Raw genomic sequence first — 461,373 nt, forward strand, 5'->3', positions numbered from 1 at the left:
CCTCCGGGGCGTCCTGGGTGTCCATCCACCACGGCGGCGGGGTCGGCATGGGCCGGTCCCTCCACGCCGGCCAGGTGACGGTGGCCGACGGCACGAAGCTGGGCGGCGAGAAGATCCGCCGGGTGCTGACGAACGACCCGGGCATGGGCGTCATCCGGCACGTGGACGCGGGGTACGACATCGCGGAGTCGGTCGCCGACGAGCGCGGTGTGCGGGTCCCGATGCGTGAAGGTGACGACGCGTGACCTTCCACAGCATGTGGGCGGAGCTGCTGCCGATCGGCCGCAGCTCCGCCTCCGGCGGCTACCGTCGCTACGCCTGGACCGGCGCCGACCTCGACTGCCGGGCCTGGTTCAAGCAGCAGGCGGAGTCCCGCGGGCTGACCTACGAGGTCGACCGGAACGGGAACCAGTGGGCCTGGCTCGGCGACCCCGCCGCCGGGGACGCCGTCGTCACCGGGTCGCATCTCGACTCCGTGCCGGACGGAGGGGCCTTCGACGGGCCCTTGGGCGTCGTGTCCTCCTTCGCGGCCCTCGACGAACTGCGCGGCAGGGGCGTGGACCTCGCCAAGCCCCTCGCCATCGTCAACTTCGGCGACGAGGAGGGCGCCCGCTTCGGGCTCGCCTGTGTCGGCTCCCGGCTCACCGCCGGGCAGCTCACCGTCGACGACGCCCACCGGCTGACCGACGGCGACGGCGTCAGCCTGCCCCACGCCATGGAGGCCGCCGGCTACGACCCCGGCTCCATCGGCCCCGACCCCGAGCGGCTCGGCCGCATCGGCGCCTTCGTCGAACTGCATGTCGAGCAGGGGCGGGCGCTGGACCTGTCCGGCGACCGGGTCGGCATCGCCAGCGCCATCTGGCCGCACGGCCGGTGGCGGTTCGACTTCCGGGGCGAGGCCAACCACGCGGGGACCACCCGGCTCGTGGACCGGCGCGACCCCATGCTGACGTACGCCGAGACCGTGCTCGCCGCCCGCCGGGAGGCCGAACTCGCCGGTGCCGTCGCCACCTTCGGCAAGATCGCCGTCGAGCCCAACGGCGTCAACGCCATCCCCTCCCTGGTGCGCGGCTGGCTCGACTCCCGTGCCGAGGACCAGTCGAGCCTCGACGCCGTCGTCGGCGGCATCGAGAAGGCGGCCCGGCAGTACGCGGAGGCGCACGGCATCGACCTCGACGTCGTCCGGGAGTCCTTCACGCCCGTGGTCGAGTTCGACCACGCCCTGCGCGACGAACTGGCCCGCATCCTGGTCAAGGACACCGACATCACCGTGCCCGTCCTGGGTACCGGTGCCGGACACGACGCCGGAATCCTCTCCGGCACGATTCCGACCGCCATGCTGTTCGTACGCAACCCCACGGGCGTCTCGCACTCCCCGGCCGAGTTCGCCGCCGAGGACGACTGCGTGGCCGGAGTCATCGCCCTCGCCGACGTACTGGAAGGACTGGCCTGCACGTGACGCCCACCGAGCGGACCCGTACGTACTGGCTGGAGCACGCCTGGCTCGAAACCCACGTCGAGCCGGGTGTCGCCCTGGAGGTGCGCGACGGCCGTATCGCCGCCGTCCGGACCGACGTCCCCGCCCCGCCCCCGGGAGCCGAGCCGCTGCGCGGACTGACCCTCCCCGGCCTGGCGAACGCCCACAGCCACGCCTTCCACCGCGCCCTGCGCGGCACCGTCCAGGTCGGCTCGGGCACCTTCTGGACCTGGCGCGAGGTCATGTACGCCACCGCCGACCGGCTCACCCCGGAGACCTATCACGCCCTCGCCCGCGCCGTGTACGCCGAGATGGCGCTGGCCGGGATCACGGCGGTCGGCGAGTTCCACTACGTCCACCACGCGCCGGGCGGCACCCCCTACGCCGACCCCAACGCGATGGGCGAGGCCCTGATCGCGGCCGCCGCCGAAGCCGGCATCCGGATCACCCTCCTCGACACCGCCTACCTCTCCTCCGGCTTCGGACAGGCCCCCAACACCCACCAGCTCCGCTTCTCCGACGGGAACGCCGAGGCCTGGGCCGAACGCTGTTCAGTTCTCAAGGAACAAGATCACGCACGGATCGGGGCGGCCGTCCACTCCGTACGGGCCGTGCCCGCCGACCAGTTGGAGACCGTGGCGCGGTGGGCCGAGGAGCGGCGGGCCCCGCTCCATGTGCACCTGTCCGAGCAGACCGCCGAGAACGAGGCCTGTCTGGAGGTCCACGGCTGCACCCCGACCCAGCTCCTCGCCCTGCACGGCGTCCTCGGCCCGCGCACCACCGGCGTCCACAACACCCACCTCACCGCCGAGGACATCTCCCTGATCGGCGGCAGCGGCACCGGCACCTGTATGTGCCCGACCACCGAGCGGGACCTCGCCGACGGCATCGGACCGGCCGCCGCCCTGCAGAACGAGGGCTCCCCGCTCTGTCTCGGCTCCGACAGCCACGCCGTGATCGACCTGCTCGAAGAGGCGCGCGCGATGGAGCTCAACGAGCGCCTGCGCACCCGCACCCGCGGTCACTGGACGGCGGCGGCCCTGCTGCGGGCGGCCTCCGCCGACGGCCACGCGGCGCTCGGCTGGGACGGCGCGGGCACCCTGGAGGCCGGCGCGCTCGCCGACTTCACGACGGTCGCGCTCGACTCGGTCAGGACGGCAGGGCCGCTTCCGCGGCTCGGGGCCGAGACGGCCGTATTCGCCGCGTCGGCAGCAGACGTGTCGCATACGGTCGTGGCAGGCCGGCACGTCGTGCGGGACGGGGCCCACACCCTCGTACCGGATGTGCCGCGAGCCCTCGCGGACGCCGTCGAAGCCCTGCGCGGATGACCCCCGGCCGCCCGCCCGCGCGGCCCGCCTGCGCCCCCGAACCCGACCCCACCGCCGACCAGGCCACCAAGGACGCCATGAGCAACGCGACGACCGACAGCCCCGCCCACTCCGCGAGCACCGCAAGCACGCTCATCACCAACATCGCCGCCCTGGTCACCAACGACCCCTCCCTGGGTGACAGTTCCCCCCTCGGACTGATCCAGGACGCGGCCGTCGTCATCGAAGGCGACCGCGTCGCGTGGACCGGTGATCAAAGCAAAGCACCCGCCACTGACAATCGGTTCGACGCAGGTGGCCGGGCCGTCATCCCCGGCTTCGTGGACTCCCACTCCCACCTCGTCTTCGCGGGCGACCGCACCCAGGAGTTCAACGCCCGGATGTCGGGGCGGCCGTACAGCGCCGGCGGCATCCGCACGACCGTCGCGGCCACACGGGCGGCGAGCGACGAGGAACTCGAAGCCAACCTCACCCACTACCTGCGCGAGGCCCTGCGCCAGGGCACCACCACCTTCGAGACCAAGTCCGGTTACGGCCTCACCGTCCGGGACGAGGCCCGGGCCCTGCGCATCGCCGCCGCCCACACCGACGAGGTCACCTACCTCGGCGCCCACATCGTCTCCCCGGACCACGCCGACGACCCGGCGTCGTACGTCGCCCTCGTCACCGGCGAGATGCTCGACGCCTGCGCCCCGTACGCCCGTTGGATCGACGTCTTCTGCGAGAAGGGCGCCTTCGACGGCGACCAGGCCCGCGCGATCCTGACGGCGGGCAAGGCGAAGGGGCTGCACCCCCGCATCCACGCCAACCAGCTCTCCTACGGCCCCGGCGTCCAGCTCGCCGTCGAACTGGACGCCGCCAGCGCCGACCACTGCACCCACCTCACCGACGCCGACGTCGACGCCCTCGCGAACAGCCGTACCGTCGCCACCCTGCTTCCCGGCGCCGAGTTCTCCACCCGCGCAGAGTGGCCCGACGCCCGCCGCCTCCTCGACGCCGGTGTCACCGTCGCCCTGTCCACCGACTGCAACCCCGGCTCGTCCTTCACCTCCTCCGTCCCGTTCTGCATCGCGCTCGCGGTACGGGACATGGGGATGACCCCGGACGAGGCGCTCTGGTCGGCGACGGCGGGCGGCGCGGCGGCCCTGCGCCGCGACGACATCGGCCGCCTCACTCCGGGCTCCCGCGCCGACCTGCTCCTGCTCGACGCCCCGAGCCATGTCCACCTGGCGTACCGGCCGGGTGTGCCGCTGGTCGGCGGGGTCTGGCGGAAGGGCGCGCACGTAGGAAGCTGATCCCCGCAGTTGTCCATCACGACCGAATCGCGCTGGAGCAGCGTTGGTATGCGGGCCATGATCTCGAGCAAGTCATCGAGGCGGCCTGCCTCAGGTATTCAGATGTATTCTCGCGCATACGTCGAGCGCATCCTCGCAGCGACGCCCACCGAGACCGAGCGGGCCGAGCGAACGGCCCGGGCCGTGGCCTATGTGCGCGCCCACCTGCGGGAAGACCTCACCGAGGACGATGTGCGGGACGCGCGGGAGAGGCGGGCGGCGATCACTGCCGGCCAAGTGGGAAGTCGCAGGTGATCATTCTGGATCACACGGCGGTCCTTGCCCTCTGCCGCGGGCACCGGCTGCTCTCCGGGCTGGCCGTCGTAGAGGTTGACGATCCGGCCCGGCGTGCGCACGTTCCGGCCCTGTGCCTCGTCGCAGCCGGCCTGGAACGGCCTGGCGTGGCGGCGCATGTCGGAGCCTTGCCGGGTTTGGAGTTCCTGCCGCTCGATTTTGCAGGTACGGCCGCCGTCGAACAGGTGGTGTCCGCCGGGTTGGACTGGCCGTTCGGGCATGCGGTCTACGCCGCCGCCTCCGACACCGTTGAGGGGCGGATTCTGACGGCGACGCCCGAGGCCTATGACGGTACGGGGGTATGGGTGGTGGACATCGGAAAGCCGTGACGGCTGCGTAAGAGGTCCGTCACGACGCCCCCGCCCGCCACCGCTGGTCCTCCCGCCCCGACTCCCGCACCAGGGACAGCGACTTGTCGTCCCCCGGTGTCAGCGCATGGTCCAGGGCGATCCCGGGGCGGACCACCCCGCGGGAATCCACCCAGAACCTGAGGTTCTGCCCGTTGTATCCGTACACCGAGTCGCACGTCCAAATGCCGACGCCCCGGTACACGGAACCGCGGCTGTCCAGGCAGTAGTCGGGGTAGGCGTACGACTGCAGCACGCCGCGCGCGGAGTCGACGCGCCACCGTTGGTCGCGCGAGGACGTGCAGGTGGCCATGACCACGTTTGTGCCGTTCGCCGGGGCGCCGTCGATGTCCAGGCACAGGCCCGACGCGACGTTCACGACCTGGGCGTATGCACCGCCCGGCGGATATGTGGGGGAGGGCGGCGGCTTCGGGCGTGCCGTCTTCGTCGGCGTCGAACTCCGCGTGGGCGAGGGCGACTTGGAGCTCCGCGAGGGTGACGGCGACGAAGACGGTGACGGCGAGGACGCAGAGGCCGATGGTGTGGCCGACACCGTCGTGGTCACGGTCACCGCGACCGGCGGCACGCTCGCCGCGGTGCTCGCCGCACCCACCGGATCCGGCGACGACGTGTCGCCCTGTGTCGCCAGGAACGCCACCAGCGCCGCCCCGAGCGCCGCCGACACCAGCACGACCCGGCGCCGGTCCAGCGGCCGGCCCCGCCCGGCAGCGAGGCCCCCGGCCACCCGCTCAGCCGTCTGTGCCGCGCCCCCGGCCGCATACGCCGTCCCGCCCCACGGCAACAACCCCTCCGCCAGCGCCGTGCGCGGAGTGTCCCGCAGGGCCGACAACTCCTCGTACGCCGTCGTGCAGTGCGGGCAGCGGGCCATGTGGGCGCGCAGATCAGTGCTGTCGCGGGGGCTGTCGGGCCGTACGGACTCCTCGATGAGGCGGCCGAAGTCGCGGCAGGCGAGGTCGTCGGAGGCGGCGAGGCGGGCGCGCAGACACGCGCGGGAGAGCTGCTGGAGCGCCGGGTGGGTGCCGTAGGTGACGTCCTCGCGGGTGAGGCCGAGGAGAGCGGCCGTGCGCTCCGGTGGCTCCTGCTCCAGGACTCCGTACCAGATCAGGCCCTGGGTGCGCGGCGGCAGGGACTGGAACGCGGTGAGCATGGGCGGGACCGGGCCGGCGGGGCCGGCCGTGTTCAGCACGAGCAGCACGCTCGCGTCGAGGCCCGCCGCGCGCTCGTCCGTCGCCCAGGTCCCGGCCGACCGGGCGGTCAGCAGCAGGAGTTGGTGGCGCCAGGGGACGCCGGGGTCGATGCCGCGGGCCGTCTGGCGGGCCGCGAGGGTGAAGGACTGGGCCGCCAACTGCCGTGCCATGGAGTGGTTCGGGGTGCACAGACCGGCGTAGGCGAGGACGTGCGCGTGATGGCGGGTGCGCAGTTCCTGGAGTGCCGTGTACGCGGTGGACGTGTCGGAGCGCAGCAGTTCGGTCAGTCGCGCGTCGGACGCGCCCTCGTGCATGCCCCCGCCACGGTCCCCACGATCGTCGGACCGAGCCATCCCCCATGCCTCCTTGCGGCCGTGCGACCCGCTCGGACTTCTGTCCTACCGGCGGGTATGACGGCTCATAGTGGAGGAAGGGGAGCCCTGGGGAAAGGGTTTCTGTGGGTAACCCGTGAGCAGCCGGTGAAAGATCCGATCGAATCCGAACGCACCGTGCCCGAACGCACTGTGCCCGGTGCCCTGCCGACAGAATTCGGCGGGGTACCGGGCACAGTGCGGGTCGGCGCGGCGGAGAGGGCGCTCCGCGGCCGGTCACTCCTCGATCGTCAGACCCTTTCTGAGTCTGATCAGGGTCCGCGACAGCAGGCGCGACACATGCATCTGGGAGATGCCGAGTTCCTCGCCGATCTCCGACTGGGTCATGCCCGCGACGAACCTCAGGGAGAGGATCTTCCGGTCCCGCGGCGGGAGTTCGGCGATGAGCGGCTTCAACGACTCGACGTACTCGATGCCCTCGATGCCGTGGTCCTCGTAGCCGATCCGGTCGGCCAGCGCGCCCTCGGCGTCGTCCTCCTCAGGCTGGGCGTCCAGCGACGAGGCGGTGTAGGCGTTCGACGCCGCCATGCCCTCGACGACCTCGTCGTTGGTCAGGCCCAGGCGCTCGGCCAGTTCCGCCACCGTGGGCGCGCGGTCGAGTCGCTGGGCCAGCTCGTCACCGGCCTTGGCCAGGTCGAGCCGCAGCTCCTGAAGCCGGCGCGGCACCCGTACCGACCACGACGTGTCGCGGAAGAAGCGCTTTATCTCGCCGATGATCGTCGGCATCGCGAAGGTGGGGAACTCCACGCCGCGGCTGAGCTCGAAGCGGTCGATCGCCTTGATCAGGCCGATGGTGCCGACCTGGATGATGTCCTCCATCGGCTCGCTGCGCGAGCGGAAGCGGGAGGCGGCGAACTTGACCAGCGCGAGGTTGAGTTCGACGAGCGTGTTGCGGACGTACGAGTATTCGTGGGTCCCTTCCTCCAGCGACTCCAGCCGCTCGAAGAGGGTCTTGGACAGGGCCCGTGCGTCCACCGGCCCCACCTCGTCGTACGGGGGGATGTCCGGAAGCCCGGCGAGTGCGTCGTCGTGGCCCAAGTCATGCCCCAAGTCATTCTCGAAGGCATGCTCGGAACCTGCGTCGCTGCTGCGCTCGATGGGATCCAGCTGTTCCGGTAGGGATGCCGACGTCGCGCTCTGGGTATGCGATGCGTCGAGCCGGGGTGACATGATGTCCTCCATCGTTCTCGGCATATGGCTGCCGAAGCCTGTCGTGCACTGCGGTGTGCGGCGCCTCCAAGCCGGCCGAGTCGGTTACGTGTCTCTACTAGCCCTACCCGCTTTCCCGAGCCCACCGCAAGTGCGCTCTGGTCCGAAATGTCCGATTCTGTGTAGATGTTCGGGTGTTGGAGGGCGTAGGGAAGGCGTAGTGTTCGAGAGCGTCAGTCAGCAGCCACGACGTCGGGAGTGAGACACGGCATGGACCGCGGGACGGTCGGCAGCGCACAGTCTGGCCGACTTCTGGTCGAGGTGCGGGAAGAGGGCTCCAGTGCCGTCGTGACCCCGGCGGGTGAGTTGGATCACCACACCGCCGATTTGTTGCGTGAGCCACTCGAGGACTGCCTCGACAAAGGCTTCAGTCGGCTGGTCGTCGACTGCTCGCGGCTCGAGTTCTGTGACTCCACGGGGTTGAACGTGCTGCTCGGGGCGCGCCTGAAAGCGGAGGCGGCCGGGGGCGGGGTGCATCTCGCGGGCATGCTGCCCGTGGTCGCCCGAGTGTTCGAGATCACAGGGGCCGAGGCCGTCTTCACGGTCCACGACTCGCTCGAAGCCGCGCTGGCCGACGGATCCGGCGGCGCCGGCTGACCCCGCACGTCAGCCGCTGCATCAGACGTCACATCATTCGGCCCGAATACAGGGGTGTTCCCTCGGCCGGGTCGGGCAGGAGACATCCTGAACCTGTCGGCTGTGACGTCGGCCACCGGGGGTGGGGGGACTGTGACCGACGTATCGGGCAAGGAACGTGTAACGACGTACTGACTCCGCGTACTGACTTCTGAATCGTGTGAACGTTGAACTGGTGAATCGGTGAGGTGAAGCGCTGATGAGCACCACCCGGCCTTTCCCGCCGGGCGACCGCGGCCCTGAGCCCAGCGGCGCTTCCGGGGCGTCCGAGGAGGGCGTGTCAGGGGCGGGAACGTCCGACGGGGGCGCCGTGCCGGCCCTGCGGCCCAGCGGGCCCGAGGCGTCCGCCGAGGCCGCGACGGGGCGCCAGGTCCGCCGACTGGCCTTCGAGGGCCAGAGCGGGGTCGTACCGCTCGCCCGGGACTTCGCCCGGCAGGCTCTGTACGCCTGGGGCTGGCTGCCCGCCGCCACCGCCGACCAGCGGGCCGCGGCCGAGGATGTGCTGCTCGTGGTCTCCGAGCTGGTCACCAACGCCTGTCTGCACGCCGAGGGCCCGGACGAGATGTGGATCGCCTGCGACAACAAGGTCATCCGCCTCGAGGTCTCCGACAAGGGCACCGGCCAGCCGGCGCCGCGCACCCCGCACCGCGCGGGGCGCCCCGGCGGCCATGGCATGTTCATCGTGCAGCGGCTGTGCCTGGACTGGGGCGTCATGCGCACGCCGGGAGTCGCGGGCAAGACGGTGTGGGCGGAGCTCGGCGCCCCGGCGTAAATCGTTTTTGCTGGGAGGGGCCCGGCGGGCCTCCTCCGTCATCATGCGCCCGCCTGCGCCCCGAGGGGCCACCCGGGCTGGAGCGCACACCGTGCTCGACCCACCGGCCGGCCGCTCCCCGCGATCTTGAAGCCTGACTCAGAAGTCCGACCCCGAAGTCCGACCCCGAAGTCCGACCCCGAACCCCGACCCGGGTTACCCAGGGTCACCCCCTCCACTCGGTGCACTCCGGATCGCCACAACTCCGGCGTGCGCCGTGTCTTCCTTCCTCAAGGCCCCAGGCGTACCTTGACGGCCGATCTGATATGCCGTCAGGAATGAGGGGACCGTGTCGAAGCAGAAGCGAACCGCCGCGCTCGCGACCGCCGCGGCCCTGGCCGGCTCGGCGGTGCTGATGGCCGCCCCCGCGGCCCGGGCCGAGGTCGTCGACGTCAACTACGCCTGCAAGACGCCGATCGGCGACAAGAGCGCCGTCTCGCCCATCGACATCAAGGGCGTCAAGAGCGGCGGCGGCTACAAGATCACCATGTCCTGGCAGAAGGGCGTCTCGTCCAGCCCCGTCGAACTCGGCAAGGGCGCGATGAACCCGAGCGCCACCATCAAGCTGGGCGGCGCCGACAGCGGCACCATGAACGTGACCGGCCCGGCCAACCAGGAGGCGATCCCCGCCAACACCCCCATCAAGATCAACGACTTGACGGGCACCTACACCCCGAAGAAGACCGGCGAGGTCACCTTCACCGCGGGTGTCCTCACCATCAAGGCCCTCGGCACGACCACCACGTGCACGCCCACCAACGACCCCGGGCCGTCGCTGAGCCTCGACGTCACGGCGGCGAGCGGTGGCGGCGGAGCCGACAGCGGAACCCAGAGCGGCTCCGGCTCGGGCGACGAGCTTCCGCAGACCGGCCCCGAGGACTCCGCGATCGCCCTCGGCACCCTCGGCGGCACGGTCCTGCTCGCGGGCGCGGCAGGCGCGCTGTGGCTGACCCGCAGGGGGCAGGCAGTACGCCGCTGACCGCCCCGTACTGAGCCGCTGGAGCCGCCGATGTCGTCAGCCGCCCGTGTCCTGTGCCTGCCCCTGCTGCTACCGCTCCTGCTGGCGGCCGCCCCCGCGGCGACCGCCGCCGAGTCCTGGTCCGTCGCGCCCACCGGCGGCGGTCGCCCGTCGTTCTACACCGAGGGCGGGCCCGGCACGGTCCAGCGGGACACGGTGTCCGTGACGAACCGGGGCGAGAAGCCGGTCACCGTACGCCTGCACGGCACCGGCGTCCCCGTCGCCTTCGCCGAGAGCCGGGTGCGGATCCCGGCCCGCACCCGCGCCGAGGTCCCGTTCACGGTGACCGTCCCGACGGGCACGGCCCCCGGCGACCGCTCCGGCGAGATCGTCGCCCGCGACACCGACGGCCGCGCCGAGACCGTCGGGCTCCGCCTGCGCGTCACCGGCCCCGAACTGTCCGCGCTGACCGTCGAGCGGGTGGCGGTGCGCACCGACGGCATCACCTACGAGCTGGTCAACCGCGGCACGACCCCCCTCACCCCGACCCTCGCGGTCCGCGCCGACGGCGTCTTCGGCCGCCTCCTCGACCGCGCCCCGCGCACCCTCCCCGTCGATCTGCCGCCCGGCAGCCGTACCAAGCTCACCGAGCCCTGGCCCGACCGCCCCGCCCTCGACGCGGTCGACGTCCGGCTGACGGTGACGGCGACGGGCGGCGCGCGCGACACGGCACAGGCGTCGGCGCGGTTCGTGGACCGGGGCGCGGTGGCGGGGACCGCAGGGGCGATGGCGGCGGTGGGCGCCCTGTTCGTCGTACGACATCGCAGGCGCCGTGGGCCGGGCGTCGCCGAGGAGCCCCAACGACCGCTGGAACAAGCCGAACTGACGGGAGCGGGGACGTGAGCGCCAAGGTGCGGATCGTGGCGTTGCTGGCCGTGCTGGCGCTGCTGTCGCCGGCGGCGACCGCGTCGGCGGCCGACGACCCGCCCTCCGTGAAGCTGTCCAAGGCCCAGGCGGGGACGGGCGGTTCGATCACCGTGACCGGCGGCGGCTGGCGGCCGCGTGCCCTGCTGATGCTCCTGATCTGCGGCCAGTCCGTGCCGTCGACCGGGGTGACCGGTGGCACCAACTCCTGCGCCAACGCGGACGGCAGGGCCGTGACGACGGACGCCGAGGGCCGCTTCAGCCGGAAGCTGCCGGTGGCCGAGCCGCCCGTGCCGTGCCCGTGCGTGGTGCATGTGGCGACGGTGACCGGAGCGAAGGCCGAGGCCGACGCCATCTTCCAGGTCGCCGGGCACGCGGTCGAGCCGCTGCCCGCGGAGCCGGCGGGCGGCCGCCTGTCGGTGCTCACCGACACCCGGCTGGACGGCTCCAGCGGCCTGCTCACCTGGTTCGGCGCGCCGCCGGCGCGGACGCTGGTCTTCACCGTGGGCAACGTCGGCACCTCCGCCGTCAAGAACCCGCTCTTCCAAGTCGGCACCTCCCACGGCGTGTTCGCCCCGCAGTGGCAGGAGCAGCAGTGGCGCGGCACGATCCAGCCGGGGCGCAAGGCGCGGATCGAGCTGCCGGTGGAGCTCGCCGCCGGGGCGCACGGCGACTACACCGTCTCCCTGAAGTACGGCGGCAAGGTGATGGCCGAACAGCCCTGGGGCGTGGGCCGGCCCTGGGGCGTGACGCTGTTCTGGATCCTGGTCGGCCTGGTCGTCCCGGCGGCGCTGTTCCGCGTCGGGATGGCGGTGGTGGACCGGATACGGCCGCGGCAGCCGGCCCGCCGTCGCGGCCTGCGCCTGCCCGAAGTCGCCCTTCGACTGCCGGGGTTGAGGCCCCGGGAAGAGGCGAGGCACGCGGCTTCCCCCTCCTCGACCCTGCCGTGGTTCGCCCCGGACAACGACCCGGGTACGGCCGGCCGGCTCTCCGCACCGCACGACGACAGCCCGACGAGTCCTACGACTCCGACCAGGAAGGGACCCCCGTGAGCAAGCGAAGGAGAGTCATACCGGCCATGCCCGGGAGAGCGAGTGCGGCGGGCGTCGCCCTGATGCTCGGCGGCGCGGGCGTCCTGCTCGGCGTGTCCGCCGGGACCGCCCAGGCGGCGGAGGTGGCGTACGCGACCGAGTGCATCCCGCCCGCCATCTCCGGGCTGCCGCCGGTCCAGGGCACCACGAAGGTGGAGGTCACCGCGCCCGCCGAGGCGAAGGTCGGCGACGAGGTGGAGATCGTCTGGAAGTTCGTCCAGGCGGCGTCCAAGAACCCCGACATCCTCGACCTGGGCGAGAACACCGTCCGGCCGACGGGAACCCTGAAGGCGGCCGGCGCGCAGACGGCGGACGTCGCCATGGAGGGCCCCCGGGAGAACCCGCCGATCCCCAAGGGCAGCGACATGAAGCTGTCCGACATGAAGGGCAAGCTGAAGCTGACGGCGCCGGGCGAGGTGACGCTGACGCCGGACGCGTACGACATCAACGTCAACCAGCCGATCTCCACGGACACCAAGTGCTCGCCGAAGGAGACGGTGCAGAAGGCGGCGACGATCAAGGTGACGGACGGGAGCGGAGGCTCGGGCGGCACGACCGGCGGACTGCCCACGGTCGTGCCGACCCTGCCGACGAGCGTGCCGACCGGCCTGCCCACGGGCTCCTCCGATCCGACGCCGAGTGAGAGCGAGACGGGCGGCACGGACACCGGCGGCACGAGTGCCGGCGGCACCAGCACCGGTGGCGGCGACGGCGGCCAGACCGACTTCACCGGCAAGGAGGTCCAGGTCCCCTACGAGTGCAAGACGCCCATCGGCGACAAGGAGGCGACCTCGCCGGTCCAGATCGACGCCAAGAAGAACGGCGGCGGCTTCGACCTGACGGTCCAGTTCAAGAAGTCGGTGATGGACAGCCCCGCCGACATCCCCAAGGACTCGGTCAAGCCGTCGATGGAGGTCGTCCTGGGCGGCGCGGACAAGGGCACGGTCCATGTCGAGGGCCCGACCAACTCCGAGGCCATCAAGGCGGGCGACCCGATCGAGATCCCCGACCTCAAGGGCACCTACAAGCCGGGCGCGAGCGGCGAGTCGACCCTGTCGCCGGGCGTGCTGACGGTGAAGGCCCTGGGTACGACGACGACCTGCACGCCCACGAAGACCGAGGTCTCCCTGACCCTGGACACCACGGAACAGGCGAGCGGCGCGTCCGGCGGCGGCTCGACCGGCGGTTCGGCGGGAGGCTCCGCCGGCGGCTCGTCGACGGACGGCGGTTTGGCGGCGACGGGCGCGGAGGACCACGGTGCCTTGAAGGCCCTGGGCCTGGTCGCGGGAACTGCGCTGCTGCTCGGGGGAGCGGTGTTCACGTTCATGCCAAGGCGGAGGACGCGCTGACATCTTCAGGGGCGCGGGGCTGTATCAATTTGCGGCTCCGCCGCGCGGGCGCACAGCGGCAAAGCCAACGGGGCCGTCGCACCCACGTAGGTGCAACGGCCCCGAATCGGCTCAAGCAAGCGCAGCGCTAGCGTACGTCGCCCATGAGTTCCTTGACCTTCCGGCGGTACATCCACACCGCGGCACCGGCCAGGACGGCGAGCGTGGCCTCCAGGGCCACGATGTTCGTCTTGTTCAGGTCGACCCCGGCGATGGAGAGCAGACCGGTCGTCGCGTCACCCGCGGTGACGGCGAGGAACCAGACGCCCATCATCTGCGAGGCGTACTTCGCGGGAGCCATCTTCGTCGTCACCGACAGACCCACCGGCGACAGCAGCAGCTCACCCACGGTCTGCGTGAAGTAGATCGCCACCAGCCACATCGCGGCCGCCTTGTGACCGCCCTCGGCGATCGTCAGCGGGGCCAGGAAGAGGAAGAAGGACGCGCCGACCAGGACCAGACCCGAGCCGAACTTCACGATCGTGCTCGGCTCCTTGCCGCGCCGGTTCAGCGCCAGCCAGAACCAGGCGAAGACCGGGGCCAGCGCCATGATCAGGACCGGGTTGACCGACTGGTACCAGGAGACCGGGAAGGCCCAGCCGAAGACGCTGTTGTCGGCGGAGGACTCGGCGAAGATCGACAGCGTCGAGCCGCCCTGGTCGTAGATCATCCAGAACACGGCCGCGGCCACGAAGAACCAGATGTACGCGGACATCTTGGACTGCTCGGGGCGGTCCAGGTCCTTGTCGCGCTTGATGCGGACCAGAACCATGGTCGGGATGATGACGCCGAGCAGCGTCAGCGGCACCAGGATCCAGTTCAGCGTGTAGTTGCCGGAGAAGCCGACGATCGCGTAGACGACGACCGCGATACCGGCCCAGATCGCCGCCTTGCGCAGCGTCGAGGACTTCTCCTCGGCGGACAGCGGCGTCGGGACGACGCTGGAGCGGTCGGCCAGGTGGCGCGAGCCGATCAGGAACTGGACGAGGCCCAGCGCCATGCCGAGCGCGGCGAGCGCGAAGCCGAGGTGCCAGTTGACGTTCTCACCGATGGTGCCGATGATCAGCGGGGCCGCGAAGGCGCCGAGGTTGATGCCCATGTAGAAGACGGTGAAGCCGCCGTCGCGGCGCGGGTCGTCCGGCCCGTCGTAGAGGTGGCCGACCATCGTCGAGATGTTGGCCTTCAGCAGACCCGAACCGATGGCGACCAGGCCGAGACCGGCGTAGAACGTGCCGGAGGAGGGCAGGGCCAGGGTGAGGTGGCCGAGCATGATGATGCCGCCCGCGATGGCGACGGTCTTGCGCGGACCCCAGACCCGGTCACCGAACCAGCCGCCGGGCATGGTGAGCAGGTACACCAGCGACACGTACACGGAGTAGATCGCGGTCGCCGTCCCCGCGTTGAGGTGCAGGCCGCCCGGAGCGACGAGGTACAGCGGGAGCAGGGCCCTCATGCCGTAGTAGGAGAAACGCTCCCACATCTCGGTCATGAAGAGAGTGGCCAGTCCGCGGGGGTGGCCGAAGAAGGTCTTCTCGGAGCCGGGGGTGCCCGGGCGGGCCGAGTCCTTCGTCAGGCTGGACGCCATGGTCGATCCTTGCTGGTCGGGACGCGTGTGCCTGAGCGGTGCCCACGGGGAGTTCCGCTCCGGGTCACGAAGCGGCGGACGGCGCGGGGCCGGCGCGTACCGGCCCGCACATGAAAGAGACCCCCAGCGTCAAGTGCGCCGAAGGTCCCTGCAGTGCTACAGGCGTGGATTCACCATACGTCAGGACACCGCCGGATATGGAAGGACTTGAGACCCGAATCACAGGTGTCGAGGGAACCGCAACACCTTTTCCATGGTCCTTTCAGGATCGCACCTCGCAGGCATAGGTCTGTACCACAGCAGATGAAGGTAAGAGACACACCAAAGGCCGGTGAGAATCGGGGCGGCCGATCACCCTCCAGCTCTTGTCAAGAGCGGACTACCATCAGCTCATGACCCGAGTACTGCTCGCCGAGGACGACGCGTCCATTTCGGAGCCGCTGGCCCGCGCACTGCGCCGGGAAGGGTACGAGGTCGAGGTGCGCGAGGACGGCCCCACCGCGCTCGACGCAGGAATGAAGGGCGGAGTCGACCTGGTCGTGCTGGACCTCGGCCTGCCCGGCATGGACGGACTGGAGGTGGCACGCCGGCTGCGTGCCGACGGTCACACCGTGCCGATCCTCATCCTGACCGCGCGCGCCGACGAGGTGGACACCGTCGTGGGTCTGGACGCGGGCGCCGACGACTACGTCACCAAGCCGTTCCGGCTCGCCGAGCTGCTCGCCCGGGTGCGGGCGCTGCTGCGGCGCGGGGCGGCGGAGCCGCAGCAGCCGCCGGCCACGCACGGGGTGCGCATCGACGTCGAGTCGCACCGGGCGTGGATGGGCGACGAGGAGCTCCAGCTCACGGCGAAGGAGTTCGACCTGCTGCGGGTGCTGGTGCGGGACGCCGGCCGGGTCGTGACCCGCGACCAGCTGATGCGGGAGGTCTGGGACACGACCTGGTGGTCGTCGACCAAGACGCTCGACATGCACATCTCCTGGCTGCGCAAGAAGCTGGGCGACGACGCGGCGAACCCCCGTTACATCGCGACGGTACGAGGCGTGGGCTTCCGCTTCGAGAAGAGCTGAGCCTCGAAGAACCGAGCCCCGGGGCCGTACAGGTAAGTAAGAGGACATGCGCCGCCGACTGATCCAGTCCACCCTCGCCGTCGTGCTCGTCGTGATCGCCGTCTTCGGGGTGTCGCTCGTCATCGTCGAGACGCGGACGATCACCAACACCGCGCAGGAGCGGGTGGACACCGAGGCCGTCCGGCTGGCCAGCATCGTGGACAGCCGGCTGCTCGGCGACGAGACCGTGGACGCAGCGGTGCTGCGGGACCAGATCCAGGGGGATCGCTACGCCGAGATCCGGATCCCGCAGAAGCCGGTGATCGAGGTGGGCGCCAAGCCGAGCGGCGACGTCATCAGCGCCACGGAGACGGGCGAGGAGGGCGAGACCGTCACCGTGCAGGAGCCGCGCTCGTCGGTGACGCGGGAGGTCGGCCGTACGCTGCTGATCATCGGTGCGGTGGCGCTGCTTGCGGTGATCGCGGCGGTGCTGCTCGCCGTCCGCCAGGCGAACCGTCTCGCCTCCCCGCTCACCGACCTCGCGGAGACGGCCGAACGCCTCGGCTCCGGCGATCCCCGCCCCCGGCACAAGCGCTACGGCGTCCCCGAGCTGGACCGGGTGGCGGATGTACTGGACTCCTCGGCGGAGCGCATCGCGCGCATGCTCACGGCCGAACGCCGCCTGGCGGCGGACGCCTCCCACCAGCTGCGCACCCCCCTCACCGCGCTCTCCATGCGCCTGGAGGAGATCACCCTCACCGAGGATCTCGACACCGTGAAGGACGAGGCGACCATCGCCCTGACGCAGGTGGAACGCCTCACGGACGTCGTCGAGCGCCTTCTGACCAACTCCCGCGACCCGCGCAACGGCTCCGCTGTCACCTTCGACCTCGACGAGGTCATCCAGCAGCAGCTCGCCGAGTGGCGGCCGGCGTACCGCAGTGTGGGCAGGGCGATCGTGAGCTCGGGCAAGCGCCATCTGGAGGCGGTGGGTACTCCGGGCGCGGTGGCCCAGGTCCTGGCGGCCCTGATCGAGAACTCCCTCATGCACGGCGGCGGCACCGTGGCCCTGCGCACCCGTGTCACCGGCAACCAGGCGGTGATCGAGGTCACCGACGAGGGCCCCGGCATCCCGCCCGACCTCGGCGCCCGCATCTTCGAGCGCGCGATCAGCGGCCGCAACTCCACGGGCATCGGCCTGGCGGTGGCCCGCGACCTGGCGGAGGCGGACGGCGGCCGCCTGGAGATGCTGCAGACGAAGCCCCCGGTCATAGCCCTGTTCCTGTCCCGGACCCCGCCGCCGAAGAAGGCACAGGAGTCGGGGCTGACGGTCAGGTAGGCGACGCCGGGCGCCGGGTCAGCCCACCCGCTGGCCGACCCTCGGCTCCCGCGCCGCGGGCCGGCGCTCCAGGAACGATTCGGCTGGCGGGGCCGGCTCCTCGACCGGGAGCGCGCGGAACACCCAGGTGCGGTACGACCAGAACCGGAACAGCGTCGCGATGCCGATGCCGAGGAACTTGAAGATGTTGCTCTGCAGCGGGCTGTCCCAGCCGAAGCCGTACGTCGCCGCGTACAGCACGCCGTTCTCGATGACCAGGCCGACCACGCTGAACAGCAGGAACAGCCCGAGTTCCCTGGTGCGCCGGCTCTTGTCGCGGTCCCGGTAGGTGAAGTACCGGAAGCCGAGGTAGTTGAAGATGATCGCCACGACCGTCGCGATGACGCTCGCCCGCACCACCTGGAGGTCGGTCACCTGCCGCACCAGGTTGAACACGAGGAGGTTGACCAGGAGTCCCGCTCCACCCACCGCACCGAACTTGGCGACCTCACGCACCAACTGGTCGAGACGCTGCCGTATGGCGCTGCGAGTCGCCGGAGGCGTCGCCTGAAGCCCCGAGGAACCTCGTCCCATGGTTGTGAAGGCTCCTGTCGGTCGATTTGTCGGTTGGGTTTCGTCAACGCAGCCATGCTAACCACCCCCCTTCGCGATTGCCTGTGCGTGAGCTCATACGTCAGGGAAGAGACGGGGATGAGAGGGGGAAGAGAAGGGGGAAGAGAGGGGCAGAGACCCGGAAAAAGTCCGGTAAGAGGGTCGCCCCGGAGCGGCCGATACCCTAGGGGCGTGACGTTCCCGGTAGTCGGCATGGTCGGCGGGGGCCAGCTCGCTCGTATGACACACGAAGCAGGCATCCCGCTGGGCATCAGGTTCAAGCTTCTCAGTGACACCCCGCAGGATTCCGCGGCGCAGGTCGTCAGCGATGTCGTCGTCGGCGACTATCGCGACCTCGACACGCTTCGCGAGTTCGCCCGAGGGTGCGATGTGATCACTTTCGATCACGAACATGTACCCACCGAGCACCTCAGGGCGCTCGAGGCGGACGGCATCCCCGTACGCCCCGGCCCCGACGCGCTCGTACACGCCCAGGACAAGGGTGTGATGCGCGCGAAGCTCGACGCGATCGGCGTGCCGTGTCCGCGGCACCGCATCGTCAGCGACCCGGGCGACGTGGCCGCTTTCGCGGCGGAGGGCGACGGTTTCCCGGTGGTCCTCAAGACGGTCCGCGGCGGCTACGACGGCAAGGGCGTCTGGGTCGTCGACTCCGTCGAGGAGGCCGCCGAGCCGTTCCGCGCCGGTGTCCCGGTCCTCGCCGAGGAGAAGGTCGACTACGTCCGCGAGCTCGCCGCCAACGTCGTACGCTCCCCGCACGGCCAGGCCGTCGCCTATCCGGTGGTCGAGTCCCAGCAGGTGGGCGGCGTCTGCGACACGGTCATCGCCCCCGCGCCCGACCTCGACGAGTCCCTCGCCCTTAAGGCCGAGGAGATGGCTCTGACCATCGCCAAGGAACTCGGCGTCGTCGGCCACCTCGCCGTCGAGCTGTTCCAGACCCGCGACGGCCGCATCCTCGTCAACGAACTGGCGATGCGCCCGCACAACTCGGGCCACTGGAGCCAGGACGGCGCCATCACCTCGCAGTTCGCCAACCACGTCCGGGCCGTCCTCGACCTCCCCCTCGGCGACCCGCGCCCGCGTGCCGAGTGGACAGTCATGGTCAACGTCCTCGGCGGCGACTACCCGGACATGTACTCCGCGTACCTGCACTGCATGGCCCGCGACCCCCAGCTCAAGATCCACATGTACGGCAAGGACGTGAAGCCCGGCCGCAAGGTCGGTCACGTCAACACCTACGGCGACGACCTGGACGACGTGCTGGAGCGCGCCCGTCACGCTGCCGGCTACCTGAGAGGGACCATCACCGAATGAGCCCCGTTGTAGGCATCGTCATGGGGTCGGACTCCGACTGGCCCGTCATGGAGGCCGCCGCCCAGGCTCTCGACGAGTTCGAGATCGACTACGAGGTCGACGTCGTCTCCGCGCACCGTATGCCGCGCGAGATGGTCGCGTACGGCGAGCAGGCCGCCGAGCGGGGCCTGAAGGTGATCATCGCGGGCGCCGGGGGAGCCGCCCACCTGCCCGGCATGCTCGCCTCCGTCACGCCGCTGCCGGTCATCGGCGTGCCCGTCCCGCTGAAGTACCTCGACGGCATGGACTCGCTGCTCTCCATCGTGCAGATGCCGGCCGGCGTCCCGGTCGCCACCGTCTCGGTCGCCGGCGCGCGCAACGCCGGCCTGCTCGCCGCCCGTATCCTCGCCGCCCACGACGAGGACCTGCTGCAGCGGATGCGGGAGTTCCAGCAGGACCTGAACGACCAGGCCACCGAGAAGGGCAAGCGCCTGCGCGCCAAGGTCGAGGGATCGAACGGCTTCGGCTTCGGCACGGGGAAGTGACGCCGATGACCTCCGCTTCGTTGGAGGCAGCACGGGAACTCCTGCGCGAGTTCCCGGTCGTCGACGGCCACAACGACCTCCCGTGGGCCCTGCGCCAACAGGTCCGCTACGACCTCGACGCCCGCGACATCGCCGGCGACCAGGGCGCCCATCTGCACACCGACATCCCCCGCCTGCGCGAGGGCGGCGTCGGTGCGCAGTTCTGGTCGGTGTACGTCCGCTCCGACTACGCCGGCGACAAGGCGGTCAGCGCCACCCTCGAGCAGATCGACTGCGTACGGCAGCTGCTGGCGCGCCATCCGCGGGATCTGCGCCCGGCGCTGACGGCGGCCGACATGGAGGCCGCCCGATCCGAGGGCCGTATCGCGTCGTTGATGGGCGCCGAGGGCGGCCACTCCATCGCGAACTCCCTCGCCACCCTGCGCGCCCTGTACGCGCTCGGGGTCCGCTACATGACCCTCACCCACAACGACAACATCGCGTGGGCCGACTCGGCGACGGACGCACCGAAGGTCGGCGGCCTGTCCGCCTTCGGCCGCGAGGTGGTGCGGGAGATGAACCGCGAGGGCATGCTCGTCGACCTCTCGCACGTGGCGGCCACGACGATGCGCGACGCGCTGGACACCTCCACCGCCCCGGTGATCTTCTCCCACTCCTCCTCCCGCGCGGTCTGCGACCACCCGCGCAACATCCCGGACGACGTCCTGGAGCGCCTCCCCGGCAACGGCGGCGTCGCCATGGTGACCTTCGTGCCGAAGTTCGTGCTCCAGGCGGCCGTCGACTGGACGGTCGCGGCCGACGAGAACATGCGCGCCCACGGCTTCCACCATCTCGACACCACCGCCGAGGCGATGAAGGTGCACCGCGCCTTCGAGGAGACCCACCCGCGCCCGATCGCCACGGTGTCCACGGTCGCCGACCACCTGGACCACATGCGCGAGGTCGTCGGCGTCGACCACCTCGGCATCGGCGGCGACTACGACGGCACCGCCTTCACCCCCGACGGCCTCAGCGACGTCTCCGGCTACCCCAACCTCATCGCCGAACTCCTGGACCGGGGCTGGTCCAGGCCCGACCTGGCCAAGCTGACCTGGCGGAACGCGGTACGGGTGCTGGGCGCGGCCGAGGACGTGGCCCGCGACCTTCAGACGACGCGGGGCCCGTCCAACGCGGCCATCGAGGAACTGGACGGACTGGACAACTGAGCGCCTCAGGTCGGTCGGCTCACCGCCAGTCGGTCAACCGGCGCGGTGGATCGATCCGGCAGAGGCAGAACGGATGCCCCGCCGGATCGGCGTACACCCGGAAGTCCTCCTTGTCCTCCGCGTGCAGCAACCGCGCGCCCAACCCCAGCACCTGCTCCTGAGCCGCCTCGACCTCCTCCCATGTGGACCCGGCGTCGAAGTCGAGGTGGATCTGCTGTGAGTTCCGGTCGGCGCGCGGCCACTCGGGCGGGGTGTACTCGGGGGCCAGCTGGAAGGCGAGCCGTGGGCCTCCCGGCAGCATGAGCACGACCCAGTCGGGGTCGTCGTCCTCGGGCGTACCGCCGGCGACCGCGGCGTAGAAGCGGGCGAGGGCGCGCGGGTCGGGGCAGTCGATGGCGACGGTGCGCAGGCGGGCGATGGGTGCCATGGGTCCTCCCGGTGGTCAGTCGGTCAGGGGGCGATCAGCAGGCGCACAGACAGAACGGGTGCCCTGCGGGATCGGCGTAAACCCGGAAGCTGCGCGAGCGGTCCCCGGCGTCCAGCGGCTTCGCGCCCAGGGCCAGCACCCCTTCCTCGGCCGCGTCCAGGTCCTTGACGGTCAGGTCGAGATGGAACTGCTGCGAGTGATCGGGCGCGGGCCACTGCGGCGGTACGAACCCGGGGGCGGCCTGGAAGGCCAGTGCCGGCCCGCCGGGCACCTTCAGGTCCACCCAGTCCCCCTCGCCCTCGACGCTGCCGCCGAGCGCGCGGGCGTAGAAGTCGGCGAGGGCGCGGGGGTCGGGACAGTCCAGGACGACGGCGCCCAGTTCGGCGATGGCCATGACTTCCTCCTCGGAGTCCGGTTACCCATGAAGCGCGTCAACGGGTAACGCTGTTACCTCATGGTCCAGCATTGGGAGTAACGTCGCAAGGGATTTCGAGAAGCGAGGGATAGCGTGCAGTCATGAGTGAGAGATCGCCCGCGCCCGGAGGCCTGGAGCTGGTCGAGTCCCTGGTCAACACGGTGGACCTGGAGTCGGGGGCGGACTCGCTGGACACGCCGGAGGGCAGGGCGCGCTTCGGGCTGGCCGAGGAGGACCTGCCCGGGGCGCGGGAGCTGCGGGAGTCGCTGCGGGTGGCGCTCCTCGCCCATGCCGGGCATCCGCCGCACCGCGCGGTGACCCCGCTCGGCGATCTGCTGACGGCGAGCCCGCTGGTGGTCGCGGTCGACGCCGCCGACGGTTCGGCCGTGCTCGCCCCGGCCGAGGAGGGCCCGCTGCTCTCCCGCGTGGCCGCGGCCATCGCCCAGGCCCTGGTCGAGGGCACCTGGACCCGGCTGAAGGCCTGCGAGGCGGCCGACTGCCACTGGGCGTACTACGACCGCAGTCCGGCGGGGCGGGGTCGCTGGTGCTCGATGCAGGTGTGCGGGGCGCGCGCGAAGATGCGGCGCTACCGAGCGAAGTGAGCCATTTCGAAAGGTTGTTGAAGATTCATGGGGCGCGCTGCGGCGGTGTGCGGCAGAATGCGAAGGACGCCGTTTCGGCCGACTGAGCCTCGGCCGAAACGGCGTCACCCGTGTCGGGGGCGGCGGCCCGATCCGCTGTCAGGCGTGCCGCAGCTTGGCCGCGTGCCGATGGTCGGCTTCCTCACCTAGGCCGTCGGTCGGCCCATCGCCCGGTAGGTCCAGCCGGCCTCGCGCCACAGCTCGGGGTCGAGGGCGTTGCGGCCGTCCAGGATGACGCGGACCGCGGCGGCCTCGCCGAGCGCCTTCGGGTCCAGCTCGCGGAACTCCCGCCACTCGGTCAGATGCAGGACGACATCGGCGCCGCGCACCGCCTCGACCGCGCTGTCGGCGTAGCCGAGGGTCGGGAAGAGGCGGCGGGCGTTGTCCATGCCCTTGGGGTCGTAGACCGTGACCTGGCCGCCCTGGAGGTGGATCTGCCCGGCGACGTTCAGCGCGGGCGAGTCCCGTACGTCGTCGGAGTCGGGCTTGAAGGTGGCGCCGAGCACCGCGACCCGCTTGCCGAGGAACGGCCCGCCGCCCAGCGCCTGCCGCGTCAGCTCCACCATCTGCCCGCGCTGGCGCATGTTGATCGAGTCGATCTCGCGCAGGAAGGTGAGCGCCTGGTCCGCGCCCAGCTCGCCGGCGCGCGCCATGAAGGCGCGGATGTCCTTCGGCAGGCAGCCGCCGCCGAAGCCGATCCCCGCCCGCAGGAACTTCTTGCCGATCCGGTCGTCGTGCCCGATGGCCTCCGCGAGCTTGGCGACGTCGCCGCCCGCGGCCTCGCACACCTCCGCCATCGCGTTGATGAAGGAGATCTTGGTGGCGAGGAACGAGTTCGCCGAGGTCTTCACCAGCTCGGCGGTGGGGAAGTCGGTGGCGACGAACGGGGAGCCGTCGGCGATCGGCGTCGCGTACACCTCGCGCAGCAACTCCTCGGCCCGCTCGCTGCGCACGCCGACCACGATCCGGTCCGGGTGCAGGGTGTCCTGGACGGCGAAGCCCTCGCGCAGGAACTCCGGGTTCCAGGCCAGCTCCACCTCGCCGCCGCCCGGGGCCAGCTCCAGGATGCGGGCCGCGAGCCGGTCCGCGCTGCCCACCGGCACCGTCGACTTGCCGACGACCAGGTTGGGCCCCCGCAGGTGCTTGGCGAGCGACTCGACGGCCGAGTCGACGTACGACATGTCGCACGCGTACTCACCGTGCTTCTGCGGGGTGTTCACGCAGACGAAGTGCACGTCGCCGAACTCGGCGACCTCCGCCCAGTCCATCGTGAAGCGCAGCCGCCCGGTGGAGCCCTCGATACCGGCCACGTGCTTGCGCAGCAGCTCCTCCAGCCCCGGCTCGAACATCGGGACCTGGCCCCGGCCGAGCATCTCGATCTTCTCGGGCACGACATCGAGCCCCAGCACCTCGAACCCGAGCTCGGCCATGGCCGCGGCGTGGGTGGCGCCGAGATAGCCGGTGCCGATCACGGTGATCTTGAGGGCCATGGGGGACTCCAGGAAGGGGGATGGGGCATGCGGGCCCGAGCATAGTCGGAGGGTCTGACGGGCAGCTTCCCCGCTGTCGCCAAGCTCACGTATCACTCCCGTGGGCCGACCCCTAAAATTTGAGTTACTTAACGGTAATTAGCACCGGCATCACACCTGCCACCCAGCGTCCTTGGAGCGTGAGAGACCTTGGCCGGATCGGCTGACTTCGACCTGTACCGCCCGTCCGAGGAGCACGACATGCTCCGTGACGCCATCCGCTCCCTGGCCGAGGCGAAGATCGCGCCGTACGCCGCCGCGGTGGACGAGGAGGCCCGCTTCCCGCAGGAGGCGCTCCAGGCCCTGGTCGCGGGCGACCTGCACGCCGTCCACGTCCCCGAGGAGTACGGCGGCGCGGGTGCCGACGCCCTCGCCACGGTGATCGTGATCGAGGAGGTGGCCCGCGTCTGCGCGTCCTCCTCCCTCATCCCCGCCGTGAACAAGCTGGGCTCGCTGCCGGTGATCCTCTCCGGCTCCGAGGAGCTGAAGAAGAAGTACATGACCCCGCTCGCCAAGGGCGACGGCATGTTCTCGTACTGCCTGTCCGAGCCCGACGCCGGCTCCGACGCGGCCGGCATGAAGACCAAGGCCGTCCGCGACGGCGACCACTACGTGCTGAACGGCGTGAAGCGCTGGATCACCAACGCGGGCGTCTCCGACTACTACACGGTGATGGCGGTCACCGACCCGTCCAAGCGCTCCAAGGGCATCTCGGCCTTCGTCGTCGAGAAGTCCGACGAGGGCGTCTCCTTCGGTGCCCCGGAGAAGAAGCTGGGCATCAAGGGCTCCCCGACCCGCGAGGTCTACCTGGACAACGTTCGCATCCCGGCGGACCGCATGATCGGCGAGGAGGGCACCGGCTTCGCCACCGCGATGAAGACGCTGGACCACACCCGCATCACCATCGCCGCCCAGGCCCTCGGCATCGCCCAGGGCGCCCTCGACTACGCCAAGGGCTACGTCCAGGAGCGCAAGCAGTTCGGCAAGCCGATCGCCGACTTCCAGGGCATCCAGTTCATGCTCGCCGACATGGCCATGAAGATCTCGGCCGCCCGCGCCCTGACCTACCAGGCCGCCGCCGCCTCCGAGCGCGGCGACGCCGACCTCACCTACCAGGGCGCCGCCGCCAAGTGCTTCGCCTCGGACGTGGCGATGGAGGTCACCACGGACGCCGTGCAGCTCCTCGGCGGCTACGGCTACACGCGTGACTACCCGGTCGAGCGCATGATGCGCGACGCCAAGATCACGCAGATCTACGAGGGCACGAACCAGGTCCAGCGCATCGTCATGGCACGGAACCTGCCGTAACGACCCGCAGCGACCCATAACGCCGCCTCGCGGAAGCCCCGGCCCGGTCGAGCCGGGGCTTCTTCGGCTCCGATCACTCCTCGCGTCACCCCTCGCGCCCGGCCGAGTCCCGTTCCTGTGGCGTCGCGCCGCGATCCTGCCGAGGATCTGACCATGGCCCGCCGCACCGCCTCCCGCACCCGCCGGATCACCGGCGGCGGCCAAGGACGGCCCACATGGCTGTGGGGCACGGCGGGCTTTCTGGCGCTGGCGGCGCTGGTGGCCACCGGGATCGGCCTCTATCTCAACGAGCGGGACGTCCGACAGCGCCCCCTCACCGCGGGCAGCTCCGGCCACGGCCGGATCAACGTGCTGGCCGATGTGCAGAAGACGGACCCCGACCAGCGCACGGCCACCATCCACATGGCTGTGACGGCGACCGGCGCGTACGCCGACCCGGACGGTATGGGCTCCCCGGCCAAGGACGTCACCGTCTTCACCAACTCCGCGCTCCAGCCCGAGGTCGCCTTCAGCGCGGAGGGCATCGACGCGGTCAAGAGCGTGGTGGTTCCGCTGGAGTCGGGCACGGCGTCGGACTATCCCTTCGACCGCTACCGGGCCAGCCTCGTTGTCGTCGCCGCCGTCGGCGACACCCTGGTCCCCACCCGCCTGGTGGTGCGCGACCAGGATCCCCGCTTCACGCTGCGCCAGGCCGCGGCCGGCTACAAGGACCGTGCCGCGGCCGTGCGGGTGCAGGCGCAGCGGTCGCGCAGCACCTTCATCCTGGCCTGGTTCATGATCGCCGCCATGTGGGCCATCGCGCTGGCCGTTCTGGTGGCGTGCCATCTCGTCGTACGCCAGCGCCGCGGCCTGGTCTGGGGTGCCCTCGGCTGGATGGCGGGCACCCTCTTCGCACTGGTCGGCCTCCGCAACGCCGCACCGGGCAACCCTCCCAACGGCTGCCTGCTGGATTACGCGGCCTTCTACTGGGCCGAGGCCCTGATCGCGCTGAGCCTGACCCTGCTCGTCTTCCACGGCATCCTGGTCGAGTACCGCCACGGCGGGCCGCTGCCCGAGCCGGCTCCCGGGGGACGCCGGACGCCGTCGCGCAGCCGCCGTCCCATGCGGCCACGCGGGGGTGTGCGGCGCCCCGGCCGGCGGAGGTGAGGCGTGGGGAGCGGGCACCGCACCGGGTTCTCGGCAGGTGATTCCTCCCGAATTCGCCTATTGTCGTGTTCGGGTCGTGATCGCCATGAACGCGCACGGCAGGGAGGTGCGAGGCATGCACCGGATCGTCGCGCCCACGCTGGCCGTCGCCGCCGTCCTGGCGGTCGCCGCCGGGAACGTACCGGCCGGCACCCCGAGCGGTGAGCCGGCGATCAGCACGGTGACGTTCACCGCGGCCGAGCGCCGCGAGACGCTCGCGTACTGGACGGCGGACCGGATGCGGGACGTCGGTGCCGCCGAGCTCGGGCACGACGCCGCGTCCGTCCGGCCATGGCGCGGCCCCGCGATGAAGACCGTGGGACGGCTCTTCTTCACCAACGAAAAGGGCCAGGACACGTACTGCACCGCCACCGCGGTCCGGAGCGGGAACCGCTCCACGGTGATGACGGCCGGACACTGCGTGCAACTGCCCGCCTCCCCGGACAACCACTACAGCAACATGGTCTTCGCGCCGGGTTACGGCGACGGCGAGCGCCCGTACGGCGTGTTCGCGGTCCGGGCGGTCGCCATGCCGCGCAGTTGGGCCCAGGACGCGCGGAACGACGTCGCCGCGGTCGTGGTCGACCAGGGGGACGAGGCCCTGACCGACGCGGTCGGCGCGCAGGCCGTGGCCTTCGACCGGAAGCCGGGTGGCGCGGTGACCGTCTTCGGGTATCCCGACAGCCAGGAGCAGCGCGGCGAGCACCTGATGTACTGCGCGGGCACCACGTCGGCGACCCCCGACGGCAAACAGAGCGTTCGCTGCCCGATGGAGGGAGGGTCGAGCGGTGGGCCGTGGCTGGCCGGCTTCGACCGGAAGTCGGGCCGGGGCACGCTGGTGTCCGTGAACAGCTTCGGCGACGCGGCGGAGAACGGCACGGCCATGGAGGGCGAGGTGCTGGGCGCGGTGGCGGACCAAGTGCTCGCGCGGGCCGAGAAGTTGTGAACGTCGGTCCTCGGCCCCTCGCTCAGGTCCTGAGGTAGGGCCCGAGCAGCGTGCCCCAGGCATGAGCGATCTTCGCGTACTCGTCGGGGCAGCGCTCGGCCCGCTCCTCGGGGAGCACGCCGTCCGGGTTGCCGTCGCTCCGCACGATCTCCTTGTACGCGGCGGGGTCCGAACCGTACAGCCAGCAGGACCAGTTGTAGAACCGCTGGATGTCCAGGGAGTGCTCGTCGGCGTACGCGTCGTCGGTGACGCCCCCGGCCGCGTCCGCCTCCGCGAGTCCGCCCCAGGCGTTGATCGTGTCGATCGCGTACTGCTGGTGTTCGTCGTCACCGCCGGCCAGCAGCAGTGCGGACAGCTGGTCGACGGCGTCCTCCTCCTCGCCGGTGGCGGGCAGGTCGTACATGGCGATGAGGCCGTGGCCGAGTTCGTGCAGCAGGACGCCGTTGGTCAGGCCGATGAGGTCCTGCTCCACGGCGGCGGCCCGCTGCCCGGCGCCGCCCTCGGTCTCCTGCTTCTCGTAGATCGGCCTGAGGGCGTCGACGAACTCGTAGCAGTACGTGATGTCCTTCGTCTCGGGATTCCAGAAGGCGTTGGCCTCTCCGCAGCTCTTCGCGCGCAGCGGCACGTCGTACGGGAGCCTGATGATCGCGTCGGCGTAACTCGCCACGCCCTCAAGGGCCTTGGTACGTCTGAGGAATGCCTCGGCCTGCCGGTCCGCGGCCTTCTTCGGCTTCTCGTACGACACCACGAGGGAGCCGGAGACGGATGGGGAGGCGGTGGCCCTGACCGGCCGCACCGCGTCCCCGGTCCTCGCCGTCGCTTCGTCGGAGCCGGTCGAGCAGCCGCTGACGGCGGTGAGGGCAGCCCCGACGAGTGCGGCGCCGGTCCGGACGTACGAACTCCGCGCTGCGGTCACCAGGGATCACCTCTCACGGTGCGGTCGGATGCGGAGCGCCTCCGCGTCCACCCTGGCCACGGGCCTTGTGCCGGGCAAACGGCGTGGGCCGAACGGGTGGCCGGCCGCACCGGCCGAGGCTTCAGTCCTCGTACCCCTCCGCCGCCCGCTTCTCCCGCAGCTCCTTGATCGCGCGCCGCCGGGCCAGCCGGTGCGTCCGCCTGATCTGGGCCTCCTGGTAGCGCCGCTTGTCCCGCTCGGTCTCCGGTATCACCGGCGGCACCCGGCGCGGCTTGCCGTCCGCGTCCACCGCCGCGAACACCAGGTAGGCCGAGCCGACCTGCGTGGGCGGTGCCGATTCGTTCCAGCGCTCGGCCAGGACCCGTACGCCCACCTCCATCGAGGTCCGGCCGGTCCAGTTGACCTGGGCCTTCACATGCACGAGGTCGCCGACGCGGACCGGCTCCAGAAAGACCATCTCGTCCATGGACGCGGTGACGGCGGGGCCGCCGGAGTGGCGTCCGGCCACGGCGCCGGCCGCGTCGTCGACGAGTTTCATGATCACACCGCCGTGCACCGTCCCCAGCAGGTTGGTGTCGTTGTGGGTCATGATGTGGCTGAGGGTGGTGCGGGATGCCGACGTCGGCTTGCCCGGGATATCCGGAGTGCCCGACTCCGCGTCGGTGACCTGGTCTGTCATGACCTCCACCTTATGCCGAGCTGACATTCGCGGACTTTGTGTTGGGTTCGCAACAGGCGTGCCCCTATTTTCCGCCGAACCTTGTAAGACACCTGGCCGAGCCCTGCACACTAAGGCGCATGAATGACTGGCCCCAGGGATGGTCCGACGATGACCGCGGCAACCGTTACGGACGCGGCAGCGCGAGCGCACAGCCCGAGAGCGCGCGCGTGATGCGCCAGGTCCGCCGCGGTCCGGCGGCGCCGCCCGGCCAGGGCTACGGCGGGGTGCCCCGGCAGCAGTCGTATGTGAACGGCCAGGGCCACGGCGGCTACGGCGGTGACCCGTCCTACGACGGCGCGTACGACAGCGACTACAACACCGGCCAGGTCTACGGCCGCGGGGGTGGCTCGGGCGGCCCCGGCGGCCCGGGGATGGGCGAGCCACGGCCCGCGCCGAACTGGCGGCGCCGTTTCAAGGTGGCCACCATCACCCTCGTGACGGTGCTGCTCGTGACGACCGTCGGCACCTACTTCTGGGCCGACTCTAAGCTCAACCGCGACGTCGACCTGTCCAAGGTCATCGACCGGCCGGAGGCGGGCGAGGGCACCAACTACCTGATCGTCGGCTCCGACAGCCGTGAGGGCATGTCGGCCGAGGAGAAGAAGAAGCTGCACACCGGGTCCGCCGACGGCAAGCGCACCGACTCCATGATGCTGCTGCACGTCGGCAGCAACGGCGACACGCTGATCTCCCTGCCCCGTGACTCGGACGTGGAGATCCCGACGTACGTGGGCTCCGAGTCCGGCAAGACCTTCAAGGGCACGGGCCGGCACACGAAGCTGAACGCGGCGTACTCGGAGGACGGGCCCACGCTCCTGGTCCGCACCGTCGAGTTCAACACCGGTCTGCACATCGACCACTACGTCGAGATCGGCTTCGCCGGCTTCGCCAACATCGTGGACGCGGTCGGCGGCGTCGAGATGGACATCCCGCGGGACATCAAGGACTCCAAGTCCGGCGCGGACTTCAAGAAGGGCAAGCAGACCCTGAACGGCGAGGAGGCCCTCGCGTTCGTCCGCACCCGGTACGCGCTGCCCGGCTCCGACCTGGACCGTACGCAGAACCAGCAGAAGTTCCTCAACGCGCTCGCCAACCAGGTGGCCACGCCGAGCACGGTCCTCAACCCCTTCAAGCTCTACCCCACGATGGGCGCCGGCCTCGACTCCCTGATCGTCGACAAGGACATGAGCCTGTGGGACCTGGCCTCCATGTTCTGGGCGATGAAGGGCGTGAACGGCGGCGACGGCAAGTCCATGAACATGCCGACCGCCGGCTCCAGTGGAGGCAACCTCCTGTGGGACAAGGCGAAGGTGAAGCAGCTGGTGGAGGAGCTGAAGAACGACCAGAAGGTGACCGTCTCGGACAAGTGAGCCGACAAGGGCACCCTCTCGGGTGCCCTTGATCCCGGCCGGCCCGCAGACGTCACATCGTGGCGCCCGCCATCGAGCGGCAGGACTCGGCGCAGCGCCGACACGCCTCGGCGCAGCGCATCATCTGCGGGTCGTCCGGCATGGACATACACGCCTCGGCGCACATCTCGCAGGCCTTGGCGCACATCGCGCACATCTCCGCCGACATGGGCGAGCGGCGCATCATCATGTCCGCGCACATACGGGTCGTCTCGGCGCAGTCCATGAGCGTGCGCATGATCTGCATCTGGGCCTGACCGCCCATCTGCATGCAGGCGCTCATGGTCTCCTCGCACACGCTGTGGCAGTTCATGCACGCCTCGACGCAGTCCTGCATCTCCTTGCTCATCGTCGTGGTTCCGGGCTGGGTCATGGCTCCTCCTGGTGGTGCGGGAGCCCGGGGCGGGCCCCGTGCCCTTCCGTCCTACGCCCACCCGCCGCCCCGCGCCATCGGGCGGACGCAAACATTCCGCGGAGCCGGGCCATTGGAGTCACGGCGTCGCATGCCGGGTCCCGGTGACCTGCCGTCGGCGCGTGGCGCAAGTCGCCGGGCGTGCGGGGCAGTTGACGCGCGGGCCTTCGGCAGGTCTCCGGCGGCGACCTCATCGAGAGCGGCAACGGCGGCCCGCTCCACAGGTCGGCTGGGGCGCGGGGACGTCCGTGGCATGATGCGGCGATGATCCACCACACGCCGGACACCCACGGCGCGCCCATACCGGCCGTCGTCCCCGCAGGCCGGATGGCCCTGAGCGACCAGCCCGTACTGCCCCTGTCCCGCGGCCGGGAGCTGCGCCCCTGGCTCCCGGCCGACGCCGGCGCCCTGGTGGCCGCCGGCCAGGACCCGGCGATCCGGCAGTGGAACCTCCTGACAGTGGAGTCGGCGCGGGACGCGCGCCGCAGGATCGAGCGGATGCACGAGCGCTGGCGGGCCGAACAGGGCGCCGTCTGGGCCATCGCCGGGCAGGACGGCGGCGCGGCCGTCGGGCTCATCGGCTTCAACGACGTCGATCTCGCGGGCGGCAGCGCCGAGATCATCTACTGGGTGCTGCCCGAGGCACGCGGCGCAGGCGTGGTCGTCGAGGCGGTCGAGCGCCTCAGCCGCTGGGCACTGGACGATCTCGGCCTGCACCGGCTGCGGCTGTGCCACTCGGTGGCCAACCCGGCCTCCTGCCGTGTGGCGGAGAAGGCCGGGTACGCCTTCGAGGGCACCATGCGCGGGGCGCTGCTGCATGCGGACGGATGGCACGACCAGCATCTGCACGCGCTGGTCCGGGGGGACGCCGCGGCCGCGCGGGCGCACCAGGACTGAGCTACGAGCAGCCCGTCTCGTCCCCGCGCACCACCGTGGAGTGACCGTCCGCCGGATCCTCGGCCCGTACCTTCCGCACCTGCTCGAAGTCCGACCCCACGATCACCTTCAGCGTCGGACCCAGCCCCTTCACCACCCGCAGCTCACTGCCGGGCAGCGCGGCCGCCAGGGACTTCGCCGAGCGGTCCCAGCCGGGGTCGTGAGCGACGACCGTGCGCTTCAGGTCGCGGTCCGCCGCGAACACAGGGCTGCCCGTGGTGCGGAAACCGGTCTTCGCCAGCGCGGTGTCGACGCGCTCGCCGAGGCCGTTCTCCTTCGTGCCGTTCTCCACCTGGACCTGGATCTGCCGAGGGTCGACCTCCACGGGGACGGTCCTGCGCTTCGGGCGGTGCTTGGCGAGCGGCTCGTCCTCGCGCAGGGCCCGGAAGAGACGCTCGGCCTGCGCGGTGTCCCACTTCACGGTGGAACCGATGCCCTTCACGTCGTATTCGAGGTCCCCGATCGGCACGGTCGTGAACTCCGAGGACGACGGCGAGAAGTTCCGCATCGCCCGCCCGAGGTCGAGCAACTCACCCGTGCCGAACCCCTTGTCGGCCCGCACCGACCCCAGCACCGCCCGCGTCACGTCCCGGAACCGCATCGGGTTCAGCAGGATCCCGGACGACGTGGCCCGCTCGACCAGCGCCGCCATGAACCGCTGCTGACGCTGCACCCGCCCCAGGTCGGAGTCGCTGTCGACGTGCCGCGCCCGCACGAACTGCAGTGCCTCGCCGCCCATCAGCCGGTGGCTGCCGGCCGGCAGGTCGAGGCCGGTGTAGGAGTCCTTCAGCGGCTCGGCGGTGCAGATCTGCACGCCGCCGAGGACGTCCACCGTCTTCATGAAGCTGGTGAAGTCGACCTCCAGATAGTGGTCGATCTTGACGTGGGTCATGTGCTCGACGGTGCGCACGGTGAGGTTCGGACCGCCCTCGGCGTACGCCGCGTTGATCTTGATGGGGTGTGCCTTGCGCCCTTCGCCCTCCGGCACCTCGGCGTACGAGTCGCGCGGCAGGCTCACCACGCTGGCCCGCTCCCGGTCCGCCGAGATGTGCACGATCATGATCGTGTCCGTGCAGTGACAGGGCGCGCCGCCCAGCCGGTACTTGCGCCGCTCCTCCTCGGTGATGCGGTCGCGGCCGTCCGTGCCGACGAGCAGCACGTTCATCCCGTGCCCGGCCTGCGGCCGGTTCTTCATGTCCTTGAACGGGTCCACGCGCTCGATCTTCGCGTCCAGGCTGGTGACCACCGCGTGCCCGATCCCGGCCGAGGCGAGCACCACGACGGACAGCGTCGTCACCGCCCGCATGGCCCAGCGTGGCCGCCTGCGCCGCACGGGCGCGACCGGCCGCTCCCCGCCGCGGGACGGCTGCGGGCGTCGCTGCGCGGGGGCGGGGGAGCGGCGGGGCGGCGTGGGCATGAGGCGATACCTCCGCTGGGGCTTGCCCTGGGGGGGTGACGGGGGATCCGAGTAGCACCGTACGGCCATACGATCGGCTGCCCGGAGCACCGGACCCGGCGGGGCGCACCGGTGTCCCCCGTTCGCGGTAACGTGAGGCCCCTATGAACGCCAATCCCGACGTGCAGCTCCCCGCCGTGTCCGTCATCATGCCCGTCCTCGACGAGGAGCGGCATCTGCGCGGAGCCGTCCAAGCGATCCTCGCGCAGCAGTACGCCGGCGAGATGGAGGTCGTGATCGCCCTGGGTCCGTCCACGGACCGCACGGACGAGATCGCCGCCGAGCTCGTGGCCGAAGACCCTCGCGTGCACACCGTCCCGAACCCCACCGGCCGCACGCCCGCCGCCCTCAACGCCGCGATCAAGGCCTCCCGGCACCCGATCGTCGTCCGCGTCGACGGCCACGGCATGCTCTCGCCGAACTACATCGCCACCGCCGTACGGCTCCTGGAGGAGACCGGCGCGCAGAACGTCGGCGGCATCATGCACGCCGAGGGCGAGAACGACTGGGAGCACGCCGTCGCCGCGGCGATGACCTCGAAGATCGGGGTCGGCAACGCCGCCTTCCACACCGGTGGCGAGGCCCAGCCGGCCGAGACCGTCTACCTCGGTGTCTTCCGGCGCGAGGCGCTGGAGCAACAGGGCGGGTACAACGAGGAGTTCATCCGCGCCCAGGACTGGGAGCTCAACTTCCGCATCCGCGAGGCGGGCGGGCTGATCTGGTTCTCGCCCGAGCTGAAGGTGTCGTACCGCCCGAGGCCGTCGGTGAAGGCCCTCGCCAAGCAGTACAAGGACTACGGCCGGTGGCGGCACGTCGTCGCCCGCTACCACTCCGGCTCCATCAACCTGCGCTACCTCGCCCCGCCGACGGCGGTGTGCGCGATCGCGGCGGGCCTGGTGCTCGGTGCCCTGGTCACCCCGTGGGCCCTGCTGGTCCCGGGCGGCTACCTCGCGGCGATCGTCGCCGGGTCCGTCCCCGCCGGCAAGGGGCTGCCGCTCAAGGCCCGGCTCCAGATCCCCGTCGCCCTGGCCACCATGCACATGTCCTGGGGCTACGGCTTCCTGACCAGCCCCCGCGCCCTGGCCCGGAAGGTCATCGCCTCCCGCCGCCCGGCGGTGCTCAGCACCAACTGAGCCCACCGGGCGGGGCGGGTGTCACCAGGTGAAGTCCGGGTCCACCTTCATGCACGCCTTGGTGTCGGAGGCGTTCAGGGCCTCGGCGGTCTCCGGCGTCCTGTCGTCCTGCTTCGGGGCCTTGTACGTGGTGCCCTCCCGCCAGTCGGCGCCGACGACGAGGGTGACGCCGGAGACGTCCGTGGACTTGTCCACCGCGTCGGCCGGGATGCCGAGGGCCTTGGCGACCCGCTGGGCGTCGCCCTGGAGGTCGGCGCTCGGGTAGCGGACGACCGTCGTGTCCGTGGTCGGCGCCGCCGAGGAGTCCGCCACGGCCTGTGTGAAGCCCTTGCCGGCCAGCAGCCCGGCGACGGTGCTCGCGCGGCCGGAGACCGGGGCGAGGACGTCCGTGCGGGTGCCGTTCTGCACCTGTACGGCGATCTCGTCGTCCGCCGCGGCCGGATCGGCGGACGGCTTCTCCTCCGTGGCCTTCTTCTTGTCCTTGTCGTCCTTGCCGTCCAGCGCGATGTCCTCGCGCACCAGCCGGAACAGCTTGCTCGCGTCCTCGGTGGGCACCACCCGGCCGGTCTGGATCGGGTCGTACTCGTTCGGCATCGTCGTCATCGTGATGCGCGACGTCGGCACCTTCTTGAGCTCGCCCGCCAGGTCGTAGAGCTTCGCGACCGTGCCCAGTCCCGGGTCGACGGTGAGCGCCCTGGTGGCCGCCTCGGCGAGGGCGCGCAGCTTGCCCGGGTTGCTCAGCTTGGCGTTCTTGCGCAGCTCACGGACCATCGAGTTCATGTACATGTGCTGCGCCTTGGCGCGGGCCAGGTCGCTGCCGTCCTCGAAGCCGTACCGGGTGCGCAGCCACTGCAGGGCCTGCTCGCCCTTGACGTACGTCGTGCCCTTCTCCAGCTTCAGCCCGGAGCCGTGGCCCTGGCTGTCCTTGGAGTGGATATTGGCGTTGACGCAGACCGGCACGCCGCCGATCGCGTCCGCCATCGACACCACACCCGAGAAGTCGATCATCATGAAGTGGTCGATGTGGATGTCGGTCAGCTTCTCCCACGTCGCCACCGTGCACCCCGGACCGCCGCGGCCCAGCGACTTGTTCGTCATCTGGCGCTCGCGGGCCTCGTAGACGTCCCCGCTGTCCGGGTCCGTGCACTTGGGCATGTCGACCAGCGTGTCGCGCGGCATGCTCACGACCGACATGTTGGTGCGGTCGGCGGAGACGTGCAGCAGCATCTGGACGTCGGCGAGCGGCGTGCCGCCGAACGTCTCCTTCGCGCCGCCGAGCTTCTGGTTCTCCTTGGTGTCCCGCGCGTCCGAGCCGATCAGCAGGATGTTCAACGGCGTCTGGCCGGCCGCGTTCGCCTCGGTCCTGGCGGCGCGGTCCTTCTCGTCTCCGATGTTGAGGTCGTCCTTCTTCAGATTGCCGTTGAGGTGCTGGTAGTAGAGATACCCGGCACCCGCGGTGCCCAGTATCACCACTGCCAGAACCGTCGCCGACCAGCGCAGCGCCCGCCGTCTGCGGCGTCTGCCGTCGGCTCCCCGTCCGCCCCCGCGTCCTGCGCCCCCGCGTCCCCCGCCGCTGTGCCGGCCGGCCTGGTCGGCCGGCGTGTCCTGGTCGGCCCGCGGGGTGAGAGACATGGTGTCGTCCACCGCGGCGGCCTCCCCTCGCACACTGCTCCGCGCCAACTCTCCGCCCTTCCCCACCCTTTGCCCCGACACGGCCGCGCTCCGCGCCGGACCTCCCTGTCCGGTGCGGAGCGAACCATGTCAGGCCACCCTGTCCGACGCCCCTTCGCAACCCTTCAGACCGCTGTGGGGCCGAGCCAGGTTGGCCACGCGTCGGCAAAATTCACGCCAGGTACGGCCGCACGGTGTCGGCCAACACGGCTGACACCCGTGCCGCGTGTCAGACGTGCCGTGTGTCAGACCAACGAGCGCCGGGGACAGTTGCGTTCCCCGCCGGAGATTCCGAAAAGAGCCGGAGATTCCGAAAAGAGCCGGCGGCGCTGCCTCACTTCGCGCACTCGACCTTGTCCGCCGTGGACTTCTCCACGTCGGGCGCCTTCGTCGGAGCGGTGAGCGAGACACCCGCGCCCTTGAAGTCCTTGCCCAGGGTCAGCGTCATCGTGGGCAGGCCCTGGGCGTTGGTCACGCTCTTGCCGGGCTTCATCGCGGCCCCGGACAGGCCCATGATGTCGGCGAGCCGGCGTGCCTGGTCCGCCTGGTCCGGCGCGTACTCCAGCGTCGTCTTCGCCAGCGTCGCCGGGGCGTTGCCCGCGTTCTCCGACTTGGACACGCCCTCCTCGGTCTGCAGCCAGGTCAGGGTCTCCTGGGCGCTGCCCGCGGGTGCCCCGCCGTTGAAGACCTGCACCCGCACCTCGGAGGCGTCGGCCTTGGTGCCCTTGAGCCGGGCGGCCACGGCGGCCGCCTCCTGCTTCTTCTGCTGCTTGACCTCAGTGAAGGAGACGTCGTTCTGGATCGCCTGGAAGACCCCGGGTGCCGTCGTCTCGTTCAGTACGACGGTCGTCTTCACCTTCTCCGCCGGGTTGTCGATCACCGGAACCGTGGTGAAGGTCAGGTTCTTGGTGTCGAGCTTGCCCAGCTCCAGACCGAGGTCCTTCAGCTTGTCGATGCTGTCGAGCTGGGAGTCGACGGTCAGCGCCTTGGTGCCCGCCTCGGCCAGCTTGATCATCTTGGTCGGGCTGGTGAGGGTGTCGTTCGACTTCAGTTTGCGCATCAGCGCGCTGAGGAACTGCTGCTGCAGCCCGATCCGGCTCAGGTCACCGCCGAAACCGACGGAGTGCCGGGTGCGGACGAAGGCCAGCGCGTCCTCGCCCTCGATCGTGTGCTTGCCCTTGGTGAGGTTGAGTTTGGAGTCGCGGTCGTTGATGTCCTTGGCCAGGCACACCTCGACGCCGCCGACCGCCGTCGTCAGCGTCTTCACGGCGTTGAAGTCGGCCACCATGAAGTTGTCCGGCTTGACCCCGGTCAGCTCGGTGACCGTGCGTGCGGTGCAACTGGGCGTACGGCCCTCCTGGCCGAGGCTGGTGTTGAACCGGACGCCGGTCTCGCCCGCGATGACCTTCTGGGAGCCGTCCTCCTGCTGGGTCGGGCAGTCCGGGATGTCGACGATCAGGTCGCGCGGGATGCTCAGCGCGGTCGCGTTCGAGCGGTCCTTGGAGACGTGCAGCAGGATCGTGGTGTCGGCGTGCCCCTCGCTGCCCTGGTCGCCGTACTTGTCGTTGCCCGCCCCCGTGCGCTTGTCCGTGCCGATGAGCAGGATGTTGATGGCCTTGTCCTTGCTGAAGCCACCGGTGCTCGCGCCGTCGTCGGAGACGGACTGGATGTTGTCGTTGAGGTGCTCGATGTAGAGGTACGCGCCGGCCGCGGCGGCGACCACCACGAACGCCATGATGCCGCCGGTCCAGAGCACGGCCTTCTTCGCCTTGCTCTTCTTCTTCACCGGCCGCCGGCCGCGCCGCCCCGGCAGGGGCTCCTCGGGCGCACCCCTGCGCCGGCGCTGCGGCGGGACCTCGCGGCCCGGCGCATGCCGCGTCTCCCGCCCCGGCGCGGCGCTCCGATGGCGCACCGCGCCCCCGGCGCCCGCGGTCTGGGTACCGGTACCGGCCGCGCGCGCGGCGGCGCCGGCCCGGGAAGCCGCTCTGCGGGGACCCGGAACCGCTGACTGCGCTGCGGAAGCATTCAGTCGCAGTTCGTATTCACCGGTGTTCGGATTGAGTACCCACTGGTCTGCGGGATCGATGTCGTCCGCCCGCCCACGGCCTTGCGCGTCCACGGTTGTCTGAATCCTCCGTCGGGGCCACGCGGCGCCTTCCCCCTCCAAGGCGCTCGGGTCTCTCGGTCAAACAGTGCGCAAGCCTAACTACGGCAGGGAGCACCAGATCGCTCACACTATCCGCCCAGTTCAGCGTGGAGCGAGGACGGTGACAAATTCCACGTCCCTACAACTGGGCAATCCGTCGCATTTCTTTGAACTGGGGTTCACCGGCTTGGCGAGTGCTTTACCCACAGGGCTTCTCGGCGGCGGTGCTGCCGCGGAACGTGGGTGCCGGGGAAGTGGGGTCGGAGGGCGAAGGACGTGAGGAGTTGTGTGACGAACCGGGGTGCATTCCGGACGAATCGCTGACTTCCACCGGGGTGTCGGTGCGCAGTCGCTCGAAGAGGCGCTCGGCCTCCGGCTCCACGAGTTGGTCGCGATTGGAGTTGTAGATGTACGACTCCCTGGGAACCGTGAGGAATTGCACGCGTTCGGTAGGGATGTCGCGCACTCCTCGCGCGAGTTCGTACAAACCACGCAAGCTGGCCAGGGCCGGGTCGGTGGTGAGGGACGATGTGGCGGCGTCCAGGACGGGGTAGAGCCTGACCGGATTGAGCAGTACGTCGTTGCTCTGCACCTTGTGCACGAGTGCGGCCAGGAAGCGCTGCTGGCGTTCCATGCGGTCGGTGTCGCTGCCGTTGCCGAGGGATTTGCGGGCACGGACGTAGCCGAGGGCCTGCTCGCCGTTGAGGGTGACTTTTCCGGCCGGGAGCCTGAGCTTGGCGGCCTTGTCGGCGATGGGTTTCCTGAGACAGATCTCGACGCCGTCGAGGGCGTCGACCATCTTCTTGAAGCCGTGGAAGTCGATGACGACGTGGTGGTCCATACGGATGTTCGTGAGCCGCTCCACGGTGCGGATGGTGCAGGCCGAACCGCCCACCTGGAAGGCGTAGTTGAACATCGCGAACATGGGGTCGCTGCGGGTGCCGTCGGGGCGGCGGCAGCCGGGGACGTCGACCATGAGGTCGCGGGGTAGGGAGACGGCGGTGGCGCTGCGGCGGTTGGCCGAGAGGTGCAACAGGATGGTGGTGTCGGAGCGCTCGGTCCCGGAGTCGCGGCCGTAGCGGCGGTTCTTGCTGCCGGCGCGGGTGTCCGAGCCGATGACGAGAATGTTCTGCGCGCCGCGGACCAGTGAGGTGGGGCGCTCCTTCTCGTACCGGGCGAGTTCGGCGGCGGCGGCCTCGTCCGGGGTGATGTTGGAGTCGAGCTTGGCGTAGACGGCCCAGCCGACCCCGCCGGCGACGAGCACCAGAAGCCCGACCCCCAGGGCTCCCCGCCGAGCCCATCGCCGCATCCCCCTCTTACTGGCCGACGCCCCCCGGCGCGCAGGTGCGGTGTCGGTCACGGCTGGGTCCACCCCTCAGTGCGTGCTGCGTGTGGTGTGGGCTGCTGTTACGACCATGGCCTGGATGAGGGGCGAGGGGTGTGTGGTGGTGGGCTGAACGGGTGACGGGTGCCTGCGGCGGTGGGGCCTGGGGGTGCGTTGTGCGTCGGGGACGTGGCGGGAGTCCGCTTCGCCTCGGCTGCGGGCATGCGTGCCGCATGGGGCGGCTCCCGACCCGCAGAAGGCGGCACCCCGTCGCGCCGGGCTGCGCACCCACCCCGCCCGGCCCTCACGCCGGGTGCCTGCCCGGCGGGGCGGTGCTCGGCGTCACCGTGCGGTCGTCGTCACCCGCTCCGCGTCGATGCGCTGTGCCACGGCCTCTTCCGTCAGGGCGTCGAGGTGGCGGCACAGGACCACCGAACCGCCGGTCGCGAGCGCCGCGTACAGGCCGGCGTTGAGGCCGTGCCAGGTGTCGTACGGCAGGGCGGAGAGGATCCGTGAACCCGGGCCCGTGAGGCCGAGGGCCGGTGCCTCCGCCTGGGCGCGCTCGACCAGTTCGGCCGCGCTGAACTCCCGGCCCGCCACGATCAGCGCCGGGTCCTCGGGGTCGACCGGCGCGTACGGTGCGAAGTGGTCGCCCTGGCTGGGGACCTCCACCGCGTAGTCGGCGAAGCCGGGCGGCGGTTGTGGGAAACGGCCCCCCAGAGGGCGGAGCGCCAAGGCGACCCGCTCACCCCGGCACGCGGCCGCGGCCTCCAGACCCTCCGGCCCGCTGACGACCACGTCCGCCGTCGCCGGATCCCCGCCCACGTCCGCGATCGCGCCCACCGACGAACACGCCAGCAGCCACACCGCCGTCTGCCAGTGCGCGGGCAGCAACAGCGTGACCCGGTCACCCGGCCCGGCCCCGAGGTCGCCCTGGAGCAGATTCGCGGTCTTGGCCACCCAATTGGCGAAGGTGGCCACGGACAATTCGACACGTTCCCCGGTGGCGTCGTCGTAGAAGGTCACCAGGGGACGCCCGGCGTCCGCGGCGAGCGCGGAACGCAGCAGGTCGGCAGGGGTGCGGTCGGTGGCATTCACCCGCGCAAGGGTACGCGCAGACGCGGCCGCGCACCGCCCTGCGGGCCGTGGGGACGCCACCGGTTCGGCGGAGCCACGGGCCGACACGGCGTCAGTTTCCCAATGGACAGGTTTGTATGGCTATGTTCAACATCGGGAGCATGCGTGGATTCCTAGCTTCTTCGATCGGTGTCACGTGCGCGGCCGCTCTCGTCCTACCGCTCGCCCCGCCCGCCGTCGCGGCGCCCGGAGCGGAAGCCGCCGCTGGCCGGGGGACGGCGGCCGGGCCGGTGGTGCGGCGTGCGGACGCCGAGGCCTACGTCCCCGGCAGCACCCAGTCGCTGCCCCTCGCCCCCCTCACTCGTGACCGTGCCGCCGGAGCCCCCGCCGAACAGGGGCTGTCCCGCCGGGACGTAGATCACTTCTCCCTCGTCGGCGTCGTCTGGGACGACCCGGCCACCGAACTGCACGGCCGTGTCCAGGTCCGCACCCGCGCGGTCGGCACCGGCACCTGGTCCGGCTGGCAGGATGTCGAGACGCACAACTCCGAGCACGCGGCCGACCCGGACACCCCCGAAGGCGCCTCCCCATCGGTGCGCGGCGGCACGGCGCCCCTGTGGGTCGGCGAGTCGGACGGCGTGGAGGTGCGGGTCACCGCGCAGCCCGCCGAACCCCGGCCCGAGGAGAGCGAAAGCGAACCGAACGGTGACGACTCGGCGGTGACCGCTGCCGCCATCACTCCGCTGCCCGACGGCCTCCACCTCGAACTCGTCGACCCGGGCGACCCCGCCCCCGTGCAGGGCGACCCCGGCTCCGGTACGGGCGGACTGAACCCCGGGACCAGCGGCGCGGCCGGAACCGGTGGCATCGCCGTGTCCGCCGACGCCCTCGCCGCCTCCGCCGCCAACGCCGAACTCACGTCCCTGGGCGCCGCCGAGATCCCCGAGCTCGGCCGCATCGAGACCGAACGGGAACTGCTGGCCCTGCGCGGCAGCGAACTGACGCAGGAGCAGCGGGCCAAGCCGTACATCGGGCCGCGGCCGCGCATCGTCACACGGCGCGGATGGGGCGCCAACGAGAGCTGGCGGGAGCGGCGGTTCGCCTACACGAAGAAGGTGAAGGCGGCCTTCGTGCACCACACGGCGACCGGCAGCTACTGGTGCAAGCAGTCTCCCTCACTCATTCGCGGTATCTACCGCTACCACGTCAAGAGCATGCGCTGGCGCGACATCGGCTACAACTTCGTCATCGACCGGTGCGGAAGGATCTACGAGGGGCGCGCCGGGGGAGTGGCCAAGCCCGTCATGGGTGCCCACACACTCGGTTTCAACTCCAACAGCATGGGGATCGCCGTTCTCGGCAACTACGGCACCAGGAAGCCGACGGTCAGGGCGGTGAAGGCCATCGCCCGGCTCACGGCCTGGAAACTGGGGCTCTACGGCGCCAATCCGCGTGGAAAGACATACCTGAGGTCCGGGGGTGGCAATCTCTACCGAAAGGGAAAGAACGTACGACTGAACGTGATCTCCGGCCATCGGGACGGCTACTCCACGTCGTGCCCCGGATGGCAGCTCTACCGCAAGCTCGGCTCGGCCCGCTCCTCGGCGGCCCGCTACCAGGGACGTTGAGGGGCGGTCTGCATAGACTGGCCGGCCGAAAGACAGTTCGGCCGGTCCCGGCAGGAAGCAGAGACGACAGGTGACAGAAGCGATCCTCCTGGTCGGCGGCAAGGGCACTCGGCTGCGTCCGCTCACCGTGCACACGCCGAAGCCCATGGTCCCGGCGGCCGGGGTGCCGTTCCTCACGCACCAGTTGGCGAGAGCGAGAGCGGCGGGGGTCGAGCACATCGTGCTCGCGACGTCGTACCTGGCCGAGGTCTTCGAGCCGTACTTCGGCGACGGCTCGGCGCTCGGGCTCCATCTGGAGTACGTCACCGAGGAGGAGCCCCTCGGCACGGGCGGCGCGATCCGCAACGTGGCGTCGCGTCTCCACTCCGCGCCGGACGACCCGGTGCTGATCTTCAACGGGGACATCCTGACGGGGCTGGACATCAGGGCGCTGGTCCGCACCCACGAGACGACGGGCGCGGACGTCTCCCTGCACCTCACCAAGGTGACGGACCCAAGGGCGTACGGCCTGGTCCCCACGGACGGCACGGGCCGGGTGACGGCGTTCCTGGAGAAGCCCCAGACCCCCGAGGAGATCGTCACCGACCAGATCAACGCGGGCGCGTACGTCTTCCGCCGCTCGATCATCGACACGATCCCGGCGGGCCGTCCCGTCTCGGTGGAGCGCGAGACCTTCCCGGACCTCCTGTCGGCCGGGGCACACCTCCAGGGCATGGTCGACTCGACGTACTGGCTCGACCTGGGCACGCCGGCGGCGTTCGTCCGCGGCTCGGCCGACCTGGTTCTGGGCCGGGCCCCATCTCCTGCCGTGCCCGGCCGCTGCGGCGACCGCCTGATCCTCCCCACGGCCCGGGTGGCACCGGACGCCAAGCTGACCGGTGGCACGGTGGTCGGAGAGGGCGCGTTCGTGGCCGAGGGCGCACGGGTCTTCGGCAGCACGATCCTCCCGGGCGCCGTCATCGAGCCCGGCGCCGTCATCACCGACTCCCTGATCGGCACCCGCGCCCGCGTGGGCGAACGCTCGATCCTCACCGGCACGGTCATCGGCGACGGCGCGGTGATCGGCGCGGACAACGAGCTGAAGGAGGGCGCGCGGGTGTGGTGCGATGCGCGGATACCGGCAGGCGCGGTGAGGTTCTCACCAGATCTCTGAACGACGCCGCTACGCCCACCCCCAACCGGCACATCCCAGCCCACCCGGCCTCTTCTGATTACCGGTCGGCACCCTCCGGCCTGTCGGGCGTTCGAGGCCGAGGCCAGGCCGCCCCGAGCCCCCACCCGCCCGCAGGGGGCTCCGCTTCTGATTGCCGGTTGGCGCGCCCTCCGGTCTGTCGGGTGTTCGAGGATGAGGCCAGGCCGTCCCGGGCCCTCGCCCGCCCGCAGGGGGCTCCGCTTCTGGATGCCGGTCGGCACCCTCCGGCCTGTCGGGCGTTCGAGGCCGAGGCCAGGCCGCCCCGAGCCCCCACCCGCCCGCAGTGGGCTCCGCTTCTGATTGCCGGTCGGCGCCCCCTGGTCTGTCGGGTGTTCGAGGATGAGGCCAGGCCGTCCCGAGCCCCCACCCGCCCGCAGTGGGCTCCGCTTCTGATTGCCGGTCGGCGCCCCCTGGTCTGTCGGGTGTTCGAGGATGAGGCCACGCCGTCCCGAGCCCCCACCCACCCGCCGGGGCCGCCACCTTCCAGCGTCAGCCCGTGCCTCTGAGCCCGTCGGGCGTTCGAGGACGAGGCCACGCCGTCCCGAGCCCCCACCCGCCCGCAGAGGGCTCCGCTTCTGAATGCCGGTCGGCGCGCCCTCCGGTCTGTCGGGTGTTCGAGGATGAGGCCACGCCGTCCCAAACCCCCACCCACCCGCAAGGGGCTCCACTTCTCAACGCCGGTCCGCACCCTCCAGCCCGTCCGGCGTTTGAGGACAAGGCCCCTTAAGGGCCGGAGCGGGGGTCTGGGGGCGCAGCCCCCAGAGGCGCCCGGGGTCGAAGGGGCGGAGCCCCTGGAGGATGGGACGGGTAGGGGCGGCGGGGGCGAGAAGACCCGGCGGCGACCACAGGGAGGCCAGTCAGCCCTCGGGCGTCACAACCGCCCGATATCGCCCCGCGGCATCCGCGGCGCCCGCCGCCCCGGCACCCGCCCACTCAACAAGATCAACCGAGCCGCCCGATGCCGCTGCCCCGCATACGGCTCCAGCAACTCCAGCATCACGGAGTCGTCCGCATCCCGGTCCCCCGCAAGCGCGAACCCCACAATCCCCGGCAGATGCAGATCCCCCACGGTCACCGCATCCGCCGCCCCATGACTACGCTGCACAACCTCCGCAGACGTCCACGGCCCGATCCCCGGCACCACCTCCAACCGAGCCTGCGCCTCAGCCGGAGGCATCCGCACGGCCTCCTCCATCCGCGCAGCGACCCGCACCGCCCGCAGAATCGTCGACGCCCGCTTGTTGTCGACCCCGGCCCGATGCCACTCCCAGGACGGAATCAACGCCCAGGTCCGCGCATCCGGCATCACACACATCCGCCCGGGCGCGGGCCCCGGCGCCGGCTCGCCGTACTTCCGTACCAGCAACCGCCACGCCCGATACGCCTCATCGGTCGTGACCTTCTGCTCCAGTACCGACGGAATCAACGACTCCATCACCAGCCCGGTCCGCGTCAGCCTGAGCCCCGGCCGCCGATGCCGAGCCATCGCCACCACCCGGTGCCGAGGCACGAACACGGACGGATCGTCGGCGGCCCCGAGCAACTCGGGCAACCGCTCCAGCAGCCACTCGGAACCCGGCCCCCACGCCTCGCCCCGCACCTCCGCCCCACGCGCACTGACCCGCAGCGTCCCGGGCCCGGCAGGCGTGAGACTGGCCCGCCACACCGACCCGTCCGGCATCGCCCGGAACGTCGGATCCCCCGGCCCACGCCGCAGGGGCCCCAGCACCAGCCCGAGATCGAGCGGCCCCTGCGGCACCCACGTACGCACCCGCCCGGGCGCCGCGGCCTGCCGCGGTATCCCCGCGGACACGGCGACATGCCCACCGCGCACAGTGGTACGCGTGGGCCGCGGAGCGAAACGTCCTGCCACGGTTGAGGTCCTAGCGGTCTGGAGGCTACGAGCGTAAGCACCTGGAGAGCGCGCCCGCAGACGCGCACCACCGCAGGCGCCCTACGAGCGTAGGCGCCCCACGGCGCGGATCAGCGCGGATCAGCGCACCTCGATGAAAGCCCCCGCATCCCGCTCCGGCCGCGGCCGAGGCTCCTGAGCCGGATGACCGACCGCCACCGCCCCCATCGGATCCCAGTCCTCCGGCAGCCCCAGCACCTCGCGCACCACATCCCGGCAGAACATCGTCGACGACACCCACGCCGAGCCCAGCCGCTCCCCGGCCAGCGCGACCAGGAAGTTCTGCACCCCGGCCCCGGCGGCGACGACGAACATCTCCCGCTCGGCCCCGTCCCGCCGCACGTCGCCATAGGTGTGCGAGCCGTCCATGACCAGACACGGCACCACGAGATACGGCGCGTTGCGCAGCACGTCCCCACGCCGCACCCGCTTCGCGATCGACTCCTCGCTCTTGCCGTCCCGGCGCAGATCGGCGATCCAGGCGTCGCGCATCGCGTCGAGCAGCCGCGTCCGCGACTCCGCGGACTCCAGCAGCACGAACCGCCACGGCGTCGTGTGGTGCGGCGCCGGCGCCGTGACCGCCGCCGCGACCGCTCTTCGTACGGCCCCGGAGTCGACGGGCTCGTCGGTGAACGCCCGTACCGTACGGCGCTGGGTCACCGCCTCCCGTACCGCCTCCGACGTGCCCAGCCGGAACATGTCGTCACGCGCCCCGCGCACCAACGTCCGCGCCCCCTCCCCGTGGTCCTCGGTCACCGTGTCCGCCAGGCCGCGCACGACGGCGACAGGCAGCCCGGCGGCCTTGCCCTTGACCAGGTCACCGGCGGCGGCGAGTTCGTCGGCGGTCGCCACGACGGTCGCGCTGAGCGGATTGCCGTGCGCATCGGTGCCCCCGCGTAGATCGTCGAGCACGCGGACACCGGCGGCGCCGATCGCGACGTCGGTGAGCCCGGAGCGCCAAGGGCGCCCGAAGGTGTCGGTGACGACGACGCCGACCTCGACGCCGAGAGCGTCCCGCAGGCCGTCGCGGATCGCCCGCGCGGACGCGTCCGGCTCCTCGGGCAGCAACAGCACGGTCCCGGCGGGGGTGTTGGAGGCGTCGACCCCGGCGGCGGCCATCACCAGGCCCTGCCGGTTCTCGACGATGCGCAGCGCGCCGCGGCGCGCCACGACCCGTACCGTCTCCGCGTCGATCGCGGCCTCCCGGTCCGCCGCCTCGACGATCCGCCCCTCCGCCTTGGAGACGATCTTCGAGGTGACCAGGAGCACGTCCCCGTCGGCGAGCGCGGGTTCGGCGGCGGCGATCAGCTTGGCGAGGTCGTCGCCCTGCCGGACCTCGGGCATCCCGGAGACGGCCCAGACCCGGTAGCCGTCGGCAGAGACCTCGCTCAAGCTCCCCGCACCTCCTCCGCCAGCGCCAGCGCCTCACGGGCCATCTGCGCCGCGGCGTCGAGGTCGGTCATCATCAGCGGCACGGCCCGGCAGCGGATCCCGGCCGCCTCGACGCGCTCCACGGTGCCCGCGTCCACGGTGTCCACGAGCCAGCCGTCGAGGAGCCCGGAGCCGTAGTGCTCGGCGACCGCCGCGGCCGTCGACTCCACGCCGACCGCCGCGAGCACCTTGTCGGCCATCCCGCGCACGGGCGCGTCCCCGACGATGGGGGACAGGCCCACCACCGGCACGCCCGCGTCGGCGATCGCCTCGCGGATGCCGGGCACGGCGAGGATCGTGCCGACCGAGACGACCGGGTTGGACGGCGGGAAGACGATGACGTCCGCCTCGGAGATCGCCTCCAGGACACCCGGCGCCGGCTTCGCCTGCTCGGCCCCGACCGGCACGATCGCCTCCGCCGGCACCGAGGCCCGCAGCCGTACCCAGTACTCCTGGAAGTGGACCGCTCTGCGCTCGCCGTCCACCTCGACCGCCACATGGGTCTCCACACGGTCGTCCGTCATGGGGATCAGGCGGACGCCCGGCTTCCAGCGGTCGCAGAGCGCCTCCGTCACCGCGCTGAGCGGATAGCCCGCGCCGATCATCTGCGTCCGCACGATGTGCGTGGCGAAGTCCCGGTCGCCGAGCCCGAACCACTCCGGCCCCACGCCGTACGCCGCGAGCTCCTCCTTGAGATGGAAGGTCTCGTCGGCCCGGCCCCAGCCCTGCTCCTCGTTGATACCGCCGCCCAGCGTGTACATCACGGTGTCGAGGTCCGGGCAGACCTTCAGCCCGAAGAGGTGGATGTCGTCCCCGGTGTTGCCGATGACCGTGATGTCCGCGTCCGGCGCGGCCCGCTTCAGACCACGCAGGAACCGGGCACCACCGATGCCGCCTGCCAGAACCACAATGCGCATGGGAGTAAGTCTGGCAGGCGGGTACGACAACCGGTCAGGCAGTCACCGGACGCGGTTCCGTGCGCGCCTCGCACGCCGAGGCCGTGTGCATCGGCATCTCCGTCAGGCCCGGGTAGTACACGTGCAGGCTCACCGCCGGCTCCAGCGCGTCGTTGACGACCTCATGGGCGTACCCCGGCGCGAACACCCGCTGCGCGCCCGCCGCCAACGCGCGCGTGCCGCGCTCGGTGCGCTCGCTCAGCGTGCCGTCCAGGACGGTCAGTACGCCGGAGGAGGGGCCGTGGTCGTGCAGTCCGCTGCCCTGGCCGGGGACCCAGGACAGCAGCCACACCTCGTAGCCGGGTCCCGTGCGCAGCCGGTGGTACCAGCGCGTGGTGGCGTCGTACCGGACGAGGTGCTCCCACTGGGAGCGGTCGGCGGCGATGGCGCGGGCCAGGCCGGCGAACTCGGCGACGGTGGCCGGGTGCTCGCGCGGTGCCTGGAGGAGGTGCGGGACTTCGAGGATGTCGCCGGCGATCTGCAGGTCGCTGTCGCTGTTCATGGGTGGGGTGGTTCCTCAGTGAAAGAAGGTCAGAGGGAACTGAAGCCGAGAGACGGGTGACTCGGCCCACAGCTGGAGCAGGTGGGGCTCAACAGCTGGGACAGCAACAGCTACAGCGAGCGCGGGCAGCACCGTGGGACCCGGCGGTGCGGGTCGAGGTGAGTGCCGAGTTCGCGAGCATGCCCACAAGGACATCGGTTCACACCGTGAGTGTCAACTCGACGCCCGCCTTGTGGGACGGGTTTCACCTCATCCGGTTCATCTCTATGGCGAAAGGTTTGTTCATGGGGCGGCCGGGACACATGGCGCACAACCGGGCGCACGAGCGTCGTTGTGATCCTGTGATCCGACTGTGATCCGGTTCGCATCCGCGTGTGTGTGCAACGAGATCGAACTTCTGGGCGTCCTTGTCCGTACAGGCTCTGCGCGGGGGCGGTGTCCCTCCTGGGTCTCGTCTGCTTGTCAAGGTTTAGGCCGATTTGAACACTTTCCGCTAGGCCTTGGTTCCGCAGAGTGAATAAGGGGCTCAATAGCAGATCTCGGCTTGACTCGCCCGGAGCAGCACACTTGTAATTTCACTCGTGTCGTTCAGCCGAAATCGGTAACGGCTACATCACGGGGACGCGAAAGACAGACGAGGGGCGCACATGACCGAGCTGGTGCAGCAACTGCTGGTCGACGACGCGGACGAGGAACTCGGCTGGCAGGAGCGCGCGCTGTGCGCCCAGACCGACCCCGAGTCCTTCTTCCCCGAGAAGGGCGGCTCCACCCGCGAGGCCAAGAAGGTCTGCCTCGCCTGTGAGGTCCGCTCCGAGTGCCTCGAATACGCCCTCGCCAACGACGAGCGCTTCGGCATCTGGGGCGGCCTGTCCGAACGCGAGCGCCGTCGGCTGAAGAAGGCGGCCGTCTGACCGCAGCGCCGGGTGGCGAGGTCGGCACACCCGCAATCCGCACGTACATCCGCTGCATACGTCTCGAACAGGTCTCGAACGGCCCGTCGCAGGTGGGTTATCCACAGGCGGCGGGCCGCCGTGATGCCCAGCCGATAGTGTGGTCGCTCGTCCGAGACGCCCCGCTGTCCCCCGGGGGCACAGGCGTCCACCGCAGTCCATCGAACCGGGGCCCGTACCTCGATGTCCGTGCACAGCCACACGGCAGCCCATCACGACTCCGCTGCCACCCCTGAGTTTCCGCGTCATGTGGTGACGGCGGTGCTCGTCTCCCACGACGGCGCCCGCTGGCTGCCCGACGTGCTCGCCGGGCTGCTCGGCCAGGAGCGCCCCGTCCAGTTCGCCGTCGCCGCCGACACCGGCAGCGCGGACCACTCCGCGCAACTGGTCACCGACGCCCTCGGCGCCGACCGGGTACTGCACCTCGCCCGGCGCACCGGGTTCGGCCAGGCCGTCGAGGAGGCCAACCGCACCGCCCCCGTCCTCACCCCGGACGAGCTGACGTATCTGAAGCGGCCCAGCGGCTGGGACCCGGTCACGCGCACATGGCGCGACGACGCCTACGACATGCCCGAACTCCCCCACGGGGAGCCGCTCCAGTGGCTGTGGCTGCTGCACGACGACTGCGCCCCCGACCCCGACGCCCTGGCCCAGCTGCTGCGCGTCGTGGAGAACGAGCTGGAGCTGGGCCGCGACGACGTCGCCGTCGTGGGCCCCAAGCTGCGCGGCTGGTACGACCGCCGCCAGCTCCTCGAGGTCGGCGTCACCATCGCCAACTCCGGCCGCCGCTGGACCGGCCTCGACCGCCGCGAACAGGACCAGGGCCAGCACGACCACGTGCGGTCCGTGCTGTCCGTGTCCACCGCCGGCATGCTGATCCGGCGCGATGTCTTCGACGAACTCGGCGGCTTCGACCGGCGACTGCCCCTCATGCGGGACGACGTCGACCTGTGCTGGCGCGCCACCGCCGCCGGCCACCGCGTCCTCGTCGCCCCCGAGGCGGTCGTACGACACGCCGAGGCGTCCTCCCGCGAGCGCCGCACCGTCGACTGCGTGGGCCGCACCGCCGCCTCCCCGCACAAGGTCGACAAGGCCGGCGCCGCCTACACCCTGCTCGTCAACACCCGTACGGCCGCGCTGCCCTGGGTGCTGCTGCGCCTCGTGCTCGGCACCGTCCTGCGGACCCTCGCCTACCTCGTGGGCAAGGTCCCCGGCCAGGCCCTCGACGAGATCCGCGGCCTCATGGGCACCCTGCTGCGCCCGGAGCGGATCATCGCCGGGCGGCGCAGGCGCGGGCGTCCCGTCATCGACAAGGGAGAGCTGCGGGCGCTGTTCCCGCCGCCCGGCGCGACCGTGCGGGCCACCGTCGAACAGGTCGCGAGCAACCTCGTCGGCCGCTCCGACCCCGAGGTCGCCTCCGGCGCGGGACGGCACGGCGGCGCGGTCGAGTCCGGACCCGGCGGCGACGACGCCGACTTCCTGGAGATAGAACAGTTCGCGCGCCTGAAGCGCATCGCCCGCAACCCCGGCCCGATGCTCTTCCTGGGGCTGCTGTTCGTCGCGCTGATCGCGTGCCGCCAACTCCTCGGCGGCGGCGCCCTCGCGGGCGGCGCGCTCCTGCCCGCCCCGGCCGAGGCCGGCGAGCTGTGGTCCCGCTACCTGGACGCCTGGCATCCGGTGGGCGCCGGTGGCACCCCGTCCGCGCCGCCGTACCTCGCCATCGTGGCGATGCTCGCCGGCGCCCTGCTCGGCTCCACCGGGCTCGCGGTCACCGTCCTGCTGGTCTGCTCGGTGCCGCTGGCCGGATTCACCGCCTACTTCGCCTCCCGCCCACTCGTGGAGTCGCGCCTCCTGCGCGCATGGGCCGCCGTCGTCTACGCCTTCCTGCCCGCGGCCACCGGCGCCCTCGCCGGCGGCCGCATCGGCACCGCCGTACTCGCCATCCTGCTGCCGCTCATCGCGCGCGCGGGCATCGCGGCCAGCGGCCTGGCGAACAGCGCGGGCGTGCGCGGCAGCTGGCGCGCGACCTGGGCATACGCCCTGCTGCTGACGATCGTCACGGCCTTCACGCCCATCGTCTGGCCGATCGCGCTGATCCTCGGCATCGGACTGCTCGCGGTGCGGCGCACCGACATCACCGCGTACGGCCTGCGCTTCCTGGCCCAGCTCGGCGTGCCCCTGCTGGTCCTCGCGCCCTGGTCGCTGTCACTGCTCCCGTTCGGCTTCTTCCAGGAGGCCGGCCTGGAGTACGGCGCCTCGACCGCGTCCGCCCTGGACCTGCTCGGCGCCAGCCCCGGCGGGCCCGGCACCGTCAGCGGACTGATGCTCATCGGCGTCGTGCTGGCCGCGCTCGCCGCCCTGCTGCGCTCCGAGCGTCAGTTGGGCATCCGCACGGCCTGGGCGGTCGCCCTGCTGGGCTTCGTCTTCGCCGTCCTGTCCAACAGCTCCGCCTGGGCCGGTCCCGCCACCCTCGTCTACGGCATCGCCCTGCTGGCCGCCGCCCTGCTCGGCGCCGACGGGGCACGCTCGCGGGTCGCCGAGCAGAGCTTCGGCTGGCGCCAGCCGGTCGCCGCGCTGATCGCCTTCTCCGCCGCGGCGGGCCCGCTGCTGGTCGCCGCCGGCTGGATGATCCGCGGCGCCGACGGGCCGCTGGAGCGGCGCGACCCCGTGCAGGTGCCCGCGTTCGTCGCCGAGGAGAGCGGCACCCGCGACCAGGCCCGCACCCTCGTCCTCGACAGCGACTCCCAGGCCCATGTCGGCTACATGCTCGTCCGTGGCTCCGGCGCCCGCCTCGGCGACGCCGAACTCGCCGTGGCCGACGGGGAGAACGCCAAGCTCGACAAGATCGTCGCCAACCTCGTCGCCGGCTCCGGCGCCGACCAGGCGGACCAGCTCGGCGCGTTCGCGGTGCGTTACGTCCTCATCCACAAGGGAGCGCCGCGCGAGGTCGCGCGCGTACTGGACGCCACGCCCGGGCTGTCGCGGCTGAGCGAGCAGAACGGCAGCGCGCTGTGGCGGGTCGACCGGCAGGTGTCGCGGGCGGCCATCGTCGCGGGGGAGGGGTCCGGAGCGGGCTCTGCGGCGGGCTCCGGTGAGCCCGAGCCGGTCGCCGCCGGGCCCGTCGAGATCCACACCGAGATCCCGAGCGGCCCCGACGGGCGGGTACTGCGGCTCGCCGACAGTGCCGACGACGGGTGGACGGCCACCCTGGACGGCAAGCCGCTCACCCCGACCACCCTCGACGGCTGGGCGCAGGGCTTCGAACTGCCCACCGGGGGCGGCAGGCTGGACGTCACCTACGACGACCCGATCGGGCACACCGCCTGGCTGTGGACGCAGGGCTTCCTCGCCCTGGTGCTCGTCGTGATGGCGCTGCCGGGACGTCGGCGCGACGTCGACGACGACCTGCCCGAGGAGGCGCCCGTGCCGGCCGAGGCCATGGCGGGCGACGGGCGACGGGCCCGCCGGCTGCGCGCCCAGGCCGAGGCCGAGGCAGAGCCCGAAGAGGGCGGTCAGGGCGGCGGCTTCCCGCCGCCTCCTTCGCAGGTGCCGTCCGCGGGGATTCCCCAGCAGTCGCCCTATGGAGAGTGGGACACGCCCAACTACACGGGAGCCGACTACGGCGGTTACGGCGGCGGCGAGCAGTACCAGGGCGGCCAGCAGTATCCGGCGGGCGGCGCCTACGACCAGGCGTATCAGGCGGATCCCTATCAGGGCGGCCAGTACGACCCGTACGCGTACGGCGGGCAGTCGCAGGCGGGGACGCCGGGGGCACCGGGTGCGCCGGGGGCGTACGACCCGTCGTACGACCAGACGTTCCAGCAGGGATACGACCAGGGTTACGACGGCACGTACGACCCGGCGCAGCAGCATCCGCACGGCAGTGAGCGTTCCGACGGGAGCCAGCAGTGAACCGCACCACCCTGTCCCTGTTCGCCGGAGCCGGCGCCCTCGCCGTGATCACCGGGCTCGCGACGCTGACGTCGCCGGACGCGTCCGGCGCGGACACGGCGAAGGCGGCCGCCGAGTTGCCGGTGGAGCGTACGAGTCTGGTGTGCCCGGCGCCGAGCATCTCGGACCTCGCCGAGACCACGTACACCTCGTTCACGCCGGTCACCAAGGGGACGGGGAGTGACGGGAAGACGGAGCTGCTGCCCGGTGCGGGCAAGGGGGGCAAGGGGGATGAGGGGAACAAGGGGGACAAAGGGAGCAAAGCCGGGAAGGCCGGGAAGCCTCTTCTGGAGGTGAAGGAGCCGGGGGCGCCGGTCACCGGGGACGCCTCCGGGGCCGACTCGCCGGCGCTGATCGGGACCGCCGACGGGAAGTTCGCGCCCGGGTGGACCGTGCAGGAGACGACCGAGGTCGCGGCGGGCACCGGGCGTGGGCTGCAGGGGGTCAACTGCACCGCGCCCGACACGGAGTTCTGGTTCCCGGGGGCCAGTACGGCTGCCGACCGGACCGACTACGTGCATCTGACGAACCCCGATGACTCCGCCGCCGTCGTCGACATTGAGCTGTACGGCAAGGACGGGGCGCTGGAGACCACGGTGGGGGAGGGGATCACGGTTCCGCCGAACTCGGGTGAGTCGATACTCCTGTCCACGCTCATCGGTGAGAAGCAGGACAACGTGACCGTGCATGTGAGTGTGCGCAGCGGTCGGGTGGGTGCGTCGGTGCAGGCGCTGGACGACAAGCTGGGCGGCGACTGGCTGGCGGCGTCGACCGATCCCGCGGGGAGCCTGGTGCTGCCGGGTGTGCCGAAGGACGCCACGTCCGTGCGGCTGGTCGCGTTCACGCCGGGGGAGTCGGATGCGGATCTGAAGGTGCGGCTCGCTTCGCCGTCCGGGCTGATCACGCCTGCCGGGAATGAGACGCTGCACGTCAAGGCCGGGATGACGAGTGCGGTGGATCTCGGGGACGTGATGCGGGGTGAGACGGGGTCGCTGGTGCTGACGCCCACGGGTCAGTCCGTGCCGGTGGTCGCGGCGTTGCGGGTGGTGCGGGGGAAGGGCGCCAAGCAGGAGACGGCGTTCATTCCGGCTACCCGGGCCGTCGGTGCGCGCGCGACGGTGGCGGACAACCGGGAGAAGGGCACGACGCTTTCCGTGACGGCGCCGTTCCGTGCGGCGGAGGTCAAGGTGACGGCGTCGGCGGGGAGCGAGGGCGGTACGGCGGCGTCGAAGACGTACACGATCAAGTCCGGCACCACCGAGGATGTCGAGGTGCCGGTGCCGAGCGGTCTGAAGGGCACGTACGCGCTGACGGTGGAGACGGTGTCGGGCGGTCCGGTGTACGCGTCCCGGACGCTGGCGGTGACGGAGGACGGGGTGTCCGGGTTCACCGTGCAGACGTTGCCGGATGATCGGGGGATGGTGGCTGTGCCCGAGGCGGACGAGGATCTGTCGGTGTTGCAGAAGTAGAGGTGACGGGTGGGGATGCCTGCGGCGCCTGTGCGGGTTCGGTGGGGGTGCGCGTAGCGCCTGCGGGTGGGGTGTGGGTCGGGGACGGGGCGGGGGTGTCCGTCCTCGGACCGGCGGCTGGAGTCGGGCAGGGTGCTGAGCGTTTCTTGACGCCGGCCACTGCGGGCGGACACCCCCCGCCCCGTCCCCTTCCCGCCGTACGCGACTGCGGGTCCACTCCGCTTCAGCTGCGGGCAGTCGTGCCGCTGGGGGCTCAGGCGGCACCCCGCTAGCGCCGGGCCGCGCGACCCACCCCTGCCCAGCCTCCGAGTGCCTGTCAGTCCTCCCCGTAGCGGGGGTCCACCGTCTCCGGCGTGAGGCCCAGCAACTCGGCGACCTGCTCCACGACCACCTCGTGGACGAGAGCCGCCCGCTCGTCGCGGCCCTTGGTGCGGATCTCCACCGGGCGGCGGTAGATGACCACCCGCGCGGGTCGGCCCTCGCGGGCGGGGATCGTGCCGCCCAGGGGGACCGCCTCGTCGTTCCAGGTGCGGCCGGGGCCGTCCAGGCGGGGGACCTCCAGGACCAGGAAATCGATGTCGGTCAGCTGCGGCCAGCGGCGTTCGAGGCGTTCCACCGAGTCCTGGACCAGGTCGGCGAAGACATCGGCGCGGCTGGCGGCGAGCGGTACCTGGGGTGGTGCGATCGGGCCGCGCATGCCCCGTCCGTGGCGATCACGACGGCGGGGCCCGGGGCCGGCGGCACGGGGCGGTACAGGGGTGTCCATCACTGACGAAGCGTAGTCCTCACGGCCGGTGTGTGTCCGATCGCCGTCGGGCGGTGGGAGCGGCGTTCTCCCGTGCGTACGGCATGTCGGCAGATGACCATTCCAGCCAAGCTTGGGCTCGATTCCGTATGTCTCCGAGACCGTCGAAGTCGAGGTAATTGATGGGATTTGGGGTGAGTGGTGACCGGATCTGTGAGGGCTCGGGATATCGGAGTGAGGCTTTTGGGCAGGTCAGAGGGGTGGGGCGAAAGGGGTGTGTGGGGTGATTCACAACACGACACGGTGGGGTGACCTGGGGGAGAGTCGTCGCGGCCCGGTCAAGAGTGCGGTACCGTCCAACGTCGTGAGCCCTGTACGTCGCTGTTCGCGCACCGCTTGCGGCCGTCCCGCCGTCGCGACGCTGACGTACGTCTACGCCGACTCGACCGCGGTCCTCGGCCCGCTCGCCACCTACGCCGAACCCCACTGCTACGACCTGTGCGCCGAGCACTCCGAGCGCCTCACCGCGCCTCGCGGGTGGGAGGTCGTGCGGCTGCTCGACGGTTCGGCTCCGGCCCGTCCCAGCGGCGATGACCTGGAAGCGCTCGCCAACGCTGTGCGCGAGGCGGCCCGTCCGCAGGAGCGCGCGGCCGAGGCCGGCGGGGGCGGGGGCCGTGGGGCCGACCCGATGGAGGTCGCGCGGCGTGGACATCTGCGGGTGCTTCGGTCGCCCGACAACTGACGGTCGTCTTTCTTGCGCGTCCTGCGTTCGTTTCGTTGAGTGATGCACAGTCATTGATGCACAGCCATTGACGTGCCCTTGTCGCGGACACGACCATTCCGTATGCCGGAACGAGAAATCGCTTTCCGCATGGCGGAATCCGGGGAGGCGCCTGTGTACGTCCAGGAACTGGAGCCCGTAGCCGGCTCACTGGGACTGTCCGCCCTCGTGGCGGCCCTGCCGCTCGTGATCGTGCTCGTCCTACTCGGCGGCGTCCGGCTGAAGGCGCACCTGGCGGGGCTCACGGGGCTTCTGGCGGCCGTACTCGTCGCCTGGCTCGCGTACGGCATGCCGCTCGGGCAGACCCTCTCCGGCGCCGTCCAGGGAGCCGTCTTCGGGCTCTTCCCCATCCTGTGGATCGTCGTCAACGCCCTGTGGGTGTACCGGATGACCGTCCGGACACGGCACTTCGACATCCTCCGGCGGTCGTTCGGGCGGCTGTCCGACGATCCGCGCATCCAGGCCCTCGTCGTCGCCTTCTGCTTCGGGGCCCTCCTGGAGGCCCTCGCCGGGTTCGGGGCGCCCGTCGCGATCTGCTCGGTCATGCTGGTGGCGCTCGGGTTCGAGCCGGTGCGCGCGGCCGTCGTCGCCCTGGTCGCTAATACGGCGCCCGTCGCCTTCGGCGCGATGGGCACGCCCGTGGTGACGCTCGCCCAGGTCACCGGGCTGCCCCTGGATGACGTGGCCTCCGTGGTCGGACGTCAGACGCCCCTGCTGGCCCTGGTCGTGCCGCTCGTGCTCGTCGGCCTGGTGGACGGGCGGCGCGGCCTGCGGGAGACCTGGGTGCCCGCCGTGGTGTGCGGAGTCGCCTTCGCCGTCGCCCAGTTCGCCGCCTCCAACTATGTCTCCGCGCAACTCGCCGACATCGGCGCCGCCTTGGCCGGTGCGGGCGCCCTGGTCGCCGTACCGCACGCGCGCGTGCCCGCCACCGAGGCCGTACGCACGTCCGTGCTGACGGGGGCGCGGAGCGAGGAGTTGGACGAGGACGACCCGCGCGGGGAAGTGGTGCGGGCCTATGCGCCGTACGCGCTGATCGTCGTGATCTTCTCCATCGCCCAGATCCCGGCCGTCAAGGACTGGCTGGCCGAGGCGACCCAGACCTACGACTGGCCCTTCCTGAACGTCGCGAACCCGGACGGGGACCCGGTCAGCGGCAACGTCTTCAGCTGGCCGATCGTGTCCACCGGCGGCACGCTCGTGCTGTTCGCCGGGGTGTGCACGGCGGTGGTTCTGGGCGTGCACGCGCGCGTGGCCGTCAGGGAGTGGGCCGCCACCGTGCACGAGCTGCGGTTCGCCATCCTCACCGTGACGTCCGTGCTGGCGCTCGCGTACGTCATGAACCTCTCCGGGCAGGCCGCCACCATCGGCCACTTCGTCGCGGCGGCCGGCGCCGGGCTCGCCTTCCTGTCGCCGGTGCTGGGCTGGTTCGGGGTGGCCGTCTCCGGGTCGGACACCTCGGCCAACGCCCTGTTCGGAGCGTTGCAGGTGACGGCGGCGCGGGAGTCGGGGCTGTCACCGGAACTCCTGGCCGCCGCCAACAGTTCAGGTGGTGTGCTCGGCAAGATGATCTCGCCGCAGAACCTCACCATCGCCTGCGCGGCGGTGGGACTCGCGGGCCGGGAAGGGGACCTGCTGCGGCGGGTGCTGCCGTGGAGTCTGGGGCTGCTGCTGGTGATGTGTCTGATCGTGGTCGGACAGAGTTCACCGGTGCTCGGCTGGATGCTTCCCTGACGCCCGCACTGACCTTGAGGTTACGGCTCGGGGTCCACTCAGTGGGCACACAGCGCACTGTCAGTTCGGGCGGGTAGTTTGGGGTGACCGACAGGACTTTCAGGAGGGTTGGCCGTGGCTGCTGATCTGTCACAGCTCGTGAAGGCGTACGACGTGCGCGGAGTCGTCCCGGACCAGTGGGACGAGTCACTGGCCGAGCTCTTCGGGGCAGCCTTCGTCCAGGTGACCGGCGCGAGCGCGATCGTCATCGGGCACGACATGCGCCCCTCGTCGCCCGGTCTGTCCCGCGCCTTCGCACGCGGAGCCGCGGCCCGGGGCGTCGACGTCACCGAGATCGGCCTGTGCTCCACCGACCAGCTGTACTACGCCTCGGGCGCGCTGAACCTGCCGGGCGCCATGTTCACGGCCTCGCACAACCCGGCCCAGTACAACGGCATCAAGATGTGCCGCATCGGTGCCGCCCCGGTCGGCCAGGACACCGGCCTCACCGAGATCCGCGAACTGGTGGAGGGCTGGAGCGAGTCGGGAGCCCCGGAACCGGCCGCGCAGACGGGCACGATCACCCAGCGGGACACGTTGCAGGACTACGCGGCCCACCTCCTCTCCCTCGTCGACCTGACCTCCATCCGCCCCCTGAAGGTCGTCGTCGACGCGGGCAACGGCATGGGCGGTCACACGGTGCCGACGGTGTTCGGCGGCCTCCCGCTGGACGTCGTCCCGATGTACTTCGAGCTGGACGGCACGTTCCCGAACCACGAGGCGAACCCGCTGGACCCGGCGAACATCGTCGACCTCCAGAAGCGGGTCCGCGAGGAGTCCGCCGACCTCGGCATCGCCTTCGACGGTGACGCCGACCGCTGCTTCGTCGTCGACGAGCACGGCGCGCCGGTCTCCCCGTCCGCCATCACCGCCCTGGTCGCCTCCCGGGAACTCGCCAAGCACGGCGGCAAGGGCACGGTCATCCACAACCTGATCACGTCCTGGTCGGTCCCCGAGGTCGTCAAGGAGAACGGCGGCACCCCGGTCCGCACCCGCGTCGGCCACTCCTTCATCAAGGCCGAGATGGCGAAGACCGGCGCGATCTTCGGTGGCGAGCACTCCGCCCACTACTACTTCAAGGACTTCTGGAACGCCGACACGGGCATGCTGGCCGCCCTCCACGTCCTCGCGGCGCTCGGCGGCCAGGACGGCCCCCTCTCCGGCCTGGTCGCCCAGTACGACCGCTACGCCGGCTCCGGCGAGATCAACTCCACGGTCGCCGACCAGGCGGGCCGCCTCGCCGCCATCAAGGCCGCGTACGAGGGCCGGGAGGGCGTCGAACTCGACGAACTCGACGGCCTGACGGTGACCGCCGCCGACTGGTGGTTCAACGTGCGCCCGTCCAACACGGAGCCACTGCTGCGCCTGAACGCGGAGGCCAGGGACGAGACGACGATGGCGAAGGTACGGGACGAGGCGTTGGCGATCATCAGAGGTTGAGACCGGGGCCTCTCAACGCCGGCCGGCGCATCCCAGCCCGTCCGGCGTGCGAGCACAAGACCACACCGTCCCGAGCCCCCACCCACCCGGCAGGGGACGCCACCTTCCGGCGCCGGCTCGCATGAGTCAGCCTGTCCGGCGTGCGAGCACAAGACCACACCGTCCCGAGCCCCCACCCACCCGGCAGGGGACGCCACCCTCCAGCGCCGGCCCGCATAAGTCAGCCCGTCCGGCGTGCGAGCACAAGACCACACCGTCCCGAGCCCCCACCCACCCGGCTGGGGACGCCACCTTCCAGCGCCGGCCCGCATAAGTCAGCCCGTCCGGCGTTTGAGGACAAGGCCCCTTAAGGGCCGGAGCGGGGGTCTGGGGGCGCAGCCCCCAGAAGCACCCGGGGTCGAAGGGGCAGCGCCCCTGGGGATGGGACGGGTAGGGGCGGCGGGGGCGAATCCCACCCCGCCAACCCCACTCCGCCAACCCCACCTCCGCCCAACCCCGGCACCCCGCCCCCACCGGCGGTACCCTGACCAGGCACATCCGCACACGCACGCACCACCCACCCCCACTCCCAGAAGGGACCCGCCATGCCGCTGGAAGCCGGCCTCCTGGAGATCCTCGCCTGCCCCGCCTGCCACGCCCCCCTCAAGGAGCAGGACACCGAGCTGATCTGCACCGGCCAGGACTGCGGCCTGGCGTACCCGGTGCGCGACGGCATCCCCGTACTGCTCGTGGACGAGGCCCGCCGCCCCGCGTAACCACGCACCACCACGGCCGCAAGCCATCCCGGCCAGGGCCCGCACAACAACACAGACGCACCGGCACAGACAAAGCCGCCCCGCACAACAAGTCCACACCCACGCCCCGGCGATCGGAGGCTGCCGCCCATGCTCGACGAATCGCTGCTCGACACGCCGGACGCGCTCGCCGAGGCCGACCGCCGTGCCCTGCTCCGCGGCGCGGCCGAAGCCGGTGCCCGCGTCCGCACCGCCGCCCGCCACGCCATCGAGGCCGGCGTCAACGACCTCAAGCCGGACGGCCGCCCCCGCGCCATCCTCATCGCCGGCCCCGGCACCGCCGCCATCTGCGTCGCCGACCTCCTCGGCACCCTCGCCGGCGCCACCAGCCCCGTCACCCGACTGGCCCCGGCAGGCGTCGCCCCCGCCGCCGGCGCCCTGCGCTGGGAGCTGCCCGGCTGGGCCGGCTCCGTGGACCTGCTGCTGATCGCCACGCCCGACGGCACCGAACCCGGCCTGTCACTGCTCGCCGAGCAGGCGTACCGCCGCGGCTGCACGGTCGTCGCCGTGGCCCCCGCCCACACCCCGCTGACCGAAGCGGTGCACGGCAACCACGGCCTGTTCGTACCGATGGCGACCGCGCCGTACGAGCACGACGAACCCCTCACCGCCTCCGCCCCCGGCGTCCTGTGGGCGCTGCTCACCCCCCTCCTCGCGCTCCTCGACCGCACCGGCCTGCTCACCGCCCCGCCCGACGCCGTCGAGAAGGTCGCCGACCGCCTGGACCACATCGCCGAACGCTGCGGCCCCGCCATCGCGACCTACAGCAACCCCGCCAAGACCCTGGCCGCCGAACTCGCCGACGCACTGCCGCTGATCTGGACCGAGGGCGTCTCCGCCGGTCCGGCCGGCCGCCGTTTCGCCGCCGCGCTCGCCGAACTCTCCGGCCACCCCGCCCTGGTCGCCGAACTGCCCGAGGCCCTCGCCTCCCACAGCGCCCTGCTCGCCGGCCGCCTCGCGGCGAGCGCCGACCCCGACGACTTCTTCCGCGACCGCGTGGAGGAGACACCGGCCCTGCACGCGCGCGTGCTGCTGCTGCGCGACCGCCCGATCGGCGGCCTCACCGCCGCGCCGTCCGCCCGCGACCTGGCCCTCAGCCACGACACCCCCATCAGCGAACTCGAGCCGGAGCCCGGCGACGAACTCGAGACGCTCGCGGAGCTGATCGCCATCACGGATTTCGCCGCCGTTTACCTCGCGCTCGCCTCGAGAGCCTGATCTGTCCCGGGACGCCCCGACGGCCGTACGCCCGAGGAACCGGCAGTCGTACGCACGGCGAACCCGCGTCCCGCACCACGAGACCGCGCCGCACGCACAGAGAGCAGGCAGACACCCGCATGGACCGCCTCGACAACACCATCCGCCCCTACGCCTGGGGCTCCACCACCGCGATCCCGAAGCTCCTCGGCGTCGAGCCGACCGGCGAACCGCAGGCGGAGATGTGGATGGGCGCGCACCCGGGCGCACCCTCGCGCACCGCGCGCGGGACGCTGGTCGAGGTCATCGAGGCCGACCCGGAGCGCGAACTGGGCGCCAGGGCCGTCGCGAAGTTCGGGCCCCGCCTGCCGTTCCTGCTCAAGATCCTCGCCGCCGGCGCCCCGCTCTCCCTCCAGGTGCACCCCGACCTGGAGCAGGCGAAGGAGGGTTACGAGGACGAGGAGCGCCGCAACATCCCGGTCGACGCCGGCCACCGCAACTACAAGGACGCCAACCACAAGCCCGAACTGATCTGCGCGCTCACCGAGTTCGACGGCCTGTGCGGCTTCCGCGACCCCCTGCGGGCGGCGGACCTGCTGGACGGCCTCGGCGTCGACTCCCTCAAGCCGTACGTCGACCTGCTGCACGCCCACCCCGAGGACGCGGCCCTGCGCGAGGTGCTCACCGCGATCCTCACCGCCGACCCGGACGAGATGGCCCACACCGTCGCCGAGGCCGCGGCCGCCTGCTCCCGCCTCGGCGGCGAGTACGCCCCGTACGCCGACATCGCCCACCACTACCCGGGCGACCCCGGCGTCATCGCCGCCATGCTCCTCAACCACGTCCGCCTGCAGCCCGGCGAGGCCCTGTTCCTCGGCGCCGGCATCCCGCACGCGTACCTCAACGGCCTCGGCGTCGAGATCATGGCCAACTCCGACAACGTCCTGCGCTGCGGCCTGACCCCCAAGCACGTCGACGTCCCCGAACTCCTGCGCATCGTCCGCTTCGAGGCGGGCGACGCGGGCGTGCTGCGCCCGGAGGCCGCCCCGGACGGCGAGGAGGTCTACGAGACGCCGATCGACGAGTTCCGCCTGTCCCGGTACGTCCTTCCCGAGGGCACCACCGCCCACGACCTCACCCGCGCCACCCCGCAGATCCTGCTCTGCACCGCCGGTGCCGTCCGCGCCGGGGAGCACGAGCTGACGCCGGGCGGGTCCGTCTTCGTACCGGCGGGCGAAAAGGCCGAAGTGTCCGGGGCCGGTACGGTCTTCCGGGCCACGGTCGTCGCCTGACCGAGGGCATCGCACGACCCGGCGCGCAGTTGTCGTACCGGGCTGCAACAATGGCCCACCGGCAAAGGACGGGCAAAGCCGATCGGGGGCCGCGCGCTCCCCTCGGCGACGCCCTGGACGGCGTACGCACGCAGACGAAGGCGAAGGGACAACGCGACACATGAGCGCGTCAGGCGGTACCAAGGCGATCGTGGCGGCACTCGCCGCCAACCTCGCGATCGCGGCATCGAAATTCGTGGCGTTCGCGTTCAGCGGCTCGTCGTCGATGCTCGCCGAGGGCGTGCACTCGCTCGCCGACTCCGGCAACCAGGCCCTGCTGCTGGTCGGCGGCAAGAAGGCGCAGCGCGAGGCGACCCCGCAGCACCCCTTCGGCTACGGCCGCGAGCGCTACATCTACGCCTTCCTCGTCTCGATCATCCTGTTCTCGGTCGGCGGCATGTTCGCCCTCTACGAGGGCTACGAGAAGATCAAGCACCCGCACGAGATCGAGCACTGGTACTGGCCGGTCGGCGTCCTCGTCTTCGCGATCATCGCCGAGACCTTCTCCTTCCGTACGGCCATCAAGGAGTCGAACGTCCTGCGCGGCAGGAAGTCCTGGAAGGAGTTCGTCCGCCACGCCAAGGCCCCCGAGCTGCCCGTCGTCCTCCTGGAGGACCTCGGCGCGCTGGTCGGCCTGATCCTCGCCCTGGGCGGCGTCAGCCTGGCCCTGCTCACCGGTGACGGCGTCTGGGACGGCATCGGCACCATCTGCATCGGCGTACTGCTCGTCCTGATCGCGGTCGTCCTGGCCATCGAGACCAAGTCGCTGCTGCTCGGCGAGGCCGCCGGCGCCGAGGACGTCCAGAAGATCGAGGCCGCCATCGTCGACGGCGACACCGTCACCCGCATCATCCACATGCGCACGCTCCACCTCGGCCCCGAGGAGCTCCTGGTCGCCGCCAAGATCGCCGTCGAGCACGAGGACACGGCCGCCGACGTCGCCTCCGCCATCGACGCCGCCGAGGCCCGCATCCGCGAGGCCGTCCCGATCGCCCGCGTCATCTACCTCGAACCCGACATCTACAGCGAGGCCGAGGCGGCCAAGGGCGCCGACCGCGAGGCGACACCCGGGGGACCGGCATCGCACGACACGGGTCACTGACGCCCACCCACCCACAGGGGCCCACCGGAGCGAACCGTTCCGGTGGGCCCCTGTGGTGGCAGGCCCTCAGACCCGCATCATCCATGGCGGCGGGGGCGGAACAGCCGCCCGCGCCCGCCGCCGTACGACCACGGCGGCGATCCCCAGACCGACCCCGACGAGCACCAGCACCACCGCGAAGACGATCGCCGTCCCGATGACCGTCGGCACGGTGAAGTCGTCGAGCACACGCCCCCGGACGGCGGACACCGGCACCGTCCCGCCCTGGTCGTCGAGAAAGAACCGCGAGTCACGGGCGTTGGCACGGTGGTCACCCAGCAGGAACAGCCGCCCCTCAGGGACCCGCACGTCGTAGGAGGGCATGTTGAGCCCGCCGACGGCCTCCCCGCCCTTCAGATACGGCTCCTCGAGCGGCTCCCCGTCCACCGTGACCCGCGCATCCGCCCCGCTTCCCGCGCAGCACGCCACCCGGTCGCCGCCCACGCCGACGACCCGCCCCATCACCAGCGCGTCGAAGCCGTACCGGTCCGGATCCGAGAACAACACCACGTCCCCGGCCCGCACCTCACGGCCGTCGACCCGCTCGAAGACGATCCGGTCACCCGGCCGGTACGTCGGCCGCATGCTGTCGCTCGACACGACAGAACCCCCGAAGCCCCGCCCATAGGCCAACCCGCCCAGCCCCAGCAGCACCCCCACCAGACCCACCACCACGGCAGCGACCCCCAGCCCCCGCCCCTTGCCGGCCATAACGCCCCTCCCCTGCGGCCCCTCCGCGGCCGCAGAGCGTAGCGGGCGCACCCGCGGGTGCGTCTGACCGGGCCAGGCACCGCCACCGACTCCGGCGCGCGGGCCCGCGCCCCATGGGAACGCGGGCCCGCACCCGCGCCTACCCGACCTCGCGCAGCACCCCGATCACCGCCGGCTCGTCCGCCGCGTCCAGCAACCGCTCCCGGAACCCCGCATCCATCAACTTCCGCGACAGCAGCGCCAGAATCCGCAGATGCTCATCCCCGGCGGCCGCCTCCGGTACGGCGATCATGAACACCAGCCTCGCCTTCGTACCGTCCGGCGAGCCCCACTCGACGCCCTCCGTGGACCGGGCGAAACCGACGACCGGCGCGCTCACCGCATCCGTCTTGGCATGCGGAATCGCGATCTCCTCCCCGAGCCCGGTCGTCCCCTGCTCCTCCCGTCGCAACGCGGTCGCCACCAATGCGTCCACATCCGCGACCCTGCCGGTCCGCGCGAGCAGCTCCGCCATCTCACGGATCGCGGACTCCTTGTCGGCGGCGTCCAGCCGGACCTTGACGCTCCGCTCGGTGAGATGTCCGGACAGGACCACGCCCGACGCCCCGCCGTCTTCGTCCGGCTCGGCGGGAGAGGCCTGCTTCGGTACGGCGGATACGGCCCCCTTCTCTACGACAGCCCCGGCGCCCAACGCCCCGACCCCGGCCCCGACCAACGCGGCCTCCGGCCCCACCGGGCCCGCTTCCCCGCGCCGCCTGCGCTCACCCAGGTCGACCAGGGCGACCGTCGTCAACGCGGTGACGACCGAACCGATCACCACCGCGACGAAGAACATCGGCACCCCGCTCACCGCACCCAGCACCGCCACGATCGGCCCACCGTGCGGCACCGCGTCCTCGACACTCGCCACGCCGGCGATCGCACCGGCGACCGCGCCGCCCAGCATGTTGGCGGGGATGACCTGCGCGGGCCGCGCCGCGGCGAACGGGATCGCGCCCTCGGAGATGCCGAAGCAGCCCATGAACAGCGCGGCGAGGCCCGTCTCCCGCTCCTGATCGGTGTACAGCCGCTTGCGTATCAGCGTGGCCAGACCCTGACCGAGCGGCATGACCGGGATCGCGGCCGCGCACATGCCCATGACCGTCTGGTTGCCGGTCGCGATCAGCCCGGCGCCGAACAGGAACGCCGTCTTGTTGACCGGCCCGCCCATGTCGAACGCGATCATGAGCCCCAGAATCGCGCCGAGCAGGATCGCGCTCGCGCCGGTCATCCCGCTGAGCCAGTCGGTCAGATGCTCGAACACCCAGGAGATCGGCTTGCCGATGACATAGATGAAGAACAGCCCGAGCACCGTCGTCGCCACGATCGGGATCACGATGATCGGCATGATCGGCTGCACGAACTTCGGGACCTTGACCTTCTTGATCCACAGCACCAGATACCCGGCGAGGAATCCGGTCACGATCGCCCCGATGAACCCGGCGCCCGCCTTGGAGTCGTACAGCTCCCCGGTGTTGGCGATCCAGCCACCGATCATGCCGGGCACGAGTGCGGGCCGGTCCCCGATGGCGTACGCGATGTAACCGGACAGGATCGGCACCATCAGCGTGAAGCCGATCACGCCGATGTTGTTCACATCCATCCAGAAGGAGTCCCTCGGGATGACCAGTCCGCCCGACGGGTCCGTGTGCCCGCCGAGCGAGAGCGAGATCGCGATCAGCAGCCCGCCGACCACGACGAACGGGATCATGTAGCTGACCCCGTTCATCAGCGCCTTGTATCCGACGCTCCGCTCCCTGCCGCCACCGGCCGCGGGCGCCGTGGGGGCACCCCCGGCCGCGTGCACGGGCGCCGACAGCACCCGCTCGATCAGCTGCTCGGGGTGGCGAATGCCCTCGGCCACCCCGACGGTCAGGACCCGCTTGCTGGCGAAACGGCTCAGGTCCACGTCCTTGTCCGCGGCGATGATGATGCCGTCCGCGTGGTTGACATCGTTGTCATCGAGGACGTTTTCAGCCCCGATGGATCCCTGTGTCTCCACCTTCATGTCGATACCGCGGCTCTCGGCGGCCTGCGCGAGCTTTTCAGCCGCCATGTACGTGTGGGCGATACCGGTCGGGCACGCGGTCACCGCGAGCAGCCTCAACCGCTTCTGCTCGCCACCGCCGCTGCCCGTGGGGGGAGGGCCGGCCGGACTGGTCACGTCGATCTCCTAACGCCATTGTCGTGCGGAGACGCCGTCCCGGACGCCCCGCAAGATCGATCAGGTGTTCCGATCTCCAGGCATCCTGCACCACCTCACCGCAGGGTCAAAGGCCCAAAGGTCCCGCAGCATCCTGGTTTGCCGTCTCCTGTGAACCGTTCGTTGGTGTCCTGTTATCGCTCCCGCACCCGACCGTCACCCCACCCGCGAACGGTGCTCCCGGGTCCCGCCCACCGCGCCCCTCGTTGGCGAGATCTGTTCGGAGGCGGACTGGGGACGGCCGGGCGTCCCGGTGTAGCTTGGGACAGAGCCAGACGTCGCTGCTGATGGCGGTCGGGCGGTCCCGACACGGACCGACCGAGGGAGAGAGGGCCTCCGACGGACTGCGCTGCGCGTACGCGGGCATGCCTGTGTCCTCTTCGGGCACCCCTGTGTCCGCCGCCGCGCAGATCAGCCGTACCCACCCTCGACCCAACCCCGAGGAGCAGCTCGTAATGACGACTGTCGAGAACCGACAGGACTTCAAGGTCGCCGACCTCTCCCTGGCCGAGTTCGGCCGCAAGGAGATCACCCTCGCCGAGCACGAGATGCCCGGCCTGATGGCGATCCGCAAGGAGTACGCCGAGGCCCAGCCGCTGGCCGGCGCCCGCATCACCGGCTCCCTGCACATGACGGTGCAGACCGCCGTCCTGATCGAGACCCTGGCCGCCCTGGGCGCCGAGGTCCGCTGGGCGTCCTGCAACATCTTCTCCACTCAGGACCACGCCGCCGCCGCGATCGCCGTCGGCCCGAACGGCACCCCCGACAACCCCCAGGGCATCCCGGTCTTCGCCTGGAAGGGCGAGACCCTCCAGGAGTACTGGTGGTGCACGGAGCAGGCCCTGACCTGGCCGAACACCCCCACCGGCGGCCCGAACATGATCCTGGACGACGGCGGTGACGCCACCCTCCTCGTCCACAAGGGCGTCGAGTACGAGAAGGACGGCCAGGTCCCGGCCGTCGACACCGCCGAGTCCGACGAGCACCGCGTCATCCTCGAGCTGCTCCACCGCACCCTGGGCGAGAATCCCCAGAAGTGGACCCAGCTCTCCTCCGAGATCCGTGGCGTGACCGAGGAGACCACGACCGGCGTCCACCGCCTGTACGAGATGCAGCGCGACGGCACCCTCCTGTTCCCGGCGATCAACGTCAACGACGCCGTCACCAAGTCGAAGTTCGACAACAAGTACGGCTGCCGTCACTCCCTGATCGACGGCATCAACCGCGCCACCGACGTCCTGATCGGCGGCAAGACCGCGGTCGTCTGCGGCTACGGCGACGTGGGCAAGGGCTGCGCGGAGTCCCTGCGCGGACAGGGCGCCCGTGTGATCATCACCGAGATCGACCCGATCTGCGCCCTGCAGGCGGCGATGGACGGCTACCAGGTCACGACCCTCGACGAGGTCGTCGACAAGGCCGACATCTTCATCACCACGACCGGCAACAAGGACATCATCATGGCCTCGGACATGGCCAAGATGAAGCACCAGGCGATCGTCGGCAACATCGGCCACTTCGACAACGAGATCGACATGGCCGGCCTCGCCAAGGTCCCGGGCATCGTCAAGGACGAGGTCAAGCCGCAGGTCCACACCTGGACCTTCCCCGACGGCAAGGTGATCATCGTCCTCTCCGAGGGCCGCCTGCTGAACCTGGGCAACGCCACCGGCCACCCGTCCTTCGTGATGTCCAACTCCTTCGCGGACCAGACCCTGGCCCAGATCGAGCTGTTCACCAAGCCGGACGCCTACCCGACCGGTGTGTACACGCTGCCCAAGCACCTGGACGAGAAGGTCGCCCGCCTCCACCTGGACTCGCTCGGCGTGAAGCTGACGACGCTCCGCCCGGAGCAGGCCGCCTACATCGGCGTCAAGGTCGAGGGCCCGTACAAGTCGGACCACTACCGCTACTGAGCCGAGCCACTGCCGAGCCGGGCACCCACCGGGCCGAGCGGCGGCCGAGCCGATCCGCCCGAGCCAGGTGGCCGTACGACGCCGCTCGTACGGCCACCAGCGGCGAGGGCAGTCCTCCGTCCGCGACTCTCCGCCCGTGTGGTCCGCTCGGAGGCACCACTCCGCGAGCGCGCCCGTGCACTGGCGCGCCACGCAGTGGCAGCTCCTCCGAGGCAGGCCCCCGCACCCCCGTGCCGGGGGCCTGCCCCGTTGGCCCACATGGCCGGCCCAGTAGCCTCATCAGCCCGAATGGCCGGGACCAGCCCGTCCGTCAAGCCCCAGGACCCCGATGCCCCGCGGCCGCTATTCGCTCCACGATCCGCACGATCACACCCCCCTCGCAGAAGAGCACTTCCACTGCGCCCCCGGCCCTTCCGGCTGGCGCTACGTCGCCCAGCGGACCACCCCCGAGGGCGATCACAGCGGCTCCGTCGACCTCACCCTGGACGAACTCGGCCGCCCCATCCGGCTCGAACTCCACGCCGGCGGCTGGCAGGTACGCGGTGCCGCCCTCGACGGCGTCACCTGGGTCCGTACCGACCCCACCGGGGAGCACGCCACGGAAGGCAATGTGCGCGCCCATGCCTTCACCGGGACGTCCCCCGCATTCCTCATCGCCACCACCCGTCTCCTCCGCCTCACCCCTTCCGCCTCGCCAACCCGCGTCCGCCTCGTGGCCCTCACGGATCCGGTCCTCGCCCCGCGCACCGTGGACCAGTCCTGGGCCTTGGTGAACAGACAAACACACGCCACTGACAACGGCCCCCTGACCGTGGACGAATACCAGGTCACAGCCCTGGACACGGGGGAGCAGCACGCCGTACACATCGCCGGAGACGTGGTCCTCGCGGCACCCGGCGTCGAGCTGGAGGACCTGGACTCACCGCCGTCGACGTTCGTGTGAGCGAGGCCGGTCAGGAGGCCGGTCAGAATCGGGGCGGGCCAGGCGAACGGGGCGTGTAGGCGAACGTGGCGCGCTAGGCGGGGGGAACGAAGCCGGTGGTCGGCCGCTCGGCGGATGGCGCGTCGTGGGGCGCCGACACCTGCCGTGCGGCGTCTTCGTCCGCCGGCACGGAGGAGTCCACCGGCACGGAGGAGGTACGGCTCTCTTCCGCCCGGGCCGCGTGCTGATCCCCACCCGGAGCAACGCCCGAGCCGTACGCGACAACCGACGGCGGAGACGTCGGGGCGACGGGCGGCGCGACCGGCGGGCCATACGCGCCCGGCGCACCAGCCGCACTCCCCGACCCGCTCACCGTCCCGGCGCCGCTGGGCGCACCACCCACAGCCGACCCATGTCCGAAGGCCCGCCGTGCCTCCCGCTGCTGCCGCTCCTGCAGCACCGCTGCCAGATACGCGGCCGGCGGCACACCTTGCGGAGCCGGAGCGCCCGTGCACGCCGCGAGATCCGCCGAGAGCTGCTCCGCCATGCTCCAGGCGACCTGCGGGTCGAGCTGCTGCATCCGCGTCAGGTACTGGCGAGTCGCGAGCCACAGCCCATCGGGAACCGAGGACAGATCGAGCGCCGAGAACCGCCCGGCCAACCATGGCGGAGGCGGAGGAACGAATCCCGTCCGCGTGAGGGGCACCCGTTCCCGCACGACGAGGGTCCCGGCGAACACATCACCGAGTCGCCGCCCGCGCGCGGACACCAGCGAGGCGATGACGGCGACAACCCCCAGTGTCATCAGAATCTCGATGACCCCGATGAGGCCCCGTACCAGTGCGTGCCGGAACCGGATCGGCCCACCGTCGTCGCGCACCACCCGCAGCCCGCACGCCAGCTTCCCGAGCGAGCGCCCATGGCTGAGCGTCTCGACCGCGATCGGCCCGCCGACCAGCAGCAGCACGAACATCGCGATCGACAGCGCGGCCTGCGCCGCCTCGTCCAGTGAAGCGGTGGCCGCCACCACGCCAATGGTCACGACGATGTAGGCGATGAAGGCCACGACCAGATCGAGCAGCACGGCCAGTGCCCTGCTGGGCAGCTTCGCCGGGCGCAACTCCAGCGCCACCGCCTCGCCCGTGACCAGCTCACTCACGCCGTCCGTCCTTCCCCTGACCTGCCCTTGGAATGGCCAGTCTGCCAAGCTGTGGGCGCATCGCGCCGCAGTACGACAAGCTGACACCTACGACGGGTCGCCGACGAACAGCCGAGGAGCAGAAAACCAGATGGACCTCGACGTCTTCGTCACCGCCCACCGAGCCGAGTGGGACCGCCTCGACGCCCTGCTCGGGCGCCAGCGCCGCCTCACCGGCGCAGAGACCGACGAACTCGTCGCCCTCTACCAGCGCACCGCCACCCACCTGTCCCTGATCCAGTCCAGCGCCCCCGACCCCCAGCTGACCGGCCGCCTCAGCCGACTCGTGGCACGCGCGCGCAGTGCCGTAACAGGCACACGACGCGCCTCCTGGCGCGATGTCACACGCTTCCTCGCGTACGGTTTCCCGGCCGCGGTCTACCGATCGCGCCATTGGTGGATACCCACCGCGCTCCTGTCCACCCTCGTCGCGGCCCTCCTGGGCTGGTGGATAGGCACCCATCCCGAAGTACAGGCCACCATCGCGGCCCCCAGCGAACTGCGCGAGCTCACCCGTCCCGGTGGCCAGTACGAGACGTACTACTCCAGCCACCCCGCGGCCTCCTTCGCCGCCCAGGTCTGGACGAACAACGCATGGGCCGCCGCCCTGTGCCTGATCCTCGGCGTCTTCCTCGGCCTCCCGGTGCTCTGGATCCTCTTCCAGAACATGCTCAACCTCGGCGTCGGCCTCGGCCTGATGTCCTCGGCAGGACGCCTGGACACCTTCCTCGGCCTCGTCCTGCCACACGGCCTCCTGGAGCTGACCGCGGTCTTCGTAGCCGCCGGCACCGGCCTGCGCCTCGGCTGGACCGTCATCGACCCCGGCCCCCGCACCCGCCGCACAGCCCTCGCCGAAGAGGGCCGAGCCGCGATCGGCATGGCGATAGGCCTCGCCCTGGTCCTCTTCATCTCCGGCGCCATCGAAGGCTTCGTCACCCCTTCGGGCCTGCCCACCTGGGCGCGCATCACCATCGGCGTCGTCGCTGAACTGGCCTTCCTCGCGTACGTCTATGTCCTCGGCGGCCGTGCCGCCCGCGCCGGAGACACCGGCGACCTCGAGGCGGCCGAACGCAGTGCCGCCGTTCCGACAGCGGCCTGATGTGCGAGCACGCCTGCAGAGCTGCTAGTGTCCTCTTCGCCCCACAAGAGCCGTTGACACGGAGCGCGTGGGGAGGTAGATTCGAACAGTTGCCTGGAAGTGGATGTAGTTCACCTGGGCAAGTGAGAATCTGTCTGCTTCAGTGGAACATCGATTCCCAAGAAGCCCCTCCCGATGATTTCGGAAATGAGTGGCCGGTCAGTCCGGTCCGAAACTTCTGATAAAGTCGGGTCCGCCGGAAAGGGAAACGCGAGAGCGGGAACCTGGAAAGCGCCGAGGAAATCGGGTCGAGAAAAGATCTGATAGAGTCGGAAACGCAAGACCGAAGGGAAGCCCGGAGGAAAGCCCGAGAGGGTGAGTACAAAGGAAGTGTCCGTTCCTTGAGAACTCAACAGCGTGCCAAAAGTCAACGCCAGATATGTTGATACCCCGACACTGGGATTGTTCCCGGTGGCGAGGTTCCTTTGAAACACACAGCGAGGACGCTGTGAACGGCCGGATCATTCCTCCGGCTGTTCCGCTCCCGTGAAAAGCATTCACGGAGAGTTTGATCCTGGCTCAGGACGAACGCTGGCGGCGTGCTTAACACATGCAAGTCGAACGATGAACCGGTTTCGGCCGGGGATTAGTGGCGAACGGGTGAGTAACACGTGGGCAATCTGCCCTGCACTCTGGGACAAGCCCTGGAAACGGGGTCTAATACCGGATATGAGCCTCCATCGCATGGTGGGGGCTGTAAAGCTCCGGCGGTGCAGGATGAGCCCGCGGCCTATCAGCTTGTTGGTGAGGTAACGGCTCACCAAGGCGACGACGGGTAGCCGGCCTGAGAGGGCGACCGGCCACACTGGGACTGAGACACGGCCCAGACTCCTACGGGAGGCAGCAGTGGGGAATATTGCACAATGGGCGAAAGCCTGATGCAGCGACGCCGCGTGAGGGATGACGGCCTTCGGGTTGTAAACCTCTTTCAGCAGGGAAGAAGCGCAAGTGACGGTACCTGCAGAAGAAGCGCCGGCTAACTACGTGCCAGCAGCCGCGGTAATACGTAGGGCGCAAGCGTTGTCCGGAATTATTGGGCGTAAAGAGCTCGTAGGCGGCTTGTCGCGTCGGTTGTGAAAGCCCGGGGCTTAACCCCGGGTCTGCAGTCGATACGGGCAGGCTAGAGTTCGGTAGGGGAGATCGGAATTCCTGGTGTAGCGGTGAAATGCGCAGATATCAGGAGGAACACCGGTGGCGAAGGCGGATCTCTGGGCCGATACTGACGCTGAGGAGCGAAAGCGTGGGGAGCGAACAGGATTAGATACCCTGGTAGTCCACGCCGTAAACGGTGGGCACTAGGTGTGGGCAACATTCCACGTTGTCCGTGCCGCAGCTAACGCATTAAGTGCCCCGCCTGGGGAGTACGGCCGCAAGGCTAAAACTCAAAGGAATTGACGGGGGCCCGCACAAGCGGCGGAGCATGTGGCTTAATTCGACGCAACGCGAAGAACCTTACCAAGGCTTGACATACACCGGAAACGGCCGGAGACGGTCGCCCCCTTGTGGTCGGTGTACAGGTGGTGCATGGCTGTCGTCAGCTCGTGTCGTGAGATGTTGGGTTAAGTCCCGCAACGAGCGCAACCCTTGTCCCGTGTTGCCAGCAGGCCCTTGTGGTGCTGGGGACTCACGGGAGACCGCCGGGGTCAACTCGGAGGAAGGTGGGGACGACGTCAAGTCATCATGCCCCTTATGTCTTGGGCTGCACACGTGCTACAATGGCCGGTACAATGAGCTGCGATACCGCGAGGTGGAGCGAATCTCAAAAAGCCGGTCTCAGTTCGGATTGGGGTCTGCAACTCGACCCCATGAAGTCGGAGTCGCTAGTAATCGCAGATCAGCATTGCTGCGGTGAATACGTTCCCGGGCCTTGTACACACCGCCCGTCACGTCACGAAAGTCGGTAACACCCGAAGCCGGTGGCCCAACCCCTCGTGGGAGGGAGCTGTCGAAGGTGGGACTGGCGATTGGGACGAAGTCGTAACAAGGTAGCCGTACCGGAAGGTGCGGCTGGATCACCTCCTTTCTAAGGAGCACCTGGCCGCCAAGCTTGCTTGGTGGTCCAGAGCCACTACGCAGGCGAATGTCCTGCGGTGGTCAGCTCATGGGTGGAACGTTGACTACTCGGCACACTTGACCTGCTCTGGTCGCTAGTACTGCTTCGGCGTGGAACGCGAGATGGAGAGGCGAGGGTGTCGGGCACGCTGTTGGGTGTCTGAGGGAACGAGGTTTCCTCGGTTGCCGGCGCCGGTGCAGCACCACGTGGTGGTGTGTGACGGTGTACTGGTTGTTGTTTGAGAACTGCACAGTGGACGCGAGCATCTGTGGCCAAGTTTTTAAGGGCGCACGGTGGATGCCTTGGCACCAGGAACCGATGAAGGACGTGGGAGGCCGCGATAGGCCCCGGGGAGTCGTCAACCAGGCTTTGATCCGGGGGTGTCCGAATGGGGAAACCCGGCAGTCGTCATGGGCTGTCACCCGCTGCTGAACTCATAGGCAGTGTGGAGGGAACGCGGGGAAGTGAAACATCTCAGTACCCGCAGGAAGAGAAAACAACCGTGATTCCGGGAGTAGTGGCGAGCGAAACTGGATGAGGCTAAACCGTATGCGTGTGAGACCCGGCAGGGGTTGCGTATACGGGGTTGTGGGAGTGTGCTTGACCGGTCTGCCGGCCGGTCGGAGAGTCAGAAACCGTTGATGTAGGCGAAGGACATGCGAAAGGTCCGGCGTAGAGGGTAAGACCCCCGTAGTCGAAACATCAGCGGCTCTCTTGCGTATTTCCCAAGTAGCACGGGGCCCGAGAAATCCCGTGTGAATCTGGCGGGACCACCCGCTAAGCCTAAATATTCCCTGGTGACCGATAGCGGATAGTACCGTGAGGGAATGGTGAAAAGTACCCCGGGAGGGGAGTGAAATAGTACCTGAAACCGTGTGCCTACAAGCCGTGGGAGCGTCGGAATGTGCTTGCACATTCTCGTGACTGCGTGCCTTTTGAAGAATGAGCCTGCGAGTTTGCGGTGTGTTGCGAGGTTAACCCGTGTGGGGAAGCCGTAGCGAAAGCGAGTCCGAACAGGGCGTTTCAGTAGCGCGCTCAAGACCCGAAGCGGAGTGATCTAGCCATGGGCAGGTTGAAGCGGAGGTAAGACTTCGTGGAGGACCGAACCCACCAGGGTTGAAAACCTGGGGGATGACCTGTGGTTAGGGGTGAAAGGCCAATCAAACTCCGTGATAGCTGGTTCTCCCCGAAATGCATTTAGGTGCAGCGTCGTGTGTTTCTTGCCGGAGGTAGAGCACTGGATAGGCGATGGGCCCTACCGGGTTACTGACCTTAGCCAAACTCCGAATGCCGGTAAGTGAGAGCGCGGCAGTGAGACTGTGGGGGATAAGCTCCATGGTCGAGAGGGAAACAGCCCAGAGCATCGACTAAGGCCCCTAAGCGTACGCTAAGTGGGAAAGGATGTGGAGTCGCAGAGACAACCAGGAGGTTGGCTTAGAAGCAGCCACCCTTGAAAGAGTGCGTAATAGCTCACTGGTCAAGTGATTCCGCGCCGACAATGTAGCGGGGCTCAAGCGTACCGCCGAAGTCGTGTCATTGACACATGAGGACCAACGTCCGTGTTGATGGGTAGGGGAGCGTCGTCTGCCGGGTGAAGCAGCCGCGTAAGCGAGTTGTGGACGGTTGACGAGTGAGAATGCAGGCATGAGTAGCGATTCACACGTGAGAAACGTGTGCGCCGATTGACTAAGGGTTCCTGGGTCAAGCTGATCTGCCCAGGGTAAGTCGGGACCTAAGGCGAGGCCGACAGGCGTAGTCGATGGATAACCGGTTGATATTCCGGTACCCGCTGTGAAGCGTCAAACATCGAATCCAGTGATGCTAAGCCCGTGAAGCCGTCGGCTGAGTCTTCGGACGAGGCCGGAGTGGTGGAGCCGGTGACCCGAGCTGGTAGTAGGTGAGTGATGGGGTGACGCAGGAAGGTAGTCCATCCCGGGCGGTGGTTGTCCCGGGGTAAGGGTGTAGGACGGTGTGCAGGTAAATCCGCACGCCATTAAGTCTGAGACCTGATGCCGAGCCGATTGTGGTGAAGTGGATGATCCTATGCTGTCGAGAAAAGCCTCTAGCGAGTTTCATGGCGGCCCGTACCCTAAACCGACTCAGGTGGTCAGGTAGAGAATACCGAGGCGTTCGGGTGAACTATGGTTAAGGAACTCGGCAAAATGCCCCCGTAACTTCGGGAGAAGGGGGGCCACGCCTGGTGATCACTCTTGCAGTGTGAGCTGGGGGTGGCCGCAGAGACCAGCGAGAAGCGACTGTTTACTAAAAACACAGGTCCGTGCGAAGCCGTAAGGCGATGTATACGGACTGACGCCTGCCCGGTGCTGGAACGTTAAGGGGACCGGTTAGCTTGGATTCGTCCAGGCGAAGCTGAGAACTTAAGCGCCAGTAAACGGCGGTGGTAACTATAACCATCCTAAGGTAGCGAAATTCCTTGTCGGGTAAGTTCCGACCTGCACGAATGGCGTAACGACTTCTCGACTGTCTCAACCATAGGCCCGGTGAAATTGCACTACGAGTAAAGATGCTCGTTTCGCGCAGCAGGACGGAAAGACCCCGGGACCTTTACTACAGTTTGATATTGGTGTTCGGTTCGGCTTGTGTAGGATAGCTGGGAGACTTTGAAATGCGGACGCCAGTTCGTGTGGAGTCGTCGTTGAAATACCAGTCTGGTCGTGCTGGATGTCTAACCTGGGTCCGTGATCCGGATCAGGGACAGTGTCTGATGGGTAGTTTAACTGGGGCGGTTGCCTCCTAAAGGGTAACGGAGGCGCCCAAAGGTTCCCTCAGCCTGGTTGGCAATCAGGTGTTGAGTGTAAGTGCACAAGGGAGCTTGACTGTGAGACCGACGGGTCGAGCAGGGACGAAAGTCGGGACTAGTGATCCGGCGGTGGCTTGTGGAAGCGCCGTCGCTCAACGGATAAAAGGTACCCCGGGGATAACAGGCTGATCTTCCCCAAGAGTCCATATCGACGGGATGGTTTGGCACCTCGATGTCGGCTCGTCGCATCCTGGGGCTGGAGTCGGTCCCAAGGGTTGGGCTGTTCGCCCATTAAAGCGGTACGCGAGCTGGGTTTAGAACGTCGTGAGACAGTTCGGTCCCTATCCGCTGTGCGCGTAGGAGTCTTGAGAAGGGCTGTCCCTAGTACGAGAGGACCGGGACGGACGAACCTCTGGTGTGCCAGTTGTTCTGCCAAGGGCATGGCTGGTTGGCTACGTTCGGGAGGGATAACCGCTGAAAGCATCTAAGCGGGAAGCCTGCTTCGAGATGAGGACTCCCACCCACTTGATGGGGTAAGGCTCCCAGTAGACGACTGGGTTGATAGGCCGGATCTGGAAGCACCGTGAGGTGTGGAGGTGACCGGTACTAATAGGCCGAGGGCTTGTCCATAGAGGCTCGCGTCCACTGTGTTGGTTCTGAGACAACGACCGTGTCATCGTCCGGTCGACAGTTTCATAGTGTTTCGGTGGTTATAGCGTGAGGGAAACGCCCGGTTACATTCCGAACCCGGAAGCTAAGCCTTACAGCGCCGATGGTACTGCAGGGGGGACCCTGTGGGAGAGTAGGACGCCGCCGAACAAATTTTGAGAAAGCCCCCGGCCGGGGATACCGGCTCGGGGGCTTTCTGCATTTGTGGGTTGTTCGCCAGTAGGGGCTCTCCTCAGGAGAGCCCCTTTTGTTTGATTGATTACAGACGACCTGCTGTCTTGAGGGCCAGGTATGCGTCTGCCAGTGCCGGCGCGAGTTCTTCCGGCGTCGCGTCAACGACCGTAACGCCGTGTCGGCGGAGTTGGTCTGCCGTGCGGTGACGTTCGCTCTGGGACTGGGCGGCGGCTGCGGCTTCGTACACAGAGTCCGTGTTTCCGCGTGCTGTCGCCATGCGGGCGATGTGGGGGTCCGCCACTGATGCGAGCAGGACTGTGTGGCGCTGGGTGAGCTGGGAGAGGACGGGGAGCAGGCCCTCCTCGATCGGTGCCGCGTCGAGGGTCGTGAGCAGCACGATCAGGGAGTGGCGGGGGGCAGTACGGAGTGCGGTGGCCGTAAGGCCTCGGGCATCCGTTTCGATCAGCTCGGGTTCGAGTGTGGCCATGGCATTGACCAGGGAGGGAAGGACATCGCCTGCTGTGCGGCCCTGGACGAGGGCGCGTACTCGGCGGTCGTAGGCGAGAAGGTCCACGCGGTCGCCGGCTCTGGATGCGAGGGCGGCCAGGAGCAGGGCGGCGTCCATGGAGGCGTCGAGGCGTGGGGCGTCGCCGACTCGGCCTGCCGAGGTGCGGCCGGTGTCCAGGACGAGGAGGATGTGCCGGTCGCGTTCCGGGCGCCAGGTGCGTACGGCGACCGTGGACTGTCGGGCCGTAGCGCGCCAGTCGATGGAGCGGGTGTCGTCGCCGGGGACGTATTCGCGCAGGCTGTCGAATTCTGTGCCCTCGCCGCGGGTGAGGACGCTGGTGCGGCCGTCGAGTTCGCGCAGGCGAGCCAGTTTCGACGGCAGGTGCTTGCGGCTGGTGAAGGGCGGGAGGACCCGTACCGTCCAGGGGACTTTGTGGGTGCCCTGGCGGGAGAAGAGGCCCAGGGGGCCGTATGAGCGGATTGTGACGCGGTCAGCCTGGCGGTCGCCTCGGCGGGTGGGGCGGAGGCGGGTGGTGATGCGGCGGCGTTCGCCGGCGGGGATCGTCAGGCGGTGGCGGGAGGCCGCCGTTTCCGTGCCGGGCTGCCAGCTGCTGGGTGGCCATGCGTCGCGGAGGTTCGCGCGCAGGGGGCGGCCGGACGGGTTGGTGATGGTGAGAGTGACGTCGGCCGTCTCGCCCAGGCGTGCCGAGGTGTCGCCGGAGCGGGTCAGACCGAGGCGGCGTACCGGTGCGGCCAGGGCGAAGTCGCAGGCGCAGGCCGCGGCCAGGGGAGCGTTGACCGCGAGGAGGCCCGTCCAGCTGGGGTCCCAGAGGCCTACGGGGAGGGAGCCCAGGGCCGCTAGGAGTGCGGCGCGTCCGGTGAGTGCCATCAGCGGGGGACGGGGACGTGGGCGAGGATCGCGTTGATCACGGAGTCGGCGGTGACGCCTTCCATCTCGGCCTCCGGGCGGAGCTGGACGCGATGGCGGAGAGTGGGGAGGGCGAGGGCCTTCACGTCGTCGGGGATGACGTAGTCGCGGCCGGTCAGCCAGGCCCAGGCGCGGGCGGTGGCGAGGAGGGCCGTGGCGCCTCGGGGCGAGACGCCCAGGGTCAGGGACGGCGATTCTCGGGTGGCTCGGCAGATGTCGACCACGTAGGCCGTGATCTCCGGGGAGACCGTCGTCTTGGCGACGGCCATGCGTGCCGCCTCGAGGTCTGCGGGGCCCGCCACGGGGCGTACGCCGGCGGCGCGCAGGTCGCGTGGGTTGAAGCCCTCGGCGTGGCGGGTGAGGACGTCGATCTCGTCCTGGCGGGTGGGGAGCGGGATCGTGAGCTTGAGGAGAAAACGGTCCAGCTGGGCCTCGGGGAGGGGGTACGTGCCTTCGTACTCGACCGGGTTCTGGGTCGCGGCGACCAGGAAGGGGTCGGGGAGTGGGCGAGGGGTGCCGTCGACCGTGACCTGGCGTTCCTCCATGGCCTCCAGGAGGGAGGACTGGGTCTTCGGTGGGGTGCGGTTGATCTCGTCGGCGAGGAGGAGGTTGGTGAAGACCGGGCCGGGCTGGAAGGAGAACTCGGCGGTGCGGGTGTCGTAGACGAGGGAGCCCGTCACATCGCTCGGCATGAGGTCGGGGGTGAACTGGACGCGCTTGGTGTCGAGTTCTAGTGCGGACGCGAGAGCGCGGACGAGCAACGTTTTGGCGACCCCGGGGACTCCTTCTAGTAGGACGTGTCCGCGGCAGAGGAGGGCGACGACGAGGCCGGTCACGGCGGGGTCCTGGCCGACCACGGCTTTGGCGATCTCGGCGCGCAGGGCTTCCAGGGAGGCCCGGGCGGTGCCCGCATCCCCGGTGTTCCCGGCGTTGTCAGTGGTCGGGTCCATCATGGACGGCGTACCTCTCTTTCGAGGGCGTCGAGTTGGTCGGCGAGGGAGATGAGTGCGGCGTCGTCGCTGGGCGGCGGGCCGAAGAGGAGGGTGTGCAGGGTCTGTCCGTCTCCGTGGTTGTGGAGATGGGCGGACAGAGCGGGGAGCAGGGCCTCGGGCGCGTGCGCCTGGGAGACGGGGACACCTACGAGGGGGGCGAGGCGCGTGCGGGTGGTGGAGCGAAGAGCGGCGGCCGCGCGGTCGCGGGCGTTCGCCTTGCGGTAGAGGCGGGCGCGGCCTTCGACGGTTTCGGAGGCGCGGATCGCCACGGGGAGTTTTTCGGGCACGAGGGGGCCCAGTCGGCGTGCCCGCCACAGGGCGGCCAGGGCTGCGGCGAGGAAGAGCTGGAGTGTGCCCCAGAGCCAGCCCGAGGGGAGCAGGTCGAAGAAGCTGCGTTCGTCGTCCTCGTCGGCGGCCGACGTGTCGGAGAGCGAGGGGAGGTACCAGACCAGATGGGGCCGGGAGCCGAGGAGTTGGAGGGCGAGGGAGGCGTTGCCCTGCTCGTCGAGACGTTCGTTGTGGAGGATGTCGGGTGCGCCGAGGACGACGGTGTCGCCGTCCCCGTCGTTCTCCGGGATGCGCAGGAGGGTGGCCAGTCGGTCGCTGGGGTAGCACTCGTCGGCGTCGAGGTGGGTGGTGGTGTAGCGGACGCCGCCCAGGTCGGCGGTGCCGGCGCGCCGGGCGGCGGGCAGCGCGCAGTCGGGGGCGAGCTCCGAGTCGAGGCTGGTGGCGGGGTCCGCGGTGACTCCGGGGGCGAGTCGTTCGACGGACCAGCTGCCGGGGGCGACGAGGACGGTGCGGCCTTCGGAGCCGGCTGTCGCCGAGCGCAGCAAGGACTGTTGACGGTGGGTCAGCAGGTCGGGGGCGGCGACCAGGAGGGTGCTGTTCGCGGTGGTCGCGGCGCGTGCCTCGTCCAGGGTGGTGACCACGCGTGTGTCCACGCCGCGGTCGGTGAGGAGTTCGGCGACGGCCCGGCTGCCCTTGGGGTCGGCGGAGCGTGGGTCGAGGGCCCCGTGCCGGGCGTCGGAGCGGATGGTGGCGATCACGACGGCCGCCGCCAGCAGGACCACGAGGGCGAGGGCGATGCCTCGCGCGCGGGTCCACACCTGGCGTGCGCTGGGCGAGGCCGAGGTGGACGGGAGCGTGGCCTCGGTGGTCATTCGGCGGCTCCCTGGCGGGCGTTGTGGGCCGTGCTGGGGGCGCTGCTGGCCAGTTGGGGCTTGGTGGTCTCCAGGTCGCGGTCGAGTTCCGCGATGCGTTGGTACGTCTGCTGGGTCGCGGCTCGTCCGCCGTATGTCACGTCGTCGAAGTCCCGGGCGGCGGTGCGCAGTCGGTCCGTGTGGGCGGGCAGTGAGCGGCCCGCTTCGGCGGCGGCCTCGTCCGCGGTGCGGCCGGGGCGGACGTCGAGCAGCGCGCGTTCCTCGAGGGAGCGGACGATGGCGCGCATGCGTTCCTGGACGGCCTGGTTCCAGTGGGCCTGGGCGGCGTGTGCCTCGGCTGCGGCCCGGTGTTCGGCGGCGCTGCGGGGGCGGTCGTCGAACAGAGCGGCGGAGGAGGTCGGCCGGCGGCGGGGGGTGCCGAGGCGCCACCACAGGGCGCCGAGGACCGCGAGGACGACGAGGATGATGACGACCAGGCCGAGCGGTCCTCCGGGCGCCACGGTCGAGGCGCTGCTGAACAGGTCCTCGACCCAGTCCCAGAAGGCGTCCAGGGCGCGCTGGAACCAGCTGGGATCGTTCTCGTGGTACATGCCCTTGGACAGCTCGCGCCGGGCGGCCTCCCGCGCGGGGTCGCGGGGGATCGTCAGGGGCGGCTCGTCGTCGGAGCGTGCGAGCAGCGACAGCACGGATGTGTCGCCGCCCGGCGACATGCGTTCGGGCGGCGCTGACGCTGCTGTGAGAACTCCCCCCGCAAAGCTCACCGGTTCAGCTCCCCGGAGTGTCGGTGGTGCCGTAGCCCTGGACGCCGGCTGCCCGGGCCAGTTCGAGGTCGAGGGCTTCGCGGCGGATGCGCTGGTCGATGTAGAGCAGGACGGTGACGCCGGCCGTGATCGGGAAGGTGATCATGGAGCCGATCACCGAGCCGACACCGCTGACGATGAGGAACGTCCAGCCGAGGTCGGTGGCGCCGTTGAGGATGTTGGTGGTGGCGTCGCCGCTGAGGGCGGCGGCGAGGAAGGTGAAGGGGATGACGACGATCGCCGCGACGATGTTCGCGATGATCGTGGCCAGCAGCTGGATGCCGAAGACGCGCCACCAGGAGCCGCGGACCAGCTTTGCGGAACGGCTCAGCGCCTTGACGATGCCCTGCTTCTCCAGCATCAGCGCGGGGGAGGCGAGGGAGAAGCGGAACCAGAGCCAGAGCGCGACGACGAAGCCGCCGATGATGCCCAGGATGGTGAGTGCGACGCCCGCGTCGCCGGAGCCCGTGGCGGCCACGAGGATGCCGGGCAGGGCGCCCACGAACACCACACCGAAGGCCATGAGCAGCAGCAGGAAGATCAGGCCGAAGAGCCGCGGCACCTGGGGGCGCGCGTCGCGCCAGGCCTCGCCGGTGGTCACCGACTTGCCGAGCACCGCGCGGCTGGTGACCGCTGTCAGCAGGGCGGTCGCCACGATCGCGCCGATGATCGAGATCAGGAAGATCACGCTGGAGCTGAGCATGGCGTCGCCCATGGCGCGGGTCAGCTCGTCGAGAGTGGCGCTCGGGTCGTTGAGGGCCCCGGTGCTGACGCGGTCGTTCAGGACGAAGCCCTGGACGAGGATGACGAGGATCTCCGTCACGACGGCGACGGTCAGGGAGATGCCGAGGACCGTGCGCCAGTAGGTGCGCATGGTGGAGACGGCGCCGTCGAGGATCTCGCCGACGCCGAGCGGGCGCAGCGGGATCACGCCGGGCTTGGCCGCGGGCGGGGGCCCGCCCCAGCCGGCTCCCCAGCCGCCGTATCCGCCCGGAGGGCCGTAGCCGGGGTGGCCGCCGCCGTGTCCGCCGGGGCCGGCGGGCGGAGGAGCGCCCCAGCCGGGGCCGGGCGGCGGGGGCGGTGGGGTCTGGCCGGGAGACTGTGGGCCCGTTGGCGCGGACCACTGGCCGGGAGGCGGCTGCTCCTTGGACCACTTCGGGCCGGCGTCCTGTGGGTCCGCTCCCGGCTGCTGTGCGGGCTCTGGGTGGTCTGCGGGCTCGGCAGGGCCGGTCGCGCCGGGTTCCTGTCCGTCGGACGGGGCGGATCCGGGCGAGGCCCAGCCCGGAGTGTCTTTCATCGTCGCTCCTTCACGGTGCCCGTCCGCGGTCGCGGCGGCAGGTTGGCAGCCATCGTGCCATGGGGTGGTCGGATGGGTACCGACCGCGGTATGGGCTGTGCACCTTCAATTGTCCGCCGTACAGGGGGCAGACTTGCCGCATGGCTGATCAGTACGCGCAATCCGGCGAGGACGGCAGGCCCACCGAGATTCCGACGATCCGATGGGATGAACCACCCGAAGGTCCCGTACTGGTCCTTCTCGACCAGACGAGGCTGCCGGCCGAGGAGGTCGAGCTGGTCTGTACGGATGCGCCCGCGCTGGTGGAGGCGATCAGTTCGCTCGCGGTGCGGGGAGCGCCGGTGCTCGGGATCGCCGGGGCGTACGGCGTCGCGCTCGCCGCCGCGCGTGGCTTCGACGTGGACGCCGCCGCCCAGTCGCTGGCGAGCGCCCGGCCCACCGCGGTGAACCTCGCCGTCGGGGTGCACCAGGCCCAGTCGGCGTACCGGGCCGAACTCGCCCGGAGCGGGGACGTCGAGCAGGCCGCCGCCGCGGCGCTGGGTGCGGCGCGGGCGCTGCACAAGGAGGACGCCGAGGCCAGTGCGCGGATGGCCGAGCGAGGGCTGGCGCTGCTGGACGAGCTGTTGCCCGGCGGCGGGCACCGCGTCCTCACGCACTGCAACACCGGGGCGCTGGTGTCGGGCGGGGAGGGCACGGCGTTCGCGGTGGCGCTCGCGGCGCACCGGGCCGGGCGGCTCAGGCGGTTGTGGGTGGACGAGACGCGGCCGTTGCTGCAGGGGGCGCGTCTGACGGCGTACGAGGCGGCGCGCAACGGGATGGCGTACACCCTGCTCACGGACAACGCGGCGGGTTCGCTGTTCGCCGCGGGTGAGGTGGACGCGGTGCTGATAGGGGCGGATCGGATCGCGGCCGACGGCTCGGTGGCGAACAAGGTCGGAAGCTATCCGCTGGCGGTGCTCGCGCGCTATCACCATGTGCCGTTCATCGTGGTGGCGCCGCTGACGACAGTGGATCCGGACACCCCGGACGGGGCGTCCATCGAGGTTGAGCAGCGCCCCGGGTTCGAGGTGACCGAGGTCGCCGCGCCCCAGGCGCCGGTGGCGGGCGGGGAGCCGGGGGGCGGGATTCCGGTGGCGCCGCTGGGGACGCAGGCGTACAACCCGGCGTTCGATGTGACGCCGCCCGAGCTGGTGACGGCGATCGTGACGGAGGAGGGGGCCGTGTCGCCGGTGACGGCCGAGGCGCTGGCCGAGCTGTGTGCCAGGTCGGGGCAGGTGACACGGACGTTGTGAGGCGGAGACGAGGCCGGTAGGTGGATAGAGCGGGGTAAACCCGTCCAAAGGTCACGCCCTGTGATGGGGGCGAGGGCAGACAGTGGCGACCGCCTACGACTAAGGTCACTGGCCGGTGACCTATCTCACCACTGCCTTCGCCACTGTTATGAGAATGGGATGATGTCGTTTATGAAGGGACGAGTCCTTGTCGTCGACGACGACACCGCACTGGCCGAGATGCTCGGCATTGTGCTGCGTGGTGAAGGTTTTGAGCCGTCTTTCGTAGCCGACGGCGACAAGGCGTTGGCCGCGTTCCGGGAGACCAAGCCCGATCTGGTGCTGCTCGATCTGATGCTGCCCGGGCGGGACGGCATCGAGGTGTGCCGCCTGATCAGGGCGGAGTCCGGCGTGCCGATCGTGATGCTGACGGCCAAGAGCGACACCGTCGACGTCGTCGTGGGCCTGGAGTCCGGCGCCGATGACTACATCGTCAAGCCGTTCAAGCCGAAGGAGCTCGTCGCCCGGATCCGGGCGCGCCTGAGGAGGTCGGAGGAGCCCGCTCCCGAGCAGCTCGCCATCGGTGACCTCGTGATCGACGTGGCCGGGCACTCCGTGAAGCGGGACGGGCAGTCGATCGCGCTGACGCCGCTGGAGTTCGACCTGCTGGTCGCGCTGGCCCGCAAGCCGTGGCAGGTGTTCACGCGTGAGGTGCTCCTGGAGCAGGTGTGGGGCTACCGGCATGCGGCCGACACGCGTCTGGTCAATGTGCATGTGCAGCGGCTGCGTTCCAAGGTCGAGAAGGACCCGGAGCGGCCGGAGATCGTGGTGACCGTGCGTGGCGTCGGCTACAAGGCAGGGCCGAGCTGACATGTCCGGGGACAGTGCCGCTGGGGCCCCCGGTCGGACCGGGTCCCGTCCGGAGCGGCCTGTCGGCCGGAAGTCGGCGGGTTCCCGCTGGGGACGGTTCCTCGAGGGCGGGCTGCTTCAGGGCGGAGTCCAGGGCAGCCCGGTCCTTCGGCTGGTGCTGCGCTGGGTGCGTCGGCCGTTGCTGCCCGTCATGCGGTTGTGGCGGCGCAATATCCAGCTCAAGGTCGTCGTCACGACGCTGCTGATGTCGCTCGGCGTCGTCCTGCTGCTGGGCTTCGTCGTCATCGGGCAGGTGCGCAACGGCCTGCTGGAAGCCAAGGTGAAGGCCTCGCAGAGCCAGGCGGCGGGCGGGTTCGCGGCGGCCAAGCAGAGTGCCGATGAGGCCGCCGCCGGCACCGCCGACGACGGTGCCGCAGTGGACGAGCGTTCGGACCAGAACGTCATCGAGTGGATGAGCGAGCTCGTCTCCTCGCTGTCCAGCGGCGGTCAGGGCGCCTTCGATGTGGTGACCCTTCCGGCCTCCGCGGGCGGGGACACGGGTGGGCGAGGCCCGCGTGCCTCGGGTGAGGTGGACCCGACGGCGAGTGTGCCGGAGGATCTGCGGGAGCGGATCGACAGCAGTATGGGCGTTTTCCAGAGCTACACCCGCATCGTCTACGACCCCGCCACCGAGAAGGAGTCCCAGCCGGCGCTGGTCATCGGCAAGCAGGTCAACGATCCCAATGACGACCCGTATCAGCTCTACTACCTCTTCCCGCTCACGCAGGAGGAGAAGTCCCTGAGCCTGGTCAAGGGGACGCTGGCCACCGCGGGGCTCTTCGTCGTCGTACTTCTCGGGGCCATCGCCTGGCTCGTGGTGCGCCAGGTCGTCACGCCCGTGCGGATGGCCGCCGGCATTGTCGAGCGGCTGTCGGCCGGACGGCTTCAGGAACGGATGAAGGTCACCGGCGAGGACGACATCGCGCGGCTCGGCGAGGCCTTCAACAAGATGGCGCAGAACCTTCAGCTGAAGATCCAGCAACTGGAGGCCCTGTCGCGGATGCAGCGGCGGTTCGTGTCCGATGTGTCGCACGAGCTGCGCACGCCGCTGACGACCGTGCGCATGGCCGCAGACGTCATTCATGAGGCGCGCGAGGACTTCGACCCGGTGACCGCGCGGTCGGCGGAGCTGCTGGCCGACCAGCTGGACCGGTTCGAGTCGCTGCTCGCCGATCTGCTGGAGATCAGCCGCTTCGACGCGGGGGCGGCGGCGCTGGAGGCCGAGCCGATCGACCTCAGGGAAGTCGTACGACGCGTCGTCAGCGGGGCCGAGCCGCTCGCCGAGCGCAAGGGCACGCAGATACGCATCGTCGGCGACCAGCAGCCCATCGTCGCCGAGGCCGACGCCCGCCGCGTCGAGCGCGTGCTGCGCAACCTCGTCGTCAACGCCGTCGAGCACGGTGAAGGAAAGGACGTCGTGGTCAAGCTCGCGGCGGCGGGCGGGGCGGTCGCGGTCGCGGTGCGCGACTACGGTGTCGGGCTCAAGCCCGGCGAGGCGACCCGCGTCTTCAGCCGCTTCTGGCGGGCCGACCCGGCACGCGCGCGTACTACGGGCGGTACGGGGCTGGGGCTGTCCATCGCGTTGGAGGACGCGCGGCTGCACGGCGGCTGGCTCCAGGCGTGGGGCGAACCGGGTGGCGGCTCGCAGTTCCGGCTGACGCTGCCGCGGACCGCGGACGAGCCGCTGCGGGGCTCACCGATACCCCTGGAGCCCAAGGACTCGCGGCGCAACCGTGGACTCAATGACGCCGGTCTGCCGCGCGGTGGCACCGAGAAGACCGCGACGGTGCCGGCTCAGCCCAATGGTGACCAGGCAGCCGCGATGCCGTCGCGGGACCCGATCGCGTCCCGCCTGGCAACGGCGGCGGTCCCCAAGGCCGATCCGACGGCACTGCCCGGAAGCGGCGCGCGCGTGGTCCCCCGGCCCGCTTCGGGAGCACGGCCCAAGGACGAGGCGCCCGGTGCGCAGGAGCCGCCGGGCGAGGAAGCCGGGCACAGCGACGAGTCGAGCAAGCATGGGGAGGCATCTCGTGGGCGCTGAGCGTGAGAGGAGCGCCCGGCGCAGGCCGGGGCGCGCGGTGGTGTACGCCGCCTGCGGCGCCGTACTGCTGGCGGGATGCGCCTCGATGCCCGACAGCGGCAATCTGCAGGGCGTCGACTCCACGCCGCGCCAGGACACCCAGGTGCGGGTGTTCGCCATGCCGCCGCATGAGGACGCCTCGTCCTCGGAGATCGTGTCCGGCTTCCTGGAGGCGCTGACCAGCGACGATCCGGGCTACGACATAGCGCGCAAGTACTTGACCAAGGAGGCGTCGGACAACTGGCGGCCTCTGCAGTCCACGATGGTCCTCGCCAACGGACCGAGCGCCGACATCGAGCGTGTGGCCGGCCGGGAGGAGACCGACGATCTCACGTACACGCTGAGCGGTACCAAGGTCGCCACGGTCGACGCACGGCAGTCGTACTCGCCCGCCAGCGGTGATTACAGCGAGTCGATGCACCTCACCCGGGACAAGAAGACCAAGCAGTGGCGCATCGACGTGCCGCCGCGCGGTGTCGTCATGGGCAAGTCGGACTTCCAGCGCAACTACACGTCCGTCGACAGGTACTACTTCGCCACGAACGCCGCGCTCGGGGCCTCCCCGCACACGGCCGCCGTCGCCGATCCCGTCTATGTGCGCCGCAACGTCGATCCCATGACGCAGACGGTGCGCTCCCTGCTCAAGGGGCCCACCAGTTGGCTGGACCCGGTGGTCAGGTCGAGTTTCCCCACCGGTACGGCGCTGAAGGACGACTCCACGACGCTGACGCCGGACGACCAGAACCGGCTGACCGTGCCGCTGAACGACAAGGCCGCGCGGGTCGGGCCGGCCAAGTGCAACGAGATGGCCGCCCAGGTGCTGTTCACCCTTCAGAACCTCACCCCCACCGTGGAGGAGGTCGCGCTGAAGGCGGGCGGCAGGCAGTTGTGCGCGCTGAACGAGGACGAGGCGGAGAACGTCGCCACGCGTGGATCCGTGGAAAGCGCCGACTATCTGTACCTCCTCGACGCCGAGCACCGGTTGGTACGGCTACCCGCTGCCGGCAACGACACCGGGCCCGACCCCGTGCCGGGCGCCCTGGGTGAGGGCGACACGCAGTTGCGGTCCGTGGCGGTGTCGCGCGACGAGGACATGGCAGCCGGCGTCGGCCTCGACGGCAAGCACCTGTACGTCGGGGCGCTGGTCTCTGGCGGCCCGCTCGGGGGGCCCGAGCTGACGAGTGCGGGCAAGACGGAGGACGAGCGCCTCTCGGCGCCGAGCTGGGACGCCCAGGGCGATCTGTGGGTGGCCGACCGCGATCCCGACAACCCCCGGCTGCTTCTGCTGAAGGAGGGCGTGGGCGATCCGCTGGTCGTGAAGACGCCGCCGGGGCTGGAGGGACGCATCGAGTCCGTGCGGGTGGCCGCCGACGGCGTGCGCATCGCGCTCGTGGTGAAGCAGGGCGAGAGGTCCTCGCTGCTGATCGGGCGGATCGAGCGGAACGAGGACGGGAAGTCGAGCGAGCGTTCGGCTGTCTCGGTGCGCGAACTGCGGTCCGCCACGCCCGAGATGGAGGAGGTCAAGACCATGTCGTGGGCCGGTGACAGCCGGCTCGTCGTGGTCGGGCGCGAGAAGGACGGCGTGCAGACGCTGCGGTACGCGCAGGTGGACGGCTCCACGCCGCAGGGGCCCGCGCCCGCGGCCCTCAGCGGGGTGAAGGAGATCACCGCCTCCGAGGACCCGCGGCTTCCGCTGGTCGGGTACTCGGAGGACGGGGTCGTGCGGCTGCCGTCCGGGGCCCAGTGGCAGAAGGTGGTGACGGACGGGACCGCGCCGGTCTATCCGGGGTGAGGTTGCGTTCGGAGGGTGACTCCGGCCGGAAACGGCCGCCTTTTAAGCGTCCGCTCTAGGCGTCCGCGCGGGGGCCGGAGTTTTCCACAGGGAGTTGTCCACAGGGGTGGCCGGTCGGCTCGTGCGTTGGCACAGTGGTGGCCATGCGGGGGTGGTGGCAGGACCTCACCGACCTGGTGCTGCCGGCCGAGTGCGGAGGCTGTGGGAGGCCTCGCACGGTGCTCTGTCCCGAGTGCCGTGCCGTCCTGAGCGGGACCGTACCGAGCCGGGTGCGACCGGTGCCGGAGCCGCCCGGGCTGCCGGTGGTGCACGCGGCCGCCCGGTATGCGGACGAGGCGCGGGCCGTGCTGCTGGCCCACAAGGAACGCGGCGCACTGGCGCTCGCGGCGCCGCTCGGGGCGGCCCTGGCCGGGGCCGTGACGGCGGCACTGCCCCGGGGCTCCCACGGGCGGGCCCGCGGGGCGGAGCGGTTCGGGGACGCCGGTGCGCCTGTGCTGCTCGTACCCGTTCCGTCTGCGCGTGGGGCGGTGCGAGCGCGAGGGCACGACCCGGCGCGGCGGATCGCGCTCGCGGCCGCGGGTGAGCTGCGGCGGGCCGGGATGCCGGCGCGGATGCTCGCCGTGCTGCGGCAGGGGCGTGCGGTGGCCGATCAGTCGGGGCTCGACTCCCGGCAGCGGCTGGACAATCTCGCGGGTGCGCTGAAGGTGGTACCCGGGGGAGGCAGGCTGCTCGCGGGCGGCGGTCCGGTTGTGCTCGTCGACGACCTGATGACGACCGGTGCGTCTTTGGCGGAGGCGGCGCGGGCTGTGCGGGCGGCGCTGACCGAGCACGCCGGGCCTGGTGGCACGGGGTGGTCGGGGGCGGGCCGGGACTTGGTGGGAAGTGCGGGCGTATACGGCAGAACGGTGGGGGAGGCAGACGCGTATGGATGGGGGACCGCGGAGCGCGGTGCGGGTGGTGGCGGAGCAACCGCCGTGTACGCGAGGGGAAGTCGGGAAAGCACAGGGGAACGGGTGGCTGGATCGTTGGAGGGCGCTGTGCGGCGAACGCGTGAGAGGCCGGGAATCATGGGCGCCGGAGGGCCCCATGACCTGATCTGCGCGGCTGTCGTCGCTGCGTCTCCGGATTCTTTCGAAATAAACCGGAACTGACTGCGAACTTGCATCGTTGCAGGTAACGAGAGGATCAATTCACCTGAACGGAGGTACGCCGCAGTAGAGGGTGACGACATCCGTCCGGGCGAGATATGTTCGGGTTGTGAGGGAAAGGCGCAGGCCATCCCCGTCATATCCGAATGCCGTGCCGCCGGTTTTGCACAATCACCCGGCGGCCATGGGGTGGAGATCTTGCCCATGGGGGAGGAGGAGGTGGAGTCACCGAGTCCGTAGGTTCCGGCGCTCACCGGAACCTGGTGCAAGAGGGAGATGCTCCGCCGATGGAGCGGAGCAATCCGGGAACGGAGTTCTGCGTGGACATCGTCGTCAAAGGCCGCAAGACCGAGGTGCCCGAGCGGTTCCGCAAGCACGTGGCCGAGAAGCTGAAGCTGGAGAAGATCCAGAGGCTCGATGCCAAGGTGATCAGCCTCGACGTCGAGGTGTCCAAGGAGCCCAACCCGCGACAGGCCGACCGCAGTGATCGAGTGGAGATCACGCTCCGCTCCCGCGGTCCGGTGATCCGGGCGGAGGCAGCGGCCAGCGATCCGTACGCGGCACTCGATCTGGCGGCGGAGAAACTGGACGCTCGGCTGCGCAAGCAGCACGACAAGCGTTTCTCGCGCCGAGGCGCACGCCGACTCACGGCGGCCGAGGTCCCCGACCACGTTCCGGGCGCGGCGACGCTCAACGGCAATGGCCACACCTTCCAGGAAGAAGAGCCGGACGGAATCCCCACGAAGAAGATCGGTTCGCTGGAAGTGAAGGGCGAAGGGCCTCTCGTCGTACGCGAGAAGACGCACGTGGCCTCCCCGATGACCCTTGACCAGGCCCTCTACGAGATGGAGCTGGTCGGGCACGACTTCTATCTCTTCATCGACTCCGAAACGAAGGAACCCAGTGTCGTCTACCGGCGGCACGCCTACGACTACGGAGTCATCCACCTCAACACGGACCCGATGGTCACCCAGGCGCAGTCTCCCGCGGCTGGTGGCACGCTGGGCGGCTGACCACCCGGCCGACGGCTGAGCCGGTGCCCCTGGAGCGCGTGTGCGCCCCCAGGGGCACCGGTGTGCGACCACTTCGCGCCCCGCTCGTCACCGGAGTGTCGGCCGGGCATGAAATCATGGCAGCAGCGGCCCAACCGGTGGGCCGCTGCCTTGGGTTGGCGATGGCAGACGACCAGCCGCAGCCTTCAGGGGGAGGAACGATGGCGGACAGCTTCGGACCGATGCGGGACGAGGGTGCCGACGGCGACGACGTCGTCGGCATGGGCCCTGACACGGGCTCTCCACGCAAGGAGCCGATCAGAGTCCTCGTCGTGGACGACCACGCCCTGTTCCGCCGTGGACTGGAGATCGTGCTCGCGGCCGAGGAGGACATCCAGGTCGTGGGGGAGGCGGGCGACGGCGCGGAAGCCGTCGACAAGGCCGCAGACCTGCTGCCGGACATCGTCCTGATGGATGTCCGGATGCCCAAGCGGGGCGGGATCGAGGCCTGCACCTCCATCAAGGAAGTGGCCCCCAGCGCGAAGATCATCATGCTGACGATCAGCGACGAGGAGGCCGACCTCTACGACGCGATCAAGGCGGGCGCGACGGGCTATCTCCTCAAGGAGATCTCCACGGACGAGGTGGCCACGGCCATTCGCGCGGTGGCCGACGGGCAGTCGCAGATCAGCCCGTCCATGGCGTCGAAGCTGCTCACCGAGTTCAAGTCGATGATCCAGCGCACGGACGAGCGCCGGCTCGTGCCGGCGCCCCGGCTGACGGACCGTGAGCTGGAGGTACTCAAGCTCGTCGCCACTGGTATGAACAACCGCGATATCGCCAAGGAGTTGTTCATCTCCGAGAACACCGTGAAGAACCATGTGCGCAACATCCTGGAGAAGCTTCAGCTGCACTCCAGGATGGAGGCCGTGGTGTACGCGATGCGGGAGAAGATCCTCGAGATCCGCTGAGGTCAGCCCACCAGCCGGGCGAGCTCCTTGGCGAGCGGCTCGCGCAGGTCGGGTGCGTCGACCCGTTCCACCCGTACGTCCGTGCAGTCCACCCAGCTCGCCGCCTCGACCAGCGCCTGGGCCACCGCGGGGACCGCTTTCGGGCCGTCCAGCGTGACCTGTCTGGCGACCAGGGTGCGCCCCTCGCGGGCCGGGTCCACGCGGCCCACGAGCCGGCCGCCGGCCAGGACCGGCATCGCGAAATAGCCGTGGACCCGCTTCTGCTTCGGTACGTACGCCTCCAGACGGTGTGTGAAGCCGAAGATCCGCTCCGTGCGCGCCCGTTCCCAGATCAGGGAGTCGAACGGGGACAGCAGCGTCGTACGGTGGCGGCCGCGCGGAGGTGTCTCCAGGGCCGCCGGGTCGGCCCAGGCCGGCTTGCCCCAGCCCTCGACCGTGACCGGGACCAGACCCGAGTCGGCGATCACCGCCTCGACCTGCTCGCCCTTGAGGCGGTGGTAGTCGGCGATGTCCGCGCGCGTGCCGATGCCCAGGGACTGGCCGGCCAGGCGGACCAGGCGGCGCAGGCACTCGGTGTCGTCCAGTTCGTCGTGCAGCAGTGCCGACGGAATCGCGCGCTCGGCGAGGTCGTAGACGCGCTTCCAGCCGCGGCGCTCGACACAGACCACCTCGCCGTACATCAGGGCCCGCTCTACGGCCACCTTCGAGCCCGACCAGTCCCACCACTCGCTCGTCCGCTTCGCGCCGCCCAGCTCGGTCGCGGTGAGCGGGCCCTCGGCGCGCAGCTGCTTGATCACCTGCTCGTAGGCGCCGTCGGGGAGTTCGTGGTTCCAGTGCGGGCGGCTGCGGTAGGCGCGGCGGCGGAAGGCGAAGTGGGGCCACTCCTCGACCGGGAGGATGCACGCCGCGTGGGACCAGTACTCGAAGGCGTGCGTGTCCGTCCAGTACGCCTTCTCCACCGTCCTGCGGCCCACCGCGCCCAGGCGGGCGTAGGGGATGAGCTCGTGGGAGCGGGCCAGGACCGAGATGGTGTCGAGTTGTACCGCGCCGAGGTGACGGAGGATGCCGCGGACGCCGGCCCTTCGGTCGAGGGCGCCGAGGAAGCCCTGCGCGCGCAGGGCGATGCGGCGGGCCTCGTCGGCCGAGAGGGCGGTGGTGGGGCGCAGGGTCGTCATGGGCGGCACCCTAGAGGCCGGCACTGACAACACGGGCTGAACTGGGGATACGCCCGCCCCTGGCCGCCCACCCACGGCCGCCCGCCCACGGCCGCTCGGTGACGGCCGTGGGCGGGGCTAGGCGGGCTGGTTCCGCGCCGGAAGGTACGGCGCCGTCGACGGCAGCGCCAGGTCCGACGGGAGCAGGGAGCCCACCCAGCAGTCCCGGCGTACGCCCTGGTGGACGATGGCGGAGCGCAGGGTGCCCTCAAGGGCGAAGCCGGCCCGTTCGGCCACCGCGCGGGAGGGCCTGTTGCCGACCTCCGCGCGCCATTCCACACGGTCGATCGACAGGTCGACGAAGGCCCAGCGGGAGGCGGCGAGGACGGCCTCGGTGACGTAGCCGTGGCCGCGGTGCTCCTTCGTGCCCCAGAAGCCGATCTCGGCCTCGCTCATGGAACGCATCGTGAGACCGAGCATGCCCACCAGTTCCTCCCCTTCGGGGAGGAAGAGACCCCAGGTGAACATCGAACCGTTCTTCCAGCCGTCGGGGACCAGTTGTTCCGTGAAGCTGTGCGCGTGCTCGCGCAGATAGGGCGAGGGGATCGTCGTCCAGCGCTGGATGGCGGGATCCTGGGCGGCCTCGTACACGGCATCGGTGTCATTCGGGCCGACCGCGCGCATCAGGAGGCGGTCGGTGGTGAGCGTGGCGGGTTCCATCGGCCGATTCTCCTCGTGGCCTCGGCGGAAGCGCCAACGCTTATGCGGTGGGTGAGCACGTGATCGCATTTCGCACAATTCATGAGTGGAACGCGGCACCATCCGCGACCCCCGTCCGTTGTCCCCTTTGACGGAGATTTGAAGCAGTGGACGCTCGTCGCCCCCGGCAGGCTCCCGGCGCGGCGGGGTCCTCGCATACGATGGCCGTTGCTCAGTCAAGTCAAATGGAAACCGACCGTCCCAGGCCCGACCGGCAAGGAGACCAACCCCCGTGTCCGTCCTCTCGAAGATCATGCGTGCAGGCGAAGGCAAGATCCTGCGCAAGCTGCACCGCATCGCGGACCAGGTCAACTCCATCGAAGAGGACTTCGTCGACCTCTCCGACGCCGAGCTGCGGGCCCTCACCGATGAGTACAAGCAGCGGTACGCCGATGGCGAGACCCTGGACGATCTGCTGCCCGAGGCCTTCGCCACGGTCCGCGAGGCCGCCAAGCGCGTCCTCGGCCAGCGGCACTACGACGTCCAGATCATGGGCGGCGCGGCGCTCCATCTCGGCTATGTGGCCGAGATGAAGACCGGTGAGGGCAAGACGCTCGTCGGCACGCTGCCCGCGTATCTCAACGCCCTGTCCGGCGAGGGTGTTCACCTGATCACGGTCAACGACTACCTGGCCGAGCGCGACTCCGAGATGATGGGCCGCGTCCACAAGTTCCTCGGCCTGAACGTGGGCTGCATCCTCGCCAACATGACGCCGGCCCAGCGTCGTGAGCAGTACGCGTGCGACATCACGTACGGCACGAACAACGAGTTCGGCTTCGACTACCTGCGCGACAACATGGCGTGGTCCAAGGACGAACTCGTCCAGCGCGGCCACAACTTCGCCATCGTCGACGAGGTCGACTCCATCCTCGTCGACGAGGCCCGTACGCCGCTGATCATCTCCGGCCCCGCCGACCAGGCCACCAAGTGGTACGGCGACTTCGCCAAGCTGGTCACGCGCCTGAAGAGGGGTGAGGCGGGCAACCCGCTCAAGGGCATCGAGGAGACCGGCGACTACGACGTCGACGAGAAGAAGCGCACGGTCGCCATCCACGAGTCCGGGGTCTCCAAGGTCGAGGACTGGCTGGGCATCGACAACCTCTACGAGTCGGTGAACACGCCGCTGGTGGGTTACCTGAACAACGCCATCAAGGCCAAGGAGCTGTTCAAGCTCGACAAGGACTACGTCGTCATCGACGGCGAGGTCATGATCGTCGACGAGCACACCGGCCGTATCCTCGCCGGCCGCCGCTACAACGAGGGCATGCACCAGGCGATCGAGGCGAAGGAAGGGGTGGACATCAAGGACGAGAACCAGACCCTCGCCACGATCACCCTCCAGAACTTCTTCCGCCTGTACAAGCGCCACGACCACAACGGCAAGGAAGTCCCCGGCCTCTCCGGCATGACCGGTACGGCGATGACCGAGGCCGCCGAGTTCCACCAGATCTACAAGCTCGGCGTGGTCCCGATCCCGACGAACAAGCCGATGATCCGCAAGGACCAGTCGGACCTGATCTACCGCACCGAGGTCGCGAAGTTCGAGGCGGTCGTCGACGACATCGTCGAGAAGCACGAGAAGGGCCAGCCGATCCTCGTCGGTACGACGTCGGTCGAGAAGTCCGAGTACCTGTCGCAGCAGCTGTCCAAGCGCGGCATCCAGCACGAGGTGCTGAACGCCAAGCAGCACGACCGTGAGGCGATCATCGTCGCCCAGGCCGGCCGCAAGGGCGCCGTCACCGTCGCCACCAACATGGCCGGCCGTGGTACCGACATCAAGCTCGGCGGCAACCCCGAGGACCTCGCCGAGGCGGAGCTGCGCCAGCGCGGCCTCGACCCCGAGGAGCACATCGAGGAGTGGGCCGCGGCTCTGCCCGCCGCCCTGGAGAAGGCCGAGCAGGCGGTCAGGGCGGAGTTCGAGGAGGTCACGGGCCTCGGCGGGCTCTACGTCCTCGGTACCGAGAGGCACGAGTCGCGTCGTATCGACAACCAGCTGCGCGGTCGTTCCGGCCGTCAGGGCGACCCGGGCGAGTCCCGCTTCTACCTGTCCCTCGGCGACGACCTGATGCGCCTGTTCAAGGCCCAGATGGTCGAGCGCGTGATGGCGATGGCGAACGTCCCGGACGACGTGCCGATCGAGAACAAGATGGTCACCCGCGCGATCGCGTCCGCCCAGTCGCAGGTCGAGCAGCAGAACTTCGAGACCCGCAAGAACGTCCTGAAGTACGACGAGGTCCTCAACCGCCAGCGTGAGGTCATCTACGGCGAGCGGCGCCGCGTCCTGGAGGGCGAGGACCTGCACGAGCAGGTGCAGCACTTCATGGACGACACCATCGACGCCTATGTCGGCGCGGAGACCGCCGAGGGCTTCCCGGAGGACTGGGACCTGGACCGGCTGTGGGGCGCGTTCAAGCAGCTCTACCCGGTGAAGGTGACCGTCGAGGAGCTGGAGGAGGCGGCCGGCGACCGGGCCGGGCTGACCGCCGAGTTCATCTCCGAGTCCATCAAGGACGACATCCACGAGCAGTACGCGGCGCGTGAGGAGCAGCTCGGCTCCGAGATCATGCGTGAGCTGGAGCGCCGGGTCGTGCTGTCGGTCCTGGACCGCAAGTGGCGCGAGCACCTCTACGAGATGGACTACCTCCAGGAGGGCATCGGCCTGCGCGCGATGGCGCAGAAGGACCCGCTGGTCGAGTACCAGCGCGAGGGCTTCGACATGTTCACCGCGATGATGGAGGGCATCAAGGAGGAGTCCGTCGGCTACCTGTTCAACCTGGAGGTCCAGGTCGAGCAGCAGGTCGAGGAGGTCCCGGTCGAGGACACCAAGCCGGTGGCCGACCTGGAGAAGCAGGACGCGGTGCCGGCGCAGGCGGGCGCGCGTCCCGAGATCCGCGCCAAGGGGCTCGAGGCTCCGCGCCGTCCGGACCGGCTGCACTACACCGCGCCCAAGGTGGACGGCGAGGGCGACATCGTCGAGGGCGACTTCGCCAACGACGACGAGCCGGTGCGCTCCGAGGCGGACGGCCTCACCCGCGCGGAGCGGCGCAAGCAGGCGCGTGGTGGGCGGCGTCGTAAGAAGTAGGACCAGTTGACGAAAGGGCCGGGTCTCCGTGACGGGGGCCCGGCCCTTCACGTTTGAGTGACCTGGGGCGCGTGTCAGTCGTCGTGTGGCCTGCGGCGGCCGCCCAGTTCCACCGCCGTGCAGCGCCAGCGGAGGTCGGCGCCCTGTTCCAGACGGAATGCCATGGCGCGCAGCTGGTCGCCGGCGCCGATGCGGGCGAAGGCCTCGATGGCGCCCGGGCGGGGCTCGAAGTAGCCGATGTCGCGGACGACGGGGCGGGTGCCGCGGGCGCGCAGGGGGCCGCGCTCGGCCAGCCAGGCGAGTTCGTCGTAGGCGCGGCCCGCGGTGTGGCGGAGCATCGAGTGGACGGGGCGCTGACCGCTCAGGACCAGCAGGAGGCGGTCGGCGAAGACGTCGGTGGGGCGTGGGTGAGGGACGGCGGGCCTGGGCTTGCGGAGGGCGGTCTCGGCTGCCGGGATGGGCAGGGTGCGCGGCGTCCGGACCGGGGCCGGAGCGGTCGGCGGACGGGTGTCGGCGGGGCCTGTGCGGGCGCGGGTGCCCGTCGTGTGCGGGGAGCCCGGAGGGCGGCCTCCCGGGGACGTCGTACGGGCTGTGCCGCCGCCAGGGGTCCGGGGCGGGGTCCCGGCGGGGCGGCGGGAGTCGCGGCGGGACGGTGGGCGGGTGCCGGGGCGGTGCTGCGTCCTGGTCATGACCTTGTGCATGGGGTCCCCGTTCGGCGGGCCCGGGATACCGGGCAGTAACTTCGTGGTTGGTGATCTTGTACGGGGCCATGGGGGTCGGCGGCAAGGAAGCTCAGGCCCCGCCGGGGCGGCCGCAATCTTCACTTATCCGGGTGAGCGGCGGGCGCGGGAGGCCGTGACGGCAAGGGCGCACCGGGTGAGTCCGTGGATCGGAGTGGACGCCGCGGGAGGTGGTGGTGGGGACTCGAAAGGGGACACCGCACGTATCCTGAAGGCCCTCCGGGAGGTGCGGGAGCGCCTCCTGCGGGTTCTTGCGAGTCTCACGAACACGAAAGCGGTCAGCCATGCGCGTCTACGTCCCCCTGACCCTCCCCGGTCTCGCCGAGGCGTACAAGACGGGCGAGTTGGGGGCCGGGTCGCTCGTCGCGTACGCCGTCACGCCCGCGTTGCGCGAGTGGTATCTCTCCGACGACATCGAGGAGTTGGAGTACGCGGCGCTGAACCGGGCCGCGCTGGCCTCGCTGCGGCTGCTCGCGGCGGACGCGGACGCCGTGCGGCGGCGGGTCGTGGTCGCCGTGGACGTGCCGGACGGAGCTGCCGTCGCCGACCCCGACCGGGGGCTGGATCCCTCGGCGCTGGGCGAGGTGCGGATCGCCGGGGGCGTGGCACTGGGCAAGGCGGCGGCCGTGCATGTCGACGCGGGGGACGCGGAGGCGGATGTGGCGGCTGCCGCGCAGGCGCTTCAGGCGGCGGACGGCGGGGACGACGACGCGCAGTTCGTCGTGGACGGGGCCGAGGACCATGAGCTGCTGTGGTACGCCACGCAGGAGATCCCGAACCTGGTGGGGCTGGGCGGCTGAGCCCGGCGCCGCGCCGTACGTACTCGCTGTGACCCGCTGTGACTTGCTGCTCTCTTGATTGTCAGTGGTGCCGGGTACGGTTTTTGGCATGGGGAAGCAGTTGGGGACGCACCTTGTCTGGGACTGGAACGGGACGCTGTTCCACGACAATGACGCGATCATCGGGGCCACGAACGCGGCGTTCGCCGAGCTCGGGCTCGAACCGATCACGATGGAGCAGTACCGGGCGCTGTACTGCGTTCCGGTGCCGAAGTTCTACGAGCGGTTGCTGGGGCGGCTGCCGACGGATGCCGAATGGGTCGTCATGGACGAGACCTTCCATCGGTACTACACCGAGCACCGGGTGGGGTGCGGGCTGACCGACGGTGTGGCGGAGCTGCTCGTGCAGTGGCGGTCCGCCGGGCGCAGTCAGTCGATCCTCAGCATGTACGGGCATGACGAACTCGTGCCGCTGGTGCGGGGGTTCGGGATCGAGGAGCACTTCATACGCGTCGAGGGACGGACCGGGCCGTCCGGGGGCAGCAAGGCCGAGCACATGGTGCGGCACATCGAGGCGCTGGTGAGCGTGGATCCGTCTCGCACGGTGGTGATCGGGGACGCCGCCGATGACGCGGTGGCGGCGTTGCACGTGGGGGCGCGGGCCGTGCTCTACACCGGGGGGTCGCACAGCCGGGCGAGCCTTGAGGAGGTGGGCGTGCCGGTGGCGGACACGCTGGGGGAGGCGGTCGCGGAGGCGGAGCGGTTGGCGGCCTGAGCGGGGGGCGGCTCGGCGCGGCGCCGTGTACGCCGCGCCATGTGGTTCGCCGTTGTCAGGTAACCGGTGCCTTGGCCCGCAGGACGGTCAGGAACTCCCTCATCCACGCCGAGTGGTCCGGCCAGGCGCGGGACGAGACCAGGGTGCCGTCGACCACCGCCTCGGCGTCCTGGAAGGTGGCGCCGGCCGCCTGCATGTCCAGTTCCAGGGCGGGGTACGCCGTGACGCGGCGGCCGCGGAGGCCGTCGGTGGCGGCGGTGATCAAAGGGCCGTGGCAGATCTGGGCGACGGGCTTGTCGGAGTCGAAGAACGACTTGAGGATCTTGCGCAGTTCGGGATCGTTGCGGAGGTACTCGGGGGCTCGGCCGCCGGGGATGACGATGGCGACGTAGGCGCCGGGGTCGACCTCGGAGAAGGCGAGGTCGGCGGGCCAGGTGTAGCCGGGTTTCTCGGTGTAGGTGTCGAAGCCGGGTTCGAAGTCGTGGACGACGAACTGGAGCTTTTTGCGGGCGGGGGCCGCGATGTGGACGTCGTAGCCCTCTTCGCGGAGGCGCTGGTAGGGGTAGAGGACCTCCAGGGACTCCGCGGCGTCGCCGGTGACGATGAGGATCTTCGCTGTCATGTCGGGTGCGCTCCTCTTGTGGGCCGTGGTGTGCGTCTCCTTCGGGCCGGCCTACTGGACAACGTGCCTCGGGGTGGGGGGATTGCCAAGGGGCCGTGCGGGGTGGTCGGTGCCGGGAGCCGGTCGGCCGTCGGCCCCGGGCGGCGTGGGCTTCCGGGCGTGGCCTGCCGGCCGATGGCCTGTTTTCGGACACGGGTCGGCTTCCGGTGGCCCGCCTTCGGCTTGTTCCTGGTGTGGGTGTGCACCTCGGCTCCACACCTCACCCTCTCCCTCCACACCCGACTCTGCCAGTTACGCCCTCCCCGCACCCTTTGCCCCTGTGCAGAACGTCAAAGTTCCACCCCCGGTTTTGTACACATACGGCTCATGACGGGGGCCCTGTAAGGAGCGATAGCCTTAGTGGCGTGATCAGCGCGATAGTTCGCGGGGGCATCGGTGCCCCTGCCCTGCGCCCGAGGAGCACGGACCACATCCGTGACCGGGCGGCGATCGCTGGTCTTCGTGGGCGGGAGAGGGCCGGAAGGGCTCCCGGGAGGCCATGCGCACCCTGGGCCCGGGCATCGCAGAGAGCAGCGTCACACCCTGCGGGCAGCTCAAGATTGGCTCATATGACCCCGCTCATCCCACCTCGCGGCATAGCGTCGAAGCAGACCGGACACCCCGCGTCGCGGCGTTACGCCGGAGGGGAAGACACCGTACTTCCTTCAACGTCACGCAACGGCGCGCGACAGGAGCCAGAGGACAATGCAGACCAAGCTGGACGAAGCCAAGGCCGAGTTGCTCGAGAGGGCCGCCCGGGTAGCTGAGAACAGCCCGGTCGGGGGGTATCTACCGACTGGGACCACGGACGAGAGCAGCCCCGGCACCCCGGACCACGACACCGTGCTCTCGTTCCTCCAGCGCTACTACCTGCACACCGCCCCGGAGGACCTCACCGACCGCGACCCGGTCGACATCTTCGGAGCCGCCTTCTCGCACTACCGTCTGGCCGAGAACCGTCCCCAGGGCACGGCCAACGTGCGGGTTCACACGCCCACCGTGGAAGAGAACGGCTGGACGTGCAGCCATTCCGTCGTCGAGGTCGTCACCGACGACATGCCCTTCCTGGTCGATTCCGTCACCAACGAGCTGACTCGGCAGGGGCGGGGGATCCATGTGGTCATCCACCCCCAGGTCATCGTCCGCCGCGACGTCACCGGCAAGCTCATCGAGGTGCTCCCCGCGCCGCCCTCCGGCGAGCAGTCGCACGACACCCACACCGAGTCCTGGATCCACGTCGAGTTCGACCGCGAGACCGACCGCGGCGACCTGAAGCAGATCACCGCCGAGCTGCTGCGCGTCCTGTCCGATGTCCGCGAGGCCGTCGAGGACTGGAGCAAGATGCGGGACGCGGCCCTGCGCATGGCCGACGAACTGCCGGCCGAGCCCACCTCCGACCTGCGTGAGCAGGAGATCGAGGAGGCCCGTGAGCTGCTGCGCTGGCTGGCCGACGACCACTTCACCTTCCTGGGCTTTCGCGAGTACGAGCTGCGCGAGGACGACTCGCTGGCCGCCGTGCCGGGCACCGGCCTGGGCATCCTGCGCTCCGACCCGCACCACGCCGAGGACGAGAACCACCCCGTCAGCCCGTCCTTCGAGCGGCTGCCCGCCGACGCCCGGGCCAAGGCCCGCGAGCACAAGCTCCTCATCCTCACCAAGGCCAACAGCCGGGCGACCGTGCACCGGCCGTCGTATCTCGACTACGTCGGGGTGAAGAAGTTCGACGAGAACGGGGAGGTCGTCGGTGAGCGGCGCTTCCTGGGGCTGTTCTCCTCCGCCGCCTACACCGAGTCCGTCCGGCGGGTGCCCGTCATCCGGCGCAAGGTGGACGAGGTGCTCCAGGTCTCCGGGTTCTCGCCCAACAGCCACGACGGGCGCGACCTGCTGCAGATCCTGGAGACGTACCCGCGCGACGAGCTCTTCCAGACCCCGGTCCCGGAGCTGCAGCGGATCGCCACCTCCGTCCTCTACCTCCAGGAACGGCGCAGGCTGCGCCTCTACCTCCGCCAGGACGAGTACGGCCGCTACTACTCCGCCCTCGTCTACCTCCCGCGCGACCGCTACACCACCGGCGTGCGGCTGCGGATCATCGACATCCTGAAGGAGGAGCTCGACGGCATCAGCGTCGACTTCACCGCCTGGAACACCGAGTCGATCCTGTCCCGGCTGCACTTCGTCGTCCGCGTCCCGCAGGGCACCGAGCTGCCGCAGCTCAGCGACAGCGACAAGGAGCGCATCGAGGCCCGTCTCGTCGAGGCCGCCCGCTCCTGGGCCGACGGCTTCGCCGACGCGCTCAACGCCGAACTCGGCGAGGAGCGCGCCGCCGAGCTGCTGCGCAAGTACTCCAACGCCTTCCCCGAGGGCTACAAGGCCGACCACACCCCGCGCTCCGCGGTCTCCGACCTGGTCCACATCGAACAGCTCACGGAGGAGAACAACTTCTCGCTGAGCCTGTACGAGCCGGTCGGCGCCGCCCCCGAGGAGCGCCGCTTCAAGATCTACCGCAAGGGCGCGGCCGTCTCCCTGTCCGCCGTACTGCCGGTCCTCAGCCGGCTCGGCGTCGAGGTCGTCGACGAGCGGCCCTACGAGCTGCGCTGCTCGGACCGCAGCGTCGCCTGGATCTACGACTTCGGCCTGCGCATGGCCCCGTCGGCCGGTGCCGGTGAGTACCTCGGCGACGACGCGCGCGAGCGGTTCTCGGAGGCCTTCGCCGCCACCTGGACCGGCAAGGCGGAGAACGACGGCTTCAACGCCCTCGTGCTGGGCGCCGGGCTCACCTGGCGGCAGGCGACGGTCCTGCGGGCGTACGCGAAGTACCTGCGCCAGGCCGGGTCCACCTTCAGCCAGGACTACATGGAGGACACCCTCCGAAACAACGTCCACACCACGCGTCTGCTCGTCTCCCTGTTCGAGGCGCGGATGTCGCCGGACCGCCAGCGCGCGGGCCGCGAGATCGTGGACGCGCTGCTCGAAGAGGTCGACGCGGCGCTCGACCAGGTGGCGAGCCTCGACGAGGACCGGATCCTCAGGTCCTTCCTCACCGTCATCAAGGCGACGCTGCGCACGAACTTCTTCCAGGAGGCGGAGGGCGGCAGGCCGCACGACTACGTCTCCATGAAGTTCGACCCACAGGCCATCCCGGACCTGCCGGCGCCGCGCCCGGCGTACGAGATCTGGGTCTACTCGCCGCGTGTCGAGGGTGTGCACCTGCGCTTCGGCAAGGTCGCGCGCGGTGGTCTGCGCTGGTCCGACCGGCGTGAGGACTTCCGTACCGAGATCCTCGGCCTGGTCAAGGCGCAGATGGTGAAGAACACCGTCATCGTGCCGGTCGGCGCCAAGGGCGGCTTCGTCGCCAAGCAGCTGCCGGATCCGTCCGTGGACCGGGACGCGTGGCTGGCGGAGGGCATCCGCAGCTACAAGACCTTCATCTCGGCGCTGCTCGACATCACCGACAACATGGTCGCCGGCGACGTCGTGCCGCCGCCGGACGTCGTACGGCACGACGAGGACGACACCTATCTGGTGGTCGCCGCCGACAAGGGCACGGCGACGTTCTCCGACATCGCCAACGAGGTGGCGCAGTCGTACAACTTCTGGCTCGGCGACGCCTTCGCCTCCGGTGGTTCGGCCGGCTACGACCACAAGGGCATGGGCATCACCGCGCGCGGCGCCTGGGAGTCGGTCAAGCGGCACTTCCGTGAGCTGGGCGTGGACACGCAGAGCGAGGACTTCACGGTCGTCGGCATCGGCGACATGTCCGGTGACGTGTTCGGCAACGGCATGCTGCTCAGCGAGCACATCCGCCTGGTCGCCGCCTTCGACCACCGGCACATCTTCATCGACCCCAACCCCGACGCGGCCACCTCCTACGCCGAGCGCCGCCGCGTCTTCGAGCTGCCCCGATCCAGCTGGGAGGACTACGACACCGCCCTGCTCTCGGCCGGCGGCGGCGTCTTCCCGCGCAGCGCCAAGGCCATCCCGGTCAACGCGCACATCCGCGAGGCCCTGGGCATCGAGGGCAAGGTCTCCAAGATGACCCCGGCCGAGCTGATGAAGGCGATCCTGAAGTCGCCGGTGGACCTGCTGTGGAACGGCGGCATCGGTACGTACGTCAAGGCGAGCACCGAGTCGCACGCCGACGTCGGCGACAAGGCCAACGACGCCATCCGCGTCGACGGCGCCGATCTGCGGGTCAAGGCCGTGGGCGAGGGCGGCAACCTGGGGCTGACCCAGCTCGGGCGGATCGAGTTCGCGCGGCACGGCGGGAAGATCAACACCGATGCCATCGACAACAGCGCGGGCGTGGACACCTCCGACCACGAGGTGAACATCAAGATCCTGCTCAACGGGCTGGTCGCCGACGGCGACATGACCGTCAAGCAGCGCAACAAGCTGCTCGCCGAGATGACCGACGAGGTCGGCCGTCTCGTCCTGCGCAACAACTACGCGCAGAACACGGCGATCGCCAATGCCCTGGCCCAGTCCAGCGCCATGCTCCACGCCCAGCAGCGCTTCATGAAGCACCTGGTCAGGGAGGGGCACCTGGACCGGGCGCTGGAGTTCCTGCCCACCGACCGCCAGATCCGCGAACGCCTCGGCGCCGACCACGGCCTGACCGGCCCGGAGACGGCCGTTTTGATGGCGTACACGAAGATCACGGTCGCCGACGAGCTGCTGCACACCACGCTGCCGGACGACCCCTACCTGAGCACGCTGCTGCACGCGTACTTCCCGACCGCGCTGCGCGAGCAGTTCCCGGAGTACCTCGTCAGCCACCCGCTGCGCCGTGAGATCACCACGACCGTGCTGGTCAACGACACGGTCAACACGGGCGGTACGACGTATCTGCACCGGCTGCGCGAGGAGACCGGGGCCTCCCTGGAGGAGATCGTCCGGGCGCAGACCGTGGCCCGCGCGATCTTCCGCTCGGCGGAGGTGTGGGACGCGGTCGAGGGGCTCGACAACAAGGTCGAGGCGGCCGTGCAGACCCGGATCCGGCTGCACTCGCGCCGCCTCGTGGAGCGCGGCACGCGCTGGCTGCTCAACAACCGGCAGCAGCCGCTCGAGCTCGCCGAGACGGTCGACTTCTTCAGCGACCGGGTCGAGCAGGTGTGGTCCGAGCTGCCGAAGCTGCTGCGCGGCGCGGACCTGGACTGGTACCAGCAGATCCACGAGGAGCTGACGGCCGCCGGTGTCCCCGTCGAACTCGCCACGCGGGTCGCCGGGTTCTCCTCCGCCTTCCCGACGCTCGACATCGTCTCGGTGGCCGACCGTATGGGCAAGGACCCGATGGACGTCGCCGAGGTCTACTACGACCTCGCCGACCGGCTGCACATCACCCAGCTCATGGACCGCATCATCGAGCTGCCGCGCGCCGACCGCTGGCAGTCCATGGCCCGCGCCTCCATCCGTGAGGACCTCTACGCCGCCCACGCGGCCCTGACCTCGGACATCCTGGCGGCCGGCAACGGCACCGCGACGCCCGAGCAGCGCTTCAAGGTGTGGGAGCACAAGAACGGCGCGATCCTCGGCCGGGCGCGCACCACCCTGGAGGAGATCCGCTCCTCGGACTCCTTCGACCTGGCCAACCTGTCGGTGGCGATGCGCACGATGCGCACGCTGCTGCGGACACACACGTGAGCGTGTGACGCCGTAAGGCAGATGTACGCGAGGGCGCCCCGGACCGTCACGGTCCGGGGCGCCCTCGCGTACAGGGGGCTGTGGTCCTACGAAGGAACCTTCGGCTTCGGCTTGGGTGTCTTGTCGCCGGTGAACGCCTCGTACTCCTTGAGCACCTCGTCCGTCGGGCCGTCCATGCGCAGTTCGCCGCGCTCCAGCCACAGGACGCGTTCGCAGGTGTCGCGGATGGACTTGTTGTTGTGGCTGACCAGGAAGACCGTTCCCGCGTGCTTGCGCAGTTCGCGGATGCGGGCCTCGGAGCGCTTCTGGAAGGCGCGGTCGCCCGTCGCCAGGGCCTCGTCGATGAGCAGGACGTCGTGGTCCTTGGCCGCGGCGATGGAGAACCGCAGCCGGGCCGCCATACCGGAGGAGTAGGTGCGCATGGGGAGGGTGATGAAGTCGCCCTTCTCGTTGATGCCGGAGAAGTCGACGATCTCCTGGTAGCGGTCCTTGACCTGCTCGCGGGACATGCCCATGGCGAGGCCGCCGAGGAAGACGTTGCGCTCGCCGGTGAGGTCGTTCATCAGGGCCGCGTTGACACCGAGGAGGGAGGGCTGGCCGTCGGTGTAGATGTGGCCGTTCTCCACCGGGAGCAGGCCCGCGACCGCTTTGAGCAGGGTCGACTTGCCGGAGCCGTTGGTGCCGATGAGGCCGATCGCCTCGCCCTTGTACGCCACGAAGGAGACCTTCTTGACGGCGTGCACCTTGCGTACGCCCGCCGCCTGCTCGGCCTGCCTGCGGCGCAGGATGCGGTTGAGGGCGGCGGTGGCGGAACCGCGGCCGGCCCCGGTGCCGTTGACGCGGTAGACGATGTCGACGCCGTCGGCGATGACGGTGGGGATGTTCTCGCTGGTGTTGTCAGCCACGGCCGTACGTCTCCTCAGCCTTCCAGAAGTAGATGAAGCCGCCGACGCCGGCCAGCAGCGCCCAGCCCGTGGCGATCGCCCAAACGTGCGGCGGGAGCTGGCTGCCGTGGAAGCTGTCGATCAGCGCGAAGCGCATCAGGTCGATGTAGACGGCGGCCGGGTTGGCCTGCAGGGCCGCGATCACCCAGGACGGCAGGTTCTTGTCGCTCAGCATGTGGCTGATGCTGAACATCACGCCCGACGTGTACATCCAGGTGCGCAGCACGAACGGCATGAGCTGTGCGATGTCCGGGGTCTTGGCGCCCATCCGAGCCATGATCATCGCGATGCCCGCGTTGAAGGCGAACTGCAGCACCAGCGCCGGGACCGCCAGCAGCCAGGAGGCGGAGACCGGGATGCCGAAGCAGAGCAGGATCACGACCAGGGCCGCCATCGAGAACAGCAGTTGCTGGAGCTGCTGCAGCGCGAAGGAGATCGGCAGCGCGGCCCGCGGGAAGTGCAGGGCCCGTACCAGGCCGAGGTTGCCGGAGATCGCTCGGGTGCCCGCCATGATCGAGCTCTGTGTGAACGTCCACACGAACACCCCCGTCACCAGGAACGGGATGTAGTCCGGCACGCCGCGGCTGGTGCCCATCAGCTTGCCGAAGATGAAGTAGTACACCGCCGCGTTCAGCAACGGCGTCAGCACCTGCCAGACCTGGCCGAGCTTGGCCTGGCTGTACTGGGCGGTGAGCTTGGCGGTGGCGAAGGCGCCGATGAAGTGACGGCGCGCCCACAGCTGGCGGATGTACTCGGGCAGGGAGGGCCGGGCACCGCTGACCGTGAGGCCGTGCCGGGCGGCGAGGGCCGCGAGGTCGTGGGCCTCGGGTGGGGCGGGGGCCGTCTGGGGCGGTGTGTGGAGGGCCTGGGTCACATCCGCTGCTTTCGCTCGGGAGGGGGGTGGGTGCGGGCGCCGGAGGAGTCGGTCGCAGGAGGCGAGGGAGGGTCGGAAGAGCCGGCTCGCGGTTCCTTACGCTTCTCTTCACGTTTTCTTACGTCGGGACGGGACCGTATCGTCGCAACGTGAGCGTAGGTCGATTGCCCGTCGGAACGCAACCGTTTCGTCGTAACGCCCTATGCTGTTCCGCATGACGACCAACGCCGACCAGCCCCAGACGCCCCCACGGCGCCGGGCCCCCGCGGGGGCCGCCGTGCTCCGGGAGGACGTGACGGAGGCCATTCGCGCGGCCGTCTTCGAGGAACTCGCGTCCGTCGGCTATGCGCGGATGTCCATCGAGGGCATCGCGCGCCGCGCGGGCGTCGGCAAGACCGCGGTGTACCGGCGCTGGCGTTCCAAGCTGCACCTGGTGCTGGACGTGGTGTCGGCGGTGGCGGTGATGGGGCTGCCCGTCCCGGACGCCGGCTCTCTGGAAGGGGACCTGCGGTTGCTGTACGAGGTGACCGCGCGCGCCCTGCGCCACCCCCTGGCCTCGCAGATCCTCCCGGACCTCCAGGCCGAGGCGGCCCGCAGCCCCGAGATCGCCGAGGCCGTGCAGAAGGCGCTGCGGGACGGGCAGGCGAGTGTCGCCAGCGGCATCGTGATGGCCGCGGAGAAGCGCGGCGAGGTGCGTGCGGGCATCGACGAGGAGCTGGCGCTCGACCTGATCTCGGGCCCTCTGTACTGGCGTTCCGTGGTGATCCGCAGCCCCAAGGTGCCCAAGGGCTACCTGGACGCCCTGGCCCGTGCCACCGCACAGGCCCTCAAGGCGCTCTGAGCAGGCCGACGTCGGCGGGGCACGAGGTCGTAGCCCTCGTGCCCGAGGCCCCCGGGTCAGCCGCTGTCGTTCGGTGCGGCGCGCAGGGCGAGGAGTTCGGGGGCCGGGATCTCGATCGTGCCGTCGGGCGTCGTGCGGATGGTCGTCGACCCCCGAACGCCTCGCCGCCCGCCCGGCCCACCGCGAGGCCCTCACCGACAGCGGCGCGTTGCTGCTCTTCGCGCTGGAACGGCCGGAACTGGAGAAGGTCCTCGACGAGGACCCGTACTACCGCCGGACGGCCGGTGTCGAGGTGCGGGGGATCCGTGAGTGGACGCCGGTGGTGGGGGGCGGGAAGGAGGGCTAGGCGGTCAGCTCCGCGCCGCCTGCGGATGCAGTCGCACCCAGCCCGCCCAGGCCGACGCGATCATGTCGTCCACCCCGTACCGCGCCTTCCAGCCCAGCTCTGTCGCGATGCGGTCGGCCGAGGCGACGACGCGGGCCGGGTCGCCGGGGCGGCGGGGGGTGACGGTCGGGGGGCGGTCGTAGCCGGTGATGGCGTTGATCCGGTCGATCATCTCCCGCACCGAGACCCCTTCCCCGCGGCCGATGTTGAGGGTGAGGTCGTGGCCGGGCGAGGTCTGGAGGGCGCGGGCCGCCGTCACGTGGGCCTCCGCCAGGTCGACGACGTGGATGTAGTCGCGGACGCAGGTGCCGTCGGGGGTCGGGTAGTCGGCGCCGAAGACGCGCGGGGGCGCGTTGTCCGTCAGCTTCTCGAAGACCATGGGGACGAGGTTGAAGACGCCGGTGTCGGCGAGTTCGGGGGTGGCCGCGCCGGCCACGTTGAAGTAGCGGAGCGAGGCCGTGGACAGACCGGTGGCCCGGCCGGTGGCGCGGACCAGCCACTCGCCGGCCAGCTTGGTCTCGCCGTACGGCGACATCGGCAGGCACGGCGTCTCCTCGGTGACGAGGTCGACGTCCGGCATGCCGTAGACCGCCGCCGAGGACGAGAAGACGAAGGACCGCACCTGCGCCGCCGTCACGGCCTCCAGGAGGACGCGCAGGCCCTCGACGTTCTCCCGGTAGTAGTGCAGCGGCAGCTCGACGGACTCGCCGACCTGCTTCTTCGCCGCGAGGTGGACGACGCCGGTGATGCCGTGGTCCGTGAGGGCGCGGGCCACCCGGTCGCCGTCCAGCGTCGAGCCCACGACCAGCGGGACACCGTCCGGCACGCGCTCGGCGACGCCGGTGGACAGGTCGTCGTAGACCACCGCGGGCTCGCCCGCCTCCGTCATCGCCCGTACGACGTGCGCTCCGATGTAACCGGCGCCGCCGGTGATCAGCCAGGTCATGTGGGCCGCCCCCTCGTCGATGAGCCCGTGGTTTCGTGGTCTGCACCAGTGCAAGCGCCGGTGCCAGTGACAGTGAAGCAGGCGATGGAGTCCGCCGCCCCTACGACTCCTCCAGCGCCGCCGTGTCCAGCGCCGCGGTGAGCTGGTCCAGCCGTTCCCGCAGTTCGCCGATCGCGTCCGTGTCGAAGCCCGTCGCCGCGGCGATCCGGCGCGGCACCTGCAAGGCCCGCTCGCGCAGCGCGGTGCCCTCGTCCGTGAGCCGCACCTCCACCGAGCGCTCGTCGCGGGCGCTGCGCTCCCGGCGCACCAGACCGGCCGCCTCCAGCCGCTTGAGCAGCGGCGACAGGGTGCCGGAGTCCAGGCGCAGATGTTCGCCGAGCTTCTTCACGGGCAGGTCGCCGTGCTCCCACAGCACCAGCATCACCAGGTACTGCGGGTAGGTGAGCCCCAGGTCCTTCAGGACCACGCGGTAGACGCCGCCGAAGGCGCGGGAGGCGGCGTTCAGGGAGAAGCAGATCTGCTGGTCGAGGCGGAGCCAGTCCGCCGTGGGCGTGGTCGTCATGGCTCCAGGGTAACTCCTGCCCGCCATTTAGTTGTGTGCAATTGAATTGTGTGCTCTACTTGTGGTCGTGCGGCGGCCGCCAACAGAGCCGCCGGAACGTGACGAGAGGGATGGATTTCCATGGACGCGCTCTACACCGCTGTCGCCACCGCCACCCACGGCCGTGAGGGCCGCGCCGTCTCCAACGACGGCAAGATCGACCTCCCGCTGAGCATCCCGGTGGAGATGGGCGGCAACGGGCAGGGCACCAACCCCGAGCAGCTCTTCGCCGCCGGGTACGCCGCCTGCTTCGGCAGCGCCCTCGGCCTCGTCGGCCGCCAGGCCAAGGTCGACGTCTCCGACGCCGCCGTCACCGCCGAGGTCGGCATAGGCAAGCAGGGCGAGGGCTTCGCCCTGGCGGTCACCCTCCGGGTCGAACTGCCCGACACCCTGGACGAGGCGACCGGCCGCAAGCTGGTCGAGCAGGCCCACCAGGTCTGCCCCTACTCCAACGCCACCCGCGGCAACATCCCGGTCGAGCTCGTCATCGAGTAGTCCACCAGCCCACCAGCCCACGCACGCCGTCGGACGACGCGGGTCCGGGCGATGGCGCCGCGGACAACGGACGACACATCGCGGCACAACCGGCGGAGCGTTCAGCGGCTCTCGGTGACGGTCACGGGCGCCGTGAGCTGGGCACGGTCGTCAGGGACGCGGCCGGCGACGGCACGGGGTGGCGCCGGCCGAGCGGTACGACCGGTGGGCTGCCCGTCTCGCCCAGCACCACCCGGCGTACGACCCGCTCGGCGGCCCGCCCGTCGTCGTGCGGGCAGAACCGCTCCCGGAACGCCGCCCTGAGCTGGGCGGAGCGCGAGCCGCGCCAGTGGCCGGTGGCGAAGATGTCGATCAGCTCGTCCTCCCCGCGCGAGACCGCGCCCGGCGGAAAGGACCGCAGGTCGAAGTAGGTGCCACGGGCCGCCTCGTACGCCTCCCAGTCATCGGCGTGGATCACGATCGGCCGGTCCAGGTTGGCGTAGTCGAACATGATCGACGAGTAGTCGGTGACCAGGGCGTCCGAGGCGAGGCACAGCGACTCGACGCTCGGGTGGTCGCTGACGTCGATGACCCGGCCGGACGGGGTGTCGACGAGCGGGCCGCCGTGCCGATGGTGGGCGCGGGCCAGGATGACGTAGCGCGGGCCCAGCCGGCGCAGGACGCGATGCAGGTCGAGGGCGGCGCGCTGGGTGCGGCGGTAGTCGCGGTGGGTGGGGGCGTAGAGGATCACCACCGCGCCCTCGGGGACGCCGAGCCGCTCGCGGATCCGGGTCACGTCCGCCGAAGTGGCCTGCTGGAAGACGTCGTTGCGCGGGCTGCCGTACTCGAGGGTCGTGTACTCGCCCGGGTACACCCGCTCCCAGGTCAGGGTGGAGTGGCGGTTGGCGGACACGACGTAGTCCCACTTGTCGACGTCGTCGAGGACGTCGTCGACGTCCATGTCCCCGCCGGCCGCCGGGCGTTCGCACAGGTCCAGGCCCATGTGCTTGAGCGGGGTGCCCTGCTGGGTCTGCACCACGACCTGGCCCCGGCGCTTGACCAGGCGGCGGTCGAGTCCGGCGTTGTGCACGAGGTACTTGGAGCGGGCCAGGGCCGTCCAGTAGGCGGCCGTGCCGGGGCGCAGCCGACGGGTGCCGGACCGGACGGGATCCCGCTGCCCGGCGTCGGCGATCCAGGCCGTGCGGATGTGCGGGGCGTGGGTGCGGAACGCCTGCTCCAGGGCGCCCGGGGCGCAGCCCTGGCCGCGGACGCCGTGCGCGCCGAAGACGGCGCGGTCGGAGCGCACCGGCAGCCAGCGCTGGACGCGGTAGTGCAGGCGCAGCGCGGCGGAGCGCAGGGACTTCAGCAGCCGGTCGGCGGCCTTGGCGGTACGGCGCAGCAGGGCCGCCGTGAGCCGCAGGACGCGGTAGGTGCGGTGCAGGCCCAGGCGGATCAGCGTGCAGTGGAGACGGGCGCGCACCGGGACGGGGATGCCGGGGGTGCGGTAGCGGCGGTAGTACGTACGGGCCGTGCGCAGGAACGCGGTGCGGCTGCGGCGCGGGAGGCGGTCGCGGCGGGCGAACACCACGAGCAGATGGTCGACCATCCGGCGGAACAACAGCGGCCGCCAGCCGGCGAGTTCGGGGTGGTGGTCGACGTAGGCGAAGACACGGTCGTACTGCTCGAAGACATCGAAGTGGCGCGGGCTGACCGTGCCGAGGATGCCGCCCCGGCGCCGCTGCCGGTAGTGCACGCACACCCGGTCCAGCGTCGCGATCGACTCCGCCGTCATCAGGATCGGGTACGTCCAGGGCGTGTCCTCGTAGTAGCCGGACGGGAAGGCGAAGCCCTCCTCCTCGACGAAGTCCCGCCGGTACGCCTTGTTCCAGGCGACCATCAGCATCCGCAGCAGCCCCGGGCGGTCCGAGAGACGGAAGGGCGCCGGGCCCTCCTCGGTGAGCCGGGCGGCGGCCTGGTTGCGGACCGTCTCGCCGGTCCAGTAGGCGCGCGCGTAGTCGTAGACCAGGACGTCCGGATCGCCGGTCTCCTTCAGCCGGTCGGCGATGGCGTGCAGGGCGCCCGGGGTGAGGCTGTCGTCGCTGTCCAGGAAGATCAGGTAGTCGCCAGTGGCCTGCGCGATCCCCGTGTTGCGGGCGGCTCCCAGCCCCTGGTTCTCGGCGAGGTGCACCGCGTGCACGCGCGGGTCGCGGGCCGCGAACTCGTCGATGATCGCCCCGCACGCGTCCGGTGAACAGTCGTCGACGGCGATCAGTTCGAGATCGGGGTACGACTGTGTGAGCACCGATTCCAGGCACTCGTGCAGATACGCCTGCACCTGGTACACGGGGACAATGACACTGAACCTGGGCAAGGGACATCCATCGATCGGTACGGGCGTTCGGCCCGGGAACGGCCAATGGAGTGACTTGGTTACGGCTCCTACGGCATACGAGGGACCGTGAGTAGACACCAGGGGGGTGGGCCGATGACGGCCCACCCCCTCAAGCGTGGTGCGCCCCCGCCTACTTGACCGCGCCCGCCATCACGCCGGACACGAACTGCCGCTGGAACGCGAAGAACACGACCAGCGGGATCACCATGGAGATGAACGCGCCGGGCGCCAGGATGTCGACGTTGTTGCCGAACTGGCGTACCTGGGTCTGCAGGGCGACCGTGATCGGCTGGCTGTCGGCGTCCGTGAAGATCAGCGCGACCAGCATGTCGTTCCACACCCACAGGAACTGGAAGATGCCGAGCGCGGCGATCGCCGGACCGCCCAGCGGCATCACGACACGGAAGAACAGGCGCAGTTCACCGGCGCCGTCCAGCCGGGCCGCCTCCAGCAACTCCCTCGGGATCTCGGCGAAGAAGTTCCGCAGCAGGAACACCGCGAACGGCAGCCCGAAGCCGACGTGGAACAGGATCACACCGGTCATCGAGCCGAAGATGCCGATGTTGCCGAACAGTTCGGCGATCGGGATCAGCGCCACCTGCACCGGAACCACCAACAGGCCGACTACGCCCAGGAACCACCAGTCGCGGCCCGGGAACTCCATCCACGCGAACGCGTATCCCGCGAGCGAGCCGATGACGACCACGAGGACCGTCGCCGGGACCGTGATCAGCACGGTGTTGACGATCGAGTCGGTGATGTCGCTGTTGCCCAGGAGCTTGTCGTAGCTCTCGAAGGTGAGTTGGGACGGCTTGCTGAAGACCTCCCACCAGCCGCTCGCGGTCATCTCCTCCGGCGGCCGGAGCGAGGACAGCAGCAGACCGATCGTCGGCACCAGCCAGAACAGGCCGACGACGATGAGGAACACCCGCACCAGACCGCCGCTGACGAAGGAGACGAGCCGGCCGCCGAGGGACTGCTCGCCCTTGACGACGGTGAGCGGCGGGGGCGCCGCCTTGGTGAGCCTGCCGGCGTCCGCACTCATCGCCGCACCTCCCGCCTGAGCCGACGGACGTTGAACCACATCACCGGGATCACGAGCAGCAGCAGGAACACCGAGATCGCGCTGGCGATGCCCGGCTGGTCCTCGGAGAAGCCCTTGCGGTACAGCTCGAGGGCGAGGACGTTCGCGTCGTCCTGCGAGGAGCCCGGCGCGATGATGAAGACCAGGTCGAAGATCTTCAGCACGTTGATCATCAGGGTGACGGTGACGACCGCGAGGACGGGCGCGAGCAGGGGCACCGTGACCCGTCTGAACACCTGCCACTCATTGGCGCCGTCGACCCGGGCGGCCTCCAGCAGATCGCGCGGGATGCCCGCGAGCCCGGCCGCGATCAGCACCATCGCGAAACCGGCCCACATCCAGATGTACGACCCGATGATGGACGGTGTGACCAGGGACGGGCCGAGCCAGTCCAGGCCGTTGTACGGCGCCTTGAAGTTGTCCGCCGGAAGCCTGAGCTGAGCCCCGTCGGCGGCGGCCGGCAGCGTGAACGTGCCGTCGTCGCCGGCCTTCGTGGACGCCACCACCTTGCCGTCCTTGACGGCCTCGATCTTCATCCCGGCATAGCCCAGCTCGGAGGCGTCGACCCCGCCGAGCGTGCCGACGCCCTTGCCCCGGGTGAAGTCCTGCCAGGTGGTGCCGGTGACCTTGTCCGGCTCGGCCTTCGGCGCCACGGCCCGCTCGGCGCCGTCCGGCATCTGGTCGGGGGCGACGCCGACCAGGGGCAGGGCGACCGGGGTGCCGGCGCTGACCGTGGCCTTGGTGATGAAACCGCCGCCCGGCGCCGCCTGAAGGGGCGACTCCCGGCCGGGGTGCGCCTTGGGGAACGCGGACGCCTGCGCGAAGGTGTCGTGGACGCCCACCCACACCGCGTTCGCGACGCCCTTGTCCGGGTCCTGGTCGTACACGAGCCGGAAGATGATGCCCGCCGCCAGCATCGAGATCGCCATCGGCATGAAGACGACCAGCTTGAACGCCGTGCCCCAGCGCACCCGTTCGGTCAGCACCGCGAAGATCAGACCGAGCGCGGTGGCGACCGTCGGCGCGAACACCACCCAGATGACGTTGTTCTTCAGGGCGGTGCGGATGCCGTCGTCCGTGAAGAGGGCCTCGTAGTTGTCGAATCCCGCGAAGGAGCCGCCGGACTGGTCGTAGAAGCTGCGGATCACCGAGTACCCGATCGGGTACACCACGAGCGCGCCGAGCAGCACCAGGGCGGGCAGCAGGAAGAGCACCGCCACGATCCTGCGGGTGCCGGTCACGCTCTTGCGCGACTTGGGTGCGGCAGGGGGCGCGGTGCCCCCTGCCGCTTCCGCGGACGCCATGGCGTCAGTTTCCGTATGCCGCGGCCGCGTCGGCCTCCAGCGTCCGCTGGGTGCCCGCGACGTCCGACGGGTTCTTCAGGAAGTCCTGGAGCGCCTTCCACTCGCCCTTGCCGGGCGTGCCGCCGAAGGCCTGCGGGGCCTGGTCGGACATGTCGAAGCGGAAGTCGTCGCCGGAGTCGATGAGCGCCTTGGCGATCTTCTGCTGCACCGCGTTCGGATACGCCGAGTTGTCCACGTTCTTGTTCGGCGACAGGTAGCCGCCGAGCTTCGCCTGGATCGTCGCCGCGTCCGGGGAGGCGAGCCACGTGGCCAGCGCCTGCGCCGCCTTGGAGTCCTGAAGGATCACGGCCGCGTCGCCACCGGAGACCACGGGCGCGGTGTCACCGACTGCCGGGAACGGGAACACCTTCGCGTCCGTGCCGACCTCCGCCTTGGCCTGTGTGATGTTGACCTGCGCGAAGTCGCCCTCGTAGACCATGGCGGCCTTCGGCTGGTCGCCGCCGGTGAAGGTCTGAGTGACGGAGGCCGGGAAGTCCGTCTGCAGCGCGCCGGTCGCGCCGCCCGCCACATAGTCCTTCTTGCCCCACACCTGGGCGAGCGTGGTGAGCGCGTCCTTCACGGACGGGTCGGTCCACTTGATCTCGTGCCGCGCCAGCTGGTCGTACTTCTCCGGACCCGCCTGGGAGAGATAGATGTTCTCGAACCAGTCCGTGAGGGTCCAGCCCTCGGCACCGCCCACCGAGAACGGCGTGACGCCGGAGTCGTAGACCGTCTGGGCGGTGGTGAGCAGCTCGTCCCACGTCTTGGGCTCGGTGGCCCCCGCGTTCTCGAAGACCGCGTTGTTGTACCAGATCAGGGACTTGTTGGCGGCCTTGTAGTAGACGCCGTACTGCTTGTTGTCGACCTTGCCGATGTCCTGCCAGCCCTGCGAGTAGTTCTCCTGAAGCTCCTTCACCGCGTCGGCGCCGAGCGGCTTGGCCCACTTCTTGTCGACGGCCTGCTTGATGGCGCCGGGCTGCGGAAGCATCGCGATGTCCGGCGGCTGGCCGCCGGCGACCTTCGAACCGAGGAAGTTGATGATCGGGTCCTGCGCGGGCACGAAGGTGACCTTGGCACCGGTGCGCTTCTCGAACTCCGCGAGGACCTTCTTGAAGTTCTGCTGCTCGGCACCGGTCCATACGGCGGCGACCTCGAGGGTCTCGCCGTCCAGCTTGGGAAGGGTGACCGTGCCGGCGGTCTCCTTGCCGGATCCGCCCTGTTCGTTGCCGTTGCCGCTGTCGTCGTCGCCACCGCAGGCGGTGAGCGAGAGGGCGAGGGCACCCGCGAAGACGGCTGCCGCAGTCCTTGCGGCCCTGCTTGTCCGGTTCTTGCTGCTCGTGCTGCGCATCACTGCCCCGTTCTTCGTGCCTCGTCGAACGTTCGAGCGCTGTCCCGTGCGATCTGGTCTACGCCTTGGCCTGGGGGTCGGCAAGAGCGCGTCCGCTGTCAAGCGGGACATCGTGACCGCCTCGTGACCAGGCGTCCGGCGCCGCTGTGAACGTCGCTGAGGGCTGCAGCCCCCAGACCCCCGCTATCGGCCTGAACGGCCTCGTCCTCAATCGCCGGACGGGCTGATTTCGTCCCCCGCACTACAGGAGGGACGGCACCCCGGTCGCCGAGACCTGCCTCGCCGCCCGCTCCACCGCACTGGCCAGCAACGCCAGATCCGTCGGCCCGTTCCCCAGCTCCCGCACCTGACGCCGGGCCGGTGGATCGCCCATCCGGTGCCACTCCAACGGCACGACCGTCGGCCGCAGCGTCGCCGTCCGAGGGATGCGCCCGGTGACCCGCCCGCCCTGGAACGGCACGACCCTGCCGTCCGCCCGGACCAGCCGTCCCCGCCCCGGCGCCGGTTCGTCCGGGCCGGCCGTCACCGCGTCCAGCGTCACCCGCAACGTCGCCCGCCGCGCCGGCTCCGACTCCGCCGTACGGCCCCCGACGCCCGCCGCGGCCACCAGATGCACCCCGAGCCGCTCGCCCTCGCGGGCCACGGCCTCCAGCGCCCGTATCACCGAGCCCGCCGCGGGCCGGCCCGGTGATCCCAGCGCGGGGGAGACCAGGGCGTCCAGATCGTCCACGACCACGACCAGGCGGGGCAGCGGCGGCACCGCCTCGGCCCGCCGACGTCCCGCCCCCGGCCGCAGCCGCAGCGTGGAGCTGGGCGGAGTGTCCAGATCCCCCGACAGATCACCGGCCCCGGCCCCGGCCCCGGTCCCGGCCGCCGCCGCGCGCTGCGCGACCATCCGGCCCGACAGCGCCCGCCCCGTGTGCCATTCGGCGAAGTCGGACCGCCCGAGCAGCTCGGCCCGGCGCTTGAGCTCGGCGCTGAGCGACTGGGCGAACTCCCGCATGCGGACCGGGTCGTTGGCGGTCAGGTGGGTGGTGACATGCGGTATGTCGGTGCACATCCGCAGCCCGTCGCCGTGCGCGCCGCCCGCACCGACGCTGTCCCGGCCGTCGACCAGCACGACGCCCAGCCGGTCCGGGCGCTCGGCCGCCGCGAGCGATGCGACGACCGCCCGCAGCAGCTCCGTACGCCCGCTGCCGGGCGGGCCCTCGATCAGCAGATGCGGCCCGTCCGCACCGAGGTCCGCGGCGACCGGCCCGCGCGGCCCGGCCCCGAGCACCGCACACGCCCGGCCGCCGAGGGCCTGCGGGTCGTCGCCCGCGTCGGCCCAGCGCGCCATCAGCGACGCCGGGGTGGCGCGGGCCAGCCCCAACTCGTCGAGCAGCCGCGCCGCCTGGGGCAACGGCACCGACACACGCGCGTGCCGCTCCCCGACGCCGCCCTCCGTCCGCAACGGCGCCAGAGCCCGCGCGAACCGCTCGGCCCAGGCGAGCGAGACGGCGTCCACGGCGGCGACCGTGCCGTGTCCGACGGGGCCGTGCGCGGCGGCGTCGGCGTCGCGCCGCTGGTCCGCGACGGTGCCGTCGTCCGGTTCGGCCGCCCCGCCCCGCGCCACCCGCATCAGCCGCAGCGCCGTGGCCACATCGCCGCTCAGCAGCGCGACCGCGCCGCACTCCCGGAACGTCGGCGACACCGTGCACGCCGCCTCGTACGTCTCCGTCACCGGCGAAGCGGGCGACGCCGAAGCCGTCTCGGCGAGGCACACGACGTGGATCCCGGCCCGCGGGCCCTGCGCCGCCAGCCGTGCCACGGCCTCCCGCAGATCGGCACCCCCGGGATCGCCGTCCACGACGACCACGGTGTACGGCCCCGCGAACCCGTCCGCGCCGTCGGCCGGTTCGTCGTCCCGCGCCCAGGAGGGCCGGCGCGGGGCACGCTGGGCGGGAAGTCGGCCGTCGTGTGCGGGGGGTGTCTCCGTCTCCGCGGCGATGTCCTCCAGACGCCGCAGCAACTCCTCTGTTCGCGCCGTCGCCTGTTCGCGGTCGTAGGCCAGCAGCAGCCGGCAGTCCTGGCCGTGTCCGGGGCGGACATGCGGGAGCCAGCCCAGCCATGCCCATTCGGCGGTGCGCTCCTCCAGCGGACGGGTGCGGTCCACGCTGAGCAGGACCACTTCCAGGGCGTCGGGCGAGTGCAGTGCGGCGAGTTGGGCCAGCACCGCGCGCGCCAGCCCGGCGAGCCGTTCGCGTGGACCGGCCAGGCCCAGCGCCCCGACCTCCCGCAGATCCGCGGTCACCGGCACGGCGGGCAGCAGTCCCGAGCCGTCGGGCGCCGCCCGGTCGGCGGTGCCGAGCCGTACCGTGAGCGCCTCCGCGTGGCTCGGTGCGCGCTCCCACAGCCGGGGCCCGGGGCCCAGGGCCGTCAGCAGCAGGGACGCCGGGTTCGGCCAGACCTCCGGCAGCCGGGGGCCGTTCGCCGCCGGAAGCTGCTCCGCGGGCTCGGCCGGCAGGTCGTCGTCGTATGTCTCGGGCCGGCCCGGGTCCTGCTCCCCGCGCCCTCCGGCCAGCCGTCGCGCCCACGCCGTGAGCCCGCCCCGCCTGCGCACGCCCGGCGGCACGTCGGTGCCTCGCAGCGGGGTGCCCTTGCGGCTGCCGCCGACCGCCTCGCCCTCGGCGGCCGTGGAAGAAGCAGCCGGGGAAGAGGCGGCCGTGGAAGAGGCAGCCGGGGAAGAGGCGGCCGGGGAGGAAGCGGCCGTAGAGGGGGCGGCCGTAGAGGGGGCGGCCGTAGAAGGGGACGTACGCGAGGCCGCCTCCCCGCCGAGCGTCCCCACCCCGAAGCCCGCACCGTGGGTGTCACCACCGCGCGGTCCCGGGGGCGGCGGCTGCCGCGATCCACCGCGCTGTTCGATCCGCGGCGCCCGGCCCTGGACCGGCACGATGGGCGGCTCGACCGGGCCGTGTCCCGAAAGCGGCCCCGGGTCGCCGCCGCCGTCCGCCACGCGTGCGTGAGGCACCGCGGGGGCCGCGGCGCCGTCGGCCTCCCGGTCGCCCCCCGCAAGGACCCGCACATGCCCCTCCCCGTCCGGCTCCGTGCGCACCCGCGCCCCCGGTCCGCCGGCCGGAGTCAGCCGCAGCGCCGACTCGCCGATCCGCAGCAGCGCGCCCGGCGCGAACCGCACCGGGCGGGTGGTCAGACGGGCGCCGTCCAGCGTCGTGCCGTTGGTGGAGCCGAGGTCGGCGACCGAGACGCGGCCGTCGGCGGCGACCGTGACCGCGCAGTGCAGCCGGGAGACGTCCGGGTCGTCGAGCGGTACGTCGGCGTCGGCGGAGCGGCCGATGCGGATCTCGCCGCCGTGCAGAAGGTGGACGCCGCCCGCGTCGGGGCCGGCGACCACATGGAGCTGGGTCGGGGCGTCGTCCAGCTCGGGGTGCGGCTCCGGTGCCGCCGGGGCGCCCAGGGACAGCACCGCGCCGTCTATCAGCGGGGGCTCGCCGAGTGTGCTGCGCCGGTCGTCGAGGCGCTCCACGCCCGCGTACAGCACGACGGGGCCGTCGCCGCCGGACACGGCCGAGGCGAGCGCCGACGCCACCGCGGCCAGGGCCGTGCCCGCGGGGGCCGTGACCAGCACGTCGCAGCTCGCGGCGCGGCCACGCGCCGGGGCAGGCGGGGCCAGCGGGTCTACGACGGTCAGCCGGATCTGCATCGGCGTCAGCGGTCCCTTCTGCGAGGGCGCGAGACATCCCCACCCCACACGAGCACATCGGCCAGTACTCCACGTACTGCACGCATCCTCGCACCTGCCACTGACAACGCGCCCCCCGCCCGAAGGCAAGTGATCTTGATTGGTCGGCTCTGCCCGCAAAAGTGCCTGACAAGTGCACTGCCGACGATCACTTGAGATCGCTCACGTCCGCTTGCGGCAACCACAAGACAGAGCCGAGCGTCTTTCCTTCGAACATGTACGGGGAGCCGTACGTAAGACGCACAGAATGACGACAGGTCGGTGCCGGGGGGCACGGCACTACAGTGGGTCGGAACGTAGGCAAGCAGCAGGGAGCGCGACGTGCGGCCGGTAGGCAGCAAGTACATCCTCGAGGAGCCGCTCGGTCGTGGTGCCACGGGGACCGTCTGGCGAGCCCGCCAGCGGGAGACCGCGGGCGCCGAGGCGGCCGTGCCGGGGCAGCCCGGCGAGACGGTCGCGATCAAGGTCCTCAAGGAGGAGCTGGCCAGTGACGCGGACATCGTCATGCGGTTCCTGCGTGAACGGTCCGTCCTGCTGCGGCTGACCCACCCCAACATCGTCCGGGTCCGTGACCTGGTCGTCGAGGGCGAGCTGCTGGCCCTGGTCATGGACCTCGTCGAGGGCCCGGACCTGCACCGCTACCTGCGCGAGAACGGCCCCTTCACACCGGTCGCCGCGGCCCTGCTCACCGCGCAGATCGCCGACGCCCTCGCCGCGAGCCACGCCGACGGCGTCGTCCACCGCGACCTGAAGCCCGCCAACGTGCTGCTCCAGCAGAACGGCGGCCAGATGCACCCGCTGCTGACCGACTTCGGCATCGCCCGACTCGCCGACTCCCCGGGCCTGACCCGCACCCACGAGTTCGTCGGCACGCCCGCGTACGTCGCGCCCGAGTCCGCCGAGGGTCGCCCGCAGACCTCCGCCGTCGACATCTACGGCGCCGGCATCCTGCTGTACGAGCTGGTCACCGGCCGTCCCCCGTTCGGCGGCGGCTCCGCCCTGGAGGTCCTGCACCAGCACCTCAGCGCCGAGCCGCGCCGCCCGTCCACGGTCCCCGACCCGCTCTGGACCGTCATAGAACGCTGCCTGCGCAAGAACCCCGACGAACGGCCCAGCGCCGAGAACCTCGCGCGCGGGCTGCGCGTCGTCGCCGAGGGCATCGGCGTGCACGCCAACTCCGCGCAGATCGCCGCGGCCGAGAGCGTCGCCGCGCTGCTCGCCCCCGACCCGGCGCCGGCCACCGTGCCGGGCTCGGCCGACCCCACCCAGGTGCTGCCGCACGGCGCGGGCTCGTTCGACCCGAACGCCGCCACCAGCGTCCTGCCGCACACCGGCGCCCCCGGCCCGGCGGGCGCCGCGGACCCCACGGCCGTACTGCCGAACACGGGCGGCCCCGGCGCCGGCGACCCGACGTCCGTCATGCCGCCGATGCCGCAGGGGCAGCCCGGCCAACCCGGTCAGTCCGGGCAGCCGGGCCCCGAGGACCCGCACCCCTGGCAGAACCAGCTGCGCGCCGCCCGGGACCGCAACGAGCAGACGCAGGTCCAGTACCTCGACCCCAGCCAGGACCCGCTGCGCCGCCGCCCCCAGCGCCAGGTGGCCCGCCCGCAACAGCAGCCCCAGCAGCGGCCGCCGCAGCGCGGACCGCAGGGTTACGGCCATCCGCCGCAGCAGCAGCCACAGCAGCACCAGCCACAGCCGTACGCCCCACCGCGCCAGCCCCAGCAGCAGCCCCAGCGGTACGCTCCGCCGGAGCCCCAGCGCCCGCAGCGCGAGCCGCGTGAGCCGCGCCGGCGCAGCGCCAACCCGATGCGGATCCCCGGTCTCGGCTGCCTCAAGGGCTGTCTGTTCACGATCGTCATCCTCTTCGTCGCGGGCTGGCTCATCTGGGAACTGAGCCCGTTGCAGGACTGGATCGGCACCGGCAAGAGCTACTGGGAGCAGCTCAGTTCCTGGTTCAGCACCGTGACCGGGTGGATCGAGGACCTCGGCGGAGGCTCGGGCACCAACTGACCGGCGGCGGCCCGCTGACCCCGGGCGGCGTGACGTCGCCCAGTTTGGTTATTTGTCGACATCTGGCGGGTGATTTCCGCCTCGGCGGTGAAGGTTGGCTCCTCGGACGCGTAGTTTTAGCGACAACACGCGGCAGTAGGAGCAGTCTTGGCACGGAAGATCGGCAGCCGGTACACCGCCAACCAGATCCTGGGGCGGGGCAGCGCCGGCACGGTGTGGCTGGGTGAGGGGCCCGAGGGGCCCGTCGCCATCAAGCTGCTGCGCGAGGATCTCGCGTCCGACCAGGAGCTCGTCGGACGCTTCGTGCAGGAGCGCACGGCGCTGCTCGGCCTGGAGCACCCGAACGTGGTCTCCGTGCGCGACCTGGTCGTCGACGGCAATGACCTCGCGCTCGTGATGGACCTGGTCCGGGGCACGGATCTGCGCACCCGCCTGGACCGCGACCGGCGGCTCGCGCCCGAGGCGGCGGTGGCGATCGTCGCGGACGTCGCCGACGGGCTGGCGGCGGCGCACGCGGCCGGGGTCGTGCACCGGGACGTCAAGCCGGAGAACGTGCTGCTGGACATGCAGGGCCCGCTGGGGCCGGGCGGCTCGCACCCGGCGCTGCTGACCGACTTCGGTGTGGCGAAACTCATCGACTCGCCGCGCCGTACCCGTGCCACGAAGATCATCGGGACGCCGGACTACCTGGCACCGGAGATCGTGGAGGGCCTGCCCCCTCGGGCGGCGGTCGACATCTACGCCCTGGCGACGGTCCTGTACGAGCTGCTGGCGGGCTTCACGCCGTTCGGCGGCGGCCACCCGGGTGCGGTGCTGCGCCGTCATGTCACGGAGACGGTGGCCCCGCTGCCCGGCATCCCCGACGAGCTGTGGCTGCTGATCGTGCAGTGCCTGGCGAAGGCGCCGGCCTCGCGGCTGCGGGCCTCGGAGCTCGGGGCGCGGCTGCGGGAGCTGCTGCCGCTGGTCGCCGGGATGCCGCCGCTGGACGTGGACGAGCCGGAGGCGGAGTCGGCGCAGGACGAGGCTCCCGCCACCGAGGAGGCCGCGCCGGTGGGGGAGCGGGTGCGGCGGCGGGGCGCGGTGCCGCTGGTGCCGGGCGCCAAGCCGGCCGACTCCAACCGGGACACGCATACGTCGATGAGGGTGCCGGCGCCCGACGAGCTGGCCGGGGGTGCGCGGGGTACGGCTCGGGTGCCGAGGCCGGCGGGGGCGCCGCGGCCGGGGTCGGCGCGGCACCGGGCGGTGGCCCGGCGGCGGCGGGTGGCGCTGGGGGTGGCGGCGGTGGCCCTGGCGGCCGTGGCCGGCGTGGGCACGTGGCTGGCGACTGCGGAGGACGACGCCGGGGCGACCCCCGGGGACACGAACAACTCGGCTCCGGCGACCCCGTAGGCATCCCGGCCCGCCCCCGGCAAGGGCGCTCGGGCCTCGGCGCTTGCCGCAACCGTTACGCTGGAGGCGTGGCAGTCGTCGATGTATCCGAAGAGCTCAAGTCCCTCTCCTCGACCATGGAGTCGATCGAGGCCGTTCTGGACCTCGACAGGCTGAGGGCAGACATCGCCGTGCTCGAGGAGCAGGCGGCCGCGCCGTCCCTGTGGGACAACCCGGACGAGGCGCAGAAGATCACCAGCAAGCTGTCTCACCTCCAGGCCGAGGTGCGGAAGGCCGAAGCCCTGCGTGGCCGGATCGACGATCTTGCCGTGCTGTTCGAGATGGCCGAGGAGGAGGACGACCCGGACACCCGTGCCGAGGCCGAGTCCGAGCTCGCCGCCGTCCGCAAGGCGCTGGACGAGATGGAGGTGCGGACGCTCCTCAGCGGGGAGTACGACTCCCGCGAGGCGGTCGTCAACATCCGCGCCGAGGCCGGCGGCGTCGACGCCGCCGACTTCGCCGAGAAGCTCCAGCGCATGTACCTGCGCTGGGCCGAGCAGCGCGGATACAAGACCGAGGTCTACGAGACGTCGTACGCCGAAGAGGCCGGCATCAAGTCGACCACCTTCGCCGTGCAGGCGCCGTACGCCTACGGGACCCTGTCGGTCGAGCAGGGGACTCATCGGCTCGTGCGTATTTCCCCCTTCGACAACCAGGGGCGCCGGCAGACCTCCTTCGCGGGGGTGGAAGTCCTTCCCGTCGTCGAGCAGTCCGATCACGTCGAGATCGACGAGAGCGAGCTGCGCATCGACGTCTACCGGTCCTCCGGGCCCGGCGGCCAGGGCGTGAACACCACCGACTCCGCCGTCCGGATCACCCACATCCCCACCGGCATCGTCGTCTCCTGCCAGAACGAGCGGTCGCAGATCCAGAACAAGGCCACCGCGATGAACGTCCTCCAGGCCAAGCTGCTCGAGCGGCGCCGCCAGGAGGAGCAGGCCAAGATGGACGCCCTCAAGGGTGACGGCGGCAATTCCTGGGGCAACCAGATGCGGTCGTACGTGCTGCACCCGTATCAGATGGTCAAGGACCTGCGGACCGAATTCGAGGTCGGCAACCCCGAGTCCGTGTTCAACGGTGAGATCGACGGTTTCCTCGAGGCCGGAATTCGCTGGCGCAAGCAGCAGGAGAAGTAACTTTGTCGACAAGGCAACTGCCGCCACCCCGGCGGTAGTTGCCTTTTCTGTACCTGCATGTCTGGGTTTTACATCACACTCACAGGCTCCAACTCCCAGCATAGTTCCCGTAATCGGACATGGCGCCCGCAAACGGCCTTGACGTGTCTTTGAAAAATGGGAAGGGTAAAGCGTGGCATGCGTATCTCTGGGGCGCATGTGAACCGGGGGGCTCAAGTTCAGCTGACCCCGTCGATCACGGCCCCCGAGCGCCGCCTCACTGACGATCAGCTACTGGGGGTAGCAACCACATGACTAAGAAGACGCGGATCCGTATCGCGCGCCTCGCGGCCGGTGCCGTGATCGCGGCCGGTGCCTCGCTGACCGCTGCGGGTGCCGCTTCTGCCGCGGACGGGGACCAGGGCGGGGGCGAAGGCTGCGTCCTCGGCATCCTGGGCGACTGCTCGGACCCGACCGTCCCGCCGTCCGAGGACCCGGAGCCGCCCAACCCGATCCCGACGGACGGCATCCCGACCGAGGACCCGATTCCGACTGAGGACCCGATCCCGACCGAGGACCCGATCCCGACCGAGGACCCGAACCCCACCGAGGACCCGACCACCGACCCGACCGACCCGGGCAACGGGAACGGCAATGGGAACGGCAACGGCAACGGCAACGGCAACAACGGCGGCGGCAACAACGCCGACCCCGACGGTGGCACCTCCACCCAGGAGCAGGGCTCCAGCGGCCTGGCCGACACCAGCACCGACAGCGTCGGCACCGGCACGGGTACCGGCGCCAACTCCGCCGCCCAGGGCGGTGGCGACGAGCTCGCCGAGACGGGTGCCGCTGAGACCACGTTCCTGCTGGTCGGCGCCGCCACGATGATCGCCGGCGGTATCGGCTTCCGCATCCTGCCGCGCCTCGTGGGCGGCCGCGGCGGTGCGGCTGCCTGACGGTAGTCGGTCGTCCACGCCGTGTGACCGACGTCGTACGGCCGAGGGGCCCGGAGCGTGCTTAGCTCCGGGCCCCTCGTCATGTCCGCGTACGGCCGGTGCGGTGCCCTATACGGTCATACGGTCTGGTGCGCCAGCAGCGCCACTGCCGCGATCAGCACCGCCAGCAGGGCGATCAGCGTCATCGGGTTCAGACCCGCGAACGGGTTCTCCTGCTGCAGCCGCTCACGGTTCGCCCGGCACACGGGGCAGCGGCCCTCACTCACGGGCGCGGCACAGTTCGCGCACACCAGCCGGTCGTACGTCATGCGCTCGCCCTCCTCAGCCGCCGGTTCCTGGTAATCAACGCTCGCAGGGCTGCAAACGTTCCCCACTCCACTGTGCCAGCTTCCTGAGGAAAGGGCGCGGGCGCTCTGGGAAAGGGGGCATCCGACCCGGCACAAAAACGCACAAGCTCTACGCAACCCCATCCGGCGACTGCGCCCCCACCCCCGGTTCGCGTATGGTCACGCTCATCTACCCCCGGCTACCCGTGGTGCATCCGTGATCCGATTCGACAACGTCTCCAAGGTCTACCCCAAGCAGACCCGCCCCGCACTCAGGGATGTGTCCCTGGAAGTGGAGAAGGGCGAGTTCGTGTTCCTCGTGGGGTCCTCCGGCTCCGGAAAGTCCACCTTCCTGCGGCTCATCCTCCGCGAGGAGCGGTGCAGCCACGGCCAGGTGCACGTCCTGGGCAAGGACCTCGCGCGCCTCTCCAACTGGAAGGTGCCGCAGATGCGCCGCCAGCTGGGGACCGTGTTCCAGGACTTCCGGCTGCTGCCGAACAAGACGGTCGCCGAGAACGTGGCCTTCGCGCAGGAGGTCATCGGCAAGTCGCGCGGCGAGATCCGCAAGTCCGTGCCGCAGGTGCTCGACCTCGTCGGACTGGGCGGCAAGGACGACCGGATGCCCGGCGAGCTGTCGGGCGGTGAGCAGCAGCGCGTGGCCATCGCGCGCGCGTTCGTCAACCGGCCCAAGCTGCTCATCGCGGACGAGCCCACCGGCAACCTCGACCCGCAGACCTCCGTCGGCATCATGAAGCTGCTCGACCGGATCAACCGCACCGGGACGACGGTCGTGATGGCCACGCACGATCAGAACATCGTGGACCAGATGCGCAAGCGCGTCATCGAGCTGGAGAAGGGCCGCCTCGTCCGCGACCAGGCACGCGGCGTCTACGGCTACCAGCACTGACCCGGACCCACTTCAAAGGCCTGAAAGAGACGCCATGCGCGCCCAGTTCGTACTGTCCGAGATCGGTGTCGGTCTCCGCCGCAACCTGACGATGACGTTCGCCGTCATCGTCTCCGTCGCCCTGTCGCTCGCCCTGTTCGGCGGGTCGCTCCTGATGAGCGACCAGGTCAACACGATGAAGGGCTATTGGTACGACAAGGTCAACGTCTCCATCTTCCTCTGCAACAAGAGCGACGCCGAGTCCGACCCCAACTGCGCCAAGGGCGCGGTGACCGAGGACCAGAAGAAGCAGATCCTCGCCGACCTGGACAAGATGTCGGAGGGCGACAAGCCGGTCGTCGAGAAGGTGACGTACGAATCACAGGACCAGGCGTACAAGCACTACAAGGAGCAGTTCGGCGACTCCCCGCTGGCCGCCTCGCTGACGCCGGACCAGATGCAGGAGTCGTACCGGATCAAGCTGAAGAACCCGGAGAAGTACCAGGTCGTCGCGACCGCCTTCGACGGGCGGGACGGCGTGCAGTCCGTGCAGGACCAGAAGGGCATCCTGGACAACCTCTTCGGGCTGCTGAACGGCATGAACTGGGCCGCGCGGGCGGTGATGGCGCTGATGCTCGTCGTCGCGCTGATGCTCATCGTCAACACGGTGCGGGTCTCGGCCTTCAGCCGGCGCCGTGAGACCGGCATCATGCGGCTGGTCGGCGCCTCCGGCTTCTACATCCAGGCGCCGTTCATCATGGAGGCCGCGGTCGCCGGGCTCATCGGCGGCACGGTCGCCTGTGGCTTCCTGGTGGTCGCGCGGTACTTCATCATCGACCACGGCCTGGCCCTGTCGCAGAAGCTGAACCTGATCAACTTCATCGGCTGGGACGCGGTGTTGACGAAGCTGCCGCTCATCCTCGCGACGAGCCTGCTGATGCCCGCGTTGGCGGCGTTCTTCGCGCTGCGCAAGTACCTGAAGGTGTGACCAACGCCAAGGGGGCCGTACGGGCAAGGCGCCGTACGGCCCCTTCGCGTTGTCCTAGACTCACCGCCATGTCAGGTCGTGACCTGTTCTGTCAGCCCCGCCGCTTCGGCCGCGGGGCGGCCCTGACATTGGTCTTCGCGAGCGTGCTCGTCGCCGGTGCCGCGACCGGCTCGCTGCCCGGACCCGACCGGAAGACCCCGGCCGACACGGCCCGTTCGGTCACCGCCGCCGGCCACCATGAGGACGTCGCCGACGCGGCCGCCGAGGCCATGGCCACCGGCCAGTCCCCCGTGGAGGCCGCCGAACGCGCGGTCAGCCGCAGCGGCGACCGCTGGGGCGCCGTCTACTCCGAGGGCGAGTACGAGGAGTTCGAGAAGGCCCTGGACGGCGCGTACACCGGCGTCGGGCTGTGGGCGCGGCGCCAGCGGGACGGCCAGGTCGAGGTGACGAAGGTGCGGGCCGGGTCGCCCGCGGCCGACGCCGGGATCCGGGTGGGCGACCGGCTGCGCAGCGTCGACGGCGCCGAGGTCGTCGGGCGCCCCGTCACCGAGGTCGTCTCCTTACTGAGGGGCGACGCGCTGGACACGCCCGCCGGAACGCCGGTGAAGCTGGGGCTGGAGCGGGGCACGCGCGCGTTCGATCTCACGCTGCGCCGCGCCCGGCTGTCCATCGACCCGGTCACTGTTCGAGAACTCGCCGACGGCATCACCGTCATCCGGATCGCCTCCTTCACCAAGGGCGCCGGCGACGCGGTCCGCGACGCCGTGCGCCGGGCCCCGGCCGCCGGCGGCATCGTCCTGGACCTGCGGGGCAACGCCGGCGGCCTGGTCACCGAGGCCGTCACCGCCGCCTCCGCCTTCCTCGACGGCGGCCTCGTCGCCACCTACGACGTCGACGGCGACCAGCGCGCCCTGCACGCCGAGACCGGCGGCGACACCGGAAGGCCCCTGGTCGCGGTCGTGGACGGCGGCACCATGAGCGCCGCCGAGCTGCTCACCGGCGCCCTCCAGGACCGCGGTCGCGCGGTCGTCGTGGGCACCCGCACCTTCGGCAAGGGCTCGGTCCAGATGCCCAGCCGACTGCCCGACGGCTCCGTCGCCGAGCTGACCGTCGGCCACTACCGCACCCCCTCCGGACGGGCCGTCGACGGGCGGGGCATCACACCCGACCTCGACGCCGACCGGGGCGTACTGGAGCGGGCCGAGACGGTGCTCAGCGGGCTCGGAGAGTCGTAGACCGAGTAAATCGGCTTCCCGTGGACCCCGTCCGTAGTGCGAAAATGGACGGCACTATGAGCAAGGGAATGTACGTACCGAAGGAGTCCCAGCCCAAGCAGGGCGGGTCGGCCGCGAAGGCCAGGGACGGCGAGAAGGGCGGCAAGCGCAAGATCGTCGCCCAGAACAAGAAGGCCCGGCACGACTACGCGATCATCGACACCTATGAGGCCGGCCTGGTCCTCATGGGCACCGAGGTCAAGTCGCTGCGCGAGGGACGGACGTCGCTGGCCGACGGCTTCGTCCAGATCGACGGGGGCGAGGCGTGGCTGCACAACGCCCACATCCCCGAGTATCACCAGGGCAGCTGGACCAACCACTCCGCGCGCCGCAAGCGCAAGCTCCTCCTGCACCGCGAGGAGATCGACAAGCTCCAGGCCAAGTCCCAGGAGACGGGGCACACGATCGTGCCGCTCGCCCTGTACTTCAAGGACGGTCGCGCGAAGGCGGAGATCGCGCTGGCGCGCGGCAAGAAGGAGTACGACAAGCGCCAGACCCTGCGGGAGAAGCAGGACCGGCGGGAGTCGGACCGGGCCATCGCGGCGGCACGCAGGCGCCAGCGCGGCTAGGCGGGAATACGGTGGCATCGGCTCGCGTTGGTCACGTACGATGGCACCAACACCGGTTGAACCCGGTGTGAGCATTGAAAACAGGACATGGGGATGATCGGTTTCGACAGCGGCTGTCGAAGCAGGGGAAGCGTGTCGAGGAAGCGGCAATGATCTCGTAAACCATATGTCGCAAAAAATAATCGCCAACACCAAGCGCGATTCCTTCGCCCTCGCTGCCTAAGTAGCGACTTGCGAAGTGTCAGCCCGGGGCTGTTCCCGACCCGGATCCTGGCATCAGCTAGGGAACTAAACCTTGATCCCGGTCACGGGGTGAAGAGGGAAACCAAACAGTGACTGGGCCCGTCGGCGACTTGTTCGCGTGATCGCCGGGGCCGAGAAAATCACAGCGGACTGCACACGGAGAAGCCCTGATTCCGCACCGTTGGACGCGGGTTCGATTCCCGCCATCTCCACTCATTACCCCATGTGGGCAAGGCCTCGTCACCTTCGGGTGCCGGGGCCTTTGTCATGCCGATCTGTGACACTGCTGTGACCGGAGGTGTGGGTTCCGTCACAGCCCGCATGATCGGCCCTTGATGAGGTGGGCCCATGCCTACCGCCCCCCGCACCGCCCTCACCGTCGTCGCCTGCGCCATGCTGCTGGCCGCGTGCGGTACCCAGAGCGCCTCTCCGGGCGGTGACGACAGGGGCCGGGTCCGGGCCGAGAAGCTGTGCCCCTCGGACTTCTCGCAGTACGGCGGTGCCCCGTCCGCCGAACCCACCGCGGGCCCCTCCGGCACGCCGAGTCCGGTGCCCGTGCCCTCCGGCGACGACGGGGTCGACGACGGTGTGAAGATCACCGCGCTGTACGCCTGGGGGCCGGAGAGTGGCTGCGCGGGGGCCGACTACACCGCCGAGTTCGAGGTCACCAACCAGCAGACCCAGGCCGCCACTTACACGGTGACCCTCGCCTTCCGCTCGGCGTCCGCGGGCCCGGCCGTCAACAGGGAGCGGGTCGTCGAGTCCGTCGCTCCGGGGCGGACCGTCAAGAGCACGGTCGTCATGAAGGAGACGACCGTGCAGACCTCCCAGGTGTCGGGTGTGGAGGTGGTCGAGGTGCGCAGCGTTCCCACCGCCGAGGCCTCGTCCGCCTCGGGGCCCTGCCCCGAGTCCGGGGTGCATCTGTACGCCGACAAGGGGGACGCCGCCATGGGGCTGCGCGCCGTCGGCCTGCACCTGATCAACTGCGGCACCGGGACCTACCGGCTCAACGGCTACCCGAAGCTGGAACTCCAGGACGAGGACCACGACACCGTGGCCGGCGTACGGATCCTCCAGGGGACCGATCGGATCAGCACCGGCGTCGCGGGGAGCGCCGGCCCGCGCCCGGTGGTCCTGCGTCCGGGAGAGGCCGCGAGGACCACGCTGGCGTGGCGCAACACCACCCAGGCCGGCGACCCGGTCAACGCGCCGTACGTCCGCGTGTGGGCGAAGCCGGACGCCGACCCCGTCATGGTGGTGCCGGAACTCGACCTCGGTACGACGGGGAAGCTCGGCGTCGGCCCGTGGCAGAAGGACGAGACCTACCAGGCCCCCGCCACCGGCGCCCCGCAGCAGTGACCGGGCTCCTCGTCGTCCTCGCCTGCGCCGGCGCGCTGTATCTGCTCGCCCATCCGCGCGTCGCGCCCGGCATCAAGGTCGTCACCCTCACCGCGCCCCCGGTGGCCGGGGTGATCTGGCTCCTGAGCGAGGTGCTCGACGAGCCGTTCGCCGCCGCTGTCGTCGCCGCGGTGTTCGCGGTCGTGCTGGTCGCGCTGAACGGGCTCCTCGGCCATCCCCGCCTGCCGCTGTGGACGAAGCTGACCGTGTTCGCCACGGTCCCGGTGGCGGCCCTGGCCTGGCTGATGGTCGTCACGGCGGACGACACCGCCAAGGACCCCGGCGAGGACCCGTGCTCCATGTACTACGGCGGAGTCGGCGTCTCCCAGGCGTTTCCCCCACAGGCGTACTGCCTCTACGACAGCGGCGACAGGCACCACCTCGCCACGGACGCCCAGTTCGTGTTCTGGGCCTGCTTCGCCACCAGCGTGCTGCTGCTCTCGTTCGGCCTGTGGCAGGTCGTACGGGACCCGAAGACGTTCGTACGGCAGTTCCGTCCGGAGAGGCGGGAGAGTCCGGAGAGGCCGCCCCCGCGCCGAATCTGAACCACCATGACGGACACGGACGTTGTGTAGTCCCACCCCATATCGACGGACCGTTCACGCTTCTACGGTCCCTCCGCATGACACCGACCAGAGCCGCAAGCCGACGCATCCCCGTCCTGGCGACCCTCCTCGTCGCCCTCATCGCCGTCTTCCTCACCCCGGGCCGTGCCACCGCCGCCTCGCTCCAGGAGGTCACCGGCTTCGGCACCAACCCCGGTGCCCTGCGCATGTTCCGCTACGTCCCCGACGGACTGCCGGCCGGCCGCCCCGTGGTCGTCGCCCTGCACGGCTGCACGCAGAACGCCTCCGGCTACGGCACCGGCAGCGGCTGGCTCCAGCTCGCCGACCGCTGGGGCTTCTCGGTCGTGCTCCCGCAGCAGCAGACCGCCAACAACGCCTCGTCCTGCTTCAACTGGTTCCGGAGCGGGGACATCGCACGCGGCCAGGGCGAGGCCGCGTCCGTCGCCCAGATGGTGGACCGGCAGCTCGCGGACGTCTCCGGTGCCTCCTCGCGGGTGTATGTCACCGGGCTGTCCGCCGGGGGCGGCATGACGGCCGTGATGATGGCGGCGTACCCGGAGAAGTTCGCCTCCGGCGGGATCGTGGCCGGGCTGCCGTACGAGTGCGCGCAGGCCGCCGGGTCGCCGTATGTGTGCATGTACGTCGGGGCCACCCAGACCCCGAAGCAGTGGGGCGACCGTGTGCGCGCCGCCCGGCCCGGCCACACCGGCCCCTGGCCCACCCTCGTCGCCTTCCAGGGCACCGCCGACTACACCGTGAAGCCCGTCAACATGACCGACCTGATGCGCCAGTGGACCGATGTGCACGGCGCGGACCAGACGGCCGACGTGAGCGACAGCGTCGCCGGTTACCCGCACCAGGTCTTCCGGGACGCGGGCGGACGCGCGGTGGTGGAGACGTACAGCGTCACCGGCATGGGACACGGACAGCCCGTCGACCCGGGCAGCGGGAGCGAGCAGTGCGGGAGCGCCGGGGCGTACGTCCTCGATGTGAACCTGTGCGCCGCGTACCGGATGGGGCGGGCCTGGGGGCTGGGCTGAGGCACCGTCCCGGCCCTGGGCGACGCCGAGGCGCTCTGTCGCCGACGGACGTCGTCCGGGATGCTGCTGAAGCATGACCAGACCCGTGAGCAACTCCGGGAGATCGCTCAACTCCCTCAGCAGACTGTGGATTTGGCCCGTCGCCGTGGCGCTCGTCGCCGCCGTCCTCGGCCCTGGCGCACAGGCCGGAGCGGACTCCGATCGCTCCGGCCTGCCGGAGGCCGTGGACGCCATCCTGGGCGACGCGCGGATGGAGGGCGGCGTGGCGAGCGTCGTGATCGCGGACGCCGGCACCGGTGAACTCCTCTACCAGCACCTTCCGTCGACCCGGCTGATGCCCGCCTCCAACACCAAGCTCGCCACCTCGGCCGCCGCGATGGAGGTCCTCGGCCCGCGGTACCGGTTCCGCACCGATGTGCTGGCCACGGGGCGGCGGTACGGCTCCGTGCTCCGCGGCGATCTGTATCTGCGGGGCACCGGGGATCCGACCCTGCTCGCCGCCGACTACGACCGGCTCGCCGCGCGCCTCGCCGCGTCGGGGATCCGGCGCGTGGCGGGGCGGCTGATCGCCGACGACACCCGCTTCGACGACCGGCGCCTCGGCCGCTCCTGGGCCGCCGACGACGAGTCCTCCTACTACTCCGCGCAGATCAGCGCGCTGAGCGTGGCGCCGGACACCGACTACGACACCGGGACGGTGATCGTGACGGTGCGGCCGGGGGAGTCGGCGGGGGACCGGCCCGCCGTGACCGTCACCCCCGGCACCGGCTACGTCGACCTCGACGTGACCGCCACGACCGTCGCCGCCGGCGGGGCGAACGACCTCACCGTCGAACGCGAGCACGGCACGAACACCATCGTCGTCAGCGGTACGACCCCCGCCGGCGGCGCCGGCGCCAAGGAGTGGGTCACCGTGTGGGAACCCACCGGATACGCCGCCACCGTCTTCCGGGACGCCCTCGCGGACCACGGCGTGAAGGTCACCGGACCGACCCGCCTGGGACACCCGACTCCCGCCACCGCACGGCAGTTGGCCTCGCACGACTCCATGCCGCTCAAGGACCTGCTCGTCCCGTTCATGAAGCTGTCCAACAACATGCACGCCGAGATCCTCACCAAAGCCATGGGACACAAGGTCTCGGGAGAGGGGAGCTGGGGCGCCGGGCTCGCCGCGATCGGCGGCTACCTCAAGGGCATCGGCGTCGACACCGGCACGGTGCGGCAGGTCGACGGCTCGGGCCTCTCGCGGATGGACAACTTCCCGGCCGGGCAACTCGTCAAGCTGCTCCTCGCCGTGCGCGCCGAGCCCTGGTACGCCGACTGGTACCGCTCCCTGCCCGTCGCCTGCGACCCGGACCGGTTCGTCGGGGGCACGCTGCGCTCGCGGATGTGCGGTACGACCGCCGCGCTCAACGCCCGTGCCAAGACCGGGTCATTGACGGGAGCGTCGGCCCTGTCCGGGTTTGTCACGGACGCCGGGGGACGTGAACTCGTCTACGGCATCGTCCTCAACAACTATCTGGCCTCGTCGGTGAAGCCGTTGGAGGACGCGATCGTGGTGACGCTGGCCAAGTCGACCGCGGAGGCGGCCGGTTCGGTGTCGGTGCGCAGGGGTGGGGCGCGTGCCGACATTGAGTGCAGTTGGCGCAAGCCGGATATCTGTTGATTGCGCACAGTGAGCGCGTGAATACGCTAATCTGACGCCGTGACGCACCCTTTGGGTGCGTCCTCCCTTCACTCCGGGTCCCGTCCCCTCGGGACCCGGCCCGACGAGAGCGGTCCCGGGGCCGTGACTGGCCGCCTCACGTCGAAGGGAGGACGCCCCAGCATGTGCCGTCACGAGGAGCGGAAACCGACTCTCGTCATGCGGCTGATCCGGCTCTTGCCGGAGGGGGCTGCGAAGCACGCGAGGAGGTGGCTGCTCTGGTGGCTGACCAGGTAGTCGGATATCCCCACACGGATTGGGGACATCCGACACGCTCCTGTCGAGCTTGGGCATCCGCCTGGGAAAAGCATCCCGCTCGGAGTGACCGCTCCGAGCGGAGCCCAGCACGGCGCCCGCCCTCGCCCCAAGTACAGCACACCAACCCCCCACCCAGCACCCGATCACCCACACTTCACGCCCCCGCCCGCCGCCCCGTACTCCCCCTCTCCGTCAACCTCGGCGCCAGCAGAGTCACCCCCGGCACCCCCTCCCCGCCCAGCTTCCCCACCAGCAGTTCCACCGCCCGCGCCGCCACCTCCGCGGCCGGCAGCGCGACGGACGTCACCGGCACCCGCACCGACTCGGCCAGCTCATCCGGGCAAATCGCGGTGACCGACAGATCGACCGGCACCCGCAGCCCCAGCCCCTCGAAGGCGTCGATCAGGGGCTCCAGGATCGCCTCGTTGTGGACGACGAGCCCCGTCAATCCAGGGTGCTCCCGCAGCAGTTGCCCGGCGACCGCATGTGCCGCCGCGGGCGACGCCTCGCACGGATGTACGGCGGAGGTGAGCCGCTCCCGATCGGCGGCCGTCGTGAAGCCCCGCACCACCCGCTGGGCGAACGCCGTCCCCCGTACGTACACCTCCGGCGGCGACCCCACCAGCGCCACCACCCGGTGCCCGAGCCGCACCAGATGCTCCACGCACCGCTCGCCCGCCGCCTCGAAGTCGAGGTCGACGCAGGTCAGACCCGCCGGATCCGCAGGGAAGCCGATCAGCACCGACGGCCGGTCCAGGCTGCGCAGCAGGGGCAGCCGCGGATCGTGCAACTGCACGTCCATCACGATCAGCCCGTCCGCCGACGCCGTCTCCGTGATTCGCCGCAGCCCCTCCTCGCTCTCCTCCTGGGTCAGCAGCAGCACGTCATGGCCGTGGCGCCGGGCGGTCGTCACCACCGACACCGCGAACCGCATCGCCACCCGTACGTCGATGCCGGCCCGCAACGGCACCACCAGCGCCAGCACGTTCGACATGCGGCCGGTCGGCGTGCGGGCGCCGGCGTGCGGGCGGTAGCCCAGGGTGCGGATGGACTCCGCCACGCGGCGCCGGGTCTCCTCGGAGATCGGGCGCTTGCCGCTCAGCGCGTACGACACCGTGCTGGGGGAGACCCCGGCGTGCCGCGCCACATCCGTGATCCTCACCATCAGGCCGGCTCCAATGTCAGCAGCCCCGTCCCGGCCGCCGCCCGCACCTCCCGGTCACCCGCCGCCAGCCCCCAGGGCCCGGCCGGGTCACTGCACGAGGCCCGCAGCGCGTCCCCTTCGCGTACGACCGTGAAGGCCACCTCCCCGACCCGCACCACCCGCCGCTCGCCCCGCTCCAGCCCGAACACCCGCAGGGTCACCCCGTCGGCGTGCTCGTAGTCGGGCCGGTCGGCCACCGCTCCCACCGGGATCACCGCACCCGGCCGGACCAGCAGCGGCACGCTGCGGAAGCCGTGCCGCTCGCGCACCCAGCGCGGGCCGGTCACCGTCCGTCCGGTCAGATAGTGGGTCCAGGTGCCCTCGGGGACGTAGTAGGTCACCTCCCCCTCGTCGCTGAAGACGGGCGCCACCAGCAGGTCGGGGCCGAGCATGTACTGCCGCTCCAGATGCGCGCACCCGGGGTCGTCCGGGAACTCGAGGACCATCGCCCGCATCATCGGCACGCCCTCGGCGTGGGCGGTGCGGGCCGCCTCGTACAGATAGGGCATCAGGCGCAGCTTCAGCCGGGTGAAGTGGCGGGCCACGTCCACCGACTCCTCGTCGATCAGCCAGGGGACGCGGTACGACGACGATCCGTGCAGCCGGCTGTGGGACGACAGCAGGCCGAAGGCCAGCCAGCGTTTGAAGAGCGCCGGCGACGGGGTGCCCTCGAAGCCGCCGATGTCATGGCTCCAGTACCCGAAGCCCGACAGGCCGAGCGACAGACCTCCCCGCAGGGACTCCGCCATCGACTCGTACGTCGCCTCGCAGTCGCCGCCCCAGTGGACCGGGAACCTCTGACTGCCCGTCGTCGCCGAGCGGCCGAAGACCACCGCCTCCTGCTCGCCGCGGTGCTTGCGCAGCACATCGAAGACGGTGCGGTTGTAGAGGTAGGTGTAGTAGTTGTGCATCCGCTCCGGGTCGGAGCCGTCGGACCAGGTCACATCGAGCGGCACCCGCTCGCCGAAGTCGGTCTTGAAGCAGTCGACGCCCTGGGCGAGCAGCGCCTCCAGCTTCGCCGCGTACCAGTCGCGGGCGGCGGGGGAGGTGAAGTCGACCAGGGCCATGCCGGGTTGCCACATGTCCCACTGCCAGACGCCGCCGTCCGGCCGTCTCAGCAGATGACCCAGCGCCCGGCCCTCCGCGAACAGCGGTGAGCGTTGGGCGATGTAGGGGTTGATCCAGACGCTCACCCGCAGGCCCTTCGCCTTCAGCCGGGCCAGCATCCCCTCCGGGTCGGGGAACACCCGCGGGTCCCACCGGAAGTCGCACCAGTGGAACTCGCGCATCCAGAAGCAGTCGAAGTGGAAGACGGAGAGGGGGAGTTCGCGCTCCCGCATGCCGTCCACGAAGGACGTCACCGTCTCCTCGTCGTACGACGTCGTGAAGGACGTCGACAGCCACAGGCCGAAGGACCAGGCGGGCGGCAGGGCGGGGCGGCCGGTCAGGGCCGTGTACCTGCGCAGGATGTCCTTCGGGGTCGGGCCGTGGATGACGTAGTACGTCAACTCCTGTGTCTCCGCGCTGAACTGCGCCCTCGACACCACCTCCGAGGCCACCTCGAAGGAGACCTTGCCCGGGTGGTCCACGAAGACGCCGTAGCCCGCGTCCGTCAGGAAGAACGGCACGTTCTTGTACGCCTGCTCGCTGCAGGTGCCGCCGTCGGACTGCCAGACGTCGACGACCTGCCCGTTCCTGACCAGCGGGCCGAAGCGCTCGCCGAGGCCGTACACGGAGGTGCCGACCCGCAGGTCGAGCTGCTCGCGCAGATAGTGCGCCCCGGTGGCGTCCCGCATGATGCCCATGCTCTTCGGGCCGCTGGCGGTGAGGGTGCGGCCGCCGGCGAGGAAGTCGACCTGCCAGGGGCCGGTGCGCGCGAACCGGACCGACAGCGCGCCCGAGGTGAGGGTCACGTGCTCGTCGTCGGACGAGATCCGGGGGTCGGTCCCCGCCGACTCGGCGAGCTCGAACTCGGGGCCGCGCGGGGCCCCTCCCGCGAAGTGCGTCAGGGTCAGGCCGATGACGTCGGGCATCGGCGTGTGCGCCCTGATCGTCACGACCGGTCCCGTCATCAGGTCGCCCCGCGAGCGGATCGGCCGGGTCGGAGCATGGATCTCCAGGGCGCCGTCCTGCTCGATGACGTCGAGGACCTCGGCGGGGTGGGCCGCGGTGACGCCCTCGCGCAACAACCAGTAGCCGTCGGTGAACTTCATGTGGGGTCCTTATGGGAGGTCCCTGTGGGGGTGTCGAAGTGGGGCGGGCTGTCGAAGCGCTTCGACGGGCGAAGGTATGTGCGACCCAGGGGTGAGTCAATGGGGCGGGGCGGGAAGGGGGGAGCCATGACAACGACGACGACGGCCGCCCAGGCGCCGATCGTGACGGGGAGCCCGCTGCTCGGATCGATGAGCGACCTGCTGAACGACCCCCTCGCCGCATATCTGCGGGCCCGCCGCGACCACGGCGACGTGGTGCGCTTCCGGGCCGGTCCGCCGGGACTGCGGTCCGACCTCTACGCGGTGTTCTCGGCCGAGGGCGCACAGCAGGTGCTGGCGACCCGGGCCGCCGACTTCCGCAAGGACAACGTCTTCTACGAGGAACTGCGCCAGTCGGTCGGCAACGGACTGCTCACCAGCCAGGACGAGACCTACCTCCGCCAACGACGGCTGATCCAGCCGCTGTTCACCCGGCAGCGGGTCAACGGCTATGCGTCCCAGGTGGGGACGGAGGCGGCCGCGCTGGCCGCCGCGTGGCGTGCGGCCTCGGAGGGGCCCGAAGCGGGCGGGGCCGTTGAACTCGTCGGCGAGATGCACCGGTTCGCGCTTCTCGTCATCGGCCGCATCCTGTTCGGGACGGATGTGAAGAAGGCGTTCGAGGTGATCGAGCGCACCATGCCGCCGCTCCAGGAGTACTCCCTCAAGCGCGGTTTCTCCCCGCTCAGGACGCCGCGCACCTGGCCCACCCCCGCCAACCGCCGCGCCGCCCGCCTCCAGTCGGAGCTGTTCGCGCTGTGCGACGCGATCATCGACAGCCGCCGGGACCGCGACGACCGGGACGACCTGGTCACCCTCCTCGTGCACGCCGAGAGCGCCGAGGACGGCAGCCTCGACGCCGACGAACTGCGCGAGCAGGTACTGATCTTCCTGCTCGCCGGCCACGAGACCACCGCCACCGCACTCGCCTTCGCCCTGCACCTCCTCGCCCGGCACCCCGAGGAACAGCGCCGCGTCCAGGACGAGGTGGACCGGGTGCTCGGCGGGCCCGGCGGGCGGGCGCCCACGGCCGCGGACATGGTGGAGCTGCCGTATCTGACGATGGTGGTCAAGGAGGCGATGCGGCTGTATCCGTCCGCGCCCGTGGTCGGCCGCCGTGTCGTCGCTGACGCGGAGATAGCGGGGATACGGATACCTGCCGGCGCCGATGTCCTCGTCAGCCCCTGGGTCACTCAGCGTCACCCCGACTACTGGCCGGATGCGGAGCGCTTCGACCCCACGCGCTTCACGCCGGAGGCGGAGGCGGGGCGGCCGCGGTACGCGTGGTTTCCCTTCGGGGGCGGGCCGCGGGCCTGCATAGGGCAGCATCTGTCCATGCTGGAGTCGGTGCTCGGGCTGGCGGTGCTGCTGCGGGAGTTCACGTTCGAGGACGCGGGGGTGGGGGAGGTGCCGCTGGGGGCGGGGGTGACGCTGATGGCGAAGGGGCCGGCGTGGGCCCGGATCACGACCCGCTAGACATTGACTCAGCCCCGCGACCCTGACGGGGCGCTGCTGCGAGGGAGATGAGCAGCGCCGCCGCCGCTGCCGTGACCGGTACTCCGAAACCGGCCGCCGACGTGACGTGCTCCACCACCCACCCTCCCACCGCGCTGCCGCCCGCGATGCCCCCCAGCAACGCCGTCACCGCGAGGGTCATGCCCTCGTTGAGGCGGCCCTCCGGGGTGCGCCGCTGGACCAGGGTCATATTGGTGATCATGGTCGGGGCGGTGGCCATCCCGGCGATCAGCAGGGCGGCGGCCAGCAGTGCGAGCGAACCGGTGAGGGTCGCGGCGAGCAGGGGCAGCGTCAGCAGCGCGGTCATCGCGGCGATGCACCAGGGGTAGCGGTCCTCGGCCCGGCCGGTGAACCCGATCCGGCCGTACAGCAGGCCCGCCGCACAGGACCCGGCCGCCTGGAGCGCGAGCACCGCACCGGCCGCCGTACGGTGCCCCGTCGCGTCGGCGAACGCGAGCGTGACGACCTCCGTGGACCCGAACACGGCACCCATGGCGAGGCAGACGGCGAGCAGCGGGAGGGTGCCGGGGGCGCGCAGCGGTGCCGGTGCGGCCGTGTCGGCCGTACGGCCCCGGGGCGGTGGCTCCGTCGACCGCTGGGCCGCGAAGGCCAGTACGCCCGTCACCAGCAGGACCACCCCGACCAGCGTGCCCGCCTCCGGGAAGAACGTCCCGCACAGGAAGGCCGCGAGCACCGGGCCCAGCATGAAGCACAGTTCGTCGGCGGCCTGCTCGAAGGAGTTGGCGGTGTGCAGGGAATCGGCGTCGCCGTCGAGCAGATGAGCCCAGCGGGCGCGGGACATGCCGCCGGTGTTGGGGGTGGTCGCGGTGGCGGCGTACGCGGCGAACAGGGTCCAGGCCGGGGCGTCGTAGCGCACGCACAGCAGCAGCGCGAGGCTGCCCAGTGCCGCGAAGAGCGTGGCGGGTACGGCGACGCGGGCCTGGCCGTACCGGTCGACGAGCCGTGCGGTCCAGGGGGCGACCAGCGCGGTCGCCGCGAGGCCGGTCGCGGTGACGGCGCCGGCGAGGGCGTACGACCCCCGGGTGCCGGCGATCATCACGATCGCGCTCACGCTGAACATGCCCATCGGCAGGCGGGCGATCAGGTTCGCGAGGCTGAAGGCCCGGGTGCCGGGGCGGGCGAAGAGCCGGCGGTACGGGCCGGGCGGGCGGTGCCGCCGCCGGGGGCCGAGGTCGACGGCGATGAGGGTGTCGGCGGTGACGGTGAGCAGGGGAGGTCGCTTGGTGGGCTGTTGCGGCATGGATCCACCGTCGCCGGAAGGCGATCAAGGAGTCCAACACCTGTTCGGAGCGGATTCACGCATCCGGGTTGTCAATGCGGGCGATGAGTTTCGCAGGCGTGCCGGGTCTATGGATGTGAGGTCGCCGAGCACTGGAGGAGAACGACATGACCGCCACCTACACCTTCGACGTCTTCACCAGCCTCGACGGCTACGGCGCCGCCGGCGGCGACTGGACCGGCTACTGGGGCAAGCAGGGCCCCGAACTGCTCGACCGGCGCCTCGCGCTGTACGGCGCGGAGCAGCGCATGGTCTTCGGGGCCAACACGTTCCGGGCGTTCCAGCGGATGCTGGCCTCGAGCACCGAGGAGTCCGACGTGCGTGACCCATGGGTCACCCGGATGAGGAACCTGCCGACAACGGTGGTGTCGACGACGCTTCAGGGCCCTCTGGAGTGGCCGGACGCGACGGTCGTGAGCGGTGACGCCGTCGACGTCGTCGCCCGGCTCAAGGAGGAGTCCGGGGTGCCGTTGCGCTCGCACGGCTGCCTGTCGATGAACCGGGCGCTGATGGCCGCTGGCCTGGTCGACCTCGTGCAGGTGACGCTCTTCCCCGTCATCACCGGTCGGACCGGGCTGGACCCGGTCTTCCGTGGCGCGCCCGACTTCGATCTGGAGCTGCTCGAGAGCCGGACTCTCGACGGTCGTATCCAGGAGCTCATCTACCGGCCCACCCTCCACTGAGCCAGTAGATTCGCCGCATGCCGGACCGCCACCTCGACCCCAGACTCCTGCGCTCCTTCCTCGCCGTCGCGGAGGAACTGCACTTCACGCGCGCCGCGGCCCGGCTGTACGTCGCCCAGCAGGCGCTCAGCCGGGACGTACGGCGGCTGGAGGGGGAGTTGGGCGCCGAACTGTTCATACGGACGACCCGGCAGGTCACCCTCACGCCCGACGGTGAGCGGCTGGTGCCGTACGTCCGCCGGGCCCTCCAGGCGCAGGACGACCTGCTCGCCGCGTTCGGTCAGGCCCGCGCCCTGCTGGTGGACCTCAACTCCCCGGGTCTGGCGACCCCGCGCCGGGTGCTGCGGCGGGCCCGTGAACTCGCCCCCGAGCACGAGCTGATGGCCCGCTACGAGAGCGGTCTGACGGGTGCGGCCGCCGACCTGGTCGCGGGACGGCTGGACGCGTCCTTCGGCCGGTTCGCGGGGCTGGACCCGGCGCTGCGGGCGGGCCTCGACCATCAGCCGGTGCGTTTCGAGCCAATGGCCATCCTGCTGCCCGAGGACCATCCGCTGGCCGAAAGGCAGCGGGTGCCGCTGGCCGCGCTGGCCGGCGAGACCGTCTACGCCGGAGCCGGAAACCCCCGTACACCGGAGTGGACCGACCTCGCGCACCGGTTGTTCGAGGGACGGGGCATCGAGGTCGACGCGCCCGCTCCGCTCGCCGTGGGTGACGAGGAGTTCCAGCGGATCATGGCCAAGACACGCACTCCGGTCCTCGTCGTCATCGACTTTCCGGCCATGCCCCGGACCGTGGTGCGCCCCTTGATCGATCCCGTGCCCCTGTCGCCCGTGTCGCTGGTGTGGAGAAAGGGGCTGGTGCACCCCGCATTCGACGCCCTTCGACGGGCTGCGGCCGAGCTGGCGGCCGAGGAGGGGTGGCTGTGCAGACCCCCGGACGGTTGGATTCCGGCCATTGATTCGGCCACCATGAGTCCGCGCAATTGACACGCGGCAACCACAGAACCTCCGCGTGCGCTACATTCTTGGCCTGAGCACGTTGTGGTAAAGGGGGGCGCTCGGCCGGGTGGGGGCTCGGTACGGCGACGGGTGCTCAGTGTCGTACGCGCACCCAGAACGGTCCCGTGGGGGGATGTGCGTGCGCGTGAAGAAGTGGCGAGAAGACGCCCAACCGGAGTGGCCCGATGTCGCATCGGGGCCCGAGTCCGGCGGCGGTGCTTGCGTGGGGAACCCGGGGGCTGACACCCAGGCGTTCCCGGCGACCGGGAGGACCGAGGTGACCGGTATGCCCGGCCCGGGCCGTCGTTCCCGGTCCGAGGCGGAGGAGACGGAGGTCCTCCGCGGTGGCGGGCGCGGAGGCGGACGCGGTGGCGGGCACGCCTCCTCGGACGCCGACGAGACCGCGGTGCTTCCGGCGGTCGACGGGTCGACGGGGACACGGCGGCCCGCTCCCGGTACGAGAGCCGACGTCTGGTCGGCGTTCGAGCGTCCGTCGGCCCGCAGAAGCGACGGGCCCTCCCCGGCGCCCGGCGAGACGCGCCGCGCCCCCGCGGTCCTCGACCCGTGGAGCGAACCGGAGGAGCCCGCGGCCGCGCAGCCCGGCGCGGCAGCCGCGTCCGGCGCGACCCACGACCCGCACGAGGTCACCGTGCAGCTCGACGCCGTCGGTCTGCAGCGGGACAACATGCTGCACGCGGCCCAGGACGGTCCGGGCGGCGGCGAGGGCTCCGACGGGCCGGTGTTCGTCGACGAGTCGGGCCGCCGCAGCCGCCGCTTCCGCCGCTTCGGCATGGCGGTCGGCCTGGCCTGCGCGGTCTACGCCGTCGTCATCGTCGCCACCGTGCTCTCCGGCAACTCCGACGCGCCCTGGCTGCCCGTCGAGGGCCCGCAGGAGAAGCCGGCCGGCAAGGTCGACACCTCGCCGCTGCCCGCCGAGTCGGCACCGCAGCCCTCCGCCACCGGCAGCGTCTCCCCGGGGACCTCGCCGACGGCGAGCACGGGCACGATCCCGTCCCCGGACGCGACCGTCTCCGCGCCCGGCGCGTCGCCCACCGCCGAGAACCCCGGCGCCTCGGCCGACCCGAAGCCGAGCCCCACGAAGCCCACCGTCGACCCGGGCACGGACCCGACCCAGGACCCCGACCCGCCCACCCAGCCGGCCACCGGCGACCCCGACCCGAGCCCGACGGACGGCGGCGGCACCACCCAGGAGCCGACCGATCCCGCGACGACCGAGGAGCCCGCAGCCGGGCCGGTCGCGAACGGCCCGAGCGACCCCACCCCCCTCGCACAGGAGGCGGACCCCGCCGCCTCCTCGTCCGCCGCCCCGTCCCCGGAGTACATCCTCTGATGGCATCCCGCACCCGCCGTCACGGGCCCGCGACCGGAGCCCCCGACGGCTCCCGGCGCCGCCGTGTGCCCATGCGCCTGTTGTTGCCCTCGCTCCTCCTCGTCGCGTTGATGGCGATGCTGATGCTGCGGGGGTACGTCCACAGCGAGATCCTGGCCGACTACCGCGTGCGGCCCGCAGCGGCCAACGACAAGGTGCCGCAGGAGATCCTCAAGGGCGGCCCGGTCATCGACACCCGCAGCGGCCGCGCCGGCACGCTCCGGGTGCCGGACACCAGTGTCGTCCTCACCTTCGACGACGGGCCCGACCCCGAGTGGACGCCGAAGGTGCTCGACGCCCTGAAGCGCAACGACGCGCACGCCGTCTTCTTCATCACCGGCACGATGGCCTCCCGCTACCCGGACCTCGTCAAGCGCATGGTGGACGAGGGCCACGAGATCGGTCTGCACACCTTCAACCACCCGGACCTCTCCTACCAGTCCAAGAAGCGCATCGACTGGGAGCTCTCCCAGAACCAGCTCGCGCTCGCGGGCTCCGTGGGCATCCGCAGCTCCCTGTTCCGGCCGCCGTACTCGTCCAAGTCCGAGAACATGGACAACAACTCCTGGCCGGTGACCGAGTACATCGGCAGACGCGGCTACATCACCATCGTCAACGACACCGACAGCGAGGACTGGCGCAAGCCGGGCGTCGAGCAGATCATCCGCAACTCCACCCCCAAGCCCGGCAAGGGCGCGATCGTCCTGATGCACGACTCCGGCGGCGACCGGCACCAGACGGTTCAGGCCCTGGACACCCTGATCCCCCAACTCCAGCGGCAGGGCTACGAGTTCCAGAACCTCACCGAGGCGCTGAACGCCCCGAGCGCGCACACCCCGGTCACCGGCCTCGACCTGTGGAAGGGCAAGGCCTGGATCTTCCTGGTCGACGCCTCCGACAACATCACCGCGGTGCTGGTCGTCGGCCTCGCGGCCATCGGCTTCCTCGTCTTCGGCCGCTTCGGACTGATGCTGCTGCTGTCCGGCGTCCACACCCGCCGCACCCGCCGCCGGGGCTTCACCTGGGGCCCGAACGCGCCGGTCACCGAACCGGTGTCGGTGCTGGTCCCGGCGTACAACGAGGCCAAGTGCATCGAGAACACCGTGCGGTCCCTGATGCGCAGCGAACACCCCGTCGAGGTCATCGTCATCGACGACGGCTCCAGCGACGGCACGGCCCGTCTCGTGGAGGGCCTGGGGCTGCCGAACGTACGGGTGGTCCGACAGCTCAACGCGGGCAAGCCGGCGGCGTTGAACCGCGGACTGGCCAACGCCCGGCACGACCTGATCGTGATGATGGACGGCGACACGGTCTTCGAGCCGTCCACGGTCCGCGAACTCGTCCAGCCCTTCGCCGATCCGCGCGTCGGCGCGGTCGCGGGCAACGCCAAGGTCGGCAACAAGGACACCCTCATCGGCGCCTGGCAGCACATCGAGTACGTGATGGGCTTCAACCTGGACCGCCGTATGTACGACGTCCTCCAGTGCATGCCGACCATCCCGGGCGCGGTCGGCGCGTTCCGCCGCTCGGCGCTGGAACGGGTCGGCGGCATGAGCGACGACACGCTCGCCGAGGACACCGACATCACGATGGCGATCCACCGCGACGGCTGGCGCGTGGTGTACGCCGAGAAGGCCCGGGCCTGGACCGAGGCACCCGAATCCGTCCAGCAGCTCTGGTCGCAGCGCTACCGCTGGTCGTACGGCACCATGCAGGCGATCTGGAAGCACCGTCGCGCCCTGGTGGACCGGGGCCCGTCGGGCCGCTTCGGCAGGGTCGGCCTGCCTCTGGTGTCCCTCTTCATGGTCCTCGCCCCGCTCCTGGCCCCGCTGATTGACGTCTTCCTCATCTACGGACTGGTCTTCGGCCCCACGGAGAAGACGATCCTGGCCTGGTTCGGCGTCCTCGCCATCCAGGCGGCCTGCGCGGCCTACGCCTTCATCCTGGACCGCGAGCCACTGACCCCGCTGATCTCGCTCCCGCTCCAGCAGATCCTCTACCGCCAGCTCATGTACGTCGTCCTGCTCCAGTCCTGGATCACGGCCCTCACCGGCGGCCGCCTGCGCTGGCAGAAGCTGCGGCGCAAGGGCGGGGTGTCCGCCCCGCCGACCGTACCGACGCAGCGGCGGCCGGTCATGGACGAGAGGCCGGTCCGATGAACCCTCCCGCCACGGCATCCACCTTGCCGTCCGACCCGGCCAGTCAGGAGCAGCCCGCCCGACCGGCACCGGCCCGCGACCGCTACTTCGACCTCCTGCGCGCCCTCGCCCTCTTCCGCGTGGTCCTCTACCACCTGACGGGCTGGGCCTGGCTGCCCCTGCTCTTCCCCTCCATGGGCGTGATGTTCGCCCTTGCCGGCAACCTCATGGCCCGCTCCCTGAAACGCCCGGCGGTGCAGGTCATCAGGGGCCGCGTCCGCCGCCTCCTGCCCCCGCTGTGGCTCCTGGGAGTGGTCGGGGTCACCGGCATGGTGATCCAGGGCTGGGGCCCGGACGCGGAGGGCCATCCCGGCTGGTGGTGGATCCACCTGGCCTACTGGATCGTCCCGTTGAGCGATCCGCCGTACGCCGAGGGACTCCCCGGCATCCACGGCTTCGTCGGCGAGAACTGGGCCGCGGACCTGGCCGGACCGCTCTGGTACATCCGCGCCTACCTCTGGTACGTCCTTCTCTCGCCCTTCCTGCTGAAGGCCCTGCGCGCGATGCCGCTGGCGACGATCCTCGCGCCGCTCGCCCTGTCGCTGGCCTTCGAGCAGGGCTGGATCATCCTCCCGGGCGAGCGGTTCCCGTCGGCGCTGACGGACTTCAGCACCTTCGGCGCCTGCTGGATCCTCGGCATGGCCCACCAGGAGGGCGTCCTGCGGCGACTCCCGCGGTACGTCGTGCCCTCGGTGGCCCCGATCTTCGCCCTGGTCGGTCTCTGGTACGCCCTGAACCACGACTTCTCCACGGACCACGACCTGGACACCATGCCCCTGGCCCAGGCCCTCTGGTCCTTCGGCACGGTCCTGTTGCTGCTGCACGTCAGCCCGTCGTGGTCGCAGTGGCCCCGTCGGCTGCGCCGCTGGGACAAGGTGATCACGCTGCTCAACTCCCGTGCGGTGACGATCTATCTCTGGCACAACATCTGCATCCTCATCGCTGCCACGATGTGGGACCGGCTCTGGGGCATCGACGTGATGTGGATGCACTTCTCCTGGCTGCTGGAGAGCCCATGGCCGGTGCTGGCCTTCACCTGGGTCCTCATCTGCAGCTGCGTCGTCTGGTTCGGCTGGGCGGAGGACCTGGCGGCGAGGAGAAAGCCGCAGCTGTGGCCGGACGGCGGACGAAAGCGGCGCACCCACGCCCGCTAGCGCGAAGGCCGCCGGCGCCGTGCACCGGCGGCCTTCGCCCATCCGCGTCATCCGATCGCGATGCGTGTCCTCCAGTAACTCGCCGGACCGACGATCTCCTTGCCGGACCCCGGCACGACGCCGGTCCTGCCGCCCGCGTAGAGCCGCACGGATCCGTCGGACCGCACGCCCCAGATGTCGGGCACGGCGTCCGCGTCCCCATCGACGCTGGGGGTGCCCATCAGCAGCGGGAAGTTGCTGACGGCCCAGCCCGAGGCACCGTATTCGCTGTCCGCGCCCCCGGCCGAACTTCCGGCATTGCCCAGGGAGGCGAGGCTCACACCCCCTCCGGACGCGGCGATGCCCTTGCGGAGCAGCAGCCTGCCCGAGACGTCGGACCGGTAGACGAGGTCGGTGACGCCGTCGCCGCTGACGTCCAGCGCGGTGACGATGTCCCGGCTGGTCCAGCCCGAGGTCCACAGCCGGGTCGCCTGGTCGATGGTGGCTCCGTGGTAACCGGTGAACACCCACAACTCGTCGCCGATGGTGGCGAAGAAGTCGGCCCGCCCGTCCCCGGTGGCGTCGCCCGCCGACACGAACTGGGTCAGGTCGGCGGGGTCGGGGGCGCCGTCGGGGAGAAGGATCTCGCGGCGCTTGTCGATGTTGACGGCGCCGTAGCCGTCGCCGGGGTACACCCACAACTTGCTCCCGAGGCGGACGACCAGGTCCTGAAGGCCGTCGCCGCCGTAGATGTCGCCGTTGTGCGTGATCAGGGCGCCCTTGAAGTGGCCACTGGGCGCGGCCACGTAGGCGGGCAGATCGTCGCCGTTGGGGTCCTTCGCGGGGTTGCCCCGGTAGGCGCCGGGCATCGAGTAGTCCAGGTCGCCGCTGCCCTTGGAGAGGTCGGTGGTGGCCTGCGAGGGATACATGGCCAGGTTGCCGGCCCCGGTGACCACCATCATGTCGGGAAGCTTGTCGCCGGTGAAGTCGCCGGGCGCGTCGGCCTGGTCCCGGGGCGTGACATAGAAGAAGTACTTCGTGGCCTGCGAGGGGTTGCCCGCACTGTCCACGGCTCTGACGTAGAGCACGTTGGGCCCGGCCGTCGGCGGTCTGGCGTTGGAGACGGTGGCACTGACGCTGGTGGCCGTGCCGGCGGTGCGGGTGACGCTGCCGGTGTAGCTGGGCGAGTTGAATCCGTACTCGTAGCGCACGACGTCGCTGTTGAGCGCGCGGAACGTGAACGCCCCGGGTGTGCCGAACTTCTTGGTGGACCAGTTGGCGTCCTCGGCGTCGTTGCCGAAGCCGTTCTCACTGCCGTCGGCGTTGGGGAAGTCGGTGGAGCTGACCTTGGGCGGCCTGGGCGCGGTGGTGTCCAGGACGAAGCGGCACGGCGTCCTGGCCGGTGCGTAGCTCGAACTGGAACCGGTGTCGTCGACGGCGCGCACCCGCCAGGAGTAGAGGGTGCCGTTGGTCAGCTTGCTGGTGGAGAAGCCCGCTGTCGTGCGCAGCGCGGTGTTCTTGTCACCGCCGACGGAGACCTTGCCGGTGGAGCCCAGCAGATCGCCCGTCGTCGCCCACTTGCCGTGCGGCCACAGGTCGAAGTCGAGGTAGTCGAGATTGCTGTCCCGGTCGGACCCCCGCGCGGTGAACGTCAGGTTCCCCGAGCCCATGCGGACGTACGGCTCGGTGGTGGTGCACTTGGCGTCCGGGCCGAGGTCGAGCGACTTGGAGTCGATGGTCGGCTTGCGGTTGTAAACCAGCTCCAGCACCGGTGCGTGGTCGCCGTTCGCCTGGAACTTCTTCCACGCGTACTGCGAGTGCTCGTCCCGTGCCCGCAGGCCGAACGTGATCGTGCCCTTGCCCTCGTCGGCCCGCTTCTGCGCGGCCCTGCGTACGTCGAACGTCTCGTAGGCGTCCCTGCAGCCGGACTTGTAGCCGTGGGCGAAGCTCTTGGTCGCGAACTTGTTGCCGTCGTGCAGTTTGGGCGCGTTCCTCCAGTTGGTCTTGCCGTTGACCGGGCCGGTCAGGTGCACGCTCATGGCACGTGCGCTGCACGACCAGGAGTACGTCTCCAGCATGCGCAGCTTCGCACTTGTGATCTTCGCGCCCTTGAGGTCCTTGTCGAAGGCGATGTTGAAGTACGAGCGCGAGGTACCCCAGGTGTCCGACTCGAAGCCCACCCGGGCCTCGTGCGTACCGCCCTTGTTGAAGCCCTTGCCGTTGTAGAAGGTGGCGTTGGGGTGACGGCTGTAGGCGGTGGTCCAGTTCTGCGTGTGTTTCTTCACCGACGGGTCGATGAAGACCGGATACGTGGTGGCCGGGTCGTCGAGGAAGCCCGGGTCGGGGGTGAGTGTCCAGCTCGCCGCCGCCAGGCTGGGCTCGACCAGCTCGCCGCGCGAGTCGGGCGAGGGCCCGTCGAGTCCGGGAAGGCTCAGCGTGGCCGCCGAGCCGGTCTGCGAGGGTGCGGGTGTCGGCTCGGCCGGGGCGGACGGCAGCGGGGACTCGGACACCGAGGGCTCGGGACCGTCGGTGGCCGCCGGAAGGGTCTCGGGGGCGGTGTCCGCCTGCTCGTCGGTCTCGATGAACTCCTCGGTGGGGCTCGGGCTCTCGCTCGGTCCGTCGGTGACCGACTCGGCCGGCTCCGGGCTCTCCGACGTGGTCGGCTGGGCGCTGGCGCCGACCGATCCGTCGGTGACGGCCGGCTGGCCGCTGCTGTCCCACATCAGCGGGGTCGGCGACATCGCGACCTCGTTGGCGAAGACGTCCTCGGCGGTGAGGACGCCCGTGACCGGATCCAGCCGGAAGTTCAGCGTCGCGGAGGTGATGCCGTACGAGATCTCCCGCGCCCGCGGATCGGCCGCGGCCTGCCGGTTCTTCAGGACCAGGAGCTGGGCGAACCCGTCGTCGTCGGCCGTCAGCACCAGGTCGGCGCCCGGGAAGATCTCGGGGTACAGGGCGCGCGAGCCGTCGATGATCGGGGCGGGGACCGTGCCCGGCCAGGTCAGCTGGATGTCATGGCCGTCGACGGTCAGGGTGCCCAGAGGGCTTGCGGTCTCCTCGGCGGCGCTCTTCAGCCCCTTCACCAGCGAGACCCGGCGCACGGTGGAGCGCGAGGCCCGCTGTTCTCCGTCGCGCGATCCGGAGCCGGCCGAGAACACGATCCGCGTGTTCGTGGCCCGGGGCTCCCAACCGGCCTTCGTGCGGTGGAGGTCGAAGTCGATGTCCCTCCACTCGCCGCCCACCTTGGCTCGAACCGGCGACGAGTACAGCTTCTTGGCCAGCAGACCGTCGGGCCGTGCCCACGTGCTGGAGCGCTCGGTGCGCAGCGCCGTGACCTCGACGGACTTGCCGGTCTTCGCCGCCCGCGCGATCGCGGCGGCCTCGGCGACGGGCTTCGTCCTCGCTTCTCGGCCTGACCCGTCGCGTGAACCCGTTTCGTCCAGACCGAGGCCGATGAAGGCGATGCCGGTGGCGGCGAGCGCCGCGGTCAGTACGGCGGCGGTGGTCCTACGTCCGGGCACACGGCGCCAGTTGCGCGTCTTGCGCGTCATCGGGCGAGCTCCCCTTCCCCCCTTGGAACCGGCGCGCGACAGGGCGCGGCCGGGCGAGCAGATGATGACCCATGAGCGGCCTGCCGTCACCCTTCGCATGCGGGGGACGGAACTGAGTCGATCAACCGTGAGGGCCGTAAGGATGGTTGGACGTGCAGATCCGCAACTCGGCGGCGCGGCCATGTGCTTGGGGTCAAAACATGGCGAACCATCCCCCAAGTTCCCTGAATCCAGTGCCGTTTGCCGGCAGAAGCGATCAATTGGGCGAATGATCGCGAAGCGGTTGGGACGTCCGTTGGCTCGGGAAGAGTCCCGATCGATCCTCACGTACCGCAATGAGGCGTTACGCACCGTGATGGTCATCACATCCACACGGCTGATCTAGCGGAACTCCACAAGGCCGTCACAAAATCTGCGCGATACGCCATCACGCGTGGTCCGATCCTGGTCCCGCCTCAAGTGGTCCGGGGGGACCTCGTCGTGTTCGGTCGCTCTTCGCATGTCCGTCGCCGTCGTCTGCGTCGTGTGCGCAGCGCCGTCGTACCCGCCCTCGGCGCCGCTCTGCTGGCGGGCCTCCTGCCCGCGCAGTCGCTGGCGCTGCCGCCCGACCCGGCGGTCGCGGAGAAGGGCCGCGAGACGCTGGACCTGGAGACTCTCGACCAGGACGAGCCTGTCGCCGGCGAGACCTTCGAGCGGGACCTGGAGACCCTGAAGGTCGAGGTCCCCGAGGACCGGCAAGCGGCTCCTGCCGGCACGGCCACGGCTCCGGTCGCCGACTCCGGGACGGTCAGCTTCGGCTCGACGGCGTCGACCACGAGCCAGGCCGCGGCACGCGTGGGCACGACCGCCCAGCAGGTCGCCCTGACCCCCGTCGACGACCTCCCGGTCAGCCTCGGGCAGGCCCCGGACCAGCCGGCCCCCACCGGCACCTGGTCCGTCCAGGTCTTCGACCGCGCCGCGACCGTCGCCCAAGGCGTCGACGGCGCCGTCGTCAAGGTCCAGGCACCGGACACCGGCTCGGTTCCGGTCTCGGTCAAGCTCGACTACGCCGAGTTCAAGAACCTCTACGGCGCCGACTGGGCCTCCCGCCTGCGCTTCGTCCAGTTCCCCGAGTGCTACCTGACCACGCCGGACAACGAGGCGTGCCAGGTGTACGAGGAACTGGAGACGACCAACGACACCAAGGCCCAGTCGATCACGGCGACGGTCGACACGGCGGCGGACGGGACGATCACCCCCGCCGCCTCGGCGAGCACCACCGAGTCCGACGGCCCGTCGATCGTCCAGGCGGCATTCCGCACCTCGGCCACTCCCGTCGCGGCGGCCGGTGACACGGCCGTCATCGGCGCGGTCGACTCCGGCGGCGGCGCGGGCGGCACCTTCAAGGCCACGCCCCTGGCCTCCAACGGCAAGTGGCAGGTGGGCGGGGCGTCGGGCGCGTTCACCTGGTCGTACCCGCTGACGATGCCGGCGGCTCCGGCCGGCCCGGTGCCCAGCGTCTCCTTCAGCTACAACTCTCAGACGGTGGACGGCCGTGTCGCGGTGTCCTCTCCCCAGTCCTCCTGGATCGGAGAGGGCTGGGACTACGACCCCGGTCACATCGAGCGCCGCTACCGCACCTGTCAGGACGACCGCAAGGCGCTGAAGTCCGGCACGCCCAACAACACGGCCAAGAAGGACAAGACGTCCGACCTGTGCTGGGTGTCGTACAACGCGGTGATGTCGCTCGGCGGCCGGAGTGTGGAGCTGGTGCGGGACGCGCCGGCTGGCAGCGACCCAGAGACCGACACCGAGATCTACCGCCCCCAGAGCGACGACGGAAGCCGCGTGGAGCGCCGGACGGGTGGCACCAACGGCGACAACAACGGCGAGTACTGGATCGTCACGACCCGGGACGGCACCAAGTACTACTTCGGTCTCAACCAGGTGGGCGGCGGCCACGCCGACACGGACTCCGTCTCAGTCGTCCCCGTCTTCGGCAACCACCCCGAAGAGCCCTGCCACGCCACCGCCTTCGCCGACTCCCGCTGCGGTGCCGGCAAGAAGCAGGCGTGGCGTTGGGGCCTCGACAAGGTCGTCGACGTGCACGGCAACACGATGGTCGTCAACTGGAAGCAGGAGACGAACCACTACGCCGTCAAGAAGAAGTTCACGTCCCCGGAGCAGTACGACCGTTACGCCTACCCGCGGTCCGTCGAGTACGGCATGCGCTCGGACCTGACCAAGCCGTCCGCCACGGTCGAGTTCGGTGTCAAGCAGCGCTGCCTGAAGTCGGAGACGGCCTGCGACCCCGCCAACTTCGCCAAGACCGACGACCCGGGCGCATACCGCTCCTGGTGGGACACGCCCGGCAACCTCAACTGCAAGTCCACGTCGAAGCTGTGTCCGGCCTTCCCCTCCTTCTGGACGCAGATGCGTCTGGACACGGTGACGACGAAGGCCGCCCGCGCCGGCCGGACCGGCCTCGGCAAGGTCGACACGTACCAGCTCCACCAGTCCTTCCCCGAGGACTGGTACGACACGGCTCCCGGCCTGTGGCTCAACTCGATCACCCGTCGTGGGTTCGCCCCCGGCGACACCACCGGCACCCTCCAGCACAAGGACGGTGTCAGCTTCGCGGAGTACTCGGTCGGCTCCACGTCCCCCCTGCGCGGCCGTCTCAAGGACCGCCAGCTGCCGAATCTCGTGCCGAGCGGTCCGAACGACCAGCGCCCCGCGTTCACCCGCCCGCGCATCGGCGCGGTCGCCACGGAGTACGGCGGTGACATCGAGGTCGAGTACAAGGGCGGCTGCGCCACCGAGCCGTCCGAGGACAAGGGCGAGCGGAACGGCACCTGTTACCCCGTCCGCTGGTCGCCCGACGGCGACGAGAAGACACCTGCGAAGTCCTGGTTCAACAAGTACGTCGTGCACTCCGTGACCGAGACCGACAAGGTCACCTCCCACGGCAAGCCCGTCCACACGACGTACAAGTACACCGATCCCGCCTGGGCCAAGAGCGACGACGAGTTCACCCGCCCGTCCCTGCGCACGTACAGCGTGTGGCGCGGCTATCGCCAGGTGGCCGTCGCCAAGGGCAGCAGAACCAGCAACCAGCCGAACATCCCGCAGGGCCAGTCGTACTCCGAGACCCGGTACTTCCTGGGAGTGGGCGGCGCGGTCAAGGACTCCACGGGCACGTACACGCTGCTCGCCGACGACGCACCGCAGTACGCGGGCATGACGGCGGAGAGCATCACCTACCGGGACGCCGACAAGCGGATCCACAAGCGCACGCTCAACTACCCCTGGTCGAAGCAGACCGCGTCCCGCTCGCGGGAGGCCGAGAACGGCACGGAGATGGAGCCGCTGCTCGCGCACCGCAGCGGGACCGAGCGTACGGAGGAGATCCAGCCGGTCGGCGGCAGCTGGCGGGCCGTCCGGACACTGACGACGGTCGACGACGCACACGGCCTGCCGATCCAGGTGGAGACCGCCGTGGTCAAGCCGAACGGCAGCACCGGTGAGACCCTCTCCGAACAGACCTGCACCAAGACGTCGTATGTGCACAACACGTCCGCATGGCTGATCGGCCTGCCGAAGGAGCAGCGCAGTACGGGCACGTCCTGTGCGGCCCATGACACGGCGGACCCGGCGACGAAGCTCATCAAGGCGGTGCGGAACAGCTACGACGGCTCGGGGTACGGCGAGACGCCGACGAAGGGGCTGGTCACCTCGGCTGCTGGGGTCAACGGCGCGGGAACCTCCTACTCGATCGTCACCAGGACCACGTACGACCCACTGGGCCGCGTCCGCACCGTCACCAAGCCGGACGCCGGCACCACGGAGACGCAGTACACGCCTGCGGACACGGGCGGGCCGGTCACCTCGCTGAAGACGATCAACGCCAAGGGCCACGCCGTCACAACGACCTTCGACCCGGGGCGCGGCCTGGCACTGACGGTCTCCGACGCCAACGGCCGGGTCACGCGCAACGAGTACGACGCCCTCGGCCGCCTGGTGAAGGGCTGGTCGCCGTCCCGTTCCTCGGGCGGCAAGTCCCCGGACGTGGAGATCGCGTACCAGGCGGCGGTGGCCACCCCCGCCGGGACCAGGCCCGCCGCCGTCACCGTGAAGACGCTGAAGGACGACGGTACCCACAGCCGTCAGGTGGCGATCTACGACGGCCTGATGCGCCAGGTCCAGGCCCAGTCCGAGGCGCACGGCCCCGGCCGGATCATCACCGACACGAGGTACGACGACCATGGCCTGGTCGCCGAGCAGACGAGCGGCTACCTCGCGAAGGGCGAGCCGACGGCCGAGTTGTTCGCGCCGAGATCGAACGCACTGATCCCGAGCCGGGTCCAGTACATCCATGACGGTCTGGAACGGCCGTCGATCCAGCTGACGTACCACGGCGACACGTACAGGGCCGATCACCTCTCGTACACCTTCTACGACGACACCAGCGCCTTCACGGACCCGGCGGGTTCGACCGCCCCTCAGACGCGCACGTACACCGACGCGCTGGGCCGGGTCACCGCGATCCGCCACTACAAGGACAACGCCGCCAAGACCAACTGGGAATCCGCCACCGCCGAGAACAGCGGCCGCAAGACGACATACGAGTACGACGCCCGCGGCTACCGCACGAAGGTCACCGACCCGGCAGGCAACACCTGGACCTACACCTACGACGCCAGGGGCCGTGTGACGTCGAGCACCGACCCGGACACCGGCAGGACGGAGACCTGGTACGACGACGCCGACCGCCCGGTCAAGGCGACGGACGCCAAGTCGCGGACGACGTACACGAACTACGACGAGCTCGGCCGGATCACGTTCGTCCGTGAGGGCTCGGCAACCGCCGCCCCGGTCAAGTCGTTCACGTACGACAGCCTGCCGGGCGCGCTGGGCCGGCCGGTCGCCTCGACCCGGCACACGTCGGGCGGCGACTACGTCAACCGGGTCACCGGCTACGACACCGACTACCGGCCCACGGGCAGTGAGACGATGATCCCGTCGAACCCGCTGACAGCGGGCCTGGCGGGCACATACACGTACGCGTACACCTACACCCAGACCGGTAAGCCGCAGTCGGCCACCCTGCCCGCCGTGGGCGGACTGGCGAAGGAGAAGGTCGTCACCCGCTACAACGGTGACGGCCTGGCCGAGTCGACCTCGGGCCTCGCCTGGTACACGTCCGACGCCACCTACTCGCCGTACGGCGAGGTTCTGCGGACAGTGTCCAGCTCCCAGCCCTACCGGGTCTGGACCACCAACTTCGTCGACCCGCACACCGGCCGCCTCCAGCGCACGGTCACCGACCGCGAGACCTCCGGACCGCACCGCATCACCGACAGCTACTACTCGTACGACCCGTCCGGCACCATCACGTCGAACGCCCGCAAGCTGTCGGCGGCTTCGGGTACCACGTGGGACACCCAGTGCTTCACCTACGACGTGATGGGCGAGCTGGTCAACGCCTGGACGTCGAACATCACCCCGGCCGGCAACGCCACCGGCTGCAAGGCGTCGAACGGCACGACGTGGGGCTATCGCACAGACTCCCGGAACTCCTCCGGCCCCGTGGCCCATGCCCCGGACACCGCGAGCGACAAGTCGAGCCCGGACGCCTCCCTGTCATCGACCCTGGCGGCCACGGCTCCCGACGCGGAGACCGTCGCCACGGGAGCGACGGCGTACCGCCAGTCGTTCACCCACGACTGGCTGGGCAACCGCGCCACGCTGACGGAACACGACCCGGCGGACGCGACCAAGAACGTCACCCACACGTACGGCTACGGGACCACCGCGCAGCCGCACACGATGAAGTGGATCAGCTCCAACCCGTCGGGCAAGGGCAGCAGCTACACCTATGACGCCGTCGGGAACACCGAGGTCCGCAGCCTGTCCGCCACTACGCAGAACCTGACCTGGACGTCCGAGAACAAGCTCGACACGATCACGGACGACGGCAGGAAGACGACGTACGTCTACGACGCCGCGGGCAACCGCATCCTGGAGAACTCCCCGTCGGGCTCGACGCTCTACCTGGGCGAGAGCGAGGTGACGACCAACGCCACGGGCGCGGTCACCAAGGCGTCCCGCTCCTACACCCAGTCCGGCGCACCCACGGTGACCCGGACCACGAGCAACGGCGCGACGACGGGCCACAAGCTGAACGTTCTGCTCGCGGACCACCTGGGCACGGCGAACACAACCGTGGAAGCGTCGAGTGGCCAACCCGTCACCCGCCGCGAGTTCAAGCCGTACGGCGAGGCCCGGGGCGCCAAGCCGACCAACTGGCCCAACAAGCGCGGCTACCTGGGCGTGGGCATCGACGACGCGGCGACCGGCCTGACCCACATCGGCGCCCGCGAGTACGACCAGAACTCCGGCCGCTTCCTCTCCGCGGACCCGGTCATCGACTTCGCGGACCCGCTTCAGATGAACGGCTACGCGTACAGCAACAACAGTCCGGTCAGCGACAGCGACCCGACCGGACTCTGGTGCGACAGCTGCAACGACGGCAAGGGCTGGACCCGTCCCGATGGCGGTACCCAGGGCGACCCCAACGGCGGACTGAACCCCGACGGCACGGTGCGTGGTACGCCGCAGGCCTCGGGCGGCGGCGGGGGCGGGGGCGGCCATGTCTCCGTCGTCGTGGACCTCGGCGACGGCAAGCCCGCCCTGCCGCCGAAGAAGATCTACCAGGAGTACCAGAAGCAGCTTCCGAGCATCGGTCAGCTGCAGAGGAACAACGTCTACTTCAGCGATCTCAGCTATGAGCTGTTGGTCGAGCTCTATTTCCGGGAGCGATGCACCGCCGGCACCAGCGCGATCGACGAGTGCGGCGCGCTCCGCGATTTCTACGACGGCTGGAAGCACGTCGACAAGATCGACACGGTTGACACATGCCCGATATGCGGCAACGTGGGCTTCCAGTCGATCACGACCTACCTCGGCGCACGCGGGGTCGGAAAGCTGAAGTGGGGCTCCTCCTGCAAGTGCTTCCTGGCTGGCACGGACGTCCTCATGGCCGACGGCACCACCAAGGACATCGAGGACGTCGAAGTCGGCGACGAGGTCCTGGCCACTGACCCGGAAACCGGCGAGTCGGGGCCCAGGAGGGTCACCCGCCTGATCACCACCGAGGACGACAAGCACTTCAACGAGCTGTCCATCGCGACAGCGGATGGCATCGAGAAGCTGACGGCCACGCATGAGCACCCGTTCTGGTCCCCATCGGAGCGAGAGTGGGTCGAAGCGGGGGACCTTGGCCCGGGCATGACCCTGCTCACCGACGAGGGCGACACCGTCATCGTCACCGCGAACCGTCCCTTCACCAGGCATGCCCGCACGTACAACCTCACGGTTGACGATCTGCATACGTACTATGTGCTGGCGGGGGAGACGCCGGTTCTCGTTCACAACAGCAACGGATGTCCTACGGGTAAGGCGCCTGAAGCTCCTACCATCGACATCGGCAACTACCGGGGTAGGTTCCAGGCGTACCTGCACCGCAGCGGCATGAAGCGGCTGCCAGATGATTGGGATGCCCACCATGCCATCCCGCAGGAGTATCGAAACCATCCGGAGTTCGGTGACTTTGACTTCGATGCGCCATCCAACATGCGTGGAGTGCCCGGCAGTAGGATGAAGTCCCGTGGAGCCAACGTCCATCAAGAGATAACCAACCAATGGAAATGGTTCCATGACATGAACCCGAACCCCTCGCGAGCTCAAATAGAAGACTTCGCGGGGCAGATCGATAGGGGATATGGTGCCTATTTCTGGGCCGGACGTTGATAGCTGGATCGACGAAATGTTGCGCCTGGCCTCACGGTTCGTCGCAGGGTTCGAGGCCATGTATGGGTATCCGCCAGGTGAGCACCATGTGTCAAGAGCCGCTGATAGCAGTGGTCGCGATGCGCTCGCTGCGGTCTTGAGTGACGCGGGTGCGGGGGATTTGATCGAGTTCTATTTGCACGTGGCGCAAATCTCCTTGCCTGATGTCGGTCCAGGGTTCTTTGTCGATGAGGCCGAGTATGTGGTTGAGGGGTTGCGCGGCGCTCAGCCAACACAGGTGAGAAGCGTGCCCAATCGGACTGTCGCCGTGTTTGGCTCTGACGGTGGCGGTGCATTGTTTGCTGCCGATCGTCAAACCGGAGAGATTGTTCGGCTGGAAGGTGGATCTCTCGTCGGTGATGTCTATGAGGCGGAGGAGTCCGGGGTACAGGTGATCGCGCGAGATTTCGAGGGATTCATGCAATTCCTGTACGGCGAATTGCTGCGACATATTCCCTCCGAGAGATAGGCAACTGATCGCGTCTGAGCTGATGCCGGCTTCTGCGCCGACGACCAGCAACTTGTCAACGCCCATGTGTGGGGCGTCAACGCCTACGCCGCCCCCGTGTGGCATCTTCGCGACACGAGACAGGCGGCATGTTCGACACCTACGCCGAGAGCTTCGACGCCTTGTGGACGACGGCGGCCCCCGTACGAGAGGAAGGCTGACCGTGGCCCGCACCGAGTACTACGACGACCCGAACGCACCCAGGCCGAACAGCATGGTCGTTGCCGCGTCCGCCGTCGTCATCGACGACCACGGGCGCATCCTCCTCCAGCGCCGCCGCGACAACGACCTATGGGCGCTGCCCGGAGGCGGCATGGACCTCACCGACTCCCTGCCCGGCACGGCCGTCCGCGAGGTCAAGGAAGAGACCGGCCTCGACATCGAGATCACCGGTCTGGTCGGCACCTACACCGACCTGAAACACATCATCGCCTACACCGACGGCGAGGTCCGGCGACAGTTCAACGTCTGCTTCACCGCCCGCATTACCGGTGGCCGACTGGAGATCTCCGACGAGTCCACCGAGCTCCGGTTCGTGCCGCCGCAAGAGATCGAGCAGTTGCCGATGCACCACACCCAACGGCTCAGGCTCCAGCACTTCCTGGAACAGCGCGAGAAACCGTACCTGGGCTGAACCACCTGACGGCAGTAGCGACGGCAAGAACCCCGCACAACCACGCACCTCACCGGACCAGCAAACTGCGCTTGACCTGCGAAAAGCAGGTAGAGGCAGCCGTGTAGCGCACGTACTACGTGCTGGCGGGGGAGACGCCGGTTCTCGTTCACAACAGCAATTGCTGGAGTGTTAAGGCGAGAATGCGCGCAGTGAAACCGCCCGTGCCATAGAGCTCGGAGTTGGCGGCGCCAGTGGGGTGCCGACCGGACGTCACGTTGATCCCGAAGAGGGAGTGGAGTAGCCAAAGGCTCTCGGGTGGTTCATTCAAGATCCTGTGAACCCTGCCGACCGAGGTTCCCCGCTGTCAGACCCCCATGGAACACTGACCTGGATGCGCAGGTGAACGGGGTGGCCCGAGGGGTCTGTTGGCCCGGGTGGTCGGTGGGGAGCTGGTGTTGATGAGCAAGCGGCAAGTGCAGAAGATGCTGCGGTTGATCGCGAGTGGGGAGCCCGTCGAGCTCACCAGTCCCATGGCCTCCGTGAAGAAGCTCGCCAGGCTTGCCTTCATCGCCCAGCAGTTCGGGTACGAGTACATGGACGTACGGCAGAGCGGCGGGCGGAACAACGCGCTCGTCATGTTGATCGCGCCCGACCCCAGCCCGCAGGCCCGCGCCCGCGCCGCGCAGAACTGGGCGCAGTATCCGAACGCCAGTGACGGGGTCTCCGTACCGCCCCTCGTGCCCGACGCGCATGAGCTTCTCAAGGCCCGGATCAACTTCGACCTCACCGGCAGGCATGCCGAGAAGAGGATGTGGTGGGCGGCGGGCGGCATCACCCTCGGATTCGTCATCGCCGTCGCCCAGGCCGGTGGGGATGCCGACGCCGTTCTCTTCGCCGGTCTCGGGTGGGCCGGGCTCATGGCGCTGCTCGGCGTCGGGCTCGTGGTCACGCGGAAGCGGAACGCCAAGTTCGCGGCCCGGCTCCAGGCCGCCGGGTTCATGCCGGTGACGGAACAGGGCGGACGGGTGCGGTACCTGCCGCCGGGCGGGCAGCTTCCGGGGCATGGGAATCCGTTCGGGGGCAGCAACGTTCCCTACGGCACCCAGCCTCCCGCCGGGGGATACGGGCAGCAGCAGGCCCCCGGGCCGTACGCCGGCCAGCCCGCCGCCCCCGGCCCGTACGGCAACCAGCCCCCGCCCCCCGCCCCCGGCGGTTACGGCCAGCCAGCCGCACCCGGCCCCTACGCCGCTCCCCAGTCCCAGCCCCCGGGCCCTTACGCCGCCCCACAGCAAGCGCAGCAGCCGTACGGCCACCCGCAGGCCCACCCCCACCCCCACCCCCACCACCAGCCCTACCCCCACCCCCAACCCCAACCCCAGCAGAGCCCTCAGCCGCCCTACCCCCAGCAGAACCCCCACTGGCAGCCCCCGCAGGGCTGAGGCCGCCGCCGGATCCTCGACGGTCGCCGGATCCTCGACCGCCGCCCGACATCGACGGCCGGCCGACATCGACCGCCGGCCCCCGTCCCCTATATCCCGCCCTTATATAGGGACGACCGACGCAACCTCTCATCCGCCCTTCCCGTCGGGTGAGAGCAAAGTTCCTTTCCGGTCACCCGGTGCCACAGGGCGGAAACGAGCCCTCCCTACCTTCGGGACCAGCCACTCGTAGTGCGACCGAGCCCCGAAGCCCGTGGAGGCGTGAGATGACAGCCCCGACCACCACCCCGCCACCCCACAAGGGGTCCCGCTGGATCGAGCAGTGGGACCCCGAGGACGAGACCTTCTGGGAGTCGGAAGGAAAGCACATCGCCCGGCGGAACCTGACCTACTCGGTGATCTCCGAGCACATCGGGTTCTCGGTGTGGAGCATGTTCTCCGTGCTGGCCCTGTTCATGGGGCCCGAGTACGGGATCGACCCCGCCGGCAAGTTCTTCCTGGTCGCCGTGGCCTCGCTGGTCGGCGCCATCCTGCGGGTGCCCTACGGCTTCGCCGTCGCCCGGTTCGGTGGCCGGAACTGGACCATCTTCAGCGCGGGCCTGCTGCTGGTGCCGACCACGGCACTGCTGCTCGTGATGGAGCCGGGCACCTCGTACAGCACGTTCATGCTGGTCGCGATCCTCACCGGCGTCGGCGGGGCGAACTTCGCCTCCTCCATGACCAACATCAACAACTTCTACCCGCTGCGCCTCAAGGGCTGGGCGCTCGGCATGAACGCGGGCGGCGGAAACATCGGCGTCGCCGTGGTCCAGCTGCTCGGTCTCGCCGTCATCGGCATCGTCGGCGCCGCCAGCCCGCGCGTACTGCTGTCGATCTACATCCCGCTGATCGTCCTGGCGACCGTGCTGAGCATGCGGTACATGGACAACCTCGGTCCGGTGCGCAACGACACCGGCGCGGCCAAGGAGGCCGTGAAGGAGGGGCACACCTGGATCATGTCCTTCCTCTACATCGGCACCTTCGGCTCGTTCATCGGCTACAGCTTCGCCTTCGGCCTCGTGCTGCAGAACCAGTTCGGCCGTACGCCACTGCAGGCCGCCTCGCTCACCTTCATCGGCCCGCTGCTGGGCTCGCTGATCCGGCCCGTCGGCGGTCAGCTCGCCGACCGGCTCGGCGGGGCCAAGGTCACGCTGTGGAACTTCGCGCTGATGGCCGTCGCGACCGGCGTCATCGTCACCGCCTCGGTGCAGCACTCGCTGCCGCTGTTCATCGCCGGCTTCATCACCCTGTTCATCCTCACCGGCCTCGGCAACGGCTCCACGTACAAGATGATCCCCGGCATCTTCCGCGCCAAGGCCGCCGCGAAGGGCATGACCGGTGAGGACGCGGCCGTGTACGCCCGGCGGCTGTCCGGTGCCTCCATGTCCCTGATCGGCGCGGTCGGCGCCCTCGGCGGCCTCGGCATCAACCTGTCGCTGCGCCAGTCCTTCCTCAGCGTCGGCTCCGGCACCGGTGCCTTCGTCGCCTTCCTCATCTACTACGCCGTCTGCTTCGGGGTCACCTGGGCCGTATACCTTCGCCGCCCGGCCGCCGCGGAGACCCACGCCACATCGACGACCGAGGCAAAGCCGCAGCTCAGCTACGCCGAGGTGTGACGTAACACCGTCGACATCAAGCCGAACCGAGCCTGTCACGCACCGTTGACAGGCTCGATCGGCATGCAGGTGTAACCACCAAGGGTGAGGTCAGGAGCCGCTTCCCGACCGACCACCCTTGAGGCGAACCATCTGACGCAAGCACCACAACTCGAGTGCGGGACGAGAGTTATGTACGACGAACAGCAGCAACCCGAACACGGGCCCCTCGCGGGGTTCACCGTGGGAGTGACCGCCGCGCGCCGGGCCGACGAGCTCGGGGCGCTGCTCCAGCGGCGTGGCGCCGCCGTCGTGCACGCCCCTGCCCTGCGGATCGTGCAGCTCGCCGACGACAGCGAGCTGCTCGCCGCCACCAAGGAGATCATCCAGCGGACGCCGGACATCGTGGTCGCCACCACCGCCATCGGCTTCCGGGGCTGGATCGAGGCCGCCGACGGATGGGGGCTCGGCGAGGATCTGCTGGCCCGGCTGCACAAGGCCGAGCTGCTGGCGCGCGGGCCCAAGGTCAAGGGCGCGGTGCGGGCCGCCGGGCTGACCGAGGACTGGTCGCCGTCCAGCGAGTCCATGGCCGAGGTGCTGGACCGGCTGCTGGAGGAGGGCGTCGACGGCCGCCGTATCGCCCTACAGCTGCACGGTGAGCCGCTGCCCGGGTTCGTGGAGTCGTTGCGGGCCGCGGGAGCGGAGGTGCTGGGGGTACCGGTCTACCGGTGGCTGCCGCCGGAGGACGTCGGGCCGGTGGACCGGCTGCTGGACGCCGCGGTCTCCCGCGGAGTGGACGCCGTGACCTTCACCAGCGCACCGGCCGCCGCGTCCCTGCTGTCCCGGGCCGAGGAGCGCGGGCTGCTCCCGGAGCTGCTCGCCGCCTTCGCCCATGACGTCCTTCCGGCCTGCGTCGGGCCGGTCACCGCGCTGCCCCTCCAGGCGCGCGGCGTCGACACGGTCCAGCCCGAACGCTTCCGCCTCGGCCCGCTGGTCCAGCTGCTGTGCCAGGAACTTCCCGGCCGGGCCCGCTCGTTGCCGATCGCCGGTCACCGGGTGGAGATCCGGGGACACGCGGTCCTGGTGGACGGCGCGCTGCGCCCGGTGCCCCCCGCCGGCATGTCGCTGCTGCGGGCCCTGTCGCGCCGGCCGGGCTGGGTCGTTCCCCGCGCCGACCTGCTGCGGGCCCTGCCGGGGGCCGGGCGGGACGAGCACGCGGTGGAGACGGCGATGGCCCGGCTGCGTACGGCCCTTGGGACGCCGAAGCTGATCCAGACGGTGGTCAAGCGGGGGTACCGGCTGGCGCTGGACCCCGCGGCGGACACGAAGTACGCGGATGCGTGAGCCCTAGGGGGTGCTGTGCGGGACTTTCACAACACCCCCTAGCCGGGGCCGACCGCCGGTACAGGGGGTTCCGGTCCCGTCACCGGGAAGGCACTGTGAGAGGGAAACGGTTTCCCGGCTCTCCTCACGGCACCTCACCGACCCCGCATGAGGCTCATGACCGGGGTGACCCTAGGCGGTGACAGGCACATGGCACTGGGTACGGCCACGGACGCGTACGAGCTGCGGTTCGACGCCGGGCGGATCTGTCTGGATCTCCTCGCGACCACGCACCCGGACGAACGGTTGGACTCGGTGGAGGTGTTGTGCACCTGGATCACGCGATCCGGACTCGTCCCATCCGGCACCCCGCTCACCCACGCCGACGCCGAGTGGCTCGTGCGGTTTCGCGAACTGCGCGGACGTATCGGGCAGTTGGTGCGCGGCAGCCTCGCCCCCGAGCCCTGGCCGTCGTACGACATCGCGCTCGCCCAGGTGAACGGCCTCGCCCGCGCCGCGCCCCCGGCCCCCTGCGCCGTACGCGGTGAAGACGGCACGCTCGTGCGCCGGTTGGATCATCCGCCCGAGTGCGTCGCCCTGCTCGGCGCCGTCGCGCGGGACGCCCTGGAGCTGCTCACCGATCCGGTCGCGCGGGCCGGGCTGAGGGAGTGCGAGGGGGACAACTGCCCGATCGTCTATCTCGACACGTCCCGCGGTCGCAGGAGGCGCTGGTGCTCCAGTGAGGTCTGCGGGAACCGCGAAAGGGTGGCCCGGCACCGTCGTCGCGCGGCGCTCGCGCGCGCCTGACAGTCCGTTATGCGGCTTCTGTGGAACGGCTGTCGAAGTGATTTCGATTACATGCCGTTTACCTACGCACCCGTAGGGAAGCGCCGAGTCGATCTTGCCGATGTGGTGGAAATGTAAAGATCGCACGGTGGGAATGTGCTGCCATGTCCCGCTCGTCACGTCACTCCGAAGAAAACTGTCGTCTCGCTTTGAACACTCAACCCACCGCTTGCGTACGGGTAGTCGAGCGACCGACTGGGGGAACCCCCGGACATCGGAGGTGGGCGTGCGCAAGGATTCCGTCGTGGCCAATGAACGTGCATCGAGGGCCCGACATCGCATGTCCCAGCCCTCGGAACCAGATGAGGAGCTGATGCGTGCACTGTACAGAGAGCACGCCGGACCCCTCCTCGCCTATGTCCTTCGACTGGTCGCCGGTGACCGGCAACGAGCAGAGGACGTCGTGCAGGAGACGCTCATCCGTGCCTGGAAGAACGCCGGACAGCTCAATCGAGCGACCGGTTCGGTACGCCCCTGGCTGGTGACGGTCGCCCGGCGCATCGTCATCGACGGCCACCGAAGCCGGCAGGCCCGGCCGCAGGAGGTCGATCCGTCGCCGCTGGAGGTCATCCCCGCGGAGGACGAGATCGACAAGGCGCTGTGGTTGATGACGCTGTCGGATGCGCTCGACGACCTGACCCCCGCCCACCGCGAGGTACTCGTCGAGACGTACTTCAAGGGACGTACCGTCAATGAGGCGGCCGAGACGCTGGGCATACCCAGTGGCACCGTGCGCTCCAGGGTGTTCTACGCCCTGCGGTCGATGAAGCTGGCTCTGGAGGAGCGGGGGGTGACGGCGTGATGAGTGTTTACGGGGGAAACCAGGGATTCGGGATGGGCGGTTCGGGTATGTCTGGGTCCATGAGCCCCATGCAGGGACATCCGGGCCCGAGCGAGCACGAAACCGTCGGTGCCTACGCGCTCGGCATCCTCGACGACGCCGAGGCGACCGCCTTCGAGGCACACCTCGCGACCTGCGAATGGTGCGCCCAGCAGCTCGACGAACTCGCCGGGATGGAGCCGATGCTGGCCGCGCTCGCGGACCTGCCCGGTTCCGGCTCGCCCGCGATCGGCGAGTCCCTGTCGGCCAAGCCCAGCCCGCGCATCGTGAACAACCTCGTCGACGAGGTCGCCGAACGCCGCGCCCAGAAGCGCCGGCGCAGCTTCTACATGGTGGCCGCGGCGGCCGCGCTGATCGTCGGCGGCCCCTTCGTGGCCGTGGCGACGAACGGCGGCGACAGCGGCGGCGGTGACGGCGGCAACCGGGTCGTGACGGCGGCCAACCCCGCCAAGGACCTGTTCACCGGCATCGAGAACAAGGTCTCGGGGGACGATTCGAAGACCGGCGTCAGCGCGACCGTCGCCATGTCGGAGAAGCTCTGGGGCACGGAGACCGCCCTTGAGCTCAAGGGGGTCAAGGGTCCGCTCAAGTGCTCCCTGATCTTCGTCAGCAAGGACGGCGAGCGCGAGACGGCCGCCTCCTGGTCCGTCCCGAAGTGGGGCTACGGCATCCCGGACGCCAAGACCGAGCAGGCCAGGAACCCGCTCTACGTCAGCGGCGGTGTGTCCATGGCCCCCGACGACGTCGATCACATCGAGGTCATGGACTTCGACGGGAACAAGCTCGTCCAGGTCGACGTATAGCCGTGCCGTAGCTTTTCCGGGTCCCCTTCGCGTACGGTTGACGGCTGCCCAGCACGTCAGAAGGGGGCCCGGTGGCCGCTCAGGCTCAGCAGGAAACCGCGCTCGAAGACTCTCTGAGAGATCGCGAGATCAGCGTCGAACAGGAACACCTGGACCGGGTGTACCGGCGCCTCGAGGAGAAGATCCACGAGGCCGAGTTCCTGATGAACGACGCGGCCAAGCGCGGCCAGGTCGGCACCCCCGGTGCGCTCGCCGAGCGGGACGCGCAGGTCTTCCGGGCGGGCATCCACCTCAACCGGCTCAACAACGAGTTCGAGGACTTCCTCTTCGGCCGTATCGACCTGCTGCTCGGCAAGGACGGCAAGAAGGGTCCGGACGGCGCCTACACCGCGGTCGAGCCCGCCGAGGGCGCGGTCCGCGACGACAACACCGCCGACATCGCCGAGACCCTGCACATCGGCCGCATCGGCGTGCTCGACCAGGACTACGCCCCGCTGGTCATCGACTGGCGGGCCCCGGCCGCGGCGCCCTTCTACCGCTCCACCCCGGTCGATCCGGGGCGGGTCGTACGGCGCCGGGTCATCCGCTCCAAGGGCCGCAAGGTGCTCGGCGTCGAGGACGACCTGATGCGCCCCGAGCTGAAGGCCTTCCTCGGCGGGCACGAGCTGCCCGTCATCGGCGACGGCGCCCTGATGGCCGCGCTCGGCCAGGCCCGCACCCACACCATGCGGGACATCGTCGCGTCCATCCAGGCCGAGCAGGACCTGGTCATCCGCGCCCCCGCCGCCTCGGTGACCTACGTCGAGGGCGGGCCCGGGACGGGCAAGACGGCCGTCGCGCTGCACCGCGCCGCCTACCTGCTCTACCAGGACCGGCGCCGCTACTCCGGCGGCATCCTGATCGTCTCGCCGACCCCGCTCCTCGTGGCGTACACCGAGGGCGTGCTGCCGTCGCTGGGCGAGGAGGGGCAGGTCGCCATCCGGGCGATCGGCTCCCTCGTCGACGGCGCCGAGGCCACGCTGTACGACGCGCCGTCCACCGCCCGCGCCAAGGGCTCGTACCGCATGCTCAAGGTGCTGCGGAAGGCGGCGCGGGGCGCACTGGAGCTGGGGCCGGGCGGCACGGCCGCCTCCGGTGCCGCCGCGGCGAACCGGACGGGGCAGCTCGCCTTCGGCGACGACGACGCGCCGGCGCAGGCCGCCGCCGAACCCCCCACCCGGCTGCGCGTGGTCGCCTTCGGGCGCCGGCTGGAGCTGGAGGCCGACGCGCTGGAACGTATCCGCCGCACCGCCCTGGGCGGCACGGCACCCGTGAACCTGCTGCGCCCGCGCGCCCGCAAGCTGCTGCTCGACGCCCTGTGGGCACAGTCCGGCGGCGCCGCCCGGCACACCGACCCGGAACTCGCCGCCGAGCTGCGCTCCTCCTTCGACGAGGACGTGACCTCGGAGGACAGCTTCATCGCCTTCCTCGACGCCTGGTGGCCCGAGCTCACCCCGAAGGCGGTCCTCGCGGCGATGGCCGACGAGCGCCGGCTCGGCCGCTGGGCCCGCCGGATCCTCAACCCCGGCGAGATCCGCAAGGTGGCCCGCTCACTGCGGCGGGACGGCCACTCCGTGCACGACATCGCCATGCTGGACGAGCTCCAGGCGATCCTCGGCGTCCCGGCCCGCCCGAAGAAGAAGCGCGAACTGGACCCGCTCGACCAGCTCACCGGTCTGGAGGAGCTGATGCCGGTGCGCGAGGAGTCGCAGCGCGAGCGCGCCGAGCGGCTGGCGGCCGAGCGCGCCGAGTACGCCCACGTCATCGTCGACGAGGCCCAGGACCTCACGCCGATGCAGTGGCGGATGGTCGGCCGCCGGGGCCGGCACGCGACCTGGACGATCGTCGGCGACCCCGCCCAGTCGTCCTGGTCGGACGTGGACGAGGCGGCCGAGGCGCGCGACGAGGCCCTCGGCACCCGCCCGCGCCGCCGCTTCCAGCTCACCGTGAACTACCGCAACCCGGCCGAGATCGCCGAGCTCGCGGCGAAGGTGCTGGCGCTGGCCATGCCGGGCTCCACCTCGCCGTCGGCCGTCCGTTCGACCGGAGTCGAGCCCCGCTTCGCCGTCGTACGCGACTCGCTCGCGCAGACCGTCCGCGAGGAGGCCGCCCGGCTGCTCGACCGCGTCGACGGCACGGTCGGAGTCGTCGTCGCCATGCGGCGGCGCGAGGAGGCGGCCAAGTGGCTCGCCGGGCTCGGCGACCGGGTCGTGGCGCTCGGCAGCCTGGAGGCCAAGGGTCTGGAGTACGACGCCACGGTCGTCGTCTCCCCGGCGGAGATCGCGGACGAGTCCCCGGCCGGCCTGCGCGTGCTCTACGTCGCGCTGACCCGGGCCACCCAGCAGCTGACGGTGGTGTCGGGGGAGCGCGACGAGCCGGACGCCGCCGGGGTGCCGGACCTGCTCCGAGATTGACTCCAATGCTGCGTTCTTCCGGAGGGGCGCGGTACGGGAATGGCCGTACGGGATCTGTTTGTTAGCCTGGGTGTGGCACCGGCTCGATCCAAGCCCCCGGGCCCAACCTTCGTCGCTACGAGCGACCACTTGCCGCGAGGCGAGCATGGCGGGTCGGTGTCATGAACGTAGGAAAGAGACCCACGTCAGCACGTGACGTGGGTCTCTTTTCATGCGGAGACGTGGCGAACAATACGTTCGCAATCCATGCCCGGCTAACTCCTACTCCGCGGTAGGTGCGACGATCGGACGGCATACCAGCGACATACGGTGAAAGCAGAGGAAGTCGGCCATGGCAACGGCGCCCAGCGTCTCCTACTCGATGACGGTCCGGCTGGAGGTGCCCGCGAGCGGAACCGCGGTCTCCCAGCTCACCACGGCCGTGGAGTCCCACGGAGGCTCGGTCACCGGCCTCGACGTCACCGCGTCCGGCCACGAGAAGCTGCGCATCGACGTCACCATCGCGGCGACCTCGACCAAGCACGCCGACGAGATCGTCGAGCAGCTGCGCACCATCGAGGGCGTCACGCTCGGCAAGGTCTCCGACCGTACGTTCCTGATGCACCTCGGCGGCAAGATCGAGATGGCGTCGAAGCACCCCATCCGCAACCGTGACGACCTGTCCATGGTCTACACGCCCGGTGTGGCCCGCGTCTGCATGGCGATCGCCGAGAACCCCGAGGACGCCCGCCGCCTGACCATCAAGCGCAACTCCGTTGCGGTCGTGACGGACGGCTCGGCCGTGCTGGGCCTGGGCAACATCGGCCCGAAGGCCGCGCTGCCCGTCATGGAGGGCAAGGCGGCCCTCTTCAAGCGGTTCGCCGGCATCGACGCCTGGCCGATCTGCCTCGACACCCAGGACACCGACGCGATCGTCGAGATCGTCAAGGCCATCGCCCCGGGCTTCGCCGGCATCAACCTGGAGGACATCTCCGCCCCCCGCTGCTTCGAGATCGAGGCCCGCCTGCGCGAGGCCCTCGACATCCCCGTCTTCCACGACGACCAGCACGGCACCGCGATCGTCGTCCTGGCCGCCCTGACCAACGCACTTCGCGTGGCGGGCAAGGCCATTGAGAACATCCGCGTCGTCATGTCCGGCGCCGGCGCGGCCGGCACGGCCATCCTCAAGCTGCTGCTCGCGGCGGGCGTGAAGAACGCCGTCGTCGCCGACATCCACGGCGTCGTGCACGCCGGCCGCGAGGACCTGCGGGACGCCCCGGCCGACTCGCCGCTGCGCTGGATCGCCGACAACACCAACCCCGAGGGCCTGACCGGCACGCTGAAGGAGGCCGTGCGCGGCGCGGACGTCTTCATCGGCGTCTCGGCCCCGAACGTGCTGGACGGCGACGACGTGGCCGCCATGGCCGAGAACGCGATCGTGTTCGCGCTCGCGAACCCGGACCCCGAGGTCGACCCGGCAATCGCCCGGCAGACGGCCGCAGTTGTGGCCACCGGCCGCTCCGACTTCCCGAACCAGATCAACAACGTGCTGGTCTTCCCGGGCGTCTTCCGCGGTCTGCTGGACGCGCAGTCCCGCACGGTCAACACCGACATGATGCTCGCGGCCGCGAAGGCGCTGGCGGATGTCGTGACCGAGGACGAGCTGAACCCGAACTACATCGTCCCGAGCGTCTTCAACGACAAGGTCGCCGGCGCGGTGGCCGGCGCGGTGCGGGAGGCCGCGAAGGCGGTGCCCGCGGCGGCGTCGGCCGAGTAATCACCCCGGCCCGGGTGCCGCACAGCCCCGAGAAGTGTGTGTGGGCTGTGAGGATCGCCACGGCAAGCCCTTGTGACGGCGCGTCGCGGAACCTGGGGCCTTGGGACGCCGTTTATCGTGACGGCCAAGCTCAGGCCCTCTCTTCGTGTGACTCCCACGGGTGTTCTCACGACTCCTCCGGGCGCCGGATTGGCTTTCCCGCCGCAGGTAGGGGCAGGATGCGTCCCTGGGCGCGAGGGTCCGACCAAGGACCCGGGTCCGGGGACCCACCGAGGACCCTGGCAGCATCGACATCGCTGTGCCCGACATGCGGCCCCGCCGCGTGGCACGCCTCAAGGCAAATGAACACGGGAGTAACAACATGAACCGCAGTGAGCTGGTGGCCGCGCTGGCCGACCGCGCCGAGGTGACCCGCAAGGACGCCGACGCCGTTCTGGCCGCCTTCGCCGAGACCGTCGGCGAGGTTGTCGCCAAGGGCGACGAGAAGGTCACCATCCCCGGCTTCCTGACCTTCGAGCGCACCCACCGTGCCGCTCGCACCGCGCGCAACCCGCAGACCGGCGACCCGATCCAGATCCCGGCCGGCTACAGCGTGAAGGTCTCCGCGGGCTCCAAGCTCAAGGAAGCCGCGAAGGGTAAGTGACCTTGCCGTCTGTGCACCACGGGACGGTGTACGCGGCCCTCTAGGGCCCAGCAACGCCAATGGGGCGGCCCCCTTCACCGGGGGCCGCCCCATCGCCGTACGAACTCCTGAAGCCGTTAACCGAGCGCCTTGCCCGGCAGCTCGACCTTCGCGCCGAGCTCCACCAGCTTCTCCATGAAGTTCTCGTAGCCGCGGTTGATGAGCTCGATGCCGTGGACCCGGGACGTGCCCTGGGCGGCCAGGGCCGCGATGAGGTAGGAGAAGCCGCCGCGCAGGTCGGGGATGACCAGGTCGGCGCCCTGGAGCTTGGTGGGGCCCGACACGACCGCGGAGTGCAGGAAGTTGCGCTGGCCGAAGCGGCAGTGGGAGCCGCCGAGGCACTCGCGGTAGAGCTGGATGTGGGCGCCCATCTGGTTCAGCGCGGAGGTGAAGCCGAGGCGGGACTCGTAGACCGTCTCGTGGATGATCGACAGGCCGGTCGCCTGCGTCAGGGCCACCACCAGCGGCTGCTGCCAGTCCGTCTGGAAGCCCGGGTGGACGTCCGTTTCGAGGGCGACGGACTTCAACTGGCCACCGGGGTGCCAGAAACGGATGCCCTCGTCGTCGATCTCGAAGGCACCGCCCACCTTCCGGTAGGTGTTGAGGAACGTCATCATCGAGCGCTGCTGGGCGCCACGGACGTAGATGTTGCCCTCGGTCGCCAGCGCCGCCGACGCCCAGGACGCCGACTCCAGACGGTCCGGCAGGGCGCGGTGGGTGTAGCCGCCGAGCTTGTCCACACCGGTGACGCGAATGGTGCGGTCGGTGTCCATCGCGATGATGGCGCCCATCTTCTGCAGCACGCAGATGAGGTCCTCGATCTCCGGCTCCACGGCCGCGTTCGAGAGCTCGGTGACGCCCTCGGCGAGGACGGCCGTCAGCAGCACCTGCTCGGTCGCGCCCACCGACGGGTACGGCAGCCGGATCTTCGTGCCGCGCAGCCGCTGCGGAGCCTCCAGGTACTGCCCGTCCGCCCGCTTCTCGATCCGCGCGCCGAACTGCCGCAGCACCTCGAAGTGGAAGTCGATGGGCCGGCCGCCGATGTCGCAGCCGCCGAGGCCGGGGATGAAGGCGTGCCCGAGACGGTGCAGCAGCGGGCCGCAGAACAGGATCGGGATACGGCTGGAACCCGCGTGGGCATCGATGTCAGCGACGTTCGCGCTCTCCACGTGGGAGGGGTCCATCACCAACTCGCCCGGTTCCTCACCGGGACGGACCGTGACGCCGTGCAACTGCAGCAGGCCGCGTACGACTCGCACGTCACGGATGTCCGGTACGTTGCGCAGTCGACTCGGCGCGCTGCCGAGCAGGGCAGCCACCATGGCCTTCGGTACGAGGTTCTTCGCACCGCGGACACGGATCTCGCCCTCCAGCGGGGTTCCGCCGTGGACAAGCAGGACATCGTCGTTGACGGTCATGTATCTCGCGTTCCGATGAGTTGGGCAGGGGCCAGAAGGGAAAGGGTAATGGCCGCCGACCCCCCTTCAGTAAGCCCAAGTGCGGCTCAGGAACGTCATAGCTCTGTCACAACACGAACGGTTCTTCATCGGGCACGAGCGGTCACCACCGCCGCTGTGCGCCGGGCGGCGCTTCCGTCCGCCCTGAGCTGCGTTCCCTCCCGAACCGGCATTGCCTCCCCACACGAAGGGAAGATGCGGGATCATGTCTGGCATGACCGAGGTGTCCTCGCTCACAGGGCGGTTGCTCGTGGCAACGCCCGCCCTGGCGGATCCGAACTTCGACCGCGCGGTGGTGCTCCTTCTCGACCACGACGAGGAGGGCTCCCTCGGTGTCGTCCTCAACCGTCCGACCCCCGTGGACGTGGGCGACATCCTGGAGGGCTGGGCGGACCTCGCCGGCGAGCCCGGCGTCGTCTTCCAGGGTGGCCCGGTGTCCCTGGACTCGGCGCTCGGCGTCGCCGTCATCCCCGGTGACGCGGCCGGCGAGAGCGCCCCGCTGGGCTGGCGCCGGGTGCACGGCGCGATCGGTCTGGTGGACCTGGAGGCCCCGCCGGAGCTGCTCGCCTCGGCCGTCGGGTCCCTGAGAATCTTCGCCGGGTACGCCGGCTGGGGCCCCGGCCAGCTCGAGGACGAGCTGGTGGAGGGCGCCTGGTACGTCGTCGAGTCGGAGCCCGGAGACGTCTCGTCGCCGTCGCCGGAGCGGCTCTGGCGCGCGGTGCTGCGCCGCCAGCGCAACGAGCTGGCGATGGTGGCGACGTATCCGGACGACCCTTCGCTCAACTGATCCGTGTGACCTTCAGTACCCTTGGCCTTTATGAGCACTCTCGAGCCCGAGCGCGGGACTGGTACGGGGACCCTCGTAGAGCCGACGCCACAGGTGTCCCACGGCGACGGCGACCACGAGCGCTTCGCCCACTACGTCCAGAAGGACAAGATCATGGCGAGCGCCCTCGACGGCACCCCCGTCGTGGCGCTCTGCGGCAAGGTCTGGGTGCCCGGCCGCGACCCGAAGAAGTACCCCGTGTGCCCCATGTGCAAGGAGATCTACGAGTCCATGGGCGCCGGCGGCGACGACAAGGGAAAGGGCGGCGACAAGAAGTAGTCCTGCCTTCGGCCTGAGGTCTTTTCGAGGACCCCGGGGTGCGTTCCGGCGCGCCCCGGGGTCCTTTGTTGTGTCACGAAGTGGTTGAGACCTCTTGTCGGCTCTTGTCGGCATGTTCATGGAGTCCCTAGCCTCCGTTGTGCAGCGCGAAACAGTCATTGCATATGTTGCAACGCACTCGGAGGGTCACTCCATGAAGCTGTCCCCACGTCTCGCCGTCCTGCTCACGGCCTTGGCCGTCACGGCCTGCGCTCCCCAGACCTCCGGCAACACCTCCTCCGACAAGGACGAGAAGACCGGCACCCTGCGGGTCTGGCTGTTCCAGGAGGTCGGCAACAAGCCGAAGGAGAAGGTCGTCGACTCCGTCGTCACCGCCTTCGAGAAGGAGCACGAGGGCACGAAGGTCGACGTCGAGTACATCCCCGTCGAGACCCGCGCCCAGCGCGTGAAGGCCGCCTTCAACGACCCGCAGTCCGCCCCCGACGTCATGGAGTACGGCAACACCGACACCGCCGGCTATGTGAAGGACGGCGGACTCCTCGACGTCACCGAGGAGTTCGGCGACTGGAGCGAGGCGAAGGACACCGACCCGACCGCCCGGCAGTCCGTCACCGTGGACGGCAAGGTCTACGGCGCGCCTTTCTACGTCGGCGTGCGCGCCCTGTACTACCGGACGGACGTCTTCGAGGACCTCGGCCTCGAAGTGCCGAGGACGATGGCCGAGTTGGCGACGACGGCCCGCGAGATCCGCGCCGCCGAGCCCGAGCTGTACGGGCTCGTGGTGGGCGGGGCGTACACCTACGGCGCGATGCCGTTCGTGTGGGCCAACGGCGGCGAGATCGCCACCGGCAAGGGCGGCTCGTACACCTCGGCGATCGACAGCGCCGCCGCCCGGAAGGGCATCAAGGCGTACACCTCCCTGTTCTCCGACGACAACTGCCCCGCCGCCAAGTGCGCGGGCATGGGCGGCAACGACACGATCACCGCGTTCGCGGCCGGCAAGGCGGGCATGGCGATCGGCGGCGACTTCAGCCACGCGGCGGTGGAGGCGGGGAAGGTCAAGGGCAAGTACGCGGTGGTGCCGTTGCCGGGGGTGAAGGCGGGGTCCATCGCGCCCGCCTTCGCGGGCGGCAACAACATCGGGGTGCTGAAGAGCACGTCGCACCGGACGCTGGCCGTGGAGCTGATGGAGCGGCTCGCCTCGAAGCAGACCCAGGCCTCGATGTTCGAGGCGATGGGGTTCCTGCCGACGTTCGGGGACGTACGGCAGAAGGCGGCGAGGGAAGAGCCGTTCGTGAAGCCCTTCGTCCGGACTCTGACGGCGGGGACGAAGTTCGTGCCCGCGTCGCCCGCGTGGTCCGGGATCGACTCCTCCCTCGTGCTGCCGACGATGTTCCAGGAGGTCATCAGCGGTAAGAAGGACGTGGCGGCGGCCTCGGCAGACGCGGCGAAGAAGATGGACGACGCGTTCGGCTCCGCCGGGTGACCTCGGTGACCGACCGCACCGACCGCACCGACCGCACGAACCGCACCGACCGCACCACCCGGGCCCCGTGGCTCTACCTCGCCCCCGCCCTCGTCGTACTCGGCGGACTGCTCGTCTACCCGATCTACCAACTCGGTCTGATCTCCTTCTTCCAGTACACCCAGGCCCAGGTCAGCGGCGGTGAACCGACCAGCTTCCAGGGGTTCGGGAACTATGCCGAGCTCTTCGGCGACGACCAGTTCTGGCAGGTGCTGCTCGCCACCGTCGTCTTCGCGGCGGCCTGTGTGGTGTCGACGCTCGCCGTGGGGTGTGCGCTCGCCGTGCTGCTCACGCGCGTGCGCGCCGTACCGCGGCTGGCGTTGATGCTGGCCGCGCTGGGGGCCTGGGCCACCCCCGCCATCACCGGCTCGACGGTGTGGCTGTTTCTGTTCGACCCGGACTTCGGGCCGGTGAACCGGGTGCTGGGGCTCGGGGACCACTCGTGGACGTACGGGCGGTTCAGCGCCTTCCTCCTCGTCCTGCTCGAAGTGGTCTGGTGCTCCTTCCCGTTCGTGATGGTGACGGTGTACGCCGGAATCCGCGCCGTGCCCTCCGAGGTGCTGGAGGCCGCCGCGCTGGACGGCGCCTCGCAGTGGCGGATCTGGCGGTCGGTGCTGGCACCGATGCTGCGGCCGATCCTGGTGGTCGTCACCATCCAGTCGGTCATCTGGGACTTCAAGGTCTTCACACAGATCTACGTCATGACGGGCGGCGGCGGCATCGCGGGCCAGAACCTGGTGCTGAACGTGTACGCCTACCAGAAGGCGTTCGCGTCCTCGCAGTACAGCCTGGGCTCGGCGATCGGCGTGGTGATGCTGCTGATCCTGCTGGCGGTGACGCTGGTGTATCTGCGGCTGCTGCGCAGACAGGGGGAGGAACTGTGAGGTCGGTGACCTTCGTACGACGTCCATGGCGGCTGCTCGCGGAGGCGTCCGCGCTGCTGATCGCCTTGGTGGTGGCGTTTCCGCTGTACTGGATGGTGCTCGGTGCCTTCAAACCGGCCGGGGAGATCGAGTCGAGCGAGCCGCGGCCCTGGACGCTGGCGCCTTCCCTGGATTCCTTCCGGCGGGTCTTCGAGCAGAACGAATTCGGCCGTTACTTCCTCAACAGCCTTGTCGTCGCGTGCACCGTCGTGATCGTCTCGGCGTTGATCGCGTTTCTCGCGGCGACCGCGGTGACCCGATTCCGGTTCCGCTTCCGGACCACCTTGCTGATCATGTTTCTGGTGGCCCAGATGGTGCCGGTGGAGGCCCTGACGATCCCCCTGTTCTTCCTCATGCGGGACTTCGGCCAACTGAACACGCTGGGCTCGCTGATCCTGCCCCACATCGCCTTCTCGCTGCCCTTCGCGATCTGGATGCTGCGGGGGTTTGTGAAGGCCGTTCCCCAGGCCCTGGAGGAGGCCGCGTACATCGACGGCGCGAGCCGGTCGCGATTCCTGTGGCAGATCCTTTTCCCACTGGTCTTCCCGGGGCTCGTGGCCACCAGCGTGTTTTCCTTCATCTCCGCCTGGAACGACTTCCTGTTCGCCAAGTCCTTCATCATCAGCGACACTTCGCAGTCCACCCTGCCGATGGCCCTGCTCGTGTTCTACCAGCCGGACGAGCCGGACTGGGGCGGGGTGATGGCGGCGTCCACGGTGATGACGATTCCGGTGCTGGTGTTCTTCGTACTCGTACAGCGACGCCTGGTGTCCGGGCTCGGCGGCGCGGTCAAGGACTGAAGGGGCTGATCATTCATGGATCTCATTCCGGCACCTCGCCGGATGGAACGGGCGACGGGCCGCTACGAACTCGGCGACAGTTTCGGGATCGAGGCCGGGCCGGGCACCAACGACACCGCGCGATGGCTGCGCGCGACGCTCGGCGCGGCGACCGGGCTGGCGCTGCCGCCCAAGAAGGGGGACGAGTACGACGTCCTCCATCTGTCCGTCCGGCCCGGCCTCGACGCCGAGGCCTACCGCCTCGTCGTGGCCCCCCACGGCGTCCACATCCAGGGCGGCTCGCCCGCCGGTGTCTTCTGGGGCGCCCAGACGCTGCGTCAGCTCCTCGGCCCCGACGCCTTCCGGCGCGCACCCCTTCCCGGCCGTACCTGGCGGCTGCCCCTGACGGAGATCCAGGACGCCCCCCGATTCCGCTGGCGCGGCCTGATGCTCGACGTGGCCCGGCACTTCATGCCCAAGGACGGTGTGCTGCGTTACCTGGACCTGATGGCCGCCCACAAACTCAACGTCTTCCACTTCCACCTGACGGACGACCAGGGCTGGCGCATCGAGATCAGGAAGTACCCCCGGCTCACCGAGGTCGGCTCCTGGCGGGCGCGCACCAAATTCGGCCATCGGGCCTCCCCGCTGTGGGAGGAGAAGCCACACGGTGGCCACTACACCCAGGACGACATCCGCGAGATCGTCGCGTACGCCGCCGAGCGGCATATCACCGTCGTCCCCGAAATCGACGTACCGGGACACTCGCAGGCGGCCATCGCCGCGTATCCGGAACTCGGCAACACCGACGTCATCGACACCTCCGCGCTCTCCGTCTGGGACACCTGGGGGATCAGTCCGAACGTACTCGCCCCCACTGACAACACCCTGCGCTTCTACGAGGGGGTCTTCGAGGAAGTCCTGGAGCTGTTCCCCTCGGAGTTCATTCACGTCGGGGGTGACGAATGCCTCAAGGACCAGTGGCGGCAGTCGGCCACCGCACAGGAACGCATCCGGGAACTCGGGCTGAACGACGAGGACGAGCTCCAGGCGTGGTTCATCGGCCACTTCGACAACTGGCTCTCCGCGCGCGGGCGTCGGCTCATCGGCTGGGACGAGATTCTGGAGGGCGGCCTCGCGAAGGGCGCGGCGGTGTCGTCCTGGCGCGGATACGCCGGTGGCATCGCGGCCGCCCGCGCCGGTCACGACGTCGTCATGTGCCCCGAGCAGCAGGTGTATCTGGACCACCGCCAGGACGAGGGCGCGGGCGAGCCGGTCCCCATCGGCTACGTCCGCACCCTGGAGGACGTCTATCGGTTCGAGCCCGTTCCGCCGGAGTTGACGCCGGAGGAGGCCCGGCATGTGCTGGGCACGCAGGCCAACGTGTGGACCGAGGTGATGGAGGACCACACGCGCGTGGACTACCAGACGTTCCCGCGCCTGGCCGCCTTCGCCGAGGTGGCCTGGAGCGGCCTGCCCGCCCCGGACGAACGGGACTTCGCCGGCTTCGAGCGCCGAATGGCCGCCCACTACGGGCGGCTTGACGCCCTGGGGGTCGCGTACCGGCCACCTACGGGGCCGCGGCCGTGGCAGCGGCGGCCCGGGGTGCTCGGCCGGCCGATCGACGGGCCGCCCCCGAACAGATAATGGAAAAAAACCGGCAAGGGGTCACCGAAGAGTGTCAATCGGTGCGCACCGGTGATGCCGTACGAAAACGGACCATCTCCCTGATCAGGTGGGCGAAAGCCTCCTAGCGGACCCCTGTCTTCGTGCCCTGCGAAGATGTGCCAGAGTTGCCACGTCCGCCCTGTCAGCACGTACCGTACGGCAACACAGGTGGGACCAGGTGGGGCAGCGGGAAGGGGCAGCCGGTTTGACCACGCACGCACCGCAGGCGGCGCAGGCCGTCACGCTGCCCACGACGCTGGACGAGGCAGTGGCGGCACTGGCCGCCATGCCCGCCGCAGTGCCCGTCGCGGGCGGCACCGACCTCATGGCCGCCGTCAACTCCGGGCAGCTCAGGCCCGCCGCCCTGGTCGGCCTCGGCAAGATCAGCGAGATCCGCGGGTGGCAGTACCAGGACGGGCACGCGCTGCTCGGCGCGGGCCTCACGCACGCGCGCATGGGCCGCCCCGACTTCGCGGCCCTGATCCCGGCGCTCGCCGCCGCCGCACGCGCAGCGGGCCCGCCGCAGATCCGCAACGCGGGCACCCTCGGCGGCAACATCGCCTCGGCGTCCCCGACCGGTGACGCACTGCCGGTGCTCGCCGCCCTCGAAGCGACCCTGATCGTCGCGGGTCCGGGCGGGGCCCGCCGGGAGATCCCGGTGTCGCACCTGCTGGCGGGCATGGAGATGCTGCGCGCCGGCGAACTCATCGGCTACGTGCGCGTGCCGCTGCTGCACGCCCCGCAGGTCTTCCTCAAGGCCACCGGCCGCACCGGCCCGGGGCGCGCGATGGCGTCCGTCGCGGTCGTGCTGGACCCCGCGCGGCGCGGAGTCAGGTGCGCCGTCGGCGCCATAGCGCCCATGCCGCTGCGGCCCCTGGAGGCCGAGCACTGGGTCGCCCAGCTGATCGACTGGGACAACAACCGCGCGATCGTCCCCGAGGCGCTCAGCGCCTTCGGCGAGTACGTCGCCGCCGCCTGCATCCCCGACCCGGCCCCGGCCGAGGACGGTTCCGTGACCCAGCATCCGCCCGCCGTACTGCACCTGCGGCGCACCGTCGCCGCGCTGGCCCGACGAGCACTGGGGAGGGCGCTGTCATGACCGACGACCAGCGTGAAGAGGGCACACCCCAGGGCGCGGGCCGCTGGGACCCGCTGCCCCAGGGCGACTACGACGACGGCGCGACCGCCTTCGTCAAACTCCCCGAAGGGGGCGTCGACGCCCTCCTGGGCTCCTCGGACAGCCCGCTCGCCGCGCCCGGGCACGGATACGTCCCGCCGCGGATAACGGTCGCGCCGGGCTCGGAGACGGGCGTCGACCCGGCGGCCCCCGGCGGCTGGCCGGCCGCGGGCGCGCCCGCCGAGGGCGCCCAGTGGCCCGACCCGAACGCCGCCGCGCAGGACACCGGCAGCGGCCAGTTCACGTACAACCCCGGGACCACCCAGCAGTGGAACTTCTCGGAGACCGCGGCCGGCCAGGACCCCGCCGGGCCCGGGCAGGATGTCACCGGGCAGTGGTCGATCCCCGTCGCCGACGGTGACCTTCCGGATGAGTCGGGCGAGTTCACCACCTCGTCGCTCGTCGAGCAGTGGGGCGGCGGCACCCCCCCGGCCACGCTGCCGGGCGGCGCGCCCGCACCGTGGGCGACGCAGGCCACCGGACAGCCCTGGGGCCGGCAGGCGGAGGCCGCGGCGGCGACCGGCGAGGCGGTGGGAACCGCGCCCGCGCCCGGACGGCCCGCCGACGCCGGGCACGTTCCCGGACAGCCGGGGCAGCCCGGGGCACCCGCCGGCGACCAGCACGCCCCGGGCCCCGGTGACCAGCCCGACGGAGCCGCGCCCGCGCCGGCCGGCTTCGGCGCGGACGGGAGCGGGGCCGCCACGGCGCCCGGCGCCGCGGAGGAGCCGGAGGCGTTCGCCGCCGAGGACTCCCCCGAGAGCGCTTCAGAGGCCGCGCAGGCCGCCCCTGGAGCCGGTGAGGCCGCCCCGGACGCCCCTGGAGGCCCTGAGACTGCCCCGGACGCCCAGGGCGCCACAGAGGCCGCACAGGGCCCCGTGGACGCTCCCGGCGAGCCGGCCCCGGCCGAGGGCGGCGAGGGCGCCGAATCCGCCCCCGAGGCCGCCGAGGAGCCCGTACCGGCCGCCGCCTCCGACGGCGTGCCGTCGCTCCCGGGCGAGGAACATCCCCTCGCCTCCTACGTCCTGCGCGTCAACGGCGTCGACCGGCCCGTCTCGGACGCCTGGATCGGCGAGTCGCTGCTCTACGTGCTGCGTGAGCGCCTCGGCCTCGCGGGCGCCAAGGACGGCTGCTCACAGGGCGAGTGCGGGGCCTGCAACGTGCAGGTCGACGGCCGGCTCGTGGCGTCCTGCCTGGTACCGGCCGTGACCGCCGCCGGCAGCGAGGTGCGCACCGTCGAGGGCCTGGCCGAGGACGGTCAGCCCTCCGACGTGCAGCGGGCGCTCGCGCGCTGCGGCGCCGTGCAGTGCGGCTTCTGCGTGCCGGGCATGGCGATGACCGTGCACGACCTGCTGGAGGGCAACCCGGCGCCGACCGAGCTGGAGACCCGCCAGGCGCTGTGCGGCAACCTGTGCCGCTGCTCCGGCTACCGGGGCGTGGTGGAGGCGGTCAAGGAGGTCGTCGCCGAACGCGAGGCGCACACCGGGGCCGACGACGGCGAACATCATGGCGACGAGCCGCGTATCCCCCACCAGGCGGGCCCGGGGGCCGGCGGGGTCAACCCGTCGGCGTTCGAGACACCGGGCGCCAGGGGGCCGCATGACCAGGCGTACGGACAGGACGGAGGCCAGGCGTGAGCAACGAAGCCGCCACCGCGACCACAGCCGCGGAGGCAGCACCCGCCCCCGAGCCGATCCCGCACGGCCTCGGCGCCGCCCTGCCGGCCGCCGACGCCCGCGCCAAGACCGAGGGCACCTTCCCGTACGCGGCCGACCTGTGGGCCGAGGGCCTGCTGTGGGCGGCCGTCCTGCGCTCGCCGCACCCGCACGCGCGCATCACGTCCATCGACACCTCCCACGCGCGCGAGATGCCCGGAGTCCGGGCCGTCGTCACGCACGAGGACGTCCCCGGCAGCCCGCTGTTCGGCCGCGGCAAGGCCGACCGCCCGGTCTTCGCCTCCGAGGTGGTACGCCACCACGGCGAGCCCATCGCCGCCGTCGCCGCCGACCACCCGGACACCGCGCGCCTGGCCGCCGCGGCCGTCATCGTCGAGTACGAGGTGCTCGACCCGGTCACCGACCCCGAGCAGGCCTTCGAGGCCGAGCCGCTGCACCCCGACGGCAACCTGATCCGGCACATCCCGCTGCGCCACGGCGACCCCGACGCGGCCGGCGACATCGTCGTCGAGGGCCTGTACCGCATCGGACGCCAGGACCCGGCCCCCATCGGCGCCGAGGCGGGCCTCGCCGTGCCGCGCCCCGACGGCGGCGTGGAGCTCTACCTGGCCTCGACCGACCCGCACACCGACCGCGACCGGGCCGCCGCCTGCTACGGCCTGGAGCCCGAGCGCGTCAAGGTCGTCGTCACCGGCGTCCCCGGCGCCACCGCCGACCGCGAGGACCAGGGCTTCCAGCTCCCGCTCGGCCTGCTGGCGCTCAAGACCGGCTGCCCGGTGAAGCTGACGGCCACGCGCGAGGAGTCCTTCCTCGGCCACACCCACCGGCATCCCACCCTCCTGCGCTACCGCCATCACGCGGACGCCGAGGGCAAACTGGTCAAGGTCGAGGCGCAGATCCTGCTGGACGCGGGCGCCTACGCCGACACCTCCTCCGACGCCCTGGCCGCCGCGGTCGGCTTCGCCTGCGGCCCGTACGTCGTCCCGAACGCCTTCATCGAGGGCTGGGCCGTACGCACCAACAACCCGCCCTCCGGCCATGTACGCGGCGAGGGCGCCATGCAGGTGTGCGCCGCCTACGAGGCGCAGATGGACAAGCTCGCCAAGAAGCTCGGCGTGGACCCGGCCGAGCTGCGCCTGCGCAACGCCATGGCCACCGGCGACGTACTCCCGACGGGTCAGACGGTGACCTGCCCGGCCCCGGTGGCGGAGCTGTTGCAGGCCGTGCGGGACTACCCCCTCCCCGCCCTCCCCAAGGACACGCCCGAGGACGAGTGGCTGCTGCCCGGCGGCCCCGAGGGCGCGGGCGAACCGGGCGCCGTGCGGCGGGGCGTCGGCTACGGCCTGGGCATGGTGCACATGCTCGGCGCCGAGGGCGCGGACGAGGTCTCCACGGCGACGGTGAAGGTCCACGACGGCGTGGCGACGGTGCTCTGCGCGGCCGTCGAGACGGGCCAGGGCTTCACCACCCTCGCCCGGCAGATCGTCCAGGAGACGCTCGGCATCGATGAGGTGCACGTGGCACCCGTCGACACCGACCAGCCCCCGGCCGGCGCGGGCTGCCGTGGCCGCCACACCTGGGTGTCGGGCGGCGCGGTGGAGCGGGCGGCCAAAATGGTCCGCACCCAACTCCTCCAGCCACTGGCGCACAAGTTCGGGATGTCCACCGAACTGCTCCAGATCACCGACGGCAAGATCACCTCGTACGACGGCGTCCTGTCGACCACCGTCACCGAGGCGATGGACGGCAAGGAACTGTGGGCGACGGCGCAGTGCCGCCCGCACCCGACCGAGCCGCTGGACGAGGCCGGCCAGGGCGACGCCTTCGTGGGCATGTCCTTCTGCGCGATCCGCGCGGTCGTGGACGTCGACATCGAGCTGGGCTCGGTGCGCGTGGTCGAGCTGGCCCTCGCCCAGGACGTCGGCCGGGTGCTCAACCCGGCCCAGCTGGAGGCACGCATCGAGGCGGGTGTGACGCAGGGCGTGGGCATAGCGCTCACGGAGAACCTGCGCTCGGCCCGCGGCGTGATCCGCCACCCGGACCTGACGGGCTACTCGCTGCCGACGGCCCTGGACGCCCCGGACATCCGGATCGTGAAGCTGGTCGAGGAGCGGGACGTGGTCGCGCCCTTCGGCGCCAAGGCGGTCAGCGCGGTGCCGGTGGTGACCTCGCCCGCGGCCATCGCCTCCGCCGTACGCGCCGCGACGGGCCGCCCGGTCAACCGACTGCCGATCCGCCCGCAGGCGGCCGTGGTGACCGGCCAGTGAGCGGCACGTCCCGGCTGTACTGACGGCTGTCTGGACGGCTGTCGTGGACGGCGTCGGGGAGACCGTGAGGCGATTCTCGTGGGGCGATTCCCGTGGGGAGGGAACGCGCGAGGGTGGGCCGAGCGTCTGGTGATGTGAAGCGCTGTCAGCGGACGTGCTGGTCCGGGGCGTTGTCAGTGGTGGCGCGTAGTGTTCTGGTCAGTGGGAACGGCAGCCGGGTCCGGCGGGTCGATCGGCCGTGTCGTGCCCGGGGGCGGTGAGAAAGCGCATGCGGGGGAGCCATGAGCACGATGACCACGACCCACGCCGGTGACACGGCGATCGTCCTGACGGAGTCGGACCTGGGTCCGCACGTGACGCACGCGTCGACGCGCCGCTGGCTGACGGGACCCGGACTGCCCGGCGACAGCGGTGTGCTGAGCTTCGCCGGGCTCGGCCGGGAGGGGCTGCGGACGGTGGCGGACTCGACGGGCGATCCAAACGACCGCCTGGCGGCGGAGCTGCGGGACCAGCTCGTGATAGGCGGACTGCTGGGTCCCGGCGGCCTGGAGACGGAGTCGGTCCTGCTGGACGGCGCGACGGGGGAGATCTCGACGACACACTTCCTGCACGACCGCCCCGACCTGATGGACCGCCGCCCCCTGGCGCCGTCGCTGCACACCCTGGTCCGCTTCGCCGAGGCCACGGACGAACTGGCGGGGCTGCGCGGCCAGTTCGCCTCGTACGTCGGCTGCTACGGCCCCAAGGCGGTCGCGGAGGCGTCGCGGCAGCTGCTGGCCGTGTTCGAGGAGGGCACGGCCGGCCAACCGGCGCCGTTCTGGCGGATGGCGGCGCTGATCCGGCCGCTGGCGCTCGTCGCGGGCCGGGCCGGCGCGTCGGGGCTGGCCCTGGACCTGCCGCCGCGCCTCCTGGACGAGGAGTTCGGCCGCCGCAGGATGGTGCGCTTCGAGGACGTCGACTTCCCCGGCACACTCACGCACGAGCCGACCCGCCGCTTCCTGCGCGAGGTGGGCCTGCCGGAGGACGGCTTCCTGTTCTGCCTCGACACCGACATGTCGCTGCCGACGCTGGCCGAGTACTACGCCGAGGTCGACCCCTCGGCCGAACTCCCCGCCCGGGCCGACCACTTGATACGCCTGGGGCATCTCGTCGAGGACCACAGCCTGGTCGTAGACGGCTCGACGGGAGCGGTCCTGAACTGGAACGAGTCCGAGGCGCGCCTGTTCCCGCTGAACACCGACATCTCGACCCTCGCCTTCACGCTCTGGCTGCTGCACCGCGAGCAGACGATCGACGAGGAGTCGGGCCACGCGCTGACGACCGACGCCTACGACCAGCTGGCCATGACGATGCTCCAGGTCCTGTCGACGGTCGACCCGACCGGAATCCTGGCGGGCGTGGACGGCCGGCACTACTGGACGGAGGTGTTCCAGGACGAGGCGTGCGGGGCCCTGGAATTGGTCGAAGGCCGGCGGTGACGCCCGGCCGTCAGGAGGACTTGGCGGCCGCGCGGCGACGACGTACGGCCAGGACCAGACCACCGCCGAGGGCTGCCGTGGCGGCTGCGGCACCGGCGATCAGGGGGGTGCCGTCGGAGCCGGTGCCGGCGAGGTTGCCGTTGACGGAGCCGGTGGTGGAGCCGGTGCCGCCCGCACCGCCCGTACCGGTCGCGTCCCCGGTGCCGCCCGTGCTGCCGGTGCCGCCCGTCCCGGTCATCCCGCCGGTCCCGCCGGTGGACTGGCCCACGGGGTCGTTCCCGTCGCCGCCGGTGGAGGAGTCGCCGGAGGGGGTGGGGCCGGCTTCGTCGTCGGTGGGGATCGTGATGCGGATCCGGGCCTTGTCGTTGGCGGGGTTCTTGTCGAACTCCGGGCGGATGTCGTAGACCGAGGTCGCCTTCACCTCGCCGGTGGTGGTGGTCGCGTCGTCGTCGATGTCCAGCATGAAGGTGAAGGACAGGGACTCGCCGACGTCGATGGTGTGGTCGGCGGGCCAGCAGACGTACTTGGACCTGCCCGGCGTACCCCCGGGTCCGGACGGGCCGTCGACGCCGAACGGCGCGCACTCCTGCGGCACTTCGGAGGCGACCGTGTCCTGCGGTATCCGCACCATGAGTGCCGTCTGGTCGTCGCTCTCCTGGTTCTGGATCCAGCCGGGCCCGTCGTTGCGGAGCCGCACCGTCACGGACTCCCTCCCGCCCGCGAGCGCCTCGGTGTCCGCACCGACGGCGACGAGGTCGGCCGAGCTGTCGGCGGTCAGCGTCAGCCGCCGGTAGCTGTCGTCGAAGCCCTCGCCCGGGGCCTCGCCGGTGGCCGAGGTGCCGTACTCGACGGCCTCCATCAGCGCGTGGGGCTGCGCCCCGAAGCGCACGGGCGTCTCGACGGAGGCGCCGGGTTCGACGACGGTGTCGAGCTCGCACAGAGCCTGCCTGACCTGGTCCTCGACGGTCGAGTAGGTGCAGCCCTCGACGGTCTCCGGGAAGTCGAGCCCCCGGGTCAGCCGGATCCGGAAGGTGACGCCGTCCGCGGCCGCGGTGCCGTTGTTGGTGATGACGACGTTCTCGTCGTACACCTCGCCGGGCTTGGGCGACGCACTCGGCAGGCTCGAGATCACCAGGGAGGGCTCGCCCTCCTCGGCGGCTGCGGAGGAGGCGGCGGCCACGGGAACGGCCGCGACGATCGCGGAGGCGGCCACTAAGGCCGCCGACTTACGGAGGTGTGAGGGGCGGATGCGTTGACGCACGGATGGGTCTCCTCGTCGGAACAGGAAGCACGGCGACCGGAGCGTTGCCGTGCAGTCATGTCCTGGACACCTGGAGGACGCCGGGGGTTGCGCCTCTGTTTGAGGAGAAGGGGAGGAGATAGGAAGGGGGAGGAGAGACCGCGACGGGATTCGAACCCGCGTAACTCGCTTTGCAGGCGAGTCCCTGAACCACTCGGGTACACGGTCTTGGTCGGTGGTTCGACCGTATGGGCAGGTCCGGGGCGGGCTCAAGGCAATCGTCGGGGCTGTAACGCGACTGCCACACCCCGTTCATGAACCCTGTGGGTCGTAAGACCAAGGTCCCATCGCGCGGCCGTCTCCCGACAGGGGTCAAACCCTGTTGTGGCCCTTACGCTGGCGACCATGACTGCCCTTGAGCCGCGCGACGCCGATGTCGCGAAGACATCCGGTGTGCCCCCCGTCCCCGCGGCCGAGGAGGGCGTGCTGGGACGGTCGTATCGGGCGCTCAGCATCGGGATCGTCTCCGTCGTGCTGCTCATCGCCTTCGAGGCGACGGCCGTGGGGACGGCCATGCCCGTCGCGGCGCGGGAGCTGGACGGGGTGTCGCTGTACGCGTTCGCGTTCTCGGGGTACTTCACCACCAGCCTGTTCGGGATGGTGCTCTCGGGGCAGTGGTCGGACCGGCGGGGGCCGCTCGGCGCGCTCACGGCCGGGATCGCGGCCTTCGGGGCCGGGCTGTTGCTGGCCGGGACCGCGGGGGCCATGTGGGTGTTCATTCTCGGGCGGGCCGTGCAGGGGCTCGGGGGCGGGCTGGTGATCGTCGCGCTCTACGTCGTCGTGGGGCGGGCCTACCCGGAGCGGTTGCGGCCGTCGATCATGGCGGCGTTCTCGGCGAGCTGGGTCGTGCCGTCGATCGTGGGGCCGCTGGCCTCCGGTGCGGTGACCGAACACCTGGGCTGGCGCTGGGTGTTCGTCGGGATTCCGGTGCTGGTCGTCTTCCCGCTCGCGCTCGCGCTGCCGCACGTACGGCGCCGGGCGGGTGGGCCGGTCGACGACTCGGCCGGGAACGCGTCCTTCGACCGGCGGCGTATCCGGCTCGCCCTCGGTATCTCCCTCGGCGCGGGGCTCCTTCAGTACGCCGCCCAGGATCTGCGGTGGTTCTCCCTCGTCCCCGGTGCCGTGGGCGCCGCGCTTCTCGTGCCGGCCGTGCTCGGCCTGCTGCCGCGCGGGACGTACCGGGCGGCGCGGGGGCTGCCGTCCGTGGTGCTGTTGCGCGGTATCGCCGCGGGGTCGTTCATCGCGGCCGAGTCCTTCGTGCCGCTGATGCTGGTCACCCAGCGGGGGCTGTCGCCGACGCTCGCCGGGTTCTCGCTCGCGGCGGGGGGCGTGACGTGGGCGTTCGGGTCGTGGGTGCAGTCGCGGGCGCGGTTGGAGCCGTATCGGGGGCGGTTGATGACGGTGGGGATGGTGCTGGTGGCGGCCTCCATCGCTGCCGCGCCGAGCGTGCTGATCGACTCCGTGCCGGTGTGGACCGTTGCCGTGGCGTGGGCGTTCGGCTGCTTCGGGATGGGGCTGGTGATCTCGTCCGCCAGTGTGCTGCTGCTCAAACTCTCCGCGCCCGAGGAGGCCGGGACCAACTCGGCCGCCCTGCAGATCTCCGACGCGCTCTCCAACGTCGTGCTGCTGGCTGCGGGTGGTGCGGCGTTCGTGGCCCTGGGCGGCGGCACGGTGAGCCATGCGGCCACGGCGGCGTCCAGCTCGCATCCGGCGGCGTTCGCGGCGGTGTTCCTGCCGATGGCGGGGGTGGCGTTGGTGGGGGCCTGGGTGACTACGCGGTTGCGGGCCCCGCAGTCGTGATCGGCGCCAAGTCGGCAACACCATGTGGTACCAATTTGGTATGGCTATGAACCTGCGTCTCCGCGCGGACCAGACGCAAGCCCTGAAACTGCGCGCCCAGGAGGAGGGCGTCAGCATGCATGCCATTGTGCTGAGGGCGGTCGACGAGTATCTGGCCCGGTCGGCTCACGAGACCTTGGTCCGCGAGGCTGCCAAAGGTCAGACCGCCAAGTGGGCTGAGCTGTTGGAGCGGCTCAAGTGACCTGCGTCTATCTGTCGGCCGAGGACGTCGCGGGGATCGCCCGGCACGCCGTCGGAGAAGACGTTGTTGTACGCGATGCAGGTCTGCTCGGGGCCTCCGCACACCGCCCGTCGGCTGCGCCGTTCGCGGAGGAGGTGTACAACGACCTTTTCCAGAAGGCGGCGGCTCTTCTGCAATCCCTGGCGTTCAACCGCGCCTTCGTTGATGGGAACAGGCGCACGGCATGGGTGTCCTGCGTCGTGTTCCTGGCGTTGAACGACGTGCACTTGCGCTCTGACATCGATGCCGCCGAGCGCCTCGTCACCGCGGTCGCCGCCGGTGATCTGGAGGAAGTCCCATCCATCGCCGCGGCGCTGCGAGAACTCGCCGAGTAACGGATGTGACGTCAGTCCCATCCCCGGGTGACTCGGCACAGTCCGCCCGTTGGCGTCCCCGCCCCGCCGGTAGGGTGGCCCGGTTGTCATACCCAGCCGAGCCGCCCGACCCCCGTACGGAGACCGTGACTACCACCGCCGCCTCCTCCTCACACCACCTTTCCCCCGCCTTCCCCGGCCGCGCCCCCTGGGGCACCGCCAGCAAGCTGCGTGCCTGGCAGCAGGGCGCGATGGAGAAGTACATCCAGGAGCAGCCGCGTGACTTCCTCGCGGTCGCCACGCCCGGCGCCGGGAAGACGACGTTCGCCCTGACGCTGGCCTCCTGGCTGCTGCACCACCATGTCGTGCAGCAGGTCACCGTGGTCGCGCCGACCGAGCATCTGAAGAAGCAGTGGGCGGAGGCGGCCGCGCGCATCGGCATCAAGCTCGACCCCGAGTACAGCGCCGGACCGCTCGGCAAGGAGTACCACGGCGTCGCCGTGACCTACGCGGGTGTCGGCGTACGGCCCATGCTGCACCGCAACCGGGTCGAGCAGCGCAAGACGCTCGTCATCCTCGACGAGATCCACCACGCCGGTGACTCCAAGTCGTGGGGCGAGGCCTGCCTGGAGGCATTCGAACCCGCCACGCGACGGCTCGCGCTCACCGGTACGCCGTTCCGGTCCGACACCAACCCCATCCCCTTCGTCACCTACGAGGAGGACAACGCCGGCATCCGGCGGTCCGCCGCCGACTACACCTACGGCTACGGCTCCGCCCTCACCGACGGCGTCGTGCGGCCCGTCATCTTCCTCTCCTACAGCGGCAACATGCGCTGGCGCACCAAGGCGGGGGACGAGATCGCCGCCCGGCTCGGCGAGCCGATGACCAAGGACGCCGTCAGCCAGGCCTGGCGTACCGCCCTCGATCCGCGCGGCGAGTGGATGCCCAGCGTGCTGCGCGCCGCCGACCAGCGGCTGACCGAGGTCAGGAAGGCCATCCCGGACGCCGGCGCCCTCGTCATTGCCTCCGACCAGGACTCCGCCCGCGCCTACGCCAAGCTGATCCGTGAGATCACCGGCGACAAGGCGACCCTCGTGCTGTCCGACGACGCCGGCGCCTCCGACCGGATCGACGAGTTCAGCAACAACCACGACCGGTGGATGGTCGCCGTGCGGATGGTGTCCGAGGGCGTCGACGTGCCCCGGCTCGCCGTCGGGGTGTACGCCACCACCATCTCCACACCGCTGTTCTTCGCGCAGGCCGTCGGCCGTTTCGTACGGTCCCGGCGGCGCGGTGAGACGGCCTCCGTCTTCCTGCCGACCATCCCCGATCTGCTCACCTTCGCCAACGAGATGGAGGTCGAGCGCGACCACGCCCTCGACAAGCCGAAGAAGGAGGGCGAGGAGGACCCGTACGCCGAGGAGGAGAAGCTCCTCCAGGAGGCCGAGAAGCAGCAGGACGAGGACACCGGCGAGCAGGACATGCTGCCCTTCGAGGCGCTGGAGTCCGACGCCGTCTTCGACCGGGTCCTCTACGACGGCGCCGAGTTCGGCATGCAGGCCCACCCGGGGAGCGAGGAGGAGCAGGACTACCTCGGCATTCCCGGGCTGCTGGAGCCCGACCAGGTCCAACTCCTGCTCCAGAAGCGGCAGGCGCGGCAGATCGCGCACAGCCGCAAGAAGCCGGACGCCGAGGCCGACCTGCTGGAGCTGCCCGCCGAGCGGCGGCCCGTCGTCTCGCACAAGGAGATGATGGAGCTGCGCAAGCAGCTCAACACGATGGTCGGGGCCTACGTCCATCAGAGCGGCAAGCCGCACGGTGTGATCCACACCGAGCTGCGGCGGGTGTGCGGCGGGCCGCCGAGCGCGGAGGCGACGGCGGGGCAGCTCCGGCAGCGGATCGCCAAGGTGCAGGAGTGGGCCACGCGGATGAGGTGACGGGGCGCTGAGCCCCGTCCGCGCGCCGTACGTATCCCCACAAACGGGAGTGGTCCGTACCGTCCCATGCCCGGATTCTGGACGGAGCCTTCCGCTCAGCGAACCTGCTTCGCTAATGTCCGCCTACGCACACGCCCCGTGGCAGCGCCGCCGCGGAGCGCAGCCGTGAAGCGACGCGGTCCGGAACGCCGGACCGCAGACCGATCGGCGGCCTCTGAAGCGCGTCGCCGAACGGGACTCGGCGACGCACCCGCCGCGATGAGGGCGCCGACCTCACCACTAAGGAGTGGGCGTCGTGACCGCGGAGACCTCTCAGACGCTCGACAGGGGACTGCGCGTCCTCAAGCTGCTGGCCGACACGGACCACGGACTGACCGTCACCGAGCTTTCCAACAAACTGGGCGTGAACCGGACCGTCGTGTACCGGCTGCTCGCCACGCTCGAACAACACGCACTCGTACGCCGTGACCTGGGCGGCCGCGCCCGGGTCGGGCTCGGGGTGCTGCGACTGGGCCGACAGGTGCATCCACTGGTGCGCGAGGCCGCGCTGCCCGCGCTGCGCTCGCTCGCCGAGGACATAGGGGCGACGGCCCATCTGACGCTGGTGGACGGCACCGAGGCGCTGGCCGTCGCCGTCGTCGAGCCGACCTGGACCGACTACCACGTGGCCTATCGGGCCGGTTTCCGGCACCCCCTGGACCGCGGTGCCGCGGGCCGCGCGATACTCGCCGCCCGGCAGCAGCCGTTGGAGGACCCCGGGTACACCCTGACCCACGGCGAACTGGAGGCGGGAGCGAGCGGAGCCGCCGCGCCGCTGCTCGGGGTGACCGGTGTCGAGGGCAGCGTGGGTGTGGTGATGCTGTCCGACTCCGTGCCGGAGCGGGTGGGGGCGCGGGTGATGGACGCGGCCAAGGAGGTCGCCGAAGCCCTGCGCTGACCGGGTGGACGCGCTCTAGGCAGGGCCCGTGCCACCTCCGACACTCGACCCATGACCTCACTCAGCATCCGCACCGTCCACGACGTAGCCGGGTTCGCCGCGGTCGCCGACTACTTCAGCGACGTATGGCAGACCCCCCGCACGGCACCGCCCTTACTGCCCGAGACGCTGCACAGCATCGCGCACGCGGGCGGGGCCGTGCACGCCGCGTACGACGGGGAACGGCTCGCCGGTGGCTGCGTCGCCGTGTTCGGGCCGCCCGCGTCGAAGTCGACGTACTCGGTGCTGGCCGCCGCCGACCGGGGGCTCGGGGCGCGGGTGAAGCAGGCGCAGCGGGCCTGGGCGGTGGAGTTCGGGGCGCGCACCATGCGCTGGACCTTCGATCCGCTGGTCGGGCGCAACGCCCGGTTCAACTTCGTCAAACTGGGCGCCGAGGGCACCGAGTACCTCGTCGACTTCTACGGCCCCATGGCGGACGGCGTGAACGACGGCGACGAGACCGACCGGCTGGCGGTGACCTGGGACCTGCTGGCGCCGGGACAGTCGTACGGCGCCGGGGACACCGTCTCGCGGGAGGCCGCGCCCGCCACCCACACCGCGCCGGACGGCGGGCCCCTCGCCCGCCGGGACCCGGCCGACCGGTACGTCTGGTGCCGCGTCCCGGACGACATCGTGGCGCTGCGGGCCGCCGATCCCGAGCTGGCGCTGGCCTGGCGGCGGGCCGTGCGGGAGGTGTTCACGAAGGCCTTCGCCGACGGCTTCGTCGCGACGGGTATGTCCCGGGACGGTTGGTACACGCTCACCCGCCGGGAGGCCACCGCGTGAAACTCGAACGTGCCGAGCTCGTCCATGTGGCGATCCCGCTGGTCAGCCCGTTCCGTACGTCCTTCGGCACGATGACGACGAAGGACACCTTCCTGCTGCGGGTGGTCACCGACTCGGCCGAGGGCTGGTCGGAGTTCGCGGCCGACCCCGAGCCGCTGTACTGCTCCGAGTTCGTGGCCGGCGCGGAGACCGTGCTGCGCGACTTCCTGCTGCCGCGGGTCGCCGCGCTCCCCGTCCTCGACACGGCCCGCCTCGCGCCGGCGATGGCGAAGGTCAAGGGGCACGAGCTGGCGAAGGCGGCGCTGGAGACGGCGGTGCTGGACGCGGAGCTGCGGTCGTACGGGATGCCGCTGGCCACCTATCTCGGGGCGGTGCGGGAGCGGGTGCCGGCCGGGGTGTCGGTGGGCATCAGGCGGACGCTCGCCGAGTTGCTGGACGACGTCGAGGGATATCTGGCGGACGGCTACGTCCGGATCAAGCTGAAGATCGAGCCGGGCTGGGACCTCGAACCCGTGCGAGCCGTGCGCGAGCGGTTCGGGGCGGAGCTGGCGCTGCAGGTCGACGCCAACACGGCGTACACGCTCGCGGACGCCGAGCATCTGCGGCGGCTGGACGAGTTCGGGCTGCTGCTGATCGAGGAGCCGTTGGCGGAGAACAACCTGTACGCCCACGCCCGCCTCCAGCAGCGCATCACGACGCCGGTCTGCCTGGACGAGTCCCTGCACAGCGCCGCCGACACCGCGTCCGCGATCGCGATGGACGCGTGCCGGGTCGTGAACGTCAAGCCCGCGCGGGTCGGCGGGTACCTGGAGGCGCGGCGGGTGCACGACGTGGCGCATGCGCACGGGGTACCGGTGTGGTGCGGCGGCATGCTGGAGACGGGGATCGGCCGGGCACCGAACCTGGCGCTGGCGGCCCTGCCCGGCTTCACCCTGCCGGGGGACACCTCGGCGTCCGCCCGCTACTTCGCCGAGGACATCACGGAGCCGTTCGTGCTGGTGGACGGCCAGCTGCCGGTGCCGCGGTCGCCGGGGATCGGGGTGCGACCGCTGCCGGAGGCGCTGCGGCGCTTCGGCAAGGAGCGGCGAGACCTGTATGTGACCTGAATGGGGCACCCTGGGCAGCTCCGACCTGCGCCTGGCCGGAACTCGTCGCCACGTTAGATTGATTCCGTGTTCTCTCGTCTCACGCGCCCCCGGGCCGTCGCCGTCTGCGCCCTGCCCGTCGTGGCCCTGCTCGCCACGGCTGCCTTCGCGCCGCTGCCGTTCTCGCTGACGCAGCCCGGTCTCACGGCGGACGTGCTGGGCGAGAACCGGGGGGACCCGGTGATCACGGTCTCCGGTGCGCCGACCCGGGAGACCCGCGGTGAGCTGCGGATGACGACGATCGAGGCGACCTCGCCCGACGCGGACGTGCGGCTCGGCGATGTGATCGACTCGTGGTTCCGCACTGACAAGGCGGTCATGCCGCGTGACTCGGTCTATCCGAGCGGGCGCAGCACCCGGGAGATCGAGCAGTACAACACCGAGCAGATGAAGGAGTCCCAGGACGACGCGACCCAGGCCGCGCTGAACCACCTCGACCTGAACGACAAGAACATCAAGGTCACCCTGAAACTCGCGGACGTGGGCGGCCCCAGCGCCGGTCTCCTCTTCTCCCTCGGCATCATCGACAAGCTCAACGGCGACGGCGACGGCGACGGCGGCGATCTCACCGGCGGCCGGGTGATCGCCGGCACGGGCACGATCGACCCGGCCGGCAAGGTCGGCGCGGTCGGCGGCGTGTCCCTGAAGACCCAGGCGGCCAAGCGGGACGGCGCGACGGTCTTCCTGGTCCCGAAGGAGGAGTGCGGCGACGCGAAGGCGGAGCTGCCGAAGGGGCTGCGCCTGGTGCCGGTGACCACGCTGAAGGGCGCGGTGAGCGCGCTGGAGGCGCTGGGGTCGGGGAAGGGCTCGGTGCCGAGCTGCTAGTGCGCCAAGGCCGGCGGCCTGGGGGTGGCGAGGCGCAGGCCGACCTCGATCAGGGTCCAGCCGAGGCGGGTGCGGAGATCCTGCGGGCGCTTGGCCGACCGGGCGAGGCGGTGGGCCTCGGCCTGGGCGCGGAGGTCGGCGGCACGCAGGCGCTGGAGCGCGCGGTGGGTCTCCGGGTCGATCATCAGGGCCTCTCCGGGTCCGTGGTGACGGGGAAGACGTGCGTGTGGAGGCGTACCTGCTCCGCGTCCGGATCGTCCTCGGCGGCCTCGAACGCCCGGTAGCCGCGGAGCAACTCGTGCATCCTGCCGATGAGTTCACGTGAGCGCTCGGGGGTCAGGCGCAGCGTCCAGTCGCTCATGTCCATCGCGTGTTCCGTCCATCGCGGGAACCACCGGTCGCGGGTGGACAGCCATGCGGACAGCTCGCGGGTGTGCTGGTTCACGAGCTCGTGCAGCAGCAGATCGGCCGCGCCGCGGACCGCGGGATCCGGGCTCTGGTACAGGTTCTCGTCCATGGCGATACCCGAGTCCACGGCCCGCCACCACCGCTCCCGCCCTTTCCCGTGCTCCGGGGCGTCCTCGATGAACCCGTGCTCGGCGAGCTGTCGGAGGTGATAGCTCGTGGCCCCACTCGACTCGCCCAGCCGCTCGGCGAGCATCGAAGCGGTGGCGGGCCCGTGCCGGCGCAGTGCGTTGAGCAGCTCCATCCGCAGGGGATGCGCGAGTCCGCGCAGCGAGCGCGCGTCGAGTTTGCGTACGTCGTGGGGTTCCGGCATACGTACAAAGGTAGTTATGCAAAGGGTTCTTTGCAACAGGTTCTTTGTAACCTCCCGCCCCTACTTCACAAACCCCTCCTCCTTCAGCCAGTCCAACGCCACCTGATGCGGATCCTCCCCGTCCACGTCCACCTTCGCGTTCAGGTCCTGCGCGACCGTGTTGTTCAGTTTCTTGGTGATCGGGTCGAGGATCTCGGGGATGGCAGGCCACTGCTTCAGGGTCTTGGTGTTGATCACGGGGGCGGCGTTGTAGTTGGGGAAGAAGTGCTTGTCGTCGTCCATGACCACGAGGTTCATGGACTTGATGCGGCCGTCGGTCGTGAAGACCTCGCCGTAGGTGCAACTTCCCTTCGCCGCCTGGGTGTAGATGATGCCGGTGTCCATCTGGGTGATGTTGCGCGTCGGGATGTCCATCCCGTACGCCTTCTGCATGCCGGGCAGCCCGTCCGCCCGGTTGGCGAACTCGACCTCCACGCACAGCGTCACCGCGCCGGGGTCGGACTTCGACAGCGCGGCGACCTCGGAGAGGTTGTTCGTGCCGTACTTCTTGTGGTTCTCCTGGTTCATCGCCAGCGCGTACGTGTTGTCCAGCGTGGACGGCGGCAGCCAGGTCATCCCGTTCCGCGCGTCCTCCTTGCGCACCGCCTCCCACTGCTCGTGCGGGTCGATGATGGGATCGCTGTGGCCCAGATACGTGATCCAGGCCGTACCCGTGTACTCGTACGCGGCGTCCGCGTCGCCCTTCCTGACCGCCTCCCGGCTGCCGATGGACCCCTGGATGCCGGTGCGGTCGAGCACGTCCGCGCCGGCCGCCTCGAAGGCGATGCCCATGATCGCGCCGAGGATGAGCTGCTCGGTGAACGACTTCGACGTCACCGTCAGCTCGGCGCCCTTCAGCGGCTCGCCCCGCCCGATCGTCCCGGGCTCCACGTCGTCGACCATGGGGGAGCCGCTGGTCAGACCGCATCCCGAGGCCGCCACCAGCAACCCCGCCGCCAGCAGGACCGTACGCCGCCTCATAGGTCCAGCCCCCGTGGCCGCAGCAGCACTTCCGCCAGCGACGCCAGCCAGTCCACCAGCAGGGCGAGGGCGACCGTGAGGATCGAGCCCAGGACCAGTACCGGCATGCGCTGGTTGGTGATGCCGGCGGTGATGAGGACGCCCAGGCCGCCGCCTCCGCCGAACACCGCCAGGGTCGCCGTCCCGACGTTGAGGACCAGGGCCGTGCGCACACCCGCCAGGATCAGCGGCACCGCCAGCGGCAGCTCCACCCGCGACAGCACCCCCAGCGGGGACATGCCGATGCCGCGCGCGGCCTCCAGCAGCGTCGGGTCGTTCGCCTTGATGCCGGCCATCGTGTTGGACAGCACGGGCAGCACGGCGTAGGCGATCATGCCGATCAGGGCCGCCTTGCGGCCGATGCCCAGCCAGATCACCAGCAGGGCGAGCAGGCCGATCGCCGGGGTCGCCTGGCCCATGTTGGCGATCGCGATGGCCACGGGGGTGGCTTTTCGGAAGGCCCGCCGGGTGAGCAGGATGCCCAGCGGGATCGCGATGATCAGCACGAAGAAGGTGGAGATCGCCGTGAGCTCGATGTGCTCCCACAGGGCCTGGGAGACCTGACCGTCCGACAGCGCGTTCTCGGAGACCGGGTCGAGGTCGGCCTGCTCGAACCACAGCCAGGTGGCGAGCAGCATCGCCACCAGCATCGCGGGCACGATGGTCAGCCGCTGCCAGCTCAGCTTGCGGGCCGGGGGCTTCGCGGTGGCGGGGGCGAGGGTCTCGGCGGACTCCGCCGGCTCGGCGGCGCCGGGAGCCTCGGGTTCCCCCTCCGGCTCCCGCACCCGGGACGTCCTCGGGGCCTCGGGAGTGCTCACGCTTTCCTCTCCCCTCCGGGGCCCTCCTGCTCGGCGTGCGTCAGCCCGGCCCGCGCCCCCTCCAGTTCGTGCTGGGCCTCCAGCGCCTCCAGCCGGTCGGCCTCCAGCAGCTCGTGCACGGAGTTCATCAGCGTCTCCATGTCGACGACGCCCGTGTACTCACCGCGCCGCCCGGTCACCACGGCCCGCCCCGCGTTGTCGGTGAGCACCGCCTCCAGGGCGTCCCGCAGGGTGGCGTCCCGGGTCACCGTGTCGTACACCAGCGTCCCGGCCCGGGCCAGCGAACCCCGGGCCCGCATCAGATCGCCGCGCCGCAGCCACTTGTACGGCCGGCCCCGCTTGTCGAGCAGCAGGATCTCGTTCGTGCCGCTGGAGCGGAGCCGGTTGAAGATCTCCTGGAGCGGGTCGTCGACGGTCACCGTCGGATAGTCGGTGATCTCCACATCCCGTACGCGGGTCAGGTTCAGCCGCTTCAGCGCCGCCCCGGCACCCACGAACCCGGACACGAAGTCGTCCGCCGGGTTGGTGAGGATCGCCTCGGGGGTGTCGAACTGGGCGATGTGCGAGCGCTCGCGCAGCACCGCGATACGGTCACCGAGCTTGATCGCCTCGTCGAAGTCGTGGGTGACGAAGACGATCGTCTTGTGCAGTTCGTGCTGCAGCCTGATCAGCTCGTCCTGGAGATGGTCACGGGTGATCGGGTCGACCGCGCCGAACGGCTCGTCCATCAGCAGCACGGGCGGATCGGCCGCCAACGCCCGAGCCACGCCCACGCGTTGCTGCTGCCCGCCGGAGAGCTGGCGCGGATACCGGCCGCGGAACTCCCCGGGGTCGAGGCCGACGAGGTCGAGCAGTTCCTCGACCCGCGACGCGATCTTCGCCTTCGACCAGCCGATCATCCTCGGTACCAGCGCGATGTTCTGCGCGACCGTCATGTGCGGGAACAGACCGGCCGACTGGATCGCGTAGCCGACCTTGCGGCGCAGCTTCACCGGGTCGATGTCGGTGACGTCCTCGCCGCCGATGCGGATCCGGCCACCGGTCGGCTCGATCAGCCGGTTGATCATCTTGAGCGTGGTCGACTTCCCGCAGCCGGAGGGGCCGACGAAGATGACGACCTCGCCCGCCTTGATCTCCATGTTCACGTTGTCCACGGCCGGCTGCGGACTGCCGGGATACCGCTTGCTCAGGTTCTCCAGCTCGATGGCGGCGCCGTGGTGCCCGTCCTCGGACGTGTGCTCAGACACGGATCCCCCTGGAGATGGTCAGCCGTCCGATCAGGACGTAGGCGGCGTCGAACAGCAGGGCCAGGACGATGATCCCGAGCGTGCCCGCGAGGACCTGGTTGAGCGCGTTCGAACTGCCCAGCGAGGCCAGCCCACGGAAGATCACATTGCCCAGGCCCGGGCCGGAGGCGTACGCCGCGATGGCCGCGATGCCCATCAGCATCTGTGTGGAGACCCGGATCCCGGTCAGGATCGGCGGCCAGGCCAGCGGCAGCTCCACCTTCAGCAGCCGGGTGAGCCGGGACATCCCGATGCCCTGGGCCGCGTCCACCAGGGCCGGGTCGACGCCGCGCAGCCCGACGATCGAGTTGCGCACGATCGGCAGCAGTCCGTACAGCGTCAGGGCGATCACCGTGGGCGGCACGCCAAGCCCGACGATCGGGATGAGCAGACCGATCATGGCCAGCGACGGAATGGTAAGGATGCCCGAGGTGGTCAGCGTGGCGAGGTTGCCGGCCCACTCGCTGCGGTAGGTGACCACGCCGATCAGCACCCCGAGCAGGGTCGCCACCACCATGCACTGGAAGACGGCACTGGCGTGCTGGTAGGCGTCGGCGAGCAGTTGCTGGTGGCGGTTGCCCAGGTACTCCCAGAAGTTCACTAGCGCACCACCCGGGGTCGGCTACGGCTCCGGGTCCTCCGCCGCCTGCTCCACCAGCGGGATGATCCGCAGCGGAACGGGGTTCTCCATCACGATCGCGGTGGAGGCCCGGACGATCCCATCGAAACCGACAACCCGGTCGATCACACGCTGGAGATCGGCGTTGGAGCGCGCCACGAGACGGCACATCATGTCCCCGGTGCCGGTGGTGGTGTGCAGCTCCAGCACCTCCGGCACGGTCGCCAAGTGGGCCCGTACGTCGGCCCCTTGCCCCTGCCGGATCTGCAGTGTCGCGAAGGCGGTGACCGGATACCCGAGGGCGGCCGGATCCACCTCGGGACCGAATCCGCGGATGACTCCGTTCGACTGAAGCCGGTCGAGGCGCGCCTGCGCGGTCCCACGGGCCACCCCCAGCCGCCGGGACATCTCAAGCACCCCGATCCGCGGCTCGCGCGCCAGCAGCACGATGATCCGCCCGTCCAGATGATCGATCGCCACGGCAGCCTCCCGGTGGGGTGGTCATCCTGTACAGATAGCCCGCAGAAACGGGCACCGCACTGGTCATATTGCCCAGTGAATGTGCGAACTATTGCGCACCTTGCCACATCGGAGTGAGGCTGCGCCTATGACGCAGACCACACACCACACTCCCGACACCGCCCGGCAGGCCGACCCCTTCCCGGTCAAGGGAATGGACGCGGTCGTCTTCGCCGTGGGCAACGCCAAGCAGGCGGCGCACTACTACTCGACCGCCTTCGGCATGCGCCTCGTGGCCTACTCCGGACCGGAGAACGGCAGCCGCGAGACCGCGAGCTATGTGCTGGAGAACGGCTCCGCCCGCTTCGTCCTCACCTCCGTCATCAAGCCCGCCACCCCCTGGGGCCACTTCCTCGCCCAGCACGTGGCCGAGCACGGCGACGGCGTGGTCGACCTCGCGATCGAGGTCCCCGACGCGCGGCGCGCGTACGCCTACGCGCTGGAGCACGGCGCCCGCTCGGTGACGGCGCCGTACGAGGTCAAGGACGAGCACGGCACGGTCGTCCTCGCCGCCATCGCGACGTACGGCGAGACCCGCCACACCCTCGTCGAGCGCACCGGCTACGACGGCCCCTACCTGCCCGGCTACGCCGCCGCCGCGCCGATGGTCGAGCCGCCCGCCCAGCGCACCTTCCAGGCCATCGACCACTGCGTCGGCAACGTCGAACTCGGCCGCATGAACGAGTGGGTCGGCTTCTACAACAAGGTCATGGGCTTCACGAACATGAAGGAGTTCGTGGGCGACGACATCGCGACCGAGTACAGCGCGCTGATGTCGAAGGTCGTCGCCGACGGCACACTCAAGGTCAAGTTCCCGATCAACGAGCCCGCCATCGCCAAGAAGAAGTCCCAGATCGACGAGTACCTGGAGTTCTACGGCGGCGCCGGCGTCCAGCACATCGCGCTCAACACCAACGACATCGTGGCCACGGTCCGCACCATGCGCGCGGCCGGCGTCCAGTTCCTGGACACCCCCGACTCGTACTACGACACCCTCGGCGAGTGGGTCGGCGACACCCGCGTCCCCGTCGAGACCCTGCGCGAGCTGAAGATCCTCGCCGACCGCGACGAGGACGGCTATCTGCTGCAGATCTTCACCAAGCCGGTCCAGGACCGCCCGACCGTCTTCTTCGAGATCATCGAACGCCACGGCTCGATGGGCTTCGGCAAGGGCAACTTCAAGGCCCTGTTCGAGGCGATCGAGCGCGAGCAGGCCAAGCGCGGAAACCTGTGACGGCCGACTGAGCCGCCGAAGGCCGTGCGGGTGCCACGGGGCACCCGCACGACCGGCCCAACCGGCCACCCACGCCCGTCCGCGCGCCCCTGGTCCGCCACGTTCAGCGCCTCGTCGACCGGCCCGACCGGGGAGACCTCACCGCCCGCGCGGCTTGGCGTCCATGTCCGGCACGTCCTCCAGCGACGGCTCGCCCAGCTCCTCCAGCGCCTCCTCGGCCAGCGGCACCCGCGTCGGCGAGAAGCGCGGATTGATCCGCAGCGCCTCCCGCAGATGCCGCCGCGCCGCCCCCGGCATCTCCAAGCCCCGCTCGATCATCCCCAGGTGGTACGAGTACAGGGCGCTGCGCACCCCACCGCCCTTCGCCCTGTCGGTCGCCCGCCGCGCGAACTTCAGCGCCTCCTTGTCCTTCCCGGACCGGTGCAGCGCCCACCCCAGCGCGTCCGCCACCGCGATCCCCGGCTGCCGGCGCCACTCCGCCCGCAGCCGCCGCACCGCGGACTCGGCGTCGCCGTGGTCCGCCTCGAAGCGGCCGAGCACCAGCTCCTCGTCCACCCCGCCGGCCGCCCCGCGCGCCGCCCGCTCGCGCAGCAGGTCGTACTGCACCCGCGCCGCCTGCCCGAGCCCCAGCGACTCGTACAACTCGCCCAGCTCCAGCGCGTACCGGGGATCCGGCTGCTTGGCGAAGGCCGCCCGGTAGGCGTTCAGCGCCTCCGTCGTACGGCCCAGCGACGCCAGCGCCCGCCCCTGCCCGGCGAGCGCGGCCCGCTGGTCCGGGTCGAGCCGTACCGCCTCCTGGAAGTGCCGCAGCGCCACCTCCAGGTCGCCGCGCTCCCAGGCGAGCTGCCCGCCCCGCTCCAGATACGCCGCCCGCTCGGCCGGGGCCTCGGCGGCCGCCGCCGCGTCCGACAGCGCCGCCGCCGCGTCCTCGCGCCAGCCCCGGTCCCGGTACACGCCCGCCGCCCACGCCCGCACCGCCGGCCCCGAGCGCAGCTCCAGCAGCCGGTCCAGCGCCCGCTTGGCGGCCTTGTAGTCACCCAGCCCCGTGTGCGCGTCGATCAGCTGCGGATACGTCGTCCACCGCCCCCGGTCGACCTTCAGCGCCGCCTCGCTCCAGTTCCGCGCCGCCCGGAAGTCCCGCCGCGCGTTCGCCAGCGCCGCCATGCCGTCCAGCGCCTCGGCGTTCTTCTCCCGCACCCTCAGCGACGTACGCAGGGCCTTCTCCGCCTTCGGGAAGTTCGCCGGATCCGAGGTCCGCCGCCCCTGCTCCACATACGCCGCCCCCAGCACCGCCCACGCCCCCGCGTCCTTGGGATGCGTGCGCAGGTGGGCCTCCCGCTCGTCGATCAGCACCGCCAGATCCGGCAGCGCCGCCGCCACCCCCGTGGTGACCGCGGCCAGCGCCTGCGCCCCCGGCGCCGGCTCGGGCGCCCGGCTGCCGCCCGGCCCCCACGGCACCAGCACCAGCACCCCGCCGAGCACGGCACACCCCGCCACCGCGGCGACCAGCACCCGCCACCCGCCCCGGCGCCGCCGCGGGGCTTCCTCTTGGCTCTCCATGGCGCTCACTGTGCGTGAATCACCGCGCCGACACGACGACCACACCCGCCTTACGGCGCCTGCCGTACACGGGGTTCACACCGATGGCCCCGGGTGTCACGCTGTGATCATGAGCCGTACCGAAGCCGCATCCGAGCAGGCCCGGGGTGACCTCACCGAGCGGCTGCTCGCGGGTCTGCCCACCGAGGCCGTCCTGACCGACCCCGACGTCACGGGCTCCTACGCCAACGACATGGCCAGCTTCTGCCCGGCCGGCGCCCCCGCCGTGGTCGTGCTGCCGCGCACCGTCGAAGAGGTCCAGCACGTCATGCGCACCGCCACCGAGCTGCGCGTCCCGGTCGTCCCGCAGGGGGCCCGCACGGGCCTGTCGGGCGGGGCCAACGCCTCCGACGGCTGCATCGTGCTGTCCCTGACCAGGATGGACCGCATCCTGGAGATCAACCCCGTCGACCGGATCGCGGTCGTCGAGCCCGGCGTCATCAACGCCGCCCTCTCCCGCGCGGTCGGCGAACACGGCCTGTACTACCCGCCGGACCCCTCCAGCTGGGAGATGTGCACGATCGGCGGCAACATCGGCACCGCCTCCGGCGGCCTGTGCTGCGTCAAGTACGGGGTGACGGCCGAGTACGTCCTCGGCCTCGACGTCGTCCTCGCCGACGGCCGTCTGATGACCACCGGCCGCCGTACCGCCAAGGGCGTGGCGGGTTACGACATGACCCGCCTGTTCGTGGGCTCCGAGGGCTCGCTCGGCATCGTCGTACGGGCCGTCCTGGCGCTGAAGCCGCAGCCGCCGCGGCAGCTCGTGCTGGCCGCCGAGTTCGCGTCCGCGGCCGCCGCCTGCGACGCGGTGTGCCGGATCATGGAGGGCGGGCACGTCCCGTCCCTCCTCGAACTGATGGACCGTACGACGGTCAAGGCCGTCAACGACATGGCGCACATGGGACTGCCGGAGACCACCGAGGCCCTCCTGATGGCCGCCTTCGACACCCCGGACCCCGCCCCCGACCTCGCCGCCGTCGGCGCGCTGTGCGAGGCGGCCGGCGCCACCCAGGTGGTCCCGGCGGACGACGTGGCCGAGTCCGAACTCCTCCTCCAGGCACGCCGGTTGTCCCTCACCGCGCTCGAAGCGGTGCGCGGCGTGACGATGATCGACGACGTGTGCGTGCCCCGCTCCCGGCTCGGCGACCTCATCGAGGGCGTCGAGCGGATCGCCGACAAGCACCAGCTCACCATCGGCGTCGTCGCCCACGCCGGCGACGGCAACACCCACCCCACCGTCTGCTTCGACGCCACCGACCCCGACGAGTCCCGGCGCGCCCGCGAGTCCTTCGACGAGATCATGGCCCTCGGCCTGGAACTCGGCGGCACGATCACGGGCGAGCACGGGGTGGGGGTGCTCAAGAAGGAGTGGCTGGCGCGCGAGATCGGCCCGGTGGGGATCGAGATGCAGCGCGGGATCAAGCAGGTCTTCGACCCGCTGGGCCTGCTGAACCCGGGCAAACTCTTCTGACCCGTACGCCTCACCGGGCGAGCAGCTGATCGAGCGCGTCGTCGATCCCGAGCTGCTCGCCCTCAGTCCCCGGGGGCACCACCCGCAAGGTCCGCTCCAGCCAGGCCGACACCTGCGCCGACGGGGCCTCCAGCAGGGCGTCCCCGTCGGGCGAGCTCAGCGCCATCAGCACCACGCTGCGCCCCTCGGCCTTCGTCGGCCACACCCGCACGTCCCCGTGCCCGCACGGCCGGAACACCCCCTCCACGAGCAGATCGCGGGAGAAGGTCCAGTGCACCGGCTGCTCGGAGTTGATGTGGAAGGCGATGTGCACGGCGTACGGGTCGTCGCTGTGGTAGCTCAGCCGGGCCGGCACCGGGATGGCGCGCTCGGGCGACAGGATGAGCCGCAGCTCCAGTTCGCGCTCTACGACGGTGTGATGCATGGCGTGTGTGTCCTCTCTCGTGACCCGTGCGGGCCGCGTGGGCGGGCCCGTACGGGTGGAGAGGGGACAGGGGTGCCCATCATTACGCGGGTTCGTAGGACTTTTTTTCCGGGCCTGTTCCGGGGCGGGTTCCACTGTTGTGAAGTACGTGTACGAGGTTGCCCGGAAAGGGGGCGGGTCCTACGGGACGTGCGGTGCTCGTTGCGTCCGTCTGGTAGATGTGGAGGCCCCCATTTGACCCACGAGCAGATACCGGACGACGGACATGAGCGCCCCAACCCCGGCCCCCGGTGACGACCGGCCCCGCGAAGGGTATTACCCGGACCCGTCCATTCCTGGATATGTCCGGTACTGGAACGGTGCCTCCTGGGTGCCGGGCACCAGCCGTCCGGCGCCCACGGACGGCGAGACGCTCGCTCCGCCGCCGGGCGCGCAGCCGGCCCAGGCACCCTCGGTGGAGGAGACCGGCCCGCACTTCTTCGACGAGGAGCCGGCGCGGGAGCCCGCCGCGGGGGACTCCCCGCACGGCAGCCGCCCCGAGCCGGCGTCCGCCTGGGGCGCCGACTCCGCGCACCAGACCGGCTTCGGCGGCGAACAGGACCGCCGTGTCTCGTGGGGCGCCCAGCAGGACGCCGACCCCAGCGACCCGCGCGCGACGGCGCCCCAGGGCGGGACCGACGGCTCGGCGAGCACGCCGCCCCCTGAGCCGGACGCGGACTCCGGCGCCGTCGCCTCCGGCGACACGTTCATGATCCGCCGGCCGGTGACGGGGGCGGCCGGTGCGGCGCAGTCCTCCGGCGCCCCGGGCCAGGGTGCTCCCGGCATCCCGAGCCCCGCCGGCCCCGCGCCCGTCGACGGCACCATGGCGATCCGCGCGGTGTCCCCGCGCACGGGGCAGCAGGGCGGGGCGGCCGGGGCGCAGTCCTCGGGCACGGGCGGCCCGGGCGCCGCACGTCCGGACGCGGACCACCCCTCGGCGGCCGGCGCCCCGCAGGGCCCGGGCTTCGGCGCCGGCAAGGCCGCCGCGGAGCGTGCCGCGGTGGCCCAGGGGCAGAGCCAGGCCGCCGCGCCCTCCGCAGGCCCCCAGCAGGGCGCTGTGAACGTCCCCCGGCAGTCCGGGGACCCGCAGGGTGGCGGGCCGTCCGAGGCCGCCTCCGGCGCGCCCATGGCGGCAGGCCCCGGCGGCGGTCAGTCCTCCTGGGCGCAGCAGGTCCACCGGCTCGCGGGCCCCTCCGGCGAGGACCAGCCGGTCGCGCCGTGGAAGCCCGTGCGGGAGGACCCCTTCGCGGCAGCCGCCCTGCGTCAGGCCGCCGCCCGCCCGGCGAACCTCGGCAAGCGGCTGGCCGCCCGGCTGCTGGACACGCTCGTACTGGCCGCCGTCACCGCCGCGGCCGCCGTACCGCTCGGCACCAAGGCGATCGACCACGTCAACGACAAGATCGACGCCGCCAAGCTCTCCGGCGAGACGGTCACCGTATGGCTGCTGGACGGCACCACATCGGTGTACCTCGGCGTCGTCCTGGCCGTGCTGCTGCTGTTCGGCCTGGCCTACGAGGCGCTGCCCACCGCCAAGTGGGGCCGCACCCTGGGCAAGAAGCTGCTCGGCCTTCAGGTGCGGGACATCGAGGCCCACGAGCCCCCGCAGTTCGGCGCGGCCCTGCGCCGCTGGCTGGTCTACAGCATCCCGGGCCTGCTGGTGATCGGGGTCGTCGGCGTGCTGTGGTGTGTGTTCGACCGGCCGTGGCACCAGTGCTGGCACGACAAGGCCGCGCGTACGTTCGTAGCGGGCTGAGCCGGTACGGCGAACGGCCCAGGAGATTTAAGTACCTCGGACGGCCCCGCGCCGGATGCGAAACCGGGAGGTTCGCGGTCGACTCGGGGCCATGAGCAGTGAACCGCCTCCCGGCTCCGGTCAGCAGCCCCCGGAAGACGACCCGTTCAGGAAGCAGCCCCCGCCACCCGGGGGCTCCGGTTCGCCGTACGGGGATCAGCCCCCGCCCCCCTACGGCGGCGGCGGTCCCTACGGCGGTGATCCGTACGGCGGTGGCGGTCCCCCCACCGACCCGCTCGCCGGGATGCCGCCGCTCGCCGCCAGCGGCAAGCGCACGCTGGCCCGGATCATCGACATGATCCTGGTGGGTGTCGTCGTCTGGCTGCTCACCTGGGGATTCGGTGTCACCGAACTCGACACGGACACCGACAAGGTGGAGTACAGCAATTCACTCGCGCAGTCGGCGATCGCCGCCGTGCTCTACATCGCCTACGACACCTACCTGACGGTCCGGACGGGGCAGACGCTCGGCAAGCGGCTGCTCAACATGCGGGTGGCCAATCTCGACAACGGTGCCAGCCCGTCCGTGCAGAGTTCGCTGATCCGCGCGGCGGTGCTGTGGATCCCGTTCGCCTTCTGCTGCGCCTGTATCTGGACCGCGATCTCCGGCGGCTGGAGCTACTTCGACCGGCCCTACAAACAGGGCCTGCACGACAAGGCGGCGAAGACGGTGGTGGTGAGCACCGGCGGCTGAGCGGCGTCAGGACTGGGAGAGCGCGGGCTCTTCGGCCTTCTCCCGCTCCGCTTCGGCGGGCCTGCGCATCGCCACCACGCGGGGTTTCCTGGGCATGGGCACCGTCATGGCGACCAACAGCCCGAGCAGGAGAGCCGCGACGGCGATGACCGCGATTCCCACACCCGAACTGGTCTGTGACAGCAGCAGCATGGCGAGTGTCGAGAAGACCACGGTGCACGAGCCGTAGGAGAGCTGTGCGGCAGTCGGACGAGGCATGATCATCGTGTCCTCGGAATCAGGGGTGCACGGGGGTCTCGGCCTGGCTTTCCGCCGACGTCCGGGCGTTCCGCCATCCGACTCTAACCGCGTGCATGCCCGAGAGGAACAAACCGTAAGCGTGACCTGACCAACAGTGCCGGTGCACGGGGGGCGCACGGAGTCATGGCGTCCAGCAAGTGGACGGTGACGCGCGCCCGTTCGGAAGAGATCGTTGTTCGCTAAACGAACAGCGACTCCGCATAGTGCAATTGACCTGTTCAAGTCAAGGTCTGTTTTTTCTGCTTAACCTCTAGTCAAATGTCGTCACTTGACTACACGCGTTGATCACGCGCGCGGATCCTCCATGACCAGGACCCTCTTTCCGCGCGCACGGCGCGGGGGAGGATCTCAAGTGACCAGTAGACCCTGGACGTTCAGAGCGGCGGCGACCACCGTCGCGCTCGCGACGGCGGCGGCGACATTCTCGACCTTCGCGGTGGCTCAGGCCGACGAAGGCGCGCCCGCCTCCGTGGAGCGGCACGACCCGGCGGACCACACACACGCCGACCACGACCTCGACGGCCCGATGAGCAAGACTCAGGAGGCCCAGCGCGAGGAAGCCCTGAACCAGGTCATATCAGGCAAGAGCAAGGTGAAGAAGCGCGGCGGCTCGCAGGTCGTCGAGCTCAAGAGCAAGAAGGGCGACAGCAAGTACGTCGAGCTGGGCCGCGAGAAGACCGACAAGATCTTCACGATCCTGGTCGAGTTCGGCGACAAGATAAGCGAGTTCGGCGGCACGCCGGGCCCGGCCCACAACCAGATAGCCAAGCCCGACCGCAAGAAGGACAACTCGACGGCCTGGCAGGCCGACTACAACCAGAAGCACTACCAGGACCTCTACTTCGGCACCGGCAAGAAGACCGAGTCGATGAAGAAGTACTACGAGAAGCAGTCCTCGGGCCGCTACTCGATCGAGGGCGAGGTGTCCGACTGGGTCAAGGTCCCCTACAACGAGGCCCGTTACGGCAACAACGCCTGCGGCCAGACCAACTGCTCTAGCGTCTGGAACGTCGTCAGCGACGGCCTGAACGCGTGGGTCGCCCAGCAGAAGGCAGCTGGGAAGACCGACGCCGAGATCAAGGCCGAGGTCGCGCGGTTCGACCAGTGGGACCGCTACGACTTCGACGGCGACGGCGACTTCAACGAGGCCGACGGCTACATCGACCACTTCCAGATCGTGCACGCCGGTGAGGACGAGTCCGCGGGCGGCGGCGCCCAGGGCACCGACGCCATCTGGGCCCACCGCTGGTACGCGTTCGGCACCGACGCGGGTGCCACCGGCCCCGACGGCAACAAGCTCGGCGGCGCGCAGATCGGCTCCACCGGCATCTGGGTCGGCGACTACACCGTGCAGCCGGAGAACGGCGGCCTGGGCGTCTTCGCCCACGAGTACGGCCACGACCTCGGTCTGCCGGACCACTACGACACCGCCGGCGGCGAGAACTCCACCGGCTTCTGGACCCTGATGTCCTCCGGCTCCTGGCTCGGCACCGGCAAGCAGGAGATCGGTGACCTGCCCGGCGACATGACCGCCTGGGACAAGCTCCAGCTCGGCTGGCTGAAGTACGACACGGCCAAGGCCGGCGTCAACTCCTGGCACAAGCTGGGTGTCGCCGAGTACAACACCAAGCACAAGCAGGCCCTCGTGGTCGAGCTGCCCAAGAAGACGGTCACCACGCCGGTCGTGGAGCCGGCGCAGGGCACGAAGCAGTGGTGGAGCGGCAGCGGCGACAACCTCGCCAACACGCTGGCCCGTTCCGTGGACCTCACCGGCAAGTCCACCGCCTCGCTGACGCTGGACGGCTGGTACGACATCGAGGCCGAGTTCGACTACCTCTACACCGAGGTCTCGACCGACGGCGGCGCCAACTGGACGGCCATCGACGGCACGGTCGACGGCGCGGCCCTGCCGAAGGACGCCAGCGGCAAGCCGGCCCTCACCGGCACCGTGGACGCCTACAAGAAGCTGGTCTTCCCGCTGGACGCCTACGTCGGCAAGAAGATCGACCTGCGCTTCCGCTACCAGACCGACGGCGGCGTGGCCCAGAAGGGCTTCGCGGCCGACGAGATCACCGTGACCGCCGACGGCACGGCCCTGTTCTCCGACAACGCCGAGAGCGCGGACGACGCCTGGAAGACCAAGGGCTTCTCCCGCATCGGCGCGTCCATCACGGACGACTACGCGCAGTACTACATCGCCGAGAACCGTCAGTACGTGTCGTACGACAAGACGTTGAAGACCGGCCCGTACAACTTCGGCTTCTCGAAGTCCCTTCCGGACTGGGTGGAGCACTACGCGTACCAGAACGGCCTGTTGATCTGGAAGTGGGACACCTCCCAGCAGGACAACAACACCAGCCAGCACCCCGGTGTCGGCCTGGTCCTGCCGATCGACTCCCACCCGACCGCGATGAAGTGGTCCGACGGCACGCTGATGCGCAACCGCATCCAGTCCTACGACTCGCCGTTCAGCCGCTACCGCACGGACGGCATGTGGCTGCACAACGCCGACGTCGCGACCAAGATCCCGTCGAGTCGCGGGGTGTCGGTCTTCAACGACCACGCCAGCACGTACTACGACGCCTCGAACCCGGCCGCGAGTGTCAAGGTCACTGACACCAACACCAAGATCAAGATCGTCAAGGAGGCCAAGAACGGCTCCACGATCGAGCTCGAGGTCGGTCCCGCAGTGAAGTAATCGGCATCTTCGCAGGTCAGAGCATGATCGGCGGCAGCCCCTTGGCGGGTTGCCGCCGATCGTGTTTAGGTGCACCCTGTGCTTCCGTTATTGACACCGATATTGACACCGACTCGCACGGGGGTGTGACCGCATGGCCGCAGGAGGTTTCTGCAAGCTGCCGACCGGCAGCGTGGTGGTGGCTCTGAACCTGCCCAGACCCACCGCCCACGGCACGGGCTGCGTCCGTGTCCTCGTCCACGCCCAGAACCGCGCCCGAGCCCTGACCAGGCTCCGCAACCTGGGCATGCGCGCCGTCTACCTGCGGGGCAACGCGGCTCCGCCGACCCCGGACGAGATCACGGCGGTCCTGCACCACCCGGACGGCCTGATATGGCGAACGGCCCCTGATAACGGTGTCGTGCCGGGCCCGGAGCTGGCGCAGGAGCTGTGGCACCCGATCAGAGCCCTCCTGAGACGCCCAGCGGCAACGCCCTAGGGGCGCGGGGCTGTATCAATTTGCGGCTCCGTCGCGCGGGCGCGACCAGCCACAACGCAGCCGCAGCCGACCGACAACCAATCGAGGCACTCTCCGGAGCGCTACGCCACCACCGGCTTACCGGACAGCTCGACCCCCGCCTCCCGCATCTCCTCCAGCGCCCGCTCAGTGCTCTCCGTGGCCACCCCCGCGGTGAGATCCAGCAGCACCTGCGTACGGAACCCCTCCCGCACCGCGTCCAGCGCGGTCGCCCGCACGCAGTGGTCCGTGGCGATGCCCACCACGTCCACCTCCGAGACCTCCCTGGCGCGCAGCCAGTCGCCCAGCTTCACGCCGTTCTCGTCGGCCCCCTCGAACCCGCTGTACGCCGCCGCGTACGCCCCCTTGTCGAACACGGCGTCGATCGCGCCGGACGCGACCGCCGGGGCGAAGTTCGGGTGGAAGCCGACGCCCTCCGTGCCCGCGACACAGTGCGCCGGCCAGGAGTGGGCGAAGTCGGGGTTCGCCGAGAAGTGGCCGCCGGGGGCGATGTGGTGGTCACGGGTGGCTACGACGTGCTGGTAGCCGGACCCGGCCGCCTGCCCGATCAGCTCGGTGACGGCGGCGGCCACGTCGGCACCACCGGCCACGGCGAGGCTGCCCCCCTCGCAGAAGTCGTTCTGCACGTCTACGACGATCAAGGCGCGGCGCATGGTCGGTGTCCTTCGGTTATGGACGCTGAGGTCGGGACGGTGGAAACGTGCCGGGCCCGGCCGGTGAACTTCCGAGCCTAGAGACTTCGGGTGCGGTGCGGGAGGGGGCATAGGGCGAGCACGCCGGGCGCGCTCGCTTCACGCCCCTGTCCGGTTACCCGAGCGCCCGTTGACATACTCCGTCGGAATGACGGGTTCCCCGCGCGAGAGCTGGGTAGCGGACAGCGGCAGGTTCCCGCGAGCGGCCACATGCCGGTCCCGTACGACGTCCAGCGACTCACGCGCCACCACGTCACCGCCCTTGATCAGCTCGATCGGCAGCTGCCGTTCGGCCAGCTCGGCCGGCACCGCGCCCGTGCCCACGACCTCGGCCTCGGCGACGCCGTACTCGTCGAGCCGCCGCGCCGCCCACTTGCGCCCGCCGATGGAGGTCTTGCCGCCGCTCGACTTCTTCGCGACCGGCACCAGCGACGCCCCGGGGGCGGCGGACTCGGCGCGGGCGACCAGCTTGTAGACCATCGAGCAGGTCGGATGCCCGGACCCGGTCACGAGCTGGGTGCCGACGCCGTACGCGTCCACCGGTGCCGCCGCCAGCGAGGCGATGGCGTACTCGTCCAGGTCGGAGGTCACGATGATCTTCGTGTGCGTCGCGCCCAGCTCGTCGAGCTGCTGCCGGACCCGGTGCGCGACCAGCAGCAGGTCGCCGGAGTCGATGCGCACGGCGCCCAGCTCGGGCCCGGCGACCTCCACGGCCGTACGGACCGCCTCGGCGACGTCGTAGGTGTCCACGAGCAGCGTGGTGCCCCGGCCCATGGAGTCCACCTGGGCCCGGAAGGCGTCCCGCTCGCGGTCGTGCAGCAGGGTGAAGGCGTGGGCGCTGGTGCCGACGGTCGGGATGCCGTAGCGGAATCCGGCGGCCAGGTCGGAGGTGGAGGCGAAGCCGCCGACGTACGCGGCGCGGGAGGCGGCGACGGCGGCCAGCTCGTGGGTGCGCCGGGCGCCCATCTCGATGAGCGGGCGGTCGCCGGCCGCCGACGCCATCCGGGAGGCGGCCGCGGCTATCGCGGAGTCGTGGTTGAGGATCGAGAGGATCACCGTCTCCAGCAGCACGCACTCGGCGAAGGTGCCCTCGACCCGCATGATCGGCGAGCCCGGGAAGTAGACCTCGCCCTCGGGGTAGCCCCAGACGTCGCCGGAGAAGCGGTACGAGGACAGCAACTCGAGAGTCGGTTCGTCCACGACGCGGCGCTCGCGCAGAAAGCCGAGGACGTCCGCGTCGAACCGGAAGTTCTCGACCGCGTCCAGCACCCGCCCGGTGCCCGCGACGACCCCGTACCGGCGACCCTCCGGCAGCCTGCGCGTGAAGACCTCGAAGACGGAGCGCCGGTCGGCGGTGCCGGCCTTCAGCGCGGCCTGCAGCATCGTCAGCTCGTAATGGTCTGTGAAGAGCGCCGTCGACGGCACGTTCACCGGCAGCCCTATGTCCGCAGCGTTCATGTGCTGGATGCTACCCCCTATCTCGTCATTCTGACGATTTCAGGCGTTCGCGCACGGTGATGGTGCCGTGGCAGCCTGAATGTTCACCCCTTCGCCTGCCTCGCGGCCCACCCGTCGAGACCTACAGCTTTCACGCCGATATCCAGCTGAAGGCACTGAACAATGGCAGCAGGGGCGGCGCTACTCGTATCAAGGTGACGCTGCTCACACTTGCACTTACTGGCTGCGCCAGCTGTCGGGCCCACGTTAAATTCCTGACGTCATACAAGATCACGGGGAGGGAATCCGGTTTGCTTCGCGCATCGGCAAAAATCTCAGCAACTGCGCTGATGGCCTTCGGATTGGTCGTGGGAGTCTCCACTTCGGCTCAGGCCGCTACGCTCACGACCAGCCGGGGGAAGATGGAGTACGGCACGCACAACGGCGGTTTCCCTGACGACCACTTCACCATCTGCGACACCAACGCCGACGGGCATGGTGTCACGGGATATGTGAAGCATCACCATATGTCCACCGGCAGCACGATCACCGACATGAAGATCGACGATGGGGGCGACCCCGGCTGTGACGGCGACTACATGGAACTCTCCAATGTTCATAACTATTGGATGGAGATCTGGTGGAATGGCCGTAAGATCGCGTCAAAGTCATTCGATGAAGAACAGGCTTGATCTAGCCGGTATTAGAAATTGACGCAGCCCCTTAGGGGGACTCGGTGAAGTGTCGACGCTCGCTGCCGTCGGCACTTCACCGTATTGCTCGGTGCATAAGCGGGCGCCGTTAATAAGGACGCACCGCGCCCACCAGCAGCGTGGTGCCGTGGCTCGTAGTGGAAGCCGCGGCCAGCTCATGGGTGAGCCTGGCGCCCATCTCGATCAGCGGCCGGTTCCCGGCGCCCGAGCACATCCGCGTTGAACCGGAAGTTCTCACCCTCGTCGCTCTGACGATTTCGGGGGTCGGGCTTCATGGGTTCGCGGGCAAAGGTTCCACGGCCTTCCGGCGGGGATCATTTGGCCGGGTGGCCCCCTCTAGTGGCAGCATGGGCCATGTGACGGCTCCCGCACCCCTAGAGATCGAAAAGACCGAGTCGGCGGAGGAGGTCTCGGCCGTACCCGAGCCGGATGTCCCCTGGGTCACGATCGTCCACAACGACCCGGTCAACCTCATGAGCTATGTGACGTACGTCTTCCAGACGTACTTCGGCTACTCGAAGGACAAGGCCACCAAGCTCATGCTCGATGTCCACCACAAGGGCCGTGCCGTCGTCTCCAGCGGGACCCGCGAGGAGATGGAGCGCGACGTGCAGGCCATGCACGGTTACGGCCTATGGGCCACCCTCCAGCAGGACCGGAAGTAGCGAACTCACTCCATGCCAGGACAATTCGAACCGCTCCCCGGCGGCGGCGCGGCCGTCGCCCTCGACGAGGTCGAGATCTCCATCATCCGCTCCCTGGCGGTTCAGCTCCTGGAGCTCATCGGACCCGGACCGGCGGAAGACACCCCCGACGACCCGCTCGCCGAGCTGTTCGCCGAGGGGCCGAGCGAGCCGCCGGCCGATCCGGTGCTGAAGCGTCTGTTCCCGGACGCCTACATCGACCCCGAGGGCGCTCCCCAGGCCAAGGAGGCCGAGGAGCAGCGGGCGTACTCCGCGGAGTTCCGCCGCTACACCGAGAACGATCTGCGGGCCGGCAAGCGCGACAACGCGCTCGCGGTGATCCGGTCCCTGGACGAGCTCAGCGGCGCCGCCGCCGGTGAGGGCGGTGCGGTGCTCAAGCTCTCCACCGAGGAGTCCCAGTGCTGGCTGGGCGCCCTCAACGACCTGCGGCTGGCCATCGGCTCCCGGCTGGACATCGCCGACGAGGACGATGCCGATCTGCTCTACCGGCTCCCTGACGAGGACTCGCGCAAGCCGATGGTGATGGCGTATCTGTGGCTGGGCGGGCTTCAGGAGACCCTCGTTTCGACACTTATGCCCTGATTTGGTCGGGCGAGTGTTTGTCTTGCAATGTTCTTGCGCCGATCATGCGTTCGCTCAGAGAACGCTCAAATCCGAATAACGATCGTGTCACCGCCCCTGGGTTTTGTACCCCCGGGGCGGCTTCATGTGACTTGCATCACTAAAGATCCCGTAAACGACGTGGTATGAACTGGCAACTCGTTTTCGGCACCCCTGCCCGAGGACGGGAACGCCGGTCGCCCTCTACTGCCGTCGCTGTACGGACTCGGCGTTCGCCCAACCCCATCCGCTGCGCCACGCCAGCACGTCCCCGCGCTCCGAGGTAGCTCGATGTCACTCGACTCCATCAGCACATCCATTGACGAGGCCGTCAATGGTTTCTTCGATCCGACGGCCACCGCCGTCTCCAAGATCGTCTTCTACTCAGTAAAGGTCGGCGACGCCGAACTTCCGCTCATCGTGGGCTGGCTCGTGATCGCGGGTCTGGTCTTCAGCGCCTGGTTCGGGCTGGTCCAGGTACGCAGGTTCAAGCTCGCCCTCGAGGTGGCGCGCGGCAAGTACGACGAAAAGGACGCGCCCGGTGAAGTCACCCACTTCCAGGCGCTGACTGCGGCCGTCTCGGGCACCGTTGGCCTCGGCAACATCGCCGGTGTGGGTGTCGCCGTCTCCATCGGCGGCCCCGGCGCCACCTTCTGGATGATCCTGTGCGGTCTGCTCGGTATGGCGAGCAAGTTCGTCGAGGTCACCCTCGGTGTGAAGTACCGCGAGGTGCATGCCGACGGCACCGTCTCCGGTGGCCCGATGCACTACCTGCCCAAGGGTCTGCGTGAGCGCTTCGGCAACGGCGGCGCCGTGTTCGGCAAGGTGCTCGCCGTCCTCGCCTGCATCATGATCCTCCTGTTCGGCCTGTTCGGCGGCAACCTCTTCCAGACCAACCAGAGCTACGCGCAGGTCGCCTCGACCTTCGGCGGCGAGGACGGCTTCCTGGCCTCCTCCGCCGGTGCCGTCCTGTTCGGTGTGGTGGTCGCCGTGCTGGTCGGCCTGGTGCTGCTCGGCGGCATCCGCTCCATCGCCTCGATCACCAGCCGGCTGGTCCCGGCCATGGGCATCATGTACGTCCTGGCCTGCCTGGTCGTCATCCTGGGCAACGTCACCGCGGTGCCCGACGCGATCCAGACCATCTTCAAGGGCGCGTTCGAGGCCGAGGGTGTCGCCGGTGGTGTGATCGGCGCCCTGATCCAGGGCTTCAAGCGGGCCGCCTTCTCCAACGAGGCCGGTCTGGGCTCCTCCCCGATCGCCCACTCCGCGGTCAAGACCAACCACCCCGCGAGCGAGGGCCTGGTCGCCACGCTGGAACCGTTCATCGACACGGTCGTCATCTGCACCATGACCGCGCTGACCATCATCATCGCCAACCCGGCGAGCTGGGCCGAGGCCCGCGCGGGCGAGGACATCGGCGGTGTCACCATCACCTCCGACGCCTTCGAGAGCGTGCTCCCCTGGTTCCCGAACGTGCTGACCATCGCGGTGCTGCTGTTCGCCTTCTCCACGATCCTGACCTGGGGCTACTACGGCCTCAAGGCCTGGACGTACCTGTTCGGCAGGGGCAAGGTGAGCGAGACCGTCTTCAAGGCCCTCTGGAGCCTGTTCGCCGTCGCGGGCGCCATGCTCTCCCTCGACTCGCTGATCAGCCTGGGCGACTCGGCGCTCTTCCTGCTGGCCGTGTTCAACATCATCGGCCTCTACCTGCTGGCCCCGGTCGTCAAGAAGGAGCTGGACAAGTTCCTGGACTACGTCCGGGAGCGCAAGGCCCGTGCGGCTCTGGGCAGCACGGAGCCGGACGAGGCCGCCAAGGTGCTCTGAGCGCGGCAGGCAGTCGCCGCAAGGCTCTGTCTGAAGGGCCCGCCCGTACATTCCAGTACGGGCGGGCCCTTCCGCGTCTGCTGACGGGTTGGCTGACGGGTTGGCAAACGTTCTCTCAGCGGACACTCAAATCCGATTAACGATCACGTCAATGACCCAGCCGTGAATGCCCGCCTTCCACGCCCTTTATCCGCTTCTCCCTGTGCTCCAGGCCACATTCGCCGCCGTCGATCACGGTTGCGACCGTGATAAATCTTCACGACCGCCCGGCGAACACCACCCTCATGTCCGCCGGGTGCGCCATGCGGCCGACAGATTGTCTGGAGAAAGGGCGCACCACACATGACCTCGCAGAAGGTCGCCGACACTCCTGAAGAGGGGTACGAACGGGGACTCGGCAGCCGCCAGGTCCAGATGATCGCGATCGGCGGCGCCATCGGCGTCGGCCTCTTCCTGGGCGCCGGGGCGAATATTGCCAAGGCCGGACCCAGCCTCATCCTCATGTACGCCCTCGCCGGCGTCGTCATCTTCTTCATCATGCGGGCGCTCGGCGAGCTCCTGCTCTACCGTCCGGTCTCGGGCTCCTTCGCCGAGTACTCCCGCGAGTTCCTCGGCCCGTTCTTCGGCTACTTCACCGGCTGGACGTACTGGCTGATGTGGGTGGTCACCGGCATGGCCGAGCTCACGGCCGCCGCGATCTACGTCCACTACTGGTTCCCGCACATCCCGCAGTGGGTCACCGCCCTGGTCTTCCTGGTGATCCTCTTCGGCGTCAACCTGATCTCCGTGAAGCTCTTCGGCGAGCTGGAGTTCTGGTTCTCGATGGTCAAGGTCACCGCCCTGATCGGCATGATCGTCATCGGTCTCGGCGTGCTCACCCTCGGCTTCAGCCAGGCCGGCGACACCGCCGCCGTCTCCAACCTCTGGGCCTTCGACGGCTTCTTCCCCAAGGGCGTCGGCTCGTCCCTGATGACCCTCCAAGGCGTCATGTTCGCCTACCTCGCGGTCGAGCTGGTCGGCGTCACGGCCGGTGAGTCGGAGAACCCGGAGAAGACCCTCCCCAAGGCGATCAACACGCTGCCGTGGCGCATCGCGCTGTTCTACGTCGGCGCGCTCACCGTCATCCTCTGCGTGGTGAAGTGGACCGAGTTCGCCGAGGGCGTCAGCCCCTTCGTGAAGGCGTTCGCGGTGATCGGCATCCCGGCCGGCGCGGGCATCGTCAACTTCGTCGTGCTCACCGCGGCCCTGTCGTCCTGCAACTCCGGCATGTACTCCACGGGTCGCATGCTGCGCAACCTCGCCGAGAGCGGTGAGGCCCCCAAGGTCTTCGCGAGGCTGTCGTCCACCAGGACCCCGGCGCTCGGCATCACCGTCTCGGTCCTCTTCATGGGCATCGGCGTGGTCCTCAACTACATCGTCCCGGAGAAGGCCTTCGGCTATGTCACCTCGGTGGCCACCGCGGCCGGCATCTGGACCTGGCTGATGATCCTGGTCAGCCACGTCCGCTACCGCCGCCAGGTCGTCGCGGGCCGCCTGCCCGCCTCGTCGTTCCCGGCGCCGGGCGGCTCGGTGTGCAGCTGGATCGCCATCGTGTTCCTGCTCTTCGTCACGGGCCTCATCGCCTACGACGCCGACGTCCGCGTCTGCCTGTACGTGATGGCCGGCTGGGCCGCCGCGCTGGGCATCGGCTGGGCGGTGCTCAAGAGCCGCGATCCGCGGATCACCGGCCGTCGCGGCGAGCCCGACCTGCAGAAGATCGGCTGAACCTCGGTCCGTGGACGCCCCCGCGTCCGGCATATGGGCCGCTCCGTACCACCCCTCGGTACAGGGCGGCCCCTCTGCTTATCCTGACGGACATGCTGACCATCACCCAGGCCCTCGTCGACCAGATCGTCGCCCACGCGCGCAAGGACCACCCGGACGAGGCGTGCGGCGTCATCGCCGGACCGGCCGGCTCGGACCGCCCCGAGCGCTTCATCCCCATGCTGAACGCCGCGATGTCGCCCACGTTCTACGAGTTCGACTCCGGCGACCTGCTCAAGCTCTACCGCGAGATGGACGACCGCGACGAGGAGCCGGTGGTCATCTACCACTCCCACACCGCCACCGAGGCCTACCCCTCGCGCACCGACGTCTCCTATGCCAACGAGCCCGGCGCGCACTACGTCCTGGTCTCCACCGCCGACACCGACGGCCTCGGCGAGTTCCAGTTCCGCTCGTACCGGATCGTCGACGGAGAGGTGACGGAGGAGGAGGTCAAGGTCGTAGAGGCGTACTGATTGATCCGCGATCTGATCCGCGATCTCGGCCTGAACAGCACGGTCTCACTCCCCGGCCCGCATCCGTCCGCGATGTGGGATCACCTTCCAGAAGTCGGACCGGGAATCGATACGATGAGCCCATGGTTTTCCACGACGTGAGCGAAAAGACGCCGGGCATGCTGCTCGTGGCGCGGCTGCACGTCGACCTGTGCAGGCTCGCCAGCGCCATCTGTTGACGCGACACCCTGCCGCCGTACGGCCGTGAGCCGCGGCGCCGCATCCACGCACCACCCCGCTGTACTTGCGCTGCCGCGCGCCCCCGACTGACTACTCCCGACAGGAGCCCTGAGCCATGGCCATCGAGGTCCGCATCCCGACCATCCTCCGCCAGTACACCGACGGTCAGAAGGCGGTGGAGGGCAGCGGTGACACCCTCGCCGAGCTGTTCACCGACCTCGAGACCCGGCACGCGGGCATCCAGGCCCGCATCGTGGACGGCGACCAGCTCCGCCGCTTCGTCAACGTCTACCTGAACGACGAGGACGTCCGGTTCCTCGACGGCATCAAGACCAAGCTGTCCGACGGCGACAACGTCACGATCCTGCCGGCCGTGGCCGGCGGTATGGCCTGATCACTCATGCGCTACGACTCCCCGCTCGCCGCGGTGGGCAACACCCCTCTGGTGTGCCTGCCGCGGTTGTCGCCGTCCGAGGACGTCCGCATCTGGGCCAAGCTGGAGGACCGCAACCCCACCGGCTCGGTCAAGGACCGCCCCGCCCTGCACATGATCGAGCAGGCGGAGAAGGACGGCCGTCTGACGCCCGGCTGCACCATCCTGGAGCCCACCTCCGGCAACACCGGCATCTCCCTGGCGATGGCGGCGAAGCTCAAGGGCTACCGGATCGTGTGCGTGATGCCCGAGAACACCTCGCAGGAGCGCCGGGACCTGCTCGCCATGTGGGGCGCGGAGATCATCTCCAGCCCGGCCGCGGGCGGCTCCAACACCGCCGTACGGGTCGCCAAGGAACTGGCGGCCGAGCACCCCGACTGGGTGATGCTCTACCAGTACGGCAACCCGGACAACGCGGGCGCGCACTACGCCACGACCGGCCCGGAGATCCTCGCCGACCTCCCCTCGATCACCCACTTCGTCGCGGGCCTCGGCACCACCGGCACCCTGATGGGCGTCGGCCGCTACCTGCGCGAGCACAAGCCCGACGTGAAGATCGTCGCCGCTGAGCCGCGCTACGACGACCTCGTCTACGGCCTGCGCAACCTCGACGAGGGCTTCGTGCCCGAGCTGTACGACGCCTCCGTCCTGACCACCCGCTTCTCGGTCGGCTCGGCCGACGCGGTCACCCGCACCCGTGAACTCCTCCAGCAGGAGGGCATCTTCGCGGGCGTCTCCACCGGCGCCGCCCTGCACGCGGCGATCGGCGTCGGCAAGAAGGCGCTGAAGGCGGGGGAGAGCGCGGACATCGCGTTCGTCGTCGCCGACGGCGGCTGGAAGTACCTCTCCACCGGCGTCTACACCGCCGCGACCACGGAAGCGGCCATCGAGACACTCCAGGGTCAGCTCTGGGCGTGAACAACGCCGCGGGTCAATACACCTAGGACGAGAGGTGACGGACCTGGTCCCATACGACCGGGTCCATCACCCCGACCCGTCGCCGGAAGTCCGACACCGGCACGTGCCGCAGCTCGTCGGTCTCCAGGAAGCTCGCCCGGCCACGGGTGTCCCCGACGGCCCCCGGCGGCAGCGGGATGACCCCGTACCGCTCGTCCCGGTACTTGCTGGTGATCTTCGCGACGGTTGCCTGCTGCCCGCGCACCGCCAGCACCAGACACGGCCGGTCCTTCGCCCCCGGCCCGTCCTCGAACGGCACCCTCGCCCACCAGATCTCCGCGGGCTCCGGACGAGCCGACGCCCGCTCCCCGGGCCGCCCGGGCGGCCGGCTCCGCCGCCCCGAGGGACGCCGACCGCGCCCCCACCCGTCGACGAGCGTGGCGACCAGCGCCAGCAGTACCACCGCCGCGAGCGCCAGCCACCAGGACGTGTCCATAGGGACGAAGGTACCGGCGCGCACCCACCCGCGCGCGCCTTCGCGCACACCCGCACCGCGGCCCGCGACCACACCGTACGAGCCTTCGCACGCACCTCCCGTTTCTCGCGCCCCGTATCCAGCCGAACGCGTGACACCACAGGTGAGTTCGCCCACAACAGACCTTTGCGGAGGAGCGACCGGAGGTTTTGCGCCTTACGCTCGACAAACCGCACGACCCCCGACGCCCCATTCCCGATCTTCTGGATTCTCTGGATTTCCAGCCAGCGGAGGTTTCTGTTTCATGAAGCTCACCGTCGTCGGCTGCTCGGGGTCGTTCCCGTCCGCGGAATCGGCCTGCTCGAGCTACCTCGTCGAGGCCGACGGCTTCCGGCTGCTCCTCGACATGGGCAACGGCGCCCTGGGCGAGCTGCAGCGCCACTGCGGTCTCTACGACCTCGACGCGATCTTCCTCAGCCATCTGCACGCCGACCACTGCATCGACATGTGCGCGTACTTCGTGGCGCGCTACTACCGGCACGACGGCGGCCGCTGCGACCCGATCCCGGTCTACGGACCCGAGGGCACCGAACAGCGACTGACCACCGCCTACGCCGACACCCCCACCGCCTCCTCCATGAGCGAGGTCTTCGACTTCCACACGGTCAAGCCGTCCACCTTCGAGATCGGCCCGTTCACGGTGCACACGGAACGCGTGGCCCACCCGGTGGAGGCCTACGGCATCCGGATCGAGCACGGTGGCAGGACGCTGACCTACTCGGGCGACACGGGCATCAGCACCGCCCTGGACGAACTCGCCCGCGACGCCGACCTGTTCCTGTGCGAGGCCGCCTTCACGCACGGCAAGGAGAACATCCCCGACCTGCACCTCAACGGCCGTGAGGCAGGTCAGACCGCGGCCCGCGCGGGCGTCCGGCGGCTGGTCCTCACCCACATCCCGCCGTGGACCGACCCCCAGGTCAACCTCGCCGACGCGCGCGAGGTCTACGACGGTCCGGTGGAGCTGGCGGTGCCGAGGCGGTCGTACGAGATCTAGCCGGTCCGGCCGGCCGGCCGAGCAGCAGCCCGTACGGGGTTCAGGCCCGTATGTGCGCGAAGGGCCCCGGAACCTTCCCGGTTCCGGGGCCCTTCGTCATGCCGTGCCTGCCTCTCACGCCTTGGTGAGGTCCTCGACCTCCTCCTCGGGCTCGCGGCCCGGGGTGGGGAGGTTCCACTTGGTGATGGCGAAGCGGAAGACGGAGTAGTAGATCGCCGCGAAGACCAGGCCGATCGGGATGATCAGCCATGGCTTCGTCGCCAGGTTCCAGTTGAGCGCGTAGTCGATGAAGCCCGCGGAGAAGGTGAAGCCCGCGTGGACGCCGAGGGCCCAGGTGATCGCCATCGACAGGGCGGTGAGCACCGCGTGGATCACGTAGAGCACCGGCGCGATGAACATGAACGCGAACTCGATGGGCTCGGTGACGCCGGTGACGAAGGAGGTCAGGGCGAGCGAGATCATCATGCCCATCACGGCCTTGCGGCGCTCGGGACGGGCGGCGTGCGCGATGGCGATCGCGGCGGCGGGCAGACCGAACATCATGATCGGGAAGAAGCCCGACATGAACTGACCGGCGGTCGGGTCACCGGCGAAGAAGCGGTTGAGGTCGCCGTGCACGATCTCACCGGCGGCGTCCTTGAAGTCGCCGAGCTGGAACCAGGAGACGGTGTTCACGAACTGGTGCATGCCGACCGGGATCAGCGCACGGTTGATCAGACCGAACAGACCCGCACCGAAGGCGCCGAGGCCGGTCATCCACTCGCCGAAGTCGGAGATGACCTCGCCGACCGGCTCCCAGACCAGGCCGAAGAAGACGCCCATGAGGGTGCCGACGAAGGCCATGATGATCGGGACGAGCCGGCGGCCGTTGAAGAAGCCGAGCCAGTCGACCAGCTTGGTACGGTGGAAGCGCTGCCACAGCACGGCGGACAGCAGACCCATGACGATGCCGCCGAGGACACCGGGGTTGTTGTAGGTCGCGGCTATGTCCGCACCGGCCTGGACCTTCGCCTCGGTGACCGGGAACGCCTTCAGCACGTTGCTGTAGACCAGGAAGCCGACCAGGGCGGCCAGCGCGGTCGAGCCGTCCGACTTCTTGGCGAAGCCGATCGCGACACCGATGCAGAACAGCATCGGCAGGTTGTCGAAGATCGCGCCACCGGCGGTGGCGAACACGGCCGCGACCTTGTCCCAGCCGAGCCCGTCCTTGCCGAACACGTCGGGCTGGCCGAAGCGGAGCAGCAGACCAGCGGCCGGGAGCACGGCGATCGGGAGCTGAAGGCTGCGGCCGACCTTCTGCAGGCCCTGGAAAAGACCGGATCCCCACTTCTTCGCGGGGGCCGCCGTTGGCGAGGTGGCGGTGCTCATAGACTTCCTCCATCGGGTGGTGGTCTACACCACTCAGTGGTGTAGACCTGTTGTAGCACGATGAAGGGGAGATAAGGAACCCGCGATTCCCGTGGGATCTTTCGAGGATTTGTCAGACCTTCGTGACGTCCTCCACGTCCTCCTCGGGCTCCCTGCCCGGCGTCCTGAGATCGAACTTCGTGATCGCGAAACGGAAGATCACGTAATAGAGGACGGCGAAGCCCAGGCCGATCGGAATGATCGCCCAGGGTCTCGTGGCCAGGTTCCAGTTGATGATGTAGTCGATCAGCCCGGCCGAGAAGCTGAAGCCGTCGTGGACGCCCAGTCCCCAGGTCACCGCCATCGACACACCCGTCAGCAGCGCGTGCACGGCATACAGCAGCGGGGCGATGAACAGGAACGAGTACTCGATCGGTTCCGTGATGCCGGTGACGAACGACGTCAGCGCCACCGACAGCATCAGACCGCCGACCTCCTTGCGGCGGCCCGGCTTGGCGCAGTGCGTGATGGCGAGGGCCGCCGCCGGCAGCGCGAACATCATGATCGGGAAGAAGCCCGAGGTGAACTGGCCGGCGTCCGGGTCGCCCGCCAGGAACATGTTGATGTCGCCGTGCACCACCGTGCCGTCCGGCTTGGTGTAGCTGCCGAACTGGAACCAGATGGGCACGTTGAGGAACTGGTGCAGCCCCACCACCAGCAGCGCCCGGTTGGCGACGCCGAACACGCCCGCGCCCCAGGCGCCCAGGTCGCTCATCCAGTCGCTGAAGCTCTCCAGCGCGTCACCGATCGGCGGCCAGACCCACAGGCACAGCGCCGCGAAGGCGATCGCCACGAACGCCATGATGATGGGGACGAGCCGCCGGCCGTTGAAGAAGCCGAGCCAGTCCACCAGCTTCGTACGGTGATGGCGCGCCCAGAAGAACGCGGCCAGCAGGCCCATGACGATGCCGCCGAAGACGCCCGGGTTCTGGTAGGTGAAGGCGGTGACCGTCCCGTCTTCCACCTGGCAGCCGACGTTCGGGACCGCCCGCGAGCCCTCGGGGCAGTCCTCCGGGAACTGGCGCAGCACCGTGTAGTAGACGAGGAACCCCGCGACCGCCGCCAGCGCGGTCGAGCCGTCCGACTTCTTCGCCATGCCGATGGCCACACCCACGCAGAACAGCAGCGGCAGCCCCAGCGAGCTGTCCAGCAGCGCGCCGCCCGCGCCCGCCATCACCTTCGAGACATCGGTCCAGCCCAGCCCGTCGTCCCCGAACACGTCCGGCTGGCCGAGCCGGTTGAGGATGCCCGCGGCCGGCAGCACGGCGATGGGAAGCTGAAGGCTGCGACCCATCTTCTGCAGCCCTTGGAACGCGGTGTTCCAGCGGGCGCGAGCGGGGCTCACCTCGCCGTCGGCACTCATGGGTTGGCGACCGCCTGTCGGGTGGTGTAGACCAGTTACGGACGATTGGGTTGCTGTGACGTCATCCTTCGGTACGCACGACACAATCGCTCGCGAAGTTGGGCCACCTGTGCGTGAGGAGACCGAAATGGCCAGCAAGGCAGAGAAGATCGTCGCCGGGCTCGGCGGCATCGACAACATCGAGGAGATCGAGGGCTGCATCACCCGGCTCCGCACCGAGGTCAGTGACGCCTCGCTGGTCGACGAGGCCGCCCTGAAGGCCGCAGGCGCCCACGGCGTCGTGAAGATGGGCACCGCCGTCCAGGTCGTCATCGGCACCGACGCCGACCCGATCGCGGCGGAGATCGAAGACATGATGTGAGCCTCGCGCTCACCGAAGGGGTCTCTTCCCACCGCGGGAGGGGCCCCTTCCGCATGGGGGGCTAGGCTCACGGCATGGCAGCCACCTCCTCACTCTCTCGAATCGACGGCCGCACTCCCGAGCAGCTCCGCCCGGTCACCATCGAACGCGCCTGGAGCAAGCACGCGGAGGGCTCCGTCCTCGTCTCCTTCGGCGACACGAAGGTCCTGTGCACCGCCTCCTTCACCGAAGGCGTCCCGCGCTGGCGCAAGGGCAGCGGCGAGGGCTGGGTCACCGCGGAGTACGCCATGCTGCCCCGCGCCACCAACACCCGCGGCGACCGCGAATCCGTCCGGGGCAAGATCGGCGGCCGTACGCACGAGATCAGCCGCCTCATCGGCCGCTCCCTGCGCGCGGTCATCGACTACAAGGCGCTCGGCGAGAACACCGTCGTCCTCGACTGCGACGTCCTCCAGGCCGACGGCGGCACCCGCACGGCGGCGATCACCGGCGCGTATGTGGCGTTGGCCGACGCCGTCGCCTGGGCCCAGGGCAAGAAGCTGATCAAGGCCGGCCGCAAGCCGATCACCGGCACCGTCAGCGCCGTCTCGGTCGGCATCGTCGGCGGTGTGCCGCTGCTCGACCTCTGCTACGAGGAGGACGTCAAGGCCGACACCGACATGAACGTCGTCTGCACCGGCGACGGCCGCTTCGTCGAGGTCCAGGGCACCGCCGAGGCCGAGCCGTTCGCCCGCGAGGAGCTCAACGCCCTGCTGGACCTCGCGGTTTCGGGCTGCGGGGAGCTGGCGGAACTCCAGCGCAAGGCACTTGATACCGTCCTCGAAAAGTAAAGGACGCACCAAGAAGAGCCGCGCCTTCGGGCAACCGCGCCGCCTTTCCTCGCGTCACTAGGGGTACGGGCGTATGGCTTGATCGCTGTACGCCCGGCCAGTGACCGCACGGGGGCCTGCGAGGCCTGAGCAGGGAGGGAACGTCACCCATGGCCACGAGCCGACGCCGCCGGAGCCGTATCGCCATAGCCGCCGCAGCCATCGCCGCCGTCGGGCTGACGGCCGGGCTGACCACCGGCTGCGACGCCGTCGACAAGGCGCTGGACTGCGTCCAGACCGCCGACGCCATCGCCGACAGCGTCACCGAACTCCAGCAGGCCGTGGAGAACGCGTCGAACGACCCGACCCAGCTCGAGGAGTCCCTGACCTCCATCGACAAGAACCTCGACAAGATCGGCGACAAGACGGACGACGCCGACGTCAACAAGGCGGTGGACGACCTCCAGAAGGCCGTCACCAACGTCCGGGAGTCCGTCGAGAACGGCGACTCGACCCCGGACGTCAGCCCGGTCACGGACGCGGCCGGCGAGTTGACGAAGGTCTGCACGTCGTAACCGGGCGTCCGGCGGGCCCTGGATACTGAAGGGCATGACCCGCCTCATCCTCGCCACCCGCAACGCCGGAAAGATCACCGAGCTCAGGACGATCCTCGCCGACGCAGGTCTGCCCCACGACCTCGTCGGCGCGGACGCCTACCCGGACATCCCCGACGTCAAGGAGACCGGCGTCACCTTCGCCGAGAACGCGCTGCTCAAGGCACACGCCCTGGCCCGGGCGACCGGCCTGCCCGCCGTCGCCGACGACTCCGGCCTGTGCGTCGACGTCCTGAACGGCGCCCCCGGCATCTTCTCGGCCCGCTGGGCCGGCCGGCACGGCGACGACAAGGCCAACCTGGAGCTGCTGCTGGCCCAGCTCGCCGACATCGACGACGCCCACCGCGGCGCCCACTTCGCCTGCGCGGCGGCGCTCGCCCTGCCGGACGGCACGGAGCGGGTGGTCGAGGGTCAGCTCAAGGGCACCCTGCGGCACGCCGCCGTCGGCACGAACGGATTCGGGTACGACCCGATCCTCCAGCCGGAGGGCGAGAGCCGCACCTGCGCCGAGCTGAGCCCCGAGGAGAAGAACGCGATCAGCCATCGGGGGAAGGCGTTCAGGGCGTTGGTGCCGGTGGTTCGGGAGTTGTTGGGCTGACGCTGAAGGGCGCCGCACCTCATTGGTGCGGCGCCCTTCGCAGGGTGGGCCCGGTGGGACTCGAACCCACGACACACCGCACCTAAAACGGCGCCCTCTTGACCAGCTGGGGTACGGGCCCGCAGCGCCGCCTACTCTACCGGCCCTTGGGGAGCCGGTGTGCGGCGAGATCGATTCGCGTAGGTGTCCGTCTGGCTGTGGCAGGAAGGGCACAGATACCGGAGGTTTTCGCGGCGGTTGTCCAGCCGGTCACCGTTGAGGTGATCGATCTCCAGGACCAGGCGTTTGCCCTGCCAGATGTCGCCGATTCCGCACTCGGCACAGACGTGCGGGACACCGAGATCTTCGAGAGCGCGTCGTAGCAGGGCAGTCTTAGTACGGTTCGAGCCCGGGGCCTCTCGTCGCAGGATCTGATCGGGGGTCTTTCGGTGCCGCGATGCGGAGCCGCGATAGTGGCCTTGCCCGGTGAAGTGATCAGTGGCGATGCCGTGTGCTTCCAGAGTGCGCTTCACTCGTGCGCGGGCGCTGCCATTGTTGTCGCGATAGCCGAGGATCTTGAGTACGCCGGAAACGCTGGTGGCTCGAGCGGCCGCCGATGCGAGAACGTCCCGGGGAAGGTCTTCGAGACTGCGTCCGCGACCACGGGTGAAGTGCGACGTGTCGATGCCGAATTGATCCAGTCGCTTCCTGACGAGCCCGTAGGGGCTGTCCTCGGGTGGATAGCCCAGGTACTCGAACATTTCGCGGATGCTGTGCGACCGGGCTGCCGCCTCTTCCAGCAGATCGCGTGCATAGGACCGCTTCTCTCGGGGCGGAAGTGGCTCTTCGATGAAGTGCGAGGTATTGATCCCATAGTGCTCCAGCCTGTGGAGCAGGTAGCGCCGAGGACGGCTGCCCATCGGCGTGCCCAGCCTGCGCATCAGATCCACAAGGCTGTTTGAGGCGGCCGCGGTCCTCATCAGTACGTCCCTGGGGTACTTGGGAGTTCTCATGCGCCACTCGGCCTCCGGCGGCCCCGGTAAGTGTCGGTCGTGGCATGACAGTTGGGACATAGCAACCGCAGATTCTCCGGGCGGTTGTCCCACCAGGCACCGCTGATGTGGTCGACTTCGAGGCGAAGAGGTTTGCTGTTCCACTCCGGCCCGGTGCCGCACATCGCGCAGACTTCACGGACTCCGGAACGCAGAAGCTCTCGGAGCAGTCGCTCACCAGGGACCCTTCCGTCCTCGGGGCTACGCAAAGTGAGCGGGCCGCCGAGTGATCCCTTCGGACGACTCTTGCGTGTAGGGGCGAAGTGGGAGGTGTCGATTCCGAGCGCGACGATGCGGCGACTGATATGGGTCTGATTACCCCCGACCTGGCTGATCCCGAGGTGGCGCACGACGTCCCTCATGCTGGTCGACACCGCTACGGCCGCGCGTAGGTGCTCTTCCGTGTGCCGGACCTGATTCGTAGCGAAGTGCGAGATGTCTATGCCGGCCTCGGTCATCTTCTGGCGCAGGTAGCGCCTGCTCCCGGGGGTCGGTCTGCCGCCGCACCACCGAACGGCCTCGTCGATGTGCCTCGTCTCGCGGGCTGCTTCCTCCAGCAGTTCGCGGGTGTACCTGACGGCCATGGCCTCTCCGTTCTCGGTCACACGTTCATGACCCGTACGGAGCAACGAACCGTCTGTCGGACGGTCACGGCACGGCTGATATGGTCTGGATCACCAGGTAAGCCTTCCGGGCTCGGGCAACCGAACACCCCGGGAGGCTTTTTTCATGACCATTCACAGTTCGGCGCATGTGCGCCCAGCCACTCCCGACGACCGTCCCACCGTCGAACGCCTCTGGCTTCTGTTCCGGCACGACATGTCGGAGTTCGACGGGCAACTGCCCAACCCCGACGGCACCTTCCGCACCGAGCGGCTGGAGGCCGCCTTCTCCGACGCCGCCGACTGGGCGCCGTATCTCTTCGAGAGCGGCGGCCGCCCCGCCGGGTTCGCCTTCGTGCGCGCCCTCGGCGCACCCGTGCACGTGCTGAACAGCTTCTTCGTGGTGCGCGGGGCCCGGCGGGCGGGCGTCGGCCTGCGGGCCGTACGACAGGTCGTGGCGCGGCATCCGGGGCCCTGGGAAATCGCCTTTCAGGACGCCAACGCGGGCGCGGTCCGCTTCTGGCGCAGGGTCGCCGAAGAACTCGCGCCGGGTGCCTGGAGCGAGGAGCGCAGGCCGGTGCCGGGGCGGGCCGACCTGCCTCCCGACGTCTGGATCTCGTTCAGATACCCAGGTCCTTGATGATCTTGGCCACATGGCCGGTCGCCCGCACGTTGTACAGCGCCCGCTCGACCTTGCCCTCCTCGTCCACGACCACCGTGGAGCGGATGACACCCAGATAGGTCTTGCCGTAGTTCTTCTTCTCGCCGTAGGCCCCGTAGGACTCGGTGACGGACTTCTCCGGGTCGGCGAGCAGGGTGACCTTCAGGGACTCCTTGTCGCGGAACTTGGCGAGCTTCTCCGGCTTGTCCGGGGAGATGCCGATGACGTCGTAGCCGGCGCCGGCCAGCAGCTCCAGGTTGTCCGTGAAGTCACAGGCCTGCTTGGTGCAGCCGGGCGTCAGGGCGGCCGGGTAGAAGTAGACGATGACCTTGCGGCCCTTGTGGTCCGACAGGGACACTTCGTTGCCGTCGGCGTCGGGCAGGGTGAAGGCGGGGGCCACGTCCCCCGGCTGGAGTCGCTCGCTCATCGAACCAGCGTAACCGGGGAGCCTGACAGTGCGGTCCGGCGTGGAGCTGACAGACTGTCCGGAAACAGCATCAGCTTCACTTCGGAGGCCGTACGGTGGCGGACACGTCGGACACCAGAACCCCGGCGCAGATCGAGGCGGACATCAAGGCCCGCCGCGCAGCGTTGGCCGAGACCCTCGACGAGATCGGGGTGCGGGTGCACCCCAGGACGATCGTCGGCGACGCGAAGGCCAAGGTCGTCTCGAACATCGACCACACCCTCGGACGGGCCTACGTCGAGGTCAACCGGGTGGTGAGCGATGTGAAGGCCAAGTTCACCGACGACGAGGGCGCGCCCCGGCTGGAGCGGATCGTGCCCGTCGCGCTCGTCGCCGTGGGCGTCGTGGGGCTGCTGACATTCGGCTCCCGGCGCCGCAGGCGCTGAGCGGCGGCGGACCCGGCGAGGTACGCGGGCGGCAAAGGCAGGTAGGTTCAAGGCGTGAGCGCCAACAGAAACGAGCACAGCACCCAGCACGACAAGCTGCCCATCCGGATGCTGCACGACCGTGTACTCGTGCGGCAGGACACCAGCGAGGGCGAGCGGCGTTCCGGTGGCGGCATCCTGATCCCCGCCACCGCGGCCGTCGGCCGCCGGCTGGCCTGGGCCGAGGTCGTCGCGGTGGGGCAGAACGTACGGACCGTGGAGCCCGGCGACCGGGTCCTGTACGACCCGGAGGACCGTGCCGAGGTCGAGGTGCGCGGCGTCCCGTACGTGCTCATGCGGGAGCGTGATCTGCACGCCGTGGCCGCCGACCGGTTCGAGGGGTCGGAGGACTCGACCGGGCTCTACCTGTAATTCTGCGGTTCGAGGGGCCGGTGACCATCGTCACCGGCCCCTTTCGCGGTTTCCTTGCTAGCTTTGAAGGACCCGACGAGACGCGCCGTACCGGGTGAACGCAAAGACGACGCACCGCCAGGTTTTCCGTCTTCGCGAAGGGTGCTCGTCATGGCCTGGGTCCTGCTCGTCGTCGCCGGTCTGCTCGAGGTCGGCTGGTCCATCGGCCTGAAGTACACCGACGGCTTCACCCGCCCCGTCCCCAGCCTGCTCACCGGCGCCGGCATCGTCGCCAGCATGCTGCTGCTGTCGTACGCCGCGCGGTCCCTGCCCATCGGCACCGCCTACGGCGTGTGGGTGGGCATCGGGGCGGCGGGTGCGGCGGTGGTCGGCATGGTGGCGCTGGGGGAGCCGGCGACCGCCGCGCGGATCTTCTTCGTCTGTCTGCTGCTGGTCGCCGTGGTGGGCCTCAAGGCGACCGGCGGTCACTGATCGGGCCGCGCACAGTGCCCGTCGTCTCTCCGCCGCCGATGTCCGTACCGCCGGTGGAGGTGTCGCCTGCCGTGCTGCCGCCGGTGTCCGTCCCGCCGGTACTGGTCTCGCCCGTGGTGCCGCCGTCGGTCGTGCCGCCGTCGGAGGTGCCGCCGGTGGAGGTGTCACCGGTCGTACCGCCGTCGCTCGTGCCGCCGTCCGTGGGCTCACCCGTGGTGCCGCCGTCCGTCTCGCCCGGCGTCTCGCCCCCGGTCTGGCCCTCGGTGTCCTGGCCGCCGGTCGTGGTGTCCCCGGTGCTGCCGCCGTCGTCCTGGTCGCCGCTGTCCTCGTCGCCCTCGGTCGGATCCGTCGTCGGGTACTGGGGCACCTCGGAGCCCTCCTGGAGCTCCAGGTCGAAGTCGGTGGCCGGCTTCCCCTTCAGGGCCTCCTGCGTGTACTGGGCCCAGATCTCCGTGGGCGCGCCGCCGCCGTTGATCCGGTCGAGGCCCATCACGCCGTACAGCGACTCGTGCTTGGCCGTGACCGGGTCCTGGCCCATGACGGCGACCACGGTGGCGAGGTCGGGGGTGTACCCGGCGAACCAGGCGGCGGTGTCCTCCTCCGCCGTACCGGTCTTGCCCGCCGCGGGCCGGCCGGCGGCCTGGGCGGCGGTGGCGGTGCCGTTGTCGACGACGCTCTGCAGGACGGAGGTCGTGGTGTCGGCGGCCTCGCGGCTGATGACCTGCGAGGTCTTGCGCTCGGGCAGCTCGACGACGTCGGCGCCGTCCTTGGTGATCTTCTCGATCATGGTGTACGTGCCGTGCTTGCCGTGGTTGGCGAGGGTCGCGTAGGCCTCGGCCATGTCCAGGACGCTGGCGGTGGCCACGCCGAGCGCGATGGACGGGGACGGGTACAGCTCCGGGGTGGCGGCGGGCAGGCCGAGGTCGACCGCGGTGTCCTTCACCTTCTGCGGGCCCACGTCGACGGCCATCTGCGCGTACACCGAGTTGACGGACTTGTCGGTGGCCTCGCGCACCGAGATGTCGCCGTAGGAGACGTCGTCCTCGTTCGCCGGGTCGTAAGCGCCGGTCCAGCCCTGGACCGGGCGCTTGTTGGTGCCGTCGTAGATCGTGTTCGGGGTGATCTGACGGCCGTCCTGGGTGGTCGAGCCGTTCTCCACGGCCGAGGTGAACACGAACGGCTTGAAGGTGGAGCCGACCTGGAAGTCCCGCCGGGTGGCGTTGGGGGTGTACTGCTTGACGTAGTCGATGCCGTTGTACATCGCGACGACCTTGCCGGTCTTCGGGTCGACGGAGGCGCCGCCCGCGCGGACGTTGTTGTCGACCTTGTTGTTCTTCTTGTCCAGCTTGGACATCAGCTTGTCGTTGACGGCGTCGACGAAGGCGTTCTGCTTGTCCTTCTGCAGGGTGGTGGTGATGCGGTAGCCGCCGGCCTCCAGCTCCTCCTCGCTGGCGATCTTCTGCTGGATCAGATAGTCCTTCACGATCCGCACGATGTAGCCGCGCTGCCCGGACAGGTTGGTGGCGGCCGTGGCCTCCTTCGGCATCGGGAACTTCATGCCGGCCCGCTTCGACTCGCTGAGCCAGCCCTTGGTGACCATGCCGTCCAGGACGTAGTTCCAGCGGGCGACGGCCGCGGACTTGTTCTCCGGGTGGGCGACGACGTCGTACTCGCTGGGCGCGTTGACCAGCGCGGCCAGATAGGCGGCGCGGGCCGGGTCGAGGTCCTTGGCGTCCATGCCGTAGTAGGCCTGGGCGGCGGCCTGGATGCCGTAGGCGTTGCGGCCGAAGAAGCTGGTGTTGAGGTAGCCCTCGAGGATCTCGGCCTTGCTCTTCTCGCGGTCCAGCTTGATCGAGATGAAGAACTCCTTCACCTTGCGGGTGACGGTCTGCTCCTGGCGCAGGTAGTAGTTCTTCACGTACTGCTGGGTGATCGTGGAGCCGGACTGCTTGCCCTTGCCCGTCGCCGTGTTCCAGGCGGCCCGCAGCATCGCCTTGGGGTCGACGGCGGACTCGGTGTAGAAGTCGCGGTCCTCGGCGGCCAGGATCGCGTGCTGGGCGTCCTTGGACATCTGCGCGAGGGTGACGTTCTCCCGGTTGACCTCGCCGTCGCGGGCGATCACGGAGCCGTCCGCGTACATGTAGACGTTGGCCTGCTTGGTGGCGAGCCCGTTGGCCGGCGGGATCTTGACCAGGGAGTAGCCGAGGAAGAACAGGCCGACGAGCAGCAGCACGCCGACGACGAAGGTGCCGAGCACCATGCGCCAGGTCGGGATGATCCGCCGCCAGCCCGTCCGTCTGGGCCGCTCGGGCTTCCCGGTCGGCTGCTGTCGCGGCTGCGGCTCGTCGCTCATGTCGTGCACGGACTCCTGTTTCGCGTCGTACGTTCCCGTACGCCCTCGTACGCCTGCTGCGCCCCCATTGAAGACTCTCGCATCGCGCGTTCCGTTCCCGGAAACCGGCGCGTGTCCCGGAAAGTGAGCGGACTCTCGCGCCGGACGCCGGCGGAAATTGGCTGGCAGCCCCTGTCGTGCGCGCACTAGGCTCCTGCGCTTCGGTGCCGGCGCGGGCGAGGAGGGCTGTGGATGTGGGCTCGGGGCGGTTGTACCTGGCCGTCGCGGCAGGCGGCTTCCGAAGGTACGCGACCTACCGGATGGCCACCGCCGCCGGAGTGTTCACCAACACCGTCTTCGGCGTGATCCTCGTCTACACCTATCTCGCCCTGTGGGACGAGAGACCCCATCTCGGCGGGTACGACCAGTCACAGGCCGTCACCTATGTGTGGCTGGGGCAGTGCCTCTACGCGACGCTCGCCATCCAGGGCGGCGGCGCCGAGAAGGACCTGATGGAGCGCATCCGCACCGGCGAGATCGCCGTCGACCTGTACCGGCCGGTCGACCTCCAACTCTGGTGGCTGGCGGGGGACATGGGCCGGGCGCTGTTCCAGATGCTGGGCCGGGGCGTGATCCCGTTCCTGTTCGGCGCGCTGTTCTTCCCGATGGCCCTGCCCACCGGGGTCACCCCCTGGGCGGGCTTCGTGGTCGCGCTGCTGCTGGCGGCGGTCGTCAGCTTCGCGATCCGCTATCTGGCGGCCCTGAGCGTGTTCTGGCTGATGGACGGCATGGGCGTCAACCAGGCCCTGATGATCACCGGGATCTTCTTCTCCGGCATGGTGCTGCCCCTGAACGCCTTTCCCGGCCCGTTCGGCGAGATCGTGCGGGCGCTGCCCTGGGCGGCGCAGCTCCAGATGCCGGCGGACGTGCTGATGGGGGAGACCTCGCCGCTTACGGCGTTCGCCTTCCAGGCCGCGTGGGCGGTGGCGCTGCTGGCGGCGGCGCGGATGGCGCAGTCGGCGGCGACGCGGCGGGTGGTGGTGCAGGGTGGCTGAGCGCGGCGCCCTGCGCGAAGGGCTGCGGGCGTACCGGCTGATCGCCGGCATGTGGGTGCGCTCCAGCATGACCTACCGCACCTCCTTCGCCGTCACGGTGCTCGGCAACCTGATGGTGACCGGCCTGGACTTCGTGGCGATCCTGCTGATGTTCTCCCAGGTCGACACCCTCGGCGGCTGGTCGCTGCCCGAGATCGCCCTGCTGTACGGCCTGTCGGCGACGTCCTTCGGGATCGCCGACCTGGTGCTGGGCTCGATGGACGTCCTGGGCGGCCGTATGCGCGACGGATCCTTCGACATCCTGCTGGTGCGGCCCGCGCCGGTGCTCGCACAGGTCGGCGCGGACCACTTCGCGCTGCGCCGGCTGGGCCGGATCACCCAGGGCGCGCTGGTGCTGGGCTGGGCGCTGCTGTCGGCGGACGTCGACTGGACCGGCGCGAAGGTGCTGCTGGTGCCGGTGATGCTGGTCAGCGGCGCGGCGATCTTCTCGGCGCTGTTCGTGGCGGGCGCGGCCTTCCAGATCCTCGCGCAGGACGCCGCCGAGGTGCAGAACGCGTTCACCTACGGCGGGACGACGCTGCTGCAGTACCCGCCGACCGTGTTCGGCAAGGACCTGGTGCGCGGCGTCACCTTCATGCTGCCGCTCGCCTTCGTCAACTGGGTGCCCGCCGCCCATGTGCTGGGGCGGCCGTACCCCATCGGCCTGCCCGACTGGACGGCGTTCGCCTCACCGCTGGTGGCGGCGGCGTGCTGTGCCCTGGCCGGTCTGGCGTGGCGGGCCGGGCTGCGGTCGTATCGGAGTACGGGGAGTTAGGGCAGGCGATGGAGGACATGGACGAGGCGTTCATCGAGCTCGACGCCGTCGAGAAGGTCTTCGACGTGCGCAGGAAGACCGGTTTCCTCAAGCGCGAGCGGCGGCGGGTACGGGCCGTCGACTCGATCTCCTTCCGCGTGGCGCGCGGCGAGATGGTGGGCTACATCGGGCCGAACGGCGCCGGCAAGTCGACGACGATCAAGATGCTGACCGGCATCCTGACCCCGAGCGGCGGCCGCCTGCGCGTGGCCGGCATCGACCCGTCCCGCGAGCGCACTCGGCTCGCGCACCGGATCGGCGTGGTGTTCGGGCAGCGTACGACGCTGTGGTGGGACCTGCCGCTGATCGACTCGTACAAGCTGACGCACCGCATGTACCGCATCCCGGACGCCCGTTACCGCGAGAACCTGGACCGGCTGGTCGAACTCCTCGAACTCGGCGCCCTGCTGGACGTCCCCGTACGGCAGCTCTCCCTCGGCCAGCGGATGCGCGGCGACATCGCGGCGGCGCTGCTGCACGATCCCGAGGTGCTGTACCTGGACGAGCCGACGATCGGCCTCGACGTCATCTCGAAGGCGAAGGTGCGGGACTTCCTGCGGGAGTTGAACACCGAGCGCGGCACGACGGTGCTGCTGACGACGCACGACCTCCAGGACATCGAGCAGTTGTGCTCGCGGGTGATGGTCATCGACCACGGGCGGCTGATGTACGACGGCCCGCTCGCCGGGCTGCACGAGGTGGGGGAGAGCGAGCGGACCCTGGTGGTCGACCTGGAGCGCGAGCTGCCGCCGATCGACGCGCCGCCCGCGCGCGTGGTGAAGGTGGAGGGGCCGCGCCAGTGGCTGGCGTTTCCGGCGGCCGAGTCGGCGGCGGTGCTGGTGGCGCGGATCGCGGCGGAGTATCCGCTGGTGGATCTGTCGGTGCGGGAGCCCGACATCGAGGCCGTGATCGCGAAAATGCTGCATTCATTGGGGGACACCCCCAAACCCCCGCCGGAACAGGCCGAGCGGGCGATCTCGTAGCCCCCGGGCGGGGTTGCTCGTAGGCTGGCTGCATGAGCGACGATGCCCCGGAGCTGCGTGCGTCCGACGCCGATCGTGAACGAGTCGCCGAGGTCCTGCGGGACGCCCTCACGGAGGGGCGTCTCGACATGGAGGAGTTCGAGGAACGCCTCGACGCGACGTACAAGGCTCGGACATACGGTGATCTGGCGCCCATCACCCGGGACCTGCCCGTCGGCGCGGTGGCCGTGCCGAAGGTCGACATGGTCAAGAAGGACGAGGCCCCGGACGGGAGTTGGGATCGGCGGATCGTCGCCGGCGAGGGGTCCTCGACGTGGGGTGTCGCCGTGATGTCGGGGTTCCAGCGCAAGGGGCGGTGGACCGCGCCGAGGCGGTTCAACTGCTTCGCCTTCTGGGGTGGCGGCGAGATCGATCTGCGGGAGGCGAACTTCGCGGACCGGGAGATCGAGATCAACTGCGTCGCGATCATGGGCGGGGTGCAGGTGATCGTGCCGCCCGGGGTCGAGGTCGTGGTGCGCGGGATCGGGATCATGGGGGGCTTCGACCACCGTGAGGAAGGGGTGCCCGGGGATCCCGGGGCGCCCCGGGTGATCGTGACCGGGTTCGCCTTCTGGGGCGGCGTCGGGGTCGAGCGGAAGCTGACGCGGGCGCGGAAGCAGGAGCTCCGGGAGGAGCGGCGCCGGGAGAGGCTGGAGCGCAGGGCGGAGCGGCGGGAGCTGCGGGCGTCGACCCGGGACGAGCAGTACCAGGCGCATCTGGGGATGCTCGAGGAGCACCGGGACCAGTGGCGCCATGTGCATGATGAGCGGGGGAACCGGTGGGAGAAGAAGCGGGAGCGGGACGAGGACTGAGCCGCCCCGCGTGACCCGCCGCGGCTACAGCTCCGCCGGGGCCGACCCCTTCAGGTCGTCCAGGTCGAAGGACCGCGCCATCGCTTCGTAGCCCTTGTCGCTCGGGTGGAGATGGTCGCCCGAGTCGTAGACGGGGCGGAACTTGCGGGGGTTGTACGGGTCCCTCAGGGCCTTGTCGAAGTCGGCGACCGCGTCGAAGACCCGGCCCGCGCGGATCTCGGCGTTGATCTGCTGCCGCACGTTCTCGCGGGCGTCGGTGTAGCCGCGGTGGCCCTGGAAGGGCATCAGGGTGGCGCCGATGACCTTGATGCCGCGGGCGTGGGCCTGGCGGACCAGGGCGCGCAGACCGTCGAGGATGCGGTCGGGGTCGGCGAGGTTCGGGTTGCGCAGGATGTCGTTGACGCCGAGGTCGATCACGACGACCTTGACGTTCGTACGGGACAGGGCGTCGCGGTGGAAGCGCCCGATGCCCGCCTGGTTGTCCGCGGGGCGCCCGGAGCCGCTGGCCAGGATCTGGTTGCCGCTGATGCCCTGGTTGACGACGCTGTAGCGCGGCACGTTCGCACCGGACGCGACCGCCGCGCGCAGCCGGCGCGACAGGAAGTCCGTCCAGCGGTGGTTGGCGTTCCGGGTGGAGGAGATGCCGTCGGTCAGGGAGTCGCCGAAGACCACGACGGTGCCCTCGGACTCGTGGCTGAGGACGTCCAGCGCGGTCAGATAGCGCCAGGCGTCCACCTGCCCGGTGTACGCCACCCCGGTCGCGTCCTCGGTGAGGTCGCCCTGGGCGACGTAGCTGGTCTGGCGGGCGTGCGGATGGTAGGTGACCGGGCCGGACGCGGTCGGGGAGTAGGTGGTGACCAGGAGGTCGGCGTCCGCCGGGACGGTCAGGTGCACGGCGTCGCTGAGCACCTGCCCGCCGGGCGGGATGACCACCGTGGCGTTTCCGCCGAAGGTCAGCCGGCGCATCGTCTCCGCGACGGCGGCCGCGGTGCCGGGGCCGGCGGAGAGGGCGACCGACGCGTGGGTGATCGTGAGCCGCGCCTGGCCGTAGAGGTTGGACAGCGTGATCCGGGCACTCGTACCGCCGACGCTGGTGTGCACGACGTTGCGCACCGAGTGGCCCGCCAGGCCCTTCACCTCGGTGCCGGGCTCGGCGCCGACCGGGGAGGCGGACCAGGCGCCGACCCAGATGCCGGTGGAGGCGGGTGCGGCGGGGCCTCGACCGGTCCCCTCGCGGCTCTGGCCGCTCGCGCTGGTGATGCTTCCGTCGTCGGAGGCGACTCCGACGTATATGGCGGTGGAAACCGCCACGATCACTGCGATGATCGCGGAAAGCAGGGCGCTGTGCCTTGTGGGGGAGACCCCCACGCCCCCCGCGTGACGCCTGGTCATGCGGTGCGTATCTCCTCGGGCGGATGGGAGCCCGAGGCTCCGATGTGATCACCTCATGATGCGTCATGAGGCGGCGGGGGGCCACGCAGACCCCCCATTGGGCCGCCGGAGTTCATCCGGAGTTCGTCATCGAACTCCCCCCGACTGACAGACGCCGGGAACTCTTGATTCGTTCCAGGAGTAGGTCAGGAAGGGACAATGTGTGCGGGGGATCCTGGACGGGTGGAGCGGAATGGAACGTACGAATCCGGATGAAACGGGAACACATGGCGTAGAGCAGCATGCCCGCCGGGATGTCGCCGATAACCGGGGCGTCCCCGCATCGGCCGTACGTGCGATGACGACCTTCACCGCCGCCGACGAGGAGAAGCGGCGCGGCGTACGGCGGATGAAGCTCACGGCGACCGGGCTGCTGCTGTTCGTGGCGCTGGTGTACGTCCTCGCCAAGGTGGCGTCGAACGAGGGCGCCGGCACCTGGGCGAACTACGTCGCCGCGGCCGCCGAGGCCGGCATGGTCGGCGCGCTCGCCGACTGGTTCGCGGTCACGGCCTTGTTCCGGCACCCGCTGGGCATCCCCATCCCGCACACCGCGATCATCCCCAACAAGAAGGACCAGCTCGGCGTCTCGCTGGGTGAGTTCGTCGGCGAGAACTTCCTCTCCGAGGACGTCGTACGCCAGCGCCTGCGCGCCGTCGGCATCGGCAGCCGCCTCGGCGCCTGGCTGGCCGAGCCCGAGCACGCCGACCGGGTGACGGCGGAGCTGTCGGCGGCGCTCAGAGGCGCCCTGACGGTGATGCGCGACTCGGACGTCCAGGCGGTCGTGGGGGAGGCGATCACCCGGCGCGCCGACGCCCAGGAGATCGCGCCCGGCATAGGGAAGATGCTGGACAAGATCGTCGCGGACGGCGGCCACAAGCGGGCCGTCGACCTGATCGTCGCGCGGGCCCAGCACTGGCTGATCCTGCACGACGACGAGATCATGGACGCCGTCCAGGGCGGCGCCCCCGGCTGGACCCCGAGATTCGTCGACCGGCGGGTCGGCGAGCGCGTCTACAAGGAACTGCTGCGGTTCGTCACCGAGATGCGCGACATGCCCTCCCATCCGGCCCGCGCCGCCCTCGACCGCTTCCTCACCGACTTCGCCGCCGATCTGCAGTCCGACACCGACACCCGCGCGCGCGTCGAGCGGCTCAAGGGCGAGGTGCTGGGCCGCGGCGAGGTGCAGGACCTCATCGCGTCCGCCTGGAGCGCCGTACGGTCGATGATCGTCTCGGCGGCCGAGGACGAGCGCAGCGAGCTGCGCCTGCGGGTGCGGGCCTCGCTGCTGTCGCTGGGCTCGCGCATGGCGGTCGAGCCACGGCTGCAGGCCAAGGTCGACAGCTGGGTGGAGGGCGCGGCGGTGTACGTCGTCACCACCTACCGCAAGGAGATCACGTCCCTGATCACGGACACCGTGGCGAGCTGGGACGCCGAGCACACGACGCGGAAGATCGAGGCGCACATCGGACGCGACCTGCAGTTCATCCGGATCAACGGCACCGTGGTGGGCTCGCTCGCCGGGCTGCTGATCTACACGGTGTCACGGGGACTGGGGGCGTGAGGGACGAGTCACGGGGACGGGGGGAGTGAGGGACCGGTCCCGGCTCTTCCCCCGTGGAGAGCCCGGACCGGAGACCAGTGCCTCTGCCTGTGGCCCCTTTCCTGTGCCCCTTACTGCGACTGGCGGCGGACCCGGTCGCGGCGGCGCAGCAGGAGCAGGCCGCCGGCGAGGGCGGTGACACCGGTGGCGGCGGTCCAGCCGAGGATGTCGTTCGAGCCGGTGGCGGCGAGGTCACCGCCGGCGGCGGAGACGGACGCGGCGGGGGACGCGCCGCCCCCCGTCTGCGGCCGGACGTCCGACCCGGCACCAACACCGGTGCCGGCCGCGGCCGACGCCGACGCCTCCGGGCTCGGCGAACCGCCCGTGCCCCCGGCCCCCGTGGCCTTGTCCCGCGTGAACGCCAGCGTGCCGAAGCCCAGTTGGTCGTAGCCGCCGCTGTTCGGGCCGTAGTCCCCGCCGCCGCCCTCGGGGGCGGACTTCGCGGCGATCCGGGTGAGGTACGACGCCGACTGGCCCCGGCGCTTGGTGTAGTGGTTGGCGATCATCGCCCAGATGGGCCGCGTCATGTTCGGGTCCACGGGAGCGGCCTCGGTCACCGTCTCCGACCCCGACCAGCCGTTGATCGCGCCCTTGCGGCGGGTGTTCGCGGTGAACTCCACCTCCCCGCCCAGGGCCCACTTGGCCACGTACTGGGCGCCCTTGAGGAAGCGGCTGTCGTCGTAGCCGTACAGGTCCATGCCCTGGTTCCAGGCCATCTCGCAGAAGGTGCCCATCAGGCCGACGCCCAGCAGCGCGTGCCCCTGGTCGCGGCCGGCCTCCAGCCACTCGCCGAGGCCGTCGTCGTGCAGGACGGGAATGGCGTTCCTGACTGATCCGAGCCCTTCGCCGTGCTTGAAGTACTCGACGGCGCGGGCGACCTGCGCCTTGTCGTCGCAGAAGATGCCGGTGGCCAGCACGCAGCACATGGCGGCCAGGTCCCAGTTGGTCCAGTAGTTGGAGACGACGGCGCCGTTGTGCTCCTTCAGGAAGCTGTCGCTGGGCGGTGCGAAGACCGTGGTCAGCATCTCCTGGAAGCGGTCGAGCGCGAAGTCGGGGTGGTCGCGCACGAGTTCGGCGGCGTTGGCGATCTGGTAGCCGTACAGACCGGCGGCCAGGAAGCGGTCGGCGCTGCCCTGCAGGCCGGTCAGCTTGGCCGACCAGGCGTTGAGGATCGCGACGGCGGTGTCGCCGTGCGCGCTGTCTCCGCTGACGTGATGGCGGAGGCCGTTCTGGTAGGCGGAGTGGACGTCGTTGTAGAGGGTCCGGTAGTTCTGCGGCGAGCCCGCTCCCCGGTACACGATCTCCTGCGGGTTGGCCGTCCAGCCGCTCTGCGAGTGCCGGTTGGCGGTCAGCTTGGCGAACCCGGCCGTGTAGGGGGCGGCGCCGGCCTTCACCTTGGCGGCCATGCGGTCGAGGTCGGCGCGGGTGTGCAGCAGGCCGGGGTGGGCGTAGCCGCCGGCCGCCACGGCGGGGGCGGGCGTCACGGCCGCACCGATACCGACGGCTCCGGCGGTCGCACCCGCGGCCTTGAGCATGCTCCGGCGGCTGATCTGTCGTGTCACGTGGCTCATTCCTCGCGTGCCTGTGGCTGGGGACGGCGAGGAGACGGAGCGAGACTGCGGGGGATAACAGAAACTCCGGACACCACTGAGGGAGCCGTACCGATGACCATTCGCAGGATCGTCCCCAACGTCCAAGTCGGGTCGGAGGAAGCGAAGACGACGAACCGTGACTTCTACGGCCTCCTCGGCTTCGAGGAGGCCATGGACATGGGTTGGGTGACGACCATGACGTCCCCCGCCAACCCCACCGCCCAGATCAGCTTCTTCACCGAGGAACGCACCGCCCCCGTCGTCCCCGACCTGAGCGTGGAGGTCGAGGACGTCGACGCCGTGTACGCACAGGTGGTGGCGTCGGGCGCGGAGGTCGTACGGGAGATCCGGGACGAGGAGTGGGGCGTACGGCGGTTCTTCGTACGGGATCCGGGCGGGCGGGTGGTGAATGTGCTGAGCCATCGGGGCTAGGTGCTTCGATCAGGCGTGAGCCCCCGCCGGTCCCCCCGGCCGGTCCCGGTCCGGCCGTCGCCGGGGCCGCCCCGTCACAGCACCTCGGCCAGCCGGTCCACCTGGTCCGGGTCGAGGCCGTAGCAGTAGAGCATGACCTCGTCGGCGCCCAGGTCGGCGTAGGCGGTGAGCGCGGTGCGGATCTCGGCGGGGGTGGTGAGCAGGCCGGCGACCATGCGGTCGGGCATGCCCGTGAAGGCGTAGTACGCGCGCATCCGGGCCCGCGCGTCGTCGAGCACGTGCCGCGGGCCGAGCGCGACGTTCACCTGGGCCACGAGTCGGGGCTCGCCGTCGCGGCCGTGTTCCTTCCAGAACCCGCGGACGGTGTCGAACAGGCCGCCCGCCCACGAGGGCGCCGCCGCCGCGAGGAAGCCGTCGCCCCAGCGGGCGACGCGTTCGAGGGCGGCGGGTTTGAAGCCGCCGAAGAGGATCTCCGGGCCGCCGATGCGGGCCGGCACCGGGCCGATGGGCCCGACGCCGTCGCCATAGGGCTCGCCGTGCCACAGGCGGCACATCGTCGCCATCTGCCGGTCCAGGCGCCGGCCCCGGGTGCGCGGGTCGACGCCCGCGACCCGGTGGTCGTCGTCCCGGCCGCCGATGCCGAGGCCGAGGACGAGACGCCCCCCGCTCATCAGGTCCAGCGTGGCGGCCTGCTTGGCCAGCAGGGCGGTGTCCCGCAGCGGGGCGAGCAGCACCTCGGTCTGGACACGGACGCGCGTGGTGGCACCCGCGAGGACGGCGAGGGCCACCAGTGGCTCGGGGTTGTCGTAGACGAGCCGGTCGAGCAGACCGAGGCTGCTGAAGGGACCGGCGTCGGCGCGCCGGGCCCAGGTGAGCAGGGTGGCCGGGTCGCCGATGGGCAGGCCGATACCGACGTTCATGAACGGGAACCTCCGAAATGAGGGGTCGACAAAGTCAGCTGCCGCCCCCTCCTGCACCTCAGCGAGGTGGGACGCTCCCGCTCTGCGGCGTGTTTCCGGGGGAACGTCTCGTCGAAGTCGACTCACCGTAGAACGCGGCGATTTCGCGGGACAAACGAATTACCCGGGTCATGTGTGGCCGGTGACGCCCGACTCCGGACCACCCCGCCGGGCGGTTCGGCCGGGTTTCCGAAGCCGGAGGTTCGCCCTAGCGTGGAGGGTGGTCGCCATACGCCATACGCCGTACGCCATACGGCAGACGTGCCCGGCCGTGCCCGGCCGTGCCCGGCCGCGCCCGGCCGTGTCAGTCACAGGGGGCAGTGATGCTCAAGGTCAGCATCGTGGTGCCCGTCCACAACGCGGGCCGCTACCTCGACCTGTGCGCACCCTCGCTCCTGGACCAGAGCATCGGACGCGCCGCGTACGAGATCATCTACGTCGACGACGGCTCCACCGACGACTCCCCCCGGCGCCTGGACGTCCTCGCCGCCCGGCACCCGCACGTCCGCGTCGTCCACCAGGAGAACTCCGGCTGGCCCGGCAAGCCCCGCAACGTCGGCGTCCGACTGGCCCGCGGCGAGTACGTCCAGTTCGTCGACCAGGACGACGAACTCACCCCCGAGGCGCTGGAACGCCTCCACCGCCTCGCCGTCCGCAACGACTCCGACATCGTGCTGGGCAAGGTCACCGGCACCATGCAGGGCCCGAGCAGCCTCTTCAAACGGACGGTGGAGCGCTGCACCGCCGCCGACGCGCCCCTCTTCGAGAGCCTCACCCCGCACAAGATGTTCCGCCGCCGCTTCCTGCTCGACCACGGCATCGAGTTCCCCGAGGGGCGGGTGCGGCTGGAGGACCAGGTCTTCATGGCCAGGGCGTACGTCCGCGCCAAGACCGTCTCCATCCTCGGCGACCACCCCTGCTACATCTGGAACCGCCGCGACGACGGAGGCAACACCAGCGCCCGCTCGGCGCCGCCCGAGGTCTACTACGGCCATCTGCGTACGGTCGTGGAGGCCATCAAGGAGGGCACGGACCCCGGCCCCCACCAGGACCACCTCCTGCGCCGCTCCTACCGCGTGGAACTTCTGCGCCCGGTCAGCGAGCCCCGGGTCCTGCAGCGCACCGGCAAGCATCTGGAGCGGTACTTCACCGTCGTACGCCGCATGGCCCTGGACTGCTATCCGCCGGGCGTGCGCGCCGGCCTCCCGGCGATCAGCGCGCTCAGGGCGGCCCTGCTGGAGGAGGGCCGCCTGGACTCCCTCGTCGAACTGGCCCGCCGCACCCAGCACATCAGACCCCACCTGACGATCGACGACATCCGCTGGAGCGAGGACGGGCCGGCCGGGGCGAAGCTCCTCGTCTCGACGACGATCACCCTGCTCCGCCCGGACGGCGAACCCCTCACCCTCCGGGAGCGGAACGGCCGACTGTTCCTCGACCCCGCCCTCCTCGCCGGCATCGAGGGAGCCGAACACTGGGAGGTCCCGGACCCGCTCGCGCACGCCCGCGGCGAGCTGCTGGTCCACGACACGGCACGGGGCGAGTGGTGGTTCCCGGACGCCGAGCTCACCCCGCGCCTGGAACCCCTCACCACCGCCGGCCAGCATCGCGTCGCCGTGTCCGGAGTGACGGCCGTGGACCCCCGGACCCTTGCCGGAGGCGGCCCCCTGCTCCCCGGCACGCACCTCGTCTGGGCCTCCGCCCAACTCCTGGGCGTGGGCCGCCGCATCCGAGTCACCGCCACCGAACACCGCCCCCACCTGCCCACCATCCGTCTGGGCACCCCACCCCGGCTGCTCATCCCCACCTGGTCCGCCCGCGAAGACCAACTCCGCCTGGCAGTAGGCCCCTTGGGTCACACCAGCACGGCCCACCAAGCCTTCCTCCGCGCAACCAACTCCCCCCACCTCCGCCGCACGACCCGCACCCTCATCTCCCGCCTCCCCCCATCCCTGCGCCACGGCGTACGCGCCCTCGCAAGGCGGGCGGATCCCTGGAGGCCGAGACCCGGGCCGGGGTCGGCGTCAGCGTCGGGGTCGGGGTCGGGGTCGGGAAGGACTCCTGAGGGAGGGTGACGAAGACGCCACGCGTTGCGTGCCGGGCGGCGACGGAAACGCCCTGGCGGGCGCGGTGTTGAGGGGCCAGGACCACCACATGCAACCCTCCCGAGGCACCGACGAACCCGAGGACGCCCCCGCGCCCGATCCCCCGCCCGAGCCTGCTACCGAACCCTCCGAACCCTCCGCCCCCCCGACCCCCCCGACCCCCCCGACCCCTCCGCCCCCCCGCCCCCTCCGAACGCGCCCGCTTCGCCGCCTACGCCGACGAACTGCGGCAGTCCACGCCCGCCGAGGAACCGCCCCTGATCCGCCGTATCCTCACCGACCCGGCCCGGACGATGGCCGAGTCCGCCGTGACCCGACTCCTGGACCGCCGGGCCGCCGCGATCCACCTGGCCGGCGACTACACCGAGTGGGCCGAGTCCATGGCCGCGGTGACGGCCGGCCGCCCCTTCCTGGTCAACCGCCTCCGCGAACTGGCTCCAGCTCAAGCTCGCCGAAGCCCCGGCCGTTCCGAGCACGGCGCTCACCCTCCTCGCAGAGCAGGGCCGTACCAAGAGGTTCCGCCACACGGCGCGGACCAGCCTCGTCTCACGGACCGACTGAGCCTCACACTCCGCCGAGCAGGGACGTGAGGCCGTGGTCCAGTTCCGGGCCCAGGTCCTCTCTCCCCGGTTCGACGACGGCGTACGAGCGTTGCAGAAACCGCCGGAGAGAGGCCGTACCGAATCTGATGGCGGCCATGCCGTGCGGCGCGTGGAACTCGATGACCGTGCGCAAGCGGCCGTACGGACGTATGCGTACGTCCCCGATCCCGACGGCCGCCTCCAGCCCCTCCTCCAGCAGCGAGCGGGCGAACGTCCACGTCACCCCGTCCCCGTCGGCCGAGACATGGGCGGGGAAGTCGATGTGCACGGCGAAGGGATCGGACGCGCAGTAGCGCAGCGTGGGGCGGATCGGCAGCTCCGGGTAGTCGGGGGTGGCCAGGCGGGCGCGGACGGGCTGGTCGAGGGCGAGGCGCATGGTCGGACTTCTCTCCTGTGGGTGCCTGTACGCCTTCTCGACCGCGGGGCAGGTCTGTTGATTACGCCGAACCGGAAGCCGGCCTCTGTGATCTAACTCACGCGAACCGATTAGTTGAGTTTTAAGTCATCTACCCTGACAAACTCGTCCGCGCCCATCAGCCCAGCTGGCAACCGGAGCGTTCCCGCCATGTCCGACGGTTCCCCCAAGGTGCCCGCCCAGGCGTCACCCCGCGCCTCCGCCTCCGCCACCGCCTCGTACGCCCGAATCTACGAGGAACAGCAGCCCCGCCTGGTCGCGTACGCGCGCTCGCTCACCCGCAACAACTCCTGGGTGGCCGAGGATCTCGTCGCCGAGGCGCACTTCCGCGTCTGGCGCCGGCTGTCGCAGGGCCACGAGATCGAGAACGTACCGGCGTACCTGATGACGACGGTGCGGCACCTGGCGGCGACGACCGCAGGCGACACGCGCGAGACCCCGCACGACCCGCGCACCACCGAGCGCACGGAGATGTCCGTCCGTGCGGAGGATGCCGCGGACCCGGCCGAACAGGTCTCCTCCGTCGACCTGTTGGTGCGCGTGCTCGGCCAACTGCCCGAGCGCTGGGTGCAGGCCCTGTGGCTCGCGGAGGCGGAGGGCCAGCCGCTGGAGACGGTCGGGCAGCGCATCGGCGCGAAGCAGGGCGCGACGGCCGTACTGCTGCACCGCGCCCGCGAGGGCATGCGCCAGGCCTTCCTGCGCTCCCAGACCGGCGCCCCCGACGACCCCGCCTGCGAGGTCCACTGGGTGCGCATGCCGGCGTACGTCCGCGGCAACGCGACGCCCCGCCAGTCGGAACGCCTGCTCGCCCACGTCGACGCCTGCGACGACTGCCGCGGCCGGCTGGCGGTACTCATGCGCGCCAACGACCGCCTGCCCGCACTCGTCGGTCCGGCGCTGCTGGCCCTCGCCGTGGGCGGCGCGGGCAAGTTCCTGCTGCCGCTGGCGGCCGGGTCCGCGGGTGCGGCCGGCGCGACGGGCGCGCTGAGCGGCCAGCTCGGCGGTGCGTTGCACGCGGTCCGGCAGACGGTGACGAGTGGCGCGAGCGGCGCGAAGGTTCCGGCGGCGGTCGCGGCCGGGGCGACGGTGGCCGGCGCGGCCCTCGCGATGATGCTGGCGCTGGGCACGGGTGGCCAGTCCGCTACGCCGCCTCCGTCGAAGGTGCCGCTGGCGGAGGCGCCGGTGGCTCGGCCGTCCGAGGGGGCGGGGAGGCCTGTGGGGGCGGAGGTGCCGGGGGTGCCCGTCGAACCGGGGGCGCCGGGCGAACCGGGGGCGCCGGGCGAACCGGGGGCGCCTGCGGGGGTGGTGGCTGTGGCTGGGCCTGTTGCTGAGCCCGAGCCTGAGACCGAGCCCGAGACCGAGCCTGAGCCTGCGGCTGTTCCTGAAGTGGCGGTTGCCGAGGTGGTTGCGCCTGCGCCTGCGCCTGCGTCTGCGCCTGAGCCCGCGCATGTCGAGGCTGGGGGTGGGGGTGGGGCGCCAGCGGGGGAGCCGGAGCCGGAGCCGGAGCCGGAGTCGGGGAAGCCTGAATCGCCGGAGGGGCCGGAGACCCCCGAGGCCGAGGTGCCCGCAACGCCGGATCCGTCGCCCTCGACTCCCGTAGAGCCGGAGCCGGTTGAGCAGCCGGAGGTCCCGCAGACGCCGGATGCGCCGGCCACACCGGAGTACCCGGAGGCCCCTGAAGATCCCGCCACCCCTGAGCACCCGGAAGTACCTGAGCACCCGGAAGTACCCGAGCACCCAGAACCCCCCGAGGACCCGACCCCGCAGCCATCCCCCCAGAACCCCGGGGAAGGCTGCGGGGACTGACCACCGATCAGTTGTGAATCAGTTGTGACTCAGGTCACGGCGATCGAGGCAAAAGAAAGCGTCTGCTGTCCCCCCGGTACTGGCATGCTCATGCATGACTACTGGGGGGTAACCAACGTCGAGGTCACCGCTCGCGCGCACCGCGCCGGGACGGCCGTATCGGCATGCCTCCCCCCATGTGTCACCTCCTGTAGCGCACCCCCATACACCGCTCCCGAGGAACACGCATGCACAGACCCACATTCAAGAGGCACGCCTTACTGCCGGCGATCGCCATCGCGGCCGTACTGACCACCGGCTGCTCCTCCACCTCCCCGACCAGCACCGACTCCGCACCGACGACGGCAGTCGAGAGCCCCACCCCGCCCCCCGCCGCGGCCCAGGAGCAACTCGCCGTCGTATCGGCCCCGTCCGGCGCGGCCACTCCCACCGCGGTCGCGGACGGAGGCGAGGGCGGCACGGCGCGGAGGTCCTCCCTCAAGGTCGCCTCGTACGACAGGAAGACCGGACGGGCCGTCATCTCGGCACCGCCCGTCAAGAAGCCGACCGCCACCCCGACGGCCCGCCCATCGACCGAGCCGTCGGCCGAGCCCTCGGCCCAACCCCCGGTGACCGAAGGCGACATCATCGCCAGCGCCCCGGCCCCCGGCGCCCCCGACGGCGTACTCGCCGAGGTCACGAAGGTCGTGGGCGCCGCGAAGAACGGCGGTACGTCGGTCGAGACGGAACCGGCGCAGCTCAACTCCGTGCTCGGCGACAGCAAGGCCGAGGGCGAGGTCCCGGTGGACCCGTCGGCCATGGAGGTCGAGCCGCTCGTCCAGGGCGTGAAGGTCTCCTGGGCGAAGACCGGCGACCTCCACTTCGGCCCCGAGGGCGCGAAACTCCCGCTGGGCAGCCTGCGGATGGACGTGGGCGCGGCGGTCGCGACGGCCGAGGGCGCCCCCGCGTCGTCGGCGGCGTCCGTGGAGGGCTTCGTTCAACTGGCCCCCGAGGTCGCGTTCTCGTACGACGGCGCAAAAACCTCCGGGGCCTCCGGGACCTCCGGGACCTCCGAAGCCTCCGGAAACTCCGAAACGGCTGACTCGCCCGGTGCCGCCTTCCTGGGCCTGTCCGGCGAGTGGGCCTCCCAGTGGACCCTCAAGGGCCGCGCGGCCGGTTCGACCAACGGCCAGCCGATCCGCATCCCCTTCGCCAAGCTGCACGCCGACCCGGTGATCCAGGTCGGCCCGATCCCGGTCGTCGTCAATCTGGACCTGACCTGCTACATCCAGGTGAACGCGGACGGCAAGGTCACCGTCGACGTCGAACAGGACCTCAAGGGCGACTTCCGCGTCGGCGGCAGCTTCTCCTGGGCCAAGGGCTGGACCCCGGTCAGCGAGTCCGACATGACGGGCGAGCCCCTGAAGACGACGGTGACGGCAGTGGGCGACGTCAAGGCGGCCTTGGGCGCCGAGGCCACCGTCGGCCTCTACGGCACGGTGGGCGTCACCGCCGACCTGGCCCCGTACCTCCGCGCCCACGCCGACGCGTCGGCGGAGGGCTCCGCCGACGGCACGGGTTCGGCGACCGGCGCCTACGCCCTCTACGGAGGCGTGGACCTGACGGGCACCCTCAACTTCCAGCTGACCATCTTCGGCACCCCCGTCCTCCAGACGAAGATCCCACTGGGCGCCCTCCACCACGAGTGGCTCCTGACGAAGGGCAAGGCGTCGACAACGACGACAGGCTGACGCGAGGAAGCGGACGGGCCGCACCGAGGGATGTTGCTCGGTGCGGCCCGTCCGCTTCCTGTATCGGCCGTACGACGTCAATCGCCGGAGCCGGAATCCGAACTCGAGCCGGACCCGGACCCGGACCTCCGCCCGCTACGGGCGAACAGCCGCACCACCTCGCCCATCCCCAGGGTCACGTTGGCCACCACGCGCACCCAGCGCGGCCCACCCCGCGACGCCCACACGACACACACGCATCCCCCGACGACAAGCAGCAGAACGCCGACCAAGGCGAGCACGATCACGCTCAACCCCCTTCTTCCTCCACGGTCGGCGCAATCCTCTCAGCCGATGGGGCGACGGTGCGGCGGAGGCCCGATCCGATCGGTTCGGACGAAGGCCACGACAGGGGAGGGCAACGGGAGTATCACCTCGTTCGCCCACCCCCGTCCGGCCCAGACGGAGGCGGTCCGTCCTCGTCCGGCCCGGACCGTCAGGAACCCCGAGGCATACGCCAGTACTGCCGCCGCTTCTCATCACGTACGACGACGCCGAGCCGCAGCAACTCCCCGCGCAGCTCCCGGGCGTCCTCGGCACCCCCGTCCTTCTCGCGGGCCACCGCACGGGCCCGCAGCAGCGCGTCCGCCCCCTCGGGCAGCCCCGGCATCCCGGGAGCCCAGAGCCTGAACTCCGCCCGGTACGGATCCTCGTCCGCCCACCGGTATCCGTGTTCGGCGAAGGCTTCGGCAACCTTGGACCAGGACAGCTCGGAGGTCTCCCGAGCGATCTCCATGCCGTCCGGCCCGAGCAGCACGAGCTTCTTGCCGTCCCGCACCGCCAGGGCGACCTCGTCACGCCCGAACTCCTGCGACGAGTCCCTGACCCGGAGCTCCACCCGACTGGGCGAGACGCTGACGGCGAGCGACTCGTGCAGCGCGGTGAACCCGACCACCAGCCCCAGTACGGCCCCCACTCCGACGGCACCGACGGTCTGCCAGGGCTCCGGAACGGAGTTCAGCAGCTCGGCGGGCCCCTGCAACGGCGCCCAGGACAACGTCACGAACCAATCGGCAAGAAGGGTGACCAGCCAGCCGACAACGCCCCCGCAAGCCACCCAGAACAACGTCAGCGACCAGGCCGACTCAGCGAGAACAGTGACCTTGCGGGCCCCCACACCCCCGCTGAGCCCCACACGCCGCACATCCCCCGCCCCCATACCGCCCCGCTCTCCCATCCCCATCCCAGCCGACTCACTCTTCAGCCGGCTCACTTTCCTGCCCTGCCGAGTCTGGCGAGGTCCGTACGCCCGGTCATCGGCCGATGGTCTACGACGCCGCGACTTTGGTCGCCTGATGGGGCTGTCCCCACCCCGAAGTGGTGGTCCACCGGATGGGCAAAGGCGTGTGAGGGCGGCGATCGTGCCGTATGCGGGCTTCCCGCGGAGCCGGAAGTCCGCCTCAAGGATCGTGAAGGACCCTGAAGGGGGAACAGTGGATCGTCCTATAGACCCGGAACTGCAGCTGGAGCCGGAGCTGGAGCGTTTTCCCGCGCGCCGTACCCTGCTGGCCGGCGTGGCAGGAGCCGGTGCGGCAATCGCGTGGGGAGCCGCGGGGAGGGGCGTCGCCGACGAATGGGAGCGGCCAGTGCAGCAAGGGTCGGTGGACGCCGAGGCGGCGCGCGTGAAGCAGGGGCTGATTCAGCTACGCCGGGACATCCACCGACACCCCGAGGGGCCTGGCCAGGAGCAGCGTACGGCGGGTGTGGTGGCCCGGGAACTGCGGGCGGCGGGGCTGAGCGTCAGCACCGGGGTGGGCGGCCACGGCGTCGTCGGGGTCCTGCGGGGCTCGCGTCCGGGCCGCACCGTCGCCTACCGGGCGGACATGGACGCGGTGCCGCCCACGGACATCGTCGGGGGCGGCCCGGCACCGGCCCATCTCTGCGGACACGACGTCCACACCGCGGTGGCCCTCGGCGTCGCTCAGGTCCTGGCGCGGCTGCGGCGGCATCTGAGCGGAACGGTGGTCTTCCTCTTCCAGCCCGCCGAGGAGACCCTGTCCGGCGCCCGGGCGATGATCGACGCGGGGGTGCTGGAGCGCACCGGCGTGGAGGAGATCCACGCCCTGCACTGCGGACCGGTCCCCGTCGGCCGGTTCGCCACCACCGCGGGCTACGGGATGCCGGGCCAGGACAAGGCGGAAGTGACGCTCGCAGGGCCGGACGCGCCCGACGCCGCGCGACGACTGGCGGACGGGATCGGTGAGCTGGCGACGGTGGCGCTGCCGCAGACCCCCGCGGACCTGGAGCGAATCGTCGCCGAAGCCCAGACACCCGACGGCCCACTGGCCCGATTCGTGGCCATCCGGGCCCGAGCACAGGAGGCCAAGGTGAGCGTGTCCTACCGCTGCTGGCCGCAGGAGCGGTACCTGGAGGTGCGCGAGCACATCCGCAGCCTGGCCCAGTCATACCCAGGCGCCGCGGTCGGCTTCCCCACCGCCCCCTTCCCCGCCATGCTCTGCCCGGAACGCGAAGGCCGCGTGCTCGCCCACCACCTCCGCCGCACCTTCGGTCGAGACGCGGTGACGACACTCCACGCCGCCTTCCCACCCTTCAGCGGCGAGGATTTCGCCCTGTACCTGAACCGCCTCCCCGGCACGTTCACCTTCTTAGGCGTCCGCACTCCCGCCACCCCCATCACCCGCAGCTATCCGCACTACCCCGACTTCGCCCCGGACGAGCGAGCCATCGACCTCGGCGTACGGGCCATGGCGGGCTGGCTCGCGAAGCGGACCCACCAAGCCGTTGCGGAAGACCGCTGACCACCGCGGCACCCGCGATGGACGAAGGGCCCGGTGCCCGGGCTTCTCACCCGGGCACCGGGCCCTGTCTCGTCGAACTACATGAGATGCGCTGTCGCTCAGTGGTGGCAGTCGGACCCGACGTCGTTGAACTGCGCGCCGGGGTGCCCCTCACCATTGAGCAGGTTGCCCGCAAGACCGTTGAGCAACCCGACCTGACCGAGAATGTCGATGTTGAAGTCGTGCGAGTGACAATGGCCATGGCCGTGGTCGTCGTGCGCGGGCTGCGCGGTGGCGGAGCCGGTGGCTATGAGGCTGAGGGTCCCGACCATCGCGGCCGCGAGAGCGGCCTTCTGAAGCTTGCGCATGTCTCCTCCTTGTTTCGAGTAGAGCGCGCCACTAAAGATCCACTTAGCGCTCATTTGGGAGGCTAATCCGATATGCACCACTCCGCTCATCGAAGCTGCCATACGGGCCACGCCCATGAGGCCCAATCAGCTTCGCCGCGCGATGAGCCCCCATCAGCTACGTCGGCTTCCTCACTTCTTCGTCCGGGGCACCCGCCACTCGCCACCCGTCCGCGATGAGCTCACCCCCACCCACAGTCCGGACCGTCAGCCTGCCCACAGATCCACCACCGGCCGAGCATCCCGGTACCCGCACCCTCGACGGAGACCTCACCGTCGATCGTCGTCATGCCGCCATCTCGCTCCAGAAGCCCAGAGTCTTGCCGATCACCTCTTTGGCGGCGTCCCCATGGCTCGCAGCACTACTCAAGGCGTTGAACGCCTTGTCATGAAGGGTGAGTTCGACCTGGTCGGTGATGTCCACTCCCGAGGAGACGAGTTCGTAGCTGACTTGGCCGCTGTCGTTCATGTTGAACCCGGGCATTGGAATCACGTCCACCTCCGCTGTTGCGGGGAGAACGCCGAGGGAGAGCGACGGCAGGTCGATGTCGCGCAGGAGACGTTCCATCTGCTCGCACATGACCTTCGGTCCGCCGATGTTCGTGTACAAGGCCTGCTCGCCGAGGACCACGTCGTAGTGGTGCTCACCGTCGTACAGGACCTGCTGGCGCTCCATCCGCTTGGCCACTCCCGCCGGCACGTCGTCCGGGACATCGAGGAAGTCAACGACCCTGCGGAGGATCACCGTCGCATACGCTTCGGTCTGGAGCGTGCCCCAGACCATGTCGGGGACGTATGCCCTGCCACGCCGTGACTGCTGGTACCAGCGGATCATCTCGTCCTGGATGGCTTCCGTACCAGTGGACAGCCGTTGCTGCCACGGGGTCGAACTGGTCACCACATCCCTCCTGAGATCGGTTGTCGAGTAAGGCGATTCGGTAACTACCCGCGGAGGTCGGACTTGGCTCAAGCGGCACTAAATGCCATGAAAAGCAAGCCACTTGCTCATGGCGCCACAAGGACAATGCGGCCGGTCATGAGGACGTCGTGGTTCGCGAAGAGTGCGTCGAGAACGAGGCGACGACGGATGTATGCCTTCCAGATCGCGTCGGGCAGGCTTGCGTAGGCGTTGACCATCCGGGCACGACTGGCCTGGGTGAGGATCCATCGGGCCTGGTCCTGGTAACCGGTACGGCCGCCGAGCTCGCGGGCCAGCTGCCACAGCTCGTCCCCGTCGCTGTGTGCGTCGACGACGGCGACAAGGCCGATGTCGCCCAGGCCGCGCTGATCGCTGGACTGGGTGGTGTACGCGACCGAGAGATCTTCGAGGGGGAAGACGGTCACGCGGCTGGTCGCGGTCAGCTCGGTGAGGGGCACGGGGCGGGGTCCGTTCTGGCGCAGAGGGGAGGGCGGGTCGGTCCGGCGTAGGCCAACCCGCCTTACAGGGGAGGCCGTGAGGAAGCCGGTTCAGCAGCAGGGGCCGTCGCCGCAGCAGGCGGGCGCGTTGCAGTCAGCGGCGGTGCCCCACAGCCGCTCGTCGACATCGAAGCCGGCCGCTCGGATCCTGCCGACGACGTCGGTCATCAGGCCGCGCGTGCGGACTTTCGAGTTCGGCTGATGGTGCAGGAAGTAACCGAACTGCTCCTGACACCAATTGGCGTACCAGTCTGTGTGCAGAATCAGCGTGTGCCAACCGGGGTCGACCTGCTGGGACGGAGCCATGGCGGCTCCCGAACGGGTCGTGCCCATGACGTAGACGAGCGCGAGGGCCTGGTCGAGGACACGGTCGGCGACGCAGCGCTCGAGGCTGTACTCGTCGGCGCAGAACGCGGCGAGCATGTCGAACTCGGTGTCGGTGACCAGGGAGCGGCCGGTGCGGGGTTCGGTGGCGATGGTGATTGTCATCGGGTGGCCCCCTTCGGGCTTGAACCGTTGATGGTTGGGGTCGGAGCAGAGGCTTGGCGGGGTTGATCCGGCGCGGGGCACAGATGCCTCTCACAACTGGAGGACCTTCGCGTGGCCATCTCCAGGCGTGCCGAGTAGTGACCGGTTCCAGCCGGTGAGTCACGCAGGCGGCTGGTCGGCGAGCTTTTGAAGGCGAAGGCTCAGAGCCGCGCGCCGATTGCGATCCGGTCGTTGCCGGCGAGCCGCACGACCGCCTGAAGAACGATCTTCAGGCGCCGCTCGTCGAGATGCTCTATGGCGGCCAGGTGGCATTGGCGCACCCCGACCATCGACAGCACGAATCCAAGGAACGCACGCTCTCCTTCGTCGAGATCGAGCGTGTAGAGGCGTGCTGCCAAGCTCTGCCACCGGCACGTCATGACACCGTCCTCCTTGGCCACGAGTGCTGCACGAACGTTGTCGAGGGCCAGGAGCTTCTCCTCTTCTACGAGGGCCTGCACCGCGGTGCTCCGGCGAAGACTGGTCGCTGACGCTGCGAGGAGGTCGCCGAGCGACGGGTGATCGCGTCCGCCGTCCGTTGCAGGGGACGAGGCTGCAGTGCTCGTCATCCGAACGCCTCCGCAGGGAGTGCTCCATCCAGGCCCATCGCAGTGCCGGGCGCTGCCGGGTCGGTCAAGCGTCCGGAGCGGTCCGGGATGGCTACGCGCCAGTGCTTGCCGCCGGTAATGCGAGTGAGATCGTCAGCGGTCCCCACGCGACGTACGGCAGTGGGGTTCCGAGTGATGGAAAGGAGCCGGTCTTGTCCTGCTTGCAGGATGGACCGGGCGGACTTTGAGGCCATGACCAGGACGTTAGACAGCACGATTGCGTGCCTGCGCTGCGATTGCGCCTGATTGCGTCCGTGGGAGCTGCGCTTGCGGCTGGTTGCCTACACGAGGTCCAAAGACGCCCTCGCCCGACCGATCAGACGGCGCGCCGGCACGCCGTACTCCGCAGACTCGCCAAGCCAGTCCCATGCCCGCTCATACAGCTGGATGTCGTCTTCGCCGGTGAGCCACAGCTCTTCGCTGATCGTCTCGACGATGACCAACCTGCGGTCGTAGATCCAGAAAGCGTGCGGGGCCGTACGACGTAGCCGAGAGCCGAACGGGAGAATGCCGATCTCAATCCGGCGCTGGCCCACCAGGTTGTACAGCCGGTCCAGTTGCTCAGCCATCACGTCAACGGGACACGAGCGGTGGTAGAGGGCCGCCTCGCACAGCAGGAACCGGAAAGTCTTCTCGGGGTCGTACAGCGACTCCTGGCGGCGCATCCGAGCCTCGACGGCAGCTTCGGTCGTGGCCGGGATTCCCCGGAACTCCGCGTTGGTCTCGAAGATGACGCGGGCGTACTCCGGCGTCTGGAACAGCCCGGGAACACGGGACACCTCAAGCCCGCGGATGGTCTTCGTGGCTTCGGTCTGGCGCACGGCGATCTCTTGCCGACCGCGATGCCCGCCGGCGAGCTGGCGACGCCAAGACCGGTGCCGCTGCTTCATCTCCAGCCCGGCCCGGAGCCCCTGGAGCTCTGCCTCGGCCTCCGGGCGACCGCATGCCTGGGCCCAAGCGGTCAGGTCCGCCGCGGACGGGGTCTGCTTGCCGTTCTGGAGCCTCGACACTTTCGACGGCTGGCAGCCCAGCTTGGCGGCAAGTTCCTTGCCTTCCAGACCGGCCTCGGTGCGCAGCTCACGAAGCCGCGCGCCGAGGGCTTCCCTTGCGGTCTGGTAGTCCGTACTCACACGGTGGAACGTACCCGCCTGGCGAACTCTTCGGCACGCACCGCATGGTGCCAGGCAGCGTCCCGGGCCTGGCAAGCGGCGAGGACTTCGGCCGGGTCCTGAGTGACATACACGCCCAGAGTTGTGTCCTCATCATCGAAGGCGAAGCGCGCGAGGACCTTGGAGTCGAAGAGCCAGAAGTCGTAGTCTGGCAGCCGCAACTCCCGCGCCTGGGCGCGAGTCAGGCAGCGAATGTCCTCGCCCGCCGTGATGTTGCTGGGCGCACTGGCCAGGAGGAACTCCTGCCCCTGGGTGGCCGGTTCGTCGACCAGCCGAACGCGCTCGAACCGCTTGCCCTGCTCCGTCTGTGCGCGGACGTTCTCGCGCCAGGCGTTGTCGGGGTCGCGGGCAATGTCTTCGCCTGCGAGGAATCGGGGCCACTTGGGGCTGTTGCGGTCCGATGCGTAGCCGCGGCGCGTTTCCAGGCGCCAAGCCGCGTGTTTGAAGTCGCGGAAGAGATGGGAGATCGAGGCGAACGGCTGGAGTTCGGGGGCGTCACTCCTCGGCGCGAAGCGGGTCAGCAGACTGCGTGGCACGCGGACGAAGGTCTCGGACGCCTTGACGTCCCGGAGCTGGGCGAGGTGCTCCGGGTTGGTCTCTCGCTCACCTTGGACGAGGATCTCGTCCGTGCCTTCGATGTCGTAGAGGGTGGGGCAGTCGCCGTCGTCGCTGGTTGTGCCGAGGAACCTGAGCGTCATGTCGCCCTCCAGCTGTGGTGGGTGGAGATCCAGGATCCGGTTGCGGGCTCTGGTGCGCTCAAGAATTGCAGCGGATTGCGCATCTGGCGGCGTAGGCGTGGGTTGCGCGCAACCAGGTCAGTGTGCGGGGCTGCAGGACGTAACGGGTCTCGTCAGCCTCGAAGGGCACGGCAGCGACGACCCGCTCGAGAACTCGGGATTCGGCTTGCTGGCTACCGTCTGCCTAGGACCGGTTGCTGCGGGTAGGGCACAGCGCGGCGCCCCCAATGGTGCTGGCCATTGCCTGCGAGCGTTGACCGAGAGCGTCCGTAAAGGATCGCCACGCCCGCCCCTGGACCGCCAAAACGGGGCTACCATCACGCTTGGAGTCGCGTACGAGGATGCCATCGCAGACATACGCACACTCCACGCACTCGGTCCCACTCCCACCGCTGTAAGAGGACTTGAACCACCGGAGCTTCGAGGGCGCCGTCATCAGAGCTCCTTGCTTATACGGTGGATGATCTCCGCCGAGGACTCAAGATCGAGTGCCTGTGCGCTGAGGTACTCGAACGCCAACCTATAACGCTCCAGCTCTAGGCGCTTCTCCATGAAGAGCCCACCGCCCAGCAGGTCCACGTACACCACGTCCAGCTCCGGATCCGGACCGCGAAGGACCACGAAGCTACCGACGGCAGCCGCGTGTGCGCCCGTTGAGAACGGCAGTACCTGGACGGTGATGTGTGGCAGTTGGGACATGGTGAGCAGGTGCCGGAGCTGGTTCTGCATCACGTCGCGACCACCCACTCGGCGTCGCAGCGCTGCCTCGTCGATCACGCACCAGATGTGCGGTGGCTCGTCTCGCTCCAGGAGTTCCTGCCGCTTCATGCGGATGTCGACCATGTGCTGCACTTCCCGCTCGGGGCATTGCACCTCCGAGGCTCGGTGAACGGCCTCGGCATAGGCCCGGGTCTGGAGGAGCCCGGGGATGTACATGCACGCGTAGTGGTCTTCGCGTACGACCTCGTCCTCAAGGGTGAGCATGAGATTCATGGACTCAGGGACGGGATCAGCGAGGGAACGCCACCAGCCCTGGATCTTGGCGCCCTTGGCCAGCTCCACAAGTGCGAGACGCTCCTCATCGGAGGCGTCGTACTCCCGGCAGAGGGCATCGACAGCAGGCCACTTGACTGCGCCCTCCTTCGTCTCATAGCGACTGAGCGTCGCCTTCGAGATACCGACTCGCGACCCTGCTTCCTCAAGGGTCAGCCCCTTGAGCTCGCGTAGACGACGCAGGTCGGCTCCTAGCTGACGTCTACGGGTGGTGGGTCCGACTGCCATGTTCAAGGCCTTTCGTGTCGATCAGTCAGATCGTCCAGTTTCCTCGCGAGTGACTGCAAGGTGGCGTGCGCCCGGGGCGTACGCCATGGGGCTACGCTCCCGCCCGATCGATGTGAGAGTTCCATTTTGAGAGTTCCAATGCAACTCTCTCTGTGTGTGTCGAGATGCGTAGGGCAACTCGGCGGACTGGTCGAGGAGTTGAATCATGAACGGTGCTAGGTGCGCGCAGCGGAAACCGTGGAGGCTTCCGTTCCGGGCAGAGCCCGAGGAGGTGGCCTCTCTTCGGCGCTTGTTGCGGGCCCACCTGACGCTATGGGGCCTGCATGAGTCGATCGAGGTGGCCCAACTCTGTGTCAGTGAGCTCGTGGCCAACGTGATCAACCATGTGGGCCCCGGAACGCCGACCACCCTCGTCGTCTGCATGAACCGCACGTATCTCCGTATCGAGGTCCACGACCCGGATACGCGAGCGCTCCCCTTTCTCAAGGAAGGGGGCGCCGACTCCGAGACCGGGCGGGGTATGGGCCTTGTCGATGCGGTTACCGACCGCTGGGGAGTGGACCTGCATGCCGATCGAAAGGTGATCTGGTGCGAGCTGGCCACACCGCTCTCCTCGCCGAACGGGCATGCCTGCGGACCCGGCTTCTCGCGGGCCGAAGCGCTTTTGGGCGGCTGCGCGGCGGTGAGAGACCGCAGGGAGCCGGGCCCGAGCAGGCTGACCATGAGGATGACCGAGGAGGCGGCGATCGACGTCATCACGGACCTCCTCCACTGGTTCAGAGCCCACGGCTGCGATGCCGATGAGCTGCTGGACCGGGCGCAGACTCACTTCGAGGCCAAGACCGCGGCGTTCGAGGGCCAGGACCGCCATGCCGTGTGATGACGGTGTAGGCATAATCCGGCCCCCTCGAAGCAGGCGGCCACCCGGCGGCCATGGTGCGGCCGCCAGTCCCCGCCTTACAGCATCGGTCGTGAACGGCGCGGATCGGTGGCTGTGCCCCACGGTCGGGTGGACGTCAGTAGCCCAGCATCTTCGCGAAGAAGCCCACGTGAGGATCGTCCGGGGTACCGACGAGCAACGCGCGGTCCAACAGGATGTTGTTGTGCTCGCAACTCGTCTCCGGGAGCATCACACAGGCGTGGCAGGCAGCGAGGTTGGTTCCGCCGGTGCCGGATGCCTCGGACTCGATGCAGAGCGGGTCGGAGGAGCACCATTCGGCTCTGCGGACGGCGGAACGGATCGTCTGGTCGAGGCGATCAGGTTCGCCCTGGGCGACGAGACCGCCGAGGCTGCCCGCGGAGTCACTCGTCGCCGTGTAGGCGAGTATCCCGGCCATGTCGTCGGCCGCATACAGGCGCTCGCGCAGGGCCGCGGCCGGGTAGCCGGCCTCCAGGCTCCACTCGTTGATGAGGATGTGGGCCAGAGTGTGCAGCAGCACCATGCGAGGGGTTGCGGGGGAGGGGACGACACTGCTCGGGTCGTCAGCACGCTGCTCCAGCACCCGCTGGTGGGCCGTACGCATGCGCTCGACCCGGGCTGCCACGGCCGGAGCCTTCTCCCAGGCGCCGAGTCGATCCTCGTCCAGGCGGAGGAACACTCCCTCGCCCCGCACCTCCATGGCCGGAAGCCAGCGCAAGGGGCGTTCGGACAGGGGCATCTCCTTGGAGTCGGTGGTCGACTCGGCGTCGATGAGCCGCGTGAACGCCTTCAGGGCACGCACCTCGCGGAGCTTCTTGACCAGCATCGGGCCGGTGACACCGAGCGGGTCGAGCACGCTCTGATCACCCAGCGGGGTCTCGCAGACGAACTGCTCATCGCGGGAGTGCTCGCTCTCGTCGTTGCCCGAGCGGAGACGCTCGTACTCCTTGTTGCGCAGGGCGCGGTAGCGGTGGTCGAAGGTGGGTGCCGCTTCACCGTCGGGGTCCTCCTCGCGTTCCGCATCGAGGAGCGCCATCACCTCGTCCAGCGGTACGGGGCACTTTCCCTTGAACACGCCCTTGAGGTAGATCTCGACGTGATCTCGCTCGTCGTACTCACGGAGCGCGTCCCAGTGTTCGGCGAGCGGATCCGCGCGGCCGTCGCTCCACGGTGGGATGGAGAGCGCCGACTTCAGCACCGGCTGCCACACCGCCGAAGAACCGCGTTGGAGGGTGCGTTGGAGGAGTCCGCACTCCTGAGCGGGCGCGGACGCACCGAGCCACGGGCGGGGGCCGCGGCACTTGAGCCCCAGATCCTTCAGTGCGTTCCTGCGGAATGAGCCCTCCATCGAGACCTCGGGCGCCTGCCCACAGGTGCAGGAGACGAGGATGGAGCGGAGCGAGGCGGTATGCCCGGACGTACGCAATTTGAGCTTCCCCCCGCACTGTGCCGTCGTCGAGGCACCGCGGTCTTTGGAGCGGTGCACCCACTGCCAGTACGGGAACTCACCGAGGTGCCCGGCCTCGCAGGCGACGATGAAACGGGAGGGGACGAGGTCGACCTCGCAGGTGCCGCAGACGCTTCGACCGGCGGGCGAGTTGAAGTCACGGTGTCGCTGCAGGTCGTTGCAGTCGGGGCAGGAGTGCATCAAGGGGAACCGGCGGACCCGGATACCGTCCTTGCTGGTGTCGTCGGAAGCGGGCGGCAGCCGGAAGTAGTCGACGTCGAGCAGCCGGGCCAGGCGCCGTTCGTGGATCCGCGGGGACTCACCACGGCTCCAGCTCTGCTCCGCCTCGTCCAGTCCCGAGACGACGAAGGACTCATGGTCGACGGCGATGAGAGACCCGACGCCGTACGTGGTGATCGCCTGCGCCCGGCGGACAGCTCCGCGCCGAGGAAGGTTGTGGGCGGGTGCGGCACCGTTCGTGCCGGTTCTGCGACGGCGGGCGGGGGGCGGGGTCATCGGGTTGCCTCCATGAACAGGGCTGACTCGGCGTCGACATCGCGCAGGCTCCACAGCGTGGACCACGCATCGGCGTCTTCGGACTCGTCGTCGTACGCCTTGAGGAGCGAGGGGGCGCGAGTGCTCCTCTGAGGCTCGAACAGCAGGCCGCTGTGGATGTCGGCCTCGTCGCACCACCAATCGACGAACTCGTCGAAGGCCCGGGACACGGCGTCGGTCTCCTCCGGGGTGACCGCGTTCACGCGTGCCAGGAGGATCGACTTGATGCGGCCCCGGAGCACGTGCTCGTAGGACTCGACCTGGCCGGCGCCCTCGTTGGGCCTGGCGGCGGGGATCATGATGCGGGCGAGGGCAACGATCACCGCGTGCAGACCCCGGTCGCGGGCGCGGGCGGAGAACGGTGTGACGGAGGTGGACTCGACCTCGCGGTAAAGGGCCGAGTGGAAGTGCTGGAAGCTCTCGTAGTGGGAACGGTCCCGGGATCGGGTCGAGTTGAGCATCACCGCGACCAGGCCAGGATGGGCGCGGCCGACCCGGCTGGTGGCCTGGATGTACTCGGCGGTCGTCTGCGGCTGGCCCATCACGGCCATGAGACCGAGGCGGTCCACGTCCACGCCGACGGCGATCATGTTCGTGGCCAGCAGGACGTCCACGGTGTCCTCGTCGGGCAGCCGCTTCTCGATGCCCTTGAGGCGGGTGGGGATCTCGCTGGCGTCGATACGACTCGTCAGTTCCGAGTAGTTGGCGACCGAGCGGGCCTCCACGCCCTCACGCGCGGCGAGCAGATCCAGATAGGCCATCACGTCGTCATGGACCTGGAGTTCGGCCGCCGACAGCAGTCGCAGGCTGTTGAAGTAGCCGACGAGACTCCAGTAGGCGTCGCGCACCTCGTCCCCGGTCTTCGCGTGCTTGGCCCGGTGCAACAGGGTGGCGTACGTGCGGATCAGCAGGGTGGACTGGCTGGTGCCGGGGGCCAGGAGACCGACGTAGCGACGGCTCGCCTTCTCCTCGCCCGGCGTCTCCACGGCGAACCACGAGTCTCGAGAGTCCAGACCGGCGGGCGGGAACTGCCTCACTTCGCGGGCGAACAGGTGGCGGCCCTGATCGGCGGCACGACGGATGGTCGCCGTGGAGGCGATCACCTTGGGCTGGCTGGCGAGAGCATCCACGGCGGTCTCGTAGAGGCCCGTGAGGGTCCCCAACGGGCCGGAGATCAGATGGAGTTCGTCCTGGACGATCAGTTCCGGGGGAGGGGTGCCGCCGTCCGGGTCGTCGTCGCGGTTGAAGAGCGCGGAGGTCGCGGGACGCCACGGCATCGACGCGAACTTGTCGACGGTGGCGATCACCAGCGTCGGCCGAGCGTCGTACACCGCCTCGTCGATCAGGTGGACGGGCAGGCCGTCGGCGAAGTCGCAGCCCGCGCCGGGGCATCGGACGCACATCCGCTTGGCATCCTCGTCGACTTCGTAGTTCCGAGCGTCGAGGCGGGTCCCGCACCACGGGCAGGCGTGCAACTGGACGGGATTCTCGGTGGCGAGGCGCTTGTCGAGGTTCCTCCGCAGTTCGTCGAGCTTCAAGCCTGCCACGGCCAGCGTGTTGGGGGTGGCCGAACGCCCCACCCACATCCCGACGGAGAACTCCTCATGGCCCAACTCGGGCATCCGGCGCCGCATGCGCTCCATGGCGCAGAGCAGGATCGCCGCGCGCTCGAACTGCTGAAGGGTGAGCAGCCGCAGCGTGTAGCGCATGAGGACGGTGACACCGCCGCCATCCGCACCATTGCGGATGCGACGCAGGAACGACGTGAGGGCGATCAGCCCGAGATACGCCTCCGTCTTGCCACCACCGGTCGGGAACCAGAGCAGATCGGAGACCTGTCGGTCGCGGTGCTCGGGATCGTCGATGCCGGCCAGGCACAGCAGCACGAAGGCGATCTGGAAGGGGCGCCAGCGACCGGCGGCCGGGTCGGGAACGCCGACTCGACCGCTCTTCACCCACGCGCTGCGGGCGCGCTGCTCGGCCATGGCACGGTTGGCGAGCCGGAATGCCTTCATCAGATCGGGTTTGGTCCGGAGCAATTCGATGCCCGCGCGGACGCGACCGAGCGCTTCGAGGCAGGCCTCCACCTGGTGCCGCGCAGCCATCTCGTGGGTGTCGCCCGTCAAGGCCTCCGCCTCGGCCGTCTTGCGGTCGATCCAGCGCCCGTAACCCGCGGCGAGCTCCTCCAGAGCAGCGAGAATCTCGGAGTCCGACTTTTCCGCCAGCCCCATCATGGAAAGTGCCGAGCTGTCGATCTCCGGGTTGGAGTCGGTGAGCAGCACGTCCACGGTGGGTACGAACTGGCTCCTGACCTCGGGAACGGCGGCCGGGCGGGCGTCGGTCATGCCGATCGGCGGCGGAGTCCAGTCCCATTCGGCCGCGCAGCCGTGGCCGACCGCGAAGGTCGGGGCATGGCGGTGCAGCAATCGACTCGTGGCGATCTCCGGGTCGTGGGCGGCGGCCGGGGCGGGACGCTCCACGAATGCGGTGGAGCCGTCGGCGGCCCGGACCTTCAGAGCGCACTGGAACAGGGAGAAGGCGTCCTGGAGATCGCGCTCGCCGACCTTCTGGGAGTTGATGAGCGTGACCGTGATCGTGACCGTGCCGGTGGTCGGGTCGGGACGCCGCACATTGACGTGCAACGCGGCTTCCGGAGTGAGTGCGATCGTCTTCCTCGGATCCGGCCGGGTCACGTCGATGGGCTGGTCAGGGAGGGCTAGTTCCCTGCGCCGCCACTGCTCCCGCTGGTCGGCGGTGGTACGAGCCTCCGCGCGGCGGGCGGGTACTGGCTTGCCGTCGGCATCGGTGGGCGCGTACACAGCCGCGCGGGCCGAGACCACGATCGAACCGCTTATGGCCGGATCGACCGCGAAGGTGAGGCCCATCGAGGAGGGGCGCCTGTCCCCCGCGGCGCCGACCTCCTGCGCGGTACCGGACTCCTCGACGTCCTCGCCGCGGAGCAGAGGGGCGGAGTCCAGGCCCTCCTGTTCGGCGGCGTCCTCGTCCTGCCGCTCCTTCGCCGTGCTGTCCATGGCACGCGGATACAGCACGCCGGTCAGATAGCGGTCGATCGGCGCGTCCTGGGTGAGAACCTCGCCCTGGTCGTCCGGCTCGGCGTCCTCGGAGGGGCCGAGGAGTTCACGACGGAGCCCCACCAGGAGTTCCTCGTCCCGGACCCGGTAGTGCTCGGCATGTCGGCCTGGCACCTGCGTCATGCGCCCTGCTCCTCGTGGTTGTCGGCTCTTCGGTATCGGCCGATGCCGGTGATCCGCGGGGCGATCCACACGCCTCGCTCACCGAGGCCGGCGTTCGCGCCGGCGGCTGTGCTGCCCGTCACGGTTTCCAGGCTGTCGATCCGCAGGCCGTGGATCTCGTCGGGCCACCAGGGATCCCACGTACGATTCACCTTCTGCACCTCGAACAGATCCTCCCGGAATCCGGTCGACGCCTCGCCGATCTCCCGCCCGTCGTGCACCAGGACGTAGGGCGGGCTCTGTGTCTCACCCATCGGCAGATCGTGACGCCTGCGCAGCAGCACTTCCTCGCCGGGGCGGACCTGTTCCAGGAGATACGACTGGGTGGCGACGGCGTCCCTCTCGTGGCCGGGCGGGTTGTCCCGGCAGACGTCACCGGCGTCGGCGACGATCCCGAACCTGTCGTACGACCGCCATGACCCTAGGAAACGACGGCCGTGGCGCCGGTGCCCGGCCCACTTGAAGTGCGGCAGTTCGGGCGGGGCCACGTGGTACAGGTCCTGACGGGCACGAGTCATCGCCACGTAGAGAGCTCGGGCCTCGGCCGGGAGGTCCAGCTCCTCCTCGTACCGTTTGCAGAGATCCGCGACGGTCGGTGGCGTGAGGACGATCACCCGGTCGAACTCCAGGCCCTTGGCCCGATGAACGGTCGAGACCACGATCCGGGATGTCTCCGGCTCAGCCGCCTCGTCGGGGAATCTGCCGTCGGCGACCGCGCGGCGCAGCCGGTCCAGATCGAGCACACCGCGCCCGGCTCCGCGCGCGACCCGACGCAGCACCGTCCACAGGGCGGTGGCATTCGGTTCGTACGGGAGAGAGATCTCCGAGAGGAGAGCACGGAACCGGTCCTCGGTGAGGCCGGTCGCCTCCGTGCGCCGCAGCAACTCGGCCACCCAGTGAGGTACCGGACGTTCCTCCAGCGGGCGCCGCAGCCGGTGGTCGATGCCGTGCGCGTGCAGCAGGCCGGAGACCACGAGGGCCTGCTGGTTGTCGCGGGTGAGCACGGCACATGTGTCGGAGAGGTCCCGCAGGCCGTCAAGGGTGAACTCGTCGTCCAGGCCGCCCATGCCGTTCGCCGGGTCCAGGAGCAGGTCGCGCAGTTCGTCGTAGAGCGTTTCCGCCTCGTCCGGATCGCTCAGCTGCTGGAGACGGGAGCCGTGCGCCAGCGCCACCCGGGCCTCGGCTGTGCCGGCCCGGAAGTTCCGTGTGAGGCGCAGCTCCACCAGGTCGTCGGGATAGGAGCAACGCAGCCAGTCGAAGAACCGGCCGGTCTCGTCGGCGCGTTCGCTCAGGTCCTCGATCTGGAAGCCGTAGACGGACTGGGCGGCGTCTCCGACGACGGTGAAGCCACAGCTGTCCTGGTAGCGGTCGAGCAGCGTCTCCACCAACTCGCGGCGCCCACCCAGCAGGTCCTGCACCTCGTCGATCACGACATGAGCAGGCGGGACGGCATCGCCGACGTCCAGCGCACCCTTCTCGATCGCGCGGGTCGCGGCGGCTATCCGCTCGTCGAAGCTGGCCGCTCCCCACTCGCCGTCCGGATGTGCCTGGAGGAGGACCTCGTAGGCCCACGCGTCGAACGTCCGGGCACGCACCCGGTGGGCTCGTTCCCCGTGCCGGGTGATTCGTTCACGCAGCTCTCGGGCGGCGGCGCGGGAGAAGGTGAGCACCAGGATCTCGGCGGCCTCCAGCGCCTGGTCGGGATCCTCGTGGCCACAGAGAGCGTCGAGCCTGCGCACCAGGGTGTGGGTCTTGCCCGCCCCGGCGCCCGCCGTGACCAGGACCCGCGCGTCCCAGGGCTGCTCGACCACGGCCTGTTGCTCGTCGGTGAGCGAAGGGCTGTCCTGGTAGGCGTCGGTCACTTCCGGCTCCAGAGGTGCTCGAACTCATTGAAGGCGAGGTCCGTGTCGAAGTTGGTGATGTTGTCGCTGATGTTGAGGATCAGGCAGCTTTCCTTGCCGCCGTTGCGTGGTCCGCGCAGTCCACGACCGATCATCTGCTGGTACACGTTGGTGCTGTAGACCGGCCGGGCCACCACCACGGCACGAGTGGCCGGGGCGTCGAATCCCTGGGTGAGCACACCGTAGTTGGTGAGGACCCGGATTCGTCCGTTTCGGAAGTTCTCGATGCGAGTACGACGGTCCTGCGCACTGGTCGTCGAGTCCACGGCGGCGGACCGGACACCCCGGTCGTTGAGCATGGCCGCCAGGTACTTGGCGTGGTCGACGGAGGTTGCGAAGAGCAATGTCGGCCAGTCGTCCGGCAGTTCGGCAACGCAGTCGACGATGCGCCGACTGCGCGGGTGGTCGTCGGCGAGCCGCTGTTCGGCGGAGCGGGAGAGCACGGCCATGCGATCGGCGTGCGTCTTCTCGTCCCGGGTGAGTTCGATACTGCCGCCCTCGAGGGTGCGGTGCTCGACCTGGGCGAGCATCCCCCAGTCCTGGAGGTCGCGATACGGGTCGCCCGACGGGAAGACTCCTTCGTCGAGTCGCCGATTGCCGAAGCGGCCGGCCAGACGGCGGGTCTCCTCCTCGTTGCGGTTCCGGAACGGGGTGGCGGTCAGGCCGAGGAGATGCCGGCCGGTCTCGTACTGGGTGAGTCCCAGCTGGCCGAGGATCTCGGTGTATCGCTTGGAGATGGCGGTGTGCGCCTCGTCCACGATCACCAGCGCGGCCTGACGCAGCCAGGTGTACTGGTCGGTGCCCAGGCACCGTTCCAGCTTGGCGTCGGTGGCGACCACCAGGTGCGGGTGGTCGACCACGTTCCCGACCTCGTTGGTGCTCCACAGCCGGCTGATGGTCAGCGGTCGTTCCGCGCCGACCTTGTTCCAGACGAACTTCCAGCTCTGGACGGCCTGTTCGCACAGCTCCTCGGTCTGCGCGATCCACAGCAGCGGACCCTTGAGGTCGCCGACCCGCTTCACCCAGCGGATCACGGCCTCGGCGGTGACCCGGGTCTTGCCGGCGCCCGTGGGCAGGGACAGCATGCCGCGCTGGGGGGCCAGTCGGTCGAGCATGGTGGAGATGTTCCGGACCAGGTCCTCCTGGTACTCGTGGAGGCTCGGGAAGTCCCGGGGGCCCTCGACGGTCTCGAAGGGAGGCGGGGACGGAGTCCTCGAACCGGCGAACGCGACGGGCAGTTTCATTTCCGAGACGAACGCGATGGCCGCCGACGAACCGCCGTATGCGACGGGGGCGTTCGGGAAACGCGCCTGGATGTCCCGGGCGTGCTGCTGGAGCACTCCGTCGCCGTGCGCGTTGAACGCCATCTGCGCGATCCGGCGCCCGGACGGCTCCACGCCGTCGGTCGCCTGCAGCTCGGCCTCCATCAACCCCTCGGGGAGCCCGGTCCTGAGCGCGTCCGCACCGACCAGCAGTTCGATCTTGGCCACCACGTCCTCGGCCTCGCGCACCGCCTTCTGCGCGGCCTTCAGCTCGCTGTCCCGGGCCATGCGTTCCTGGTGCTCCAGCACCGCCCGGCACCCGTCGGCGCCGAGGCCCAGGCGGAGTTCGCGGTCGATCAGGCGCAGCATCGGCTCGGGGTCCAGAGGAACTCGGACCTTGACGGTGCCGTCCTGGCGCACGGCGTCCAGGGGGGAGGCGTGCGTGCCGTTGGGTGTACGGGTGACCTCCTCCAGTTCGCCGCACCGTTGCACCATGCTGTTCCGGTTCCCGCTGTTCAGTCGCTGCCGCAGGGCGGGGAACAGCTCGACCACGGGCACGGGTTCGCCCTCCGGCACCTCGCGAGTCTCCCGGCTGATCACGTCGGCATACCGGAGCATGCCCCACTTCTCGATCATCAGCTCGGCATCGTCGGCGGTCGGCACGAGCAGCGCGGGGAGCTGCTCCGCGCGCAATGCCCGGTACTGGGCGGCTCCGACGGCGATCGTGATCTCGTCGTCGGGACGGGCGCCCCAGGCGTCGCCGATCCGGCAACGGGTCAGGGCGTCCTCGGGAAAGTCCGCGCCGAACCGCGTCAGCATCACGTAGGTGGCGCCGACGAAGGTGTCGTCCTCGCTGCGGGTCACCTCGTCGAGGAGCGCGTCCCAGCGGTCGGCCGGAACCTCGTCGACGGTGGTCGGGAGCCGTAGCCTGCGGGCCTTCTCGGGGGAGATGTCGGCGACCGGCAGCACGTCCTTGTAGCCCGCGAGTTGGGGGCCGACGGCCTCCTTCAGCGGCTTGATCCCCTGGGAGGTGGCGATCGTGCCGAACCGCCTGAGCATCCACAGGATCGGCGAGGGCACAGCCTGGCGGGTACTGGTCTGCGCGCCGATCTGACGCGTCCAGTTGCCCACCACGGCGTCGTCGGGCAACACCTTCAGGAAAGCGGCGCGGGATTCCTCGGAGAGGGCACGGAAGAGGTGGAGCGGGCCGCCTATCGCGGCGCCCTCGACCTTCATCCGGTTGAGCGAGGGGCGTGGGGCGCGACTGTCCAGGCCGCGCAGGTAGGCGGCGTGCAAGGCTTCGCGGTACTCCTCGAACCACGCCTCGCCCTCCTGGGGCTGCACCCCGCCCGACGGCCGTTCTCGCAGACCGATCTGGGCGAAGAAGGGGGTGTCGTCGGAGTGGAACGCCATGTCGACGGCGATGCTGGGGTCGCGCTTCGTGTCGACGACGGCACCCGGCAGCATGCAGTCCTCGACCGGTCGGAACCGACCGTCGGCGGTCCGCACCCGAAGCGTCGAGCGCGGAGTGACCACCCGCTCCAGGACCTTGTGGGCGAGCCGACGGACCCCGGCTTGACGGAACAGTTCCCAGAACCGCTCCCAGTCCGAGTCGCTGTAGTGGTCGAAGCCCTGATCGAGGACGCTGACGAACCGGCCGTCGACATCGGCCTCCCGGATGCCCAGGATGTTGAGCGCGTGAGCCAGTGACGGATCATGGGCGAGTTCGTCGACCACGTACACCAGGGCCTCGCGCAGTCCGCCCTGGTCGGCCCTGCGGAACACCTTGCCGTGCACAGGGGCGACGAGACCGTGCTCCTCGGTGAGCACGATGCGGGCCCTGCGGGCCTCCTCGGCATAGGGGGAGTGGGACTCGATCATGTCCGCGAGGATGCGAACAGCCACCGCCGACGCCTCGGGGGTGCCCGTCTCGACCAGGGCCTCCAGCCACGCCCGGACATCGGTCCGCCCGTGTCCGGACGCGCCGATGATGTGCTCGACCTTTCCGGAGCGCAGGGCGTCCGCCTCGGCGCTCGGGTGCAACCAGTTCGACGGGCGCCCGGGGCACTCGTTCCACATCCGCAGCCAACTGGTCAGCTTCTTCGGGTCCCTGTCCAGCCGCGGGTGGATCCGCAACTCCGTGGGGATGCGCAGGACGCCGTCCTGGTCGGGCAGGGACGGGCGGTCCGCGGTGCGGTCCCAGATCTCCCGCGTCAGGAACTCGTCGGCCCAGCTGATCGCCTCCTTGACACGGCCGGGCAGCAGGGGGAGGTAGGCGCCCGGGTCCTCGGCGGGTGCCAGGGCCGGAAGGGAGTCGACGACCAGCTTCGCCGACACCCGGATCATCTCCTGGTTGAACGGGGAGGAGTCCAGCAGATTCTGTCGGTCCTCGTTCGTCTTCCAGGCGCCGTTGAGGATGCCGCTCAGCGACATCTCGTACTTGGTCGGGAAGAAGGACCAGAACTTGCCGCGTCCCCGCGATCGAGGGCTGACGTACAGGCCGCTCTCCTGGTCCTTCTCCAGGGCGGGAACGCCCCAGGCGAGTTCGAGCGAGAGCCGGTCGTGCAGCTCTCCGGCATCCGCGCGGGCACTCGGACCGGGCTCGTGGGAGGTGGTGAACACGCGCCACCGATCGGTGGCGACGGCCTTGCCGGTCCGCTCCTCGACCACGGTGTGCAGATCGCCGGTCTGCCGGGCGGTCAGAGTCCGACGGGCCATGGGGCGGGGCCGGCGGTCCTCCAGCACGACCTTCGCGACGTGCGGCGAGAAGAGCTGGAAGCCGACCGGGAACTCCTCGCGAGGCTCGCCGTGGTCCTTGGCGCGACCGCCGTGCATGTCTCGGCCCAGCCGGTCATCCGCCTTCCGGAGCAGGGGCAGACGAACGACGGTGGTGGCCCAGTCCAACAGCTCGTTCAGGACGTGATCGGAAGCGCGCTCGGCCTGTACGTCCAGCGGGCGGGCCATCCGCAGCACCGGGGCGTCGAACTCCGGGCCGTAGCGGGCTGTCACGCCGGGAACGGCCTTGATCTGCTCGTACGACCAGGCGCGGTCGAATCCGAAACTTCCGCTGCTGCTGAAGAATTCCGGTGCGTCGGTCACCACGAGAACCGATTTGACGCCCACTCCGAAACGCCCGATCTGGCCGCCACGCTTTTTCGACATGCTCATCCGGAGGATTGTCTCCGCGCCTTCCGGGGTCACCGGATTTCCCTCGTTCGCGCAGTACAAGTGAGTTTCAGTGAGGACGACATAAACTCGCCCACCCGACTCGTCGGCCATTTCGTCCGCCGCGTTCTGAACGAGCTCGAAAAGCTGACGGTCGCCATACCCGCCCTGGGTGATACGGCGCTCGCCATTGGCGTGCTCGGCCACGAGACCGGGGTCCACGGCGTATGTCTGCAGGACACGCGAGGACTGTTCGAGAACGGTTCGAATTACAGGCGAGGACGAAGACGGCACTGCTTCTGCGCTCCTGGGGTCAAAGGTCCGGACGAAAGGGTGAACGGCCGGGCCGGCCGCCGACTTCGTCGGCCGGCCCGTGTTCGTCGTGGCGCTGGGCGTGAATTTCCACAGTGCCTTCGTGGAGCGGATGGCTCACGGTGAAGGCGTCGGTTGTTGCGAGACCGAGACTTGGGGCCCGTGACGTGCTGAATCAGGCCGGGGGAGCGGTCTCGTCCGGAACGTCCGGCAGCCCCTGGGCCACCTTCGCCAGGACGGGGAACCTGTTACTGAATGCCTCCTCGGACAGGTCGTGTTCGCGAATCATCTCCAGAACCTCGGCCTTGCTCTCCGCTGTCTTAACCGCCAGCTCGAATACGCTCGACTCCCGAAGCGAGTCCAACGATTCACTGTCCTGCTCATTCATCTAGTACACCCCTGTTTGGGTCGCATCCTGCAGCTGCACAGGGGTGTATTTGGGCACACGCCCCCCGTGTGAAAACGAAATAGACAAGTTGACGCCGTAGGTGAGGTTTCCTCCCCCTCCCCTCGAATTAAGCTAGCGGATGGAAGTCTCGTGCAGCCAGTCTTTTCTCGGAGCGGCTTTTCGGCAGAGGTCTGTGGAGGTGTCGGCTGGCCATGGGATCGGAATTTGGGCGCACCTCTCCTAAGGCCGCCCGGCTCCCGATTTCGGGTTTTGCGAGCGAGATGGGATCCCCATCGTCAACCAACGTATCCGGCATTCACTCCATCGTGCAACCCAACCCCCCGCCCCCTCAAGGGAGTTGGCCGCTCGGCTTGCGGAAGTGCCACACACGGGGAGGAGCTGGATCATTCCAGGCAAGTTGGACATTGGACTGAAGCGATCCGGGTGATCGATCTCGATCAACTGTTGGTTGACGCTTCCGTGCGTGTCAAATTACTCTCGTGATACACCCTGCGATCAGCATGGGACCCCGAGGGAAGAGCAGGCGGCGCGTGGAGACAGGTGAGGAGTTCGGGCCCTGGTTGGCCCGACAGCTCAAGCTCGCAGGGAAGACGCAGGCCGAACTGGCCGACGAGCTCAACCTGACCCGGGCCGCCGTGTCCGCGTGGATCACCGGCAGGTCGACACCCCGCCCGACCGTCATGACGGACATCGCCAAGGCCCTGGGCACGGATGTGGGTACGGTGCACACTCGCACCACCGACACCCAAGCCGGCCTCCCCGTCACCTGGTACCACCGCCCCGGCTACTCCGACGGCGGCCGTGACCTGGGCAACGCCGCCGCCTTCGCCTTCGACGCCGACGTGCAGGTCCTGGCCCGCGAGACCTGCCAGAACAGCCTCGACGAGCGGTTGACGGAGAACGGCCGCCCGGTCCGGGTCCGTTACACCCTGCACGAGCTGACCGGTGAGGCCCTCGACGCCTTCCGCGAGGTGATCCTCTGGAACGATCTCTTTCCGCACTACTCCGCCGTGTCGGAGGCCGCCGGTAACCAGAAGGTCGGCCGGGTCGTGGATGCCGGGGTGCGCGACATGTACGAGAAGGGCCGCCTGGTCCTGCTGCGTGTCGACGACTACAACGCCTCCGGGCTCATCGGCGACGACTACGCGGACGGCAAGTTCGCCGCCGTGGTCAGACGTCAGTTGGAGAGCCTCAAGTCCGGGCCCAGCGCGGGTGGTTCGTACGGCCTGGGCAAGGCGACGCTGTGGGCCACCAGCGCCCTCGGACTCGTGCTCATCAACTCCACTCTGTCCGTGCCGCACGAGGGACGTACCGAGCGACGGGTCATCGGCCGTCTCGAACTGCCCTGGCGTGAAGTGGACGGCGAGCCGTGGGCGGGCCCCGCATGGTTCGGGCGCCCAGACCCTGATTCGCCCGGTGCCATGGTGGCCCGCTCCTGGTGGGCGGACGAGGAGACCGTGGCACGCCTGCATCTGACCCGAGAGAGCGACGAACCCGGTACGTCCTTCCTCATCGTCGGCGCGCACGACGTGGCCAGCCTCGAGGGGAAGTCCGATGCCGACGACGAGTCCGTCGGTGACGAGGAGGGCGACGAGGACACGCGTGACATCCGCAAGATGCACGGCCGTCTGGTAGAGGCGCTGGGGCGTGACTTCTGGGCCGCGATGACCGGCGGCGGGAGCAGGCTCCCCCTGCTGGAGGTCTCTGTCCGTGCCCTGCGGAACGGCAAGGAGGTCGTGCCGGAGAAGCAGGTGGACCCGTTTGCCGAGCAGCCCGCCCGGACTCGTGCCCTCAAGGCGCACTACGAGGGCACCACGGTGGATCGCCTCACCGAGGCCGGGCAGGTGGCGGCGCGGAGCGTTCCGCTGAAGCTGCCGCTCTCCGGCGGCACCCACGGGACACTCGGTACGCACCAGGCGGTCCTGCTGGTCACCGAGGCCGAGGGCGACAGGGATGGGGTCGGGGGGAAGAACCAGGTGCACTCGTTGCGCGGCAACCGCATGACCGTCAAGAGGACCGTGGTCCCGAGGCTGCCGCCTGGGACCAACCCCTTCCAGGCCGTTCTGCTGGTGGGCGAGGCCGCCGGAGAAGCGGCCCCCTTCGCGAAAGAGGCCGAGGAATTCCTGCGTGCGGCGGAACCGCCCGAGCACGACCGCTGGGGACAGACGGAGGAGCTGACCCTGCGCTGGTCGCCGTCCGCATACCGCCGGATCAATGCGCTGACCGCCGAGGTCAACAGCGCGGTCCGGGAACTCGTCGGACGGCCGAAGCGTAGTAGCCGCGACGGCGGTGAGGCCGTGCGCAAGGCGTTGACCGTGAGAACGAGGCCCAAGGCCAAGGCTCCCGCCGGGCCGGTGGTTCCGGTGCTGGACAAGCTCGACGCGACGGTCGGCGATGACGGGGAATGGCGGATCACCGCCGAAGTGAGCATCCCGCGTGGCGACGAGATCGTCCCGATGGTGCCGGTCGCCCAGCTGGACGTGCGCACCGGAGGCCGCCCGAAACTGGACTGGGCGGAGCTCGTGGCAGTAGAGGGCTGCGAGGTGGAGGACGGGACCCTGCGCTTCCCGCCCGGCACGCGTCGTGCGAAGTTCCAAGGATCCACCGACGTCACCAGCCACCCGGTCAAGACGACACTCACCCGCCTCGTCGTCGAACTCCGCGCCGGCAAGGGGGAGTGACGCGTGAAGATCTACCCGTACAAGCGGCTCAACCGGCCGGTCGCGCTCAGGGTGACCTCGGTCTCCCTCAGGCTCGCCGACGGCACCCGCGACCAGCTGGAGACCACGGCGTACTCCACTCAGCAGCAGGCCGTAGCGCTCGGCATCGCGGGTCACACCGACTGGGTCAGCGCCACGATCGGCCTCTCGGCGACGCTGCCGCCCGGGGCGAACGCGCAGGACGCGCCCTGGTCCGATCTCTGTGTCCTCGCCGTGCTGACGGACGGCGAGACCAACATTCGCACCTCCGCGGAGCTCACGCGTGACGCGCCGGACGGTCGGGACTGGTCGGGATCCGTGGAAGTGCTCCGGGACGACCACCTGGGGCGCGCCTCCCTCGCCGTGTACGTCGTCGGGACCGTGGACGGAGTGAGCGGACGGTCGATCGCCGAGACCGATCGGAGCTGGATCGTCGACACGGCTTCCGACGAGCCGGTCCGTGGGCTCCAACTCGAGGTCCAGACAGCATCGTTCAAGAGAAGCTCCCGGGAGTGGCTCCAAGCCTACGCCGACGCGCCCTGGATCGTGGACGCCTCGGCCAGAGTCCCCACCGTGTTCGTGAACACCGATGTCGAGGGTGTCATCGGCCTGTTGGACAGCAACGGCTCGGGTATGGAGAGCAAGGTGCGTGACCTCCTGGTCGCCCAGATGGCCACCGATGTCTGGACCGCGGTGTTCCACGGTGCCATCGGCGATCTGGAGGTGGAACCCGGCGCCGGCCCGGTCTTCCCGACCGACTGGCAGGGCGAGGTGTTGCGGGAGATGCTCCCGGATGTCGTTCCCGGCGTCCACGTCGAGGAGGCCCTACGACAGGTCCACCGGCGGCGCACCGGCGACTCGGGCTGGGTGGAGCTCCAGACCCGTATCCACTACGCGGCGGTCCGCCGGGCCGATGCCACCAAGGCGCTCGCCCATGTCATCCGCAGTCTGGAACAGATGAATCGCGAGAGTGAGACGTGATCACGCAACCGCCCCACGTACCGGAGCGCCTGGGACTGCTCGCCACCTCGGCCGTCGATCCGTTCCTCACCGAGGAACTGCTCAAAGGCGAACAGGTCCACGGCGGAATCGATCTCGCCAAGGTCGTCGAGCCGCTCCACGAGGACGACGCCAGGTGGTGGGTCGAGCCGATCCGAAGCCTGGTGGAAGACGCCATGTTCGAGTTCCGGGAGGACCGCACCCGAGCCGACGCGTGGCTCGCACCACGACTCCACGCCACGCTGCGCCTGACGCGGCGAGAGGCTGCGGACAAACGTCTGTGGAACCACATCGCCCTGGCGGTCGCCCCCGACTACGTCGTCTGGCGTCACCGGTCGGAGCCGACGGCGAACAGGCCGGAAAGGCGCGTCGCCGCGGAGCGTTTCCGCGGCCCTGCGGACCGTCAGTGCTTCTCCCGTCTGTGGTGGGCGGCCGAACTCTTCCGGAACGGGCCGGACTATGAGCCGGTCGAGGCCGCCTGCGGAAACCAGGACCTCATCCACACCGTTCTCCGGGGTGGCCTGGTCGACCACCGCCCCACCGCCCAGGCCCTGGTCCGCCTTCTGAAGAGTGGAAAGATCACCACCGGACGAGACGTCGTCGGCCTAAGCGTCGCGATCAACGCGGCCGGGGCAACCCTGATCTATGACGTTCTCGCGCCGGACGAGCGCAGGGACCCCGTCCGTTTGCGGGACTGGATCGCAGAGGCGGAATCGGCACCACCGGTCGAGCGGTACGAACTGCCGACGGGGCCCGACGAGGATCCGGTACCAGAGGAGTCCGTGGCAGCGCTCACCAGCTACTTCGCTGAGCTTTTCGAGACCGCGCCGGTCAGGGGTAGGAAGAGCGGGGACTGACCGGGGCGCCGACCACCTACTTCGCCGGCGCCTTCTTGGCCTTGCGCGGACGCATGGAAGAGGACGGCGGCACCTGGTCCTTGGGCCGCGGACACCTGTCGGTGCAGGCGTCGGCGGCTCCGCAGCCGTTGCTTCGCAGCTTGGCCCGCTGCTCCTCGGTCGCCGGCTGCCACGGCTTCCGCAGTTCCTTCGGTCCCGGCCTGGGAAGCCCGAGCGCGGCGCTCAGCAGGTGCGCGCCGAACAGGGGCGGGACTGCGTTGCCCACCTGCTGGGCCTGCGCCGTACCGGACCACGGATAGTCCGGCGGGAAACTCTGCAGCATCCCTGCCTCATTCATGCTGAACCGTGCACCCTCGTAGACGATGCTCTCGGTGAGGTGTTGAAAGACCACGAAGCGGCTGATTTTGCCGGTGACGGTGAAGGCGGGCTGCTGGTCGCCTCGCACGCCTCGTCGCCCGGGGTTGCTGGAGCTGCCGTAGTTGGAGCGAATCAGGAACGGAGTGCGGCGCCCCGGATGTGAGCCCACCGGGTTCGCGAGGACATCTCCCATCGACCTCCAGGGCAGCAGATCCTCGTCGCCTGTTTCCCGGTGCTCATCGGTCCCCGGTTCGGTACCGTCGTAGAGAGTCGGCTGATGGACCTGGCCCGCGGCTTGGTCATGTTCGGTCTTCCCGTTCCTTCGGTTCCATTCCTTGGCTTCGTAGGAATGGTGGGTCGGCGAGGGAAGCGAGGGCTCACCAAGCCCTTCACGCCGAGCGATCAGCACCGCGCGGGACCGCGTCTGCGGGACCCCGTAGGCCTCGGTGTCGAGGACGTCGACGACGACCTTGTACTTGGTCCCGTCGGGGAGCCCTGTCTCCTCCAGCACCTTGGCGTAGTGCTTCCATAGCTCCTCGACCTCGCGGACCTGTTCCAGGACGATGACGTCGTACGGGCGCTTCTCCCGGTTCGGGCTCCGGGTCGCCTGAATGGCATACCGGAGAGGCTCGAGGACCAGCGCGGTGCGTGGATCGCTGAGGCTCTTGAGGTCCTTGTCGATCTCCTCGTCGGGCTCCCCCGCCATCAGCCGTTCCATGTACTCCTTGACCCTGTCCAGGGCCTGGCGCCCGGCGCCGTGGCCGGCCACCGAGTACGTCTGGCACGGAGGGCCACCTGCGAGCACGTTGATCTCTGGCGGCAGCGACTCAAAGGCGTCTCTGCGTACCGCGCTCACGTCGGCGTGGAGGGTGTCCAGCCCCGCCGCGTACCGCGTGAGACACGCACTCTTGTCCCACTCGATGCCGATACTCGGGATGTCGAGCGCGTGCCCGGCGACGTCCAGCCCTCCGGGACCTGCGAAGAGGTCCAGGACGAAAGGCTTGTCGAGGATGGGCTGATGGGACGCCGTGCTGGTCATGTGGCGGAAGTCTAGCCGGCAACGGGGACTGCTGGATCCCCAACCAGCGCTTCGGCTATGGCTTGCCCCAGGGCCGCTCCGACGGGCGGCGGCGTCGCATGCCCGACCTGACGGTATCGAGCGGTCTTGCGTCCGGCGATCTCCCACGTTGCTGGAAAGCCCTGCAACAGCGCCGCCTGCTCAACTGTGATCTTCACCATGTTGTCTCTGCCGAGTTCGGGATCCCATACGAAGTCCGGGCCAGGGACGGTGTCACCCACGGTGTGTGCGTTGACACCCATGGTCGCCCACTTTCGTTTGGCTCCGGTCGGTCCCAGGTCGGCGCCCCCCCGGTTCTTCGAGCCTCCGACCAGTGTCGGAGCCGGCTGATCCGCTTGGGCGGCCCAGCGGGAAGCATCCGTCCATCCTCGTGACGCCATGGTGGGCCCCAACGCGATGCCAACCGTCATCGGCTCCTGAACGGTGGGTGTCGGCGGTCGGAATGCCGCGGCCCACCGCTGCTCGATGGCGACCAAGATGCCTTGCTTGCGGTTCTGCGGCACGCCGAAGTCGACGGCATTGACGACGAACCAACTGAACTCGTATCCCAGGTGGGCCAGTTCGGCCCGGGCGAAGTCACGGAACTCCTGATACTTGTCCGCGTGGGCGAGCCCGGGAACGTTCTCGATGAGCACCGCCCGGGGTCGGATCGCGTGGACGAGGTAGACGGTGGCTTCCAGCAGCCGGACCTCAATATCCGAATCCGCCCGCTTCACGGTCGCACTCGACTTCACCCGGGGCAGTCCCGCCGCGAGGAGGTCCACGTCATAGCTCTCGCGATGATCCTTCGGGTCGAAGCCCAACAGGTCGGTGTGGAGCACGTTCCAGTGCTGCCGATTGGTCCGCAGAGTCTGGACGGCGTCCTCGTCGTCGTCCAGCAGCAGGCGCGGCTCGAACCCCGCCCGCTCCAGCCCGAGGGCGAGCCCGCCCGCACCCGAGCACACGTCCACGAAGGTCAGGCCACTCATGCTTTCCTCCCTTTGGCCCGTTCCGCTCGACGCCGCTCCACGGCCGCCCCCACCCGTACGGCCACATCCTCGGGAGCCTCGTGCTCCCAGAACCGCAGCACCGTCCAGCCCTCGGCGATGAGGTGCTCTGTCGTCTCCCGGTCACGGGCCATGTTCCGGGCGAGCTTGTCACGCCACCACTGCGCGTTGGCCTTCGGCTGCGTCGCGTGCTGCGGGCATCCGTGCCAGAAACAGCCGTCGATCAGGACGGCCACCTTCGCCCCGGTGAACGCCACATCGATCCGGCGCCGCGCCATGCCCGGCACTGGATACTCCACGCGGTAACGCAAGCCCGCCGCATGGAGAAGGCGTCGCACAGCCAGCTCGGCCCTCGTGTCCTTGCTGAGTTGCCGCGACATGCGTGCTGAGACTTCGGGGGATGAGGGGACGGCACCAGGCACATGAACATTCTGCCAGCGTGGAGGTGCGCGCATGGCCCCCCCGTTTGCGCGGAAATCCACTCGCCTGCGATCAGGCGTTGCAGAGGGCCCTCCTCCATGGTGTTGCTATCGGGCCGCCCGCTTCTTGGCCAGTGTCGTGCTTCCGCGGGCCGCGTCAAGGGCGCTGCACTCCGCTGCGCTGCGTTCCGCGTCGGCTGCGCCGATGGCCCTCCGGGCCACCCTTGACCCGGCCCGCTCCAGCACGGGGAAGAAGCGAGCGGGCGGCCCGGAAAGGCGGGTGGCCCAGGTTGGGGGGCGGTGAGGTCGGGTGGGTGGCTGGCCGGGGTTGGGGGCGCGATCGCCCTGGGGGGCGCCGGGCCGGTTCGGCGGCTTGGTGTCGTGGTGGGTGTGCGCCGGCGCGGGATGGCGGCCTTCCGCTTGAGGCGGCGGCGAGGGCTGTCCTAGGTGTACCCGGTCATGACTTTGGTGACAGTCGGCTGATTGGTGGCTGGCCGCCGAGCGCGGTGTGTCGGCGGCCAGTGTTGTAGAACTGCAGCCAGGGTGCGAGTGCGTCGGCGCGTTCGGTGTTGCTGGCAAAGACCTGGTGGTAGGCCCATTCGGCCTGCAGGGTGCGGTTGAAGCGTTCGACCTTGCCGTTGGTCCATGGGCAGTGGGGCCGGGTGAACTTCTGCTGTGCGCCCAGGGTTTGGCAGGCGTCGCGGAAGGAGCCGGAGGTGCGGTAGTTGCGGGCGTTGTCGGTCATCACGCGCTCGATGCGGGCGATGCCGTGGCCGGCGAAGAACGCGGCCGCGCGGGTGAGGAACGCGGCGCAGGTGACGCCTTTCTCGTCGGCCAGGATTTCGGCGTAGGCCAGGCGGGAGTGGTCGTCCACGGCGGCGTGCACGTAGTCGTAGCCGATGCCGCGGCCGCGGACGTCCTCGCTGCGGCCGTGGGCGCGCCAGCCGCCGCCGTCGGGGATTTTGCCGAGCTTCTTCACGTCCACGTGGACCAGGCCGCCTGGCTGGTTGTACTCGTAGCGTGCGGCGCTTTTGCGCACCGCCCGGATGACCTGCCCGGTGAGCGGGTCGCAGGCTGCCAGGGGCGGCATGTGGTGGCGGCGCAGGATCCGGGTCACGGTCCGGGCCGGAACCCCGGTGGCCTCGCTGATCTGCTCGGGTCCCCGGCGCAGGCGTCGGCGGGCCTGAAGAACACGCTCCTCGACCTCGGCCGGCGTGCGTGTGGGGCAGGTGCGGGGGCGGCTGGAGCGATCGTGCAGCCCCGGCCAGCCCTCGACCCGATAGCGATTGACCCAGCGGTGAGCACACTGCCGGGAGACTCCCAGTTCCTTGGCGACGTGCGCGACCGGGCGCCGGTCGAAGACAACGCGACGCACCAGCAGGCATCTGCCGTGAAAGGTCAGCCGGGCATTAGCGTGGGCCACCAGGACCTCCGAGGTGAGTGAAGACGGCAATCTCCACTACGCCCGGAGGTCCCTCCATGATCAACAACCGGTAGCGGGCGTGTCACCAACCTCCCGGCCGAGTACACCTAGGGCGGGCGAGGACCTGCTGAGGCTTCTGATTGAGGCTGGTTCACCCTTTCGAGAACTGCATTGACCTGGCGTTATTACTCTACGTAAGTGATGATTGACGGTGTTGGGTCGTTCAGGATCGTCGCGAGTTCGGTGTGCTGTGCTGCTGGTTTGCGAGGGGGTGGGTGGTGTGTCTGGGGAGGGCGCCGTAGCGGGCGCAGGTGTGGTGTTGTGCGGGGCGTTGGATGAGTGGGTGGCGGGGATTCGGGAGCAGGGGCCGTCGGAGCGGACGGCCGGGCTGTTGGGTGGGCTCGACTGTGGGCAGCTCTCGGCGCGGGGGCAGTTTGATGCGCTGGTGGTGCTGGAGCAGCACTTGTCGTGGTTGCAGGCCAAGCAGGTTGAGGTGCTGGCTGCGATTGCCGCGCATACCGACACCCCGGAGGAGGTCATCCTGGCGGCGGGCGGAAGGCTGGACGATGTCTTCGCTGCTGACTGGGATACGGCCGTGGAGGAAGTCGCCTGTGCGTTGCGGCTGGCCAATCGGACTGCCGCTCGGCGGCTGGAGGCGGCCACCTTGCTCGCCGACCGGCACGAGATCACCACTGGGCTCCTTGGCGCTGGGCAGATCTCTTGCATCCAGGCGCAGACGCTTGCCGAGCAGCTGCGCGTCGTCGATGACAGCGTCGCTGCTCAGGTTGAGCAGGTCATGGCGGTGAAGATGCCCGGCCAGGCGGCCGGGCAGACCCGGGCCGCGTTGCGTCAGGAAGTCCAGCGGGCTGACCCCGACGGGGCCGAGCGGCGTCATCGACAGCGGGTGCGGGAACGCCGGATGCTTCGCCATCCCGACGACGACGGCATGGCCCTCTTTGGGGCCGTGCTGCCCGCCCAGCAGGCCGCGCTCATGGAGCAGGCTGTCGACCGGCGGGCACAGGGCTACGCCGACGACGGGCGAGGTTTGGAGCAGAAGCGGGGCGACGCGCTCTTCGACCTTGTTGTCAATCAGCCCGGGGCAGTGGGTGATTGGGGTACGGGCCCATTACCGCCTCGCAGGCTCGAACGCTCGCCTTCGCGTCGGTTGGCGGCGGTTGCTCACCGCTCTTGAGACCGGGCTGCTCATCAAGACCGACCTCACCACCTACCGGCCGACCGCCGAGACGGAGCAGCATGTGGTCGCCCGGGATCGGTACTGCGCCTTCCCGAGTTGCTGGATGCCTGCGTACCGGTGCGACCTCGACCACATCAGGCCGTTCCCGACGATCTGCAGCCGCTGTGCAGCCGTCATCATCGGCTCAAGACCACCATCCCGGCTGGAAGGTCACTCGGGATGCGCACACCGCGACCACCACCTGGACCGCGCCCACGAGGCCGAGTGGTCAGTTGCCGCCCCGGCTGACACCCCTCCCCTGGGGAGGGAGCCGGCTGTCGTCGCGGCCCCGTCGGCTACTGGGGCTCCGCCCCGTGGCAGTCGTCATACGCCCGCCCCGACCCACACCAACACCCCGCCCCCCGCTGCGGCGGCCAAGCCGCAGCCCGCCCGCGTGCCGCCAGCGTCGTCGCATACTGCGGTAGCAGTGCCGCGTCCGCCGGGGACGCGCCCTCCGAAGCGGCGAACGCCTCGTACGACGGCACCGTCCCCGTCACGATGCCGAGGTTCGGGGTGCCGGAGGAGGACAGTTCCCGTAGGGAGGCCTCTATCGTCGCCAGGTGCTCCTCGTGGGAGGGGTACTCGGTGGACAGGGACGGGTACGCCGTCACCAGCTCTGTCAGCTCGTCCGCCGTCCAGTGCAGGACGGCCACCGGGAACGGGCGGGACAGGGCCTCCCGGTACGCGCCCAGTTCCGCCCGCAGGCGCGAGATCTCCGCCTCCAGTTCCGCCGGGTTGTCCGAGCCCAGGGACCACACGCGCTTCGGGTCGTGGAGTTCGTCCAGGGAGACCGGCATCGAGTGCAGGGTGTCCGCGAAGGTGTCCCACTCGTCATGGGGTGCGCCCAGCATGCGGCGTACGCGATGGCGGCCGAACAGCAGCGGATGCGTTGAGTACGGGGGCTCCGACACGTCCGTCAGGAGGAGGCGCACACCCTGTGTGAAGGTCTCCTGTGCCTGTTCCAGCTCGTCGTGGGACTCCAGCGACTCCGCGACGATCACCCAGGGGGCGGGGTCCCGCGGGGAGGCCGCTCGGACGCCGTCGATGATCGCGCGGGCCTCCGCCTCGTGGCCGTACTCCCAGAGGTTCGAGGCCTTCAGGGCCCGTACCAGGTGGGGGTTGTCCAGGGACTTGGACGACGACAGCAGGCGGTCGTAGAGCGCGGTCGCGGCGGGGCGGTCGCCGGACAGTTCCAGGTGGGCCGCGGCCCGCAGGAGCAGGGCCTCGGCGTCCTCCGGGTAGAGGCCGGCGGTTCGCTCCAGGCGTGCCGCCTCGGCGGTGTGGTCGACGTTTTCGGCAGGCGTGTCGGGGCGCATGGGGGACACGGTACTGCCCAGGGGTGGCGGAGCGGAGAACAGAGGGGAGAAGAGAGGGCGGATATTGGCTGGTCGAGGTGGTTGTTCGTCTGGGGCCTTCCCTTCCCTTTCCTTCCCTCCCCGCCCCTTCACTTGCCTTCCATCCCATCTCGCCTCGCTCCTCCTCTCCTCTCCTCTCCTCTCCTCAGATCACCACCCCATCGATCTGCAGCGTCTGCACCGCCTTCGCCGCGAACGGCACCGCCACCGACTTTCCGCTCAGGTATGTGTTCGTGTACGACCGGTACCGGTCGCCGCCCGTCGTCACCGTGTTCCAGCGGGGGACCAAGCCGCCCGAGCCGCCCGAAACCGTTGCGAATCTCGACAGGTCGAACGTCAGGGTCTGGGCCGACGTCGACGTGTTCACCGCGACGATCACCAGGCGGCGTGCCGACGCGTCGTAGGCCGCTGCCGCGTAGCTCACGCCCGTGTCGAGGAGCCGCATGCCGGGGCGGATGTGACGGCTGAACTGGGCCATTACGTAGTACTTGGTCTGGATTGTCGTGGGCTGGAGGGTGTTGGGGTCGTACGCGATCATCGCCCAGCCGGTCGACGGGTCCATGACCTGCCAGTAGCACCAGGCCGTCGGGTGCAGCCAGCGGAAGTCGTAGCAGAGGTTCGACGCCATGGTCAGGCCCGTGCCGTCGCTGTCGCCCGTCTCCGAGTTCCAGAGCTTCTTGCCGGAGGTGGTGACCACGTCCGTGTAGAGGAGGTCCCTGCGGCCGCCCGAGCCCTGGTAGCCGTGCACGTTGACCTGGTTCACCAGGGCCTTCGTCGACGCCCCGAAAGATGCCCACGTCGAGCGGGCCGTGTCGTAGTTCGTCTCGTCGGAGGCCGAGATGCGTACGCCCGTCAGGCCGCGCTTGTCCAACTCGCTGCGCATGTACGGGAGTACGGCCGCCTGGACCGCCGGGTCCATGTGGCAGCCCTCCTGGGTGCCGGTGGCGGTCCACCACGAGGACGCCGGTTCGTTGAAGGGATCGACCGTCGCGAAGTTCACGCCCCAGTTGTTCCTGGCGTACAGCGCTGTCGCCGCCAGGTGTGACGCGTGCTGGCGGTAGTTCCAGGTCTGGAGGTTGTTGCCGCCGCCCGATGCCCCGGACGGGTTGTGGTTGTTGCACATCCACCACATCGGGGAGTTGGCGAACAGCTCCGTCGTCGCGCCGCGCTGTGTCGCCTTCACCAGCATCGCGCGCTGGGTCGCGTCCGCCGTCCAGTCCCAGGCCGAGGAGGTGGGGTCCTCGTTGTTCCAGTTCTGCCAGAAGCCCTCGATCTGCTTGAAGCCGGGGATGTTCGGCGACTCGACCATCGTCTCGCCGTTCACGCTGTTCCAGCTGCACGCGCCGAGGTTGTAGCGGGCGATGTTGAGGCCCAGGCCGGGGAGAGACGTGCCGTTGTAGGTCACCGAGTTGGTGGTGAAGAAGAGGTCGGCGAAGTCGTTCCGGTCGCCGAAGACGTTGGCCCACCAGGCCAGGGAGGTGCCCCAGCCCTCCCAGGTGCCGTAGGACGTGCCGGGGTTGACGGCGATGGTGGCGTCCGCGTGTGCGGTGCCCGTCGCCAGGGCGCTGCCGAGGAGTGCACCGCCTGTCGCCGCCAGCAGAGTTCTGCGTCGGATCATGACTTCTCCGCTTCGCTCAACGGCCGGTCGTCGTCGAACCGGCGTCACGGCCTGTCCCGCTGATGCCGACAGGAAGCATCGGGTGTGGCGCATGAGGTTGTCGAGGGTTCCGACAGCCCTTTCTCAAACCTGTGGAAGAAGGCGGGAGGAGCGGAAGAGGGGAGCGGGGAGGGGGCGGAGGGGGGAGCGGGGAGGGGGCGGAGGGGGCGGACGTACGCGGTTCTGACACCCGCCGCGTGCGCATGGGTCTGGAGACCTCGCGCCCCTGCCCCTATCGTGCGGGCGGCCCCGTCGGCCCCGGTGAAGGAGGCTCACGGATGGTGCGGGTTCGCGTCGTGCGGCACAGCGGGCTGCGGCGGCGTGCGCTGCGGCGGCGCGCGCTGTGGGGTGGCGGGGAACTGCTCGTCACCGTCGGGGTGGTGCTTCTGCTGCTGGTCGTGCATCAGGTGTGGTGGACCAACCGGGAGGCCAGGGCGGGGGCCGAGCGGGAGGTCCGGGCGCTGGAGCGGGCCTGGGACGGCGCCGCCGGCGATCCCGGAACGCCGCCCGTACCGGCGGCCACGGACACGGACACGGCCGCGCCCGCTCCCTCGCCCGAGCCCTCCGCCGGCACCCGGCGCCGGTCCGCCGTCGCGCCGGCACCGCGGCCCGACTGGTCCCGGGCCTACGCCATCCTCACCATCCCCCGCCTCAACCTCCGCGTCCCCATCGCCGAGGGCATCAGCAAGAGCGGCGTCCTCAACAAGGGCTACGTCGGCCACTACCCCGGCACCCAACAGCCGGGCCAGGCCGGCAACTTCGCCCTCGCCGGGCACCGCAACACCCACGGTGAGCCCTTCCGGTACATCAACCGGCTCGCGCCCAGGGACACGGTGCGGGTCGAGACACGGAGCGCCACGTACACGTATGCCGTCGACCAGACGCTGGCGCAGACCGCCGCCCACGACGGGAGCGTCATCCGGCCGATCCCGCGCTCCACCGTCAAGCCGGGCCATGGATACGACGACCCCGGCTACTACCTCACCCTCACCACCTGCACACCCGAGTACACGTCGAAGTACCGGCTGGTGGTGTGGGGCAAGCTTGTGTCCATGCGGCCCCGGTGACCCCTGTTCACCCATCGCGTCCGAGCCGGCGGGACGGATCCTGTATAACGAAGGAGCGAAAGAACGAAAGAGCGAGAGAACGAACGTCAGGGCGAGCCGCACGAAGGGAGGGAACGCCGATGATCCGCAGCCTGGCCCATCTGCGTCCCGCCGCCGCGCTGGTGCTGCTCTTCCTCGAGATCACTCTGCTCGACACCGGCAGCCTCTCCGCGACCGTCGCCCTCGCGGCGACCGCCGCCGCGGGTTCCGCGTTCGCCGTCTGCTCCCTCCTCGCCTCGCGTGCCGCGCCCGCCGTGGCGCCCACCCGGGTGCGTACGGCCATCCGTGACCGGGCCCGCCGTACGGCCTTCCTGCCGCAACGCGACCCCGACGCCTCAGGCCGGCCACGGCCCAGGGCACCCGGGCGCGCCCTCCCGGCGACCGTCGCGTAGGGCACCCACCAGTGCAGCTCAGCTCATACGTGTGACCCGCGCGGGTCGTCATGCCGCCATGCCGCTTCCCGGCATTCCCGTTCCGGCACGACGAGACCCCGGAGGGCTCACCCATGTCTGTTTTCGCCGACCTTGTTCAGAAGCTGGCCGAGCTGCTCGACCCGCTGTTCGGCGCTTCCGCGGCCGCCGCCGCGATCGTCCTGTTCACCGCCTTCGTACGACTGCTCGTGCATCCGCTGTCCCGGGCCGCCGCGCGCGGGCAGAAGGCGCGGGCCGAGCTGCAGCCGAAGATCGCCGAGCTGCGGAAGAAGCACGGCAAGAACCCCGAACGGCTCCAGCGGGCCGTGCTGGAGCTGCACGCCGAGGAGAAGGTGTCGCCGCTGGCCGGCTGTCTGCCGGGGCTGTTCCAGCTGCCCGCCTTCTTCCTCCTCTACCACCTGTTCTCGAACACGACGATCGGCGGCAAGGCGAACGAACTGCTCACCCACCAGCTGTTCGCCGCGCCCCTCGGGGACCGGTGGGCCGATGCGCTGACCGGTGCCGGGGGCGGGCTGTTCGGCGGGGCGGGGGTGGTGTACCTGGGGCTGTTCGCGATTGTCGCGGCCGTTGCCACCTTCAACTATCTGCGGACCAAGCGGATGATGGCGGCCGGCAGCCCGGTGCCCGCGGGCGAGGGGGAGCAGCTGCCCGGGCTCGGCGCCGTCACCAAGGTCATGCCGTTCATGTCCTTCTTCACGCTGGTCACCGTGGCGGTGGTGCCGCTGGCCGCCGCCCTGTACGTGGTGACCAGCACGACGTGGAGCGCGCTGGAGCGGGCCGCGCTGTATCGCTGACCTACGGTCTGTCGCTGATCCACGGTCCAGTACGTGAACCGGGTATTGCGGACCGGCCGTGGACCTTGGAGGATCGACCAGTCCTCCGATGGCTGCACACATCGGTGGGCGCCCCGCGATCGAGGGAGATTGTGATCATGAAGCTGCTGCGAGTCGGTACGGCGGGAGCGGAGACGCCCGCGCTGCTCGACGCCGAGGGGGGCCTGCGGGACCTCTCCGGTGTCGTGCCGGACATCGACGGAGCGCTGCTTGCCGACGACACCGCGCTGGAGCGGATCCGTACGGCCGCCGAGGCCGGGGAGCTGCCCGCGCTGGATGCCACGGGGTTGCGTGTCGGGCCGCCGCTCGCGCGGATCGGCAAGATCGTGTGCATCGGGCTGAACTACCACGACCACGCCCGCGAGACCGGCGCCGAGCCGCCCGCCGAGCCGGTCGTCTTCTTCAAGGCCGCGGACACCGTCGTGGGCCCCCATGACACGGTGCTGGTCCCGAGGCGGTCGACGAAGACCGACTGGGAGGTCGAGCTCGCCGTCGTCATCGGGCGTACGGCCCGCTATGTGGACTCGGCCGAGGAGGCGCTCGCGCATGTCGCCGGGTACGCGGTGGCGCACGACGTGTCCGAGCGGGAGTTCCAGATCGAGCGGGGCGGGACCTGGGACAAGGGCAAGAACTGCGAGACGTTCAACCCGCTCGGGCCCTGGCTGGTGACGGCGGACGAGGTCCCCGATCCGCAGGACCTGTCGCTGCGGCTGTGGGTCAACGGTGAGCTGAAGCAGGACGGGACGACCGCGGAGCAGATCTTCCCGGTGGGGGAGGTCGTGCGGTACGTCAGCCAGTTCATGACGCTGTATCCCGGTGACGTCATCAACACGGGGACGCCGGCGGGGGTGGCCATGGGGCGGCCCGAGCCGAAGCCGTATCTGCGGGCCGGGGATGTCGTCGAGCTGGAGATCGAGGGGCTCGGCCGGCAGCGGCAGGTGTTCAAGGACGCGTGAGCGCTCCGCCGGGAGGTCCGGGGAACCGCGGAGTGTTCGTCATCCGCGGGTAGTACGTGGTCGCTCGCGCCCACGCGGCGGGGCCGCACAGTGACACGGCCCCGCGCCCGGCCCCGCGCCGCCGAAGACAAGGGCGTTGCCCTAGCCCTTGCTCAAGAACTCCTCCACCGCCTCCACCACCATCCGGTGGTCCTCGAGCTGCGGCAGCCCGCTCACCGTCACCGACCCGATGACCCCGACCCCCTCGACGTTGATCGGGACCGAGCCGCCGTGGGCCGCGTAGGTGTCGGGGTCGAGGCGGGAGGAGTCCTCGAACGTCGTGCCCTTGGCGCGGAAGCGGGCGCCGACGATGTAGGAGGAGGTGCCGTAGCGCTCCACCACCCGGCGCTTGCGGGCGATCCAGGCGTCGTTGTCCGGGGTGGAGCCGGGCAGCGCCGCGTGGAAGAGCTGCTGGCCGGCCCGGTGGATGTCGATGGCGACCGGGGCCTGGCGCTCGCGGGCCTTGTCGACCAGCAGCGAGCCCAGGGCCCAGGCGTCGTCGTGGGTGAACCGGCCGAAGACCAGGCGGCGTTCCTGGGCCTCCAGCTCCTCCAGGGTCGGGGTGAGCTCCGGGTGGAACCTCGGGGTGAGTTCCGGGTTGTGCGTCTGATGCGACTGGTTGTGCGTCACAGCGTCACCACCACTCCGTCGTGTGCCGAACGGCGGGCCGCCTCCAGTACGTCGAGCGCGGCGGCCGCCTCCAGGGCGGTCACCGGGTTGGGGCCGCCGGCCGGCAGTGCCTTTGCCACGGCCGCATAGTAAGCGGGGTAGTCGCCGGGGAGGGTGGGTTCGACGCGGCCGCCTCCCGTCACCGGGGACTCGCCGGAGCCGATCCGACCCCACAGCGACTCCGGCTCCACGCCCCAGTCCGCACCCGCGCCGGGCCGCCGCCCCTCGCGCAGCGCCGCCTCCTGCGGGTCCAGGCCGTACTTGACGTAGCCCGCCTTCGAGCCCAGCACGCGGAAGCGGGGGCCGAGTTGGGCGGTCGTGGCGGAGGCGTACAGGTGGGAGCGGACGCCGTTCGCGTGGGTCAGCGCGATGAAGGTGTCGTCGTCGGTCTGCGCGCCGGAGCGGCGGACGGCGGCCTCGGCGTACACCTGTGTGACGGGGCCGAAGAGGACCAGCGCCTGGTCGACGAGATGGCTGCCGAGGTCGTACAGCAGACCTCCGATCTCTGCCGGGTCGCCGGACTCCCGCCAGCCGCCCTTGAGCTGCGGGCGCCAGCGTTCGAAGCGGGACTCGAAGCGCCATACGTCGCCCAGCTCGCCCTCGGCCAGGAGCTTACGGAGGGTCAGGAAGTCGTTGTCCCAACGGCGGTTCTGGAAGACGGACAGCAGCAGGCCGCGCTCCTCGGCGAGCGCCGCCAGCTCGCGCGCCTCGGCCGCGGTGCCGGCGATCGGCTTGTCCACGACGACCGGGAGGCCCGCCTTGAGGGCCGCCGTCGCGAGCGGGACGTGCGTCTTGTTGGGGGACGCGACGACGAGCAGGTCGAGGTCGCCGGCGCGGGCGAGCAGCTCGTCGGGCGTGGCGACGACGCGTACGTCCGGGTGCTCGGCGAGGGCCTGCTTCCGCCGCTCGGGGTTCGACGTGACCACCGTGTCCAGGGCGAGCCCTTCGGTGGTGGTGATCAGCGGAGCGTGGAAGACGGAGCCGGCCAGGCCGTAGCCGACGAGGCCCACACGCAGGGGAGTAGCGGTCGTGCCGGGAGTGCCAGTCATCCGCCCACTTTCGCAACGCTGTTGCCAAAGTGCAAGCGCGGGGGAGAATGGCGGGGTGATGGACGCAGGGAGCGCGGTGAAGGGTGAGGTCGGCGGCGTCGCGGGCGGCAGTGTCGTGGGCGGCGGCCCGGGCGGTGTGAATCTCGGCGCGCTGCGCAGTCACAACGCCGCGCTCGTGCTCGATCTGCTGCGGATCGCCGGGCCCGAGGGCATCAGCCGGCTCGAACTCGCCGAGCGCACCGGGCTCACCCCGCAGGCGGTCAGCAAGATCACCGCCCGGCTGCGGGAGGACGGCCTCGTGGCGGAGGCGGGGCGGCGGGCGTCGACCGGGGGCAAGCCGCGCACGGTGCTGCGGCTGGTGCCGGAGGCCGGGCACGCGGTGGGGGTGCATCTGGACCGGGACGAACTGACGGCCGTGCTCTGCGATCTGACCGGCGCCGTGGTGACACGGCGCGGCGCCCCGCTGGATCTGGGGGCCGGCGCGGACACGGTCGTGGAGCGGGCCGTGCGCGAGGTGGGGGAGCTGACGGGCGGGAGCGGCCGGCGGGGTGCGGTGCTCGGGGTCGGCGTGGCGCTGCCGGGGCCGCTCGACCATCGGCGCGGGGTGCTGCACCGGGTCACCGGGTTCCCGGAGTGGAACGGCTTCCCGCTGCGGGACGTGCTCGCGCGGCGGCTCTCGCTGCCGGTCGTCGTCGACAAGGACACCAACGCCGCCGCCCTCGGGCTCGCGGTCGGGGCCGCGACCGCGACGGCGGGGGACGCGGGAAAGGCGGGGGCCTTCGCGTATCTGCACTTCGGGGCCGGGCTCGGCGGGGGCCTGGTGATCGGGGGAGCGGTGCACCGGGGCACCCGCACCGGAGCCGGGGAGTTCGGGCATCAGGTCGTCCAGCTCGACGGGCCGCCCTGCGAATGCGGCAACCGTGGCTGTGTGGAGGCGCTGTGCCTGGCCGCGGTGGCGCGGGGCGATGCGGCGGAGGCGGCCCGGGTGCTCGGCACCGCGGCCGGCAACCTGGTCGCGCTGCTCGACGTCGACCTCGTGCTGCTGGGCGGCCGTACGGTCGCCGCCGCGCCCGAGACCTACGTCCGCGGAGTCGCCGCCGTCCTCGCCGAACGCGCCCGGCGCGCGGGCGGGGACGCGGTGCCGGTACGGGTCGCGCCCGGCGCGGGGCGGCAGGTCGCCGAAGGGGCGGCGCAGTTGCTGCTGGCGCCGTTGTTCGGGCGGGCGGAGGGGTGAAGCCGTCCGGGGTGAGGCGGGCCGGGGCGAGGCGGGCCGGGGCGAGGCAGGCCGGGGTGAGGGCGGCCGGGGTGAGGGCGGCCGGGGTGAGGCCGGCCGGAGTGAAGCCGGCCGGAGTGAAGCCGGCCGGGGCGAGGCGGGCCGGGGCGAGGCAGGCCGGAGTGAAGCCGGCCGGGGCGAGGCCGGCCGGGGCGAGGCAGGCCGGGGTGAAGCCGGCCGGGGTGGGTGCGCTGATCGAGCGGACTTGCCGGGCCGTACGGAATGGCGCCACCCCGTGGCCGCTGCCACCCGGCATGGTCATGTGTTCATGCGACTGCACTCACCCGCTTCCCTCGGCCTCGCAGCCGCCGCCCTCCTGGCCGCGGCGCCCCCGGCGCACGCGGAACCGCCCGCCGCGCTCCCCAGCTGTGTCACCGGCGACGGCGCCTTCCCCCTCACCACCCGGCTGCACGGCGGCCCCGCCTCCTACGCGGCCGGCGGCGGATTCGGCACCTGGTACCTGGACCTGACCAACAAGACCACCCGGACCTGCACCGACATCCACCCCGTGGTCGTCCTGGTCGACGGCGAGCGAGCCCTCGAACCGTCCCAGCCCCGCCTGGAGTTCTACGACGGCCGCAGCGGCACCCGGCCCCACCCCGTCCGCTTCGAGGCCACCGACCAGGACGAACTCGTCGGCGCCTTCGACGGCTTCCCCGGCTTCACCGTCGGCCCCCGCAAGACCATCACCGTGAAGATCCGGCTGGCCGTCACCTCGGACGCCGTACCGAACCGGATCACCGCGAACGCGGCCGTCGTACAGCGCCACGACGGCGACGGCGACTGGGTCGGCCAGTCCAACGACTACCGCTTCACGATCGAGGCCGACCCCACCGAAGCGGCCCACCCGCCCGGTACGGCAGCCCCGACCGATCCCGCGGGCCGGGACGCCTCGGCCCACCCGGACGCCTCACCCACCCCAGGCGGTGACGCCGCCCGCAACCGGCTCAGCCTCGCCGACGAACTCGCCCGCACCGGCCTGACCTCACCGCCCGGCGTCACCTTCGCCGCCACCCTGGCCCTCCTGCTGACCGGCGCCGGCCTGCTGGTCGTACGGAGACGCCGCTGAGGCCACGCCCTCTTCGACCGCTTGCCGCAGGGCCTGCCGGGCGTCGGGTGATGGTGCGATGAATGGAAGGAAGCCACTGGCAGCCGACCGTTCCCTGAAGATCGGGCGTGTGCTTACGCTGGGGCCCACGCACGCACAGCGTCAGGAGATCGCGCTCATGGCAGACCGCAAGCCCATCGAGTCCTGGCTCACCGACATGGACGGTGTGCTCATCCACGAGGGCGTTCCGATCCCAGGCGCCGACGCCTTCATCAAGAAGCTGCGCGAGTCCGGCAAGCCCTTCCTCGTGCTCACCAACAACTCCATCTACACCCCGCGCGACCTGCACGCCCGGCTGAACCGCATGGGCCTGGAGGTGCCGATCGAGAACATCTGGACGTCGGCGCTGGCCACCGCCCAGTTCCTCGACGACCAGCGCCCGGGCGGCTCGGCCTACGTCATCGGCGAGGCGGGACTGACCACCGCGCTGCACGACATCGGCTACGTCCTCACCGACCACGAACCGGACTACGTCGTCCTCGGCGAGACCCGCACCTACTCCTTCGAGGCCATGACGAAGGCGGTCCGCCTCATCAACGACGGCGCCCGCTTCATCTGCACCAACCCCGACGAGACGGGACCGTCCACCGAGGGCCCGCTGCCCGCGACCGGCGCCGTCGCCGCGCTGATCACCAAGGCCACCGGCAAGCGGCCGTACTTCGCGGGCAAGCCCAACCCGCTGATGATGCGGACCGGCCTGAACACCATCGGCGCCCACTCCGAGACCAGCGCCATGATCGGCGACCGCATGGACACCGACGTACTGGCCGGCATGGAGGCCGGCATGCAGACGTTCCTGGTGCTCACCGGCCTGACCCGGCCCGAGCAGGTGGAGAACTTCCCGTACCGGCCGTCCAAGGTCGTCGACTCCATCGCGGACCTCGTCGACCGGATCTAAAGCGTGTTGCAGAACGCTGTGATCAGGCAGGCTGAACTGGGCGTTTGTCGCGTCTGGTCACGCGGTGAGGGCGAGGTTGTGCATGCGGGCGACGGCCTGAACGGCGTGATGGAGGCCGTCGCCGCGCTGCCGGCAGTCACGCAGGATCTTGTAATTCTTCATCCGTCCGATCACATGCTCCACACGGGCGCGGACCTTGCGGTGCTCCGCGTTGTCCTCCTCTTCGCCCTTGAGTAGCGGCCGTCCGGGGCGTTTGCGGTGCGGGACGATCAGGCCGGTGTTGAGATAAGCGCCGTCGCCGAGCACCGTCACGCCTTCGCAGTGCTCGGCCAGTCCGGAGCGCCGCCAGGCGTGCGCGTCCGCGGTGGTGCCCGGCAGCGGACGGGCCGCGGCCACCACGAGCCGGGTGTCTGCGTCCACGATGACCTGCACGTTTGCTGAGAAACGGTAGTTACGCGAGGAGGCACCCACACCTCGGTCACGGACCGGGATGAGGGTGCCGTCCACGATCCACAACCGCTCGACTGCCTCCTGCGGGGCACGTACCGGCTCGAGCGCGAGCAGCGGCCCCAGCCGCTGGATCACCCGGCACACGGTCGCCGGGGAGATGCCGAACAGCGGGGCGAGCTGCCGCATCGTGAGGTTCGTGCGGTAGTAGACAGCCACCAGCAGCACCCGCTCGGCCAGCGGAAGCCGCCACGGACGACCCCACCCGCACCCCTCACCACCACGTTCCCGAACCGCCCTTAGCAGCCGCCCGAACTGCTCAGCCCGCAGACCGGTGAACGTCTCCACCCAGACCGGCTCAGCCCTCAACACCCCACCCATGCAAGGGAAATGCCCTGATCACAGCGTTCTGCAACACGCTTTAGGGCGTGTGTCGAATGTCCCGTCTGCGCCCCGACGCCCGGCACGCGCGCACCGGACGCCGCTGCGCCCGCGCTGCGCGCGGACGACGGGACATTCGACACACGCCCTAACCCCGTCCCGCATCAACACGACCCGTTTGGAGCAGCGCGGGGCCCGTTGAGGATGCGGGGCCGGTGTCGCGGGGGGAGCCTCCAGGTATCTGGAGGTTCACGATGGGATCACTGCGGGTCACTCTCTGTACGATCGCCGCCCTGGGCGCGGTCGCCGTCAGCCCGGCGGCACACGCTGCGGACGGGGGTGTCTCGCTCAGACCGTCGTCCCCGTCCCCGGGCGGCGACATCACGCTGCGGGTCAGCGGGTGCCCGCAGCGGACCGCCACGGCCGCCTCCGAGGCGTTCGTCGCCGACGCGAAGCTCGCCGTCGCCGCCGACGGCACCCTCCTCGGCGAGAGCCGCATCCGCTCCACCGCCAAGGCGGGCACCTACGACGTGAAGGTCGCCTGCGGGGCGGCCTCCCGCACGTCCGCCGTCACCGTCGTACGCAAGGGCACCGAGCCGTCCGTACGGCACGGGCCGCAGCCCTCGGCCCCCGCTTCCCCGGCCGCACCCGTCCGGGCCGGCGGCGGTGGCGCCGAGCACCTGGCGATGGTCGACGCCCGCGCGGCCGGCCCCGGCACGGCGCACACCGTGACCGGGCTGGTCCTCGCGGGCGTCGCCGCCACCGCCGTGGCCCTGCGCAGCGCCCGCAGAACCCGACGCCCCCGCTGACCGTGGCCGAGCACGACCGCTCCCCCCACGGCGGCCGTCTCGTGACGGTCGTCGTCTGGACCGTGCTGCTGCTCGGGCTGTGGCTGTGGGGGCGTGAGGTCACCGACGTCCGTCGGCCCCCGTCCGCCCCGGTGTCCGGCGACGTGGCGGCGATCGGACGCCCGGCGTCGCCCCGACTGCCGCCCGCCGCCCGGCCGTTGGGCGACGCCCTGCCGCAGCGCCTCGACATCCCGGCGCTCGACCTGCGGGCACCCGTCGTCGCCCGCGGGCTCGACGCCGACGGCGCCCCCGATCCACCGCCCTACCGGCAGGCCGGCGCCGTGGGCTGGTACGCGGCCGGAGTGAAGCCCGGAGCGGCCGGGGCCGCGCTGCTGGTGGGGCACCTCGACACCGAGCGCCGGCCCGCCGTCTTCCACCGCCTCGGCACGCTCGGCCCGGGCGCCACGGTGCGCGTGCTGCGCGCCGACGGCAAGGTCGCCGAGTTCACCGTGGACGACGTCCGGGTCGTCGGCCGCGACCGCTTCGACGCCCATCGTGCCTACGGCACCCACCGCCCCGGCCGCGCCGAACTGCGCCTGATCACCTGCGCCGGCACCTTCGACCGGGCGACCCGCAGCTACACGGCGAACGTGATCGTCTCGGCGTATCTGACGGGGAGGGGGCAGTAGGCCGCCCGAGCACGCGTGCCGGGTCGGGACGCAGACGGGACATCCGACGCGCGCCCCGGGGCGCCACCTGGCCCGGTCGACGGCCTGCTCCCCCCGAAGCCGCCGACCGGGCTGGTCCTCGACCGCGGGCGCACGGGCTGCGGGAGTAACCCGGCGACCGCGCGGGAGGTCTGGTGTGACCGTGACCCGGTGGAGTCGGTCCGACCGGGGGCCGGGGTCGTCCGTGGTCGACTCTAGAACGGATGACCGCCCCGGGCCCAGAGGAATCGACAAGGGCTCGCTACGTGATTCCCCGCCTCCCGGGTGGCTGTAACAGCTCCCCGACAAGGCCCGGCGACCTCGTGTGCCTCACGACAGGTATGTCAGGATTGAGCCTTGGAACAGAGCACCCGAGGGGGAGCTGGATGTACCTGAAGAGGGGGGCCTGGAGGGGCGCTCGTGCGCGGACGTCCGCGATGGTGCTGGGGGCGGCACTGATGATCGCGGGCTGTACCTCCGGGGACGGAGACGAGCCGGACGACAACGCCGGCGCCGGGATCAGCCAACAGCCCAAGGACACCGACCCGTTCTGGGTGAACCCGGACGGGAACGCGGCACAGCAGGTGGCCGCCTATATGAAGGACGGCAAGAAGGAGGACGCCGAGGAGATCCGCAAGATAGCGCAGCAGCCGACGGGCGAGTGGATCGGCCCGGAGAACCCGGAGCAGGAGGCCCGCGGCTACACCGAGGCCGCCGACAAGGCCGGCCGTACGGCGCTGCTGGTCCTCTACAACATCCCGCACCGCGACTGCGGCCAGTACTCCCAGGGCGGCGCCGCCGACGGCAACGCCTACCGGGCCTGGATCGACGGCGTGGCCAAGGGCATCGAGGACCGGGACACGACGGTGATCCTGGAGCCGGACGCGGTGCTGCACCTGGTGGACGGCTGCACCCCGGAGGAGTTCCACGAGGAGCGCTACGACCTCCTCAAGGGCGCCATCGCCAAGCTCAAGTCGCTGAAGAACACCAAGGTGTACGTGGACGCGGGCAACGCCGGCTGGGGCCACCCGGACCAGATCTTCGAGCCCCTGAAGTGGGCCGGCATCGACCAGGCCGACGGCTTCTCGGTCAACGTCTCCAACTTCTACACGACCAGGGACTCGATCGCGTACGGCAAGCAGCTCTCCGCCAAGGTGGGCGACAAGCCCTTCGTGATCGACACCAGCCGCAACGGCAACGGCCCCTACACCGAGGGCGATCCGAACGAGCGCTGGTGCAACCCGCCCGGCCGTGCGCTGGGGGAGTCCCCGACGACCAAGACGGCCGACCCGCTGGTCGACGCGTATGTGTGGGTCAAGCGCCCCGGTGAGTCGGACGGCGAGTGCAAGGGCGGTCCGAAGGCGGGCGAGTGGTGGGCGGAGTACGCCCTCAAGCTCGCGAAGGCCACCGAGTAGGACCTGGACCGGGACCTGGACACGACTTGGGGGCGCCCACCGTGACGGAGGGCGCCCCCAAGTGCGTACCGGCTACGGGACCCTGACCCACTGGGCCTTGCTGGGCGTCCCCTGGTCATCGGTCACGAACAGCATGTACCACCCCGACGGAACCAGATTCCGGTTCGTCGGCACATTCACCGTGATCTTGTCGCCGGACTTCTTGAAGTCCAGCGCCACCGACCGCTGGTCCACGTCCGTGACGTGCGTGGACGCGCTGGGCCTGATCAGCCGTACGTTCTCGATGGACGAGGCGTGCTGCGAGGTGAACGTGCCCTTCCCGCCGCGCTTGATGGTCTGCGGGCCGCCGGACAGCGACGGCTGCGCGTCCCGGTAGAGATACGGCGGCGTGTAGATCTCGATGCGCTGCTCGAACTTGCCCGGCTTGGTGTTGGCCTTGTCGGCGTACAGCGAGTCCGAGCCGAAGAACATCACCCGGCCGTCGGGCAGCAGGATCGACCCCGAGTGGTAGTTGCGGCCCACCAGCGGGTCGGCGACCCGGTCGAGCCGGTTGGTGTCCGGGTGGTAGATCCGCGCCTCGAGGATGTTGGAGTCGCTGCGGCCCCGGTAGTCCTCGGAACCGCCCGACACCAGCACGGTGTCGTCCGGCAGCACCGACGACTGCGGATACCGCGTGCCCTTGTCCAGCGAGGGCCCGTCCACGAACTTCGGGCTGTCCGCCTTCAGATCGATGATCCGCGTCTTCTCGCTGGACTCCTTGGACTCGCCGACGCCACCGCCGCCGATCACCATGTACTTCTCGTCCTGCGCCGGCGGCAGCAGCACCGTGCCCGAGGTCTCCATCAGCTTGGGGTCGCTCAGCCCGGGCAGCTTGGTGAACTTGTTGGTGTCCACGTCCCAGATGCCGGGGTCGCGGCCCACGTCGTCGGGGCCGTAGCCAGCGTTGGAACCCGAGTAGAAGATCTTGCCGTTCTCCAGCGGGAACAGCGCCGGGTACGTCGGGAACTGCCGGATCTTCTTCGTGTACGTCCACTTCTTGGTCTTCGGGTCGTACACCTCGTTCTTGCCCGGCACCAGCTGGCCGATGTCGTCGAGGCCGGAGACGCTGAGGATCCTGCCGTCGCTCAGGGTGGTGAGCGTCGGGTACCAGCGGGCCTCCTTCATCGGGTCGACCTTGATGTACTTCTCGGCGACCGGGTCGAACTCGTAGGCGTCCCGGATGCCCTGGAAGTCCTTCTTGTCGAGGGCGAGCTTCTGCGCGATGCCGTACGTGTTGCGCGCGTCGGCGCCGGACAGGCCCTGCACCCGGTAGTTGTCCTGGGTACCGGTCTCGTACTGTCTGCCCTTCTTCTGCGCCTCGACGTAGATCCGGCCGAGACCGGGGTCGTTGCGCAGGAACTTGCCGGTCGCCTTGTCGAAGACCTTCTTCGCGCGCGGCACCAGCACCGGGTCCTTGGAGACGAACGTCTTGCCGTTCTCCTTGCCGGTGAACTTGGTGCCCGCGGGCAGCGTGATCGGCTTGTCCGGGTTCTCGTTGTGGACGATCATCAGGCCGCCGGCCTTGGTGACGTCACCCTTGAGCTTCTCGTACCGCTTCGTGCCGCCCGCGATCAGCAGGTTGCCGTTGGCCAGCTGGGTGTGGCCGGTGCAGAACAGGTCGTTCGGCGTCGGCACCTTCTTGATCGTGCCCTTGACCGGGTCCCAGATACGGGTGTCGTACTTCTTCGCGTCGAAGTTGTCCTGGTTGTTGCCCGAACCAGCGACCAGCAGCACCTTGCCGGTGTGCAGGAGCGCCGCGTGGATGGTGTTCTGGCGGTACTCCTCGGGAAACTCGATGATCTCCCACTTGCCGTTCTCGGCTTTGTACTCGGGTCTGTTGATCTGGTACTGGTGGTATTTCTCGGTGCCGACGCGATAGAGCCACGGCCCGTTCATTCCGGCCAGCGCGAGCACCACCGCCGTGCCTATCGCGAGTCGACGGGCGCGGCGGCGGCCTGCACGGTCGTTCATTCCTTACGTCCCCCAAGTCCACCAAGGGCGATCTGCATGGTCTGGTCGTTGCCGCCGCTGCCGGACGCGGCCCAACTCGGCTTGTGCTGGGCGTGCGGGGCGTGCGCCGCGTGCTGCGTGGGCAGCGGCTGCGGTTGCGGCTGCGGCTGGTACGGCGCGGCCTGGGCCGGGGCGGGCTGGGCCGGCACCGTCGCGGCGGGCTTCTTCCTCTCCTGACGCAGCATGTAGCGCCAGGCGAAGATCGGGGTCGCGGTGATCAGCATGGCGAAGGTCGCCCAGATGATCATCGCGGGGTGCGAGTGCCCGTACACGAACCCGGCGGCGATGGACGCACCGAAGATCACGATGAAGTACCAGTGGTACCGGAAGGTCGCGAACCACCGGTCGGGGCTGGCGGAATCGCCCTTGGGCGTGACGACGAACTTGCTCTTGCGGCGCAGCACGGAGTCGAAGAACGCCTTCGCGTACAGCGGCGCCGACAGCGCGGACATCACCATGCCGGCGACACCGCCGGAGCCCTCGGGCTCGTGCGGCGAGACGTTGTGGCGGCGGTTCCAGACGTACAGGCCGATCTGGAGCGCGGAGGCGTTGCCGTAGAGCATCAGCCAGATCGTCGGGTCGATGTTCACACCCGAGGCGCCCAGGCCCAGGAACAGCGCGCAGCTCAGCGCGGCCAGGATCCAGTTGAGGGCGGACATCGGGTAGAAGATGATCATCATCGTGTAGTTGAAGAGCTTGCTCGGCGGCAGCGAGTACCAGCCCTTCCAGTACTGCTTGAGGATCGTCTCGTACGTCCCTCGCGACCAGCGCATCTGCTGGGTGAAGAAGTCCGTCCAGGCGCTCGGCCCCTCACCGACGGCCAGCACGTCCGGCGTGTACACGGACCGCCACTTCTTGCCCGTGGCCGGGTTCTTGTGGCGGTGGATCTCGAATCCGGTCGCCATGTCCTCGGTGATCGAGTCGTACAGACCGCCGATCTGCTTGAGCGCCTTGATGCGTACGGCGTTCGACGTACCCACGAACATCGGGGCGCCGTAGCGGTTGCCGGCGCGCTGGATGAGGGCGTGGAAGAGGAACTGCTGCGACTCGGCGGCCTTGGTGACGAAGTTGTCGTAGTTGCCGTACACCTGCGGGCCGATGACGAAGCCGACGTTCGGGTCGCGGAAGAAGCCGAGCATCCGCTCCAGGTAGTTGGGCAGCGGCACGTGGTCGGTGTCGACGGAGGCGAAGAAGTCGTAGTCGTCGCCGTGCGCGTCGAGCCAGGCGTTGTAGTTGCCGTGCTTGGTCTTGGCGCGGTGCGGGCCCTTGGCCTGGTTCCACTTCGCGACGCCCTTGCGGGAGAAGTGGTGCACGCCGAGCCGCGCGCAGACCTCCTTGACCTCCGGATCGTCGCCCTCGTCGAGCAGCCAGACGTGCAGCAGACCCCGGTGGCGCAGCTTGACGGCCGCCTCCAGGGTCTTGGTCACCATCTCCAGCGGCTCCTTGCCGGGCACGAAGGAGGTGAGGAAGGCCACTCTCGTGCCGGTCTCCGGGACCACCGGGATCGGGTCGCGGGCGACCAGGGTGGCGTGCGCGTTGGACACCACGTTCATGCAGCGGAAGAACTCGATCAGGCCGATCGAGACGAGCATCACCATGTCGAGCGTCGGCAGGAAGTCGAAGGCGGGATAGTCCCGTTCGGTCCAGTGCTCGGGCTGCAGCAGCCAGAACAGCAGGACCAGCGAGAGCACCGGGGCCGCGGCCAGCATCAGCGCGACCCTGATGCGGTGCGGCTCCTGCGAGATCAGCGAGCGGTACTGGACCCGGTACGGCTTGTTCGGGTCCGGCTGAGTGAGGGGACCGGCCAGCCTGCTGTAGTGCTTGTAGTCGTACTTCGGCAGCGTCTTCTTGATCCGGCGGAAGGCTCCGGTCCGGGTCTGCGAAGGCACCCGTAGCTGGGTGGTCTGAGACGGGTCGAAGTTCTGCCGGGCGCCCGTCGGCGTCGACGTCATGAGTCATCCCCCCACACGCGGATCACGCGTGTCTGTCGGTTCCTTGTACGGCTGTTCCGGTCCCCCTCGACCTTCACAGGCGTATCAGTGGTGGGCCGCAGTCACCACATCCTCCACACCTTAGACATGGAAACGCGACCTTCCGGTTGCATCATGCCCCCCTCGGCATGCGGTCATGAACGGGACCCCCTACGCCCCGCAAAAACCGGCAACCGGCTCCTTGCCCCCCAACTGCCGCGTATCCGCAGCATCTTGATAAACCCATCCCCAGGGTTCTACGGCGTTCCACATGATCGCAAGATGCGAAACGAGGTGTTTACCGGTCATACGCGCTCATTGTGGCACCTGTGGGGGTGTTGTGTACCCGTTGTGGACACGCGGGCGCGGATGTTGCCGAAGTGCTCTCGTATCGCCTCCTCCGCCCGTATCGCGTCGCCCGAACGCACCGCGTCCACGATCTCCCGGTGCTGCCGGCAGGTGACCAGGGGATCCTGCGGGGCACCCCCGAGGTCGGTGTGAACCCGGTGAAAGGCGTCCCAGAACGCCTCCATCACCTCGCCGAGGAGCGCGTTGTCCAGACCTCGGTAGAGAGTGGCGTGAAACGCCCGGTCGGTCTCGGCGATCCCGTCGCCTCCTCGCGCGGCCTGCTCTTCCATACGGCCGACGAGCGCATCCAGTTCAACGAGGTCGGCGTCCGGTATCCGCCCCGCGAGCCGCGACACCAGCCCGGTCTCCACGGCCTCCCGCAGCTGCACGAGCTGCAGCAGGGTGTCCTCGCCCCGGTAGTGCCCCGCGACCGTGCGGAAGGCGAGGCCCTCGACCATCGGCGCCAGCGACATCGTGCCGACATACGTCCCGAACCCGTGCCGGATCTCCACGATGCCCATGGCCTGCAACCCCTTGAGCGCCTCACGCACGGAATTGCGACTGGCACCCAGATGCTCCATCAGCTCGGGCTCCGTCGGCAGCGGGGCCCCGGAGGCCAGCCGGCGGTCGATGATGAGCTTCTTGATCCGCTCCTGAAGGTCACGCGCTGCCATGGCCAGAGAGTATCCGGCCAAACACGCGAACAGCCCCTCGCGTGCACGAGGGGCTGCTTGTCTGTGCGCCGCCAGGGACTCGAACCCCGGACCCGCTGATTAAGAGTCAGCTGCTCTAACCAACTGAGCTAGCGGCGCGTGCTGACGCCGTCGACTCTACATGACCTCCGGGGGTGCTCCTGACCACGTCACCGGGGTGGGGCGCGGGGGTGCCGGGGGCGATGTAAACCATTCGGACCGTCAACATGCGAGTCCGGAAGACAGTTGACAAACTGACGGGGTGTACAGCCGCGGACATTTCCAACTGGAGTGTGAGGGGAATCGCATGGAGGCTCGGGCTCCGGTATTCGAGGAATTCGACCCGGTGAGTGACTGCGACTGCCCCGGATGCGTTCACTGGCAACGCGTCCTGCCGCATTCCCGGGCCGGCCGCCACCCCGCCGCCCACCGGGCGCTGATTCTCGCCGCAGCCGCCTCCACCACCGTCGTCGTCGGGCACACCGCCCCGGCCCTCGCCGCCCCCCACGCCCCCGACCGGCAGGTCGTTCCCGCAGGTGACGAGCCCAATACTCCCCAGGGCGGCAAGGCCCCGCTGCACGGTCCGGGTGGGAAGCCGGGCAAGCCGTCCGGGGTGGTCAAGGCGCCCTCGACCACCCGTGCCGAGATCATCAAGCGAGCCAAGAAATGGGTCGCCGCGAAGGTGCCGTACAGCATGTCCAAGTACTGGTCGGACGGATACCGGCAGGACTGCTCGGGCTTCGTCTCGATGGCCTGGAGCCTGCCCGGAAACGAATGGACGGGCAGTCTGGGGCAGTACGGCGTGCGAATCTCCAAGGGGGATCTGCAGCCCGGCGACATTCTGCTGTTCCACAATCCGGCGGACCCCCAGAAAGGCTCGCACGTCGTCATTTTCGGCGGCTGGACGGACCACACGCGCACCTACTACGTCGCCTACGAGGAGGCGCCCCCGCACGCCCGCCGGCAGGCCACGCCGTACGCCTATTGGAAGCACTCCGACCGCTATGTGGCCTACCGCTACAAGGGGCTCACGGGCGGCACGACGGGCAAGGATCCGGTCAGCGGGGAGCAGGAGGGCGGGAAGGCGGACGGGGGGAAGTCCGAGGGCGGGAAGGCGGACGAGGGGAAGACGGACGGGGGGAAAACGGACGGCGGGAAGTCCGACAGTGCCAAGCCCGCGGGGCCGAAGCGGCCGGCCGCCTACCCCGGACGGGCGCATTTCGGGCCCGGGGCCAACAACAAGCACGTCACCCGACTCGGCCGCATGCTCGTCGAGCGCGGGGCCGGCCGGTACTACACCTCCGGCCCCGGTCCCCGCTGGTCGGACGCGGACCGCCGGGCCACCCAGGCGTTCCAGCTCGCGCAGGGCTGGCGGGGCCAGGACGCCGACGGGCTGCCGGGGCCACGGACGTGGGCGCTGCTGGTGGCGGGCAAGGGCAAGGACATCTCGGCCGGGGCGGGCGGAGCCGGTCCGTCGGAGCAACCGGCGTCGCACGGGGTGCCCGGCTACCCGGGGCGGGCGATGTTCCGGCCCGGCGCCGACAACGAGTACGTCACTCAGCTCGGCGAGCAGTTGGTGAAGAAGGGGTTCGGCAAGCACTACGAGACCGGGCCGGGCCCGCGCTGGGGCGAGGCGGACCGGCGCGCCGTCCAGGCATTCCAGCGCACCCAGGGCTGGCGCGGCGGCGCGGCGGACGGCTACCCGGGGCCGGAGACCTGGCGGCGGCTCTTCTCGTGACTCGACGCCCCGGCCGGCCCGACGCCTCACGGCCTGTTCCGAGATCCCCGTCCGCGCCCCGACGCCCGGCACGCGCAGCACAGGCCCTGACCGACCCCACATCCCGGCGACGACCGTTGTGACGCATCTGGCGCGGAGGCTGGAGCACCCATGACCACGACCACTTCTCACACGCCCGAGCCCGAGGGGCTCGCGGGGGCGGCCGAGGGGCCCGCCCGGCCCGGGCGGCTGATCCAGAACGAGGCGACCACCGAGATCCCCGTCCATCTGCTGTTCCGCGACGAGGCGGGCCCGGTGTCGGTGCCGCTCAGGCCGACGGTCGTGGCGCGCCGGCAGGGCACGGGGGAGCAGCCGCGGCTGCGCCGCCCGTCGCCGCCCAAGCCGCGTCCCGAGCCACAGGTCGACCCCGAGCTGGTGGAACAGCCCGCGCGGGTGCTGCCCGGGGCGGCGGGGGTGCTCGCCGGGGTCTGCGGGGCGGCAGGGTGCCTGGCCGCCTCGTGGTGGGCCGGGGTGCTGCCGCCGCCGGCGGCGCATGCGCTGGGGTTGCCGGCGGCCGCGGGGGCGGGGCTCGGCCCGGCGCAGTGGGCGGCGTACGCGGGGGCCGTGGCCCTGGGGCTGTTCGGCCTGGGCGGGCTGGCGCGCGGGCGGACCGGACGGGCCTGGGTGCTCGGGCTGTTCGGGCGCTACCGGGGCACGGTCCGGCGCACCGGCCTGATGTGGGTGAACCCCCTGCTGCTGCGCCGCCGGGTCGACGTACGGCTGCGGCACTGGCGCAGCGAGCCGATGCCGGCAGCCGACGGCAACGGGGTCGCGCTGCGGGCCGTCGTCCTGGTGGTGTGGCGGGTGAAGGACACCGCGCGGGCGACGCTCGGGGTGGAGGACCACGAGACATATCTGCGCGAGTGCGTCGAGGCGGCGCTGGCCCGGGTGCCGGTGGAGATGCCGGGCGCCGCGCGGGGGTCGGCCGAGGTGGCCGCGGACACCCTGACCCGGTTGGTGGTGCGGGACGCGGGGGTCGTCGGCCTAGAGGTGTTCTCGGTGCGGCCGGCGCGGGTGGAGTACGCCCCCGAGGTCGCCGCCGCCATGCACCGCCGCCGGATCGCCGCGCTGGACGCGCAGGACCGGGCCACCCTGGTCACCTCCGTCGTCGACTCGGTGGAGGACACGGTGACCCGGCTGACCATGCGGGGCCTGGTCGACCTCGACGACTACGAACGCAAGGCGCTGGTGAAGGACTTGACGGTGGCGTTCTGCTCGGGGCGCGGCGAACAAGCTTCGTGATTGGTATGGACATGTTCAATAGTCAGCAATAATCTGAGACTTGGTCTAGACCTGCAAGCTCACCGAACTTCCCCCACGTTCCCAGGAGCAGCAGCATGCGCAGAAAGACCAAGTGGTACGCCGCCGCGCTCGGCCTGACCACGGCCGGAGCCCTCGTGCTCTCCTCCGGCGGCGCGAGCGGCCACGGCTACACCGACCTCCCCATCAGCCGGCAGAAGCTCTGCCAGAACGGCACCGTGACCAACTGCGGCTCCATCCAGTGGGAGCCGCAGAGCGTCGAGGGCCCGAAGGGCTTCCCCGGCTCCGGCCCGGCCGACGGGCAGATATGCAACGCCGGGCTCGGCCAGTTCAGCCAGCTCAGCGCACCGCGGACGCCCTCCGGCGGCGCCTGGCCCACCACCAAGGTGACGGGCGGTCAGAGCTACACCTTCCGCTGGCAGTTCACCGCGATGCACGCCACGACCGACTTCAAGTACTACGTCACCAAGCCGGGCTGGAACCAGAACCACAACCTGGCCCGCTCCGACCTCAACCTCACGCCGTTCTTCACGGTCCCGTACAACGGGCAGCGGCCGCCGTCCACGCTCTCCCACAGCGGCACCCTGCCGTCCGGGCTGAGCGGCCACCACGTGATCCTCGCGGTGTGGACGATCGCCGACACGGGCAACGCGTTCTACGCGTGCTCGGACGTCACGTTCTGAGGTCCTCCCCAGTCAGCGCCCAGGCCGGCGTGGGTGGGTTCCTCCCACGCCGGCCGAAGCCCGGGACTTCCCGCGGCCGTAGCGCTCCACATCTGACGGTATGTCAGCTACCGTGCGCCCCCATGGAGTCCAGTGAACGGCGCACGGTCGCGGAACTGGTGGCGGCACGGTGGGGCGACCACCGGCCGGGGCTGTGGTTCGAGGAGAAGGCGCTCACCCGGCACGAGGTGGCCGCCGGTGCCGCCGCCCGGGCGGCACTGCTGGCCGACCTGCTGCCACCCGGCGCCGAGCCGCATATCGGCGTCCTCCTCGACAACACCCCCGAGTACCCGATGTGGCTCGGCGCGGCCGCCCTCGCGGGAGCCGCCGTCGCCGGGATCAACCCCACCCGCCGGGGCCCCGAACTGGCCCGCGACATCCTGCACACCGAGTGCCGGGTCCTGATCACCGAGCGGGCCCACCTGCCGCTCCTCGACGGCCTGGAACTGCCGTGGGGGTCCCCCCGCGCGAGCGCCGTCGAGCGTGGGGGAGTGCGCCTGCTGACGACCGACTCGCCGGAGTACGACGCCCTGCTCGCGCCCTACGCCGGCGCCCGCCCCGACCCTTCCCGCGCCACCCCGCACGACCGGCTCCTGCTCTACTTCACCTCCGGCTCGACCGGCGCCCCCAAGGCCGCGATCTGCACCCAGGGCCGGCTGGCCGCCGCCGGGCACTCACTGGCCGACCAGTTCCACGTCCGCCCCGACGACGTGCACTACATCTGCATGCCGATGTTCCACGGCAACGCCGTGATCGCCGACTGGGCCCCCGCCCTCGCGGCCGGCGCGGGCGTGGCGCTGCGCCGGCGGTTCTCGGCGTCGGGGTTCCTGGCGGACGTGCGGCGGTACGGGGCGACGTACTTCACCTACGTCGGCCGGGCGATCCAGTACATCCTCGCCACCGAGCCGCGCCCCGACGACCGGGACAATCCGCTGCGGCTCGGCTTCGGCACGGAGGCGGGGGCGGTGGACGCCGCCGCCTTCGAGGCGCGGTTCGGGGTGCGGCTGGTGGAGGGGTACGGGTCCTCCGAGGGCGGGGCCGCCGTGCAGTGGTCGCCGGGGACGCCGCCGGGAGCCGTGGGGCGGGCGGCGCCCGGGCTCGTCGTACTCGATCCGGAGACCTGTGCGGAGTGTCCGCCGGCCGTCTTCGACGCGGGCGGGCGGCTGGTCAACGGGGACGCGGCGATAGGGGAGCTGGTCAATCGGGGGCCGAGTCCCTTCGAGGGGTACTGGCGCAACGCCGAGGCGGAGGCCGAGCGGCGGCGGGAGGGCTGGTACTGGACGGGGGACCTGTTCTGCCGGGACGCCGACGGCTATCTGTACTTCGCCGGGCGCGGCGACGACCGGCTGCGGGTCGACGGGGAGAACCTGTCCGCCGCGATGATCGAGAACATCCTCGCCCGCTACGAGGGCGCGGCGGCCGTCGCCGTGTACGCGGTGCCGGATCCGGTGACCGGGGACCAGGTCATGGCGACGGTCGCGGGCGAGTTCGATCCGGTCGGCTTCGCCGGGTTCCTGCTGACCCAGCCGGATCTGGGGACGAAGATGGCACCCCGGTTCGTGCGGGTGGTGGAGCGGATGCCGGTGACCGCCACGAACAAGATCCATCGGGCGGGGCTGCGACGGGAGGGGGTGCGGTGCGCCGACCCGGTGTGGTGGCGGCCACCCGGGGAGCGGGAGTACCGGAGGCTGACCGAGGCGGATCTCCTGACATACGTCGAAGGGCCCCTCGCTCCCACGAGAGGCCCTTCGGAAGTGCGCCGCCAGGGACTCGAACCCCGGACCCGCTGATTAAGAGTCAGCTGCTCTAACCAACTGAGCTAGCGGCGCATGACTCCCGCCGACCGCGTGTGCTGTGCCCTCGCGGTGGCGACGAAGAAAATACTACCTGGTCCGCAGGGGTGCTTCCGACCACCGTCAGATGGCGAGGCTGAGCAGCACCGGCGCCGCGTTGCGGTTCAGGGCGTCCGCCGCCTGGCGCAGGCGGTGCGCGTGCTCCAGCGGGAGGGACAGGGCCAGGCAGCCCACCGACGAGCCGGCCGTGATCGGGACGGCCGCGCACACCGTGCCCACCGCGTACTCCTGGAGGTCGAGGTGGGGCACCGTCGGCGGCTGGGACGCCAGGCGGGAGAGCAGCACCCGGTCGCTGGTGATCGTGCGCGAGGTGAGGCGGGCCATCTTGTGCCGGGAGAGGTGGTCGCGCCGGCCGTTGTGGTCGAGCTGGCCCAGCAGGCTCTTGCCGATCGCGGTGGCGTGGGCCGAGAAGCGGAAGTCGACCCACTCGTTGACCACGGGGGTGGCCGGACCGGCCGCGAACTGGTCGATCCGGACCTCACCGTCGATGTACCGGCTGATGTAGACGGCCGCGCCGACCGAGTCCCGCAGCCGGTCCAGGGTGTGCTGGAGATGCTCCCGCAGGGCCTGCTCCCGGCCCTGGGCGGAACCGAGGCGGGCCAGGGCGTCGCCGGTGACGTACGCCCCGTCGGCCACCTGCTCGACGTAGCCCTCGCGGCGCAGCATCCGCAGGAGGCTGGTCAGGCGCTCCATGCCGATGTGGGTGTGCCGGGCGAGTTCGGTGTCGGTGACTCCGGTGGTGTGCCGCACCACGGTCTCCAGGATGCGCAGGGCGTCCTGGGCCGAGTGGTACGGCGCGGTCGGCTCGTGCTTAAGCGCCACGGTGTTTCCCCCTGCGGTCGCTACGGTGGGCCGGATTCCAGTCAGCCAATCATTTCCACGATAACGGGCAAGAGGCTTGTAGTGAGCGCTTGTTGACGAGAATGCGACGCCCTCATCTGCGGCGCCTGACTAGGGCATATGCCAGAGTCGGGCGCCGCGGCGCGTCGTCACAGCACAGCGCTGAGGAACTCCCGGGTCCGGTCGTTCTCGGGGTCGTTGAAGATCTTCTCCGGGGTGCCGGTCTCGATCACCCGGCCGGAGTCGAACATCAGGACCTGGTCCGAGATGTCCCGGGCGAAGTTCATCTCGTGGGTCACGCAGAGCATCGTGATGTCGGTGGAGCGCGCGATGTCCCGCAGCAGGTCGAGGACGCCCGCGACCAGCTCCGGGTCCAGCGCGGAGGTCACCTCGTCCAGCAGCAGCACCTGCGGCCGCATGGCCAGCGCCCGGGCGATCGCCACCCGCTGCTGCTGGCCGCCGGAGAGCTGGCTCGGGTACTTGTCGATGTGCTCGGTCAGGCCCACCATCTCGAGTAGCTCGCGGGCCCGCTGCTCGGCCTCCTCCTTGGGCAGGCCGAGGACGGTGACCGGCGCTTCGGTGATGTTGCGCAGCACCTTCATGTTGGGGAAGAGGTTGAACTGCTGGAAGACCATCCCGATGTTCTTGCGGACCTCGCGGATGTGCTTCTCGCCGGCCGGGACGAGGTCGCCGTTCCTCTTCTCGTGGGTGAGGTACTGCCCGCCGACCTTGATCGTGCCCTCGTCCGGTTTCACCAGGGTCATCAGCAGCCGCAGGATCGTCGTCTTGCCGGAGCCCGACGGGCCGATCAGCGTGACGTGCTTGCCGGAGGCCACGGAGAAGTCGAGCTTGTCGAGGACGACGTTGCTGCCGAAGCGCTTGGTGACGTTGTCGAAGCGGATCAGCTCACTGCCGTCCACCGCGGGGTTGGGCGTTTCCTTCGAGAGGCTGCTGTCAGCGGACAAGACGACGCTCCAGGGCTCGGATCAGGAGGGATGCCGGATAGGCGATGACGATGAAGGCCACGCCCACGACGGTCAGGGCCTCCGTGGTGAATGTTTCGTTGCTGAAGGCCTGGGCCTCGCCGAGCATGTCGAAGGCGCCGATGGTCGCGATCATCGGGGAGTCCTTGAGCATGGCGACGACGTAGTTGCCCAGGGGTGGGACGACACGTCGGATCGCCTGCGGCAGGATCACCGCCCGCCAGGTGCGGCCCTTGGACAGGCTCAGCGCGGTGGCCGCCTCCCACTGGCCGATGGGCACGCCGCCGATGCCGGCGCGGTAGACCTCCGCGGTGTACGTGGAGTAATGCAGGCCGAGGCCGACGATGCCGGTGGTGAGCGGCGACATCGAGGGGCCGAAGTTCGGCACGACATAGAAGAGGAAGAAGAGCTGCACCAGTAGCGGCGTATTGCGGATGAACTCCGTGATCGCCGTCACGGGCCAGCGCACCCAGATCTGGGAGGACCGCTGTGCCAGGGCCCACACCAGGCCCAGCGCGAAGGCGATCAGCGTGCCGATGGCCAGGGCCTGCAGGGTGACCAGCACGCCGTCCCAGAAGCGCGGCATGAAGTCCTCGACGACTGCCCAGTCCCAGTTCATCCCATACCTCCCGCGGACTGCGAACCAGCCTGCACGCTCTCACCGCGGGCGCTCAGCTTCCGCGTGATGAAGCCCGTCTCCTCCGGGGTCTGCCCGATCCCGGCCTTCGCCCTGCGCTCCACCAGCCGCATGCCGCGGGTGATGAGGAAGGCGAGGACGAAGTAGAGGACCAGCAGAAGCGAGTAAACCGGGGTCGTCTCGTTGGTACCGAGCCGGAGTAGGTTCCCGGCGAAGGTCATGTCCGCCACGGTGATGACGGAGACCAGCGCGGTGCCCTTCAGCAACTCGATCAGCAGGTTGTTGAAGGGCGGCACCATCTCGGGCCACGCCTGCGGCAGCTCGATGAGGCGCAGCCGCTGCCAGCGGGTGAAGTTGAGCGCGATACCGGCCTCCCGCTGCGCCGGGGCGACGGCGGCCAGCGAGCCGCGGACGATCTCCGAGCCGTACGCGCCGTAGGTGAGGCCAAGCGCACTGACGCCCGCCCACATGGGGACCAGCTGCCAGCCGAAGAGCGGCAGTGCGAAGAACATCCAGAACATCAGCACCAGCGCCGACATACCGCGGAAGATCTCGAAATAGATGCCGGCGACGAAGCGGACGATCCAGAACCGGGAGGTGCGGGCGAGGCCGATGCCGAAGGCGATGGCCGCCCCGAGGGCCGCAGCGTACACCGTGACCTGGATGGTGACCCAGATGCCCGGAAGGAACCAGGTGGTGAAGAATTCGGAACTCATCATCCGGCACACAGCTCCTTCGCCGTCAGATCGGTCATCTCGGCCCGACCGAAGCCGAAAGGCTCGACGATCTTCAGAAGCTCCTTGTAATTGTCTTCCTTGAGCTTCAGCAACTCCTTGTTGAACGCGTCGCGGAAGTTCTTCTCGGACTGCCGGAAGGCGAATCCGCCCGCGCCGTAGGCGGGCTTGCCGTCCACCATCGGCTGGAAGGCCTCGGTCGCCGAGGCGCGGGAGGCGCCCTTCACCGCCGTCTTCACCGTGATGTTGGTGCCCGCGAAGGCGTCGACACGGCCCTGGGACACCGCGTCGAGACCGGCCACCTGGTCCGGGAGGACCAGGATGTCCGTGATGCCCGCGGCCTTGGCATAGTCGATCTCGGCGTACGCCTTGCCGGAGGCGAGCCTGAGACCCTTCTTCTTGATGTCCTCGTACGTCTTGATCCCGTGCGGATTGCCCTTCTTGACGATGAAGGCGTCCAGCATCAGATAGTCCGGGTCGGAGAAAAGGACCTGTTCGCACCGGGTGGGGTTGATGTACATACCGGCCGACACCACGTCGAACTGCTGCGCCTTCAACCCGGGAATGAGCGCGCCGAAGTCCACCGGCACTGGCTTGACCTCGTCGATGCCGAGCCTCTTGAAGATCACCTCGGCGATCGCGGGAGCCTCACCGGTGGCCTTCCCGTCGTCTCCGACGTATCCGAACGGTGGCTCGCTCGCGATGCCGATTTTCGCCACGCCCCGGTCTCGGAGCGTGTCCAGCAGGCTGCCTCCCAGCACCTTCCCTTCCTCGGGGACACGGCTGCAACCAGCCACCCCGAGAGCCCCAGCAGCACCCAACGACGCCGCTCCTGCGAGCAGTGAGCGGCGGCTGAGTCCTCTGTGGTATCCGTTATCGGTTCCTGATCGGTTTGCGTGTGGTCGAGCCATGGGCGCGCGACTACCCGAAGAACGTACAAGGTATGCGGATCAATTCGCGCCCTTGCCTCAATCGTGCTATTTCCGTTGTGCTGGCCGGTGCATGGGGGCGGGCGGTCTTGACCGCACGGGGACGATGGGGTCATGACGGATCGCTTCATCGAAGTCTCCCTCACCAAGCGGGGAGTCCAGTGCACTGCGAGACTGCTTGACGACCGGGCGCCGCTGACCTGCGCGGCGGTGTGGGACGCCCTGCCGCTGGGAGGCGAGGTCTACCACGCGAAGTATGCGCGCAACGAGATCTACGCCCTTTTCCCGCCTTTCGCGGCGCAGGAGCCACCTCTGGAGAATCCCACCATCACCCCCATTCCTGGCGACCTGTGCTATTTCTCCTTCGCGGGCACGGAGCTGGGAACCAGGGCGTACGGCTATGACACCGACCTGAGGCCCGGCACCACGGTCGTCGACCTCGCCCTCTTCTACGAACGCAACAACCTGCTGCTGAACGGGGATGTGGGCTGGGTTCCGGGGATCGTCTGGGGCCAGGTGATCGAGGGCCTCGACACGATGGCCGAGGCCTGTAACGACCTCTGGCGGTCGGGGGCAATGGGGGAGACGCTGAGCTTCCGGAGGACCTGAGGTCGTCCCGCTCACAGCGCCCCGCCCAGTCCGGTTCCGGCCGTCGGCGGGGCGCGCTTCTGCGTGCTCCGAGGGCTTCAGCGCCCGTTCGCCGGAGCCCGGGCGGCCAGTACCGGGATGGCAGCGATCTTCGCGGCGTCCAAGTGTTCCCACACCAGTCCAGCCGGGCGGTGGGGCGCTGGGCACGAGATCACTTCGTCGGGCGTGACGATCAGGTCTACGCCGAAGTCGTGATCGGTCGCCGGGAGCTCCTCGTCCAGCACTTGAAGCGAGTGAACCGTCGAGACGACCACCGTCCGGTTGCTGATCAGTCCGGCCTCCATCAGGAACGCGAACTCCAGGTCCGAATACCCGGCACCCTTGCCGATGCGCACGCCGGCCCGGTTCACGGCGACACTGCCGACGACCACCATGTCGACTGGCTGGAGATCAGCCACATCGATCCGCGGAGCCACGGTCGCCGCAACTTTGCTGGAGGCCGCTTCCTGCGGAGGGACGGGGAGCGCGGCGGGATCGAGGAGGTAGAAGGGGTGCGGGTCGGCGAGCTTCGGCACCGCCATGAAGACGGTCTTCCCCTCGGTGAGCGCGCGAGCCCGGACCGGCAGCTGTGCCTTGTCCGGCACGGCCTTGACGACGCGGGCGTCGCGCCAGGCTGGCAGTTCGGCCAGTCGATGTGCGGCGGCTTCGGATCCCTTGAAGTTTGGGATACGGCCGTGCGCCGTCGCGTCCAGGACGGCGTCCTCCGCGTCGAGCAGATCCCAGACGCGCTCGCGTACTCGTTGCTTGTCCTGGTCTAGATGTGTGCGCACGTCGGGCTCCTTCATGCCGTGGTCGTCACGTCGCTTCCATCAACGCCATCAGCCGGTCCTGCGCGTCCTGCACCGCAGGCTCGTTGCGCCATGGCCGCATCTCTCGGGCGGCTCGGAAGACGATGTTCATCCCACCGCCTCCGCGCGTGCCATGCAGTTCGCTTACAGCGTCGTTGAACGCGGCGAGTGCGGCGTCCAGATCCCCGTCGCGAAGTCGAGCCAGCGTGAGGTTGCCGAGGACGATCGCCCGGGACTTGCGCCTGTCGTACAGCTCGGCTGCGGTCTGGGCGAGGAACTGCTCGGCTTTGCGGTAGTCGCCGAGCGATAGGTAGCACGATCCGGCCAAGCGGCCAAAGTGCGTGGGTGAGAAGAGCTCGTGGGCCACGTCCGCACCGTGTGCCTGGCCCAAGTGCCTCTCGGCGCCCTTCAGGGTACGTTCGCACTCGCTTCCCTCACCCAGATAGGCATACGCCTCCGCGGCGTGCAGCATGGCCAGCCCCGTAAGGACGTGGCTGGTGTGTCGGGCCGTACGGGCTGCCCGGAGCGCCAACTCCAGACCCTCCCGATAGTCACTGGCCCCGTACAGGGCCACGTAGCAGGTCCGTAAGAGGGCGTGCCCTTCCGCGTTCGGATCGCCGAGATGGCGAGCCACGTCCACGCTCTGCGCGTAGTACGAACGGGCCGTCGAATGGTCCTTCCGCTGCGAGGCATCCCAGACGAGTTGCCCCATGAAGGTCGCCGCATCCGCTTGGAGGATTCGCATCTCGCGCTGAACCCGCCCGGGCGGGGCCTCTCCGGCAAGGGAGGCAACCGTGCTCGCGTGCTCGCCGGCACGGGCCAGCAGCGTGGCGGAGGGTACGCGGTCGTAGCGCTCGCCCAGAGAGTTCATGCCGTCCCGGAGTTCAGCCACGGTTGAGAGATCCACACGAGACGGATAGCGCATGGCGTACGCCATGCGCTCCGCAAGAGGTTGCTCGTCGGTGGACGAGACCGCAAGGAGAGCGCTCAACTCCTCGTTGCTGACCTGGAGAACCTCCGCCAGCCGCGGCCGAATCCAGGGTTGGGGCGCCACTTTCCCCGACTCCCAGCGCGTGACGGTGGACCGCTCAACCCGCAGCGCTTCGGCGAGGCCCTCCTGCGTGAGGCCCACCGCCCGACGGCGGCGCACCAAGCCATGCCGTTTCAAAGCCATGGAGCAATCTCCCCGCCTAGTTCTTCGTGACTCGTGAGGGCGAAACTTCCCTGGTCATGCCTGGTGATGCGTCATGAATGCCTCATCCGTGCGCCAATTCTGCTCTGGTTCGCAGCGGCTGGGAGCGGTTCCGTGGAGCTCCACCGAACGGGTTAGGCACCCCACGCGCCACCGCATCCGGGACGGAGAACGTCATGGCACCACCCACACACAGGCCCCGGCAACAAGCGCCACTGCAAAGGGCGTTCGGACATGACACGTCGTCCGTGAGCGAGGCACGGAAGTTCGCCGAGCAAACCCTTGATGACTGGGGCATCACCGACCGTGTCGACGATGTCCGGCTCTGTGTATCGGAGTTGGCCACCAACGCCCTGCTTCACGGCACTCCCGGCAGCGGCGGCATCCTCGTTCGGATCAGAACCGGCGACCATCTAGTGCGCGTCGAAGTGCGCGACAACAGCTCCGCACTGCCCAAGCAGCGCTTCCCGGACGACGAGAGCCCCACCGGGCGCGGGCTTCTGCTCGTGGCCGCATGCGCCGACGGCTGGGGCGTCGACAGATACGCGGAGCACAAGGTCGTGTGGGCCGATTTCAAGATCGATACAACCGAAGCGATGAAGGTGATCTCGTGCTGACGCCCTCCCGCCCGAGCGGCCTCTGGGTACCCGAGGCGTCGAGGGCCGACATCAAGGCCCCACTGACCATCCGTACCTGGATCGGCGCCGACCCACGCGGCCAAGGGATCGGCTTTGTCCTCCTGGCTCATCCGCCTATGACCTCCCACGATGCTGCCTGCGCGGACATCCACCGGCGAATGAGAGCTCTGGCCTTCGCCGCCGGACTCCGCACTCCCGACCAATCCGTCGCCGACCTGGGCACATGCCTCACAGCCCAGGACGGTGCCGTATGTCTTCGGCTCGTACGCATCAACAAGTGGCTCTCACTCCCCACGCACGAGCACTGGAGACGGCTGCTCCTCATGCGCCCTGAAGCCGCGCTCGTCATTGGCCTGGCCCCGCTCGATGTGCACGCTGCCGGAGAGGAAGCCGACCGCTATCTCGACGGCTGCCTGCATGACGGCGAACTCATGGTCGGCCGTGTGCACGCCGAACGCGTGACGGGAGATGCCACGGCCGGACAGACGCTCACGACCTGATGCGCGACCTCATCGACTGCCTCGGCATCTGGTCAGGGCCCGGGCTCCGTCGGACTCGGCGCAAGGCCCGCCGCTGGATCGGCACCCGTCGGAAAGCGGCCCCTCCACCGATGCCCCAGCGGATCCTTCCCGCGCCCGCCCTCTACGTGCGTCGCCCACTGCCGGCACACGCGCAGGAGCAGATGCGCCCGATCGACGGGCACTCAGTCGCCCCTCGCACGGCCGCTCACGAGCGACGCGTCCAGGACACCACCCCGAGCTTCTCACGGGCCCAGGAGGCTGCGCCGCCCACTGTGTGGCGGAGGAGCGCGATGACGGCAATCCCTCAGATGAGAGTGCAGGAGCGATCACGAGTCTCGCCCAAAGGCTGGTCAGATGCGGCCTCTGCGGGTGCTTTGTACGGTGCTCCACCGTTCGCTCCGAACCGTGTCTGTGGCGTGACGAAGCGGAGTGTGAGCGTACAGCGGTGCGCCGGATCTGCGTCGACGCCGCCGCCTGCTTCTCTCGCACCGTCGAACCGGACACCTGGGTCCGCCTCGGGGTCATCGTGCCGGTGGGGCGGGAGCCCGAGGCAGATGCGGCGCTGGCCCGGTGTCAGTTGTGCGACATCGCCGCACGGGTCGCCGACCTCGACATCACCCGTTACCTGGACGACGGCGGTGTCTGGTTCGAGTCGATCACATGCAGCGACGAGGACGCCTGCTTCGCCCGCCAGACCATCTACCGGCGCATCCCGCCACAGCCCCCGCGATGACTCCCGCTCCGGGCGGCCGACAGCTTCCGCCACCTGGAGCGGGGCCCCACCCCGGCACCGCCGAGGACGCCGGTCTGGCGGCGCCGGCGCACCACCGATGCGCTCCCGTCGGGCGTCTCAACCGAGCGCATCCCTACCGCAACCCTTCTACACAACAGAAAGAGGCAAGTTCGATGGCAACACCGATCAACGGCACCAGCGCGGCCCTGGAGCTGGATCTTCTGCTGCACTCACCGGACGGCGAGTCTCGCGGACTGTTCATGAGGGTCGGCGATGTCTTCCCACTCAACCCCATCCGGCACATCCTGGCCAGCAGCGACGAGCAGGCGAGCGAGGTCCGGCCGTGGGGATTGCGGTTCCTGACCATCCCGCGGCCGACCGCCGGCGCACACGAGGGCGGCTCGAAGACGACCAGCGAGGGCTCACCGGACGGCAGCGGTCCGCAGCAGGAAGAGATGCAGGACGACTGACGAGGGGGCTGTTATGACACGAACCGTCTTGGTCCTCACCGACGAGGAAGACCGCACCGCCAGCCGCGTCACTGCCGAACTCGCCCTGCGCGGCGTGCCCGTGGCGCGCGTTGACGCGACGAACTTCCCCACCAAGATCAGTATGTCTGCGGAGATCGGGACCGGCGGTGCCTGGTCGGGGAGGCTGAACGACACAGAGACCGGCCGCGAGATTGTTGCCCTGGCGCACGTGGGCAGCGTCTACTACCGGAGGCCGACCCAGTTCACACTGCCTGAAGGCATGTCCCGGCCCGAACAGCTCTTCGCGTACGGCGAAGCCCGGCGCGGCTTCGGCGGCGTCATGCAGGCGCTCAGCAGCGCCCGCTGGGTCAACGATCCGGTCGCCGCCGCCCGCACCGAGTACAAGCCGAACCAACTTGCAGCTGCGGCAGATGTGGGACTCACCACCCCGCGAACGCTCATCACGAACGAGCCCGAGCGCGCGCACCACTGGGCCAAGGAACTCGGCCGCCCGATCGTCTACAAGCCGCTCGCCGGGATCTGGCACGCCGACGAGGGGCAGATCCGCATCATCTACACCTCGCCCGTCACCAACCCCGACGACCTGCTCGACCCCGCCCTGGGGCACACAGCGCACCTCTTCCAGGAGCAGATCGACAAGGACCACGAGGCGCGCGCCGTGGTGGTCGGCGACCGCGTCTTCACGGTCGCCATCGACGCGGCATCTGACGCCGCCCGTACCGACTGGCGCTCGGACTATGACGCGCTGAGCTACCGAGTCATCGAACTGCCCGAGGAGGTCTCGTCGCGACTCGTCGAACTCCACCGGCGGCTGGGCCTAGTCTTCGGGGCAGTAGACCTTATCCGCGACACCTCCGGCCGCTGGCTGTTCCTGGAAACGAACCAGAGCGGTGAGTGGGGGTGGCTCGCGGCCGGGACCGGCATCGGCGTCGCGGATGCCCTCGCGGACCTCCTCAGCGAGGGGAACAGCCCATGACGAACACGACCGACGGAGGGCGCGCGCAGACTCTTGCGGACCGCCTTGCCGCATCGGGTCAGCTCACCGCACCATGGCGGGCCGTCTACGAGGCGGTGCCGCGGCACCTGTTCGTGCCAGACGTCGCTTGGGCGGTACCCGACGGACCCGAGCCGGGATACGCCATCGACCGCGACCAGGATGCCGCCCGCTGGTGGGACGCGGTGTACTCGGACACCTCGATCGTCACCCAGATCGACGACGGCGCGGGCGACCTTCGCACCGGCAAGGGCACGCCGAGCTGCTCGTGCTCGGCGCCGGGCATCGTCTTCTCCAGCCTCGATGTGCTCGACGTACACGCCCACCACCGAGTGCTGGAGATTGGGACCGGCACGGGGTGGACAGCCTCCCTGCTCTCCTGCCGCGTCGGCGAGCGGAACGTGGTGTCCGTCGAGGTCGACGCACAGGTTGCGGCCCAGGCGGACAAGAACATCACGGCCGCCGCGTACGCACCTCGCCTGATCGTGGGCGACGGGGCCGAGGGCGGGCTGGACGGGGCACCGTACGACCGCGTACACGCTACGTGCGCGGTCGGGACGATCCCCTACGCCTGGGTGGAGCAGACCCGCCCCGGCGGAGTGATCGTCGCCCCCTGGGAGCCGCTCTACGGCCCTGGTCAGCTCGCCCGGCTCGTTGTCGACGGCGACGGGCGAGCGGTTGGCCGCTTCCCCGGGTTCGCGTCGTACATGATGCTGCGTTCCCAACGGCACACGACGCTATGGGCACCGCACCATACCGAGGCAGCCCGCCAGGCGACGACCCGCCTCGACCCCCGGGCCGTCGCCATCGGCCCGTACGCCGCGGACCTGGTGGTCGGTGCGCTCGTGCCCGGGGTCGCCCGTATCCCGGCCCCGGCCGACGATGGGTCCGGCGCCTTTTCGCTCCTGCTCGTTGAAGCCGACCAGGACGACGGCGCATGGGCGGCGGCCGACTACGCCCCAGGGGAACCCGAGTACCGGGTCACCTGGCACGGCACTCGCAACCTCTGGCAGGAGGTCGAAGACGCCTACCTCACCTGGGTGTCGTGGGGACAGCCGGACCGCGACCGCCTCGGCATGACGGTCACACCCGAGAGCCAACACCTGTGGCTCGACCACCCCGACCACCGGCTCACCTCCATCTGAGCGTGCCGGTGTCGCAGGATTGCGCCTCGCCCCTGACCGCATCCGGAGGTCGGGGGCGTTCGGCTCGGCGCTACTGCTCTGTACACGTGGTTCGTCAGCGATCACAGAGTGTTGCAATCACGGCATGTGGCCATCCGTGACCGGGCACGATGGCGGGATGGATTCAGAGGTACTCGCGACTTGGATCGCCGCTGGCGCAGCGCTCCTGGCGGGTGTCATGGCGCTCATTGCGTCTGAACGCACGGCTAGGGTGACCCGCAAGGCAGCAGAGCACGGAGCCACGACAGCGTTGGAGGCCGCGCGGCAGACTGCTCTGGCGACGGTGGAGGCGGCATTGGCGCAAGCTGACGCCACGCGGTCCGCGGGAGTGCAGCAGGCGCTCGCTGAAGCCGATGGCGCACTTGCAGTGGAGCGCCGAGGCGAACAACGCGCAGCCTACGAAGAGTTGCTTGAGGTGGCCCTGGACTATCTCGAGGGTGCACGTGCGGTGCTTCTGTCAGTGCGAGCCCACCACATGGCTGTCGGGATGAGAGCCCTGCGTTCCATGCGGGAAGGCGGCGCCGGCACGGACGACGAGCTCCAGGAGCCGCTTTCTCTGGAACCGCGTCTTCTCGCTGATCTCCGGCGGGCGGTGTCTCGGCTAGCGATGAAGGGTGGACCAGATGAGGTCCTGAGGACGGCAGCGGAGATCCGACGCGCATGTGTTGAATCGCACAATCGTGTTCGCCTACTGCGCCAGAACGCTATCGCGATGCACCGTGACGGAGGCTGGCTCCTGGATGACGGGACCGTCCTCATCCCTGTGACCCCTGGGGAAGCTTCCGGCCTCGTTCTTCCAAACCCGGATGAGGAACAGGAGCAGGCAGAGAGCTCACTGGCGGAGGTCTCGCATTGGCTCAATCGGTTCGCTTCAGAAGCTCGTTCTTACGCAGACACGAGCCTCCTTTCTCCGGCGCCGTCCTGACGGGCTTGCCAGAGTCGGAAAGCTTCCATCGGCCCACCGGCAGTCCGTCCCCGTCCGTGCCGACGGGGACGGACGCCGCTGGCTGCAGGTCAAAGCGTTTCATGGCGCCCACCAGCTCTCAGCTCCCCGCCCTCTGGTCCGAGCTAAGAGGGGGAAGCCCCGGACCGTTCGTTGTGAATGATGCGACGCGATGGAGACGCCACCTCGGTGACCCCGGCCGCGTACAGTGCGTGCGCCGCCCGCAGCACCAGGTCGTCCCGGTGCCGCGCCGCCACGATCTGCAGGCCCACCGGCAGCCCGTCCCCGTCCGCGCCGACGGGGACGCTCGCCGCCGGCTGCTGGGTCAGGTTGAAGGGGTAGGTGAACGGCGTCCAGCCGGTCCACCGGCGGTGTCCGGAGGCCTTGGGGACCTCGGTGCCCGCCTCGAACGCCGTGATCGGCAGGGTCGGGGTGACCAGCAGGTCGTAGGAGTCGTGGAAACGGCCCATACGGCGGCCCAGTTCCATACGGACGTCCACCGCGGCCAGATAGTCCAGCGCCGAGCGCCGGGCCCCGGCCGCGCAGATCTCCCTCAGCCCGGGGTCGAGCAGCTCCCTCTGGTGCGGGCCCAGATGCTGGGTCACCCGGGCCGCCCCGGTGAACCACAGGGTGTGGAAGGCGTCCACCGGGTCGGTGAAGTCGGGGTCGGTCTCCTCGACGTACGCCCCCAGCCCCGCCAGCCGCTCCACCGCCCGCCGCACCGCCGACGCGACCGCCGGACGCACCGCCACCTGGCCGCCGAAGGACGGCGAGTAGGCGACCCGCAGGCCGTGCACCCCACTGGACAGGGCCGTGACGAAGGAGCCCGGCGCCGACGCGAGCGCCGACCAGTCGCGGGAGTCGGGCATGCCGATGACGTCCAGGAGCAGCGCCGCGTCCGCCGCGTCCCGGGTCATCGGGCCGACGTGCGCCAGGGTGCCGAAGGCGCTCGCCGGGTACAGGGGGACACGGCCGTACGTCGGCTTCAGGCCGAAGACGCCGCAAAAGGCCGCCGGGATACGGACACTGCCGCCGCCGTCCGTGCCCAGCGCGAGCGGGCCCGCGCCGAGCGCCACGGCCGCCGCCGCGCCGCCACTGGAGCCGCCGGCGGTGCGGGTCGGGTCGACGGGGTTGCGGGTGACGCCGGACAGCGGCGAGTCGGTGACGCCCTTCCAGCCGAACTCGGGGGTGGTCGTCTTGCCGAGGAAGACGGCGCCGTGCTCGCGCAGCCGTGCCACGGAAGGCGCGTCCTCGTCCCAGTGGCCCTGGTCGGAGATGGTCTTCGAGCCCTTCAGCGTCGGACCGCCGCGCATCAGCAGGATGTCCTTCACGGTGACCGGGACCCCGTCCAGCAGACCGGCCGGGGCGCCGCGCCGCCAGCGCCCGGCCGACTCGCCGGCCTGCGCGAGGGCCTCGTCGGCGGTCAGGCGTACGAAGGCGTTGACCTCCGGCTGGATCCGCTCGGCCCGCTCCAGGGCGGCACGGGTGGCGTCGACGGGGCTGAACTCCCCTTTTCGGTAACCGTCGAGGAGTTGTACGGCGGTCAGTTCGGTGAGATCCGTCATGGGGCGCCCTCCAGCCGTAGACGTCAGCGTCCGGGTACGTACCCGCGCTGCTTGTCGACCACGTTCAGCAGCGGTCTGCCCGCCTCCCACCGCTCGTACAACTCCACGAACTGAAGTCCGAGTTCATCCCGCCAGCCGATGGTGTCCCCGCTCATGTGCGGCGAGACGATCAGTCCCGGCAGCTCCCACAACGGGCTGTCCGGACCGAGCGGTTCGTGCTCGAAGACATCGAGCGCCGCCCCCGCGATCCACCGCTTGGTCAGCGCCTCGGCCAGCGCCTCCTCCACCACGAGCTGCCCGCGCCCGACGTTGATGAACCGGGCGGAGGGCTGCATCATGCCGAAGCGGCGGGAGTCGAACATGCCGTGCGTCTGCTCGGTGAGCGGCGCCGCCGAGATCACCCAGTCGGCCCGGGCCATCAGCCGGTCGAGGTCGTCGGGGCCGTGGATGCCGGTGCGCGGGACCCGGCCGACCAGCGCGGTGGTGATGTCGAGGGCCTTGAGCGTGCGGGCGATCGTACGGCCGATCGGCCCGGACCCGACCACGCACGCGCGCGTGCCCGCCACCCGCTGCCCCTCGCGGTGCCGCCACCGGCGGGCGCGTTGGAGGTCCAGGGTCGTCGGCAGGTCCTTCGCCATCGCCAGCACCAGCGCGGCGACGTACTCGCCGATCGGCTGGTCGAAGATCCCGCGCGCGTTGGTGACCACGGTGTCGGACTCGGTCAGCTCCGGGCACATCAGATGATCCACGCCCGCGCTCGCCGTGTGCACCCAGCGCGGCCGTGGCCCCTCGCCGGGCCAGGCGTCGCGTACCGCGTGCGAGGTGAAGTCCCAGACCAGCAGCACATCGGCGTGCGGCAGCCGCTCGGCGAGGGTCGACTCGTCCGCGTGCTCGATCTGGGCGCGGCCGGTGAGGCGGCCGAGGCGGGGAAGGGGCTCGGCGTCGAGGACGAGGAGCGTGGGCGGGCCGGAAGCGGGGGAGGGACCAGGGGCGGACGATGTCATTCGGGGTCGCTTCTCCGGGGTGTGAGGGGGCGCTTTGACGGTGCTTGCGGGGATATGCGGGCGCCGTTCCTCAGAGTTTTACTTGAAGGAAACGGTCGTCTGACATGCGAGGTTTGACCACGCTCGCACCCGAACCTACCTTCGTCAACACGGGCGTTGCGTACGGTCCGTGCTCACCTGTTTCTCGTAGTGAGGGCGGTGCCCGCCATGGAAACCATGGACATCTCCTTCCTCGGCGGCCCCCGCCCGCAACGCGGTGTCGGAGTGGTCGCCCCGTTCGACTTCGCGCTGGACCGTGAGCTGTGGCGCTGGGTCCCGGACGAGGTCTCGCTGCACCTGACCCGAACGCCCTTCGTCCCGGTCGAGGTCAGCCTGGACCTGGCTCGCCTGGTCAGCGAGCACGAGACGCTGAGCGAGGGCGTCCGCACCCTGACCGCCATCTCGCCCGAGGTCGTCGCCTACGCCTGCACCTCCGGCAGTTTCGTCGGCGGCGTCGCGGGCGAGCGGGCGATGTGCGAGGCGATGACGCAGGCGGGCGCGGTGCCCTCCGTCACCACCTCGGGCGCGCTGCTGGAGGCGCTCACCGAGCTCGGCGTACGGCGGGTGGCGCTGGTGACGCCGTACACGGTGTCGGTGACCCGGGCCCTGGAGGAGTACGTGGCCGAGGCGGGGGCCGTGGTCACCGGCTGCGCGTACATGGGGCTCACCCGGCACATCTGGAAGGTGCCCTACCGCGATGTGGCCGACATGGCGCGCCGTGCCGTGCGCCCCGGCGCCGACGCCCTGTTCATCAGCTGCACCAACCTGCCGACCTACGACGTGATCCCCCAGCTCGAGGCGGAGCTGCGCATCCCGGTCCTCTCGGCCAACCAGGTGACGATGTGGGCTGCGCTGCGCAGGGTGGGTACTCGCGCGGTGGGGTCCTATCAGGCGCTGATCGATCCCGCGGCGCGGATCTACCCGACGACGCGGGGCGGGCCCGTGCCGCCCGTGCTGCCGGACGTGCCGGACGTTCCCGAGCAGGAACAACAGTAGAAAGGCTGACATGACCGCACTCGGATTTCTCTACCCGGGCCATTCCGCCGAGGACGACTATCCGCGCATCGAGCAGCTCCTCGGCGGCGACATCCGCGTCGACCTGGTGCACACCGACATCGGCGAGGACGCGCACCGGGTGGACGCGCTGCTGCGGATGGGCTCCGCGGAGCGGCTCGCGGCGGGTGTGGAGGCGCTGCGGCTGACGGGCGCCGAGGCGGTGGTGTGGGCGTGCACCAGCGGCAGCTTCGTCTACGGCTGGGACGGCGCCCACGAGCAGGTGCGCACCCTCGCCGTCGCGGCGGGCATGCCGGCCTCGTCGACGTCCTTCGCCTTCATGCACGCCGTACGGGAGCTGGATGTCCGGCGGCTGGCGATCGGCGCCACGTACCCCGACGACGTGGCCGCGCTGTTCGCCGAGTTCCTCACGGCCGGGGGTGCCCAGGTGCTGTCGGTGCGCGGCTCCGGGATCATCACGGCGGCCGAGGTCGGGACCTGGGGCGAGGCCGAGGTGTTCGCGCTGGCCAAGGAGGCGGACACGGCGGACGCCCAGGCGGTGCTGCTGCCGGACACGGCCCTGCACACGGCCGCCCACATCCCGGCCCTGGAACAGGAGCTGGGCAAGCCGGTCCTCACCGCGAACCAGGTCTCCGTGTGGGAGGGCCTGCGCCTGACGGACCGCCGGGTGAACGCGCCGGCGCTGGGGGCACTGTTCAGCCGGGAGCCGATCGTGCAGGTGTAGCTGCATTCAGGGGAGGGGGCTTCGCCTCTTGACGCGGGTCGGCTTCACCTGGCCCGTCCGGCGTTTGAGGACGAGGCCCGTTCAAGGCCGACGGGGGTCCAGGGGGCGAAGCCCCCTGGCGGGGTCGAAGGGGCGGAGCCCTTGGGAGGATGGGACGGGTAGGGGCGGCGGGGGCGAGGGAATGAATCGGAGCCCCCCTCCTGTTAAGGCCGAAGGCACACCGCACGGCGAAACCGCAGGAGGCACACGTGGCGGCAGACGAGATCCGAGGCGAGGCGCAGGGCACCGCCCCCGTCCCCCTCTCCGTGCTGGACCTGGTCACGGTCAGCGCGGGCCACACCGCCACCGACGCCCTGCGCACCAGCGTCGAGCTGGCGCGCCTCGCGGAGTCCCGGGGCTTTCATCGCCACTGGGTCGCCGAGCACCACTCGATGCCCGGCGTCGCCTCCTCGTCCCCGGCCGTGATCCTCGCCCACCTCGCCGCCCACACCACCCGCATCCGCCTCGGCTCCGGCGGCGTCATGCTCCCCAACCACGCCCCGCTGGTCATCGCGGAGCAGTTCGGCACCCTGGAGGCGATGGCCCCCGGCCGCATCGACCTCGGCCTCGGCCGCGCCCCGGGCACGGACGGCGCCACGGCAGCCGCCCTGCGCCGCACCGACCACCTCAACGAGGGCGCCGACGACTTCCCCGAGCAGCTCGCCGAGCTGACCCGCTTCCTCGACGACGACTTCCCGGACGGCCACCCCTACCGCCGTATCCACGCCGTCCCCGGCCCCGTCCAGGCGACCGCGCCCGGCGGCGTCCAGTCCCCGCACCGCCCGCCGATCTGGCTGCTCGGCTCCTCCGGCTTCAGCGCCCGTCTCGCCGGCGTCCTGGGCCTGCCGTTCGCCTTCGCGCACCACTTCTCCGCCCGGAACACCATCCCGGCCCTGGACCTGTACCGGGAGTCCTTCCAGCCGTCCGCCGTCCTCGACCGGCCGTACGCCCTCATCGGCGTCTCCGCCCTCGCCACCGACGAGGAGCATCAGGCCCGCCGCCAGATCAAGGCCGCCGCGCTCAGCATGATCCGGCTGCGCACCGGCCGCCCCGGGCTCATCCCGACCCCCGAAGAGGCCGAGGCCCACGAATTCACCCCGATGGAGCGCGAGTTCGCCGACTCCTGGAACGCCAACGTCGTCCACGGCACCCCGGACGAGGTCCGCGCCGGCCTCGACGACCTCCACAAGCGCACCGGCGCCGACGAGTTGATGATCACCAGCAACGCGCCCGGCATGGAGGTGCGTCTGCGCTCGTACCAACTCATCGCGGACGCCTACGGGTTGCCCACCGTCTGACCGGACCGGTCAGACCCGTACGCCCAGCAGCTCGGAGATACGATCCGGCGGCACCGGCCGCGAGTACAGCCACCCCTGGCCGGTGTCGCAGCCGATCCGGCGCAGCCGTGAGGCCTGCGCCAGCGTCTCCACGCACTCCGCGGTGACCGTCAGGCCCAGCCGGTGGGCGAGCTGGATCATCGCCTCGACCACCACCTCGTCGGCCGGATTCGGGGGCACCGCCGCGTTGTTGTCGCTCTCGTACTGGAAGCCCCGTACGAACGAACCGTCCAGCTTCAGCACCGACACCGGCAGCCGGCTCAGATACGCCAAGTTCGAGTAGCCCGTGCCGAAGTCGTCGATGGCGATGCGTACGCCCATGTCGCTGAGTGCCTGAAGGTCCTGCAGCGGCCGGCCCGCCGAGCCCATCACCGCCGACTCGGTCAGCTCCAACTGCAGCAGATGCGGGGCGAGTTCGGTCTCGTCGAGGATGCGGGCGACGTCCGCCACCAGGTCGGAGTCCCAGACCTGGCGCACCGCCACGTTGACGCTCACGAAGATCGGCGGCTCGTCGGGGTGCGCCTCCTGCCAGGCGCGTGCCTGACGGCAGGCGGTCGCCAGGATCCAGCGGCCGAGCGGCACGATCGAGCCGTCCTCCTCGGCCAGTCCGATGAACCGATTCGGCGCCAGTACGCCGAACTGCGGATGGTTCCAGCGCACCAGCGCCTCCACGCCGCGCAGCCGGCCGTCCTCCATGCCCACCAGCGGCTGGTACTCCAGGGCGAACTCGCCGCGCTCGATGGCCGGTCGGAGCGTCGCGGCGAGGGCCTGGCGGGTGATCAGATGGGCGTTGCGCTCGGGGTCGAACAGCGTCCAGCGGTCCTTGCCGTCGGTCTTCGCCCAGTACAGCGTGGTGTCGGCGGCCTGCATCAGGGCGGTCGGGGTGGTGCCGGCCGCGTGGCGCTCCACGACGCCGATCGAGGCCGACACCGAAAGGCGCCGGCCGGACAGGTCGAAGGGGGCCCGCAGCGCCTCCAGCACCGACTCGGCGAGGTCGGCCAGTTGCTCGGTGCCCGTGGAGTCCTCGACCAGCAGGGCGAACTCGTCACCGCCGAGCCGGGCCACCAGCGGCGGGATCGAGCGGGTCCGCCCCGCCTGTTCGGCGCAGTGCGTGAGCCGCTCGGCGACCGCGGCGAGCAGCTTGTCACCGACCCGGTTGCCGAGGGTGTCGTTGATCGCCTTGAAGCCGTCAAGGTCCAGGTAGCACAGGCCGATTCGGCCGGTGGTGCCGCTCTCGTCGTACGACTCCACCTCCAGCGCCGCCGACAGCTTCTCGAAGAACAGGGTGCGGTTGGGCAGCCGGGTCACCGGGTCGTGCATCCGCAAGTGCCGCAGTTGGTCCTGGAGTTCGCGGTGGGCGCTGATGTCGGAGAGGGAGAGCAGGACGCCGCCGGACGCCTCGCCGGGCAGCGGCGCGACCGTGACCTGGACCCACAGGGAGTGGCCCTCCGGGTGCTTCAGGCGTCGTGTGCAGCGCAGTTCGGCCTGGCGGCCGCGCAGCACCTCGCGGTACGTGTGCCAGGCGCGGGCGTCGGAGGCCAGGTCCACCAGGTCGGCGGCGACGGCGCCGGTCAGCTCCGCCGGTGCCGTGCCCAGCAGGTCGGCGAAGGTCGGGTTGGCGCCCGCCACCAGGCCCTCGCGGTCGACCACGGCCATCGCCAGCGGCGCGGCGGAGAACGCGGAGGAGTACGGCGGCGCCCCGGTACCGGGGGGAGGCTGCGCGCTACTGTCTGTGACGGCCGGCCCGATGAGGTCTGCTGCGGGCGTCGGCCCTTCGGACGTTCCGCTCACCGCTCGCTCCCGCAGTGCACTCGATCTTCGGATGGGTCTCATCGGAATGGCCGGCCGGGTCGCGGTCGGCGCCGGGCCGTGTCCGTGCAGGGAAAGTGTCAGGAAAGTGTGCCGATCATAGATGCTGCTTCCGGGCCCTTCCACCTACTGTTCAGTGTTCCCGCGCGACGGGCTCTTCTGACAGATCGTTTCTGCCCGCACGTGGACGGCTTCTTTGAGCCCCCGATCGTTTGTGACGTTCCGTGAGCGAATCGGGGATGTCGGTCCTGACGGACCTCCGGCCCACTCACCCGTCCGGTGCAGCAAAACGGGACGCAGTACGACAATCAGACACAGGCTGGGTGCGGTGTCCCGCGAACCGCTCCCGGAGGTCCACGTGCCGCGTCAGTTCCCCCTGCTCCGTGGGATGGGCCTGCTGCGGGACCGACCCCGACTGCGCAGCACCGCCGCGGTGTTCACCACGATGTCGGCGCTCGCCGCGACCTCCCTGGTCGTCGGCCCCTCGGTCGCCGAACCCTTCGACTCGGCACCCTGCGCCCTCGAACGCACGGACGCCCACCACTCGGAGGGCCTGGACACCTGGAACGCCTCCTATCCGCGCCCGACCCGGGGGCTCAACGCGGTCATGGTGTTCCTGTCCTTCCCGGACTCGCCCCCGCAGACGACCCCCGCCGAACTGACGGCCGACCACTTTCCGGCCACCACCCACTTCTTCGAACGCGCCTCCTACGGCAGATTCACCCTGCGCCCGCATCCGCTGCGGCACTGGCTGCGCATGCCGCGCCCGTCGACGGCGTACGCCATACAGCGCGACTGGCGCGTCACCGACCGGGCCGCCTATCTGCGCGACGCGCTCGCGGTGGCCGACCGGGAGGTGGACTTCTCGCGCTACGACATCGTCTACTTCGTCGCCGACCCGGACGCGCCCGGCGTGGACTCGGACGCCACGAAGGTCGTCAACCTGGAGGCCCCGCTGCGGGCCGACGGCAAGGACATCCGGCGTGTGGTCACCGTGTTCGAGAACCATCCGCCGGACCGGCTGGTCCTCGCGCACGAGACCGGCCATGTCTTCGACCTTCCCGACCTGTACCACCGTCCGGCGGACGGCAAGGGCGACTGGGACACCTATGTCGGCGACTGGGACCTGATGGGCAGCCAGTTCGGGATGGCGCCGGACCTGTTCGGCTGGCACAAGTGGAAGCTGGGGTGGCTGGAGCCGCGGCAGGTGGTGTGTGTGCAGGGGTCGGGGAGCGGGGCAGTCCGGCTGACGCTGGAGCCGCTGTCGGCGGGGCCCGGCGGGGCGGTGCAGACGGGAGTGGCGGCGGCGGGACAGGGCTTCGGTTCCTACGGCTCTCGCGGCACCCGCGGGGCCCTGCCGGGGTTCGGGCTGGGCAACGGGGTCAAGCTCGCCGTGGTCCGTACCGGGCCCGAGAGCGCGCTCGCCTTCGAGGTGCGCGGTCCGGTGGGCAATGACGCGCAGACCTGCCGGCAGGGGGTGCTGGTGTACCGGGTGCGCAGCGAGACCGAGTCCGGGGGCGGGCCGGTCGAGGTGATCGACGCCCATCCGCACAGCGAGGCCTGCTGGGAGGAGTCCGTGTACCCACCGCTCGCGGACGCACCGGTCGGGCTCGGCGAGAGCTTCACGGTGCCGGGGGAGGGAGTCCGGGTGGAGGTGGAGGGACGGACGGCCTCGGGGGCGTGGACGGTGAAGATCGCGACGGCCGGGTGACACTTCCGTGGCCTGCGGCCAGGACGGCCGACGGTGCAGGGGTCATCAAAAGCGAAGGCCCCTCGCGGTTGCGAAGGGCTTTCACTGTCGTGCGCCGCCAGGGACTCGAACCCCGGACCCGCTGATGCTGCATTCCCCGGGGGATAACCCCCGGACCCCCAGCCGCCCCCTGCGGGACTCGGGGAGAATCTGCCCCAAAAGCGAAGGCCCCCCGCAGTTGCGAGGGGCCTTCACTGTCGTGCGCCGCCAGGGACTCGAACCCCGGACCCGCTGATTAAGAGTCAGCTGCTCTAACCAACTGAGCTAGCGGCGCCTGCTGACGTCGTAGACCTTAGCACCCTGGTCGGCGTGGGGAAAAATCGATATCCGAACGGCCGCGCGAGCCGCTCTCACGGCCGCCCAGAGCAGGACCTCGGGGCCCGGCAGCCAGGGATTACGGGTGTCCGGCGCGACCAGCCAGCGGGAGCCGCCGGGGGTGGCGGAGCCGGACCGGGCCGGGACGGTCACCGCGTCTCCGGGGCCGTGGCACAGGAGTGCCGGGACATCGCCCGCGCGGCCGAACTCCTCCCACCGCAGCAGCGACGGCAGCCGCTGGGCCGTGCCGGGGGCGGCGAACAGCAGCATCCGGCCCCGGCACACCGCCACCGGTCCCGAGCCGGGCCCCTCCTCCCAGAGCTGGTCGACGATCCGGCGCCCGAAGATCACGGGCGCGCTCACGACGTCGAACACCGAACCGCAGGCCAGGACGGCGGAGGCCGCCGGCCGGTCGTCCCGGAGCGCTGGGGCGCCGCGCGGATGCGGCTCCGCGGAGGCGAGCCAGGCGGCGCCGTCCGCGGTGAGGCAGGCGGGGGAGGACGGGGCGTTGCGTGTGCTGCTCATGCCGGATACATCTACCGACGGTGAGCATCCCGCTCCCGAGAGTTCCGGGAATCCGGGACAGGGCGGGGTGGCAGGGCGTATCTTGCCCGCCTGGCATATGCCATGTGGGTCACATCGGGGGTCACACCGGGTCGACGTGCCCCGGGCCCTCGACCCCTCGCATCAGATCCCTGCCGAACTCCACCATCTTCTTGGCGTAGTCCTCGGTCCACTCGGCCTGCTCGGCGATGTCGGCGGGCGTGAGGCGGTCGAACCGCCGGGGGTCGGCGAGCTGGGCCGCCGCGATGGCCTGGAACTCCACCGCGCGGTCCGTCGCCGCCCGGAACGCCTGGGTCAGCTCGGTCGCCCGCGCGAGCAGCGCCCGCGGGTCGTCGATCGACTCCAGGTCGAAGAAGTGCTCCGGGTCGGCGGCCGCCTGCGCGGGCTCGAAGAGCAGGGGCGCGGGGCGTAGCCGCGGTTCGTTCCGACGCGGCGTGGGCTCCGCCATGCGTTCTCCTCCTCGTACGTAACCAGTCCACCGTCCATTGTCCCGCGCCCGCGCAAGTAGGCGTATGACGCGGGCCAATGCGGCTCCGATCAACCGGGCCGCCAGGCCACCCGATGCTCGGCCAGCCGCGCCAGCACCGCGTGGTTGGCCTCCCAGCCGTCCGGGAACTTCACCACCGTCCCCAACTGCACCGGCTCCGTCGACGGATAGTCGTCCAGCAGCTCGCTCACCCCGGCCCGGCACACCACGACGCAGGCGTGCCGGTGGCGGGAGGCGAGGACGCACAGGCGGCCCGTCTCCAGGTGGAAGGCGGTGGCGTCGGGGCGGCCGGAGAGGGGGTGGAGGACGACGGTCACGTCGTATTCGCGGCCCTGGAGCCGGTTCGCGGTGTCCACCGTGACATCGGTCACCCCCAGCTCGGCCAGCGCCGCACGGACCGCCGCCGCCTGATCGCGATGGGCCGTGCCGACCGCGATCCGGTCGGCGGTCAGGGGCGCGGGGTCCGGTGAGCGCTCCGACGTCGCCGCGCCGCCCCGGTCCAGCAGCCGCCGTACCACCGCCGCCACCGCCCGCACCGCCTCCGGATCCGTGCGCGGGGTGCGCCGGGCGGGCAGCTCCAGCAGGCCCCAGCCCGACTCCGCCGCCTCGTCGATCACCCGGTCCGGGCCCGAGCCGTCGGACGGGACCGCGAAGGACAGCCGGCGGTCCTCGTGGCCGGTGCCGCTGCGGAAGGGGGTGTAGGGGTAGAAGGCGTCGGAGACGAGGGGCGCGGCGGACGCGGGCAGGCGCCAGGAGACCGGCAGGCGGTGCTGGGGCAGGTCCGGGTTGTGGGCCAGCAGGGTGGTGACGGCGGAGGCCGAGGGGTCGTACGACAGGCCCGCCCACTGCTCGCTGCCGACGATGGAGAACGGGTCGAGCTGGCCCGGGTCGCCCACGAACAGCGCCCGCTCGAACAGCCCGGCCACGGCGAGCAGCGAGTCCGAGCGCATCTGGTACGCCTCGTCGACGATCGCATGCCGCCACGGCTCGTCGACCTTCACATGCGCCCACTTGGCCGCCGTGGACAGCACGACCGCGAGGCCCGCGAGGTCGGCCGCCTTCGCCGACTTGCGTACGTTCGGCAGGTCGTCCAGCGCCTTGTCGTACGGGTCGGCGTCGCTGCTGTGCAGCCGGCCCACCGGCAGCTCCGGGTTCTTCTCGGCGAGCCTGAGCACCAGGTCGTCGACCTGCGCGTTGGTCTGCGCGACGATCATCAACGGGCGACCGGCGTCCGCGAGTTCGAGGGCCGCGCGGACCACCAGCGTGGACTTGCCGGCACCGGGCGGGGAGTCCACGACGACACCGCGCGCCTCGCTGTGCAGGGTGTGGTGCAGGATCGCGGCGGTGGCCTCGGCCGCCGCGGCACCGGGGTCGAACACGGCGGTCACAGCACGTCCTCCTCGGTCGGCGCGTCGGCGGCTTCGAACACCTGCTCCCCGGGCGGCCCGCCGTGCGTCCACGGCGTCTGCTCCGGCTCGGGCAGTTTCGCCCCGCCCCGCTGCTCGTGCTCGAACAGGGTGAAGCAGACCAGGTCGCCCTTCCGCGGCACCGACCCCTCCTCCGGCTCCTTGCCGCGGCCCATCTTGTCGAGCACCCGCAGCACGATCAGCGCGCCGCCGTCCTCGGTCCCGTGCTCATGGCCGACGAACTCCGCCGACTGCGGCTTCCCGCCCAGCGAGCGGAACACCTTGGCCCGCTCACCCAGATGCGGCCGGTCGTCGGTGCGGACGGTGACCAGGGGGCGCGGGCTCGGCCGCTTGCTCTCGCTGTACGCCATCACCACCTCGGTGACCTCGCCCGCGAACGCCTCCCCGGCCAGCCGCCGCCCCGCCATCACCAGCGGGTCGTCCAGCGCCTCCTGGGCCTCCAGACGGGCCTGTTCGCGCTCGCGCGCGGCGAGCTTGTTCGCGGCGGTGACCGCGTCGTCGCGGCGCGGCTGCGGGGGCTCGCCGGCGACGACCCGGTCGCGGTGGCCGGTGAACGACCAGCGGTCGCGCGTCCACCGCTCCTCGGCCCGCGCCGCCTCGGGCAGCTCCCGCAGCCGGTCCAGGCCCCGCCACACCGCGTCCCAGGTGGGCCGGGTCCGGCTCTCGACCAGGGCGCGGATCTCCCGCTCGGCGGCGGTGAGCCCACCGAGCCGGTCGTCGGCCTCCACCCCGTCCTCGGCGGCGGCGAGGGCGGTGCGGGCGCGGTCGTAGCGCTCGATGGCGGGGGCCAGCAGCTTGTTGTCGAACGCCGGGTCGGTGGCGGGACCGGCCGGCGGGCACAGCAGCTGGCCCTCCCGGTCGCGTGCGAGTTCCGCGCGCAGGGCCGCCTCGGCGCCCGTCTCGCCGTCCGGCGGGTCGATCCAGGCCAGCAGCGCGGCCAGGTGCTGGTCCTCCAGGGTGGACTGGCCGGTCGCCCAGTGCCGGGCCAGCACGTCCGTCATGGCCAGCAGGAGGGAGGAGCCGGGCACGCGGGCCCGCTCGCCGAAGTGGGTCAGCCAGCGGCCGAGCAACGGCACGCGCGGGGGCGCCGGATGGGGGGCCTCCGGGTCCTGCTCCGCCGTACGCCTGAACCGCATGGAGCGGCCGAGGAGCCGTACGAAGTCGATGCCCGCGCGGCTCGGCACGATGAGCTGCGGGGCGTCCGCGCACAGTTCGACCTCGACCTTGACCCGCTTTCCGGTCTCCGGGTCGGTCTCGCTGCGCTCGGCGGCCTCCACGGCCTCCGCGTGGGCGTCGATGTACGGCAGTACGACGTCCGCCAGCTCGGACAGGAACGTGAACCTGAGGTCCCGGTCGCGCGGCTGCGGTACCACCAGCAGGTGCGGGGCTTCCCGGTCCGTGCCGACCAGCGCGCCGAGCGGGGCGCCGGCCTCACCGGCGGTGGTGAGCGGCACGAAGACCAGCGGGCGGTCCGACAGATGCCGGTGGCGGACGGTCGCGGCGGGCTGGGCGCGGCCGGTGCTGACGGCCTCGAGGCGGGCGAGGGTGGAGATCAGCGACACGGGCCCACCGCCTCCCGGCCGAGGGCCTCCGCACGCAGCTGTGCCGCCCTGCGCAGGGCGGCCACCGCCGGGTCGTCCGGGTCGCCGGACTCGCCGCGGGCCGCCGACAGGACGTCCTCGACCGTCGCGAGGCCACCCAGCTCGGCGCGCACGGAACGGCCCAGCGACGTCACCGCGCCGGACTCGCGGGAGCGGGCGCGGCAGTGGAAGGCCAGTTCACAGGCGGACAGGCACTCGGGCGCGTAGGTCGCCGGGACCGACTCGACGGCGGCCGTCAGCTCGGCCGGGGGCAGCTCCGGGGAGAAGCAGGTGCCGGCGGGGAGGGTGTCGGCGATGTCCTCGACGCGGGTGAGACGGGCGAGCTGGCGGGCGGTCACCGCGCGCTGCTTGCGGACGTCGACGGCCGAGGCGGTGGGGAGGTTGGAGAAGTCCTTGGGGCAGACGAGGAGGACGCGGTGGCGCACGCGCGGGGCGGTCTCCAGGCGGGATGCGATCTGCTCCAGCGCCAGCACGTACACCGCCGACTGCCGGGCGGCGGCGCCCACCTTGGCGGCGTCCGCCGAGCCGTCCAGCATCGGGAAGGACTTGATCTCCACGACCGTCCAGCTCCCGTCCGGGTGCACGACGACCGCGTCCGGCTCCAGGAAGGCCGGCGAGCCGGCGACGTCCAGCGCGAGCATGGGGTGGTCCAGCAGGGTCCACTCGCCGCGCGCCTCGGTGGCCTCGCGCAACGCCAGTGCCGTACGGGCCGTCCGGCCCTCGGGCCCGGTCGCGGTGAGCTCGGGCACGCGCGCGTGGGCGGGCGGTTCGGCGCCGCGGTCCAGCTTCTCGCGCACCAGGCGCAGCAGCTCCGCGCCGCCGTCCGCCTTGACCTTGGCCTCGAAGGCGTTGCCGCGGGTGAAGGCGAACTGCGACTGCCCGAAGACCGACGGCGAGCCCAGCGCGCTCGCCAGCGCCGCCTTGTCCACCCCGGCGCCGTCCAGGATCGCGCGCCGCTCGCAGCCGGGGTTGGCGGCGAGGGCGGCCAGGGCGCGCGCGTCCAGCGCCTTGGCCGCTACGTCGGGACCGCGCAGCTCAGCGAGCCGATGCCGGAGCGCCGTCCCCCGCGTCCTGGGGAGCGGCACTCGGCTCGGCTCCGGATCCGAACCGGGACTCGCGCTGCCGTGGAATTCGCTCACCCGCGGAAGTCTGGCATCCGGCACTGACAACCGGGGAAGCGGCGCCGCCGGAGCCCACCGGGACGGGAGTGCGCGCGCCCGTCGTGACGGACCCGCCGGACGCCGTGGCGACGGTGGCGGCGCCCGCCGCGAACCGCGCCCGCAGCCGGTCCATGGTCCGCATGACGTACGGCGCCAGCAGGAACCCGACGCCCATCACGGCGGCGCCCGCGACCGCGTCGAGGAAGTAGTGGTTGGCGGTGCCCATCACCACGATCGTGGTGATCAGCGGGTAGGCGACCGCGGCCACCTTCGTCAGCCGCGTCCCGCCGTAGCGCCACAGCATCACCCCGCACCACAGCGCCCAGCCGACGTGCAGGCTGGGCATCGCGGCGTACTGGTTCGTCATGCCGCCCAGGCCCCGGGGAGCGCTCGCCTGGCCGCCCCACCAGCCGTACGAGCTGTACTGGGCCATCGTGTCGACGAAGCCGTGGCCCGCGGCGAGCAGCCGGGGCGGGCAGGTGGGCAGCAGGGTGAAGCCGATCAGGCCGATGAAGGTCGACGTCATCAGCCAGGTGCGGGCCGCGCGGTAGTGCACGGTGCGGGAGCGGAAGATCCACACCAGGAGGACGGGCGTGACCACGTAGTGCAGCGACGCGTACCAGAAGTCCGCCGGGACGCCCAGCCAGGGCTCGCGGGTGAAGAGGCGGTTGAGGGGGTGCTCCGCGTTGAGGTACAGGGCCTTCTCGATGTCCAGGATCGCCAGGCCGTGGTCGACGGCACCGGCGACATCGCCCCGGGCGAGCAGGCGGCCCGCCGAGTAGCAGGCGTAGACCAGCAGGATCAGCGGCAGCTCGGTCCACCAGCGCAGGCGGGTTCGCGGCGTCGCCTCCACGCCAGCTGTTTCGGCGTGTGGCATCCGATCGCCTCCCCCTTCTCGTCCTGGCGCCCGGTTGACCGGTCGGACCACTTTACGGTGTACGCGCGCGCCCTTTTCGGGCGCCCCGGCCCTCTAGACGCAGAGATCGCCCGCCGGGTTGCCCCCGAACAGCGTGCGGGATGATGGACGGGTCCCGCTTCTCGATTTCTCCCGGAAGGGCTCCCTTCATGGCACCGCGCATCCTGCTGGCCCGGCACGGACAGACGGCGTGGTCGCTGTCCGGCAAGCACACCGGCAGGACCGACGTGCCCCTTCTGGAGGAGGGCCGCCGGGGCGCGAAGCTGCTCGGCGAGCGCCTGCACGGGGCGCCGTACGACGGGCTGGCCGACGTCGAGATACGCACCAGCCCGCTGTCACGCGCGCGTGAGACGTGCGAACTGGCCGGCTTCGCCGAGCGCGCGCGTACCTGGGACACGCTCATGGAGTGGGACTACGGCGCCTACGAGGGCATGACCCCGGCGGACATCCAGTCCGCCCGCCCCGGCTGGCTCATCTGGCGCGACGGGGTGCCCGAGGGCGAGACCCTGGCCGAGGTGACGGCCCGGGCCGACCAGGTGGTGGCGTGGGCACGCGAGGCGGACCGGGATGTGCTGGTGTTCGCGCACGGGCACATCCTGCGGTCCATCGGCGCGCGCTGGCTGGGCCTGCCGCTGGATTTCGCGGCGCGGATCAGGTTGAACCCGACGTCGCTGTCGGTGCTGGGCTGGGCTTATGGGGAGCCGGCGATCGAGAGCTGGAACGACCTGGGGCATCTGGACGGATAGCCCGCCCCCCGGGGCTCACACCGTCCGCGGCACCGAAGCATGCCGTTCCAGGAACGCCGACACCCCGCTCGCCCGCCGGTGCGGCAGCAGCACCCGCGCGGTTCCCGCCAGCATCGTCTGCACCCGTGACGACTGCACCTGGTCCAGCAGGTCCAGCACCTGCATCCCGGCCGCGGCGGCCTCGTCGGGACGGCCCCCGCGGGCCAGGTCGTCCGCCAGTTCCGCCGTGTAGAGGGCGATGTTGCGCGTGAAGTGCGGGTCCTGGAGCTGCGCCGCGCGCGCGGCGTGCCGTGCCGCGCGCGGCCAGTTGCCGAGTATCGACCAGCACTGCGCCTCGAGGGCCTCCAGCTCTGCCTCGCCGTAGAAGCTCATCCACTCGGGGTCGGCGTCCGAGTGGCCGCGCCCGAACAGGGCCTGTGCCCGGACGAGGGCCTGCTCGCAGCCGGTGCGGTCGGCGAGCCCCGCCCATCCGCCGGCCTCGCGCAGCGTCAGCAGCGACATCAGGCGGGAGGAGCCCAGGGCGCGCGCGACGCGTTGCGCGGCCTGCGCCGCCCGGACCGCCTCGCGGGGCCGGCCCGCGTCCCGCGCGAGGAAGGACGTGTTGCAGAAGGCGTGCGCCTCCAGGGCGGGATCCCCGGCCATCCGTGCCGTGGCCAACGCCTCCGCGTAGTGCGAGCGGGCGTCGTCGAACCGCCCCGAGTCGTGCGCCAGCCACCCCACCGAGATGGCCAGTTCACCCGCGCCCGCGTGCAGCCGCTCGCCGGTCGCCTGCCGGGTCGTACCGGCGTCGAGCAGTGCGTAGGCGGCGCGCAGCGGCGCGGCGGCGCGGCGGTAGAGGCCGTCGGCGCCGTGCCGGTCGTCGAGCAGCCGGATGCGGCGTACGGCTTCCTCGAGTGCGTCCGCCTCGCGTCCCCCGACGCGTCGGACGGGACGTTCCGCAGCCGCGGCGTCGAAGGCGAGGCCCAGGGGGCCCAACGAGGCGGCGGCCACTGTGGCGCCCCCGCCGGTCATGAATGCGCGACGTAGCACGTCGCTCTCCTCGTGGTTCTCGTGGTTCTGCTCTGTGCCGTACGGGTCGTACGGGTCCTGCGGGTTCAGCGGGTCATACGGTTCCTGGGCCCCGGGCGTCTCACTTGTGGTGCACGCCGGGCTCGTGGTGCGTACCGGGGGCGCGTCCTCCTCGCTGTGCGCCCGGCGTCCGCGTACGGACGAGCGGGGCGCGAAGCCGAGGTCGGTGAGGGTGCGGCCGGGGAACATGTGCAGGAACACCCGTTCGTACGCGTAGTTGGGGCAGCGGATCTCGCCGGCCTCGACCCGTCCGACGTAACGCGCGTCACAGCTCACCCGCTCACCGATCTCGCGAGCGGCCCGTCGTACCACCGCGGCGAACTCGGCCGGCGAGCGCTGTCCGCGCAGTTGCCGGAACGCGAGGTTCGGCCGCGGTGGCCTGGGGGGCTGGGACGAGGTCAGCTCTGACGACGTCATGGCCGGGTCCTCTCGTGCGAACCGTCGAACCATGCCGGAACGGGGGCGAGTTGACCGAATGTCCGTACCTGGTGCCCGTACCGAATATCCGTGTGGTGCCCTTGCGTCCGGCGGGCAAGAACGTACCTGCTGTATCGGACCCGCCACGCAGGGTTTGGCTACAAACCGGATATCTCATACGTGATCTGCCATGAACTGCCATCCTTTGCGGCGCACTTCCGCCGTAGCCGTTGACGTCGTGCCGCGTTGAACTCTTCGGACTGCAAAAGGGGTTCCGTGGTGGAGGTCGGGATGGAGACCAGCCAGAGCATCGTTCCTCGTACGCCGTCGACCACGGCGGGGCACGCGCCGACCGCAGAGTGCAGCCGGCCGCCGGGCCGGTGCTGCGACCCGGAGACGGGGTGCGACGTGGTCACCGTGCCGACGCGACAGGGCCTGGAGGCGGTCGACATCCTGCGGCGCGGGGCCGGCGAGGCGGTGGGACCCGTCCTGCATGACGACGGCTGCGACACCCTCGGCTTCGTGGTCCCGCCGGGCACCGCGGCCGCCTGGGACGTGCCCGGCAGCACCTGCACGGAGACCGACGGCCGCGGCCTGAACCTGAACCCCGAGCCCCCGGTCGAGGGCTCGGACTGGCTGCTGCCGCCCGGCGAGGCGGAGCTGGCGACCGATCCCGCGGTGCTGCGGGCGGCGCTGGGCGAGGCGGCGCGGCTCATCGAAGCGGCCGACAACTGCCGGTGACACGGCCGACCGGGCGGCACGGGCGCCCGCTTGCGACAATGACCCCATGGGAAGGTCCAGGAACACCCGGCGCCGGGCGGCAGCGGCCGAAGCCGTCGTCGAACGCGTCGACGGCGGGCTCGCCGAGCTGATACCCGACCGGGACCGCGCCCGGGCCTGGACGCTCCTCGTCGACGGGGCCCCGCAGTCGCACGTCGACCTGGACGACCCGGCGTACCTGTCCTTCGAGTACCAGCGGCGCCTGGGTCATGTCATCGACCTCGCCGCCCCGCCCGGCGGACCCGTCCGGGCGGTCCACCTCGGCGGCGGCGCCCTCACCCTCGCCCGCTACGTCGCCGCCACCCGGCCCCGCTCCACCCAGCAGGTCGTCGAGCGCGACGCCGCCCTCGTCCAACTGGTCCGGAGGGAACTGCCGTTGGATCCGGGCGCGCGGATCCGGGTGCGCTCGACCGACGCCCGGGACGGGCTCGCCAAGGTGCCCGACGAGTGGGCCGACCTCGTCATCGCCGACGTCTTCAGCGGGACCCGCACCCCCGCCCATCTGACCTCGACGGAGTTCCTCGACGACGTACGCCGGGCCCTGGCACCCGGCGGTGTGTACGCCGCCAACCTCGCCGACGGCCCGCCGCTCGCGCATCTGCGCGGCCAGATCGCCACCGCCGCCCACCGGTTCGCGGAACTCGCCCTGGTAGCCGACCCGGCCGTACTGCGCGGCAAGCGCTTCGGCAACGCCGTGCTCGTCGCCTCCGACCGACCGCTGCCGATCGCCGAACTGACCCGCAGCGCCGCCTCCGACCCGCACCCCGCCCGGGTCGAGCACGGCAAGGCGCTCACCGACTTCACCGGTGGGGCCCTTCCCGTGACCGACCTCGCGGCGGTGGCCTCCCCGGCGCCGCCACCGTCCGTGTTCCGGTGACGGTGCCGGTGCCGGCGACTCAGTAGCTCCCGATCTCCACCCTCGGCGGCCCGTCGTGCCACGTGCAGAACACCGACACCCGGTCCGCGCCCGAGCCGAACTCCACCCGGATCCACGTCTCCGTCTTCCACACCTGCATCGACCAGCCCGCGCCGGGAGTGGCCGAGACGAGGGCCGCGGAGGCGGTGCCGATGTCGAAGACCACCCGGCCGCCCCTGGTGTCGTAGCTCTTGACCTGGCCGGACGTGGTGGGGGAGGGGCTCGGGGTGTTCGCCGGCGGTTTCGAGGGGGCCGGGGTGCGGGGCGTCCCGGTCGGCTTCGGCGAGGGGCTCTTCGACGGCGTCGGCCGCCGGGGGGACCGCGTCGACGACGCCAGCGGCTTCGACCCCTGCGCCGTCGCGTCGGCCGCCGTGATGGGCAGGGCGCGCGGGCGGTCGTACACCGTGCCCGCCATCACCGTGTGGACACCCCACCACGACAGCGTGACCGCCGCGCCCGTGGCGAGCGACCAAGCCAGTAGGTGTACGAGTCCTCTGCGCATCGCGGGCCATACTGCCTCACGGGTCTCATGGGCCGCACACGGTCCGAGTTATCCACAGGCCCCGGATGTCGTCCCTCGCATGGCGTACGGTGCGGCGCATGGCAAGTGTGCTCGTGGTCGAGGACGACCCGTTCGTTCGCTCGGCGCTCATCCGGCACCTGACCGACGCGGCGCACACCGTGCGCAGTGTCGGGACGGCGCTGGAGGCGCTGCGCGAGGTCGCCCATTTCCGTTTCGACGTGGTCGTCCTGGACCTCGGTCTGCCCGACCTGGACGGCTCCGAGGCCCTGAAGATGCTGCGCGGGATCACCGACGTGCCGGTGATCATCGCCACCGCGCGGGACGACGAGACGGAGATCGTCCGGCTGCTGAACGCGGGGGCGGACGACTACCTCACCAAGCCCTTCTCGGTCGAGCATCTCTCGGCCCGCATGGCGGCCGTCCTGCGGCGTTCCCGGGGCGCCGCGGGCGAGCTGCCGCCGGAGACCGTGCTGCGCGTCGGCGGCCTCACCGTCGACCCGCTGCGCCGCCAGGCCGAGCTGGACGGTCTCCGACTCGACCTCACCCGCCGCGAGTTCGACCTGCTGGCCTTCCTGGCCGCCCGGCCCGGAGTGGTCGTACCCCGCAAGGAGCTGCTCGCCGAGGTGTGGCAGCAGTCGTACGGCGACGACCAGACGATCGACGTCCATCTGTCGTGGCTCAGGCGCAAGCTCGGGGAGACGGCCGCGCGACCGCGTTATCTGCACACGCTGCGCGGCGTCGGAGTGAAGCTGGAACCACCCGGTGGGGAGCCGCCGCGATGAGGTGGGCCCTGGTCAAGGTCAGCCTGGCGGTCACCGCCATGGTCGTGGTCGCCTTCGCCGTGCCGCTCGGACTCGTCATCCGGGAGATGGCCCGCGACCGCGCCTTCTCCAACGCCGAGCGGGAGGCCGCGGCCGTCGCCCCGGCGCTGTCCATCACCACCGACCGGGACCAGCTCGAGCGGGTCGTCGCCGCGGCCGGTTCGGACGCGGGCATGGCCCTGCACATACCGGCCTCCGGTGACGCGGCCGCCGTCGACCTCGGCCGGCAGCGCGCCGCCGACGGCGACATCGCGACGGTACGACGGCTGGGGCGGGCCTCGACCACGGAGGTCCCCGGCGGCTCCACGCTCCTGCAACCGGTCGCGCTGAGCTCCGGCGAGATAGCCGTCGTCGAGGTGTACGTCCCCGAGGCCGAGGTCACCAACGGCCTCGCCACGGCCTGGGCGGTGCTCGCCGGGGTCGGCCTGGCGCTGATCGTAGGGTCGGTCGCGGTCGCCGACCGGCTGGGCGTACGCATGGTGCGGCCCGCGCAGCGCCTGGCCGAGGGCGCGCACGAGCTGGGGGAGGGCAAGCTGGGCGCCCGGGTGCCCGAGGAGGGGCCGAACGAACTGCGGCTGGCCGCGGTCGCGTTCAACTCCATGGCCGACCAGGTGGTGCAACTCCTCGCCAACGAGCGGGAGCTGGCGGCCGACCTGTCCCACCGCCTGCGCACCCCGCTGACCGTGCTGCGGCTGAACGCGGCCTCGCTCGGGGACGGTCCGGCCGCCGAGCAGACCCGGGCCGCCGTGGCCCAGTTGGAGCGCGAGGTCGACACCATCATCCGTACGGCCCGGGACGCCAAGCCGCAGACGGTGGCGGCCGGTCCGGGCGCCGGGTGCGACGCGGCCGAGGTGGTGCGCGAGCGGATGGCCTTCTGGTCGGCGCTGGCGGAGGACGAGGGCCGCAAGGTGCGGGTGGCCGGCGTGGACCGGCCGGTGCGCATACCCGTGGCCCGGGCGGATCTGGCGGCCGCGCTGGACGCCCTGCTCGGCAACGTCTTCCGGCACACCCCCGAGGGCACGGCCTTCGCGGTCGACGTGCACAACGGTGAGGACGCGGTGATCGTGCTCGTGTCCGACGCGGGGCCCGGCATAGCCGACCCCGAGGCGGCCATGGCGCGCGGGCGGGGCTCGGGCAGCGCCGGGTCGACCGGGCTGGGCCTTGACATCGTGCGGCGGCTCGCGGAGTCGACGGGCGGGGACGTGCGGATCGGGTCGTCGGTGCTGGGCGGCACCGAGGTGCGGATCTGGATCCAGCTCGACGGGCGGGAGCCGGTGCGCAGGGGGCACCGGGGGTCGGTGCGGCGCCGCCGTCCCGGCAGATTGGTCTCGACCTTTAACCGCCCCCGATCCCTTCCTTAAGCGCACCCTAAGGTCCCCGACCACCGCCCGGATCAGGCGCTTTGCCCGATTCGAGATCGCTAGCGTGCTGCCGCACCCCACCCCCGGGAAATCCCCGCGAAGAGCGAAGGCAGGCACGCGATGAGTACGCACCGGCGCAGGGTCAGCGGCAGGACCAAGGCGATCGGCGGTCTCGTCGCCGCGGCCGCGGTCGGCGGTGGCGCGATCGTCTTCACCGGTACCGCGCAGGCGGCCGGAGTCGACGCGGCGTACACCAGGACCAGTGACTGGTCGACGGGTTACACCGCGCAGTACGTCGTCACGAACAACAGCGGCCAGGCGAAGAGGGACTGGACACTTCAGTTCGACCTGCCGTCGGGATCGAAGCTGAGCTCGCTGTGGAACGCCGAGTCGAGCGTGAGCGGCCGGCATGTCACCGTGACACCGCCGAAGTGGGACTCGGACGGGCTGGCCGCCGGCGAGTCGGTGACGGTCGGCTTCGTGGTCAACGGCACGGCCGCTCCGACGGGCTGTCTCATCGACGACGCGAAGTGCGGCGCGGACGACACCGCGACACCGGAGCCGAGCGGCCGCCCGACCCGGTCACCGAAGCCGACCCCGACTCCCTCCGCGACCACCGAGCCCACGCAGAGCCCCGGCACCGGGACGGAGGCGAGCGCCGGATTCGCCCCGTACATCGACACCTCCCTCCACCCCGCCTTCGACATGGCGGCGAGCGCCGAGGCGACCGGCGTGAAGAACTACAACCTCGCCTTCATCACCGACGGCGGCGGCTGCACCCCGAAATGGGGCGGTGTCACCGACCTCGGCGGCGACGCGGTGGCCGCCCAGATCGGCGACCTGCGCGCCAAGGGCGGCGACGTCCGTGTCTCCTTCGGCGGCGCGGCCGGCAGCGAGCTGGCGACCACCTGCTCCTCGGCCGACGCGCTGGCGGCGGCGTACGGCAAGGTCGTGGACGCGTACAAGCTGACCAAGGTCGACTTCGACGTCGAGGGCGGCGCGCTGCCGGACACCGCGGCCAACACCCGCCGCGCCCGGGCGATAGCCGAGCTCCAGGAGCGGCACCCGAACCTGGACGTCTCCTTCACCCTCCCCGTCATGCCGGAGGGCCTGACCCAACCGGGCGTCGACCTGCTGTCCGACGCCAAGCGGAACGGCGTGAAGATCGACACCGTCAACATCATGGCCATGGACTACGGCCCCGCGTACAGCGACGACATGGGCACCTACGCCGAACAGGCGGCCACCGCCACCCAGGCCCAGGTCAAGAGCGTCCTCGGTCTCTCCGACAGCGCGGCCTGGAAGACGGTCGCGGTCACCCCGATGATCGGCGTCAACGACGTCACCACGGAGGTCTTCAAGGTCGACGACGCCACCCAGCTGGTGGACTTCGCCAGGTCCAAGGGCCTCGGCTGGCTGTCGATGTGGTCGGCGACCCGCGACAAGCAGTGCGCGGGCGGCGAGAAGCCGGCGGCGGACGCGACGTGCAGCTCGATCCTCCAGGAGAAGTTCGCCTTCTCCAAGGCGTTCGCGGCCTACGGCAAGTAGCGCCGAGCCGCGTCCCGGCCGGCCCTCCCCCCCATCCGGCCGGGGCGCGGTGACCGCGGGGCGCGGCACGTCCCCCAGACGCGCCGCGCCCCGTCCCCCGGCCCGATTCCCCCGGGTCTCTAGAGCAGCTCGTCGACCGCGGGCAGCGCCCCGGTCCGAGCCGCCTTGCCGTACCAGTGCGCGCTCGACTTCGGCGTCCGGGCGAGGGACGCGTAGTCGACGTACACCGCGCCGAACCGCTTCTCGTAGCCGTACGCCCACTCGAAGTTGTCCAGCAGGGACCACAGGTAGTAGCCCCGGACATCGGCGCCGTCGGAGATGGCGCGGCGGATCTCGGAGAGGTGGCCGTGCAGGTAGGCGATGCGCTCGGGGTCGTGGACGCGGCCGTCGGGGTCGGGCTTGTCGTCGTAGGCCGCGCCGTTCTCGGTGATGTACAGGGGCAGGCCCGGGGCCTCGCGGCTGTAGCGCATGATCAGCTCGTGCAGGCCGGTCGGGTCGATGCTCCAGCCCATCTCCGTGCGCTCGCCCGGCGTCTGGTGGAACATCACGTCGTCCGCGCCGGGCCACGGCGAGTGCTCGCTCGCCCCGTGGCCGTCGGCGCGCGGGCCGGACAGCTCGGTCTCGGTCGACGAGACCAGCGTCGGGGTGTAGTAGTTCAGCCCCAGCGCGTCGAGCGGCTGGTTGATCGCGTCCAGATCGCCGTCCAGGACGTACGACCAGTCGGTGATCAGCTCCGTCGCCGTGTACAGCGTCTCCGGGTACGCGCCGTGCAGGATCGGGCCGTGGAAGACCCCGTTGGCCAGGTCGTCGATCTTCCGGACCGCCGCCAGGTCCGCGGCGTCCTGCGAGAGCGGCCGCACCGGGCAGGAGTTGAGGCTCAGCGCCACCGAGTTGCGGGCCGGCATCACCGAGCGCAGGGCCGACGTACCCAGGCCGTGGGCCAGGTTCAGGTGGTGGGCGGCCCGCAGCGTGGCCTCCGGTTCGGTGCGGCCCGGCGCGTGCACGCCCGAGCCGTAGCCCAGGAACGCGCTGCACCACGGCTCGTTGAGGGTGATCCACTGCTCCACCCGGTCGCCGAGCGCCTCGCCGACGATCTGCGCGTACTCGGCGAACCGGTACGCCGTGTCCCGCTCCGGCCAGCCGCCCGCGTCCTCCAGCTCCTGCGGCAGGTCCCAGTGGTAGAGGGTGACGGCGGGCTTGATCCCCGCGGCGAGCAGCTCGTCGACCAGGCGGCGGTAGAAGTCCAGGCCCACCTGCACCGCCGGGCCCCGGCCCGTCGGCTGGACGCGCGACCAGGAGATGGAGAAGCGGTACGCGTTCAGGCCGAGGTCGGCCATCAGCGCGACGTCCTCGCGGTAGCGGTGGTAGTGGTCGACAGCGATGTCACCGTGATCGCCGCCGGCCGTCCTGCCCGGCGTATGGCTGAAGGTGTCCCAGATGGAGGGGGTACGGCCGCCCTCGCGCACCGCTCCCTCGATCTGGTAGGCGGAGGTCGCGGCGCCCCAGAGGAAGGCGGGGGGAAAGGACACGGAGGACATGGGCTCAGGCATGGAAGCGCTCCCATAGGAGGTCGTGGAGACCGACGCGGGTACGGGTAGGGGAGAGGAGGGGGAAGGGGGGAAGGGACCCGAGGGCCGGGGCGGCGGTGACGCGGCCCCCGGAGTCGTACGGCCGAGACGAGTGCGACCGGGCGTCAGCCCTTGATCGCGCCCTGCATGATGCCGCCCACGATCTGCTTGCCGAACAGCAGGAAGGCGATCAGCAGCGGCAGGGTGCCGAGCAGGGCGCCCGCCATGATCACCGACTGGTCGGGGACATAGCCGGTGCCGAGCGAGTTGAGCGCGACCTGTACCGTCGGGTTCTCCTGGTTCAGGGCGATGATCGGCCACAGGAAGTCGTTCCAGGCGAACACGAAGGTCAGCAGGCCGAGAACGGCCATCGCGGGCCGGGCCGCGGGGAACACCACGTGCCAGACGATCCGCAGACTGCTCGCGCCGTCCACCCGCGCCGCCTCGATCAGCTCCGTCGGCAGCGCCTGCACCAGGTACTGCCGCATGAAGAACACACCGAAGGCGGTCACCAGCGTCGGCAGGACGACCGTCTGCAGCTGGTTGGACCAGCCGAGGTCCGCCATCCACAGATACAGCGGGACGACGGCCAGCTGCGGCGGCACCATCATCGTGCCGATCGTCAGCAGCAGCAGAACGTTCGAGAACTTGAACCGCAGTTTGGCGAAGGCGAAACCGGCGAGGGTGGAGAACAGCACCGTGGCGACCGTGATCGTGCCCGCGACGATCACCGAGTTGACCATCGCGGTGCCGAGCCCGGCCTCCTCCCACGCGGTCTCCAGATTCTTGAACAGGTTGCCGCCGAACCACAGCGGCGGCGGGGTCTGCGCCAGCCGGGCGTTGGTGCGCGAGGCCGCGATCGCCGTCCACACCAGCGGGGCCAGCGAGACCAGCGCGAACAGGGTCAGCACGACATAGGTGACCGGGCCGGCGTGCAGCTGCTTGCCCGCGCCCATCACGCGCTTCCGTTCCCGCCGGGACGGCGGTTTCTTCCCGGTCTGAGGGGGAGTCAGTTGGGTCGCTGTCATTGGGACTTCCTCAGCCGTCGGGAGATCAGCAGATTGACCGCGGCGACGATCAGCAGGATCAGGAACATCGACCAGGCGATCGCGGACGCCTTGCCGAGGTTGCCGATGATCCAGCCCTGGTCGTACATGTACAGCCCGAGCGTCTGGAACTGGTGACCCGAGCCGCCCTTCGAGCCGCTGACCCCGCCGAACAGCAGGGGCTCGCCGAAGAGCTGGGTCGCGCCGATGGTCGAGACGACCACCGTGAACAGGATCGTCGGCCGCAGCTGCGGGATCGTCACGTGGAGGAACTGCTGCCAGCGGTTGGCGCCGTCGATCGCCGCCGACTCGTACAGATCGGCCGGGATCGCCTGCATGGCGGCGAGGTAGATCAGCGCGTTGTAGCCCGTCCACCGCCAGATGACGATCGTCGACACGGCGAACTTCGAACCCCAGTCGGACTCGGTCCAGTTGACCGGATCGATCCCGACGAAGCCGAGCATCCAGTTGATCATGCCGCCGTCCCAGGAGTACAGCAGCACGAACACCAGCGTCGCCGCCGCCACCGAGGTGGCGTACGGGGTGAGCATCACGACCCGCCACACGACCGAGCCGCGCAGCTTGTAGTTGAGCAGGTGCGCCAGGCCGATCGCCATCAGCAACTGCGGCACCGTGGAGATCACGCCGATGGTGAAGGTGACCCACAGCGAGTTCCAGAAGAAGTCCGAGGACAGCAGGTTCTCGTAGTTCTTCAGCCCGGCCCAGGACTGGCCGTCCAGGTCGGACAGCTGCACGTTGTGCAGCGAGTACCAGGCCGTGTACAGCAGCGGGACCAGCGAGAACGCGCCGAACACGATGAAGAAGGGGGAGATGAACGCGTACGGCGACGCCTTCATGTCCCAGCGGTACAGCTTGCTGCGCCAGGAACCCGGGCCCGGCTCAGGCGGCGTACCGCGACCGTGCGCGCGGCCGGCCGCGCCCGGCTGCTCACCGGGCGCGGCGTCGGCGCTCGACGCGGAGTGCGCGAGGGCCTGCTTGGAGCTGGTCACTGGCCGAGCACGTCCTTGATCTCCTCGGTGGCCGCGTCCCAGCCCTCCTCAGGGCTCTTGCCCTTCTGCTCGACCTGGAGGATGCCGATGTCGGTCAGCGCGGTGCCGATCGGCTGGTCCTTGACGCCGAAGTACTGGGTCGGGATCGTCTTGGCCGAGGCGGAGAAGATCTCCGTGATCGGCGCGTTCGAGAAGTACTCGGTGGTGGCGTCCGCCGGCTTCAGGGTCGAGTACGCCGACGGGGCCGACGGGAAGCTCGCCTGCTTGGCGAAGACCTTCGCCTGCTGCTCGGGCGCGGTCAGCCACTTCGCCAGCGCGATGGCCTCCTTCTGGTGCTTGCTCGCCGTCGGCACGCCGATGAACGAACCGCCCCAGTTGCCCGCGGTCGGCGCCGCCGCCACGTCCCACTTGCCCTTGCCCGCGTCACCGGACTGCTCCAGGATGTAGCCGATCATCCAGGCCGGGCAGGCCACCGTGGCGAAGGTGGCGTTGGCGTAGCCCTGGTCCCACGGCTTCTCGAACTGCTTCAGCTTCGCCGACATGTCGCTGGTCGCCACCTCCATGGCGGTGTCCCACGCCGTCTTCACGCCCGCGGACTTCTCCCAGACGACGTTGCCGTCCTTGTCGTAGTACCGCTCGCTCGCACCGTTGAGGACGGCGTTGTAGACGGAGGAGGCGGAGTCCACGAACTTGGTGCCGCTCGGCGCCTTCTTCATGTACTCCTTGCCGAGGTCGACGTACTTGCCCCAGTCGCCCTTCCACTGCTCGGCGAGCTTGGTGCGGTCGGTCTCCAGGCCGGCCTTCTGGAACAGGTCCTTGCGGTAGCAGACGGCCATCGGACCGATGTCGGTGCCGAGCCCGATCAGCTTGCCGTCCTTGGTGGTGGCCTGGGCGTTCTTCCAGTCCAGCCACTGGGACTTGTCGACCTCCTTGCCGAGGTCGACGAACTTGTCGGCCTGCGTCTGCACGGCCTCGGTGACGTTGCCGACCTCGATCGCCTGGATGTCGTCGGTACCGGCACCGGCCTGCAGGCGGGTGAGGACCTTGGGCCAGTAGACGTCGGTCTTGGTGGTGACGTTCTCCTTGATGGTGATGTCGGGGTTGAGCTTCATGTACTCGTCGTAGAGGCCGGCCTGCTTGTAGCCGAAGGTGCCGAACGTGCCGACGGTGAGAGTGGTCTTGCCGCCGCCTCCGCCCTCGTTCGAAGGGCCGTCGTCCGAGTCCTCGGCGCAGCCGGCGAGCAGCCCTGTCGTCAGCGCGGCCGCGGCCGCGAGGGCCATCAGCCGGCGGGACCCGCGGGTACTCGTGCGCATTGCGTCCTCCTGTTGCCTGACGTGCCGACCCCCCGGCCAACTGCACTGTTGGGCCCGTTCATTCTTCACGCTGCGGCTCGGGCGGGGAACGTGCGGGATGTGTATGTGTCAGGTACTGTGGGAGCGCTCCCACATGTGATGTGTTGAAGGTTCGTCGGTCGGGGCGGGGGTGTCAAGGGTGGGAGCGCGGAGAGATGCGTTCAGTTATCGGGCTGTTAACTGGACCTCGTGAGCCGGTCCGGCGATCGCGGACGAGGGTCCGCCGAGGCTCGGCGCGGGGGGTCCTGGGGCGCCGGCTCCCGGCTGGGGTCACCGCACCGGACGGGACTGTTAAATTCCAGGCCAGCGACGAGACAACGGCGGGAAGGCGGAGCCCATGGCAAGCCACGGAGTGCGGGGGCGGAGCGGTGGCCGGCCCACCCTCGAAGAGGTGGCGGCCCGCGCGGGCGTGGGACGGGGCACCGTCTCCCGGGTGATCAACGGCTCGCCCCGGGTCAGTGACGCGACCCGCGCCGCGGTGGAGGCGGCGGTCGCGGAGCTCGGTTATGTTCCCAACACGGCCGCCCGTGCCCTGGCGGCGAACCGTACGGACGCCATCGCGCTGGTCGTGCCCGAGCCGGAGACGCGGTTCTTCGCGGAGCCGTACTTCTCGGACATGCTCAAGGGGGTCGGCGCCGAGCTCGGCGACACCGAGATGCAGCTCCTGCTGATCTTCGCGGGCAGCGACAAGGAACGCCGCCGGCTGGCCCAGTATCTGGCGGCACACCGTGTCGACGGTGTCCTGCTGGTCTCGGTCCACGCGGACGACCCACTGCCGGATCTGCTGGCCCAGCTCGAGATCCCGGCGGTGATCAGCGGCCCGAGATCGGCGGCGGAGACCCTGACCTCGGTCGACTCGGACAACTACGGCGGCGCGAGGTCGGCGGTGGAGCACTTGGTGGCCCGGGGCCGGGGGAGGATCGCCCACATCACCGGCCGCCTCGACGTCTACGGCGCCCAGCGCCGCGTCGACGGCTACCGCGACGCCCTGGGGGACGCCGGGCATCAGGTGGACGAGCGGCTGATCGAGCCCGGCGACTTCACCGAGGAGGGCGGCGCGAGGGCGATGCGGGCGTTGCTGGAGCGCGTCCCCGACCTGGACGCGGTCTTCGCGGCGTCGGACGTGACGGCGGCGGGCGCCCGCCAGGTGCTGCGCGAGGCGGGCCGCCGCATCCCCGACGACGTCGCCCTGGTCGGCTACGACGACTCCGCCATCGCCCGCCACATGGACCCGCCGCTGACGTCCGTCCGCCAGCCCATCGAGGAGATGGGCCGCCGCATGATCGACCTCCTCCTGAGCGAGATCGCGGACCGGCGTCCGGCGGCGTCGCGGGGGCTGGAGCGGGCGCAGGTGGTGCTGGCGACGGAGCTGGAGGAGCGGGCGTCGTCGTGAGGGCGGAGCGAATGTCGGCGACGTATGCCAGTTGACAACGTCGTCAACATGGAGGTGGTCGGCGTGACCGTGACCCAGATCGATCTGGATGACGAGGCGCTCGGCAGCACGCGGCGCGCGGGGAGTTCGACGCGGCGGCAGCGGCTCATGAAGCAGCCAAGCGGGCACGCCGGGCGGCCTTCGAGTGATCACGTACCTCCTGGACACCTCGGCGCTGTGGCACCTCTTCCGTACCCCCGGGGCGTTGGTTGCCTGGGAAGGGCACCCGCATCAGACGAGGCCTTCGAGGGATCCGTCCGTCGACATGACGGGTACGCACCCTGTTGGACCAAACAGAGTCGGACAGCACGCGGAGGACACCCCCATGCGTTCCTTGACCTTCGTCATCGGTACGGGACGCAGCGGTTCGACCGCGTTGTCGCGCATCCTCAACGCCCATCCGGATGTGCTGAGCCTCAACGAGTACATGGCCTCCGTGGGCGACGCCGCCTTCCCCGAGGGGAAGGTGACCGGTGAGGAGTTCTGGCAGACGCTCTTTCGGCCCGCCCCGCACTTCGAGCGGATGATCCGCAGTGGGCTGCCGCTGCCGGAGTTCCTCTACACCCGTCGCCCCGGCAGGTACTCGGCGCAGACCACCGGCATCCCCGCGCTCTCCCTGATGGTGCTGCCGCACCTCACCGACGACCCGGACGGGCTTCTCGACGCCCTCGGCGCGGCCGTGGTCCAGTGGCCCGAGCGCACCGCCGCCGAGCACCACCGGGCGTTGTTCGACCTGCTGTGCGGGCGGTTCTCAAGGACCGCCGTCGTGGAGCGCTCCGGCTACTCGACCGGCTGGGCAGCGGGGCTGCGGGAGACGTTCCCGGAGGCGAGGTTCGTGCACATGTTCAGGGACGGGCCGGACTGCGCCCTGTCCATGAGCCGGCACCCCGGCTACCGCGCGATCACGCTGCTGCGCGAGATCAAGGAGCGGGCCGGCGTCCAGAGTTTCGGCGACCTGACCGAGGAGCACGTACGCGCCCTGCCCCCGGACCTCGCACCGCTGCTCGACGACCGCTTCGACCCGGCCCTCGTACGCGACCGCGACCTGTCACCGCGCAGGTTCGGCGCGCTGTGGTCCGAACTGGTCACCGAGGGCGCCGAGTTCCTCGCCGGACTGCCCGCCGACCGGCGCACCACGCTCGCCTACGAGGACCTCCTCGACAGGCCGGCGGAAGAACTCACCCGCTTGGCCGAGTTCATCGGGGTGGACCCCCAACCGCGGTGGCTGAGCACCGCGTCGGCCCTGCTCGACCACAGCCGCCGCGGCTCCGCGAGCAGGTTGCCGGCAGGGGAGTTCGCCGACCTGAGGGAGAGCTGCGCGCCGGGCGCCCGAGCCTTGGAAGGGCGACCGATCGGGTGACGGCCGAGCAACGCCCTCAAGGGGCGCGGGGCTGTATCGATTTGCGGCTCCGCCGCGCGGGCGCGACCAGCCCCCACGACCCGCACAGGCCGACCAACAAGTACGGACCCCCACGTGATGCCACCTGTCACGGGGGGTCCGTTCTCATCGCCGGGGAGCCGCCCAACCCCCCGGCCTGCGCGGCTAACCGGTGGCCGTCACTCCCCGGCCGGCGGCGCGTCGAGGAAGTGCGGTCGGCCAGTGGGCCAGGGCCGCGGTCGCGGAGTACCAGGCCACCGCGCCCGCCGCCACGGCGAACCAGCCGCCCACCTTGGTGAGTCCGTCGTTGTCGGCGAAGTTGGCGATCGCCATCAGCAGCAGGCCGACGAAGAACAGCCCGTGCATGCCCTGGCCGAGCTGGTCGCCACCGGCGAGGGTCAGGGACAGCGCCACCAGGGCGAACAGCAGCAGGAAGAGCCCCGCGGCATTGGCGGACACCTGGCTGTCGGCCGCGACGGCCCAGGTGAACCAGAGCGCTCCGAGCGCCACGAAGGCGGTCCCGTTCGCGCCGTCGCGGTCGCGGAAGGCCATCAGACCGGCGACGAAGAGGGCGATGCCGCCCACGTACTGGGCGATTGATACGGCGTCAGCGGCTGACACGCCGTCGATGACATCGGTGTACCCCAGCCCGAAGGCCAACAGGGTGACACCGAGGGCGAGTCGGCCGACCACGGAGGTGATTCCGCTTCCCGCAGAGACGTCGTTGGCCACGGCGGGCTCCCTTCATGCATGTGCAGTTGTGCGGTGTGCGATATATGCCCTTCACAAGGGCACAAACACCTCTACGCGCCAGTAGGTTCACGCACTGCAGAAAGGGGGGCGCCGTCTCGAACGGCTCATCTCACCTGGGACAACGGCGAGTTACGGAATGACAACGACGGGACGCTTGGCCCGCTTGGCGAGCCGCCCCGCGACGGACCCGAAGATCCGCCCGACGATGCCCTGGGTGGAGCCGACGACGATCGCGTCCGCCTCGTACTCCTGTCCGACCTCTTCGAGTTCATGGCAGATGTCGCCGCCGCGCTCGACGAGGATCCAGGGCACCTCGGCCAGATAGTCGGCGCACGCCAGCTCGAGGCCGAGCACCTCGGTGCGGTGGTCCGGCACATCGACGAAGACCGGCGGCTCGCAGCCGGCCCACACCGTGGTGGGCAGCCGGTTGGCGACATGGACGATGATCAGGCCCGACCCGGAGCGATGGGCCATGCCGATGGCGTACGCCAGGGCGCGCTCGCTGGAGGTGGAGCCGTCGAAGCCGACGACGACGCCGTGCTTGAAAGCGGGATCGCAGGAATGGCGTGAGTCTTCCGCCGCCAGGGGCTCGGCCGCCGTGGGGTCGGCGACGGGCCGCTTGCGGTCCGCTGGTTCGAAGAATTCGTGACCGGCCATGGTTGTCTCGGCGTATTGATCCTTGTATGGGCGGGCCCGCGAGCGGAGCTCGCTGATGGATGCGGCGGTGTGCAGCGGAGCTTGCGGCGGAGCTGTGTCCGGGAATGGTCTTCCCAACCCCATACCCCAAGGGTACGGCGGCACGCCTCCTTAGCCCAGATACCCGCTCACGGGCGGTGCGGGTTCCAGGGAGCATGCACGAGGGGACGCCCGTAACGCAATGGTTGCTGCGGTGTACAGGCGGTTTGCACAGGATCCACGCGCGTCCACCGGCGGACCCGCCGCGGGGCAGTGACCGACCGCCCCGACCCGCGTTGATCACCACGATCCGCCGTCCAGGGAGCCCAGGAGCACGCACCCACATGTCCGGACCCCACACCCCCTCCGAGGACAGCGCCACCGACGTGGTCCGCTGGGCGGCCTTCAGCTGCGTCCTGGTCCCCGTGGTCCTCCTCTGGTACGGCACCTCGCTCGCCGGAGCCACCGGCACCGCCCTCGGTCTCGCGGCCGTGACGGCCGTCTGCCGGGTGCTGCTGCGCCAGTCGGAGCGCGGCGCGACACGGCTGCGGCAGGAGGAGCGGCACGGTCCGTCACCGCGTCGTCGCGGACGCCATCACCGGACGGGAACCGGGGCCCATAGAGGCGGACGTCACACTGGGGGAAATACACCGGTCGGCTGACCGGTTTCCGCGCACGGGCACGCTGGTTTTCAGCCAACTTCTGGCGTGCCTGCATCCCCCGCCCAGAACACCCCCCAACCCCCGTTCCACCTGCACGGAAAGGGCCTCAAGGGGGCTGTGCACCCTACGTGGATTGGCCACTGCGACAAGGCGCACTTCCCTGCACGGCCCGTGAGTGCAACGCTTCGTGATCGAATGCTTCACGCCAAGTTGCCAAGTCGACAATGTGCCGAGTGTCGAACCGGCCACTGAGGCGCGGCGCGACACAGTAGATTCGATCTTGACTGTCTACGGCGGGGGACTCGTGCAGGACCGAGGGGAAACGTGCAGGAGCGACACAACCGAGGAGCCGCGACCACCGAGGGGGGCTTAGCAGTATGAGCCACGACTCCACTGCCGCGCCGGAAACCGCGGCCCGGAAGCTTTCCGGGCGACGCCGCAAGGAGATCGTCGCGGTGCTGCTGTTCAGCGGCGGCCCCATCTTCGAGAGTTCCATACCGCTGTCGGTGTTCGGGATAGACCGCCAGGACGCCGGCGTACCGCGCTACCGCCTGTTGGTGTGCGGCGGCGAGGAAGGCCCACTGCGGACCACAGGGGGCCTGGAACTCTCGGCACCGCATGGCCTGGAGGCGATCTCCCGGGCGGGCACGGTCGTCGTGCCGGCCTGGCGTTCGATCACCTCGCCGCCACCGGAGGAGGCGCTCGACGCACTGCGCCGGGCGCACGAGGAAGGCGCCCGCATCGTCGGGCTGTGCACCGGCGCCTTCGTCCTCGCCGCGGCGGGCCTGCTGGACGGCCGTCCCGCGACGACACACTGGATGTACGCACCGACGCTGGCCAAGCGCTATCCGTCGGTGCACGTGGATCCAAGAGAGCTGTTCGTGGACGACGGCGATGTGCTGACGTCGGCCGGTACGGCAGCCGGCATCGACCTCTGCCTCCACATCGTGCGGACCGACCACGGCAACGAGGCGGCGGGCGCGCTGGCGAGGCGCCTTGTCGTACCGCCGCGCCGAAGCGGAGGCCAGGAACGCTACCTGGACCGCTCTTTACCAGAGGAGATCGGCGCCGACCCGCTCGCGGAGGTCGTCGCCTGGGCGCTGGAGCATCTGCACGAGCAGTTCGACGTTGAGACGCTGGCGGCACGCGCGTACATGAGCCGCCGCACCTTCGACCGCCGCTTCCGCTCGCTGACGGGCAGCGCCCCGCTGCAGTGGCTGATCACCCAGCGGGTGCTGCAGGCGCAGCGGCTGCTGGAGACGTCCGACTACTCGGTGGACGAGGTCGCGGGCCGCTGCGGCTTCCGTTCGCCGGTGGCGCTGCGCGGGCACTTCCGGCGCCAGCTCGGCTCGTCGCCGGCCGCGTACCGGGCGGCGTACCGGGCCCGGCGCCCGCAGGGCGACAAGCCGGCGGATCCGGAGGCGGCCGTCGGTCAGGGCCCGGCGCCGCAGGGTCCACCGCCCACCCCGTACCCGGAGGGCGGCCCGGTCCCGCTGCAGACCCGCCGCACCCCGGCACCCGTGGGCCCGCCCTCGGACAACGGGCGCGAGCTGTACGTCGGAGGCCGGGCGACCCTGCCAAGCCAGCGCAGCGGAGCATGACCTTCTGACGCCGGGCGGGCGCATGTCAGCCCGTCCGGCGTTTGAGGACGAGGCCCGAAGGGCCGATGGCGGGGGTCCAGGGGGCGGCAGCCCCCTGGTACGCCGCCTGCGACACCGGGCACCCCCAAAAGCGGACCTCAGCCGTAGGGTGTTCGCATGAACGATCGCATGGTGTGGATCGACTGCGAGATGACCGGCCTCTCGCTGTCCGACGACGCGCTCATCGAGGTTGCCGCCCTCGTCACCGACTCCGAGCTGAACGTCCTCGGCGAGGGCGTGGACATCGTCATCCGCCCGCCGGAGACGGCGCTGGAGACGATGCCGGAGGTGGTGCGTCAGATGCACACCGCGTCCGGGCTGCTGGCCGAACTCGCCGGCGGCACGACGCTCGAGGACGCCGAGGAGCAGGTCCTCGCCTACGTCCGCGAACACGTCAAAGAACCCGGCAAGGCGCCGCTGTGCGGCAACTCCGTCGGCACCGACCGCGGCTTCCTGCTGCGCGACATGCCGACGCTGGAGGACTACCTCCACTACCGGATCGTCGATGTCTCCTCGATCAAGGAGCTGGCGCGCCGCTGGTATCCGCGGGCCTACTTCAACAGCCCCGAGAAGAACGGCAACCACCGCGCCCTCGCCGACATCCGCGAGTCCATCGCCGAACTGCGCTACTACCGCGAGTGCATCTTCGTGCCCCAGCCGGGCCCGGACTCCGACACCGCGAAGTCGATCGCCGCGAAGCACGTTCTGCCTGCTCAGTAGGCATGTGCGGGGGGTCACCCAGGGGCGCCGCAAAAGCTGTGCGCGAGCACCCCTTCGGACCCTGTACACTTTTTCTCGGCCGGTCGGGGACTCCACTGAAGTCAACAACCGGGCATGGTGGGTGTAGCTCAGCTGGTAGAGCACCTGGTTGTGGTCCAGGATGCCGCGGGTTCGAGTCCCGTCACTCACCCTCACCACTCAGCCGGTGACTTCAGGACGAAGTCACCGGCTGAGGCGTTTCCGGAGGGTCCAGGCCACGGTCACCGGGGGCCACCACGCCGAGATCGCGTGGGTGGTCGGCACACCGTGGGAGAGGCCGTGGTGGCGGGGGCTGCGGTGCTGAGGGGGCCGCAGACGGCTGCGGGGCCGCACCTTGATGCGGCCCCGCCCTTCGAGTCGACTACTCCACCGTCACCGACTTCGCGAGGTTCCGCGGCTTGTCGATGTCCCGGCCCAGGGCCAACGCCGTGTGGTAGGCGAGGAGTTGGAGCGGGATGCCCATCAGGATGGGGTCGAGCTCGTCCTCGTTCTTCGGGACCACGATCGTCTGGTCCGCCTTCTCCTCGTGCTGGTGGGCCACCGCGAGGATCTTGCCGCTGCGGGCCTTGATCTCCTCCATGGCGGCACGGTTCTTCTCCAGCAGGTCGTCGTCGGGGACGATCGCGACCGTCGGGAGGGCCGGCTCGATCAGGGCCAGCGGGCCGTGCTTGAGCTCGGAGGCCGGGTAGGCCTCGGCGTGGATGTAGGAGACCTCCTTCAGCTTGAGGGAGGCCTCGCGGGCGACCGGGTAGCCCCGGACGCGGCCGATGAAGAGCATCGAGCGGGCCTCGGCGTACTGCTGGGCCAGCTTCTCGATCTCCGCCTCCTGCTCCATCACCGAGGCGATCTGCCCCGGCAGCTTGCGCAGGCCCTCGATGATGCGCTTGCCGTCGCGGACGGACAGGTCGCGGGTGCGGCCGAGGTGCAGGGCGAGCAGCGCGAAGGCGACCGTGGTGTTCGTGAAGCACTTCGTCGAGACGACGCAGACCTCGGGGCCCGCGTGGACGTAGATGCCGCCGTCGGCCTCGCGGGCGATCGCGGAGCCGACCACGTTCACCACGCCCAGCACCCGGGCGCCCTTGCGCTTCAGCTCCTGTACGGCGGCGAGGACGTCGTACGTCTCACCGGACTGGGAGACGGCGATGTAGAGGGTGTCGGGGTCGACGACCGCGTTGCGGTAGCGGAACTCCGAGGCCGGCTCGGCGTCCGCGGGGATGCGGGCCAGCTCCTCGATCATCTGGGCGCCGATCAGGCCCGCGTGGTACGAGGTGCCGCAGCCGAGGATCTTCACACGGCGGATCTGGCGGGCCTCACGGGCGTCCAGGTTGAGGCCGCCGAGGTGCACGGTGGAGAAGCGGTCGTCGATGCGGCCGCGCAGCACGCGGTCCACGGCGTCGGCCTGCTCGTGGATCTCCTTGTGCATATAGGTGTCGTGGCCGCCCATGTCGTAGGAGGCGGCCTCCCACTCGACGGTGGTGGGCTCGGCCGTGGTGCGGGTGCCCTCCGTCGTGTAGGTGCGGAAGTCGTCGGCCTTGAGGGTGGCCATCTCGCCGTCGTCCAGCGTCACTATCTGCCGGGTGTGGGCGACCAGGGCGGCGATGTCCGAGGCTACGAACATCTCCTTCTCGCCGATCCCCAGGACGACCGGGGAGCCGTTGCGGGCGACCACGATGCGGTCCGGGAAGTCGGCGTGCAGCACGGCGATGCCGTACGTGCCCTCGATCAGCCGGAGCGTCTCGCGGACCTTGTCCTCCAGCTTCTCCGCCTGCGCGCGGGAGATGAGGTGGACGAGGACCTCGGTGTCGGTCTCGGAGAGGAACTCGACGCCGTCCGCCTCCAGCTTGCGGCGCAGGTCGGCGGCGTTGTCGATGATGCCGTTGTGGACGACGGCGACCTTGCCCTCGGCGTCCAGGTGCGGATGGGCGTTCACGTCGGAGGGGGCGCCGTGGGTGGCCCAGCGGGTGTGGGCGATGCCGGTCGTGCCCTTGAAGCGGGCCGGCACCTTGGCCTCCAGGTCGCGGACCCGGCCCTTGGCCTTGACGGTCTTCAGACCGGCCGTCTTCGGGGAGGTCACGGCGATGCCCGCCGAGTCGTAGCCGCGGTACTCCAGCCGCTGCAGGCCCTCCAGGAGCAGCGGAGCCACATCACGCTTCCCGATGTATCCGACGATTCCGCACATATACAGGTATTCCTAGCCGTAGACGATGCGGCGCAGCTGCCTGAGCGTGAGCTCCGGCGGTGCCACCGCCCGGTATTTGAGGTCCGCCTCGATCCGTTCGAAGATCGCCGCGTTCACCAGGCCCTGGGCCTGCAGCTCGCGATGGCGGCGACGGACGTAGTCCTCGGTCGTCTCGTCGAAGTAGGCGAGCACGTCCTGGATCACACGAAGCGCCTCGCCCCGGTTGAGGGGCGAGGACCGCGTCAGATGATCGACAAGTTCGTCGTGCACCCGGTAGATCCTGGAGTACGGGCGGCGCTTTCGCAAGAATCCTGCCCGATTCCGGGCAGGTGTGGGCTCGGAGCCTTACATTCTCTTGAGTATCGCCTGCTTGGCCATGGTGAACTCCTCGTCCGTCAGCACGCCGGTGCGATGGAGGTCGCCGAGTTCACGCAGCCGGCGCAGCAGGGCGTCGTGGTCCTGCTCCGGGTCGTCCTGCGGCTCGCTCGCGGGCGTCGGAGTGGCCGGGTGCGGGAGGCGGGCCTGGACCGCCGCCGCGACCAGGGCCATCAGCGGGTCCTTCTTGAAGCCCCACAGCTCCACGGCGTTGGGGTCGTACTTGGGCGGGGCCTTGGTGGAGGCGTTCTTGACGGTGAAGCGGAGGTAGCCGTTCTCCAGGCCGGCCGCCGGATGCCACTCCACCCCCGAGATGTCGGCGAGGGCCAGGGAGCGGGTGCCGGCGGCGGCCTTGGCGTCCTCCGTCTTCCAGTTCCACTCCAGGCGGAGGTGCTCCCCGTCGAAGCTGGCGGTGGCGTCCCCGGCGGAGACCGACAGCGGTACCGAGGGGCCCGGCAGCAGATACCCGTCGACCGGGTCGGCGGGCACCTGGTCGAGGAGCAGGGCGTTGCGGACCTCGTCCACGAAGTACTCGGCGACGCCGTAGCGGTCGGACTCCACGATGAGCTGGTACGGGTCGTGGGGCTCGGTGAGCCGGCCGCCGGTGGCGTGCAGCAGCGGGTCGGCGCCGTCGCGCAGGCGGAGCCTGAGCCGCCCGGCCTTCTTGCCCTGCTCGAAGGAGACGCTCGCCAACGCGCCCAGGGGGACGACCAGTTCACCCAGTGTCTTGCGGAACAGGCTCACGTTCTTGTCCCGGCCGGGAGTCAGCCGGAGTGCGTCGCCGTCGAAGACCCACGTACCGTCCTTCTGGATGATTTCCGCCATGGGGTGGATTGTTCCATCAGTCTCGCGAGAGAGTGGTCCAGACCTCTTGGAGCTCCCCCTGGCTCATGGAAGGGACACGCTTGTGAGACACGGCTGTGTGAGACAGCACCACAGAACGTTTCGCCTTCTCGGTTCCCTGCTGCTGGTGGCGATCGGCGCCTCGGTGACGGGGGCCGCCCCCGCACAGGCGGAATCGCCCGGCCCGCTCGACCGGGTGGTCCCCGCGCCCGCCTCGGTCAGCCCCGGTGGATCCCCCTACCGGATCACCCCCTCCACCCGGATCCACGTCGACGACTCCCGCGAGACCCGCCGTGTGGGCGAGTACCTCGCGCACATCCTCCGCCCCTCCACCGGCTACCGCCTCCCCGTCACCGCCCACGGCGCCGGAGGCATCCAACTGCGCCTCGCCAAGGGACCCTTCGGCGCCGAGGGCTACCGCCTCGACAGCGGCCGCAAGGGCGTCACCATCACCGCCGCCCAGCCCGCCGGCCTCTTCCACGGCGTCCAGACGCTGCGCCAGCTCCTCCCCGCGGCCGTCGAGAAGGACTCCGTGCAGCCCGGCCCCTGGCTGGTCGCGGGCGGCACGATCAAGGACACCCCGCGCTACGGCTGGCGCGGCGCGATGCTCGACGTCTCCCGGCACTTCTTCACCGTCGACCAGGTCAAGCGCTACATCGACCAGCTCGCCCTGTACAAGATCAACAAGCTGCATCTGCACCTCAGCGACGACCAGGGCTGGCGCATCGCCATCGACTCCTGGCCGCGCCTGGCGACCTACGGCGGCTCCACCCAGGTCGGCGGCGGCCCCGGCGGCCACTACACCAAGGCCGACTACAAGGAGATCGTCCGATACGCCGCCTCCCGCCATCTGGAGGTCGTCCCCGAGATCGACATGCCCGGCCACACGAACGCGGCGCTCGCCTCGTACGCCGAGCTGAACTGCGACGGAGTGGCACCCCCGCTCTACACCGGCACCGAGGTCGGCTTCAGCTCGCTGTGCGTCGGCAAGGACATCACGTACGACTTCGTGGACGACGTGATCCGGGAGCTGGCCGCGCTGACGCCGGGCGAGTACCTGCACATCGGCGGTGACGAGGCGCACTCCACCAGCCACGAGGACTATGTGAAGTTCATGGAGCGGGTGCAGCCCGTCGTCGCCAAGTACGGCAAGACGGTGATCGGCTGGCATCAGCTCACCGGGGCGACGCCGGCCAAGGGGGCGCTGGCGCAGTACTGGGGGCTGGACAGTACGAGTGCCGAGGAGAAGGCGCAGGTGGTGAAGGCCGCGCAGAACGGGACGGGAATCGTCCTCTCGCCCGCCGACCGGATCTACCTCGACATGAAGTACACGGCCGACACCCCGCTGGGCCTGGACTGGGCGGGCCTGGTGGAGGTGAAGCGGTCGTACGACTGGGATCCGGGCGCCTACCTTCCCGGTGCGCCCGCTTCGGCGATCCGGGGTGTCGAGGCTCCGCTGTGGACGGAGACGATCGCGAAGACCGCCGACATCGAGTACATGGCCTTCCCGAGGCTGGCCGGTGCGGCGGAGCTCGGCTGGTCGCCGGCGTCCACGCACGACTGGGAGGGCTACCGGGTGCGGCTCGCCGCGCAGGGTCCGCGGTGGGACGCGCTGGGGATCGGGTACTACCGGTCGCCGCAGGTTCCCTGGCCGACGACTGCGTGAGAGCCGCTGCACAAAGGCTGACGGGCACCCCGGAGGACCGTACTCCGAGGTGCCCGCCCGTCTGATGGGGCCGTTGCTACAGCCCCGCGATGGGGTTCTTCAGGTTGCCCACCAGCTGGAGGGCGCCCGCCGGGTCCGCCAGGTCCACCATCTGCTTGTTGTCACGCAGCTGGAGGCGGTTGAGGCAGGACAGCGCGAACTCGGGGGCGAACATGTCGTACTGCCGGAACTTGTCGGCGAGTTCGGGCACCGAGCGCTGGTAGTCCCGGGTGACCTCGGCGACCGTGCGCCAGAAGTCGTCCTCCTCCAGGATCCCCTCGGCGGCGAGGTTCGCGGCGAGGAAGCGGAAGAAGCAGTCGAAGACGTCCGTGAAGATGGACAGGAGCTTCTTCTCCTCGGGCACGTCCACGCGCAGCCGCTCGACCGTCGGCGGCAGCACCGCGTCCACGTCCATCACCGCGATCTCCTCGGCGATGTCCTTGTAGATCGCGCGCTCCACGACGCCGTCCTTCAGGACCAGGATGACGTTCTCGCCGTGCGGCATGAACACCAGGTCGTAGGCGTAGAAGCTGTGCAGGAGGGGCGTGAAGTACGCCCGCAGGTAGCGGCGCAGCCACTCCTCCGGCGGCAGTCCCGACTGCTCGATCAGCGCGCCCGCGAACGACGCGCCCTCGTGGTCGACGTGGACGAGGGAGGCCATGGTGGCCAGCGACTCACCCTCCCTCAGCCGTGACACCGGGCTCTCGCGCCACAGGGCCGCCAGCATCTTGCGGTACGGCGAGTAGCGGTCCGTCGCGGCCTCGTACTCCAGGTGCCGGTAGCCGACGGCGGCGCGCTCACGGATGATCGACAGGCCGGTCTCCCGCAGCACCGGGTCGTTGTCGATGAGCTGGGCCAGCCAGTCGTTGATGGCCGGGGTCGCCTCCATGTAGGCGGCCGACAGTCCGCGCATGAAGCCCATGTTGAGGACGGACAGGGCCGTCTTGACGTAGTGCTTCTCGGGGCTGGAGGTGTTGAAGAAGGTCCGGATGGACTGCTGGGCCAGGTACTCGTCGTCGCCCTCGCCCAGGCAGACCAGGTGCTGCCGGGCGACCTCGGCGGCGAAGGTGACGGTGAGCTTGTTCCACCACTGCCAGGGGTGGACGGGGATGAGGAGGTAGTCGGCCGGGTCGAGGTCCTTCTCGCGCAGGACGCCGTGGAAGCGCTCGACGGTCTCCGCGCCCAGCTCGTCGCGTACGAAGGCCTCGTACTCGATGCCGACACCCGCCGTGAACGCGGCGCGCGAGCGGTGGGCCGCGAGCCAGACGAGGCGGACCGGGCTCGCGGTCTCGGGGGCGTACGACAGGTACTCGTGGACGCCGAAGCCGAGCCGGCCGTTGTTGGCGACGAAGCAGGGGTGGCCCTCGGTCATGCCGGTCTCGATGGCCTGGAAGCCGCTCTTCGCCAGCTCGGCGACCGGGATCTGCGGCTTGGCCAGCTTGTAGCAGGTGCCGGAGAGGGTGGAGGAGATCTCCTCCAGGTAGACCGGCAGGACCTCGTCGCTCAGGCCCAGGGACTTCTGCAGCTCGATGAAGAAGTCCAGGGCGGCGAGCGGGAGTTCGGTCCCGTCACGGTGGCGGGTGATCGAGTCGGCGTCGATCTGCCAGTGGTCGAGGGCGCGGCGCACGGCCGTGAAGGTGTACCGGGTCAGCCCGTCGTCGCTGCGGACGACGTACTGATCGCCGTCCTGTTCAGGGGTGATCAGCCGCTCGTGCGCGAACTCGGCGAGCGCCTTGCGGATCAGGAGGCGGTTGGCCCGCGCCCAGCGGTGGGGGGACAGATGCGCTACGGCGTCGGACAGGGTCATACGGCTACTCCTCGGGCGGCGAAGAACTGCTCGCGCGTGCAGAAACTGAGCAGCGCCTTCTTCTCCGGCTTCTGGATCTCGCGCTCGGGCACGAAACCCACGGCCTCGTTCAGTGCGTGTACGGCCTTGTTGGCCACGTCCGGCTCGACGACGACGCGCTGCACCGCGGGGTCCTCGAAGAGATACGCCATCACGGCGGTGATGACGGACCGGGTGAAGCCACGGACGGGCTTGTCGGTGGGCGGCGTCAGGAAGTGCATGCCGATGTCGCCCGGTTGCGGCTCGTACAGGCCGACCAGTTCGCGGTGGGCGGGGTCGTAGTACTCCATCAGGAAGGCCGGTTCGCCGTCCTGGAGTCCGAGCAGCGCGTGGTGGTGCTCGTCTGCCGCGATCTCCATGTAGGCGCGCTCGATGTCGACCAGGCTTGCGTCCTGCATCATCCAGAAGGCCGCCTTGGGGTGGGTGACCCACCTGTGCAGCAGCTCGGCGTCCTGGAGTGGGTCGAGGGGGCGGAAAGTGAAGGTCATACGGCGAACTCCTGGAACGCGATCGTCTTCTCGACCGGGTAGTACTCGGTGCCGAGCAGCTCGCGGATGATGGACGCGTTCCGGTACGGGCCCATGCCCAGGTCGGGGCTGGTGATGCTGTGGGTGTGGACGCCGGCGTTCTGCAGGAATACGCCGCGGCCGGTGGTGTCGATGGAGTAGTTGCGGTCGACGTCGAAGCGGCCGTGGCCGTCGAAGCGGAGGCGGTCGCGGATCCCGGCGAGGAACGCCGGGGGCTCGTAGTGGTAGCCGGTGGCCAGGACCAGGCCCTCGGTGTGGATCTCGAAGTCCTTGCCCTGCTCGTCCTGGCGGAAGCCCAGCGTGTACTGCCCGTCCTCGTAGGCCGCGCTGTGCAGCGAGGAGTTGGTGAGCAGGCGGGTGGGGACCGGGCGGCCGCCGCTGGTGACGTTCTTCTGGTACAGCAGGTCGAAGATCGAGTCGATCAGTTCCGAGTTGATGCCCTTGAACAGGCCCTTCTGCTGCTTCTCCAGCCGGTAGCGGGTCTCCTCGGGCAGCGCGCGGAAGTAGTCGATGTAGTCCGGGGACGTCATCTCCAGCGTCAGCTTGGTGTACTCCAGCGGGAAGAACCGCGGGGAGCGGGTGACCCAGTTGAGCTGGTAGCCGTGGACGTCGATCTCGGCGAGCAGCTCGTAGTAGATCTCCGCGGCGCTCTGACCGCTGCCGACGATCGTGATCGACTTCTTCCGCTGCAGCTCGGGCTTGCGGTGCATGTACTGCGCGTTGTGGAAGAGGTCGCCGCCGAGGTCCTCGCACGCCGCCGGGACGAACGGGGTCGTGCCCGTGCCGAGGACCAGGTGACGGGCGCGGTAGACGTCACCGGCGGCGGTCGTCACGACGTAGACCTCGGCCCCTTGGTCGTACGTCACCTCCGTCACCGTCGTATTGAAGCGGACGCTGCTCAGCTGGTTCGCGGCCCAGCGGCAGTAGTCGTCGTACTCGACCCGCAGCGGGTAGAAGTTCTCGCGGATGTAGAACGAGTACAGCCGGCCCTTCTCCTTCAGGTAGTTCAGGAAGGAGTACGGCGAGGTCGGGTCGGCCAGGGTGACCAGGTCCGACATGAACGGCGTCTGGAGGTGGGCGCCGTCCAGGAACATGCCCGCGTGCCACTCGAAGTCCGGCTTCGACTCCAGGAACACGCCGTCGAGTTCGTCGATCGGCTCGGTCAGGCAGGCGAGGCCGAGGTTGAACGGGCCGAGCCCGATCCCCACGAAGTCATGAGTCGCGGGAAAAGGGGCCGGGTTTTCAGGACGCGCGGTCAAGGGACTCTCCCAGGTACTGCTCGGCGTGGCCGGCGATCAGGTCGAGGACGGCGGCGATGTCTTCGGTCGTCGTCTCGGGGTTGAGCAGGGTGAACTTCAGATAGTGGCGACCGCCGACCTTGGTGCCCGCGACCACCGCGTCGCCGGAGGCGAACAGGGCCTTGCGGGCGTACAGGTTGGCGCGGTCGATCTCGGCCGGGTCGGTGACGGCGGCCGGGATGTAGCGGAAGACGAGGGTGGAGAGGGTGGGCTCGACGACCACGTCGTAGCGGGGGTCGGCGGCCAGCAGCCGCCAGCCCTCCACCGCCAGGTCGCAGACCTCGTCGAAGAGCTGCCCGATGCCGTCGGCGCCCATCACGCGCAGGGTCATCCACAGCTTGAGGGCGTCGAACCGGCGGGTGGTCTGCAGGGACTTGTCGACCTGGTTGGGGATGCGCTCGGTGACCATGCGGCGCGGGTTGAGGTACTCCGCGTGGTAGGTGGCGTGGCGCAGGGTGGAGGCGTCGCGGACCAGCACGGCGGAGGAACTCACCGGCTGGAAGAAGGACTTGTGGTAGTCGACGGTGACCGAGTCGGCGCGTTCGATGCCCTCGATGCGGTCCCGGTACTTCAGGGAGGCCAGCAGCCCGCAGCCGTAGGCGGCGTCGACGTGCATCCAGGCGCCGAACTGCTCGCACAGCTCGGCGATCTCGGGCAGCGGGTCGATGGAGCCGAAGTCGGTGGTGCCCGCGGTGGCGACGACGGCCATCGGGATCAGGCCGTCCCTGCGGCAGCGCTCCAGCTCATGGGCGAGCGCGACGGTCTGCATCCGCTTGTCGTGGTCGACGGGGACGGAGATCACGGAGTCCTGGCCGAGGCCGAGCAGTTTCGCCGACTTCTTCACGCTGAAGTGGCTGACCTCGGAGGCGAAGACGCGCAGTTTGGCGAGTGAGTCGGTCTTGGCCTCCTCGCGGGCCAGCAGCAGCGCCTGGAGGTTGGACTGCGTGCCGCCCGAGGTGAAGACGCCGTCGGCGTTCTCGCCCAGCCCTATTCGGTCCGTCGTCCAGTCGATGAGCTTGCGCTCGATCAGGGTGCCGCCGGCCGACTGGTCCCAGGTGTCCAGGGAGGAGTTGACGGCGGACAGGACCGCCTCGCCGAGCACGGCCGGGATGACGACCGGGCAGTTGAGGTGGGCGAGATAGCGGGGGTGGTGGAAGTAGATCGCGTCCCTGAGGTAGACGTCCTCCAGCTCGTCGAGGACCGCGGCGGTGTCCAGCAGCGGCTTGTCGAGGTCGATCGCGTCGATGGTGGGGGCCAGGGCGTCGACCGTGACGCCGGTGAACGGACGGTCGGTGGCGGCGAGTTTGGCGGCCACCCGCTCGATACCTTCGGTCACGGAGCTGCGGTACCGCTCCGCGGTCGTGTCATTGAGCAGGTGCGAGCGCATGTGGGGTGTCCTCCGATGGGGAGCTCTCAACTTAGGTTAGCCTAACCTAAGTAACGCAGATTCAGGGCAGCCTCGGCCGTGACTGTGATCACTCCGGTCCCAGGGGTGATTACTCGGCCGCGCGCAGCTGTTCTTCGGTCATTCCGTGCCGCCAGTAGCCGACGAAGGTGACCCGGCGCCGGTCGATCCCGCGTTCGCCGACGAAGTGCCGGCGCAGCGCCTTCACGCACCCGGACTCTCCCGCGATCCAGACGTACGGGCGCTCGGCGGGCGGGAGTTGGGCAGCGCGGATGGCGTCGAGCCCGTCCTCCCGCACGAGCCAGGTGATCTCGGCGTCGGCCTCGGTCACCAGGTCCTGGATGTCCCCGGCGTCCTGCACCTCCAGCCACACCCGGGCACGGGTGCCGGCCGGCAGCGTTTCGAGGATGGCGGAGACGGCCGGTACGGCGGTCTCGTCGCCCCAGATCACCACGAGGTCGGTGTCCTCGGGCGACCGGAACCGGATGGCCCGGTTGTCGGCTACGGCCGGTCCGAGCAGCAGGACGCGATCCCCGGCGGCGGCGCGGGAGGCCCAGTGGGAGGCGGGGCCCGCCGGGGTGTGCAGGACGAAGTCGATGTCGATCTCGTCGGGATTCCGGCGCAGGGCGCGGAGCGTGTAGGAGCGCATCACGGCCCGTACGTCGTCCGGGAGTTCACGCCAGCCCTGCCACCAGCCGTCACCGAGCTCGATGGGCACCTGGGGCTCGGTCTGGCCGGGGTGCGGCAGGAAGAGCGACAGGCTCTGGTCGCGTCCGTCGGAGAAGAAGTGCCGCAGATCCTCCCCGCCGAAGGTGACCCGGACCAGAGACGGCCCGAGCCGCCTCGTCCGTACGACCTGGAGGGAGAAGAAACGGAACGGGGCGGCTACGGCGGTCGTCATATGTGCTCCTGAGGTGACGCGCCCCAAAGGGGCGCGGGGCTGCATCCGACATGCGGCTCCGCCGCGTGGGCGCGACCAGCCACGACGGACGCGCGGTTCACCACGGTGCGGTGGGCCTACGGCGCTGAAGCGGCTCTCCCGGCGGAGCGCCTAGGCGACCTTCTTGGCCTTCTCGATGGCCTCGGCAAGACTGGTCAGCAGCGGCGTGCACTTGTCGTAGGACAGAATCGGCTCGGGCGACCGCGCGATGACCTGTCCGGCCTTCACCGCCGGCAGCTTCTTCCACGTCGCCTCGGTGATGTCCGCCGGCTGGATCGTCGAGGACCGGTCGTCCATCATGATGATGTCGGCCGGGTACTTGTCGACGTTCTCCCAGCTCAGCGACTCGAACCAGCCGCCACCCTCCTTCTTGGCGCTCTCCGGCGGCTCCACGAAGTTCACGCCGAGGGCCTTGAAGTACTCCAGGTCGATGGAGAGGTTGGTGCCGGAGACGTAGAAGATGTCCTGGCTGGCGGAACCGGCCATCACCTTGATCTCGGGACGGGACTTCGCCGCCTTGCGCAGCCGCTCCGCGGCCGCCTCGAACTCCTTCTTGGACTGGGCGGCCTTGTCGGCCTTCATGTCCGCGCCGAGGGACTCGGCCAGCTCCCACATCCGCTGCAGCGGCTGGGTCAGCTGGCGGTCGTAGACGGAGATCGCGGCGCTCGGGGCGAGCTTGGCGATCTTGTCCTTGGACGCCTCGGGGACGTACCAGAGGGTGCCGGCGCTGTCGAAGGTCGTGGAGATGAGGACCTCGGGGGTGAACGCCGCGTACTGCTCGACGTTGAACTGGTCCCAGACGTTGCCGAAGACGGTCAGCTTGCTGACGTCCATGTCGCCGGCCTGGACGTCGGCCTTGCCGTCCTGGGTCTTGGTCGGGCCGAAGACGCCCTTGACCTCGATGCCGTAGTCGTACAGGGCGGCCGCGACCCCGACGAAGGCGACGATCTTCGTCGGGACCTTGTCGAGCTTCACGGTGGTGCCGCGGTCGTCCTTGAACGTCCAGGGGCCGGACTTGGCAGCCGTCGTGGCCTCGTCCGAGCCACCGCTTTTCGCGTCGTCGTCCCCGCAGGCTGCGAGCACGGCCCCGAGGCCGAGGGCGCCGCCCGCGGCGAGGATGCCGCGGCGGGTGAGGTGGGTGGCTCTTGCGTTGGGCATGGCTACGCTGCTTTCGAACAGGGCGGATCACCGGCCGGACAATTCGAAGGTAGGTTAGCCTAACCTCAGCTGATGTCCAGGGGGTGGGGGTCCTTGGGATCGAAGCTGTGGCTGCCCTGTGGGATGCGTACCCTCAGCCCACGAGCCCCAACTCCCTTGCAATCAGCATGCGTTGGACTTCGCTGGTGCCCTCGCCGATCTCCAGGATCTTGGAGTCCCGCCACATCCGGGCCACCGGATACTCGTTCATGAAGCCATAGCCGCCGTGGATCTGCGTCGCGTCGCGGGCGTTGTCCACCGCGATGGTGGACGAGTACAGCTTCGCCAGCGCCGCCTCCTTCTTGAAGGGCTCCCCGGCCACCAGCCGGGAGGCCGCGTCGCGCCACGCCAGCCGCGCCGTGTGGGCCTTCATCTCCATGTCGGCGATCTTGAACTGGATGGCCTGGTTGGCGCCGATCGGACGGCCGAACGCGTGGCGTTCCTTGGCGTACTTCACCGACTCGTCCACACAGCCCTGCGCCAGGCCCGTCCCCAGCGCCGCGATGGCGATCCGGCCCTCGTCCAGGATGCGCAGGAACTGCGCGTACCCACGGCCCTCCTCGCCCAGGAGGTTGGCCGCCGGGACCCGGACGTCCTGGAAGGACAGCTCACGGGTGTCGGAGGCGTTCCAGCCGACCTTGGAGTAGGGGGCGGCGACCGTGAAGCCCGGGGTGCCGGACGGGACGATGATCGAGGAGATGAGCGGCTTGCCGTCCGGCGCCCGGCCGGTCACCGCCGTGACCGTGACCAGACCCGTGATGTCCGTACCGGAGTTGGTGATGAAGCACTTGGTGCCGTTGATCACCCACTCACCGGTCTCCGCGTCCAGGCGGGCCGTCGTGCGCGTCGCGCCCGCGTCCGAGCCGCCGTCGGGCTCGGTCAGGCCGAAGGCGCCGAGTATCTCGCCGGAGCACAGCCGCGGCAGCCACCGCCGCTTCTGCTCCTCGGTGCCGAAGAGATGGATCGGCATGGCGCCCAGCGAGACCCCGGCCTCCAGGGTGATGGCGACCGAGGAGTCCACCCGGGCCAGCTCCTCCAGCGCGATGCCCAGCGCCAGATAGTCGCCGCCCATGCCGCCGTGCTCCTCGGGGAACGGCAGACCGAACAGGCCCATGCGGCCCATCTCCCGCACGATCTCGTACGGGAACTCATGACGCTCGTAGAAGTCGCCGATCTTCGGCGCCACGACGTCGTGGGCGAACTCCTCCACCGTACGGCGGAGTTCCTCCAGTTCGGGGGAGAGACGGTGGTCCATGGCTGTTCACTGCTCCTTGTGGGAGAGGGCTCGGACGGTGCGGGACGGGCTGGGTCGGCCCAGTTGCTCGGCCATCCACGCGCTCGTGGCGACGAGGCGGTCGAGGTCGACTCCGGTGTCGATGCCGAGGCCCCGCAGCATCCACAGGAGGTCTTCGGTGGCGAGGTTGCCGGTGGCGGACCTGGCGTACGGGCAGCCGCCCAGGCCGCCGGCGGAGGCGTCGATCGTCGTGACGCCGTGCTGCAGGGCGGCGTAGGTGTTGGCGAGGGCCTGGCCGTAGGTGTCGTGGAAGTGCACGCCGAGGACGTTCGTCGGCACTCCCTGCTCATTGAGGAGGGAGAGCAGTTCGAGTACGTGTCCCGGTGTCGCGACGCCGATGGTGTCGCCGAGGCTCAGCTCGTCGCAGCCCATCGCCACGAGGGCCTTGCAGACGCGGGCGACCTGGTGGAGCGGGACGGCGCCCTCCCAGGGGTCGCCGAAGCACATGGAGACGTAGCCGCGCACATGCAGCCCCTCGTCCTTGGCGCGCCGCACCACCGGGTCGAAGACCGCCAGCGACTCGTCCAGCGTGCGGTTGAGGTTGGCCTTGGCGAAGGACTCCGTGGCGCTGGCGAAGACGGCGACCCGGCGGGCGCCCAGCGCCAGGGCGCGGTCCAGGCCGCGGCTGTTGGGGACCAGGACGGGCAGATGTACCCCCTCCAGGCCGCTGACCAGTGGGAACAGCTGCTCGGCGTCCGCGAGTTGGGGCACCCACTTGGGGTGGACGAAGCTGGTGGCCTCGATCGTCGTGAGCCCCGCGTCGGCGAGGCGGCGCACGAACTCCGCCTTGACCTCGGTCGGGACGGTCGACTTCTCGTTCTGCAGTCCGTCGCGGGCGCCCACCTCGTGGATGCGGACCCGGGCGGGCAGATCCGCGGCCGGCACGGCCATGGGCAGGGTCATCGCTCCTCCTCCACGGATGCCTCCACGGGTGCATCCGCGGATGCCTCCGCGGGTGTGACGACCGCCAGGACCTGGTCCATGGCGACCGCCGTGCCGGGTGTGACGTCCAGTTCGGCGACCGTGCCGGCGTGCGGGGCGGAGATGACGTGCTCCATCTTCATCGCCTCGACGACCAGCAGGCTCTGACCGGCGGCCACCTCGTCCCCGACGGCGACCTTCACCACGGTGACCGTGCCGGGCATGGGCGCGGTGAGCGAGTCGGCGCCGGCGTGCGCGGCCCCGGTCAGGGACGCGGCGACCGGGTCGTGGTCGCGCACGTGCCAGGCGTCGCCGTCGCGGCCGAGCCAGTCGGCGGCGCGGTGGAAGGTGTGGCGGACGCCGTCGAGGGTGACGGCCACCCGGTCGTCCGTGACGGTGGCGGAGCCGCGCGGGACGTACTCCACGGGGTCGGTGATCCGCAGCGGGAAGCCGACGGGCCTGGGCTCGCCGCCCAGCCGCCAGCCGCTCGGCACGGAGAACGGATCGGTCCACCCGCCGCCGCGAGGCCGCAGCGCCTCCAGCCGTACGGCCGCCGCGGCTTCGTACACCTCCTCCGGTACGTCGGTGGGGACCAGGTCGTCGACGACGCGCTCGACCAGCCCCGTGTCCAACTCGCCTGCCACGACCGCCGGATGCGCGAGCAGCCGCCGCAGGAACCCGGCGTTCGTCGGCACGCCCAGCGTCACCGTCTCCGCGAGAGCCGACCGGAGCTTCCTGAGCGCGGTCGCGCGGTCGGGGCCGTGGGCGATCACCTTGGACAGCATCGGGTCGTACAGGCTCCCGACCTCCGTGCCCTCGCTGAGCCCGGAGTCGGTGCGGATGCCGTCGCCCTGGGGCTCGCGCAGCTTCAGGACGGTGCCGCCGGAGGGCAGGAAGCCGCGCGAGCCCTCTTTGACGGACACCGTCTCGGCGCAGATGCGGGCCTCGATGGCGTGGCCGGTGAGGCGGAGGTCGTCCTGCGCGAAGGCGAGCGGCTCGCCCGCCGCCACCCGCAACTGCCACTCCACCAGGTCCACGCCCGTGATCAGCTCGGTGACCGGATGTTCCACCTGGAGGCGGGTGTTCATCTCCATGAAGTAGTACGAGGACGGGTCCCCGCCCGGCACGATGAACTCGACCGTGCCCGCGCCCCGGTAGCCGCAGGACCGGGCCGCCTGCACCGCCGCCTCGCCCATCGACGCGCGCGTGGCCTCGTCGAGGAGCACGCTGGGCGCCTCCTCGACGATCTTCTGGTGCCGGCGTTGCAGCGAGCACTCGCGCTCGCCCAGGTGGACGACGTTGCCGTGGCCGTCGGCCAGGACCTGGATCTCGATGTGCCGGGGCCGGTCGATCCACCGCTCGACGAGGAGGGTGTCGTCACCGAAGGAGGCGCGGGCCTCACGGCGGGCGGCGGCGATCTCGTCCTCCAGCACCGACAGGTCCCGGATCAGCCGCATCCCCTTGCCGCCACCGCCCGCGCTGGGCTTGAGCAGCACGGGGGCGCCCAGCTCGCGGGCCGCGTCGGCGAGTTCGGGGTCACGGCCGCCGGGCACCACCGGCACGCCCGCCGCCCGCACCGTCTCCTTGGCGCGGATCTTGTCGCCCATGAGGGAGATGGCGTCCGCGGGCGGCCCGATGAAGACCAGCCCCGCCTCGGCGCACGCGCGCGCGAAGCCGGCGTTCTCCGCGAGGAAGCCGTAGCCGGGGTGGACGGCCTGGGCGCCGGTGCGGGCGGCGGCCTCAAGGAGGCGCTCCGCGGACAGATAGCTCTCGGCCGCCGGCGCCGGACCGATCCGTACCGCCGTGTCGGCCTCGCGCACATGGCGGGCGTCGGCGTCCGCGTCGGAGTGGACGGCCACGGAGCGCACGCCCAGCGACCGCAGCGTCCGGATCACCCGTACGGCGATCTCGCCCCGGTTGGCCACGAGCACGGTGTCGAACATGGTCATCCTCGAAATCCCCCTCACATCCGGAAGACGCCGAACTGGGGCTCACCCAGAGGCGCGTTGCCGCAGGCGGTCAGTGCCAGGCCCAGCACCTGCCGGGTCTGAAGCGGGTCGATGACGCCGTCGTCCCAGAGGCGGGCGGTGGCGTAGTAGGCGTTGCCCTGGCGTTCGTACTGCTCCCGGACGGGCGCCTTGAAGCTCTCCTCGGCCTCGGCCGGCCAGTCCTCGCCGCGCGCCTCCAACTGGTCGCGCTTGACGGTCGCGAGGACCGAGGCGGCCTGCTCGCCGCCCATGACCGAGATCTTGGCGTTGGGCCACATCCACAGGAAGCGGGGCGAGTACGCCCGCCCGCACATGGAGTAGTTCCCGGCGCCGTAGGAGCCGCCGACGACGACCGTCAGCTTCGGGACCCTCGTACAGGCCACCGCCGTCACCATCTTGGCGCCGTGCTTGGCGATGCCGCCGGCCTCGTAGTCCTTGCCGACCATGAAGCCGGAGATGTTCTGCAGGAACACCAGCGGGATCCCGCGCTGGTCGCACAGTTCGATGAAGTGGGCGCCCTTCTGGGCGGACTCGGAGAACAGGATGCCGTTGTTGGCGACGATGCCGACCGGGTGGCCGTGGACGCGGGCGAAGCCGGTGACCAGGGTCTGCCCGAACTCGGCCTTGAACTCCGCGAAGCGGGAGCCGTCGACCACGCGCGCGATGATCTCGCGCACGTCGTAGGGGGTGCGGGAGTCGACGGGGACGGCGCCGTAGAGGCCGTGGGGGTCGACCTTGGGCTCGACGGCGGGCTGGACCTCCCACGGCAGCGACCCGCGCGCGGGGAGGGTGGCGACGATGTTCCGCACGATCCGCAGCGCGTGCGCGTCGTCCTCGGCGAGGTGGTCGGTCACGCCGGACACGCGGGAGTGGACCTCGCCGCCGCCCAGCTCCTCAGCGGTGACGACCTCGCCGGTGGCGGCCTTCACCAGCGGGGGGCCGCCCAGGAAGATGGTCCCCTGGTTCCGGACGATGACGGCCTCGTCGCTCATCGCGGGGACGTAGGCGCCGCCGGCCGTGCACGAGCCGAGCACGGCGGCGATCTGCGGGATCCCGGCGCCCGACATGCGGGCCTGGTTGTAGAAGATCCGTCCGAAGTGCTCGCGGTCGGGGAAGACCTCGTCCTGCATCGGCAGGAAGGCCCCGCCGGAGTCGACGAGATACAGACACGGCAGCCGGTTCTCCAGGGCCACCTCCTGCGCGCGCAGGTGCTTCTTCACGGTCATCGGGTAGTACGTCCCGCCCTTGACCGTGGCGTCGTTCGCGACGATCACGCACTCGCGCCCGCTGACCCTGCCGATCCCGGCGATGACCCCGGCCGCCGGGGCCTGGCCGTCGTACAGCCCGTCGGCGGCGAGGGGCGCCAGCTCCAGGAAGGGCGAGCCGGGGTCGAGGAGGGTGTCCACCCGGTCCCTCGGCAGCAGCTTGCCGCGCGCGGTGTGCCGGGCGCGGGCCTTCTCACCGCCGCCGAGCCGGGCCGCGGCGAGCTTGCCGCGCAGCTCCTCGACGAGCGCCCGGTGGGCCTCCTCGTTGGCCCGAAAGGCCTCCGACGCGGGATCAGCCGCGCTGTGAAGCTCCGGTGCCTCATGCATCCTGCGGTCCCCTCACCAAGTGATCGCCTGTTGGACGTGTTAATGAGCGTTAACCATTTCCTCCAGGTTAACGACCGCTAACCTCCCTGTCTAGAATTGCTTTCATGGCCACGAGAACCGACGCCCCCACCCGCCGCGAACAGATCCTCAAGGAGGCCGCACGGCTCTTCGCCGAGCGCGGCTTCCACGGCGTCGGCGTCGACGAGATAGGCGCCGCCGTGGGCATCAGCGGCCCCGGTCTCTACCGGCACTTCGCCGGCAAGGACGCGATGCTCGCCGAGCTGCTGGTCGGCATCAGCGGCCAGCTCCTGACCGGCGCGAAGCGGCGCCTCGCGGAGGCCGACGGGGTGCCCGCCGAGACGGTCCTCGACTCCCTCATCGAGGGCCACATCGACTTCGCCCTCGACGACCGCCCGCTCATCACCCTGCACGACCGCGAGCTGGACCGCCTGCGCGACAGCGACCGCAAGCTCGTACGGCAGCTGCAGCGGCAGTACGTCGAGCTGTGGGTGGAGGTGGTGCGCGAGGTGTACCCGGACCTGACGGAGCCGACGGCCCGCTCGGCGGTCCACTCGGTGTTCGGGCTGCTGAACTCGACACCGCACCTGGGGCGGCCGGGTTCGCTGCCGGGGCGAGGGGTCACGGCGGTGCTGCTGCATCGGATGGCCCGGGGGGCGTTCGGGGCGGCCGGGGTGGAGTGAGCCGTTCGGGCGGTCTCACTCACCCTGCCTCGCAGCCGATCCCGTCCCCGCATCTGGGGCGGTCGGGTTCGCTGCCGGGGCGAGGGGTCACGGCGGTGCTGCTGCATCGGATGGCCCGGGGGGCGTTCGGGGCGGCGGCCGTGGCGACCGGCTGGGCCACCGCCGGCTCGCGGATGGCGGTGGGCGGCCCGGGCGGTCACACTCAGCCTGCCTCGCAGCCGATCCCGTCGCCGTCGCGGTCGAGCCGGTGTGGGTCGTCCGAGCCGACCCAGACGGGGCCCGGCAGGTCCGCGCAGTCCACGTCGGGGACGCCCGCGGGGGGACCGGGCGGCAGGCCGGGGTTCGCCGGGCCGGTCGTGGGCGGGGGTGGGGATGGGGGCGGTGTGTCCGTGGGCTTCGGGGTGGCCGAGGGCTTCGGTGCCCCGGTGCACGCGCTCCACAGTCCGGCGCCGGCTCGACGGGCGTCTTTCTCGGCCCTAGAGATCGTGGACCAGTACTTGTCGTTGGGCTGGAAGAGGACCGCCTCGGCGTGACCCGAGCGGACGAGGGACTTGTTGACGAAGACGTCCTTGTCGTTCCACAGGTACAGCAGGTAGCGGCCGTAGCGGTCCTTGAGCTGGTCGTCGCGTACCACGTGCGCGGTGCTGCCCTGCGGCAGCAGCGCACGGGTGCGGGCGGTGGCGGGCTTCGCGTAACAGGCGCCGCGCTCAGGCGTGTCGATCTCCAGAAGGCGGACGCGGACCACGGTGTCCTTCGGCACGATACGGCCGTCGCCGCGCACGTCGAGGGTGTCGCCGTCGATGACGCGGTGTACCACCACCGTTGGTGAGGAGGCCTTCGGCGGGTCGGGTGGATCGCCGCGTGTTCCGACGCCGCCCAGGGCCGGGAGGCCGAGGGTGATCACGAGAGGGATGGCCCAGGAGCGGCTGAGGTGGCGCATGGCGACCCCCGGAGGGCGAGCGGTTCCGCTGTTCCAGTAGAGCACTGTCCCGGCCCTGCCGCGACGCGGGATACTGCCGGGCGCGAGCGTGACGAGCGTTACGGACCTTGACCCCTGGACGCCTGTGGATACTCGCCGGTACGGTAGGTGAGCAAGCGCTTAGACATGGACGTGTGGAGGTGGCGGCGGTGCGCCGTACGGTGTTCAACGAGGATCACGAGGCGTTCCGGGAGACCATCCGCGCCTTCATCGAGGCCGAGGTCGTCCCGGTCTACGACGAGTGGTTCGCGGCGGGCCAGGCGCCCCGCGACTTCTACTACAAGCTCGCCGAGCTCGGCGTCTTCGGCATCCGCGTCGACGAGGAGTACGGCGGCGCCGGCATCGACTCGTACAAGTTCGAGGCGGTGATGTACGAGGAGACCGCACGCGCCGGTGTGCAGTTCGGCGGCTCCGGTGTGCATGTGCTGCTCGGCCTGCCGTACATCAAGATGCTCGCCACCGACGAGCAGAAGAAGCGGTTCCTGCCGAAGTTCGTCTCCGGTGAGGAGATGTGGGCGCTGGCGATGACCGAGCCGGGGACCGGCTCCGACCTCGCCGGTATGAAGACCACCGCCAAGCTCTCCGAAGACGGCACGCACTACGTCCTCAACGGCGCCAAGACCTTCATCACCGGCGGCGTCCACGCCGACCGCGTGATCGTCTGCGCCCGCACCGACGCGCCCAGCGCCGAGGACCGCCGCCACGGCATCTCCCTGTTCGCCGTGGACACCAAGTCCGAGGGCTACTCCGTCGGCCGCAAGCTCGACAAGCTCGGCCTGAAGACCTCCGACACCGCCGAGCTGGCGTTCGTCGACGTCAAGGTCCCGGTCGAGGACCTCCTCGGCGAGGAGAACAAGGGCTTCTACTACCTCGGCCACAACCTGGCCTCCGAGCGCTGGGGCATCGCCTTCGGCGCCTACGCCCAGGCCAAGGCCGCCGTGCGGTTCGCCCAGCAGTACGTGACCGAGCGCACCGTCTTCGGCAAGCCGGTCGCCAGCTTCCAGAACACCAAGTTCGAGCTGGCCGCCTGCCAGGCCGAGGTCGACGCGGCCGAGGCCGTCGCCGACCGCGCGCTGGAGGCGCTGGACGCCGGTGAGCTGACCCCCGCCGAGGCCGCCTCCGCGAAGCTCTTCTGCACCGAGGTCGCGCACCGCGTGATCGACCGCTGCCTCCAGCTGCACGGCGGCTACGGCTTCATGAACGAGTACCCGATCGCCCGCCTGTACGCGGACAACCGCGTCAACCGCATCTACGGCGGCACCAGCGAGATCATGAAGTCGATCATCGCGAAGGACATGGGCCTGTAAGGCTTCTGCAACCACCCGCCAATAGAAAAGGTGCCATGAACCAGGCACTTCAGGGTCTCCTCGATCTGCTCGACCTGGAGCAGATCGAGGAGGACATCTTCCGCGGCCAGTCCCGCTCCGCCGTCGTCCCACGGGTCTTCGGCGGACAGGTCGCGGCCCAGGCGCTGGTCGCCGCAGGCCGCACGGTCCCCGCGGAGCGGCCCGCCCACTCCCTGCACGCGTACTTCCTGCGCATGGGCGACCCGGGCGCGCCCATCGTCTACAACGTCGACCGCATGCGCGACGGCCGCTCCTTCACCACCCGCCGGGTCGTCGCCGTCCAGCACGGCAAGCCGATCTTCGCGCTGTCGGCGTCCTTCCAGACGTACGAGGAGGGCCTGGACCACCAGGCCCCGATGCCGCCCGCGCCCGACCCGGCGACGCTGCCCACCTCCGAGGAGCGGCTGCGCGGCTACGACCACCTCGACCCGGCGGTCGTCGAGCGGTTCCTGGAGGCCCGCCAGGCGGTCGACCTGCGCTATGTCGACGAGCCGCCGTACGGGAGGTTCGGCGAGCCCCGCGAACCGCACTCCCAGGTCTGGTTCCGCACCAACGGCAAGCTCGCCGACGACCCCCTGCTGCACGTCGTGCTCGCCACCTATGTCTCCGACATGACCCTGCTCGACTCCGTGCTGCTCGCGCACGGCCGCGGCGGCTGGGCGGTCGGCGACGTCGTCGGCGCCTCCCTGGACCACGCGATGTGGTTCCACCGCCCGTTCCGCGCGGACGAATGGCTGCTGTACGACCAGGAGTCGCCGTCGGCGTACGGCGGGCGGGGGCTCGGACAGGCCCGGATCTACACGCAGGACGGACAGCTCGCGGTGTCGGTCATCCAGGAGGGCGTGGTCCGGGTCCCACGCTGACGGTCACCCCCGGGGCGGGTGCGACCCCTCACTCGCCCAGCCCCGCCTCCCGCAGCAGATACGCCGTCATCGGGTCGTAGAAGCGGGGGCTGACCACGTGGTCGTCGAGCGGCACCACCACCTGCACCGTGCCCTCCGACTCCGCCAGGAACAGCGCCGGGTCGTTGCAGTCGGCGTATCCGACGGAGTCGATGCCGTGCTGACCGGCGTATCCCGCCCAGCCGTGGTCGGCCACGACCAGGTCCGGCAGCGGGCGTCCCGCGCGCTCGAGCCCGGTGAGGATGGCCTTCATCGGCTCCCCGGAGTGGGTGTGCCAGAGGGTGGCGCCGTGTTCGAGGACCGCGACGTCCGCGAACTGCATCACATAGCCCTCGTCGGTCTGCAGGCCCTCCGGGATCACGACGATCTCGCAGCCCGCCGCGCGCAGCGCGTCCGCCGTCGCACGGTGCACGTCCAGCAGCCCGCCCGGGTGCCCGGTCGCGAACAGCACCCGCTGGCCGCCGTCCGCCGCCTTGCGCAGCCGGGCCGCCATCCGCTCCAGCGCGGCGACCGTCAGCTCGGGGTCGATGGTGTCCTGGCCGTGCCGGTGCTCCGCGTCGTCGTTCACACCGACGCGCTCCGCCATCACCGCGAGGACGTCCTGCTCGTCGGTCCAGCGGTCGCCGAGTTCCAGGCCCAGCCAGTAGTGGCGGTCGCCGTTCGCCAGCTTGCGGTAGTGGGAGAGGTTGTTCTCGCGGGGAGTGGCGACATCACCCGCGATACGGGTTCTGACGAGGTGGTCGACGAGCTCGGCGCGGCTGGGTGTCCCGGGTATCGGCATGGTTCCCATTGTGAGGCAGACAACTGTGGGAACGGCCGACTCCGGGGCGCGTGCGACGTGGGTCACTGTGCGGATCAACGCATCACCGCATCACCGCTCGATGTGGCGCAGGGCGAACCACAGCTCCATGCGTACGTCCGGGTCGTCCAGGTCCGTGTCGAGCAGCGCCGCACAACGGGCGATCCGCTGGCGGACCGTGTTGCGGTGGACGGACAGCGCCACCGCCGTGCGGTCCCAGCTGCCGTGCAGGGAGAGCCAGGTGCGCAGGGTCTCGGTGAGAGGGGCCGTCAGGGGCGCGAGGAGCGTGCGGGCGTGGGCTTCCGCATCGCCGGGGGAGAGCAGGTCGGTGAGGGCCGGGCGGCGGGCGCCGTGCCGGTAGAGGGGAGTGCGGGTGGCTCGGGCGCGGGACAGGGCCCGGGCCGCCTGGGTGTCCGCCGCCGGCCAGTCCGGCGCGGTCGCCGGTGCGCTGACGCCCAGCGTCCAGCCGGGCTGCGGGGCCGGTTCGCGGTCCGCCGGGACGAGGACGCGTACGACGTCCTGCGCCAGGTCGACCAGCGGGGAGCCGAGGGCCGCGCCCAGTGCGGCGGCCGCCACCGGATCGCAGGGCTGGGCGTCGGGCCGGCCGTGGACCACGAACCGCCGGCCGGGCCCCAGCAGCGGCGCCACCGCCTCCGGTTCGGCGCCCAGCAGCAGCCGTACGAGCGCCGACGAGCGGGCCGCGCCCGAACCGCTCTGCTGCTCGCCGGTGAGCAGGGACAGCAGCACCGCGGCCACCGAGGCGATGGTGTGGTCGCCGGGTTCGCGGTGCGGGGCGGCGACCCCGAGCACGAAGTCCTGGCCGGCGCCCAGGGCATAGGCGGCGAGGTGGCTGCCGGCGGCGGAGTCGGTGGCGGAGGTGGGAGTCCCTGGGCTGGAGGGCCGTACGACCTCCGCGAGCGCGGCCAGCGACCCCCGGGCCGTCTCGTCCGGCCCCCGACCCGCCGACGCGATCCGCGCCCCCTCCGGCCCGTACAGCACCGCCCAGCCGCCCATCCGCTGGGCGAGCCGGCGCAGCACGGCCCGCACCGGGTCCGGACGCGAGGCCGCCGCCGCCAGGCTCTGCTGGGTCTCCGTCACCCGGCGCAGCTCGGCATGCCGGGCCTGCGCCATCAGCTGCCAGACCGCGCGGGCCACCCCCGAGAAGGTGGTCCGGGGCGGGACCTCGAGCAGCGGCAGCCCATAGGTGTCGCACGCCTCGACCAGCGCGCGCGGCATCGTGTCGTGCACGGGCGCGAGACCGAAGCCGAGGGCCGCGCCGCCCGCCGCGACGACCCTCGACACGTAGTCGTCGAAGTACGTCCCCGACCCCGCCGCCCCCGCCGCCTCCGGGATGTGCACCCCGGCCGTCAGTAGCAGCTCCCCGCCCAGCAGATACGGATACGGGTCGGCCATCTCGGAGGTGTGCGCCCAGTGGATCACGATGCCGGGGTCGGACGGCCCGGCGACCTGGCGCAGACCCAGGTCCTCGCGGGCCAGGAGCGCGGAGAGCGGCACCGGCGGAGTGGGCGGAACGGTCGGGTCCGGCATGTGTACGTTCCCTCCACCCAGAGCTGATGATATGGATGAAAAGTACACTTCACGGTCGCTTTCCGGCCACCTAGGGTCAGTCCTCGCTGTCTTCCCTCGCCGCGTGCATCGCCGTCTCCTTGATGACGAGGCCGACCGACGCGGCCGTACCCGCATCAGAAAGAAGGCGAACTCCATGACCGGCAACGAGACGCCCCGCGGCCCCGTCGACTCCTCCCGCATCCCGCGGTACGCGGGCCCCGCGACCTTCGCCCGGCTCCCGCGCCTCGACGAGGTCGGCCGCGCCGACGTCGCCGTGGTCGGCGTGCCGTTCGACTCGGGCGTCTCGTACCGGCCGGGCGCCCGCTTCGGCGGCAACGCGATCCGCGAGGCGTCCCGGCTGCTGCGCCCCTACAACCCGGCGCAGGACGCCTCCCCCTTCGCCCTCGCCCAGGTCGCGGACGGCGGCGACATCGCGGTGAACCCCTTCAACATCAACGAGGCCGTCGAGACCGTCGAGGCCGCCGCCGACGAGCTGATCGGCACCGGTGCCCGCCTGATGACCCTCGGCGGCGACCACACCATCGCGCTGCCCCTGCTGCGCTCGGTCGCCAAGAAGCACGGCCCGGTCGCCCTGCTCCACTTCGACGCCCACCTCGACACCTGGGACACCTACTTCGGCGCCGAGTACACCCACGGCACGCCCTTCCGACGCGCGGTCGAGGAGGGCATTCTCGACACCTCCGCCCTCTCCCACGTCGGCATCCGCGGCCCGCTGTACGGCAAGCAGGACCTCACCGACGACGAGAAGATGGGCTTCGGCATCGTCACCTCCGCGGACGTCTACCGCCGCGGCGCCGACGAGGTCGCCGACCAGCTGCGCCAGCGCATCGGTGACCGCCCCCTCTACGTCTCCATCGACATCGACTGCCTCGACCCGGCCCACGCGCCCGGCACCGGCACCCCCGAGGCGGGCGGCATGACGTCGAGGGAGCTGCTGGAGATCCTGCGCGGGCTGGCCGCCTGCAACCTGGTCTCGGCGGACGTCGTCGAGGTGGCGCCCGCGTACGATCACGCCGAGATCACGTCGGTGGCCGCGTCCCACACGGCGTACGAACTGACGACCATCATGTCCCGCCAGATTGCGAAGGCCCGCGCGAAGTGACACACGACCACGACCTGGTGCTCCGCCCGACCGAGGCACAGACCGCCGCCGCCCTGAACCCTCCGGCCGGCCGGAGGGGCGGAGACCTGGTCGTGGAGACGCTGGCCGGGCTCGGCGCGACGACCGTGTTCGGGCTGCCCGGCCAGCACGCGCTGGGCATGTTCGACGCCCTGCGCCGCTCCGACCTGCGCTACGTCGGACTGCGGATGGAGAACAACGCCGGGTTCGCGGCGGACGCGTACGGCCGGATGACGGGCGAGGCGGCCCCGCTGCTGCTGTCGACGGGACCGGGCGCGCTGACCTCGCTGGCCGCGCTCCAGGAGGCGGCCGCCGCCTCGGCCCCCGTGCTGGCGATCAGCAGCCAGATCCCGACGGCGGGGCTCGGCGGTGGCCGCCACGGCTACCTCCACGAACTCCCCGACCAGGCGGCGTCGTTCCGGGGCGTGGTGAAGTCGGTCCACACCGTGCGCACCCAGTCCCAGATCCCCTCCGCCATCGAGGCGGCCTGGAAGTCGGCGCTGACGGCCCCGCACGGACCGGTGTGGGTGGAGATCCCGCAGGACGTGCTGCTCGCCGAGACGTCGATCCCGGTGGTGACGGGCGGCGACGCCTTCCCGGACGAACTCCCCCCACGCCCCGAACTGACCGCACTGGCCGCCCACCTGCTGTCCCACGCCGCCCGCCCGGCGATCATCGCGGGCGGGGGAGTGGTACGGGCGGACGCGTCGGGCAAGCTGAAGCAGCTCGCCGAGCGCCTGCGGGCACCCGTCGTCACGACCCCCGGCGGCAAGGGCGCCTTCCCCTGGAAGCACCCCCTGTCCCTCCAGTCGTGGATCGAGGACCGGTACACGACCGACTTCCTGGAGGACGCGGACGTACTCCTCGTGGTCGGCTCCGGACTGGGCGAACTGTCCTCCAACTACCACACGTTCAAGCCGCGCGGCCGGGTCGTGCAGATCGAGGCCGACCTCGGAAAGCTGGAGTCCAACCACCCGGCCCTGGGCATCCACGCGGACGCGCGGCTCGCCTTGCAGGCGCTGCTGGAGACGGTGGAGGAGCGCACGGATCCGTCCGCGCCGGAGCGGGTCCGGGAGCTGCTCGCGAAGGTCGCCGAGCGCATCGCCGCGCAGGAACTCACCCTGGAACAGGGCGTGCTGAGGTCCATCCGCAAGGCGCTCCCCGCCGGCTCCCCGTCCTTCTGGGACATGACCATCCTGGCCTACTGGGCCTGGTCGGCCTTCGACGCGAAGGGCCCCAACCTCCTGCACTCCGCCCAGGGCGCCGGCGGCCTCGGCTACGGCTTCCCCGCGGCCCTCGGCGCGGCGGTCGCCGACCCGACCCGCCCGGTCCTCGCGGTGTCCGGCGACGGAGGCGCCCTGTACTCGGTCGCCGAGCTGGCGACGGCCCGCCAGTACGACCTGAACGTCACCTGGCTCATCGTCGACGACGGCGGCTACGGCATCCTGCGCGAGTACATGACGGACGCCTTCGGCGAGGCGACGGCGACGGAGCTGACGCGGCCGGACTATGCGGCGCTGGCCGAGTCGTTCGGGGTGCCGGGGGTGCGTACGACGCCGGAGGCGCTGGAGGCGGACCTGGCGAGGGCCCTGTCGGCGCCTGGGCCCTCGGTGGTCGTCCTCCCGGCGGTGCTGCGGATGTTCGCGCCGACGCACCTCACGATGTGATGCCTGGCGGCCTAGTCGCCTGTGTAGTGGACGTGGTCGCGGTCGTAGCAGGCTTCGTCCACCGCGGTGCCGGTCCACGGAGCGGCCAGCGGGACGAGCGCGAGTGCCTCCCTGCAGAGGTTGGCGGTGGAGTAGCCGGCGATGTTGATGCGCCTTCGGTCGCCGTCGTCGGCGTGGGCGGGAGCGGCGAGTACGAGGGCTGCCATGGTGAACGCGGCGAGCGCGCTGATCTTTTTCACGGCTGGGTCAACGGCATCAGATCGGCGCAGGTTATTCCGCTGCACAGGTGGTGACCGAGCGCGCCGGGGGCCGACGGGGCCCCTGGCGCGTCCACGGCGAAAAGATGGATGGGGGTAGTCTCCGGGCGAGTCGTCTTGCCGGAGGGAGCGGGTGTGGCCGTCCGCTATTACCTGTACATCAGTGACGCCAAGGTCGACATGCTGCTCTCGCAGATCGATCCGGCGTACTCGCGCAAGCGCGTCACCGAATTCAGCGTCGGCGTGACGATGGCGGGGGCGAAGCGCACCGTCGAGGCCGCCGACACCGATCGCGTCACGCGTCTGGAGCGTGTGGTGCGTCACCTGGAGGACCACGCCGACCTCGGCACCGTGGACGAACCGGGGCAGTACGTGCAGGGCGTGATGCCCATGCAGTGGAGCGCGCTCGGCGATGGCGCCGGCGACACGGTCTACTTCGGCGGTCGCACCGAGCGGACGGTCGTGGGGGTGGGCGGATCGACCGGCCATGTCCTGGGAACCATCGCGGGCGAGCCGTCACAGGGCATGCCGCTGAGCGCTTCGACGCCGCCCGTGCTGCTCGACCGGTTGGCCGCCCTCACCGAGCAGGACGGCATCCCCGACCCCGACGCCCTGGCCACGGTCGTCAAGGCCAATGCCGTGCTGCGTGGTCCGACGCAGACCGTGGAATTCGTGGCCAAGCGGATGCTGTACGGCCCCCACCCGTACCCGGAGTTGTCCCTCCAGGGCGACATGGCGGTCCTGCTGGCCAGCCCGCTGTATGTCGCGCTCGTGGACTGAACGGAGGCGACCGCGATGGGGGACACCACGTCGGAGCGGATCCTGTCGGCCTGCGACGCCATGACACAACTGGCGCTGCATCCGCTGGCGTTGGACATCGACGCGTCGGGGGCGCGGATCACGGCGGTGATGGAGGAGTACGCGCTCCGCAGACGCAGCCGAGGGCCCTACACCCCGGACAATCTGCCGCCCGAGACGGTGCAGATGATCGAACGGGCCGCGACGCGCCTGCTGATGAGGGCGGAGCGCCCGGACTTCACCATCGAGGGCGGCGGGCGGTGGCCCGCTCTGCTGATGACGCTGCCGGACTGCCGGGTCCAGGTGCGTTACGTGGTGCCCGAGGACGCCCCGCCCGTCTACCAGCCGGACCCGGGAAACGTGACGCTGGGCGGCGACATACGGATCGCCCTCAAGTACCTGGCCGAGTCGCTGCGCCTGGCCGCCGCGAGGTTCCGGGGCGAGCCGCCCGTCACCGTGGCACTGAGCTACCCGGAGGATCCCGACTACGAGAAGAACATCGCGGGGCTCGCGGCCGAGTTCCGCGATGTCATCCCGCCGGTCCTCGCCGCGCTCGAAGTCGACCGGAGCCGCTGCTCCCGCAAGGAACGGGCCGCACACGACGACGCCCTGCGCGCCCTTGCCCACGATGGCCGGCGCGTCGAGCCACTGGGCCGTGCGGGCTTCACCACCCGCATCGGCACGGCCCGTCTCCAGGACAGCGGTACCTGATCCCGACGGCTATCCGGCGTTCTCCCGCAGCGCCCGCGCCAGCTCCCGCGCCGTGCGGACGGCGATCGCCGGGGTGTCCACCAGCGCCTCGTCCACGACCCGGGCCAGTCCGGGCGGGACCGACGGATCGCGGTCCATGACCGGCACGACCGGCTCGCGCAGGGCGATCGCGACCGGGTCCCGGTCCGGCGGGAAGTCGCGCGGTGTCGCACCGGTGAGCAGCCAGTACAGGCAGGCCGCCGTCGCCCACACGTCCACCTCGGGGCCGGCGTACTTGTAGTCGAGCAACTGCGCGCGGGGCGTGAACGGGATCGTGCCACCCATGGCCCCGGTCCTGGTGTGCCCGGAGAGCCCCGCGAGTTCGAACGCCTTGGCCAGGCCGAAGTCCGCCAGCTTGACCCGCTGCCGACCGTCGGCTCCCGGCGCGCCCAGCAGGATGTTGGCGGGCTTCACGTCGCGGTGCACCAGGCCGCGGGTCACGGTGGCTGTCGCGGGCGCGGTCGTCCCGGCCGTGGACGTCCCGGCCGTGGACGGACAGGCCGTCCGGCGCGTCCCGGGTATCGGTGCCCGGTGGGCGTGGTCCAGGGCAGAGAGCACCTGGTGCACGATCGGCAGGGCCTCGCCGGCCGGCACCCGGCCGCCGTGCCGGGCGGCCAGTTGTTCGAGGGTGCCGCCCGGGCAGTACTCGTAGGCGAGGAAGAATCGGTCGTGCCGGTCGCCGCTGTCGCGGACCTCGACGATGTTGGGGTGGCACAGGGCCCGGATGGTGGCCAGCTCGCGGCGGAAGGCGAAGCGCGCGCTCTCGTCCACCGGCCCTGTGACCAGGATCCTTTTGAGCGCGACGAGTTCACCGGAGCCCCGGCGCCGGGCCAGGTGGACGATGCTCTGGGAACCACGGCCGAGCTCGCGCAGGATGTCGTAGCCGTCGGCGCCGTCGTGGTCGTCGTCGTGTGCGTGGCGGTCGTCGTGTCCGTCGTTCCGTGGCCGGACACGCTCCGGCGTCGTGGTGATCCGCAGGCGGACGCTCCCGATGCGGATCTCGTCCCCGGAAGCGACCTGGTGCTCGGTGAGGCGGTCCAGCCGTCCGCCGTTGACGTGGGTGCCGTAGCTGCTGCCCAGGTCGCGCAGCAGGACGCGGGGCGGGTCGATGTCCAGGCGGCAGTGGCGGCGGGACACGGTGCGATGGTGGTCGTCGATGCGGATGGCGCACTGTTCCGAGCGGCCCACCTCGCAGGTGGTGCGCTCGCGGTAGGCGTACGACGTTTCCTCGGCGCCCGCGATCACGACGACGGTCACCTGCGCGGTCACCGGGGCTCCGCGGCGCCGTCGCCCGCCGTGAAGTCGTAGTCCCAGTCCAGCTCCCACAGGCGGATCGCGGGGCGGGCGTCGGCCGACACCGCGTTGCGGCCATCGGCTGTGAAGACGACCGTCGTGACGAACGACGGGTGCGGTTCGAGGACGTGCACACACCTTCCCGTCCGGGCGTCCCACAGGCGCGGTACCTTGTCGAAACCGGCCGTCAGCACGTAACGGCCGTCGGGACTCAGATCGAACACCTCGCTGAGCACCGGGAGTTCGCACACCGTACGCCCGGTCCCGGTCTCCCAGACGTCGACCGTGTCCAGCCCGCGGGTCACGGCGACACGGCCGTCGGCGCTCAGGGCCAGCGGCTCGGGGTAGCTCTGTCTCGTGCATACCTTCCGCAGTGTCCGCACGTCCCAGACCGTCACTCCGTCGTCGCTGGTGGCGAAGAGGCGGCTGCCGGCCGCGTCGAATCTCAGGGTGGGCAGAAAGCTCCCGGGGAAGCGCAGCAGGGGCACTCCGGTGGCCGTCCGCCAGAGAACGGCTGCCCGGTCATCGCTGCCGGCCGACGCGGCGTACTTTCCGTCGTCGCTCAGCCGGACGGTCCTGACGGGGCCGTCGTGTGCCAGCATCGTCCGGATCCGGTGGGGTGCGGTCCCGGGGTCCAGCCGCCACAGGCAGAGTGCCCCTTTGTCGTCGCCTACCAGCGCGTGCCGCCCGGACCGGTCCACCGAGACGCACCTGACCCGCCCCTGGTCCCCGGACAGCTCGCCCCGCCGGGTCCCGGACGTGAGGTCCCAGATGTGCGCGGTGCCCGACCAGTCGGCCGTCACGGCGAGGCGGCCCTCGTCGGCGAGCAGGATCGTGTGGGGCTTGCCCGCCCGTTCGGGGAAGGCGTGCAGCCCCTGCCCCGTCCGCAGTTCCCAGATGCGTACGAACCCGTCGGCGCCGCCGGTGACCATCAGTTCTCCGTCGGGGGTCAGCGCCAGGGTGACGCGCTGAGTGAAGGTGAAGGTGCCGCCGCGCATGTCGTAACGGAGCCACAGCCCCAGCAGCCCGGTCCTGTCGCCTCCGGCCCGGCGTCCCAACTCGGCCCAGATCTCGCGCAGTTCCGGGTGGCGCTCGTATCCGGGGACGGCGCGCGCCGCCCGCACCTGGGCGGCGGCCTCGGCGGTCCTGCCCTCCTCGGCCAACCGCGCCGCCCGTTCGACCAGGCGCGAGACCTGAGTCTCACCGTCGTCGAGGGCGCTGGCACCGCGGGGCCGGGCGTAGCTCCAGCCCGCGCGGAAGCCGAGCGGCGGCAGGTGGTGGACCCGGATGCCGCCCTGGTCGTCGCCCAGGACCGCGATCCGGCCGTCCCCACTGATGGCCACGCACCGCTGCTCCAGGAGCGCCATGGCTTCACGGGCCGCGAAGCCGTCGGGGTGCTCGGGGTCCTCTGGGTTCTCGGGGTCTTCGAGCGCTTCGGGCCGGGTGCCCATCGTGCGCAGGCACCGGCCCGAGCCCGTCTCCCACACCCGCAGCTGCTGGCGGTAGCTCCCGCGCGGGACCGAAACGGCGATCCGGCCGTCGGCGCTCACCGCGACCATCTGGTGCAGATTCAGCTCGGTCGGCACGGTGCTCAGGGTCCGGTCGTCCCGCGGCTCCCAGATGTGCATCGTCCGCGACGAGCCGTTCACGAGCAGGGCGTACGTGCCGTCAGCGCCCGGCGCGACCACATCGATGCCGGTGAGATACCCGTCCTTGGACCGCACCAGCTGGTGTCGGGGCCGACCGCGCCCGACGTCCCACACGACGAGGCTCCCGTCGCGCGGTGCGGCGGTGATGACGAGATCGGCGCCCTCGGTGATCGCGACGACATGCACCGGGGCGGGCCGGTAGCGCACCTCCGGATCCACCCGGCCGGTGAGCGGGTTGCCCTTCTGGTACGGCGTGGCCGGATGGGTGAGGTCCCGCAACAGCCGTCCGGTGCGCGTGTCCCACACCTGGAATCGCCCGTCGTCACACGCCACCACGCCAGCGCCGGAGCGGTTCACCGCGACCGCGGTGGCGGACGACGGGGGAGCGGGGAGCTCGCGCAGCAGCACCCGTCGAGTCAGGTCCCACACCTCGAGGGGGCCCTCGCCACGAGCCACCAGCGCGATGGCGCCGTCCCCGCAGACGGCGACGCCGGTGACGGCGGCCGGCGCGGTGGCCGACCGCGGGCCTAGCTCCGCCCGGCGGCGGTGCCCGGCGGGCTCCCACACCAGCAGGCGCCCGTCCGCGCCCCCGCTGACCGCCACCCGGCCGGTGGCGTCCACCGCCAGGGCCGTCACCGCACCGCGGTGGCCGGTCAGCCGGGCCGGCTCCGGGAGTCGCGCGCGACGCGCCAACTCGTCGCGGGCCACCGCCACTTCGGATACGTCCGGGGCGGCGGCCAGCAGCTCCCGGGCCGCCTCGTCGGCACCGCGCTCCATGTGGACGAGCCCGAGCAGGTGGTCCGCCTGCCAGCGCTCGCCTTCCAGGTTCCGGGCCGTGTCGAGCTGCGCCACCACCTCCTCGTCGGAGAGCCGGCCCTGCCGCCAGCGGTGGAGGGCCCAGTTGTAGACGGTGGACGGATGGTGCGGGTCGATGTCCGCGGCCCGGCGCCACAGCTCCTCAGCGTCGTCCGCCCGGTCCAGGTCGAGGAGCGAGAGCGCCCGGTTGGACAGCCCGTCGGCGAGCAGCCCGGGACCCTGCGGAGGGAGGCGCGGATACGGTGTGCCGACGACGTCCGCGTAGATGTCCGCCACCGCCGAGGCCAGCTCGCCGAGGTGTTGCGGACGCTTCACCGGCTCGGCCGCGAAACACTTCCGCAGCACATCCGCCAGCGCGGACGGCATCGGACATGCTTGCGGCAGCCGTCCGTCCCGTAACGCCGCGAGGACCTCCGGCGCGGCCTGCCCGTGCCGCCAGTACCTGCCGCCGGTGAACATCTCCAGCACGCACAGCGCCCACGACCAGACGTCGGTCGCGGAGGTGAGCCGGACCCGCGCACCGACCGCGGCGTGCGCCTGCTCCGGCGAGCAGTACTCGGGCGTCAGCCCGCCGTAGCTCACCCCCGGCGGCCCGGCGGCGTGGTCCCCTGGGGTGGCGAGGGCTCGGGCGATCCCGAAGTCGGTGACCTTGGCGGTCCAGCCGTCGGCGACGTCGATCATGACGTTTGCCGGTTTGACATCCTGGTGGACCAGTTCCTCCTGGTGCGCGTGGTGAATGCCCCAGGCGGTCTGCACCGCCAGATCCAGCACGCGGGCACAGGAACCGCCACCGCCGTCGTCACCGCCGCCGTCGCCCGCGTACAGCCGTCCGTCCCGGATGAGATCCCCGAGCGAGCCGCCGTCGACCCACTCGGCGAACACGCACGGATGATCGTCGATGCGGCGGACGTACACGCAGTTGACGACGTTCGGATGCGGTCCGAGCCCGACCCATGTCCCCGCCTCCTGCTCGAACCGGGCGCGCCCGACGGCCGTGCCCGTCCGCTCGGGCTTGGGCACCTTGACCGCGAGATCCATGTTCCAGTGGCGGTGCCGGACCCGGTACACCAGGCCCATGCCGCCGCTTTCGATGACGTCGCGCACCTCGTAGAGGCCGAGAAGCACTGCCCCACGCCGCCAGCCCACTCGTGTCATGGGACAAACGTGGCGTGGGGCAAGGGATTTGACAACCGGGACCACGATCCCCGGCCGGGGGGTGCTACCAGATCGCCTCGACCCACTCCGGGTGGTCGATGAACGGGTTGCGGTTGTGCTGGTAGCTGTCGTGGATGACCTCGTTGCGGCGCTCCTCGAAGGCGTCCGGCGGGTCCTCGTCGTTCCACTGCTTGAGGACGGAGAGGCGGCCGATGTAGGGGTTGGAGCCGTTGCTGACGCTGTCGTTGGGCTCCAGGTCGGGCCAGCTGTCGTCGCCCTCGTAGCGGACGGCCATGTAGAGGATCATGCGCGCCACGTCGCCCTTGACGGCGTCGCGCGGCTCGAAGGAGTTGGAGTCGGTCAGGCTGCCGCCGGAGTTGGTGAAGCCGCTGCCGCCGTTGTCGAAGTCCTTGTTGCCGCGGATGCTGTTGACCTGGACGTCCTCGGGGCGCAGGTGGTGCAGGTCGGTGCCCGGGCCGGTGGCGGTGCCGAAGTCGCCGTGCGACTTGGCCCAGACGTGCTCACGGTTCCAGTCGCCGGAGTCCCCGCCGTTGAGGGACTTGCTGCGGGAGATGCCGCTGTAGAGCAGCTTCACGTTGTTGCTGTTGTTCGGGTCCTGGTCGGTGACCTTCAGGGCGTTCCAGACGGCCGAGTACGAGATCGCGGTCTGGTCGCTGATGATCGTGTGCAGCGAGTCCTTCAGGGCCGTACCGGTCTTGCCGATCGCGTCGGCGTAGTACGTGTCGTCGTACTCCGTCGTCGTCGCGGCGGCCGGGGTCGCCGTCAGCGCCGGGGTGAGACCGACCAGGACGGCTGCCGTCGCCAGCGCGAGCGACTTCCAGCGGTGGTGGCGTATGTGTGTCGCCGGCATGTGGGGTTCCCATCTGCGCGAGGATCTACGCGGGTTGAACGGAGGCGGCAATCGGGAGCGTGACATGGACATGGAGTCATGTCGAGGACTTGTGTGTGTCCATCGGGTGACGGGGAGCGGCAAACCGGGCACGGCTACGCGAGTTGACACGCCGAAAGCCGTCAGCCGACGTCCGACGGGTCCAGGCGGTAGACGGTGGACTGGTGGTTCTGGGAGGCGCTGTCCGAGGTCGAGCCGTACTCGCTCGCGCCGCCGCCCATACCGCCGCCGGGCCGGGAGTGACCAGCGCGGCGCCCTGTCCGGGAGCGCCGGGGGTGGGTGCGGGCTGTGTCGTGCCTGGATCCCGGCTGTGAATCGGCAAGGAGCGGGTCCACGACCGTCAACATGCCGTTACTCGTCGTCACACCCATAACACGCCATACATGTACAACCTTTCCTTCCGCCTCACGAGTCAACAGGGCATGAGATATGTGAGAGCGCTCGTCGCGGCGGGTGTGCTCATCGCGTCGTCCGTCGAGGTCGCCGCGGCGCCGGCGCCGGCGCCATCCACCGTGAGCTGTACGTCCGCCGAGGACGGACTCGCCGACAGGCTGAAGAAGGACATCACCGCCGTCCTCGCCCGCCGCGAGGGTGCCGTCGCGGTGGGCGTGCACGACCGGGCCACGTCCACGACCTGCACGCTCTGGCCCACCGCCGCCTTCGACTCCGCCAGCGTCGTCAAGGTCACCGTGCTGGCCGCGCTGCTGTGGGACGCCGGCAGACAGGACCGGCGTCTCACCCGCCGTGAGGCCGCCCTCGGCAAGGCCATGATCGTGAAGTCGGACAACGCCGCGACCCGCACGCTCTGGAAGCAGCTCGGCATGAAGAAGATCAAGGGCTTCCTCGCCGCCGCCGACATGACCCGGACCGTGACCGACCGGAACGGCCACTGGGGTCTGACCCAGATCACCGTCACCGACGAGCAGAAGCTGCTCAGTCTCATCACCGGCGAGAACGCGGTGCTCAGCGCCGACTCCCGCGCCCACATCCGCGGGCTCATGGGCCAGGTCGTCCCCTCGCAGCGCTGGGGAACACCGTACGGAGTGCCGTCCGGCGTCTCCGTGGCCGTCAAGAACGGCTGGCTGTCCCGAGCCACGCACGGCTGGCGGGTGCACAGCGTCGGTGCCTTCAAGGGCCGCGGCCACGACTACACGATCACGGTGCTCACCCAGGACAACAGCACCATGAAGTACGGCATCGCCACCATCCAGGGCGTCGCCGAGGTCGTCCACCGCGACCTGGCGGCAGGCTGACCCGTAACAGCTCCTCCCCCCACTCTCGGCTTCGCTCGGGCGGGGGGACCCCCATCGAGGGCCTTCGTCCGGCACGCCGAGGGCACGCACCGGCTGTGACAACAGCCGCTGCCGCGGCGGGCGCGGGCACCGCACTGGACTCTCAAAACACCCCCTCGCGTCACCCACCCGCCCTACGGTGCCCCCATGCGCCTGAGAACCGTACTCGCGACCGCCGCCGCGACCCTGGCGGCGGCCACCTGCCTGACCGCCGCCGCGACCCTGGCGGCGGCCACCTGCCTGACCGCCGCCGGGCCCGCCAACGCCGCATGGAACAACGCCTGTTCGCCCGCCGTCTCCATCGACCGCTTCTCCGACGCGCTCGACAAGACGACGTACGACGACACCTTCGTCGGCAACTTCTCCGCGCTCGCCGTGGACCACCACCGCCACGGATCCCTCGTGGCCCTCTCCGACCGGTCCGCCCTCTTCAGCCTCGACGCGAAGACGCTCGCGCCGAACGCCGTCGTCCCCCTCGCCGACGAGAGCGGCGCCGCCCTCGACTCCGAGGGGCTCGTGATCGACCGCGATCGCACGCGGCTGGTCTCCTCCGAGACCGAGCCCTCCGTACGCCGCTACTCCCGCGACGGCCGGATCCTCGACCGGCTGCCCGTGCCGGACGCGCTCAAGGTCGCCCCGGCGGGCCGCGCCGTCACCAACGGCACCTTCGAGGGCCTGACCCTGCTCCCGGGCGGCCGTACCCTGCTCGCCTCGATGGAGTACGCGCTGAGCGGCGACAGCGCCGGGATCGTCCGCTTCCAGACCTGGCAGCGGAACCGGCCCACGGGCGGCCCCTTCGCGCTCGGCCGGCAGTACGCCTACCGCGCCGACACCGGCCTCGGCGTCCCCGAGGTCCAGGCGACCCCCGACGGCCGCCTCCTCGTTCTGGAGCGCGGCTGGACCTCCGGCGTCGGCAACACCGTCCGCCTCTACCTGGCCGACCCGCGCCGCGCGACAGACACCAGCGGCGTCGAGAACCTGACCGGTCAGGACGGGGTACGGCTCATCAGGAAGACCCTCCTCGCGGACATCGTGAACTGCCCGTCCCTCGGCGCCACCGCCAAGCAGCCCCAGCCGAACCCGCTGCTCGACAACATCGAGGGCATGGCGATCACGGGGTACTCGAAGGGCCGCCTGAGGGTGCTGCTCGTCAGCGACGACAACCAGAACGCGGTGCAGACGACCCGCTTCTACCACCTGCGGGTTCGTGTCTGACCGGTCACAGGTTGTCGTGGAGGGATGAAATCCGGATCCCCTCGCGTTGGTGCCTTCCGGCAGATCAGGACGAACGGAGGGCACCCGCGTGGCAGCGCAACGGGGATGGGCACGACGACTGTGGGGCTACGCCTGGCGCTACCCCAAGGACGTGATCCTCGCGCTCGGCTCCTCGCTCGCCGGTATGGCCGTGATGGCGATCGTCCCGCTGATCACGAAGGTGATCATCGACGACGTCATCGGCGACCACACCCGATCCATGGCCGTCTGGGCGGGCCTGCTCATAGCCGCCGCGCTCGCCGTGTACGTCCTCACCTACGTACGCCGCTACTACGGCGGCCGCCTCGCCCTCGACGTCCAGCACGACCTGCGGACCGAGATGTTCCGGACGATCACCGGGCTGGACGGGCGACGGCAGGACGAGCTGTCCACCGGTCAGGTCGTCGGACGCGCCACCAGCGACCTCCAGCTCATCCAGAGTCTGCTCTTCATGCTCCCGATGACCATCGGGAACTTCGCGCTCTTCCTGATCTCCCTGGTCGTGATGGCCTGGCTGTCCATCCCGCTCACCCTGGTCGCCCTCGCCGTGGCCCCCGCCCTGTGGTGGATCGCCAAGCGCAGCCGGACCAAGCTGCACCCCTCCACCTGGTACGCCCAGGCCCAGGCCGCCGCCGTCGCGGGCGTGGTCGACGGGGCCGTCAGCGGCGTACGCGTGGTGAAGGGGTTCGGGCAGGAGGAGCAGGAGACCGGAAAGCTGAGGGAGGTCAGCCGGCGGCTCTTCGCGGGACGGCTGCGCACCATCCGGTTCAACTCCCGGTACACCCCGGCGCTGCAGGCCGTCCCGGCGCTCGGGCAGGTCGCGATGCTCGCGCTCGGTGGGTGGCTGGCGGTGCGCGGGCACATCACGCTCGGCACGTTCGTCGCCTTCTCCACCTACCTCGCCCAGCTCGTCGGCCCGGTCCGGATGCTCGCCATGGTCCTCACGGTCGGACAGCAGGCCAGGGCCGGCACCGAGCGCGTCCTGGAGCTGATCGACACCGAGCCGTCGATCGAGGACGGCACCAAGACGCTGCCCGCCGACGCGCCCGCGACCGTCGAGTTCGACGACGTGTCCTTCGGGTACGAGGGCGCCCCCGGCAAAACCAGCCCGGTGCTCGACGGGCTGAGTTTCGAGATCCGCCCGGGGGAGACCCTCGCGGTCGTCGGCTCCTCCGGCTCCGGCAAGTCCACGGTCTCCCTCCTCCTCCCGCGCTTCTACGACGTCACCCGCGGCGCCGTCCTGATCGGCGGCCACGACGTCCGCGAGCTGACCTCCGACTCCCTGCGGGCCGCGATCGGACTGGTCCCCGAGGACTCCTTCCTCTTCTCGGACACGGTCCGCAACAACATCGCGTACGGCCGCCCCGACGCCACCGAGGAGCAGATCCGCACCGCCGCCCGCACCGCCCAGGCGGACCGCTTCATCGCCGAGCTGCCCGACGGCTACGACACCAAGGTCGGCGAGCACGGCCTCACCCTCTCCGGCGGCCAGCGCCAGCGCATCGCGCTCGCCCGCGCGATCCTCACCGACCCCCGGCTGCTCGTCCTCGACGACGCGACCTCGGCGGTGGACGCGCGGGTGGAGCACGAGATCCACGAGGCGCTCAAGCACGTCATGGAGGGCCGGACGACCCTGCTGATCGCCCACCGGCGCTCCACCCTCAACCTCGCCGACCGCATCGCCGTCCTGGAGGCCGGCCGCCTCGCCGACATCGGCACCCACGAGGAACTCCAGCAGCGCTCGGCCCGCTACCGCCGGCTGCTCACCGACCCCGACGAACTCGGCGGCGTCTCACCCGGCCACGCCCAGCCGGCCTGCCCGCAGGAGGACATCTCCGTACGCGACGAGCTAGACGCGGAGTTCGACGCCGAGCGCGGCGTGACCCCGCGGCTGTGGACCGGCGACCGGGAGCCGAAGGACCTGGCCCTGTCCGAGTCCCCGGCGACGCCCGAGCTCCTCGCCCAGGTCGACGCGCTGCCCCCGGCGGCCGACACCCCCGACGTCGACGAGACGCGCGCGGTGCGCCCCGAGGAGTCGTACGGCCTGAAGCGGCTGCTCCGGGGCTTCGGGGTGCCCCTGCTGATCAGCCTCGGCCTGGTCGCCGTGGACGCCGGGATGGGGTTGCTGCTGCCCGTGCTGATCCGGCACGGCATCGACTCGGGCGTCACCCAGGCCGCCCTCGGCGCGGTCTGGGCGGCGTCCCTGCTGGCCCTCCTCGCGGTGGCGGCCCAGTGGGTGGCGCAGATCGGCGAGACCCGGATGACCGGGCGGACGGGCGAGCGCGTGCTGTACTCCCTCCGCCTGAAGATCTTCGCCCAGCTCCAGCGGCTCGGACTCGACTACTACGAGCGGGAGCTGACCGGCCGGATCATGACGAGGATGACGACGGACGTCGACGCCCTGTCGACCTTCCTGCAGACGGGCCTGGTCACCGCCTTCGTCTCCGTCGTCACCTTCTTCGGCATCATGGTCGCCCTGCTGGTGATCGACCTCCAGCTCGCGCTCGTCGTCTTCGCGACGCTGCCGCCGCTGATCGTCGCCACGTACTACTTCCGCCGGGCCAGCGTGAAGGCGTACGAACTCGCCCGTGAGCGGGTGTCGGTGGTCAACGCCGACCTCCAGGAGTCGGTGTCCGGGCTGCGGATCGTGCAGGCCTTCCGGCGCGAGCGGGACGGCGGCGCGCGGTTCGCCGAGCGCAGCGACAGCTACCGCCAGGCCCGTATCCGGGGCCAGTGGCTGATCTCGATCTACTTCCCGTTCGTGCAGTTCCTGTCGTCGGCGGCCGTGGCGGCGGTACTGATCGTGGGCGGCGGCCGGATCGACGACGCGACGCTGACGACCGGTGCGCTGGTGGCGTACCTGCTGTACATCGACCTGTTCTTCGCGCCGGTCCAGCAGCTCTCCCAGGTCTTCGACGGCTACCAGCAGGCCACGGTCTCGCTCGGCCGCATCCAGGAACTGCTCCGGGAGCCGACGTCGACCAAGGCGGCCGAGGAGCCGCGGGAGGTGCCGTCGCTGCGGGGCGAGGTCGCGTTCGAGGACGTGCACTTCGCATACGGCGACGGGGAGGAGGCGCTCGGTGGGATCGACATCCGGATCCCGGCCGGGCAGACCGTCGCCTTCGTCGGCGAGACGGGCGCCGGCAAGTCGACGCTCGTCAAGCTGGTCGCGCGCTTCTACGACCCGACCGGCGGCCGGGTCACCGTCGACGGCACGGACCTGCGCTCCCTGGACCTCACGTCCTACCGCCACCGGCTCGGCGTCGTCCCGCAGGAGGCGTACCTCTTCCAGGGCACCGTCCGCGACGCCATCGCCTACGGCCGGCCCGGCGCGACGGACGCCGAGGTGGAGGCGGCGGCCCGGGCGGTCGGCGCCCACGAGATGATCGCCACCCTCGACGGCGGCTACCTCCACGAGGTCGCCGAGCGCGGCCGCAACCTCTCCGCCGGGCAGCGCCAGCTCATCGCGCTGGCCCGCGCCGAGCTGGTCGACCCCGACATCCTGCTCCTCGACGAGGCGACGGCCGCGCTGGACCTGGCCACGGAGGCCCAGGTCAACCAGGCGACGGACCGGCTCGCAGGCCGCCGTACGACCCTCGTGGTCGCCCACCGCCTGACGACGGCGGCCCGCGCGGACCGCGTCGTGGTGATGGACCACGGGCGGGTCGCGGAGGACGGCACGCACGAGGAGTTGCTGGCGCGGGGTGGGCGGTACGCCGGGCTGTGGCGGACCTTCCTCGGACAGGCCGAGCCGGAGGAGCCGGTCGGGGCGGCACGGTGAACCCGTCCCCGTGACGGTCGTGCAACCATCCGGCATACGTCCTGCGTCCGTACACCAGTACGCTCATCGCCGGTGTACGGGGAGGACAACACAGTGGACAGAGGTGGCATACGCCGACGACTGGCGGTCGGCCTGGCGCTGCTGACCGCGTCCGGGGTGCTCGCGGTGGCGGTCCCGGCGCAGGCGCACGCCGCCGCGCCCACGCGCTGCGAGGGGCGCAAGGTCAAGACGTACCCGTTCTCGACCGGCACCCTGTACGTCTACAAGCGGGGCGGGCACGTCTGTGTCATCACCCTGTCCAAGAGGCCCGGCCGCGAGCAGTGGATGAAGGCCAGCGTGCAGGCCTACCGGGCCCGTGCGGTGACCGACGAGGGCAAGAGCACCCGCCGCGCCGGACCGGTCACCGTCCACGCCGGACAGCGCTGTGTGTGGGTGAAGGGCCGGGTGGGGCGGGGCTCGGTGAGCAAGGGCTGGATCCTCTGCTGAGCAACTCCCCTGGCGCGGTGGGCAGTTGCTCGCTAGCTTGCGCCGCACATCCGCTTTCCAGGGAGGGTGCATGGCGCGCAAGACCCTCAGATGGCTGCTGACGCTCGCGCTGCTCACCGGCGCGCTCGGCACGGCCACGGCAAGGGCGGCCACCGCCGCCGCGCCGGACATCGAGGAACGGCTGCGGTCCATACCGGGCATGAGCCTCATCGAGGAGAAGCCGTACCCCGGCTACCGCTTCTTCGTCCTCGCGTACACCCAGCCGGTCGACCACCGCAATCCGTCCGCGGGCACCTTCCGGCAGCGCCTCACCGTGCTGCACCGGGACGTCTCCCGCCCGACCGTCTTCTACACCAGCGGCTACGGGGTCTCCACCTCGCCGAGCCGCCGTGAGCCGACGCGGATCGTCGACGGCAACCAGATCTCCATGGAGTACCGCTACTTCACACCGTCCCGGCCCGAACCGGCCGACTGGACCAAGCTGGACATCTGGCAGGCCGCGACCGACCAGCACCGCGTCTTCAAGGCGCTGGAGCCGATCTACGACAGGAACTGGCTCTCCACCGGCGTCTCGAAGGGCGGCATGACCGCCACCTACCACGAGCGCTTCTACCCCCGTGACATGGACGGTGTCGTCGCCTACGTGGCCCCCAACGACGTGGTGGACGACGAGGACTCGGCATACGACCGCTTCTTCGCCCGAGTCGGCACCAAGGCGTGCCGGGACCGGCTGAACGCGGTGCAGCGGGAGGCGCTGGTGCGCCGGGAGCCGCTGAAGAAGCGGTACGCGGAGTACGCGGCCGAGCACGGCTACACCTTCGACACGCTCGGCAGCCTGGACAAGGCGTACGAGGCGGTCGTCCTGGACTACGTCTGGGGCTTCTGGCAGTACAGCCCGCTCTCCGCGTGCGACAGGATCCCGGCGGACGCGGCGCACGCGAGCGACGAGGCGATCTGGGAGTCGATCGACACGATCGGCGGCTTCTCCTTCTACACGGACCAGGGTCTGGAGCCGTACACGCCGTACTACTACCAGGCGGGCACGCAGCTCGGCTCACCGACGATCGGCTTCCCGCACATAGAGCGGGAGTTGATCCGCTACGGCTACCTGCCGCCACGCGACTTCGTCCCGCGCGAGATACCGATGACCTTCCAGCCGCGGGCCATGCGCGACGTGGACAGCTGGGTGCGCCACCACGCCCGGCACATGATCTTCGTCTACGGCCAGAACGACCCGTGGGGCGCGGAGCGCTTCCGCGTCGGCAAGGGCGCGCGCGACGCCTACGTGTTCACGGCGCCGGGCGCCAACCACGGTGCCCAGGTGGCGGGCCTCGTGGACCGGCAGCGCGCCCTGGCCACGGCCCGCATCCTGGACTGGGCGGGCGTCGGGTCGGCGACGGCCGAGCCGGGGCCGCTGGCCGAGTTCGACGCGAAGCTGGACTGGCGCGGTCCGGAGCGGGAGCCCGCGCCGCGGCCGTGACACCTCACACGGGCCGGGCGCAGCCCACCGGCTTCCCGCCGCCCAGCTCGACGTAGAGGGCCGTCGACAGGGGGCACTTCGCCCGCTTGTCGACGGCCTTCGTCACCTTGTACTGGGGCTTGTGCTCGCCCTCGCCGTCGCACGAGGTCTCGCGGACCTGGCCGTCACCGGAGTGGTAGACGCAGTCGCCGACGATCGTGCGGGGGCCGCCGCCACCGCCCGGATCGCCGGGGTGGGCCGGGGTGAGGTTGCGCATACAGGCGTAGCCCTGGGGGATCGAGCCGTCGCCGTCCTCGTCGGAGGTGCGGCTCTGCTCGCTGATGTGCAGCACGAAGTCCGTGGTCGCGGGGCACGGCGGTCCGTCGCCCACCTTGCCGTCGTGCCGTGCCACGACCCGCGCCGCGGCCCGCTCGCTCGTGCAGGACACCTCGGTGAAGCTGGTCGTACCGAAGGAACTGCACTCGTCGACGCCGAGGAAGACGGCGCCGTATCCGGCCGGCCGTGTCCGCCCCGTCGGGCCCGTCACCTGCCGCCCGCTCTCGTCGGCGGCCTCCTGTGGCCCCGACGCCCCCTGGCACCCCGTCAGCAACGCGACGAGCAGCACCAGCAACGCACCGGCCACCCCCGCCGCACTCTTCCCGCGCATCGCACTCCCCCCGGGTACCCCCGTCCAGCGTGGCCCGTGGCGGCAGGCGCACGCCAGACGTGTGGGGTCCTTTGCGTCGGTTGGGGGTGAGTGCGCCCGTTGTGTGGCGTACGGGGGCTACGTCCCAAGGGCGGTACGGGACTAGCCTCCCCGGTACGACAGACCGTGGCCGATCGGATACAGCACCCGCGTCGGGTCGTCCGCCCGCTGCACCGGAACCGGCAGCCTCCCGCACGGTGACACCCGCCCTGCGATCACCCGCGCGGCCGCCCGCAGTTCGACGTCGGTCCAGGAGTAGGAGGCCAGACAGGCGCGGACGCCGGGCAGCCGCGCCACGTCGTAGGGGTTGCGGATCGCCACCGCCACCACCGGCTTCCCCGTCGCCAGCAACTGCTCGACCAGCGCCTTCTGCGCACTGCCCGCCGTGACGTTGTACGTCCCCACGACCACCGCGTCCGCCTCCCGCGCCGCCGCGACGGCACGGGCGATGGTGGCGGCGGAGGGCGCCGTGCCGGTGGACAGGGCGCTCGCCGTGAAGCCCAGTTCGGTGAGGGCGCCGGCGAGTACGCCGGTCGGGGGCCCCGTCGTGCCGGAGGGGGAGGCCGGGTCGGCGCCGACGACCAGGACCTCGGGGTGGGTGCGGCGGGACAGCGGCAGCAGTGGGCCGTCGTTGACCAGCAGGGTCGTCGTGCGCTCGGCGATGCGGTCGGCGGCCCTGAGGTGGGACGGGGTGCCGACGTTCCGGTCGACGCCGCCCTGGCTGACGTAAGGCTCCTCGAACAGCCGCAGCTTCGCCTTCAGCCGCAGGATGCGGAGGATGGACTCGTCGAGCCGTGCCTCGGTGAGTTCCCCGTCCTGGACGGCCTGGAGGACGGCGTTCCAGGCGATGTCGAGGGACGGCGGGTTGAGCAGCTGGTCCACGCCCGCCTTGAGCGCGAGGACGGGCACGCGGTCGTCGCCGTACTTCGTGCGCACGCCCTCCATGCCGAGGGAGTCGGTCACCACGACCCCGTCGTAGCCCAGTTCCTCGCGCAGGATGCCGGTGAGGATGGGGCGGGAGAGGGTGGCCGGGTCACCGGAGTCGTCGAGGGCGGGGACCATGATGTGCGCGGTCATGATCGAGTCGATGCCGGCGCGGACGGCGGCCCGGAAGGGCGGCGCGTCCAGGGACTCCCACTGCTCACGGGTGTGGGTGATGACCGGGAAGCCGTAGTGGCTGTCGACGGCCGTGTCGCCGTGGCCCGGGAAGTGCTTGGCGGTGGCCGCGATCTGACGCCCGTGCTGGTATCCGGCCACCTCGGCGGCGACCATGCCGGCCACCGCGTCCGGCTCGGCGCCGAAGGAGCGCACGCCGATGACCGGGTTGGCGGGGTTCACGTTCACGTCGGCCACGGGGGAGTAGTTCTGCCGGATGCCGAGCGCCCGGAGCTCTTGTCCGGCGATCCGGCCGAGGGTGCGGGCGTCGCCGCGCGAGCCGCCGGCGCCGATGGCCATGGCGCCCGGGAAGAGGGTGGCGGGTTCGCCGACGCGGCAGACGATGCCGTGTTCCTGGTCGGTGGAGACGAGCACGGGCAGGCCGCGGGGCTGGGTGAGGGAGGCGCGCTGGATGCCGTTGGAGAGGTCGGCGATCTGGTGCGGGTCGCGGGTGTTGTGGGCCCAGGTGAAGTAGATGATGCCGCCGACGCGGTACCTGGCGATCAGCTCGGCGGCCGTGCGGACGCCGATCTCCTTGAGGTTGGCGTCGATGTCGGCCTGGTCGGGGTCGGTCGCGGAGTGGCCGTAGACCCGCGTCACGAAGAGCTGGCCGACCTTCTCCGGCAGGGTCATCCGGGCGATGAGGGCGCGTAGCCGCCGGTCGTCGGGGGTGGCCGCGTGGGCGGTGCCGCCGAGCGCCAGGGCGGTGGTGAGGCCCGCGCCGGCCGCGAGGACAGTGCGTCTGGCGGGCGTTGCGGTGTTCCCTCTGCTTCCTCTGCTTCCTCTGCTTCCCGTGCTGGTGTCGGGCACGTGCGCTCCTTTCGGAGGTGGTGCACTGAAGGAAACTTCCGAGAAGTCACCAATAACCGGGAAGTTTCTGCCAGTCAAGGGAATGGACCGTAACCGAAGAGGGGCCGCCATCGGCGCAGTTGGAGGGGGGCGCGCCGATGACGGCGTGCTGCCGGCCGCGGTACGGCGGAGAGGGTGGTCAGCGATCGCAGCCAGCAGCGAGGGCCGACACCGCACCGCGGTGACTCTCCGGCAGCATGCGGGTTGGACGACCGGCGAGGGGGGTGGGTTCCCGGGGATGGCCGGAATCCGCGAAGTCGGTAAGCCGGGGGCCGATGTGACGGGTGGGCAATGGACGGGGTCCGGTACGGGTCCATCCCGTGGACGCCACGGCGCCGCCACAGGCGCCGGGGCGATCATGAGGGCATGCCCGAAGTCGACGTTCCCGGTTCCAAGTCCATCACCGCCCGCGCCCTCTTCCTGGCGGCCGCGGCCGACGGCGTCACCACCCTTCTGCGGCCGCTGCGCTCGGACGACACCGAGGGCTTCACCGAGGGCCTGACCCGGCTCGGCTACCGCGTCGTGATGTCCTTCGCGGTGACCGGGCTGCGGGTACCGGGAATCTCGTTCGACGACCCGGGCTGGTGGGTGCCACGTCGTACTGGGAGCCGTGCTGCTGGCGCTCCGAGGGCCGACCGGACGCCTTCGAGGTGTGCGGCGTCTCCCGGGTGACCTGAAGACGGACGCCCGCAACGAGCGCTCCCGCGCGGCGATCGAGAAGACCGGCGCCCGTTTCGAGGGCGCGCCGAGCGACTGGTCCCGCTCGTGGGCGCCGGGCCGGTTGGACGGGTTCCTGAGCGGTCGGGGACGATCGGCGTCATGACCGCCTACCTCATCCTCCACGGCTGGCAGAACCACCGCCCCGAGGACCACTGGCAGCACTGGCTCGCCGACCGGCTCACCGAGCTCGGCCACCGGGTCACCTATCCGCAGCTTCCGGACCCCGACGACCCCGAACTGGAGGTCTGGCTGGCGGAGTTGGGCGGGCACCTGGCCGGGCTCGACGCCGGGACGGAGCGGGTCGTGGTCGCGCACAGCCTGTCCGCCGTGCTGTGGCTGCACGCCGCCGCGCGGGGGATGCCGGAGCTCGGCGCGGTGGACCGGGTGCTGCTGGTCGCCCCGCCGTCGGGCCGGGTGCTCGAGCGGCATCCGGAGGTCGCCCGATTCGCCCTGCGGTCCCTGGAGTTCACGCTTCCCGGCCCCACCCGCCTGGTCGCCGGGGACGACGACCCGTACTGCCCGGAGGGCGCCCGCACCGTCTACGGCGACCCGCTCGCCCTCCCGGCCGACATCCTCCCGGGCGCCGCCCACCTGGACCTGGACGCCGGGTACGGGCCGTGGCCCGCCGTACTGGGCTGGTGCCTGGACCCGACCGCGCCGCTCCTGGCTCGGCCGGTGTAGTCGGTTCTCGGGGGTGGGGGCTGGTGTCTCGGTGTCGTGTGCCGCTCATGGCCCGTCCGGCTTGGTCGCCCTGCCTCGCAGCTCCGGCGTGCTGGCACCCACGTAGGCCGCCGCGAGCATGCACAGCGGGCCGCCGGAGGATCGGCCGGTGTGGTCGGTTCTCGGGGGTGGGGGCTGGTGTCTCGGTGTCGTGTGCCGGTCACGGCCGGTCCGGTTTGGCCGTCCCGGCGCGCAGTTCCGGTGTGCTGGCACCCACGTAGGCCACCGCCAGGATGCACAGCAGGTCGCCGGAGGATCGGCCGGTGTGCAGGCCGCCGTGCAGGTTGCGGGGGTGCGGGCCCGCCGGTCCGGACTGTGCCGTTTCTGGCTCGTCCGGTGTAGTCGGCTCTCGGGGGTGGGGGCTGGTGCCTCGATGCCGCGTACCGCTCACGGCCCGTCCGGCTTGGCCGCCCCGCCCCGCAGCTCCGGCGTGCTGGCACCCACGTAGGCCACCGCCAGCAGGCACAGCAGGCCGCCGGTGACCAGTGCCGTCGCGCCGGAGGACCAGCCGGCGACCAGGCCGCCACGCAGGTTGCCGAGGTGCGGGCCCGCCTGGCCGACGATCTGCTCCGCGGCCGTCACCCGGCCGAGCAGGGCGTCGGGGGTGCGGGTCTGGACGATCGTGCTGCGTGAGACGACCGACAGGGCGTCCGCGGCGCCGGCCACCACCAGCAGCCCGAGCCCCGCCCACGGGTCGGTCATCAGCCCGAACAGCGCCAGCGCCGCACCCCAGGTCCCCGCCCCGCACAGCATCACAAGGCCGGGCCGGCCCAGCCGGGTCACCGAACCCGACAGGGCCGTCGCCGTGACCCCGCCCACCGCGACGGCCGACAGGAACAGGCCGAGGGTGCGCGGGTTGCCGCCGAAGCGCTCGGCGTTGATCAGCGGGTACAGGCTGATCGGCATGGCGAGGACCGTGGCCGCCAGGTCGGTGATCAGCGCGCCGCGCACCACCCGGTGGCCGGCCAGGAAGCGCAGCCCGTCCAGGACGCCGCGCAGCCCGTCCCGCGACGGCTCGCCCTCGGGCGGCAGCGCGGGCAGCCCGAAGGCGCCGTAGAAGGCGAGACCGAAGCTCAGCGCGTCCAGCAGATAGCAGACGCCGATGCCGAACCAGCCGAGGAACAGTCCGCCCAGCGCCGGGCCCACCAGCATCATCATCTGGGCGGTGGCATGGTTGAGGGCCAGCCCGGCCGCCACCTGCTCCTTCGGCAGCAGCCGCGGCACGAACACGCCCGCCGCCGGTCCGCCGACCGCGCCGAAGCAGGCCCCGGCCGCCACCAGCACCAGGATCCCGCTCACCGGCACGCCCCCGGTGAACCCCTGCACCGCGAGCAGCGCCGCGCACACCGCCTGCCCCACGGTGGCGACCAGGAAGATCCGCCGCCGGTCGCCCCGGTCCACCCACGCCCCGGCCAACAGCCCCACGCAGATCATGGGCAACGCCTGCGCGAGACCCACCGCCCCGCTCCAGACCGTGCTGTGCGTCAGCTCCCAGACCTGGTACATGACGGTGACCATGGTCATGAAGCCGCCGAGCACGGACACCGTCCGCCCGATCAGCAGCCGCCGGAAGACGGGCGAGGTCCGCAACGGCCGTACGTCGATCAACGTACGGGCGAGGCTCATGACGGCATGACGGGGCAGGGAACGGGCTCGGGCACGAGCGAGGACGCTATACGGCGTCAGTCGCGCGGGGCGAGCGAATTACGGGCGAGCCCGAGCCCCGAGAGCCGCTCAGGCCGACTCGTTCAGCAGCCGCGACAGATGGTCACGCCCGCCGTCGAGGAGCCCGTCGAGCGGCGCGGCCCCGTCGTACCACCGCTTCTCGTACTCCCAGCACAGCCAGCCGTCCCAGTTGTGCCGGGAGAGGACCTCCACGCACTCGGCGAGCGGCAGCACCCCGGCGCCGAGCGGCAGCGGGGTCGTGTCGTCGGCGGAGGCGATGTCCTTGACCTGGACGTAGCCGAGGTACGGGGCGAGCGCGGCGTAGCTCTCCGAGGGCTGCTCGCCGCCCAGCCAGGTGTGCATGACGTCCCACAGCGAGCCGACGTGGCGGTGGCCCACCAGGCCGAGGACACGGATCGAGTCGGCGGCGGTGCGATGCGAGTCGTGGGTCTCCAGCAGGATCCGTACGCCGACGTCGGCGGCGTACTCCGCGGCCGTGCCCAGCCGCCGCGCGGCGACCGCGTCCGCCGACTGCCGGCTCTGCTCGTGGTCGGCGCCGGGGAAGACACGGACGAAGGGCGCGCCGAGGTCGTGGGCGAGGTCGAGGAGGGTGCGCATCTCCTCGATCACGGGCCCGTCGTCCCCGGGCGCGGCGACCTTGGCGTACCCGGCCAGGCCCAGCAGCTCGATGCCGGCGGCCTTGAACTCGGCCGCCACATCGGCCCGTTCACCGGGTCCCAGGCCCGGGTGCACGGGTTCCTCCGGATGCGCGCGCAGCTCGACGCCGTGGTACCCGTGCGTGGTCGCCAGGCGCAGCACGTCGGGGAGGGGGAGACCGGGGACGCCGAGGGTGGAGAACGCCAGTTTCATGCCTCCACCTTGCCAGGGAAACGGGGGGACGCCCATCCGGCGGGCAGCGACCTCAGTCGTGCGTGCCGTGCAGATCCAGGCGCCAGTCCTGGCCGGTCAGGTCCTTGCCGAAGGAGCGGTGGGGTTTCTCGGCGGCCAGCACGAAGCCGTGGCGCTGGTAGATGCGGCGGGCGGCGCTCAGGACGTCGTTGGTCCACAGGACCAGGTCGCGGTAGCCGACGCCGCGCGCGAAGTCGATGACGGCCCGCACGAGCCGGTCGCCGATGCCGAGGCCACGGGCCTCCGGCTCGACCAGCAGCAGCCGCAGCCGGGCCGTGGCGGGCGCCTCGTCCCGTACGCACATCACGCAGCCCACCGGGCGGCCGTCCAGCTCGGCGATCCACACCCGCTCCAGATGCGGGTCGTGGTCCTCCGCGAAGTCGGCGACGATCCTCGCGACCAGGCCCTCGTAGTCGGCGTTCCAGCCGTACTCGCTCGCGTACAGCGCGGCGTTGCGCTGCACGATCCAGCCGAGGTCGCCGGGGCCGGGATCGCGCAGCAGGACGTCCTCGCGGCGGGGCGGGCGGCCGTGGGACAGGATGGTGCGTACGGTCGTCATCGCCTCGGCCAGGCGCGGCCGTTCCGCGGCCGGCACCGTGGACAACAGCGAGCCGACCGCCTCGTTCGACCGTTCCTCCAGCAGCTTGCCGGTCTCCCGGCCGTGCGCGGTGAGGGTGACGCGCCGGCGCCTCGGGTCCTGCCGGGAGGGCGTGCGCTCGATGAGCCCGTCCTGCTCGAACTTGTTCAGGATCCGGCTCAGATACCCCGCGTCCAGCGACAGCTCGGCCCGCAGGTCGGCGGCGTCCGTGCGCGGGGAGTGCGCGAGCTCGTACAGGACGCGGGACTCGGTGAGGGTGTACGGGGCGTAGAGGTGGCGGCTGTAGTCGAGGGCGCCGATGACGTTCGTGTAGAAGCGGTTGAAGGCGCGGATGTCGTGGACGGTCATGGTCGTCGACCCCCGGATGTTCGACTCGAATGTCTGCCGCAGATCTGATCTCTGACTCAGTCAGAGATACCGACGATTCGAGCCTAGGACGTCCGCGCCCCCGCGGCTACCCTTCGGCGGCCGGCCGGTAGACGCACACCTGTACGCCCGTCTTCCCGGTCACCGTGGACACCAGCTCCAACGGCCGCTTCCCACCGTCCGCCGGGAAGATCGACTTGCCGCCGCCCAGCAGCACCGGCATCACGACGAGGCACAGCTCGTCGACCAGGCCCTCCTGGAGGAGGGTGCGGACGAGGGTCGGGCTGCCCATCATCGCCAGGTCCCCGCCCTCGCTCTCGCGCAGCTCACGGATCCGGGCGACAGCCTCGCCGCCGGGGATCCGAGTGGTGTTGTCCCAGGTCAGCTCGGAGTCGGTGAGGGTGTCGGTCACGACGTACTTCTTCAGGGAGTTCAGCCGGTCGGCGAAGGGGTCACCGGCGCGCTCGGGCCAGGCACCGGCCATCGTCAGATACGTACGACGCCCGTACAGCAGCGCTTCGGCCTTCTCCAGCCCCTCGGTGAACGCCGGGCCGAGCACCTCCTCGTCGAAGTACGGGTGCGACCAGCCACCGTGCGCGAACCCGCCGTCGGTGTCCTCCTGGGGGCCGCCGGGGGCCTGGACGACGCCGTCGAGGCTGATGAACTCGGTGATCACGATGCGCATGGGATTCACTCCTGCTGTCGGGTCGTGCTGCTCGTCAGGGACGTTACGGGAGGGGGGACCGGGGCGGGGCCCGGAAATCATCGATGGCTCGGGGTATAGACCCGGAACGGGAGATTCGGCAGAGGGTTTTCGCGGGGCGTTCTTCGTACCGGACTGCGCCCCTGGTCGGCCTCGCGCGCTCTTGTGAGGACGGCGGTCCCGTCAGGATCATCGGCGGGGATCGGGGGGAGGTACCGATGCCGTACAGGCGCAGTCGCCATCGCAGTCGCCCCGGCTGTCGGCTCACCCGGATCCCCGTGGCAGTGGCCCTGCTCGCCTCACTCGCCCTGGGCACCGCCGCCTGCGCCGAGAACGAGCGGCACACGACGATCACGGTGGCGTCCGTCGACTTCACCCGGGACATGGAGAAGCTGGTCGACGACTTCCGGCGCACCCATCCCCACATCCGCGTGAGGTTCCGCTTCCTCCCCGAGAGCGTGCTGCGCAACCGGCTGTCCAAGGACATCGCCGGCGAGGACGGCCGCTACGACGTCGTCTCCATCGGCCCGTGGGAGGCGCCGATCTGGGCCTCGCGAGGCTGGCTCACCCGACTCGATGCCCTGGCCGGGCGGGGCGACTACGACGTACAGGACTTCATTCCCGTGGTGCGCACGGCGCTGTCGTACCGGGGCGGCCTGTACGCGGTGCCGTACTACGGGGAGTCGTCCTTCCTGATGTACCGCAAGGACCTGTTCGCCGAGGCGGGGTTGACCATGCCGGAACGCCCGACCTGGCCGCAGGTCGCCGCACTGGCTGCCAGGCTCGACGACGACCGGCACGGCATCGCCGGAATCTGCCTGCGGGGAGGCCCCGCCTGGCTGGACCTGCTGCCCCTCAACACGGTGATCCTCACCTTCGGAGGCCGTTGGTTCGACGAGCGGTGGAACCCCCGGCTCACCTCCCCCGAAACCAAGCGGGCGGTGCGGTTCTACGTGGATCTGGTGCGCGGTTCCGGCGAGCCCCGGGCCTTCGAAGCCGGGCCTGCCCAGTGCGATGCGGCGATGCGGCGGGGCAAGGCGGCCATGATGTACGACAGCACCTTCTTCGCCGGCCGTTTCGAGGACCCCGGGACCAGCGAGGTCGCCGGAAAGCTCGGCTACGCCCCGGCCCCGGTGATGCGCACCGACAGCTCGGGCTGGCTGTGGACCTGGGCGCTGGCGATCCCGGTCACGTCCAAGCACCCGAGAGCAGCGTGGGAGTTCACCTCCTGGGCCACGTCGAAGCGGTACGTGAAGCTCTACGGCGAAAGGCTCGGCTGGGTCGCCGTGCCACCCGGCAGCCGCCTGTCCACCTACCGGCTCCCTCCGTACCGGAAGGCCGCGAAGGCGTTTCTCCGACCGGCCCTCGACGCACTGGGCGCCGTGAACCTCAACCGGCCCGGCCTGCACGAGCAGCCGTGGACGGGAACGTCGTACGTCGGCATCCCGGAGTACGCCGGCCTCGGCGCCCGGGTGGCCGAGGAGATCTCCGCGGCGATCGCCGGCCGCCAGTCCGTCGACGAGGCACTGGCGAAGGCCCAGATCTTCGCGAACGACGTGGTCGACGGGGGCGGCTACCGGGACTGAACCGGGTGCGTGCGCCGGGCGGACGTGCGTGCGGCACCGCTCGGATATCAAAGCCCGCTACCGCTACCGCTACCGCTGAGCACTGACGGACCGGAAGCAGACATGCTGGCCGCGGTCCCGGCGGCGCCGCCGCGAACCCGGCGCCAGGACAAGCGGTGCCGCCTGCCCCGGCGTGCCTCCCTGCCTGCCCCGGTCCCTCCCCGCCTACCCCCGAGGCCCCCCGGAAGACCCCCGAACCATCAACTCCCCCCGAATCGTCGCGATCCCGCCGGGCGGCGGCTCCTCCCGCCCCATCGCGATCCGCCCGGCCCGCGCCCCCGCCTCCGACAACGGCAACCTCACCGTCGTAAGGGAAGGCACCGCGTCGATGCTGAACGGCAGATCGTCGAACCCGGCCACCGAGACGTCCTCCGGGATACGCAGACCGGAGTCCCGCAGCGCCGCGCACGCCCCCAGCGCGACGGAGTCGTTGGCCGCCACCACGGCGGTCAGGGTCGGGTCCCGGCGCAGGAGTTCCAGCGTCGCCTCGTAACCGGACCGGCGGTCGTAGCGGCCGTGGACCGTCCACCCCGGGTCCTCCGCGATGCCGTGCGCCTCCAGCGCGGCCCGGTGGCCCTCCAGCCGGTGCCGGGTGGTCGTGCGCTCCTCAGGGCCCGCGATGTAGCCCAGCCGCCGGTGCCCGAGGCCGATCAGGTGCTCGGTCAGTTCGCGGCCGCCGCCGCGGTTGTCGAAGGTCAGCGCGATCGCACCGGTGTCCGGCGCCGGCGGCCGCCCGCACAGCACCACCCGGGTCCCGGCCTCCGCCAGCTTCCGCAGCTTCGCCGCGACCGCCGCCGCGTGCGGGGCGTCCTCCACCGCACCGCCGGTCAGGACGACCGCGGCCGCGCGCTGCCGCTGCAGCAGGGTGAGGTACGTCAGCTCGCGCTCCGGGGAGCCGCCCGTGTTGCAGACCACGGCCAGGCGTTCGCCGCCCGCCCGGCCGCCCGGACCCCCGATCTCCGACTGGATCGCACTCGCCATGATCCCGAAGAAGGGGTCGGCGATGTCGTTGACCAGGATGCCGACCAGGTCGGAGGTGGCGGCCGCCAGTGCGCTCGCCGGCCCGTTCAGTACGTAGTCCAGCTCGTCCACGGCGCGCAGCACCCGCTCCCGGGTGGAGGCGGCGACGGGGTAGTTCCCGTTCAGCACGCGCGACACCGTCGCGGGCGAGACCTGGGCGCGGGCCGCCACGTCCGCCAGGGTCACCGTCATCTCGTCGTCCTCCGGTCGCGCATCTCGTCGTACCACCTCGTACGTGCTCGTAGACAGGCCATCACGGCCCACGGTTCCAGGTGTGCCGAGCGAACCTTACGGCCAGAAACCCCCGCTGTTCGTCCCCTCGAACAACTCGGGCTGGTCACGGTCTTGTCCGGACCACTGCTCAGAGGCTAGCTTCTTATCCGATAGAAAGCGCTTGCTGCGACGCTCACCAGTGAAAGACAGGGCGATACGCGGCGCAGACCCCGCGTACGAAGGGAATGACGTGACACGCAAGACGGTGCGTATCGCCATGAACGGTGTGACTGGGCGCATGGGCTACCGCCAGCACCTGGTCCGCTCCATCCTGGCCATCCGCGAGCAGGGCGGCCTCGACCTCGGCGACGGCACCGTGCTGTGGCCGGAGCCGGTCCTGGTCGGGCGCCGCGAGTACGCCCTCAAGGCGCTCGCCGAGCAGCACGGACTGGACGCGGAGAACATCTCGACCGACGTCGACACGGTCCTCGCCGACCCGGCCGTCGACATCTACTTCGACGCCCAGGTCACCTCCGCCCGCGAGGAGGCGATCAAGAAGGCGATCGTCGCCGGAAAGCACATCTACACCGAGAAGCCCACGGCCACCGGCCTGGAGGGCGCCCTGGAGCTGGCCCGGCTCGCGAACGAGGCGGGCATCAAGCACGGCGTCGTCCAGGACAAGCTGTTCCTCCCCGGCCTGCTCAAGCTCAAGCGCCTCATCGACGGCGGCTTCTTCGGCCGGATCCTCTCCGTGCGCGGCGAGTTCGGCTACTGGGTCTTCGAGGGCGACTGGCAGACCGCCCAGCGCCCGTCCTGGAACTACCGCTCCGAGGACGGCGGCGGCATCGTCGTCGACATGTTCCCGCACTGGGAGTACGTCCTGCACGAGCTCTTCGGCCGCGTGAAGTCCGTCCAGGCCCTCACCGCCACCCACATCCCGCAGCGCTGGGACGAGAACGACAAGCCCTACGACGCCACCGCCGACGACGCCGCCTACGGCATCTTCGAGCTCGACGGCGGCGCCATCGCCCAGATCAACTCCTCCTGGGCCGTGCGCGTCAACCGCGACGAGCTGGTGGAGTTCCAGGTCGACGGGACGGAAGGGTCGGCGGTCGCCGGGCTCCGCAACTGCCGCGTCCAGCACCGCAGCATGACCCCCAAGCCGGTCTGGAACCCCGACATCCCGGCCACCTACTCCTTCCGCGACCAGTGGCAGGAGATCCCGGACAATGACGACTTCGACAACGGCTTCAAGGCCCAGTGGGAGCTGTTCCTCAAGCACGTCTACGCCGACGCCCCCTACCAGTGGGACCTCCTGGCCGGCGCCCGCGGCGTCCAGCTCGCCGAGCTGGGCCTGAAGTCGTCGGCCGAGGGCCGCCGTATCGACGTACCGGAGATCTCGCTGTGACCATCCACCTGCCCGACTCCCAGGGCGGCCTGCGGGCGTACGAGCCCCGCAGCGCGCCGCTCGCCCTCGATCCGGGCGCGCCCTTCACCTCCCGTACGGTCTTCTCGGCGGCGCACGTCGTCGCCGACCCGTACGCCGACACAACCCCCGACTCGCCCGCCGCCGTCGACTGGGACGCCACCCTCGCCTTCCGCCGCCACCTGTGGTCCCACGGGCTCGGCGTCGCCGAGGCCATGGACACCGCCCAGCGCGGCATGGGCCTGGACTGGGCGGGCGCGGCCGAGCTGATCCGGCGCAGCGCCGCCGAGGCCAAGGCGGTCGGCGGCCGGATCGCCTGCGGTGTCGGCACCGACCAGATCGCCGCCGGATCCCTCGCGCAGGTCCGGGCGGCCTACGAGGAGCAGCTCGCGGTCGTGGAGGAGTCGGGCGCCCAGGCGATCCTGATGGCCTCCCGCGCCCTGTGCGCCGCCGCCTCCGGCCCCGAGGACTACCTGGAGGTCTACGGCCACCTGCTCCGCCAGTCCGCCGAGCCGGTCATCCTGCACTGGCTGGGCCCGATGTTCGACCCGGCGCTGGAGGGCTACTGGGGCTCCGCCGACCTCGACGCGGCCACCGACACCTTCCTGGAGGTCATCGCCGCGCACCCCGACAAGGTGGACGGCATCAAGGTGTCGCTGCTGGACGCGCAGCGCGAGATCGACATCCGCCGCCGGCTGCCGCAGGGCGTGCGCTGCTACACCGGCGACGACTTCAACTACCCCGAGCTGATCGCGGGCGACGAGCAGGGCTTCAGCCACGCCCTGCTCGGCATCTTCGACCCGCTGGGCCCGCTGGCTGCGCAGGCGGTGCGGGTCCTGGACACGGGGAACGTGGCGGGCTTCCGTGAACTCCTCGACCCGACGGTCGAGTTGTCCCGTCACCTCTTCCAGACCCCGACCCGCTTCTACAAGACGGGCGTGGTCTTCCTGGCCTGGCTGGCCGGCCACCAGTCGCACTTCACCATGGTCGGCGGCCTGCAGTCGGCCCGTTCCCTCCCGCACTTCGCCCGCGCCTACGAACTCGCCGACGGACTGGGCCTGTTCCCGGACCCGAAGCTGGCGGAGGAGCGGATGAAGAACCTGCTCGCGCTGTACGGAGTCGCCCAGTGACCGGTCTTGAGCGTTTCAGCATCAACCAGATGACGGTCAAGCAGCTGTCGATGCCGGAACTGGTCGACACCTGCGGCCAGTTGGGCGTCACGAACGTCGGCCTCTGGCGCGAACCGGTCCAGTCGTACGGCCTGGAGGCGACGGCCAAGCTGATGCGCGACGCGGGCCTGACGGTCACCACCCTCTGCCGTGGCGGCTTCTTCACGGCGATCGACCCCGAGGAGCGGGCCAAGGCGCTGGACGACAACCGCCGGGCCATCGACGAGGCCGCGACCCTCGGTACCGAGGTGCTGGTCCTGGTCTCCGGCGGTCTTCCGGCCGGCTCGAAGGACTTGCACGGCGCCCGGGAGCGGATTGCCGACGCGCTCGGCGAGCTGGGCCCGTACGCCGAGGAGCGCGGGGTGAAGCTGGCCATCGAGCCGCTGCACCCGATGTACGCCTCCGACCGCTGCGTGGTGTCCACCCTGTCCCAGGCCCTGGACCTCGCGGAACGCTTCCCGGCCCGGCAGGTCGGCGTCACGGTCGACACGTACCACATCTGGTGGGACGACACGGCCCCGGCGCAGATCGCCCGGGCGGGCGCGGGCGGCCGTATCCACACCTTCCAGCTCGCCGACTGGACGACCCCGCTGCCCGAGGGCGTGCTCACCGGGCGCGGTCAGATCGGCGACGGGGCGATCGACATGCGGGAGTGGCTCGGCTACGTGGAGGCGGCCGGCTACCGCGGGGCCATCGAGGTCGAGCTGTTCAACGACGGGCTGTGGGCCCGGGACGGGCGGGAGGTGCTGGCGGAGACGGCGGAGCGGTTCGTGGCGCACGTGATGCGGTGACCGGCGGCACCGGCCTCCGGTGACCGGCGGCGGTCAGTGCCGTTCGGACAGCGGGCAGTCGGTGGGTCGGTAGGGGCGCGGAATGACGTGGTCGATCGAGCGTCCGCGCCTCAGCCCTCACCGCGAACGCCGCCCAGGGTGCGCGGTGCGCCCTACCCGCTGCCGAGCAGGTCGGTCAGGTCCTGCGGGTCCATGCGGGTCCATGCGGGTCCAGGTCGCCGGGCAGGTACCTGTAGCCGTTTCCTGGCCCGAATCGGGCCAGCAGGCCGTGACGGTCGAATGCGTGAGCTCCAGGACGGTGCCGCGTCACGATTGGGTTTCGGCCACTCCCACCCCCTTGCCTCCCCGCCGTGTAATCGATTCCAATCGGCCGTGACGCATCGATGTAATCGATTCCACGAGCATCCACGAGGAGGTGGCGCGGCGATGGCGAGCATCAAGGACGTCGCCGCCGAGGCGGGCGTCTCCGTCGCCACGGTCTCGCGCGTCCTGAACGACCATCCGTCGGTCAGCGCCGAGGCACGCACGCGCGTGCTGGCCGCCGTCGAGACCCTGGGCTACCGCCCGAACGCCGTCGCCCGCTCCCTGCGCACCGACCAGACCCACACCCTCGGCCTGGTGATCAGCGACGTGATGAACCCCTACTTCACCGAACTGGCCCGCTCCGTCGAGGAGGAGGCCCGCGCGCTCGGCTACAGCGTCATCATCGGCAACGCCGACGAGCGGCCCGACCTCCAGGACCACCACGTGCGGAACCTGCTGGACCGCCGCATCGACGGCCTGCTGGTCTCCCCCACCGACGGCGGCTCGCCGCTGATGCTGGACGCCGCGCGCGGGGGGACGCCGATGGTGTTCGTGGACCGGTGGATCCCGGGCGTGGACGTGCCGGTGGTCAGGGCGGACGGACAGGCCGCCGTGCGGGATCTCGTGGCGCATCTGCACGGGCTCGGGCACCGGCGGCTCGCGATCATCGCCGGGCCCGCCGCCACCACGACCGGACGTGAGCGCGTCGAGGCCTTCCGGGAGGCGCTCGGCGCGTACGGCCTCGAACTCCCCGAGGCCTACACAGGCCAGGGCGACTTCCAGGCCGAGAGCGGACGGCGGGTCACCGAGGGCTTCCTCGACCTGCCCGAGCCGCCCGAGGCCGTGTTCGCGGCCGACAACCTGATGGCGCTCGGCGCCCTGGACGCCGTACGCGCGCGTGGGCTGCGTGTTCCCGAGGACATCGCGCTCGCCGCGTTCGACGACATCCCGTGGTTCGTGCACACCGATCCGCCGATCACGGCGATCGCCCAGCCGACGGGCGAGCTGGGCCGGGCCGCCGTACGGGCCCTGGTGGACCGTATCGAGGGACGGCCCGGTGCGTCCGTCACCCTCCCCGCCCGGCTGGTCGTACGGCGCTCGTGCGGCGAGCCGCCCGCACCACCCCCGTAGCTCCCCATACCCCCCGTAGCCCCTCATACCGCCCCCGTGGCCCCCGCACCACCCCCGCAGTCCCCCACCCCCCGCAGTCCCCCTCCCCAGTGCAAAGGAGCACGTCGTGAGCGACCCGGACGAGTTGCTGCGCATCGAGGGCATAAGGAAGACCTTCCCCGGCGTGGTCGCGCTGGACGGCGTCGACTTCGATCTGCGCCGGGGCGAGGTCCATGTGCTGCTCGGTGAGAACGGCGCCGGCAAGAGCACCCTCATCAAGATGCTCTCCGGCGCCTACACGCCCGACTCCGGGCGGATCCTGGTCGGCGGCGAGGAGGTGCGCATCCACGGTGCGCAGGACTCCGAGCGGCTCGGGATCGCCACCATCTACCAGGAGTTCAACCTCGTACCCGACCTCACGGTCGCCGAGAACATCTTCCTGGGGCGCCAGCCGCGCCGCTTCGGGATGATCGACCGCAAGCGGATGGAGGCCGACGCCGAGGCCCTGCTGCAGCGTGTCGGCGTCAACGTCTCGCCCCGCGCGCGGGTGCGTGAACTCGGCATCGCGCGGCTGCAGATGGTCGAGATCGCCAAGGCGCTGAGTCTGGACGCGCGCGTGCTGATCATGGACGAGCCGACCGCCGTGCTCACCTCCGAGGAGGTCGACAAGCTCTTCGCGATCGTGCGCACGCTGCGCGAGGACGGCGTGGGGATCGTGTTCATCACGCATCACCTGGAGGAGATCGCCGCCCTGGGAGACCGGGTGACGGTCATCCGGGACGGCAGAAGCGTCGGGCAGGTCCCGGCCACGACGCCCGAGGACGAGCTCGTACGGCTCATGGTGGGGCGCTCGATCGAGCAGCAGTACCCGCGCGAACGGGCCGACGCGGGCGCCGCGTTGCTCACCGTCGAGGGGCTGACCAGGAACGGCGTCTTCCACGACGTCAGCTTCGCGGTGCACGCCGGTGAGGTCGTCGGCATCGCCGGGCTGGTCGGCGCCGGCCGTACCGAGGTGGTGCGGGCGGTGTTCGGCGCCGACCCGTACGACCAGGGCACGGTGAAGGTCTCCGGCACCTCGATCGCCAAGTACGACGTCAACGCGGCGATGACCGCGGGCATCGGGCTGATCCCCGAGGACCGCAAGGGCCAGGGCCTGGTGCTGGACGCGTCCGTTGAGGAGAACCTGGGCCTGGTGACGCTGCGTTCCGCCACGCGCGCGGGGCTGGTCGACCTCAAGGGCCAGCGGGAGGCCGCCGCGCGGGTCGCCGAGCAGCTCGGCGTGCGGATGGCGGGCCTCGGGCAGCAGGTGCGCACGCTCTCCGGCGGCAACCAGCAGAAGGTCGTCATCGGCAAGTGGCTGCTCGCCGACACCAGGGTGCTGATCCTCGACGAGCCCACGCGCGGGATCGACGTCGGCGCCAAGGTCGAGATCTACCAGCTCATCAACGAACTGACGGCCGCGGGCGCCGCCGTCCTCATGATCTCCAGCGATCTGCCCGAGGTGCTCGGCATGAGCGACCGGGTGCTGGTGATGGCCCAGGGCCGGATCGCGGGCGAGCTGTCCGCCGACGAGGCCACCCAGGACTCCGTGATGGCGCTCGCCGTCAGCAACCCCACGACCGACAAGGAGGCCGCTCGTGGCCACTGACACGCTCAAGAGCACGTCGGGCGCCGGTGGCGCCACCAGCGGCCTGCGCCGCCTGCTCCTGGAGAACGGCGCGCTCACCGCGCTGATCGTCCTCGTCATCGCCATGTCGGCGCTGTCGGGCGACTTCCTGACCACCGACAACCTGCTGAACGTCGGCGTTCAGGCGGCCGTGACCGCCATCCTCGCCTTCGGCGTCACCTTCGTCATCGTCTCGGCCGGCATCGACCTGTCGGTCGGCTCGGTCGCCGCCCTGTCGGCCACCGTCCTCGCCTGGAGCGCGACCTCGCACGGCGTGCCGGTCGGCATAGCGGTGCTGCTGGCCGTCGCGACCGGCATCGCCGCCGGACTCGTCAACGGCTTCCTCATCGCGTACGGCAAACTCCCGCCGTTCATCGCGACGCTCGCGATGCTCTCGGTGGCCCGCGGTCTGTCCCTGGTGATCTCCGAGGGCTCCCCGATCGCCTTCCCCGACTCCGTCTCGCACCTCGGTGACACGCTCGGCGGCTGGCTGCCGGTGCCGGTACTCGTGATGGTCGTCATGGGCCTGATCGGCGCGTTCGTGCTCGGCCGGACCTACATCGGCCGCTCGATGTACGCGATCGGCGGCAACGAGGAGGCCGCGCGCCTGTCCGGCCTGCGGGTGAAGAAGCAGAAGCTCGCCATCTACGCCCTGTCCGGCGTGTTCGCCGCCGTCGCCGGTGTCGTGCTCGCCGCCCGGCTGTCCTCCGCGCAGCCCCAGGCCGCCGACGGCTACGAGCTGGACGCGATCGCCGCGGTCGTCATCGGCGGCGCCTCGCTGGCGGGCGGCACCGGCAAGGCGTCCGGCACGCTGATCGGCGCGCTGATCCTGGCGGTGCTGCGCAACGGGCTGAACCTGCTGAACGTGTCCGCGTTCTGGCAGCAGGTCGTCATCGGCGTCGTGATCGCGCTGGCGGTGCTCTTCGACACGCTGCGCCGCAAGGCGGGGGCGACCCCGGCGGCCTCCGGCACCTCTCAGGGAGGAAAGGGCAAGCAGGCGGGGACGTACGCGCTCGCGGCGGTCGTCACGGTGGCGATCGTGGGCGCGACCTCCTTCCTGCACAACGGCTCCTCCGCGTCGTCCACCCAGCGGATGGGCCTGTCCCTGTCCACCCTCAACAACCCCTTCTTCGTACAGATCCGGGCGGGCGCCCAGGCCGAGGCGCAGAAGCTGGGCGTGGACCTGACCGTCACCGACGCCCAGAACGACGCCTCCCAGCAGGCCAATCAACTGCAGAACTTCACCAGTTCCGGTGTGGGCGCGATCATCGTCAACCCGGTGGACTCGGACGCGGCCGGCAACTCCGTCAAGGCCGCCGACAAGGCGGGCATCCCGGTCATCGCCGTCGACCGCGGGGTCAACAACGCCGCGACGGACGCCCTGGTGGCCTCCGACAACGTCGCCGGCGGTGAGCTGGCCGCCAAGTCGATCGCCGAGAAGCTCGGCGGCAGCGGCAAGATCGTGATCCTCCAGGGCCAGGCCGGCACCTCCGCCGCCCGCGAGCGCGCACAGGGCTTCGCGAACGGCCTCAAGGACTACCCGGGCATCCAGGTCGTCGCCCAGCAGCCCGCCGACTTCGACCGCACCAAGGGACTCGACGTGATGTCGAACCTGCTGCAGGCGCATCCGGACGTCCAGGGCGTCATCGCCGCCAACGACGAGATGGCGCTCGGCGCGGTCAAGGCGCTGGGCTCCAAGGCCGGCAAGTCGGTCTCGGTGGTCGGCTTCGACGGCACGCCCGACGGGCTGAAGGCGGTTAAGGCGGGCACGCTGTACGCGTCCGTGGCCCAGCAGCCCACCCAGCTCGGCAGGATCGCGGTGGACAACGCCCTCAAGGCGCTTCAGGGCAAGGAGGTCGAGCAGACCGTGAAGGTGCCGGTGAAGGTGGTCACGAAGGAGAACGTGGCCGGCTTCTCCGGCTGACATCGGCGAACGGCGCACGGACGGGCGGTCGTTGCAGGAGCATGGGCCCGGCCTCATGCCTCATGCCGCACGGCGGCCGCCCGCCTCCAGTCACTACGGGGACCTACCAGGGGAGCAACCTCATGTACGACTACGACCTCCTGGTCGTAGGGTCGGCCAACGCCGACCTGGTGATCGGTGTGGAGCGCCGGCCGGGTGCCGGCGAGACCGTGCTCGGCTCCGATCTGGCCGTCCACCCGGGCGGCAAGGGCGCGAACCAGGCGGTCGCGGCCGCCCGGCTCGGCGCCCGTACGGCCCTGCTGGCCCGGGTCGGCGACGACACGCACGGCCGGCTGCTGCTGGACGCGCAGCGGGCCTCCGGCGTGGACACCGTGGGCGTGCTGGTCGGCGGCGCGCCGACCGGCGTCGCGCTGATCACGGTGGACCCGTCCGGGGACAACAGCATCGTGGTCTCGCCGGGCGCGAACGCCAGGCTCACCCCCGGTGACGTACGGGCGGCCGCGAGCCTCTTCCAGGCGTCGCGGGTGGTCTCGGCCCAGCTGGAGATCCCGCTGGAGACGGTCGTGGAGACGGTCCGCAACCTGGCGGAGGGCAGCCGCTTCGTGCTCAACCCCTCCCCGCCGCGTCCGCTGCCGACCGAGGTGCTGGCCGCGTGCGACCCGCTGATCGTCAACGAGCACGAGGCGAAGGTGATCCTCGGCGACTCGGCGGTGGGCGGGAGTCCCGAGGACCGGGCGCGGATCCTGCTGGCCAAGGGCCCCCGCTCGGTGGTCGTGACCCTGGGTGCCGAGGGCGCGCTGGTGGCCTCGGCGCAGGGCGTGACGCGGGTGGCGCCGGTGAAGGTGGACGCGGTGGACACGACCGGCGCGGGCGACGCGTTCACGGCCGCGCTGGCCTGGCGGCTCGGCAGGGGCGCGGCCCTGACCGAGGCGGCGGCGTACGCGGCCCGGGTCGGGGCGGTCGCCGTGACCCGGGAGGGAGCGCAGGCGTCCTTCCCGACCGCGGCGGAGGTCGAGGCACTGTGAAGCGTGCCGGAATCCTGAACCGTCACCTGTCCGGCGCCCTCGCCGAGCTGGGTCACGGCGACGGTGTGCTGGTGTGCGACGCGGGCATGCCGATACCCGCCGGCCCCCGGGTCGTCGACCTGGCCTTCCGGGCCGGGGTGCCGTCGTTCGCCGTCGTGCTGGACGGTCTGCTGGCCGAGCTGGTGGTGGAGGGCGCGACGGCGGCGAAGGAGATCCACGCGGCCAATCCCGCGGCGGCCGCGCTGCTGGAGGGGGAGTTTCCCGGCCTGGAGCTGGTCGCGCACGAGCGGCTCAAGGAGCTGTCGGCCGGGGCGCGGCTGGTGGTGCGCACCGGGGAGGCACGGCCGTACGCGAATGTGCTGCTGCGCTGCGGGGTGTTTTTCTGAGCGAACCGAGCGAACGTTTCGAGGGGCCCGGTCCGTCGACCGGGCCCCTCGCGTTCCCTCCCCATCAGAACCCCCGCGATCCCCCCAGATCCCCCTCCAAGAGTCCTGATGCCCGGTATGACCCGCGAGGTGGGGGGAGGGTTGTACGTTCTCCGCAAGATCTTTTTTCCACTCCGGCGTGCCGGGAAATCGGGGCAGACGTAGCGTTACAGACATGCAAGAGGTAGACGAGAACCCCCTCACGTCGCTCCAGGACGACGTGCTCGGCGAACTCGGCGACGACCGGATCGTGGACATCGCGGAACTGCTGGGCACGGACGACGCGGGCGCCAGGGAGATGGTCTGTACGACGGTGTCGGCACTCTCCGGCGAGGCGGAGAACGTCGCGACACCGCACGATGCCCCGCTCACGGGCGTGGCCACGCTGGGCGGCTTCGCGACGGGCGGCCTCATGGCCGGGCTCCTGGCCGAGGAGGCCGGTCCGGTCGCGAGAGCGGTCGCCGAACGGACGGGGCTGCCGTCCGACGCCGTGTCCCAGGTGGTGGAGATGGTGATTCCGGCGGAGCTGGCGGTACTCACGAAGCGGGCGGCACACCACTGAGGGGCCGCTATCCCCACAGCGTGGAACAGGCCCGTACGAGAAGAAGCGGTAACCCACTGTCACACCCCACCTGTACCGTCGGATCATGGCTCAACAGGCGGGGAACCAGACCGGCGAGCGTCGGCTCGCCGTGCTCGAAGGCGTCCTGGAACGGATCACCTACGCCAACGAGGAGAACGGCTACACGGTCGCCCGGGTCGACACCGGCAGAGGCGCCGGCGACCTCCTCACCGTCGTCGGCGCGCTGCTCGGTGCCCAGGTCGGTGAGTCCCTGCGCATGGAGGGCCGCTGGGGTTCCCATCCGCAGTACGGCAAGCAGTTCACCGTCGAGAACTACACGACCGTCCTCCCGGCCACCGTCCAGGGCATCCGCCGCTACCTCGGCTCCGGCCTGGTCAAGGGCATCGGGCCGGTCTTCGCCGACCGCATCACCCAGCACTTCGGCCTGGACACCCTCCAGATCATCGAGGAGGAGCCCAAGCGGCTCATCGAGGTCCCCGGCCTCGGCCCCAAGCGCACGAAGAAGATCGCCGACGCCTGGGAGGAGCAGAAGGCGATCAAGGAGGTCATGCTCTTCCTCCAGACCGTGGAGGTCTCGACGTCCATCGCCGTGCGGATCTACAAGAAGTACGGCGACGCCTCGATCTCGGTCGTGAAGAACCAGCCGTACCGCCTCGCGGCCGACGTCTGGGGCATCGGCTTCCTCACCGCCGACAAGATCGCCCAGTCCGTCGGCATCCCGCACGACAGCCCGGAGCGGGTGAAGGCGGGCCTGCAGTACGCGCTGTCGCAGGCCACCGACCAGGGCAACTGCTATCTCCCCGAGGAGCAGTTGATCGCGGACGCGGTCAAGCTCCTCCAGGTCGACACCGGGCTCGTCATCGAGTGCCTCGGGGAGCTGGCGCGGGTCCCGGAGGACGGCGGCGACCCGGGTGTCGTACGGGAGAAGGTGCCGGGACCCGACGGCGGCTCGGACGATCCCGTCACGGCCGTCTATCTCGTCCCCTTCCACCGCGCCGAACTCTCCCTCTCCGCCCAGCTGTTGCGGCTGCTGCGGACCGAGGAGGACCGGATGCCGGGGTTCCACGACGTCGCCTGGGACAAGGCGCTGGGCTGGCTGAAGGGCCGTACGGGCGTGGACCTGGCGCCCGAGCAGGAGGCCGCCGTCAAGCTGGCCCTGACGAAGAAGGTCGCCGTGCTGACCGGCGGGCCCGGCTGCGGCAAGTCCTTCACGGTGCGCTCGATCGTCGAGCTGGCGCGGGCGAAGAAGGCGCGCGTCGTGCTGGCCGCCCCCACCGGCCGCGCCGCCAAACGGCTCGCCGAGCTGACCGGGGCCGAGGCCTCCACCGTCCACCGGCTCCTGGAGCTCAAGCCCGGCGGTGACGCGGCGTACGACCGGGACCGGCCGCTCCAGGCCGACCTGGTGGTGGTCGACGAGGCGTCCATGCTGGACCTGCTGCTGGCCAACAAGCTGGTCAAGGCCGTACCGCCGGGTGCCCATCTGCTCTTCGTGGGGGACGTCGACCAGTTGCCCAGCGTCGGGGCGGGGGAGGTGCTCAGGGATCTGCTCGCCGACGGCGGCCCGATCCCCGCGGTCCGCCTCACCCGGGTGTTCCGCCAGGCGCAGCAGTCCGGCGTGGTGACCAACGCGCACCGGATCAACGCCGGGCAGCATCCGGTCACGGACGGCATGAAGGACTTCTTCCTCTTCGTCCAGGACGACACCGAGGAGGCCGGCCGGCTCACCGTGGACGTGGCGGCACGGCGGATTCCGGCCAAGTTCGGGCTCGATCCGCGCCGGGACGTCCAGGTTCTGGCGCCCATGCACCGGGGGCCGGCCGGCGCGGGGACGCTGAACGGCCTGCTCCAGCAGGCCATCACCCCGGGGCGGCCCGATCTGGCGGAGAAGCGGTTCGGCGGCCGGGTCTTCCGCGTCGGCGACAAGGTCACCCAGATTCGCAACAATTACGAGAAGGGGGAGAACGGTGTCTTCAACGGCACCGTGGGCGTGGTCACCTCGCTCGACCCGGTCGACCAGCGTCTGACGGTGCTGACGGACGAGGACGAGGAGGTTCCGTACGAATTCGACGAACTGGACGAACTGGCGCATGCGTACGCGGTGACGATCCACCGTTCACAGGGCAGTGAATATCCCGCAGTGGTGATCCCCGTCACCACCGGGGCATGGATGATGCTCCAGCGGAACCTGCTGTACACGGCGGTGACCCGCGCCAAGCAGTTGGTCGTCCTGGTGGGTTCGCGCAAGGCGATCGGCCAGGCGGTGCGCACGGTGTCGGCCGGGCGCCGCTGCACGGCGCTCGACTTCCGGCTCGCGGGCTCCTGAACCCTGCTTTCCGGGCTCTCGGCCGGGCCCCTTCTGACCTGCCGATTCATGAGAGATCGAAAAAAATGATCGATCAAATGAGTCGTGAAGGTCACAGACCACTTCCAGATGGGGAAGACAGGGGGCAGGATGACAAGTTGGCGGCACTCAGTGCCGTCAATAGGCCCAATGGTCGACCCCGAGTGCACTCTCCTGAGCCGAATGGGGGAGGGTAGAGACAGTCAGGGCAACCTCGAAGATGAGGCACAACGTCGGTGAGGGAAGACGTGAGCGACAACTCTGTAGTACTGCGGTACGGCGACGGCGAGTACACCTACCCGGTGATTGACAGCACCGTCGGCGACAAGGGCTTCGACATCGGCAAACTCCGCGCCCAGACCGGTCTGGTGACGCTGGACAGCGGGTACGGCAACACCGCCGCGTACAAATCGGCCGTCACCTACCTCGACGGCGAGGCGGGCATCCTCCGCTACCGCGGTTACCCGATCGAGCAGCTGGCCGAGCGCTCCACCTTCCTGGAGGTGGCCTACCTGCTGATCAACGGTGAGCTGCCGACCGTCGACGAGCTCTCCACCTTCAAGAACGACATCACGCAGCACACCCTGCTGCACGAGGACGTCAAGAACTTCTACAAGGGCTTCCCGCGCGACGCCCACCCGATGGCCATGCTGTCGTCGGTCGTCTCGGCGCTGTCCACGTTCTACCAGGACAGCCACAACCCGTTCGACGAGACGCAGCGCAACCTCTCGACGATCCGGCTGCTCGCGAAGCTTCCGACGATCGCGGCGTACGCGTACAAGAAGTCGATCGGCCACCCCTTCGTCTACCCGCGCAACGACCTCGGCTACGTCGAGAACTTCCTGCGGATGACCTTCTCGGTGCCGGCGCAGGAGTACGACCTCGACCCGGTCGTCGTCTCCGCCCTGGACAAGCTCCTCATCCTGCACGCCGACCACGAGCAGAACTGCTCGACGTCGACGGTCCGCCTGGTGGGCTCCTCGCAGGCCAACATGTTCGCCTCGATCTCGGCCGGCATCTCGGCGCTGTGGGGCCCGCTGCACGGCGGTGCCAACCAGTCCGTCCTGGAGATGCTCGAGGGTATCCAGGAGACGGGCGGTGACGTCGACTCCTTCATCCGCAAGGTGAAGAACAAGGAGGACGGCGTCCGCCTGATGGGCTTCGGCCACCGGGTCTACAAGAACTTCGACCCGCGCGCCAAGATCATCAAGGCCGCCGCGCACGACGTCCTCTCCGCCCTCGGCAAGTCCGACGAGCTGCTGGACATCGCGCTGAAGCTGGAGGAGCACGCGCTCTCCGACGACTACTTCGTCTCGCGCAGCCTCTACCCGAACGTCGACTTCTACACCGGCCTGATCTACCGGGCCATGGGCTTCCCGACCGAGATGTTCACGGTCCTGTTCGCCCTCGGCCGCCTCCCGGGCTGGATCGCCCAGTGGCACGAAATGATCAAGGAGCCGGGTTCCCGCATCGGCCGCCCGCGCCAGATCTACACGGGCGTGGTGGAGCGCGACTTCGTTCCCGTCGAGGAGCGCTGACACCTGCCGGTGGGGGCGCCGTGCGCCTGAGAGCTCGGCGCCTGAGGAGCGTGGGCGACTGCGGGGCCGTTGTGGTTGGTCGCGCAGTTCCCCGCGCCCCTTGGGTCGGCACAGTGCCCCTGCGCTGAAATGTGGCCGTTGTGGTTGGTCGCGCCCGCGCGGCGGCAGCCGCATGTCCATGCAGCCCCGCGCCCCTCGGGTCGGCACAGTGCCCCTGCGCTGAAATGGAGAAGCAGAAAGGCGCCCTGGCGGCGGTCCCCCCACGGGCCGACGTCCAGGGCGCCTTCCCATGTCCCGGTGCGGATTCCCCCCACGGGATCCGGCCGGGCGTCTGAGAGAGCAGCGCCTGAATCGCTGTCTTTCGGTCTTCCGGTATTGCGTTTGAGCAGAACGGGCAAAACTCGTCGTACTCATAGGTGAGTGCGGTCTGCCGGGACAAGCACGCTCGGGAGGGCCGCTCAAAGCTTCCCGTCGTACGTGCCCCGGCAACGCAACTCTGAGGAAGTCCCCCAAGACATCCTCAGATGCCAGGTGGCGCCCCCCAAGACGCCGTCTGACATCGTCAACTTAGACCTTCGAACCCCTTCGATGGTTACGTTCACTTCACTGTGATCTGCGTCTCTTGCATATGTCCGTTAGATACGCAAGAGCCCCGATATGGCGATCGAGACCCAAGCGTAAGGATGATGCGCGAGCCTTGTGAAGAGCTTATGTGAGCCGGGCGTCGGACTCCAGAGGGCCCCAGTGCGGTTCTTACTACGAATTCACCGGAACGTCCGCAGCCGAAGGCTGTTCGACACCACGAACACGGACGAGAACGCCATCGCGGCGCCCGCGATCATCGGGTTCAGCAACCCCGCCGCGGCCAGCGGCAACGCGGCCACGTTGTACCCGAAGGCCCACACGAGATTGCCCTTGATCGTGGCCAGCGTCCGCCGCGACAGCCGGATCGCGTCCGCCGCCACCCGGAGATCACCGCGCACCAGCGTCAGATCGCCCGCCTCGATCGCCGCGTCCGTCCCCGTGCCCATGGCGAGACCCAGATCGGCGGTGGCAAGCGCGGCCGCGTCGTTGACGCCGTCGCCGACCATGGCCACGCACCGCCCCTCGCGCTGCAGCCGCCGTACCGCTGCCACCTTGTCCTCGGGCAGGACCTGGGCGATCACCTGATCGATGCCGACCGCGTCCGCCACCGCCTCGGCGACCGTCCGGTTGTCCCCGGTCAGCAGCACCGGCGTGAGCCCCAGCGCGCGCAGTTCGCGCACCGCCTCGGCGCTGGTCTCCTTCACCGCGTCCGCGACGGCGACCACGCCGCGTGCCGCGCCGTCCCAGCCGACCACGACGGCCGTACGACCGTCCCTCTCGGCCTCGTCCCGCGCGCGGGCGAGCTCGGGTGGCAGCTCCTCGAAAAGGCGCCCCACCGCCACGGCACGGCCCTCCACACGCCCGCGGACGCCCAGTCCGGGGACGTTCTCGAACCCCTCGGCCTCCGGGAGCCGGCCGAGCCGCTCCTCGGCGCCCGCGGCGACCGCCCGCGCGACGGGGTGTTCGGAGGCGTGCTCCACGGCGCCCGCGAGCCGCAGCACCTGCTCCTCGTCGGCGCCCTCGGCCGCGTACACCCGCTGCAGGGCCATGCGCCCGGTGGTGACCGTGCCGGTCTTGTCCAGGACGACGGTGTCGACCCGGCGCGTGGACTCCAGCACCTCGGGGCCCTTGATGAGGATGCCGAGCTGGGCGCCGCGCCCCGTGCCGACCATGAGGGCCGTGGGAGTGGCCAGGCCCAGGGCGCAGGGGCAGGCGATGATCAGTACCGCGACGGCCGCGGTGAACGCGGCGACCGTGTCGTCGGTGACGCCGAGCCAGACCCCGAAGGTGGCGACGGCGAGGACGATGACCGCCGGTACGAAGACCGCGGAGATCCGGTCGGCGAGCCGCTGCACCTCGGCCTTGCCGTTCTGCGCGTCCTCGACCAGCTTCGCCATCCGCGCGAGCTGGGTGTCGGCGCCGACCCGCGTCGCCTCGACCACGAGCCGCCCGCCCGCGTTGACCGTGGCCCCGGTGACCGCGTCCCCGACTACCACGTCCATCGGCACGGACTCGCCGGTCAGCATGGCGGCGTCCACCGCGGAGGCGCCCTCGACGACGGTGCCGTCGGTGGCGATCTTCTCGCCGGGCCGTACGACGAACCGGTCGCCGACGGCCAGCCGGTCGACGGGGACGCGGACCTCGCGTCCTTCGCGCAGCACGGCGACGTCCTTCGCGCCGAGTTCCATCAGGGCACGCAGAGCGGCACCCGCGCGGCGCTTGGAGCGGGCCTCCAGATAGCGGCCGAGGAGGATGAAGGTGACGACGCCGGCGGCGACCTCGAGGTAGATCTGGGAGGCGCCGTCCATGCGGGAGACGGTGAAATCGAAGCCGTGGCGCATGCCGGGCATGCCCGCGTCGCCGAAGAACAGCGCCCACAGTGACCAGGCGAACGCGGCCAGCGTGCCCATCGAGATCAGCGTGTCCATGGTGGCCGCGCCGTGCCGGGCGTTGGTGAGCGCGGCCTTGTGGAAGGGCAGTCCGCCCCAGACGACGACCGGCGAGGCGAGGGTGAGCGCGAGCCACTGCCAGTTGTCGAACTGCAGGGCCGGGACCATCGACAGCACGATGACCGGGACGGCGAGCAGGGCGGAGACCGTCAGGCGCTGACGGTAGGCGGCCGGTTCGGCGTCCTGCGGGGCCTGCGGTGCCTGCGGGACCTGCGGTGACTCCTGCGGGGCGGGTTCCGGGGGAGCCGGCTCCTCGGCGGTGTACCCGGTCTTCTCCACCACGGCGATCAGGTCGGCGACCTGGAGGCCGGCGGGGTAACTGACCTTCGCCTTCTCGGTCGCGTAGTTCACCGTGGCGGTCACGCCGTCCATACGGTTGAGCTTCTTCTCGACGCGGGCCGCGCAGGAGGCGCAGGTCATGCCGCCGATGAGCAGCTCCACGTCCGAGGTGTCGGCGGGCGCGGGGGCGTCGGCGGTCCCGGGTATCGGCGCTTCGTCGGTGGTGCGGGTCATGGCCAGGCTCAGGCCTTTCCGACCAGTTCGAAACCGGCCTCGTCGACGGCGGCGCGCACGGCGGCCTCGTCGAGCGGGGCGGCGGAGACGACGGTGACCTCGCCGGTCGGGGCGACGGCCTTCACCGAGCTGACACCGGGGATCTCGGAGATCTCGCCGGAGACGGCGCCCTCGCAGTGTCCGCAGCTCATGCCGCTCACCTTGTAGACGGCGGTGACGGAACCCGGGGTGTCGGTCTGGGCGCTCATGTGGTTCTCCTCGTCGAGCAGGTGGGGTGAGGCATGTGGTGCCGAGGGGACCCGCGAGGCCCCTCCATCTCCAAGGTATACCCCTATGGGGTATTTCTCCAAGAAGGGTCGGGGCGGGCCGGTGAGTCGGTGGGCGGGCTGCCCCGGTGTCCCGGGATGCGGGCGCGGGCCCTGCGGTGGACAGTGGGGCCAGTGGGGCGGGCGGGGTACGTCAACCCAGGAGTTGAGTCATGCGCAAATGCGCCGGTTGGGCCTCATGGCGCGGTTCCGGGCGCCCCGGGGTGGCCGGGTCTGTCGCCGGCCAGCGGGTCGAGGTAGCGGATCAGGGCGTTCTTCAGCTCCTCGACGTAGGCGTCGCGCTCGGCGCCCTCGTGGGCGAGGACCAGTTCGAGGCCCGCCTTGTACAGGCCCAGGCACATATGGGCGGTCCGGTTGAGGTCGGCCGGGGCGGCGTCGGGCAGGAACGAGGAGAGCAGGCCCTCGATCCTGGACAGCAGGGTCGCGTGCAGGGCGTCGTGCGCCTCGGCCATGCGGCCCGGGATGTCGGGGCCGTGCATCAGCGAGAAGAACACGGGGTGCTCGCAGTTGAAGGCGATGAACCGGTCGACGGCCGCGCCGACGGCCTCCTCCAGCGGGGTCATGGGATCGACCGGGGCGAGCGCCTCGCCGTACATCTCGCGCAACTCGTGCATGAGCCGGTCGCCGAGCTCGATGGCGATCGCTTCCTTGTTCGGGAAGAACTGGTACAGCGTGCCGGGTGAGACGCCGGCCTCGCGGGCGATGGCGTTGGTGCTGGCGGCGGTGTAGCCGGTGGTGGTGAAGACCGTGGCCGCGGCCTCGAGCAGCTGGGCGATACGGCGCTCGCCGCGTGCCTGACGGCGGCGCGGCTGCTCCTTCTCCTGGCGGTCCCGGTCGTCCTGGCTGACCTGCTCCCGGTTGGCGGACACGCGTTATCCCCAGTTCTCCGAACGCGATTGACAAACGCGAGTGGTCGCTCGCATTCTTGAGAAACGCGAGCGATGTCTCGTGTTTGCCAGTCTATGGCAGTGACGGCTCCATGCTGCCCGGTCGGCGCACAGTTCGGATCGAAGCGGCACAGCATGGATCAGGGTGAAGGGGACACCGCACAATGACCGAAGTCAACAGGCCACCCCGAGTCGGAGGCTGGACCCGCTTCGTGACGGCCCGCCCAAGGTTGTCCCTGCTCGTGGCCCTGGTAATCACCGCGCTCGCCGTGCTGGCCGGCAGCGGCGTCGCCGACCGGCTGGGCAGCGGCGGCTGGGAGGATCCGGCCGCCGAGTCGACCTACGCGACCAAGGCGCTGGAGCGCGAGTTCCCCGCCTCCCAGCCGAACCTCCTGCTCCTCGTGGACGCGGGCAGTGCCTCGGTGGACGACCCCGCGGTCGCCGCTCAGGCGCAGCGCCTCGCGGAGCGGCTGGCCGGCGAGAAGGGCGTCGTAGGCGTCGGTTCGTACTGGCAGGCGGACCCCGCGTCGGCTCCCGCCCTGCGCGCCGAGGACGGCCATGAGGCGCTGATCGCCGCCCGGATCACCGGCGACGAGACACAGATGGGGGAGACCCTGGACCGCATCGCGCCCGAGTTCCGGGGTGCCCACGGCCCGGTGGAGGTGAGCGTCGGCGGCCCGGTCGCGGTGCGGCACGAGATGCAGGCGATCATCCAGGAGGACCTGGTGCGCGCCGAGGTGATCGCCCTACCGGTCACCCTGGTGCTGCTGGTGATGGTCTTCGGCAGCGCGGTCGCCGCCCTGCTGCCGCTCGGCATCGGCATCGTCGCGATCCTCGGCACCAACGCGGTGCTGCGCGGACTGACCGAGTTCACCGATGTGTCGGTCTTCGCGATGAACCTCACCACGGCCCTGGGCCTCGGTCTCGCCGTCGACTACGCCCTGTTCATCGTCCGCCGCTTCCGCGAGGAACTCGCCACCGGCGCCGCACCGCTGCCGGCGGTCGGCACCACCCTGCGCACCGCCGGCCGCACGGTCCTGTTCTCGGCCCTCACGGTCGCGGTCTCCCTCGCGGCGATGCTGCTCTTCCCGCAGTACTTCCTGCGCTCCTTCGCCTACTCCGGGATAGCGGTGGTCCTGCTCGCCGCGGCGGCCGCGCTGATCCTGCTCCCGGCGGCACTGATCCTGCTCGGCCACCGGGTGAACTCCCTGGATCTGCGCAAGCTGTTCCGACGCGGCCGGCCGAAGACGTCCTCCGAGGCGGCCACCGAGGCGTCCTCCAAGACGTCCTCCGAGGCGTCCGGTGCGACGGAGGGCCGGGCCTGGACCCGCACCGCGAACCTCGTCATGCGCCGCGCCCCGTTCTTCGCCCTGGGCACCACCGCTGTCCTGGTCCTGCTCGGCCTGCCCTTCCTGGGCGTGAAGTTCGGCACCGCCGACGACCGCCAGCTGCCGTCGAGCGCCGAGTCCCATGTCGTGCAGCAGCACATCCGCGACGGCTTCCCGGGCAGCCCCGGCGGCGGCCTGGAGGTGCTGGCCGAGGGGCGGGCGACGCCGGCGCAGTACGCCGACTACAAGGAGCGGATCGCCGCTCTCCCGGAGGTGCTGCGGGTCGACGGGCCGCTGGTGAAGGGTGAGTCGGCGTACTTCACGGTGCTGCCGAAGGGCGAGGCGGTGGACGACCCGGCCCAGGGCCTGGTCGATGACCTGCGCGCCACCGAGGCGCCGTTCGACACCAAGGTGACCGGCGCGGCGGCGGTCCTGGTCGACTCCAAGGACGCGATAGCCGAACGCCTGCCACTGGCGGCCGCCTTCATCGCGATCGTCACCCTGCTGCTGGTGTTCCTGCTGACCGGCAGCGTGCTGATCCCGATCCAGGCGGTGGTGCTCAACGCCCTCAGCCTGACGGCGATGTTCGGCGCGGTGGTCTGGGTCTTCCAGGACGGCCATCTCTCCGGTCTGCTCGGCTTCACCAGCCCGGGCTCGATCGAGACGACCCTGCCGGTGCTGATGTTCTGCGTCGCCTTCGGTCTGTCGATGGACTACGGCGTGTTCCTGCTGTCCCGCATCAAGGAGGAGTACGACGCGACGGGCGACCACGACCAGGCGGTCCGGCACGGTCTGCAGCGCACCGGCGGTCTGATCACCGCCGCCGCGGTGATCCTCGCGGTGGTGATGGTCGCGATCGGCACCTCCCGGGTGACCAACACCAAGATGCTCGGCCTCGGTATCGCCCTGGCGGTGCTGATGGACGCGATGATCGTCCGCAGCCTCCTGGTCCCGGCGGTCATGCGCCTGACGGGGCGGGCGACATGGTGGGCGCCGGGGCCGCTGCGCCGCTTCCACAGCCGCTTCGGGCTGAGTGAGTCGGAGGCGGCACCCGGGCCGGCCGCTGTGGAGGAGCGGGACGCGGAACGGGACAAGGTGGCCGCACGGGGATAGCGTTCCGCTGATCACGGCCTACGGCCAGGGCGGACGAGCCATCGAGGAGAGCGGGATGCGGGCTGTCGTGTTCGAGCGGTACGGGGAACCGGCCGAGGTGCGCGATGTGCCCGACCCGCACCCCGCCCCCCACGGAGTGACCGTGCGGGTGGAGGCGACGGGGCTGTGCCGCAGTGACTGGCACGGCTGGCAGGGGCACGATCCGGACATCGCGCTGCCGCATGTGCCGGGTCATGAACTCGCCGGTGTCGTCGAGTCGGTGGGCGAGCGCGTGACCGGCTGGCGCCCCGGCGACCGGGTCACCGCGCCGTTCGTGTGCGCCTGCGGGAGCTGCGCGGCGTGTGCGGCCGGTGACCAGCAGGTGTGCGAGCGCCAGACCCAGCCCGGCTTCACCCACTGGGGCTCGTTCGCGCAGTACGTGGCGCTGGACCACGCCGATGTGAACCTCGTCGCCGTGCCCGAGGAGATGTCCTTCGCGACGGCCGCCTCGCTGGGCTGCCGGTTCGCCACGGCGTTCCGGGCGGTCGTACAGCAGGGCCGGGTCGCGGCGGGGGAGTGGGTCGCGGTGCACGGCTGCGGCGGGGTGGGCCTGTCGGCGGTGATGATCGCGGCGGCCTCGGGCGCGCGGGTCGTCGCGGTGGACGTCTCCGCGCAGGCCCTGGACCTGGCGCGGAAGTTCGGGGCGGCGCAGTGCGTGGACGCCTCCGGCGTGTCGGACACGACGGCGGCGATCCACGACCTCACCGGCGGCGGCGCCCACCTCTCCCTGGATGCCCTCGGTTCACCCGTCACCTGCGCCGCCTCCGTCAACGGCCTGCGCCGCCGGGGCCGGCACATCCAGGTCGGCCTGCTGCCCTCGCGGTCCGGCACGACCCCGGTCCCGATGGCCCGCGCCATCGCCCTGGAGCTCGAACTGCTGGGCAGCCACGGCATGGCGGCGCACACCTACCCGCCGATGCTGGAGCTGGTGCGGGCCGGGGCGCTGCGGCCGGATCTGCTGGTGACGCAGACGATCCCGCTGGACGCGGTGCCGTCGGCGCTGGCGGCGATGGGGTCGGCGCCGGGGGCGGGGGTGACCGTCATCGAGCCGTGGGGTCAAGGGCGTTGAGGCCGGGGCGGCCCTGGTGGGAGGCCCACTCACGGTCGAGGACGGCCATCATCACCCAGTCGACCCACTGACCGTCCCTCAGGTCGGCCTCCCGCCGCACCCCTTCCACCACGAAGCCGGCCTTCTCGTACACCCGCAGGGCACGGGGGTTATGGCCATAGGCCTCCAACTGGACCCGATGCAGCCCTAGTTGCTCGAATCCGTACCCGACGATGAGCCGGGTGGCCTCGGTGCCGAGCCCCCGGCCGCGTCCCCGGGGCCCGATGAGCGTACGGAAGACGCAACTCCGCGCCTTGGGATCCCACTCGTACAGCACGACCTCGCCGACGAGTTCGCCGGTGGCGCGGTCGGTGACGGCGAGGTCGAGGCGGTCGGGTTGGTCGGAGCGGGAGCCGTACCAGGAGCGCAGCCGCTCCAGGGTGAACTCCTCGGAGGACTCGTCGGTGAAGCGGATGACCTCGGGATCCTCGATGATCTCCTTCATGACGGCGGCGTCGGCCTCGGTGAACGGTCGCAGCACGGCCCGGTCGCCGGTGAGTACGGGCTTGACGGAGAAGTCGCTCATGGGGCGACTGTGCCCCACGCGAAAGGTGGGGCGCAGCCGGTTTTTCCGCGAGGTGAGTCGCTTCTGCTTTCCGCGGGGTCAGTCGGCTCTGCGCCCTCGGTTGCCCGGCCGGGACGCCACCCAGGCCCGCACGGTGTCCGCGTACCAGAAGGGCTTGCCGCCCTCCACATGGTCGGGCGGCGGCAGCAGCCCGTGCTTGCGATAGGACCGCACGGTGTCCGGCTGCACCTTGATGTGCGCGGCGATCTCCTTGTACGACCAGAGCCGTCGTTCGGTCATCAGTTGCACCTCCCCGCGCGCGTCGCGGCGGCGACCGGGGGCTGGTCGTCGGGGGTACCGCGCGCTGCGCTGGCGATCACAGAGCCTGTGTCCGGTCAACGACACGGTGTGAGGGCGGACAGGGGCTGTCGGCGGGGTGTGACGCAAGTCCCGCGTACATGCGACATGTGTGACGTGATGGGGGCGTTTGTGACACGGGTGACGCAAAGGCGGCGGTCTACCCGGCCTCCGGAAGGGTCTGGTTCGAATGTCCGGACAAAACATTGACAGGCCTCCCCCGCCAGGGCTACAAAGCCGTGGAGAGCCGACCCGCACACGGTCGGGCACGAGGGCCGCTACGAGGGAGACCGAGGGACACCGATGGCGTACGACCTGATCACCATGGGCCGGATCGGAGTGGACCTCTACCCGCTGCAGACCGGCGTCCCGCTGCCGCAGGTCACGTCCTTCGGCAAGTTCCTCGGCGGCTCCGCGACGAACGTCGCCGTCGCCGCCGCCCGGCTGGGACGGCGGACCGCGGTGATCACCCGTACCGGCGACGACCCCTTCGGCACCTACCTCCACGAGGCTCTCCAGGGCTTCGGCGTCGACGACCGCTGGGTCACCCCGGTGCCGGGCCTGCCCACCCCGGTCACCTTCTGCGAGGTCTTCCCGCCGGACGACTTCCCGCTGTACTTCTACCGGCAGCCCAAGGCTCCGGACCTGGAGATCGACGCCCACGAACTCGACCTCGACGCCATCCGGGACGCCCGTATCCTCTGGATCACCGGCACCGGACTGAGCGAGGAGCCCAGCCGTACGGCGACGCTCGCGGCGCTCGCCCACCGCGCCAAGTCCGGCATCACGGTCTTCGACCTCGACTGGCGCCCGATGTTCTGGAAGGCCCCTGAGCAGGCCCGCCCCTTCTACGCGGAGGCGCTCAAGCACACCACCGTCGCCGTCGGCAACCTCGACGAGGTGGAGGTCGCGACCGGCGTCCGCGACCCGCACGCCGCCGCCCGCGCGCTCCTCGACGCCGGCGTCGAGGTCGCCGTCGTCAAGCAGGGCCCCAAGGGCGTCCTCGCCGTCAACAGCAAGGGCGACCAGGCCGAGGTCCCGCCGCTTCCGGTGAACGTCCTCAACGGCCTCGGCGCCGGCGACGCCTTCGGCGGCTCCCTGTGCCACGGCCTGCTGGAGGGCTGGGACCTGGAGCAGACCATGCGGCACGCCAATGCCGCCGGGGCCATCGTCGCCTCCCGCCTGGAGTGCTCCTCGGCGATGCCGACGCCGCAGGAGATCGAGGCCGCCATCGCCGCGGGGGCCGTCAAGTGACCGTCGACATCGCGGAACTGGTCCGCCTGCGCACCCAGCGCCCCGAAGCGGTCGCGGAGGTGGCGGCGCACCGCACCCGCCGGCCCCTCCTCGGCGACTCCGGCCGGCTGATGATCGTCGCCGCCGACCACCCGGCCCGCGGCGCCCTCGGCGTCGGCGACCGCAAGCTCGCCATGGCCAACCGCGCCGACCTGCTCGAACGCCTCTGCCTGGCGCTGAGCCGCCCCGGCGTCGACGGTGTCCTCGCCACCGCCGACATCCTCGACGACCTGCTGCTGCTCGGCGCGCTCGAAGGCAAGGTCGTCATGGGCTCCATGAACCGCGGCGGCCTCCAGGGCGCCAGCTTCGAACTCGACGACCGCTTCACCGGCCACCGCCCCGAGGACATCCAGCGCCTCGGCTTCGACGCCGGCAAGCTGCTCCTGCGGATCGACTACGCCGACCCGGGCTCCCTCACCACCATGGAGTCCACCGCCCGCGCCATCGACGACATGGCCGCACGCCGGCTCCCCGTCTTCGTCGAGCCGTTCCTCAGCCGCCGCACCCCCGAGGGCAAGGTCGTCAACGACCTGTCCGCCGAAGCCGTCACCAAGTCCATCGCCATCGCCTCCGGCCTCGGCGGCACCTCGGCCTACACCTGGCTGAAGCTCCCCGTCACCGAGAACCCCGACGACATGGCCGAGGTCATGCAGACCTCGACGCTTCCGGCCGTTCTGCTCGGCGGCGAGGTCGGCGACGACCAGGACGGGGCATACGAGAAGTGGCGGGGCGCTCTCCAACTGCCCACGGTGCGTGGCCTGGTGGTGGGCCGATCGTTGCTCTACCCGGCGGACGGGGACGTGGCCGCCGCGGTGGACACTGCCGTAGGACTGCTGTGAGGTTCCCATGATCGCCTCCGGCGCGGATGGCCGCTTTGCTTTGGCAGGAGCGAAGTGCGAGCGAAGACTCCCCGCCCGCTACGGCCCCGCGCCGGAGGTCCCCGACCCGCGCTGTCGAGTCGTACGCGCAGGAGAGCCGTAAGGGATGGGCGGATCCGCTTCCATCCGGCCCACGTAGAAAGCACAGGGGGTTACCGATGACCTCAACGACGAGGCTCACGGTCGCGCAGGCGCTCGTCCGCTTCCTGTCCGCCCAGTACACCGAGCGCGACGGCGTACGGCAGCGCCTGATCGGCGCCACCTGGGGCATCTTCGGGCACGGCAACGTCGCCGGGATCGGCCAGGCGCTGATCGAGTACGGCGATGTCATGCCGTACCACCAGGGCCGCAACGAGCAGGCGATGGTGCACGCGGCGGTCGGCTACGCCCGGCAGTCGGGCCGGCTGTCCACCCACGCCGTGACCACCTCCATCGGCCCCGGCGCCACCAACCTCGTCACCGGCGCGGCACTCGCCACCGTCAACCACCTCCCCGTCCTGCTCCTGCCCGGCGACATCTTCGCCGCCCGCCCCGCCGACCCGGTCCTCCAGCAGCTCGAAGTGCCGTACGCGGGCGATGTGTCGGTCAACGACTGTCTGCGCCCGGTGTCGAAGTACTTCGACCGGATCACGCGGCCGGAGGCCCTGATCCCGTCCGCGCTGAACGCGATGCGGGTGCTCACGGACCCCGTCGAGACCGGCGCGGTGACGCTGGCGCTCCCGCAGGACGTGCAGGCCGAGGCGTACGACTGGCCCGACGAGCTCTTCGCCGAGCGCACCTGGGTGGTACGCCGGCCGGGTGCCGATCCGACCGAACTCGCCGAGGCGGTACGGGCGGTCCGGTCCGCCCGCAGGCCCCTGGTCGTCGCGGGCGGCGGCGTCCACCACAGCCGCGCCGAGGCGGCCCTCGCCGAGTTCGCGGCCATCACCCGCATCCCGGTCGCCTCCACCCAGGCCGGCAAGGGCTCCCTGCGGTACGACCACCCCCAGGACGTCGGCGGCATCGGCCACACCGGCACCGCCACCGCCGACGAGCTCGCCCGCACCGCCGACCTGGTGATCGGCGTGGGCACCCGCTACACCGACTTCACCACCGCCTCCGGCACCCTCTTCGCCGCCGACGGCGTCCGCTTCCTCAACCTCAACATCGCGCCCTTCGACGGCCACAAGCTCGCCGGCATGCCCCTGATCGCGGACGCCCGCAGCGGCCTCCAGGAGCTGACCGCGGCCCTGGACATGCACGCCCACCGGGTCGCCGCCTCCTACGTCACCGAGTACACCGAGGACAAGGAGCGCTGGGAGCAGCGCGTCGACGCCTGCTACGAGGCCGACGAGCCCGACGTACGGCCCACCCAGCCACAGGTCCTCGGCGCCCTGGACGCGATCGTCGACGAGTCGGACGTGATCATCAACGCGGCCGGCTCCCTCCCCGGCGATCTGCACAAGCTGTGGCGGGCGCGCTCGCGCGACCAGTACCACCTGGAGTACGGCTACTCCTGCATGGGCTACGAGATCCCGGCCGCGATCGGAGTGAAGCTGGCCGCGCCCGAGCGCAACGTGTGGGCGCTGGTCGGCGACGGCACCTATCTGATGATGCCGACGGAGATCGTGACCGCCGTGCAGGAGGGCGTCGCGATCAAGGTGTTGCTCGTGCAGAACCACGGGTACGCGTCCATCGGCGGACTGTCGGACGAGACGGGCGCCGAGCGCTTCGGCACGGCGTACCGCTACCGCGCGGAGGACGGCGCGTTCACCGGCGCCCCGCTCCCCGTCGACCTGGCCGCCAACGCGGCGAGCCTGGGCATGCGGGTGCTCCGGGCGAAGACCGTGAGTGATCTTCGGGAGGCGCTCGTCGAGGCCCGCGCCGCCGACACTCCCACATGTGTCTACGTGGAGACCCAAACGGCAGACACAGTGTCGGGCGCGCCGCCCGCGCAGGCCTGGTGGGATGTTCCCGTGGCCGAGACCGCGACCCGACCGTCGGCGGTCAAGGCACGGGAGCTGTACGAACGGCACGTCTCGACCCGACGCCGCCATCTGTGAAGGAGTAACCGGTCATGACGAAGATCGTCAACCACTGGATCGGCGGGAAGACCGCCGAAGGCGCGTCGGGCACGTACGGGCCGGTCACCGACCCGGCGACCGGCGCGGTCACCACGAAGGTCGCCTTCGCCTCCGTCGAGGAGGTGGACGCGGCGGTCGCGGCCGCCAAGGAGGCCTATCTGACCTGGGGCCAGTCCTCGCTGGCCCAGCGCACGTCCATTCTGTTCAAGTTCCGGGCGCTGCTGGACGCCCACCGTGACGAGATCGCCGAGCTGATCACCGCCGAGCACGGCAAGGTGCACTCCGACGCCCTCGGCGAGGTGGCGCGCGGCCTGGAGATCGTCGACCTGGCGTGCGGGATCAACGTGCAGCTCAAGGGCGAGCTGTCGACGCAGGTCGCCAGCCGCGTCGACGTGTCCTCGATCCGCCAGCCGCTGGGCGTGGTCGCGGGCATCACGCCGTTCAACTTCCCGGCGATGGTGCCGATGTGGATGTTCCCGATGGCCATCGCGTGCGGCAACACCTTCGTGCTGAAGCCGAGCGAGAAGGACCCGTCGGCCTCCGTCAGGCTCGCCGAACTGCTGGCGGAGGCGGGGCTGCCGGACGGCGTCTTCAACGTCGTGCACGGCGACAAGGTGGCCGTCGACCGCCTCCTGGAGCACCCCGACGTCAAGGCGGTGTCGTTCGTCGGCTCGACCCCGATTGCCCGCTACATCCACACCACCGCCTCCGCCAACCACAAGCGCGTCCAGGCCCTCGGCGGCGCCAAGAACCACATGCTGGTCCTGCCCGACGCCGACCTGGACGCGGCCGCCGACGCCGCCGTGTCGGCCGCCTACGGCTCGGCGGGCGAGCGCTGCATGGCCATCTCCGCGGTCGTCGCGGTCGGGGCGATCGGCGACGAGCTGGTGGACAAGATCCGCGAGCGCGCCGAGAAGATCAAGATCGGCCCCGGCAACGACCCGACCTCCGAGATGGGCCCCCTGATCACCGCCGCCCACCGCGACAAGGTGGCCTCCTACGTCGCGGGCGCGGCGGCCGAGGGCTGCGAGGTCGTCCTCGACGGCACCGGCCACACGGTCGACGGCTTCGAGGACGGCCACTGGATCGGCATCTCGCTCCTCGACAAGGTGCCCACGTCCGCGAAGGCCTACCAGGACGAGATCTTCGGCCCGGTGCTGTGCGTGCTGCGCGCCGAGACCTACGAGGACGGCGTGGCGCTGATCAACAGCTCGCCGTTCGGCAACGGCACCGCGATCTTCACCCGGGACGGCGGCGCCGCCCGCCGCTTCCAGCTGGAGATCGAGGCCGGCATGGTCGGCGTGAACGTCCCGATCCCGGTCCCCGTCGGCTACCACTCCTTCGGCGGCTGGAAGGACTCCCTCTTCGGCGACCACCACATCTACGGCAACGACGGCACGCACTTCTACACCCGAGGCAAGGTCGTCACCACCCGCTGGCCCGACCCGGCCGACGCCCCCGCCGGCGTCGACCTCGGCTTCCCCCGCAACCACTGACGCCGGCGGACCTCGTACCGCGCCTGGTGTACGCGGGAGCCCGCTCGTACTTCCGTGGGAGGGGCCGCGGTTCGGTCTCCGGTCGATAACTCGTCGACAGGTTCGCCCCGTACCGTTGAACCATGGATCTTCGATTGCCCGGGCTCCGCGCACTACGGGGGCCGCGGCGGCTGCTGGCCGCCGCGGCCGCTGTCGTGGTGATAGCCGGTGCGGGTACATGGACCGTCGCGTCGGCCGACGACAGCGCAACCCCGGTGCGGCGGGCCGACCGGGTCATGGACATGGGTGACGGGGTGCGCGTCGACACCTCGTACTTCACCGGCGCCGACAGCGGCCGCCGCCCCGCCGTGCTGCTCGCGCACGGCTTCGGCGGCAGCAAGGACGACGTACGGCAGCAGGCCGAGGACCTCGCCCGCGACGGGTACGCGGTGCTGACCTGGTCGGCCCGCGGCTTCGGCAAGTCCACCGGCAAGGTCGGGCTGAACGACCCGAAGGGCGAGGTCGCCGACGTCTCCCGGCTGCTGGACTGGCTGGCGAAGCAGCCCCAGGTCGAGCTCGACAAGGCCGGGGACCCGCGGGTCGGCATGGCCGGCGGCTCCTACGGCGGCGCGATCTCGCTGCTGGCCGCGGGCCACGACGACCGGGTGGACGCCATCGCCCCGGCGATCACGTACTGGAACCTCGCCGACGCCCTGTTCCCCAACGGCGTCTTCAAGAAGCTGTGGGCGGGGATCTTCGTCAACTCGGCGGGCGGCTGCGAGAAGTTCGAGAAGCAGATCTGCGAGATGTACGAACGGGTCGCCGAGTCCGGCACCCCGGACGCGCAGGCCCGCAGCATGCTTCAGGAACGCTCGCCGTCGGCCGTCGGCGACCGCATCAAGGTGCCGACCCTGCTGGTGCAGGGCCAGTCCGACTCCCTGTTCCCGCTCGGCCAGGCCGACCAGGCCGCGAAGGCGATCCGCGCCAACGGCGCCCCGGTCGACGTCGACTGGATCGCGGGCGGCCATGACGGCGGCGACATGGAGACGGGCCGGATCCAGGCCCGGGTCGAGTCCTGGTTCGACCGCCATCTCAAGGACGACAAGAGCGCCGACACCGGCCCGGCCTTCCGCGTCACCCGCACCGGGGGCGTCGACTCCAGCGACGGCCAGGCCCTGCTGCGGGGCGCGAGCGCGGACACCTACCCCGGCCTGGAGAGCGGCGCGAGGTCCTTCCGGCTGACCGGCGGCGAGCAGAGCTTCGCCAACCCGGCCGGCGCCAGCCCGCCCGCCGTCTCGGCCCTGCCCGGACTCGGCGGCTCCGGCGGCCTGGCCCAGCTCTCCTCGCTCGGCGTCGGGGTGTCCCTGGACTTCCCGGGCCAGTTCGCCGCCTTCGAGTCGGCGCCGGTCACCGACGACCTGCGCATCACCGGCTCCCCGAAGGCGACCGTGCACGTCAAGTCGACCAGCGAGGACGCGGTGCTCTTCGCCAAGGTCTACGACGTCGGCCCGGGCGGCGGCACCCAGCAGGTGCTGCCGTCCCAGCTGGTCACGCCGCTGCGCGTCGAGGACGCCAAGGCCGGCAAGGACGTGACGGTCACGCTCCCCGCCGTCGACCACGACATCGAGAGCGGCCACCGGCTGCGCCTGGTCCTGTCCTCCACGGACCTCGGCTACGCCTCCCCGGCCTCCCCGGCGACGTACACCGTCTCCCTGAAGGGCGACCTGTCCGTCCCGACGGGCCCCGGCGTGTCCACCGCGGCCGCCCCGCTCCCGTCCTGGGTGTGGTGGCTGCCGATCACGGGCGCGGTCATCGCCCTGGTCCTGCTGGCGACGGCCCGCCGCCGCACCGCCACCCCCGGGCCCGACGCCGAGCTGGCCGAGGTCCCGCTGCAGATCACCGACCTGAGCAAGCGGTACGCGGGTTCGGAGGACCGGTACGCGGTACGGGACCTGTCCTTCCGCGTCGAGAAGGGCCAGGTCCTCGGCCTGCTCGGCCCGAACGGCGCGGGCAAGACGACGACGCTGCGCATGCTGATGGGCCTGATCAAGCCGGACGCCGGCGAGATCCGCGTCTTCGGCCACGCGATCCGCCCCGGCGCACCCGTCCTGTCCCGGGTCGGCGCCTTCGTGGAGGGCGCGGGCTTCCTGCCGCACCTGTCCGGCCGGGAGAACCTGGAGCTGTACTGGCAGGCCACCGGCCGCCCGCCCGAGGACGCCCACCTCGACGAGGCCCTTCAGATCGCCGGCCTCGGCGACGCACTGGCCCGCGCGGTGCGCACGTACTCCCAGGGCATGCGCCAGCGCCTGGCCATCGCCCAGGCCATGCTCGGCCTGCCGGACCTGCTCATCCTCGACGAACCGACCAACGGACTCGACCCGCCCCAGATCCGCGAGATGCGCGAGGTGATGATCCGCTACGCCGCCGCCGGCCGCACGGTGATCGTCTCCAGCCATCTGCTGGCGGAGGTCGAGCAGTCCTGCACCCACCTCGTGGTGATGGACCGCGGCCGTCTCGTGCAGGCGGGCCCGGTCGGCGAGATCGTCGGCTCCGGCGACACGCTGCTCGTCGGCACTCCCGCGGCCGTGGAGGAGCCGGTCGTCGAGAAGGTCGCCGCCCTGCCGGGCGTGGCCTCGGCCGTGCGCACCGACGACGGACTGCTGGTCCGGCTCGACGCGGACGGCAGCGCGGCGCGCCTGGTCGCCGAACTGGTCCGCCTCGAAGTGCCTGTCCAGTCGGTCGGCCCCCACCGCCGCCTGGAAGACGCCTTCCTCACCCTGATCGGAGGCTCCGCATGAGCACGCTCACCGAGCGCACCGAGGTCGCCTCCGGCTACCGGGCGGGCCGGACGCTGCCGCTGCGCGTGGAGCTGGTCCGCCAGCTCAAGCGCCGCCGCACGCTGGTCATGTTCGGCATCCTGGCCGCGCTGCCGTTCGTGCTGGTCGCCGCGTTCGCGATCGGCGGCGAGCCGGACGGCGAGGGCAATCGCATCACCCTGATGGACACGGCCACGGCGTCCGGCGCCAACTTCGCCGCCGTCAACCTGTTCGTGTCCGCGGGCTTCCTGCTGGTCATCCCCGTCGCCCTGTTCTGCGGGGACACGGTGGCCTCGGAGGCGAGCTGGTCGTCGCTGCGCTATCTGCTGGCGGCGCCCGTGCCCCGGGCGCGGCTGCTGTGGTCCAAGCTCCTGGTGGGGCTGGGCCTGAGCCTGGCGGCGATGGTGCTGCTGCCCGTGGTGGCGCTGGCGGTCGGTACGGCGGCCTACGGCTGGGGCCCGCTGCAGATCCCGACCGGCGGTTCGCTGGCCACGGGGACGGCGGCGCAGCGCCTGCTGGTGGTCGTGGCGTACATCTTCGTGTCCCAACTGGTCACCGCGGGCCTGGCGTTCTGGCTGTCGACGAAGACCGACGCACCGCTCGGCGCGGTCGGCGGCGCGGTGGGCCTGACCATCGTCGGCAATGTGCTCGACGCGGTGACGGCGCTCGGCGACTGGCGCCATTTCCTGCCCGCGCACTGGCAGTTCGCGTGGGCGGACGCCGTACAGCCCACTCCCGAGTGGTCCGGCATGATCCAGGGCACGGCGGTTTCCATAACGTACGCCCTGGTCCTGTTCGCGCTGGCCTTCCGCGGTTTCGCGCGCAAGGACGTGGTGTCGTAGGTCACCGGAAGATCACCCACCGGTCTCAACGGCCGTCTCCCGTGGCCGCTTCGAGACTCATCCGCAACGCTCCGTAGCGCACGTTCCGGCCCCCTGGCCCGTCACAGTCACAGAAGTCGACGTCAACGGACCAAGGGGGCACGGACGATGGACCGACACCGCATACGAGGGGTCCTCGCACTCACCGCGGCGGCGGGGCTGCTGCTCACCGGCTGCGGCGCGGGCGACAGCGACGGCTCGGCGGCGGACCGCCGCACCCGCCCCAGCGGCCTCCCGGCGGCCCCCGACCACGACTACGACAACGGCAGCGGCGGCACGGGCGAGCAGAAGAACAACGACGAGGGCTCCGAGTCGTCCCGCGATTTCGCGCCGGCCCCCGACTACCTCTCCACCTTCGCCCTGGACGTCGACACCGCCTCCTACGGCTACGCCCGCCGCACCCTCGCCGAGGGCCGGATGCCCGACCCGTCGACGGTCCGTCCCGAGGAGTTCGTCAACAGCTTCCGCCAGGACTACGACCGTCCCGACGGCAACGGCTTCTCGGTCACCGTCGACGGCGCCCGCACCGCCGACGAGAACTGGTCCCTGGTCCGCGTGGGCCTGGCCACCCGCCCCGCGGCCGAGTCCGGCGAACGCGCCCCGGCCGCCCTCACCTTCGTCATCGACATCTCCGGCTCGATGGCCGAACCGGGCCGCCTCGACCTGGCCAAGGACTCCCTGGACGTGATGACGAACCAGCTCCGCGACGACGACTCGGTCGCCATCGTCACCTTCAGCGACGAGGCGGAGCGGGTCCTGCCGATGACGCGGCTGGGCGGCAACCGGGACGAGGTCCACGACGCGATCGAGACCCTGGAGCCGACGGACTCGACCAACCTCGGCGCGGGCGTGGAGACGGGCTACGAGACGGCGGTGGACGGCCTGCGCGAGGGTGCCACGAACCGTGTCGTCCTGGTCTCCGACGCCCTGGCCAACACGGGCGACACCGACCCGGACAGCATCCTCGAACGCATCGGCTCCGAACGCCGCGAGCACGGCATCACCCTGTTCGGAGTGGGCGTCGGCAGCGACTACGGCGACGCGCTGATGGAACGCCTCGCCGACAAGGGCGACGGCCACACGGCGTATGTGTCCACCGACGACGAGGCCCGCGAGGTCTTCTGCCAGGACCTGCCGCGCAACATCGACCTGACGGCCCGCGACGCGAAAGCCCAGGTCTCCTTCGACCCCTCGACGGTCTCCGACTTCCGCCTCATCGGCTACGACAACCGCCAGGTCGCCGACGAGGACTTCCGTGACGACAGCGTCGACGGCGGCGAGACCGGCCCCGGCCACACCGTGACGGCCCTCTACGCCGTCCACACCCGCCCCGGCACCGAGGGCCACCTCGCCACGGCGAACGTCCGCTGGCTGGACCCGGAGACGCGGGCGCCCCACGAGGAGTCGGGCCGCCTGGAGACGGACTCCCTCCAGCCCTCGGTCTGGAAGGCGAGCCCCCGCTTCCAGGTCACGGCGACGGCCGCCTACTTCGCCGACGCCCTGCGCCGCGGCGACGACCGCTGGAGCTCCCTGCCGGGCTCGGCGGGCTTCGGCGTACTGGCCGACCGGGCCGACAGGCTGGCGAGCACGACGGAGGACGAGGACGTACGCCGCCTGGCCGACGCCATCCACCAGGCGGGCAATCTGACCGGTCGCGACTGACGGGCACTGTGCGTGAGGGCTGGGCGGGGGGCCGCACATGCGTCGCAGGCATTGACCTTCCGTTACGCATGAGTAAGTTGACTCCCGAGTAAGTCCGATGGCAACGGGAGCCGACATGGGCGTACGCAAGGATCTGAAGCGGGCCAAACAGCGCACCGACCTGCTGGCCCGCACCAGGGTCGAGGTCGTCAAGGACTCCGACGGCGTGGTCCGCGAGGCCCGCACGCCACCCCTCGCACCGCCGCCCACCACCGGCACGACCGCCGACCTCCCCTACGTCAACGCGGCCGAGGACCCGGACGCGGTCGTGCTGCGGCGCCGACGCGACGGCACCTGGCAGCCGGTCACCGCCACCGCCTTCGCCCACGAAGTCACCGCCGTGGCCAAGGGACTGATCGCCGCCGGCCTCGAACCCGGCGGCCGCGTGGCCGTCATGTCCCGCACCCGCTACGAGTGGACCGTCCTCGACTTCGCCATCTGGGCCGCCGGCGGCCAGACCGTCCCCGTCTACGCCACCTCCTCCGCCGACCAGGTCGAGTGGATCATCCGCGACTCGGGCGCCCACCACGTCGTGACGGAGACGGGAGAGAACACGGAGACGGTCACGACGGCGACCGCGGATCACCACCAACCCCCGCGGATATGGCAGTTGGAGAACGAAGACGCCGTAGGTGCCCTCACCACCCTCGGCCGGGACGTCGCCGACGACGAGGTCACGAAGCGCCGCACCGCCCTCACCCCCGACACCATCGCGACCGTCTGCTACACCTCCGGCACCACCGGCAAACCGAAGGGCTGCGTCCTCACCCACGCCAACCTCCACGCCGAGGCCGCCAACACGGTCGAGCTGCTGCACCCGATCTTCAAGGAGGTCACCGGCCAGACCGCCTCGACCCTCCTGTTCCTCCCCCTCGCCCACATCCTCGGCCGCACCCTCCAGATCGCCTGCCTGATGGCCCGCATAGAGATCGGCCACTGCCCGAGCATCAAGCCCGACGAACTGCGCCCGGCCCTCAAGGAGTTCCGCCCCACCTTCCTCGTCGGCGTCCCGTACCTCTTCGAGAAGATCCACGACACCGGCCGCGCGACCGCCGAGAAGATGGGCCGCGCCGCCTCCTTCGACCGCGCCGACCGCGTCGCCGTCCGCTTCGGCGAGGCGTATCTGCACAAGTTCCTGGGCACCGGCAAGGGCCCCGGCCCCGCCCTCTACGCGGCCTGGGCCCTGTACGACCTGCTGGTCTACCGCCGCGTCCGCAAGGAACTGGGCGGCCGCATGAGCTACGCCATCAGCGGCGGCTCACCTCTCGACCGCAACCTCAACCTGTTCTTCTACGCCGCCGGAATCATCGTCTACGAGGGCTACGGCCTGACCGAGACGACGGCCGCCGCGACGATCGTCCCGCCCCTGAAACCCCGCCCGGGCACGGTCGGCCAGCCGGTCCCCGGCACCGCCGTCCGCATCGCCGAGGACGGCGAGGTGCTCATCAAGGGCGGCATCGTCTTCGGCTCGTACTGGAACAACCCGGCGGCGACGGACGCGGTCCTCACCGACGACTGGTTCGCCACCGGCGACCTCGGCTCCCTCGACGAGGACGGCTACCTCACCATCACCGGCCGCAAGAAGGACATCCTCGTCACCTCCGGCGGCAAGAACGTCTCCCCGGCCGTCCTGGAGGACCGCCTGCGCAGCCGCTCACCGATCGGCCAGTGCCTAGTGGTCGGCGACAACCGCCCCTTCATCGGCGCCGTGATCACCCTCGACCCCGACGCCGTCACCCACTGGCTGTCCGTACGCAAGCTGCCCCCCGACACCCCGATGTCCGAGGTGATCAAGGACCCCCGCATCCGCGCCGACGTCCAGAAGGCCGTCGACTACGCCAACGAGGCCGTCTCCCGCGCCGAGTCCATCCGCGCCTTCGCCCTGGTCGAGGGCGAGTTCAACGAGGACAACGGCATGCTCACCCCGTCCCTGAAGGTCAAACGGCATGCGGTGACGACGGTCTACGCGGACGAGATCGAGGCGCTGTACGGCGGCTGAGGGGACGTTCGGGCGCAGCGTCGACAGCCTGCCCGCGTGGGTCCGCGGGCAGTTCCCTCCTTCGGCCCGCTGATCTTCTTCCCTCCCTTCGGGACCCCTCCCCGGCCACCTGCCGGACCATGGCGGACATGTAGGGACGCAAGACGTCTCGTCCGCACGGCAGTTGGGGGAGTGAGTCGCCATGAGTGGGTCCGAAGAGCCGCCGCCGGAGGAGCCCGAGGACGTCGTGCCCGTGGATCCGTGGCGGGTCGCGGCGGTCTGGCTGTTCAATCTCAGTGGGCTCGGGCTCGGGTATGCCGTGTTGCGGCGGTGGCCGCAGGCCGCGCTGTGCTGGGTCGCCACCGGGTGGCTGCTGGTGGCCGCGTTGCCCGCGGAGCCCGACGGGCTGCCGGACGGGGCGGTGTGGGCGTACGTCCTTGTGCTGGTGTCGGCCGCGGGGCACGGGGCGTGGCTGGCGCGGCGTACGCGGCTGAGCTTGCCGTGGCGGTCGACGGTCGCCGCCGGGGTCGGGCTCGTGCTGCTCGTCATGCCGGCCGGCGGGGCGATGGGGTACGAGGCGGCGCGGGAAGAGGCGTACCAGCAGATGCTGCTGGACCGGCTCGCCACGACGGACCGGCTGGTCACCACCGCCTCGCAGCGGGGCGGCTTCGCCAAGGGCAGGCGCGACTACGAACAGGCGCTGAAGGCCTATCGTGCGCTCGGCGACGAGCACCCCGGCAGCCGGGCGGCCCAGCGCATCCCCGACCGCCTCGACCGGTTCTACGACACGGTTTCCGCGCCGTACCGCGAGAAGGAGTACTGCGAGGCCCTGGCGCCGCTGCGGTATCTGTGGAAGCTCCCCGACACGATGGGCGACAAGCGGCTCGGCGCCCTCGCCGACTGGCCCGAGAAGCCCCTGGCCACGTCGCTCTACGAGTGCGGCATCACCAACCTCGGCTCCAACGCCGTGACCGAAGCGGACGCGAACGGCGGGGCGCTGGCCGACCTGTTGCGCACGTTCCCCGACTCGGCGCAGGCCGCCAAGGTCGAACCGGCCGTCAGCGCGGAGATCGCGCAGCGGTCCAAGGCACTGAAGGGCGAGGACCCCTGCCCGGCCAGCGAGGAACTGCGGGCCATCAGCCGGACCATGGTCGACCTGCCCGCCGGCAGCCCCGGTGACGGGCTGCGCTCCGACGCCGTCGACGCGGTGGAGTCCGGCGCCTACGCCTGCGGGGTGGACGAGTTCGAGGACGCCAAGTTCGGCGCGGCGGCCAAGACGCTGGGCGACTTCGCCGACAAGTACCAGGACAACAAGAACGCCAAGCGCGCCCGGCAGATCGCCATCGCCGCGGAGATCGCCGAGGAACGGCCCGAGGCGGGCCGCAGGCTGCCGCCGGCCCGCGGCCCGGGCGGCGCCAGGATGTCCATGGAGATCAGCAACGACGCCCCGACCGCGGTCGAGTTCCTCTACACCGGCCCGGTCACCGGCAGCGTCTACCTCCCGGCGTGCGCCGACTGCACCGAGTACTCCAGCGAGTCGAACGCCGAGAGCGCCGCCTGCTCGAACAGCGGCATCGACTACCCGACCAACTACCTCAACCTGCCCGCCGGGAAGTACCACACCCTCATCAAGTACGCCGACGAAGACGCGGAGGACGTGACGAACAAGGCCGACGGCATGAGCATCGAGCCCGGATACACGTACACCAACTGCACCTACGTCGTGAGCCAGGGCGGCTACCCGGGCTATCCCGACCTCCCGATCGAGCCCCTGGAGCCCGTTCGGGCGCTCTCGAATGGTGCGTCCGACGCGGATGTGACTACGTATCACCTAGTGAAGTGAGAGGAGCGTCGCCACCAAGCGCCACCAAGCGCCACCAAGCGTCACCAAGGAGGATGTATGGCCGCCCCGGACCGTCGCCGGCCCGCCCCCGCGGGGCCGGCGTTCCTCATCGCCTCCGTGGTGGTCGCCGCGGTCGTCGTCTTGGCGGCCCTCGTCCCCGGCACGGCCTTCGGGGCCGGCTCCGCATCCCGGACCGACCCCGGGCACGCCGCGCCCACGACGTCCCCGTCACCTCCCGGCGGCGCGCACTCCCCGCAGGGCGTGGCCGCCCACCGGCCCGCGTTCGGCGCCTATCTGCACTACGGGCCCGCCGGAGTACGGCGCATGGAGGAACTCACCCGCTGGCTGGGCGGGCAGGAGCCGCGCGTGGGGCACACCTATCTGCCGGGGGACCGGTGGCACAACATCGAGGGCGGGCACGGCTTCCTCGACAGCTGGGCCACCTGGCGGCGCGCCAAGGACGACCGGATGCTCGTGCTGAACGTGCCGATGATGGAGCACAACGAGGCGAACGTCCCCGACGCCACCGTCCGCACCCTGCTGCGGCGCGCCGCCGACGGCGAGTTCGACGAGCACTTCGAGGTGCTCGCCGAGCGGCTGGTGGACCTGGGCGTGCCGGACACGGTCATCGTGCTCGGGTGGGAGATGAACGGCATCACCTACACCCACCGCTGCGGGCCCGACCCGGACGCCTGGAAGCGCTACTGGCGGCGCATCGTGAAAGTGATGCGCTCGGTCGACGGGCAGCGGTTCCGCTTCGACTTCGCGCCCAGCCGGGGCATGGACGCGATTCCCTGGCCGGAGTGCTACCCCGGCGACGACGTCGTCGACATCATCGGCATGGACGCCTACGACCAGCCGCGCGGCCTCAGCTTCGACCAGCAGGTCTCCGAGCCCTACGGCCTGAGGCACCACGTGGACTTCGCCCGTATGCACGGCAAGCCGATCTCGTACCCCGAGTGGGGCCTGTTCCGCAACGGCGACAACATCACGTACATGCTGCGCATGCTCGCCTGGATGGACGAGCACAAGCCGCTGTACAACACCATCACCGACTACTGCCCGCACGGCGTGTGGCTGTGCTCCGACAACCCCCGCGCCTCCGCCCTGTACCGCGTGCTGCTGTCCACGCCCCTTCTCTCCAAGCCGCCCGACTGCACCCCGACCGACCTCCAGAAGTGGCGGGAGCAACGGATCGGCGGCAAGCTCAGCCCTTGTCCGAAGTGGGCGGAGCGCCATCGGTGAGCGCGGGGCCGGCCTCCCCGCGCAGGAGTTTCTTGGCCCGGCGCCGGGCGGCGTCCTGGGCGGCGGCCGCCGCCAGCAGCGGGCGGGTGCGGCGCCGGGCCAGCAGGAAGCGCTGGTTGACGGCCGTGTCGGGGCACCAGCGGTACTTGTACGGCTCGGCGCCGCGCAGCATGCTCAACGTCCGCACCCCGCCGGACGCGAGGGAGTCGTCGGCCTCCAGGTGCCCGGTGGCCGCGTGCAGCAGCATCGCCGCGATGTCCACCTTGCGGTCCCGCAGCTCCGGATGGAAGCCGTACATGTACATGCCCGCCATGGCCCCGGACAGCAGCATGATGTTGACCGCCACCACCCTGCCCTCGCACACGAACTCCGTCGTCACGGCCCGACCGGTGCGGGCCAGCGGCACCACCGCCCGGACCAGGTGCTCCAGGAACCGCGGCCGCAGATGCTCCTGCGAGACCCGTCTGCCCTCCCACTGCAGCCGGTGCAGTTCCAGGAGCCGGCGCAGCGCCGCCTCGGTCTCGTCGTGACGCACGACGCGCCACTGAAGGCCGAGCCGGCCGAGCTGGTTCACCTTGCGGCGGATCCGCCCGGCCCGCGTCACCGGCAGCCGCCCGACCAGCTCCTTCATCGGCACGGCGGGCAGGTTCAGGCACACCGAGTCCCGCATCCGCCGCCGCGGTCCGCGCCAGCAGAGATAGACCCGCTCCATCGCCCCGCCCGGCCGCACCTCACCGAAGTCGACCAGGGCGGTGCGGGCCAGGTCGCCCATGGCGTCCGCCAGCGCCGCGGCGCCCGCCACGCCCACCGCCTCGTCGACCAGCACATCGCAGAAGTCGGTGATCTCGCCGCCGATCGGCACCAGCGCCGGCAGCGGACGGCGCACCCGCATCAGCGGTGCCGCCGCCACCAGTTCACCGCCCCGGCGCACCAGGACGAGCCGCAGCGCGCCGGGACTGCCGTACGACAGCCACCACGAGTGCAGCCAGGCATGGCTCTGGAAGGGAGTGGCGGAGGGACACGCCCGGTACAGGCGTTCCCAGTCCCCGGCCAGCGCGGCGAAGGCGCGCCCGTCGGTGCACACCTCCACCGACAGCGCGCCCCCCGGGGCGGTCATCCAAGCGTCCCGTGGGCGTCGGCGGCGCCCGCCGGACCGGGCACCGACGCACGGCTCGTGTCGTCGTCCCGCCCGGTCCGCCGCGGCCGGGCCAGCAGGGTGAGACCGCCCAGCAGACCGCCGGCGCTCAGACCCACCAGCGAGGTCAGCGCCGGGGACGCCGACGACGGCTCGGTGGGCTTCAGGGCCCGGGACAGGCGCTCCAGCTTGATGCCGGTGTCCTCCTTGGTCTCGTCCGCGTGCGTGAGCAGCGCGCGGGACACGGCGTTGGCGATGTCGACGGCCTCGGCCGGGCTCGTCGAGGTCGCCGAGACCGCGACCATCGGCGCGTCCGGCGAGGTGGCGACCGTCACGCTGTCGCGCAGCGTCGACACCGGCACCCCCGCCGACATCTGCGCGTCCCCGAGCACCGCGAGCTGCGTGGCCATCCGGCCGTACGCCTGCGCGAAGCCGAGCGCGTCGGTGCCGCCGGCGCCGGTCTGGCCGTTGGGCACGGCGACGACGGAACTCGTCGCCGTGTACTCCGGCGGCCGCAACTGGCCGTAGGCGCCGCCGGCCACGGCACCGATCAGCGCGCCGGCCGGCAGCCACCACCACGAGGGCAGCCACCTCGACGAGGTGCGCCCCCGGTCGGACGGCCGGTCCTGCTCAACGGGGTTGTCTGTCATGGGGAACTCACTTCCGGGTTCGAGCCGGCCAGCGTGGCCGTGTACAGATCCATCAGCTGCCGGGCGGTGTGCGCGATGTCGTAGCGGTGCACGACGTCCGGGACGGTGCGCTCGCCCGGTCCCGCCGCCCGCAGCCGCAGCACTTCCCGCGCGTACGCCCCGGCGCCGCCCGTGACGCGCCGGGCACCGGGCGCGGCGTCCGCCGCCAGGTCCTCCACGGCGGGGCAGCTCGCGTACAGCACCGGCAGCCCGGCCGCGAGCGCCTCCACCACGGCCAGCCCGAAGGACTCCTCCGGCGACGGCGAGGCGAGCACGTCCATCGCGGACAGCAGGGCGACCAGGTCGGGCGCGTCGTCGCGGGAGTCGGGCAGATACGGCCGCTCGCCGGTCAGCACCACCCGGTCCGCGACCCCGAGATCCCGGGCGGTGCGCCGCAGCACCTCCGCCTCGGGCCCGCCGCCGACCAGCAGCAGCCACACGTCCAGGGGCAGCAGGGCCAGTGCCTGCACCAGCAGGTCGAAGCGCTTGCCCGGCGCGAGGCGCCCGACGCCGCCGACGATGTACGCCTCCTCGGGCAGCCCGTGGAACGCCCGGGCCTCCTTGCGGCGCGCCGCGTCGTAGCGGAACCGGGGCGCCTCGATGCCGTTCGGGATGACGCGGATGCGCTGCCCGGGCACACCCCAGTGCCGCAGCCGTTCGGCGACCGTCGGTGAGACGGCCACCGTGGTGCGGCCGAGGCGCTCGCCGGCCAGGTACAGCCCGCGCACCCCGGCGCTGTGCGGCCGGCCCTCCAGCCGGGTGGCGCCGATCGAGTGCTCGGTGGCCACGACGGCCTCGACTCCCGCGATCCGCGCGGCGATCCGGCCGTAGAGGCAGGCCCGGTACAGATGGGTGTGCACCAGGTCGTAGCCGCCGGCGCGGATCAGCCGGGTGAGGCGGGGGAGTACGCCGACGTCGCGGTTGCCGGTCATCCCGAGGTGGGTGACCTCGACACCGTCGGCGGTCAGTCCCTCGGCGACCGGGCCGGGATTGGTCAGCGTCACCACGTCGCACTGCGCGGGCAGGTGACGCAGCAACAGGCGCAGCTGCTGTTCGGCGCCGCCCACGCCGAGTCCGGTGATGACGTGCAGGGCTTTCACACGGCCTCCAGGGCGCGGCCGCGGACCCGGGCCAGGCGTCGCTTCAGCTCGAGCCGCAGCGCGTGGTCCGCCTGCCCGAGGTGGATACGGGGCAGCGCGAAGTCGCCGGAGCCGGCCGGGCCGGGGGTGATCGCGCAGGCGTAGCGGTAACCGGCGTGGCGTACGGCGTCCACGGCGCGCTCGTCGAGGAGGCCGTACGGGTAGCAGAAGCCCTCGACGGCGCCGCCGGTGACGCCGGCCAGCAGGCGCCGGCTCTCGGTGACCTCGCTGTGCAGGACCCGGTCGTCGGCCTCGGTCAGGTCGACGTGGGTCAGGCCGTGCGAGGCGATCTCCATGCCGGCGGCCTCGGCACCGCGGATGCCGTCCGCGTCGAGCAGCGGTTTGCGTGGGCCCGACGACTCCCAGGCGTTCTCGCCGCCGAGCCGGCCCGGCAGCACGAACACGGTCGCCGTGCAGCGCCAGCGGTGCAGCACGGGCAGGGCGGTGGTGACGAAGTCGGTGTACCCGTCGTCGAAGGTCAGCCCCACCAGGCCGGCCTCCTGGCCGCGGGCGCGCGCCGCGAGCAGCTCCCGGACGCTGACGCCGCGCAGCCCGCGGTGGGCCAGCCAGGCGAGCTGCCGCTCCAGTCGGCCGGGGGTGACGGTGATGTCGTGCGGGTCGTCGAGGCAGTTGGAGACGGAGTGGTACATGGCCACCCAGGCGGCGGGCCGCCGCCTCGGGCGTCCGCCGGTGAGGGATCGGGGATCGGGTTCGGCCGCGCGCGGCGCGGCGGAGATGTCAGCGACCATGGCGAAGCTTTCGTGTGACGGAGCTACGGACGGAGTGCGTGACGGACAGCAGGAGGGACCGGGCGCCTGCCGCGTCCAGGAGCCAGGCCAGCAGCAGGAAGACGGCGGTCACGCACGTACAGCGGGCGGCGAGGGACGCCGCGGGCGAGTCGGGCGGCCCCGCGCAGAACAGCCCGGCGCCGGCCGCGCAGACGGCCGCGAGCACCGGCCGAAGCAGTGCGGCGGCGACCCGGCCGACGCGTACGGGCACGGTGCGCGGGCCCAGGGGGTGGTCGGGATGTCCGGCACAGCACCCGCGCCCGCCGCGGCAGCGGCTTGTGCCGCGGTCGGCACGCACCCTCGCCGCACCGTCCGAAGGCCCGAGTGGCTTCTCCCGAAGACCCCCCAGCCCGAGCAGCAGGAGCAGCGCGGTGAGGGTGATCCCGGCCGCGTTGGCCGCGGCGATGCCGCGCGCGCCCCACGGGTCCACGGCCCAGGCGCCGGCGACGACGGTGGCGAGGGCGCCCGCGCCCATCGCGCCGAGCGGGAACCAGGTGGTGCGGCCCGCCGAGAAGTACGACCGCACGAGCGCCCCCACCAGCGTGTGCCCGAGCAGCCCGAGCGCGTACACCCGCATCACGGCGGCCGTGGCGGCGGTGTCCTCGGCGGTGAACGCACCGCGCTGGAACAGCAGTTGGACGAGTTGCGGCGCGCAGGCCACGACCACGGCGGCGCCGAGCAGGACCAGACAGGCCATCAGCAGCAGATCCCGCTCGACCCGCTCCCCGGCCCGCCGGGTGTCGCCCTCGGCGATGGCCCGTGCCACCACCGGGAAGGTGACGACGCACACCATCATCGACAGCGACATCGGCAACTGGGCGATCTTCTGGGCGTAGTTGAGGTGCGAGATGGCCCCGGCGGGCAGCCCGGAGGCGAAGTACCGCTCGATGAGGACCTGCGACTGCCGGCACAGGGCGAACAGCAGCACCGCGACGACGAGCCCGACCGCGAAGGCCCGGCCACCGTCCTCCGCGTACCCGTGCGTGACCGCCGGCCGCCTCGGCCGTCCGGCGACGCGCCGCCACAGCGACGGCGCCTGTACGGCGGCCATGAGGCACCCGCCGACCGCGACACCGAGGGCGGCGGACCGTACGCCCCAGTGCGCGCCGAGGGCGAACATCGCGGCGATGATCGCGGCGTTGTACGCGATGTAGATGGCGCCCGGGGCGAGATAGCTGCGGTGGGCCCGAAGCGCCGCACTGCAGTACCCGGCCAGCCCGAAGCTCAGCACACAGGTCGCGGTCAGCCGGGTGCAGGACACGGCGAGCGACGGGTCGGTCAGTCCGGGCGCGAGCACGGAGACCAGCAGCGGCGCCCCGGCCGCGAGCACGGCGGCCGCACCGGCGAGGGCCAGGAACAGCCGCGGCAGCGAGGCGGCGACCAGCGCCCGCACCGGGTCGGGGGATCCGGTGCCGTGCGCCCGCCGGGCCAGCGCCAGGCTGAACGCGGGCACCAGCACGAACGCCATGCCGTCCTCGATCAGCAGCGTCGACGCCATCTCGGGCACCGTCCAGGCCACCAGGAACGCGTCGGTCTCGGCCCCCGCGCCGAACAGCTGGGCCAACGCCTGATCCCGCCCGAGCCCGAGCAACGCCCCGGCCATCGACAGCGCGGCGGAGAGCAGGGTCGCGCGGGCGAGGAAGCCGCTGGAGGGGGTGCCGGTCGGCCGGGGGATGCTCGGGGTGGGCGGCAGGGGGGCGATCGTGCCGGTCGCGCGGGCCAGGGTGCCGTCGGCGCCCGCGAGCGCGGCGGGCCTGTCGGCGGTCGGGTCCGGGGCGTCCCCGGTCGGCGTCGGGCCGCGGCTCATCGTGGGGCCGGTTCCGTGTTGGGGGCGGCCGTCGCGTCGTCCGCCAGGGCCCACCAGGCCGCGAGGCCGAAGCAGACGGCCGTCAGGGTCGTGGAGGGGCCGCCGATGTCGCCGTACAGGAAGTTGACGAGCTGCCAGATCAGCAGGCCGCAGGCGCCGAGCGCACAGTCCCGGGCGCGCCCGGCGCCGCGTCGCAGCCGGCGCAGCGCGCACACCAGCAGGGCGAGCCAGCTCCCCGCGACCGTGACCGCGCCCAGCAGGCCCTGCTCGCTCAGCAGCAGCAGATACATGTTGTGCGGGGAGAGCAGCGGCTGGCGCCGGTAGGCCTGGCCCGCCCCCTCCGTGTCGCTGCCCGACGACAGCGCGAACGAGGCATGGCCGTCCCGGTACGCCGGGAAGCCCTTCAGGCCCACCCCGGTCACCGGGTGCTCACGCCACATGTCGACCGCCGCCGCCCACAGGGTGTACCGGTCGACGACCGACTGGTCCGGCGCGTCGGTGACCTGGGTGATGCTGGTCAGCCGCTCCTGCAGCGCCGTCGCGCCCACCCCGAACCCGCCCACCAGCACCACCGCCGCCGCGACCGCCACGGCGCCCGCCTTCGCCGCCCACCGCACCCCGACCAGCAGCGACAGCGCCCCGCAGGTCAGCACCGTGGAGATCCAGGCACCCCGGCTGAAGGACAGCGCGATCGGCACCAGCATCACCAGCGCACACCCGGCCGCCGCGAACCGCTGCCGCCGTTCCCGCGCGCCGAGCGCGAGCCCCACGGCGGCCACCACCCCGAGCGCCACGACGCTCGCCATCCCCATCACGTCGGACGGCCCGAACGTGCCCACCGCCCGGATGTTCGCCCCCTGATACGACGCCCCCGTCGCGGTGAGGTACTGCTTCACCCCGATCGCGCCCTGCCACAGCCCGAGGCCGACCACCGACCACAGCACCAGCCGGGCGCCGCGCCGGTCACGCACCAGCAGCAGCACCGAGAGCGGCACGAGCACGAACACCTGCAGATAGCGGGCCAGCCCGGTGAGGGTGTCCCCGGAGGTCACCGCCCCCACCGCGGCGACCGCGATGCCCACCACGGGCAGCCCGAGCACGAACGCCGCGGTCCGCGTCAGCGGTCGCCGCGCCCGCAGCGCGGTGTCGACGACGGCCCACAGCACGAGCAGCCCCGAGCCGGCGTCGGCCAGGGTCGCGGAACTGCCCGGCGCGACCGGCAGCCCCAGCAGGACGACCACCGCCACGACCGGCAGGACCGACAGCACGGGCAGGACGGAGCGGGCCCGGCGCGGCGCGGGCAGCGGCGGTGCGAGCCGGGGCGGCGCGGCCGTAGGAGTGCTCACCGGTGCTCAGCTCCCCTTCGGCCGTACGAACTGGGCCGCCGTGCGCAGCAGGATGCAGACGTCCTGCCACAGCGACCAGTTGTCGATGTAGGCGTTGTCGTAGCGGCACCGGTCCTCGATCGAGGTGTCGCCGCGCAGCCCGTGGATCTGAGCGAGCCCGGTGATCCCGGTCCGCATCCGGTGCCGGGCCGGATAGCCCGGATGGGCCTGGCTGAACTGGGCGACGAAATAGGGCCGCTCGGGCCGGGGCCCGACCAGGCTCATGTCGCCGCGGAAGACGTTCCACAGCTGCAGCAGCTCGTCCAGCGAGGTGCGGCGCAGGAAGTGGCAGAAGCGGCTCATGTCCTGGTCGTCGGCCACGCTCCAGCGGGTCGCCGCCTCGTGTGCGCTGGCGGGCCGGTGGGTGCGCAGCTTCAGCATCGTGAACGGCCGCCCGTCCCGGCCGATCCGCTCCTGCCGGAACACCACGCCCGGCCCGTCCATCACCCGCAGCACGAGCGCGCACACCAGCAGCACCGGCCCGGCCAGCACCAGCAGCGAGCCGGAGAGCACCACGTCGAGCACCCGCTTGCCCACGCCACCGAGCCGCCGGCCCCGCGGCCGCAGCAGCCGGCGCGAGAAGCCGGCCAGATGCCCCGCCCCCCGACGGCACCCGTCCATGCCGTACGACGGCGGGTCCGCGTCCAGCTCCCACAGCACACAGCCGTACGCGGCCAGCCCGCTCAGCATGGCGGCCTGCTCCACCCGGGTGGCGGCCCCCACCACGAGCACGGTCCCCACACCGTTCTGGATCAGCGCCCGCCGCGCCTCCTGCACGGAGGCGAGCACCGGCAGCCCCGGCTCACCGTCGGCCTCGCCGAGCACCTCGAGGTCGTCGCCGACCAGGCCCACCGGCCGCACCCCGCAGTCCGGTTGGCGCAACAGCGCGGCCGCCACCCGCCGGGCCACCGCGAGGGGGCCCACCACCAGGGCGGGACAGGGCCGGCGCCGCAGCGCCCGGCGCCGCAGCGCGTGCACCGCCGCACGGCCCGCGCAGGCCGCCGCGCAGTGCACGGCGACGGCGGTGACCAGCGCGGTCGGCGGGAGCGAGCGCAGCGGGGAGAACGCGGCCACGGCGGCCCAGACGACGACGATCCGGCCGCAGACGGCGGGCAGTTCGTCGAGCGCGCCGGGCACGGCGGAGGTGTCGTACAGCCACGCCCGCCGGTTCAGTCCCAGCACGCCGAGCACCAGCAGGACGACGACCAGCGGGTACCGGTGCGGCGGGGGCAGCAGCAGGGCGCCCAGCAGGGCGGCGCCGCCGTCGGCGAGCCACAGCGCCGGCCGGGCGGTGCGGCGCGGACGGCGGGTGCCGCGCCCGGGGTGGCGGTGTCCGACGGCGGCCCGGCCGTGCGGGGCGAGGACGAAGGCGGCGCCCCTGGGCGTCCGCTGCGGCCCCGTCGGTGAGGCAACGGTGCTTTCCGCGGTCATGTGGTGATGCACTTCCTGCCCTCGTCGGGTCCGCCGGCCTGCGCCGTGCCGAGGCCGAGCAACTCGCGGTACACATCGGTCACCGCGTCCGTGGTCTGCTGCAGATCGTGGGCCCGGACCACATGCGTACGGCCCTGTGCGCCGAGCGCCGTGCGCAGCGGCTCGTCCCGCAGCAGTTCCGTGAGCGCCCGCGCCAGCGCGCCGGGGTCCTCCGGCGGCACCAGGCAGGACGGCGGATGGTCGGCCGGAAGGCTCTCGCGCGCCCCGTTCACGTCGGTGACGACGACCGGCCGGGCGCACGCCATGGCCTCCAGCGGGGCCAGCGCCATGCCCTCCCAGCGGGACGGCAGGACCACGAGGTCGGCGGCCCGGTACCAGGGGGCGGCGTCCGACGTCGCGCCGGCGAACTTCACCGACGCGGGCGCGCTCGCCCGCAGCCGTCGCGCGTCCGGACCGTCGCCGACCAGCACCAGCCGCGCCCCGGCCACCTGCCGCTCCACCTCGGGCCAGGCCCGCAGCAGCACGTCCTGCCCCTTCTGGCGGCACAGCCGGCCCACGCACACCACGAGCGGTCCCGTCCCGGACGGCGCCGTGTCGCCCTCCGGCCGGAACCGGGCGGTGTCCACCCCGTTGGGGACCACATGCCATCGGGCGGAGATGCCGGACCGGTGCCCGGTACGCCGCTCGGCCTGGCTCACGCACAGCACCCGCGTCGCCCAGCGCGCCCCGTACCGCTCCCAGCCCAGCGCCAGCCGCGCGACGCCTCCGTGCGCGGCCTCGAACGACCAGGCGTGCGGCTGATAGACGGTCGGCAGGCCCCCGCGCACCGCGAGCCGGGCCGCGAGCCCCGCCTTGGCGCTGTGCGCGTGCACCAGGTCCGGCCGCACCTCCCGCACCAGCCACGCCAACCGCCGTACCTCGCCCCACAGCTGGTGCCCGGGGGAGCGGGTCGCGTCCCAGCGCAGCACCCGGCAGCCCAGCTCGCGCAGGTCGTACGCGAGCGTGCCGCCCCGCGGACAGGCCACGGTCACCCGTAGTCCCGTGGCGAGTTGTGCCGCGACCAGGTCCGTCACGACCCGCGCGACACCGCCCTCGACCGGCTGGGCGACATGCAGGATGTGCGGCGCGATGCGCATGACCGAGGCTGCCCTTCCGAAGAAATGAGTCCGAGAGGAATGAGTCCGAACCAGTTACAGGATGTGTGGCTCGCGTTCCCGGGATAAGATCCCGCACCTGTTCGAGAGGGTCTTCGGTTCAACCGGCATCAGCCACTTATCCATATTTATCTTCAATCCGGTCAACAGTGTGGGAACGGCGGCGTCCTCCTGCTTGTTTCCCGCAGGGGACCACCCGTTCGGAGTCGGCGTGGGGTGTGGTTCCGCGCGTCCAGATGCAGGCGATCGGTTGCGGACGAGCCGAGTCGGTTTAACGGTGATCGCACGATCCGACATTCGCTCTACTCGCCCGAGGGGAACTTCATGCCTGCACCGAAATTCCGGCACCTCGCGACATCGGCCCTGTGCGCGGCGCTCTTCCTGGGGACCGCGGCGCCGGCGCTCGCGGCCTCGCCCGGCTCCGCACCCACCGACACACAGGCCCAGGCACTGGCCGGCCTCGGTACCGTGACCCCGGTGACCGACCTGCTGAACCGCGCGCTCCGGGCGGACGACGACCCGCTGACCGACGCGGAGCTGAAGGAACTCGCCGACGAGGCG

General features: G+C 70.6%; 378 protein-coding genes, 6 tRNA genes, 3 rRNA genes, 1 other RNA gene, 5 pseudogenes and 1 riboswitch (2 of these 394 running past the window's edge). Of the genes and pseudogenes, 224 read left to right on the top strand and 169 right to left on the bottom strand.

Features of this window, described 5'->3' with window-relative positions:
* The 6 genes from hutU to IM697_RS05665 all read left to right on the top strand — a co-directional run.
* Positions 1 to 245 carry the 3' portion of a urocanate hydratase gene (hutU, locus tag IM697_RS05640; protein ID WP_194045316.1) on the top strand. Its footprint begins 1,420 nt before the window's first position, so 245 of the gene's 1,665 nt are visible here — the last part of the coding sequence; its start codon lies beyond the left edge, outside the window; it ends in the stop codon at positions 243 to 245.
* Positions 242 to 1,459, top strand: coding sequence for an allantoate amidohydrolase (locus IM697_RS05645; protein WP_194045317.1), 1,218 nt, complete (start codon positions 242 to 244; stop codon positions 1,457 to 1,459). The genes hutU and IM697_RS05645 overlap by 4 nt, the downstream gene beginning before the upstream one ends.
* A complete protein-coding gene (locus IM697_RS05650) occupies positions 1,456 to 2,805 on the top strand; it encodes a formimidoylglutamate deiminase (protein ID WP_228044515.1) in 1,350 nt (449 codons plus the stop codon). Before IM697_RS05645 ends, IM697_RS05650 begins: the two co-directional genes overlap by 4 nt.
* The gene (gene hutI / locus IM697_RS05655) at positions 2,802 to 4,100 is read left to right on the top strand and encodes an imidazolonepropionase (protein WP_194045319.1); all 1,299 of its coding nucleotides are present in this window, start codon (positions 2,802 to 2,804) and stop codon (positions 4,098 to 4,100) included. The genes IM697_RS05650 and hutI overlap by 4 nt, the downstream gene beginning before the upstream one ends.
* Positions 4,101 to 4,202: 102 nt before the next feature.
* The gene (locus IM697_RS05660) at positions 4,203 to 4,394 is read left to right on the top strand and encodes a hypothetical protein (RefSeq protein ID WP_194045321.1); all 192 of its coding nucleotides are present in this window, start codon (positions 4,203 to 4,205) and stop codon (positions 4,392 to 4,394) included.
* Positions 4,391 to 4,762 carry a PIN domain-containing protein gene (locus IM697_RS05665; protein ID WP_194045323.1) on the top strand — a complete coding sequence of 124 codons (372 nt, stop codon included), beginning with the start codon at positions 4,391 to 4,393 and terminating at the stop codon, positions 4,760 to 4,762. Before IM697_RS05660 ends, IM697_RS05665 begins: the two co-directional genes overlap by 4 nt.
* Positions 4,763 to 4,781: 19 nt before the next feature.
* Here the strand turns inward: IM697_RS05665 and IM697_RS05670 are convergent, their stop codons facing one another.
* Both IM697_RS05670 and IM697_RS05675 read right to left on the bottom strand, forming a co-directional pair.
* Positions 4,782 to 6,341 (bottom strand): RICIN domain-containing protein, encoded by a 1,560-nt coding sequence (locus tag IM697_RS05670; RefSeq protein ID WP_194045325.1) that lies wholly within the window; start codon positions 6,339 to 6,341, stop codon positions 4,782 to 4,784.
* 255 nt (positions 6,342 to 6,596) lie between these two features.
* A complete protein-coding gene (locus IM697_RS05675; RefSeq protein ID WP_194045327.1) occupies positions 6,597 to 7,562 on the bottom strand; it encodes an RNA polymerase sigma factor SigF in 966 nt (321 codons plus the stop codon).
* A 237-nt stretch (positions 7,563 to 7,799) separates the two neighbouring features.
* On the opposite strand from IM697_RS05675, the gene IM697_RS05680 reads away from it, so the two are divergent.
* From IM697_RS05680 to IM697_RS05705, 6 genes are all read left to right on the top strand, one after another.
* Positions 7,800 to 8,186, top strand: a complete 387-nt coding sequence (locus IM697_RS05680) for an STAS domain-containing protein (protein WP_194045329.1) — start codon at positions 7,800 to 7,802, stop codon at positions 8,184 to 8,186.
* 238 nt (positions 8,187 to 8,424) lie between these two features.
* Positions 8,425 to 8,997 carry an ATP-binding protein gene (locus IM697_RS05685; protein ID WP_194045331.1) on the top strand — a complete coding sequence of 191 codons (573 nt, stop codon included), beginning with the start codon at positions 8,425 to 8,427 and terminating at the stop codon, positions 8,995 to 8,997.
* 328 nt (positions 8,998 to 9,325) lie between these two features.
* Positions 9,326 to 10,015 carry an LPXTG cell wall anchor domain-containing protein gene (locus IM697_RS05690; protein WP_194045333.1) on the top strand — a complete coding sequence of 230 codons (690 nt, stop codon included), beginning with the start codon at positions 9,326 to 9,328 and terminating at the stop codon, positions 10,013 to 10,015.
* A gap of 30 nt (positions 10,016 to 10,045) precedes the next feature.
* Complete coding sequence (locus IM697_RS05695) at positions 10,046 to 10,897, top strand: COG1470 family protein (RefSeq protein WP_194045335.1); 852 nt, start codon at positions 10,046 to 10,048, stop codon at positions 10,895 to 10,897.
* A complete protein-coding gene (locus IM697_RS05700; protein WP_194045336.1) occupies positions 10,894 to 11,970 on the top strand; it encodes a hypothetical protein in 1,077 nt (358 codons plus the stop codon). Before IM697_RS05695 ends, IM697_RS05700 begins: the two co-directional genes overlap by 4 nt.
* 26 nt (positions 11,971 to 11,996) lie before the next feature.
* Positions 11,997 to 13,358: a hypothetical protein gene (locus IM697_RS05705; protein ID WP_228044517.1), complete on the top strand. Its 1,362-nt coding sequence runs from the start codon at positions 11,997 to 11,999 to the stop codon at positions 13,356 to 13,358.
* 127 nt (positions 13,359 to 13,485) lie between these two features.
* Here the strand turns inward: IM697_RS05705 and IM697_RS05710 are convergent, their stop codons facing one another.
* Entirely contained in the window at positions 13,486 to 14,982 is a 1,497-nt protein-coding gene (locus IM697_RS05710) for an oligopeptide:H+ symporter (RefSeq protein ID WP_194045337.1), read from the bottom strand.
* 392 nt (positions 14,983 to 15,374) lie between these two features.
* Between IM697_RS05710 and IM697_RS05715 the strand changes: the two genes are divergently transcribed.
* Together IM697_RS05715 and IM697_RS05720 are read left to right on the top strand one after the other, a co-directional pair.
* Positions 15,375 to 16,052, top strand: coding sequence for a response regulator transcription factor (locus IM697_RS05715; protein ID WP_194045338.1), 678 nt, complete (start codon positions 15,375 to 15,377; stop codon positions 16,050 to 16,052).
* Between the two features lie 46 nt (positions 16,053 to 16,098).
* The gene (locus IM697_RS05720) at positions 16,099 to 17,370 is read left to right on the top strand and encodes an ATP-binding protein (protein ID WP_194045339.1); all 1,272 of its coding nucleotides are present in this window, start codon (positions 16,099 to 16,101) and stop codon (positions 17,368 to 17,370) included.
* Between the two features lie 18 nt (positions 17,371 to 17,388).
* On the opposite strand, the gene IM697_RS05725 is transcribed toward IM697_RS05720, so the two are convergent.
* A complete protein-coding gene (locus IM697_RS05725; RefSeq protein ID WP_194045340.1) occupies positions 17,389 to 17,943 on the bottom strand; it encodes a GtrA family protein in 555 nt (184 codons plus the stop codon).
* A 210-nt stretch (positions 17,944 to 18,153) separates the two neighbouring features.
* Here IM697_RS05725 and IM697_RS05730 point away from each other — a divergent pair, with 210 nt between their 5' ends.
* The 3 genes from IM697_RS05730 to IM697_RS05740 are packed head-to-tail and all read left to right on the top strand — an operon-like array spanning position 18,154 to position 21,022.
* A complete protein-coding gene (locus IM697_RS05730) occupies positions 18,154 to 19,293 on the top strand; it encodes a 5-(carboxyamino)imidazole ribonucleotide synthase (protein WP_194045341.1) in 1,140 nt (379 codons plus the stop codon).
* Positions 19,290 to 19,817, top strand: a complete 528-nt coding sequence (purE, locus tag IM697_RS05735) for a 5-(carboxyamino)imidazole ribonucleotide mutase (protein ID WP_194045342.1) — start codon at positions 19,290 to 19,292, stop codon at positions 19,815 to 19,817. The genes IM697_RS05730 and purE overlap by 4 nt, the downstream gene beginning before the upstream one ends.
* Before the next feature lie 5 nt (positions 19,818 to 19,822).
* Positions 19,823 to 21,022, top strand: a complete 1,200-nt coding sequence (locus IM697_RS05740) for a dipeptidase (protein WP_194045344.1) — start codon at positions 19,823 to 19,825, stop codon at positions 21,020 to 21,022.
* Positions 21,023 to 21,041: 19 nt separating this feature from the next.
* Here the strand turns inward: IM697_RS05740 and IM697_RS05745 are convergent, their stop codons facing one another.
* Both IM697_RS05745 and IM697_RS05750 read right to left on the bottom strand, forming a co-directional pair.
* A complete protein-coding gene (locus tag IM697_RS05745; RefSeq protein WP_194045346.1) occupies positions 21,042 to 21,449 on the bottom strand; it encodes a VOC family protein in 408 nt (135 codons plus the stop codon).
* Positions 21,450 to 21,483: 34 nt separating this feature from the next.
* Positions 21,484 to 21,843 (bottom strand): VOC family protein, encoded by a 360-nt coding sequence (locus tag IM697_RS05750; RefSeq protein WP_194045348.1) that lies wholly within the window; start codon positions 21,841 to 21,843, stop codon positions 21,484 to 21,486.
* Positions 21,844 to 21,965: 122 nt separating this feature from the next.
* Here IM697_RS05750 and IM697_RS05755 point away from each other — a divergent pair, with 122 nt between their 5' ends.
* Positions 21,966 to 22,466 carry a CGNR zinc finger domain-containing protein gene (locus IM697_RS05755; RefSeq protein WP_194045350.1) on the top strand — a complete coding sequence of 167 codons (501 nt, stop codon included), beginning with the start codon at positions 21,966 to 21,968 and terminating at the stop codon, positions 22,464 to 22,466.
* Positions 22,467 to 22,651: 185 nt separating this feature from the next.
* Here the strand turns inward: IM697_RS05755 and IM697_RS05760 are convergent, their stop codons facing one another.
* Entirely contained in the window at positions 22,652 to 23,995 is a 1,344-nt protein-coding gene (locus tag IM697_RS05760) for a UDP-glucose dehydrogenase family protein (protein WP_194045352.1), read from the bottom strand.
* A 189-nt stretch (positions 23,996 to 24,184) separates the two neighbouring features.
* On the opposite strand from IM697_RS05760, the gene IM697_RS05765 reads away from it, so the two are divergent.
* From IM697_RS05765 to IM697_RS05775, 3 genes are all read left to right on the top strand, one after another.
* The gene (locus IM697_RS05765) at positions 24,185 to 25,342 is read left to right on the top strand and encodes an acyl-CoA dehydrogenase (RefSeq protein ID WP_265582703.1); all 1,158 of its coding nucleotides are present in this window, start codon (positions 24,185 to 24,187) and stop codon (positions 25,340 to 25,342) included.
* Between the two features lie 153 nt (positions 25,343 to 25,495).
* Positions 25,496 to 26,488 (top strand): DUF4436 family protein, encoded by a 993-nt coding sequence (locus IM697_RS05770; protein WP_194045355.1) that lies wholly within the window; start codon positions 25,496 to 25,498, stop codon positions 26,486 to 26,488.
* A gap of 115 nt (positions 26,489 to 26,603) precedes the next feature.
* Positions 26,604 to 27,473 (top strand): trypsin-like serine peptidase, encoded by an 870-nt coding sequence (locus IM697_RS05775; RefSeq protein ID WP_194045357.1) that lies wholly within the window; start codon positions 26,604 to 26,606, stop codon positions 27,471 to 27,473.
* A gap of 22 nt (positions 27,474 to 27,495) precedes the next feature.
* Here IM697_RS05775 and IM697_RS05780 read toward each other — a convergent pair whose 3' ends face one another.
* Both IM697_RS05780 and IM697_RS05785 read right to left on the bottom strand, forming a co-directional pair.
* On the bottom strand, positions 27,496 to 28,389 hold the full coding sequence (locus IM697_RS05780; RefSeq protein WP_194045359.1) for a DUF4344 domain-containing metallopeptidase: 894 nt from the start codon (positions 28,387 to 28,389) through the stop codon (positions 27,496 to 27,498).
* Between the two features lie 121 nt (positions 28,390 to 28,510).
* On the bottom strand, positions 28,511 to 29,068 hold the full coding sequence (locus IM697_RS05785) for an acyl-CoA thioesterase (protein WP_228044522.1): 558 nt from the start codon (positions 29,066 to 29,068) through the stop codon (positions 28,511 to 28,513).
* 119 nt (positions 29,069 to 29,187) lie between these two features.
* On the opposite strand from IM697_RS05785, the gene IM697_RS05790 reads away from it, so the two are divergent.
* Positions 29,188 to 30,480 (top strand): LCP family protein, encoded by a 1,293-nt coding sequence (locus IM697_RS05790; RefSeq protein WP_194045363.1) that lies wholly within the window; start codon positions 29,188 to 29,190, stop codon positions 30,478 to 30,480.
* A gap of 52 nt (positions 30,481 to 30,532) precedes the next feature.
* Here IM697_RS05790 and IM697_RS05795 read toward each other — a convergent pair whose 3' ends face one another.
* Positions 30,533 to 30,892, bottom strand: coding sequence for a four-helix bundle copper-binding protein (locus IM697_RS05795; RefSeq protein WP_194045364.1), 360 nt, complete (start codon positions 30,890 to 30,892; stop codon positions 30,533 to 30,535).
* Positions 30,893 to 31,195: 303 nt separating this feature from the next.
* Here IM697_RS05795 and IM697_RS05800 point away from each other — a divergent pair, with 303 nt between their 5' ends.
* Positions 31,196 to 31,828 (top strand): GNAT family N-acetyltransferase, encoded by a 633-nt coding sequence (locus IM697_RS05800; protein ID WP_194045365.1) that lies wholly within the window; start codon positions 31,196 to 31,198, stop codon positions 31,826 to 31,828.
* A gap of 1 nt (position 31,829) precedes the next feature.
* On the opposite strand, the gene IM697_RS05805 is transcribed toward IM697_RS05800, so the two are convergent.
* Positions 31,830 to 33,284 (bottom strand): LCP family protein, encoded by a 1,455-nt coding sequence (locus IM697_RS05805; RefSeq protein WP_194045366.1) that lies wholly within the window; start codon positions 33,282 to 33,284, stop codon positions 31,830 to 31,832.
* Positions 33,285 to 33,427: 143 nt separating this feature from the next.
* Between IM697_RS05805 and IM697_RS05810 the strand changes: the two genes are divergently transcribed.
* Complete coding sequence (locus IM697_RS05810) at positions 33,428 to 34,456, top strand: glycosyltransferase family 2 protein (protein ID WP_194045367.1); 1,029 nt, start codon at positions 33,428 to 33,430, stop codon at positions 34,454 to 34,456.
* Between the two features lie 21 nt (positions 34,457 to 34,477).
* On the opposite strand, the gene IM697_RS05815 is transcribed toward IM697_RS05810, so the two are convergent.
* The 4 genes from IM697_RS05815 to IM697_RS05830 form a co-directional block, all read right to left on the bottom strand.
* Positions 34,478 to 36,088: an LCP family protein gene (locus IM697_RS05815; RefSeq protein ID WP_194045368.1), complete on the bottom strand. Its 1,611-nt coding sequence runs from the start codon at positions 36,086 to 36,088 to the stop codon at positions 34,478 to 34,480.
* A gap of 373 nt (positions 36,089 to 36,461) precedes the next feature.
* Positions 36,462 to 38,246, bottom strand: coding sequence for an LCP family protein (locus tag IM697_RS05820; protein WP_194045369.1), 1,785 nt, complete (start codon positions 38,244 to 38,246; stop codon positions 36,462 to 36,464).
* A gap of 226 nt (positions 38,247 to 38,472) precedes the next feature.
* Entirely contained in the window at positions 38,473 to 39,582 is a 1,110-nt protein-coding gene (locus IM697_RS05825; protein ID WP_194045371.1) for an LCP family protein, read from the bottom strand.
* Positions 39,583 to 39,939: 357 nt separating this feature from the next.
* The gene (locus IM697_RS05830; protein ID WP_194045373.1) at positions 39,940 to 40,695 is read right to left on the bottom strand and encodes a TIGR03089 family protein; all 756 of its coding nucleotides are present in this window, start codon (positions 40,693 to 40,695) and stop codon (positions 39,940 to 39,942) included.
* A 140-nt stretch (positions 40,696 to 40,835) separates the two neighbouring features.
* Between IM697_RS05830 and IM697_RS05835 the strand changes: the two genes are divergently transcribed.
* Both IM697_RS05835 and manB read left to right on the top strand, forming a co-directional pair.
* Complete coding sequence (locus IM697_RS05835) at positions 40,836 to 42,302, top strand: peptidoglycan recognition protein family protein (RefSeq protein WP_194045374.1); 1,467 nt, start codon at positions 40,836 to 40,838, stop codon at positions 42,300 to 42,302.
* A 70-nt stretch (positions 42,303 to 42,372) separates the two neighbouring features.
* Entirely contained in the window at positions 42,373 to 43,455 is a 1,083-nt protein-coding gene (gene manB / locus IM697_RS05840) for a mannose-1-phosphate guanylyltransferase (protein ID WP_194045375.1), read from the top strand.
* A 910-nt stretch (positions 43,456 to 44,365) separates the two neighbouring features.
* Here manB and IM697_RS05845 read toward each other — a convergent pair.
* The 4 genes from IM697_RS05845 to IM697_RS05860 form a co-directional block, all read right to left on the bottom strand.
* On the bottom strand, positions 44,366 to 45,367 hold the full coding sequence (locus tag IM697_RS05845) for a DNA-3-methyladenine glycosylase family protein (RefSeq protein WP_194045376.1): 1,002 nt from the start codon (positions 45,365 to 45,367) through the stop codon (positions 44,366 to 44,368).
* Between the two features lie 120 nt (positions 45,368 to 45,487).
* Complete coding sequence (locus IM697_RS05850; RefSeq protein WP_265582739.1) at positions 45,488 to 46,750, bottom strand: coenzyme F420-0:L-glutamate ligase; 1,263 nt, start codon at positions 46,748 to 46,750, stop codon at positions 45,488 to 45,490.
* Between the two features lie 44 nt (positions 46,751 to 46,794).
* Positions 46,795 to 47,754 (bottom strand): 2-phospho-L-lactate transferase, encoded by a 960-nt coding sequence (gene cofD / locus IM697_RS05855; RefSeq protein ID WP_194045378.1) that lies wholly within the window; start codon positions 47,752 to 47,754, stop codon positions 46,795 to 46,797.
* A gap of 34 nt (positions 47,755 to 47,788) precedes the next feature.
* Complete coding sequence (locus IM697_RS05860; RefSeq protein WP_194045379.1) at positions 47,789 to 48,295, bottom strand: cysteine dioxygenase; 507 nt, start codon at positions 48,293 to 48,295, stop codon at positions 47,789 to 47,791.
* Between the two features lie 647 nt (positions 48,296 to 48,942).
* Between IM697_RS05860 and IM697_RS05865 the strand changes: the two genes are divergently transcribed.
* From IM697_RS05865 to IM697_RS05875, 3 genes are all read left to right on the top strand, one after another.
* Positions 48,943 to 49,206, top strand: a complete 264-nt coding sequence (locus IM697_RS05865) for a WhiB family transcriptional regulator (protein ID WP_003975777.1) — start codon at positions 48,943 to 48,945, stop codon at positions 49,204 to 49,206.
* A 222-nt stretch (positions 49,207 to 49,428) separates the two neighbouring features.
* The gene (locus IM697_RS05870) at positions 49,429 to 53,157 is read left to right on the top strand and encodes a glycosyltransferase family 2 protein (protein ID WP_194045380.1); all 3,729 of its coding nucleotides are present in this window, start codon (positions 49,429 to 49,431) and stop codon (positions 53,155 to 53,157) included.
* Positions 53,154 to 54,665: a DUF5719 family protein gene (locus IM697_RS05875; RefSeq protein WP_194045382.1), complete on the top strand. Its 1,512-nt coding sequence runs from the start codon at positions 53,154 to 53,156 to the stop codon at positions 54,663 to 54,665. Before IM697_RS05870 ends, IM697_RS05875 begins: the two co-directional genes overlap by 4 nt.
* A gap of 316 nt (positions 54,666 to 54,981) precedes the next feature.
* Here IM697_RS05875 and IM697_RS05880 read toward each other — a convergent pair whose 3' ends face one another.
* A complete protein-coding gene (locus IM697_RS05880) occupies positions 54,982 to 55,431 on the bottom strand; it encodes a metallopeptidase family protein (RefSeq protein ID WP_194049605.1) in 450 nt (149 codons plus the stop codon).
* A gap of 343 nt (positions 55,432 to 55,774) precedes the next feature.
* Here IM697_RS05880 and IM697_RS05885 point away from each other — a divergent pair, with 343 nt between their 5' ends.
* The 7 genes from IM697_RS05885 (at position 55,775) to IM697_RS05915 (ending at position 63,825) form a co-directional block, all read left to right on the top strand.
* Complete coding sequence (locus IM697_RS05885; protein ID WP_228044524.1) at positions 55,775 to 56,152, top strand: DUF3499 domain-containing protein; 378 nt, start codon at positions 55,775 to 55,777, stop codon at positions 56,150 to 56,152.
* Between the two features lie 153 nt (positions 56,153 to 56,305).
* Entirely contained in the window at positions 56,306 to 57,922 is a 1,617-nt protein-coding gene (locus IM697_RS05890; RefSeq protein WP_194049607.1) for an L-lactate permease, read from the top strand.
* A gap of 114 nt (positions 57,923 to 58,036) precedes the next feature.
* Positions 58,037 to 59,401 carry a phosphomannomutase/phosphoglucomutase gene (locus IM697_RS05895; protein ID WP_194045383.1) on the top strand — a complete coding sequence of 455 codons (1,365 nt, stop codon included), beginning with the start codon at positions 58,037 to 58,039 and terminating at the stop codon, positions 59,399 to 59,401.
* A 584-nt stretch (positions 59,402 to 59,985) separates the two neighbouring features.
* A complete protein-coding gene (locus IM697_RS05900) occupies positions 59,986 to 60,156 on the top strand; it encodes a Trm112 family protein (protein ID WP_007382472.1) in 171 nt (56 codons plus the stop codon).
* Between the two features lie 129 nt (positions 60,157 to 60,285).
* On the top strand, positions 60,286 to 61,413 hold the full coding sequence (locus tag IM697_RS05905) for an SIS domain-containing protein (protein ID WP_194045384.1): 1,128 nt from the start codon (positions 60,286 to 60,288) through the stop codon (positions 61,411 to 61,413).
* A 119-nt stretch (positions 61,414 to 61,532) separates the two neighbouring features.
* Positions 61,533 to 62,684, top strand: a complete 1,152-nt coding sequence (gene manA, locus IM697_RS05910; protein ID WP_194045385.1) for a mannose-6-phosphate isomerase, class I — start codon at positions 61,533 to 61,535, stop codon at positions 62,682 to 62,684.
* A 160-nt stretch (positions 62,685 to 62,844) separates the two neighbouring features.
* Positions 62,845 to 63,825 (top strand): cation diffusion facilitator family transporter, encoded by a 981-nt coding sequence (locus IM697_RS05915; protein ID WP_194045386.1) that lies wholly within the window; start codon positions 62,845 to 62,847, stop codon positions 63,823 to 63,825.
* Between the two features lie 66 nt (positions 63,826 to 63,891).
* Here the strand turns inward: IM697_RS05915 and lepB are convergent, their stop codons facing one another.
* Together lepB and IM697_RS05925 are read right to left on the bottom strand one after the other, a co-directional pair.
* Positions 63,892 to 64,575: a signal peptidase I gene (gene lepB, locus IM697_RS05920; protein WP_194045387.1), complete on the bottom strand. Its 684-nt coding sequence runs from the start codon at positions 64,573 to 64,575 to the stop codon at positions 63,892 to 63,894.
* Positions 64,576 to 64,714: 139 nt separating this feature from the next.
* Positions 64,715 to 66,778, bottom strand: a complete 2,064-nt coding sequence (locus IM697_RS05925; protein ID WP_322734549.1) for a fructose-specific PTS transporter subunit EIIC — start codon at positions 66,776 to 66,778, stop codon at positions 64,715 to 64,717.
* Between the two features lie 494 nt (positions 66,779 to 67,272).
* Between IM697_RS05925 and ahcY the strand changes: the two genes are divergently transcribed.
* Entirely contained in the window at positions 67,273 to 68,730 is a 1,458-nt protein-coding gene (gene ahcY / locus IM697_RS05930; protein ID WP_194045388.1) for an adenosylhomocysteinase, read from the top strand.
* 328 nt (positions 68,731 to 69,058) lie between these two features.
* Positions 69,059 to 69,673, top strand: coding sequence for a hypothetical protein (locus IM697_RS05935; protein WP_194045390.1), 615 nt, complete (start codon positions 69,059 to 69,061; stop codon positions 69,671 to 69,673).
* A 73-nt stretch (positions 69,674 to 69,746) separates the two neighbouring features.
* On the opposite strand, the gene IM697_RS05940 is transcribed toward IM697_RS05935, so the two are convergent.
* The gene (locus IM697_RS05940) at positions 69,747 to 70,811 is read right to left on the bottom strand and encodes an RDD family protein (RefSeq protein ID WP_194045391.1); all 1,065 of its coding nucleotides are present in this window, start codon (positions 70,809 to 70,811) and stop codon (positions 69,747 to 69,749) included.
* Positions 70,812 to 70,941: 130 nt separating this feature from the next.
* Between IM697_RS05940 and IM697_RS05945 the strand changes: the two genes are divergently transcribed.
* The 4 genes from IM697_RS05945 to rrf all read left to right on the top strand — a co-directional run bounded on the left by IM697_RS05945 (position 70,942) and on the right by rrf (position 77,621).
* On the top strand, positions 70,942 to 71,949 hold the full coding sequence (locus tag IM697_RS05945; protein WP_194045392.1) for a stage II sporulation protein M: 1,008 nt from the start codon (positions 70,942 to 70,944) through the stop codon (positions 71,947 to 71,949).
* A gap of 535 nt (positions 71,950 to 72,484) precedes the next feature.
* Positions 72,485 to 74,011: ribosomal RNA gene (locus IM697_RS05950) — 16S ribosomal RNA — on the top strand.
* Positions 74,012 to 74,311: 300 nt separating this feature from the next.
* Positions 74,312 to 77,432: ribosomal RNA gene (locus IM697_RS05955) — 23S ribosomal RNA — on the top strand.
* 72 nt (positions 77,433 to 77,504) lie between these two features.
* Positions 77,505 to 77,621, top strand: a 5S ribosomal RNA gene (gene rrf, locus IM697_RS05960).
* The 16S, 23S and 5S rRNA genes sit together here, the layout of an rRNA operon.
* Positions 77,622 to 77,730: 109 nt before the next feature.
* On the opposite strand, the gene IM697_RS05965 is transcribed toward rrf, so the two are convergent.
* The 5 genes from IM697_RS05965 to IM697_RS05985 are packed head-to-tail and all read right to left on the bottom strand — an operon-like array spanning position 77,731 to position 83,329.
* A complete protein-coding gene (locus IM697_RS05965; RefSeq protein ID WP_194045393.1) occupies positions 77,731 to 79,041 on the bottom strand; it encodes a DUF58 domain-containing protein in 1,311 nt (436 codons plus the stop codon).
* On the bottom strand, positions 79,041 to 80,030 hold the full coding sequence (locus tag IM697_RS05970) for an AAA family ATPase (RefSeq protein WP_194049609.1): 990 nt from the start codon (positions 80,028 to 80,030) through the stop codon (positions 79,041 to 79,043). The genes IM697_RS05965 and IM697_RS05970 overlap by 1 nt, the downstream gene beginning before the upstream one ends.
* Entirely contained in the window at positions 80,030 to 81,232 is a 1,203-nt protein-coding gene (locus IM697_RS05975; protein WP_194045394.1) for a DUF4350 domain-containing protein, read from the bottom strand. The genes IM697_RS05970 and IM697_RS05975 overlap by 1 nt, the downstream gene beginning before the upstream one ends.
* Positions 81,229 to 81,993, bottom strand: coding sequence for a DUF4129 domain-containing protein (locus IM697_RS05980; protein WP_407699607.1), 765 nt, complete (start codon positions 81,991 to 81,993; stop codon positions 81,229 to 81,231). Before IM697_RS05980 ends, IM697_RS05975 begins: the two co-directional genes overlap by 4 nt.
* 4 nt (positions 81,994 to 81,997) lie before the next feature.
* Positions 81,998 to 83,329, bottom strand: coding sequence for a DUF7847 domain-containing protein (locus IM697_RS05985; RefSeq protein WP_194045396.1), 1,332 nt, complete (start codon positions 83,327 to 83,329; stop codon positions 81,998 to 82,000).
* 140 nt (positions 83,330 to 83,469) lie between these two features.
* On the opposite strand from IM697_RS05985, the gene mtnA reads away from it, so the two are divergent.
* From mtnA to IM697_RS06020, 7 genes are all read left to right on the top strand, one after another.
* Positions 83,470 to 84,621 (top strand): S-methyl-5-thioribose-1-phosphate isomerase, encoded by a 1,152-nt coding sequence (gene mtnA / locus IM697_RS05990; RefSeq protein ID WP_194045398.1) that lies wholly within the window; start codon positions 83,470 to 83,472, stop codon positions 84,619 to 84,621.
* Positions 84,622 to 84,780: 159 nt separating this feature from the next.
* Positions 84,781 to 85,470: a two-component system response regulator MtrA gene (gene mtrA / locus IM697_RS05995; protein ID WP_015659998.1), complete on the top strand. Its 690-nt coding sequence runs from the start codon at positions 84,781 to 84,783 to the stop codon at positions 85,468 to 85,470.
* 1 nt (position 85,471) lies between these two features.
* A complete protein-coding gene (gene mtrB, locus IM697_RS06000) occupies positions 85,472 to 87,550 on the top strand; it encodes an MtrAB system histidine kinase MtrB (RefSeq protein WP_194045400.1) in 2,079 nt (692 codons plus the stop codon).
* Positions 87,540 to 89,381 (top strand): LpqB family beta-propeller domain-containing protein, encoded by a 1,842-nt coding sequence (locus IM697_RS06005; protein ID WP_194045402.1) that lies wholly within the window; start codon positions 87,540 to 87,542, stop codon positions 89,379 to 89,381. The genes mtrB and IM697_RS06005 overlap by 11 nt, the downstream gene beginning before the upstream one ends.
* Positions 89,382 to 89,524: 143 nt before the next feature.
* A complete protein-coding gene (locus IM697_RS06010; protein ID WP_194045404.1) occupies positions 89,525 to 90,532 on the top strand; it encodes a ComF family protein in 1,008 nt (335 codons plus the stop codon).
* 317 nt (positions 90,533 to 90,849) lie between these two features.
* Positions 90,850 to 91,542 carry a ribosome hibernation-promoting factor, HPF/YfiA family gene (hpf, locus tag IM697_RS06015; RefSeq protein WP_407699647.1) on the top strand — a complete coding sequence of 231 codons (693 nt, stop codon included), beginning with the start codon at positions 90,850 to 90,852 and terminating at the stop codon, positions 91,540 to 91,542.
* A gap of 200 nt (positions 91,543 to 91,742) precedes the next feature.
* A complete protein-coding gene (locus IM697_RS06020; protein WP_194045408.1) occupies positions 91,743 to 92,492 on the top strand; it encodes a response regulator in 750 nt (249 codons plus the stop codon).
* A gap of 2 nt (positions 92,493 to 92,494) precedes the next feature.
* On the opposite strand, the gene IM697_RS06025 is transcribed toward IM697_RS06020, so the two are convergent.
* Entirely contained in the window at positions 92,495 to 93,667 is a 1,173-nt protein-coding gene (locus tag IM697_RS06025; RefSeq protein ID WP_194045410.1) for a winged helix-turn-helix domain-containing protein, read from the bottom strand.
* A 117-nt stretch (positions 93,668 to 93,784) separates the two neighbouring features.
* Positions 93,785 to 94,366, bottom strand: coding sequence for a GNAT family N-acetyltransferase (locus IM697_RS06030; RefSeq protein WP_194045412.1), 582 nt, complete (start codon positions 94,364 to 94,366; stop codon positions 93,785 to 93,787).
* Positions 94,367 to 94,637: 271 nt separating this feature from the next.
* Between IM697_RS06030 and secA the strand changes: the two genes are divergently transcribed.
* A complete protein-coding gene (gene secA, locus IM697_RS06035) occupies positions 94,638 to 97,487 on the top strand; it encodes a preprotein translocase subunit SecA (protein WP_194045414.1) in 2,850 nt (949 codons plus the stop codon).
* Between the two features lie 74 nt (positions 97,488 to 97,561).
* Here secA and IM697_RS06040 read toward each other — a convergent pair whose 3' ends face one another.
* The gene (locus tag IM697_RS06040; RefSeq protein WP_194045416.1) at positions 97,562 to 98,188 is read right to left on the bottom strand and encodes an Rv3235 family protein; all 627 of its coding nucleotides are present in this window, start codon (positions 98,186 to 98,188) and stop codon (positions 97,562 to 97,564) included.
* A 323-nt stretch (positions 98,189 to 98,511) separates the two neighbouring features.
* On the opposite strand from IM697_RS06040, the gene IM697_RS06045 reads away from it, so the two are divergent.
* A complete protein-coding gene (locus tag IM697_RS06045; protein WP_194045418.1) occupies positions 98,512 to 99,027 on the top strand; it encodes a DUF6912 family protein in 516 nt (171 codons plus the stop codon).
* An 88-nt stretch (positions 99,028 to 99,115) separates the two neighbouring features.
* Entirely contained in the window at positions 99,116 to 99,781 is a 666-nt protein-coding gene (locus IM697_RS06050) for an HAD family hydrolase (RefSeq protein WP_194045420.1), read from the top strand.
* 55 nt (positions 99,782 to 99,836) lie between these two features.
* Here IM697_RS06050 and IM697_RS06055 read toward each other — a convergent pair whose 3' ends face one another.
* Positions 99,837 to 100,403 (bottom strand): DJ-1/PfpI family protein, encoded by a 567-nt coding sequence (locus tag IM697_RS06055; RefSeq protein WP_194045422.1) that lies wholly within the window; start codon positions 100,401 to 100,403, stop codon positions 99,837 to 99,839.
* A 744-nt stretch (positions 100,404 to 101,147) separates the two neighbouring features.
* On the opposite strand from IM697_RS06055, the gene IM697_RS06060 reads away from it, so the two are divergent.
* Positions 101,148 to 106,082, top strand: coding sequence for an NAD-glutamate dehydrogenase (locus IM697_RS06060; protein WP_194045424.1), 4,935 nt, complete (start codon positions 101,148 to 101,150; stop codon positions 106,080 to 106,082).
* Positions 106,083 to 106,168: 86 nt separating this feature from the next.
* On the opposite strand, the gene IM697_RS06065 is transcribed toward IM697_RS06060, so the two are convergent.
* Positions 106,169 to 106,987, bottom strand: a complete 819-nt coding sequence (locus IM697_RS06065) for an ABC transporter ATP-binding protein (RefSeq protein WP_194045426.1) — start codon at positions 106,985 to 106,987, stop codon at positions 106,169 to 106,171.
* Entirely contained in the window at positions 106,980 to 107,900 is a 921-nt protein-coding gene (locus IM697_RS06070; protein ID WP_194045427.1) for an ABC transporter permease, read from the bottom strand. The genes IM697_RS06065 and IM697_RS06070 overlap by 8 nt, the downstream gene beginning before the upstream one ends.
* A gap of 202 nt (positions 107,901 to 108,102) precedes the next feature.
* Between IM697_RS06070 and IM697_RS06075 the strand changes: the two genes are divergently transcribed.
* Together IM697_RS06075 and IM697_RS06080 are read left to right on the top strand one after the other, a co-directional pair.
* The gene (locus IM697_RS06075) at positions 108,103 to 108,741 is read left to right on the top strand and encodes a TetR/AcrR family transcriptional regulator (RefSeq protein WP_194045428.1); all 639 of its coding nucleotides are present in this window, start codon (positions 108,103 to 108,105) and stop codon (positions 108,739 to 108,741) included.
* A gap of 208 nt (positions 108,742 to 108,949) precedes the next feature.
* On the top strand, positions 108,950 to 109,087 hold the full coding sequence (locus IM697_RS06080) for a YciI family protein (protein ID WP_228044526.1): 138 nt from the start codon (positions 108,950 to 108,952) through the stop codon (positions 109,085 to 109,087).
* Positions 109,088 to 109,091: 4 nt separating this feature from the next.
* Here IM697_RS06080 and galE read toward each other — a convergent pair whose 3' ends face one another.
* Both galE and IM697_RS06090 read right to left on the bottom strand, forming a co-directional pair.
* Complete coding sequence (galE, locus tag IM697_RS06085) at positions 109,092 to 110,072, bottom strand: UDP-glucose 4-epimerase GalE (RefSeq protein ID WP_194045429.1); 981 nt, start codon at positions 110,070 to 110,072, stop codon at positions 109,092 to 109,094.
* Positions 110,073 to 110,172: 100 nt separating this feature from the next.
* A complete protein-coding gene (locus tag IM697_RS06090; RefSeq protein WP_194045430.1) occupies positions 110,173 to 110,634 on the bottom strand; it encodes a MarR family winged helix-turn-helix transcriptional regulator in 462 nt (153 codons plus the stop codon).
* Positions 110,635 to 110,754: 120 nt separating this feature from the next.
* On the opposite strand from IM697_RS06090, the gene IM697_RS06095 reads away from it, so the two are divergent.
* The gene (locus IM697_RS06095; RefSeq protein WP_194045431.1) at positions 110,755 to 111,168 is read left to right on the top strand and encodes an organic hydroperoxide resistance protein; all 414 of its coding nucleotides are present in this window, start codon (positions 110,755 to 110,757) and stop codon (positions 111,166 to 111,168) included.
* A 121-nt stretch (positions 111,169 to 111,289) separates the two neighbouring features.
* On the opposite strand, the gene IM697_RS06100 is transcribed toward IM697_RS06095, so the two are convergent.
* The 5 genes from IM697_RS06100 to IM697_RS06120 all read right to left on the bottom strand — a co-directional run bounded on the left by IM697_RS06100 (position 111,290) and on the right by IM697_RS06120 (position 121,014).
* Entirely contained in the window at positions 111,290 to 113,518 is a 2,229-nt protein-coding gene (locus tag IM697_RS06100) for a bifunctional glycosyltransferase/CDP-glycerol:glycerophosphate glycerophosphotransferase (RefSeq protein ID WP_194045432.1), read from the bottom strand.
* A gap of 151 nt (positions 113,519 to 113,669) precedes the next feature.
* The gene (locus IM697_RS06105) at positions 113,670 to 114,584 is read right to left on the bottom strand and encodes a carbohydrate ABC transporter permease (protein ID WP_194045434.1); all 915 of its coding nucleotides are present in this window, start codon (positions 114,582 to 114,584) and stop codon (positions 113,670 to 113,672) included.
* Positions 114,581 to 115,927 carry a carbohydrate ABC transporter permease gene (locus IM697_RS06110; RefSeq protein ID WP_407699608.1) on the bottom strand — a complete coding sequence of 449 codons (1,347 nt, stop codon included), beginning with the start codon at positions 115,925 to 115,927 and terminating at the stop codon, positions 114,581 to 114,583. The genes IM697_RS06105 and IM697_RS06110 overlap by 4 nt, the downstream gene beginning before the upstream one ends.
* A 4-nt stretch (positions 115,928 to 115,931) precedes the next feature.
* Positions 115,932 to 117,314 carry an ABC transporter substrate-binding protein gene (locus IM697_RS06115; RefSeq protein ID WP_194045436.1) on the bottom strand — a complete coding sequence of 461 codons (1,383 nt, stop codon included), beginning with the start codon at positions 117,312 to 117,314 and terminating at the stop codon, positions 115,932 to 115,934.
* A gap of 241 nt (positions 117,315 to 117,555) precedes the next feature.
* The gene (locus IM697_RS06120) at positions 117,556 to 121,014 is read right to left on the bottom strand and encodes an FHA domain-containing protein (protein WP_194045438.1); all 3,459 of its coding nucleotides are present in this window, start codon (positions 121,012 to 121,014) and stop codon (positions 117,556 to 117,558) included.
* Positions 121,015 to 121,374: 360 nt separating this feature from the next.
* Here IM697_RS06120 and IM697_RS06125 point away from each other — a divergent pair, with 360 nt between their 5' ends.
* The 4 genes from IM697_RS06125 to IM697_RS06140 all read left to right on the top strand — a co-directional run bounded on the left by IM697_RS06125 (position 121,375) and on the right by IM697_RS06140 (position 126,568).
* The gene (locus tag IM697_RS06125) at positions 121,375 to 123,066 is read left to right on the top strand and encodes a serine/threonine-protein kinase (protein ID WP_194045440.1); all 1,692 of its coding nucleotides are present in this window, start codon (positions 121,375 to 121,377) and stop codon (positions 123,064 to 123,066) included.
* Positions 123,067 to 123,213: 147 nt separating this feature from the next.
* Positions 123,214 to 124,455, top strand: a complete 1,242-nt coding sequence (locus IM697_RS06130) for a serine/threonine-protein kinase (protein ID WP_194045442.1) — start codon at positions 123,214 to 123,216, stop codon at positions 124,453 to 124,455.
* Between the two features lie 68 nt (positions 124,456 to 124,523).
* On the top strand, positions 124,524 to 125,630 hold the full coding sequence (prfB, locus tag IM697_RS06135) for a peptide chain release factor 2 (protein WP_194045444.1): 1,107 nt from the start codon (positions 124,524 to 124,526) through the stop codon (positions 125,628 to 125,630).
* 290 nt (positions 125,631 to 125,920) lie between these two features.
* Positions 125,921 to 126,568, top strand: a complete 648-nt coding sequence (locus tag IM697_RS06140) for an LPXTG cell wall anchor domain-containing protein (protein WP_194045446.1) — start codon at positions 125,921 to 125,923, stop codon at positions 126,566 to 126,568.
* Between the two features lie 116 nt (positions 126,569 to 126,684).
* Here the strand turns inward: IM697_RS06140 and IM697_RS06145 are convergent, their stop codons facing one another.
* The gene (locus IM697_RS06145) at positions 126,685 to 126,876 is read right to left on the bottom strand and encodes a hypothetical protein (RefSeq protein WP_194045448.1); all 192 of its coding nucleotides are present in this window, start codon (positions 126,874 to 126,876) and stop codon (positions 126,685 to 126,687) included.
* Between the two features lie 235 nt (positions 126,877 to 127,111).
* On the opposite strand from IM697_RS06145, the gene ftsE reads away from it, so the two are divergent.
* From ftsE to dacB, 9 genes are all read left to right on the top strand, one after another.
* Positions 127,112 to 127,801 (top strand): cell division ATP-binding protein FtsE, encoded by a 690-nt coding sequence (gene ftsE, locus IM697_RS06150; RefSeq protein WP_194045450.1) that lies wholly within the window; start codon positions 127,112 to 127,114, stop codon positions 127,799 to 127,801.
* A 34-nt stretch (positions 127,802 to 127,835) separates the two neighbouring features.
* Complete coding sequence (ftsX, locus tag IM697_RS06155) at positions 127,836 to 128,768, top strand: permease-like cell division protein FtsX (protein ID WP_194045452.1); 933 nt, start codon at positions 127,836 to 127,838, stop codon at positions 128,766 to 128,768.
* Positions 128,769 to 128,836: 68 nt separating this feature from the next.
* Positions 128,837 to 130,003, top strand: a complete 1,167-nt coding sequence (locus tag IM697_RS06160) for a S41 family peptidase (RefSeq protein WP_194045454.1) — start codon at positions 128,837 to 128,839, stop codon at positions 130,001 to 130,003.
* Between the two features lie 68 nt (positions 130,004 to 130,071).
* Positions 130,072 to 130,611 carry an SsrA-binding protein SmpB gene (gene smpB, locus IM697_RS06165; protein ID WP_228044884.1) on the top strand — a complete coding sequence of 180 codons (540 nt, stop codon included), beginning with the start codon at positions 130,072 to 130,074 and terminating at the stop codon, positions 130,609 to 130,611.
* 89 nt (positions 130,612 to 130,700) lie between these two features.
* Positions 130,701 to 131,069, top strand: a transfer-messenger RNA (tmRNA) gene (ssrA, locus tag IM697_RS06170).
* A gap of 133 nt (positions 131,070 to 131,202) precedes the next feature.
* Positions 131,203 to 132,213, top strand: a complete 1,011-nt coding sequence (locus IM697_RS06175; RefSeq protein WP_194045456.1) for a DUF4232 domain-containing protein — start codon at positions 131,203 to 131,205, stop codon at positions 132,211 to 132,213.
* A complete protein-coding gene (locus IM697_RS06180; RefSeq protein ID WP_194045458.1) occupies positions 132,210 to 132,797 on the top strand; it encodes a hypothetical protein in 588 nt (195 codons plus the stop codon). Before IM697_RS06175 ends, IM697_RS06180 begins: the two co-directional genes overlap by 4 nt.
* A 77-nt stretch (positions 132,798 to 132,874) precedes the next feature.
* Complete coding sequence (locus tag IM697_RS06185; RefSeq protein WP_194045460.1) at positions 132,875 to 133,858, top strand: extracellular catalytic domain type 1 short-chain-length polyhydroxyalkanoate depolymerase; 984 nt, start codon at positions 132,875 to 132,877, stop codon at positions 133,856 to 133,858.
* Positions 133,859 to 133,931: 73 nt separating this feature from the next.
* Entirely contained in the window at positions 133,932 to 135,524 is a 1,593-nt protein-coding gene (dacB, locus tag IM697_RS06190; protein WP_194045462.1) for a D-alanyl-D-alanine carboxypeptidase/D-alanyl-D-alanine endopeptidase, read from the top strand.
* Positions 135,525 to 135,694: 170 nt separating this feature from the next.
* On the opposite strand, the gene IM697_RS45390 is transcribed toward dacB, so the two are convergent.
* The 3 genes from IM697_RS45390 to yicI all read right to left on the bottom strand — a co-directional run bounded on the left by IM697_RS45390 (position 135,695) and on the right by yicI (position 139,238).
* Positions 135,695 to 135,829 carry a hypothetical protein gene (locus tag IM697_RS45390; protein ID WP_265582704.1) on the bottom strand — a complete coding sequence of 45 codons (135 nt, stop codon included), beginning with the start codon at positions 135,827 to 135,829 and terminating at the stop codon, positions 135,695 to 135,697.
* Positions 135,830 to 135,975: 146 nt separating this feature from the next.
* On the bottom strand, positions 135,976 to 136,986 hold the full coding sequence (locus tag IM697_RS06195) for a LacI family DNA-binding transcriptional regulator (RefSeq protein ID WP_194045464.1): 1,011 nt from the start codon (positions 136,984 to 136,986) through the stop codon (positions 135,976 to 135,978).
* Complete coding sequence (gene yicI / locus IM697_RS06200) at positions 136,986 to 139,238, bottom strand: alpha-xylosidase (RefSeq protein ID WP_194045466.1); 2,253 nt, start codon at positions 139,236 to 139,238, stop codon at positions 136,986 to 136,988. Before yicI ends, IM697_RS06195 begins: the two co-directional genes overlap by 1 nt.
* A gap of 126 nt (positions 139,239 to 139,364) precedes the next feature.
* On the opposite strand from yicI, the gene IM697_RS06205 reads away from it, so the two are divergent.
* Positions 139,365 to 140,750, top strand: coding sequence for a cytochrome P450 (locus IM697_RS06205; RefSeq protein WP_194045468.1), 1,386 nt, complete (start codon positions 139,365 to 139,367; stop codon positions 140,748 to 140,750).
* Here IM697_RS06205 and IM697_RS06210 read toward each other — a convergent pair.
* Positions 140,737 to 142,050 (bottom strand): MFS transporter, encoded by a 1,314-nt coding sequence (locus IM697_RS06210; RefSeq protein WP_194045471.1) that lies wholly within the window; start codon positions 142,048 to 142,050, stop codon positions 140,737 to 140,739. The two genes, IM697_RS06205 and IM697_RS06210, sit on opposite strands and share 14 nt — an antisense overlap.
* A gap of 146 nt (positions 142,051 to 142,196) precedes the next feature.
* On the opposite strand from IM697_RS06210, the gene IM697_RS06215 reads away from it, so the two are divergent.
* From IM697_RS06215 to IM697_RS06235, 5 genes are all read left to right on the top strand, one after another.
* Entirely contained in the window at positions 142,197 to 142,772 is a 576-nt protein-coding gene (locus IM697_RS06215; RefSeq protein WP_194045473.1) for a dihydrofolate reductase family protein, read from the top strand.
* 17 nt (positions 142,773 to 142,789) lie between these two features.
* Entirely contained in the window at positions 142,790 to 143,758 is a 969-nt protein-coding gene (locus IM697_RS06220) for a LysR family transcriptional regulator (protein ID WP_194045475.1), read from the top strand.
* 298 nt (positions 143,759 to 144,056) lie between these two features.
* Entirely contained in the window at positions 144,057 to 145,121 is a 1,065-nt protein-coding gene (locus IM697_RS06225; RefSeq protein WP_194045477.1) for a hypothetical protein, read from the top strand.
* The gene (locus IM697_RS06230) at positions 145,121 to 147,319 is read left to right on the top strand and encodes a bifunctional polysaccharide deacetylase/glycosyltransferase family 2 protein (RefSeq protein WP_194045479.1); all 2,199 of its coding nucleotides are present in this window, start codon (positions 145,121 to 145,123) and stop codon (positions 147,317 to 147,319) included. Before IM697_RS06225 ends, IM697_RS06230 begins: the two co-directional genes overlap by 1 nt.
* The gene (locus IM697_RS06235; protein ID WP_194045481.1) at positions 147,316 to 148,512 is read left to right on the top strand and encodes an acyltransferase family protein; all 1,197 of its coding nucleotides are present in this window, start codon (positions 147,316 to 147,318) and stop codon (positions 148,510 to 148,512) included. Before IM697_RS06230 ends, IM697_RS06235 begins: the two co-directional genes overlap by 4 nt.
* A gap of 47 nt (positions 148,513 to 148,559) precedes the next feature.
* Here the strand turns inward: IM697_RS06235 and IM697_RS06240 are convergent, their stop codons facing one another.
* Entirely contained in the window at positions 148,560 to 152,042 is a 3,483-nt protein-coding gene (locus IM697_RS06240; RefSeq protein ID WP_194045483.1) for a DNRLRE domain-containing protein, read from the bottom strand.
* A gap of 525 nt (positions 152,043 to 152,567) precedes the next feature.
* On the opposite strand from IM697_RS06240, the gene IM697_RS06245 reads away from it, so the two are divergent.
* Positions 152,568 to 159,833, top strand: coding sequence for a polymorphic toxin-type HINT domain-containing protein (locus IM697_RS06245; RefSeq protein WP_228044527.1), 7,266 nt, complete (start codon positions 152,568 to 152,570; stop codon positions 159,831 to 159,833).
* Between the two features lie 91 nt (positions 159,834 to 159,924).
* On the opposite strand, the gene IM697_RS06250 is transcribed toward IM697_RS06245, so the two are convergent.
* Positions 159,925 to 160,407, bottom strand: coding sequence for a hypothetical protein (locus tag IM697_RS06250; RefSeq protein ID WP_194045485.1), 483 nt, complete (start codon positions 160,405 to 160,407; stop codon positions 159,925 to 159,927).
* Between IM697_RS06250 and IM697_RS06255 the strand changes: the two are divergent.
* From IM697_RS06255 to IM697_RS06305, 11 genes and pseudogenes are all read left to right on the top strand, one after another.
* Positions 160,378 to 160,541: pseudogene (locus tag IM697_RS06255) on the top strand (XRE family transcriptional regulator); the annotation flags it as partial. The gene IM697_RS06250 and the pseudogene IM697_RS06255 sit on opposite strands and share 30 nt — an antisense overlap.
* Positions 160,542 to 160,543: 2 nt before the next feature.
* Positions 160,544 to 161,014, top strand: coding sequence for an NUDIX hydrolase (locus tag IM697_RS06260; RefSeq protein ID WP_194045487.1), 471 nt, complete (start codon positions 160,544 to 160,546; stop codon positions 161,012 to 161,014).
* Positions 161,015 to 161,454: 440 nt separating this feature from the next.
* Positions 161,455 to 162,435 carry a hypothetical protein gene (locus tag IM697_RS06265; protein WP_194045489.1) on the top strand — a complete coding sequence of 327 codons (981 nt, stop codon included), beginning with the start codon at positions 161,455 to 161,457 and terminating at the stop codon, positions 162,433 to 162,435.
* A gap of 266 nt (positions 162,436 to 162,701) precedes the next feature.
* Positions 162,702 to 164,090: an MFS transporter gene (locus IM697_RS06270; protein WP_194045491.1), complete on the top strand. Its 1,389-nt coding sequence runs from the start codon at positions 162,702 to 162,704 to the stop codon at positions 164,088 to 164,090.
* A 171-nt stretch (positions 164,091 to 164,261) separates the two neighbouring features.
* Complete coding sequence (locus IM697_RS06275) at positions 164,262 to 165,413, top strand: uroporphyrinogen-III synthase (RefSeq protein ID WP_194045493.1); 1,152 nt, start codon at positions 164,262 to 164,264, stop codon at positions 165,411 to 165,413.
* Between the two features lie 189 nt (positions 165,414 to 165,602).
* Positions 165,603 to 166,199 (top strand): CGNR zinc finger domain-containing protein, encoded by a 597-nt coding sequence (locus IM697_RS06280; protein ID WP_194045494.1) that lies wholly within the window; start codon positions 165,603 to 165,605, stop codon positions 166,197 to 166,199.
* Between the two features lie 319 nt (positions 166,200 to 166,518).
* Complete coding sequence (locus IM697_RS06285; RefSeq protein ID WP_010039908.1) at positions 166,519 to 167,040, top strand: sigma-70 family RNA polymerase sigma factor; 522 nt, start codon at positions 166,519 to 166,521, stop codon at positions 167,038 to 167,040.
* Positions 167,041 to 167,099: 59 nt separating this feature from the next.
* Positions 167,100 to 167,882 carry an anti-sigma factor family protein gene (locus IM697_RS06290; RefSeq protein WP_322734550.1) on the top strand — a complete coding sequence of 261 codons (783 nt, stop codon included), beginning with the start codon at positions 167,100 to 167,102 and terminating at the stop codon, positions 167,880 to 167,882.
* Positions 167,883 to 167,953: 71 nt separating this feature from the next.
* Positions 167,954 to 170,335 (top strand): HelD family protein, encoded by a 2,382-nt coding sequence (locus IM697_RS06295; protein WP_194045495.1) that lies wholly within the window; start codon positions 167,954 to 167,956, stop codon positions 170,333 to 170,335.
* A gap of 331 nt (positions 170,336 to 170,666) precedes the next feature.
* Positions 170,667 to 172,091 (top strand): NAD-dependent malic enzyme, encoded by a 1,425-nt coding sequence (locus IM697_RS06300; RefSeq protein WP_194045496.1) that lies wholly within the window; start codon positions 170,667 to 170,669, stop codon positions 172,089 to 172,091.
* 361 nt (positions 172,092 to 172,452) lie between these two features.
* Positions 172,453 to 172,734 carry an HU family DNA-binding protein gene (locus IM697_RS06305; RefSeq protein ID WP_007498188.1) on the top strand — a complete coding sequence of 94 codons (282 nt, stop codon included), beginning with the start codon at positions 172,453 to 172,455 and terminating at the stop codon, positions 172,732 to 172,734.
* A 116-nt stretch (positions 172,735 to 172,850) separates the two neighbouring features.
* Here IM697_RS06305 and murA read toward each other — a convergent pair whose 3' ends face one another.
* On the bottom strand, positions 172,851 to 174,191 hold the full coding sequence (gene murA / locus IM697_RS06310) for a UDP-N-acetylglucosamine 1-carboxyvinyltransferase (protein WP_194045497.1): 1,341 nt from the start codon (positions 174,189 to 174,191) through the stop codon (positions 172,851 to 172,853).
* A gap of 253 nt (positions 174,192 to 174,444) precedes the next feature.
* On the opposite strand from murA, the gene IM697_RS06315 reads away from it, so the two are divergent.
* The 10 genes from IM697_RS06315 (at position 174,445) to IM697_RS06360 (ending at position 186,825) form a co-directional block, all read left to right on the top strand.
* Positions 174,445 to 175,017, top strand: coding sequence for a YqgE/AlgH family protein (locus IM697_RS06315; protein WP_194045498.1), 573 nt, complete (start codon positions 174,445 to 174,447; stop codon positions 175,015 to 175,017).
* Positions 175,018 to 175,047: 30 nt separating this feature from the next.
* Positions 175,048 to 175,335, top strand: a complete 288-nt coding sequence (locus tag IM697_RS06320) for a DUF3039 domain-containing protein (protein ID WP_031478284.1) — start codon at positions 175,048 to 175,050, stop codon at positions 175,333 to 175,335.
* Between the two features lie 193 nt (positions 175,336 to 175,528).
* Positions 175,529 to 176,821 carry an extracellular solute-binding protein gene (locus tag IM697_RS06325; RefSeq protein WP_194045499.1) on the top strand — a complete coding sequence of 431 codons (1,293 nt, stop codon included), beginning with the start codon at positions 175,529 to 175,531 and terminating at the stop codon, positions 176,819 to 176,821.
* Between the two features lie 5 nt (positions 176,822 to 176,826).
* Positions 176,827 to 177,744 carry a carbohydrate ABC transporter permease gene (locus IM697_RS06330; RefSeq protein ID WP_194045500.1) on the top strand — a complete coding sequence of 306 codons (918 nt, stop codon included), beginning with the start codon at positions 176,827 to 176,829 and terminating at the stop codon, positions 177,742 to 177,744.
* A 5-nt stretch (positions 177,745 to 177,749) separates the two neighbouring features.
* Positions 177,750 to 178,583, top strand: coding sequence for a carbohydrate ABC transporter permease (locus IM697_RS06335; protein WP_194045502.1), 834 nt, complete (start codon positions 177,750 to 177,752; stop codon positions 178,581 to 178,583).
* Between the two features lie 15 nt (positions 178,584 to 178,598).
* Positions 178,599 to 180,209: a beta-N-acetylhexosaminidase gene (locus IM697_RS06340; RefSeq protein ID WP_194045504.1), complete on the top strand. Its 1,611-nt coding sequence runs from the start codon at positions 178,599 to 178,601 to the stop codon at positions 180,207 to 180,209.
* A gap of 226 nt (positions 180,210 to 180,435) precedes the next feature.
* Complete coding sequence (locus IM697_RS06345) at positions 180,436 to 181,329, top strand: FAD binding domain-containing protein (RefSeq protein ID WP_194045506.1); 894 nt, start codon at positions 180,436 to 180,438, stop codon at positions 181,327 to 181,329.
* A complete protein-coding gene (locus IM697_RS06350; RefSeq protein WP_194045508.1) occupies positions 181,326 to 183,041 on the top strand; it encodes a 2Fe-2S iron-sulfur cluster-binding protein in 1,716 nt (571 codons plus the stop codon). The genes IM697_RS06345 and IM697_RS06350 overlap by 4 nt, the downstream gene beginning before the upstream one ends.
* Complete coding sequence (locus IM697_RS06355) at positions 183,038 to 185,347, top strand: xanthine dehydrogenase family protein molybdopterin-binding subunit (RefSeq protein WP_194045509.1); 2,310 nt, start codon at positions 183,038 to 183,040, stop codon at positions 185,345 to 185,347. The genes IM697_RS06350 and IM697_RS06355 overlap by 4 nt, the downstream gene beginning before the upstream one ends.
* 281 nt (positions 185,348 to 185,628) lie before the next feature.
* Positions 185,629 to 186,825, top strand: a complete 1,197-nt coding sequence (locus IM697_RS06360) for an SUKH-4 family immunity protein (RefSeq protein ID WP_194045510.1) — start codon at positions 185,629 to 185,631, stop codon at positions 186,823 to 186,825.
* 10 nt (positions 186,826 to 186,835) lie between these two features.
* On the opposite strand, the gene IM697_RS06365 is transcribed toward IM697_RS06360, so the two are convergent.
* Positions 186,836 to 188,086 carry a COG1361 family protein gene (locus IM697_RS06365; RefSeq protein WP_194045511.1) on the bottom strand — a complete coding sequence of 417 codons (1,251 nt, stop codon included), beginning with the start codon at positions 188,084 to 188,086 and terminating at the stop codon, positions 186,836 to 186,838.
* A gap of 135 nt (positions 188,087 to 188,221) precedes the next feature.
* A tRNA-Cys gene (locus IM697_RS06370) sits at positions 188,222 to 188,293 on the bottom strand.
* 177 nt (positions 188,294 to 188,470) lie between these two features.
* Between IM697_RS06370 and IM697_RS06375 the strand changes: the two genes are divergently transcribed.
* The 8 genes from IM697_RS06375 (at position 188,471) to IM697_RS06410 (ending at position 196,191) form a co-directional block, all read left to right on the top strand.
* The gene (locus IM697_RS06375) at positions 188,471 to 189,925 is read left to right on the top strand and encodes an MFS transporter (RefSeq protein ID WP_194045512.1); all 1,455 of its coding nucleotides are present in this window, start codon (positions 188,471 to 188,473) and stop codon (positions 189,923 to 189,925) included.
* 40 nt (positions 189,926 to 189,965) lie between these two features.
* Complete coding sequence (locus IM697_RS06380; RefSeq protein ID WP_194045513.1) at positions 189,966 to 190,166, top strand: CopG family transcriptional regulator; 201 nt, start codon at positions 189,966 to 189,968, stop codon at positions 190,164 to 190,166.
* Positions 190,163 to 190,540 carry a type II toxin-antitoxin system death-on-curing family toxin gene (locus IM697_RS06385; RefSeq protein WP_194045515.1) on the top strand — a complete coding sequence of 126 codons (378 nt, stop codon included), beginning with the start codon at positions 190,163 to 190,165 and terminating at the stop codon, positions 190,538 to 190,540. Before IM697_RS06380 ends, IM697_RS06385 begins: the two co-directional genes overlap by 4 nt.
* Before the next feature lie 125 nt (positions 190,541 to 190,665).
* Positions 190,666 to 192,459 carry a DEAD/DEAH box helicase gene (locus tag IM697_RS06390; protein WP_194045517.1) on the top strand — a complete coding sequence of 598 codons (1,794 nt, stop codon included), beginning with the start codon at positions 190,666 to 190,668 and terminating at the stop codon, positions 192,457 to 192,459.
* Positions 192,460 to 192,754: 295 nt separating this feature from the next.
* On the top strand, positions 192,755 to 193,396 hold the full coding sequence (locus IM697_RS06395; RefSeq protein ID WP_194045519.1) for an IclR family transcriptional regulator: 642 nt from the start codon (positions 192,755 to 192,757) through the stop codon (positions 193,394 to 193,396).
* Positions 193,397 to 193,447: 51 nt separating this feature from the next.
* Positions 193,448 to 194,221, top strand: a complete 774-nt coding sequence (locus tag IM697_RS06400) for a chorismate synthase (RefSeq protein ID WP_194045521.1) — start codon at positions 193,448 to 193,450, stop codon at positions 194,219 to 194,221.
* Positions 194,218 to 195,327 carry an o-succinylbenzoate synthase gene (gene menC / locus IM697_RS06405; protein ID WP_194045523.1) on the top strand — a complete coding sequence of 370 codons (1,110 nt, stop codon included), beginning with the start codon at positions 194,218 to 194,220 and terminating at the stop codon, positions 195,325 to 195,327. Before IM697_RS06400 ends, menC begins: the two co-directional genes overlap by 4 nt.
* A 66-nt stretch (positions 195,328 to 195,393) precedes the next feature.
* The gene (locus IM697_RS06410) at positions 195,394 to 196,191 is read left to right on the top strand and encodes a S16 family serine protease (RefSeq protein WP_194045525.1); all 798 of its coding nucleotides are present in this window, start codon (positions 195,394 to 195,396) and stop codon (positions 196,189 to 196,191) included.
* Here the strand turns inward: IM697_RS06410 and IM697_RS06415 are convergent.
* From IM697_RS06415 to IM697_RS06445, 7 genes are read right to left on the bottom strand one after another with little or no spacing between them, the layout of a single operon-like run.
* Positions 196,188 to 196,373 (bottom strand): hypothetical protein, encoded by a 186-nt coding sequence (locus IM697_RS06415; RefSeq protein WP_194049613.1) that lies wholly within the window; start codon positions 196,371 to 196,373, stop codon positions 196,188 to 196,190. The genes IM697_RS06410 and IM697_RS06415 overlap by 4 nt on opposite strands.
* A 2-nt stretch (positions 196,374 to 196,375) precedes the next feature.
* Positions 196,376 to 196,969 (bottom strand): ArsR/SmtB family transcription factor, encoded by a 594-nt coding sequence (locus IM697_RS06420; RefSeq protein WP_194045527.1) that lies wholly within the window; start codon positions 196,967 to 196,969, stop codon positions 196,376 to 196,378.
* 60 nt (positions 196,970 to 197,029) lie between these two features.
* Positions 197,030 to 197,989 carry a glycine betaine ABC transporter substrate-binding protein gene (locus tag IM697_RS06425; RefSeq protein ID WP_194045529.1) on the bottom strand — a complete coding sequence of 320 codons (960 nt, stop codon included), beginning with the start codon at positions 197,987 to 197,989 and terminating at the stop codon, positions 197,030 to 197,032.
* Positions 197,986 to 198,813: an ABC transporter permease gene (locus IM697_RS06430; RefSeq protein ID WP_407699648.1), complete on the bottom strand. Its 828-nt coding sequence runs from the start codon at positions 198,811 to 198,813 to the stop codon at positions 197,986 to 197,988. Before IM697_RS06430 ends, IM697_RS06425 begins: the two co-directional genes overlap by 4 nt.
* A 29-nt stretch (positions 198,814 to 198,842) precedes the next feature.
* Positions 198,843 to 200,093: a betaine/proline/choline family ABC transporter ATP-binding protein gene (locus IM697_RS06435; protein ID WP_194045533.1), complete on the bottom strand. Its 1,251-nt coding sequence runs from the start codon at positions 200,091 to 200,093 to the stop codon at positions 198,843 to 198,845.
* Positions 200,086 to 200,733, bottom strand: coding sequence for an ABC transporter permease (locus IM697_RS06440; RefSeq protein ID WP_194045535.1), 648 nt, complete (start codon positions 200,731 to 200,733; stop codon positions 200,086 to 200,088). Before IM697_RS06440 ends, IM697_RS06435 begins: the two co-directional genes overlap by 8 nt.
* 21 nt (positions 200,734 to 200,754) lie before the next feature.
* A complete protein-coding gene (locus IM697_RS06445) occupies positions 200,755 to 201,231 on the bottom strand; it encodes an Lrp/AsnC family transcriptional regulator (RefSeq protein WP_194045537.1) in 477 nt (158 codons plus the stop codon).
* Between the two features lie 127 nt (positions 201,232 to 201,358).
* Here IM697_RS06445 and hppD point away from each other — a divergent pair, with 127 nt between their 5' ends.
* A complete protein-coding gene (gene hppD, locus IM697_RS06450) occupies positions 201,359 to 202,504 on the top strand; it encodes a 4-hydroxyphenylpyruvate dioxygenase (RefSeq protein ID WP_194045539.1) in 1,146 nt (381 codons plus the stop codon).
* Between the two features lie 138 nt (positions 202,505 to 202,642).
* Here the strand turns inward: hppD and IM697_RS06455 are convergent, their stop codons facing one another.
* Positions 202,643 to 204,064, bottom strand: a complete 1,422-nt coding sequence (locus IM697_RS06455; RefSeq protein WP_194045541.1) for a tetratricopeptide repeat protein — start codon at positions 204,062 to 204,064, stop codon at positions 202,643 to 202,645.
* Positions 204,065 to 204,167: 103 nt separating this feature from the next.
* On the opposite strand from IM697_RS06455, the gene IM697_RS06460 reads away from it, so the two are divergent.
* Positions 204,168 to 205,574, top strand: a complete 1,407-nt coding sequence (locus IM697_RS06460) for an FAD-binding oxidoreductase (RefSeq protein WP_194045544.1) — start codon at positions 204,168 to 204,170, stop codon at positions 205,572 to 205,574.
* A 10-nt stretch (positions 205,575 to 205,584) separates the two neighbouring features.
* Here IM697_RS06460 and IM697_RS06465 read toward each other — a convergent pair whose 3' ends face one another.
* Complete coding sequence (locus IM697_RS06465; protein ID WP_194045546.1) at positions 205,585 to 205,998, bottom strand: SsgA family sporulation/cell division regulator; 414 nt, start codon at positions 205,996 to 205,998, stop codon at positions 205,585 to 205,587.
* Between the two features lie 265 nt (positions 205,999 to 206,263).
* Between IM697_RS06465 and IM697_RS06470 the strand changes: the two genes are divergently transcribed.
* Both IM697_RS06470 and IM697_RS06475 read left to right on the top strand, forming a co-directional pair.
* Positions 206,264 to 207,790: an RDD family protein gene (locus IM697_RS06470; RefSeq protein ID WP_194045549.1), complete on the top strand. Its 1,527-nt coding sequence runs from the start codon at positions 206,264 to 206,266 to the stop codon at positions 207,788 to 207,790.
* A gap of 91 nt (positions 207,791 to 207,881) precedes the next feature.
* Positions 207,882 to 208,523, top strand: coding sequence for an RDD family protein (locus IM697_RS06475; RefSeq protein ID WP_194045551.1), 642 nt, complete (start codon positions 207,882 to 207,884; stop codon positions 208,521 to 208,523).
* Positions 208,524 to 208,529: 6 nt separating this feature from the next.
* On the opposite strand, the gene IM697_RS06480 is transcribed toward IM697_RS06475, so the two are convergent.
* Positions 208,530 to 208,787, bottom strand: coding sequence for a hypothetical protein (locus tag IM697_RS06480; RefSeq protein WP_194045553.1), 258 nt, complete (start codon positions 208,785 to 208,787; stop codon positions 208,530 to 208,532).
* A gap of 388 nt (positions 208,788 to 209,175) precedes the next feature.
* Here IM697_RS06480 and IM697_RS06485 point away from each other — a divergent pair, with 388 nt between their 5' ends.
* Together IM697_RS06485 and IM697_RS06490 are read left to right on the top strand one after the other, a co-directional pair.
* Positions 209,176 to 211,521 (top strand): immune inhibitor A domain-containing protein, encoded by a 2,346-nt coding sequence (locus IM697_RS06485; protein ID WP_194045555.1) that lies wholly within the window; start codon positions 209,176 to 209,178, stop codon positions 211,519 to 211,521.
* Positions 211,522 to 211,654: 133 nt separating this feature from the next.
* A complete protein-coding gene (locus tag IM697_RS06490; protein WP_194045557.1) occupies positions 211,655 to 211,999 on the top strand; it encodes a hypothetical protein in 345 nt (114 codons plus the stop codon).
* A 101-nt stretch (positions 212,000 to 212,100) separates the two neighbouring features.
* Here IM697_RS06490 and IM697_RS06495 read toward each other — a convergent pair whose 3' ends face one another.
* On the bottom strand, positions 212,101 to 212,691 hold the full coding sequence (locus IM697_RS06495) for an isochorismatase family protein (protein WP_194045558.1): 591 nt from the start codon (positions 212,689 to 212,691) through the stop codon (positions 212,101 to 212,103).
* Between the two features lie 138 nt (positions 212,692 to 212,829).
* The gene (locus tag IM697_RS06500) at positions 212,830 to 214,188 is read right to left on the bottom strand and encodes a nicotinate phosphoribosyltransferase (RefSeq protein ID WP_194045559.1); all 1,359 of its coding nucleotides are present in this window, start codon (positions 214,186 to 214,188) and stop codon (positions 212,830 to 212,832) included.
* Positions 214,189 to 214,244: 56 nt separating this feature from the next.
* Between IM697_RS06500 and IM697_RS06505 the strand changes: the two genes are divergently transcribed.
* The 9 genes from IM697_RS06505 to IM697_RS06540 all read left to right on the top strand — a co-directional run bounded on the left by IM697_RS06505 (position 214,245) and on the right by IM697_RS06540 (position 221,857).
* Entirely contained in the window at positions 214,245 to 214,859 is a 615-nt protein-coding gene (locus IM697_RS06505; protein ID WP_194045560.1) for a hypothetical protein, read from the top strand.
* A gap of 368 nt (positions 214,860 to 215,227) precedes the next feature.
* Positions 215,228 to 215,545, top strand: a complete 318-nt coding sequence (gene clpS / locus IM697_RS06510; RefSeq protein WP_165269269.1) for an ATP-dependent Clp protease adapter ClpS — start codon at positions 215,228 to 215,230, stop codon at positions 215,543 to 215,545.
* Positions 215,546 to 215,557: 12 nt separating this feature from the next.
* The gene (locus tag IM697_RS06515; RefSeq protein ID WP_194045561.1) at positions 215,558 to 216,166 is read left to right on the top strand and encodes a DUF2017 domain-containing protein; all 609 of its coding nucleotides are present in this window, start codon (positions 215,558 to 215,560) and stop codon (positions 216,164 to 216,166) included.
* Positions 216,167 to 216,475: 309 nt separating this feature from the next.
* Positions 216,476 to 218,008, top strand: coding sequence for an alanine/glycine:cation symporter family protein (locus IM697_RS06520; protein WP_194045562.1), 1,533 nt, complete (start codon positions 216,476 to 216,478; stop codon positions 218,006 to 218,008).
* Between the two features lie 342 nt (positions 218,009 to 218,350).
* A complete protein-coding gene (locus tag IM697_RS06525; protein WP_194045563.1) occupies positions 218,351 to 219,772 on the top strand; it encodes an amino acid permease in 1,422 nt (473 codons plus the stop codon).
* Between the two features lie 92 nt (positions 219,773 to 219,864).
* Positions 219,865 to 220,287: a M67 family metallopeptidase gene (locus IM697_RS06530; RefSeq protein ID WP_194045565.1), complete on the top strand. Its 423-nt coding sequence runs from the start codon at positions 219,865 to 219,867 to the stop codon at positions 220,285 to 220,287.
* Between the two features lie 122 nt (positions 220,288 to 220,409).
* The gene (locus IM697_RS45660) at positions 220,410 to 220,505 is read left to right on the top strand and encodes a putative leader peptide (protein ID WP_316959376.1); all 96 of its coding nucleotides are present in this window, start codon (positions 220,410 to 220,412) and stop codon (positions 220,503 to 220,505) included.
* A 116-nt stretch (positions 220,506 to 220,621) separates the two neighbouring features.
* Positions 220,622 to 220,900, top strand: coding sequence for a MoaD/ThiS family protein (locus IM697_RS06535; RefSeq protein WP_194045567.1), 279 nt, complete (start codon positions 220,622 to 220,624; stop codon positions 220,898 to 220,900).
* 6 nt (positions 220,901 to 220,906) lie between these two features.
* Positions 220,907 to 221,857, top strand: coding sequence for a PLP-dependent cysteine synthase family protein (locus IM697_RS06540; RefSeq protein WP_194045569.1), 951 nt, complete (start codon positions 220,907 to 220,909; stop codon positions 221,855 to 221,857).
* Positions 221,858 to 221,879: 22 nt separating this feature from the next.
* Here the strand turns inward: IM697_RS06540 and IM697_RS06545 are convergent, their stop codons facing one another.
* A complete protein-coding gene (locus tag IM697_RS06545) occupies positions 221,880 to 222,332 on the bottom strand; it encodes a type II toxin-antitoxin system PemK/MazF family toxin (protein ID WP_194045571.1) in 453 nt (150 codons plus the stop codon).
* 283 nt (positions 222,333 to 222,615) lie between these two features.
* Between IM697_RS06545 and IM697_RS06550 the strand changes: the two genes are divergently transcribed.
* On the top strand, positions 222,616 to 223,368 hold the full coding sequence (locus IM697_RS06550) for an MBL fold metallo-hydrolase (protein ID WP_194045573.1): 753 nt from the start codon (positions 222,616 to 222,618) through the stop codon (positions 223,366 to 223,368).
* A gap of 114 nt (positions 223,369 to 223,482) precedes the next feature.
* Here the strand turns inward: IM697_RS06550 and IM697_RS06555 are convergent, their stop codons facing one another.
* Together IM697_RS06555 and IM697_RS06560 are read right to left on the bottom strand one after the other, a co-directional pair.
* Positions 223,483 to 224,736, bottom strand: a complete 1,254-nt coding sequence (locus IM697_RS06555) for a PTS transporter subunit EIIC (RefSeq protein ID WP_194045574.1) — start codon at positions 224,734 to 224,736, stop codon at positions 223,483 to 223,485.
* Between the two features lie 112 nt (positions 224,737 to 224,848).
* Positions 224,849 to 226,138 carry a PTS transporter subunit EIIC gene (locus IM697_RS06560; RefSeq protein ID WP_194045575.1) on the bottom strand — a complete coding sequence of 430 codons (1,290 nt, stop codon included), beginning with the start codon at positions 226,136 to 226,138 and terminating at the stop codon, positions 224,849 to 224,851.
* Between the two features lie 127 nt (positions 226,139 to 226,265).
* Between IM697_RS06560 and IM697_RS06565 the strand changes: the two genes are divergently transcribed.
* The 4 genes from IM697_RS06565 to rdgB all read left to right on the top strand — a co-directional run bounded on the left by IM697_RS06565 (position 226,266) and on the right by rdgB (position 228,520).
* Complete coding sequence (locus IM697_RS06565; RefSeq protein ID WP_194045576.1) at positions 226,266 to 226,499, top strand: PTS sugar transporter subunit IIB; 234 nt, start codon at positions 226,266 to 226,268, stop codon at positions 226,497 to 226,499.
* Between the two features lie 74 nt (positions 226,500 to 226,573).
* The gene (gene rph / locus IM697_RS06570; protein WP_194045577.1) at positions 226,574 to 227,329 is read left to right on the top strand and encodes a ribonuclease PH; all 756 of its coding nucleotides are present in this window, start codon (positions 226,574 to 226,576) and stop codon (positions 227,327 to 227,329) included.
* Between the two features lie 149 nt (positions 227,330 to 227,478).
* A complete protein-coding gene (locus tag IM697_RS06575; RefSeq protein ID WP_194045578.1) occupies positions 227,479 to 227,883 on the top strand; it encodes a hypothetical protein in 405 nt (134 codons plus the stop codon).
* 34 nt (positions 227,884 to 227,917) lie between these two features.
* On the top strand, positions 227,918 to 228,520 hold the full coding sequence (rdgB, locus tag IM697_RS06580) for an RdgB/HAM1 family non-canonical purine NTP pyrophosphatase (protein ID WP_194045579.1): 603 nt from the start codon (positions 227,918 to 227,920) through the stop codon (positions 228,518 to 228,520).
* Between the two features lie 45 nt (positions 228,521 to 228,565).
* On the opposite strand, the gene IM697_RS06585 is transcribed toward rdgB, so the two are convergent.
* The 3 genes from IM697_RS06585 to IM697_RS44485 all read right to left on the bottom strand — a co-directional run bounded on the left by IM697_RS06585 (position 228,566) and on the right by IM697_RS44485 (position 230,135).
* A tRNA-Leu gene (locus IM697_RS06585) sits at positions 228,566 to 228,641 on the bottom strand.
* Positions 228,642 to 228,651: 10 nt separating this feature from the next.
* Positions 228,652 to 229,479 carry an HNH endonuclease gene (locus IM697_RS06590; protein ID WP_228044529.1) on the bottom strand — a complete coding sequence of 276 codons (828 nt, stop codon included), beginning with the start codon at positions 229,477 to 229,479 and terminating at the stop codon, positions 228,652 to 228,654.
* Positions 229,480 to 229,508: 29 nt separating this feature from the next.
* The gene (locus tag IM697_RS44485) at positions 229,509 to 230,135 is read right to left on the bottom strand and encodes an HNH endonuclease signature motif containing protein (protein WP_228044886.1); all 627 of its coding nucleotides are present in this window, start codon (positions 230,133 to 230,135) and stop codon (positions 229,509 to 229,511) included.
* Positions 230,136 to 230,280: 145 nt separating this feature from the next.
* On the opposite strand from IM697_RS44485, the gene IM697_RS06595 reads away from it, so the two are divergent.
* A complete protein-coding gene (locus tag IM697_RS06595; protein ID WP_194045583.1) occupies positions 230,281 to 230,793 on the top strand; it encodes a GNAT family N-acetyltransferase in 513 nt (170 codons plus the stop codon).
* Here the strand turns inward: IM697_RS06595 and bcp are convergent.
* Positions 230,774 to 231,241 (bottom strand): thioredoxin-dependent thiol peroxidase, encoded by a 468-nt coding sequence (bcp, locus tag IM697_RS06600; RefSeq protein ID WP_194045585.1) that lies wholly within the window; start codon positions 231,239 to 231,241, stop codon positions 230,774 to 230,776. The two genes, IM697_RS06595 and bcp, sit on opposite strands and share 20 nt — an antisense overlap.
* A gap of 95 nt (positions 231,242 to 231,336) precedes the next feature.
* Between bcp and IM697_RS06605 the strand changes: the two genes are divergently transcribed.
* The 3 genes from IM697_RS06605 (at position 231,337) to IM697_RS06615 (ending at position 232,548) form a co-directional block, all read left to right on the top strand.
* Positions 231,337 to 231,666, top strand: a complete 330-nt coding sequence (locus IM697_RS06605; protein WP_194045587.1) for a DUF3618 domain-containing protein — start codon at positions 231,337 to 231,339, stop codon at positions 231,664 to 231,666.
* Between the two features lie 54 nt (positions 231,667 to 231,720).
* Complete coding sequence (locus IM697_RS06610; RefSeq protein WP_194045588.1) at positions 231,721 to 232,077, top strand: GroES family chaperonin; 357 nt, start codon at positions 231,721 to 231,723, stop codon at positions 232,075 to 232,077.
* Positions 232,078 to 232,124: 47 nt separating this feature from the next.
* Positions 232,125 to 232,193: riboswitch (guanidine-III (ykkC-III) riboswitch) on the top strand.
* 34 nt (positions 232,194 to 232,227) lie between these two features.
* Positions 232,228 to 232,548, top strand: a complete 321-nt coding sequence (locus tag IM697_RS06615) for a DMT family transporter (RefSeq protein WP_194045590.1) — start codon at positions 232,228 to 232,230, stop codon at positions 232,546 to 232,548.
* On the opposite strand, the gene IM697_RS06620 is transcribed toward IM697_RS06615, so the two are convergent.
* The gene (locus IM697_RS06620) at positions 232,526 to 234,901 is read right to left on the bottom strand and encodes a transglycosylase domain-containing protein (RefSeq protein WP_194045592.1); all 2,376 of its coding nucleotides are present in this window, start codon (positions 234,899 to 234,901) and stop codon (positions 232,526 to 232,528) included. The genes IM697_RS06615 and IM697_RS06620 overlap by 23 nt on opposite strands.
* Before the next feature lie 233 nt (positions 234,902 to 235,134).
* Here IM697_RS06620 and IM697_RS06625 point away from each other — a divergent pair, with 233 nt between their 5' ends.
* Genes IM697_RS06625 through IM697_RS06640 form a run of 4 tightly spaced genes read left to right on the top strand, consistent with a single transcriptional unit; the run spans position 235,135 to position 238,622 of the window.
* Positions 235,135 to 235,935, top strand: coding sequence for an ABC transporter permease (locus IM697_RS06625; RefSeq protein WP_228044888.1), 801 nt, complete (start codon positions 235,135 to 235,137; stop codon positions 235,933 to 235,935).
* Positions 235,928 to 236,749 carry an ABC transporter permease gene (locus IM697_RS06630; protein WP_194045594.1) on the top strand — a complete coding sequence of 274 codons (822 nt, stop codon included), beginning with the start codon at positions 235,928 to 235,930 and terminating at the stop codon, positions 236,747 to 236,749. The genes IM697_RS06625 and IM697_RS06630 overlap by 8 nt, the downstream gene beginning before the upstream one ends.
* Before the next feature lie 8 nt (positions 236,750 to 236,757).
* Complete coding sequence (locus IM697_RS06635) at positions 236,758 to 237,771, top strand: ABC transporter ATP-binding protein (protein WP_407699609.1); 1,014 nt, start codon at positions 236,758 to 236,760, stop codon at positions 237,769 to 237,771.
* Positions 237,772 to 237,803: 32 nt separating this feature from the next.
* Positions 237,804 to 238,622 (top strand): DUF1707 SHOCT-like domain-containing protein, encoded by an 819-nt coding sequence (locus IM697_RS06640; RefSeq protein ID WP_194045596.1) that lies wholly within the window; start codon positions 237,804 to 237,806, stop codon positions 238,620 to 238,622.
* A 24-nt stretch (positions 238,623 to 238,646) separates the two neighbouring features.
* Here the strand turns inward: IM697_RS06640 and IM697_RS06645 are convergent, their stop codons facing one another.
* Positions 238,647 to 240,014: an SGNH/GDSL hydrolase family protein gene (locus tag IM697_RS06645; RefSeq protein WP_194045598.1), complete on the bottom strand. Its 1,368-nt coding sequence runs from the start codon at positions 240,012 to 240,014 to the stop codon at positions 238,647 to 238,649.
* Between the two features lie 232 nt (positions 240,015 to 240,246).
* Here IM697_RS06645 and IM697_RS06650 point away from each other — a divergent pair, with 232 nt between their 5' ends.
* A complete protein-coding gene (locus tag IM697_RS06650; RefSeq protein WP_194045600.1) occupies positions 240,247 to 241,614 on the top strand; it encodes a DUF445 domain-containing protein in 1,368 nt (455 codons plus the stop codon).
* Positions 241,615 to 241,724: 110 nt separating this feature from the next.
* On the opposite strand, the gene IM697_RS06655 is transcribed toward IM697_RS06650, so the two are convergent.
* Positions 241,725 to 243,188, bottom strand: coding sequence for an alginate lyase family protein (locus IM697_RS06655; RefSeq protein WP_194049616.1), 1,464 nt, complete (start codon positions 243,186 to 243,188; stop codon positions 241,725 to 241,727).
* 129 nt (positions 243,189 to 243,317) lie between these two features.
* On the opposite strand from IM697_RS06655, the gene IM697_RS06660 reads away from it, so the two are divergent.
* Entirely contained in the window at positions 243,318 to 243,677 is a 360-nt protein-coding gene (locus tag IM697_RS06660; RefSeq protein WP_194045602.1) for a VOC family protein, read from the top strand.
* 74 nt (positions 243,678 to 243,751) lie between these two features.
* Here the strand turns inward: IM697_RS06660 and IM697_RS06665 are convergent, their stop codons facing one another.
* Entirely contained in the window at positions 243,752 to 244,597 is an 846-nt protein-coding gene (locus IM697_RS06665) for an LLM class flavin-dependent oxidoreductase (protein ID WP_194045604.1), read from the bottom strand.
* A gap of 362 nt (positions 244,598 to 244,959) precedes the next feature.
* Between IM697_RS06665 and IM697_RS06670 the strand changes: the two genes are divergently transcribed.
* Positions 244,960 to 246,711: a glycosyltransferase gene (locus IM697_RS06670; protein ID WP_194045606.1), complete on the top strand. Its 1,752-nt coding sequence runs from the start codon at positions 244,960 to 244,962 to the stop codon at positions 246,709 to 246,711.
* A 594-nt stretch (positions 246,712 to 247,305) separates the two neighbouring features.
* Here the strand turns inward: IM697_RS06670 and IM697_RS06675 are convergent.
* Positions 247,306 to 247,719: an SsgA family sporulation/cell division regulator gene (locus tag IM697_RS06675; protein WP_194045608.1), complete on the bottom strand. Its 414-nt coding sequence runs from the start codon at positions 247,717 to 247,719 to the stop codon at positions 247,306 to 247,308.
* Between the two features lie 189 nt (positions 247,720 to 247,908).
* Between IM697_RS06675 and IM697_RS06680 the strand changes: the two genes are divergently transcribed.
* Positions 247,909 to 249,564, top strand: a complete 1,656-nt coding sequence (locus tag IM697_RS06680) for a sigma-70 family RNA polymerase sigma factor (protein WP_194045610.1) — start codon at positions 247,909 to 247,911, stop codon at positions 249,562 to 249,564.
* A gap of 227 nt (positions 249,565 to 249,791) precedes the next feature.
* Positions 249,792 to 251,294 (top strand): hypothetical protein, encoded by a 1,503-nt coding sequence (locus IM697_RS06685; protein ID WP_194045612.1) that lies wholly within the window; start codon positions 249,792 to 249,794, stop codon positions 251,292 to 251,294.
* Between the two features lie 475 nt (positions 251,295 to 251,769).
* On the opposite strand, the gene IM697_RS06690 is transcribed toward IM697_RS06685, so the two are convergent.
* Positions 251,770 to 252,492 carry a YqeB family protein gene (locus tag IM697_RS06690; RefSeq protein WP_194049617.1) on the bottom strand — a complete coding sequence of 241 codons (723 nt, stop codon included), beginning with the start codon at positions 252,490 to 252,492 and terminating at the stop codon, positions 251,770 to 251,772.
* Positions 252,493 to 252,766: 274 nt separating this feature from the next.
* Between IM697_RS06690 and IM697_RS06695 the strand changes: the two genes are divergently transcribed.
* Positions 252,767 to 254,092, top strand: coding sequence for a M20 metallopeptidase family protein (locus IM697_RS06695; protein WP_228044535.1), 1,326 nt, complete (start codon positions 252,767 to 252,769; stop codon positions 254,090 to 254,092).
* Between the two features lie 98 nt (positions 254,093 to 254,190).
* Here IM697_RS06695 and IM697_RS06700 read toward each other — a convergent pair whose 3' ends face one another.
* The 9 genes from IM697_RS06700 to IM697_RS06740 form a co-directional block, all read right to left on the bottom strand.
* A complete protein-coding gene (locus IM697_RS06700) occupies positions 254,191 to 254,439 on the bottom strand; it encodes a hypothetical protein (RefSeq protein WP_194045614.1) in 249 nt (82 codons plus the stop codon).
* 325 nt (positions 254,440 to 254,764) lie between these two features.
* Positions 254,765 to 255,376 carry a DUF5753 domain-containing protein gene (locus IM697_RS06705; protein WP_194045616.1) on the bottom strand — a complete coding sequence of 204 codons (612 nt, stop codon included), beginning with the start codon at positions 255,374 to 255,376 and terminating at the stop codon, positions 254,765 to 254,767.
* Positions 255,377 to 255,483: 107 nt separating this feature from the next.
* On the bottom strand, positions 255,484 to 255,855 hold the full coding sequence (locus IM697_RS06710; RefSeq protein ID WP_194045618.1) for a hypothetical protein: 372 nt from the start codon (positions 255,853 to 255,855) through the stop codon (positions 255,484 to 255,486).
* A 90-nt stretch (positions 255,856 to 255,945) separates the two neighbouring features.
* The gene (locus IM697_RS06715) at positions 255,946 to 256,383 is read right to left on the bottom strand and encodes a glycine-rich domain-containing protein (RefSeq protein WP_194045620.1); all 438 of its coding nucleotides are present in this window, start codon (positions 256,381 to 256,383) and stop codon (positions 255,946 to 255,948) included.
* Between the two features lie 200 nt (positions 256,384 to 256,583).
* Positions 256,584 to 256,991, bottom strand: a complete 408-nt coding sequence (locus IM697_RS06720; RefSeq protein WP_194045622.1) for a hypothetical protein — start codon at positions 256,989 to 256,991, stop codon at positions 256,584 to 256,586.
* 320 nt (positions 256,992 to 257,311) lie between these two features.
* Positions 257,312 to 258,160, bottom strand: coding sequence for a helix-turn-helix domain-containing protein (locus IM697_RS06725; protein ID WP_194045624.1), 849 nt, complete (start codon positions 258,158 to 258,160; stop codon positions 257,312 to 257,314).
* Positions 258,157 to 258,897, bottom strand: coding sequence for a DUF6879 family protein (locus IM697_RS06730; protein ID WP_194045626.1), 741 nt, complete (start codon positions 258,895 to 258,897; stop codon positions 258,157 to 258,159). The genes IM697_RS06725 and IM697_RS06730 overlap by 4 nt, the downstream gene beginning before the upstream one ends.
* A gap of 223 nt (positions 258,898 to 259,120) precedes the next feature.
* Positions 259,121 to 259,372: a DUF397 domain-containing protein gene (locus IM697_RS06735; protein WP_194045628.1), complete on the bottom strand. Its 252-nt coding sequence runs from the start codon at positions 259,370 to 259,372 to the stop codon at positions 259,121 to 259,123.
* Positions 259,372 to 260,217: a helix-turn-helix domain-containing protein gene (locus IM697_RS06740; RefSeq protein ID WP_194045630.1), complete on the bottom strand. Its 846-nt coding sequence runs from the start codon at positions 260,215 to 260,217 to the stop codon at positions 259,372 to 259,374. Before IM697_RS06740 ends, IM697_RS06735 begins: the two co-directional genes overlap by 1 nt.
* 205 nt (positions 260,218 to 260,422) lie before the next feature.
* Here IM697_RS06740 and IM697_RS06745 point away from each other — a divergent pair, with 205 nt between their 5' ends.
* Positions 260,423 to 261,097: an ATP-binding protein gene (locus IM697_RS06745; protein WP_194045632.1), complete on the top strand. Its 675-nt coding sequence runs from the start codon at positions 260,423 to 260,425 to the stop codon at positions 261,095 to 261,097.
* Between the two features lie 136 nt (positions 261,098 to 261,233).
* On the opposite strand, the gene drmB is transcribed toward IM697_RS06745, so the two are convergent.
* From drmB to IM697_RS06770, 5 genes are all read right to left on the bottom strand, one after another.
* Positions 261,234 to 263,099: a DUF1998 domain-containing protein gene (gene drmB / locus IM697_RS06750; RefSeq protein WP_194045634.1), complete on the bottom strand. Its 1,866-nt coding sequence runs from the start codon at positions 263,097 to 263,099 to the stop codon at positions 261,234 to 261,236.
* Positions 263,096 to 266,353 (bottom strand): helicase-related protein, encoded by a 3,258-nt coding sequence (locus IM697_RS06755; protein WP_194045636.1) that lies wholly within the window; start codon positions 266,351 to 266,353, stop codon positions 263,096 to 263,098. Before IM697_RS06755 ends, drmB begins: the two co-directional genes overlap by 4 nt.
* Positions 266,350 to 268,254 (bottom strand): UvrD-helicase domain-containing protein, encoded by a 1,905-nt coding sequence (locus tag IM697_RS06760; RefSeq protein WP_194045638.1) that lies wholly within the window; start codon positions 268,252 to 268,254, stop codon positions 266,350 to 266,352. The genes IM697_RS06755 and IM697_RS06760 overlap by 4 nt, the downstream gene beginning before the upstream one ends.
* On the bottom strand, positions 268,251 to 273,014 hold the full coding sequence (locus IM697_RS06765; RefSeq protein WP_194045640.1) for a DEAD/DEAH box helicase: 4,764 nt from the start codon (positions 273,012 to 273,014) through the stop codon (positions 268,251 to 268,253). The genes IM697_RS06760 and IM697_RS06765 overlap by 4 nt, the downstream gene beginning before the upstream one ends.
* 193 nt (positions 273,015 to 273,207) lie before the next feature.
* Complete coding sequence (locus IM697_RS06770) at positions 273,208 to 273,420, bottom strand: hypothetical protein (protein ID WP_194045642.1); 213 nt, start codon at positions 273,418 to 273,420, stop codon at positions 273,208 to 273,210.
* A gap of 521 nt (positions 273,421 to 273,941) precedes the next feature.
* Between IM697_RS06770 and IM697_RS06775 the strand changes: the two genes are divergently transcribed.
* The 3 genes from IM697_RS06775 to IM697_RS06785 are packed head-to-tail and all read left to right on the top strand — an operon-like array spanning position 273,942 to position 277,996.
* A complete protein-coding gene (locus IM697_RS06775; RefSeq protein WP_194045644.1) occupies positions 273,942 to 276,122 on the top strand; it encodes a helix-turn-helix transcriptional regulator in 2,181 nt (726 codons plus the stop codon).
* 3 nt (positions 276,123 to 276,125) lie between these two features.
* Positions 276,126 to 277,121, top strand: coding sequence for a hypothetical protein (locus IM697_RS06780; RefSeq protein ID WP_194045646.1), 996 nt, complete (start codon positions 276,126 to 276,128; stop codon positions 277,119 to 277,121).
* Positions 277,118 to 277,996: a DUF6339 family protein gene (locus tag IM697_RS06785; protein ID WP_194045648.1), complete on the top strand. Its 879-nt coding sequence runs from the start codon at positions 277,118 to 277,120 to the stop codon at positions 277,994 to 277,996. Before IM697_RS06780 ends, IM697_RS06785 begins: the two co-directional genes overlap by 4 nt.
* Before the next feature lie 16 nt (positions 277,997 to 278,012).
* On the opposite strand, the gene IM697_RS06790 is transcribed toward IM697_RS06785, so the two are convergent.
* The 4 genes from IM697_RS06790 to IM697_RS06805 all read right to left on the bottom strand — a co-directional run bounded on the left by IM697_RS06790 (position 278,013) and on the right by IM697_RS06805 (position 282,259).
* The gene (locus IM697_RS06790; protein WP_194045650.1) at positions 278,013 to 279,392 is read right to left on the bottom strand and encodes a DNA cytosine methyltransferase; all 1,380 of its coding nucleotides are present in this window, start codon (positions 279,390 to 279,392) and stop codon (positions 278,013 to 278,015) included.
* Positions 279,393 to 279,403: 11 nt separating this feature from the next.
* The gene (locus IM697_RS06795) at positions 279,404 to 280,399 is read right to left on the bottom strand and encodes a DNA cytosine methyltransferase (RefSeq protein WP_194045653.1); all 996 of its coding nucleotides are present in this window, start codon (positions 280,397 to 280,399) and stop codon (positions 279,404 to 279,406) included.
* A complete protein-coding gene (locus IM697_RS06800; protein WP_194045655.1) occupies positions 280,396 to 280,797 on the bottom strand; it encodes a very short patch repair endonuclease in 402 nt (133 codons plus the stop codon). The genes IM697_RS06795 and IM697_RS06800 overlap by 4 nt, the downstream gene beginning before the upstream one ends.
* Positions 280,798 to 281,293: 496 nt before the next feature.
* Positions 281,294 to 282,259 carry an IS481 family transposase gene (locus IM697_RS06805; protein WP_194049558.1) on the bottom strand — a complete coding sequence of 322 codons (966 nt, stop codon included), beginning with the start codon at positions 282,257 to 282,259 and terminating at the stop codon, positions 281,294 to 281,296.
* A gap of 445 nt (positions 282,260 to 282,704) precedes the next feature.
* Here IM697_RS06805 and IM697_RS44495 point away from each other — a divergent pair, with 445 nt between their 5' ends.
* Positions 282,705 to 283,451, top strand: coding sequence for a DUF222 domain-containing protein (locus tag IM697_RS44495; RefSeq protein ID WP_228044537.1), 747 nt, complete (start codon positions 282,705 to 282,707; stop codon positions 283,449 to 283,451).
* A 338-nt stretch (positions 283,452 to 283,789) separates the two neighbouring features.
* On the opposite strand, the gene IM697_RS06815 is transcribed toward IM697_RS44495, so the two are convergent.
* Positions 283,790 to 284,809, bottom strand: a complete 1,020-nt coding sequence (locus IM697_RS06815; RefSeq protein ID WP_194045657.1) for a YecA family protein — start codon at positions 284,807 to 284,809, stop codon at positions 283,790 to 283,792.
* A gap of 184 nt (positions 284,810 to 284,993) precedes the next feature.
* Positions 284,994 to 286,466, bottom strand: coding sequence for a glycoside hydrolase (locus IM697_RS06820; protein ID WP_194045659.1), 1,473 nt, complete (start codon positions 286,464 to 286,466; stop codon positions 284,994 to 284,996).
* A 317-nt stretch (positions 286,467 to 286,783) separates the two neighbouring features.
* Between IM697_RS06820 and IM697_RS06825 the strand changes: the two genes are divergently transcribed.
* From IM697_RS06825 to IM697_RS06840, 4 genes are all read left to right on the top strand, one after another.
* Entirely contained in the window at positions 286,784 to 287,572 is a 789-nt protein-coding gene (locus IM697_RS06825) for a class E sortase (RefSeq protein ID WP_194045662.1), read from the top strand.
* A 119-nt stretch (positions 287,573 to 287,691) separates the two neighbouring features.
* A complete protein-coding gene (locus IM697_RS06830) occupies positions 287,692 to 288,003 on the top strand; it encodes a DUF6412 domain-containing protein (RefSeq protein ID WP_194045664.1) in 312 nt (103 codons plus the stop codon).
* Between the two features lie 113 nt (positions 288,004 to 288,116).
* Complete coding sequence (locus IM697_RS06835) at positions 288,117 to 288,836, top strand: YidC/Oxa1 family membrane protein insertase (RefSeq protein ID WP_194045666.1); 720 nt, start codon at positions 288,117 to 288,119, stop codon at positions 288,834 to 288,836.
* Between the two features lie 137 nt (positions 288,837 to 288,973).
* Positions 288,974 to 289,831 (top strand): fumarylacetoacetate hydrolase family protein, encoded by an 858-nt coding sequence (locus IM697_RS06840; RefSeq protein WP_194045668.1) that lies wholly within the window; start codon positions 288,974 to 288,976, stop codon positions 289,829 to 289,831.
* Positions 289,832 to 289,972: 141 nt separating this feature from the next.
* Here IM697_RS06840 and IM697_RS06845 read toward each other — a convergent pair whose 3' ends face one another.
* Together IM697_RS06845 and IM697_RS06850 are read right to left on the bottom strand one after the other, a co-directional pair.
* Positions 289,973 to 290,500 carry a heme-degrading domain-containing protein gene (locus IM697_RS06845; RefSeq protein ID WP_194045671.1) on the bottom strand — a complete coding sequence of 176 codons (528 nt, stop codon included), beginning with the start codon at positions 290,498 to 290,500 and terminating at the stop codon, positions 289,973 to 289,975.
* Positions 290,497 to 291,588: a Gfo/Idh/MocA family protein gene (locus IM697_RS06850; protein WP_194045673.1), complete on the bottom strand. Its 1,092-nt coding sequence runs from the start codon at positions 291,586 to 291,588 to the stop codon at positions 290,497 to 290,499. Before IM697_RS06850 ends, IM697_RS06845 begins: the two co-directional genes overlap by 4 nt.
* 58 nt (positions 291,589 to 291,646) lie before the next feature.
* On the opposite strand from IM697_RS06850, the gene IM697_RS06855 reads away from it, so the two are divergent.
* The 3 genes from IM697_RS06855 (at position 291,647) to IM697_RS06865 (ending at position 294,867) form a co-directional block, all read left to right on the top strand.
* Entirely contained in the window at positions 291,647 to 292,822 is a 1,176-nt protein-coding gene (locus tag IM697_RS06855) for an ROK family transcriptional regulator (protein ID WP_194045675.1), read from the top strand.
* Between the two features lie 307 nt (positions 292,823 to 293,129).
* Complete coding sequence (locus IM697_RS06860; RefSeq protein ID WP_228044539.1) at positions 293,130 to 293,930, top strand: hypothetical protein; 801 nt, start codon at positions 293,130 to 293,132, stop codon at positions 293,928 to 293,930.
* A 157-nt stretch (positions 293,931 to 294,087) separates the two neighbouring features.
* Complete coding sequence (locus tag IM697_RS06865; protein WP_194045677.1) at positions 294,088 to 294,867, top strand: HAD-IIA family hydrolase; 780 nt, start codon at positions 294,088 to 294,090, stop codon at positions 294,865 to 294,867.
* Positions 294,868 to 294,924: 57 nt separating this feature from the next.
* Here IM697_RS06865 and IM697_RS06870 read toward each other — a convergent pair whose 3' ends face one another.
* Positions 294,925 to 295,695 carry a transposase family protein gene (locus IM697_RS06870; protein ID WP_194038123.1) on the bottom strand — a complete coding sequence of 257 codons (771 nt, stop codon included), beginning with the start codon at positions 295,693 to 295,695 and terminating at the stop codon, positions 294,925 to 294,927.
* A gap of 254 nt (positions 295,696 to 295,949) precedes the next feature.
* Between IM697_RS06870 and IM697_RS06875 the strand changes: the two genes are divergently transcribed.
* The 3 genes from IM697_RS06875 to IM697_RS06885 all read left to right on the top strand — a co-directional run bounded on the left by IM697_RS06875 (position 295,950) and on the right by IM697_RS06885 (position 298,605).
* Positions 295,950 to 296,504: a hypothetical protein gene (locus IM697_RS06875; protein ID WP_194045679.1), complete on the top strand. Its 555-nt coding sequence runs from the start codon at positions 295,950 to 295,952 to the stop codon at positions 296,502 to 296,504.
* Between the two features lie 2 nt (positions 296,505 to 296,506).
* Positions 296,507 to 297,172 carry a class F sortase gene (locus IM697_RS06880; protein WP_194045681.1) on the top strand — a complete coding sequence of 222 codons (666 nt, stop codon included), beginning with the start codon at positions 296,507 to 296,509 and terminating at the stop codon, positions 297,170 to 297,172.
* A gap of 404 nt (positions 297,173 to 297,576) precedes the next feature.
* Complete coding sequence (locus IM697_RS06885; protein WP_194045682.1) at positions 297,577 to 298,605, top strand: glycoside hydrolase family 6 protein; 1,029 nt, start codon at positions 297,577 to 297,579, stop codon at positions 298,603 to 298,605.
* 72 nt (positions 298,606 to 298,677) lie between these two features.
* Here IM697_RS06885 and glxA read toward each other — a convergent pair whose 3' ends face one another.
* The 4 genes from glxA to IM697_RS06905 form a co-directional block, all read right to left on the bottom strand.
* Positions 298,678 to 300,615, bottom strand: coding sequence for a radical copper oxidase GlxA (gene glxA / locus IM697_RS06890; protein WP_194045683.1), 1,938 nt, complete (start codon positions 300,613 to 300,615; stop codon positions 298,678 to 298,680).
* On the bottom strand, positions 300,612 to 302,606 hold the full coding sequence (locus tag IM697_RS06895) for a glycosyltransferase family 2 protein (protein WP_194045684.1): 1,995 nt from the start codon (positions 302,604 to 302,606) through the stop codon (positions 300,612 to 300,614). Before IM697_RS06895 ends, glxA begins: the two co-directional genes overlap by 4 nt.
* 323 nt (positions 302,607 to 302,929) lie before the next feature.
* Positions 302,930 to 303,646 (bottom strand): FadR/GntR family transcriptional regulator, encoded by a 717-nt coding sequence (locus IM697_RS06900; RefSeq protein ID WP_194045685.1) that lies wholly within the window; start codon positions 303,644 to 303,646, stop codon positions 302,930 to 302,932.
* 64 nt (positions 303,647 to 303,710) lie between these two features.
* Positions 303,711 to 303,784, bottom strand: a tRNA-Lys gene (locus IM697_RS06905).
* Positions 303,785 to 303,971: 187 nt separating this feature from the next.
* On the opposite strand from IM697_RS06905, the gene IM697_RS06910 reads away from it, so the two are divergent.
* From IM697_RS06910 to IM697_RS06925, 4 genes are all read left to right on the top strand, one after another.
* Positions 303,972 to 305,402 (top strand): peptidoglycan-binding protein, encoded by a 1,431-nt coding sequence (locus tag IM697_RS06910; RefSeq protein ID WP_194045686.1) that lies wholly within the window; start codon positions 303,972 to 303,974, stop codon positions 305,400 to 305,402.
* A gap of 150 nt (positions 305,403 to 305,552) precedes the next feature.
* Positions 305,553 to 306,683: an SPFH domain-containing protein gene (locus tag IM697_RS06915; protein WP_194045687.1), complete on the top strand. Its 1,131-nt coding sequence runs from the start codon at positions 305,553 to 305,555 to the stop codon at positions 306,681 to 306,683.
* Positions 306,684 to 306,778: 95 nt separating this feature from the next.
* Complete coding sequence (locus tag IM697_RS06920; protein ID WP_194045689.1) at positions 306,779 to 307,384, top strand: lytic polysaccharide monooxygenase auxiliary activity family 9 protein; 606 nt, start codon at positions 306,779 to 306,781, stop codon at positions 307,382 to 307,384.
* Between the two features lie 122 nt (positions 307,385 to 307,506).
* Positions 307,507 to 309,213, top strand: coding sequence for an AMP-binding protein (locus IM697_RS06925; protein WP_194045691.1), 1,707 nt, complete (start codon positions 307,507 to 307,509; stop codon positions 309,211 to 309,213).
* Here the strand turns inward: IM697_RS06925 and IM697_RS06930 are convergent.
* The 6 genes from IM697_RS06930 to ehuB form a co-directional block, all read right to left on the bottom strand.
* Positions 309,179 to 309,252 (bottom strand) — tRNA-Lys (locus IM697_RS06930). The two genes, IM697_RS06925 and IM697_RS06930, sit on opposite strands and share 35 nt — an antisense overlap.
* 87 nt (positions 309,253 to 309,339) lie before the next feature.
* Positions 309,340 to 310,098 carry an IclR family transcriptional regulator gene (locus tag IM697_RS06935; protein ID WP_194045693.1) on the bottom strand — a complete coding sequence of 253 codons (759 nt, stop codon included), beginning with the start codon at positions 310,096 to 310,098 and terminating at the stop codon, positions 309,340 to 309,342.
* A 167-nt stretch (positions 310,099 to 310,265) separates the two neighbouring features.
* A complete protein-coding gene (gene ehuA, locus IM697_RS06940) occupies positions 310,266 to 311,081 on the bottom strand; it encodes an ectoine/hydroxyectoine ABC transporter ATP-binding protein EhuA (protein WP_194045695.1) in 816 nt (271 codons plus the stop codon).
* Positions 311,071 to 311,718, bottom strand: a complete 648-nt coding sequence (ehuD, locus tag IM697_RS06945; protein ID WP_194045697.1) for an ectoine/hydroxyectoine ABC transporter permease subunit EhuD — start codon at positions 311,716 to 311,718, stop codon at positions 311,071 to 311,073. The genes ehuA and ehuD overlap by 11 nt, the downstream gene beginning before the upstream one ends.
* On the bottom strand, positions 311,715 to 312,455 hold the full coding sequence (gene ehuC, locus IM697_RS06950; protein ID WP_194045699.1) for an ectoine/hydroxyectoine ABC transporter permease subunit EhuC: 741 nt from the start codon (positions 312,453 to 312,455) through the stop codon (positions 311,715 to 311,717). The genes ehuD and ehuC overlap by 4 nt, the downstream gene beginning before the upstream one ends.
* A complete protein-coding gene (ehuB, locus tag IM697_RS06955) occupies positions 312,452 to 313,381 on the bottom strand; it encodes an ectoine/hydroxyectoine ABC transporter substrate-binding protein EhuB (protein WP_194045701.1) in 930 nt (309 codons plus the stop codon). The genes ehuC and ehuB overlap by 4 nt, the downstream gene beginning before the upstream one ends.
* Positions 313,382 to 313,513: 132 nt before the next feature.
* Between ehuB and IM697_RS06960 the strand changes: the two genes are divergently transcribed.
* Positions 313,514 to 314,008 (top strand): DUF3830 family protein, encoded by a 495-nt coding sequence (locus IM697_RS06960; protein WP_194045703.1) that lies wholly within the window; start codon positions 313,514 to 313,516, stop codon positions 314,006 to 314,008.
* A gap of 77 nt (positions 314,009 to 314,085) precedes the next feature.
* On the opposite strand, the gene IM697_RS06965 is transcribed toward IM697_RS06960, so the two are convergent.
* Positions 314,086 to 314,832: a 5-formyltetrahydrofolate cyclo-ligase gene (locus tag IM697_RS06965; RefSeq protein WP_194045705.1), complete on the bottom strand. Its 747-nt coding sequence runs from the start codon at positions 314,830 to 314,832 to the stop codon at positions 314,086 to 314,088.
* Positions 314,833 to 314,842: 10 nt separating this feature from the next.
* Positions 314,843 to 316,009, bottom strand: coding sequence for an NsdA family TPR-like regulatory protein (locus IM697_RS06970; RefSeq protein ID WP_194045707.1), 1,167 nt, complete (start codon positions 316,007 to 316,009; stop codon positions 314,843 to 314,845).
* Positions 316,010 to 316,275: 266 nt separating this feature from the next.
* On the opposite strand from IM697_RS06970, the gene IM697_RS06975 reads away from it, so the two are divergent.
* From IM697_RS06975 to IM697_RS07000, 6 genes are all read left to right on the top strand, one after another.
* Positions 316,276 to 316,644: an ATP-binding protein gene (locus IM697_RS06975; protein WP_265582705.1), complete on the top strand. Its 369-nt coding sequence runs from the start codon at positions 316,276 to 316,278 to the stop codon at positions 316,642 to 316,644.
* On the top strand, positions 316,638 to 317,165 hold the full coding sequence (locus IM697_RS06980; protein WP_194045711.1) for a hypothetical protein: 528 nt from the start codon (positions 316,638 to 316,640) through the stop codon (positions 317,163 to 317,165). The genes IM697_RS06975 and IM697_RS06980 overlap by 7 nt, the downstream gene beginning before the upstream one ends.
* A gap of 466 nt (positions 317,166 to 317,631) precedes the next feature.
* Positions 317,632 to 317,919 (top strand): hypothetical protein, encoded by a 288-nt coding sequence (locus tag IM697_RS06985; protein WP_194045712.1) that lies wholly within the window; start codon positions 317,632 to 317,634, stop codon positions 317,917 to 317,919.
* A gap of 173 nt (positions 317,920 to 318,092) precedes the next feature.
* On the top strand, positions 318,093 to 318,389 hold the full coding sequence (locus IM697_RS06990) for a hypothetical protein (RefSeq protein ID WP_194045714.1): 297 nt from the start codon (positions 318,093 to 318,095) through the stop codon (positions 318,387 to 318,389).
* Between the two features lie 28 nt (positions 318,390 to 318,417).
* Positions 318,418 to 319,386 (top strand): ATP-grasp ribosomal peptide maturase, encoded by a 969-nt coding sequence (gene tgmB / locus IM697_RS06995; protein ID WP_265582706.1) that lies wholly within the window; start codon positions 318,418 to 318,420, stop codon positions 319,384 to 319,386.
* Positions 319,383 to 320,549, top strand: a complete 1,167-nt coding sequence (locus IM697_RS07000) for a methyltransferase domain-containing protein (RefSeq protein WP_194045718.1) — start codon at positions 319,383 to 319,385, stop codon at positions 320,547 to 320,549. Before tgmB ends, IM697_RS07000 begins: the two co-directional genes overlap by 4 nt.
* Positions 320,550 to 321,656: 1,107 nt before the next feature.
* On the opposite strand, the gene IM697_RS07005 is transcribed toward IM697_RS07000, so the two are convergent.
* A complete protein-coding gene (locus IM697_RS07005) occupies positions 321,657 to 323,096 on the bottom strand; it encodes an amidase (protein ID WP_194045720.1) in 1,440 nt (479 codons plus the stop codon).
* Positions 323,097 to 323,119: 23 nt separating this feature from the next.
* Positions 323,120 to 324,100, bottom strand: coding sequence for a D-2-hydroxyacid dehydrogenase (locus tag IM697_RS07010; protein WP_194045721.1), 981 nt, complete (start codon positions 324,098 to 324,100; stop codon positions 323,120 to 323,122).
* A 216-nt stretch (positions 324,101 to 324,316) separates the two neighbouring features.
* Here IM697_RS07010 and IM697_RS07015 point away from each other — a divergent pair, with 216 nt between their 5' ends.
* The 3 genes from IM697_RS07015 to IM697_RS07025 all read left to right on the top strand — a co-directional run bounded on the left by IM697_RS07015 (position 324,317) and on the right by IM697_RS07025 (position 327,214).
* On the top strand, positions 324,317 to 325,135 hold the full coding sequence (locus IM697_RS07015; RefSeq protein WP_194049620.1) for a maleate cis-trans isomerase family protein: 819 nt from the start codon (positions 324,317 to 324,319) through the stop codon (positions 325,133 to 325,135).
* 10 nt (positions 325,136 to 325,145) lie between these two features.
* Positions 325,146 to 325,877, top strand: a complete 732-nt coding sequence (locus tag IM697_RS07020) for a maleate cis-trans isomerase family protein (RefSeq protein WP_194045722.1) — start codon at positions 325,146 to 325,148, stop codon at positions 325,875 to 325,877.
* 248 nt (positions 325,878 to 326,125) lie between these two features.
* Positions 326,126 to 327,214, top strand: coding sequence for an LLM class flavin-dependent oxidoreductase (locus tag IM697_RS07025; RefSeq protein ID WP_194045723.1), 1,089 nt, complete (start codon positions 326,126 to 326,128; stop codon positions 327,212 to 327,214).
* Positions 327,215 to 327,223: 9 nt separating this feature from the next.
* Here IM697_RS07025 and IM697_RS07030 read toward each other — a convergent pair whose 3' ends face one another.
* Positions 327,224 to 329,086: a putative bifunctional diguanylate cyclase/phosphodiesterase gene (locus tag IM697_RS07030; protein ID WP_407699610.1), complete on the bottom strand. Its 1,863-nt coding sequence runs from the start codon at positions 329,084 to 329,086 to the stop codon at positions 327,224 to 327,226.
* A gap of 304 nt (positions 329,087 to 329,390) precedes the next feature.
* Between IM697_RS07030 and IM697_RS07035 the strand changes: the two genes are divergently transcribed.
* Positions 329,391 to 330,773 (top strand): M6 family metalloprotease domain-containing protein, encoded by a 1,383-nt coding sequence (locus IM697_RS07035; protein ID WP_194045725.1) that lies wholly within the window; start codon positions 329,391 to 329,393, stop codon positions 330,771 to 330,773.
* Positions 330,774 to 331,012: 239 nt separating this feature from the next.
* On the opposite strand, the gene IM697_RS07040 is transcribed toward IM697_RS07035, so the two are convergent.
* The 7 genes from IM697_RS07040 to IM697_RS07070 form a co-directional block, all read right to left on the bottom strand.
* Positions 331,013 to 331,086: transfer RNA gene (locus IM697_RS07040), tRNA-Lys, on the bottom strand.
* Complete coding sequence (locus IM697_RS07045; RefSeq protein ID WP_194045726.1) at positions 331,077 to 331,652, bottom strand: hypothetical protein; 576 nt, start codon at positions 331,650 to 331,652, stop codon at positions 331,077 to 331,079. The genes IM697_RS07040 and IM697_RS07045 overlap by 10 nt, the downstream gene beginning before the upstream one ends.
* Positions 331,653 to 331,773: 121 nt before the next feature.
* The gene (locus tag IM697_RS07050) at positions 331,774 to 332,139 is read right to left on the bottom strand and encodes a hypothetical protein (protein ID WP_194045727.1); all 366 of its coding nucleotides are present in this window, start codon (positions 332,137 to 332,139) and stop codon (positions 331,774 to 331,776) included.
* A gap of 89 nt (positions 332,140 to 332,228) precedes the next feature.
* Positions 332,229 to 333,566: an AAA domain-containing protein gene (locus IM697_RS07055; protein WP_194045729.1), complete on the bottom strand. Its 1,338-nt coding sequence runs from the start codon at positions 333,564 to 333,566 to the stop codon at positions 332,229 to 332,231.
* Positions 333,563 to 335,167 carry a hypothetical protein gene (locus tag IM697_RS07060; protein ID WP_194045731.1) on the bottom strand — a complete coding sequence of 535 codons (1,605 nt, stop codon included), beginning with the start codon at positions 335,165 to 335,167 and terminating at the stop codon, positions 333,563 to 333,565. The genes IM697_RS07055 and IM697_RS07060 overlap by 4 nt, the downstream gene beginning before the upstream one ends.
* Entirely contained in the window at positions 335,158 to 336,291 is a 1,134-nt protein-coding gene (locus IM697_RS07065) for a hypothetical protein (protein WP_194045732.1), read from the bottom strand. Before IM697_RS07065 ends, IM697_RS07060 begins: the two co-directional genes overlap by 10 nt.
* The gene (locus IM697_RS07070) at positions 336,242 to 337,243 is read right to left on the bottom strand and encodes a phosphatase PAP2 family protein (RefSeq protein WP_194045733.1); all 1,002 of its coding nucleotides are present in this window, start codon (positions 337,241 to 337,243) and stop codon (positions 336,242 to 336,244) included. The genes IM697_RS07065 and IM697_RS07070 overlap by 50 nt, the downstream gene beginning before the upstream one ends.
* A 188-nt stretch (positions 337,244 to 337,431) precedes the next feature.
* Between IM697_RS07070 and IM697_RS07075 the strand changes: the two genes are divergently transcribed.
* A complete protein-coding gene (locus IM697_RS07075) occupies positions 337,432 to 338,028 on the top strand; it encodes a histidine phosphatase family protein (protein ID WP_194045734.1) in 597 nt (198 codons plus the stop codon).
* Between the two features lie 15 nt (positions 338,029 to 338,043).
* Here the strand turns inward: IM697_RS07075 and IM697_RS07080 are convergent, their stop codons facing one another.
* Complete coding sequence (locus IM697_RS07080) at positions 338,044 to 339,513, bottom strand: NsdA family TPR-like regulatory protein (protein WP_194045735.1); 1,470 nt, start codon at positions 339,511 to 339,513, stop codon at positions 338,044 to 338,046.
* A gap of 276 nt (positions 339,514 to 339,789) precedes the next feature.
* Here IM697_RS07080 and IM697_RS07085 point away from each other — a divergent pair, with 276 nt between their 5' ends.
* Together IM697_RS07085 and IM697_RS07090 are read left to right on the top strand one after the other, a co-directional pair.
* The gene (locus IM697_RS07085; RefSeq protein WP_407699611.1) at positions 339,790 to 340,254 is read left to right on the top strand and encodes a hypothetical protein; all 465 of its coding nucleotides are present in this window, start codon (positions 339,790 to 339,792) and stop codon (positions 340,252 to 340,254) included.
* A gap of 46 nt (positions 340,255 to 340,300) precedes the next feature.
* Positions 340,301 to 341,170 carry a spermidine synthase gene (locus IM697_RS07090; RefSeq protein ID WP_194045738.1) on the top strand — a complete coding sequence of 290 codons (870 nt, stop codon included), beginning with the start codon at positions 340,301 to 340,303 and terminating at the stop codon, positions 341,168 to 341,170.
* 19 nt (positions 341,171 to 341,189) lie between these two features.
* Here the strand turns inward: IM697_RS07090 and IM697_RS07095 are convergent, their stop codons facing one another.
* A complete protein-coding gene (locus tag IM697_RS07095; RefSeq protein WP_194045740.1) occupies positions 341,190 to 341,711 on the bottom strand; it encodes a hypothetical protein in 522 nt (173 codons plus the stop codon).
* A 98-nt stretch (positions 341,712 to 341,809) separates the two neighbouring features.
* Here IM697_RS07095 and IM697_RS07100 point away from each other — a divergent pair, with 98 nt between their 5' ends.
* From IM697_RS07100 to IM697_RS07110, 3 genes are all read left to right on the top strand, one after another.
* On the top strand, positions 341,810 to 342,514 hold the full coding sequence (locus IM697_RS07100; RefSeq protein ID WP_194045742.1) for a response regulator transcription factor: 705 nt from the start codon (positions 341,810 to 341,812) through the stop codon (positions 342,512 to 342,514).
* Positions 342,511 to 343,914, top strand: coding sequence for a sensor histidine kinase (locus tag IM697_RS07105; protein ID WP_194045744.1), 1,404 nt, complete (start codon positions 342,511 to 342,513; stop codon positions 343,912 to 343,914). The genes IM697_RS07100 and IM697_RS07105 overlap by 4 nt, the downstream gene beginning before the upstream one ends.
* Before the next feature lie 120 nt (positions 343,915 to 344,034).
* Complete coding sequence (locus IM697_RS07110) at positions 344,035 to 345,462, top strand: glycoside hydrolase family 18 protein (RefSeq protein WP_194045747.1); 1,428 nt, start codon at positions 344,035 to 344,037, stop codon at positions 345,460 to 345,462.
* Positions 345,463 to 345,581: 119 nt separating this feature from the next.
* On the opposite strand, the gene IM697_RS07115 is transcribed toward IM697_RS07110, so the two are convergent.
* From IM697_RS07115 to IM697_RS07130, 4 genes are all read right to left on the bottom strand, one after another.
* A complete protein-coding gene (locus IM697_RS07115; RefSeq protein WP_194049621.1) occupies positions 345,582 to 347,000 on the bottom strand; it encodes a GH1 family beta-glucosidase in 1,419 nt (472 codons plus the stop codon).
* A gap of 155 nt (positions 347,001 to 347,155) precedes the next feature.
* Positions 347,156 to 348,058: a carbohydrate ABC transporter permease gene (locus tag IM697_RS07120; RefSeq protein WP_194045749.1), complete on the bottom strand. Its 903-nt coding sequence runs from the start codon at positions 348,056 to 348,058 to the stop codon at positions 347,156 to 347,158.
* A complete protein-coding gene (locus IM697_RS07125; RefSeq protein WP_194045751.1) occupies positions 348,055 to 349,086 on the bottom strand; it encodes a carbohydrate ABC transporter permease in 1,032 nt (343 codons plus the stop codon). The genes IM697_RS07120 and IM697_RS07125 overlap by 4 nt, the downstream gene beginning before the upstream one ends.
* Complete coding sequence (locus tag IM697_RS07130; protein ID WP_194045753.1) at positions 349,083 to 350,399, bottom strand: ABC transporter substrate-binding protein; 1,317 nt, start codon at positions 350,397 to 350,399, stop codon at positions 349,083 to 349,085. Before IM697_RS07130 ends, IM697_RS07125 begins: the two co-directional genes overlap by 4 nt.
* Positions 350,400 to 350,775: 376 nt before the next feature.
* Here IM697_RS07130 and IM697_RS07135 point away from each other — a divergent pair, with 376 nt between their 5' ends.
* The 3 genes and pseudogenes from IM697_RS07135 (at position 350,776) to IM697_RS07140 (ending at position 353,230) form a co-directional block, all read left to right on the top strand.
* Positions 350,776 to 351,831, top strand: coding sequence for a LacI family DNA-binding transcriptional regulator (locus IM697_RS07135; protein ID WP_194045756.1), 1,056 nt, complete (start codon positions 350,776 to 350,778; stop codon positions 351,829 to 351,831).
* A 184-nt stretch (positions 351,832 to 352,015) separates the two neighbouring features.
* Positions 352,016 to 352,096 (top strand): annotated as a pseudogene (locus tag IM697_RS45665) (VapC toxin family PIN domain ribonuclease); the annotation flags it as partial.
* A 99-nt stretch (positions 352,097 to 352,195) separates the two neighbouring features.
* Positions 352,196 to 353,230 (top strand): sulfotransferase family protein, encoded by a 1,035-nt coding sequence (locus IM697_RS07140; RefSeq protein WP_194045758.1) that lies wholly within the window; start codon positions 352,196 to 352,198, stop codon positions 353,228 to 353,230.
* 183 nt (positions 353,231 to 353,413) lie between these two features.
* Here the strand turns inward: IM697_RS07140 and IM697_RS07145 are convergent, their stop codons facing one another.
* Complete coding sequence (locus IM697_RS07145) at positions 353,414 to 353,980, bottom strand: GPR1/FUN34/YaaH family transporter (RefSeq protein WP_194045760.1); 567 nt, start codon at positions 353,978 to 353,980, stop codon at positions 353,414 to 353,416.
* A 150-nt stretch (positions 353,981 to 354,130) separates the two neighbouring features.
* Positions 354,131 to 354,658: a universal stress protein gene (locus IM697_RS07150; RefSeq protein WP_194045762.1), complete on the bottom strand. Its 528-nt coding sequence runs from the start codon at positions 354,656 to 354,658 to the stop codon at positions 354,131 to 354,133.
* A 362-nt stretch (positions 354,659 to 355,020) separates the two neighbouring features.
* Between IM697_RS07150 and IM697_RS07155 the strand changes: the two genes are divergently transcribed.
* The 4 genes from IM697_RS07155 (at position 355,021) to IM697_RS07170 (ending at position 357,888) form a co-directional block, all read left to right on the top strand.
* A complete protein-coding gene (locus IM697_RS07155; protein WP_194045764.1) occupies positions 355,021 to 355,338 on the top strand; it encodes a hypothetical protein in 318 nt (105 codons plus the stop codon).
* Between the two features lie 377 nt (positions 355,339 to 355,715).
* A complete protein-coding gene (locus IM697_RS07160; protein ID WP_194045766.1) occupies positions 355,716 to 356,939 on the top strand; it encodes a helix-turn-helix domain-containing protein in 1,224 nt (407 codons plus the stop codon).
* A 156-nt stretch (positions 356,940 to 357,095) separates the two neighbouring features.
* A complete protein-coding gene (orn, locus tag IM697_RS07165; RefSeq protein WP_194045768.1) occupies positions 357,096 to 357,698 on the top strand; it encodes an oligoribonuclease in 603 nt (200 codons plus the stop codon).
* A 117-nt stretch (positions 357,699 to 357,815) separates the two neighbouring features.
* A tRNA-His gene (locus IM697_RS07170) sits at positions 357,816 to 357,888 on the top strand.
* 210 nt (positions 357,889 to 358,098) lie between these two features.
* On the opposite strand, the gene glmS is transcribed toward IM697_RS07170, so the two are convergent.
* From glmS to IM697_RS07185, 3 genes are all read right to left on the bottom strand, one after another.
* Positions 358,099 to 359,916 (bottom strand): glutamine--fructose-6-phosphate transaminase (isomerizing), encoded by a 1,818-nt coding sequence (gene glmS / locus IM697_RS07175; protein WP_194045770.1) that lies wholly within the window; start codon positions 359,914 to 359,916, stop codon positions 358,099 to 358,101.
* Between the two features lie 12 nt (positions 359,917 to 359,928).
* A complete protein-coding gene (locus IM697_RS07180; protein WP_194045772.1) occupies positions 359,929 to 360,186 on the bottom strand; it encodes a hypothetical protein in 258 nt (85 codons plus the stop codon).
* Between the two features lie 75 nt (positions 360,187 to 360,261).
* Positions 360,262 to 361,116 (bottom strand): DUF4429 domain-containing protein, encoded by an 855-nt coding sequence (locus tag IM697_RS07185; RefSeq protein ID WP_194045774.1) that lies wholly within the window; start codon positions 361,114 to 361,116, stop codon positions 360,262 to 360,264.
* 97 nt (positions 361,117 to 361,213) lie between these two features.
* On the opposite strand from IM697_RS07185, the gene IM697_RS07190 reads away from it, so the two are divergent.
* Positions 361,214 to 362,800 (top strand): beta-N-acetylhexosaminidase, encoded by a 1,587-nt coding sequence (locus tag IM697_RS07190; protein WP_228044543.1) that lies wholly within the window; start codon positions 361,214 to 361,216, stop codon positions 362,798 to 362,800.
* Between the two features lie 76 nt (positions 362,801 to 362,876).
* Here the strand turns inward: IM697_RS07190 and IM697_RS07195 are convergent, their stop codons facing one another.
* The 10 genes from IM697_RS07195 to IM697_RS07240 all read right to left on the bottom strand — a co-directional run bounded on the left by IM697_RS07195 (position 362,877) and on the right by IM697_RS07240 (position 375,847).
* Positions 362,877 to 364,646: an IucA/IucC family protein gene (locus IM697_RS07195; protein WP_194045778.1), complete on the bottom strand. Its 1,770-nt coding sequence runs from the start codon at positions 364,644 to 364,646 to the stop codon at positions 362,877 to 362,879.
* Positions 364,643 to 365,173: a GNAT family N-acetyltransferase gene (locus IM697_RS07200; protein ID WP_194045780.1), complete on the bottom strand. Its 531-nt coding sequence runs from the start codon at positions 365,171 to 365,173 to the stop codon at positions 364,643 to 364,645. The genes IM697_RS07195 and IM697_RS07200 overlap by 4 nt, the downstream gene beginning before the upstream one ends.
* Positions 365,170 to 366,471, bottom strand: a complete 1,302-nt coding sequence (locus tag IM697_RS07205; protein WP_194045781.1) for a lysine N(6)-hydroxylase/L-ornithine N(5)-oxygenase family protein — start codon at positions 366,469 to 366,471, stop codon at positions 365,170 to 365,172. The genes IM697_RS07200 and IM697_RS07205 overlap by 4 nt, the downstream gene beginning before the upstream one ends.
* A complete protein-coding gene (desA, locus tag IM697_RS07210; RefSeq protein ID WP_194045782.1) occupies positions 366,455 to 367,897 on the bottom strand; it encodes a lysine decarboxylase DesA in 1,443 nt (480 codons plus the stop codon). The genes IM697_RS07205 and desA overlap by 17 nt, the downstream gene beginning before the upstream one ends.
* Positions 367,898 to 368,006: 109 nt before the next feature.
* Complete coding sequence (locus IM697_RS07215) at positions 368,007 to 368,816, bottom strand: siderophore-interacting protein (protein ID WP_194045783.1); 810 nt, start codon at positions 368,814 to 368,816, stop codon at positions 368,007 to 368,009.
* Positions 368,817 to 368,966: 150 nt separating this feature from the next.
* Positions 368,967 to 370,013, bottom strand: coding sequence for an ABC transporter substrate-binding protein (locus tag IM697_RS07220; RefSeq protein ID WP_194045784.1), 1,047 nt, complete (start codon positions 370,011 to 370,013; stop codon positions 368,967 to 368,969).
* Positions 370,014 to 370,146: 133 nt separating this feature from the next.
* Positions 370,147 to 371,307, bottom strand: a complete 1,161-nt coding sequence (locus IM697_RS07225) for an acyl-CoA dehydrogenase family protein (RefSeq protein ID WP_194045785.1) — start codon at positions 371,305 to 371,307, stop codon at positions 370,147 to 370,149.
* A 6-nt stretch (positions 371,308 to 371,313) separates the two neighbouring features.
* The gene (locus tag IM697_RS07230; RefSeq protein ID WP_194045786.1) at positions 371,314 to 372,249 is read right to left on the bottom strand and encodes a hydroxymethylglutaryl-CoA lyase; all 936 of its coding nucleotides are present in this window, start codon (positions 372,247 to 372,249) and stop codon (positions 371,314 to 371,316) included.
* A complete protein-coding gene (locus tag IM697_RS07235) occupies positions 372,246 to 374,210 on the bottom strand; it encodes an ATP-binding protein (protein ID WP_194049622.1) in 1,965 nt (654 codons plus the stop codon). Before IM697_RS07235 ends, IM697_RS07230 begins: the two co-directional genes overlap by 4 nt.
* A gap of 20 nt (positions 374,211 to 374,230) precedes the next feature.
* A complete protein-coding gene (locus IM697_RS07240) occupies positions 374,231 to 375,847 on the bottom strand; it encodes a carboxyl transferase domain-containing protein (RefSeq protein ID WP_194045787.1) in 1,617 nt (538 codons plus the stop codon).
* Between the two features lie 104 nt (positions 375,848 to 375,951).
* Between IM697_RS07240 and IM697_RS07245 the strand changes: the two genes are divergently transcribed.
* Positions 375,952 to 376,548, top strand: coding sequence for an SACE_7040 family transcriptional regulator (locus IM697_RS07245; RefSeq protein WP_194045789.1), 597 nt, complete (start codon positions 375,952 to 375,954; stop codon positions 376,546 to 376,548).
* Positions 376,549 to 376,750: 202 nt separating this feature from the next.
* Here IM697_RS07245 and IM697_RS07250 read toward each other — a convergent pair whose 3' ends face one another.
* A complete protein-coding gene (locus IM697_RS07250; RefSeq protein WP_228044545.1) occupies positions 376,751 to 377,488 on the bottom strand; it encodes a thermonuclease family protein in 738 nt (245 codons plus the stop codon).
* 188 nt (positions 377,489 to 377,676) lie between these two features.
* Here IM697_RS07250 and IM697_RS07255 point away from each other — a divergent pair, with 188 nt between their 5' ends.
* Both IM697_RS07255 and IM697_RS07260 read left to right on the top strand, forming a co-directional pair.
* A complete protein-coding gene (locus IM697_RS07255) occupies positions 377,677 to 378,834 on the top strand; it encodes an acyl-CoA dehydrogenase family protein (protein WP_194045791.1) in 1,158 nt (385 codons plus the stop codon).
* A gap of 35 nt (positions 378,835 to 378,869) precedes the next feature.
* Complete coding sequence (locus IM697_RS07260; protein ID WP_194045793.1) at positions 378,870 to 379,736, top strand: acyl-CoA thioesterase; 867 nt, start codon at positions 378,870 to 378,872, stop codon at positions 379,734 to 379,736.
* Positions 379,737 to 379,764: 28 nt separating this feature from the next.
* On the opposite strand, the gene IM697_RS07265 is transcribed toward IM697_RS07260, so the two are convergent.
* Together IM697_RS07265 and IM697_RS07270 are read right to left on the bottom strand one after the other, a co-directional pair.
* On the bottom strand, positions 379,765 to 380,556 hold the full coding sequence (locus IM697_RS07265) for a phosphatase (protein ID WP_194045794.1): 792 nt from the start codon (positions 380,554 to 380,556) through the stop codon (positions 379,765 to 379,767).
* Between the two features lie 90 nt (positions 380,557 to 380,646).
* Positions 380,647 to 382,122: a PucR family transcriptional regulator gene (locus tag IM697_RS07270; RefSeq protein ID WP_194045795.1), complete on the bottom strand. Its 1,476-nt coding sequence runs from the start codon at positions 382,120 to 382,122 to the stop codon at positions 380,647 to 380,649.
* Positions 382,123 to 382,297: 175 nt separating this feature from the next.
* On the opposite strand from IM697_RS07270, the gene speB reads away from it, so the two are divergent.
* Both speB and IM697_RS07280 read left to right on the top strand, forming a co-directional pair.
* Positions 382,298 to 383,266 (top strand): agmatinase, encoded by a 969-nt coding sequence (speB, locus tag IM697_RS07275; RefSeq protein ID WP_194045796.1) that lies wholly within the window; start codon positions 382,298 to 382,300, stop codon positions 383,264 to 383,266.
* On the top strand, positions 383,263 to 384,951 hold the full coding sequence (locus tag IM697_RS07280) for a thiamine pyrophosphate-binding protein (RefSeq protein ID WP_194045797.1): 1,689 nt from the start codon (positions 383,263 to 383,265) through the stop codon (positions 384,949 to 384,951). The genes speB and IM697_RS07280 overlap by 4 nt, the downstream gene beginning before the upstream one ends.
* 11 nt (positions 384,952 to 384,962) lie before the next feature.
* On the opposite strand, the gene IM697_RS07285 is transcribed toward IM697_RS07280, so the two are convergent.
* Positions 384,963 to 385,190: a hypothetical protein gene (locus IM697_RS07285; protein ID WP_194045798.1), complete on the bottom strand. Its 228-nt coding sequence runs from the start codon at positions 385,188 to 385,190 to the stop codon at positions 384,963 to 384,965.
* 153 nt (positions 385,191 to 385,343) lie between these two features.
* Between IM697_RS07285 and IM697_RS07290 the strand changes: the two genes are divergently transcribed.
* Both IM697_RS07290 and IM697_RS07295 read left to right on the top strand, forming a co-directional pair.
* Positions 385,344 to 385,988, top strand: a complete 645-nt coding sequence (locus tag IM697_RS07290; protein WP_194045799.1) for a DUF7019 family protein — start codon at positions 385,344 to 385,346, stop codon at positions 385,986 to 385,988.
* A 15-nt stretch (positions 385,989 to 386,003) separates the two neighbouring features.
* Positions 386,004 to 386,717 (top strand): hypothetical protein, encoded by a 714-nt coding sequence (locus IM697_RS07295; protein WP_194045801.1) that lies wholly within the window; start codon positions 386,004 to 386,006, stop codon positions 386,715 to 386,717.
* Between the two features lie 9 nt (positions 386,718 to 386,726).
* Here the strand turns inward: IM697_RS07295 and IM697_RS07300 are convergent, their stop codons facing one another.
* The 3 genes from IM697_RS07300 to IM697_RS07310 form a co-directional block, all read right to left on the bottom strand.
* A complete protein-coding gene (locus IM697_RS07300) occupies positions 386,727 to 388,025 on the bottom strand; it encodes a protein kinase domain-containing protein (protein WP_194045803.1) in 1,299 nt (432 codons plus the stop codon).
* The gene (locus IM697_RS07305; protein WP_194045805.1) at positions 388,022 to 391,669 is read right to left on the bottom strand and encodes a protein kinase domain-containing protein; all 3,648 of its coding nucleotides are present in this window, start codon (positions 391,667 to 391,669) and stop codon (positions 388,022 to 388,024) included. The genes IM697_RS07300 and IM697_RS07305 overlap by 4 nt, the downstream gene beginning before the upstream one ends.
* A gap of 64 nt (positions 391,670 to 391,733) precedes the next feature.
* Entirely contained in the window at positions 391,734 to 392,540 is an 807-nt protein-coding gene (locus IM697_RS07310) for an endonuclease I family protein (RefSeq protein ID WP_194045808.1), read from the bottom strand.
* A 461-nt stretch (positions 392,541 to 393,001) separates the two neighbouring features.
* Here IM697_RS07310 and IM697_RS07315 point away from each other — a divergent pair, with 461 nt between their 5' ends.
* The 5 genes from IM697_RS07315 to IM697_RS07335 all read left to right on the top strand — a co-directional run bounded on the left by IM697_RS07315 (position 393,002) and on the right by IM697_RS07335 (position 400,872).
* Positions 393,002 to 393,832, top strand: coding sequence for a serine hydrolase (locus IM697_RS07315; protein ID WP_194045810.1), 831 nt, complete (start codon positions 393,002 to 393,004; stop codon positions 393,830 to 393,832).
* A gap of 186 nt (positions 393,833 to 394,018) precedes the next feature.
* Positions 394,019 to 395,086, top strand: a complete 1,068-nt coding sequence (locus IM697_RS07320) for an esterase-like activity of phytase family protein (RefSeq protein ID WP_194045811.1) — start codon at positions 394,019 to 394,021, stop codon at positions 395,084 to 395,086.
* 88 nt (positions 395,087 to 395,174) lie between these two features.
* Positions 395,175 to 398,906 carry an ABC transporter ATP-binding protein gene (locus tag IM697_RS07325; RefSeq protein ID WP_194045812.1) on the top strand — a complete coding sequence of 1,244 codons (3,732 nt, stop codon included), beginning with the start codon at positions 395,175 to 395,177 and terminating at the stop codon, positions 398,904 to 398,906.
* Positions 398,907 to 398,999: 93 nt separating this feature from the next.
* Positions 399,000 to 399,392, top strand: a complete 393-nt coding sequence (locus tag IM697_RS07330; RefSeq protein WP_194045813.1) for a hypothetical protein — start codon at positions 399,000 to 399,002, stop codon at positions 399,390 to 399,392.
* A 70-nt stretch (positions 399,393 to 399,462) separates the two neighbouring features.
* Entirely contained in the window at positions 399,463 to 400,872 is a 1,410-nt protein-coding gene (locus IM697_RS07335; RefSeq protein WP_194045814.1) for an alpha/beta hydrolase family protein, read from the top strand.
* Positions 400,873 to 400,876: 4 nt separating this feature from the next.
* On the opposite strand, the gene IM697_RS07340 is transcribed toward IM697_RS07335, so the two are convergent.
* The gene (locus tag IM697_RS07340; RefSeq protein ID WP_194045815.1) at positions 400,877 to 401,518 is read right to left on the bottom strand and encodes a hypothetical protein; all 642 of its coding nucleotides are present in this window, start codon (positions 401,516 to 401,518) and stop codon (positions 400,877 to 400,879) included.
* A 141-nt stretch (positions 401,519 to 401,659) separates the two neighbouring features.
* Positions 401,660 to 403,522 (bottom strand): glycoside hydrolase family 3 protein, encoded by a 1,863-nt coding sequence (locus IM697_RS07345; RefSeq protein WP_194045816.1) that lies wholly within the window; start codon positions 403,520 to 403,522, stop codon positions 401,660 to 401,662.
* Positions 403,523 to 403,927: 405 nt separating this feature from the next.
* Between IM697_RS07345 and IM697_RS07350 the strand changes: the two are divergent.
* The 3 genes and pseudogenes from IM697_RS07350 to IM697_RS07355 form a co-directional block, all read left to right on the top strand.
* A pseudogene (locus IM697_RS07350) lies at positions 403,928 to 404,083 on the top strand (3-phosphoshikimate 1-carboxyvinyltransferase); the annotation flags it as partial.
* Between the two features lie 62 nt (positions 404,084 to 404,145).
* Positions 404,146 to 404,339, top strand: a pseudogene (locus tag IM697_RS44500) (GNAT family N-acetyltransferase); the annotation flags it as partial.
* Positions 404,340 to 404,380: 41 nt separating this feature from the next.
* Positions 404,381 to 404,962 carry an RBBP9/YdeN family alpha/beta hydrolase gene (locus IM697_RS07355; protein WP_194045817.1) on the top strand — a complete coding sequence of 194 codons (582 nt, stop codon included), beginning with the start codon at positions 404,381 to 404,383 and terminating at the stop codon, positions 404,960 to 404,962.
* 426 nt (positions 404,963 to 405,388) lie between these two features.
* Here IM697_RS07355 and IM697_RS07360 read toward each other — a convergent pair whose 3' ends face one another.
* From IM697_RS07360 to IM697_RS07375, 4 genes are all read right to left on the bottom strand, one after another.
* On the bottom strand, positions 405,389 to 406,627 hold the full coding sequence (locus tag IM697_RS07360; protein WP_194045819.1) for an MFS transporter: 1,239 nt from the start codon (positions 406,625 to 406,627) through the stop codon (positions 405,389 to 405,391).
* A 108-nt stretch (positions 406,628 to 406,735) separates the two neighbouring features.
* Entirely contained in the window at positions 406,736 to 407,536 is an 801-nt protein-coding gene (locus IM697_RS07365) for a sugar phosphate isomerase/epimerase family protein (RefSeq protein ID WP_194045821.1), read from the bottom strand.
* A gap of 52 nt (positions 407,537 to 407,588) precedes the next feature.
* A complete protein-coding gene (locus IM697_RS07370; protein ID WP_194045823.1) occupies positions 407,589 to 408,521 on the bottom strand; it encodes a bifunctional helix-turn-helix transcriptional regulator/GNAT family N-acetyltransferase in 933 nt (310 codons plus the stop codon).
* Between the two features lie 106 nt (positions 408,522 to 408,627).
* Entirely contained in the window at positions 408,628 to 409,224 is a 597-nt protein-coding gene (locus IM697_RS07375) for a dihydrofolate reductase family protein (protein ID WP_194045825.1), read from the bottom strand.
* 296 nt (positions 409,225 to 409,520) lie between these two features.
* On the opposite strand from IM697_RS07375, the gene IM697_RS07380 reads away from it, so the two are divergent.
* Positions 409,521 to 410,828 carry an ABC transporter substrate-binding protein gene (locus IM697_RS07380; RefSeq protein ID WP_228044547.1) on the top strand — a complete coding sequence of 436 codons (1,308 nt, stop codon included), beginning with the start codon at positions 409,521 to 409,523 and terminating at the stop codon, positions 410,826 to 410,828.
* A 204-nt stretch (positions 410,829 to 411,032) separates the two neighbouring features.
* Here the strand turns inward: IM697_RS07380 and IM697_RS07385 are convergent, their stop codons facing one another.
* A complete protein-coding gene (locus IM697_RS07385) occupies positions 411,033 to 412,079 on the bottom strand; it encodes a LacI family DNA-binding transcriptional regulator (RefSeq protein ID WP_194045829.1) in 1,047 nt (348 codons plus the stop codon).
* A gap of 271 nt (positions 412,080 to 412,350) precedes the next feature.
* On the opposite strand from IM697_RS07385, the gene IM697_RS07390 reads away from it, so the two are divergent.
* From IM697_RS07390 to IM697_RS07440, 11 genes are all read left to right on the top strand, one after another.
* Positions 412,351 to 413,508 (top strand): Gfo/Idh/MocA family protein, encoded by a 1,158-nt coding sequence (locus tag IM697_RS07390; RefSeq protein ID WP_194045830.1) that lies wholly within the window; start codon positions 412,351 to 412,353, stop codon positions 413,506 to 413,508.
* Positions 413,505 to 414,656, top strand: coding sequence for a dihydrodipicolinate synthase family protein (locus IM697_RS07395; protein WP_194045831.1), 1,152 nt, complete (start codon positions 413,505 to 413,507; stop codon positions 414,654 to 414,656). The genes IM697_RS07390 and IM697_RS07395 overlap by 4 nt, the downstream gene beginning before the upstream one ends.
* 29 nt (positions 414,657 to 414,685) lie before the next feature.
* Complete coding sequence (locus IM697_RS07400; RefSeq protein ID WP_194049624.1) at positions 414,686 to 415,486, top strand: sugar phosphate isomerase/epimerase family protein; 801 nt, start codon at positions 414,686 to 414,688, stop codon at positions 415,484 to 415,486.
* A gap of 426 nt (positions 415,487 to 415,912) precedes the next feature.
* Positions 415,913 to 416,920 (top strand): LacI family DNA-binding transcriptional regulator, encoded by a 1,008-nt coding sequence (locus IM697_RS07405; protein ID WP_194045832.1) that lies wholly within the window; start codon positions 415,913 to 415,915, stop codon positions 416,918 to 416,920.
* Between the two features lie 106 nt (positions 416,921 to 417,026).
* Positions 417,027 to 418,547 carry a sugar ABC transporter ATP-binding protein gene (locus IM697_RS07410; RefSeq protein ID WP_194045833.1) on the top strand — a complete coding sequence of 507 codons (1,521 nt, stop codon included), beginning with the start codon at positions 417,027 to 417,029 and terminating at the stop codon, positions 418,545 to 418,547.
* The gene (locus tag IM697_RS07415; RefSeq protein ID WP_194045835.1) at positions 418,537 to 420,489 is read left to right on the top strand and encodes an ABC transporter permease/substrate-binding protein; all 1,953 of its coding nucleotides are present in this window, start codon (positions 418,537 to 418,539) and stop codon (positions 420,487 to 420,489) included. Before IM697_RS07410 ends, IM697_RS07415 begins: the two co-directional genes overlap by 11 nt.
* A 122-nt stretch (positions 420,490 to 420,611) precedes the next feature.
* Positions 420,612 to 421,514: a ribokinase gene (locus IM697_RS07420; protein WP_194045837.1), complete on the top strand. Its 903-nt coding sequence runs from the start codon at positions 420,612 to 420,614 to the stop codon at positions 421,512 to 421,514.
* Entirely contained in the window at positions 421,511 to 421,900 is a 390-nt protein-coding gene (gene rbsD / locus IM697_RS07425) for a D-ribose pyranase (RefSeq protein WP_194045839.1), read from the top strand. Before IM697_RS07420 ends, rbsD begins: the two co-directional genes overlap by 4 nt.
* 214 nt (positions 421,901 to 422,114) lie before the next feature.
* Positions 422,115 to 422,501 (top strand): DUF937 domain-containing protein, encoded by a 387-nt coding sequence (locus IM697_RS07430; protein ID WP_194045840.1) that lies wholly within the window; start codon positions 422,115 to 422,117, stop codon positions 422,499 to 422,501.
* Between the two features lie 85 nt (positions 422,502 to 422,586).
* Complete coding sequence (recD2, locus tag IM697_RS07435; RefSeq protein WP_194045841.1) at positions 422,587 to 424,845, top strand: SF1B family DNA helicase RecD2; 2,259 nt, start codon at positions 422,587 to 422,589, stop codon at positions 424,843 to 424,845.
* A gap of 266 nt (positions 424,846 to 425,111) precedes the next feature.
* A complete protein-coding gene (locus IM697_RS07440) occupies positions 425,112 to 426,401 on the top strand; it encodes a citrate synthase (protein ID WP_194045842.1) in 1,290 nt (429 codons plus the stop codon).
* Between the two features lie 764 nt (positions 426,402 to 427,165).
* On the opposite strand, the gene IM697_RS07445 is transcribed toward IM697_RS07440, so the two are convergent.
* The 3 genes from IM697_RS07445 to IM697_RS07455 all read right to left on the bottom strand — a co-directional run bounded on the left by IM697_RS07445 (position 427,166) and on the right by IM697_RS07455 (position 430,643).
* Positions 427,166 to 429,448, bottom strand: coding sequence for a heavy metal translocating P-type ATPase (locus tag IM697_RS07445; protein WP_194045843.1), 2,283 nt, complete (start codon positions 429,446 to 429,448; stop codon positions 427,166 to 427,168).
* Between the two features lie 8 nt (positions 429,449 to 429,456).
* Positions 429,457 to 429,696 carry a heavy-metal-associated domain-containing protein gene (locus tag IM697_RS07450; RefSeq protein WP_194045844.1) on the bottom strand — a complete coding sequence of 80 codons (240 nt, stop codon included), beginning with the start codon at positions 429,694 to 429,696 and terminating at the stop codon, positions 429,457 to 429,459.
* A 254-nt stretch (positions 429,697 to 429,950) separates the two neighbouring features.
* Entirely contained in the window at positions 429,951 to 430,643 is a 693-nt protein-coding gene (locus tag IM697_RS07455) for a TetR/AcrR family transcriptional regulator (protein WP_194045846.1), read from the bottom strand.
* Positions 430,644 to 430,825: 182 nt separating this feature from the next.
* Between IM697_RS07455 and IM697_RS07460 the strand changes: the two genes are divergently transcribed.
* Together IM697_RS07460 and IM697_RS07465 are read left to right on the top strand one after the other, a co-directional pair.
* The gene (locus IM697_RS07460; protein WP_194045848.1) at positions 430,826 to 433,102 is read left to right on the top strand and encodes an MMPL family transporter; all 2,277 of its coding nucleotides are present in this window, start codon (positions 430,826 to 430,828) and stop codon (positions 433,100 to 433,102) included.
* Between the two features lie 55 nt (positions 433,103 to 433,157).
* The gene (locus IM697_RS07465) at positions 433,158 to 434,210 is read left to right on the top strand and encodes a zinc-dependent alcohol dehydrogenase family protein (RefSeq protein WP_194045850.1); all 1,053 of its coding nucleotides are present in this window, start codon (positions 433,158 to 433,160) and stop codon (positions 434,208 to 434,210) included.
* On the opposite strand, the gene IM697_RS07470 is transcribed toward IM697_RS07465, so the two are convergent.
* Complete coding sequence (locus IM697_RS07470) at positions 434,182 to 434,775, bottom strand: GNAT family N-acetyltransferase (RefSeq protein WP_194045852.1); 594 nt, start codon at positions 434,773 to 434,775, stop codon at positions 434,182 to 434,184. The genes IM697_RS07465 and IM697_RS07470 overlap by 29 nt on opposite strands.
* A 78-nt stretch (positions 434,776 to 434,853) precedes the next feature.
* Positions 434,854 to 435,054, bottom strand: a complete 201-nt coding sequence (locus tag IM697_RS07475; protein ID WP_194045855.1) for a helix-turn-helix transcriptional regulator — start codon at positions 435,052 to 435,054, stop codon at positions 434,854 to 434,856.
* Between the two features lie 360 nt (positions 435,055 to 435,414).
* On the opposite strand from IM697_RS07475, the gene iolC reads away from it, so the two are divergent.
* The 11 genes and pseudogenes from iolC (at position 435,415) to IM697_RS07525 (ending at position 451,284) form a co-directional block, all read left to right on the top strand.
* The gene (gene iolC, locus IM697_RS07480) at positions 435,415 to 436,365 is read left to right on the top strand and encodes a 5-dehydro-2-deoxygluconokinase (protein WP_194045857.1); all 951 of its coding nucleotides are present in this window, start codon (positions 435,415 to 435,417) and stop codon (positions 436,363 to 436,365) included.
* Positions 436,362 to 437,243, top strand: a complete 882-nt coding sequence (locus tag IM697_RS07485; protein ID WP_194045859.1) for a Cgl0159 family (beta/alpha)8-fold protein — start codon at positions 436,362 to 436,364, stop codon at positions 437,241 to 437,243. Before iolC ends, IM697_RS07485 begins: the two co-directional genes overlap by 4 nt.
* Positions 437,244 to 437,253: 10 nt before the next feature.
* Positions 437,254 to 437,346: pseudogene (locus tag IM697_RS44505) on the top strand (5-deoxy-glucuronate isomerase); the annotation flags it as partial.
* A gap of 94 nt (positions 437,347 to 437,440) precedes the next feature.
* A complete protein-coding gene (gene iolD, locus IM697_RS07490; protein WP_194045861.1) occupies positions 437,441 to 439,324 on the top strand; it encodes a 3D-(3,5/4)-trihydroxycyclohexane-1,2-dione acylhydrolase (decyclizing) in 1,884 nt (627 codons plus the stop codon).
* A 14-nt stretch (positions 439,325 to 439,338) separates the two neighbouring features.
* Positions 439,339 to 440,841 (top strand): CoA-acylating methylmalonate-semialdehyde dehydrogenase, encoded by a 1,503-nt coding sequence (gene mmsA, locus IM697_RS07495; RefSeq protein WP_194045863.1) that lies wholly within the window; start codon positions 439,339 to 439,341, stop codon positions 440,839 to 440,841.
* A 122-nt stretch (positions 440,842 to 440,963) separates the two neighbouring features.
* On the top strand, positions 440,964 to 443,618 hold the full coding sequence (locus IM697_RS07500; protein WP_194045866.1) for a CocE/NonD family hydrolase: 2,655 nt from the start codon (positions 440,964 to 440,966) through the stop codon (positions 443,616 to 443,618).
* Positions 443,615 to 444,478, top strand: a complete 864-nt coding sequence (locus IM697_RS07505; RefSeq protein WP_194045868.1) for an ABC transporter permease — start codon at positions 443,615 to 443,617, stop codon at positions 444,476 to 444,478. Before IM697_RS07500 ends, IM697_RS07505 begins: the two co-directional genes overlap by 4 nt.
* A 147-nt stretch (positions 444,479 to 444,625) precedes the next feature.
* Positions 444,626 to 446,179 (top strand): vWA domain-containing protein, encoded by a 1,554-nt coding sequence (locus IM697_RS07510; RefSeq protein ID WP_194045870.1) that lies wholly within the window; start codon positions 444,626 to 444,628, stop codon positions 446,177 to 446,179.
* A gap of 115 nt (positions 446,180 to 446,294) precedes the next feature.
* Positions 446,295 to 448,217: an AMP-dependent synthetase/ligase gene (locus tag IM697_RS07515; protein ID WP_194045872.1), complete on the top strand. Its 1,923-nt coding sequence runs from the start codon at positions 446,295 to 446,297 to the stop codon at positions 448,215 to 448,217.
* Between the two features lie 181 nt (positions 448,218 to 448,398).
* Positions 448,399 to 450,039 (top strand): hypothetical protein, encoded by a 1,641-nt coding sequence (locus IM697_RS07520; protein ID WP_228044549.1) that lies wholly within the window; start codon positions 448,399 to 448,401, stop codon positions 450,037 to 450,039.
* Positions 450,040 to 450,096: 57 nt separating this feature from the next.
* Positions 450,097 to 451,284, top strand: a complete 1,188-nt coding sequence (locus tag IM697_RS07525) for a glycoside hydrolase family 26 protein (RefSeq protein ID WP_194045874.1) — start codon at positions 450,097 to 450,099, stop codon at positions 451,282 to 451,284.
* On the opposite strand, the gene IM697_RS07530 is transcribed toward IM697_RS07525, so the two are convergent.
* From IM697_RS07530 to IM697_RS07565, 8 genes are read right to left on the bottom strand one after another with little or no spacing between them, the layout of a single operon-like run.
* Complete coding sequence (locus tag IM697_RS07530) at positions 451,247 to 452,401, bottom strand: GNAT family N-acetyltransferase (RefSeq protein WP_194045876.1); 1,155 nt, start codon at positions 452,399 to 452,401, stop codon at positions 451,247 to 451,249. The two genes, IM697_RS07525 and IM697_RS07530, sit on opposite strands and share 38 nt — an antisense overlap.
* Positions 452,398 to 453,069: a YveK family protein gene (locus IM697_RS07535; RefSeq protein WP_194045878.1), complete on the bottom strand. Its 672-nt coding sequence runs from the start codon at positions 453,067 to 453,069 to the stop codon at positions 452,398 to 452,400. Before IM697_RS07535 ends, IM697_RS07530 begins: the two co-directional genes overlap by 4 nt.
* Positions 453,066 to 454,208: a glycosyltransferase gene (locus IM697_RS07540; protein WP_194045880.1), complete on the bottom strand. Its 1,143-nt coding sequence runs from the start codon at positions 454,206 to 454,208 to the stop codon at positions 453,066 to 453,068. Before IM697_RS07540 ends, IM697_RS07535 begins: the two co-directional genes overlap by 4 nt.
* Positions 454,205 to 454,996, bottom strand: a complete 792-nt coding sequence (locus IM697_RS07545; RefSeq protein WP_194045882.1) for a polysaccharide deacetylase family protein — start codon at positions 454,994 to 454,996, stop codon at positions 454,205 to 454,207. The genes IM697_RS07540 and IM697_RS07545 overlap by 4 nt, the downstream gene beginning before the upstream one ends.
* On the bottom strand, positions 454,986 to 456,842 hold the full coding sequence (murJ, locus tag IM697_RS07550; RefSeq protein ID WP_194045884.1) for a murein biosynthesis integral membrane protein MurJ: 1,857 nt from the start codon (positions 456,840 to 456,842) through the stop codon (positions 454,986 to 454,988). The genes IM697_RS07545 and murJ overlap by 11 nt, the downstream gene beginning before the upstream one ends.
* Positions 456,839 to 458,188, bottom strand: coding sequence for an O-antigen ligase family protein (locus IM697_RS07555; protein ID WP_194045886.1), 1,350 nt, complete (start codon positions 458,186 to 458,188; stop codon positions 456,839 to 456,841). Before IM697_RS07555 ends, murJ begins: the two co-directional genes overlap by 4 nt.
* A 6-nt stretch (positions 458,189 to 458,194) precedes the next feature.
* On the bottom strand, positions 458,195 to 459,658 hold the full coding sequence (locus IM697_RS07560) for an exopolysaccharide biosynthesis polyprenyl glycosylphosphotransferase (RefSeq protein ID WP_194045888.1): 1,464 nt from the start codon (positions 459,656 to 459,658) through the stop codon (positions 458,195 to 458,197).
* Positions 459,655 to 460,794 (bottom strand): glycosyltransferase, encoded by a 1,140-nt coding sequence (locus IM697_RS07565; RefSeq protein ID WP_194045890.1) that lies wholly within the window; start codon positions 460,792 to 460,794, stop codon positions 459,655 to 459,657. Before IM697_RS07565 ends, IM697_RS07560 begins: the two co-directional genes overlap by 4 nt.
* A 342-nt stretch (positions 460,795 to 461,136) precedes the next feature.
* Between IM697_RS07565 and IM697_RS07570 the strand changes: the two genes are divergently transcribed.
* Positions 461,137 to 461,373, top strand: partial view of a hypothetical protein gene (locus tag IM697_RS07570; RefSeq protein ID WP_194045892.1) — the start only. 366 nt of this gene lie beyond the right edge of the window; the window shows 237 of its 603 coding nt (coding positions 1-237); its start codon is at positions 461,137 to 461,139; its stop codon lies beyond the right edge, outside the window.

This window comes from Streptomyces ferrugineus, assembly GCF_015160855.1.
Taxonomy (GTDB): domain Bacteria; phylum Actinomycetota; class Actinomycetes; order Streptomycetales; family Streptomycetaceae; genus Streptomyces; species Streptomyces ferrugineus.

What these genes read in the sequence shown, in the direction of transcription:
- hutI (WP_194045319.1), top strand. Translation starts at nt 2,802, where the DNA reads ATGACCCCCGGCCGCCCGCCCGCGCGGCCCGCCTGCGCCCCCGAACCC.
- IM697_RS05660 (WP_194045321.1), top strand. Translation starts at nt 4,203, where the DNA reads ATGTATTCTCGCGCATACGTCGAGCGCATCCTCGCAGCGACGCCCACC.
- IM697_RS05670 (WP_194045325.1), bottom strand. Translation starts at nt 6,341, where the DNA reads ATGGCTCGGTCCGACGATCGTGGGGACCGTGGCGGGGGCATGCACGAG.
- IM697_RS05675 (WP_194045327.1), bottom strand. Translation starts at nt 7,562, where the DNA reads ATGGAGGACATCATGTCACCCCGGCTCGACGCATCGCATACCCAGAGC.
- IM697_RS05680 (WP_194045329.1), top strand. Translation starts at nt 7,800, where the DNA reads ATGGACCGCGGGACGGTCGGCAGCGCACAGTCTGGCCGACTTCTGGTC.
- IM697_RS05685 (WP_194045331.1), top strand. Translation starts at nt 8,425, where the DNA reads ATGAGCACCACCCGGCCTTTCCCGCCGGGCGACCGCGGCCCTGAGCCC.
- IM697_RS05695 (WP_194045335.1), top strand. Translation starts at nt 10,046, where the DNA reads ATGTCGTCAGCCGCCCGTGTCCTGTGCCTGCCCCTGCTGCTACCGCTC.
- IM697_RS05705 (WP_228044517.1), top strand. Translation starts at nt 11,997, where the DNA reads ATGCCCGGGAGAGCGAGTGCGGCGGGCGTCGCCCTGATGCTCGGCGGC.
- IM697_RS05710 (WP_194045337.1), bottom strand. Translation starts at nt 14,982, where the DNA reads ATGGCGTCCAGCCTGACGAAGGACTCGGCCCGCCCGGGCACCCCCGGC.
- IM697_RS05715 (WP_194045338.1), top strand. Translation starts at nt 15,375, where the DNA reads ATGACCCGAGTACTGCTCGCCGAGGACGACGCGTCCATTTCGGAGCCG.
- IM697_RS05720 (WP_194045339.1), top strand. Translation starts at nt 16,099, where the DNA reads ATGCGCCGCCGACTGATCCAGTCCACCCTCGCCGTCGTGCTCGTCGTG.
- IM697_RS05725 (WP_194045340.1), bottom strand. Translation starts at nt 17,943, where the DNA reads ATGGGACGAGGTTCCTCGGGGCTTCAGGCGACGCCTCCGGCGACTCGC.
- purE (WP_194045342.1), top strand. Translation starts at nt 19,290, where the DNA reads ATGAGCCCCGTTGTAGGCATCGTCATGGGGTCGGACTCCGACTGGCCC.
- IM697_RS05740 (WP_194045344.1), top strand. Translation starts at nt 19,823, where the DNA reads ATGACCTCCGCTTCGTTGGAGGCAGCACGGGAACTCCTGCGCGAGTTC.
- IM697_RS05745 (WP_194045346.1), bottom strand. Translation starts at nt 21,449, where the DNA reads ATGGCACCCATCGCCCGCCTGCGCACCGTCGCCATCGACTGCCCCGAC.
- IM697_RS05750 (WP_194045348.1), bottom strand. Translation starts at nt 21,843, where the DNA reads ATGGCCATCGCCGAACTGGGCGCCGTCGTCCTGGACTGTCCCGACCCC.
- IM697_RS05755 (WP_194045350.1), top strand. Translation starts at nt 21,966, where the DNA reads ATGAGTGAGAGATCGCCCGCGCCCGGAGGCCTGGAGCTGGTCGAGTCC.
- IM697_RS05760 (WP_194045352.1), bottom strand. Translation starts at nt 23,995, where the DNA reads ATGGCCCTCAAGATCACCGTGATCGGCACCGGCTATCTCGGCGCCACC.
- IM697_RS05770 (WP_194045355.1), top strand. Translation starts at nt 25,496, where the DNA reads ATGGCCCGCCGCACCGCCTCCCGCACCCGCCGGATCACCGGCGGCGGC.
- IM697_RS05775 (WP_194045357.1), top strand. Translation starts at nt 26,604, where the DNA reads ATGCACCGGATCGTCGCGCCCACGCTGGCCGTCGCCGCCGTCCTGGCG.
- IM697_RS05785 (WP_228044522.1), bottom strand. Translation starts at nt 29,068, where the DNA reads ATGACAGACCAGGTCACCGACGCGGAGTCGGGCACTCCGGATATCCCG.
- IM697_RS05790 (WP_194045363.1), top strand. Translation starts at nt 29,188, where the DNA reads ATGAATGACTGGCCCCAGGGATGGTCCGACGATGACCGCGGCAACCGT.
- IM697_RS05795 (WP_194045364.1), bottom strand. Translation starts at nt 30,892, where the DNA reads ATGACCCAGCCCGGAACCACGACGATGAGCAAGGAGATGCAGGACTGC.
- IM697_RS05800 (WP_194045365.1), top strand. Translation starts at nt 31,196, where the DNA reads ATGATCCACCACACGCCGGACACCCACGGCGCGCCCATACCGGCCGTC.
- IM697_RS05805 (WP_194045366.1), bottom strand. Translation starts at nt 33,284, where the DNA reads ATGCCCACGCCGCCCCGCCGCTCCCCCGCCCCCGCGCAGCGACGCCCG.
- IM697_RS05810 (WP_194045367.1), top strand. Translation starts at nt 33,428, where the DNA reads ATGAACGCCAATCCCGACGTGCAGCTCCCCGCCGTGTCCGTCATCATG.
- IM697_RS05815 (WP_194045368.1), bottom strand. Translation starts at nt 36,088, where the DNA reads ATGTCTCTCACCCCGCGGGCCGACCAGGACACGCCGGCCGACCAGGCC.
- IM697_RS05825 (WP_194045371.1), bottom strand. Translation starts at nt 39,582, where the DNA reads ATGCGGCGATGGGCTCGGCGGGGAGCCCTGGGGGTCGGGCTTCTGGTG.
- IM697_RS05835 (WP_194045374.1), top strand. Translation starts at nt 40,836, where the DNA reads ATGCGTGGATTCCTAGCTTCTTCGATCGGTGTCACGTGCGCGGCCGCT.
- IM697_RS05850 (WP_265582739.1), bottom strand. Translation starts at nt 46,750, where the DNA reads ATGCCCGAGGTCCGGCAGGGCGACGACCTCGCCAAGCTGATCGCCGCC.
- cofD (WP_194045378.1), bottom strand. Translation starts at nt 47,754, where the DNA reads ATGCGCATTGTGGTTCTGGCAGGCGGCATCGGTGGTGCCCGGTTCCTG.
- IM697_RS05860 (WP_194045379.1), bottom strand. Translation starts at nt 48,295, where the DNA reads ATGAACAGCGACAGCGACCTGCAGATCGCCGGCGACATCCTCGAAGTC.
- IM697_RS05865 (WP_003975777.1), top strand. Translation starts at nt 48,943, where the DNA reads ATGACCGAGCTGGTGCAGCAACTGCTGGTCGACGACGCGGACGAGGAA.
- IM697_RS05870 (WP_194045380.1), top strand. Translation starts at nt 49,429, where the DNA reads ATGTCCGTGCACAGCCACACGGCAGCCCATCACGACTCCGCTGCCACC.
- IM697_RS05880 (WP_194049605.1), bottom strand. Translation starts at nt 55,431, where the DNA reads ATGGACACCCCTGTACCGCCCCGTGCCGCCGGCCCCGGGCCCCGCCGT.
- IM697_RS05900 (WP_007382472.1), top strand. Translation starts at nt 59,986, where the DNA reads ATGCCGCTGGAAGCCGGCCTCCTGGAGATCCTCGCCTGCCCCGCCTGC.
- IM697_RS05905 (WP_194045384.1), top strand. Translation starts at nt 60,286, where the DNA reads ATGCTCGACGAATCGCTGCTCGACACGCCGGACGCGCTCGCCGAGGCC.
- manA (WP_194045385.1), top strand. Translation starts at nt 61,533, where the DNA reads ATGGACCGCCTCGACAACACCATCCGCCCCTACGCCTGGGGCTCCACC.
- IM697_RS05915 (WP_194045386.1), top strand. Translation starts at nt 62,845, where the DNA reads ATGAGCGCGTCAGGCGGTACCAAGGCGATCGTGGCGGCACTCGCCGCC.
- lepB (WP_194045387.1), bottom strand. Translation starts at nt 64,575, where the DNA reads ATGGCCGGCAAGGGGCGGGGGCTGGGGGTCGCTGCCGTGGTGGTGGGT.
- ahcY (WP_194045388.1), top strand. Translation starts at nt 67,273, where the DNA reads ATGACGACTGTCGAGAACCGACAGGACTTCAAGGTCGCCGACCTCTCC.
- IM697_RS05935 (WP_194045390.1), top strand. Translation starts at nt 69,059, where the DNA reads ATGCCCCGCGGCCGCTATTCGCTCCACGATCCGCACGATCACACCCCC.
- IM697_RS05945 (WP_194045392.1), top strand. Translation starts at nt 70,942, where the DNA reads ATGGACCTCGACGTCTTCGTCACCGCCCACCGAGCCGAGTGGGACCGC.
- IM697_RS05965 (WP_194045393.1), bottom strand. Translation starts at nt 79,041, where the DNA reads ATGGCACTCACCGGACGCGCCGCACTCCTAGCGGCCCTGGGCTCCCTC.
- IM697_RS05970 (WP_194049609.1), bottom strand. Translation starts at nt 80,030, where the DNA reads ATGGACCCGACCACTGACAACGCCGGGAACACCGGGGATGCGGGCACC.
- IM697_RS05975 (WP_194045394.1), bottom strand. Translation starts at nt 81,232, where the DNA reads ATGACCACCGAGGCCACGCTCCCGTCCACCTCGGCCTCGCCCAGCGCA.
- IM697_RS05985 (WP_194045396.1), bottom strand. Translation starts at nt 83,329, where the DNA reads ATGAAAGACACTCCGGGCTGGGCCTCGCCCGGATCCGCCCCGTCCGAC.
- mtnA (WP_194045398.1), top strand. Translation starts at nt 83,470, where the DNA reads ATGGCTGATCAGTACGCGCAATCCGGCGAGGACGGCAGGCCCACCGAG.
- mtrA (WP_015659998.1), top strand. Translation starts at nt 84,781, where the DNA reads ATGATGTCGTTTATGAAGGGACGAGTCCTTGTCGTCGACGACGACACC.
- mtrB (WP_194045400.1), top strand. Translation starts at nt 85,472, where the DNA reads ATGTCCGGGGACAGTGCCGCTGGGGCCCCCGGTCGGACCGGGTCCCGT.
- IM697_RS06010 (WP_194045404.1), top strand. Translation starts at nt 89,525, where the DNA reads ATGCGGGGGTGGTGGCAGGACCTCACCGACCTGGTGCTGCCGGCCGAG.
- IM697_RS06020 (WP_194045408.1), top strand. Translation starts at nt 91,743, where the DNA reads ATGGCGGACAGCTTCGGACCGATGCGGGACGAGGGTGCCGACGGCGAC.
- IM697_RS06025 (WP_194045410.1), bottom strand. Translation starts at nt 93,667, where the DNA reads ATGACGACCCTGCGCCCCACCACCGCCCTCTCGGCCGACGAGGCCCGC.
- IM697_RS06030 (WP_194045412.1), bottom strand. Translation starts at nt 94,366, where the DNA reads ATGGAACCCGCCACGCTCACCACCGACCGCCTCCTGATGCGCGCGGTC.
- IM697_RS06040 (WP_194045416.1), bottom strand. Translation starts at nt 98,188, where the DNA reads ATGCACAAGGTCATGACCAGGACGCAGCACCGCCCCGGCACCCGCCCA.
- IM697_RS06045 (WP_194045418.1), top strand. Translation starts at nt 98,512, where the DNA reads ATGCGCGTCTACGTCCCCCTGACCCTCCCCGGTCTCGCCGAGGCGTAC.
- IM697_RS06050 (WP_194045420.1), top strand. Translation starts at nt 99,116, where the DNA reads ATGGGGAAGCAGTTGGGGACGCACCTTGTCTGGGACTGGAACGGGACG.
- IM697_RS06055 (WP_194045422.1), bottom strand. Translation starts at nt 100,403, where the DNA reads ATGACAGCGAAGATCCTCATCGTCACCGGCGACGCCGCGGAGTCCCTG.
- IM697_RS06060 (WP_194045424.1), top strand. Translation starts at nt 101,148, where the DNA reads ATGCAGACCAAGCTGGACGAAGCCAAGGCCGAGTTGCTCGAGAGGGCC.
- IM697_RS06075 (WP_194045428.1), top strand. Translation starts at nt 108,103, where the DNA reads ATGCTGTTCCGCATGACGACCAACGCCGACCAGCCCCAGACGCCCCCA.
- galE (WP_194045429.1), bottom strand. Translation starts at nt 110,072, where the DNA reads ATGACCTGGCTGATCACCGGCGGCGCCGGTTACATCGGAGCGCACGTC.
- IM697_RS06090 (WP_194045430.1), bottom strand. Translation starts at nt 110,634, where the DNA reads ATGACGACCACGCCCACGGCGGACTGGCTCCGCCTCGACCAGCAGATC.
- IM697_RS06095 (WP_194045431.1), top strand. Translation starts at nt 110,755, where the DNA reads ATGGACGCGCTCTACACCGCTGTCGCCACCGCCACCCACGGCCGTGAG.
- IM697_RS06105 (WP_194045434.1), bottom strand. Translation starts at nt 114,584, where the DNA reads ATGAGTGCGGACGCCGGCAGGCTCACCAAGGCGGCGCCCCCGCCGCTC.
- IM697_RS06110 (WP_407699608.1), bottom strand. Translation starts at nt 115,927, where the DNA reads ATGGCGTCCGCGGAAGCGGCAGGGGGCACCGCGCCCCCTGCCGCACCC.
- IM697_RS06115 (WP_194045436.1), bottom strand. Translation starts at nt 117,314, where the DNA reads ATGCGCAGCACGAGCAGCAAGAACCGGACAAGCAGGGCCGCAAGGACT.
- IM697_RS06120 (WP_194045438.1), bottom strand. Translation starts at nt 121,014, where the DNA reads ATGCAGATCCGGCTGACCGTCGTAGACCCGCTGGCCCCGCCTGCCCCG.
- IM697_RS06140 (WP_194045446.1), top strand. Translation starts at nt 125,921, where the DNA reads ATGACTAAGAAGACGCGGATCCGTATCGCGCGCCTCGCGGCCGGTGCC.
- IM697_RS06145 (WP_194045448.1), bottom strand. Translation starts at nt 126,876, where the DNA reads ATGACGTACGACCGGCTGGTGTGCGCGAACTGTGCCGCGCCCGTGAGT.
- ftsX (WP_194045452.1), top strand. Translation starts at nt 127,836, where the DNA reads ATGCGCGCCCAGTTCGTACTGTCCGAGATCGGTGTCGGTCTCCGCCGC.
- IM697_RS06160 (WP_194045454.1), top strand. Translation starts at nt 128,837, where the DNA reads ATGTCAGGTCGTGACCTGTTCTGTCAGCCCCGCCGCTTCGGCCGCGGG.
- smpB (WP_228044884.1), top strand. Translation starts at nt 130,072, where the DNA reads ATGTACGTACCGAAGGAGTCCCAGCCCAAGCAGGGCGGGTCGGCCGCG.
- IM697_RS06175 (WP_194045456.1), top strand. Translation starts at nt 131,203, where the DNA reads ATGCCTACCGCCCCCCGCACCGCCCTCACCGTCGTCGCCTGCGCCATG.
- IM697_RS06185 (WP_194045460.1), top strand. Translation starts at nt 132,875, where the DNA reads ATGACACCGACCAGAGCCGCAAGCCGACGCATCCCCGTCCTGGCGACC.
- dacB (WP_194045462.1), top strand. Translation starts at nt 133,932, where the DNA reads ATGACCAGACCCGTGAGCAACTCCGGGAGATCGCTCAACTCCCTCAGC.
- IM697_RS45390 (WP_265582704.1), bottom strand. Translation starts at nt 135,829, where the DNA reads ATGTCCCCAATCCGTGTGGGGATATCCGACTACCTGGTCAGCCACCAG.
- IM697_RS06195 (WP_194045464.1), bottom strand. Translation starts at nt 136,986, where the DNA reads ATGGTGAGGATCACGGATGTGGCGCGGCACGCCGGGGTCTCCCCCAGC.
- yicI (WP_194045466.1), bottom strand. Translation starts at nt 139,238, where the DNA reads ATGAAGTTCACCGACGGCTACTGGTTGTTGCGCGAGGGCGTCACCGCG.
- IM697_RS06205 (WP_194045468.1), top strand. Translation starts at nt 139,365, where the DNA reads ATGACAACGACGACGACGGCCGCCCAGGCGCCGATCGTGACGGGGAGC.
- IM697_RS06210 (WP_194045471.1), bottom strand. Translation starts at nt 142,050, where the DNA reads ATGCCGCAACAGCCCACCAAGCGACCTCCCCTGCTCACCGTCACCGCC.
- IM697_RS06215 (WP_194045473.1), top strand. Translation starts at nt 142,197, where the DNA reads ATGACCGCCACCTACACCTTCGACGTCTTCACCAGCCTCGACGGCTAC.
- IM697_RS06220 (WP_194045475.1), top strand. Translation starts at nt 142,790, where the DNA reads ATGCCGGACCGCCACCTCGACCCCAGACTCCTGCGCTCCTTCCTCGCC.
- IM697_RS06225 (WP_194045477.1), top strand. Translation starts at nt 144,057, where the DNA reads ATGCCCGGCCCGGGCCGTCGTTCCCGGTCCGAGGCGGAGGAGACGGAG.
- IM697_RS06230 (WP_194045479.1), top strand. Translation starts at nt 145,121, where the DNA reads ATGGCATCCCGCACCCGCCGTCACGGGCCCGCGACCGGAGCCCCCGAC.
- IM697_RS06235 (WP_194045481.1), top strand. Translation starts at nt 147,316, where the DNA reads ATGAACCCTCCCGCCACGGCATCCACCTTGCCGTCCGACCCGGCCAGT.
- IM697_RS06240 (WP_194045483.1), bottom strand. Translation starts at nt 152,042, where the DNA reads ATGACGCGCAAGACGCGCAACTGGCGCCGTGTGCCCGGACGTAGGACC.
- IM697_RS06250 (WP_194045485.1), bottom strand. Translation starts at nt 160,407, where the DNA reads ATGGGCGTTGACAAGTTGCTGGTCGTCGGCGCAGAAGCCGGCATCAGC.
- IM697_RS06265 (WP_194045489.1), top strand. Translation starts at nt 161,455, where the DNA reads ATGAGCAAGCGGCAAGTGCAGAAGATGCTGCGGTTGATCGCGAGTGGG.
- IM697_RS06270 (WP_194045491.1), top strand. Translation starts at nt 162,702, where the DNA reads ATGACAGCCCCGACCACCACCCCGCCACCCCACAAGGGGTCCCGCTGG.
- IM697_RS06275 (WP_194045493.1), top strand. Translation starts at nt 164,262, where the DNA reads ATGTACGACGAACAGCAGCAACCCGAACACGGGCCCCTCGCGGGGTTC.
- IM697_RS06280 (WP_194045494.1), top strand. Translation starts at nt 165,603, where the DNA reads ATGGCACTGGGTACGGCCACGGACGCGTACGAGCTGCGGTTCGACGCC.
- IM697_RS06285 (WP_010039908.1), top strand. Translation starts at nt 166,519, where the DNA reads ATGTCCCAGCCCTCGGAACCAGATGAGGAGCTGATGCGTGCACTGTAC.
- IM697_RS06290 (WP_322734550.1), top strand. Translation starts at nt 167,100, where the DNA reads ATGAGCCCCATGCAGGGACATCCGGGCCCGAGCGAGCACGAAACCGTC.
- IM697_RS06300 (WP_194045496.1), top strand. Translation starts at nt 170,667, where the DNA reads ATGGCAACGGCGCCCAGCGTCTCCTACTCGATGACGGTCCGGCTGGAG.
- IM697_RS06305 (WP_007498188.1), top strand. Translation starts at nt 172,453, where the DNA reads ATGAACCGCAGTGAGCTGGTGGCCGCGCTGGCCGACCGCGCCGAGGTG.
- murA (WP_194045497.1), bottom strand. Translation starts at nt 174,191, where the DNA reads ATGACCGTCAACGACGATGTCCTGCTTGTCCACGGCGGAACCCCGCTG.
- IM697_RS06315 (WP_194045498.1), top strand. Translation starts at nt 174,445, where the DNA reads ATGACCGAGGTGTCCTCGCTCACAGGGCGGTTGCTCGTGGCAACGCCC.
- IM697_RS06320 (WP_031478284.1), top strand. Translation starts at nt 175,048, where the DNA reads ATGAGCACTCTCGAGCCCGAGCGCGGGACTGGTACGGGGACCCTCGTA.
- IM697_RS06325 (WP_194045499.1), top strand. Translation starts at nt 175,529, where the DNA reads ATGAAGCTGTCCCCACGTCTCGCCGTCCTGCTCACGGCCTTGGCCGTC.
- IM697_RS06340 (WP_194045504.1), top strand. Translation starts at nt 178,599, where the DNA reads ATGGATCTCATTCCGGCACCTCGCCGGATGGAACGGGCGACGGGCCGC.
- IM697_RS06350 (WP_194045508.1), top strand. Translation starts at nt 181,326, where the DNA reads ATGACCGACGACCAGCGTGAAGAGGGCACACCCCAGGGCGCGGGCCGC.
- IM697_RS06360 (WP_194045510.1), top strand. Translation starts at nt 185,629, where the DNA reads ATGAGCACGATGACCACGACCCACGCCGGTGACACGGCGATCGTCCTG.
- IM697_RS06375 (WP_194045512.1), top strand. Translation starts at nt 188,471, where the DNA reads ATGACTGCCCTTGAGCCGCGCGACGCCGATGTCGCGAAGACATCCGGT.
- IM697_RS06380 (WP_194045513.1), top strand. Translation starts at nt 189,966, where the DNA reads ATGGCTATGAACCTGCGTCTCCGCGCGGACCAGACGCAAGCCCTGAAA.
- IM697_RS06400 (WP_194045521.1), top strand. Translation starts at nt 193,448, where the DNA reads ATGACCTCACTCAGCATCCGCACCGTCCACGACGTAGCCGGGTTCGCC.
- IM697_RS06420 (WP_194045527.1), bottom strand. Translation starts at nt 196,969, where the DNA reads ATGCCGGAACCCCACGACGTACGCAAACTCGACGCGCGCTCGCTGCGC.
- IM697_RS06425 (WP_194045529.1), bottom strand. Translation starts at nt 197,989, where the DNA reads ATGAGGCGGCGTACGGTCCTGCTGGCGGCGGGGTTGCTGGTGGCGGCC.
- hppD (WP_194045539.1), top strand. Translation starts at nt 201,359, where the DNA reads ATGACGCAGACCACACACCACACTCCCGACACCGCCCGGCAGGCCGAC.
- IM697_RS06455 (WP_194045541.1), bottom strand. Translation starts at nt 204,064, where the DNA reads ATGGAGAGCCAAGAGGAAGCCCCGCGGCGGCGCCGGGGCGGGTGGCGG.
- IM697_RS06465 (WP_194045546.1), bottom strand. Translation starts at nt 205,998, where the DNA reads ATGCATCACACCGTCGTAGAGCGCGAACTGGAGCTGCGGCTCATCCTG.
- IM697_RS06470 (WP_194045549.1), top strand. Translation starts at nt 206,264, where the DNA reads ATGAGCGCCCCAACCCCGGCCCCCGGTGACGACCGGCCCCGCGAAGGG.
- IM697_RS06475 (WP_194045551.1), top strand. Translation starts at nt 207,882, where the DNA reads ATGAGCAGTGAACCGCCTCCCGGCTCCGGTCAGCAGCCCCCGGAAGAC.
- IM697_RS06480 (WP_194045553.1), bottom strand. Translation starts at nt 208,787, where the DNA reads ATGATCATGCCTCGTCCGACTGCCGCACAGCTCTCCTACGGCTCGTGC.
- IM697_RS06490 (WP_194045557.1), top strand. Translation starts at nt 211,655, where the DNA reads ATGGCCGCAGGAGGTTTCTGCAAGCTGCCGACCGGCAGCGTGGTGGTG.
- IM697_RS06495 (WP_194045558.1), bottom strand. Translation starts at nt 212,691, where the DNA reads ATGCGCCGCGCCTTGATCGTCGTAGACGTGCAGAACGACTTCTGCGAG.
- IM697_RS06500 (WP_194045559.1), bottom strand. Translation starts at nt 214,188, where the DNA reads ATGAACGCTGCGGACATAGGGCTGCCGGTGAACGTGCCGTCGACGGCG.
- clpS (WP_165269269.1), top strand. Translation starts at nt 215,228, where the DNA reads ATGGGCCATGTGACGGCTCCCGCACCCCTAGAGATCGAAAAGACCGAG.
- IM697_RS06515 (WP_194045561.1), top strand. Translation starts at nt 215,558, where the DNA reads ATGCCAGGACAATTCGAACCGCTCCCCGGCGGCGGCGCGGCCGTCGCC.
- IM697_RS06520 (WP_194045562.1), top strand. Translation starts at nt 216,476, where the DNA reads ATGTCACTCGACTCCATCAGCACATCCATTGACGAGGCCGTCAATGGT.
- IM697_RS06525 (WP_194045563.1), top strand. Translation starts at nt 218,351, where the DNA reads ATGACCTCGCAGAAGGTCGCCGACACTCCTGAAGAGGGGTACGAACGG.
- IM697_RS06530 (WP_194045565.1), top strand. Translation starts at nt 219,865, where the DNA reads ATGCTGACCATCACCCAGGCCCTCGTCGACCAGATCGTCGCCCACGCG.
- IM697_RS45660 (WP_316959376.1), top strand. Translation starts at nt 220,410, where the DNA reads ATGGTTTTCCACGACGTGAGCGAAAAGACGCCGGGCATGCTGCTCGTG.
- IM697_RS06535 (WP_194045567.1), top strand. Translation starts at nt 220,622, where the DNA reads ATGGCCATCGAGGTCCGCATCCCGACCATCCTCCGCCAGTACACCGAC.
- IM697_RS06540 (WP_194045569.1), top strand. Translation starts at nt 220,907, where the DNA reads ATGCGCTACGACTCCCCGCTCGCCGCGGTGGGCAACACCCCTCTGGTG.
- IM697_RS06545 (WP_194045571.1), bottom strand. Translation starts at nt 222,332, where the DNA reads ATGGACACGTCCTGGTGGCTGGCGCTCGCGGCGGTGGTACTGCTGGCG.
- IM697_RS06550 (WP_194045573.1), top strand. Translation starts at nt 222,616, where the DNA reads ATGAAGCTCACCGTCGTCGGCTGCTCGGGGTCGTTCCCGTCCGCGGAA.
- IM697_RS06555 (WP_194045574.1), bottom strand. Translation starts at nt 224,736, where the DNA reads ATGAGCACCGCCACCTCGCCAACGGCGGCCCCCGCGAAGAAGTGGGGA.
- IM697_RS06560 (WP_194045575.1), bottom strand. Translation starts at nt 226,138, where the DNA reads ATGAGTGCCGACGGCGAGGTGAGCCCCGCTCGCGCCCGCTGGAACACC.
- IM697_RS06565 (WP_194045576.1), top strand. Translation starts at nt 226,266, where the DNA reads ATGGCCAGCAAGGCAGAGAAGATCGTCGCCGGGCTCGGCGGCATCGAC.
- rph (WP_194045577.1), top strand. Translation starts at nt 226,574, where the DNA reads ATGGCAGCCACCTCCTCACTCTCTCGAATCGACGGCCGCACTCCCGAG.
- IM697_RS06575 (WP_194045578.1), top strand. Translation starts at nt 227,479, where the DNA reads ATGGCCACGAGCCGACGCCGCCGGAGCCGTATCGCCATAGCCGCCGCA.
- rdgB (WP_194045579.1), top strand. Translation starts at nt 227,918, where the DNA reads ATGACCCGCCTCATCCTCGCCACCCGCAACGCCGGAAAGATCACCGAG.
- IM697_RS06590 (WP_228044529.1), bottom strand. Translation starts at nt 229,479, where the DNA reads ATGAGGACCGCGGCCGCCTCAAACAGCCTTGTGGATCTGATGCGCAGG.
- IM697_RS44485 (WP_228044886.1), bottom strand. Translation starts at nt 230,135, where the DNA reads ATGGCCGTCAGGTACACCCGCGAACTGCTGGAGGAAGCAGCCCGCGAG.
- IM697_RS06595 (WP_194045583.1), top strand. Translation starts at nt 230,281, where the DNA reads ATGACCATTCACAGTTCGGCGCATGTGCGCCCAGCCACTCCCGACGAC.
- bcp (WP_194045585.1), bottom strand. Translation starts at nt 231,241, where the DNA reads ATGAGCGAGCGACTCCAGCCGGGGGACGTGGCCCCCGCCTTCACCCTG.
- IM697_RS06615 (WP_194045590.1), top strand. Translation starts at nt 232,228, where the DNA reads ATGGCCTGGGTCCTGCTCGTCGTCGCCGGTCTGCTCGAGGTCGGCTGG.
- IM697_RS06620 (WP_194045592.1), bottom strand. Translation starts at nt 234,901, where the DNA reads ATGAGCGACGAGCCGCAGCCGCGACAGCAGCCGACCGGGAAGCCCGAG.
- IM697_RS06635 (WP_407699609.1), top strand. Translation starts at nt 236,758, where the DNA reads ATGGAGGACATGGACGAGGCGTTCATCGAGCTCGACGCCGTCGAGAAG.
- IM697_RS06640 (WP_194045596.1), top strand. Translation starts at nt 237,804, where the DNA reads ATGAGCGACGATGCCCCGGAGCTGCGTGCGTCCGACGCCGATCGTGAA.
- IM697_RS06645 (WP_194045598.1), bottom strand. Translation starts at nt 240,014, where the DNA reads ATGACCAGGCGTCACGCGGGGGGCGTGGGGGTCTCCCCCACAAGGCAC.
- IM697_RS06650 (WP_194045600.1), top strand. Translation starts at nt 240,247, where the DNA reads ATGGAACGTACGAATCCGGATGAAACGGGAACACATGGCGTAGAGCAG.
- IM697_RS06655 (WP_194049616.1), bottom strand. Translation starts at nt 243,188, where the DNA reads ATGCTCAAGGCCGCGGGTGCGACCGCCGGAGCCGTCGGTATCGGTGCG.
- IM697_RS06660 (WP_194045602.1), top strand. Translation starts at nt 243,318, where the DNA reads ATGACCATTCGCAGGATCGTCCCCAACGTCCAAGTCGGGTCGGAGGAA.
- IM697_RS06665 (WP_194045604.1), bottom strand. Translation starts at nt 244,597, where the DNA reads ATGAACGTCGGTATCGGCCTGCCCATCGGCGACCCGGCCACCCTGCTC.
- IM697_RS06670 (WP_194045606.1), top strand. Translation starts at nt 244,960, where the DNA reads ATGCTCAAGGTCAGCATCGTGGTGCCCGTCCACAACGCGGGCCGCTAC.
- IM697_RS06675 (WP_194045608.1), bottom strand. Translation starts at nt 247,719, where the DNA reads ATGCGCCTCGCCCTCGACCAGCCCGTCCGCGCCCGCCTGGCCACCCCC.
- IM697_RS06680 (WP_194045610.1), top strand. Translation starts at nt 247,909, where the DNA reads ATGTCCGACGGTTCCCCCAAGGTGCCCGCCCAGGCGTCACCCCGCGCC.
- IM697_RS06685 (WP_194045612.1), top strand. Translation starts at nt 249,792, where the DNA reads ATGCACAGACCCACATTCAAGAGGCACGCCTTACTGCCGGCGATCGCC.
- IM697_RS06690 (WP_194049617.1), bottom strand. Translation starts at nt 252,492, where the DNA reads ATGGGGGCGGGGGATGTGCGGCGTGTGGGGCTCAGCGGGGGTGTGGGG.
- IM697_RS06700 (WP_194045614.1), bottom strand. Translation starts at nt 254,439, where the DNA reads ATGCGCAAGCTTCAGAAGGCCGCTCTCGCGGCCGCGATGGTCGGGACC.
- IM697_RS06715 (WP_194045620.1), bottom strand. Translation starts at nt 256,383, where the DNA reads ATGACAATCACCATCGCCACCGAACCCCGCACCGGCCGCTCCCTGGTC.
- IM697_RS06720 (WP_194045622.1), bottom strand. Translation starts at nt 256,991, where the DNA reads ATGACGAGCACTGCAGCCTCGTCCCCTGCAACGGACGGCGGACGCGAT.
- IM697_RS06730 (WP_194045626.1), bottom strand. Translation starts at nt 258,897, where the DNA reads ATGACGCTCAGGTTCCTCGGCACAACCAGCGACGACGGCGACTGCCCC.
- IM697_RS06735 (WP_194045628.1), bottom strand. Translation starts at nt 259,372, where the DNA reads ATGACGGCGCCCTCGAAGCTCCGGTGGTTCAAGTCCTCTTACAGCGGT.
- IM697_RS06740 (WP_194045630.1), bottom strand. Translation starts at nt 260,217, where the DNA reads ATGGCAGTCGGACCCACCACCCGTAGACGTCAGCTAGGAGCCGACCTG.
- IM697_RS06745 (WP_194045632.1), top strand. Translation starts at nt 260,423, where the DNA reads ATGAACGGTGCTAGGTGCGCGCAGCGGAAACCGTGGAGGCTTCCGTTC.
- drmB (WP_194045634.1), bottom strand. Translation starts at nt 263,099, where the DNA reads ATGACCCCGCCCCCCGCCCGCCGTCGCAGAACCGGCACGAACGGTGCC.
- IM697_RS06755 (WP_194045636.1), bottom strand. Translation starts at nt 266,353, where the DNA reads ATGACGCAGGTGCCAGGCCGACATGCCGAGCACTACCGGGTCCGGGAC.
- IM697_RS06770 (WP_194045642.1), bottom strand. Translation starts at nt 273,420, where the DNA reads ATGAATGAGCAGGACAGTGAATCGTTGGACTCGCTTCGGGAGTCGAGC.
- IM697_RS06775 (WP_194045644.1), top strand. Translation starts at nt 273,942, where the DNA reads ATGGGACCCCGAGGGAAGAGCAGGCGGCGCGTGGAGACAGGTGAGGAG.
- IM697_RS06790 (WP_194045650.1), bottom strand. Translation starts at nt 279,392, where the DNA reads ATGACCAGCACGGCGTCCCATCAGCCCATCCTCGACAAGCCTTTCGTC.
- IM697_RS06795 (WP_194045653.1), bottom strand. Translation starts at nt 280,399, where the DNA reads ATGAGTGGCCTGACCTTCGTGGACGTGTGCTCGGGTGCGGGCGGGCTC.
- IM697_RS06800 (WP_194045655.1), bottom strand. Translation starts at nt 280,797, where the DNA reads ATGTCGCGGCAACTCAGCAAGGACACGAGGGCCGAGCTGGCTGTGCGA.
- IM697_RS06815 (WP_194045657.1), bottom strand. Translation starts at nt 284,809, where the DNA reads ATGCGCCCCGACACGCCTGCCGAAAACGTCGACCACACCGCCGAGGCG.
- IM697_RS06820 (WP_194045659.1), bottom strand. Translation starts at nt 286,466, where the DNA reads ATGATCCGACGCAGAACTCTGCTGGCGGCGACAGGCGGTGCACTCCTC.
- IM697_RS06825 (WP_194045662.1), top strand. Translation starts at nt 286,784, where the DNA reads ATGGTGCGGGTTCGCGTCGTGCGGCACAGCGGGCTGCGGCGGCGTGCG.
- IM697_RS06830 (WP_194045664.1), top strand. Translation starts at nt 287,692, where the DNA reads ATGATCCGCAGCCTGGCCCATCTGCGTCCCGCCGCCGCGCTGGTGCTG.
- IM697_RS06835 (WP_194045666.1), top strand. Translation starts at nt 288,117, where the DNA reads ATGTCTGTTTTCGCCGACCTTGTTCAGAAGCTGGCCGAGCTGCTCGAC.
- IM697_RS06840 (WP_194045668.1), top strand. Translation starts at nt 288,974, where the DNA reads ATGAAGCTGCTGCGAGTCGGTACGGCGGGAGCGGAGACGCCCGCGCTG.
- IM697_RS06850 (WP_194045673.1), bottom strand. Translation starts at nt 291,588, where the DNA reads ATGACTGGCACTCCCGGCACGACCGCTACTCCCCTGCGTGTGGGCCTC.
- IM697_RS06855 (WP_194045675.1), top strand. Translation starts at nt 291,647, where the DNA reads ATGGACGCAGGGAGCGCGGTGAAGGGTGAGGTCGGCGGCGTCGCGGGC.
- IM697_RS06860 (WP_228044539.1), top strand. Translation starts at nt 293,130, where the DNA reads ATGCGACTGCACTCACCCGCTTCCCTCGGCCTCGCAGCCGCCGCCCTC.
- IM697_RS06865 (WP_194045677.1), top strand. Translation starts at nt 294,088, where the DNA reads ATGGCAGACCGCAAGCCCATCGAGTCCTGGCTCACCGACATGGACGGT.
- IM697_RS06870 (WP_194038123.1), bottom strand. Translation starts at nt 295,695, where the DNA reads ATGGGTGGGGTGTTGAGGGCTGAGCCGGTCTGGGTGGAGACGTTCACC.
- IM697_RS06875 (WP_194045679.1), top strand. Translation starts at nt 295,950, where the DNA reads ATGGGATCACTGCGGGTCACTCTCTGTACGATCGCCGCCCTGGGCGCG.
- IM697_RS06885 (WP_194045682.1), top strand. Translation starts at nt 297,577, where the DNA reads ATGTACCTGAAGAGGGGGGCCTGGAGGGGCGCTCGTGCGCGGACGTCC.
- glxA (WP_194045683.1), bottom strand. Translation starts at nt 300,615, where the DNA reads ATGAACGACCGTGCAGGCCGCCGCCGCGCCCGTCGACTCGCGATAGGC.
- IM697_RS06895 (WP_194045684.1), bottom strand. Translation starts at nt 302,606, where the DNA reads ATGACGTCGACGCCGACGGGCGCCCGGCAGAACTTCGACCCGTCTCAG.
- IM697_RS06900 (WP_194045685.1), bottom strand. Translation starts at nt 303,646, where the DNA reads ATGGCAGCGCGTGACCTTCAGGAGCGGATCAAGAAGCTCATCATCGAC.
- IM697_RS06910 (WP_194045686.1), top strand. Translation starts at nt 303,972, where the DNA reads ATGGAGGCTCGGGCTCCGGTATTCGAGGAATTCGACCCGGTGAGTGAC.
- IM697_RS06915 (WP_194045687.1), top strand. Translation starts at nt 305,553, where the DNA reads ATGACCACGACCACTTCTCACACGCCCGAGCCCGAGGGGCTCGCGGGG.
- IM697_RS06920 (WP_194045689.1), top strand. Translation starts at nt 306,779, where the DNA reads ATGCGCAGAAAGACCAAGTGGTACGCCGCCGCGCTCGGCCTGACCACG.
- IM697_RS06925 (WP_194045691.1), top strand. Translation starts at nt 307,507, where the DNA reads ATGGAGTCCAGTGAACGGCGCACGGTCGCGGAACTGGTGGCGGCACGG.
- ehuD (WP_194045697.1), bottom strand. Translation starts at nt 311,718, where the DNA reads ATGAACTGGGACTGGGCAGTCGTCGAGGACTTCATGCCGCGCTTCTGG.
- ehuC (WP_194045699.1), bottom strand. Translation starts at nt 312,455, where the DNA reads ATGATGAGTTCCGAATTCTTCACCACCTGGTTCCTTCCGGGCATCTGG.
- ehuB (WP_194045701.1), bottom strand. Translation starts at nt 313,381, where the DNA reads ATGGCTCGACCACACGCAAACCGATCAGGAACCGATAACGGATACCAC.
- IM697_RS06960 (WP_194045703.1), top strand. Translation starts at nt 313,514, where the DNA reads ATGACGGATCGCTTCATCGAAGTCTCCCTCACCAAGCGGGGAGTCCAG.
- IM697_RS06965 (WP_194045705.1), bottom strand. Translation starts at nt 314,832, where the DNA reads ATGAAGGAGCCCGACGTGCGCACACATCTAGACCAGGACAAGCAACGA.
- IM697_RS06970 (WP_194045707.1), bottom strand. Translation starts at nt 316,009, where the DNA reads ATGGCTTTGAAACGGCATGGCTTGGTGCGCCGCCGTCGGGCGGTGGGC.
- IM697_RS06990 (WP_194045714.1), top strand. Translation starts at nt 318,093, where the DNA reads ATGGCAACACCGATCAACGGCACCAGCGCGGCCCTGGAGCTGGATCTT.
- IM697_RS07000 (WP_194045718.1), top strand. Translation starts at nt 319,383, where the DNA reads ATGACGAACACGACCGACGGAGGGCGCGCGCAGACTCTTGCGGACCGC.
- IM697_RS07005 (WP_194045720.1), bottom strand. Translation starts at nt 323,096, where the DNA reads ATGACGGATCTCACCGAACTGACCGCCGTACAACTCCTCGACGGTTAC.
- IM697_RS07010 (WP_194045721.1), bottom strand. Translation starts at nt 324,100, where the DNA reads ATGACATCGTCCGCCCCTGGTCCCTCCCCCGCTTCCGGCCCGCCCACG.
- IM697_RS07015 (WP_194049620.1), top strand. Translation starts at nt 324,317, where the DNA reads ATGGACATCTCCTTCCTCGGCGGCCCCCGCCCGCAACGCGGTGTCGGA.
- IM697_RS07020 (WP_194045722.1), top strand. Translation starts at nt 325,146, where the DNA reads ATGACCGCACTCGGATTTCTCTACCCGGGCCATTCCGCCGAGGACGAC.
- IM697_RS07030 (WP_407699610.1), bottom strand. Translation starts at nt 329,086, where the DNA reads ATGAGACCCATCCGAAGATCGAGTGCACTGCGGGAGCGAGCGGTGAGC.
- IM697_RS07045 (WP_194045726.1), bottom strand. Translation starts at nt 331,652, where the DNA reads ATGAGCAGCACACGCAACGCCCCGTCCTCCCCCGCCTGCCTCACCGCG.
- IM697_RS07050 (WP_194045727.1), bottom strand. Translation starts at nt 332,139, where the DNA reads ATGGCGGAGCCCACGCCGCGTCGGAACGAACCGCGGCTACGCCCCGCG.
- IM697_RS07070 (WP_194045733.1), bottom strand. Translation starts at nt 337,243, where the DNA reads ATGCCACACGCCGAAACAGCTGGCGTGGAGGCGACGCCGCGAACCCGC.
- IM697_RS07075 (WP_194045734.1), top strand. Translation starts at nt 337,432, where the DNA reads ATGGCACCGCGCATCCTGCTGGCCCGGCACGGACAGACGGCGTGGTCG.
- IM697_RS07080 (WP_194045735.1), bottom strand. Translation starts at nt 339,513, where the DNA reads ATGACGTCGTCAGAGCTGACCTCGTCCCAGCCCCCCAGGCCACCGCGG.
- IM697_RS07090 (WP_194045738.1), top strand. Translation starts at nt 340,301, where the DNA reads ATGGGAAGGTCCAGGAACACCCGGCGCCGGGCGGCAGCGGCCGAAGCC.
- IM697_RS07095 (WP_194045740.1), bottom strand. Translation starts at nt 341,711, where the DNA reads ATGCGCAGAGGACTCGTACACCTACTGGCTTGGTCGCTCGCCACGGGC.
- IM697_RS07100 (WP_194045742.1), top strand. Translation starts at nt 341,810, where the DNA reads ATGGCAAGTGTGCTCGTGGTCGAGGACGACCCGTTCGTTCGCTCGGCG.
- IM697_RS07105 (WP_194045744.1), top strand. Translation starts at nt 342,511, where the DNA reads ATGAGGTGGGCCCTGGTCAAGGTCAGCCTGGCGGTCACCGCCATGGTC.
- IM697_RS07110 (WP_194045747.1), top strand. Translation starts at nt 344,035, where the DNA reads ATGAGTACGCACCGGCGCAGGGTCAGCGGCAGGACCAAGGCGATCGGC.
- IM697_RS07115 (WP_194049621.1), bottom strand. Translation starts at nt 347,000, where the DNA reads ATGTCCTCCGTGTCCTTTCCCCCCGCCTTCCTCTGGGGCGCCGCGACC.
- IM697_RS07120 (WP_194045749.1), bottom strand. Translation starts at nt 348,058, where the DNA reads ATGACAGCGACCCAACTGACTCCCCCTCAGACCGGGAAGAAACCGCCG.
- IM697_RS07130 (WP_194045753.1), bottom strand. Translation starts at nt 350,399, where the DNA reads ATGCGCACGAGTACCCGCGGGTCCCGCCGGCTGATGGCCCTCGCGGCC.
- IM697_RS07135 (WP_194045756.1), top strand. Translation starts at nt 350,776, where the DNA reads ATGGCAAGCCACGGAGTGCGGGGGCGGAGCGGTGGCCGGCCCACCCTC.
- IM697_RS07140 (WP_194045758.1), top strand. Translation starts at nt 352,196, where the DNA reads ATGCGTTCCTTGACCTTCGTCATCGGTACGGGACGCAGCGGTTCGACC.
- IM697_RS07150 (WP_194045762.1), bottom strand. Translation starts at nt 354,658, where the DNA reads ATGGCCGGTCACGAATTCTTCGAACCAGCGGACCGCAAGCGGCCCGTC.
- IM697_RS07155 (WP_194045764.1), top strand. Translation starts at nt 355,021, where the DNA reads ATGTCCGGACCCCACACCCCCTCCGAGGACAGCGCCACCGACGTGGTC.
- IM697_RS07160 (WP_194045766.1), top strand. Translation starts at nt 355,716, where the DNA reads ATGAGCCACGACTCCACTGCCGCGCCGGAAACCGCGGCCCGGAAGCTT.
- orn (WP_194045768.1), top strand. Translation starts at nt 357,096, where the DNA reads ATGAACGATCGCATGGTGTGGATCGACTGCGAGATGACCGGCCTCTCG.
- glmS (WP_194045770.1), bottom strand. Translation starts at nt 359,916, where the DNA reads ATGTGCGGAATCGTCGGATACATCGGGAAGCGTGATGTGGCTCCGCTG.
- IM697_RS07185 (WP_194045774.1), bottom strand. Translation starts at nt 361,116, where the DNA reads ATGGCGGAAATCATCCAGAAGGACGGTACGTGGGTCTTCGACGGCGAC.
- IM697_RS07195 (WP_194045778.1), bottom strand. Translation starts at nt 364,646, where the DNA reads ATGACCCTGTCCGACGCCGTAGCGCATCTGTCCCCCCACCGCTGGGCG.
- IM697_RS07200 (WP_194045780.1), bottom strand. Translation starts at nt 365,173, where the DNA reads ATGACCTTCACTTTCCGCCCCCTCGACCCACTCCAGGACGCCGAGCTG.
- desA (WP_194045782.1), bottom strand. Translation starts at nt 367,897, where the DNA reads ATGCGCTCGCACCTGCTCAATGACACGACCGCGGAGCGGTACCGCAGC.
- IM697_RS07215 (WP_194045783.1), bottom strand. Translation starts at nt 368,816, where the DNA reads ATGACGACCGCCGTAGCCGCCCCGTTCCGTTTCTTCTCCCTCCAGGTC.
- IM697_RS07220 (WP_194045784.1), bottom strand. Translation starts at nt 370,013, where the DNA reads ATGCCCAACGCAAGAGCCACCCACCTCACCCGCCGCGGCATCCTCGCC.
- IM697_RS07225 (WP_194045785.1), bottom strand. Translation starts at nt 371,307, where the DNA reads ATGGACCACCGTCTCTCCCCCGAACTGGAGGAACTCCGCCGTACGGTG.
- IM697_RS07230 (WP_194045786.1), bottom strand. Translation starts at nt 372,249, where the DNA reads ATGACCCTGCCCATGGCCGTGCCGGCCGCGGATCTGCCCGCCCGGGTC.
- IM697_RS07235 (WP_194049622.1), bottom strand. Translation starts at nt 374,210, where the DNA reads ATGTTCGACACCGTGCTCGTGGCCAACCGGGGCGAGATCGCCGTACGG.
- IM697_RS07240 (WP_194045787.1), bottom strand. Translation starts at nt 375,847, where the DNA reads ATGCATGAGGCACCGGAGCTTCACAGCGCGGCTGATCCCGCGTCGGAG.
- IM697_RS07245 (WP_194045789.1), top strand. Translation starts at nt 375,952, where the DNA reads ATGGCCACGAGAACCGACGCCCCCACCCGCCGCGAACAGATCCTCAAG.
- IM697_RS07250 (WP_228044545.1), bottom strand. Translation starts at nt 377,488, where the DNA reads ATGCGCCACCTCAGCCGCTCCTGGGCCATCCCTCTCGTGATCACCCTC.
- IM697_RS07260 (WP_194045793.1), top strand. Translation starts at nt 378,870, where the DNA reads ATGAACCAGGCACTTCAGGGTCTCCTCGATCTGCTCGACCTGGAGCAG.
- IM697_RS07265 (WP_194045794.1), bottom strand. Translation starts at nt 380,556, where the DNA reads ATGCCGATACCCGGGACACCCAGCCGCGCCGAGCTCGTCGACCACCTC.
- IM697_RS07270 (WP_194045795.1), bottom strand. Translation starts at nt 382,122, where the DNA reads ATGCCGGACCCGACCGTTCCGCCCACTCCGCCGGTGCCGCTCTCCGCG.
- speB (WP_194045796.1), top strand. Translation starts at nt 382,298, where the DNA reads ATGACCGGCAACGAGACGCCCCGCGGCCCCGTCGACTCCTCCCGCATC.
- IM697_RS07295 (WP_194045801.1), top strand. Translation starts at nt 386,004, where the DNA reads ATGGGGGACACCACGTCGGAGCGGATCCTGTCGGCCTGCGACGCCATG.
- IM697_RS07305 (WP_194045805.1), bottom strand. Translation starts at nt 391,669, where the DNA reads ATGACACGAGTGGGCTGGCGGCGTGGGGCAGTGCTTCTCGGCCTCTAC.
- IM697_RS07310 (WP_194045808.1), bottom strand. Translation starts at nt 392,540, where the DNA reads ATGCCGGCGACACACATACGCCACCACCGCTGGAAGTCGCTCGCGCTG.
- IM697_RS07315 (WP_194045810.1), top strand. Translation starts at nt 393,002, where the DNA reads ATGAGATATGTGAGAGCGCTCGTCGCGGCGGGTGTGCTCATCGCGTCG.
- IM697_RS07320 (WP_194045811.1), top strand. Translation starts at nt 394,019, where the DNA reads ATGCGCCTGAGAACCGTACTCGCGACCGCCGCCGCGACCCTGGCGGCG.
- IM697_RS07335 (WP_194045814.1), top strand. Translation starts at nt 399,463, where the DNA reads ATGGCGCGCAAGACCCTCAGATGGCTGCTGACGCTCGCGCTGCTCACC.
- IM697_RS07340 (WP_194045815.1), bottom strand. Translation starts at nt 401,518, where the DNA reads ATGCGCGGGAAGAGTGCGGCGGGGGTGGCCGGTGCGTTGCTGGTGCTG.
- IM697_RS07355 (WP_194045817.1), top strand. Translation starts at nt 404,381, where the DNA reads ATGACCGCCTACCTCATCCTCCACGGCTGGCAGAACCACCGCCCCGAG.
- IM697_RS07360 (WP_194045819.1), bottom strand. Translation starts at nt 406,627, where the DNA reads ATGAGCCTCGCCCGTACGTTGATCGACGTACGGCCGTTGCGGACCTCG.
- IM697_RS07365 (WP_194045821.1), bottom strand. Translation starts at nt 407,536, where the DNA reads ATGAAACTGGCGTTCTCCACCCTCGGCGTCCCCGGTCTCCCCCTCCCC.
- IM697_RS07370 (WP_194045823.1), bottom strand. Translation starts at nt 408,521, where the DNA reads ATGACCGTCCACGACATCCGCGCCTTCAACCGCTTCTACACGAACGTC.
- IM697_RS07375 (WP_194045825.1), bottom strand. Translation starts at nt 409,224, where the DNA reads ATGCGCATCGTGATCACCGAGTTCATCAGCCTCGACGGCGTCGTCCAG.
- IM697_RS07385 (WP_194045829.1), bottom strand. Translation starts at nt 412,079, where the DNA reads ATGACGGTGACCCTGGCGGACGTGGCGGCCCGCGCCCAGGTCTCGCCC.
- IM697_RS07400 (WP_194049624.1), top strand. Translation starts at nt 414,686, where the DNA reads ATGACGGTCAAGCAGCTGTCGATGCCGGAACTGGTCGACACCTGCGGC.
- IM697_RS07405 (WP_194045832.1), top strand. Translation starts at nt 415,913, where the DNA reads ATGGCGAGCATCAAGGACGTCGCCGCCGAGGCGGGCGTCTCCGTCGCC.
- IM697_RS07420 (WP_194045837.1), top strand. Translation starts at nt 420,612, where the DNA reads ATGTACGACTACGACCTCCTGGTCGTAGGGTCGGCCAACGCCGACCTG.
- IM697_RS07430 (WP_194045840.1), top strand. Translation starts at nt 422,115, where the DNA reads ATGCAAGAGGTAGACGAGAACCCCCTCACGTCGCTCCAGGACGACGTG.
- recD2 (WP_194045841.1), top strand. Translation starts at nt 422,587, where the DNA reads ATGGCTCAACAGGCGGGGAACCAGACCGGCGAGCGTCGGCTCGCCGTG.
- IM697_RS07445 (WP_194045843.1), bottom strand. Translation starts at nt 429,448, where the DNA reads ATGACCCGCACCACCGACGAAGCGCCGATACCCGGGACCGCCGACGCC.
- IM697_RS07450 (WP_194045844.1), bottom strand. Translation starts at nt 429,696, where the DNA reads ATGAGCGCCCAGACCGACACCCCGGGTTCCGTCACCGCCGTCTACAAG.
- IM697_RS07460 (WP_194045848.1), top strand. Translation starts at nt 430,826, where the DNA reads ATGACCGAAGTCAACAGGCCACCCCGAGTCGGAGGCTGGACCCGCTTC.
- IM697_RS07465 (WP_194045850.1), top strand. Translation starts at nt 433,158, where the DNA reads ATGCGGGCTGTCGTGTTCGAGCGGTACGGGGAACCGGCCGAGGTGCGC.
- IM697_RS07470 (WP_194045852.1), bottom strand. Translation starts at nt 434,775, where the DNA reads ATGAGCGACTTCTCCGTCAAGCCCGTACTCACCGGCGACCGGGCCGTG.
- IM697_RS07475 (WP_194045855.1), bottom strand. Translation starts at nt 435,054, where the DNA reads ATGACCGAACGACGGCTCTGGTCGTACAAGGAGATCGCCGCGCACATC.
- iolC (WP_194045857.1), top strand. Translation starts at nt 435,415, where the DNA reads ATGGCGTACGACCTGATCACCATGGGCCGGATCGGAGTGGACCTCTAC.
- iolD (WP_194045861.1), top strand. Translation starts at nt 437,441, where the DNA reads ATGACCTCAACGACGAGGCTCACGGTCGCGCAGGCGCTCGTCCGCTTC.
- mmsA (WP_194045863.1), top strand. Translation starts at nt 439,339, where the DNA reads ATGACGAAGATCGTCAACCACTGGATCGGCGGGAAGACCGCCGAAGGC.
- IM697_RS07500 (WP_194045866.1), top strand. Translation starts at nt 440,964, where the DNA reads ATGGATCTTCGATTGCCCGGGCTCCGCGCACTACGGGGGCCGCGGCGG.
- IM697_RS07505 (WP_194045868.1), top strand. Translation starts at nt 443,615, where the DNA reads ATGAGCACGCTCACCGAGCGCACCGAGGTCGCCTCCGGCTACCGGGCG.
- IM697_RS07510 (WP_194045870.1), top strand. Translation starts at nt 444,626, where the DNA reads ATGGACCGACACCGCATACGAGGGGTCCTCGCACTCACCGCGGCGGCG.
- IM697_RS07515 (WP_194045872.1), top strand. Translation starts at nt 446,295, where the DNA reads ATGGGCGTACGCAAGGATCTGAAGCGGGCCAAACAGCGCACCGACCTG.
- IM697_RS07520 (WP_228044549.1), top strand. Translation starts at nt 448,399, where the DNA reads ATGAGTGGGTCCGAAGAGCCGCCGCCGGAGGAGCCCGAGGACGTCGTG.
- IM697_RS07525 (WP_194045874.1), top strand. Translation starts at nt 450,097, where the DNA reads ATGGCCGCCCCGGACCGTCGCCGGCCCGCCCCCGCGGGGCCGGCGTTC.
- IM697_RS07530 (WP_194045876.1), bottom strand. Translation starts at nt 452,401, where the DNA reads ATGACCGCCCCGGGGGGCGCGCTGTCGGTGGAGGTGTGCACCGACGGG.
- IM697_RS07535 (WP_194045878.1), bottom strand. Translation starts at nt 453,069, where the DNA reads ATGACAGACAACCCCGTTGAGCAGGACCGGCCGTCCGACCGGGGGCGC.
- IM697_RS07545 (WP_194045882.1), bottom strand. Translation starts at nt 454,996, where the DNA reads ATGGTCGCTGACATCTCCGCCGCGCCGCGCGCGGCCGAACCCGATCCC.
- murJ (WP_194045884.1), bottom strand. Translation starts at nt 456,842, where the DNA reads ATGAGCCGCGGCCCGACGCCGACCGGGGACGCCCCGGACCCGACCGCC.
- IM697_RS07560 (WP_194045888.1), bottom strand. Translation starts at nt 459,658, where the DNA reads ATGACCGCGGAAAGCACCGTTGCCTCACCGACGGGGCCGCAGCGGACG.
- IM697_RS07565 (WP_194045890.1), bottom strand. Translation starts at nt 460,794, where the DNA reads ATGCGCATCGCGCCGCACATCCTGCATGTCGCCCAGCCGGTCGAGGGC.